This window comes from Rhodophyticola sp. CCM32, assembly GCF_004751985.1.
Lineage (GTDB): Bacteria > Pseudomonadota > Alphaproteobacteria > Rhodobacterales > Rhodobacteraceae > Rhodophyticola.
In genome coordinates this window covers 1,141,790-1,596,591 of the sequence record NZ_CP038492.1, presented here as the reverse complement: position 1 = coordinate 1,596,591, position 454,802 = coordinate 1,141,790, and the positions used below count along the sequence as shown (strand labels likewise).

Here is a 454,802-nt window from a genome sequence, read left to right as displayed (position 1 = left end):
ACCGGGTCCGCCCCGATGGCCAGCCGCATCAGATCGAAGAAATGGCAGCATTTTTCGACCATCGTCCCGCCGGTATTGCGGTTGAACCGGTTCCAGTCGCCGATTTTCTGCAAAAACGGAAAGCGGTGTTCGCGGATGCTGAGCAGGCGGATGCCGCCGGTTTCCGCCGCCGCCAGATCAAGAAACCGGGCAATCGGCGGCATATAGCGATATTCCATCGCCACCCAGATCAGCGCCGGATAGGCACTGTGCAGATGCTGCAAACGGGGCAGATCATCAGGGTCCGTAAAGGCCGGTTTTTCCAGCAGGACGGGCAGGGCGCGGGTGGCGGCAATCTTTTCAAGCTGCGGCAGATGCTGATGGTTCGGCGAGGCAATCACCACCGCGTCCAGATCCGGGTTGGCAACCAGATCCGTCAGGCTGTTATATATCACCGCATCGGGCGCCAGGCCTTGAGCCTCGGCGCGCATACCCGCATCGGGTTCAAGTATCGCGGTGACCTCCGCCCCGCCCAGAAGCCGGATATTGCGGATATGTTCCTGCCCCATCATGCCGCAGCCGATGATACCGTATCGCATGGGATGTCTTTCTTTTAGCTGATCCGCGCGACATAGCGCGCATGGGATGTGTTAAACCAGGTGCGGGAAAACTCTGCCGGGTCATTCTGCTGGCTCCAGGCCCGGCGCTCCACCAGCCCGGCGGGTGTTCCCGGCGGCAGGCCCAGATCTGCGGGCACCCAACCGGGCATGGGGCCGATGCCCACCCGGTCTTCGGCGCGCAGCACCGTCAGGCGCAGGTTTTCGCGGTAGTAAAGATAAAGCGACTGGCTCAATTCCTCGGCCCGGATGTCAGTGGCAAAGCGCCCGTCAAGCCAGATTTCCTCAACCGCGACCGGCTGCGCGTTGAGGGATCGCAGGCGTCTGATCCGCCAGGCGAAATCCGCCTTGCTGCCGATATCGGGGATATCTTCGGGTTTCGGGGTTTTCGCCAGATCAAGCAGTTTTGCCCTGGGCAGCCCGCCACCGGTCAGCAATTCCAGCCGGAACAATGCGTAAAGCCCCCGCGCATCCTGCCCCATGCGGATCGTGTTGCCTGAACCCTGCCGCCGTTCCAGCAGGTCGCGCCGTTCCAATTCGGCCAGGGCCTTGCGCAGGGTCACAACCGAAACGCCCTGATCCGCCGCCATCTGCCGTTCCGGCGGCAGGCGCTGCCCCTCGGCCAGACGCCCGGCGGCGATGTCGCGGATCAGCAACTCGCTGATCTGCAAATAGGCCGGTAAAGCGCCGGGTTCGGTCATCTCGGCGCCCTCCCGCGCGGAAATTGATATACCATTGATCTACATCAGACACGATGCTACGCAAGTCGAAACTGCACATCCGGGGAGGAAAGAGATGACAGTTGTACCCGTGACATCCGCCGATCTGGACGCAGCCGAGGTTTCGTGGTTCGCCGCCCTTTGTTCTGATGATTACCAGTTTCTGGGCGTGCCCGATGGCGATCTGCGTTCAAGCTGGGATCATTGCTCGACCATTCTGAAAGAGGCCGAACAGCAGGGGTTCAGAAATATCCTCTGCCCCAGTTCCTATCAGGTCGGGCAGGATACGCTCAGCTTTGTGGCGGGCTGCGCGCCGATCACCGAGCGGATCAATATGCTGGCGGCAGTCCGTTGTGGTGAAATGCAGCCGATCATGCTGGCGCGCACCATTGCCACGCTGGACCATATGCTGAAGGGCCGGTTGACGGTGAACATCATTTCCTCGGACTTCCCGGGGGAGGTGGCCGAAAGCGCGCTGCGCTATCAACGCTCCCGCGAGGTGGTGGAGATACTGAAACAGGCCTGGACCCGGGGTGAGATCAACTATCAGGGGCAGGTCTATGATTTCAAAGGGCTGGTGACCGATCCGGTGCAGCCTTACCAGACCGGCGGGCCGCTGCTCTATTTCGGCGGTTACAGCCCGGCGGCGCTGGATCTTTGCGGTCAGCATTGCGATGTCTATCTGATGTGGCCCGAGCCGAAAGACCAGATTGCAGAGCGCATGAAGGCCGTCAACCAAGTGGCTGAAACATATGACAGAACACTGGATTACGGGTTGCGCGTGCATGTGATTGTGCGCGACACCGAGGCCGAGGCACGGGAGTATGCGGACTATCTGACCAGCAAGCTGGATGACGAATATGGCAAGCTGATCCGGGACCGGGCCCATGACAGCATTTCGCTTGGCGTCGCCCATCAGGCCAAGGCCCGGGACCTGGCCGATAAATTCGGCTATGTGGAACCGCATCTGTGGACCGGGGTGGGGCGTGCGCGGTCAGGCTGCGGCGCGGCGCTGGTGGGCTCTACTGATCAGATCCTCAGCGAGATCGAAGCCTATCAGAAAATGGGCATTCGCGCCTTTATCTTCTCAGGCTATCCGCATCTGGATGAATGCCGGCATTTCGGAGAGAAAGTGATCCCACATCTGAAAACCTGTTCACTGCCCGAGGCCTATGGCCGGGTTCCGGCGGAAACACCGATGACAGCCCTGGGCGCGGGGGAAAGACGATGATGGACCGTATTGACCTTTCCGACCAGCTCAGCCTGTCGCGCCTGATCTATGGGATGTGGCGGATCGGCGATGATGCCGATACCTCCCCCGCCCATGTACAGGCCAAGGTCGAGGCCTGCCTGGCCCAGGGGATCACCACCCTGGATCAGGCGGATATCTATGGGGATTATGGCGCCGAGGAGATTCTGGGCGATGCGTTTCGCGCCGCGCCCGGCCTGCGCGACAAGGTCGAACTGGTCACCAAATGCGATATTATCGCGCCGATCGGGAAATATGCCACCAGACGGGTGAAATATTACGATACATCACCGGCGCATATCACCGCCTCGGTCGAGACCTCGCTGGCGCTGATGCAGACCGACCGGATTGATCTGCTGCTGATCCACCGGCCCGATCCGCTGATGGATGCGCGGGAAACCGGCGCATGTCTGGATGATCTGGTGGCCTCCGGCAAGGTCCGCGCGGTGGGGGTGTCGAATTTCAGGCTTCATGACTGGACATTGCTGCAATCGGTGATGTCCACCCCGCTGGTGACCAATCAGATCGAGGCCAGTGTGCTGTGCCATGCACCTTTCACCAATGGCGATATTGCCTGGATGCAGGAGCGCGGCATTCCGCCCATGGCCTGGTCGCCCCTGGCCGGCGGTGCGCTGTTCGGGCCGGATGCGGGCGCGGTCCGCGCGGTTCTGGCGCGCATCGCCGAGGCGCAGGGCGTGGGTGAGGATGCGGTGGCCGTGGCCTGGCTACTGGCCCACCCGGCGCGGATCATGCCGGTGCTGGGCACCAATAATCTGGACCGGATTCGCAAGATCGGCGAGGCCGCAAGGGTGGTTCTGGATCGTGAGACCTGGTTTGAGATTTATACTGCGGCCCTGGGGCATGAGGTGCCGTAGGGCAGGCTGGATGTGCCGTGAAGCGTGATTGCCGGAATTCTGCAGAATTCCGAACGGGAAAACTCCAGTTTTCCCTGCCGTTTTCCTCGAGGAAAACGCTATATAAACCACAAACGACCTCAGGACAGCGCCGCCATGACGCCGCGCAATTCCGCAAGACCTTTCAGGCGGCCGATCAGCGGATAGCCCGGTTGTGACGCGCGGGTCTGATCATCCAGCAGGTCATGGCCGTGATCGGGGCGGAAGGGCAGGCAGAAATCCTCGCGGCCCTCTGCCTTGCGGCGGCTTTCCTCGGCCAGCAGGGCGCGGATCGTGGCCACCATATCGGTATCCCCCTCCAGATGATCGCTTTCGGTGAAGCTGACCCGGTCATGGGCCGCATCTCCATCGCGGCATGTATTGCGCAGATGGGCAAAATGGATGCGCGAGCCAAGCGCCTTGATAAACCGCACCGGGTCAAAACCTGCGCGGACCCCAAGCGACCCGGTGCAAAGCGTGATGCCATTGGCGGGGGTGTCCACCGCATCCATGATCATCCGGTAATTCTCAAGATTTGACATCACCCGCGGCAGACCCAGAAGCGGGAAGGGCGGATCATCCGGGTGGCAGCAAAGCCGCAGACCCAAGCTTTCGGCCAGCGGCGCAACCTCGGTCAGAAAATCCACCAGATGCTGGCGCAGGCGCGCAGCATCGATCCCGGCATAGGTGGCAAGTTGGGTGCGCATATCCTCCAATGTCCAGCTGTCATTGGCCCCGGGCAGGCCCGCGACGATAGTGTTGAGCAACCGGGTTTTATCTTCGCTGGTCATCGCGACCAGCCGCGCCGCCGCCTGTTCCCGGATTTCGGCGGGGTAATCATCCCCGGCCCCCGCACGGGACAGCAGATGGATATCGAAGAGCGCGAAATCGGTCAGGTCAAAGCGCATCGCCGTGCCGCCATTGGGCAGGGGAAAATGCAGATCGGTGCGGGTCCAGTCCAGAATCGGCATGAAATTGTAGCAGATGATCTTGGGGCCAGCTGCGGCCAGATTTTGCAGGCTGGTCTTATAGGCCGCGATATGGTCCCGCCAGGGGCCGGTCCGGGTCTTGATCGCCTCGCTGACCGGCAGGCTTTCCACCACATCCCAGCTCAGGCCCGATGATGTGCCGCCGGGCTGTGCGATTTGGGTCTTGCGCCGCGTGATCTCATCCACCGGCCAGACCGCGCCCGGCGGAATGTGGTGCAGGGCCGAGACGATGCCTGCGGCCCCGGTCTGGCGGATATCCGGGATCGAGATCGTGTCAGCGGGCCCGAACCAGCGCCAGGTTTGCTTCATACCTGCTCCCGCAGGGTCAGTCCGGTTTCGGTGTCGAAGAGATGGACCGCCTCGGGCGCGAAAGCCAGCCCCACACGATCCCCCGCCGCCACCCGGGTCTGGCCCGGATTATGGACTGTCAGCCGGGTGCCATTGGTCAACTGGCCATAAAGATAACTGTCGCTGCCAAGCTGTTCGACACTGCGCACATCCGTATGAATGGCCCCCCGATCACTGGGGCGCAGATCATTGGGGCGGACGCCAAGCGTCACCTTTTCGCCCGCGCGATGGGAAAATCCGTCCACCGGCAGGTTGACCTCTTCCCCGGTATCCAGGGTCAGCAGCGAGCGGTCGGCAGCGTGGACCGTGCCTTCCATGAAATTCATTTTCGGGCTGCCGATGAAACCCGCCACAAACAGATTGCGCGGGTTGTTGAACAGGTCCAGCGGGCGGCCGAACTGTTCCAGCTCTCCCAGGCGCAGGACGGCGATCTTGTCGGCCATGGTCATCGCCTCGACCTGATCATGGGTGACATAGATCATCGTGTTGCCAAGGCGTTTATGAAGCGCGGATATCTCGCCCCGCATATCCACCCGCAATTCCGCATCCAGATTAGACAGCGGTTCATCGAACAGGAACACTTTCGGTTCGCGCACCACGGCGCGGCCAATGGCAACCCGCTGCCGCTGACCGCCGGACAGGTCCTTGGGCCGCCGGTCCAGCAGCATGTCGATCTGCAACATGGTGGCCACATCGGTGATCTTGGCGTCGATCTCGGCTTTCGGGGTCTGGATATTCTCCAGCCCGAAACTGAGATTCTGGCGCACGGTCATATGCGGGTACAGCGCGTAGGACTGGAACACCATGGCCAGCCCGCGATCGGCGGCGGGGATTTTGTTCACCACATCCCCGGCAATCTCGATATCGCCCGAAGTGATGCTTTCCAGCCCCGAAATCATCCTGAGCAGGGTGGATTTTCCGCAGCCCGAGGGGCCGACGAACACGCAGAACTCCCCATGTTCAATCGACAGGTCCACACCTTTGATGACCTCTGCCGCGCCATAGGATTTGCGCAAATCTTTCAACTCGATCGAAGCCATCATTTCCCTCCTGTTGAGGCGATGCCGGTGGCGATGTATTTTTGCAGGAACATGAAGACAACGGCCACAGGCAGCAGGGTCAGAACCGTCATCGCCAGAAGACTGCTCCATTCGGTCTGCATTTCGCCCTGAAAGGCGTTCAGCGCCAGTTGCAGGGTGAAATTCTCGGATTCCGAGAGAACAATCAGCGGCCAGAGGAAATCATTCCAGCGCCACATGATCGCAAGGATCGCCAGAACCGCAATCGCGGGCGCCGAAAGCGGCACGATGATCCGCCAGAAAATCTTCCATTCGCTGGCTTTGTCCATACGTGCGGCATCCAGTATCTCATCGGGGATCGTCACCATATATTGTCTCAGCAGAAACACCCCCGTGGGTGTGGCCGCGCCGGGAATGATCACCCCCCAAAGGCTGTTGAGCATGCCAAGCTCGCGGGTGATCAGGAACAGCGGCACCAGAACCACCGTTTGCGGGATCATCAGCGTGCCGATGACCAGAAGCAACACCGTTGTCCGCCCGCGAAACTGGTATTTCGACAGGGCAAAGGCCGCCATGGAATTGACCAGCAGCATGATCGCGGTGGCAATGACCGTGATGAAGGTGGAATTCCACAGGAAGCGCAGGAAATTGAACCGCTCGAACAGGCCGGTATAGTTCTCAAAGGCCAGCGACACCCGATCCACCGGTTCGCGGTTTTCGATGCTGACGCGCAGACGCTCTTGCGGGGCGGCGGGGTCGACCATCTGCGCCTGAAGACCCACGCGGCGGACCTGCGCCAGCACTTGCCCTTCATATTCGCCGCCGGTCATCAGGAACAGGGGCAGGGGGTCGTCATAACCGTCGACCATCATGGTTTCCTGCTGATAGGGCAGAAAAGTCGGCGGGTAGCGTTGCAGGTCGGCCTCGGTCTTGAAAGACGACATGATCAGCCAGATCACCGGGAAGAACATCAGAAAAATGCCCAGACCCAGATAGCCATAGGTGACCCAATCGGTCCAATCCATCTTTGCCCCGCCGCGTGTGCGGGTCATGAAATCCAGCACCTTACCCATCGACATTCCTCCGGTTGGCCCAAAGTTGCAGGCCGGTCAGGATCACCAGGATCAGGGCCAGCATCAGCGATGCGGCAGAGGCCAGCCCGAACAGGCGCGGCGCCCCGGCAAAGCCGGTCTGATAGATATACTGGATAATGAAGGTGGTGGCCGAGCCGGGCCCGCCACCGGTGAAGGCAAAGACCTCGTCAAAGGTCTGCACACTGCGGATCAGGGCCAGCACCAGCACCACCAGCATGGTCGGCGCCAGAAGCGGCAGGGTGATCTTGCGGAAGGTCCGCCAGGGCGAGGCCCGATCCATCAGCGCGGCCTCATACACATCGCGCGGGATCGCCTGAAGGCCGGCCAGAAGGATCAGCGTGTAAAACCCCATATGCGCCCAGACCGTCAGGAAGACCGACCAGGCAAAGGCCCATCCGCGATCCAGCAGCCAGACAAACCCCTCAAGCCCGATGCCTTCCAGGGTGGAGTTCAGCAGGCCGTTGCGTTGCAGGATCCATTTCCAGATCAGCGCCACCACAACCGGTGACAGCAGAACCGGAAAGAAAAACACGCTGCGAAAAAAGCCGCGGGCGCGGATATCCCGGTTCAGGATCAGCGCGGTCAGCAGGGAGAACCCGACCATGAACCCCACCTGAAGGGTGACAAACCAGACCGTGTTATGGACCGCCCGCCAAAAGAAATCCCGGTTGCAGCTGTTCGGATCAAGATAGTTTTCGCAATCGGTCAGGGTCGCGAAATTCTGTCCGCCGACATAGGGCCGGTCTTCCAGCAGAATGCCATCCCCCCCGGTCAGGGCATAGGCGAAGTTCAGAAAGACGGGCAGAAAGGCGAACAGGCCGAAAAGCAGCAGATTGGGCAGAAGAAACAACCATGCAAGCCGCTGGATGCCAAGCCTGCGTTGGGCAAACAGCATCGGGATCTCGATGATCCGCATGATCGGTGAAATGATTTTCAGCATGGGGTCCCCCCTCCCAGGGATCGGCCGGGTGGGCCCGGCCCCCGCAGTCGGGGGCCAGGCCGTTTCCTCTTCAGACAGGGTTTACTGGGTTTCGGCCATCACGGCGGCCAGATCCGACACGGCGCGGTCCATGGCCTGCTCAACCGTCAGTTCGCCCACAATCGCCTGGGATACGCGTTCAACCGTGATGCCGAACATGGCGCGGTTGTTCACATAGCCCTGATACTGGAACGCAATCGGAGAGATGGTGGGCACCTGTGCCGCCCATGCGTTCAGCGCGGCCGCCGCAGCGTCCGAGGCCCCCACATACTCAACCCCGGCCTCGGCCACGGCAATATGGGCCGGGATGTTCCGGGTTTCGGCGGTCAGGCGGGCATAGTTCTCCTCCTGCGCCAGATAGTCGATCACGGCTGCCACAATCTCAGGATGCTCGGTCTGTTCAAACCCGACGATGCCCGCACCGCCCGGCATGCCGGTGCAACCGCCCGTGCCACAGGGGGAACCGACAACCTGCCAGTCGAAGAAATCGCCGATCTGTTCGTCGAACCGGCCCACCTGCCAGCTGCCGGAATAGTAATAGACCAGATCGCCATTGATGAATTCCTGCGCCGCATCCTGATAGGTGGACCCACCCTGACCGGCCCAGACATCGCGCGCCATGGTGCCGTCTTCATGCCAGTCCACGAATTGCTGCACATAGGCGGTGAAGCCTTCATCGACCAGAAGCGGCGTGCCATCGGCATTGAACAGCATCGCGCCATAGGAAATGGCGGGCCCCGCAATCCGGTGACCGGACCGGTCCATCGCCATCGGGAAGGGGGTGTCGGTGGCTTCGGCCACCGCGCGGGCGGCTTCGGCCCAGGTGGCCCAGTCTGCCTCCAGCGGCGGCACCTCGATCCCGGCCTGATCAAACAGCGTCCGGTTTATATAGGCGCCGGTGATCGTCAATTGGCTGTGCATGCCATAGATACCGTCATCATCGGGCCCGCCGCGATACCAGTCCAGCGTGTCGCCAAAGCTCGCCTGCCAATAGTCGCGATCGACATAGGGGGCGAGGTCCAGATAATATTCGTGCAGCCCACCCAGATCGGTCACCTTGGCGATATCCGGGCCGGTTCCGGCGGCCAGCTGCACCGGCAGGTTTTCCAGAATGGCCTGATAGGGCACCACGTCGACGGCGACGGTGACACCGGGGTTTTCGGCCTCGAACCCATCCAGAATCTCGCCGATCACGTCGCATTCATTGCCATCTGTCGAGCACATGAATCGAATCTCCTGGGCCGAAACGGCCCCGGCACCGACCAGCATCGCAGATGCCAGCATGGTTGTTGTCAGTATCGTCTTTTTCATAATGTCGTCCTCCCTTTGGAACTGTCGTGGATTTATATGTCCTTCATTGCTCTCATTGCTTTTGGCCGTCTGCCCCGGGCAGCCAGCTTTGATAGAGTGCCGTGTTTGCGTCGAGCGGTAAAGAAATCCTTTTGCCCGAACGCGCGGCGTCATAGATCGCGGTGACCAGTTCGATGGACCGGCGGCCATCTTCCAGCGTCACCTCCCGCCCGGGCTGGCCGTCAATCGCGGCGGCCAGCGCCTCGAAAAAACCTGCAAAGCCGGATTTGACCGGCGGCACATCCGCCAGAACCGCATCAATCCGGGCCTGAGGGACCGGGTCGCGGGCCTCGAACACCCAGATATCCTCGGCCGGGGCGTAGGGCGCGGTGCCGCTGGTCGCGGTGAGGGTTTCAAACACCAGACGCAGCCTTGAGGTGTCGGTTGCCGCGCCAAGCGTCACCGAACTGGTGGCAAGCGCGCCAGTATCAAACTGCATCAGGATCGCGGCGCAATCCTCTGTTTCAATGTTATTTACCCGGGTTGCGACCTTGGCGCTCAACCCCGTCACCGGGCCGAAATAGCGCCCGAGAAGATCGTGATTATGGATCGCATGGCCCAGAACCGCCCCACCGGATTCACCAGCCCATGTGCCCCGCCAGGGCACCGTGTAATAGGCCGCATCGCGGTTCCAGTGGGTTTCCACACTGGCCACCTGCGGCGCCCCGGCCAGCCCCGCCGCAATCAGCGCATCCAGCTGCGCCGTGGCCGGGCCATAGCGGTACTGAAACACCGGGCAGACCACACGCCCGGCTTCTGCCGCGATCCTTGCAAGTGCATCCGCCTCGGCCAGGGACCGGACCATGGGCTTTTCGCAGACCACATGTTTGCCTGCGTTCAGGGCAGCGGCGGACACCTCGAAATGCAGATGCGGCGGCAGGCAGACATCAATCAGGTCGATCTCTGCACTGGACAGCACCGCGTCAAGATCAGCGGTCACCGCCAGGGTGTCCCCGGCCACGTCCCTTGCCCGCGCCTCGTTCAGATCGCAGAGCATATCGACCTGAAACAGATCGGGCAGGGCGCGATACCCAGCCAGATGTTCCGCGCCGATCCCGGCCCCGATGATCGCAACCCGGATCATCCGCGCGCCTCGGCCAGCGCCTGCGCCTTCAGGCCCAGTTCCATCACCTTGAACGCATGGGCCTGGGGCATGGCGGTTTCGGTCCGGTCGCGGATATCCGCAGCCAGCCGCGCGAAATAGGGTATCCCCGCATCCGAGGCGTCGATGTTTTCGCAGCGATCCCCATTGACCAGCACCAGATGGTCGGTGCCGTCGCGCCCGCCCACATCCACATATTTGCGCAGCTCGATATAGCCTTCGGTGCCCAGAATGGTCAGACGGCCATCGCCCCAGTTGGGCAGGGCATCGGGCGTGTACCAGTCCACGCGGATATAACCATGCCCCTGCGGGGAGCGGAGCGCGATTTCACCGAAATCCTGCAAGCCGGGGTCGCCGGGATTGGCATAATTCCCGACCGAGGCCATGGTGATCTCGGCATCGGTGGAGCCGGTGAAAAACAGGAACTGGTCGATCTGGTGGCTGGCAATATCGGTGAGAATGCCGCCATAGGCCTCCCGTTCGAAAAACCAGTCCGGGCGCAGGGGCCGGTTCAGCCGATGCGGCCCGGTGCCCATGGTCTGCACCACTTTGCCAATCGCCCCCTCGGCCACCAGTTGCGTGGCCTTGGTGACGCAGGGCACCTCGAACCGTTCCGAGAAATCAATCGACCAGATGCGCCCGGTTCTGGCCACGCAGGCCTTTATCTCTTCCAGTTGTTCCAGGGTGGTGCAGCCCGGTTTGTCCACCATCACATCCTTGCCCGCCTCCATTGCGGCGATGGCCAGCGCCGCCCGGTCGCGCGGGACAGACGAGATCAGGATCAGGTCAATCGACGGATCTTCCAGCAGACCCGCCTTATCCGCCACATGGGGGATATCGGGGAAACGTTTGACAAACCCGTCTTGCGTGTCGGGGCTGCCTTCGGTCCACCAGCCGGTAAATTCACCCCCGGCATCCATCATATTGCCCGCCATCCCAAAGATGTGGCGGTGATCAATACCAAGTGCCGCGAAACGTAGACTCATCATATATCCTTTAGGGTTACGGTGCGACCCTCATGTGCAGACAGGGTGATGGCGTCGATCAGCCGATGACTGTCCAGCCCCTGCCGCCCGGTGACACAAGGCGCGCGCCGGTCACGCAGGGCGGCGGTGAAATCTTCCAGAATGCCCTGATGCCAGTCATGGGTGAAGGCCATCGGGTCGGCACCGCCGCCGGTGCCCGCCACGGCGCCGAATGTCTCAACCCGGCCATCGCGCCAGGTCAGGGTCAGCACGCCTTCGCCCAGATGCAGGCTGGCCTTGTCGAAATGAAGTGTGATGGTTTCCGCCCCGCCGGGAAAGCTGGCGGTTGAGGCGGTCAGCGTGCCCACCGCGCCGTTTTCAAACCGCAACCCGGCACTGGCGAAATCCTCCGCCTCCATCCGGTGGAACCGTGTTGTGGCGGTCATCGCCTGCACCGAGGCCACCGGCCCGGTCAGGCTGAGCGCGAGGTCAATGGTATGGATCGCCTGCGAGATCAGAACACCGCCGCCATCGCGGGCATAGGTGCCACGGCCCGGCGCGTCGTAATAGGATTGGTCCCGCCACCAGGGCACGGTGATATCCGCCAGACCAAGCGCGCCAAGCTGGCCCGAGGCGGTCAGGTTGGCCGCCTTGATCGAGGCGGCGCGCATCCGGTGTTGAAACACGATCCCAAGGGGCACCCCGGCAGTTTCGCAAATCTCCACCACCGTTTCGGCCTCGGCACCGGTGCGGGCAATGGGCTTTTCCAGCAGAATGGCCTTGCCCGCGCGGGCCAGCGGGGTGATCAACCCGGCCCGCGCATTCGGGGGGTGACGATCAGCGCCATGTCGATACGGTCATCGGCGGCAATCGCCTCAGCGGTTTCATATATTTCCGGGCGATATCCCAGCTCCGCCTCTGCCCTGTCGGCGAAATCCTCGGCATTCTTGCGTTGTCGGCTACAGATACCGGCCAGTCTCAGGACAGGGCGGGCGTCGCGAATGGCCAGAAGATGGGTCGTTGCGACCATTCCGGTGCCAATCAAGGCAAGGTTCAGCAGTGCTGACGCCATAAATCGCAATCTCCCCCCTCGGTATCCCATTGGCATCTCTGCATGTCCAAAATCCGTTGTCAATAAACCTGTATACCGGTATGCAGGCCATCAGGAGACTGCTTTCCCGATGCCGGCCCAGACCACCCCTTTTGATCTGTCGTTGATCCAGTTTGATGCGATCGCGCCGACAGAACCGCCCGCCGATCAGATCTATGATCAGGTGCGCAGTGCAATTCTGTGTATGTATATCCCGCCGGGAACCTTGCTGTCGGAAACCGAGCTTGGGCTGCGTTTCGGAGCCAGCCGGACACCGGTGCGCGATGCGTTCACCCGCCTGCGCGCGACCGGTCTGATCGTGACCCGCCCAAGCCGGGGCAATTTCGTCACCCGCCTGTCAGAACCCAGATTGCGTGAGGCGCAATTTCTGCGCGAAGCGATCGAGATGGCGGTGATCCGGCGGCTGTGCCAGATCGGGCTTGAAGCCGAATACCTTCAGAAAATCAAACTCAACCTGACCCGGCAAGCCACTGCAATTGCAGATGATAATGATATTGCGTTTCAGGGATATGATGATCAGTTCCACGCCCTTCTGGCCGAGGCGACGGGGTATTCCAGAACGGCGCTGCTGCTGGAGCAGGAAAAAACCGCGCTTGACCGGTTGCGGGTTCTGTCGCTGAGCGACCGGGGTCACAAGGCCCGGCTTTTGTCGGAACATCGCGATATTCTCAACGCGGTCCGCGCAGGAGATATGGCGATGGCCGAGGCCGCAACCCGGATGCATCTTCGCTCGGTCCTTGATGTCATTGCGGGGTTGCAGACCACCCATGGGGATTATTTTGAGTAAGCCGCGCATCCCGCCTCTGATGGGATGATCTGCGCGACAGTCCATAAGCCTGCCGGGTCACAAATGCCGGTCGAGAAAGGCCAGAACATTCTGGCGCATCGCGGCGCTTTCCGCATGGCCCAAATCCTCTTCCATATGGGTTTGCAGGGCATCCGGGGCGCCCGCCACCTCATAAGCCTCTGTCAGATCCTTCAGCCCAAGCCGCAGGGCGGGGTCCGGTGTGCTCCAATCCTGCAAGCCTGCGCAGACCAGCTGCGCGCGCGGGGCGGTCAGCCCGGCAATCTGCCCGGATCGCGCCAGCGGCAGCAGCCCCGGTACCATCATGTACATCCCGTGCCCGTCATGGGCGCCCAACCCCACAAGTGTTTCCAGATCAGCGAAACAACACATATGGATCACGGCGCGGATCCGCGGCTCCAGCGCGGCCAGCCACCAGGCATGGGTACCGCCCATGGACAGACCCATCGTGCCAAGCCGGTTGCCATCAATCCCCGGCTGTGCGGCCAGCCAGTGCAGCCCGGCAGACAGTTCCGCCAGCATACGCCCGAACAGGGGACGCCCGGCCCAAAGCCCGGCCTTGGCCAGCGGGCTTTCCGGCGGATCGGCGCGTTGCCCGAAACAGGGCATTTCCAGACACAGCGCGGCGGTATTCAGGGCCACAAGATCGGCGGCATAAGGCGATTGAAAGGCCGGGCGGCCCTGCACCAGCTCATCGCGGCCGGTGGTATAGGCGTTGCCATGGGCGTGGCAATACAGCACCGCGCGACAAGGGGCGGCGCCTGCGGGCGGATGCAGGAAATAGGCCGGAATATCGGTGCCATCGGCCGAGATCAGATGCAGATCATCCAGATGCCAGCCCGCCAGATCAGACCGGGCCGTGCGCCGCGCCTCGACAATCTCGACCGTGCCGATCTGATGGCCGAGAAGCGCGTTCAAACTGTTCCGGTCAACTCGGGCCATGGGGCAGCTAAGGCGCAAAGGGCGCGCCTTGGCAAGGCTTGCGGGGTGTTACCCGGACCGGGCCAGCAGGCTGGCATTGCCGCCCGCAGCGGTTGTGTCGATGCAGATATGTCGTTCCAGCACCAGGCGCGGGGCCGGGTCTGCCTCGGTGATCAGGGGGATCAGCGGGCCATTCCGGGCGGCAAGCGCATGGCGCAGCGGTCGGGTGATGTCCGGGACGGCCCAGATCATCACCGCGTCAAAACCGGTGAGGGTGCCAAGATGTTCCGGCAGGACAATCCCGTCCAGCCCGTCCTCCACCCCCGGGGCCACCGCCAGCGCCGCACAGCCAAGATCGCGGGCGAGTTTCGCCTGTGTGGCGGCGGCCTGTGCGGTGGGGCCAAGGCAAAGAACCCGACCGCGCGCATAGGTTGACAACCGGTTCGATTCGCCTGTCGGGCCGGGCAAATCCTCCACCGAAAGCGCGGTGGTTCGGGGGGCGGAAGGGCATCAATTGCGGTTTGCAGAGGGATCAGGTCAAGCACCTGTCCGGCCTGCACCGGCTCCTCCCGCGTTTTGGCCTGCGTGAAACGTGGCAGGTATTGCGGCCCGCCCGCCTTTGGCCCGGTGCCGGAAAGCCCTTCACCTCCAAAGGGTTGGGAGCCGACAATCGCCCCGATCTGGTTGCGGTTCACATAAGTGTTGCCGGTCTTCAGCCGGGCGCAGACCGCCTGCACCCGGTCGTCAATCCGGCTGTGCATGCCGAAGGTCAACCCATAGCCACGGGCATTCACCGCATCGACCACCGCGTCGATCTGATTGGCGGCAAACCGCGCCACATGCAGGACCGGACCAAAGATTTCCCGCTCCAGCGCCGCAATCCCCCCCGGCAGGTCGATCACCGTGGGCGGCACGAAATAACCCTGATCCGGGACCGGGAGGGTTTTCAGCACCCGGCCTTCTGCCGCCGCTTGCGCGATATGGGCCTGAATATCACTGCGGGCCTGTTCGGAAATCACCGGACCGATATCGGTTTTCAGCGCCCATGGCTTGCCCGTCACCAGTTCCTCCATCGCGCCATAGAGCATGTTGAGGAAAGGGTCGGCGATATCCTCCTGCACATACAGCATTCTGAGCGCTGAGCAGCGTTGTCCGGCGGATTGAAAGGCGGAGGTGAGGATATCGCGGATCGCCTGTTCCGGCAGGGCGGTGGAATCAACGATCATTGCGTTCAACCCGCCGGTTTCCGCAATCAGCGGCGCCGTTGGGGGCAGGGCCGCCGCCATCGCCCGGTTGATATGCTGCGCCGTGGCGGTTGAACCGGTGAAACACAGCCCCGCTATGCGCGGATCCGCCGACAGGCCCGCGCCGATCACCGACCCGGCACCGGGAAGCAATTGCAGCACCGCGCGCGGCACCCCGGCCTGATGCAGCAGCCCGGTGGCAAGGGCGGCGATCAGGCTGGTTGCCTCCGCCGGTTTTGCGATCACCCCATTGCCTGCGGCCAGGGCTGCCGCGATCTGCCCGGTAAAGATCGCCAGCGGGAAATTCCAGGGGGAGATACAGGCGAAAACACCCCGGGCGGGGGCGGTCAGGCCGCTGACCTGCGCTGCATAATAGCGCAGGAAATCAACCGCTTCGCGCAGTTCGGCCACCGCATCGGCCTGGGTTTTGCCGGCCTCACGGGCAAGCAGGGCAAAAAGCTCCCCGAAATGGTGTTCATACAGATCGGCGGCGCGGGTCAGCGCCGCCTGACGCTCCTCCACCGGCGCGGACCAGGGGCGGGCGGCGGTCAGGGCCGCTTCCAGATCCGCCGCCGTGGCCTCCTGCACCTTGCCCACAGGCTCTGACGGGTCTGCGGGGTTTTGCACCTTGTGGCCGGTTCCGCCCGGCAGATCGGTCGCGATCAGCGGCGCGGCCTGCCACAGATGGGTGCGGAACGGAGTGCGTGCAGCCTCGATGGCCGCCAGATCGACCGTATCGCGCAGATCCCGGCCTTTGGAATTCACCCGCTCCGGCTGGTAAAGATCGGCGGGCGCCACAGCCGCCGCATTCTCCCCCAGACCTTCAAGCCGGGTGAACGGGTCGGCGGCCACATCCTCTGCCGGGACGGCCTGATCCAGAATCTGATGCACGAAAGAGGAATTGGCCCCGTTTTCCAGCAGACGCCGGACCAGATAGGCCAGCAAATCCCGATGCGCCCCAACCGGCGCGTAAATCCGGCAGCGGGTGCCGCAACCATCCATCACCTGCTGATGCAGGGCCTCACCCATTCCGTGAAGCCTTTGAAATTCAAAGCCTTGCGCATCACCGCTCATCTCGATGATCGCGGCGACCGTATGGGCGTTATGGGTGGCGAATTGCGGGTAGATCCGGTCACTCATACCCAGAAGCTTGCGCGCGCAGCACAGATAGGCGGCATCAGTGGCAGGTTTGCGGGTGAAAACCGGAAAGCTTTCCAGCCCTTCGACCTGGGCGCGTTTGATCTCACTGTCCCAATAGGCGCCCTTGACCAGCCGCAGCATGATTTTGCGGTCCAGCCCCCGGGCCAGCGCATGGACCCAGTCGATCACTGCGGCCGCACGTTTGCCATAGGCCTGCACCACAATGCCGAACCCGTCCCAGCCCGCCAGCGCGTCGTCCCGCAGCACGGCTTCGATCACATCCAGTGACAGATCCAGCCGGTCAGCCTCTTCCGCGTCGATATTCAGACCGATATGGGCCGCACGGGCCTGCCGGGCCAGCGCGGTTATGCGCGCCACCAGCTCATGCATCACCCGGTCACGTTGCCCGGTCTCATAGCGCGGGTGAAGCGCCGAGAGTTTGATCGAGATACCGGGATTGTCATGAACATGGTCTGAACGGGCCTCTGTCGCCAGCCGGGCGATGGCGGCCTGATAGGCGGCGCAGAACTGATCGGCATCCGCCTGCGTCAGCGCCGCTTCTCCAAGCATATCAAAGGAATAGCTATAGCCTTTCATCTGCATTTTCGCGCCGCGTTTCAGGGCCTCCTCCATGGTCTGGCCCAGCACGAATTGCTGCCCCATCTCACGCATGGCGCGGCCCACGGCCAGGCGGATCACCGGTTCCCCCAAACGCCGCATGGCCCCGCGCAACACGCTGGCCATGCCATCCCCGTCCTGCAACACCTTGCCGGTCAGCATCAGCGCCCAGGTGGAGGCATTGACCAGCGAGGATGAGGATTTTCCCAGATGCGCGCCCCATTCCGATGGTGCGATCTTGTCTTCGATCAGGGCGTCCATGGTGTCTGCATCGGGCACCCGCAACAGCGCCTCGGCCAGACACATCAGGGCAATGCCTTCCCGGGTCGATAACCCGTATTCCGCCAGAAACACCTCCATCAATCCCGGGTCATCCCCGTCGCGCAGGCTTTGGACCAGCGCCGCACCCCGGGCCGAGGCCGCGGCCCGGGTGGCTGCGTCGGGTGCGGCCTCGGCGATCAGGTTGGCCAGCACCTCGGTTTCGGGCGTGTGGGTCAGGGTGCGGATATGCTCACGCAATGCTGCAAGCGACGTCATCGGCGGCTTCCTCATGCTCAACTGGCCCCAGATTAGCGCAGCCATGCAGGGCGGTGTGCCTTGACTTTGCCATATGACAGGCGTTTGTCCTGAATTGAGACGCATAGACAGGACAAAAGATGATGGATCAGCCCGATACCAGTCCACTGGATGGATTTGACATGAAAATCCTCCAGCTTCTCTCAACCGAAGGCCGCATTCCGATCACCGATCTGGCGCGCAAGGTGGGCCTGTCGAAAAGCCCCTGTCAGGTGCGGGTCAAACGGCTTCAGGCGCAGGGCTATATTCTGGGGTTCCGCGCGGTGCTGAACCCGGCCAAGCTGAACCGCGATCATGTGGCCTTTGTCGAGCTGCGGCTGGCCGAAACCACCGAGGCCGCGCTTGGCGCCTTCAACGCAGCCGTCCATAAAGTGCCCGAGATCGAGCAATGCCATATGATCGCCGGGGCGTTCGATTATCTGCTGAAGGTGCGCACCCGCGATATGCGCAGCTATCGCCGGGTGCTGGGAGAGGTGATTTCAGCACTGCCCCATGTGGCCTCAAGCTCCACCCATGTGTCGATGGAGGCGGTGAAGGACAGCGCGTTCTAGACGTGCCCATCCTTGAACCTGTATCGCCATTACCCTGCCACGCCTGCGGCACTTTCGGGGTATTGGCGATACGTCATGGCTGAGGGTAAGGGCGGGTGTAGTATAGCTCCGGCCTGAAATTCTGTACCACCCCGCATCACCCTTCCGCCCGGCGGCACCGCCGGGCAGCGCCCGTACCGCCCCCACGGGGCGGGCGCTTCTCGCCCACCCCTCGGTTCGGGCGCTGCCCTCTGCACAAGGCATATATAATTCAGAATTTTAGGACGAAACTATAGAAGCGCGTTCTAAAGATGCACCAGATGCGAGGCGCAGCCGGTCAGCGCGGCGTAGTCATCTGACACCACGGCCACGCCAAACTGCTCCAGGAACGGCCCGAACCTGCCTTTATCATGCATCGCTGCGGCAAATCCGAACCGGTGCAGATAGGGGGCGAAGGCCCGGTTGACGCCGCCAACCAGATGGATGCCGCCAAAGGGCAGATGGATCAGGGCCAGATCGCCGATCACCGTGCCCAGCACACGCACAAACAGGCGCGCCGTGCCCTCGGCCTGTGAATTGCCCGCTTCCAGCGCGGCCATGATCTCGGCAGCGGGGCGGTTTTCATCATGCAGATAGGTATGGATCGCCTCGATCCCGCGGCCTGACAACGCCTCTTCCACCGCTGCAAACCCATGGGTGTCGCGCAGGCGCGCGGTCAGAACGGCACTGTCAGGGCCGCAGGGCGGCAGGCTCATATGGCCGCATTCGGAAGGCGGCACAAACCGGCCCTGTGCGGTGTCATAGATCGGGGCGGCGTTAAAGCCGGTGCCGACCCCCACCACCAGCTTGGCGGCCCGGGGGCTGACCTTTGGCTGGGGCAGGATCTGGGTGATCATATCGGGGGCCAGATGACCGATGGCATGGCCCTGGGCCTGCAGATCATTCAGCACCGCAACCTTATCGGCGCTCAGAATTTCGGTCAGCATGTTCCGGTCGATCCGCCAGGGCAGGTTGGTCAGTTCTGCCACCCCGTCATGGACCGGCCCGGCGGCGGCCACGCAGGCCCCGGTGATCTGCCCGCGATCAGTGTCGGTATCACTGAGATAGCGGTGCAGCACCTCATCCAGTCCGCTGGCCTCGCGATTGGCATAGCGGCGCACGCTGCTGCCATCCACGGCCTTGCCATGGGCCAGGGCCACGCGGGTATTGGTGCCGCCGATATCGGCCACAAGCGACAGGGCAGGGGACATGGGCAGGGTCCTTTAAGCTTTCGGGGTCAGCGCCACCACTTGGAGAGCGCCTGATAAGACGCTTTTGGTGTGCGCTGCAAGCTGTCGAAATCCACATGGACCAGACCAAAGCGTTTTTCATAGCCCAGGGTCCATTCATAATTATCCATCAGCGACCAGGTGAAATAGCCTTTCAGGGGCACGCCTTCGGCAATCGCGGCGCGGGCGGCGTTCAGATGGCGGGTCAGATAGTCGATCCGCGCCGTATCGGGGAGATCCGGGCTGTCCGCATGGGCCATGCCGTTTTCGGTCACGTAAAGCGGCAGGTTGCCGGTATAATCCCGGGCGGTGCGGATCAGGAAGTCGCGCAACCCGTCGGGGTAGATTTCCCAGCCCATCTGGGTTTTCTCAAGCGGGCCGTCCACCTCGCGGTAATTCGGCCAGGGGCCGGGGGCATGGGTGATCAGCTTGCGGGTGTAGTAATTCACGCCCAGCCAATCCAGCGGTTCCGCGATGATGCCGAAATCCTCCTGCCAGCTTTCGGGCAAATGCGGTTCAAGCCCGGCCAGAACCTCGGCGGGATAGGCGCGGTGGAACAGACCGCCCAGGAAAAACCGGTTATAGAGCGCATCATAGGCGGTGGCCGCCGCATGTGTTTCGGGGCTGTCATCGGCGGGCTGGCTCCATTCCATATTGCAGACCGCGCCCAGGTTCTGCATGCCAAGCCCGCGCATCACCTGTGTGGCCCGGCCATGGGCCAGCAGCACGTGATGCATGGCCCGCGCGGTGGCCCTGATATCGCGCAGGCCCGGCGCGTGATACCCGTCAAAATGGCTGAGCCAGCCCACGCACCAGGGTTCGTTGATCGGCGCGACAGACCAAAGCCTGTCGCCGATCCGGTCCATGATGGTGGCGGTGAAATCGGCAAACCAGCCGGCAATGTCGCGGTTGCGCCAGCCGCCCAGATCGGCCAGCGGGCTTGGCAGTTCCCAGTGATAGAGGGTGGCGGCGGGTTTGATGCCGCGCGCCAGCAACCCGTCCACCAGCCGGTCATAGAAATCAAGACCCGCCTCGTTCACCGGCCCGCGCCCTTCGGGCAGCACCCGCGCCCATGAGGTGGAAAACCGATAGGCATCCGCGCCCAGATCGGCCAGCAGGTCCAGATCCTCCTCCATCCTGTGGTAATGGTCGCAGGCCACGGCCCCGTTCTCGGCGCGCACCACATTGCCCGGCGTGGCGGCAAAACTGTCCCAATGGGTTTTGCCTGCACCGCCAAACCTGTGCCCTTCAATCTGATAGGCGGAGGTGGCAGTGCCGAAAACAAAGCCTTCGGGGAAATCGGCACGGGTGAAGTTCATCGTGGATACCTTTGATAAATCACGAAGACGGGGCGGGCCGGTGGACCGGCCAACGGTCAGTTCCGGCTCCCATAATTCCTGCACAAAGGGTTGATCGGGGTCGCGGATCAGGTCGATCAGGATCTCGGCGCAGCGTTGCCCCGCCGCACGGATAGAGGACCGGGTGGCGGTGAAGGCGGGCCCATCCGTATCATTGGTCATGTAAGACAGCACATCGTCATGGGTGATCAGCGAGATATCGCGGCCCAGGACCAGCCCGCGTTCCACAACCGCCCGGCGCACACCAATCGCGGGAATGACCGAGGAGACCAGAAACGCGGTCGGGCGATCTGCCTGGTCCAGCATTTCAGATGCCGCCAGATAGCCATAGCCTTCGGTCATCACATCGGCGCGCATCCAGCCCGGATTGGGCGCCAGACCCCGGTTCCACATCGCCTCGGCAAAGCCGGTGCGGCGCCGCGCGGCGAAATCGAGATTTTCCTGCCCGTTGATCAGCGCGATGCGTTTGTGCCCCAGATCCAGAAGGAACTGCGTGGCCTTGCGAAAGGCCGAAATATTGGCCACATCCAGCCAGCTATAGCCTTCGGGGTCCTGCGCGCGGCCATGGACCAGAAACGGCATGCCGATCTCGCGCAAAAGGGCGATCCGCGGATCATCCGTCTGTGGCGACTGCACGATCACCCCATCGACCGAACCATTGGTGGCCATCTGCCGATAGGCGCGCTCTGCCTCTCCATCACTGACGATCGACAGCAGCAGGTCATAGCCGTCACGGGCATAAATCTCCCCCGCGCCGGCCAGAAAATCGGCGAAAATCGGGTTCACCATCTCGGTCTTGCCGGTCAGGGTGATGACATGCCCGATGGTCATGGCACGGCCTGTGGCCAGGCGGCGGGCGCGTGAATTCGGTTGATAATTTGCCGCCTCGGCCGCCGCCAGCACCCGGCTGCGGGTCTCTTCGCGCACTTCCGGGTACCCGTTCAAAGCCCGGCTGACCGTGGTTTGAGACAGGTCCAGAGACTCGGCCAATTGTTTGAGATTCATTGCCAATTTTGCCCCAAAGCGCTTCGGAAAGAGAAGATAACCTAGCCATGCGGAAGACGCTTTGTCAAAGATTCAAAACCGTCTGTTTTTTCTGCACCTGCGAAATAACCCATTATTTTTCAGGGATATGTCACAAGGCGGATTGACTTGAAGGACTGCTTGATTGAGGGTGAAACAATACCAAAGCGCTTTGAGGGATGTTTTGGACGATCAAAAACGCCACGCGACCGCAACAGCGGCGCATTATCTGGGAGGTAACAAATGAAACATTCACTTTATACCGGTGTGGCGCTTCTTGCGCTGAGTGCGGGCATGGCCCATGCGGATGGCCATATGGTCTTTCCCATTGGCGAGGGCGATTTCGACTGGGACAGCTATAGCGCCTTTGCCGATGCCTATGACCTGTCTGGCCAGACGCTGACGATGACCGGCCCGTGGACGGGGCTGGATGCGGAGCTTGTGGAAAGCGTGGCCGCCTATTTCAGCGAGGCCACGGGCGCCACGGTGCAATATTCCGGGTCTGACAGTTTTGAACAGGATATCGTGATCGCGGCGCAGGCGAATTCCGCCCCGAATGTGGCGGTCTTCCCGCAACCGGGGCTGGCGGCTGATATGGCCGCGCGCGGGTTCCTGACCCCGCTGGCCGATGGCACCGCCGACTGGGTGCGCGACAATTATGCCGCCGGGCAGTCCTGGGTCGATCTGGGCACCTATGCGGGGGAAGACGGGGCGGACGCGCTTTACGGCTTTTTCTACAAGGTCGATGTGAAATCGCTGGTCTGGTATTCGCCGGAGGCCTTTGATGAGGCGGGGTATGACATTCCCGAAAGCATGGAGGATCTGCGCGCCCTGACCGATCAGATCGTGGACGATGGCGGCACGCCCTGGTGCATCGGTCTGGGGTCCGGCGCGGCCACCGGCTGGCCCGCCACCGATTGGGTGGAAGACATGATGCTGCGCACCCAACCGCCCGAGATCTATGACGCCTGGGTCAGCAACGAGATCCCGTTCAATGATGACCGGATCGTCGCGGCGATCGAGGAATTCGGCAATTTCGCCCGGAACGCGGATTATGTCAGCGGCGGCGTGGCGGCGGTGGCCTCCACCGATTTTCGCGACAGCCCTGCGGGTCTCTTCGACTTCCCGCCGGAATGCTACATGCATCATCAGGCTTCGTTCATCCCGACCTTCTTCCCCGAAGGCGCGGATAGTGATTTCTTCTACTTCCCGGCCTATGCCGGGGCAGATCTGGGCAACCCGGTTCTGGGCGCCGGTACGCTGATGGCCATCACCGATGATTCACCTGCGGCCCATGCCTGGATCGAGTTTGTGAAAACACCCATCGCCCATGAGGTCTGGATGGCGCAGACCGGGTTCCTGACCCCGCATAACAGCGTCAATACCGATCTTTTCGGCACCGATGCGGCCCGGCAGATGAATGACATCCTGCTGAATGCCACGACCTTCCGCTTTGACGCATCCGACCTGATGCCGGGCGAGATCGGGCAGGGCGTGTTCTGGTCCGGCATGGTGGATTATGTCACCGGCACCGATGCCATGGATGTGGCCACCATGATCCAGGAACGGTGGGACTCGATTCAGTAACCGCGTCCGACACCACATGACCCCCCGGTCCGGGCCATCAGGCATCCGGGCCGGGGCCATCAGGAACAGGCCGTAAACCGGGCTGAAAGGGAGGATCTTATGTCACCAATGCTGCAGGGGGCGATCACCATCGTGGTCGGTGTCGGCGGGTGTATCGGCTATTTCTATCTTGCCAATCTGATCCTCGACAAAGCGATCTTTCCGGCCCGTGGCAATGATGCCGGGCGCAATATCAACCGGGCCAATGCGGTGCGGCCCTGGCTGTTTCTGTTTCCGGCGATTTTCGCGCTTGGCCTTTATCTGGTCTACCCGGTGGTGGGCAGTTTCATCCGCTCGCTCTACAATCGTGCGGGCAGTGATTTTATCGGTCTGGGCAATTACCGGAGCCTGATCGCGGATGAGGCATTCCGCATCGCGTTTTTCAACAATTTCCTCTGGGTTCTGATTGTGCCCGCGATGGCCACCTTTCTGGGCCTGCTTGTGGCACAGTTGACCGACCGGCTGCGGTGGGGCAATATCGCCAAATCGCTGATCTTCATGCCGATGGCGATCTCTTTCGTGGGCGCCTCGCTGATCTGGAAATTCGTCTATGCCAATGACCCGGATATCGGGATCATCAATGCCATTCGTGCCACGATGGGGATGGGCAGCCTGGATCCGCTGCAACTGCCGTTCTGGAATAATTTCTTCCTGATGGTGATCCTGATCTGGATTCAGACCGGGTTTGCCATGGTGATCCTCAGCGCCGCCCTGCGCGGCATCCCCGAGGAAACGGTTGAGGCGGCGATCATCGACGGGGCAAACCCGTTTCAGGTGTTCTTCAAGATCAAGGTGCCGCAGATCATGGGCACCATCGTGGTGGTCTGGACCACGATCACCATTCTGGTGCTGAAAGTGTTCGACATTGTCTACACGATGACAGGCGGCAATTTCGGCACGCAAATTCTGCCCAGTTACATGATGAGCTTCATGTTCCGCGATGACGGGCGGGCGACCGCCGTGGCCTTTGTGATCATGCTGGTGGTTTTGCCGGTGATGATCTGGAACATCATGCAAGCCCGCAAAGAAATGCGCTGAGAAGGGGACGGAAAATGGACAGTATCGCCGGTACCAAATCGTCGCTGACCTGGGCGGTGAATATCTCGGTCGTGTTTCTGGTGGTTTTATGGCTGATCCCGACCATCGGGCTTCTGGTCTCCTCTTTCCGGGATCGGGACCAGATCTCGGTATCGGCCTGGTGGCAGGCCCCGTTGCCGGTCGAACAGGCCTATCGCCTGCGCGCCGAGGGGGAGGTGCGGCAGCAGGCCGGGCTCTGGATCATCGAGGGCAATGTCTTTGACGCCTCGGAACTTTCGTCAAGCTTTCCCGACAGCGCGGACAGGCCGCCGGTTTCCTCCTTCGGGCTGACCGGGCGCGACCCGGGTGCGATTGCCGCTGGCGAAGAGGTTGAAAACCGCGATGGCGGCACCCTGGTGGTCAATGCCGATGGCTCCTATGTCTTCACCACCAATGAAGACCCGGGCGAGCGCCCGCCCCGGATTTATGTGGTGGCCGAAACCCCGCCGGAATTCACCACCGGCAATTATGACACGGTGCTGACCGGCGATGGGATGATGCAGGCCTTCATCAACACCCTGACCGTGACAATCCCGGCCACCATCATCCCGATCCTGATCGCGGCCTTTGCCGCCTATGCGCTGGCCTGGATGGATTTCCCCGGCAGGGGTCTTTTGATCGCGGCGGTGGTGGGGCTTCTGGTGGTGCCCCTGCAACTGGCGCTTGTGCCATTGCTCAGCCTGCATCAGCAGATCGGCATCGGGCAAAGCTTTGTGGGCATCTGGCTGGCCCATACCGGGTTTGGCCTGCCGCTCGCGATCTATCTGTTGCGCAATTACATGGTTGGCCTGCCGCGCGACATCATCGAAAGCGCCAAGGTGGATGGCGCGACCGATTTCCAGATTTTCATCAAGATCATCCTGCCGCTCAGCTTTCCGGCGCTGGCCAGTTTTGCGATCTTTCAGTTCCTGTGGACCTGGAATGACCTGCTGGTGGCCAAGGTGTTCCTGCCATCCTCCGATGAAAGCTGGGTGATGACAGTGCGCATTGCCGATGATCTTCTGGGCTCACGCGGCGGCGACTGGGGGATACTGGCGGCCGCCGCATTTGTTTCAATTGCAGTTCCCCTCTTGGTGTTCTTCTCAATGCAGCGTTATCTGGTACGTGGCCTTCTGGCCGGTTCCGTAAAATAACAAGGTAAGACGACCCCTATGAACCTGATGCAGGATCTCGCGCCCGAAACCGTGATGGCGCATGACAAGGATTGGTGGCGTGGGGCGGTGATCTATCAGATCTATCCGCGCAGCTATCAGGACAGCAACCATGACGGTATCGGCGATCTGGCCGGTATCATCCACCGCCTGCAGCATATTGCAGAGCTTGGGGTCGATGCGATCTGGATCAGCCCGTTCTTCCGCTCGCCGATGCTGGATTTCGGCTATGATGTCAGCGATTACCGCGATGTGGACCCGATGTTCGGCTCGCTTGGGGATTTCGATGCGCTGATCGGGCGGGCCCATGATCTGGGGCTGAAAGTTCTGATTGACCTGGTGCTCAGCCACACCTCGGATCAACATGCCTGGTTCCAGCAATCCCGGTCCTCCCGCGACAACCCCAAGGCCGACTGGTATGTCTGGGCCGATGCCAAACCCGATGGCAGCCCGCCGAATAACTGGCTGTCGATCTTTGGCGGCTCGGCCTGGGAATGGGATGGGGAAAGGATGCAGTATTACCTGCACAACTTCCTGAAAGAGCAGCCCGATCTGAACCTGCACGCCCCGGATGTGCAGCAGGAATTGCTGGATGTGGCGCGGTTCTGGCTGGATCGCGGGGTGGACGGGTTCCGCCTGGATACGATCAATTTCTATTTCCACGACACGCAATTGCGCGACAACCCGGCGCTGGCGCCCGAAAACCGCAATGCCACCATCGCCCCCGAGGTGAACCCCTATAACTGGCAGGATCACCTGCATGACAAGAACCAGCCCGAAAATCTCGATTTCCTGCGCCGCCTGCGCCGCCTGATGGAGGAATATCCCGCCGCCACCGCCGTGGGTGAGGTGGGCGATGGCCAGTATGGTCTTGAGCTTCAGGCCGAATACACGTCGGGCGGCGACAAGGTGCATATGTGCTACAGTTTCGAGTTCCTGTCAGGCATCGTGCCCACCCCGGAGCGTGTCGGTCAGGTGATCACGGATTATGAGACGGCGATTGGGGATGGCTGGGCCTGTTGGGCCTTTTCCAACCATGATGTGGTGCGCCATCCGTCGCGCTGGAACCTGGGCGAGGAGGCCCGGCGTCTCTATGCCGCGATGCTGTTATGTCTGCGCGGTTCGGTCTGCCTGTATCAGGGGGAAGAACTGGGCCTGACCGAGGCGTATGTCTCCTATGAGGACCTGCAGGACCCTTACGGCATCCGATTCTGGCCCAAATTCAAGGGCCGCGACGGGTGCCGCACGCCCATGCCCTGGATCAGCGACAACCAGAATGGCGGGTTTTCCGATGCCAAACCCTGGCTGCCCATGGCGGTCGAACATCTCAACCGTTCGGTCGCCAATCAGGGCGGGGCAGAGGACAGCACGCTGGCCTTCTATACCCAGATGATCCGGTTCCGGGCCTCTTACCCGGCTTTGGCCAAGGGCGATTTCGCCATGGTCCAGTCAGATGACGGCGTGGTGTCATTCATCCGCGAATATGAGGGCCTGCGCCTGTTCTGCGCGTTCAACCTGACCAATATGGCGCAGCCCGTCAAAATGCCTGAAGGAGAGTGGCGCCAGGATATGGGCAGCCCATTCACACCCATCGCAAATACCGAGAGGGAGGTCACGCTGCCGCCCTATCAAGCCTATTTCGGGGTTCATGACAGCACGTCCTGACCCCCCGCGAAGACCAGTAAAGGGAGAAACCAACCATGGCCGAACTGAGGATGACAGATGTCGCCAAAGCCTATGGCGACGTGCAGGTGCTGAGTGACATCAACCTGGAGATCGACACCGGTGAGCTGATCGTCTTTGTCGGCCCTTCCGGCTGCGGCAAATCCACCCTTCTGCGCATGGTGGCAGGGCTGGAGAGGATCACCGGCGGTTCCCTGGAAATCGACGGTCAGGTGGTCAATGATGTGCCCCCCTCGGAACGGGGCATTGCCATGGTGTTCCAGTCCTACGCGCTTTACCCGCATATGACCGTGCGCGACAACATGGCCTTTGCCCTGAAAATCGCGGGTAAGACCAAGGCAGAGATTGACCAGTCGGTCAGCGCCGCGGCGGAAAAGCTGCAACTGACCCAATATCTGGGCCGGCTGCCCAAGGCCCTGTCCGGCGGGCAGCGACAGAGAGTGGCAATCGGGCGGTCCATCGTGCGCGACCCCAAGGTCTATCTGTTTGATGAACCGCTCTCGAACCTTGATGCGGCCCTGCGCGTCGCCACCCGGCTGGAGATTGCGCAACTGAAAGAACAGATGCCCGATTCGACGATGATCTACGTGACCCATGACCAGGTGGAGGCGATGACCCTGGCCTCGCGGATCGTGGTTCTGGCAGGTGGCGGCATTGCCCAGGTCGGCACACCTCTGGAGCTTTACGAGACCCCGAACAGCGAATTTGTGGCCCAGTTCATCGGCTCACCCGCGATGAACCTTCTGGGCGGCGAAATCACCGGCACCGGTGAGGTGACCACCCTGAAACTGCACCAGGGCGGGGGCACCATCACCTCTGACTATCCGTCGCGCCCTGAAGATATGGGAGCCTCCGTCAATATCGGCATCCGGCCCGAGGATATGATCGCCACCGAGGGTGAGGATTTCGCCTATCACGGCACGGTGGATATCACCGAAGCGCTTGGCGAGGTGACGCTGCTGTATTTCAAGAAGGCGCAGCCGCAGCATGACCCGGTGATCGGCAAACTGCCGGGCATCCATTCCAATATGCGCGGCACCGATGTGAGACTGACCGCGGAACCGTCGAAAGTGCATGTGTTCAAAAACGGTGTCTCGCTGCGCTATCTCGACCAGAAGGTGATGGTGCCGGGCGTGGCGCCGCATTAAGGATCGTCTTTACCCGACCATATTCTCCTCGGGCGCGGGCAAAAGCCCTCTGGAACTGTTAGCGCTAACATGATATGCAGCCCGCAGCCGCCGCCAGGAGAATGCTAATGCCGCTCGATGATCGCATTGCCCAGATCACCGCCCGTATCAAAACCCGCTCCCGCAAGACGCGGCAGACCTATCTTGATCGTATGCGCCGCGCCGCAGAGGAGGGGCCGCGCCGGGCCCATCTGACCTGCGGCAATCAGGCCCATGCCTATGCAGCCATGGCCGGTGACAAAGAGGCGCTGGTCGCAGCGCGGGTGCCCAATCTGGGCATTGTGACCGCCTATAATGATATGTTGAGCGCCCATCAGCCTTTTGAAACCTATCCGCAACAGATCAAACAGGCCGCCCGCGCCGCAGGCGCCACAGCGCAGGTTGCCGGTGGCGTGCCGGCCATGTGTGACGGGGTGACCCAGGGCCAGGTGGGGATGGAGCTGAGCCTGTTTTCCCGCGACGTGATCGCGCTGGCCACCGGTGTCGCGCTCAGCCACAACACATTTGATGCGGCGGTCTATCTGGGGGTCTGTGACAAGATCGTGCCCGGTCTGGTCATCGCGGCGGCCACTTTCGGCTACCTGCCGGGCCTGTTCATTCCCGCCGGTCCCATGGTCTCGGGCCTGCCCAATGACGAGAAATCCAAGGTTCGGCAACAATTCGCTGCCGGTGAGATTGGCCGCGACCTGCTGATGAAGGCCGAGATGGACAGCTATCACGGCCCGGGCACCTGCACTTTCTATGGCACGGCAAATTCCAACCAGATGCTGATGGAATTCATGGGTCTGCATCTGCCCGGCGCCAGTTTCGTCAACCCCGGTACGCCCTTGCGGGATGCGCTGACCGTGGCCGCCGCCGAACGCGCCATTTCGATCACCGCCCTTGGCAATGCCTATACGCCGGTTTGCGACATTCTCGATGAAAAGGCGTTTGTGAATGGTATTGTCGGGTTGATGGCCACGGGCGGCTCGACCAATCTGGTGATCCATCTGGTGGCCATGGCCCGCGCCGCAGGGGTTATCCTCGATTGCACGGATTTCTCTGATATCTCGGCGATCACCCCGCTGATGGCACGGGTCTATCCCAACGGGCTGGCCGATGTGAACCATTTCCACGCCGCGGGCGGGCTGGGCTATATGATCGGCGACTTGCTGGAAGCGGGGCTGTTGCACCCCGATACGGAAACCGTCGCGGGCACCGGCCTGAAACACTACACGCAGGAGCCGAAACTGAAAGACGGGGCGCTGGTCTATGATGATGGCGCCGGCGAAAGCCTGAACAGCAAGATCCTGCGCCCCGCCAATGACCCGTTCCAGGCCACAGGCGGGCTGGTGGAACTCAGCGGCAATCTGGGGCGCGGCATCATGAAAGCCTCTGCCGTTGCCCCCGAACGCCATGTGGTCGAGGCCCCGGTGGCCGTCTTTCAGACCCAGCAGGACGTCAAAACCGCCTTTCGCGCCAATGAACTGAACCGCGATGTGATCGTGGTGGTCCGGTTCCAGGGACCCAAAGCCAACGGCATGCCGGAACTGCACGGGCTGACCCCGATCCTCGCGGTGCTTCAGGATCGCGGGTATAAGGTTGCGCTGGTCACCGATGGGCGGATGTCGGGCGCATCGGGCAAGGTGCCCTCGGCGATCCATGTGGCGCCCGAGGCGCTGGATGGCGGCCTGATCGGCAAATTGCAGGATGGCGATCTGCTGCGCGTCGATGCCGTCAAAGGCAGCCTTGATGTGCTGACCGAAGGGGTTGAGACCCGCCCCGCCGCGCAACCTGATCTCAGCTCAAACAGCCACGGTATCGGCCGCGAGATGTTCGAGATTTTCCGCCAATCCGCCGGCTCCGCCACGGATGGGGCCGGCGTCGTGGTTTAACTCCCGGCTTCTCTGCTTCATAAATATCCCCGCCGGAGGCATCCGGCCCGACCCGAAACAGACCGACCGCAAAAGGACAAAATGATGACCCCGCAGCAAGCCAGCCAGGCGGCCCGGAAGATTTGCCGACTGGCCCCGATTGTTCCCGTTCTGGTGGTCGAGGATGCGGCCCATGCCCGTCCTCTGGCCGAGGCTCTGGTTGCCGGTGGCCTTCCCGCGCTGGAGGTCACGTTGCGCACACCCGCAGCACTTGAGGTGATCGCCGAGATGGCACAGGTCCCGGGCGGTGCGGTGGGTGTGGGCACCTTGCTGACCCCCGGTGATGTCACAGCCGCAAAAGATGCAGGCGCGACATTCGGTGTGTCCCCCGGCGCCACTGACCGGCTCCTGTCCGCCTGTGAAGAGGCCGATCTGCCGCTTCTGCCCGGGGCCGCAACCGCCAGCGAGGTGATGGCGCTTTACGAACGGGGCTATGACATGCTGAAATTCTTTCCCGCCGAAGCCTCGGGCGGCGCCCCCGCGCTGAAAGCCATCGGCGCCCCGATGCCACAGGTCAGTTTCTGCCCCACGGGCGGTGTCTCCCTGCGCAATGCCCCTGATTACCTGTCTCTGCCCAACGTGATCTGCGCCGGTGGAAGCTGGGTCGCCCCGGCTGAGGCTGTTTCAAGGGGGGATTGGGGGCAAATCACGTCACTTGCGCGTGAGGCCAGCATGCTCGGCTAGGGCTTGCCGAAACCGGCCAGATCGGTGGCGAACCTTTGCCAGACAGGCGGTTTACACGGTTTCGTTTAAAAAAATGATCGCAATATGCATCGCAATATGCCGGGGAAACCGCCAGTTTCCGGGCATCGCGCAAGACATCAAAAAGGAGTCGCACGATGTATAAACGATCTCTCTACGTTCTGCCCTTGGCTTTGACCGTAGCTGCCGGAACAGGCCCGGCACTGGCAGGCAATCTTGACCCGGCCCCGGCAAGCCCGCCCGTAGTGGTTGCCCAACCGGCACCGACCTATGTCGGCAATGACTGGACCGGCTTTTATGGCGGTGGTCAGCTTGGCTATGGCGATGTTGGCACCAGCGGTGCGGCCACTGTGGATGGAGATGGCGGGTTTGTCGGTCTTCATGGCGGCTATATGTGGGATTTCGGAAATGCCGTGATCGGCGCCGAGATCGACTATGATTCCTCGGAAATCGAGCTGGATGCGGGTGCCGGCAGCATTGACGATATTGCCCGGCTGAAACTGCGTGCCGGTTGGGATGCGGGCAATATACTCTATTACGGAACCGTGGGTACGGCCGCGGCCTCGGCAAATATCGGCGGGGTTGATTATGATGATACCGGCTGGTTGGCGGGCGCAGGCCTGTCCTATGATCTGGGCAATAACTGGGTTGTCGGCGGCGAGGTTCTGTATCATGAATTCGAGGATTTCGACGCAACCGGCATCGACGTGGATGTGACCACCGTGAGCGCCCGGGTGTCTTACCGGTTCTGATCCTGATCCACTGAAGACCCTGATCCATTAAAACCGAACAGACGGGCGCCATACAATACGGCGCCCGTTTTCATCACTCTGGCACGGCCAGCAGCCTGTCAATCCTGCCCCCGCCGATGCCATGCGTCAGCGGCGTGAAATCCCCCTGATCGAACATCGCCTGCGCTGCATCATGGATGACCCGGTGGGTGACCCGCGCCAGCGCCGAGCCAAGCGAGATCCGCGCCACCCCGGCGCTGGCATAATCCGCCCGGGGGATATTTGCATAAGGCCCGGCGGCCAGTGCGTTCACCGGCACCGGGCTTGCGGCGCAAAGCCGGACGATATCGGACATATCCGGCGGCAGCGGGGTATAGACGCAATCGGCCCCGGCCTCCGCATAGGCCAGACAGCGGCGCAGGGCTTCCTCCATATCATAGGCGCCGATCATCACCCCATCGGCCCGGGCGCAAAGCACAAAATCACGGGGCGCGGCGCGGGCGGCGGCGGCAGCGGCGCGGATACGCTCCACCGCCTCGGCAAAGGGGTAGGGCGCTTTCGCGGGAAAACCCGTATCCTCGATCGAGATCCCGGCCAGCCCCGCCTCGACCGACAGGCGCACGGTTTCAGCGCAGTCTTCCGGCGCATCGCCAAACCCGTTCTCGAAATCGCCCGAGACGGGCAGGGGCGTGGCAGCCACCAGATCGGCCCCATGGGCCAGGGCCTCATCCCGGGTCACGGTGCCGCCATCGGGCCTGCCAAGGGTAAAGGCATGGGCCGCCGATGAGGTGCCGATGGCCTCGGCCCCCAGCCCTGCCAGCAGTCTGGCGCTGCCCGCATCCCAGGCATTGGCCAGGATAAATGGGTTGCCGGGCCGGTGCAGGGCGCGAAAGGCGGGGCCGGGGTCATGACGGGTCATGGGGATGTCCTTTTCTGATCTGTATATCCGCGTTCAAGTGTCAGGAGGTGATCCTTGCGCCACAACCCGCCGCCATAGCCGGTCAGCGCGCCATCCGCCCCGGTGATCCGGTGACAGGGCACCAGAATGGCCAGCGTATTGGCGCCGTTGGCGCGGGCCACGGCGCGCACGGCCTCGGGGCGGTCAAGGCTTTGGGCAAGCTGGCTGTAGCTGAGGCGCGTCCCGGGCGGGATCTTCTGCAACGCGGTCCAGACCGCTTGCTGAAAGGCACTGCCCGGTTGGCGCAGCGGCAGATCGAACTTGGGCAAGCTTCCATTGAAATAGGCGGTCAGCGCCTGATCCAGCCGGTCGATCAACGGGGTGCGCCCAAAGCTGAGCCCGCCATGGCTGTCTTTCAGCAGGCGGCACAATTCTTTTGGCAGGGCCTTGCGATCAAAAAACTCCAGCAGGTGAATGGCATGTGTGCCCGCCACCGCGATCATCGGGCCAAGGGGTGTGGCGATCCAGTCGGCGGTCAGTTCCGCCGATTTTTTCAGATGCCCGGGGGGCAGGCCCAGAAGCCGGATCACCGCCTGCCGGAACGCGTCGGGGGAGGAAAATCCCGCGTCAATCTGGGCGTCGATGACCCGCCCGCCCCCGGCAAGCGTGGTGAACCCGGCGGCCAGCCGGCGATGGCGGGCCATATCCAGAAAGCTCAACCCGAAGGCGCGCTTGAAGGCCCGGCGCGCGGTAGAGGGGTCGATCTGCAGGGCGCGGATATGCGTCTCGGACCAGCGGCGGGTGGGGTCCGCATCCAGCGCGGCCAGCAAGCGGGTCACCATCGGGTCGCTATGGGCCAGCGGATGGCAGCGTTTGCAGGGGCGAAACCCCGCAGCCAGACAGGCGGCAGGGCTGTCGAAGAACCGGCAATTGGCCTGTTTCGGCTTTCGGGCCGGGCAGGTCAGGCGGCAGAACACACCGGTGGAGGTGACCCCCACATAAACCTGCCCCTCATATCCCGGATCGCGGGCCAGAAGGGCGGCATAAAGTGTGTCAGAATCAGGTATCGTCATCAACATGGCGCAACATTAGCGCGTCGGGCACAGCCGGTGACCCGGAAATCGGGCGTTTATTTCTATTGCGCAACCGGGCGGGCGGCCAGACTGCCTGCAAAGCGGATCAGACGGGTGGCGGCCTCGGCAAACTGATCGTCAGGCAGGGTCAGGGCGACACGGATATGGCCGACGGCGGCCTCGCCAAAGCTTTCCCCGGGCATGACGGCGATATTTTCGGCCTCCAGCAGGCGTTCGGCAAAGGCCATGCCTGACAGGCCCGTGGCGCGGATGTCCAGCATTGCATACATCGCACCCTGGGCCGGGACGGCGCGGACCACCTGCTGACGCGCCAGCAGAGCCATCACCATATCGCGGCGCCGGATGAAGGGCGCGGCAATCCCGGCCTCGAAATCCGGGCCCATGGCCAGCGCGTAAAGCGCGGCATCCTGAATATATCCCGGCACGCCATAGGTGGTATGGGTGGCCAGGGTGATCAGATGGGCAATCACCTCTTTCGGCCCGGCGATCCAGCCCAGGCGGGACCCGGTCATCGCATGGCTTTTCGACAGCGACCCGATGACCAGCGTCCGCTCGGCCATGCCGGGCAGGGCGCGGGGGGACAGATGGCTGCCCTGCCAGACCTGGGTGTCATAGACCTCATCCGAGATCAGCCAGAGATCGTTTTTCCTGACCACACCGGCGATCCCCTCCAGCGTTTCCCGGGAATAGATCACCCCCGTGGGGTTGTTGGGGGAGTTGATCAGAAGGGATTTTGCCGTCGCGGCAACGGCGTTCAGGGCCGGGGCATGCGGCTGAAACCCATCCTCGGGCGCGGCCTGAACCGCAACGGGAACCGCGCCTACAGATCGGATTGTGCCGGGATAGGTGGCGTAATACGGGTCGATGTAAAGTGCCTGATCGCCATTGTCGCAACTGGCATGATGGGCCGCGAAAAGCGCTGCCTGACCGCCCGGGGTGATCAGGATATTGTCACGATCCGTGGCCACGCCGGTCCGCTCTGTCAGCCGTCGGGCGACCGCATCGCGCAATGGGGCGATACCGGGCACGATGGCATAGCCCGTATGCCCGCCCTGCGCCGCCCGGTCCATCGCCGCCAGAATGCGCGGATCGGTGCGGATGTCATGCTCTCCGATGGTCAGTTCCAGCACCGGCGCACCGGCGTCTTTCATTGCGCGTGCCCGGTGGAACAGGCCCCAGCCATCATCGCCGGTGCCGGTGAGTGTGCGGATACGGGTGGAGGCCTGCATGTCCGGGAACCCTCTGATCTCTCGTTTCGGCCAGATGGGCATGGGGGCAAGGGCAAAGGCAAGCCCTGATTGCGGGATATATCCGTTTCTGATGATGTGTAACCGGCGGGTAATTCGATCCGTTGTTGGATTGGGGCCAGAGTCCGCACATTTCAAAACACAGGGTTTCAGATATGTTTCTGGTTCATGTGAAGTCGTTCCGCCCGGCGGCACCGCCGGGCAGCGCCCGATCCGACCCCACGGGGCGGGCGCTTCTCGCCCACCCCTCGGCTCAGACGCTGCCCTCCGAGTTATGCAGATGCGTTGGAGCTATTGGCCGTTCTAAGCGGCCGCGTATAATCGATTACATATCCAAACCACATGTGTTGGCACTGCGTCTGCCGATGGGCTTGATTCAGCGATGGCCTGGGCGTATCAGGGGGCCATGACCGGAATGATGACCCAGATTTGTGGTATTTGTATTCCCTCCTGACATATGTCGGCGGGCCGGTCTTCTGTGTATTCCCTTGAAATACGAAGCGACATCCCCGCCGGCGCGCGCGCTGATGCGAAAGGTTTGTTTCGATGGTTGAGATTCGTCTGAAAAACACCAGGACCCGGCAGGTGGAGCGGTTTGAACCGCTCGACCCCGAAAACCTGCGCATGTATGTCTGCGGGCCCACGGTCTATGACCGCGCCCATCTGGGCAATGCCCGGCCCGTTGTGGTGTTTGATGTGCTGTTCCGCCTGCTGCGGCATGTTTATGGGGCGGATCATGTCACCTATGTGCGGAACTTCACGGATGTGGAGGACAAGATCAACGCCCGCGCCGCGGAAACAGGGCGCGCGATTTCCGAGATCACCGAAGAGACGATCGGCTGGTATCTGGAGGATATGGCGGCCCTTGGCGCGCGGGAGCCGACCGAAATGCCGCGCGCGACCGATTTCATCCCGCAGATGGTGGCGATGATCGCCGATCTGGTGGCCAAGGGTCATGCCTATGAGGCCGAGGGCCATGTGCTGTTCCGGGTCCGGTCATATGGGGATTACGGCACATTGTCGGGCCGGTCGGTGGATGACATGATTGCCGGTGCCCGGGTGGAGGTGGCCCCCTATAAGGAAGACCCGATGGATTTCGTGCTGTGGAAACCCTCCACACCCGATCTGCCGGGATGGGACAGCCCCTGGGGTCGCGGGCGGCCCGGCTGGCATATCGAATGCTCTGCCATGGCCCGTGAATTGCTGGGGGAGAGTTTCGATATCCATGGCGGCGGCATTGATCTGGCCTTTCCCCATCATGAAAACGAGATCGCGCAATCGGCCTGCGCCCATCCGGGCGGCGATTTCGCGCGCATCTGGATGCATAACGAGATGTTGCAGGTCGAGGGCAGGAAAATGTCCAAATCCCTGGGCAATTTCTTCACCGTCCGCGACCTGCTGGATCAGGGTGTGCCGGGCGAGGTGATCCGCTTTGTGTTGCTCAGCACCCATTACTCCAAGCCGATGAACTGGACCGAAAAGAAACGAGAAGAGGCCGAGAAGACGCTTCGCAAATGGCGTAAACAGGTCAAGGATGTGCCATTGGACTTATCCAAGGAATGCGCAACCGATGCGCTTGCTGATGATCTCAATATCTCTGAGGTCTACATGCGGATGCACAGTCTCTCTGACCAGAATAGTTTAGCTGCACTGAAAGCCACGGGACATATGATCGGGATTTTGAACGATGATCTGGAGGATTGGATGCATGAAGATCAGCATGAATACGCACTCATTTCCAAACTCATTGATATTCGCAATTCAGCCCGAGCAGTAAAGGACTTTGAAACATCAGACAGAGTTCGCGATGGTCTTGAAGCGATAGGAATCATAGGTCGTGACACCAGCGAAGGGTTTACCTTTGAAATTGATACCGGCCCCGCACACAGGGCTGTTACGCAGGGCATGTTTCCGGAAAATGGCGAGTTAATGGCCTATGGGGTGAAGCGCCTGTCGCAATGGCGGCAGGCACGGCTGCAAGAGATGCTAGAGAGCCTGCAATGACCATCAATCCAACACAGGCCAGCCCACGGCCGCGGGTGGGGGTGAAGCCCCCGCCCATGGGGGCGGTCGGGGGCTGGCCGGGCCACAAGCGGCCCGGCTCGGTGGACACGCCAGTGTGCAGAACGTCCCGGACAAGACAAAGGGGCAAAGCATGACCCGCGAGCGCCTGTTCCTTTTCGACACCACGCTGCGCGACGGGCAGCAGACCCAGGGCGTGCAATTCGCGACGCCCGAGAAAATCCGCATTGCCGAGGCGCTTGATACGCTTGGTCTGGACTATATCGAAGGCGGCTGGCCCGGGGCGAACCCCACCGATAGCGGATTTTTCGAGGCCGCCCCAAAGACCCGGGCGACCATGACCGCCTTCGGCATGACCAAACGCAGCGGCCGCTCGGCCGAGAATGACGCGGTTCTGGCGGGCGTCTTGAACGCGGGCACGCCTGCGGTCTGTCTGGTGGGCAAATCGCACCCGTTCCATGTGGAAACCGCCCTTGGCATCACGCTTGCGGAAAATCTCGACAATCTTTCCAAATCCTTCTCCCATCTGACCGCCCGGTCCCGCGAGGCGATCTTCGATGCGGAACATTTCTTTGACGGCTACCGGGCGAACCCGGACTATGCCCTGTCCTGCCTGAAGGCGGCGCTGGATGCGGGCGCCCGTTGGGTGGTGCTGTGCGACACCAATGGCGGCACCTTGCCCGATGAGATCCACCGGGTGACCGAAGCGGTGATCGCCGCAGGTATCCCCGGCACCCATCTGGGCATCCACACCCATAATGATACGGAAACCGCCCTGGCCGGCAGTCTGGCGGCGGTGGAGGCAGGCGCACGCCAGATACAGGGCACGCTGAACGGGTTGGGCGAACGCTGCGGCAATGCCAATCTGACCAGCCTGATCCCGACGCTGCTGCTGAAAGAGCCCTATGCCAGCCGGTATGAGACCGGTGTCAGCCTGTCCGCGCTTGAGGGGCTGATGCGCATCTCGCGGATGCTGGATGACATCCTGAACCGGGTGCCGCACCGGCAGGCGCCCTATGTGGGGGCCTCGGCCTTTGCCCATAAGGCGGGGCTTCATGCCAGTGCGATCCTGAAAGACCCCAGCACCTATGAACATGTCGATCCGGCCCGGGTTGGCAATACCCGGATTGTGCCGATGTCGAACCAGGCCGGGCAATCCAACCTGCGCCGCCGTCTGGCCGAGGCGGGACTTGACGTGAAAAAGGGTGATCCCGCCCTGCCGCGCATTCTGGAAGAGATCAAGACGCGCGAGGATCAGGGCTATTCCTATGACACCGCCCAGGCCAGTTTTGAGCTTCTGGCCCGCGACGCGCTTGGGCTTCTGCCGCAATTTTTCGAGGTCAAACGCTATAAGGTCACGGTTGAACGGCGAAAGAACAAATACAACCGCATGGTCAGCCTGTCCGAGGCCGTGGTGGTGTTGAAGATCGGCGACAGGAAAATGTTCTCGGTCAGCGAGTCGATGGATGAAACCGGCAGCGACCGGGGACCGGTCAACGCGCTTTCCAAGGCGCTGGCCAAGGATCTGGGGCCGTATCAGCGCTATATCGACGATATCCGTCTGGTCGATTTCAAGGTGCGCATCACCCAGGGCGGCACCGAGGCCATTACCCGCGTCATCATCGACAGCGAGGATGACAAGGGCCGTCGCTGGTCGACCGTGGGGGTGTCGCCCAATATCGTCGATGCCTCGTTTGAGGCATTGCTGGATGCGGTGATATGGAAACTGGTCCGCGACGGGGTGCAACGCATATGAGGGCGGGCGTTTCAGGAAACCCGGAACTGTCAGCCTGGTCCGGCCTGATTTTACGGAGGCGGATACCATGATGACCCCTGCATTCTTTACACTCCATGCGGATCTGCCGCGCGAAGGGCCGGGGGAAACGGCGGATGTCACCTGGGCTGCCGGAATTGCGCAACTGCGCCCGGATGCGGTGATCTGTGATGCGGCCTGCGGCCCGGGGGGCGATATCGGTGCCCTGCTCAGGTCGGCGCCCGGGGGCCGGGTGACCGGCATCGACACCCATGCGGATTTCATTGCGGCGGCCCGGTTGCGGTTTCAGGACAATCCGCGCGTGACCCTGCAAACCGGCGATATGGCCAAGATCAAAGGCGCCTATGATCTGATCTGGTGCGCGGGCGCGGTTTATTTCCTTGGCATCGAAACCGCGCTGAACACCTGGCGGCAGGCTCTGGCCCCGGGCGGTGCGGTCGCCTTCTCGGAACCCTGTTTTTTTACCGGCACCCCGTCTGACGGGGCGCAGGCCTTCTGGGACGGGGCGCAGGTCACCGATGCGGCGGGGATTGCCGCGCAGGTGGCGGATGCGGGATATGAGACACTGGCGACGCGGGTGATTTCCGATGTGGCCTGGGAAAGCTATTACCGCCCGATGGCCGCGCGGATTGCCGCACTGAGACCCGGGGCCGATGCGGAATTGCAGGCGGTGCTGGAGGAGGGTGAGCGGGAGATTGCGCTCTGGCGCGAACACCGGGCGGAAACCGGGTATCTTCTGTCTGTGGTCCGCCCCGTATGACGCTGGCCGCCTGCGCCGAAATTGTCAGACGGGGGGACCCGGACCGGTTTCTGGCCGCAATGGCCGCTCCGCCTGCCGCGAGACAGGTCTTGTTCCCGCTTTACGCCTTCAATCTGGAGGTCAGCCGCGCGCCCTGGGTGACCGAAGAGCCGATGATTGCCGAGATGCGCCTGCAATTCTGGCGCGATGTGATGGAAGAGATCGGCGCCGGGAAACCGCCGCGCGCCCATGAGGTTGTGGCCCCGCTGCACGGGGCAATCCGGGCCGGGGATGCGCCGCTTCTGGATGCGATGATTGCCGCCCGGCGGTGGGATATCTATAAGGACGCGTTTGAGGATCAGGCCCATTTTGACAGCTATATCGACGCCAGCAGCGGCCATTTGATATGGGTCGCGGCGCGCGCGCTTGGGGCGCCCGATGCGGCGGAACCGGCGCTCCGCGCCCATGGGTTTGCCAGCGGCCTTGCCGGGTTCCTGCGCGCGGTGCCGGAGCTGGAGGCGCGTGGCCGGGTGCCTTTGCTGGATGGCACACCGCAAGGGGTGCGGGATCTGGCAAATCGCGGGTTGGAGAAACTGGCCGAGGCCCGGGCCGGGCGCGCATCCGTCCCCGCAGATGCGGGCGTGGCGCTTTATGCGGGCTGGCGGGCGGAGGCGGCGTTGAAGGCCGCGCGGGACGTGCCCGAACGTGTCATCGAGGGCAAACTGGATGAAAGCGAATTTGCCCGGCGTGTACGGTTGATCCGGCTGTCACTGACCGGGCGCTGGTAGGCGGGCCTGTTCAGGACAGCGCTGCTCTTGGCCGCAGGGACAGCCAGATCAGCGCGCCACCGGCCAGGGTCAGGAACGGCACCATGGCGATATTCACCGCGGTCCAGCCCGCCACCACATCCGCGCCGCCGGAATTCATCAGGATGCCCGAGCTGAGCGAGGCCAGGGTCACACAGCCGAAGACCAGAAAGTCATTCATCCCCTGCACCCGCCCGCGTTCTTCCGGGGCATGGGCCGATTGCAACATGGCCGTCGCCCCGATAAAGCCGAAATTCCAGCCGACACCCAGCAGGAACAGGGCGCCGAAGAACTGGTAAAGCGCGACTCCGGTCAGGGCGATCACCCCTGCGCCGGCCAGCAGGAACAGGCCAATGGCAACAATGCGGGTCGCACCGAACTTCGCGATCAGATGACCGGTGAAAAACGACGGCGCAAACATCGCGATCACATGGGTCGAGACGATATCGGCGGCGTTGCCGGTGGTGAAACCACAGCCCACAACCGCCAGCGGTGTCGAGGTCATCATCAGGTTCATCAGCGCATAGGAGACCATGCCGCAGATCACCGCGACCGCGATGCGCGGGTCTTTCAGCAACTCCATCCGGGAGCGGGCTGGAGCAGCGCCGGGTTTGGCCCGCGGCAGGGGCGGCAGATCAAGAAACAGGAACATCGCCATGCCAAGAAGATTGATCAGCAGCGCCACCGCATAGGTGCCCACAAAGGGGATGATGGTGAGATCGGCGGTGACCTTGACAAGCTGCGGCCCGATCAGCGCCGAGATCAGCCCGCCTGCCATGACATAGGAAATGGCCTTGGGGCGAAACGTCTCGGACGCGGTATCGGCGGCTGCGAAACGGAAAAACCCCTGCGCTGACATGTAGATACCGGTGAAGTATGAACCGATCAACAGGATCGGGAAACTGTCGATATAAAGACCGGTGCCCGCAATCATAGAGCCCAGACCGCCACCGATGGCGCCGATAAAGAACCCGGTCCTGCGGCCAAAGCGCTGCATCACCGCTGAGAGCCAGGGCGCGGTTGTCATCGAGCCGAAAACGATCATCGAGATCGGCAATGTGGCCAGAATCGGTGTCGGCGCAATCATCAGCCCGGCCAGCCCGCCGACCACGAAAATCATGGTGATCTGGCTGCCCAGAATCGCCTGTGCGGCGACAAGCACCACCACATTGCGGATGGCGCGGCTGTCGTCGATATCAATGGCGGGTGGGATGGCCTTTGCTGTCATGGGGCAGGGGTATCGCAGCGGCTGGGGATGGTCCAGTGGCATATGAGATGAGCCGGTGATACTTGATCGTAGGCGGGAAACTTTGCCGTAAGGGGGGAACGAGGGGCCGGCCCCTCGTGCTCCCCGGCGTATTTGAGACAAGAAGAAGGGGGTGCCGTTTGCGTATTCGCGATGAGCGTGATCTGGAACGGGGGGCCGTGGAACTGGTCGGGCTGGAGCCGCGTTTCGGCCCGGTTCTGGAGGTTGTGGGGTGTTTGCCGCTGCGTTTGCGCGAGGACGGGTTTGCGGCGCTTTTGAGTGCGATTGTCAGCCAGCAGGTTTCGACCGCCTCGGCAGCCGCAATCTGGGCCCGGATGGAGGCCGCCGGGCTGGTCGGGGCGGCGGCGGTCTGCAAGGCCGATGACCGGGCGTTGAAAGCGGTGGGGCTGAGCCGTCCGAAAATGCGCTATGCAAGGGCGCTGGCCAAGGCTGATCTGGATTATGCGGGCCTGCGTGAAGCAGAGCCTGAGGATGTCGTGCAGACCTTGATGAAACTGCCGGGGGTGGGGCGCTGGACGGCGGAGATCTATGCCAAATTCTCCCTTGGTCATGCGGATGTGTTTGCCGCCGGGGATCTGGCCCTGCAGGAAAGTGCGCGGCTGGTTTTTGAGCTGGAGGCGCGGCCGGGTGAGGCAGAGCTGCGCCGGATGGCGGATGCCTGGGCGCCCTGGCGGGCGGTTGCCGCCCGCGCGCTTTGGGCCTACTACCGGGTGGCCAAGAACCGGGAGGGGATCAGGTGACACGGGTGTTGGAGTTTGGCCGCAAGGCGGCGCAGTCGGGGCAGGCGGACAGTCTGGTTGTGTTCCTGCACGGCTATGGGGCCGATGGCAAAGACCTGTTGGGGCTTGCCGACCCGCTGGCGGAGCATTTGCCGGATACGGCATTTGTCGCCCCCGATGCGCCGGAACGCTCCGCCATGAACCCGATGGGGTTTCAGTGGTTTCCGATCCCCTGGATCGACGGCTCCAGCGAGGAGCAGGCGGAAGAGGGCATGATCCGGGCGGTCGAGGATCTGAACGCGTTTCTGGATGCGGTGATGGCCGAGGAGGGGATCGCGGCGGACCGGGTGGCCCTGGTCGGGTTCAGCCAGGGCACGATGATCAGCCTGCATGTGGCCCCGCGCCGGGCGGCGGAATTTGCCGGTGTGGTCGGATTTTCCGGGCGGCTCTTGAGCCCGGAAACGCTGGCCGATGAGGTGAAGATGCGGCCGCCGGTTCTGTTGCTTCACGGGGATGCGGATGATGTGGTGCCGCCGCAAAGCCTGCCCGAGGCGGCGGAGGCCCTGCAAGGGGCCGGGTTCGATGTTTATGCCCATATCATGAAGGGCACCGGCCATGGGATCGCCCCTGATGGCCTGAGCGTCGCGTTGGCCTTTCTGCGGGAGCGGTTCGGGCTGGACAGCTAAGCTCAGGGGGCGTCTGTTCAAACCGCTACGGCCTGTGGATAACGTCATAAATCTGTCAGGCGGGCAGGCTAGTGATAGCCCCGACACCCACAGCATATTGCGGGGGTTGTCAGGGGCGTAAGCCTATATATAGTCATTTCAAGCTTGGGGCGCGGTGCCCGCCCCGCTGCCGGAAGAGGGCAGGCAATACGGAGGCGGATATACGGATGAACCTCGTCAGCGATGTCGATTTCAGAACCAGTTTTGTGCGCGAGGCAGGTGGCCTCAAACATCACCCTGCGCTGGTGCTGAACGCGGATTACCGGCCTTTATCCTATTATCCCCTGTCGCTCTGGCCATGGCAGGATGCGATCAAGGCCTCCTATCTCGACCGGGTGCAGATTGTCGCGGAATATGACGAGGTGGTGCGCAGCCCGACCACGGTGATCCGAATACCCTCGGTCGTGGTTCTGAAAGATTATGTGAAACCTCAAAAGCGCGTGGCCTTCACGCGCTTTAATTTGTTTCTGAGGGATGAATTCAGCTGCCAGTATTGTGGCGCGCGCGGCGATCTGACCTTTGACCATGTGGTGCCGCGCGCCCGTGGCGGGATCACGAGCTGGGAAAATGTGGTTGCGGCCTGTTCGCGCTGCAACCTCAAAAAGGGCTCGAAAAGTCTGCGCCAATCGGCCATGGCGCTTCGCAAGCCGCCCCGCCAGCCAGGGGCGGAAGAGTTGCGCAATATGGGCCGGAAATTTCCGCCCAATCACCTGCATGAAAGCTGGCTTGATTTCCTTTATTGGGATGCCGAACTGGACGCGTGACAGGCTTGGGGCCGGATTTATCTGTCTCTGGTGCGGAGCCTGTTGAAACATCGGGGCCTGTCCTCCGCTTTTGCGCCCGTTTGATAAGGAGGCCTGATGCCTGATCCGTTCTTCACCCCGCCTTCGGGGACTGATCTGCCGCGCTATGCGGGTGTGCCGAGTTTCATGCGATTGCCGTATCTGCCGCCCGAGGCCCCACGCCGGGCTGAGGTGGATATCGGGTTTTTCGGATTGCCCTGGGATGGCGCGACGTCGAACCGGCCGGGGGCGCGGCATGGGCCGCGCGCACTGCGGGATGCCTCAACCATGATCCGGGCGATGAACCGGGCCACGGGGCAGCGGCCTTTCGATCTGGCGGCCTGTGCCGATCTGGGCGATGTGGCGATGAGCCCGGTGGATCAGGATGAGGCGCTTGCCAATGCCGAAACATTCGTGACCGGGATGCTGGCCCAGACCATCCGCCCGCTGATGGTCGGCGGCGACCATCTATGCACCTTACCCGTATTGCGGGCGCTGAGAGCCGCGCAGGGCGCGCCGTTTGGTCTGATCCTGCTGGACAGCCATACAGATCTGTACCCGCCCTATTTCGGGGGCCAAACCCTGACCCATGGCAACCCGTTTCGTCAGGCTGTGACCGAAGGCCTGATCGATCCCACCCGAACGGTGATGCTGGGCATGCGGGGCACCTCTTACGACACCGAGGATTTTGATTTTGGCCATGCCCATGGGGTGCGGATCATCCCGATCGAGGCGTGTTTCGCCCGTGGGTTTGAGGCGGTGATGGCAGATGCGCGCGAGGTGGTGGGCCATGACCCGACCTATCTGAGCTTTGATATCGACTTTATCGACCCGGCCTATGCGCCGGGGACCGGCACGCCGGAAGTGGGTGGCCCAACCAGCTTTCAGGCGATCCAATGCGTGCGGGCCTTGCAGGGGCTGACACTGATCGGCGCCGATCTGGTCGAAGTCTCGCCACCATTTGACCCATCGGGTGGCACCGCATGGCTGGGCGCCTCGATCCTGTTTGAACTGCTTTCGGCGATGGTGCCGACATAATCTGCCCTGTATGGGGATGTTGCCGTGCTCTTTGTTCGCCCACCTGCGGAAACTTGCCTCAGGCCGGTCACGCGGGATTGTGATGCGGCTTGAGTTTGCTAGACTTCAGACCATGGTCTCTATATCAGAAACCTGTGTGATCGTTAGCGCTAACATAGTCTGTCGATTTCGGCTTATGACCACGAGGAGAAGGCATGGTCTCTCGCGTAATACCGGTTGATCCGTTTGACCTGGTGATTTTCGGCGGCACCGGTGATCTGGCCCGGCGCAAGATATTGCCCGGCCTGTATCGGCGCTATTGGGCGGGGCAGGTGCCCGACGGTGTCCGTATCATCGGCGCCGCGCGCACCGAGCAGGACAGCGATGCCTGGCGTGTCTTCGTGCGCGCGGCGATCATCGAATTCGTGGCCGAGGCCAAACATGACCCGGATGTGATTGATGCGTTCCTGAAACAACTGCATTACATCCCCGTCGATGCGCGGGGCGATGGCGGCTGGAAAGACCTGGCCGGCATGATGCGGGAAGGGGTGACGCAAGCCTTCTATTTCTCGGTCGGGCCGGGCCTGTTCGGTGATCTGGCGGAACGGTTGCATCGCTTCAAGGTCGCCTGCGAAGATTGTAGAATCGTTGTGGAAAAACCCTTTGGCCGCGATCTTGCCAGCGCCAAGACATTGAACGCAACCCTGGCGCAGCATTTCGATGAACAGCAGATTTACCGGATCGACCATTATCTGGGCAAGGAAACGGTGCAGAACCTGATGGCGGTGCGCTTTGCCAATGTGCTGTTTGAGCCGCTGTGGAACGCGCAATATGTGGATCATGTGCAGATCACCGTGGCCGAGGAGGTCGGCGTTGGCGGGCGCGGCGGGTATTACGACAAATCGGGCGCCATGCGGGATATGGTGCAGAACCACCTGATGCAGCTTTTGTGCCTGACTGCGATGGAACCGCCAAGCCGGTTCGAACCCGATGCGGTGCGCGATGAAAAGCTGAAAGTGATCCGGGCGCTGGAACCGCTGCCCCCTGAGGATATCGTGCGGGGGCAATATTCTGCGGGCGATGAACCGTCTTATCTGGAAGATGTGGAAGACCCGGACAGCCGGACGGAAAGCTTCATCGCGATGAAGCTGCATGTGGCCAACTGGCGCTGGAACAGAACGCCGTTTTACCTGCGCACGGGCAAACGGCTGAATGCGCGGAACTCTGAAATCGTGGTGCATTTCAAACAGCCACCGCATTCGATCTTTGATGCGGATGCGGGCAGCAAGGCCAATGTTCTGTCGATCCGCCTGCAACCCGATGAAGGCATGGATCTGCGGGTCACGATCAAGGAGCCGGGGCCGGGGGGCATGCGTCTGGTCGATGTGCCCCTGGATATGAGCTTTGCCGAGGCGCTTGGCCCGGAAGCCGCCGATGTGCCCGATGCCTATGAACGGCTGATCATGGATGTGATCCGGGGCAACCAGACGCTGTTCATGCGCGGCGATGAGGTGGAGGCCGCCTGGGCCTGGACCGATCCGATCATCGACGCCTGGACGGAACGCGGCGACCGCCCGCTGCCTTACGCGCCCGGCAGTGCGGGGCCCGAGGATGCGCTTATACTGCTCCATAAGGACGGGCGCCGCTGGCGGGAGATCACCCCATGAAACAATTTGTCGAATATCCCGACAGGGACCTGATGCTGCTGGATCTGGCAGATACGCTGACCGGGCAGCTTGCCGATGTGCTGCGCCGCAATGACAGCGCCAGTTTCTGCGTGCCCGGCGGCACCACACCCGGCCCGCTTTTCGATGTGTTGAGCGAACAGGCGCTGGAATGGGACCGGGTTTCGATCTTTCTGAATGATGAACGGTGGGTGGCCGAAGACAATCCCCGATCAAACACAAGCTTGTTGCGGAAAAGGCTTTTGGTATCAAAGGCCTCGGCGGCGACATTGATACCGCTTTATACACCGGCGCCCGAACCGGAACCGGTGATGGACCAGCTTTCTGCCGGGTTTGAGCCGCATCTGCCGATCTCGATCCTGCTGCTTGGCATGGGCGCGGATATGCACACGGCCAGCCTGTTTCCCGGTGCCGACCGTCTGGCCGAGGCTTTGACCCCGGATGCGCCGATCCTGATGCCGATGCGGGCCGAGGCGGCGGGGGAGCCCCGGGTGACCCTGACCGCCCCGGTGCTGAACGGCGCGATGTTGAAGCATATCATCATCTTCGGGGCCGAGAAACGCGCCGCGCTGGAACGGGCCGCCGATCTGGATGCGGCAGAGGCCCCGATCCGCGCAGTCTGGTCCGATGCGGTGGTGCATTGGGCGGAATGATCCGGCGAAACCGGTCAATCAAAGGGGCATGGCATGTCAATCTGGGATGAGTTGAAGGCCCATCGGGCGGCGAAATCCGGGCGGCGCATTCTGGACCTGTTCGAGGATGCGGACCGGGCCACGGGTTTCTCCCGCCAGGTTGACGGGCTGTTGTTTGATTTCTCGAAAACCGCGCTTGATTCTGCGGCGATGTCCTTGCTGCTGGAACTGGCCCGCCGCCAGTCGGTGGAGGCGCGGCGCGAGGCGATGTTCACCGGCCAGCCGATCAACGAGACCGAGGGCCGGGCCGTTTTGCACACGGCGCTGCGCGCACCCGGCGGGGTGGTTGAGGTTGCCGGTCAGGATGTCATGCAAGGGGTTCTGGAGACCCGGGCGCGGATGGCGCAATTTGCCCATGGCCTGCGCGCCGGGCGGCTGACCGGGCAGGGCGGGACCTATACGGATGTGGTCAATATCGGCATTGGCGGCTCTGACCTCGGGCCGGTGATGGCGACGCTGGCGCTGGCGCCATGGCATGACGGGCCACGGGTGCATTATGTCTCCAACGTGGATGGAGCGCATATTCACGACACCCTGCAAGGGCTTGATCCGGCACGGACATTGGTGATTGTCGCCTCAAAAACATTCACCACGATCGAAACCATGACCAACGCCCGGACCGCGCGGGACTGGATGGCGGAAAAACTGGCGGATCCGGCAGCGCAATTCGTGGCCCTGTCCAGCGCCACGGACAAGACCGGGGCTTTCGGCATCCCCCCTGAACGGGTCTTCGGGTTCGAGGATTGGGTCGGCGGGCGCTATTCGCTTTGGGGGCCGATCGGTCTGGGCATCATGCTGGCCACGGGGCCGGAGGCGTTTCAGCAGATGCTGGACGGCGCCCATGCCATGGACAATCACTTCCGCGAGGCGGATCTGGCCGACAATCTGCCGGTTCTGCTGGCTCTGGTGGGGATCTGGCACAACCAGATCTGCGGCTATGCCACCCGCGCGGTCCTGCCCTATGATCAGCGCCTGCTGCGCCTGCCCGCCTATCTTCAGCAGCTGGAGATGGAGAGCAATGGCAAACGCGTCAGCATGGATGGCGCCGATCTGGAACGTAACAGCGGCCCCGTCGTCTGGGGGGAGCCCGGCACCAATGGCCAGCACGCATTCTATCAGCTGATCCATCAGGGCACCCGCATTATACCTTGCGAATTCCTGCTGGCCGCCAAGGGGCATGAGCCGGATCTGGCCCATCATCACCGGCTGCTGGCGGCCAATTGTCTGGCCCAGTCCGAGGCGCTGATGCGGGGCCGGTCGCTGGATACGGCCCGTGTGCTGATGGCGGCCAAAGGCCTGCAGGGGGCCGAGCTGGACCGGCAGGCCCGCCACCGGGTATTTCCGGGCGACCGGCCCTCGACCACGCTGCTCTACCCGCAGCTTACGCCTTACGTTCTGGGCCAGATCATCGCGCTTTATGAACACCGGGTGTTTGTCGAAGGGGTGATCCTTGGGATCAACTCTTTCGATCAATGGGGCGTGGAACTGGGCAAGGAACTGGCCGTGGCGCTGGAGCCGGTTCTGTCCGGCAGCGCCAGCGATGCGGAAAAAGACGGCTCCACCCAAATGCTGGTGCGGTTTCTTCAGTCCAATATGTAAAGCGGATGGAGCCCCCGAGGAGAGTGGCCTATAGCTTCGGCCTGAAATCCTTCACCACTCCGCACCATGCGCCCGCCCGGCGGCACCGCCGGGCAGCGCCCGTACCGCCCCCAAGGGGCGCGGGCGCTTCGCTTCCTGCCCCTCGGTTCGGGCTCTGCCCTCCGCGCAATGCATGTGCGTTGCAGATTACATGGACGATGCTCTAGAACTCGATATGGTGACAGAATGCCCGTCGGCATTCGAGAATTGGGCGGATATCATTCAGGGTGATGATGCGCTTGTCGAGCAGTTGAGTGCGCTGCCGCCGGTGTCTAGACCGAAGCCCTGATGCCCCCGGCCATGAGCGGGGTGGTTCAGAAACGAACGCCGCCGTTTTCCATCCGGTTGAGTGATGAGGAACGTGCGGCGCTGGAGCGTCAGGCCGGGTCGATGCCCCTGTCATCCTATGTGAAGTCGGTGGTTTTTGCGGATGAGGCTCCACGCCATCGTAAGCGTCGCGCCATGCCAGAGGCAGATCAGCGATTGCTGGCGGAGATATTGGCGCGGTTGGGGGCATCCCGCTCGGCCAGTAATCTCAACCAGATCGCCAAACATCTGAACCAGGGTACGCTGGTCATTGATGAAGACCTGGAAGCCGATCTCAAACAGGCCATTGTCGATGTCGCCTGGATGCGGGTGACACTGATTGAAGCCTTGAAAGGCCGGTCATGATTTTGGTCGGCTCCCAACGATCCGGTGCGCGGGCGCTGGCCGATCATTTGATGAATGATCGGGACAATGAGCATGTTGAGTTACTGGATATGGCTGGCTTCATGGCGGAAAACCTGCATGGGGCTTTGGATGAGGCCCACACTGCTCCAGCATGCGGCCTTGTCTTCAAGGCAACATTATAGCCTTTCGAGTTAACATTGCATCGCTTGTTCGCGGCCTCTCCCTTCGGTCGAACGCGAAAAGCGATGATCATGTCTCAATGAAAACTCGAAAGGCTTTAGGGGATGACAACCCGCACGCATTGTATATTCTAAAAACTGAGAAACAGGGGCGTCCACCGTTTGGCGGGCTGAGAAGAACCCTTTGAACCTGAACCAGATCATGCTGGCGGAGGGAGTTGCTCGGCGTATGAAACGGGTCAATTCTCCGCTTCGATTCGCCCGGCCTCCGCCCGATGGAGGCCATTGTGAAGATATCTCCCGCCCAGGCTCTTGCTGAGATGCGTGCAACCATACCGCTTGTCCAGTGCATTACGAACTACGTTGCGATGAATGTTGCGGCCAACACCCTGCTTGCGATTGGCGCGTCGCCTGCAATGGTTCACACAGCCGACGAAGCCGAAGAGTTTGCGGTTGTTGCGGACGCACTCACCATCAATATTGGCACGCTCTCGCCGACATGGGTCGCGGGGATGACTGCTGCCATCACCGGCGCGCGGCAGGCCGGGCGCCCGTGGATATTCGACCCTGTGGCGCTCCATGCCACCGCTTACCGGCGCGATGTGGCAGCGCGGCTGATGGATTTTTCGCCAACGATTGTGCGTGGCAACGCGTCGGAAATTCTGGCGCTGTCGGGCGGCGGCGGGGCCGGGCGCGGGGCCGATGCAACCGACCCCGTTGCTGCTGCGGAAGCCGGGGCGCGAAAGCTGGCGGCCGGTCGCGGCTGCGTCGTTGCCGTCACAGGTGCCGTGGACTTCGTGACCGATGGCCGCCGGGCCGCAAAGATTTCGGGCGGATCGGAATTGATGCCGCAGGTAACGGCCCTCGGCTGCTCACTCACCTGTCTCGTCGGAGCCTTCGCCGCAGCGGTTACGGATCCGTTTGATGCAACCGTCGGTGCCCTGGCCACCTTCGCCGCAGCCGGGGAGGCGGCGGCGCAGAAAGCCGTAGGACCGGGATCTTTCGGTTGGCGATTTCTGGATGCACTCGCCGCCCTAGACGGAGCGGCTCTGGAGAGCACCGCCAGAGTAACGCTGACATGACCCGCCTCAATCTTTCGCTCTATCTGGTTCTCGACCCTGAACTTTGCGGTGAACGTGGCATGGTGGAGACGGCCCGCGCAGCTGTGGCCGGCGGGGCCACTATGGTCCAGTTGCGCCATAAAACGGCATCGACAGCCGAGCGCATCGCCATTGGCCGTGCCCTGCAGACCGCCCTTTCCGGAACTGGTGCGCTTATGATCGTCAATGATGATATTGAGGCCGCGCTCGCGTGTGGTGCCGATGGCCTGCATATCGGACAGGCTGACACTCCCGTTGCTGACACCCGTGCGCGTATTGGCACCAGGATGATCCTGGGCCTCTCGGTTACAACGCTCGCAAACGCCAAGGCCGTTGATCCCGCCCGGGTCGACTATGTCGGGGCTGGCCCGGTATTCGCGACCGCGACCAAGCCGGACCATGAACCGCCCGTTGGTTTTGATGGTCTTGCCCGACTGGTCGCCACAGCGCCGGTTCCGGCCGTGGCCATCGGCGGTTTAAAAGCTGGACACGCGGCTGAAGTCGTCGCCGCCAATGCGGCCGGGATGGCGGTCGTTTCGGCCATCTGCAGTGCCGCAGACCCGCAAAAGGCGGCGCGGGCCATTGCAACGGCCCTGAAGAAGGCCCGCCCATGATCCCGAATGTCCTGACCATTGCCGGCACCGATCCGAGCGGCGGCGCTGGCGTCCAGGCCGATATCAAGACGTTCTCGGCTCTTGGTGCCTATGGCATGTCGGTGATGACCGCGTTGGTCGCCCAGAACACCCAAGGCGTGACACGCATCCTGCATGTGCCGCCCGATTTCGTGGCCGCGCAGATGGATACATTGTTCGAAGACGTCCGGGTCGACGCCGTCAAGATCGGGATGATTGATACCGCTGCTGTGGCGTCGATGGTTGCGCAGCGGCTCCGCCATCATCAGGTTGATATCGTCATTCTGGACCCGGTGATGGTCGCCAAGAGCGGTGATCGGCTGCTGGCGAGCGACGCGATAGAAATCATGCGCCAGGAACTTCTTCCTCTGGCAACCCTGATTACGCCGAACCTGCCAGAGGCTGGTGTGCTGCTGGATCGTGCGCCACCGGATACAATCGACGGTATGGCGGATGCGGCGCGGGCCTTGTACGATCTGGGGCCGGGCAACGTGCTGTTGAAAGGGGGTCATCTGACCGCTGAGACCAGCCCGGATGTCCTGTTTGACGGCGAAGCGCTGACAATGTTTCCGGCCAGGCGGGTCCAGACCAAGAATACCCATGGCACCGGATGCACATTGTCTGCAGCCATTGCAGCACTGCTGCCCCGGCGGTCTTCGATGGCTTCGGCCGTTGCTGATGCCAAAGCCTATCTGACGGACGCCTTGCTGGGCGGCGATGCGCTTGATGTCGGACAGGGTCACGGCCCGGTTCATCACTTTCACGCCCTGTGGGCGCAAACCAAGCACAAGGAGATACCATCTGACCAAATTCAGTGAATGGGCGTGGCAGGAAACCACAGGGATGCGTGAACGCATCTTTGATCTTCCGTTCAACCGCGAGCTTGCAGCGGGGCGTCTGTCCCGACAACGCTTCCAGTTCTACATGATCCAGGACGCCCTTTACCTGGAACAATATTCGCGTGCGCTGGCGATCGCTTCGGCCAAAGCGCCCGATGCCAACGCCATGGAACAATTCGCACGTTCAGCCCAGGGTGCGCTGACCGTCGAGCGGGCCCTGCATGAAGGGGTCTTTCAGACATTCGGAATTGCATCATCCGATGCTGCGCGAAGCGAGCCTTCGCCAACATGCTATGGCTATACGAATTTTCTGCTGACCATGGCCCATCAGGCAAGCTATGAGGAACTCGTGGCGGCAGTTCTGCCATGTTTCTGGATCTATTGGGACGTAGGCAATCGTATCGCCGCCGAGACGGGACCCGCCAACCCGTATCAAGCCTGGATAGAGACCTACAGCGATCCGTCTTTCGGTGAATCGGTTGATGCAGTGATCGCCATCAATGACGCCGCCGCCGATAAGGCGACAGAGGCTCAGCGCGTTGCCATGCTAGCCGCCTTCAAGCGATCCGTACAATATGAGTGGATGTTCTGGGACAGTGCCTATCGCGAGGAGCAGTGGCCGGTCATTGCCTGATACGGGTTGGGTAGCGATCTGAATCAAAATTCTCTGCCTCCGGGTCAGCAAACTGCTGATCTCGAACGTGAATTTTGATGAGCGATGTTGCAGAATAAAACGATTTCGCTTTAATAGAGAATTTATATGGGTGTTAACATTTCCAAAACCCAAGCTGGCGCGACTGTTCTGATCATTGGCGCATATGGTCTCATCGGTTGCGGGGTCGCGCGGCGTTTAGAACGTGACGGGCATACGATCATTGGGCATGGTCGAGACATCGGCACTGGAAAACGTGTGCTTCCGGCTGTCAGATGGCTGTCTGCCGACCTTCGGTCTCTGACCGAGACAAGTGCTTGGCAGCCTTTCTTACAAGGCATTGATGCCGTGGTGAATTGTTCAGGGGCTCTGCAAGACGGACCAGAAGATGACCTTGAGGTGGTCCATCATCATGCAGTGGCTGCTTTGGCCCAAGCTTGCGTATCGGCCAATGTGAAAGTCATCCAGATTTCAGCGGCCGGGGCCCATGCAAACGCGACGACGCCATTTCTTGCGTCAAAGGCACGCGGCGATGCTGCTATTCAGAACACAGGCGCAAACCACCATATTTTTCGACCAGGACTTGTGGTGGCAAGACATAGCTACGGTGGCACGACAATGTTGCGCATGCTTGCCGCATTTCCATTCATACAGCCCATCGCGATGCCTGAGGCCAAGGTTCAGACGATCGCACTGGATGATGTTGCCGAAGCTGTAAGCGCCGCCCTCGCAGGTGATATCCCCAACGGCTTTGTTGGGGATCTTGTTGAAAGCGAGACACATTCTTTGCGTGATGTCGTGGCATCTATGCGCCACTGGCTGGGATTTACGCCTGCCAGACGTGAATTCATGATCCCGGGTTTCTTGGTGCAGGTGATGGCAAAAGCTGCAGATGGGTTGGGGAAACTGGGGTGGCGGTCGCCTCTGCGAAGCACCGCTGTCAAAGTGCTGACTGATGGTGTTACGGGCGTTCCAACAGACCTTTCGGAGTTTGGGGGCCTTCCTGTCAAATCGCTCTCGCAGACATTGGCCAGCATGCCAGCGCGCGTCGAGGACCGCCTGTTTGCGCGTATGGCGCTACTAACCCCGATTATCATATTCACGCTTATCCTATTTTGGTTCCTGTCTGGTGTCATCGGGTTCTTGAGGGTGAATGAAGCGGCTCTTGTTTTGCAAGATGTCGGCTGGCCACGTGCCTTAGCTGTCACCAGCGTGCTTTTCTGGGCCGTTGTCGATATTGCGATAGCCGCAGGGTTTGCCCATCGCGAATATGCGAAGCAGGCGTGTTGGCTCGCCATTGGGGTCAGTCTTTTCTATCTGACAGCATCAACGTTCTTTGTCCCGAACCTTTGGCTTGATCCTCTTGGTCCTATGGTCAAAGTCCTGCCCGGTATTGCCCTGGCCTTGGTTGCACGCATTGCGTTGGAGACACGATGATCGATTGGATTGACGTTGTCCGTTTGCTGCATGTTCTTGGCGCCTGTGTTTTGATTGGGACTGGTGCAGGGATCGCGTTTTTTATGGTCATGGCCCATCGTACGAAAGACCCTGCCAGCATCGCCCATACTGCCGCAATTGTCGTCATCGCAGATATGTTGTTCACAGCAACGGCCGCGATCGCACAGCCCATCACGGGGATCATTTTAGCGCAAAATCTTGGATGGTCCCTTTTGGAAGGCTGGATTGTTGCCTCCCTTGCGCTTTATGTTTTTATTGGGTTTTTCTGGCTCCCCGTGGTCGCGATCCAGGCAAAAATGCGAGATGAGGCACGCGCATCTGCCCGGTCAGGCGTACCACTCACGTCACGATATCAGCGGCTTTTTCGCATTTGGGTCGCATGTGGCATACCAGCGTTCCTGGCCATTGTCGCATTGCTGTGGCTGATGATTACAAGGCCTGTGATTGCGCTTTGAGCAATGGGCATTGCGCTTCACATGTCGCACCGACGCCCTGCTATCGCCTCGGTTATTCCGCCGCGTCGCGTTTGGGCAGCACCCAGTCCGGGCGGATGAAATGGCAGGTATAGCCATTGGGAATACGTTCCAGATAATCCTGATGCTCCGGCTCCGCCTCCCAGAACGGGCCGGCGGGGGCAAGCTCGGTCACCACCGGGCCGGGCCACAGACCCGAGGCATTCACATCGGCAATAGTCTCCTGCGCCTGCTGATGCTGATCCTCATCCACGTAATAGACGGCCGACCGGTAGGACAGGCCCCGGTCATTGCCCTGACGGTTCAGCGTGGTCGGGTCATGGATCTGGAAAAACAGCTCCAGCAACCGGCGATAGCTGATCTTTGCGGGATCAAAAATGATCTCGATCCCTTCCGCATGGGTGCCGTGATTGCGATAGGTGGCATTGGCGACGTCCCCACCGGTATAGCCCACCCGGGTCGAGATAACGCCCGGCTGTTTGCGGATCAGATCCTGCATGCCCCAGAAACAGCCCCCCGCCAGAACCGCGCGCGCGCTCATGCCACATCCTCCACCTGGGTCAGGTATTCGCCATACCCTTCGGCCTCCATCTCGTCGCGATGGATGAACCGCAAAGAGGCGGAGTTGATGCAATAGCGCAATCCGCCCCGGTCGGCGGGCCCATCGGGGAAGACATGGCCCAGATGGCTGTCTCCATGGGTCGAGCGGACCTCGGTCCGGGTCATCCCGTGGCTGGTATCGGTCAGTTCCGTCACATGGGCCGGGGTGATCGCTTTGGTGAAGCTTGGCCAGCCGCAACCGGACTCATATTTGTCAGCCGATGCAAACAGCGGCTCGCCTGAGACGATATCCACATAAATCCCCGGGGCCTTGTTGCCCAGAAGGGCGCCCGTGCCCGGCCGTTCCGTCCCGTTTTCCTGTGTCACCCGGTATTCCTCAGGGGTCAGCCGGGCAAGGGCGGCATCGGTCTTGGCGTAAGATTGCATCTGGGCCTCCTGCATATGTGTTGTGCAGCCCAAGATATGGGGGCAGGGCAGGGGATGTCCAATGTCAGAGTGAACTTTAGAGCGTTTCGACTTTATGTTGAAACGCCTTCCGCTGCCTTTCGCCTTTGGCTCAAACGCGAAAGCCGTTGTACTGCTTCAAGGTAAAGTCGAAACGCTACAGACATGATAATAGCAGGACGCTTCAATCGTTTTCCTCGAGGAAAACGGCAGGGAAAACTGGAGTTTTCCCATTCGGAATTCTGCAGAATTCCGCATAGCTGAGACAGGCAAAATCCTGAACCGGGTGAGTGATCGCTCTCAAAACCCCCGAACAGACTGGCTTGAAATTGATATGAGGAGCCGCTCAGCGGCCCCAGGTGCGCACGGGGCCACAATCCATATGCACGAAGTTCGAGCCGGAATACCGCCCGACACCGCCTGCGTTGCAGGCGGCCGCGGCACGGAAAACCTGGCTGACGCTGCGCGAATTGATCCGCAGATCCGCCGCTTCGCCGACCATATGGCGGGAGTTCCGGGCAACACCACGGGACCGGGCGCGCAGCATCGCATTGGTTGCCGGGGACCGATAGCCGGACAGAAGCGTATAGGGTTCGCTGGTTTCCAGCAGATTATGCGAGGCGGTCATGATGTCGATCGTGCGGGGGTCGATCGCCCGCACCTCGTTCTGCCGCCAGTCGCGCATGAAGAAGTTGATCTCATCCAGGGCCGGGCCGATATAGTCACCGTCGATCCAATAGATCATGTCCATGTTTTCGCCGGTCCGGCCGTTATACATGGTCAGTTTGCGAATATCCCCCGATCCCCGCAGAAGCCCGAACGCGTTCGCCATCACCGGTGCTGCACTCACAGTCGTGGCTGCGAATACGCGCATCACAGCACGCCGCGTAAACATCGAATCACTCATGGAATTCTTTGCCCCATCATGTCTTATGCTCGTGCCATCGCTTTTCTTGCCACCTTCAGGCGGCTATCTCGCGTATCCATCCCCACAGACGTGATTGATATGACACAAACGAAACAATTCTGAAAGACTCACCTTCCTATTTTCGGTATGCCTTGAAGCACATCGGCAACATTCCGCCAACCGTCCTGGATTCGATAACAATGCTGCGACACACAAGTGAGTGATCTTTGGGCGTTGCAACCCGGGAACAGATCGTGATCAATCTGCCTGTCGCCCGTAGTGTTTGTGATATTGTGAATGGACAGCCACATGAGAGCCGCACCAAGGTAAAGATATTCTTAATAGATAAGCATTTAAAACAGGTATTCAGATCATGACACGAATTTTCAGAGCCCCATTTCCGCTATTGGTCGCGGGGTTGGTTCTGTTGGGCAGCCTGGTCCTGCCGCAGAGCGTGACAGCACAACCGATTACCGCACAGCGTCAGGCGATTGCCGAGGCGGCTTCCTCTGACGAAGCGCTGGCACAGTTTTACCGCGACCGGAATTTTGAACCGGTCTGGGCCACAACAGACGCCGCCGCACGGCGCAATGCGCTTTTGACTGTGCTGGACCGGGTCGAGGATCACGGGCTGCCGGTGTCACGTTATGATGCCGATGTGCTGCGCGCCGCCTTCCGGGATGCCGATACCCCCTATGCGCGGGGGCAGGCCGATGTGCTCGCCTCACGTATGTTCCTGCAATATGCCCGCGACGTGCAATCCGGCATGCTGGACCCTGACGAGGTGGTGTCTGATATCGTCAAGGACCTGCCGCGCCGCGATCCGCTGGAACAGATCACCGAATTTACCGCCACAGACAGCCCTTATGAATTCATGCGCAGCCTGCCGCCAAGCCACCCGGAATACGTTCGTCTGATGCGCGAAAAACTGCGGTTGGAGAGGGTTCTGGGCGCAGGGGGCTGGGGCCCGGCGGTTCCCGGCGGCGCTTTGGAGCCCGGAGATACGGGCGGCGGGGTGATTGCGCTGCGCAACCGTCTGATCGCCATGGGATATCTGGGGCGCTCTGCCACGGCGACATATGACACTGCCCTGCAGACTGCGGTTCAGAGGTTTCAGGAAGATCACGGGCTGACGCCGGATGGCGAGGCGGGAACCGAAACCCTGGCCGAGATCAATGTGGGGGTCGAAACCCGTCTTGGGCAGATCATCCTTGGCATGGAACGCCAGCGCTGGATGAACCGGGACCGGGGCGAGCGGCATATTCTGGTGAATATCGCGGATTTCCATGCCTATGTGATTGATGGTGAAGAGGCGACATTTGAAACCCGCGTGGTGGTCGGCCATCGCGACCGCAACCGTCATACACCCGAATTTTCCGATGTCATGGAACATATGATCATCAACCCAAGCTGGAATGTGCCACGCTCGATCGCGGTCAATGAATATCTGCCGCAGATGCGGAACAATCCCGGGGCCGCAGGGCATCTGCAACTGGTGCGCGGGGGCCGTGTGGTCAGCCGGCAGGGCATTGATTTCAGCCAGTATACGGCGCGGAATTTCCCCTTCGACCTGCGCCAGCCACCATCCAGCCGCAATGCGCTTGGCGAGGTGAAATTCATGTTCCCCAACCGCCATAATATCTATCTGCATGACACACCGTCGCGAAACTTGTTTGACCGTCAGGTGCGGGCGTATTCCCATGGCTGCGTGCGGGTGCATCGGCCGCAGGAACTGGCCTATCACCTGCTTGCCCCGCAGGAGGAGGACCCGGAAGCGGTTTATCAGACGCATCGGCAATCCGGTCGGGAAACCCAGATCAATCTGGAAACCCAGATCCCGGTGCATCTGGTCTACTGGACGGCCTGGATCACCCCGGAAGGCCGGGTGAATTACCGCGATGATGTCTATGGCCGGAACGCGCTTCTCTGGCAGGCGATGCAGGATGCGGGGGTGGCGGTTCGCGCCGTCACCAGCTAAAGCTTTCGCCGCAGATAGCGGGCGAGGCGGCGGGCCATGGGCCATAGATTGGATGAGATTGCAGCGGCGCTTGGGGCGGAAGCCTTTGGCGCCGTTGATCTTGAGGTGACGGGCCTGGCGGAACCGGCCAGCGCCGGGCCTGACCAACTGGCCGTGGCGATGTCGGCAAAATTCCTTCCCGGCCTGGCCGAGGGGCAGGCCCGCGCCGCCGTGCTTGCCCAGGATACGGATTGGCAGGCCCTTGGGCTGGAGGCCGCCATTGTTGTCGCGCGCCCGCGCTACGCGCTGTCCGGGCTGACCCGCAGGCTCGATCAGGGTCCAGAGATCGCGCCCGGCCTTCATCAGACAGCACTGATCGACCCGGAGGCCAAGATCGGCGCGGGCGCATCTGTCGGACCGTTTGTGGTGATCGGCCGGGGCGCCAGGATCGGCGCCAATGCCCGGATTGCCGAACATGTCAGCATCGGCGCCGATGTGGGGATCGGTGATGATGCCCTGATCCATCCGGGCGCGCGCATCGGGGCGCGGGTGCAGATCGGGCACCGGGTGATCATCCATCCGGGCGCTGTGATCGGTGGCGACGGGTTTTCCTTCGTGACACCGGAAAAATCCACGGTTGAGACCGCGCGGGAAACGCTTGGTACATCGGATATGCCTGCCGCCAAGCAAAGCTGGGCCCGGATTCACTCCCTTGGCGCGGTCACACTTGGCGATGATGTGGAAATCGGGCCCAATAACACGATTGACCGGGGCACCATTGCCAATACCACCATCGGCGATGGCACCAAGCTCGATAGTGCGGTCCATGTGGGCCATAACGTGCGGGTCGGCCGGGATTGCCTGCTATGCGGCCAGACCGCGATTGGCGGGTCCACGGTGATCGGGGATCGGGTGGTTCTGGGCGGGCAGACCGGCATCTCCGACAATATCATTGTCGGCGATGATGTGGTCACCGCAGGCAACACCACGATCTTTTCCAATGTGCCGTCAGGGCGGATGATGATGGGCACACCGGCGGTGAAAATGGACCAGCAGGTGAAGATATATAAGGCCATGCGCCGTCTGCCGCGGATCATGGAGTCTTTCGAGGCCATGCAGAAAGCCGTTTTCAAGCGCGGCCAGAATGACTAAGTCAGCGGTGAACGAACCGACCCGGGGACAGAATGATGGCCGATAGCGTCCAGGACAAGGTGATTGCGATCATCGCGGAACAGGCTGTGCTGGAGCCCGGCGATGTGACATTGCAAAGCACGCTGGAGGATCTGGGCATTGACAGTCTGGGCCTGGTGGAATCGATCTTTGCGATTGAAGAGGCTTTTGACATCCAGGTGCCGTTCAACGCCAATGAGCCGGAAGAAAGCGCCTTTGACATCTCCAGCGTTGCGGCGATTGTCACGGCGGTCAAAGGGCTGGTGGCCGACCAGAAATGAGACGGGTCGTCATCACCGGGCAGGGTACGATCAATGCTTTGGGCCAGGATGTGCCCAGCACATTGGAGGCGATGCGCGAAGGCCGTTGCGGTATCGGCCCGCTTGATCTGCGCGATGTGGACCGGCTGTCGGTGCAGATCGGCGGGCAGGTCAAGGATTATGACCCCGAGGCATTGTTCAACCGTCAGCAGATTGTGCTTTATGACCGGTTCACCCAATTCACCCTGATCGCGGCCAAACAGGCGCTGGCGCAATCGGGTATCGTGTTTACCGGTGATCTGGCGAACCGCTCCGGCGTGGTGCTGGGCACGGCGGGTGGCGGTGTGAACACCTGGGATGAAAATTACCGCAGCGTGTATGAAAAGGGCAAGAACCGGGTTCATCCTTTCGTCGTGCCCAAGCTGATGAACAATGCGGCCGCCAGCCATGTGAGCATGGAATACAACCTGAAAGGCCCGTCCTTTTCCGTGGCCACCGCCTGCGCCTCGTCGAACCATGCGATGGGGCAGGCGTTTCAGATGATCCGCACCGGCCTGTGCGATGCGATGGTCACCGGCGGGTCCGAGGCGATGCTGACCTTTGGCGGCGTGAAGGCCTGGGAAGGCCTGCGGGTGATGTCGAAAGATGCCTGCCGCCCGTTTTCGGCCACCCGCAACGGGATGGTGCAGGGCGAAGGGGCGGCGGTTTTCGTGTTCGAGGAATATGAGCAGGCCAGAACACGCGGGGCCGAGATTCTGGCGGAGGTTGTGGGCTTCGCCATGACCTCGGATGCGGCGGATATCGTGATGCCCTCGAAACAGGGGGCGGCGCGGGCCATCTCGGGCGCGATGCGGGATGCAGGGCTGAACCCGGTGGATGTGTGTTATATCAACGCCCATGGAACCGGCACCACCGCTAATGACAAAACCGAATGTGCGGCGGTGGCGGATGCGTTCGGGCATCATGCGGATGATCTGATGATCTCCTCCACAAAATCCATGCATGGCCATCTGATCGGCGGCACTGGCGCGGTGGAGCTGCTGGCCTGTATCATGGCGCTGAAAGACGGGGTGATCGCGCCCACCATCGGCCATGAGGAAGCGGACCCGGAATGCGCCCTGGATGTGGTGCCCAATGAGGCGCGCGAGGCGGAGGTTGGGGCGGTTCTGTCAAATGCGTTTGCGTTTGGCGGGCTGAACGCGGTTCTGGCATTGCAGGCCGCGCCCTGAACGGGCATCAGATCTCGTTGCAATGTTCCACTCAATAGAGCAGAAATCGTTTAATCTGAATCCAAATTCTCTGCCTATAGCATGCTGCCTTAAACCTGAGACATCGCGTATCACAAATGTCCCGGGAACGCGAAGCGTGGCAGGGTATTTGTGATTCAAGTTTAAGGCAGGGTGCTTTATCGATCAGCAAGATACTGATCTCGAATGCGAATTTCGATGATATATGATGCGGGATAAAACGATTTCGCTGTCGAAAGGCCCGCATATGGCGGGTCTTTCGACATATATCCGGACCGGGGCCGGAACGGCCGCTTCCGGTTATTCCGCCGGCTCGGCGGCGCGGGCTTCAAGGGCGGTAAATGCCGCAGTAAATCCGGTCAGCGACAGGGTCAGATCGACCAGTTGATCCGGCGCGGGCAGGGGCACGATGCTGATCGTCGCACTGCCTCCGGAACGCAATGCGGAAACGTCATTTTCGGTCAGGCCGATGCGCACGAAACAGCCAATCGCCTGGCAGAAGCTGAACGGATATTGCCGGGCCTGTCCGCCATCAATCGACATCCGCATCTGCGGGGTCAGCAATGTATCCAGCGGGGTGACAATTGTGGCCCCGGCAATCAGTTGTTCCTGATCGGGGACATCGAACAGATTGAACTCGGCCACCGGATTGTCGCCTTCATCCGACAACAGCTGATACATCTGGCAGGGTTCCTGCTGGCCCTCTTCCACACGGATGCAGCGAATTTCCCAATCCCCATGGGTCTCTGCAATATAGGTGGAGCCGGGGCCGGTATTCTCAACCGGTTCACCAAGCGAAAGGATCGCCACATCTCCGTCGGTGTTTTCACCGGCGGGCGCGTCTGCGGCGGGTTCCTCTGCGGCGGGGGCCTCTTCCGGTGTTGTCTCCTGGGCCAGGGCGGGACAGGCCAGCATAAGGGCCAGAAGAGCGGGAATAACGGGCGATGCGGATTTCATTGCAACAAGTCCTTTTGCAGTCAGTTCGCGTTTTACAAGATGTTGGCCAAAGCGTTTCGATTTTCTGTTGAAACGCCTCTCGCTGTCTTTCGCCTTTGGCTTGAAAGCGAAAGCCATTGCACCTGCCTCAATGCGAAGTCGAGACGCTGTAACATGGGAAACCGGTGCTGTCAGGGGCAAAATTCACTCCCGGCAGGGAACGGCCGGAATGACGGGAATCGGCGGATCAGGGGTGGCCTGCCCAAAATAGAAAAGGGCCCGCGATACGAGCCCCTTCCAATATTTTTTCTCTCCCTGTCGGACTGGCCGACGTTATGGAAGAAACGCTAAGCCAGCAAACCCGACAGGTCAACAGGCGATCTGTGATTTTCCAAAACCGCAGACAGACCCGTCATCGCGGCAAAAGCCATGAAAAAAAGCCGCGTCCAAACACGGGACGCGGCCAGTTGACAGGGAGGAAAGTCATGCCACCCAAGGGAAAAGGTGACACAGGCAATGATACTGGCACCCAGTGGTTAAGAATGTATGGTGAAGACAGGAAAATCTTGGGGTGATCACATCGCATGACTGAAGGCATCTTTATTGGCGGCGGCGGCGCGGGCTATACCGAGGCACAGCACCTGCTGCTGAAATACGCAAACCGCCATGGGCTGATTGCGGGCGCCACCGGCACCGGCAAGACCGTGACGCTGCAAATCCTGGCCGAAAGCTTCTCGGCCCGGGGAGTGCCGGTGATCCTCTCCGATGTGAAGGGCGATCTGTCGGGTCTGGCGGCCAGCGGCAGCGACAGCTTCAAATTACATGATGCCTTCATATCGCGGGCCGAAACGATCGGCTTTGCCGAGTACGCCTATCGGGCCTTCCCGGTGACCTTCTGGGATCTCTACGGGCAGAAGGGCCATCCCCTGCGCACCACGATCTCGGAAATGGGGCCGCTTCTGCTGTCGCGGCTGCTGGAACTGACCGAGGCACAGGAAGGCGTACTCAACATCGCCTTCCGGGTGGCCGATGAACAATCCCTGCCGCTGCTGGATCTGAAGGATTTGCAGGCATTGCTGGTCTGGGTGGGGGAGCAGCGCAAGACGCTCTCCCTGCGTTATGGCAATGTCTCGACCGCTTCGATCGGTGCAATCCAGCGGCGATTGCTGACGCTGGAGGGGCAGGGGGGTGCCAACCTGTTCGGCGAACCGGCGCTGGAGCTTGGCGATATGATGCAAAGCGATGATCAGGGGTTCGGCCGGATCAATATCCTTGCCGCCGATCAGCTGATGGGCGCGCCCCGGCTTTACGCAACCTTCCTGCTCTGGCTTCTGTCGGAACTGTTCGAAACCCTGCCCGAGGTCGGGGACCCGGATAAACCGAAGCTGGTGTTCTTCTTCGACGAGGCGCATCTGCTGTTCGAGGATGCGCCGAAAGCGCTGGTCGACAAGGTGGAACAGGTGGCGCGCCTGATCCGGTCCAAAGGGGTGGGGATCTATTTCATCACCCAGAACCCCGCCGATGTGCCCGAGGATATTCTGGGTCAGCTTGGCAACCGGGTGCAGCATGCGCTGCGCGCCTTTACCGGCAAGGACCGGCAGGAATTGCGCCAGGCCGCGCAGAATTATCGCGACAACCCGGATTTCGATACCGAAGACGCGATCCGCGAGGTCGGCGTGGGGGAGGCCGTGACCTCGATGCTGGAACGCAAGGGCATCCCCGGTATCGTGCAGCGCACCCTGATCCGCCCGCCATCCTCCCGGCTTGGCCCGATTGACGCGGCCAGCCGCGCCGACTTGATCGGCCAATCGCCCGTCGCCGGAAAATATGAGGCCGCCATGGACCGGGACAGCGCCTTTGAGATGCTGGCCAGACGCGCCGAACAGGCCGCGAAGGATGCAGAACAGGCAGAGGCAACAGAAGCCGAAACAGAAACCGCGGCGGAACGGGAATTTCACGCCGCGCGGCGCTATTCCGGCAGCCGGGTCAGCCGCTCCTCCGCGCAACGCGCGCCCCGGAGCCGGTCCGGCCGATCCGACAGTATCGGCACCGCCTTCGCCAAAAGCTTCGCCCGACAGCTTGGCACGCGCAGTGGCCAGGCCCTGGTCAGGGGGGTTCTGGGCGGGCTGTTCCGCGGCCGCTGAGCCCTGGCTTTGCCCCGGCATCTCCCTTCTCTGTCTCGAAAATACTTCCGCCGGAGGCATCGACCCCGACCCCGCGCACCATAGGTTCCGATCCGGGGGCTTGCATCCCCGATCAAAACCCCCTAAATCGCGCGCACTTCACAGGCGAAGGCGGGCCCTCGGGGGAGACATCCCTGAACGGTCCACCGGTTGGACATCTGTCCTGATCCTTCGCCGAGGCGCAAACCGGAAAAGGAACATTTGGACATGGCGCTCCCTGATTTCTCCATGCGTCAGCTTCTGGAAGCTGGCGTTCACTTTGGTCACCAGACACAACGCTGGAACCCGCGGATGGGCGAATACATCTACGGCGACCGCAACGGCATTCATATTCTCGACCTGACCCAGACCGTCCCGATGCTGGACGCGGCCCTGAACGCGGTGCGCGAAACCGTGGCCAAGGGCGGGCGTATCCTGTTTGTCGGCACCAAACGCCAGGCCCAGAAACCGGTTGCGGATGCGGCCGAACGCTGCGCCCAGTTCTACATGAACCACCGCTGGCTGGGGGGCACCCTGACCAACTGGAAAACCGTGTCGAACTCGATCAACCGGCTCAAGAAGATCGACGAGGCGATGGAAGGCGGCACCGAAGGTCTGACCAAGAAAGAACGCCTCGGGATGGAGCGGGACCAGACCAAATTGCAGGCTTTACTTGGCGGGATCCGCGAAATGGGCGGCCTGCCGGATCTGATCTTTGTCATCGACGTGAACAAGGAAGACCTGGCGATCCTTGAGGCCAATAAGCTGGGCATTCCGGTTGTGGCCGTGGTTGACACCAACTGCTCCCCCGACGGGGTTGATTATGTGATCCCGGGCAATGATGACGCGGCCCGCGCAATTGCGCTTTACTGCGATCTGATCAGCCGCGCGGCGCTGGATGGGATGACCGTCCAGATGGAAGGCGCAGGCGTTGACCTGGGTGCGCTGGAAGAAGGCAGTGTCGAAGAGGCGCTGACCGAAAAACCCGCGGCCGTGGAAGCACCGGCAGAAGAAGCTGCAGGTGAAGAGGCCGTGGTTGAAGAGGTTGTGGTTGAGGAAACTGTGGCGGAAGAGGCGGCACCAGAAGCCGAAGCGCCCGCAGTTGAGGCCACCGCAGTTGAGACCCCTGCCGAAGACGCCCCCGCTGCTGCCGAGGAAGACGCGAAGGCCTGAGCCTTTCACGCGATTGACATCGGGGCCGGTTATCTCCGGGCCCGATGGTTCCGAACACGATAGATCAGGAGATCACAACCATGGCGATTACAGCTGCAATGGTGAAAGAGCTGCGCGACAGCACGGGCGCGGGCATGATGGATGCCAAAAAAGCGCTGACCGAAACCGATGGCGACATGGAGGCAGCGGTTGACTGGCTGCGCACCAAGGGCCTGGCCAAGGCTGCCAAGAAATCCGGCCGCACCGCCGCCGAGGGCCTGGTGGCCGTCGCGGTTGATGGCGGCACCGGCGTCGCGGTCGAGGTGAATTCCGAGACTGATTTTGTCGCCAAGAATGCCGAGTTTCAGGAGATGGTGGCCGGTATCGCCGCTGCCGCGACCGGCGCGGCGGATCTGGATGCGCTGAAAGCCGTCGATATGGGCGGCAAGACCGTGGAAGAAACGGTGACCGCGAAAATCGCCACGATCGGTGAGAATATGGCCCTGCGGCGGATGGCTAAACTGACGGGCGATACCGTTGTGTCCTATGTCCATAATGCCGCCGCCGATGGCATGGGCAAGATCGGTGTTCTGGTCGCCGTCACCGGTGCCGATGCGGGGTTTGCCCGTCAGGTCGCCATGCATGTGGCCGCTGCAAACCCGGCCGCCCTGTCCGAGGCCGATCTGGATCCGGCGATTGTCGAGAAGGAAAAGCAGGTCCAGATGGATATCGCCCGCGAAAGCGACAAGCCCGAGCAGGTCATCGAAAAGATGATCCTGGGCCGGATGAAGAAATTCCTCTCCGAGGTGACCCTGCTCAGCCAGGATTTCGTGGTGAACCCGGATCTGACTGTAGGCACCGCCGCAAAAGAGGCCGGGGTCGAGATCACCGGTTTTGTCCGGCTTGAGGTTGGCGAAGGCATCGAAAAGGTCGAGGAAGATTTTGCCGCCGAGGTCGCCAAGACCGCCGCAGGCGGGTAAACAACGCCCGCGAATGGATTGATATAAAAAGAAAACGACGCTGCCCAGGGACATGGCAGCGCCGTTCTTTATTCCGGCGTCGCGCCATTGGGGATGACACGCAACGCCAGAGTTGGTTCGTGCCACCGGGTTGAAATACACCCGGCGACACGTTCAATCCGGTTTCCCGGTCGGACGTAAGGTTTAAAAGAACCTCCGTTTCCGGTGTTCCTGGCTGCAACAGCCATCACTCTTGGAACACCCTTACCCTGCGTCATTCGTTAACGTTACGAAAGTAAGGGATTCCATACCTTTTGGTAAAAAATGCCCTTTTGGTAAAAAAACACGGCGGCTTGAGCCTGCACGCCAGACCTTGTATCGCCAGCGACGGGCCAAAGGATCATGTAAGATGAAATTTCTCGACCTTGCCAAAGTCTATATCCGCTCGGGCGGCGGCGGCGGCGGGGCCGTGTCCTTCCGGCGCGAGAAATACATTGAATATGGCGGGCCTGACGGGGGCGATGGCGGCCGCGGCGGCGATGTCTGGGCCGAGGCGGTTGACGGGCTGAACACGCTGATCGACTTCCGCTATCAGCAGCATTTCTTTGCCAAATCGGGCCAGCCCGGCATGGGCAAGCAGCGCACCGGCAAGGATGGCGCGGATGTGGTGTTGCGCCTGCCCGTGGGCACAGAGGTTCTTGAAGATGACGAAGAAACGGTGATTGCCGATATCACCAAGGTCGGCCAGCGTGTTCTGCTGGCGAAGGGCGGCAATGGCGGCTTTGGCAATCTGCATTTCAAATCCGCCACCAATCAGGCACCGCGCCGCGCCAATCCGGGGCTGGAAGGGGTGGAACGCACCATCTGGCTGCGCCTCAAGCTGATCGCGGATGTGGGTCTGCTGGGGCTGCCCAATGCGGGCAAATCCACGTTTCTGGCGGCAACATCCAATGCCCGCCCCAAGATTGCCGATTATCCTTTCACCACATTGCACCCCAATCTGGGTGTGGTCGGTGTGGACAATGCGGAATTCGTGGTGGCCGATATCCCCGGTCTGATCGAAGGCGCCCATGAGGGCAGGGGGCTCGGGGATCAGTTTCTGGGCCATGTGGAACGCTGCTCGGTCCTCTTGCATCTTGTCGATGGCACCTCGGCGGATGTGGCCGCTGACTGGCAGACCATCCTGACCGAGCTTGAGGAATATGGCGGTGCCCTGAATGACAAGCCGCGGATCACGGTGCTGAACAAAATCGACGCGTTGAGCGATGAGGACCGCGCCGAAAAACGCGCCGCGCTGGAGGCGCTGGCCGGCCCGGTGATGGAGATGTCGGGCGTGGCCCGCCATGGGCTGGTGGAGGTTCTGCGCGCGCTGCGCGCCCGGATTGACGGCACCAACCTGCGCCTGCGCGCCAAGACCGAGGAGCCGGGTCCATGGCGGCCCTGACCCCCTCGCTTAGCGGAGCGAAACGGCTGGTTGTCAAGATCGGCTCTGCGCTTCTGGTCGACCGGGACAGCGGCAGCCTGAAAGCCGATTGGCTGCGCGCCCTTGCCGAGGATGTGGCAGGCCTGCATGCACGGGGTCTGGATGTGATCCTCGTCTCTTCCGGCTCCATCGCGCTTGGGCGCGGTGTGCTGGGCCTGGGGCAGGGGCCCTTGTCGCTGGAACAGGCACAGGCCGCCGCCGCGGTCGGGCAAATCCGCCTCGCCCGCGCCTATGAGGAAGGTCTGGCCCCCATGATATCCCCACCGCACAGATCCTGCTGACCCTGGATGACAGCGGCGACCGGCGGCGCTATCTGAACATGCGGGCCACCGTGGCCACGCTTCTGGGGCTGGGTGTGGTGCCCATCGTGAACGAGAATGACACGATCGCCACCGATGAAATCCGCTATGGCGATAATGACCGTCTGGCCGCCAATGTGGCGGTGATGGCGGGTGCCGATCATCTGGTGCTGCTCAGCGATGTGGACGGGTTCTATTCCGCCAATCCCATGGAAGACCCGAAAGCGCGCCGGTTTGATACAATCGACGCCATCACGCCCGAGATCGAGGCGATGGCAGGCGATGCCGGGTCGGGCCTGTCGAAAGGCGGGATGAAAACCAAATTGATGGCCGCCAAAACCGCCACAGCGGCGGGCTGCGCCATGGCGATCACCGAAGGCTCGGCACCCCACCCGCTGACCGCATTGGAGCAGGGTGCAAATGCCACCTGGTTCACCGCCACACTGGACCCTCAGACCGCCCGCAAACGCTGGATCGGCGCGATGAAACCCAAAGGCACGCTGGTTCTGGATGCAGGCGCCGCCGCCGCCCTTGGCCGGGGCAAATCCCTGCTGCCCGCCGGGGTCACACATGTCACCGGCAGCTTCAAACGCGGCGATCCGGTGGCGATGGAAACGCCCGACGGCACCCGGCTTGGCCTCGGCCTGAGCCGGTATACCGCAGAAGAGGCCCGCGCGATTGCCGGGCACCAGTCCGGCGAGATCGAGGCGATCCTCGGCTACCCGGGCCGGGCCGCACTGCTCCACCGGGATGATATGGTCCTCTAAGGCGTGCCCGGTGCGGAACGCCGTGCATGTGTGACAAAATGCCGGCGATTTTCCGGAGCAAACGGCACCGGGGTGTCAGACATGGCTGGTCCAAACATCACGCATTTCTGCCCCGGAGCGGGCGTTCGAGGTGTCTCCGCCGACCTACAGAATGGGGGACGAGGACGCCGTTCGAGCCAACTTGTCGAAAGTCCGTATTTTCTTATGTACTATCCAAAGCCTACATAGGCATACTGATTGATGATGATGTTGATTGAGAATGAGATTCAAGGCGTATGGATCTAGGCTATCTAAAGAAGTGCGACGTTGTATGGTTTGAAGGCCGAACTGGGTTCGCGATTGACCTTAAGAAAGGGGTTTTTGTTGCGCTTACAAACCCACCGCGTGGGTTAGGGCAGCGTGACAACTGGGAAAATATCGTTTTTGACCTCAACGACATGCGCGAGGTTATCTCAAAGGTCGGCGTGCCTACAGAGTTCTTCACATCCGGTACGCAAGCCGGTGTTCTTGGCGGCGCACGTCAGGCTGGTGAAGCAGCCGGTGTTGGAATCAAGAATGCGATGGAGCGTTCCAAAGCGAAGCGAAACAACGGACTAGAGTTTGCTATCCGCTCGACCCAAACACCTTCGTTTTTTGCGCAGGTTGTTGATGATAGCAAACGCGCCCAGCTTTTTGAGGCGGTTCGGCAAATATTCGAAACCGGAACCGTAGATCGCCGCATTGTTCGTATACCAGACGCGGTAAGCTCTTCATTCTACAAACCGTCGAAGGCGGAAATTGAACAGAAAGAGGCTCAAAGTCAGGCTCGCCAAAGCGCCGTACAGAAGTATCTGCTGATTGGTAGCTTTGCAGTTGTCGCTATCGTTGCGGCGTTTGGACTATGGGCATGGCTATCCTCTACCGCCTACAGAAATGCAGCTTTAGCCGGAGAAGATATGAGCGAAGCTGGTGCTATCCGGTGCGCGATGTTGACCTTTGGTCATTCATTGAAGCCTTCTCGTGCGCGGTCAATCGTAATCACTTCGTTCATTGCAGAGAGTGATGATCCTGACGTGGGATTATACCCCTCGCACAATTTTGAACGAGGAACATTTGTGGATGGCCCGCGCGAAGAAGACGGTCGGCTTTGGTATGGAGTCACAAGCGACTGGGCGTTCATAGACATTGAAAACAATGAGCTCAGCAACTTTAGGCGAGCCGAAGTCCCTTCGTGCAGCTAAGGTCACTAGGCAGCGGACTCATAAAACTGGCACCATAGCCTGACGGATGCGAGTTTGATCATCGCCAAGAAGTTGGCAGATGTCTTTTCGTATCGGGTTGCGATGCGGCGGAAGGAAGCTTTGAGGCGGCCAAAGAACCGCTCGATCTTGTTGCGCTCGCGATAGATATCGACGTCGAACTCGGCGGGCAGTTTGCGGTTGGATTTGGACGGGATGACGTCGATGGCGCCCTGTTCCCAGATCATCTTGCGGATCGAATCCGCGTCATATGCCTTGTCAGCCAGAACGTATTGGCCAGGTTGCAGCCCGTCCAAAAGCTGTTCGCATGGGGGTGCATCGTGGGCTTGGCCCGGCGTCAGTTCATAGCGGATCGGCAACCCGTCCTGATTGGTAAGTGCATGTATTTTCGTGGTTAACCCACCCCGCGACCGGCCCATGCAACGACGCGGGTCGTTTTTTTGAGCGTCGCTGCAGAATGGTGAACCCGAACCGATGTGCCATCCACCATCACGGTGTCGATATTGTGCGCATCGGCGACCGCCTCCATTACCCGATCCCAAATGCCCGCATAAGTCCATCGGTTGAAACGGTTGTAGATCGTTGTGTAGGGGCCGTATTGATCGGGCAAATCGCGCCACGGGATGCCTGTGCGCAAGACATAGAAGATGCCATTGATCACACGCCGATCATCGACACGCTTAACCCCTCGGCTGTTATTTGGGAGCACTGCTTTGATGAACTCCCACTCCAAATCGCTCAAATCTGACCGCGCCATTCCACTGCTCCGCATATTGTCTTGCGGGAAATGAATCATAACAGGCTGGAAACGTGAAGCTCTTTGTAAGTACGCTGCCTAGTCGTTACGCAAGATTTAGTTGGAGTACCAGACCACGCTAGCTGACATTCGCGCGTGATGCAGCATTGGTCAAATTGGGCTCTTTCGACACCTTCGCCGCGCGTCTCGCCAAGGTCTGTTTTCCCCCTGTTGGCTCAGTTGATGACGTAAAGCTCACAACCATCTTATCTCCAACATCAGGCAAAATCCGAAAGGCCATGGGCCCCGAACTCCCTCCCGCTTTCTTCTTGTTCCAAATACGCATATCCTGCCTCTCAAACCCGCGATGAGGATCGTCATGAAAGACCTGAGTGACAACATTCCCGCCCTGATGGCCGATATGGGCCAGCGCGCCAAAGCCGCCGCCGCCGATCTGGCCTTCGCGGCTCCGGATGCGAAAGAGGCCGCGCTGATCGCGGCGGCCGAGGCTGTCTGGGCGCGCCGGGAGGAGATCATCGCGGCCAATGGGCAGGATATGGATTTTGGCCGCGACAAGGGTCTCAGCCCGGCGATGCTGGACCGTCTGATGCTGGATGAGGCGCGGATCAAGGCTATTGTCGACGGGCTGCGCGCGGTCGCGGCACAGCGTGACCCGGTGGGGGAAACCATCACCGAATGGGGGATGGAAAGCGGGCTTCATATCAAACGGGTGCGCACACCTTTGGGGGTGATCGGGGTGATTTATGAGTCCCGCCCGAATGTGACGGCGGATGCGGGTGCGCTCTGCCTGAAATCCGGCAATGCGGTGATCCTGCGCGGCGGGTCGGAAAGCTTTCATTCCTCGGGCCTGCTGGTCGACTGCCTGCAAGACGGGCTGCGCACCGCCGGGCTGCCCGGCGATGCGGTGCAGCGTGTGCCGACCCGGGACCGGGCGGCGGTGCAGGAATTGCTGACCATGACCGATACGGTGGATGTGATCGTGCCGCGCGGCGGCAAGGGGCTTGTGGGTCTTGTCCAGCGCGCGGCGCGAGTGCCGGTTTTCGCCCATCTGGAAGGCATCTGCCATATCTATATCGACGCCGCCGCCGACCCGGAAAAGGCGCTGAAAATCGCGCTCAACGCCAAGACCCGGCGCACCGGCATCTGTGGCGCTGCCGAATGTCTGCTGATCCACCGCGATGTGGCGGACACGATCGGGCAGGGGGTGATCAAGGCGCTGATGGAGGCGGGCGTTGAGGTCCGCGCCGATGAGACCCTGGCCAAAATCGACGGCACGGTTCCGGCCCGGCCCGAGGATTGGGGGCAGGAATTTCTGGATATGATCATCGCCGCGAAAGTGGTTGATCATATCGACGAGGCCATCACCCATATCCGCGATTTCGGATCCAACCATACCGATGCGATCGTGACCGAGGATGACGCAGCGGCCCTGCGGTTCTTCACCCGGCTCGACAGCGCGATCCTGATGCAGAATGCCTCCACCCAGTTTGCCGATGGGGGGGAGTTCGGCATGGGCGCCGAGATCGGGATTGCCACGGGCAAGATGCATGCGCGGGGCCCGGTGGGGGCGGAACAGCTCACCTCGTTCAAATATCTGGTCACCGGCGATGGCACCGTGAGGCCCTGACCCGGGCGCGGAGGCTTGCGAAAGAACTTGTCGCGCAGGATTTCTCCGTTACCAAAGCCGGGTAGATACGCAGCCGAGGCTCCCCTGATGACCGACCGCCCCAACAGCCGCCCGGACACCCTTATCCGCCGCACCGGCTTTCCCGACAGTGTCAGCCGCGCGGTGGTCACGCCGCTGCAACCCTCGGTGGTCTATGCCTCATCCTCGCCCGATCAACTGGACGCCCAGTATGAAGGCAGTCTCAAAGGCTATACCTATGCCCGGGAAGGCCACCCGAATGCGGATGTTCTGGCCCGCAAGATCGACATGCTGGAAGGCGGTGAAGGCGGGGTGATCACCGGGTCGGGCATGGCGGCGGTGACGGCGGTTCTGTTGGGCCTGCTGAAAAAAGGGGATCATGTGGTTGGCGGTGATCAGCTTTATGGCCGCTCGCTTAGAATGCTGACCCGGGACCTGCCCCGTTTCGGTATCCCGACCAGTCTGGCCGATCCGACGGATGCAGAAACGATGGCCGACGCCATCACACCGGACACGAAACTGATCCTGGTCGAGCTGGTCTCGAACCCGACATTGCGGGTCGCGGATATGGACGGGATCGCGGCTTTGGCCAGACAGCATGGCGTGCTGCTGGTGGTCGACAACACCTTTACCACCCCGATCGGCTATCGGCCCTTTGATCACGGGGCGGATGTGGTGATCCATTCGGTCACCAAACTGCTGGCCGGGCATTCCGATGTGACCCTTGGCTATGTGTCGGCCAGGGATGCAGGTCATCGCACCGCCATCTGTGATTTCATCGCCACCGCCGGCATGACGCCCAGCCCCTATGACTGCTGGATGGCCGAACGCGGGCTGTACACCTTTCCGCTGCGCTTTGACCGGGCCGAGGCAAATGCCCGCGCGCTGGCCGATCATCTGGCCGGGCTGCCGGGGGTGGAAAGCGTGCTTTACCCCGGCCGGGCGGATCACCCGGATCATGCCCGCGCACAGGCGCTGCTTGGCGGGCGCGATGGCAATATGCTCAGCTTCACGATCAGCGGCGGGCGGGCCGAGGCGAACCGGATGATCGAGGCCGTGCCGCAACTGGCCTTTGCGCCGACGCTCGGGGATGTGGGCACAACCGTATCCCACCCCGCCAGTTCCTCCCACAGGGGCATGAGCCCGGAAGAGCGGGCCGCCCGCGGCATGGGGGAGGGGTTTTTCCGGGTCTCTGTCGGGATCGAGGACATCGCGCTTCTGAAGGCGGATTTCCGTCAGGCGCTTGCGGCGGTTTAACGGCTGTGTTTTCAGGACGAAGCTATGGCTGCGGATGGAAAACTCCAGTTTTCCATGTGGAATTCTCGAGAATTCCAGTGCGCAGGTTTTGCAGGCAATCCAGTCTGGCGCTGAACATTACACATATATGCTGCCCGGTGGGGCTACCGGGCGATAGGTGATATGGAGTGGTTCAGGATTTCAGGTCAAAGCTATAGTTTGCAAAGTGGAAAACTCCAGTTTTCCACAAGGAATTCTCGAGAATTCCGCTGCGCAGATTTTGCTGTCAATCATAGTGCAGGCCCAGCCCCTGCCTGTGTAAAGCCGCAAGCCGCGCCATTGTGAAAATCCCGAAAACTCGCTATCGCATGCGGCGCCCCTGACCCGTGCGAAAAGGCCCGCCCATGTCCAATGCCATCATCGGCAACCTGCTGGATACAGTGCCTGACCCGATGGTGATGCTGGACAAGGTCGGCACGATCATCGCCTGCAATCTGCCTGCCCGGGCTCTGTTGGGGGAATGGGTGCAGGGCCGCAATTACGTCACCGCCCTGCGCCAGCCCGCCCTGCTCAGCCGGATCGAGGCGGCCTATGCCGAGGGCGTGGATTGTGAGGCACGGTTCGTCCAGACCGATCAGGCGGGTGAAACCATTTTCCGTGTCACCATCCGCCCGGTCACCAGGGCGATGATAGGGTATGACGGGGTGCTGCTGCATTTTCAGGACATCACCCATCTGCGTGAAGCCGAAGAGATGCGGCGCGATTTTGTCGCCAATGTCAGCCATGAACTGCGCACACCCCTGACCGCGATCATGGGGTTTATCGAAACGCTGAAAGGCCCGGCCCGCGAGGATATCGCCGCGCAGGACAGGTTTCTGGGCATCATGGAGGACGAAGCCCGGCGGATGAACCGGATGATTCAGGACCTGCTGTCGCTGAGTCGTGTCGAGGGGCAGGAACGCATGCGCCCGCAGGAAACGGTCAATCTGACCGATGTGCTGAGCGGGGTGATCGAATCCCTGCGCAAGGGCGCTGAGAAGACCGGCACAGTCTTGCGGATTGAAGGGGCCGATGCGCCGCTTCTGGTCACCGGCGATTCCGATCAGCTGACGCAGGTGTTTCTCAATCTGGCTGAAAACGCCATCAAATACGGGGGCGAGGGGCGGCCGGTTCTGCTCCGCGCCAGTGAAGGGGAAGGGACTGGCAATCTGAAAGGCCCGATTGCGCGCGTCGATGTGATTGATAAGGGCGAGGGGATAGACCCGCTGCACCTGCCGCGCCTGACCGAGCGATTCTATCGCATAGACACCCATCGCAGCCGGGCGATGGGCGGCACGGGGCTGGGTCTGGCAATCGTGAAACATATCGTCAACCGCCATCGGGGCCGCTTGCGGATTTCCAGCGAACCGGGGCAGGGCAGTTGCTTTTCCGTCATTCTGCCAAAGGCTTAGATGCGAGGCCCGGCGCGAATTTCCTGTGCTTCTGGCAGGCGGATACAGAGACATCCACCCCTGTCATAAAACCGTTACATCCCTGTCACAAAAGCATTGCGTGACCCCGTTACCTGCCGGGAGCAAGAGCGCGCGCTTACTGCACGCTCGTGACATAAAACACCTGAGGAGCTTCCTTACATGTCTCTTGCAAAATTGACCGTCTCCGCCCTGGCTGTTGCGGCCGTTTCAGCCACTGCTGTTGCCGCTCAAAGCCGTGACAACGTGCAGATCGCCGGATCATCCACCGTGCTGCCCTATGCAGCCATTGTGGCAGAAGCCTTTGGCGAGAATTTCGAATTCCCGACCCCGGTTGTTGAATCCGGCGGCTCCTCCACCGGTCTGCGCCGGTTCTGCGAAGGTGTGGGCGAAAACACCATCGACATCGCCAACGCCTCGCGTTCGATCCGCGAAAACGAGATCGCGACCTGCGCTGAAAATGGCGTGACCGATATCATCGAAGTGCGCATCGGCTATGACGGTATCGTTTTCGCCAGCGATATCGACGGCAATTCCTTCGCCTTCACCCCGGAACACTGGTATCTGGCTCTGGCCGCCGAACTGCCCGTTGACGGCGCCATGATGGCCAACCCCAACGCCGACTGGTCCGAAGTGGGTGACCTGCCGGCGCAGGCAATTGCCGCCTATATCCCCGGCACCCGTCACGGCACCCGGGAAGTGTTCGAGGAAAACGTGATCCTGCAGGGTTGCGAGGATTCCGGCGCGATGGAAGCGATCATGGAGATCAATGGCGGCGACGAAGACGCGGCCGAGGACACTTGCATGGCGATCCGCACCGATGGTGTCTCCACCGATATTGATGGTGATTATACCGAAACGCTGGCGCGTATCTCGGCCAACCCGGAAGGCATCGGCGTCTTCGGTCTGGCGTTTTACGAGAACAATACCGACCGGCTTCAGGTTGCCACCATGTCCGGTGTCGAGCCGAGCGTGGAAAGCATCTCAACCGGCGAATACCCGGTATCCCGCCCGCTGTTTTTCTATATCAAGGCCGCTCATATCGGGGTGATCCCCGGCCTGAAAGAATACGCATCCTTCTTCGTCTCTGACGATATTGCCGGACCGTTTGGCCCGCTGGCTGCCTATGGTCTGGTGTCTGACCCGGAATTGGGCACAACCCAGATGATGGTCGAAAACGAAGAGACCATGTAAGCTTGCACATATCCCGGCGGGGCGGCCCTGTCTGCTGCCCCGTCATTCCTGAATTCTGATCCCGAAAGCCAGATATCATGCCATTGCTTTGGATCGTTGTGTCCGTGTTGGTGCTGGGGGCCGCCGGGTATATCATGGGCCGCCAGCGCGCCCTTGCCCAAGCCGGGGGTGACAGCCGCATCCTGCATTCCCTGCCGGGCTATTACGGCGCCAATGTCCTGATCTTCACCCTTGTTCCCGCGTTTCTGGTGCTTATGGTCTGGCTGTTTGTCCAGCCGCTGGTGATCGAGCGTCAGGTCACCGCAACCCTGTCTGACACAGCGATTGAAGAGGCCGGATCGCGCGGTCTGGTGATGAGCGATGTGCGCCGCGTGGCCGAAGGTCTGGATGTGGCGATAGGGCAGGGGGCGCTCAACCGGGATGAGGCCAGAGATTACAGCACGCAAGGCCATGATCTGCGGGCCCTTCTGGGCAGTGTCGGTGTTGCCCTTGGCCGCGATGTGACGCCCGAGGTTCTGAGTGCCGCGCAGCGGTATCGCGCGCTGAGCCATACGGGCAATCTGGCGATGAATGTGGTGGTGCTGGTCCTGGCCGCATTGGGCCTTGCCTATGCCTATGCCCGCACCCGGCCTGAATTTCGTGCCCGCAACAGTGTGGAATACGGCATTCTGACGATCCTGATCCTGGCCTCGACCATCGCGATCCTGACCACGGTGGGCATCGTTCTGTCGATGCTGTTCGAGACCTTCAGTTTCTTCCAGCTCTACCCGGCGCAGGATTTCTTCTTCGGCACCCGATGGGCGCCGACCTTTGAAAGCGATGCATCCGAACTTGGGCTGCTGCCGCTGCTTTGGGGCACGGTTTATGTCTCGTTCATCGCCCTTCTGGTGGCAGTACCGATCGGGCTGTTCGCGGCGATCTATATGGCAGAATATGCCTCGTCGCGTCTGCGCTCCATCGCCAAGCCGCTGATCGAGGTGCTGGCCGGGATCCCGACCATTGTCTACGGGTTGTTCGCGCTGATCACCGTGGGGCCTTTGCTGCGCGACTATTTCGCGGAACCGCTTGGCCTTGGCACGTCTTCCTCTTCGGTGATGACCGCGGGGATCGTGATGGGGGTGATGCTGATCCCGTTTGTCTCTTCACTCAGCGATGACATCATCAACGCGGTGCCGCAATCGCTGCGCGATGGCTCTTTCGGGCTGGGGGCAACCCATTCGGAGACCGTCAAACAGGTGATCCTGCCTGCCGCCTTGCCCGGCATTGTCGGCGCGATTCTTCTGGCCACCTCGCGGGCCATCGGCGAAACGATGATCGTGGTTCTGGGGGCAGGGGCCGCCGCCCGGCTGGCGCTGAACCCGTTTGAGGCGATGACCACGGTCACCGTCAAGATCGTGGGCCAGTTGACCGGTGACACGGATTTCTCAAGCCCCGAGGCGCTGGTGGCCTTCGCCCTTGGCCTCACCCTGTTTGTCATAACCCTTGGGTTGAATATTCTGGCTCTGTATATCGTGCGCAAATACCGGGAGCAGTATGAATGAGTGATGCCACCCTGCCTTCGGCCCGGCCCAATGCCAAAACCTCGCTTCTGACCAAGGATGACCGAACCCGGCGCCGCAACCGGGCCGAGGCGCGGTTTCGGGCCTATGGTCTGGCGGCGGTGATCGTGGGCATCCTTGCGCTGATCCTGCTGCTGACCTCGATCCTGTCCAACGGGTTGAGCGCGTTCCGCCAGACCTATATCACCCTGCCGGTCACCCTGTCGGCCGAACGGCTGGATCCGGAGGGCAACCGCGACCCGGCCGAGATGGCCCGGGTCACGACCTTCGGCTATGCCCCGCTTCTTGGGCAGGGTATTGTGGATTATGTCCAATCCCTTGGCATCGACACCGATCTTGGGCCCCGCGACATGGCCGCGATCCTCTCGGAAGACGCGCCGGGCCAGTTGCGGGCCATGGTTCTGGCCAATCCCTCCCTGATCGGCGAAACCGTGAATCTGGAGCTTCTGGCGGGCGGGCGGATCGACGGGTTCTTCAAGGGCCGTGTGACCATGGCCAGCGCCGAGCGGGACAATAATGTGTCTCCCGGGCAGCTTGTGCTGGCGCAGGCGCTGGTGGATCAGGGCGCAATGGAAACCCGGTTCAACTGGAATTTCATCACATCCCCCGATGCCTCCGGCCAGCGACCGGAAGCGGCGGGGCTGGGGGTGGCCATTCTGGGCTCCTTTTACATGATGATCGTGGTGCTGGCACTGGCGCTGCCGATCGGGGTTGCCGCCTCGATCTATCTTGAGGAATTTGCCCCGAAAAACCGGATCACCGACCTGATCGAGGTGAATATCTCGAACCTGGCCGCCGTGCCGTCGATCGTGTTCGGTATTCTGGGCCTTGCGATCTTCATCAACTTTGCCGGGTTGCCGCAATCCGCGCCCATTGTGGGGGGCTGGTGCTGACGCTGATGACCCTGCCGACGATCATCATCGCCACCCGCGCCTCTCTCAGGGCGGTGCCGCCGTCGATCCGCGCGGCAGCACTTGGTCTGGGAGCCTCGAAGATGCAATCGGTGTTTCACCATGTGCTGCCGCTTGCCGCGCCCGGTATTCTGACCGGGACGATCATCGGTCTGGCCCAGGCCCTTGGCGAAACCGCCCCTTTGCTGCTGATCGGGATGGTGGCCTTTGTGCGCGAATACCCCGCCGCCCCGCCCGATGGCTTTTTCGACCCTGCCTCGGCCCTGCCGGTGCAGGTCTATAACTGGACACAGCGCTCAGACCCGGCCTTTGTGGAACGGGCATCGGGCGCGATCATCGTGTTGCTTGTGTTCCTGTTGATCATGAATGCGGTCGCAATTCTGCTGCGCCGCCGGTTCGAGCGTCGCTGGTGAGCGGGATGGAGGATACTCAAATGAATGACATGCGGGCGGTGGATCGTGACGTGGACAGTCTTGAGCTGAAAATGACGGCGCGCAATGTGGATGTGTTCTATGGCGATACCCATGCGATCAAAACGGTTGATGTGGATATCGTCGACAAGACCGTGACCGCCTTTATCGGGCCCTCGGGTTGCGGCAAATCCACCTTCCTGCGCTGTCTGAACCGGATGAATGACACGATTGATGTGGCGCGTGTCAGCGGCTCGATCACGCTGGATGACGAGGATATCTATGACCCCAAGGTCGACCCGGTGCAATTGCGCGCCAAGGTCGGCATGGTGTTTCAGAAACCCAACCCGTTTCCGAAATCCATCTATGACAATGTCGCCTATGGGCCGCGCATCCACGGGCTGGCCAGGGACAAGGCCGATCTGGATCAGATCGTCGAAAAATCCCTGCGCCGCGCCGCACTTTGGGATGAGGCCAAGGACCGTCTGGGGGAACCGGGCACCGGCCTGTCAGGCGGCCAGCAGCAGCGCCTGTGCATCGCCCGGGCGGTGGCCACCAGCCCCGAGGTCTTGCTGATGGACGAGCCATGTTCAGCCCTGGACCCGATCGCGACCGCCCAGGTTGAAGAGCTGATTGACGAATTGCGCACCCGCTATTCCGTGGTCATCGTCACCCATTCCATGCAGCAGGCCGCCCGTGTCAGCCAGAAAACCGCGTTTTTCCATCTGGGCGAACTGGTCGAATATGACGATACAGGACATATTTTCACCAACCCGGGCGATCCGCGCACCGAAAGCTATATCACCGGCCGGATCGGGTAAAAGGCGAGCATAGAACAATGGTAAATCAAGAACATATCGTTTCATCCTTTGACCGCGACCTGGAAGGCATCCAGGCGCTGATCATGAAAATGGGCGGGCTGGTCGAAGACAGTATCGCCCGCGCCGCCGAGGCCCTGGAAACCCGCGATGAGGATCTGGCCAGATCGGTCAAACAGGGCGACAAGGCCATCGACGCGCTGGAAGAGCAGGTCAATGAAGAGGCCGCGCGCATTCTGGCCCTGCGCCAGCCGACCGCATCGGACCTGCGCACCGTGCTCAGCGTATTCCGGGTCTCGGCCAATCTGGAACGGATCGGAGATTATTCGAAAAACATCGCCAAACGGTCGTCGGTTGTCATTCAGATGCAGCCGGTCAACGGCACGGCATCGGCGCTGAAACGGATGGCCCGGGCAGTGGAACTGATGCTGAAGGACGCGCTGGATGCCTATATCCAGCGCGATGCGGATCTGGCGGCAGATGTGCGGGAACGCGACCTTGAGGTTGACCAGATGTATTCGGCGCTGTTCCGGGAATACCTGACCTTCATGATGGAAGACCCGCGCAATATCACCACCTGCATGCATCTGCATTTCATGGCCAAGAATATCGAACGCATGGGCGACCACGTGACCTCGATCTGCGAACAGGTGATTTATCTGGTCACCGGCGAGATGCCCGATGAAGACCGGCCAAAACAGGACAGAACACCTTATGAGCAAGGGGCAGGGGGCTGACATATGGCAGGGGAACCCCTGGTTCTGGTGGTCGAGGATGAACCCGCACAGCGGGAGGTTCTGGCCTATAATATCCGTGCCGAAGGGTTTCAGGTGGTCACCGCCGAGGCCGGCGATGAAGCGCTGGTCGTGATCCGCGAAACCCCGCCTGATGTGATCATCCTGGACTGGATGCTGCCCCATGTCTCGGGGATCGAGGTTTGTCGGCAGCTCAAGAACGGCAGTCAGACCAACCGGATACCGGTGATCATGCTTTCCGCCAGATCCGAAGAGGTGGATAAGGTGCGCGGTCTGGAAACCGGGGCGGATGATTATGTGGTGAAACCCTATTCCGTGGCTGAGCTTCTGGCCCGTCTGCGCACCCAATTGCGCCGGATCCGGCCCGCCGCCGTGGGTGAACGGCTGGAATATGAAGATATCCTTCTGGATATGACCGAACACCGGGTCTACAGGGCAGGGGCCTCGCTGACCCTTGGCCCGACCGAGTTCCGCCTGCTGACGGCGTTCATGGAGCGCCCCGGCCGGGTCTGGAGCCGGGAACAACTGCTGGACCGGGTCTGGGGTCGTGACATCTATGTGGACAGCCGGACGGTTGATGTTCATGTGGGGCGCCTGCGCAAGGCGCTGCGCAGTTCCGGCAGCGATGATCCGATCCGCACGGTCCGGGGCGCAGGATATGCGCTAGGGTAGGGCGAACTCGGTTTATTCTGCACCATTGCGCATTGAAAGGCCGAGAATTTCATTCAGATCAAACGCAAACCGCATTTGCCGCAACCCCCGCGTGCCGGAATTCTGCAGAATTCCGTGTGGAAAACTGGAGTTTTCCACCCCCCGCTGCACATTTGCATCCAACATAGGCTGAAGGTGAGTCATAGAGAACCGGGTTTAACGATCTGCGGCCCTGACAACGTGTATATAGACTCAGCCCCCGGATATGTATGTTATAGTATTACGTAAGGGAGGGTTTGTAACCATGTCACAGAATTTTTCAACACCACGCGAACGTCTGTATCTGCCGTTTCTATCGCGGTTTTATGAGAGTTTCGCACAGCCGTTTGGCTGGCTTTTCTTTCGCATCGTAATTGGCGGAATGCTGACTATTGAAGGCTGGCAGAAGATCCAGGACCCAATGCGGATGTCGGGTTTTGTTGAAAGCCTGGGTTTTGCCCCCGGCTGGCTGTTTTCCCCGCTTATCGCAATTGCGAATTTTGGCGGCATTTTCATCGTGATCGGGTTTCTGACCCGGCCTTTTGCCCTGGCCAATGCGGTGATGTTGCTTGTCACCTATTGGTTCCATGTCACCCATCCCTATGGCGATGCTTTTCTGACCCAGGCAGGGATCGATTATGTGAATGCCAACCCCGATCTGCTGACACCCGCCGGTCAGCGCAGACTTCTGGCAGATGGTGGCGCGGCATTCCTTGCCGGTCCCACGGGGGTGCAGCTCAAGGCCGAATTGAATTCGCTGTTCTGGGCGGCAGGGGCCGCATTGATCGCCGCTTTCGGCGGTGGTGCCATCTCAGTCGACCACAGGATGCGCAAAGAGTTCTGATCCGCGCCCGGAACACCGGAACCACGCTTTTGCGAGAGCAGGCGCGTGGTTCTTTCTTTATCTTTGTTGCAACCAAGTTAAAATGTCGCTGGTTGCGCAAAGTAGAAATGTCACCCCAAGCACTAACGGAAGCAAGGCTTGGCAGCCCGGAGACCCCACACATCGAAGGGCTGGTAAGCCTTGCGGGAGCAGGGCGCAAGCACGGTCAGGTGATCGTTAAGGGCCATTTTTGACGGATGCTACAGCGTTGACGAGTGCCTGCTTCAGGTTGCTCAATAGATTTTTTGCGGATAATGCATACAGCATGACTTGGAATCTCGTAAGCGCGCATATGTTAAGCTAGAGTTCAGCCAAATTAGTCTGCCGCAATTCGCAGAATAGGACCAGCTTAACACGGTAACGATAATGGGACCTTATCGTTACCGATGTGGCCGGAGGTTTCGGAGTGCTGAACCGCCTGAGTAGAACTGGCAGAATGCAACAGTCCCGGCTGCTGACGTCAGGACCAATGGGACAGTTTGGGGTGATTTAGAGCGTTTTGCGTTTAATTGGTTCCATATCCTGCGGCTTTGAAGAAGTTGAAGCCTTCTTCGTCCGTGAAGAGATCGCACACTTGACCGACCGCGTTCCATAACGCGTCATATGTTCTTGCTGCGGCTTTTCGGATCAGCGTTTTGAGCTTTGAGAAAGCCATCTCTATGGGGTTGAGATCGGGCGAGTATGGCGGCAAGAACAAGAACCACGCACCGACATCGCGCAACATTTCGGCGGCCCGCGCACTTTTGTGGCTGGAAAGGTTGTCCAGGATGATCACGTCCCCCTTGCTCAGGGTCGGTGCGAGTTGGGTTTCGACGTAGGTATCGAATGTCACGCGGTTCATGGCACCGTCGATGACCCATGGCGCGTCCAGCCTGTTATGTCGCAACGCCGCGACAAAGGTTTGCGTGCGCCAGTGCCCGAAAGGCGCGTGATCGACCAGCCGCTGACCGCGCGGTGCCCAGCCGGTCGTCTTGGCCATGTTGGTTTTCAGCCAGGTTTCGTCAATGAAGCCAATACGTTCCAGCATATGTGCCATGAACGGCTGGCTGTGTGTGATCCAGATATGCCTTTGCCGGGCAACCTTGGCACGCTTCTGCTCAAGAGCTTGCAGGTCTTTTTTTATGCGTCAGCCCGAGCCGCTGAAAAAGTCGCCAGACCGAGCTAAAGCACCCTGCCTTAAACTTGACTCACAAATACCCTGCCACGCTTCGCGTTCCCGGGACATTTGTGATGTGCGATGTCTCAGGTTTAAGGCAGCATGCTGTAGGAGCGACAGACACGCCGCGCTCTGCCTGTAAACGCGCCGCCATTTCGTCAAGCGTGATCTCGCCTTTGGCGTCCACCTGCGCGCGCACCCAATCTTTGTGAGGCGTCAGCTTGCCGATACCGCGATGACCCTGGCGTGTCGGCGCAAGCGATCCCGTCCCGCGCTTCAGCTTGACCATGTCATTGACGAATTTGACGGAAACGTCGAACCGCGTCGCCGCTGAGTGATGCGTGTTACCTGCCTCGACATGCGCAACAACACGTTGCCGAAGCTCCATCGGATGAGGTTTCCCCATAAAGACCGCCCTTGTTGTTTGAAAACAAGGAATCACGGTTCAAACCATTTGGGAATCCCGAATCCAATCAGGCGCAAAACGCTCTAAAGCGAAATCGTTTTAATTTGCACCATCGCTCATCGAAATTCGCGTTCGAGATCAGCAGTTTGCTGATCGAGAGGCAGAGAATTTTGATTCAGACTAAACCACCTACCGGCTGGCGCCGGTGGGATTTTCGGTATGCTTCTCCAGGTACTGAAGTACGATGTCTTCTGTGATGGCGCCGTTGGTGGTTGAGAAATAGCCGCGGCCCCAAAACCGCCTGCCCCAGTAGCGCTTCCTGAGCTGCGGGAACTCTCGTTGCACCTTGTGGGACGAGCGCCCCTTCATCAGCCGCACCAGGTCACTCACCGCCAACTTCGGCGGCACCGACACGAACATGTGGACATGGTCTGATGACAGCACGCCCCGGATGATATCGGCACCCTTCTCACGGCAAACCTGACGGCAGATGTCTCGAACCCGAAGACGGATGTCTCCATGCAGCACCTTGTAGCGATACTTGGTCGACCACACGATGTGATAGCGGTGGTAGAAAACGCAGTGGCTGCCGGTGTCGTATTGCATGATCTTATCCTCAGAAAAATGACCCGGCTCCGGTTCATTTTTCTGAGGATAAGATCATAAGACGATTCCTTCACGCTAAAGCTATACCGACTGGAAGTCGGTGGATTTGAACCAGAGAGTGGATATTAAACGATTTCTGCTCTAGATGACTGGAATTCCTACCGGCACGTGGTGCTGTCCTTCGACAAAGACGAGGACCTTGTTCCGGGCAAGGTTACGCGAACGTTCCAGAACGACGCTAAAATCATCCTTGATTTCCACGGCACATTTGTGACACCGGGCCATGTCTACTACCGACATGACAGCAAGAAAATCGCCAGACGGCGAGGAGTTCTGGGCATTCCTGATCTATGAGGACGAACAACGGCATGCTGTCGCCCGTTGACTTCGAAGTCAGACAGCGGAAACTGAACGAGGCAGGTGTCTAGGAAACTAGGGGCGCCTCACTCACTGCATCGACATGGGCGCAGCTTGGGCGGAACGCCCGGGTTCCAGCAGGAATATCTGGTTCAGGAGAGACGCTTTGCGCACCGCCTGTGCCGTGGTTTCGACACCCAGAGTGTCCCGCGCGCCGCGCAGGTGTTTTTCCACCGTGGCGGCGTTGCGTTCCAGCAGCAGCGCAATATCCTGAATCGTCTTGCCATCGGCCACCAGTTCCAGCACTTCGGTCTGCCTGCGGGTCAGCATCCGGCTTTGGCCGGTGGCGGGCAGTTGCGCAATGCACAGATGGGCCACATGGTTGATGATCTCGATCGTTTCACCATCCCTGGCCCAAAGCGCTTCCACATCATCCTGGGTCATCCCCTTGCGTGCGGTCAGGCCGATCCCGGCACTGGCATATTTGATCGCCATGGGAAAGCTGATGGTATAGCCCGCAATCAGCCCGAACCGTTGATTCAACGCCGCCAGGTGGCGTTCGCCCGGGGTCATCTGGCGCGCCATGAAGGCCTCACGCACCTGACGCCAGCTGATCGCGCCCACATTGCTGGCGGCCCATTGCATCATCGGCCCGTCGCGAAACAGGCCTTTGTTCACATAAGCCTCGACATATTCCGCCGGGTGATTGGTCAGCACCAGCGCGTCATCGGGGTTGCCAAGGGTCTTGAGGTTGCGGAACGCGCAATAGGCGTAGAACATCCGGTCGAAACCGAAATCCGCCATAACCTGTGTATGATAGGCCCAAAGCTCATCAACCGAACGCATGGCAAGATACGGCTTCAGGCGTTTCATCGGTCTGCACCAAGATGGTTTGCCATTGCGCGCAACGCCAGAAGATACCCGGTTGCGCCGAACCCGCCGATCACCCCGATACAGACCGGGGCAATCATCGAGTGGTGGCGAAAACCTTCCCGCGCATGGACATTGCTGAGATGCAGTTCCAGAACGGGCAGGGTGGTGGCGCTGATTGCATCCCGGATCGCAATGGAACTGTGCGTATATGCTCCGGCATTCAGCACGATACCATCATAGGTGCCCGGCGCGCCCTGAATGGCATCGACAAGCGCGCCTTCATGGTTCGATTGGGCAAAGCCAAGCTCGACCCCGATATCCCGGCCTGTGTCCAGACACATGGATTCGATATCAGCGAGGGTGGACACGCCATATATATCAGGTTCCCGCTGACCCAGAAGGTTCAGATTGGGCCCGTTCAAGACCAGAATTTTCATCACATTCCCCAATGTTGTTAACAGTATAGAACCTGTCATCAGGGGATGTCGAGCGGTGCCCGTATTAGAGACCTGGCTCCGTCGCGTCATGCCCGAGGGCGTGCCGCAAGTGAACGGAAGATTAGTAAAGCATTTACAGTAGGTTGCAGTTATTTCCTAAGGTATCTGTAGTGTCGTATACCTGTTCTGCAAAGGTCATATATCATATCGGCTAAGCATAAAATCGCCGAGCTGTATAACCTGTCTGTAAACCGGGTTTCTGGCAGGTATATTATTTACATAATAAGTCTTATGCGAGAATGCAGTGTTGCCTGGGCACATTCTAAACTGGGTTGCGACAAATCCCCTATCTTGCTGGAAAGCAAGGAGAACGGACATGGCCCACACAGAGCTGGGTTTACGTGAGAGACGCGCAATTGAAGACATGTTGCACGCAAAGGTGCCTGTGAACGAGATCGCAGCGGCGATCGGCAGGCATCGCTCGACGATCCGTCCCGCATCAGCGCGAAATTCTTCCGTTCGTTTCAGTCCCATAGTTCGTCTCCTTTGCTGCAACAAATGCTATCAAAAGAGCGGCATCAAACCGCGACACGTCCAGTAGTCCTCCATGTGGATCCAATACGGGAGCGTCGGCAGCTGACCTGACAGCATGCAAGCGGTAACGGACAGTGTGCAACGCTGGCCCCGTTACAGCATCTCATAACCAGTAGATGATGGTTGCGGCGAGGGCGATTGCTGAGAGGAACACCTTGGGGCATCTGTCGTATCGGGTTGCCACGCGACGCCAATCTTTGAGCTTGCCGAACATGATCTCGATGCGATTTCGGGGCTTGTCGTACTTCTCAGACTTATTGTGCTGCTTGCGGCCCGGGATGCGGGACGTATCCCTTTATCTTTCAACGCTTCTCTGAACCAATCCGCATCATGGCCGCGATCGCCCAGCAGCGAATCGACACTTGGCAGGCTGCCGAGCAACACCCGCGCACCAATATAGTCGCTGACTTGTCCCGCTGTGACGAACAGGTTCAGCGGACGGCCCTGGCTATCGCAGATGGCGTGCAGCTTTGTATTCATACCGCCCTTGGTACGGCCAATCAGACGCCCATGCCCCCCCTTTTTTGACCCCCAAACTGGAAGCCCTACGATGCGCTTTGAGATAGGTGGCGTCGATCATGACGGTCTTCTCCTCTCTGTGCTCGGCGGCCAAACCCATCATCATCCTGGCAAAATACCCTTATCGCTCCACCGCTTCCAGCGATTGTGGAGCGTCTTGTGCAGGCCATTGGCGGCGGGCGCATCGCGCCAGCGTAAGCCATTGCGATTGATGAAAATAATCCCGCTCAGCACACGTCGATCATCAACGCGCGGCTTACCGTGGGACTTGGGAAAGAAGGGCTCAAGACGCGCCCTCTGCGCAGCAGTCAGCCAGAATAGATCAGACATAATCACCGCTCGTTTTTGAGCCGTGAATCATGCTGCTATGGGGAAATCAATGGGTCCTGACCCCAGGGATCACGGCACGCATCTACTGCAAGCTGGATCTCGACATCAGGATTAAGCCGCATCATTTTATTGCCAACCAACCTTCAAAGCAAAGGTACTTTTGGATTGTCAATATCTTGCTGAACCCAACATTACGCAAGCAAATAAGGTTTTGATCTGTGGAAATGGGTTGCATTACGCCCTTCAAGCTGAATGTTTTTGCCATAATCTCATCAACTGTAAACCCATTTTCAAGTTTGAATTGGTTGTATAGCAAACCCATGATATCTTGAAATTGCGCATCACTCGCCGATACCTTCTCAAATAGAACGAATGCACCACCTTCGTTCAGCGCATTGTATATCTGCCGTAGCAGCCCCATTCTGTCCTTCAAGCGGATGAACTGAAGCGTGTAGTGCGAAGCAATGAAATCCGATTTTTCAAATTCGTAGTCCAAAATATCGCAGTGTTCAAACCGGAGGTTTTGAACATCAGCATGCCGACTCCTCGCCAGTTCCAACATCTCCGGCTCAACTTCTAAACCGCTGAACTTTGCATCGCGAAGGTCTTGATGACGCTCAGCAAGTCTTCGCGTCAAAGTTCCAGTTGAACAACCCAAATCATATACCACTGAATTTGGACCGACGAAAAAATCAGAGAGTTTCGCTGTCAATTCATGACCATCTTCATACATTGGAATAGACTTTCGAATGTGTCCATCAAAGCTACCGGGGACAACTCCACCAAATGACCAGCGAGCTTCACCAACAGAAATGCCATCACCAACCCAATCTCCAACGCTTTTCTTTTTCTCACTCATGTCAGTCATCTTTCGATCTCTAGAGATATTAACAAGCATGGCGGCTAACAGAATCGTAGACTTTTCATTGTGTTGACTCAGTATCTTACACAAATCTGGGCTGGAACAAATTAGAAAATTTCGAAGTCCGCTTTATTATCACCAGATGCACGTGGCCCGGTCACTGGAACTTTTCGGCTTTTGACAAGGCTTACTGAGGTGCCCCTAGTTTCCTAGGGCGTAGACTCATAAGAACCAAATCACTGTAGCGGCGATGTGGGCGGCCGCGAGGAAGGTGTTGGGGCATCGGAATGTGCGCAGGCTGAGTTGTCGCCAGTCTTTCAGGCGATTGAACATGCGCTCTACGATATTGCGGGTTTTGTAGAGATCTGCGTCATATTCAAACTGCACCTTGCGGTTTTTGCGGGGCGGGATGCAGGCTGTTGCCTCTGCCTTGGTCAGCCAGTCACGCAGGTGATTGGCGTCATAGCCACGGTCCGCGATGACGGTGCAGCCTTTGGCGACATAGGGTTCAAGGCACTGGCGTGCTTGGGAAATATCGGCCCGATTTCCCGCAGTCAGCCCCAAGTGAACCGGGCAACCGCCACCGTCGCAAACCAGATGCAGCTTCGAATTCAGCCCGCCTTTGGTCTTGCCGATGCTCCGTCCGCCCGGGCTGTTTTTTTGACACCGTTCGCTGCGATCCGATGCGTTTTGACATGGCTCGCATCGATCATGAGTGTCGACAGGTCGGCCGTCTCGCGCGCCAGCGCGTCAAAGACACGTTCGAAAACGCCTGCCTCGGACCAACGTTTCCAGCGGTTGTAGAGCGTCTTTGCCGGGCCATATTCGGGCGGCACATCGGACCAGCGATAGCCTCGCTGGATACAGAAAATGATCCCGGACAAGACACGACGATCATCCACCCGTGGCACGCCTCGGGGCTTGTTTGGCAGCAAAGGACTGATTTTATTGAACTGTTCTTCGGTGAGCCAGAAATTCGACGACATGAAACCTCCCAGATTTCACATCTTGAAGCACATCGCCATTTATAGGTCGCACGCCCTAGTCACTCGCCTTAGGGTCTGTGGACATTCATCTTGAGTTGATGATCGCAGAGCATAGGCAGATCATTGCAGCATAGGATGCATCAGTCTTGTCCGAGCGCATAGCTATGCGTTTGAATTCTTTCAGTTTCTGGAAGTAGTTTTCGATCAAGTGGCGCCATTTGTACATTTCACTATCGATCGCCATTGGCTGCAATCGTTGCGGGCGCTGGGATATGACGATCTTTGCGCCTCGCGCGTTCATGTCGTCGATGATCCAATTGCTGTCGAAGGCTTTGTCGGCAAGCATCGCACCAAATTCTACACCTTTGATCAATGGCGCGACGCCAACCGTGTCGTAGCGGTTGGCTGGCATCAGGACGAAGCGCACCAGGTTGCCAAGCGCATCCACCAAAGCCAGAATTTTGGTCCCCTCTCACACATGCAAGCATGTGCTGCCGGGCAATGGTCCAGCCGCCCTTCGATTTGCCTATGGCATGCTGCCTTAAACCTGAGACATCGCTTATCACAAATGTCCCGGGAACGCGAAGCGTGGCAGGGTATTTGTGATTCAAGTTTAAGGCAGGGTGCTTTATGGCCTGGCTCTGAGTCCCCCTTTTGCGCCCATCCCGTGACGGTGAACCTTGACGATGGTTGCGTCGATCATCGCGTATTCCATGTCAGGTTCGTCACTCAGAGCGCCGAATATTCGTTTGAATACATCGGCTTGAACCCACCGCCGAAAACGCCTGAAGGTGCTGTTCCAGTTGCCAAACTCCGGTGGCAGGTCACGCCACGGTGCGTCCGTGCGTACGATCCAAAGCACCGCTTCCAAGAACAACCGCGTATCAACTCCCGTGCGCCCTGGTGCGGCCAAACCGCCGGGGCACAGGGGCTCAATCGCACGCCATTGGCGATCCGTAAGAACAAATCTGCTCGGGTCCATTCAAACCTCCTCTTTTGGAAGGTTGAATCAGAACTTAAGCCCTTTGTGAATCCTGAATGTCCACAGACCCTAAAGCAGAAACAAAGCGCATCATCCTGCCGCTTGCTTCGGGGCCGGTCGCCTATTCGGCGGCCTGGATAGCGGCCTCTTCCACGGCCCGTTGAGCGTCCAGCTCAGCGGCCTTTTTTTCCACCTGTTCAACGATATGATCAATCATCTGTTCATTTGACAGCTTATGGCTCTGCTTTCCCGCCAGATAGACCATGCCACTGCCCGCCCCCCCGCCGGTGAAGCCCACATCTGTCATCAGCGCCTCACCCGGGCCGTTCACGACACAGCCGATGATGCTCAGGCTCATGGGTGTCTTTATATGCTCCAGCCGAAGCTCCAGCGCCTCGACCGTCTTGATCACATCAAACCCCTGCCGCGCGCAGGAGGGGCAGGAAATGATATTCACCCCACGATGGCGCAGGCCGAGGGATTTCAATATCTCGAACCCCATTTTGACCTCTTCCACCGGATCCGCAGACAGGGACACGCGGATAGTGTCGCCAATCCCCATCCACAGCAGATTGCCAAGACCGATCGCCGATTTCACCGTGCCCGAGATCAGCCCGCCCGCCTCGGTAATGCCCAGATGAATGGGGGCATCCGTGGCCTCGGCCAGACCCTGATAGGCAGCGGCGGCCAGAAACACATCCGAGGCCTTGCAGCTGATCTTGTAGTTGTGGAAATCATTGTCTTCGAGAATGCGGATATGATCCAGCCCGCTTTCGATCATCGCCTCTGGGCATGGCTCGCCGTATTTCTCAAGCAGATGCTTTTCCAGACTGCCCGCATTCACGCCGATGCGGATCGAACACTCATGATCGCGGGCGGCCCTGATCACCTCCTGCACGCGGGAGGCATTCCCGATATTGCCCGGATTGATCCGCAGGCAGGCAGCACCGGCGGCGGCGGCCTCGATCCCGCGTTTGTAGTGAAAATGAATATCGGCAACGATCGGCACCGGACTTTCCGCAACAATCTCTTTCAAGGCCCGGGAGCTTGCCTCATCAGGCACCGAGATACGGACAATATCGGCCCCCGCCTCGGCACAGGCCTGCACCTGCGCGATGGTGCCCTTGATATCGGTGGTCAGGGTGTTGGTCATCGTCTGCACCGTGATCGGTGCATCCCCGCCCACGGGCACATTGCCCACATGTATCTGGCGGCTTTGGCGACGGTCTATATTGCGCCAGGGACGGATTGGATTATGCGACATGGGCGCGAGGCTCCGGCGGGAAACGGTCAGAAGATATCTTCAAGACAGATATAGAGACCATCGCGCCGGGACAACGCCCTGCGGCATCATTCTCCGCTTGCAGGCTCTGCGCTCAGCACAAGGGCCGCGACCTCGGCCAGATCCGGGTCGGTGGTGGCATCGGCCATCACGAAACTTTCTGAAATCGCGTCGGCGGACAGAACCACATCCCGGGCCACGGATGTGCCGGGGCCAGCGGGGCCCATCGTCACCCCATTGACCGCGAAATAGAGCGAGCCTGAATTGCCCGCCCGCAAGGTTGGCGGCACTTCCGAAGCCGGCAGGGCATAGCTGTCGCCAGCGTTCAGCGTGCCTTCATAGATCACCGTGCCCGAGGCCGAGGTGATCCGCACCCAGGAGGGGCGCACCGCGAATAACAGAACCTCATCGCCGCTGCGTTCGGTCACCTGTACGGTGCTGCCGGGGATCGGTGTTTCAGTCACGGCTGTCTCACCTGCCAGCCGGTTCACCGGCGCCGCAAGCGTACCGACCTGATCGGGATCAAGTGTTGCCAGCGGCTGGTCCCGGGGCGTCATCACCGGCACGTCAAGCGCCTGTGGCCGGTAAAGCCGGTCCAGCGCATCGGCGGTCGGGATGGCGGTGGCCATATCCTCCTCGGGCAGGCCGGTGCCGAAATTGCCTTCCACAGCCCCGCCAAGCGGGTCAAGTGCGGCCAGCGTATCGGGCGCCTGTTCGACAGGCGCGAATTGCAGCCGCTGAATATCGTTCAAAACCGCCCAGGCCCCATAGCCGATACCCGCCACAAGCGCGATCAGAACCAGCGCAGAGCCAAGCGCGCCCGGCTCCACATTGGAAAACACGTTTTCACGTTCGGGCGTAAAGGAAACACGCGCGACCTTGATCAGATCATTGGGATCAATCCGGCCCGGCGCCTCGGCCAGCGCCCGTTTCGCCTGCCCGGCCTGACGGCCAGACAGGCCATGGACCCCGGCAAAGCCGCTTTCACGGCAGAATCTCTCAAAGGTCCATTCCGGATCCAGACCCAGATAACGGGAATACGAGCGGACATACCCGGCGATAAACCCCTGCGAGGAAAAGGCCGACAAATCCCCGTTCTCAATAGCCGCGATATAGGCGGCCTTGATTTTCAGTTCACGTTCCACATCCAGAAGGGATTTGCCAAGCGTCGCACGTTCGCCCCGCATCAGGTCGCCCAAAGGAACATCGAGAGAGGCAAATGCCTCAAACGGCACGCCCGGCACCTTATGTTCTGCCCTGTCCTTGCCCATAGTAATGCTCTGCCCTGTCCTGGCTCCTATCGGCCGCACTCAAAACTCTATGTCGACCCTTTCCTACAATCGGCTGCTCGGACCCGCATTGTTGGTTTGTGTCGTCATCACAAGAAGAGTGATTCCCCGATCACTCACATTCACAAAGACATTACCACAAACAGGCAAGCCTTTGCACCCGTGGAAAACAGGTCAGGCGCTGAGTTCGGCACGATTCAGCGCACAATGGCTCCAAAGCCCGTCCATCGCATTGACCAGACCATCCAGCATGTTCGTGTCATGAACCGGAGAAGGCGTGAAACGCAGGCGCTCCGTACCGCGTGGAACCGTCGGGAAATTGATCGGTTGCACGTAAATCCCGTATTCAGACAACAACATGTCCGAGATCTTTTTGGTATGCACCGGATCCCCCACAATCACCGGCACGATATGGGACCCGTGGTCAATGATCGGCAGGCCCATGGCAATCAGGCGCAGTTTCAGAACCCTGGCACGTTCCTGATGCAGATCCCGGCGCGCCTGATCGGTTTTCAGATGCCGGACCGAAGCCGCAGCACCGGCAGCAATCACCGGCGGGATCGACGTGGTGAAGATGAAGCCCGGCGCGTAAGACCTTATTGCATCACACATTTTTTCCGATGCAGCTACATAGCCGCCCATCACGCCATAGGCTTTGCCAAGGGTGCCATTGATGATGTCGAACCGGTCCATCAGACCATCCCGCTCGGCCACACCGGCGCCACGCGGGCCATACATGCCAACCGCATGCACCTCATCGATATAGGTCAGGGCGCCAAACTCATCCGCCAGATTGCAAATCTCTTCGATCGGGCCGAAATCCCCATCCATGGAATAGATCGACTCAAATGCGATCAGTTTCGGGGCGGCGGGATCATCTGCCGCCATCAGCGCGCGCAGATGGGCCACGTCATTATGGCGGAAGATGCGCTTGGCACCGCCATTGCGGCGCACCCCTTCGATCATCGAGGCATGATTCAGGGCATCGGAATAAATAATCAGGCCTGGGAACAATTTGGGCAGAGTGCTCAAAGTTGCATCATTGGCGATATAGGCCGAGGTGAAGATCAGCGCCGCCTCTTTCTGGTGCAGATCCGCCAGTTCCGCCTCAAGCGCCTTATGATAGACTGTGGTGCCCGAAATATTCCTTGTGCCGCCAGAACCCGCACCGGCCGCCTCCAGCGCCTCTTTCATCGCGGTCAGTACAACCGGATGCTGGCCCATGCCCAGATAATCATTGCCACACCAGACGGTGATATCCCGGGTGCTGCCATCCGGGCGGGTCCAGACCGCATGGGGGAACTGCCCGCGCCGCCGTTCGATATCAATGAATGTGCGATAACGGCCTTCCTCATGCAGAGTGTTCAAGGCGGTATCGAGTGCGGTCTCATAGTCCACTGGCTATCTCCCCCGATGGGTCTGGCCATAAATCGGCCCCGACCCAAAGACGATGGCTGTTCCGGTTCTGCCGTCCCTTGCGGTACGGTCAAATCCCATGTTGCTGATCTACTGCGACAAGGCTGTCATGGCCAAGTTACAAATTGCCGCGCCAATCACTTTGATTTGGATCAATCCTTTGACTGACAAGACCCTTTAATCGGCAATGACCACACGGCAATCGGGCTGACCGCAAGCTTCGTTGGCAGCCTCGGCACTGTCCCCGATCCCCCAGGCACCGCTGAGGGGCGAAATGGCAAGGGCCTTGGGCGCATCGGCGCGGCGGTAATCGCCGCGCAAAACCGCGCTGGCCGAGGCGCTGAGCTGAAGGGCCGCCCCCGGTTCCCATCCGCGCGGGCGCACCAGCAGCACCACAACACAGGGCGCGCCTTGCCCCTCGCGCGCGGCATCACAGCGCTCCAGCGCCGCGGTGCGCGCCGAAACCTCATCATGGTAATTGCCAACCGCTATTGTCGTTGTCGGATTGGCCAGCCCCGCATCCGGCGCAATCGCCAGCGCCCCGTAATAGAGCATATCGGGCAACACGCCCTCGCTCAGCACCGTCTCCAGCAGGGCAATCTCGCGCGGGTTCAGACTGTCATCGGGGACCACGACCGCCTCGGCCTGGCCCCTTGGCGAAAACAGCATCCGCTGCGCCTCGCGCCCCGAGGGCAGGTCCTGCGCCGGAACCGGCACAGCCAGCACCAGACCGGTCAGGGCTGCCAGCGCCCCCATCCATACCCGCATGTCCCGCTCCTTCTCTATCTCCGAAATACTTCCGCCGGAGGCATCCCGCGCTTTCAGCCCGCGTCATCGCCCCTGTTCTGGCCCTGTTCTGGCGATGTATCGAAAACCCCCTGCCCCGGCAAGCGCTGGACACCGGTCATCAGGGGCGTAGTGTTCATATAATCATCGTTGATGAATGCCTCAAGAAAAGGATAACCCTCATGTCTCTGGATGCCGTGCTGAACCGGATTGATGCCGATCTGGATGCTGCCACTGATCGCCTGATGCAGCTTTTGCGCATCCCCTCGATCTCGACCGATCCGGCCTTCAAATCCGATTGTCAGGTCGCCGCCGACTGGCTGGCGACAGAATTGACCGGCCTGGGATTCGACGCCTCGGTCCGGCCCACGCCCGGCCATCCGATGGTGGTGGCCCATGGCGGCGGGGATGGCCCGCATGTGCTGTTCTACGGCCATTATGACGTGCAGCCGGTGGACCCGCTGGACCTGTGGCACCGGGATCCGTTTGACCCGGTCATTCAGGACACGCCGAAAGGCAAGGTGATCCGCGGCCGTGGTGCATGCGATGACAAGGGACAGTTGATGACCTTTGTCGAGGCCTGTCGCGCCTGGAAGGCGGAAACCGGCACCCTGCCCGCCAGGGTGACGGTCTTTTTTGAAGGGGAGGAGGAAAGCGGTTCCCCCTCGCTGATCCCGTTTCTGGAAGAAAATGCAGAGGAGTTGAAAGCCGATATCGCGCTGATCTGCGACACCGGCCTGTTCGATGCCGAAACCCCGGCGATCGTGACGCAGCTGCGCGGGTTGCTGGGCGAGGAAATCACCATCACCGGGCCGGATGTGGATCTGCATTCCGGCATGTATGGCGGGATCGCGATGAACCCGATCCGGGCGCTGACCGATATTCTGGCCGGGCTGCATGATGAAAACGGTGTCATCCAGGTGCCCGGTTTCTATGATGATGTGGCCGAGATCACGCCGGAGCTGAAAGCCCAGTGGGACGGGCTGGGCTTTGACGGTGCCGGGTTTCTGGGTGAGGTCGGCCTGGCGCAGCCCGCGGGAGAGGCCGGGCGCTCAGCGCTGGAGATGATCTGGTCCCGCCCCACGGCCGAGATCAACGGCATCTGGGGCGGCTATACCAGGGACGGGTTCAAGACGGTCCTGCCCTCGGAAGCCCATGCCAAGGTCAGTTTCCGGCTGGTCAGCGGCCAGGACCCCCATAAGCTGCGCGGCAGTTTCCGAGCCTGGGTGCGGGCGCAACTGCCCGGGGATTGTGAGGTGAGATTTGGCGATCACGGGGCCTCCCCCGCCGGGCATATGGATACCACCCACCCGGCTTTCGAGATCGCGCTGGCGGCCTTGTCGGCGGAATGGCCGAAACCGGCGGCCTTTATCGGCTGTGGCGGGTCAATACCCGTTGCGGGCTATTTCAAAAGCCATCTGGGCATGGATGCGCTGCTGGCAGGTTTCGGCAAGGAGGATGACGCGGTGCATTCACCCAATGAGAAATATGACCTGTCCAGCTTTCACCATGGCATCCGGGCCTGGGCGCGGATTCTGGGTGGATTATCCGGGTGACGCATGGCGCCCGGATCTCTTGTAGATTCGGACTGAAAGTCTGCATCACATATGCATTGCGCAGAGGGCAGCGCCCGCCCCGTGGGGGCGGTACGGGCGCTGCCCGGCGGTGCCGCCGGGCGTTTCAGAATTTCAACCTGAAGCTACAAGAGATTCGGGCAAGCGGAGAGTCCGGGATGCCTCCGGCGGAAGTATAGAGAAGCCTATGCCATCTCTGGCAGGCGCGCCGGACCCTGCCAGAACCGGGTCATCATCAGGGCCCCGGCAACGGCCAGGCCGATCACAAGGCCCATCCAGATGCCGACCCCGCCCAGACCCATCAGGATGCCGAGCACATAGCTGGAGGGGATGCCGATCAGCCAGTAGCTGATCACCGCGTAAAGCATCGGCAAGCGGGTATCCTGCACAGCTCTGAGCAGGCCAAGCGCCATCACCTGTGCCGCATCCGCCAGCTGAAACAGGGTTGCCACCGCCAGAAGCGATGTGCCGATGGCGATGATCTGCGGTTTCAGCGGATCGGTCGGGTCAAGGAACAGCGCGATCAGGGGCGCGGGGAAGATCAGGAAAAGCGCGATATTCAGCGCCACCACCACAGCCGAGAGTGTCAGGGCGGCGCGCGCCGCGTGGCGCAGATTGGGGATGTCGCGGCGGCCCCAGGCATGGCCTGCCCGCACGGTTGCCGCCGAGCTGAGCCCCACATGCACCATGAATGCGGTGGACACGATCTGGATCGCCACCCCATGGGCGGCCAGTTCCAGGGTTCCGATCCAGCCCATCATGATCATCGTTGCCATGAACAGCCCGCTTTCCGACAGAAGGGTCAGGGCAATCGGCCAGCCAAGGCGAAACACCTGTCCGAACGCCTCCCAGTCCGGGCGCCAGATACGGGCAAACAGGTCATAATCCGCCACACCCCGGGCGCGGGCGGCATAAAGCGCCAGAACCGCAAGCATCACCCCATGGGTGCCAAGCGAGGCGATGGCCGCCCCGCGCAGGCCCAGTTCGGACGCCCCCAGATTGCCGAAGATCAGCACCCAGTTCAGCCCCACATTCAGCAGAACGCCGGCCAGGGTGGCCCAAAGCACGATCCTGGTATGTTCCAGCGCCGACAGATGGCTGCGCAGCACCGTGAACATCACCGCAAAGCCAATTCCGCCGCCTGCGATCCGCAGATAGGATTGTGCATTGGCGGCCACATCAGGACCCTGCCCGAGGCTCAGCAGGATTGGGCCCGAGAACCAGAAAAGCGGCAGGCTGATGAGGCTGAACAGGACCGCGATCCACAGCCCCATGCGCGTGACCCGCCGGACCTGCGCCGTGTTGTCTTCGGCAGTGGCGGCGGCCACCATCGGCATCACCGCAAGCGCAAATCCCATCCCCAGGATCAGCACCACATGGAAATAGGTGGCGCCAAGGGCGGCGGCAGCCAGTTCCGGCACCCCGTACCAGCCGATCATGATCGTATCGGTCAGGCCGATGGATATCTGCGCCAAATGGCTGCCGATCAAAGGCAGGCCAAGCGTCAGCGTGGCGCGCATATGGCTGCGAAAGGGGGACATGGGTCCGGCTTACCCGGCGGGCGCGGGCTTGCCAAGCCAGAGTATCGCCGGGGTGTCGAACCGTCGCCCGCTACGCTTGCCCCGTTTACAGGGCCTGAACTGCCAGACTGCCCGCCAGAAGGGCGATGGCAAGACCTGCGGCCAGTTCGATCATCGGCTGCGCCCGGGCGATAGCGGCGCGGCCAGGCAAGCTGGCCAAGGCCCCTTCGCGGAGCGTTACGGCAGCTATGGCGACGGCGATTGTCACACTGGCGGTTCCCAGCCCCATGGCAAAGGCCCCGGCCATGCCGGTTGCGAAAATCCCCATCTGCGCGGTCAGGATCAGGATGAACAGTGCCCCGGTGCAGGGGCGCACCGCCACTGCCGCCACCAGCAGAATCGTGGCGCGCCACCCCGTGGTTTGCGACAGTGTTTCGGCATCGGGTGCATGGGCGTGACCGCATGTGGCGCAGGTGTCATGCGCATGATGGGCATGGCGGTCAGCGGACAGAAACAGGGCGGCAAACCCGCGCCAGACCAGCCACAGGCCCACCCCCGCGATCAAAGCAAAACTGAGCGGGGCAAAGGTCTCCTCCGCCAGACCGGTCAGCCGCGCCCGGCCCCAGCCAAGCAGCCACAACCCGGCCGCCACCAGGATCACCGCCGTTGCCGCCTGCGCCAAGCTGCAGAACAGCGCAATCGCTGACAGGCGCACCAGCCCGACCCGCCGCGCCGCGCCATAACCGCCGATGAGAATCTTGCCATGGCCCGGCCCCGCGGCATGAACAAACCCATATGCGAAACAAAGCCCGAGAAACCCTGTAAGAGCCCCCGGCTCCCCCACCCTGAGCGCACGCAACGCCCCGGCCAGCCCGTTCTGGATATCGCGTTGCTGTGCGATGGCCCACCGAAACAGGGCCGTATCAGCCCCGGTCAGGAAAATACCGGCCAGACCCAATGCACAGGCAAGGGCGAGAAGGATCAGCCCGCCGCGCATCTGAACACCACCCGATCGGCAAAGACCGCGCCAATGGCGGGAAAATTGTCTTCCGCCGAGATCGCGCCGCCGATTTCTTCAATTTCGGCCGCCAGAATGGCATAGGCCGCATCAAGATCGGGACGCAGCAGGGCGCTGCTGCACCCGTCACGCCCATCCACCTGCATCAGCAGGGTCATCTCGAATGCGATGTAGAAATCCGGGTCATAGATTGCAGCCTCATATTCTGTCGCATCTGTGGGCGCCCCCCGCACCGGGCGGCGATGGGTGGTTTGCAACTGCCCGTCAGACAGGCTGAGACTGACGGGTACGGGCGCGCCGATCTCCAGCGGCACCCCATTGGCGCTGAACACCAGCCCCCCCTCGAACCCGGCCGCCCAGTTCAGATCGAAGCCAAGCGTCCCGGCGATCTCTGCCTCGGTCAACACCCCGTCGAAATCCGGGTCCAGCCCGTAATCCTGCAACAGCACCAGCGAATACAGCTCGTCATAGCGCCAGGTCACCTGCACCGCGATCAGCAGGCCTTCGGCATCATGGATCAGGTCAAGCCCGGCATCTATGAAGATATGCGGATGCGCGGCCCCCGGCAGCGGGGCCGTTGCAAGACAAGCGGCCAAAACCGCAGATCGCCGGATCAGATGTCTCATTTCGCGCATATAAGGCGGCAAAGCTCTGCCCTGCAACCGGAACTCGGCCGCTATGGCAGATGAGCGCCGACGGGATTGTTGCGTTAATCATTGTTAATTGTTCTATAAAGCGCCGGTAGTTTGCCACATTTATGCCCAGTTTGGGCGACAAAACTTGCTCTTGCTTCTGGTCAACAAGGGTCATGAAAAATGTCTGAATGTTTTAGACAGTTTTTCCGCGACGAAAGCGGCTCCATCAGCGTAGACTGGGTGGTCTTGACAGCTGCGGCTGTCGGCATGGCCATTGCGGCCACCGAAGTGGTGCAAAGCGGGCTTGACGATCTGGCATCCGATCTGGAAGCGCAATTGCGCACTCAGCAGATTTCAGATTCATTTGTGCAATTCACCCCGGCCCATTTTGAAGCCTTATACGAAGACGGCACCCTGACCGCAGAACAGGCCTCGGACCTGTTCGATGTGGCCAATGAACTGACCAATGCCGATATCCTGACCCGGTTGGAAGACGGCATCAACGAGATGAACAACGGCACCCTGACCGATGCCGAAATGGCTGAACTGGTTGCTGTCGCCTCGGTCGCGTATCAGCGCAATATCGTTGATGACGCAGTGATTGAGCATTATTTCGGGGTTAATAGCAATGCCGGCGACGCCACCGCCTGATACGCCAAATCCAGCGCGATTCTCGTGTGTATCTGCGACCCGGCCTGGTGATAGCCGCATATATGCGCCCCGCATATCTTACGCCATCAAAGCGGATGTGACCGGGTGCATGCCTGTCTGATACCCTTTGGGAAATCCCCCTGCTGTGATAGGAAAAGACACCCGGTCGCGTAGTCCCGACCGGATATCATTTTCAGACGGGGGATCGGTATGGCCTATTTCGCCAATCACAGAGTACAAAATTCAGCTTATAAAATCATGAAATATACTTTTATCACAGTCCTTTGCGCGACATTCCTGATCTTCGCGTCTGATTGGTCACATGCCCAGGTCACGCCGAACCCGAATGAGGGCAAGAATATCGCAGGCGGGACCGGGCCACTGGCACCTCAGCCCGCCCCGGCACAACCGGCGGCCCCGGCCCCTGCAACCACGCCCATCGACCCGAAAGGCGGCCCCGCGCCGGTGCCGCAACCTGTACCACAGCCTGCGCCGCAACCTCTTCCGCAGCCGATCCCGCTGCCCACGCCGCAACCGATACCCGCCCCGGAGACCGGTGGCAAAGACGCGGAGACACCAGCCCCGGTGCCCGCGACAGAAGCGCCAGCCGCCGAACAGCCCGCTGAAACAGCGCCACCCGCCCCAGAAACCCCGGAAACGGAGGCCCTGGAAGCGGAAGCCACAGAAGCAGAGGAAAGTGGCACAGGGGATGAGACGGAAGCCACAGCACCATCCGGGGCGGAGAGCAGCCCCGGGCTCGCAGAAAGCACTGGCGCGCCCCTGCCCGATGTCATGGTCAGCCTTGCCGCAAGCTTCCCCGATGGCGAGGCGGAAAGCTTCACGCAGATGCTGATGGGCCTGCCCGACGGGGTAACTGCCGAGACAATCGGACATCTGCTGTATCCGCGCCGCCAGTTCGACCGTGCCGCCTGGTTCTTTGGCGCTGCGGCCCAGGCCCCCGATGCCAGTGCCGCCAGCCTGAACAATTTCGGCGCCCTGGCGATGGAGGTTTATGCCGATGCGCCCGACACCTGGCCCGAGACGTTTCTGCAAGCCGCTTATGACGCGCTGAGCCGGGCCAATGAGATGATGCCGGATGACCCGGCGATCCTGAACAATCTGGGCAATGCGGCCCGGCGGCTTGGCCTGACCGAGGACGCGGTAGAACACAGCCGCCATGCGACGGAACTTGCGCCCGATGAACCCCTGTACTGGACCAACCATGCCCGCGCGCTGGACGCTGCCGGGGATGCGGAAGGCGCCGCCGCCGCGCTCGCCCGCGCCCATCTGCTGGACCCCAACGGTCTGGCCCTGCTGGAAACCCTGCCCGCCCTGCCGGGCGCGGCGCCCTCCTATGGCCAGGCCCTGCAAAACCAGTGCAATGTCGATTTCCGCTGTCAGGAGATCTGCCCCCGCTCGATCATCGGCGGTCTGATGTCGGTGACCTGCGAGATTGAAAACAGCTCGGCCCAGATCGCCTGTACCGAGGGGCGCCCCTACCCGACCAGTTATCGCTGCGAGGAAGACCTGCCGGAATATGGCATTCTGATCCCGGGCCTGAATGCCGGGTTCTCGGTCGCGGTGCCCGGTTTCTCGGCCCATGTGCTGGTGCAGGGCGACGGGCGTGTGGATGTGCGAGTCGAGGCGGGTGGCTCCATCGGCCCGGTGGGTGTTTATCTTCGCGGCGATGGCCATTATTCCCCCTCGGGCGGGGCCAGTTTCGACAATCTGGGCGGCGGTGTCCGGGTCAATCTGCTGCCGAACTCGCCTGCCAATCAGCTGGCCAGCGATCTGGGGCATCCACCTGTCCATATCGAGGCGGAAAGCCTGAACGGCAATCCCTTCCAGATCAATGGTGAGACATATAATGCCGGGCTCTTCTCTTTCTGAGCCATGCATATCAGGCCTGCGGGCAGAATATAGCCGATCCGGCGCGCGAGGGGCTTGATTGCCCCCCGCACCGCCTGCCATGATCCCGCGAAAAGCACATCGCTTTCAAAAATAACCGGAGAGCAGCCATGATCCGCCCTTTTCTTTGTGTCAGCCTGATCGCGTTGAGCGGCTGTATCACCTATCAGACCGGCCCGATCCGCACCTCAACCACCTATCGGACTTTGCCCGCCAACCCCGCGCCCGCCGCAATCGTGGATGGCGTGCCGGTGACCCTGACCGATGGCAGCCGGGGCCTTGCCCTTTGGTGTTCCACTCCGGGTGACTGCATCGCCAATGCCCGCAGCGCCTGCAATAACAGCCAGTCGATCCGCTCGGTCGCGGATATCGACAATGCCTCACCCCGTGCGGCGGAGTTCTTTGAACGGCTCGATACCGAGCCGTCCTCTCTGGTTGTCGCCTGCAGTTGATCTATAGTATCGGCCTGAAATCCTGCACCACTCCACATCGCCCTTCCGCCCGGCGGCACCGCCGATCCGCGCCTGAGCCGACCCCACGGGGCGCAGGCACTTCTCGCCCACCCTTCGGCTCAGACGATGCCCTCTGTGCAATGTATATATGTTGCAGAATTTTGGGACGACACTTTAGAGCAGAAATCGTTTAATCTGACTCAAAATTCGCTGCCTCCGGGTCAGCAAACTACTGATCTCGAACGCGAATTTCGATGAGCGATGGTGCAGATTAGAGCACCCTGCCTTAAACCTGAGACATCGCGCATCACAAATACCCTGGGAACGCGAAGCGTGGCAGGGTATTTGTGATTCAAGTTTCAGGCTGGGTGCTTTAAAACGATTTCGCTCTAGCTGCAAAGACTTCCCCCCTGCCCCCAAACCTGCTCTAATACGGCGCAACAAACACAAGATAGAGCAGATAATGGCTGACGACCTTCTGACCGGTGCGCCCGATCCCAACGGGTATGATGCCTCCTCCATCGAGGTGCTGGAGGGGTTGGAACCCGTCCGCAAACGCCCGGGCATGTATATCGGCGGCACCGATGAACGGGCGCTGCACCATCTGGTGGCCGAGGTTCTGGACAATGCGATGGATGAGGCCGTGGCGGGCCATGCCAGCCGCATCGAGGTGGAGCTGAACGCGGATCATTCCGTGACGATCCGCGATAACGGGCGCGGCATTCCGGTCGATCCGCACCCGAAATTCCCCGACAAATCCGCGTTGGAGGTGATCCTCTGCACCCTGCATGCGGGCGGCAAATTCTCGGGCAAGGCCTATGAAACCTCGGGCGGGTTACATGGGGTTGGCGTGTCTGTGGTCAACGCCCTGTCTGATCTGCTGCGGGTGGAGGTGGCGCGCAACCGGGAATTGTTCGTGCAGGAGTTTTCGCGCGGCATCCCCCAGAGCCCGGTGCGGGCTGCGGGCAGCGCGCCGAACCGGCGCGGTACCACGGTCACCTTTCACGCGGATGCAGAGATTTTCGGCCATCACCGGTTCAAACCCGCGCGGATGATGAAAATGGTCCGCTCCAAGGCCTATCTGTTCTCGGGTGTCGAGATTCGCTGGAAAACCGCGATTGATGACGGCGAAACCCCGGCTGAGGCCGTGTTCCACTTTCCCGGCGGGCTGTCGGATTATCTGGGGGAAACCCTCGGGGCGGCCTCCACCTATGCGGAGAAACCCTTTGCCGGAAAGATCTCGTTTCAGGAGCGTTTCGGCCAGCCCGGCAGTGTCGAATGGGCAATCAACTGGACCCCTTCCCGCGACGGGTTCATCCAGAGCTATTGCAACACCGTGCCCACGCCCGAGGGCGGCACCCATGAACAGGGGTTCTGGGCCGCGGTGCTGAAAGGCATCCGCGCCTATGGGGAACTGGCCAATAACCGCAAAGCCGCCCAGATCACCCGCGATGATCTGATCACCGGGGGGTGCGCTTTGGTCAGTTGCTTCATTCGCGAGCCGGAATTTGTGGGCCAGACCAAGGACCGGCTGGCCACGACCGAGGCCGCGCGCATGGTCGAAGGCGCGGTGCGCGACCATTTCGACAACTGGCTGGCGGCGGACACGAAATCGGCCGGGGCGATCCTTGATTTCCTGATCCTGCGGGCCGAGGAACGACTGCGCCGGCGGCAGGAAAAAGAGACCGCGCGCAAATCGGCCACCAAGAAACTGCGCCTGCCCGGCAAACTGGTGGATTGCGCGCAACAGACGCGCGACGGCACCGAATTGTTCATCGTGGAGGGTGACAGCGCCGGGGGTCGGCCAAAATGGCGCGGGACCGGAAGACCCAGGCCCTGCTGCCATTGCGGGGCAAGATCCTGAATGTGCTGGGGGCGGCCTCGTCAAAAATGTCGCAGAATGCCGAGATTTCCGATCTGTGTCAGGCGCTTGGTGTCGGTATGGGGACGAAGTTCAGCCTTGACGATCTGCGTTATGACAAGGTCATCATCATGACCGATGCGGATGTGGACGGCGCCCATATCGCAGCCCTTCTGATGACATTTTTCTTCACCCAGATGCGCCCGATGATTGATGCGGGGCATCTGTACCTCGCCTGCCCGCCCCTGTTCCGGCTGACCCAGGGGCCGCGCCGGATCTATTGCCTGGATGAGGCAGAGCGCGATGCCTGGCTGGCCAGGGGGCTGGGTGGCAAGGGCAAGATCGACGTGTCCCGCTTCAAGGGTCTGGGCGAAATGGATGCCAAAGACCTGAAAGACACCACGATGAATGTGGAAACCCGCAAACTGATCCGCGTGTCGATTGACGAGGACGACCCGGGCGAAACCGGCGATCTGGTGGAACGGCTGATGGGCAAGAAACCGGAATTGCGGTTTCAGTATATCCAGGAGAATGCACGGTTCGTGGAAGAGCTGGATGTGTGAGGGTGTATAGAAACGGAGAGGGCATCGCCCGAACCGAGGGGTGGGCGAGAAGCGCCCGCCCCGTGGGGGCGGTTCGGGCGCTGTCCGGCGGTGCCGCCGGGCGGAAGGATGCAACCTGAAATGCTTCTATATTTGACAGATCAGTATCCCAAAGGAAAAGGGCCGCAAAACATGCGGCCCTTCGACAATCGCGTATATGTTTCGTCCCGCCTCAGCGCTTGGCTAATCATAATGCCCTTTTATTATTTCTTATCAATTCTTTACAAGCGTGGTAAAATTTCTGCTAACAAACTGCTACTATATCAACTCTGCTCAAGTTTCGTAGTGTAAATCAGTGCTCTCATCTCTCGCGTTATTACGCTCAAAAAACTCGTAAACGCAGCGCCAAAACTGCCACTCCGTTCAACCACATCACTCCGCGTACTCATCATAGCATTAGCTACCGCAGTGCTTTCGTCCACGCACAGCACTTCCACAATCAATCCAGCACCTTCGTCCACACTAACAACCACTCTTGCAACATCCACAGCGTGCTCTTCCGCGCAGTCGTATAAAGCGCGCCACTCTGCCTCTTCACCAACTGCCGCCATACCGCCAAGCAACCATACCACAGCTGCCAGCCCCGCCCTTCCAAAGCAATTTATCGCCATAACATCCTTCCCCACCTAACATTTTATTGTTTATTTACAATACTTTAAATCCTTCGTCCAGCCGCCATATCCGCTGCCACCAATCCTTTGCACTCAAAGCATAAATAACTTTGGAGGCAGACAAATGAACAACATTTGCCGCTGCCGTACCCATGCGCATGTTGCGGGGTTATGTCATTGAGCAGCATGGACGTGCTGTCAGCGTGCGAGAAATACTCTTTGAAATAGCGATTAAAGTAGCGTTTGTGCCAACGCGCGCGTTCCTCTTTCCACGTCCCGTTGCGCAAGTTGCGCTCGTACCAATCGTTCCAGTGCTGCTCAAACGTGTATTCGTCTAAGCTGTGCCCAAGCCGCGCTGCCTGCTGCAAGCGCAGGTATTCGCTCTGCGCAAACACAAACGCTTCTTCATACTTCGCCAGCTTTGTGCTGCGCGTGATGTAGCCTTTGTGTCCAGCAATCTTTAGCCGCATGTACCAGTTTGGCTGACGATGCGTTTTGGAGTTGGGCACTGCTACGGACAGGTTGCGCTGAAACAGCACAAGTGCGCCGTTGTAATGCTCATGCCTGTTTTCGTAAAACGCCACTTGCTCTTACTCGTCAGCTTCCGTCTCGTCTTCCACGTCCTCAAGCAATCGTGCCAAACGCTCTGCAATCGTCTCGCCCTCAAACATCCAGTATTGCCAACCGTTCACCGTCTGCCACGTGTATCCGTCACGCTGTAGTAGGGTAAGCGCTGACTTGCTCAAGCTTGTTTCCACACCTTCAAACAAAACCTTTTTCTCGCTGACAATTTGCGCTGTGGTCGCCTCATTGTTCGCGTAGTAAATCGTGTCGCCAGTCTTCAAACCAGCGTCGCTGAACTTGTAGGTTTTGCGCGGTTTTCTCGTCGCTTTTTCAAAAGCCTTTACGCCTTCCTCATCCTCAGCAATGTCGCCCTTTGGTGTCACATCGCGCCCGCGCGTCAGCTTCAACGCAGCAATCACGCGTTGCGGATCAATTTCAAAAAACTCACGCGTTGTTCTAGTTCTGTGGTCAGCAAAAGCTTGGTGAACAAGGCGCTCTACTTGCGCATCATCGTCAACTTCTACGGCATAGACACAACGGAACGGCAAAGGCACGCTGGTGTTGTCCAGCTGTCGTAAACGTTGCTCCAAGTTCGTTGTCTTCCCTACCTTTACATAGTTTTGAAAAGCTGGATTGGTCAGAACGTAAACTATTGCCATTGCTCAAAAAATCTCGCGCACACATGCTTTAACTGCTGCGATTATGCTAAAATCGCTTACCTTAAACGTCAATAAGATCAGCATCCTGCTAACAATATGCTACCAAAGAAAAACGCCCACTTTTGCAAGCGGGCGTTTGTTTTTATTGAGTTTTTTCGTCGTTCGACATTAGCGCTTGGAGAACTGGAAGCTCTTCCGCGCCTTGGCACGGCCGAATTTCTTGCGTTCCACCACGCGGCTGTCGCGGGTCAGGAATCCGGCGGCTTTCAGCGCGCCGCGCAGGCCCGGTTCATACAGTTGCAGGGCTTTTGAAATCCCGTGTTTCACGGCCCCTGCCTGACCTGACAGGCCGCCGCCCTTGACGGTGGCCATCACGTCGAACTGGTCTTCACGGCCGGAAACGGTGAAGGGCTGGCGCAGGATCATCTGCAGCACCGGGCGGGCGAAATAGGTGCTTTGATCCTTGCCATTGACCACGATCTTGCCCGAGCCGGGTTTGATCCAGACCCTTGCAATCGCGTCTTTCCGTTTGCCGGTGGCGTAGGACCGGCCAAGTGCGTCACGCACCGGTTCGCGGGTAACCTCGGGCTCAAGCGTCAGGGTCGGCTCCGGGGCGGGCACGGCGCCCTCGTCCACAGCGCCTTTCAGCTCATCGAGCGATGTCAGTGTCTCGGCCATGCTCATGCGCTCCGTGTGTTTTTGGGGTTCATTGATTTCACATCCAGCACAGTGGGCTCCTGCGCCTCATGGGGATGGTCGGCACTGGCATAGACCCGCAGATGGGTCATTTGCTGACGGCTCAGCTTGCCGCCGGGCAGCATGCGTTTCACCGCCTGGGTCACCACACGTTCCGGGTGGTCGCCCTCAAGGATCTGACCCGTGGTGCGCGATTTGATCCCGCCGGGATAACCGGTGTGCCAGTAATTGGGTTTGTCGCGTTTCTTGCCCGTCACCTGCACCTTGTCGGCATTGATGACGATCACATTGTCGCCCATATCCATGGAGGGCGTGAAAGACGGCTTGTGTTTGCCGCGCAGCCGTGTGGCGATGATCGAGGCAAGACGGCCCAGAACCACGCCTTCGGCGTCGATCAGGATCCACTGCTTGTCGATATCCGCCGGGGTGGCAGAAAAGGTTTTCATCGGTTTACTGTCCTTTAGAAGGCCAACAGGGCGCATCATGCGGGCGCCCCGAATTGGGATGGCGCGGTTTTACCCGATTGCACGCCCGGGTCAAGGTCTCCCAGAAACAAATAATATAGCATAATCATATAGTTAGATTTAAGGTATTATTTTACCCCATTCGATCCGAGCAGTTCCATTCCATATCGTCGGCGCAAACACATTATCATGGCGAAAATGGCGCAGCCTATGCGGCTCCCCTGTGGCGCGCGCATTCCGCGGGCATGGCAGGGTATTGATGATCCAGGTTCAAGGCGGAGTGCTGTAAGAGGTTCGGCCCTACCGGTCCGGTGGGATCGAATAGGTCAGCGAGGCCCGGGCAACGGGTTTGTCCATCCCCTCGGAATAGATCAGGCACTCCCCCACCGCCAGAACACGGCCCAGTTTCAGTATCCGGGTGTCACAGATCAGATCGACCCCGGCCACGGGTTTGCGCATGAAATCAATCGCGCAACTGGTGGTCACCGACAGGGCTTTGGGCCCGATCTGCGCCAGTATCGCCAGATAAACCCCCACATCGGCCAGTGAAAATATCGCGGGGCCAGACACCGTACCGCCCGGGCGCAGATGCCGGTCATCCACGATCAGCCGGATACGCGCATAGCCCTCGCGAACGTCTTCCACCCGGAACATATCCGCGACCTGGGCGAACTCAGCCGTCAGAAACGCCTGCAGCGCGTCCTTGTCCATTGCCACTGCCATTGCGTCACTCCCTGCTCTTCCCGTAAGGTTTGCGTGTTTTCAGGGGGGTGGCAAGGGAGTGCCGGAATGTCCGAACAGATTTTGATCCGCGAAGATATCGGGCCTGTCACCCGGTTGACGATGAACAGCCCCGGCAGCCTGAATGCGCTGAGCGACCGGATGCTGGCCTGCCTGAAGGATGAATTCACCGGATTGATGGCGGATACCGGCCAGCGGGTGGTGGTGTTGCGGGGCAATGGCAAAGCCTTCTGCGCCGGTCATGATCTCAAGGAGATGCAGGCCAAACGCCAGGATAAAGACAAAGGGACCCGCGCGATGCAGGACCTGTTCAGCCGCTGCACCGAGGTGATGCTGATGATCCCGCGCCTGCCGCAACCGGTGATTGCCCAGGTCCATGGGATTGCCACGGCGGCGGGCTGCCAGCTGGTCGCCTCCTGCGATCTGGCCATCGCCGATCATGATACGCGCTTTGGGGTGAACGGGGTGAATATCGGCCTGTTCTGTTCAACCCCGATGGTGGCCCTGTCGCGCAACATCCCCCGCAAACACGCTTTCGAGATGCTGACCACGGGCCGGTTTGTCTATGCCGCGCGCGCGGTCGAACTGGGTCTGATCAACCGGGCCGTGGATGCGGGCACGCTTGAGGCGAGGACACTGGAACTGGCCGAAACCATCGCCGGCAAACTGGGCAGCGCCGTGCGCATCGGCAAACGGGCATTTTACGAACAGCTGGAACAACCGATCGACGCGGCTTACGCCCATACCGGGGCCGTGATGGTCGAGAACATGCTGGATGACGACACTGCCGAAGGCATCGCCGCTTTCCTTGAAAAACGCGACCCGGCCTGGACGCAATAAACACCCGGGGCTTATAGAGGTCAGATTCCGTAAATCGCGCCGAATTTCGCGTCCAGATAATCCAGAAGCGGTTCCACGCTGACCGTTCCACCCGTGGCATGTTCAATCGTCTCGCGCGGCGGGCGCAGGCCCCCATGGCGTTGCAGCCTCTCCCGCAGCCAGGCCAGCGCCGGCGACGGGTCGCCTTTGGCCAGCGCCTCATCCAGATCCGGCAGATCGCCGCGCAGCGCCTGATGCAGGCATCCGGCATAGACATTGCCAAGCGAATAGGTCGGGAAATAGCCGATCAGCCCGGCGGACCAATGCACATCCTGCAACATCCCGTTGGACGGCCTGTCCACCGCGACGCCGAAATCAGCCAGGAACCGGTCATTCCAGGCTGCCTCCACATCGCTGACCGCCAGATCGCCGGACAGCATCGCGCGCTCCAGATCGAACCGCATCAGGATATGCAGATTGTAATGCACCTCATCGGCCTCGGTCCGTATGAACCCCGGCTGCACCCGGTTGATCGCCCCGTGGAACGCGTCTTCACCCTGCACGCTCAACGTGCCGAACCGGTCCACCATCCGGCCATAGAGCCAGCCGGTAAAGGCCCGGCTGCGGGCAAGCTGGTTTTCATAGATCCGGCTCTGGCTTTCATGAACCCCCATGGAGACACCCTGCCCCAACGCGCTCAACCCGTAATCCGGGGCGATATTCTGTTCATAGCTGGCATGGCCGACCTCATGGATGGTCGAATAGAAACAGCCAAGCGGCTCCGCCTCATCCACCCTTGTGGTGATCCGCACATCGGCGCCGCTGCCGGAGCTGAACGGGTGAACCGCCTCATCAATCCGCCCACGGGTGAAATCATACCCGAAGACAGCGGCCAGTTCCTCGGACAAGGCCAGTTGTTCGGGTTTGGAGAAATGGCCCGTCAGGGGCGCCGGGTCATACCCGCTTTCGGCCACCGCCGCCCGCAGCGCCACCAGACGGGGCCTCAGCGCCCCGAACATCTCATCCAGCGCCGCGCCGCTCATTCCCGGTTCGTAATCCTGCAACAGGGCGTCATAAGGATCACCGCCTTCGGACAGGGCCGCGGCCTCCTGCTGGCGCAGCGACAGGATCTCCGCCAGCACCGGCAGAAACGCCACCACATCTTCGCTGGCGCGCGCCTCGGCCCATTGCCCATGGGCCAGCGCCGTGGCCCGCACAATCGCCGCTGACAGGTCTGCGGGCACTTTCGCCGTCCGGTCATATCGTTGCCGGATCAGCCTGATCTGCGCCGCCTCAACCTCCCCCTCCGGTGTCACCGTCTCCAGCCAGTCTGCCACCTGGGGCGCCACCCGGCGGCCGTGCAGCACGCCTTCCAGCGCCGCCAGTTCCTCCCCCCGCTGGCCGATGGCGGCCTCGGGCATGCTGGTTTCCTGATCCCAGCTCAACCGCCCCATCACCTGGGCCAAAGCCTCGGTCTGGCGCTGAAAGGCCAGCAGATCGTCCATCGCGCTCATGCGTTTGCTCCTCTTACAGATTGTGGCAACGGGTAGACCGACAGGAACCGGGCGCGCAGCACCAGACCCATCAGGATCACCGCGCCAAGCTGATGGGCAATCGCCAGATGCCAGGGGGCCGATTGCATCACCGTCAGAATGCCCAGCCCCATCTGCGCAACCAGCATCAGCGCCATCCCGCCAAAGGCCCGCCGGGTGCGGATCAGGGCCGACCGGCGGGCCAGGGCCCAGACCGACAGCCCGAACAGAAACAACAGATACCCCGCTATCCGATGGGTGAACTGCACCGTCCCGTCATTCTCGAACAGGTTCCGCCAGACAGGGTCCAGCGCCCACATATCCGGCGGCAGGACCCCCCCGGCCATCAGCGGCCAGTCGATATAATTGCGCCCCGCGTCAATGCCCGCCACCAAGGCCCCGAACAGAACCTGCACCAGCGCCAGAAGCAATACCCATGTGGCCAGACGCGCCAGCCGCCGGTCGCCATTGCGCCGCGCCTGCATCAGCGCCGCCTCGTCGCGGCCCAGCAACAGCACATACCAGATGATCAGCCCCAGGATCACAAAGGCCAGCCCCAGATGCACCGCCAACCGGTAGGAGGCCACATCCAGCATCCCCGCCGCCAGCCCCGAGGAGACCATCCACCAGCCGATCACACCCTGCAACCCGCCCAAAACCCCCAGCAACAGCAACCGCCCGGTCCAGCCCGGCGGCACCGCCCGCGCCACCACCAGCCCGGCAAATCCCAGGGCCCAGATCAACCCGATCACCCGGCCAAGCTGCCGATGGCCCCATTCCCACCAATAGATCGCCTGAAAGGCCGCCAGACTCATGCCTCTGTTCTGCAACTGATATTCCGGGATCGCCCGATAGGCCTCGAATTCCGCCTGCCAGTCCTCGGCGCTCAAGGGCGGGATCGCGCCTGTCACCGGCGCCCATTCGGTGATCGACAGCCCGCTATCGGTCAGCCGGGTCAGACCACCAACCGCAATCATCGCCACCACCAGCAGAAACAGCACGATAAGCCAAAGCCGCAGAAACCGCCGCCCCCGGCCCCGACCGGCACTTACCCCCCCGGGCAGGGCCGCCGGTTTCTGCCGGTCCGTCACCTCTTCGAAAATACTGCGGCTCATGCCAGCTATCCCGCCTGATCAGATCTTACGCCAGAGCTATCGCAAGCCCCCGCCCCCTTCAAGCAGGCGCAGGCCCGCTCAGCCCCACCTACATCTTTGCTTTTCAAATATGGCCGCCGGAGGTATCGACCCCGGCCCACGCACAACATGGCCCGCCCCTGTCCCGCACCCTTACTTCCCGGCCCACCGCACCATCTGCCGCAACATCCCGTGAAAGGTCTGCACATCCGCACGTGTCAGCGGCAAGCGCCCCCAGAGATTGCGCAGATTGGTCTTCATCCCCTCGGCCTTGGTTGCGGGAAAGAAGAACCCCGCGGCCTCCAGCCGCGCCTCGAAATGATCGCCCAGCTTTTCAATCTCCAGCCCGCTGGCAAACTCCGTCCGCGCCAGTTCCATCACCTCCGGAGCAATCTCCACACTGGCGCGGCGCCATTCATAGGCGGTCAGCAATACGGACTGGGCCAGATTCAACGACGGGAATTCCGGGTTCACCGGTACCGAGATCGTGGCATTGGCCAGAACGATATCCTCATTCTCAAGCCCGGCCCGTTCCGGCCCGAACAGGATCCCCACCCTGCCCCCCTCGGCCTGAATGGCGCGGGCCTGTTCCATGGCCCGTTCCGGCGACAGGATCGGTTTGGTCAGACCGCGCGCCCGGGCCGTGGTCGCAAAGACATAGGTGCAGTCGCGGATCGCCTCGGGCAATGTTTCATAAAGGCCCGCGCTGTCCAGCAGCCGGCCCGCCCCGCTGGCAAGCGCTCCTGCGCGCGGATTGGGCCAGCCATCGCGTGGCGCGACCAGACGCATCTGATCCAGCCCGAAATTCCACATCGCGCGGGCGGCGGCACCGATATTTTCACCCATCTGCGGGCGCACCAGAATGAAAGCAGGTTGGGTCATGACATGCGTTTAGGCAGGGATGAGGCCAAGGGCAAGCACCCCATTGTTCGCCCCCGCCGAACCCGCTATCACCGCCGCCAGACCTGTCGCCAAGGCCCGCCAAGGACGCAAGATGACCGACACGCCGCAGCTATACCTGATCACCCCCCCCGCCTTCGAGGCCGATCTCTTCGCAGATCGTCTGGCCCGTGTGCTGGACAGTCATCAGATCGCCTGCCTGCGCCTGACCCTGGCCAGCAGTGATGAGACAGAAGTCGCGCGCGCCGCTGATACGCTGCGCGATCTGGCCCATGCCCGCGATGTGCCGCTGGTGATCACCGCCCATCTGCATCTGGTGGAAAAACTCGGCCTGGACGGGGTCCATCTGACCGATGGCGCCCGGTCCGTCCGCAAGACCCGCACGGCCCTTGGCGCAGACCCGATCATCGGGGCGGCCTGCGGTGCCTCCTCCCATGACGGGATGAGCGCGGGCGAAGCCGGGGCCGATTACATCGCCTTTGGCCCCGTGGGCGACAGCGCGCTTGGCGATGGCACCCGGGCCGCCGATGATCTGTTTTCCTGGTGGTCCGAGATGATCGAACTGCCCGTGGTGGCCGAGGGCGCGCTGACCGCCGACCGGGTCACCGCCCTGGCCCCGGTCACTGATTTCTTCGCCATTGGCGAGGAGATCTGGCGCGAAGATGATGCCAGTGCGGCGCTTGCCCGGCTGACAGCCCCGCTGCGCTAGGCGGCGTCCATATAATCTGCAACGCATATGTATATCGCGGATGGCAGCGTCTGAGCCGAAGGGTGGGCGAGAAGCGCCCGCCCTGTGGGGCGGGGCGGGCGCTGCCCGGCGGGGCCGCCGGGCGAGGGGATGATTTATAGTATTTCGCGCTTAACCTGAAACAGATCGCATCGAAAACCACATTCAAACCGAAGGCACGAAGCAGCAGTTTTATCAGCCAGCCTCCTCAAGCCCGCTCCGCACGGCGGTCTCTGCTGCTTTCGCAAGCGCCTTGCGGTCTGCGAAATCCGAGACAGTCAGCGGCGGATGATAGATCACCTCCACCTCACCGCCGCCCGGTGCGGCCAGCACCCGGAGCAGGCCGGGGCCAAAACCCATATCCCCCCACCAGCCATAAAACCGCCGGTCCTCCCCTTCGGGCGCGGTATAGCGCAGGGTGACCGGCTGGATATGCAGATGGTCACGCAACCGGTCGCTGAAAAACGCTGCGAACAGCGTTGATTTGAACTCCAGAACCCGCAGACCATCGGTGGAGGTACCCTCGGGGAAGAACAGCAGCTTGTGCCCCGCCTGCAACCGGTCCTCGAACAGGGCCTGCTGCGCCCGGGCCTCCCCCCGGCGCCGGTTGATGAATACGGTGCCGGTTCCCCGCGCCAGCCAGCCGATACCACCCCAGCCCCGCACCTCGGCCTTGGCCACGAAATACATCCGCTTGCAGGCGTTGAGTACGAAAATATCCAGCCAGCTGACATGATTGGCCACAAACGCCCCGCGCCCGGCCATGGGCTGGCCCGTCACCTTGCGGCGCAGTGACAGACAGCGGCAGGCCAGACGGCAAACAAACTGGGTGATGAAGGGCGTCACCGGCCGGTTCAGCCCGCAGATCAGACGTTCGGGCAGGCGCAGCAGCAACAGAAGCGGGAAACAAAACCCCAAACTCAGCAAAAGCGGCAGGGCCCGGCCCAGAATGCGCAACCAGGCCCCGGGCCCGGGGGTGCGGTCTTCTTCCGGCGGCGGCTCCCCCTGCCAGGTCACGTCAGCGTCTCTCTTTGGTATAAATCGCCCGGTGACGGGCAGACATCCGGCCGGTATCCATGATCAGGCAGACATCGACACAATTGAACGGCTGATCCACAAAGGCGCCCTCGCCCACAAACCCGCCAAGGCGCAGATAGGCCTTGATCAGCGCCGGGATGGCCCGCGTCGCCACAGGCCGGTCCAGCGCCGCCTCGGGCAGCAGATCCATCCGTTGATACGCGTCAGACCGGGCGCGGGCACGAATATCTTCCGGCGCCAGATGACGGTGATGGAGGAAAGACAGCGGCTGCGCCAGAGAGGTGATATCCGTGCCATGGAATGACGCGACACCGAACATCACCTCGATCCGGTGATCGGCCACATAGCCGGCCAGCCCGGCCCACAGATGCATCATCGCCGTGCCGCCGCGATACTCCGCATGGACGCAGGACCGCCCCAGTTCCAGCAGCCTCCGGTCCGAGGCTTTCAGCCGCGCCAGATCATATTCATCCTCGGAATAGAACTGCCCCGCCGCCTGCGCCTGATCGGCCCGCATCAAACGGTACACGCCCACCACCCGATCTGTGGCGGGGCGCCGGTGATCCAGCAGCAGAAGATGATCGAAATACGGGTCGAACCGGTCCCGCTCAAGCCGCGCATCATGATCGACCAGCGGCCCGTCGCCGCCCAGTTCCTCGACAAAAACCTGATAGCGCAGGCGCTGCGCGGCGCGCAGATCATCCGCATTCCGTGCCAGACACAGCTCAAAATGCGCCTCATTGATCTGCATAGGGTCCCTCGCCTCACATCCCGCGCGGGTGTATCAAAGCCGCAAGAGAACGCAAGCATACCGGTTATCGGGACTTTGCCACCGGGTGATCTCCTGCTATCTTTTGCTTTACTGCACGCTTCCTACGTAACGATCATCGCTCGAGTTCAGGAGACGACATCAATGTCCAGCCCCACGCGCGCGCCATCAATCACAACCTTGCCTTCATGCTCGAAATTCACGGTGATCTTGCCGCCGATATTCGATTGCACCTGCCCCAGCCCCCAATCCGGGCGATCCGGGTGGCGTACCAGCATACCGGGTTCCAGAAACGCATTCAGATCATCTGACATCTCGGGTCTCCGCTGATGGAGGGCAAAACCGAAATTCCGCCCCAGGATCTGGCCGCGCTTGTCGCCTCGCGGCTGTGCCATGATCTGGTCAACCCGCTTGGTGCCATCGGAAACGGCCTTGAACTGCTTGGCATGACCGGCGTGGCCAATGGCCCTGAAATGGCGCTGATCAATGATGCCGTCAAGGATGCCCATGCACGGGTGCGGTTTTTTCGCATCGCCTTTGGTCTGGCCATGCCGGAACAGGAGATCAGCCACCGAGAGGCCCGCGATATTCTTGATGACCTGTTCGGCTCCGGCAGGCTGACGGTCAGTTGGCTGACGAGAGCCACCTTGCCACGGGCCGAAACCCGCCTTGCCTTTCTGATGCTGAACTGTATCGAAAATGCCCTGCCCATGGGCGGCACTGTCAGCATTGGTCAGGACGGGGATGTGCTTTGGCTGAATGCAGAGGCGCCCCGGCTCAAGATCGAAGAGGAGCTTTGGCAGATGTTGGACCATGGCAATGAAACCGTGGAGCTGCGCCCCGCAACCGTGCAGTTCATACTGCTGAGAGACGCCGCGTTCGACGACAACCGCCTGCCCAGAGTTCAGATCGGCGACACAGAGATAAATATCCGCCTTTAACACCTGTGGTTCAGGCCTGCGGCTTCCGGCCGAAGCTTTAGATCAAACCGCGCTCAACCCGGCGCGGAACCGCCGCATATTCTGCCGGTAATGTTCCGCCGAGGCCAGCAGGGCCTCCTGCGCCGCCGCGTCAAGACTGCGCACCACCTTGCCCGGCGCGCCCATCACCAGCGACCCGTCGGGAATTTCCTTGCCTTCGGTCACCAGCGCCCCGGCCCCGATCAGACATCCTTTGCCGATCACGGCCCCGTTCAGCACCGTCGCGCCCATCCCGATCAACGATCCGTCGCCAATCGTGCAGCCATGCAGCATCGCCCTGTGGCCGATCGTGCAATTCTCCCCGATCGACAGGGGGAACCCCATATCGGTGTGGAAAATGCAACTCTCCTGCAGGTTGGAGCCTGCGCCCACGCGGATCACTTCATTATCCCCACGCAGGGTGCAGCCGAACCAGACACTGACCCCGGGTTCCAGAACCACATGGCCGATCACATTGGCATCCGGGGCCACCCATGTATCCTCGCCGATCTCCGGCGCGGCCCCGTCCAGCGCATAGATCATTCCCGTCCCTCCTCGAACTGGTCATGGAGCATCCGCACATGGGCCTGCAGCCCGGGCTGCTGCGCCTGTTTCAGCCGTTCAGCCTCGACAATCTGTTTCAGCCGGGCCTCGGTCGCGTCCAGATCATCATTGATCAGCACATAATCATAACCGTCCCAATGGCTGATCTCGTCCCAGCTTTTCTGCATCCGTTTGGCGATGGTCTCTGCCTCATCCTGCCCGCGCTGTTCCAGCCGCCGTTTCAACTCCGCGATTGAGGGCGGCAGAATGAAGATTGACAGGACGTGGTCGCGCAGGGCCGAGGTCTTGATCTGCTGCGCCCCCTGCCAGTCGATATCGAACAGCACATCGCGCCCGCTTTCAATCGCCTCGGCCACAGGCGCCATCGGGCTGCCGTAGAAATTGCCGAAGACAAATGCATGTTCCAGCATCGCGCCCTCGCTGACCATGCGCTTGAAATCCGCCTCGCTGAGGAAATGGTAATGCTGGCCATCCACCTCACCCTGTCTTGCGGGCCGGGTGGTGGCAGAGACCGAAAAGCTCAGGGATGTGTCCCAGCCCATCAACCGCCGGGCCAGCGTGGATTTGCCCGCGCCCGAGGGGGAGGAGAGGATGATCAGCAATCCGCGACGGGGGGGGGATGTCATTGTCATTCCACGTTCTGAACCTGTTCGCGCATCTGATCAATCCGCACTTTCAGGTCAAGCCCGATCCGTGTCAGCGCGGTGTCCGAGGATTTTGAACACAGCGTGTTGGCCTCGCGATTGAACTCCTGCATCAGGAAGTCCAGCTTGCGCCCCACCGGGCCCTTTGCCTGCAGCAGGCCGCGCGCGGCGCTGATATGGGCCTGCAAACGGTCGATCTCTTCGGTGACATCGGCCTTGACCGCCAGAAGCGCCAATTCCTGGGCCAGCCGCGCCTCGTCACTTTCATCCGTCGCCTCGATCAGTTTGGCGACATTGGCGCGAAACCGCGTGGCGGCAGTGTCCTGACGGGCCTCTGCGCAGTCTGCGGCAGCTTTGGTCAGCTCGGCCATTTCGTCAAGCTGGCGGGTCAGAACAGCCTGCAACGCGGCCCCTTCACCGGCGCGCATATCCTGAAACCCCGACAACAGCGCCTCGAAATCCTTCATAAGAACCGCCGCCTCGGGCAGGTCCGGTTCGGCCCTGCGGGCTTCATAGACCCCGGGCATGGCAAGAATATCCGCCGGACCCGGTGCGGCAAGGGCCAGACCTGCGGCCTCTGCCGCCTGAGCGGCCTGGGTCATCGCTGCCAAAGCCGCCTCCAATGCCGCCTGATCCAGCGTCTGCGCAGCGGCGGTTTCCAGACGCCCCAGTTTCAGCGACAGGCTGACATTGCCGCGCCCAAGGGTTGCGCCCATCCGGTCCCGCAACGGGGCTTCAAGCGCGCCCATCCGGTCAGGCAGGCGCAGTCGCAGGTCCAGCCCGCGGGCATTCACGCTGCGCATTTCCCAGGACCAGACCAAGCCCGGCGCCGCCCCGTCGCGCGCGGCGTAACCTGTCATTGAGTTAACCATTTAAGATTTTACCCCCATGCCTGTCGCCTTTTATTCATTTATTAAGAAATGGGTAAGGATTTCGCGGCCAGCATTATCATACACGGTGCTGGCATCACAACGCGTACATCCGCTTGGGACACATATCCCTCGGGATGCACCGTGACGATAAGGACAGCAAAATGAATAATGGACAGGCCGCAAGCCGGACTGTGGTCTCCCTCTGGCAGTACAAGGCAGATATGATACACCCGGTCATCAAGGATCTGATAGCATATTGGGAAGATCTCAGGGCCGGGCGCGTTGTGCCGGACCGTGCCGATATTGACCCGCGCGCGATGGTCACACTGCTTAACTACACCTTCATCCTTGACCGGGTGCGCCCCGGCGTGGTGCGGTTTCGCCTGTCGGGCACACATCTCAACACATTGATGGGGATGGAGGTGCGTGGCATGCCGATACGTGCATTTTTCGAACTGCGCGCCCGCAGCTCTCTGATGGAATATGTGGAGGCGGTGTTTACCGGCCCGAATGTGCTGGATCTGAATCTGACCTCTGACGCACAGGGGCGGCGTGACCTGAACGGCCGGATGACAGTTTTGCCGCTTCGAAGTGAGGATGGGCAGATCAATCGCGCGATCGGGGCGTTTGTCACCGAGGGTCATATCGACCTGCCGCCGCGCCGGTTTCGCATCCGCCAGGCTGATATGATCCCGCTATATCCTCTCGGCCCGGGCCGGGATACTGCCCATAAAGGCCCGCATGCATCAACGCCCGGTCTGGGTGAACCGCCTGCCACATCCTATGTCGCGGCAAACACCTGTGAACCATCCGGGTCGCGGCCCGGATTGCGCGTGCTGAAAGGCGGCAAGGACTGATCTGCGGATCAGGCCCTCGCAGAGGGCATCGCCCGCCCCGTGGGGGCGGTACGGGCGCTGCCCGGCGGTGCCGCCGGGCGGAAAGGTCGTTAAAGTGATGCAGAATTTTGGGCCGGCGCTATAGCCCGTTTCACTTCAAGGCCCACTCGAACCGCTCTAACGCCCCATTTCCCAGCTTCAGCCCACGGCGAGGCGCTTGGCCTGCCGCCCGGCTGACAGTTCCTCGGCCACCAGAAAGGCCAGTTCCAGCGACTGGCTGGCATTGAGGCGCGGGTCACAGGCGGTGTGATACCGCGAGGAGAGATCCTCATCGGTCACGGCGCGCACGCCACCGGTGCATTCGGTCACATCCTTGCCGGTCATCTCGAAATGCACGCCACCGGGCACCGTACCCTCGGCCTTGTGGATCGCGAAGAATTCCTGAATTTCCTGCAGGATCGCATTGAAGAACCGGGTTTTATAGCCGGAATTCGCCTTCACCGTGTTGCCATGCATCGGATCGCAGGACCACACGACCTGCGCACCTTCCTGCTGCACCGCCTTGATCAGGCGCGGCAGATATTCGCCCACCTTGCCCGCCCCGAACCGCGCGATCAGGGTCAGCCGTCCGGCCTCGTTTTCCGGGTTCAGCTTTGCCATCAGCACTTTCAGATCCTCGGGCGTGGTCGTGGGCCCGCATTTCAACCCGATCGGGTTTTGCACACCGCGCGCGAATTCCACATGTGCCCCGTCGGGCTGCCGGGTCCGGTCGCCGATCCAGATCATATGGCCCGATCCTGCCAAAGGCAGGCCGGTGGTTGAATCCACCCGCGCCAGCGCCTCTTCATATTCCAGCAGCAGCGCCTCATGGCTGGTGTAGAAATCCACGGTCGAAAATTCATGAGTGGTGCCACCGTCAATCCCGGCGGCGGCCATGAAATCAATCGAATCCTGAATCCGGCTTGCAATATCGCGATATTTCTCGGCCCCTGCCCCATCGGCAAAGCCAAGGGTCCAGGAATGCACCCGGTGCATATCCGCAAAACCACCGGTCGAAAACGCCCTGAGCAGGTTCAGAGAGGCCGCCGACTGGGTATAGGCCTGAAGCATCCTGGCCGGATTCGGGTGGCGGGCCTCGGGCGTGAAATCAAGCTCATTGATGATGTCACCGCGATAGCTGGGCAGTTCCACCCCGTCGATCACCTCGGTCGGTGTCGAACGCGGCTTGGCGAATTGCCCGGCCATCCGGCCCACCTTGACCACCGGCACTTTCGCACCATAGGTCAGCACCATCGCCATCTGCAACATCACCTTGAACGTGTCACGGATCGTGTCGGCGCTGAACTCGCCAAAGCTTTCGGCGCAATCGCCACCTTGCAGCAGAAACGCCTCGCCCCGCGCACAGGCCGCCAGATCGGCCTTCAGGCGCCGCGCCTCACCGGCAAAAACCAGCGGCGGATATTTCCCAAGCTGCGCCTCGACCGCAGCCAGTGCCGCGGTGTCGGGATAGTCCGGCATCTGCACCCGCGGTTTCGCGCGCCAGTCCGATTTGCTCCAGCCTTGTGCCGCTGTCATGACAGCCTCCTCTTGAACTCGGCCCCGCTTATAGGCGGGCCCGGCGCGGCATCCAATGGCCTTTTTCGCATGACCGGGGATTGCAACGGGACAAAAATGGTGATTTCGCTAGCGAACCGGGCGTCATAGGCATGACCCCGGATGGGGAGGCAAGAAAGGACCGGCGCATGCCCAGCCTGAAAAATGGCGTGCCGAGCCAGCCGAAACGCTATGTGTTCGTGCTGCTGGACCAGTTTACCATGTTGTGTTTTTCCTGTGCGGTCGAAGCGCTGCGCATCGCCAACCGCATGGCAGGTGAGGCGCTTTATGACTGGACACTGGCCGGAGAAGGCGGCGAGATCGCCTATTGCAGCGCCGGGATCGGCTATAAGCTGGATCAGGACCTGTTCGAGATCGGGCGCGATGACACTGTGCTTTTATGCGGCGGGATCGACGTACAGGGCGCCACAACCAAACGCCTGCTGAACTGGATACGGCGCGAGGCCCGCAAAGGCCCGGTGATCGGCGGGCTGTGTACTGCGGGGTATACGCTGGCCCGTGCCGGGTTGCTGGATGGCAAACGCGCCACGATCCATTGGGAAAATCAGGACAGTTTCACCGAGGAATTCGAGGATGTAGCCCTGACCAAATCGGTCTTTGTGATCGACGGCAACCGGATCACCACCGCCGGCGGCACCGCATCGATTGACCTGATGCTCAAGATCATCGCCACCGATCACGGGGAAGGGCTGGCCAATCTGGTGGCCGATCAGTTGATCTATACCTCGATCCGCACCGATCAGGATACGCAACGCCTGTCGATCCCGACCCGGATCGGGGTGCGGCATCCGAAACTGTCCCAGGTCATTCGGATGATGGAACAGAATATCGAGGACCCGATCAGCCCCTCGGTTCTGGCCTCCGAGGTCGGCATGTCGACCCGGCAGCTGGAGCGGCTGTTCCGCCGGTATCTCAACCGGTCCCCCAAACGGTATTATATGGAGTTGCGGCTGGCCAAGGCGCGCAACCTGCTGATGCAGACAGATATGAGCGTAATCAATGTGGCCCTGGCCTGCGGCTTTGCCAGCCCGTCGCATTTCTCGAAATGCTACCGGGCGCATTATGAAACCACGCCGTACCGCGAACGCGGGTCACAAGCCTCGCGCATCCCGGGCTAAAGCACCCTGCCTTAAACTTGACTCACAAATACCCTGCCACGCTTCGCGTTCCCAGGGTATTTGTGATGCGCGATGTCTCAGGTTTAAGGCAGCATGCTGTAGGCGGCGGCTGTAAGGACAGCCCGGGGCAAAGCTGTGATGGAGCAACGAAAACCCAACGGCGCAGCGATGCAGGTTCAAGGCGGAATTCTCCAGAATTCCACGTGGAAAACTGGAGTTTTCCACCTCAGCAGTGCTTTGGCATATGTGTTTCACCTGAAAGCTGGTGCAGATTTCAGATCAAACGCAAACCGCTTTAATAAAGCGGCAAAAACGCGTTGATATCGCTGTTGAATGACATCTGGATCGCGACCAGTTCATCGCCACGGTCATGCAAAACCAGATGCACATAAACGTATTTATAATCCTGATCCCAATAGGCGATCAGCTGCTGGCGAAACCCCGGCGCGGTTTCCGCCTCGCGCATCAGCGCATGGTCGATGAAATCACTGGGGTAGACACTGCGCATCTGCGCTTCCAGCGCGATCATATCCTGTGGGCTGATCTCACCAGCCCCGCCAAACGCCTCCATCAGCAATATAATCGACCGGGAATTGACCAACTCATCCAGAACCCCGCGCATGGTCTGATAATCTCTGAAGACACCGGGTATCTGGCTTTGGGCCAGGGTCGTCAGCGGGGACAGACACAAAGCAACACCGAAAAGCAGGGATCGCATCAGCACACTCCAATCAGATTTAAAGAGTCGGGTTTCGGGGTTGCGCGATGCGGCCCGATCGCCCGCCCCGCCGTTTGGCCACGGGCGGACGGGCCAGCCCGTCGCGCAGGACCTCGGTCATCGGGTGATCATCCTGCCCTGCCCCGTGACGGGTCAAAAGCGTGTCGATGGCTGCATGCGGGTCGGGCATCGACAGGCTCAAGGCCCAGTCCATGAAGATCGACCGGCATTCCGACAGGGTAATCCCCTCGATCAGATAGGCCTCGCGGATCAGGCCCTTGGGGTCGTTTGCATCACCCGGTTTGCTCATTCTTCCTCCGATGGCGCGTCTGCCTCTTGTGCCAGCACCGCGCCGATCATCCTTGCAGCTTCTGCGCGGGCCGCGTCAAGCGCAGCGGTCAGTGTTTCGATATTCTGAACCCCGGCCGCACGACACAAAAACGCGCACCCGCCCATGCCGATCTCATCAAGGTCCAGATCGCGGTCGGTCAGAAGCCGCGTGGCCTGCTGCAAAGACGCAAATAATTGATGGGTCGCGGTCAGGCTCTGCGCCTCTTCTGCCGTCAGCCAGCCGATGCGCGGCATCGCGGCAATCTGCCCCGCCACATCCCGGGCCGGATCACCTGCACATAAGGCGGCAGCCTGGGCCAGCAACTCGATATCCTGCCCGCCGCCCGGGCCATCCTTGACGGCCAGTGCACCGGTGGCCGGCGCGCGCCCTGCGGCCTGCACCCGCCCGCGCATCTGGGCCATATCCGCCAGAACCCTGCCGGGCGCCGGGTGCCGGGCCAGAACATCCCGTCGCACGGCTTCGATATCGGCCAAAAGGTCAGGGGCGCCGGCCACGGGGCGCGCCCGGGTCAGGGCCATATGTTCCCAGATCCAGGCCTCTTTCATCTGGTATTGCCGGAACGCCGCCAATCCGCTTGCCACCGGCCCCTGCCGTCCCGACGGGCGCAGGCGCATATCCACCTCATAAAGCTTGCCTTCGGCGGTCGGCGCGCCAAGCGCGGTGATCAGCGCCTTGGTGGCCTTGGCAAACCAGGCCCGCGGGTTCAGCGGGCGGCGGCCTTCGGTCATCTCGACCCCGGCGGCATCATAGATCACGATCAGGTCCAGATCGGACCCGGCGCTTAACCGTCCGGCCCCCAGAGACCCCATGGCCAGCACAGCCCCGCCGCGCCCGGGGGCAGGCCCGTGGCGTCTGGCCAGATCGGCACAGACAACCGGCCAGAGCGCGGCAATCACCGCATCGGCCAGCGCGGAATACTGCGCGCCCGCCCGTTCCGCATCAATCAGCCCGCGCAGATGATGCACCCCGATCCGAAAATGCCATTCTTTCTGCCAGCGCCGCGCCGCATCAAGCTGCGCCTCGTAATCAAGCCCGTCCAGTTGCGCCGCCAGATCCGATGCCAGATCCTCCTGCGACGGCCAGTCTTCAAAGAAACTGCCGCCCAGAACCGCGTCGAGCACGCCTGACTGCCGCGACAGATAGCGCGCCAGCGCGGGCGCGGTGGCACAGATATCAACCAGCAGATCAACCAGCGGCGGATTGGCCTTGAACAGCGAGAACAGCTGCACCCCCGCAGGCAGGCCCCTGAGAAACCCGTCAAAATTGCCAAGCGCCTCATCCGGCCGCGCCGCCCGCTGGAACCGGGCCAGCAGATCGGGTTTCAACTGCGCAAAAATCTCCTGCCCCCGGGCCGAGCGCAGGGCCGGATAGCCCGGCCAGCGATCAACAATCGCGCGCGCGGCCTCGCTTAGCTCCACCACGACCTCCGGCCTGCTTTCCGGTGTGAAAAACGGTTCGGTCAACCCGTCCACCGCAATCAGGCGCGCGGTCAAACCCTCGCGAAACGCGCCCGTATCGCCCGCACCGCAGAACCGCGCCAGCCGGTCGAACCCTTCCGGTGTATTTGGCAGATCATGGGTCTGGGCATCGGCAATCATCTGCAGGCGATGTTCCACCTCGCGGTGCTGCCGGTAATGACCGGTCAGGTCTTTGGCCACATCCTCCCCGATCCAGCCTTTTGCGGCCAGATCCGCCAAAGCCGTCACCGTTTCGCGGCTGCGCAGATCCGGGTCGCGCCCGCCCGCCACCAATTGCCGGGTCTGGGCGAAAAACTCGATCTCGCGGATGCCACCGGGCCCCAGTTTCATGTTATGCCCGTCCAGCGCAATCGGCCCGTGCAGCCTTTTATGGGAGCGGATGCGCTGCCGCATGTCATGGGTATCCTGGATCGCGGCGAAATCCAGATGTTTGCGCCAGACGAAGGGCACCAGCGTTGTCAGAAACCGCACGCCCGCCGCGATATCGCCTGCCGCCGGGCGTGCCTTGATATAGGCGCCCCGTTCCCAGCTTCGTCCCTCGGCCTCGTAATACCGTTCAGCCGCCGCCATCGAGATACAGACCGGCGTGACACTGGCATCCGGGCGCAGGCGCAGATCGGTGCGGAACACATAACCCTCAGCCGTGTTTTCAGACAGGCTGGCCGTGATCCGCCGCGTGGCGCGCACGAAACCGGCGCGGGCCTCCATCTCGTCGGCGGGGTCAAAACGGGTCTCGTCAAACAGGCAGATCAGGTCGATATCCGAGGAGTAATTCAGCTCCCCCGCCCCCATCTTGCCCATGGCCAGCACCACCATGCCGGCGCCTTTCGCCGCATCCTCCCCGGTCATGCCGGGCAGTTTGCCACGGCTGATCTCTGTGCCTATATGGGCCTGCAACGCTGCCTGCACTGCGGCATCTGCAAAACCGGTCAGCGCGCCGGTCACCTCTTCCAGCGACCAGATGCCCCCCAGATCGGCCAGCGCGGTCAACAGCGCCACACGCCGTTTCGCCTGCCGCAACCCGCTGTTCAGACCGGGCCCGTCCAGCGCCTGCGTCTGCGCGACGATCCCTGCCTGCGCGGTCTCGGGCGTGCCCGCCAGCATCCCGGTCAGCCATTCGGCCTCCTGCACCATCAGACGGGCCAGATAGGGGCTGCACCCGGCACTGCCTTCGATCAGAGGGCGCAGTTCGGGCGCCAGATCCGGGAACCCGGCCAGCGCCTCGGCCCCGCGATCGGGATCATAGGCAATCGGGTGGCGGGTGAGACGGGTGGCAAAACTCATGACATCGCGCCGGTAGCCTTCTCTGCGGGGTCAAGGGGGGTGTCCTGGCTGAAGATATTGCGCCACCCGCCCCCGTCCCGCCGCCAGATGGAGCTGACCAGCATCGCCGCATCCGCCCCGTCAGGGCGCCGATACTCCGCATGATAGGCATAAAGCCAATGATCCGCGCCCAAAGCCATCATATGCTCTTCGCTGATCCGGTAACCGGCCACGGTCGGACCACCGGCCAGTTGCCCGCAATGATCCGCGCGCCCGGCAAATCCCGAGGGGTAGACGCCCAGAAAATCAGCGCTCAGCAGCGCCGCATCGGCCCCCGCATCGCCGGTTTTCAGCGCCTCCCACACCGCGCGTTCGGCCTGTTTGATCATATCGCTCATTTGCACCTGCCTTGCCTCTTGCCGCCCCTTCCGATCCTTGCAATGGTCCGGCATCGCAAACAAGGAAGAAACCCCGATGAGCAAAAGCCTGAAACGTGTGGAACGCGCCCTGGCCGAGGCGGGTGTGACAGGGACGGTGCTGGACATGCCCGCCACCACACGCACCGCCGCCCAGGCTGCCGAGGCCGCAGGGTGCGAGATAGACCAGATCGCCAAATCCATCATCTTCCGGGCCGAGATCAGCGGCGAGGCCGTGCTGTTCATCACCGCAGGCGGCAATCAGGTGGATGCCGCCAAGGCCAGTGCCCTGGCGGGGGAACCGCTTGGCAAGGCCGATGCCGATCTGATCCGCGCCCAGACCGGGTTTGCCATTGGCGGGGTGGCGCCTCTGGGGCATCTGAACCCGATCCGCGCCTGGTTTGACCCGCGCCTGTCTGCCTTCGATGTGGTGTATGCCGCTGCCGGCACACCGCGCCATATCTTTCCAATTGCCCCCGATCTTCTGCAATCGTTGAGCGGGGCGGTGGCGGCGGATTTCGTCACGTAGAGCACCGGATTGTGATTCCGAACTGCCGGGCGGAATGGTCGTGTGAGGAGGTCCAGAATTTCAGGCCGAAGCTATAATTTGCAAAGTGGAAAACTCCAGTTTTCCACAAGGAATTCTGGAGAATTCCTGTGACCAGGTTTTCAAGACGCGCGATGGACCACCCGCAGAACTGAACGCGCCGCGCGCAGACCCGGTGCCTCCCCCCCCGGCCCAGCAATTCCATGGTCCGGGCCGCCGCGTCCTGCTGCGCCTGCCGCGCGGTTTCATCCTTCAGCAGGTCCAGCAGCGCCTTTGAAATCAGATCAGGGCGGCAATTCTCGGCGATATATTCCGGCACCGCCCGGCTGCCCGAGACCAGATTGACCAGGGTCAGCGTGTCGATCTTCAGCATCGCGCGGATCACCTGTTTCGACAGCCAGTTGATATCATAGGCGATCACCATCGGCGTATCCGCCGCTGCCAGTTCCAGACTGACCGTGCCCGAGGCCGCCAGCGCCAGATCGGCTGCGGCAAAAGCCGCACGTTTTTCCAAGCCATAGGCCCCGGCCGTCATTGCACCCGGGTCGATGATCAGCGGTTGAACCGGCCAGGTCTGTACCTGCTCTTTCAGCCCGTCGGCCACATTACGCAAGGTGGGCAGCACCACATGGGCGTCAGGATGCGCCGCCAGAACCGGACGCAGCGCTTCGCCGAATACCGGGGCCAGCCGCGCGACCTCCCCCCGGCGCGAGCCGGGCAGCACCAGCACCAGCGGGGCATCCTCCCCGATCCCGTGGCGGGCGCGGAACGCCTGCACCTCCTGCGCGCTGGCGACCGGTTCGGTTGTCACCGGATGGCCGGTAAAATCGCAACTCATGCCTGCGGCCTCCATCAGCGGCGGCTCGAACGGGAACAGGGCCAGCACATGATCAACCGACCGCGCCATTTTCCGCGCCCGCCCCGACCGCCAGGCCCAGACCGTGGGCGCGACATAATGGATTGTAGGCATATCCGGCGCCTGCGCTTTCACCTTGGCCGCAACCCGCAGGGAAAATTCCGGGATGTCGATGGTGATCAGCGCGTCGGGTTTCAGCGCCGCCACCGCATCGGCGGTCTCGGCCACACGTTTCAGAAGCGAGGGCAGGCGCGACAATATCTCGGCCAGGCCAATGACGCTGAGCACCTCCATCGGGAAGATCGAGCTCAGCCCCTCGGCCTCCATCAGCGGGCCGCCGATGCCATGGAATGTGATATCCCGGTCCAGCGTTTTCAGCCCGGCCATCAGCGCCGCGCCCAACCGGTCGCCCGAGGGTTCGCCCGCCACAAGGAATACCCGCAAGCTCATGGGGTGGCCCAGATCGCCACATCATGGGTTTCGGCCTCGGCCAGCACCGCGCGGCGATCCAGCAGCAACACACCGCCCGCGGCAACCTCGATCCCGTCCAGACCGGCGCGGGCAACGGCGCGCACGGTCTCGGGCCCGATCACCGGCATATCCACCCGCAGATCCTGCCCCGGTTTCGGGCGTTTGACAAAAACACCGCCCATATCCGTTCGGCCCCGGGCGACGAAATTCAGCATCGCATCGGTGCCCTGCAAGGTTTCGATCCCCAGCATCTGACCGGCCGCCGCCACAGCCCCCTGCCCCACATCCAAAGGTCCCAAAGCCTCCAATACCGCGCGGGCCCGGGCCGCATCCACCTGCTGACGATCTGTCGGGATGCCCGTCAGCACCCCCTCGTCCAGCACCAGATCCGGGCGCAGTTCATGGGCGGCGCGCACGGTGAAGCCCTGATCTTCCAGCAAAGCGATGATGCTGCACAGCAACCCGTCATCCCCCTGCGCGAGTGCTGCCATCAGGCGCGGCATCAGTTCCATGGTCTCTGCATCCAGCGCCGAGGGGTCGAATTGCGGGCGGGTCATGGCACCGGCCAGGCAAAGCTCATCAATGCCTTCCTCCCTGAGCCGGGTGAACAGCCGCCCCAGTTGTTCAAACCGGGCCGGGATCACCGGCGTGCCATGGGCCTTGATCTCAACCCCGTCAAACACCACCAGATGCGCCGGACCGGCTTTCAGAAGCAGACCGGGCAGTGCCCCGGTTCCGGCGATGATCGCACGTGCCATCGGCCTATCCCGGGGTCAGAAAGGACCGGTCCGTCGCGGCCAGCACAAAATCCGCGATCTCGCGCACATAGGCACTGTCGCCGCAGGTCTCGGGCAGGCGGCGGGCCCGGTCCTGAAACGCGCCCTCCCCCTGGGCCAAAGCCTGAAATGCGGCGCGAAGCGCGGTGATATCCTCGCGGCTGACACCTTTGCGTTTCAGTCCGACAAGGTTCAGCCCCTGCAATTCGCCGCGCGGCGCCATGACCAGCCCGTAGGGGATCACATCATGGGTCACCATGGTGACCGCCCCGATGATTGCGCCGCGCCCGATGCGCACGAATTGATGCACCCCGCTGAGCCCGCCGATGATCACATCATCCTCGACGATGCAATGGCCCGCCAGCGAGGCATTGTTGACCATCGTCACCCGGTCGCCCACCTGCGCGTCATGGGCCACATGGGCCCCGGCCAGAAACAGCCCGTCATCGCCCACCCGGGTCACCCCGCCGCCACCTTCGGTGCCGGTATTCATGGTGACGGATTCGCGGATACGGTTGCGTGCACCGACAATCAGCCGGGTCCGTTCACCGGCGAATTTCCGGTCCTGCGGGATGTCACCGATATTGGCGAAGGGAAAAATCTCTGTCCCGGCGCCGATTTCTGTCCAGCCGGTCACCACCGCATGGGATTTGAGCACCACGTTTTCGGCCAGCACCACCTCGGAACCGACCATGCAGAACGGGCCGATCCGGCAGCCGGGGCCAATCACCGCCCCTTCCTCCACCACGGCCGAGCCGTGGATTTCTGCCGAAGGGTCAATGCTCATGCGGCAGCCTCGGGCCCCGGGGCAGGGTCGGGCAGGTCCATCATCGCGGTAAATTCCGCCTGTGCGGCCATCTCGCCATCCACCGTGCCGGTGCCCTGAAACTTCCAGACCTTGCCGCCGGGCTTGCCACGGCTGACCGTGACCGACAGTTCCAGCACATCCCCCGGCACCACCTTGCGGCGGAATTTGCATTTATCAATCGCCATGAAATAGACCAGCAACTCCTTATCCGCCATATCCATGCTGATCCCCACCATCGCCGCCGCGGTCTGGGCCATCGCCTCGATGATGGTGACACCGGGCATGATCGGGGTGCCCGGGAAATGTCCCTGAAAATGCGGCTCATTGAAGGTCACATTCTTCACGCCGACCGCGCTGGTGAACGGCACGATGTCGCGCAGCCTGTCGATCAACAGGAACGGATAGCGATGCGGAATGATCCGCTGGATCAGATCAATATCGGCGGTCTGGGGAATATCGGCAGTCATGGGCGGACACAGTCCTTATTGGGTCTTTGGCCTTATTGGGTCTTTGGCCTTACTGGGTCTTTGGCGGCCTGGGCAATCGGGCAAGACCGATCCTGCCCTGACGCCCGCCTCTGGTAGCAACTCGTCCCCGGCGCGGCAAGATGGCTTGCGCCGGGCTGCTATGATTTGCCAAAGGCCGCGCCCGGCCCGGGCCTGACAGGCTGACGGGTGGTGGCAAACCGGTTCAGGGGGCATTTGTCGCGGGGTCAGAACCGGCATCTGAACGCGGCACGGGCAGCCTTGGACCATCGGTCTCCAATAGCGGCCCCTCGCCGCCATCACCGATCCGGTCATCCACCCAGATCAGTGCCGTTGCGGTGATATCCACCGTCTCGGCCGACAGCAGCACCGCGCGGCTATCCATGATCACCGCAGCCCCGCGGTCCTGCACAAGTTCCAGCAGGATCGGGAAAGCCAGTTCGAAAAACTGTTGCCGGGCGGCATCCGCCTGATCATTCAGCGATTGCGCCTTGGCGTCCTGGGCGGTTCGAATCTCTCCCACGCGGGTATCAAATTCATCGGCCAGCACCCGAAACGCAGTCGGGTCCATGCCCTGGCGCTCCTCGGTCAGCCGCATTTCCTCTTCGGTCAGCTGTGCCTCGATCTCACGGTTTTCAGCGGCAAGGCGTTCTCCGGCCTGCTCCAGTTCCTGCTGGACACGCTGACCGAATTGCGAGCGGGCAAAAAGCGCATCCTGATTGAGAACCAGAATCCCCTCGGGCGCTGTAAGCGGTTGCACTTGCTGCGCCGATATCTGCCCAGCCGGGCAAACCAGCAAGACCCCGACACTCAGCGTCAGGGCGTGCCAGAAACAGCGGGGCCGCATCAGCGTCATACAGGCACCTCCCCTTCAGCGTTTCGACGTCATGTTGCAACGCGCTAGAACCGGGCCTCGATGGTCAGATCGAAATCGCGCGTGCGGTCATAAGGCAGGGTATCAATCGCGTGGCTGAAATTGAACCGCAGCGGGCCAATGGCCGTGTCCCAGAAAATCGAGAACCCGACAGAGGAGCGAAAATGCAGGCTGTCATCCACCTGCACACCGCCGGTTCCCGAAGTGTCATCAAGACCCCAGACCGTACCGATATCCGCGAACAACCCGCCCGAGATCCCGTATTCATCGGGCAGCCCCAGAGGAAATGCCGCCTCGAAGCGGGCAACGGCAAAGAAGTTACCGCCAAGCGCATCATCATTGCCCGATGCAAGGTCACGGGGGCCCAGACCACGTGGTTCAAAGCCGCGCATCTGCCGGCTGGACAGAAAGAACCGATCCGTGAACCGGCTGTTGCCGTTGAACATATACAGCCCGCCACCCTCGATTGTGGCCCGCAGGGTCACTTCCTCATTGGCAATCGCCGTTTCGCCAGAGGCAAGCGCCGTGGTGCGGATATATTCATTATCCCCGCCCAGACCGGCCACTTCCTGACTGAACCGCAAAAACACCCCGGCATTGGGATTGAGACCCGTATTCCGTGTGTCATAGCTTAGCGTATAGCCAAGCAATGAGGTGGTCCGGCTGCCCTCTTCCCGCATAAGAATTGCCGAACTGTCTGACGGCACATCCAGAATTTTATCATTAGAGAGGCGATAGAAAACAGCCATCCGGCCATATTCACTGATCGGGAAGCCAAGTGTGGTGCCGAACCCTATATTCTCGGTGTTGAAACTGGCATTTTCCTGATTTGTCTCGTTATAGAACAGATCCAGCCCAAGTGACAGATCGCGGCGCAGAAAGGCCGGTTCCTCGAAGCTTAAATCAAATCCCCGGCTATCCGACGCGGTGCTGAACGAAAGCCCTACACTCTGCCCGCGTCCCAGAAAATTCTGTTCGGCAAAGGAAATGGCCAGACCTGTCCCGGTGTCACTGGAATAGCTGACCGAGAAGCCCAAAGAACCCGTGGGTTGTTCTTCCAGATCCACATCAACGATCACCTGATCCGATGCCGTGCCCTGGCGGCCTTCCACCTGCACATCCGAAAAATAGCCAAGCGCCCTGATCCGTTCCGAAGCCTGACGGATCGCACGCGGGTCGAACGGGTCGCCTTCGACCGTGTCAAACTGGCGGCGAACCACCCGGTCAAGCGTGGTGGCGTTGCCTTCGATATCGATCCGTTCGACAAAAATACGGTCCCCGCGGATGACGGCGAATTCCACATCCAGCGTCAGATCCGCATCATTGCGGGTGATCCGCGGTTCAACCCGGACGAAACGCAACCCCTGACGGGTCGCAAGATTTTCCATCCTGTCGATCGTGTTGTCGATCAGCCGCGGGCTGTAGGTAAGGCCCGGGCGGATACGGATCGCTTCGAAATATTCATCCACATCAATTTCGGGCAGATCGCTGACCACGGTGATCTGCCCGATATCATAGCTCTGGCCTTCACGGATGTTGAAGGTGATGAAATAGGCATCACGCCCCCGCGCCAGTTCCGAGGTGACACTTTGCACTTCGAAATCCACATAGCCCCGGTCGCGATAGAAATCCGTCAGCAATTGCTGGTCAAACGGGATGCGGTCGGCAACGAAACTGTCCCGGCGAATGATTGCGCGCAGCAATCCGGCCTGGGTGCTTTCCAGAACCCGGCGCAGACGACGGTCTGAAAAATTGCGGTTGCCGACAAAGGCAATACGTTCGGTTTCGACCACCCGGCCTTCGGTCACTTCAAAAACCAGATCGACCCGGTTGTCACTGCGGCGGATGATCTGCGGGTTGACGGTTGCGGTCAGACGACCGGCCTCGCGATAGGCATCGGTGATCGCGGCGGCATCCTGTTCCGCCACAGAAGGGGAATAGACCCGGCGCGGCTGTGAGGTCATGATCAGCAAGAGGTCTTCATCATCCAGACGGCGATTGCCCTCGATATTGATCCGGTTGATGGTCGGGTATTCCTGAACAATGATCACCAGGGTTGATCCGCGCGGCACAACCTCGACACTTTCGAACAGACCCGAGCTTTGCAGGTTCTGCTGTGCATCATTGACCTGGCCTGCGGTCACCGCTTCGCCAGGTGCAATATTGGCATAGGTCAGAATTGTACTTGCTTCGATGCGAAGATTGCCCTGCACGTCGAATTGCGAGAACCGAAAGTCCTGCGCCGTCACCGGCCATGCCAAAAGGCAAGTCAGACACAGCGCCGCAAGGGGTGCAAACAACCCTCGCCACCGTCCTTGCCATCCTAGTGTGAGTATCGTCCGATTGCTCATCGAATCCTGCCCCGTTTTGACCCGCATCCTCATGCCCTGCCTACCGAAGCGCGGGGGGGTTGTCAAAACGATCCATCGCAGCCTGTAGGGGTTATCCACAGGCTGTGTCACAATATGCATGCCCCATTCCCCCTTCGGGGCCGGGCAGGATATTCAAAATCAACGGGGTCGGCGCAGATCAGATCGTCGCGTAGGACAGCAACCACCCTGCCACGGTCAGCGCGCCGATAATTGTCAGCGGAACCAGCAACCGGTCCACATTGATCTGCACAAAGAAGCTGATGCCGTTATAGCCTTGAGAAAGCAGTTTCATCTCGGTCGCCCTAATTCTTCTCTCTCCTGAAGAGAGAAATTTGCATATTCAGATATGGGTGATGAATCAGATATGGGTGATGAATATGGCGCGATTTGGGCAGCCACAGGGCGCTTTGATGATTTGCCTTTCGTTAAGCCTTTGCCTTTACGGGCAGAAAATATCGTTGGTCAGTGCGAACAGCATCAATGACAGCAGCAGCGTCAGGCCGATGGTCATGAAAATCTTCAGCGCCCGGTCCGAAGGCGGCTTGCCCGCCACCGCCTCATAGACGTGAAAGATCAGATGCCCGCCATCCAGAACCGGAATCGGGAACAGGTTCAGCAGGCCCACAGCCGTGGACAGAACCGCAATGAACCAGATGAAATTGTCCAAACCCTGGCTGGCCGCAGCGCCGGATGTCTCGGCAATGCCGATCGGGCCTTGCAGATTGCAGCTTGAGATGGCGCCGGTGATCATGTGCCACAGGCCCGACAGGGACGACTGAATGATGAAACCGGTCTGGCTGATGCCAAACTCAGCGGCCTCAAACAGGCCAACCGGCTCGGTCACCGGCTCAAAGAACAGGCCGCCGCTGATCCCGATCAGCCAGCGGGTTTCAAACCCGCCATCGGCCAGGGGCAGATCCATTCGCCGGGGGCTCAGCGTGATCTCCAGCATCTCGCCCGCGCGCCAGACCCCCAGCACCATGGGTGCCCCGTCAGAGGCTTCAACCGCGTCGCGCAACTCAGCGAAGGCATGAATATCCACCCCGTCGGTGGACCGGATCACATCACCCACATCCAGCCCGGCCTGGATCGCCGCCGATTGCGGGGTCACCGCGTCAATCACCGGGATCAGGGGAAAGCCGGCTTCGATCTGCATCACCTGACCATCGCGTTCGATATCATATAAAAGCGCCGGCGACGGGGGCAGTGTGTCACGGCTGAGCGTGTAGATATCCGCCAGGCCGGTCACCGGCTGCCCGGCGATGGCGGTAACCAGATCACCCTCTTGCAGAACCGCGATATCCGCAGGCAGGGGTTTCACCACGCCAATCCGCGCCTCCTCCACCGCCTGGCCCGAAACCATCACGACGCCCGCGAAAATCAGGATCGACAGGATGAAATTGAACACCGGCCCCGCCGCAACGGTGGCCGCCCGCGCCCAAAGCGGGGCGCCATGCATCGACCGCCGCCTTTCGGCCATGTCAAGCGCATCTATCGCCGCCCCGTCCTTGCCCGAGGCTGCATCGGCATCGCCCAGAAATTTCACATAGCCGCCAAACGGCAGGGCCGCGAGTTGCCATCGGGTGCCGTGACGATCCATCCGTTTGAAGACAACCGGCCCGAATCCGATCGAGAACACCTCTGCATGGATGCCTGACCAGCGGCCGACAATGTAATGCCCGTATTCATGGATCGACACGATGATCGACAGCGCCAGAACAAAGGCCAGCACCGTGAATGCGATGTTGCCGAACTGGGGGATGAATTCCATGCTATGTACGTTCCTGTATTTTTGTGACCTGCGCATCGGCCTGTTGTCGTGCCAGATGGTCTGTTTCCAGTACGGTCTCAAGGGTGTCTATGGCATCGGTGAGGCGAATGTGGTGCGAAATCCCGTCAAATGTGGCCTCAACCACATGGGACATGTCCATAAACCCGATGCGACCGGCCAGAAACCCGTCCAGCGCGATTTCCTTGGCGGCGTTGAACACCGCACCCGCATGGCCGCCGGTTTCCATCACCTGACGGGCGATTTTCAGCGCCGGATAGCGTGTATCGCAGGGGGCCAGAAACTCCAGCGTTGCCAGTTCCGCAAGGTTGAGCCGTGCCACCGGCACAGGGCCCCGGTCAGGCCAATGCAGCGCATAGCCGATGGCATGGCGCATATCCGGCGCCCCCAGATGCGCCATCAGCGCCCCGTCGCAGAACCCCACCAGCGCATGGACGATGCTTTGCGGATGCACCACCACCTCGATCTGATCGGGGCGGACGCCGAAAAACTCCCTTGTCTCGATCAGTTCCATCGCCTTGTTGAACATCGAGGCACTGTCGATGGTGATCCGCTGGCCCATATCCCAGGTCGGATGCGCCCCCGCATCGGCGATACCGGCCTTTGGCAGCGCCTCAACCGGCCAGTCGCGCAGCCCGCCGCCCGAGGCGGTGAGGATGATCCGTTCCACCGTGTCGATCCGTTCACCGGTCAGCGCCTGAAACACCGCCGAATGTTCGCTGTCCACCGGCAGGATGGTCGCCCCGTGGGCCCTGCCCTCGGCCAGCAGAAGCGGCCCGGCGGCCACCAGGCTTTCCTTATTGGCCAGCGCCAATGTGGTTCCGTGGCGCAGCGCGTGCAGACCGGGGGCCAGCCCCGCCGCGCCCACAATCGCCGACATGATCCAGTCGGCGGGGCGGTCCGCCGCCTCGATCAGCGCGGTGTCCCCCGCCGCGGCCTCAACCCCGGTGCCCGCCAGCGCTGCGCGCAACGGCGGCAGGCAATCCTCGAACGCGGTCACCGCCAGATCGGCCCCCACCGCCACCGCATCGCGTGCCAGTTGCGTTACATTCCGCCCGCCGGTCAGCGCCACCACGTCATACCCCCGGGGTCGCGCATGATCAGATCAAGCGTATTCTGCCCGATCGACCCGGTGGCGCCGAAGATACTGACCTTGCGCATCGGTTCTCCCTAAAGCGGCATCAAAGCGGCATTGGCGGGAATTCGGTCAGGCTTTCGACCAGAAACAGCAGCAGCGCCGCCCCCAGCATCCCGTCAAACCGGTCAAACACGCCGCCATGCCCCGGCAGAAGGGTTGAACTGTCCTTGACGCCCACCCGTCTTTTCAGCGCGCTTTCCGTAATATCGCCGATCTGGCTTGCGATGCTCAACGCGACCGAAATGCCGATCAGCTCCACACCGGACCCGGTGAGTTTCATGAACCCCGCCCCGACAATCCCGGCACAGATCCAGCCCGCCACAGTGCCCGACCAGGTTTTTTTCGGGCTGATCCGGGGCCAGAATTTCGGCCCGCCGATGATCCGGCCCGCGAAATAGCCAAAGACATCGGTGCCCGCGACCACAAGAACCAGCCATATCATCCAGATCAGCCCGAACTCCTCGCGATGGATCAACAGACCAAACCCGGCAAACAGGATCAGCGCGGAATGGGCAATATAAAGCCCGCGGGTCTTCCCAAGAAGCACAGCCCCCGCAAGACAGGCCAGCAGCAGGAGCAACAGGCCAAATCCGACCGGCAGCAGCTTGGCCACCAGCAACAGCAGCGCCGCCATGATCCCGATCAGGCCGGCCCGGCCGGCACCGCCACCCAGCATCCGCACCAGTTCCCAGACCAGCGTGCCGACGATCAGCAGGACCAGAGAGATATACCACCAGCCCCCAGCCAGACCGCGGCCAGACCGATGACCGCCATGGTCACCCCTGTGGCCATACGCAAGGCGAGATCGGAAAAACTATCGCGGTTGAATGTCATGGCCCTGGGCGCGGATCAGGCGGGAACAGCGCCAAAACGGCGGTCGCGCGCGCCAAAACGGTTCAGCACCTTGCGAAATTCTTCAGGGGTGAAATCAGGCCAGAGCGTGTCGATAAACTCATATTCCGCATAGGCCGATTGCCAGAGAAGGAAGTTCGAAATCCGCGCCTCGCCACTGGTGCGGATCACCAGATCGGGATCGGGCAGCAGGCAGGTATCAAGGTATTTCGGCAAGGTTTCATCGGTTACCTCGCGCGGGTCCAGCTTGCCTGCGGCCACATCATGGGCCAGCCGCCTTGTGGCCCGCGCCACCTCGTCCCGACCGCCATAATTCAGCGCAACAGTCAGGTTGATGCCCGTGTTGGTGGAGGTCAGAAGCTCCAGATTATCCATCAGATCGACCAGTGCCGGTTCCAGCCGGACCCTGTCACCGATAAAGCGCACCTGAACATTCTGTTCACAAAGTGATTGTGTCTCGTGCCGGATATAGCGTTTGAACAGCTTCATCAGCCCCGCCACTTCCGATTGCGTCCGCTTCCAGTTCTCGGTCGAAAACGCAAAGATCGTCAGGCATTCAACGCCCAGTTCCGGGCAGGCACGCACAATTTCCTTGACCCGTTTTGCCCCCGCATGATGGCCTATCAGCCGGGTCCGCCCGCGCATCTGCGCCCATCTGCCATTGCCATCCATGATGATGGCCACATGGCGCGGGGTCTTGTCCGTGGACTTGTCTTTACGCGTCATGGTCATATCCGGTTCCTGGTTCTGTGGCAGCTAGGCGTTGACTCAGACCTGCATGATCTCTGCCTGTTTACTTTCCAGCGCGGCATCCACCTTGCCGATATGGGCGTCGGTCAGCTCCTGCACCTCGGCTTCCCAGAGTTTCTGGTCATCTTCCGACATACCCTCCCCCTTGGCCTTCTTGATCTGGTCCATCCCGTCGCGCCGCACATTGCGGATCGCCACGCGGGCATGTTCGGCATATTGCGCTGCAACCTTGGTCAGTTCGCGGCGGCGTTCCTCGTTCAACTCGGGGATCGGCAGCATGATGATCGTTCCGTTCAACTGCGGATTGATCCCAAGGCCGCTTTCGCGAATGGCTTTTTCAACCTTGCCCACCATTGCCTTGTCCCAGACATTGATCGTGACCATACGGCTTTCGGGCACATTCACCGTGCCCACCTGATTGACCGGTGTCATCTGACCATAGGCTTCAACCTGCACCGGGTCCAGCATCGAGGCCGAGGCCCGACCGGTGCGCAGGGATCCAAATTCCGTCCGCAGCGACGCCATGGCGCCATCCATGCGGCGTTCCAGATCGGCTACATCAATCTCGATATCGTCGGACATCTTCCTGCCCCGTTCTTCTGACCATATTCCAAATTCCAAGCGGTTCTAGGCGCTTACTGAACTTTTGTATAGGTGCCTTCCCCGGCCAGTATGCCTTTGAACCCGCCGGGTTCGTCCAGCGAGAACACAATGATCGGCACATCGTTTTCCCGCGCCAGCGCGATGGCCGAGGCATCCATGACCCCCAGATGCTGAACCAGCACCTCATCATAGCTGATCTCGTCATAGCGGATGGCGTCATCATGTTTGGCCGGGTCCTTGTCATACACCCCGTCTACCTTGGTTCCCTTAAAAATAGCCTGACAGCTCATTTCATTCGCCCGCAGGGTCGCCGCCGTGTCGGTTGTGAAATAGGGATTGCCGGTGCCGGCGGCAAAAATCACCACGCGCTTTTTCTCAAGATGCCGGACCGCGCGGCGGCGGATATAAGGCTCACAAACCTGATCCATCGGGATCGCGCTGATCACCCTTGTATAGACGCCAAGGCTTTCCAGCGCCGATTGCATCGCCAGCGCGTTCATCACCGTGGCCAGCATGCCCATGTAATCCGCTGTTGTCCGCTCCATTCCCTGGGCGCTGCCCTGAAGCCCGCGGAAAATGTTGCCGCCCCCGATCACCATGCAGATCTCGACCCCCAGATCATGAACCGATTTCACCTCTGCCGCGATCCGCTCCACCGTGGGCGGGTGCAAGCCGAACCCCTGGGACCCCATCAGCGCCTCGCCTGAGATTTTCAGCATCACGCGGTCATAGGCGGGGCGGCTTGGCGCAGTATCGTCTGGCATGGGCGGTCCTTGAACGAGGGCCTTTGGGCGCGGTACGAGGGATAGCGCAGGCAGGTCATTGAGATTGCCGCAACATGGCGTAAAAGAGGATCGGGTTCAACGCCCGTCTCGGCGTCACGGCGCATACATCAAGAAAATATCGCAAACCATTGATAGACCTGAAAACTCTTTCCGCCGATATGCCGGTTCTGATCGCCGGACCCACGGCTTCGGGCAAATCCGCGCTGGCGCTGTCCATTGCCGAACGGCAGGGCGGGCAGATCGTGAATGCGGATGCGCTTCAGGTTTATGACGGCTGGCGTATCCTGACCGCAAGACCAACCGCGACGGAAGAGGCCCGCGCACCCCATGCGCTTTACGGCCATGTCCCGTTCGAGGCCAACTATTCCGTGGGGGACTGGCTGCGCGATCTGCCCCCGATTCTGGAAGGTGCAAGGCCGATCATCACCGGCGGCACCGGGCTTTACTTCCGGGCGCTGACCGAGGGGCTGGCGCCGATCCCGCCGGTCCCGCCCGCGATCCGGCAGGCCGGTGATGCCCTGCCCCTTGCCGAATTGCTGCATGATCTTGACCAGAGTGATCCGGTGCTGGCGGCCCGTATCGACCGCCGGAACCGCGCCCGGGTTCAGCGCGGGTGGGAGGTGTTTCGCACCACCGGCACACCATTATCCGTCTGGCAGGCCGACACCGCCCCGCCACTTCTGCCACTGGATCAGACCCATGCATTGCTGCTGGATGCAGACCGGGATTGGCTGGCGGCCAGAATCGAGGCGCGGTTTGACCTGATGCTGCAACACGGCGCGCTGGACGAGGCCCGCGCCAATCTGCCCCGCTGGTCAAAGGCGGGTGGCAGCGCCAATGCCATCGGCGCGCCTGAACTGATCGCGCATCTGCAAGGCCGCCTGACGCTTGACGAGGCCCGCAGCAGTGCAATCATCGCGTCCCGCCAATATGCCAAACGTCAGCGCACCTGGTTCCGGGCGCGCATGTCCGGCTGGCAACATCTTGCGCAACCATAAGCAAAATCCCGCACAGATCGGCCATTTCAGGCCATAAAAGTCACTTCCCTTTCACTTTTGCAATCTGTAGCGTCCTTTCATGATATCCAACTCCTATGCCGTCATGTCCCTTGGTCAATTGCGCATGCACCCCACATGGCGGGTGGAGATGCAGCATTCCAACACGCGTCATCACCTCTACTGGATCACCCGGGGTCAGGGCCGGGTGTCTGTCGGCTGCATCACCCGGGGCTATGGACCCAACACCGCAATCTTCGTGCCCGCAGGCACGGTGATGGCCCTTGAACTGCCGCAACAGATACAGGGCCTGGTTCTGCGATTGCCCCCTGATCCGTTGATCGGCCTGCCTGATGACGCGTTTCATCTGCGCATCTCGAATATCGAGGCGCAGGGCAATATGACCGCCCATATAGAACGGATCGAACGCGAGGTTGTGGCCCGGGCCCCGGCACAGGACCGGGCGCTGCGCGCCTATGCCATGCTGGTTTCCACCCTGATCACGCGGGAGTTGAACCGGCAGGAAGGCGCGATACTGCGCGACAAGACCCATCATCTGGTCGAAAAATTCGCCGTTCTGCTGGCGGTCAGCTATCACACAGGCGCCGGTGTCGCTGATTACGCGAACCGTCTGGGGGTCACCCCCACCCATCTCAGCCGGGTCTGCAAGGATGCCTCGGGCAAACCGGCCCATGCGCTGATCCATGACCGCCTGATGCATGAAGCGCGCCATCTTCTTGCCGATACGGATCTGCCCGCGCGGGCCATTTCGGAACGGCTCGGCTTTTCGTCACCGGCCTATTTCACCCGGGCGTTTTCGCAATCCGCCGGACAGACACCAACCGCATTTCGTGCGATGCCCCGGCGCCTGAAAGCGTAATCGGCTTTCCCAAAACAAAAATGTTTTTGAGGTGGTGTCGCTTTCAGACCATGATATTGTCGCAAAGAATACATCAATGGACGGTGGTGCCCATTGACGCGTTGGATATAATATTGCGCAATGACGTCACAGGATTGGAAAGCGCGATAAAAGACGCTCTGAAATCTGATAGAAATGAAAATAACCATGTCACAGGGAGACAAGGATGACAGACCTGATCAAGACAGGCGACCGGGTACACCCCGCCGCCGAAATGTATGCCGAGGAATATAAGCAGGGCAAACTCAGCCGCCGTGAATTCCTCGTTCGCACCTCCTCTATGGGGGTCGCCACCGCCACCGCCTATGCGCTGATCGGGGTGAACCCGGCCCAGGCGCTGGACGAGCGGCAGACCCCACCTGCGGGCGGCACGTTGCGCATTCAGATGGAAGTGCGCGCGCTGAAAGACCCCCGCACCTATGACTGGAGCCAGATGGCCAATGTCAGCCGGGGGATCATTGAATATCTGGTTGAATACCATTCCGACGGCTCCTTCGCCGGCGTTCTGCTGGACAGTTGGGAGGTCAATGAAGACGCCACTGAATACACGCTGCACCTGCGCGAAGGGGTAAAGTGGAACAATGGCGATGATTTCACCGCCGAAGATGTGGCGGCCAATTTCCTGGGCTGGTGCGATGCAACGGTCGAAGGCAACTCCATGGCCACCCGGATGGGCCAGATGGTCGACCCGGAGACCAGCCAGGCGGTCGAAGGCGCCATCGAAGTGGTCGATGATCTGACCCTGCGGCTGAACCTGCCTGCGCCTGATATCACCATCATCCCCGGCATCGCCGATTATCCCGCAGCAATCCAGCACCGCGATCTGATCGGCACCAATCCGCTGGATCACGGGGTCGGCACAGGCGCCTATCGCATCACCAATTACGAGGTGGGTGTGCAGGCGACACTGGAACGCAACCCCGATCACGACTATTGGGGCGATGCCTATCTCGACCGGGTCGATTTTGTCGATCTGGGGCAGGATCCTGCGGCCTGGCTGGCCGGTGCCGAAGCCGGTGAGTTCGATATGACCTACGAAACCGTGGGTGAGTTTATTGATCTGTTCAACGCCATCGGCTGGGAACCGTCTGATGTTGTGACTGCGGCCACCGTGGTGATCCGGCCCAATCAGGACAATGCGCCTTACGACAATCTTCAGGTCCGCAAGGCGATTGCCCTCGCTGTCGATCCTGCGGTCTGTCTTGATCTGGGCATGAACGGTCAGGGGATTGTGGCGGAAAACCACCATGTGGCGCCGATCCATCCGGAATATGCGGAACTGCCCCCGATCACGATCGACAAGGAGGCCGCCTATGCGATGTTGCAGGAATCCGGCCATGCGGATTTCGACTTCGAGATCATCTCGATCGACGATGACTATCGCCGCAACACCACCGATGCGGTCGCGGCACAGATGCGCGATGCGGGCTTTACGGTAACCCGCACGGTGATCCCGGGTTCCACCTTCTGGAATGACTGGACAACCTACCCGTTCAGTTCCACCAACTGGAACCCGCGGGAGCTTGGCGTGCAAATTCTGGCCCTGGCCTATCGCTCGGGCGCGGCCTGGAACGAAAGCGCGTTCTCCAATGCGGAGTTTGACGGGTTGCTGGATCAGGCGCTGTCGATCCAGAATGCGGATGCCCGGCGCGAGATCATGGTGCATCTGGAAACCATCATGCAGGAAGAGGCGGTGACGCTTCAGCCCTATTGGCGCAAACTGTTCCGCCATTACCAGCCCGGCGTGATCAATGCCGAGATGCATCCGAAATTCGAGATCAACGTGCATTATCTCGGCATCGAATCCTGACAGTTCACAGTGAACCGGGGCGGCCTTCAAGCCGCCCCTTTGTCTTTTAAGCGGGTCCCCTCTGCCCGCCCCATCAAGATAAACGGATCCGCCAACGAGATCCGGTCTCCGGCACCAGCCGCCGAAAAAACCGACAGGGAACCAAATGGGACTATTCATTCTCAAGCGCTTCGGTGTCATGCTTCTGACAGCGCTTTGCCTGACATTCGTGGTCTTCTTTCTGACCAACCTTTTCCCCAATCTGGAAAAACTCGCGAAAACCCAGGGCAATGCCCGGATGACCGATGAAGAGGTTGTGAGTTGGCTGGACAGGAACGGCTATGGCGGCCCGATGCTGGTGCGGTATGGCGAATGGCTGGGCGTGGTGCCGGGCTGGACCCGAACCGATGAAGAGACCGGGGAGATCACCGGTCGATGTATTGATTTCGGGATGGACCCGGCCGATGCGCCCCGGTTCTGCGGCATGTTCCAGGGCGATCTGGGCTATTCCACGGTATCGGATGATGACGTTTCAAATATCGTCGGCGGCCGGTTGCTGCTGACCGCCAAGCTGATGGGCTGGGTGCTGATCGTGATGATCCCCTCGGCCCTGCTTATCGGGGTGATGGCGGGGATGCGCGAAGGCTCCCGGCTGGACCGGACGCTTTCCACCGCGTCCATCGCCACCACGGCCACACCGGAATATGTCTCGGGCGTGATTTTCATCGTCCTTTTGGCCTCCTCCACCACCGGGCTGTCGCCCTGGCTGGCCGAAAACGGCTGGATCGAGGGGCGCACGCTGTTCCTCGGCTCGTCCCGGTCCGCGATGAGTGATATCACCTTCTGGAACTTCACCCTGCCGGTGATGACCCTGGCGCTTTACGGCATGGGCTATATCGCGCGGATGACCCGGGCCTCCATGGCCGAGGTGATGACCGCGCAATATATCCGCACCGCCCGGCTGAAAGGCGTCAGCTTTCGCAAGATCGTTCTGAAACATGCACTGCGCAATGCGCTGATCGCACCTTTCACCGTCATCATGCTGCAAATCCCCTGGCTTCTGACCGGTGTGGTGATCGTGGAAACCCTGTTCAACTATAACGGCTTTGGCTGGACGCTGGTGCAGGCCGCCTCCAACAACGACATTGAACTGCTCATGTCGGTTTCCATCGTCGCCGTGATCGTGGTTCTGGCCACACAGCTGATATCGGATATCGGCTATGTGTATCTGAACCCGCGCATCCGTATCGCTTAAGGAGGACCTGACACATGGACCCGATAACCTGGACAGGCACCCTTGGCCCGATCCTGAACCCGCTGATGCTGGCCGCGATTGTCGTTTTCGCCCTGGCCTTTATCGCCCAACTGGGGATGAGCTTTGCCGGTATCAGACCCGGTGAGGTGCAAATCAACCCCGATCACAGCCTGACCCTCACCCGATCTCCCAGTGACTATACATTCATGGCGATGAAATACGCGGTGCTGCTGTTTCTGACCTGCGTTATCCTGTTCATCATCGGCGGGATCGTCCAGCCAGGCCTTGAGGCAAAAGGCCTTATCGGGGCCATGGGCCAGAAGTTTCTGCCGGTCTGGATCGCGCTGATTGCCACTTTCGCGCTTTCGATCACCTTCAAGCGCAGACTGGGCCTTTACGGCAAACTGTTTGACAGCCCGATCGGCATGGTCGGGTTCTTTCTGGTCATGTTCTGGATGTTCACTGCCCTCTTCGCCAATATGGTGGCCACCCATGGCCCGATCGACGTGATCAGCCAGATGCGCAACGAGGTGCCCGGCACCTTCCTGCCCGATCCTGACGAGGGTAATTTCATCATTTATATTCTGGGTGGTGACAATCTGGGACGCGATGTGTTCAGCCGGATGGTGTTCGGCGCGCGCGACGTGTTGTCCATCGCGCCTGCGGCCACGCTTTTTGCCTTCATGGTGGGGATCACCCTTGGCCTGCCTGCGGGTTATTTCGGCGGCAAGTTCGATACGATCCTGACCTTCATCGCCAATCTGGTATTGGCCTTCCCGGTTATCTTGCTGTTTTATCTGCTGGTCACGCCTGAGATCGTGGAATCGGGTGTGCCGCAATATCTGGCGGCGGTTCTGTTTCTGTTTCCGATCCTGTTTCTGGTTGTGCTGTTCAACTCGCGCTATCACACCCAACCCTCCATTCGGGATTTGGCGGTTGCGGCAATTCTGATCGTGGGGGGGCTGCTTTACTTTTCGCTTCTGTCTGACGTGTCAGACCCCGAGGCGCCGTTCCGGTTTCTGCCGGAATTTCTGGATATGTTCGATATGGAGGGGAACCTGCTGATCGTCTTTGTCTCGGTGGTTTTCGTGAACTCCCCCACGGTGTTCCGCATCGTGCGCGGCATCGTGCTGGACATCAAAACCCGCGATTACGTGGCCGCCGGTCAGACCCGTGGCGAAGGCCCCTGGTACATCATGCTGTGGGAAATCCTGCCCAATGCGCGGGGGCCGCTGATCGTCGATTTCTGCCTGCGGATCGGCTACACCACGATCCTGCTTGGAACCCTTGGTTTCTTCGGCCTTGGCGTCTCACCGGAAAGCCCGGATTGGGGCTCGACCATCAATGAGGGGCGCCGGTTGCTGACGGTTTACCCGCACCCGGCCCTGCCCCCGGCGCTCGCACTGATGACCATGGTGCTGGGCCTGAACCTTCTGGCCGACGGGCTGCGCGAGGAAAGCCTGAAGGACTGACCGCGCCCTTTTAGGACCGGTGCGCGGGGGTCCCCCGCGCATCCGCAATCATTCCAGACCGGACCCGGACCGGTTCCATACGCCGCAAACCGGCGACAGGGAGAACATGAATGGCAGATCAAGACGCTTATGATGGCCCCATCCTTGAGATCGACACCCTTTCGATTTCCTTTTTCACCCGGCTGCGCGAAATCCCCGCAGTGATGGATTTCTCCTGCACCGTGCAACCGGGGGAGGCCATGGGCCTGGTCGGCGAATCCGGCTGCGGCAAATCCACCGTCGCCCTTGGGGTGATGCAGGATCTGGGCGTGAATGGCCGGATTGTCGGTGGCAGTATCAAGTTCAAGGGCCGCGATCTGGGCGCGATGAACGATGAAGAGCTTCGCCAGTTGCGGGGCTCGGAAATCGCGATGATCTATCAGGAGCCGATGGCCTCACTGAACCCGGCGATGAAAATCGGCAAACAGCTGATGGAAGTGCCGATGATCCATGAAGGCGCCACGGCGCAGGAAGCCTATGACCTGGCCCTGCAGGTTGTCACCGATGTCCGCCTGCCTGACCCGAAACGGATGCTTGACGCCTTCCCCCACCAGCTTTCCGGCGGTCAGCAGCAGCGGATCGTTATCGCCATGGCGCTGATGTCAAAACCCTCGCTGCTGATCCTGGATGAACCCACCACGGCGCTGGATGTGACGGTTGAGGCCGGCATTGTCGAACTGGTCAAGGATCTGGGCGCGAAATACGGCACCTCGATGCTGTTCATCTCTCACAATCTTGGTCTGGTTCTGGAAACCTGTGACCGGATTTGTGTCATGTATTCCGGTGAAGCGGTTGAAACCGGCTCCATCGAAGACGTGTTCGACAAGATGCAGCATCCCTATACGCAGGCGCTGTTCCGCTCGATCCCGCTTCCCGGGGCGGATAAGAACGCCAGTCCGCTGATCGCGATCCCGGGCAACTTTCCCCTGCCCCATGAACGCCCCGCAGGCTGCAATTTCGGCCCCCGCTGCGATTACTTCGAAGCCGGAGGCTGCGACGCAGGCGACATTCCCATGGCCGATATCCAGGGCGATGACCGCCATGCCTCGCGCTGCCTGAAATTCGGCGAAATCGACTGGGCCGCACCGCCGGTACTGGCCGAGAAAAAAGACAAGGCCGCGATTGGTGACACGGTTCTCAAGGTCGATAAACTCAAGAAATATTATGAGGTTGCGGCCAATTCCATGTTCGGCGGGGCCAGCACCAAAGTGGTGAAAGCCAATGAAACGCTGAGCTTCGAGGCCCGCGAATCCGAGACCCTTGCCATCGTCGGCGAAAGCGGCTGCGGAAAATCCACCCTGGCCAAGGTTCTGATGGGGCTGGAAACCGCCACGGATGGCACGGTTCTGCTGGACAATCAGAATATCGAACAGACCGAGATTCAGAACCGCGACACCAACACGGTTTCCTCTGTGCAGATGGTGTTCCAGAACCCGTTTGACACGCTGAACCCGTCGATGAGCGTCGGGCGGCAGATTATCCGGGCGCTGGAAATCTTCAGGATCGGCGCGAATGAGGGCGAACGCCGGGCCCGGATGCTGGAACTGCTTGATCTTGTCAAACTGCCCCGCGCCTTTGCCGACCGTATGCCGCGCCAGCTTTCCGGCGGGCAGAAACAGCGTGTCGGCATTGCCCGCGCCTTCGCCGGTGGGGCGCGGATCGTGGTGGCCGATGAACCGGTCTCGGCCCTTGATGTGTCGGTTCAGGCGGCGGTGACCGATCTGCTGATGGAGATCCAGCGGAACGAGAAAACCACCCTGCTCTTCATCTCCCACGACCTGAGCATCGTCCGCTATCTCTCTGATCGGGTTATGGTTATGTATCTTGGTCATGTGGTGGAACTGGGCGATACCGATCAGGTCTTCTCGCCCCCCTACCACCCATATACCGAGGCATTGCTAAGCGCGGTGCCGATCGCCGATACCTCGGTCGAGAAACAGCATATCGTGCTTGAAGGGGATATCCCCTCGGCGATGAACCCGCCTTCGGGCTGCCCGTTCCAGACCCGGTGCCGCTGGAAATCCGAGGTGCCGGATGGCCTGTGTGAACGCGATGTGCCGCCGATGAAAACCCTGGCCAGCGGTCACCAGATCAAATGCCATCTGACAGAGGATATTCTGACCCGGATGGAGCCGGTCATCAAAATCGCCGCGGAATAAATGCCTGCGCAAGATGCTGACGGTTTATAGGGATGCGGGTTTAAGGCAGGACGCTGTAAGACGCGAAAACTATGCCTTATGCCTGACAAGACAGACCGAACATGTTGCATGACGTGCGATTTGCGCCGCATGCGTGCCAAGGGTGGTATGTGTGCTGTCGCTGCGGGTCGCGTTCAAGACGATCCATGCGGCATCGAGCTTTTTGGCAAGCTGCAATGCCTGCTCCCCGATACCGCCCCTCAGAATATGGGGCACGGCGCCCTGCCCCATGCCGGCACGGTCCAGTATCGCGGCCAGTTCCGATTTCGCACGATCCGCCGCCGCCCGCTGACTGTCATCCGAGACATAAGGCTCCACATAGCTGTAAAAGCCGAATGGCATGACATAGGCCACATGATGCGTACCATCGGCAAAGCTTTTGCGGCTCTGGATCAACAGATCAACAGCGCTGTCCCCATGGGCGATATCGACAAGGATCAGGATCTGGTCGGTCATTTGGCGCCCTCCTAGCGATTGCTCAGCAATTCGGGGAGCCATGTGGCCATTCCCGGGAACATGAACAGAAGCATGATGAACACGCCCATCACGCAGAACATCGGAAACGAGGCGCGGCTGATAAAGCCCATGTCCTTGCCGGTCATGCCCTGCAATACAAACAGGTTGAAGCCGATCGGCGGTGTGATCTGCGCCATCTCGACCACGATCATCACATAGACACCGAACCACAGCATATCGAACCCGGCGACACGGACCATCGGTTCAATCACCGCCATGGTCAGCACGATGGAGCTGAGCCCGTCGAGGAAACAGCCCAGGACAATATAGAACAGCGTCAGGATCACGATCAGCATCACCGGTGACAGGTTCCAGGCCTCGATCCCCTCGGCCAGCGCCCGTGGAATGCCGGTGAACCCCATCGCCAGCGACAGAAACCCGGCCCCCATCAGGATCAGCATGATCATCGCATTGGTACGGATCGCCCCGATGATGCTTTCCATCAGACTGGCCCAGGTCAGCGTGCGTTGCAGCGCCGACAGAAGCACCGCGCCGAACACCCCCAAAGCGGCCGCCTCGGTCGCCGTGGCCGTACCGCTATAGATCGAGCCGATGACCGCCATGATCAGAAGCAGAACCGGCAGCAGGTCAAGCAGGCGGCGGCCGATATTGGCCACATCCACCTCCTGTATCGGGTTGAAGGTCTTCTTGTTGATGATTGACCAGGCAGAGACATACACCATCATGCACAGCGCCAGAACCAGACCGGGGATCAGGGCCGCCATGAACAGTTTGGAAATGCTTTCATTCACGGTCACGCCAAAGACGATCATCGCGATGGATGGCGGGATCAGAAGGCCAAGGGTGCCCGCCCCTGAAAGCGTGCCGATAATCATTTTTTCAGGGTAGTTCCGCCGCCGCAGTTCCGGGATCGACATCTTGCCGACCGTCGCAACCGTTGCCGCCGAGGACCCGGAGATCGCCGCAAAAACCGCCGATGCCCCGATATTCACATGCAGAAGACTGCCGGGCAGCCCACGCAAGAACGGTGCCAGCCCACGAAACAACGTCTCTGACAGTTTTGTCCGGAACAGGATTTCCCCCATCCAGATAAACAGCGGCAGCGCTGTCAGCGTCCAGGATGATTGATCCCCCCAGATGGTCAGGGCCATGGAATCGCCAATCGGCCGCGAGGTGAAAAGCGCCATCCCAAGGCCTGCCGTGGTCAGCAATGCGGCCCCGACCCAGACACCAAGCGCCAGAAGCACGAAGAGCGTGCCAACGAAGATCACAATGGCAAGTGTTTCGATCATACCTCGTTCACCCCTTCGCCGCCGGAAGTTTCCGGGTTGATTGCGTCATAGTCGAAAACCGCCTGTATCAGGCTGTGGGTCACAGCGATGGCGAAGAGCAGGCTGCCAAGCGCAACAGGGGTTTGCGGGATCCATAATGGCGTGGCATCCGCCCCTTCGCTGCGTTCCCCGTAGATAAAACTGAAATAGGCCAGCCGCCCCATATAGAAGGCAAAGAACCAGATCACGGCCGCCATGATCGCAAGGCACAGAACCTCAAAGCCGCGCCGGGTTGTTCCGGTGAACCGCTGGATCACCAGCCCGACCCGGATATGCCCGTTGGACCGGAATGTATAAGACAGCGCCATAAAGGTGCTTGTGGCCATCACATACCCGGCCAGATCATTCACACCGCCCAGATAAAGACCAAAAAGCCGTGCCTGAACGCTGTAGAAAATCAGGGCGCACATGAAGACCAGAAGCGCGCCGGCGCCATAGCCGGACCATGTGTAAATCCGCTCAAGCCCGTTCGAGACCGTTCGCCACATATGTGATCCTCCAGCGGGTTATGCGCAAGCCGGGCGGTCATGTCTGATCGCCCGGCGCCAGAACGCGTTGTTCAACGCGTGTGAGGGATCATTCCAAAGCGTCGAGAATGGCCTGCCCGCGATCCCCCGCGCGCTCTGCCCAGTCAGCCCGCAATTCTGCACCGACCTCCTGAAACGCTGCAAGAACCGTGTCGTTCAGCGTGTCGACCGTCATGCCGTTTGCGGTGAACTGTTCGATATACCAGCCTGCCAGTTCCTCGGACCGGGCCCAGCATGTGGCCTCGGCATTGGAAGCGGCGGTTTCGATCACGCCCTGGGTGTCCGCATCAAGCCCATCCCACGCGGCGCCGTTGACGAACACCATATTGCGGGGCAGCCAGGCCTGAACATCATAGAAGTAATCCACATGTTCCCAAAGCGACCGGTCATAGCCGGTAGAGCCGGACGAGATCATCGCTTCCGCAACACCGGTGGCAAAAGCCTGACTAAGTTCCGCCGCCTCGATGGTTGTGGGGATCATGCCCAGACCTTCGGCCATGCGCGAGGTGGTGGCGTTATAGGCGCGGAATTTCATCCCCTGCAGCGCATCCAGATCACTTGCCGCGCGTACCGAATAAAACCCCTGTGGCGGCCAGGGGCAGGAATACAGGAAATGCAATCCCGCCTCGGCCAGTGTTTCCTCAAGCGCCGGGCGCGAGGCGTCATAAAGGGCCCGGGCCCCCTCGAAACCGGTGGCCAGGAACGGCACCGAGTCGATCTCATAGATCGGATCTTCATTGCCAAGGGCCGAGATCAGACGCTCCCCCATCGGGGCCAGGCCACGGCGCACCGCGCCGAAAATCTCCGATCCCCCGAAAAGCGACCCACCGGGATGGGTCACAATCTCAAGATCGGAATTTGCGATGATTTCCGCCGCGAATTCTGCCGCGATCTCGGAATGATAATTGCTTGCGGAATAGGCCAGCGCCAGATCCCAGGTTTCGGCCTGAACACCGGTCACGCCCAAGGCAAGCGCAGAGGCAGAGATGGATGTAAGTATCTTATTCATTTGAGTTTCCCTGTGATACGGTCAGTGTTTATTATTGTGCAGTCAGTGCTGCGACCATAACGGCACAACACGGCCCCGTGTTTAAGCCCAGAATTGCCACCCCTTCGCAGAGGGCCGACAGAATGGCGGCGCAGCCCGCCAATCCGCCGGAATTTCATCTGCTCAGGCAGGCACATAATATTGCACTTTAAGGTATAACCCGGCCACAACACGAGAACAGTCTGCATCTTTCAGGCGAAAACGGCACAGGACCGGCCAGATCAAATGCCCCAACCCACGCTTGGCATATTGTCCCTCGACACCCGCTTTCCACGGATCATGGGCGATGTGGGCAATCCCGGCAGCTACCCGTTTGATGTGCATATCGAGATTGTCGAGGGCGCCGACAGCCCCGGTATCGTGCGCGACGGAGCCCCCGACGCAGCAGTGCTGGCACGGCTCAACGCAGCGGCATTGCGGCTTGAACAGCGGGGCGTTGCGGCCATCATTTCGACCTGCGGTTTCCTGATCACCTCCCAGGCCCATATTGCGGCTGCGGTAGAGGTGCCGGTCATGCTTTCGGCTCTGTCTCTATATCCCATGGTACAGGCGGCCTGCCCCGGCCGGATCGGCATCCTGACCGCATCGCAGCCTGCACTTGGCCCCCGGGCGCTGGCCGCGGCGGGCATTCTGCGCGAAGACGTCGCCATAGCCGGGCTGGAACAGGTGCCCGCCTTCGCAGAGGTGATCCTTGTGACCCGGGATGCACAACCCGACAGGCTGGACCGAAAAGCGATTGAACAGGCCGTGGTGGCACAGGCCCGGGCTTTACAGGCCCGCCATGATGATCTCAGCGCGCTGATCCTGGAATGCGGAAACCTGCCGCCCTATTCAGGGGCGATCCGCGCCGCAACGGGCCTGCCGGTCTTTCATCTGGCCGATGCCGCCTGCGCCCTGGTCGCGGCGACGCGGAACGTCAGGGGTCAGTCCGCGTAGCGGGCCCCGTTTTTCGTTTTCAGAAAGGCCGCAAGCGGGATATCCTCCTGCTTGAGGAACCCCTGCCCCGGCAGGGTGCCCGCGCGCACCATTTCGATCACGGCCACGACCGAAGATGCGGTCGTCCAGGCAATGGCGGTGCGGGACCGGCCGCCAATTTCAACCGGGGTCAGGCCGCGTACAAATTCACGACGCAGCAGACGCCCGTCAATCATGCCCTCGGCAGAGACGTGGGTATAGACGATATCATCCTCAACCGGCGGTTTCGCATTCACCAGAATCTCCCCGGCTTCCCCGCGCCGGTCACGCATCAGAAGCTCGTGAAAAAAGAAATTCATCAACTGGACATGGCCCGGATAACGCATGGTCTTGTAATCCATATTCGGCACGCTGTCGCGATAGGTGTCGCACATGGTGCCAAGTCCACCCGATGTGGTGAACGCCTCAAGCTCGATCCCGCCGATGACGATCTTTTCGACCCATTCCATGGGAGAGACCCATTTGATCTCTCCATCCTCCAGAACCTCGCAATCATTCAGATATTCATTGACCACCCCGCTTGGTGACCAGTTGAAGGAATAGCCCATCAGCCCGGTGGGGTTCTGCGGCAGCGCGCCCACCCGCATCCGGCAGGACCGGCATTCATCAAACTGCGCGATCAGATCCGCCCCGACAATGCCGACAAACCCCGGGGCCAGGCCGCATTGCGGCGCCATCAGCGATGATGCGCTGTCGGCCAACTCAAGGATCGCCTTGGTGGTCGGCACATCCTCGGTCAGGTCGAAATAATGCAGGCCCAGATCATGCGCCGCCCGGGCCACCGCGATGTTGAGCGTATAGGGCAGGCAGGACAGAACCGCCTGAACCTCCCCCAGAACCGCGCGCAAGGCCTGATCGTCGGTCACGTCCAGCTGCCGGGTTGCGAATGGCAGGTCACCGGGCAGGCTGCCGTCGCAGCCCAGAACATCAAAGCCCGTGTCATGCAGCAATTCCCCTGCAAGAGCCCCGACCTTGCCCAGGCCCAGCACCACAATTTTCTTCATATCCGTTTCCTACACGAAAGCATGATGCCGACCCGCATCACCGGGACCGGCACAAAAACCCGGGCCAGAGCGTACCCGGACAGCCTGCCGATAAAATCAGCTGGCCAGTGACAGGTGTTCAAGCTCTCCGCAACCCCGCTGCGGCAGGCGGTCGAACTTGTCGGCAAGAACGACCGTCGCGTCAAGCGCCAGAATGCCGGGGATCGCCGCCAGGTCCTCGATCAGCGCGTCGATGTCTTCGGTGCAGGGCGTATGGATTGTGCAGACCAGATCGTAAGGGCCGCTGATCGACACGCATTCGCGGATTTCGGGGAACCCGCGCAGGGCCTGCACAATCTGGCGGCTGCGGGCATGTTCGCAGCGCAGATGCAGGAAAGACCGGGTTTCCTGCACCTCGTGATCCGGGGTGACGATGGCATGATACCCCAGAATGATCTGGTCCTTTTCAAGCCGCGCGATCCGCTCATTCACGGTGGATCGCGCAAGGCCAAGACGGCGCGCGATCTCAGATGTCGACAGGCGCGCCTGATCCGTCAGAAGCGCAATAAGCTCACGGTCGATCTTGTCACGTTTTCGCAGCATGTGCGGACTCCCCCTGATATCATGTATTTTCAAACCGTATCGCAGGGAGCATGGATGCGAAAACCGTTGATTTATCGCAATAGCATGATGTTTAGTCATGCTATGAAACGGTTCATCCCTTCCCTAAGCGCGCTTGTCGCGTTCGAGGCCGCGGCCACCTATCGGAATTTCACCCGTGCCGGTGAGGATCTGGGCCTGACGCAAAGCGGTGTCAGCCGGCAAATCGCCTCTCTGGAGGATCAGCTTGGCCTGAAACTGTTTGAGCGGATCGGGCCGCGCCTGGTGCTCAGCGATGCGGGGCGCAACTATGTGCAGGCGATCACCACCCTTCTGGACGGGCTGGAAGAGGCTTCCATAGATCTGGTGCGCGGCAGCCGGACAAAAGATGTTCTCAAGATCGGCGTGCAGGACAGTCTTGGCAGTCAATGGCTGGTGCCGCGCATGAAACAGTTTCTGCAACGCGCACCCGAAACCGCGTTCAACATGGTGCCCCTGCCCTTTGACGCGGATATCGCAAAGGCCGATGTCGATGTCGCGGTCTTGCGCGGGCGCGGTGCCTGGGCCGATGCCCATGCCCATCATCTGATAGCCGAAACTGTGGCGGTTGTTGCCGCCCCGTCCCTGATTTCGCCCGGTGACGCGCTTGAACCGTCAGAGTATCACCGCTTTCCACTGATCCAGAATGCCCACCGGCCCGACAGCTGGCTGCGCTGGCTGGAGGCCAAGGGCCTGTCCCGGCAGGACCATATCACAGGGCCGCGGTTTTCCCAGACAACCATGGTGATCGAGGCTGTGCTGTCAGGGATCGGGCTGGCCGTTGTGCCCACCGTCATGATCGAACAGCAGCTTGCCGATGGCCGTCTGCACATGCCCCTTGGCCCGCCGGTGCCAAGCGGGCTCAGCTATTTCGTGGTCTATCCGCTTCGTCTTGGCGTGTCGAAACCGGTGCTCGACTTCCGGGACTGGCTGCTGGCGGAAACCCGTCATCTGCGCCAGCGTCAAACCCCGGGTCTCACCGCCGCCGGATGAACCGGTCCGGGCTGAAAGCCTGCGGGTCCAATAGGGGCGTCCTGCCTTCTATCAGATCGCCCAACAGGCTGGCGGTTCCGGGGCCGGTCATGAACCCGATATGCTGATGCCCGAAGGCCACCGACACATGCCGCGCGCCCGGAACCGGGCCGATCACCGGGCGGCTGTCCGGAAAGGTCGGGCGGCTGCCCACCCACGGGTCTGCCTCTATCGCGGGGCCCAGATCAATCGCCTCGCGCGCGGCCTGTTCGGCCATAAGGATTTGCCGCATGTTCGGAACCGCATCCCTCTCACAAAGCTCCACCCCCGTGGTCAGCCGCAATCCCTGCTCCATCGGGGCCAGAACATAACCGCCGCTTGTGTCATAGACCGGGCGCCCAAGCGCCTTGTTGCCCCCGGCCCCCGGCTGACCGGAAAAATGCCGGTGATAGCCGCGTTCATACGCCATTCTGACCCGGTATCCCGACATTTCCAGAAACGCCCGCGCCCAGGGGCCAAGGCATAGCGCCGCGTGATCCACAACCCGCTGTTCACCGCCTTGCAGATGCAACAGCGCGCCGGTCTCCCCCTCCTCCAGCCCCGTCACCCGGGCTTTCAGAATCCCGCCGCCCCGGGTGACAAATTCCCGTGCATAGCCTTCGACAATGGCGCCCGGATTGCTGACCGAATAACTGTCACGAATCCACAGCGCGTGGGGAAAAATACCGTTCAGCCCCGGCTCCAGATCCTGCAGCTCCGCCGGGCCAAGCGGCATCATATCGACATCATGGGTCTGCATCATCTCGCGGGCCCGGGCGCCTTTGCGAAACCCCTCTGCATCGCGGTAGAGGAACATCCAGCCGCCATCCGACAGATACCCCTCCAGATTGCAGTCCGACAGCAGTTGCAGATGCTGCCCGATAGACAGGCGGATCAACCCGTCAAGGGCTGCGGCGGTTTCTGCAAACCGCTTGCCCCTTGCATGGTTCAGGAACTGAATTGCCCAGACCGCATTGCGCATCAGAAAGCCGGGATCATAGCGGAATGACGTGTTCCGGTTGCTCAACAGGCGCGGTAAATCCGCAAAAATCCCGGGATTGTTGATCGGGATCAGAGAGGACCGGGCAAAGACCCCCGCATTGCCGAAAGAGGTTTCCCGCCCCGGGTCGGCCCGGTCGATCAGCGTAACATCAGCGCCGCGTGCCTGTAAGTCAAGCGCAACGCAAACCCCCACCATCCCGGCCCCCAGAACCGCGATCCGGCGACCGGCAACCGGCCGGCCCGTCGGGGGTGAGGAAGGAATGCGCAACGTCTCCATCAGGGATCGCGTCAGGTATAGGCCACATCGTCAGCCAGCAGGCTCAACGGATCATGGCCACGTTTGATCAACCAGGAATAAACAGGCGGCACCCGGTCGGCGATGGATTCAACATGGATGTCGATGAAACAGGGGCCGGATGTATAGGCGAAAGCGGCTGCAAGGGCGGTATCCAATTCCTCCGCATTGGTGGCCGTCCAGGCTTTCAGATCGAAAGCTTCGGCAATCGCCTGCCCTTTGGGCGGGGTGAAATCGACGCCGAAACACTGATTATGGCCCTTCAATCTGTGCAGGCCCTTGATCCAGCCGAAAACCCCGTTGTTGAAAAGGATCAGGATCGCCGGCACATGCAGCCGCACCAGCGTTTCCATCTCTCCCACGGTCATCCCGAAAGAGCCGTCTCCGAACAGGCCGATGGGCCGCTTGTCCGGGTCTGCCCGCCAGGCCCCCACGGTCGCGGGCAGGGCCGAGCCAAGGCCACCAAAGGCGCGGGGGATGGCAAAACGGGTCGCGGGATCATTGATCCTGAGAAACCGGGTCATATGCGGCGTGGGCGTGCCGGCATCGGAATAGATCAGCGCCGGTTGTCCCGACGCCTCCAGCGCCTCGTTGAAACACCGCACCGCCCGTTCGGGGCGCAGTGGGCTGCTGTCATTGGTCAGAAGGGCGCGCGCATTGTCCCAGAAGGTCGCGCGCAGATCATTCAGATGCGCGACCCAATCATCATGGCGCGCGCTGTCAAATGTATCGGGGATTGCCGCCAGAAGATCCGCCAGAACCAGTTTCGCATCCCCTGCCACCGAGATCACGTTTTCATAATTATTCGCCATGATCTCGGGGTTGATATCGATCTGCGCCACGCGTTTGTTCAGCGTGATCTTCGGAAAGGTCCAGCCGATGGTCACGACCGAGCCCATGCGCGAGCCGACGAAAAGCACGAAATCGCTTTCCTCCATCGCCCGGTTGGCATGCGGGTGATACCCGTTATCGCCGATTACCCCGATGGACAGCGGGTGATCATCGGGCATCGTTCCCTGCCCGGTCATCGTGGTGCAGACCGGAATGTTCAACCGCTCGGCCACGGCCAGAACCTTATCGCCCGCACAGGCCCGGATCACACCACCGCCTGACACGATCAGCGGCCGTTCAGCCTTTTCAAGGGCGTCCATCACCTGTTCGACCAGCCCCGGCGCGGGCCGGGTCGGATAGGCCGGGAAGGTCCTGCATTCTGCCTCGACATGCAAAGACACCCGGTCGGGATCAATCTCTGCCAGCAGCATATCCTCGGGGATCTGAAGATGGACCGCGCCGGGTTTCCCCGAACAGGCCACGCGGAATGCGCGGCGGATGATTTCAGGCAGTTTCTCGGGGCTTTTGACCTGCACGGACATTTTGGTAACCGGCTCGAACAGGCGCGCGCAATCCAGTTCGGTCAGCACCCCCCGGCCCTCGCCCGGCAGGGGGATGTCGATCGTCAGCAGGATCACCGGCACGCTTGAGGCATTCGATTCCGCAATCGGCGGCAGGGAATACATCGCCCCCGCGCCTGACGGGCATTCGACGATCCCGGGCCTGTCGGTGAACCGGCCATAGGCATCGGCCATATACCCGGCCGACCGTTCATCGCGCGCCATGATATGGGTGATTTCCCCCTCGCGCATCTGCAACGCCTCGTAGAATGGCACATTGGTGTCGCCCGGCACGCCAAAGACCGTGTCCACACCATAACCGATCAACATTTCGGTCAAGACATCCGCGCCATTCATTCAGAACACTCCCGATCATATTCCCCGACAAGCTTAGGCAGATGCCCCCGGGCGGCACAGGCCCAGAATGCCGGGCGCAAGGCCCGGTGCCGTCAGATTGACCATGCAGGGTGCAGAACCGCCGGAGCATATGATCAGAGGTTGCGTTTCAGCCAGTTGACGAATTTTTCCACCTGCGGCTTTTCCGGGTCGCGCTGTGGCCAGACCAGAAAATACTGGCCTTCCGTCGGCGTCGGGTCACCGAAGGCCGAAACCAGACGCCCGCGCGCAATCTCGATCTGCGCCAGATATTCGGGCAACAGCGCCACGCCCATCCCATGAACCGCCGCCTGCGCCATGGTCGAGAACTGGTCAAACAGCATCCCGGCCACCCCTCCGGCGCTGAGATCATGCTGCCGGAACCAGTTTTCCCAGGCCCCGGGGCGGGTTTGCAGATGCAGAAGCGTTGCCGCCTGCAACGCCTCTGCCGATCTGAGCGGACGGGCAAACAACCCCGGGGCGCAGACCGGCAGCACCCGTTCCCCGGCAAGCCTGAGGTAATGAACCCCGTGCCAGTCGCGGGTGCCGTAATGCAGGGCGGCGTCCTGCTGTTCTGCATCAAAATCAAAGCGGGTCAGACGTGTGGAAAGATTTACCGTCACTTCCGGGTGTTCCTGCGCAAAGGATTTCAGTTTCGGGGCCAGCCAGTGCAGGCCAAAGGCAGGCAGGATCGCCAGGTTGAGGCTGCCACCGGCGGGATTGACCCGCAGGGTCAGGGTGCTGCGCGACAGATCGGTCAGCACCGCGCGGATCTTCTCGCAATATTCCTGCGCCGTCCGTGTCAGCTTCAGCCCGCTGCCATCGCGAACCACCAGACGCACCCCGATCTGCCCTTCCAGCACCTTGATCTGCCGGCTGACCGCGCTGTGGGTCAGGGCCAGTTCCTCCGCCGCCGCAGTGGCCGTGCCAAGACGGTCCACCGCCTCCAGCGCCAGAAGCGAAGGGATGGATGGCAGATAACGACGGGGGCCAAACATGTGAGTTTTTCTCCAGATATTGCGCAAGAGTATTGATACACACACCCAGGAAAACATGGCAAGTGTGACGAAATTCTTTGGAAATCCCGTGAGAAACATGAAAGACAGCCCCCAAAGCATTGCTTTGAAGCCAGCCACAGGGCTGTCAGGGATCACCCGGTCCGGGCCCCCGCGCCCAACTGCCGGATTGCCCGGCGATGGCCCTTGTGCGGGCGGGTCTTTGGTCGACCGGGGCCTTTGCGCCTGTCTTTTGCGTATTCTGATACTGATCTCGACGCCGCCCCTGCGCGGGTCACTGATGCACTGAAAAGGAACATGTCATGAAAGATTCCACCGGTCCTTCGCTAGCGCCTTTTGAATGGGGTGATCCGTTTCATCTGTCGGATCAGTTGAGCGGGGAGGAGCGGATGCTTGCGGATGCGGCGCGGGAGTTTGCGGCGGACAAGTTGCAGCCGCTTGTGACCGAGGCCTATCTGGAGGAGGTCATCGCGCCTGAGATCTTTGCCGAGATGGGCGGGATGGGCCTGTTGGGGGTGACCATCCCCGAGGCCTATGGCGGGCTTGGGGCGGGCTATGTCAGCTATGGGCTGGTGGCCCGCGAGGTGGAACGGGTCGACAGCGGCTACCGCTCGATGATGTCGGTGCAATCCTCGCTGGTGATGTACCCGATCCACGCCTATGGCTCTGAAGAGCAAAGACAAAAATACCTCCCCGGCCTCGCGGCGGGCACGCTTATCGGCTGTTTCGGGCTGACCGAACCGGAGGCGGGCAGCGACCCGGCGGGGATGAAGACCATAGCGAGTAAAACCGAAGGCGGCTATCTGCTGAACGGCGCCAAAATGTGGATCTCCAACAGCCCGATTGCCGATGTCTTCCTGGTCTGGGCAAAATCCGAGGCCCATGGCGGCAGGATCCGGGGCTTTGTGCTGGAAAAGGGCATGGCGGGCCTGTCGGCGCCGAAGATCGGCGGCAAGCTGTCGCTCCGCGCCTCGGTCACCGGAGAGATCGTGATGAACAATGTGGAGGTGGGCGAAGACGCGCTTCTGCCCGGTATCGAGGGGCTGAAAGGCCCGTTCGGCTGCCTGAACCGGGCACGGTTCGGCATTGCCTGGGGGGCGATGGGGGCGGCCGAGGATTGCTGGCACCGGGCGCGGGATTACGGGCTGAACCGGGTGCAGTTCAACCGGCCCCTGGCGCAGACGCAGCTGTTCCAGAAGAAACTGGCCGATATGCAGACCGAGATCGCGCTTGGCCTGCAGGGCGCGCTGCGCGCCGGCCGGATGCTGGAAGAGGGCACATGCGCCCCCGAGATCATCAGCCTGATCAAACGCAACAATTGCGGCAAGGCGCTTGAGATCGCCCGGGCCGCCCGCGACATGCATGGCGGCAACGGGATCATGGCGGAATACCACGTCATGCGCCACGCCCAGAACCTGGAAACCGTCAACACCTATGAAGGCACCCATGACGTCCATGCCCTGATCCTCGGCCGCGCACAGACCGGGCTGCAGGCGTTCTTCTGAAAGGACAAACCCACATGGACCGCGCCGCCATCGTCGATCAAAACCTCCGCGCAAGGGGGGCTGCGGGCGATCTGCCACCGGGGGCTGCGCCCTCCGGGCCGCTGGCCCCGGACCGGGCCGTGGCACTCTATCGTGCGGGCTGTCTCAGCCGGGCGCTTGATCTGCAAAGCCGGGCGATGCAGAAGGCCGGTCAGGGGTTTTATACCATCGGGTCTTCCGGGCATGAGGGCATGGCCGCCGTGGCCGCTGCCCTGCGCCCGAGCGACATGGCGTTCCTGCATTACCGCGATGCCGCGTTTCAGATCGCCCGCGCCGATCAGGTGCCGGGACAATCCATCGCCTGGGACATGCTGCTGAGCTTCGCCGCCTCCCGCGAGGATCCGATTTCCGGCGGGCGGCACAAGGTTCTGGGCTCCCGCGCGCTGATGATCCCGCCGCAGACCTCCACCATCGCCTCGCATCTGCCGAAAGCCGTGGGCGCGGCCTATTCCATCTGCGCCGCCGCACGGCACCGGCCCGAACATCAGATATTGCAGGATGACGGGCTGGTCATGTGTTCCTTCGGCGATGCCTCGGCCAATCATTCCACCGCCCAGGGCGCCATCAACACAGCCGCCTGGACGTCGTATCAATCCTTCCCCCTGCCGCTGTTATTCGTGTGTGAGGACAATGGCATCGGCATTTCGGTCAAGACGCCCCGGGGCTGGATCGCCGCCAGTTTCGCCCATCGTCCCGGGCTGACCTATTTCGCCTGCGACGGGCTGGACATCTATGACACCTATCGCGTGGCGCAGGAGGCCGCCGCCTTTGTGCGCCGCCAGCGCAAACCGGCCTTCCTGCATATCCGCACGGTCCGGCTTTACGGGCATGCGGGCGCCGATATGCCCACCACCTATCTCAGCAAGGCGGAGGTGGAGGCGGATGAGGCCAATGATCCGCTTTTGCATTCGGTGCGGCTGCTGCGCGATGCGGGTGCGCTGGAACCGGCAGAGGCGTTGCGGATCTATACCGAGACCTGCGACCGTGTGGCCCGTATCGCGGATCAGGCCATCACCCGGCCCCGGCTGGAAACCGCAGGCGATGTCACCGCCTCGCTGATCCCGCCACCGCGCCCCTGCGCCCCCAGCAACGGGCCCGCGCCCGAGGCCCGCGCCAAGGCGTTCGGCAGTGATCTCAAAGCGATGGCCGAGCCTCAGATCATGTCGCGGCTGATCAACTGGGCGCTGACCGATCTGATGCTGGACCATCCCGAGATCGTGCTGATGGGGGAGGATGTGGGCCGCAAGGGCGGGGTGTATGGCGTCACCCAGAAACTGTTTCAGCGCTTCGGCCCCGACCGTGCCATCGACACGCTGCTGGATGAACAATCCATCCTTGGCCTTGGCATCGGCATGGCGCAGAACGGGTTTCTGCCGATCCCGGAAATCCAGTTTCTGGCCTATCTGCACAATGCGGAGGATCAGCTGAGGGGCGAGGCCGCCACCCTGCCGTTCTTTTCCAACGGGCAATTCACCAACCCGATGGTCGTGCGGATTGCCGGGCTTGGCTATCAGAAAGGTTTTGGCGGGCATTTCCACAATGACAATTCGGTGGCGGTGCTGCGCGATATCCCGGGGTTGATCCTCGCCTGCCCGTCCCATGGGGCCGATGCCGCGCGGATGCTGCGCGAATGCGTGCGGCTGGCCCGTGAAGAACAACGCGTGGTGGTGTTTCTGGAACCCATTGCGCTTTACCCGATGCGCGATCTGCATGAAGAGGGTGACGGGGCCTGGATGCGGGTCTATCCCGCGCCCGATCAGCGGATCAGCCTGGGGGAGGCCGGGGTCACCGGCGATGGCCCTCTGGCCCTGATCAGCTTTGCCAATGGGCATCGGTTGTCATTGCAGGCGCAACAGGTTCTGAAACAGGGCGGGGTCGAAAGCCGGGTGATTGACCTGCGCTGGCTGGCGCCCCTGCCCGAAGCGGCGCTGATTGACGCGCTCAAAGGTTGTTCCCACACCCTGATCGTTGATGAAACCCGGGCCACCGGCGGGGTGTCCGAGGCGCTGATGACCCTTCTGGCGGAGCAGACCACCCTGCCCCATGCACGGCTGGCCGCCGATGACAGTTTCATCGCCACCGGTCCGGCCTATGCCGCAACCATGCCCTCGGCAGATGGCATTGTAACCGCTGCCCGCAATCTGTTGGAGGCAGGGGCATGAAAACCGCTCTTCTGATCTGCCCCGGGCGCGGCACGTATAACAAGCCCGAGCTTGGGTATCTCAAGCGTCATTTCCCCGACCCTGCCCTGATGACCGCATTTGATGCCGAACGCGAAGCGGCGGGGCAGGAAACAATCTCTCAGCTTGACGGAGCCGCACGGTTCTCCATGGCCAGACATACACGCGGCGATAATGCTTCGGCCCTGATCTATGCGGCCTCTCTGGGTGACCGGCTGTCGATCAATGGCGAGGCTGTCGAGATCGTGGCGGCCACGGGCAATTCCATGGGCTGGTACACGGCCCTTGCCTGTGGCGGCGCCGTGACGCAAGAGGCCGGGTTCCGCATCGCCAACACCATGGGCAGCCTGATGCAGGAGGCGCTGATCGGCGGGCAGCTGATCTATCCTTTCGTGGATGACACCTGGCGACCCGACCCGGCGCGCAAGGCGGAACTTCTGGCACAGGTGGGGTCGAGTGCGGCTGAGTGCTAAATCCCCCTTTAAGCGCCTTTATTGTTCATTTTCCGCCACCGATATTCCCCAGTGAGAATGATATGCGCCCATCCGAGGGGTGAGATATGCGCGAGAAGGTATTCTGGCGTGTCCAACCCAGCCTTTTTCCGCGCGGCGACGGCGAGGCCTAGTTGTTTGGTATTCCAGTAAATTATGATGGCGGTGAGAAGGTTCAGGCCCGCGATCCGGAAGTGCTGACCTTCTGTGGTGCGATCCCTGATTTCTCCCTGCCGGCCGAGCCGCAGGGCATTTTTCAAGGCATGGTGCGCTTCGCCCTTGTTTAAGCCAATGTTGGCGCGGCGCTGCATGTCGGTGTCGAGCAGCCATTCGATGATGAACAGTGTCCGCTCGATACGCCCGATTTCCCGAAGGGCAATGGCAAGGTCATGTTGGCGTGGCCGCGCGGCGAGTTTCTTCAGGAGCTGACTGGGCTGCATCCTGCCTGAGAGCATCGTTGCAATGCAGCGCAGAACATCTGGCCAATTGGCGATGATTGTGTTTTCCCGGATTTTGTCACCGACCAGGCCCTTCAGCTCATTCGGGACACTGCGGCGATCAAAGACATGCAGCCGTTTGGACGGCAGATCCCTGATGCGCGGGATGAACCGATAACCGAGCAACGAAGTGGCCGCGAACACAATATCCGTGAAGCCGCCGGTATCGGCATATTGCTCTCTGATCCGCTTGCCGGTCGGGTTCATCAACAACCCGTCCAGGATATATGGCGCTTCGTTCACGGTCGCCGGGATGACCTGCGTGGCAAAGGGGCCGTACTGATCTGACACATGGGTATAAGCTTTCAGGCCGGGTTCATGACCGTACTTCGCGTTGATCAGATTCATGGCTTCTCCCTGCCGTGTGGTTGGAAAGAATTGCCCGTCGCTGGAAGCAGTTTCACCGGCACCCCAATATCTGGACATCCGCAATTGCGCCTGCGCCTCAATCACCGTGGCCAACGCCTGATTGATAGCCTCACTTTCCACATGCCAGTTTGAAAGCCGTGCCAATTGGATAAAACTATGCGTGCTGCTAGCTGCGGCCATTTTGCTCAGGCCAAGGTTTAGACCCTCTGCCAGAACGACGTTCAACAAACCAAGCCTGTCTTTGCACGGTGCCCCGGTGCGCACGTGGGTGAAAGCATCGGTGAACCCCGTGTCATTGTCCACGTCCATAAGAATGTCCGTGATCCGCACTTCCGGCAGACGGCGATAGAGATCAAGGATCAGGCTATCCGCTTCAGTTGGAACATCCGCTTCAAGCCGTTCGACGCGCAATCGGCCATCCTCGATGATCCTGCCGGGAAGGGTTCCATTCCTGACTGCCAGAGCGAGACGGTTCAGCCCAGCCTCCAGATGCCGCTTGCGATCTTCGATCCAGGTTTCCGGTTCCAATGGCATCGATAAACCCATGGTCTGCGCGGCCCCGACGGGGACCATGGCCTGTTTTATATCGCTGTAGCGTCGAGAATTAGCGAGCCAGACATCTCCGGGTCTGAAGGCTTCACGCAGATGGAATAGCACTGCGACAACCCAAAGCCGGTCCCGGTTGGTTTCCGGATTCCGCAAGTGGCCCCGCCATTTTGATCGAGGTTGAAGAAACGGTGCAGAGCGGCTTGGAATATCCCGTTTGTCGCGGATCACATCTCCTGCTGAAAGCAAGGGCTCGGCAACACTGGCCCCGGTGATTTCTAATGCCGCTAACATCCGTGGGGCATAGAGCTTAAACCGATGATAGCCTTTCTCGACATAGGCCAAGGCATCCGCCTTGACGGTCTTACCGAGAGCTCCGGCCGTCGCAACGAGATTTTCCAGAACACCCCAACCACAGGAAGCATCCACGGCACCGGCGACGGCCACCTCATCGCCTTTGGCCATCAATAATGTCGTGCCCAAGGTCTCGAACCCGGCCAGAGTCGCCGCGATCTCTGGCTGCGCCTCAGCGACGCGGGTATCGCAGATTTTCTTTGCCTCACGCCAGACTGAGCCAACAATGCGGTCGTGGGTTTCCACAACGATATCTGCAATGGCGGCGGACCATTCCACGACACAGGTTGCAAGAATGGCCAGCCGTCGATCACTTGTGATGTCTCGCAGGCCGTCGGTAAAATAGCGTTCCCCCTGACGGCGTAGACGTGAGACACGATGTGCCGGAATGTTGTCCAGAATCTCTGGCGATAAAGCGATCCTCTGCAAGAATTCCAGCCGATCAAGTTGACGGTTGATATCGGCAGAGTTTTTGCCAACCTCGAACTGCCGCAACCAGATAAACCGACTGGTTCGACCCTCCACCTCTTCGCTGAGCAAGCTATCAAGACAGCTTCGCATTTTGCGGTCGAGATGTGAGACAATACGGGCATCAACCCGTTGGTCGGCTGCAACCAACGCATCGGCACAATGACGCTCTATTCTGGATGGGCCGGGCAAGACAATCTGTCGCCGACGGCATTCTTCCACGAACCCACGCACCATGCCTTCACTGGATTGTGCGGCCTCGGCGTACTGATCGAGCCAACATTTCATCTGCTTTGCAGGTTTGCCCGTGAACATCTTGTACCCATAAATCCTGCGCAAAGCATCAAGATGTTCGTAGCGGGTATTCTCTCTGGTGGCGTAGGGCAGGAGATCATCTGGTTTGAGGCCAATCTGGGCAGCGATAAAGCGCAAGACAGGCTCAGGGATTACCTCACCAGCTTTCAATAAGCGGCCCGGATACCGAAAGGCACAAAGCTGAAGCGCAAAGCCGATCTGGTTTTCCGGTCGCCGTCGCGTGTGGATATGTTCGATATCTTCATCATCCAGAGTATAGTGCTTCAGCAGCGATGCCTCATCGGTGGGAAGATCAAAGAGCGCCGCACGCTGCCGTTCGGTCAGAACCGTTCTATGTGCCATTTATAATTTGTCCTTTCGAATTCGCAGAGCACGCTTTAAATTATGAGTGTCCGAAAGATGTCCGATGAACGGACGGTTTTGATGGTGAATTGAAACTCTGAAAATCAGACCTCAAAACAGTCTCATATGAATAGTACGATAAAATTTGCAATGAAGGGGCCTTATTCGTACAGTGCGGCCATGAACATCACGCTTATCGGATACGCCCGCTGCTCAACCGACAGCCAAGACCTCACCGCGCAGAAACAGGCATTGGAAAATCTCGGCGTAGCTCCGGATCGTATCTACACTGATCACGGTCTGACCGGCACCAACCGCGCCCGCCCTGGACTTGATCAGGCGCTGGCCGCTGTTCGGGAAGGGGACACGTTCATTGTTCCCAAACTCGACCGACTGGCCCGATCCGTTCCCGACGCCCGCGCCATAGCGGACAAACTCGAAGCCAAAGGCGTTAGGCTCGCCATCGGCGCATCGGTCTATGATCCCACTGACCCGATGGGAAAGATGTTCTTCAACATCCTCGCCACTTTTGCAGAATTTGAATCCGATTTGATCCGCATGCGTACCCGCGAAGGGATGGCCATTGCCCGCGCCAAAGGAAAACTGCGGGGCAAACAGCCAAAGCTATCTGATAAGCAGCAGAAGGAGCTCTGCCGGATGCATGGCACCGGCAACTATTCCATCAGCGATCTGGCTGAGGTGTTTTCCGTATCACGACCGACCGTCTACAGAACCCTGAAACGACACCAGACCTGACTTTCGCTGCACTGCACCTGAGCTGGAAAGATGCGGGACTTTGGAGACGTTCAGTATGAAGATTGCAATGGCGGCTTAGAGAATGGCATCACTTCCGGCACAATCTTAAACGAACTCTATAACGGTAAATGAAAAGCCACGTCAGCACCGCCATGTTCAAGAGTTAGGCTCTTGTTCTTTCAAGAAAGGCGTGGTCTCTTGCATCCTTAGATAGTCCCGCTTGGAGCGATATTTATGTTTTATTACAAAGTTGTATTTGCCCAATCAATTGAAGAACTGGTGGAAGAAGTCAACGAAAACGGTCGGGACAACTGGATACCTCAAGGCGGTGTAAGTCGGGGGCCTTTGGGCCAAGCACTAGTTGCCCGAAAATTCTTCTTTCAAGCTATGATAAAGAACACAACTGACGATTAGCAGCCATTAATGGTCAGCGCAGCATCCAGCAAAATGGGCTCTCTCGTTGAATCCGCTGCACTTTGTGCGAACGGCTGCTTAGCCAAGAAATTGCTTAAAGGGGGATTTAGCACTCAGCCGCACTCGACCCCATACTTGGCGGAACTGTTTTGATCCGTTGACTTCCGGGATGGGGGGCTCCTTTGTTGTTCTCACCCAGCAAGGGGACAATGTGATGGAACTTCAGGCATTCTTGATCTTCGCGGCGACACAGGCCGTCGTCATCGCGTCGCCCGGTCCGTCCGCGATCCTCGTGGCGTCGCAAGGCGCGACGAACGGCTGGCGCAGGACCGTTTTCCAAATGTTCGGGATGATGGTCGCAACGGCGATCTACTTCGTTATGTCGGCGACGGGGCTGGCCGCTCTCATCCTCGCGTCCAACCTTGTCTTCCAAATCATCAAGTGGGTTGGCGTCGGCTACCTTATCTATCTCGGCCTTACCGCCTTGCTCAGCCGGTCGGGTGGGTTCGCGGTCGGGCGGACGGGTAAAACGAGGTCCCGGCAGGCTCTCTTCTCGCAAGGCTTTGTCGTGGAGTTCGCCAATCCCAAGGTGCTTCTCTTTTTTGCAGCGATCCTGCCGCAGTTCCTCGACACCACCGCGCCGATTGCGCCGCAGATGATCATCATGGGGCTGACGGGGGCTGCAATGCAGTTTGTGATTTACTCGGCCTACGCAAAGCTGGGGGACAAGCTTGCCAATGGCGGCCTGCGCGCCTGGATCGTCGGTCTGATCAACAGAACGGCCGGAGCGGCCCTCATCTTCGCGGGCATTAAGATGGCGAGCGTCACCGCCGAACGATAGGGTGCGGACCAGCGGCACGTCGATCTGGAAGCCCCCAAGGACACAGGTTGTGCCAAAACTCACCGATACTGGTGAAAAACTCCGTTGATCTTAAGCTTGGCCTCAGAAAGTGAACAAACGTTCTACTATCAAGCCTTTTTGTCCCTGATAGGGCCCTGTCCGACGAACCAGCAGGACAGAATACTCGCAAAGTGGGCTGCGCTGGCGCATGGTCGAGTTTTTCACCAGTATCGACCGTTTTTGGCCTTTCGTTTGCTAGAAGCTTCTGCGCCGCCGATAACCACGGCGAACGGGTTTAGCGAATTGGACCACTGGCAGCGGCTTGCCCTCACTGATCAACTTGGCGAACTCCACTTTTGGAAAATCGAAGAGATAGCGGCTTCTGCCTTGTGCGGCTGTAAGCAAGCACAAATTATCACCGCCAAAGTCAAATCCGACAATCTTGCCCAATGATCCCCATTCTTTGAGAAGCCGGGTTTCCTGGCAATAAACGGTGTAGATGTCTACGCCGTCGAACCGTTCCGGGTAGTTTTCTGAAAGCATCCGTTCATATTGGATCAGATCAGTCGGGCGGCGGGTTCCATCGATAATCCAAATCACTTGGCCGTAGAAAGTAGTGCGCTTTTCCACTTCGTCCGGCTTGATAGCAGAGTGCTGGAACTCGATCACAAGCCCATAGGGTGTTTTGATATCCGCTATATGAAGCTCGCCCGTTTCATCACGAGCTGGTACCTCTTACCAGTCGGTTACAAACCGGTTCTTCCAGTCACGGTGCCATTCGGTTTCGTTTTCCCACCAGTGATCACAATGACGGCGGCCTCTATGCGCCCAATGCCAGACCTTCTTGGTGCCACATCGAGCTAGCATTTCAGCATTGCAGCCTGGACAGACGCCTTTGGCACCAGGCGTCGCCTCGACTCGTTGATCATTCAAAAGTGCAAAACGCATTAAGTTTAAGTGGTTGTTCTACTGGATTTTTCCAAGGGTAAGGAAAGTCATAATGTTTCCAACATCTTTGGGTACTGCTTCAAAAGAGGAGATTGAGGTGACAATGGATGTACTAGGCCCGGACAACGCATTTTGGATCGATGGTGAATGGCTTGCGTGGGATAGTATCATTGACCCAGAGGAGACCAATTACAGCCGACTGGCAGAACTAGAGCGAGAGGCTGAACTCCGCCTCAAATATCCAAACGCCGATCCGACATTGGTTCCATATTTTCAGGACCTGCTGACGCTTGCAGAGGCCTATTTCTGCGACACAGGACAGCACCTCAACGTCTATGGCGACATTGGTGAGCTTTTTGGTGCGATTATGTATGGAATCAAGCTTCATAAGAACCATGCACAAGGTTCAGATGGCAGATTGGGAAATGACTTTGTTGAGATCAAAACGATCTCACCGACTAACAGCAAAGAAAAGACCAGTGTGCGTCTCGACAGGCACTTCAGCAAATTGCTGATAGTGAAGATAGACGACAATTTTGAAGTTTCGGGACGTCTTGTGAAGCGGGCCAACCTACCAAAAAGAGAGGGCAAAAATCTACGGTTATCATGGGCAAACATGCCATAACCCCAACCAAGGAAATAAATCTAAGGACCTACCGCACCGACGCAAACGGTTCTTTGTGCCACCCTGGCTGTAGCAAAGGGTTGATTAGGGTGCCTTACAGAAGCCATCCGCTAAGCTAGGTTCAGAAGCACATCCATTGTGATCGCCGTTCCTACACCCACACCCACAAGTTCAAGCGCTGATCGGACCTGCTGCGCGTCGAGCGGTTCGCCCCGCAGTGCCGCACGTGCGTGAAGCGCACCGCCTACGAGAGCCGATTTCACCACGCCGTTCTCAATGAACCCGCTTAGGCTCTCCCCGCCAAATCCTCCAGCGTGTTTCGTGTAAGCGCTCTAATGTCGGCGTTACTCACCCCAGAGTCTGCAAGCTGCCCTGCGAACGCCTCGGCGGTTGCTGCATAGACCTCTGATGTGACCATGACGTCGATGTCCGGGTAGCGAGCAAAATGCTCTACTATTGCTGCCGGGCTTTGCACGGCTTTTAGCTGCACCTCGCCAATCACGTCTCCATCAACAAAGAACTCGATGTCCGCGCCTGGATGATTGGCCTGTTCGAAAAGCCCCGCTGTCACTTCATCGCCATCGAGATTTTCGGCCCGTGCCACCAGCATCTCATGGAAGATACCCTTCACGTTCGACGCGACCCCGCGCAACTGGTCTGGATCGAGGTCGCTCAAGTAGGCACCGAGTTCCTTGTTGGACGCATCGCTTAGATCGGACGCTGATCGTCTTAGGGCAGCGAGCACTAACTCCTGATCAACAGTCCAGCCCGAAATTTTTCCGTCGGCAAGTTGTTGCAACGTGACAGCGATAGCGACGGCGGCACTACGACGGGTCTGCATGGGCATCGAGCCTCCTAAGATAAGACCGCAAGTTGTTCACATGTCCCCTCAGACGTGCGCGGTTGTAGATGTTTATATCGCGAAACAATCCCGCTTGCAGAGCGGCATCGACTTCCATCAAGAGCGGTTTGATCCCTATACGGGACATGAGGACGACTTCACGACCGCCGATTTCAGCGCCTGCTGCCAGAGTGTCGCGAATTGCCGTTGTCAGAATGCTGCACGCCTCCAGAATTCGCAACTCCGCTTCGGTTATTTCCTCGTGGCGGCGCGAATACCCAAGGATCGCACGACGGACTTTAATAGACCCATAGATGCCTGCGCCCAGTGCCCCCGCTCCTAGAACGAGAGTTCCTGCTGCCACTCCGCCGCCCACAAGGCCGCCAATCCAAGCAAAGGTCGCCGAAGTTTTGGCCGCGCCTGAAAGCCCGGCGATGGCCGCGCCCGTGCCCGCCGATCCGAGCGATCCGACTACGCCGGTAACGGATGCCACAAAGGCCGATCCGACTGCCGCGTTGGTCGCCGCGCCCATCGCCACGCTGGCTTTACGGTTCGAAACTTGAAGGATTCGGGCCGAGATCGATGTCAGAAATTCGCTTAGTTTCTTGAGATCACGGCGAGCATTGATGTCGGCTTTTTCCATGCCGTGAACCTAACGACAGTGCAGCAAAGAAAGAAGTTGAAGTTGCCTGAATTGGTCACTTTTGATGGGATGGTTTCAAGGTGACGTTCTGCCGTGTGCTTTGTAGAGTTGCTAAAACAGGCAAATCACAGGTCAAAGGTATTAGGCATGTATCACCCCGGTGGGACGATTGAAAAAGCAGTCAATGAAATTGCGCAGAACAACTATGTTCTTCCCGCCATTCAACGCGAGTTCGTCTGGCGCCCTGAACAAATCGAACGGCTCTTCGATAGCTTGATGCAGGGCTACCCTTTTGGTGCTTTCCTGTTCTGGAAAGTTCGTCCAGACACAGCCACCGAATTTCAGTTCTATGACTTCGTTCGAAATTACCACGAATTCAAAGGGGTACACAGTCCAAAGGTAGAGGTTCCAAAGGGCCTCGGCGTCACCGCTGTACTTGACGGACAACAACGTCTCACAGCGCTAAATATTGGCCTGCGCGGGTCGATGCGGTTGAAGCTCAAGGGGAAACACAAGAAAAATCCAGAGGCTTACCCGGTAAGGTATTTGTATATCAACCTGCTGCATGATGGCAGCGAGACTGAAAATGGGGTCTTCTACGAATTCAAATTTTTGGAATCTCAAGCCGCCGAAAGCGATCAGGAAAAGTGCTGGTTTCAGGTAGGCAAGATTTTAGATTTCGCCAGCCTGGCTGCTATCCCCGATCTCGTCGAAGAAGAATACGATTTTGATAAAGAACAGAGGAAAACAGCCCGAACCACGCTAAATCGGCTCTTTGAGGTAATTCGGTCAAACCCCAATGTGGCTTACTACGAGGAAGCCTCTCAAGAACTGAACCGTGTTCTCAATATTTTCATCCGCCTCAACTCTGGTGGAACGATTCTGAGCTACTCCGACTTGCTCCTTTCCATCGCCGTTGCCCAGTGGACAGAGTTAGACGCAAGAGAAGAGATTCACTCACTCGTGGATACGCTCAATGACATAGGCGCTGGCTTCAATTTCAGCCATGATTTTGTTCTTAAGGCAGGCCTGATGCTGTCTGACATCGCCAGTGTCGGTTTCAAAGTTGATAATTTTTCCAAGAAAAATATGGCCCTTTTGCAGGACAACTGGCCAGCAATCCGATCTGCCCTGACTCGAACTGTTCAGCTAGCATCAAGCTTTGGGCTGTCTGGTGCCAACCTCCGGGCTGAAAGTTCTCTGCTTCCGATTGCTTACTACCTATACAAAATCGAAAGCCCAGAGAATTTTGAGATCAAAGGTAAGCATAAGAAAGACCGCACTGCCATACGAGATTGGTTGTTCCGCTCACTGCTGAAACCATCTGGCATCTGGGGCAGCGGTCTGGACACCTTGCTGACCGCTTTGCGCGACGTGCTAAAGAAAGCGCCCGATAACACATTTCCATCCGATGCTCTTGCAAGCGTCATGTCCAAACGAGGCAAACAACTTTCGTTCAGCGATGATGAGCTGTATGAACTGCTCGACATGAATTATGGGGACAAGCGAACTTTCCTGCTGCTTTCGATGCTCTTCCCTCACGTCGATCTAAATAACCAGTTCCACGTAGATCATGTGTTCCCAATCTCGCGCTTCACATCAAGCAAGCTGACAAAGGCTGGCTTTTCTGATGACGACCAGGAGGAAATGCAGGATTGGGCAAACACAGTGGCAAACCTCCAACTTTTGGAAGGCCAGCTCAACAAAGAGAAAAATGCCACTCTCCCCAAAGCATGGCTAAAGGAGAACTTCGATAACAAAAAAACCAGGGCTAACTACTGCGACCTGCATTCCCTAGGTGACGTTCCCGACGATCTTGAAGGGTTCATGGATTTTTCGAAAGCAAGATACGAACGGCTTTTTGAAAGCCTATCTTCTGAACTTGGCTCTACAGCGAGCAAATAGAGCAGGCACATTCTATGTCTGCCTTGTTTATAGGGTCGCCACACACTCAGGCATGAAATGCCCATCCGCGCGAAGCGCCAGGCCTGTTGGCGGGGAGCCTTCAGGTTGCCCACCGATAGGTCACCCTGAAGCTGCTGCCACCTGGATCACACCATAACGCAAAAGCCCCGCCTGCTGACGGGGGCCTCAATCATTCGGTCGTGCGGGCCTCATCGGAAGGTTTGTGCGTAGGATCCCGTTAAGACGGAACAATGTGGGAACTTTAACTGTATCGCGTCATCCCACCCACTTTCTCGTGGCATTGAGGTGTAACGGTCGTGCTATTTTGCGCTCAGCGGCCCCAGAATGCCAGTCGAAATCGCCGGTCAGGATAATGTGTTCCCAGCCAAGCGGTGATGTGTGGCAGAGCAGTTTTGGATTGGGGATTTGCCCTTGACGTGCCAGGTGTGCGGATGCCTTGTCCATGTAGAGCGTATTCCAGAACATGATGGCCGCGATAACCATATTGAGGGCCATGGCGCGTTTCTGTTGCGCAGCATCTGAACGATCATAAATACGGCCCTGGGAATGGGCGAACACGGCCTTTGCCAGCGTATGCCGTGCCTCGCCTTTGTTAAGGCCTGCCTGGCACTCTTTGCGCAGTTCAGCATTCTCCAGCCAATCCAGCATGAACAGTGTACGCTCAATGCGGCCGATCTCGCCGAGTGCCAGGTAGAGCCGGTTTTGCTGTCGGTATCCGCCAAGTTTTCTCAATGTGGCCGATGGTTTGATCGCCTTGGTTTTGGCGCTGCCCGCCAGCCGGATGGCATCATCCCAATGCTGAGCGATGACATCATCTTTGATAGGACTGCCCATCAACGGTGCCAAGAACGGCCATTGGCGTGGCGATCCAAAGCAGGCCAGTTTTCGATCTGGGAAGTCGCGCAGACGGGGTGCAAATTTCATGCCGAGCAAGTGGAACAGTGCGAAGACGTGATCTGAGACGCCCCCGGTATCGGTGTAGTGTATGAGTGGGTTGAGCAGCATGGGGTTGCCGACCAGCCCGTCCAAAACAAAGGGCGCTTCACCCGCCGTCGCACCAATCACAGAAGAATGGAACGACCCGTAGCGGCCAGACAAGAAAGAATAGATTTTCAGCCCGGGGTCAGGACCGTACTTGGCATTGATCAGGCCGCTCCCGCGATTGGCGGCAAAGAACTGCCCGTCTGAGGACGTGTTGCCAACCTCACCCCAATGCCCTGCGAACGGTAGATCATGGTGGGCATCTACAATCCTGGCCAGAGCGTCGGCGTAGGTTTCTGGCCGCAAATACCACATACTTCCCCAGGTCAGTTGGGAATGGCTGACATGCTTGGATGCATAGGCCATCCGTTCCAGACCAAGATTGCTCGCCCCGGCCAAAATGGTGGCAAGTAACACGGCAGGGTCTTCGTGATTGCGGCCTGATCGCAAGTCGGTGAAGGCGTCCAAGAATCCTGTATGTGTATTGACCTCCCAAAGCAGGTCGGTGATCCGGATGCGCGGCATGATGGCATCCATCGCACGTTCCAAACGGATGGCCTCCGGCGGCGTGTCGGCTTCATGCGGGGTGATCCGCAGCCGCCCCTTTTCCAAACGCAAGCCGTCGAGCTGGCCGCGCTTCAGTTTGTGCTCAATCTCAGAAAGCCGATGGTTCAGAACATGGCGGCGACCCTGAAGCCATGCATCGGCGTCTGTTTCCAGCCCTTGTTTTCTCAGTTCTGCCTCCGCCGTTTCGCGAGAGATCAGGTAACTATCAAAGCGCCGATAATCCTGGCTACCTTCCACCCAAACATCGCCAGCACGCAACCGATCACGCAAAGTGGCCACCACAGCAGTTTCATAGACTCGGCGCTTGGGTTGCCCGCCTTCAACAATCAACTTTGGCCAATGTTTGGCTGGGAACGGCATCGGCGCATCAGCAGGTAGTTTGCGTTTGCCGGATTTGTTGTGATCTCTCAGCAAATTGACAGCCTCCTGCAAATCGCGCCCGGCTGCCGGCGCACTGAACGTAAATGTATCGAGAAAGGCCGGAGCAAACTTGCGCATGTAGGCGTAGCGTTCGGTTGCCAATTCCAATGGGTCACCTGTGGCTAGTTCGCCAAAGGCAGCGATTTCATCACGGTGTTGTAACAGACGCTGCCAGCCGATTTCTCCATCCAGAGCCTCAAATGGATCAGTGCCAGCTTCATGGGCCAACGCCATGGTATCTATCGTGTTGCCAAACAAGTGCATCAGGCGACCAACGCGCGCCTTTCCCATGGCCCAAACCTGATCCTGTTTGTTTTTTGAGCGCGTGAACAACTGACCGGTAAGGCGCTCAAACATTGAAATGGCCGCATCTGTCAACATGACCTGAAGGTCGAGCAACTGTGCCGCGACAGTCGCGATGCGGCGACGTTCGCCAAAATCATTCAGCAGGCTAAGAGGGGCAACTGCGCCTTCCCGCGCGAACTTGCCCAGACGCACCGGGTGGATGTCTTGGCCCAGATCAGGGGGCAGGTTCAACTCCCTGAGATATCGAATGCGGGCCAGCAGAGCATGCATGCTGGCCGGGTTCGTGGAGTGAAGATAGCCGCGAAGCCAAGTCAAACGGGACTGACCAACCTCATGGTCATTGATCAACAGATTTTGCAATGAAGTCCGGTGATCCGCACTCAGGACATCAAAAATACCGGCTGCCGCCTGCCGTCGTGCCGCAGCCCTGCCTTTCAAGGCAACGCGCTCCAACGTGTCTGTGCTCGGTAAAACCAAACGCTGCTTGCGCAATCCCGTGCACAGGGCGGTCATGATATCTTGACCATGGTCTGTTGCAAAAGCGGCTTCGCGCGCAAGCAGCGTGGCAGTTTCCAAATGCGCTGCTTGAAAGGGGCGTAAACCAAGATGGCCCATGGCAATCTGGTGGTGCTCTGACTTGGTTTTGCGACGGCGAGTATATTCAACCAGATCGATGTCCGGCATGGCCAACTGTTCAGCCAGCCACATGATGAATGACTCCGGGAGGATCGAGCCATCAAGCCATCCCTGACCCGGATGCCGCAACAGCGCGATGTGTATCGCAAGCCCAAGGCGATTTTCATCCCGACGCCGGGTTCGGATCAAACCATGATCGTTCCGGCTCAGAGTGTAAAAACGCGTCAGTTGCTTTGGGTCTTCCGGAATGCCGAACAATTCTTGTCGGGTTCTTGCGGTCAGCAGGGATCGTCGTACCATTTGTGTGTCCTCAAAATGTGATTGATCATTTTGAGACAATGCTTAATATAAGGACGAATAATGAGACAGGTTTCCAAGGCATGAAGCCCACTTTTACGCAGGACAGAAACCTGCCTCTAAAACGAACAATTAAAAGACATGAACAAGCCGTCGCACCAAAGAACATTGGCCACCATTGCGCTCGTGGTGCCTGACTATGATGAGGCGCTTGCTTGGTATGTCGATGTCATGGGGTTTTCTCTGATCGAGGACACACCACTCTCAGATCACAAACGTTGGGTCATAGTGTCACCAGGCAAAGGGAGCAATCTGCTGCTTGCGAAAGCCGCAACTCCTGTTCAGAGCGCCGCTATTGGCAACCAGACCGGAGGCCGTGTTTTCTTATTTCTGGAAACCGATAACTTTGCTCGCGATTACGCGCACTACAAAAGTAATGGTGTCATTTTTGAAGAAGAGCCACGCCAAGAACCCTACGGGACAGTCGCTGTCTTTAACGACAAATTTGGCAATCTTTGGGACCTGATTGAACCAAAGGCTCAGCCAATATGAAACGCCAAGGTGATATTCTTGGCTACGCAAGGGTCTCGACCACTGATCAAGACCTTAGCGGGCAAATCACCCGCCTCAAAGAGGCCGGAGCCATCCGCGTGTTCGAAGATGTTGTGTCTGGTAAACAATTTGACCGCCCTGGCCTATCCGCTTTGATCGATCACGCCCGCCCCGGCGATAGCCTGGCCATCATCCGGCTAGACAGGCTCGGGCGTTCACTCAAGGAACTGCTGGAAACCGTCGAAAACCTAAAGGATCAGGACATCGGGCTTATCAGCCTCGAAGAGCGGATCGACACCACATCTGCAGCCGGTGAGCTGATCTTCCACGTTTTCGGGGCCATTGCCCACTTCGAACGCCGTCTCATCTCAGAGCGCACCAAAGATGGCATCCAGGCCGCCAGAATGAAGGGTAAAAAACCGGGGAGGCCTCCCCTCAATCCAGAAACAGTCTTGGCTCTGCAAAACCTAGTGCAGGCTGGAATGACCGCCGGACAAGCCTCAAAACAATTGGGCATAGCAAGATCAACGGCTTACAGATTGATCAAGGAAACAGCGGAAACATAAAAGTTCCCACATTGTTCCGCCTTAACGGGATCCTAAGCACAAACCTTCCGATGGGGCCAATGAAGGCCTGTGCGCGGTGCAGCGGAGACTTCGGCCATTCGTGGATAGCGCAGAAATTTTGAAGCGGCAGATTCACGGGATGCGGACAAAGTGAAAGTTCGCTGCGGCTGCGCCAATGACAGCTTTTTATTACAGTGCGCGCTGAGATGCCTGAATCTCAGGTGGCTTTGGCATCAATTGCCGTGTGTGGCTCTGGGTCTCGGAACATCGCGCTGATAAGGGCGGCAATTAAAAGAAAAGATAACCCAATAGCATCGATGACCGTGACCTGCGCGTTTGCGATGAACCAACTCAGGAACACACCCACCGGAGGTATTGCGAGAAGAATGTATGCAGCACGTATGGACCCAAGCTGGTCTAGCAACGAAAACCAAAGTGACTGACAAAAAGCCATGCCGATCACTGTAGCAAAAAGCAGACCTGACCAACCTGCCAGCGTTACGGGAAAACTCAGCACCGGCTCAACTTGCAAGGGAAACAGAAAAGCCACGGCAAGCGCACTGATGATCATCATCCACATGGCCGTGGGCTTTGCTCCAACTTCCAACGGAGATCTTGAAAGCCACACGGAACCCACTGCCCAACAAAATGCGGCAAAGCTCATCAAGATCGCTGAGACAGGTTCGTAGCTTGCATCAGTGGCGACCGAGTATGCGACGATCGACAGGCCGATCACGCCCGTGAAGATTGATAAAACACGGCCGCCAGTGATGCGTGTGCCCAGCAAGGCTTCGATAATCGTAACCCAGACAGGCATTGTAAAAGCGATGATTGCGGCTCTCCCGCCTTCAAGCAACGCGATTGCATACGCAGATAGGACGTTGAAGATACCGACGTTCAGTAGCGCCAGTAGCGTAAGTTTCACCCACTGATTTCGCGGCACTGATAGGCGTTCGCCTGACCTTGCACATAGCCCATACAGTGCGAGCGCTCCTCCAAGCAGGGTAATCAAACGGAACGTAATCGGTGGCATGTCTTCCAGTGCAAGCTGAGTTGCAGGCCAATTTGCTGCCCAAAGAACAACCAGCAAGAGAGAGAGGGAAACCGTAGAGGTGCTAGTCATCTTTGATAAGGATACCTCTGCCTGCGTAGAACTTTTCGAAAGTGTTTTGCCTGAGTCGAACGTCTGAGTGTTCAGGTGGGATACCTGATGGGTTGTGAAACCTTAGTTCTTCCTTGCCATGCGACGTAACCAGAACCAAATGACCCCCCTTGGGAGGGTTGGACAACTGAGGTTCACGGATGTCCGGGCTAACCGACATAATCAGGAAGTGGTTTGTGTCACGGATTTCCAGAGCGTCAGTTAACGGCTGGTGCTCGAAGAAAAGCGCTTGGAGCCCAAATCTAGCTCTAACCCATTCACAGAACGGCTGGTAGATCATGCCAAGGACGGTCCCGTCTTCCCTTTTCTTGTAAACGCCCCATGCAAGTGCATCTACCAACAGTTCATATTGGGTTGGAACACTGGCATTTCGTGAACCAAGAATTGATCGCAGGCAGGCAATCCCACAGAGCCGCACAGACCAATATCGATAATCGGCAGCATTCTCAAAACCGCTCTGCGGCCAGAGTGGATCGTCACACGGATCAGCCCCGGCTATGATTGATTCGGTCAAATCTGGATTCTGCCACTGCGAATAATAGGGGACGCCGGTTGATTGTTCCATTCAGAGTGCAACGCTCTCAGATAGTCTCGGCTGATTTTCGGTTTGTTTCGCGACACCAAATCGTTTCTTGCGGAGTCCTGCCTCCAGGATGTTCTGAATAAGAGCATCGTACCCCATACCATGTCGTTGGGCAGCCGCTGGGGCAACAGATTGAGGCATAAGCCCGGGAAGGGTGTTGGCTTCAAGCACATGAATATTCTCGTCCTGGTCCAGAAGCGCGTCAATACGAACGATGCTTTCCAGGCCGATATCTTCGTAGATGGAGGCTGCCATCGCTTTGAGCTTGTCTGTCAGTTGATCCGACAGATCCGCAGCAAGCTCTTTGCGGATCGGATTGTAGCCGTTCTTCATATCGAAATCGAACAACTCCCCCCGGTTAAAAGTTCGCACACGTCGAGAACTTCGACGCGGCCGGAGAAGTCGTGGACCGTTACTGAAAGTTCACGAAATCCCGAGAGCAAGGGTTCAACGATCGTCTCGCCATACAGGCTTACGGTTTTTTCAAGAGACGGGCCAAAATCACCCTCATGCCTAATGGCTTTGATACCAACTGACGCGCCAGAAAGAGCCGGCTTCAGGATCATTTCGTTGGCACCCAAACAAGCTCTTGCGTCTTGATAACTTAGCTTGGTCACGTCATTCCTAGCTACCAGATACGGTAGCGGACAATCAGAGTACCGATCAGCAATCGGCCTGAATAGAACTTTGTTCATGCAAACTGAGGACGAGAAGTGGTTCGGCCCAGTATATGGCAACCCAACCCACTCGCAGAGACCCTGAAGTCGTCCGTCTTCATGAAAGAAACCGTGGCTTGCCAGAAAAGCGACATCGAGCTTCGCATCGATCAGACGGCTTGCCAGATTGGCATCCGCTGTTTGAATGCTGATCACGTCGTGGCCAAGTGCATTCAGAGTTCGTTCAATTGAAGGGTGAGCACATAAGTAGGCCTCATATGACCAACCACCATAGAGCAGACCTACGCGTAGACTTTCCAATTTTCTATCTCCGTGACAAAGCCCTGGACCAAGGCATCAATTGTAGAAATGAAGCTCATTGGCTGGTCATGCCGAAAGGCCAATGGGAGCTCAGTGCAGCCCAGGATTACGGTATCCGCACCGTTTTCGCGTTGTGATGTCGCGATCCGTTCCAGGGTCGTTCTTGCGATTGCGAGCGACGTTGGGCTTGGGTCTTCCAAAATTGCCCGAACCACATCGTTTATCTGTGACTGTTCGTCTTTGGAGGGCAAGCTTACGCCCACACCGGCATCCTCAATGGCAGTCTTGTATAGTTCCGCGCCAGTAGGGGTCGCTAAAATAGCCGCCTTTTGGCTGCGTCGACGAACAACCGCCCTAGTTGTTTGCTCGATAATACTTAGAAAGCGAATGCCTTGCTTTGAACACTCTTGCTCAATCTCGGAGGAATAGCAGTGCACTGTGTTGCAAGGGATTCCGACAACCTTTACGCCTGCAGTGCTAAGCCGCTGTATTGACCCGCGAATACTGAAGATGGTTGTTGCCGACAGATGGTCAAAAACATTCTCCATCGGCAGGTTTTCGACGATGACGTGCCGGTCTTTTTCCGGCAGCGCCTGCATCAACCTCGTGTAAGCCTCAATAGTTGCGAGTGAGCCCATACCCCCAATCAGGCCAATTAGAGGCGCTTGTTCATTTGCAACTGTTCCCACGACGTCTGCTTGCCGAATAGTGCGTTGCGTATTCAAAGAAATTCTCCCTTCTATAGCGAAATCGTTTTATTCTGCACCATCGCTCATCAAAATTCACTTTCGGTATCAGTAGCTTGCTGACCCGGAGGCAGCGAATTTTGATTCAGATTAAACGATTTCTGCTCTAGCTCGCGAAGCTCACCACAGAGCCTGCTGCAGAGTGTCAGGCAGCAACGGCTCGCGAAGCTGGCCTCCAAGATATCGCGTTGATGATTTCGGCGGACGCTTCGCACATGCCTGCAACCGTTTTCAGCCCATCATATTCGACAACAGGCCCGAGCCTTTCGAAGGGACAACCGGACCGCCGCAGGATACGCTCCATGAACACATCATAAACAGAGATGACATGGGTCATGCCTGCGTCCCTGGCGGTCTGAAAGAGCCCGCCAAGCAGTTCTCGTGTCACCAAATTAACACCTCCCGGTCCCGACTGTTTGCAGGCAGCAGTGTCCACGCAGAAGCGTGAGCTTTCGATGACTAGCGGGTTTCTAACGATGCCCGAGTCCCCCATCACTTCCGGGAATACTTCCGACAGCATATGAGGTCCGATTGTTGGTAGAAGGCGAAGCGAAGCTAAGAGCTTGCGGCTTGGATCGACCACACAAACATAAAGTGGATTCATCTCGTCGAACTTGTCACGTTCTCGGCCGGCGATCACATCGACGCGCCAGTCTCGGCGGTCTTTGAACTGGCGCGCACGGAGCTGGTACATCTGGTCAAACAGATCAAGATTCTTCTCAAATTCATTGGCATGAGCGGTCACTATCATCGCCGGCACCCTCCCTTATGACTTCGGTGTGAAAGCGAAAATAGTCTTTGCCGAGATCCTGGCACTACTGCGAAAGTGACGTATTGTGCTTTCTTACGGTGTCTTCGCTGCGGTTCGGCCTGCGATCTTTGCAACGAGGGGAGATCGCGCGTTTCTAAGGCTTGTCGGCGCGTTCTGGCTGACATTGGCCGTGTGACTTGATCTCATAAATCTGACGCAAATATAAGGTAACGAAAGTGAAGGACAGTTTTAGATTAGTTGGCTATCCCTCTCTTGGTTTCTTTTAGGTTGTACCGTTATCCGACATTTTATGACTGTGTTCTGTGAGACTAACATTCATGAAGTTAAATATTTCAGAGGCGTTTGTTGAAGACGTCGCCCATTTCGAGAGATCAGATGACAAGCCGAACTACCTTCGAAAGTTCGGTCGGCAGTTTGGGCTGTCTGATCTTGCCTACATGCAACTCAACGCCCACAACTTAGCTGCGCCGCCGGTAGAGCTCATAACAACATACTCCAAGGCTTGGGAAGAACGTTATGTGGCTATGGGATATGAGGCCAGTGATCCCGTCGTCTCCAACAGTTTTCGCGGCTTATTGCCTTTCGACTGGAGCAGCGTTCCCAGCAGTGACAAGCACGCAAGAAAGTTCTTTGGCGAGGCCGCTGAGTTCGGTGTCAGCGCAAAGGGCCTTTCGATACCGATACGTGCCCCTGACGGGGGACAAGCACTCTTCTCGGTCAGTTCACAGGAGTCAGCCGGAGAATGGCGATTGATCAAGAAGCACCTGCTGTCTGATCTCATCTATTTCGGTTTTCTAGTTCACTCGTCCATCACCAGAACAACCGAGACAAAAAACGCAGATGTCGTCTTATCGCCAAGGGAAAAAGATGTGTTGATCTGGTCGAGCGAAGGTAAAAGTTGCTGGGAAACTGCCAAAATCCTCGGCCTCAGCGAACGCACCGTAAACTTCTATATCCAGAACGCATCCGCGAAACTCGGAGCAGCGTCAAAGACGCAAGCTGTTGCAATCGCGATTCAGCGGAGGTTAATTCTGCACACGATCCGAAAGTGATTAAGTCTAAATGCAGAGTTGGTGGACAACTGTCCCCATGCTGTCTTCACGCTCCTACGAGAACAAAAATTGGTTTTCCGAGGAGACATCTTGCTGGTTTTGAATACTTTTGTTCAAAGCGCCTAATCCCAATAGGACTGGACGGCGGTGTTATTGGGATTCACACGGCAATCTTCTGGGAATAAAAACCGGTCACTCGAAACGGATGCAGCATTCGGCATTCTGGGCTCACTGCCGCCCGATGCCGGTGCAGCGTGATAGAGGGTGAGGGCAGTTTAAAACCCGCCGTTGGCATTGCGGGCTATACCTCTGATACTTATCTGTGTTTGTTCGATGCGCCGACATTCGCGCTTCGGCAGCCAGCGTTCGGGCAACGCGCCGCGAAAGATGAAGGGGAGCCCCATACCTCCGCAATGCTGCGATTGCGCGAATGGCCGCTTTTTTAACGCTGCGTCTCCTTCCTGGGGTCGAATCCGGGAGAGGGCAGTATCGTATCATAAGCGGCCGTTGGGGAATTATGCGGCGAAAGCTACTGAAGAGCCCAAAGGCACAGATGCTGCGCGACGCATGAATGGCGGCTTTTTAGATTGCCATAGAAGAACAGTCTGACTAGGCTCGGTGTCAAAGGAGAAAAACCATGTCCGATAAATTCGTCGTCGTAGTCAGCAAGAGGTGCATGGTCCGATAAGGGTTTTCCATATCCGTTTCCATGCGCCTCCGAAATCTTCGGGGGCTTTTTTGTTTCTAGAGCTGAGAACTTCAACATGTATCGCCCCAAAAAACCGCCGCATTTGATCACACTGATCCTCCTGACAGGGTTCTCGCCTATGTCTCTCAATATGTTCTTGCCTTCTCTAGCGAATATCGCCGTCGATTTCGAAACAGACTATGGAACGGTGAGTTGGGCGGTCTCTGGGTATCTTGCAATAACTGCTATCATCCAACTGATCATTGGCCCGCTGTCAGATCGGATTGGCAGACGGCCAGTCCTTTTGGGAGCGTTGCTGGTCTTTGCATTTGCGTCGGTGGGCTGCGCTCTTGCTCAAAGCGTTGAGGTTTTTTTGTTTTCTCGGATGCTTCAGGGCGGGATAATCGGCGGATACGCCCTGTCTCTTGCCATCGTCCGGGACACGAGATCAGAACGAGAGGCTGTTAGTTTGATCGGTTACATTGGAATGACCATGGCAATTGCCCCGATGGTTGGTCCGATGTTAGGAGGTGTGCTGGACACATTTCTGGGATGGCGATCCATCTTCGCATTCTATGCCGCTTCAGGATTTGGCCTACTTATTTTGTGTTGGCTGGATTTGGGCGAAACCAAGCGGGATCGGGACAGTGATCTCGGCACGCCAGTGCTTGGCGCGACATCTCTTTTGCGCGAACCGCTGTTCTGGGCTTACGCACTCTGCGGCACTTTCTCTGTTGGTGCGTTCTACATCTTCCTGACGGGCGCTCCGCTTGTGGCTCAAACCGTATTTGAAATTTCGACGGCGGAGCTTGGATTCTACATAGGAACAATAACGGTCGGGTTCATGTTGGGCGGCTTCATTGCCGGGCGTTTTGGCAGAGGATTTGAGCCGACAACCATGATGATTGCGGGCCGGCTCATAGCCTGTATCGGGCTTGTTGGAGGTCTGCTCGTCTTGGCTTTGAGCATCACATCGCCAGAAATCTTCTTTGCGAGCACGATATTCGTGGGCCTCGGAAATGGGATCACAATGCCCGGCAGCAATGCTGGCGCGATGTCCGTGCGACCGGAACTTGCGGGCAGTGCCGCAGGGCTAAGTGGCGCTTTGATCGTTGCCGGAGGTGCCATTTTGACTGCGGCGACAGGCGCAGCCGTGACCGAAACCAATGGCGCGCAAACGCTGCTTATATTGATGCTGGCAGCATCCGGCTTGGGCCTCGGTTTCGCCATCTGGGCATCGTGGCTCAGGCAAAGGGCCGCGCAACGTGCGAATGCATAAAGCGGTCGTTCGTGCGGTCGCAGCGAATTCACCCCTTGTCCCGTTCAGTCGTCATTGGCCAGGATGGGGTCGAGTGCGGCTGAGTGCTAAATCCCCCTTTAAGCAATTTCTTGGCTAAGCAGCCGTTCGCACAAAGTGCAGCGAATTCAACGAGAGAGCCCTTTTTTGACAGATGCTGCAGGCCACATGAATGTCTGATATATGAGACGCAACGCGCTGGCGATGGATGGATGCAATGACGCGAAGTATTATGTGGCGACGGATTGATGTCGCAGGCCATGAAGCCTGTTCGATTAATCAGAGCGGGCCTTCTCACGTGATCTCGGGCATGGCTATCTACGCAGCTGAAAGTTCTTCTGTTCGGATAGTCTACTCCGTGACTTGCAATGACGAATGGGAGTGTCGCGCCGCCACCGTCGAGCGATGGGTTGGCGCGGATACCCGCATGGGCTCCATCGTCGGGCCCAAGGTTGCGGCGCGGTTCGGGCGTCCGATCCTTGAACTGGGGGGCAATAACGCGATGATCGTGGCCCCCTCGGCCGATATGGATATGGCGGTGCGCGCCACGGTCTTTTCCGCCGTTGGCACCGCCGGGCAGCGCTGTACCTCGCTGCGCCGTCTGATCGTGCATACTTCCATCAAGGATGATCTGGTGGCCAAGCTGGCCAAAGCCTATGCCAGCCTGCCCGTCGGGGACCCGCGCGACGAGGGCACGCTGGTCGGCCCGCTGGTTGATCAGGGCGCGCTTGAGGCAATGCAGAGCGCCCTTGAAACGGCCCGGACCGAGGGTGGCAAAATCCATGGCGGGGCGCCGGTCACCGATGGCACACCCGGCGGGGCCTATGCCGCCCCGGCGATTGTCGAGATGCCGGACCAGACCGAGATCGTGTGTACCGAAACCTTCGCGCCGATCCTCTATGTCATGGGCTATGACAATTTCGATGAGGCCGTGGCGCTGCATAACGCCGTGCCCCAGGGCCTGTCCTCCTGCATTTTCACCATGGATATGCGCGAGGCGGAAACCTTCCTGTCGGCCACCGGGTCTGATTGCGGCATCGCCAATGTGAATATCGGCCCGTCAGGGGCCGAGATCGGCGGCGCCTTCGGGGGCGAAAAGGAAACCGGCGGCGGGCGCGAAAGCGGCTCTGACGCATGGCGCGCCTATATGCGGCGCCAGACCAACACGATCAATTATTCCGCCGATCTGCCCCTGGCCCAGGGCGTGAAATTCGACATCTGACTGATCCTCCGGCCCCGATATGCCTCCCCCCTCGCCGCATCAGCACCTGTGCCTGCGCGCGTCAAAGGGATGAGCCACCATCCACGGGCAGAAGGACGCCGGTGATGAAAGCCGCGTCATCGGAGGCCAGAAACAGCGCCGCATGGGCCACATCCCAGGGGGTGCCCTGACGGCCCATGGGAACCATGGCGGCCCGGGTCCGGGCCAGGTCTTCCGGGTCGGCATCCGGGGCGACAAATGCCTGCACATGGGGCGTTTCGATCAGCCCCGGCAGAATCGCATTGGCGCGAATGCCCTTCGGTGCGTATTCCCGCGCGATGCTTTGCGACATGCGCTGCAAAGCCGCTTTCGAGGCTTCATAGGAAATATAGGAATAGGGGCCCGCACGCAGCCCGGCGAGCGAGGAAATGAAGACAAGCGCGCCCTTCCCCGCCGCCTCCATCACAGGCAGACAGGCGCGGGACAGGTGATAGGCCGCGCCAAGGTTGATCTCGAAAACGCGGGCCCAATCCTCGGGCGTGGTTTCGACCACCCCACCCCGCAGGCTGGTGCCGATATTGTAATGCAGAACATCAAGCCCGCCGCCTTCGGCGATCTGATCAACCGCAGCCCGGGCACCGGCAGGGTCGGTCATATCCCCGGCAAACGCCTCTGCGCTGCCACCCTCGCCCGTGATCAGGGCCACGGTTTCGGCGGCGGCATCCTCATCCCGGTCCACCACCAGCACATGGGCCCCTTCGCGTGCAAACAGGATCGAGGCCGCCTTGCCATTGCCAACCCCCGGCCCGATCGACCCGCCACCGGCGACCAGCACGCGCTTATTGTCAAATCTGCGGGTCATCTCAACACCGCCTCAGGAAGGGAAAGCACGATCCAGGGCTGCCAGATCAGCAGGCCCAGAATTGCGACCTGCAACAGGACAAACGGGATGATCCCGCGATAGACCTGCGCCATGCTGACAGCGCCGCCCGCAGCCCCCTTGAGATAGAAAAGCGCAAATCCGAAAGGCGGTGTCAGGAAAGAGGTTTGCAGGTTCACCGCCACCAGCACCGCGAACCAGTAGATCAGATCGCCCTGCGCCACATGGTCCCCCAGATCCATCAACTGCACAATCGGCGCAAAAACCGGCAACACGATCAGGGTGATCTCGATCCAGTCAAAGAAGAACCCCATGATAAAGATCATGATCATCATCATCGCCAGCAGGCCCCAATCCCCCAGAGCAAGACTTCGCGCGGTGTCGATGATGAAATGTTCCCCGCCCACATGGCGAAACACATAGGCGAAAGCGGTGGCGCCCACGAAGATGAAGAACAGCATCGCAATGGTGCGCACAGAGCCATCCATCGCGCCCGAAAGGGTTGTCCAGTCAAGCCGCCCGCGCAGAAAGCCCAGAAACAACGCCGCAAAAGCCCCCACGCCCGCCGCCTCGGTCGGGGTGGCAAACCCGCCCAGGATCGACCCCAGCACCGCAACGATAATCAGAAACGGCAAGGCCAGCGACACGATGAACTCCCGCGCCAGCCCTTTGCGTTCCTCCGGCGGCACCGGTGGTGCCTTGGGCGCGCTGGCCGGATCAAACGCCGCGCGCAGCACGATATAGACAACGTAAATCCCCGCCAGCACCATCCCCGGCATGAAGGCCGCTACAAACAGTTTGGCCAGGTTCAGCGTCAGCAGATCGCCCATGAAAACCAGCATGACAGAGGGCGGGATCAGGATACCCAGGGTTCCGGCACTGGCCACGGTGCCCGCCGCAAGGGCCGGGCTGTAGCCGCGATTGAGCATGGTGGGCAGGGCCAGCACCGTCAGCATCACGACCGAGGCCCCGATGATCCCCGTTGCCGCCGCCAATATCGTACCCATCAGGGTCACGGCCAGGGCCAGCCCACCGGGCACCACGCGCAGCACTTTCTGCAGCGAGATCAGCAGATCCTCGGCCACCCGTGTCCGCTCCATGATCAGGCCCATGAAGATGAACATCGGCGCGGCCACCAGAACCGGGTTTTCGATGATACCGCCAAAAATGCGGTTGGGCATAAGGGTCAGCTGTGCAAAGCGCATCTCGCCCAGCATCAGCGCCAGTATCCCGAAGATCAGTGTCACCCCCATCAGCACGACACCCACGGGGAGGGTGGAAAACAACCCGGCAATCAGCGCAAGAAACATGAAGCCCGGAAGAAACTCGATCAGAAATTCCATCAGCTATACTCGAACGGGCTGTCGACCAGATCAGGCCGCGCCACCGCCACGCGAATACGCAATGCAACCGAAAGCCCCCCCATCATGGTCAGCACCGCCGCCAGAGGGATCGCCGATTTGATGATCCAGCGATTGGGCAGGCCCATACCGCCCGGCGGCCCTTCGCCCCGGACAAAGGCGCGCCAGGCGAAATCCCAGCCGAACCACAACAAAAGCAGCATGAAAGGCACCAGAAAGAACAGGATCGCCCAGAATTCCAGTTCCAGCTTGACCCGGCGGCTCATCTTCTGCGCGAAAATGTCGATCCGCACATGGGCGTCGCGGATATAGGCATAGCCAAAGGCGAGGATCGCAATCGCCCCGTGCAGATGCCATTCGAGGTCAGACACGGTGAACGACCCGGTGTTGAAGAACCGTCGGCCAATCACGTCATACATGATGACAACCGTCAGGAGTAACAGCATAATCCCGCAAAGCCGTGCAAAGACATGGCAGGGCAGCGCAAGGATATGGGCGAAACGCAGCAGCGTTTGCATCGGCAATTCCGATCTTGAAAGAGGACGTCCCGGCGCCGCTATCTGGCGCCGGGACCAACCGGTTAGATATCGTCAGTCAACATAGCCAAGCTCGGACCAGGTGGTATACCCATCCCGGAAAGCCTGAATATGGTTCCAGACACGGGCGAATTCGGCGTTTTCCGCGACTTTCTGCGCCACAACCGTTTCCCATGCCCCCTCGAACGCGGCCATCATCTCATCAGACCAGCGATGAACGGTCACACCATGTTCATCAACCATGGTGGACAGCGGATCAAGCTGGATCGCCTCCCCCTGGGCCATGGTCAGGGCCACATTGGCCGCGCAGACTTCCTGAACCGATGCGCGTTCCTGATCGCTCAGCGCCTCCCAGCTGTTGGTGTTCATCATGAAGACAATCAGAGATGTCTGCTGATGCCAGCCGGGGAAGTAGTAATGATCCGCATGCTCATACATGCCAAGCGCGTTGTCGATGGCCGGAAAGCTCAACTCGGCGGCGTCGATCGTGCCAAGATTGAGGGCGGTCATCGTATCGGCCGGTGGCAGGGATTGGGCCTGCACCCCCAGTTCACTGAACACCGAGGCGCCAAGGCCAAAGACCCGCATGCGCAGACCGTCCAGGTCTTCGACACTGTTGATCTCTTCACGGAACCAGCCTGACGCTTCGGGTGCCAGAATCGCGCAAAGTTCGGAATGTACATTGAAAGGCGCCGTGATCTCGTTCCACAGATCGCCGCCACCACCCTGATACCACCAGGCGGTGTATTCACGCACATCCGGGCCAAACGGGAAGGCGGTGAAAAGCGATGCCGAGGGCACGACGCTTTCGGCGAAACCGGGGGAATACCAGGCGGCTTCAATCGCCCCGGTGGAAATCGCATCCCAGATTTCGTTACCGGCGACAATCTCGCCGGGGTTGCGGAAAACGATGTTGAGCGAGCCGCCGGTCAGAACGGAAACCCGTTCGCCCATGGATTGCCCGCTATCGCCCAGAAGCGGCAGGCTTCCGGGATAGATGGATTGCATCTCGACATCTCTGGCGTCGACCGCACCTGCGGCCAGACAGAACACCGCCGCAGCGGCTATTGGTTTCATCGTCATTATCAGTTTACCTCCCTGGATAATGTCTGATCTCAGCTGTGAAAGCTGTGATCTTTGCGTCGAATATCTTCTGGTTCTCCTTGATTGTGGTTTTGGTTTCTCCCCCTATCGTCTTTCATTGCGTTGGCGGGGCCTGCTGCGCATCGCGCACCCCAACCCCTGCCGCAAGAAACCCGCCATCGACCGCAAGGCACTGGCCTGTGATATGCCGGGCGCCGGGGCCTGCCAGAAAGGCCACCGCAGATGCGATTTCCTCTGGTATGGCATAACGTCCCTGCGGGATTGTGTTCAGGTAATCCTCAACCTGACTTTGCGGGTGAATGCCACGCGTCAGCGGCCCTTCAACCGGGCCGGGGGCCACCGTGTTGCAGGTGATCCCGCGCGGTCCAAGTTCGACAGCGATCTGTCTGGTCAACTGGATCAGCCCGGCCTTTGAAACACCATAGGCCACACGCCCGTAACCGGCCCGCAGCCCCGAAACCGAGGAGATGTTGATGATCGCGCCGCCTTCGCCCAGTCCCCCTGCGGCCAGTTGGCAAAGATGGAATGCAGCACTCAGGTTCAGGGCGATGACCTTGTCCCAAAGTGCGGCCGAAATCTCAGGCAACGGCACAACCTGCCCGGTGCCCGCGCAATTGACCAGCACGCGCAGATCGCTGCCCGCCCCGGCGATCAGCCGGGCCCGGTCCTCCGCATCGGTGATATCGCAGGCGACCCCCGCCTGCCCGGCCCCCGCATCCGCAACAGGGACCATATCGGCCAGGATCACACGCATCCCGTCTGCGGCCAAGGCATCACCGATGGCCCGGCCCAGAGTACCGGCCCCTCCGGTCACGATGGCGACAGGATCTCTCATGCCACGCGGTCCCCCTTTTTGACCTGCACCGTGCGGTTATCCACCGCAGGCAGCATCCGGCCCGGATCGCGCGTGACCATCACGTCAATCACGCTTGGCCGGCTGCGTTCGGCGAAACCCGCCTGAAGCGCGCCGTCCAGATCCCCGGGGCGTTCCACACGGATACCGTGACAGCCCATCGCCTCGGCAAGGGCGGCATAATTCGTCTCGGCCAGATCCGAGGACTGGTAATTCCCCTCCCCATACATCAGGTGCTGCAACGCCTTCACATAGCCTGACGCCGCGTTGTTCACGACAATCACGGTCAGGCCCAGCCCCATGCGCCGGGCGGTTTCAAGCTCTCCCAGAACCATGTTGAACCCGCCATCGCCGGTCAGGCCCACAACCACCGCATCGGGGGCGGCCAGTTGTGCGCCCATGGCGCCCGGCAGGCCATAGCCGATGGAGGCAAACCCCCGGTCCGGCACGAAAGGCCGCCCGGCGCGTTTGCTGTCGAACAGAAGCCCGCCCCAATGCGCGGCAAACCCCCCGTCTGCGATCAGATAGCCATCCTCGGGCAGATGCGTGTTCAGCTCGGTGACCAGCCGGGCCATATGGACCGGTGTCTCGTCGGACTGGAGCCTGTCGGCAACATCCCTGCGCCATGCGGCCATCTTCTCGGGCACCCCGGCCAGCCAGCTGGCCCGCCCGGCCTTCCGCTCGGCAGCGCCGGGGGACAGGGCGGCCAGCAAATCCTCCAGCCCGGCTTTTGCATCCCCCCACAGCCGGACAGTCGGCTGATAGGTGCGGCCCATTTCCTCGGCGACAATCTCAAGATGGATCACCGTCTTGCCCGGGGCGGGAACGGTGTAGCGCTTGGTGGCGATCTCACCCAGTTTGCAGCCCACCACCAGCAGGCAATCGGCCTTGTCGATCAGATCATTGGCAATCCGGTCATAGCGTCCGAACAGGCCCGCATTCAGATCGGATGTGCAGGCCACGGCCCCCTTGCCGGTCATCGTATGGGCCACCGGAATGCCACAGGTTTCGGCCAGCGCGGTCACGGCTTTTGTCGCCCCGCTGATATGCACCCCGCCACCGCACAGCATCAGCGGGCGCTGCGCCTGTGCCAGCAGGGCCACGGCCTTTTCAAGGGCACCGGTATCCGGGCGGCAGCGCAGGGCCGGTGCGGCCTCATGGGCGGGATCAACCTCAAAATCGCTGTCGTCGAACCCGTGCAGCCCGTGGCAGATATCTTCCGGCACATCCACAATCACCGGCCCCGGACGGCCCGAGGTTGCCACCGCGAAGGCGCGGCGTACCGCCTCGGGGATGCGATGCACAGCCTCGACCCGGATCAGTTCCTTGACGCAGGGCCGCAGGATCGAAACCTGATCGGTTTCCTGGGTCATGTTCTTGCCCGCATGATCGCGCTGCGCATCGCCGACAATCGCCACCAGGGGGGAGCCCGCATTCAGCGCCTCGACCAGGCCGGTCACCAGATTTGTGGCGCCGGGCCCAAGCGTCGCATCCACCAGCCCGACCCGGCCCGAGACCTTGGCATAGGCATCCGCCGCGAAAACCGCGCAGCGTTCATCATTGATCAGGTTATGGTTCAGCCCCAGCCGCCGCGCCGCGTCGTAAAACGGCAAAAGCTGGAACCCGCCCATACCGAACATCGGCCCGGCCCCATGGGCCAGAAGCATCCGCACCAAAGCCTCGCCACCGGTCATTTCATTGGCACTCATCTGCACATCTCCCGGGCTGTATCGGCAATCATGTCGGCGGTCACCCGCAACTGGTCTTCAAGATTGGGTGCATAAGGCACAAGCGACCGGGGCGAGGCCAAACGCCGGGGCGGGCACGTCAGGCTGGTATTTTCGACCACAGTCGCCACCACCTCGGCCCCGAACCCAGCCGTGCCCACGCTTTCATGGGCGACCAGCAGGCGCCCGCTACGCCCCGCGCTTTCGCAGACGGCCTGCCTGTCCCAGGGCCAGAGGCTGCGCAGATCCAGCACATCGGCGGCGATCCCCTCTGCCGCCAGTATGTCCGCCGCCTCTGCGGCCAGATTGGCAGTGTTCGACCAGCTGACCACGGTCAGATCGCCCCCCGCATGACGCCGCCGGGCGGTGCCCCAGGTAAAGGGCTCTTCAGGGTCAACCTCGGCTTCGTTCAGCCAGATATCCTTGTGCTCCAGATAGACAACCGGATCATCCGCAGCGATGGCCGCGCGCATCATCGCATAATTGTCCTGCGGCGTGGCGGGGACAGCGACAACCAGACCGGGGATATGCGCATACCAGGCTTCCAGCGATTGCGAATGCTGCGCCGCCGAAGACCGCCACATGCCCATCGGTTTGCGGATCACCATGGGCGCGCGGCTTTGCCCCCCGAACATGAAGCGCGCCTTGGCGATCTGGTTGATCAGCTCATCAGTGGCGCAGAGCGCGAAATCGGCGAACCGCATCTCGACCACCGGGCGGGTGCCGACCATCGCCGCGCCAAAGGCGGCCCCCATGATCCCGGCCTCGGAAATCGGCGCGTCGGATATCCGGGTTTCGCCGAATTCCTCGCGCAGGCCCTTATATTGCCCGAAGACGCCGCCGCGCCCCAGATCCTCGCCCACGCACCAGACACGGGGGTCGGCGATCATCGCCTCGCGCAGCGCCTGAAGGGCGGCGCCTGCATAGGTCATGACGGGCATCAGACGGCCTCCTCAGCGGGGGAACCGATATCCTGAACCTCGTCAAAAACGCTGTCATCCGGGGGGAATGGCGCGGCCGTGGCAACGCTTAAAGCCGCCTGCATCTCGGCCTCCGCCTTTGCCTTTATCTGATCCAGCTCCGCCATTGCGACACCTGCCGCCTGCAGGGTTTCGCGATGGCGGGCGATCGGGTCATCTGCGGCGATCCGGGCCTGCGTCGCCTCTTGCGAGCGATAGGCCGCCGGGTCGAAATAGGTATGGCCTTCCTGCCGGAAGGTGCGCGCATGCAGGAAAGCGGGCCTGCGGTCACGACGGATGCGCGCGACCAGATCACCGGCGATATCGGCAACCGCCTCCACATCATTGCCATCGACCCGCTGAACCGGCAGGCCGATCGCCTCGGCCCGGGCGGCGGCCCCGTCGCCACCGGTCATATCCGCCGTGCGCGTGGTGGCGGACCATTCATTATCCTCGCAGACAAACAGCACCGGCAGGTCAAAGACGGCGGCCCAGTTCAGCCCTTCCAGAAACGGCCCGCGATTGATTGCCCCATCGCCGAAAATATCGACGCAGATCCGGTCATCGCCCAGCAGTTTGATCCCATGGGCGGCCCCGGCACCGATGGTGATATTGGCGGAAACGACCCCGTTGGCCCCCAGCATCCCGACCCCGAAATCGGCGATATGCATCGACCCGCCCTTGCCACCGCAACAGCCGCCCTCGCGGCCCAGAAGCTCTTTCATCATCGCCGCCGGATCGGCGCCTTTGGCCAGGGTATGCCCATGGCCGCGATGGGTGGATAACAGCAGATCATCGCGCCGCAGCGCCTGCATGATCCCGGCGGCACAGGCCTCCTGCCCGATCGACAGATGTATCGCCCCCAGCACCAGCTTGTCACGGGTGGCGGCCAGTTCGGCCTGTCGTTCAAAGGCGCGGATACGCTCCATCATCGCCAGCAGGGCAAGCCCGCGCCCGGTATCATAATTGGTCCGTGTCACCGGTCTTTTTCCTCTTCCCAATCGCTGAGCCGCGCAGCAAGCCGCCCGGTTTCCTCGTGCAGCACCGGCAGGACAAGATCCTGCATCCGGTCCGCCGTCATCCGGTCTTTGATCGCGCCTATGGCCAGTGCTGCAACCAGCCGCCCGCCACGGGTGATCACCGGCACGCCCACCGCGCTCATCGCGCTGACCACATCGCCGGCATTCAGCGCATAGCCGCGTTGGTCAAACTCCAGTTTGCGCGCCTCAAGGGCATCGCCATCAAACCCGTATTCCGCGTGCCAGCTTTGATTGATCCGGTTGACCGCAGCGCGGGTCTTGGCCGGCATGCTGCAATACAGCGCCAGGGCCCCCGCCCCCACACCCAGGGGGCGCCGGTCGCCGCGATCCAGTGTCAGGGTGCGGATCGGGTAACTGCCCACGGCCCGGGCTGCGCAGATCGCAACCGGCCCCTCGGCCACGGACAGAAACACCGTATCGCCGGTCGCCTCGGCCAGCCGCGCCATGCCGCGTTTCGACATGGCCGCCAGATCGATAAGCCCCGCCTTGCGGGACAGATCGGCCAGTTTCGTACCCAGACGGTAGACCCGGGTTTCAGGGTCCTGGGTGACATATTCAATACCCTGCAACGCAGCCAGAACACGATGTGCGGTGGTCTTGGTGAAGGAGGTCGCGTCGACAACATCTGTCAGCGCCACACCATCGGGTGACCCCGCAAGCGCGTCCAGAACCTGCGCAGCCCGTGCAATGGACCCAACGGCAGATATGTCGTTTGGCATTTACCCTCCCAAAGTTCCGTTTATCGGAACGATATTATGCATATAATGAAACTTGATTGCGTGATTCCGTCAAGTGATCTATTTTCAGACCATGACGACCGATCCCCCCCTGCTTCTGGATTCGATCACCGATCTGCGCCCGGACCATGCCGGAAAGATTGCCATTTCCGGCTCCCATGGCGGGCTCTACCCGGCGGCGGTGGCCAGTCGCGGCGGGCTTCGCGCCGTGGTCTTCAACGATGCAGGCATAGGCTTCCAACGTGCCGGGGTATCGGGCGTCATGCAGCTTGACACCGTGGGCATGGCGGCGGCGGCCGTCGATTGCATGAGCGCCGAGATCGGATCAGCACAGGGCATGCAGGATGCAGGCCGGATCAGCACGGTCAATGCCCGGGCGGCGGCCTGCGGTCTGGCAGTCGGCATGGAGGTCGCCGAGGCGATCCCCTATCTGATGGCGGCCCCGACCCCGGATCAGCACCTGCCGGAATTGGCCGAGGCCCGGCGCAGTCTGACCCTGCCACAGGGCCGGGAGCTGAGCTTGCTGGATTCGGCCTCTCTGGTTGGCCCGGAAGACGAAGGCGGCATTGTGATCACCGGGTCCCATGGGGGTCTGATCGGCGGTGATCCGGCCCGTGCGCTCAAGGCCCGGGCCCATATCGCCGTGTTCAATGATGCCGGCGGCGGAAAGAACCGGATCGGCATTTCCCGCCTGCCAGCGCTGGAAACGCGCGGCATCGCGGCTGTCACCGTATCGCATATGACGGCCCGGATCGGAGATGCGTTTTCATCGCTTGAAACCGGGCGGATTTCCACGGCAAACCCAAGGGCGATGCGTTTGGGCGCCTTTGCCAACCTGCCGTTGAAAGACTGGTTGCGACAGCTCTGACAACACTCTTTGCCAGCCTCTCATGCGCCCGGCGAAAAGCCTCGCGCCAGACAGGCCCGATCAGTCCTGCGGGCAGGGATAGCCCGCAACACCCCAGGCAAGGATGTCATATACATGGTCCTGCAGATTGTGGGGGGCCGGTTCACGCCCGCCGCCGGGTGTCCAGGCCCAATGCAGGATCACATCATGCCCCAGATGCGCGGCCAGATCGGCAGCATCCCGGTTGCCGTTCCGCTCAGGGTCGCGCAGCTGCGCGCAGATCTCGGCAGAGCTGCGCCCGAACCACGCCGCCTCCACCGGGGCAAGGCGCCAATCCATCGCCACTTGCGGCGCCGCATGGGGCCTGTCATTGCCGCCCTCCGCGCGATAGGCGTGGCAGGTGCTGCAGGGGATATATTCCACCCCCATCCGGCTTTCACCGGCATTGATATTCATCCCGTGGGGACGGGTGCGGCTATAGCTGGGGCCGGACCACATGGGCGTGTTATCCGCCCCCACATGACAGTTTGAACAGCGCGGATGAGAGGTGACCTCATAAATCCGCGCCCAGGCGTCCAGCCCCTCCGCCGGGCTGACGCTGCCCTCGGCAGGCGGGGTCAGATCAACGGTTTCGCCCCGGGCACCGGCAAACCCGAGGGTCAATGCCGCAAGACCGGCCATGATGATGGATACGCGCAGTGACATCCCCGGCCCCCTCAGACGAAATCAATGAATCTGTTGAACGGCATTTCGCGCAACCTCTGCCCGGTGGCCGCGAAAATCGCGCCGGACAGGGCGGCGGCGGCGGGCGGCACCGGCGGTTCCCCGATGCCGCGCACAGGGTCGCCGTTTTCAAGGCCCTGCACGATGATCCTTGGGCATTGATAGAGACGCATGCCTTCATAGGCGTGGTAATTATCCTGCTCCGCGATGCCATCACGATAGGTGATCTCGCAATTCATCGCATGGCCAAGCGCCCAGACCACACCGCCCTGCACCAGGTTTTCGAAATTGATCGGGTCCACCACGGTGCCGACCTCGGCGGCGACATAAACCGTGTCGATGCGGATGCCCCGGTCGGTATTGGTGACCTCGACCACCTCGGCGCACTGCACCCCGAAGGATTGGGTCAACGCCACGCCCCTGCCCCGGTTTTCGCCCATATCCGCACCGGTCCAGCCGGACATGTCGCGCACGGCCTCCAGCGTGGCGCGGGCCAGATCGTCATTGCACAGGCGCAGGCGTTCCTCCATCGGGTCGGCGCCTGCGGCGTGGATCAGTTCATCCAGCCCGGTATTGTAGAAAAACCCGTTGGAAGAGGCCCCGACCGACCGCCAGGAGCTGAGCGGGGCCAGGTCCGGCGCCCGGTATCCGGTGACCCGGTGATTGGGGATCGCGAAGGCCTGGTCCCAGGCCCCGGCCACGATCTGGCTGTCGGGTCCCGGCGGGGACAATCCCTGCCGGGCCATTTGCGAGCCGATGACAGAGGGCATGGCAATGCCCAGATCATAGCTTTCCACCTGCCCGTCCCGCACTGTCCCGCGCATCCGGGCCATGGCGATCTGGCGGGTGAAATCATGGGTCATATCCTCTTCGCGGGAATAGGTCAGCTTGATCGGAATGCCCGGCATCTGCATCGCAATCTCGGTCGCCTGTTTCACAACCTCATCTTCCAGCCGATGGCCGAAACTGCCGCCCATATAGAGCACATGAACATGGATATTTTCAGCGTCGATCCCGGTCAGCGCGCTGATATTGGTCTGAATGAAGCGCGGGATCTGGGTGCCGGTCCAGACCTCGACACTGTCTGCATTGACCTGCACGATGGCGCTGATCGGCTCCAGCGGGGCATGGGCCAGATAGGGCGCGCGGTATTCCGCCTCGATCACCTGCCCTGCGGCAAGCGCCGCCTCCACATCGCCGTCATCGCGGTTGCGGCTGTCCTGAAATTCCTTGGTGAACGCCGCAGCCAGACTGTCCCAATGGGCGGCCATGGTCGCGGGGAACGGGGCCGGGCCCCAATCGGCCTGAACCGCCCCGGCCGCCTGAAACGCGCGCCATGTATTGTCCGCCACAATCCCCACCCCGCCGGTGACCGGCACCACGGCACGGACACCGCGCATCGCCTCGGCCGCGCTGGCATCAAAGCCGTTGATCGGGCCGGTCTGCGCCGGGTTCAGAAGGACAGTGGCATGCAGCATCCCCGCAACCGCGCAATCAATGCCATAGATCAGCGTGCCGGTGGATTTCGGCAGGATATCAAGGCGTTGCATCGGCTGGCCGATCAACCGCCATTCGGACGGGTCGCGCAGGGGCACATCCTGCACCGGGTCCAGCCCGGCCGCATCGGGCGCCAGAGCGCTATAGCTGATCCGCGTGCCATCGGGCAGCAGCACCGCCCCGGCCTCCGTGCGTAGATCAACCGGGGCAATCCCGGTCCGGTTCGCGGCTGCCAGTTTCAATGTCTCCCGCGCCGAGGCACCCGCCCGGCGCAGTTTCACAAACCCGTCCGGCACCGTGGTTGACCCGCCGGTCACCTGCATGCCCAGAAACTTGATCATCGCATCAAACGCGCCATGCGCCGCCGCATTCATCAGCCCACCCCCGGGGGCGACAAAGGCCGCCGCCTCTTCGGAAAGCGCGGTGTTCCAATAGGCTGGCGATGGCGGGCCGGGGTCAACGCCGATCTGGTCCAGTTCGATATCCAGTTCCTCGGCGATCAAAGCGGCCTGTACCGAATAGACCCCCTGCCCCTTATCCGCGCGCGGGGTGATCAGGGTCACACCTTCTGCGTCGATCCGCACATAAGGCGTGATCGCGGCCTCACCTTCAGGCAGGTTTTCCAGCAGCGGGTTCGCATAGGGTGTGCGATAGCGATAGATGCCAAAGGCGACACCGCCCGCGATGGCAACAGAACCCACCAGAAATGTCCGGCGGGCGAGTGTTCCGATCCGGCTCATGGCTCACCCCTCCCTCAATGCGGCGGCGGCGGTTTTGACCGCTTCGCGGATGCGGATATAGGTGCCGCAGCGGCAGAGATTGCCGCTCATCGCGCGGTCAATCTCCTCATCCGTGGGGGAGGTGTTGAATTCCAGAAACGAGGCCGCCTGCATGATCTGCCCCGACTGGCAATACCCGCATTGGGCCACCTGATGGTCCACCCAGGCGGCCTGCACCGCATGCAGCGCATCCGGTGTGCCCAGCCCTTCGATGGTTGTCACCCGGGCGCCAGCCACATCCGCCGCGCGCAACTGGCAGGATCGCACCGCCTGCCCGTCCAGATGCACCGTACAGGCGCCGCATTGGGCAATGCCGCAGCCATATTTCGGGCCGGTGATGCCCAGTTCGTCACGTAAGACCCACAAAAGCGGCATGTCGTCTTCGACATCCACCTCATGGACGGTTCCATTCGCTGTCAGTTGCACTGGCGCGCCTCCGGTCCGGGACTTGGCTGGTCTGGTCTGGTCTGGTCTGGTCTGGCGATCATGACAAACCGCGCCGGGCGCGTATACTTGCAGATCACGCCAAAACGGTAACAATACGCGCCAGAGGGCCGCTTATGGCTGGACCGGCCCCGATACGCTGGCAAAGCTCAGGCAATGACCCGCCCGAAAAGGACCGACATGCAGATCACCCGCTACCCCGTTGCGCATTCCCTGCAACATAGCTGCAATATCCTGACGCTCACCCCCGCAAGGGTGCTGCGCCGGGCCGGTCTGCCCACGGATCTGATCGAAAACGAGGGGCGCGGCGTGACGGCAGAGCAGTATATTGCGCTGATCGAGGCGCTTTATGCAGAAGCGCCAACCCCCGACACCCCGATCATGCTGGGCAAAGCCCTGGCACGCGGCCCGTTTGTTCCGGCGATTTTCGCGTTTTCCTGTAGCCCGAATATCGAGATCGGGCTCAGCCGGCTGGCGCTGTTCAAACCGCTGGTGGCGCCGGTCAGGCTTGAGGTAAGGCGCAGTGACCTGGGGGTGGAGCTCAGCTTTGCATCACGGGTTGCGGATATGCCCCTGCCCGGCAGTTTCGCGGCGTTCGAACTGGTCTATTTCATCGAATGCTGCCGCAATTTCACCGCCCATCCGGTTGTGCCCCTGCAACTTTGCATGCCGCAATCGCTTGGTGACCATAGCAGCCTTGAAACCTATCTCGGGCAAGAGATCGAGATCGGGCCGATGACAAAAATCGTGCTCTCCGTGGAAGATGCGGAACGCCCGCTGATCTCGGCCAATGAGGCGCTTTGGGCCCGGTTCGAAAGTGATCTGACCCGCCAGATGGAAAGCCGCAGCACCCGGCAACCGGTCAGCACCCGCGTGCGCCACGCATTGCTGGAAATGCTGCCCGGTGGCCAGCCCACCGCCGATGCGGTCTGCCAGCATCTGCATGTCAGCAAACGGACCTTGCAGCGCCGGCTGAAATCAGAAGGGCAATCGTTTCAGAATATTCTTGACGACACCCGCAAGAACCTGGCCCTGCATTATCTGCGACAGGAGGGGCTGCGGGTTGAGGAAATCTCCTATCTTCTGGCCTATCGCGACCCGAATTCCTTTTACCGGGCCTTCAATGACTGGACCGGCATGACCCCGGCAGAAGCCCGGGCGCGGGCGTAAGCCCCGGCGCGCAGAGCTTATGACATTTTCCTCGCATCAGCAGCCGTACCAAACACCGGCAAAGCCGTGTCTGACACCCCGTGAACCCGGACAAGCGTGTCACGAACAAAGGCGATATGGGCGGTTTCCTCGATAATCTCGGCCAGATATTGCGCTGCGGTCAGCGTTTTGCCCACGCCGATGGTGCCGTGATTGGCCAGAACCGCCGCCCGCACGGAAGGATCCTGAAATACCGGGCTGATTTCAACCTCGGTCTGCGGTCCGCCATTGTCCGACAGCGGGATCAGGGGCATCCGCCCGATCTTCTCGATGGTCTGAACGGTCAGACAGGGAATTTCGACACCCGCACTGGCATAACCCGTCGCCCAGGGGCTGTGACAATGGACGATGGCATTGATATCGGGGCGGATTCGATAGAGGTCCAGATGGAAATCAAGGTCTTTCGAGGGTTTGAAGGCCGAAGGTTCCAGCCTGCCATCCAGATGCACGATTTGCAGATTATCCCGCGTGCATTCGGCAAAACCCACACCCGAAGGCTTGATCACAATCGCATCGGCCGAGGACAGGCGCACCGACAGGTTGCCGCCGGCATTGGTCTGCAACCGCAGATCGAAACAGCGTTTGGCCGATCGGATCAGCGCATCCTTTTTCGCCTCGACATCGCATGGGTCAGGCATGTTGGGTCTCCTTGCGGGCATATGGAGGCCGGGACAGCAGCTCCAGAATAAGATCGGTGACGGCAGGGGCCGCGATATGCGCCTCCATCACGGTGATGTTCAGCGCCGGATCGGCGGCGGCCCGGGCCGCGCGCAGGAACACCGCGCGCAAATCCTCATCCTCGATCGCGCCGCCGGGGGCATCCTGATGGGAAAACCCGCCCATGGGCACAACAAGATGCGCCAGATCCGGCGCGGCATTCAGATGGCCCACAAGCGCGGTGGCGACCCCGGTCATCTCGTCTTCGGTCAGTTTGACATGGGTGAAATACCCCGAATGCTGATAATGGGGCCGGTTCAGAAACCGCTCCGGCACCAGATCAATCGCCCCCAGCCCAATGAAATTCAACGCCCCCGGCAGCACGATCTGCGGCAGGCCTTTCTGTGCCGCGGCAGTGAACCGCGTGGGCATGGCGGTATGGGCACCCGCGACCCGCATCCGTGTCAGCTCATGCGGGGTCAGATCAACAATTGTGTGAAACGCGCCCTGTTCGGCAAACCGCGCAAAGGCCGCGCCGCCATAGCCGTTGGCGTGAAACACGGTTGCCTCCCGCCCCCGGGCACGCAACCCCTGAACCAGCCGGTCCACGGCCCCGTCTGTCGCCCCAAGGGCGGTGATCCCGATCGAGGGGTCGGTGTTCAGTTCCATTGAGGACGGGGGCGCCGAACAAACCCCCGCAATCATCGCCGCCGCGGTATCAAGAACCTGCCGCAAGGTGGTGTTCAGACCGCAGATATCGGCCAGCGTCGGCAGCAGAATGACCGAATTATCCGCCACCGCGATGCGCGGATCGAAAGGCAGCGTGGTGACCAGAAGCTTGGGAAAGGTGATCGGCAGGGCCCGCATCACCCGCAGGATGATCTCGCTGCCGGTCCCGCCGCCCAGACCGATCACCGCCTGTGCGCCTGCCGCCAGCTGTGCCTCTGTCTGCGATTGTGCCCGGGTCACAACCTGCTCCATCGTGGCGATTTTCCGGGCCCCGTCCAACAATTGCCCCTTTGTATCAAGGGACAGATCGACCAGCACACAGGTCACCCCCAACCGCGCCAAAGCCTCCCGCAGAAACGCGATCTCATCTGCCTTGGTTTCAAGCGTCGAAAGCAGGGTGACCTTACAGCTCATATGCATCTGTCCTCTGACAGCGGATGCGGTGCTGCGCAAAATTCTGGGCTGGTCTTTGGCATGATATGCGGTTCTGGCTCCCTGCCGGTTGAGAAACACATCTCTGCATACAAAATCAATATATAAAATGCAAAACACCGGTTCCGGTTGGACTTTCAGGCGCTGATCCTGTATCCAAAACCAGAATAAATCAGGAGTAGCCCGTTGGACAGCAAAGCCCCGAAATCGCGGATCAGCACCGCGCAGAGGATCGAACGCGCGCTGCTTGACGATATTTCTGCCGGGCAGATCGCCCCCGGGGAACGGTTGGATGAAACCCGTCTGGCAGAACGGTTCGGCGCGTCAAGAACTCCGGTGCGCGAGGCCCTGGGCCGTCTGTGCGCCCAGGGCGTGCTGGAAGAAGGCAATGCGCGCGGCACCCGTGTGGCGCAATACAGCAAGACCGAACTGGCCCAGATGTTCGAAGCGATGCACGAGATTGAAGCCTTATGCGCAAGGCTTGCCGCCCAACGCCTGACCCTTCTGGCCCGCACCCAGATGGAAGCCGCGCAGGAAGCTTGCCGGGTGGCGGCCGCCGCAGGCGACCTGCCGGAATATCTGCGCGCGAATGAGGCATTTCACTTTGCAATCTATGAGGCGACGGGCAACCCGTATATCCAACAGCTTGCATCTGATTTTCGCCGTCGCACCGGCCCGTTCCGCGCCAAGAAATTCGCGACAAAGGCAGATCTGACCGCCTCGTCCCAAAGCCATGATGACTTGCTGCAAAAAATATTCTCGGAAGATTCAGATCTGGCTTTTGAAGGTATGCGCAAGCATATGGAGGCCAGCTTTATGCGGGTTCTGGCCCTGAGCTGACGGCTTTTGCAAATCCCGTGGATTTTCATGTAGACAATATCTTCTCTTTGTATACATATGGGCCAGACATTGCAGAAGGAGGGCCTTATGGGCATCGCAGAGACCAGAATCCACCCCATAAACACCGGATGGCTGGAGGCTGATCTGGGCACCTATATTTTCTGGAAAGGCCCGGCAGGCAAGAAGATCTGGAACCCCTGCTACTGCTATTATGTGGATACCGGGGAACATAAAATCCTCATTGATACAGGGCTTTGCGACGAAGAACGGGCCACGGAATACCATCATAAATGCGACAAGCGCGGCTGTACCGAGGTGCATCATCACCTCAAGGAAAAGCTGGGCGTCGACCCGTCCGAGATTGATGCCATTGTCTTCACCCATCTGCACTGGGACCATGTGCAGAACATGAAAGAATTCCCCAACGCACGTTATATCGCCCCCAAGGCCGAGATCGAAATGGCCTATAACCCGCTGCCTTTGTATTACCGCACCTATGAATGCGGCATTCTGGGGATCGAGGCCGCCTATACCGGCTGCGTGTTCGAGGCGGTGGAGGATGAGTGCGAGGTTCTGCCCGGCATCACCATGTTCCACACGCCCGGCCATTCCGTGGGCCATATGGCGGTGACCGTCGCCACCACGGCAGGTGATATCGTGGTCTGCGGCGATGCGATTTTTCAGGCCCGCAATCTGGAACCCAACCCCGCAGAGATGTGGCGCTATTGGGTGCCCGCGCGGTTTGTGAACTCGGTCGAAGGCTGGAAATCCGTCGAGGAGATCGACAAACGCGCCGATTACATTCTGGCCTGCCATGACAAGGCCTGCGGGGATCATGACGTCTATCCGTTCGAGGGGATGGAGCTGCGCAAGCGCCGTCAATTCATCCCCGGCTTCCAGTTCTATTTCGGCGATATGCCGGAGGGCACAGCCGCCAAAGCCGCCCCGGCGATGAAACCGGCAGAGGTTGACGCCTATCTCAAAACCCTGAAACCGCCCCGCCCTGATGTGCCGGGCTGATCCGATGCAGGCCATCGCAAGCCTGTCCTTGGTGGCGGATCAATTTGATGCGCTGGTCTTCGATCAATGGGGTGTGTTGCATAACGGGCAGACGGCCTATGGCGCGGCCCCTGATGTGGTGGCAGCTTTGCGGCATAACGGCTGCCGCCTGGCAGTGTTGTCCAATTCCGGCAAACGGGCGGAGGCCAATGCCAGCCGACTGGCCGCTTTCGGGTTTGGCGACGGGGTGTTTGAAACGGTGATGACCTCGGGCGAGGCATTCTGGCTGGACGTGGCCGCCGGGCATGTGCCCCATCGCGCCTTTCTGCCGATCGTGGCAAACCCTGGCGATGCCCGGATCTGGGGCGCGGGTCTGGAGGTGAGGTTTGCCGATGATCCCGAACTGGCGGAGGCGGTGCTGCTGATGGGTCTGCCCGAAGGCAGCGACGGGGCGGAGGCGCGCGCGCGGATGCAGCAGGCGCTGACGCAGGGCCTGCCGGTCTATTGCACCAACCCCGATATCTCCTCCCCCCGCGCCGATGGGATGATGCAGCTTTCCCCCGGTGCCCTGGCGCGGGAATATGCTGATCAGGGGGGTAAGGTGATCTATTACGGCAAGCCGCATCTGCCGGTTTTCGAAGCATTGCGCCGACAGCTTGACCTGCCGCCGAGGCGGATTTTGATGATCGGGGACAGTCTGGAACATGACATCACCGGGGCGGCCAAAGCCGGCTGGCGGTCTGTCTTCATTCAGGGCGGGCTGTACCGCAAGGCCTTTGCCGGAGGCGCGACACCGGCAGATCTGGCGCGCGCGGCCAATTCCCCCTCCCCGATTACATGATGTATGAAGTGGCCTGATCCGATGACTCATCCTCCAAGCGCTGAATTCCTGAACCTCTCGGCCCGCTGCGGTCAGAACCCGCTGCGCGTGCAGGGGCCCGGTGGCAACACGTCGGCCAAATCCGGCGACACGATGTGGATCAAGGCCTCGGGCACCGAACTGGCCGATGCGGAAGTCAAACCGATCTTTGTCGAGGTTGATCTGGCCGCCGCCCGGGCCGAGGCAACAGGCGCGGGCGATGGCAGTTGCAAGGACACGGTCATAGACCCGGCGATCAGGCTGCGCCCCTCGATCGAAACAACCTTTCACGCGATCCTTGACTGGGCCGTGGTCGTCCACACCCATTCGATTGCCACCCTGACCCATATGGTCGGCCCCACAGGTCTGGCCGCCGCAAGGCAAAAACTGGACGGGTTGCCTTTTGCCTCAGTGCCCTACCGCAAGCCGGGCCTGCCCCTGACCCGGGAAATCATCGCGCAGATCACGCCTGAGACGCAGATCATCCTGTTGGCAAATCATGGGCTGATCGTGGCCGGGGCCGATGTCGCCGGGGTCGCCGCATTGATGGAGGAAGTTGAGACCCGGCTGTCCATGCCGCCATTGGCAGCCCCCGCGCCCGCACCGGAAACCGCCGCACCCGAAGGCTATGACTGGCACCCGGCAGCGGCACGGCTGGCCATGGATCCGCGCCTGACCTCTCTGTCCCTGGCCGGGTCTTATTACCCCGATCATGTGGTGTTTCTGGGTCCGGCCTTGCCACAATCCCCGGTTGCGACCAGCCCGGCGCTGATGGTGCCGGGTCAGGGTATCGCGGTAAAACACGAAGCCACCCCGGCCCAACGCGCCATGGTGCAATGTCTAAGTGATCTGCTGACCCGCCTCCCCCCGGATTGGGAGCCGGACCCGATCGGACCGGAGGCCGAACAAAGCCTGCTGAACTGGGATGCAGAGAAATACCGGCAAGCACTGGCGGCGCGCTGATCATGCTGAGCCTCGGGATTGATATCGGCACATCCGGGGTGCGCATGGCGGTGATTGATGCCGATGGCGCTGTCATCAGCACCGCAAGGGGGGCACATCCGCCGCAACCGGGCAACAGGATGGACGCGCGCCTCTGGTGGCAGGCGGTCCATCACTGCCTGACGGCGCAAATCGCGGCCCTGCGCCGGATTGGGCGCAACCCGGACGAGATCACCGATCTGGCCTGCGACGGCACCTCGGGCACGATGGTTCTGGTGGATGACGCCCTGACACCGGTGACCGATGCCCTGATGTATAATTCCGCCGGGTTCGAGGCCGAGGCCCGCCGGATCGCGGAATATGCCGATCCCGGGTCGATCACCTTGGGGGCCAATTCCGCATTGGCGCGGATGCTGCGCCTTCAGGCACTGGATGCGGCCGGTCACGGGCGGCACCTGCTGCATCAGGCCGATTACGTGGCGGCCTGCCTGTGCGGCACCCCTGTCGGATCAGATGACAATAACGCCCTGAAACTCGGTTTTGACCCGGAAAGCCAAAGCTGGCCCGACTGGTTTGCCGCAGCCGGTGTGCGGGTCGCCACCCTGCCCGATATTCACCGGCCCGGCGATGTGGTGGGTCTGATCGCGCCCGCCCTGGCAACGACACTGGGGTTTCGCCCCGGTCTCAGGGTCCATGCGGGCACAACCGACAGTATCGCGGCCTTCATCGCCGGCGGCGCGTCGGAAACCGGCGACGCGGTGACATCTCTGGGGTCCACCCTTGCGATCAAGCTGCTGTCGGATACGCGGGTCGACGATGCTGCATCGGGGGTTTACAGCCACCGTCTGCATGGTCGATGGCTGGCAGGCGGGGCCTCCAACACCGGGGGCGCGGTTCTGGCGCATTACTTCTCCCCGGCAGAGCTGGAGATGCTGAGCAGCAGGATCGACATCTCCACCCCCTGCCCGCTTGCCTATTATCCGCTTTTGAAACCCGGGGAGCGGTTTCCGGTCAATGACCCGATGCTTGCCCCCCGATTGACACCCCGCCCGACCCGGCCCGAGGCGTTTCTTTACGGTATGCTTGATGGGATGGCCCGCATTGAACGGCAGGCCTATGACAGGCTTTCCAGCCTTGGCGCGCCGTATCCGCAACGGGTTTTCACCTGCGGTGGCGGGGCTGCAAATGCCGTGTGGTCAAAGCTGCGGCACCGGCATCTGGCCCGGCCGATTCTTGCCGGTGCCTCCGGCGAGGCCAGCGTCGGGGCTGCGCATCTGGCCCGGACCGGACCCTGAAACCTTCTTGTAACACACTGAATCTGAATTCATTTTTATAAATCAGGCCGATGCAGAAACCCCGCCATGGATGGGGAAATAGCGACGGAACACCAGGCACGGGTTCAGAAAACCCCTTCTCTTCAACCCATAAGGGTCAGTTCGCGCTTGCAGAGGTATCACCCCTCTCTCTATAGTGTAATGATATTACATATCATGGAGGGAAGCTATGCCCGCGAAAGACACGCGATTGCCCGTCACCGTCCTCTCTGGTTTTCTCGGCGCAGGGAAAACCACACTTCTGAACGATGTGCTGAACAACCGGCAGGGCCGCAAGGTTGCGGTCATCGTCAATGACATGTCCGAGGTCAATATCGACGCGGATCTGGTGCGCGATGGCGGTGCCGATCTCAGCCATACAGAGGAAAAACTGGTCGAGATGACCAATGGCTGTATCTGCTGCACCCTGCGCGACGATCTTTTGCAGGAGGTGCGGCGGCTGGCGGATGAAAACCGGTTCGATTATCTGCTGATCGAATCCACCGGGATATCCGAACCCCTGCCCGTCGCGGCAACCTTCGAATTTCGCGACGAGGCCGGCGACAGCCTGTGCGATATCGCGCGGCTCGACACGATGGTCACCGTGGTCGATACGGTCAATCTGCTGAATGACTATTCCAGTCATGATTTCCTCAAGGACAGGGGCGAAAGCCTGGGCGATGAAGACAACCGCACATTGGTGGATCTTCTTGTGGATCAGATCGAGTTTTCCGATGTGGTGGTGCTGAACAAGATCAGCGATGCAGGGCCCGATACCCGGGAGGCGGCCCGGACGATCATCACCTCTCTCAACCCCGATGCGCAGATCATCGAAACGGATTTTGGCAAAGTCGCGCAGAACCGGATTTTCGATACCGGCCTGTTTGACTTTGACACCGCCCATGATCACCCGCTTTGGGCGAAAGAACTGTACGGGTTTGCAGATCATATCCCTGAGACCGAAGAATACGGGGTGTCTTCTTTTGTGTATCGGGCGCGGCGGCCCTTTCACCCGCAGAAGGTTCATGACGTTCTCAATGCCCCCCTGCCCGGCGTCATCCGCGCCAAGGGGCATTTCTGGGTGGCGACACGGCCCGACTGGCTGGCCGAGTTTTCTTTGGCCGGGGCTTTAAGCAGTATCAAACCCCTGGGCATGTGGTGGGCCACCGTACCGACAGACCGCTGGCCGGATCACCCGCAGGCTGTGGCCTATCTCAAGCAGCACTGGCAGGAGCCCTTTGGCGACCGTCGGCAGGAACTGGTGTTCATCGGTGCCGGCATGGACAAAACGGCGATCACATCGGCGCTGGACGCGGCCCTTGTGGGCAGCGAGACAGAGTTTGACCCCAATGCCAATACAGACCTGCCCGACCCGTTTCCGAACTGGCGGCGCGCGCCCGAGGCAGCATGAGCGCACAAAGTGCCACATCACTGCGTATCGCCCGCGGGATTCTGGACGGGCAGACGCCTGACATTCTGGAGGAAATCCGGTCTCCGGGTTGCGCCGCTGCGATCTGGCGGCGCGGTGAAAACCCCCTGTTCCAGACCTGGATCGACACGGTCAGCCCCGCCAGACTTCCCCGGCTGCGTCTGCAAATCGCCCCTGAAACTGTTGCGGATACTGTCCGCGCCACCTGTCAGGCACAGGGGCTGCCAGACGGTCAGGGGCAGCGCATGCTGGCAAATGATGTAGCGATGCTTGCCACGTCTTTTGCCCGGGTGATGCAGACCGATCAGGTCCGGCTTCGTCTGGATGTTGTGACCGGGAATGCCTGCAGGAAATTCCATCTGGACAATGTGCCCGCGCGATTGCTGTGCACCTATCGCGGACGGGGCACGGAATATGGCCTGGTCCGGCCGGGGGCAGACCCGGACCCTGTTGAGGCGATGCCTGTCAGAGCTGTGGGTCTGTTCCGTGGCATGCTCTGGCCCGGGCCGGACCATTCCGGTGTGGTGCATCGGTCTCCCCCGATTGATGGCACCGGCGAGACCCGCCTGCTTCTGGTGATCGACATGCCGGAGACAGAATGAATGACAGCCAAACCCAAATCCAATCTTGGCAGAACATCTTTCAGAAGACGGGGTCGGGTCACTGACTCTATGGCGGCTTATGACCGTCTTCCTGCCGAGCTGCGCCTATGGGTCGCCGAGGCCACACTGCCCTGGTCTCCACGCTCAACCCTGCGCGCCTGGCGTCAGGCTTTGAAAAGCTGTGGCGGGGATACGGCCCGGGCAAAACAGGTTCTCACCCGGGTGGAACAGCGACAGATCGCAAAGGATGCCCGCAAAACCTGGGGGTATGATCACCCCGCCGCACAGCGGGTTTGAGAGGCGGAGCAGGTGGGGGAGCCGGAAGACCACATACAGTGAGTGCAATCTTGACCGAGGTCAGGCAACGCCTGCGACGTCAGCACATTTGGGGCAGACACCTTCCGCCTCGACCACTGTGCGTTCGATCCGAAACCCCACATCCCGCGCGGCTTGCCCCAATATTCCCTTGGACGGAACAGAGCAGGCTTCGGCCACCGAATCGCACACGCGGCAGATCATGAAAGCCGGAGAATGGTTCTCGTGGGGGTGCGCGCAGGCGATATAGGCGTTTAACCGCTCAATCTTATGGACAAAGCCATGTTTCACCAGAAAATCCAACGCCCGATAGGCAATAGGAGGTTGTGAACCACGCCCCTCTCTGACTAGATGATCAAGGATATCGTACGCGCCGATTGCTTTGTGTTCCTCCAACAGGATTTCAAGCACCCGGCGCCGGGTTGGTGTGAATTTCAGTTTATTTCTAGTACAATAGGCCTCTGCGACGGCAGTCATATCGTCGATACAAGCCTTGTGATCATGTGTTTCGAACCCGACCGTCATCACAAGAGTGCTCCTTCTCTGGTCGTATATTGTAATGGAATAACATTACATATATGAGATTATAACATCACATACGAATGCGGAGAACACCATGCGAAAATTACTTGTCTACGGAACGGTATCCACGCTCGCCCTGACGGCGGCTGCGGCGGCTGAAGTGCCTTCCGTCGCAGTAGATATCCCGCCCGTTCATTCTCTGGTTGCAACGGTCATGGAGGGGGTCGGCACCCCGGATCTGATCCTTCAGCCCGGCGCCTCCCCGCATGGGTATTCTCTTCGCCCGTCCGACGCACAGGCGCTTCAGAACGCTGATATCGTTTTCTGGGTCAGCGAAAGCCTGACGCCCTTTTTAACAGGCCCCATCAACGCCCTGACCGAGAATGCCGAAGCGATCGAACTTATTGAGACAGAAGGCACGACAAGGCTGGCATTCCGCGAGGGAGCGACCTTTGAGGCGCATGACCACGGGGATGAAGACCATCACGACGAGGATGCACACGAGGATCACGCCCATGAAGACGAAGGGCATGAAGAGCATGACGCGCATTCGGAACACGCCGATCACGAAGACCATGACGACCATGCGCACCATGACGAACACGCCGATCACGAAGACCATGAGGATCATGACGACCACGAAGAGCATGACGCACATGCGGAACACGCTGGTCATGAGGACCATGCAGATCACGCGGAACATGCGGGCCATGACCACGAACATGACGGCCTTGATCCCCATGCCTGGCTTGACCCGCAAAACGCCCGGATCTGGCTTGATGTGATTGCCACACATCTCGCCGAGCTGGACCCGGAACATGCAGATATCTATGCCGCGAATGCAGCCGCCGCCAAATCCGATCTCAGCGATCTGATCCACGATATAGACCATGATCTCGACGGGTTCCGCGGAACCAGCTTCATCGTCTTTCACGATGCCTATCAGTATTTCGAGCACAGGTTCGATTTATCGGCCACCGGCTCTATTTCATTTGGCGATGCCTCGGACCCAAGCCCGGCACGGATTGCCGAAATCCGCGACAAGGTGACCGAACTTGACGTGACCTGCGCCTTCTCTGAACCACAGTTCAACCCGGGTCTGATTGAAACGGTCTTTCAGGGCACCCATGCCGAAATTGGCGTTCTTGACCCGCTTGGTGCCGATCTTGAGCCTGGTCCCGATCTCTATCCGCAACTGTTGCGGAACCTCACAGATCACCTGACATCCTGCCTGGAATAGGGTGTTTCGGGGGAACTGCCCCGGCATCTCCCCTCACGCGTCTGCACAAAGAAAAAGGGGGAGCAATAGCTCCCCCAGTTTCGCTGTTCAGGCTCACTCTTTATATACCGCCCGGTTTCTGCCTGCGGCCTGAACCGCGCAAGGGGCGAGCGCACCCACCCCGTGTTACAGGGCATCACCTCCGGGCACGGAGGAAAGCCCCGATCTTATATCACCGCAGCACCGCCCACCTTCTCGTGAAGGTCCAGCCGAACGGTCAGCTGAAACATCGGAAATCCGGCAACGGCCCCTTTGAAAATGCCGCGATCATCAATCACCCGGCCTTTCAGGTCGATGTCGAACTGTTCAATGTCGCCGAAGACCGACTCCATGGTCTTGTCATGCTGCGTCACTTTTACATGGCCAACCAAATCATCCCCGGATTCTTCCAGCTGCCCTTCGTAGAGGTAACCAATATCACCACCCGAAATGCGGTAGCCCTTAATCATCACCGTTCCACCCCCGAAAGCGCCAAGGCTGCTTTCGAAGGACACTACATATGTTCCATCAGCGAGCTGTGGCATGTGGAATACTCCTTGCTGGTCAACTGTCGTAGAGGTCTCATCTCACAGCATAAGTGTTAATTATGTTGTGAATGCCCCAACATCAGTCCTTTTTCATGTCCTATCCTCGGCCTGTCCTTTCTGGTCAACCGTATAGCAGGGGTGGCACGGAGGCTGTCTCTGCCCCACCCCCTCAATCTCCGTCATCAGCTACAGCCCGAGGTCGCCCCACAGGTGTTGCATTTCATGCAGGTCCCGTTGCGGACCAGCGTGTAATTCCCGCATTCACCGCAGGCTTCGCCCTCATAGCCCTGCATCTTTGCCTTGGTGCGCGCGTCCATCCCCACCTCGCCCGTGGCCACAACAGTGGTGTTTGCCATGGCCGCAATGGTGGAGGATGATGCCGTTTCAGGCACCAGGGTCTGCAACGCCGTCACCGCATCCTGCTGCGCCTCGGCAACCGCTGCGCCTTGTGTATCGGCCCCGCCCTGCAACACCACCAATTCCTGCGGCACCCGTTTGCGCAGATAGCCGGTGGAGCTGATCTGTTTCAGCACTTCCAGGGATTTCGACGCGGCAGTTTCGCTGACCTCGGTCACATTCGACACGCCTTCCTCGACCCCCCGGCCGACACTGTCGAAGCTTTCGCCTTCGGGTTTCACATGGGCCAGATCGGTGCGGTCCAGATAGCTGACCGCCAGTTCGCGGAAGATGTAATCGAGGATCGAGGTGGCATTCTTGATCGAGTCATTGCCCTGCACCATGCCCGAGGGTTCGAATTTGGTGAAGGTGAAGGCATCGACGAATTCCTCCAGCGGCACGCCATATTGCAGGCCGACAGAGACCGCGATGGCGAAATTGTTCATCATCGCCCGGAAGCCGGCGCCTTCCTTATGCATGTCGATGAAAATCTCGCCCAACTGGCCATCGCCATATTCACCGGTCCGCAGATAGACCTTGTGACCACCCACAATCGCCTTCTGGGTATAGCCTTTCCGGCGTTCGGGCAGCTTTTCACGATGGGCGCGGATGACCTCTTTGATCACCACTTTCTCGATGATCTTCTCGGCCAGAACCTGCGCCTTCTCCATCGTGTTGCCGCTTTCCAGAACCTCGGCGGCGTCCTCGTCATCCTCGACCAGCGCGGCGGCCAGAGGTTGCGACAGTTTCGAGCCGTCGCGATACAACGCATTCGCCTTCACCCCGAGCGACCAGGACAGCTCATAGGCTTTCTGGCAATCCTCGATGGTTGCGTCATTCGGCATGTTGATCGTCTTGGAGATCGCGCCTGAAATAAAGCTCTGCGCCGCTGCCATCATATAGATATGGCTGTCGACAGACAGGAACCGCTTGCCTTTTTTACCGCACGGGTTTGCGCAGTCAAAAATGCTAAGATGCGCGTCCTTCAGGAACGGCGCGCCCTCCAAGGTCATTGTCCCGCAGACATGGTCATTCGCGGCATCAATATCGGCTTTCGAGAAGCCCAGATGCCGCAGCATGTCAAAGGTCGGGTCATTCAGTTGCGCCGCCGGGATGCCCAGGGTCTGGGTGCAGAATTCCTCCCCCAGGGTCCATTGGTTGAACACAAAGCGGATGTCGAAAGCCGAGGGCAAGGCTGCCTCGATCTTCTCGATCTCTGCCGGGCCGAAGCCATGGCCGATCAGCGCGGTGTGGTTGATGCCGGGCGCATTGCCAATGGTTCCGTGACCAACCGCGTAAGACACGATCTCCTCGATCTGGCTGGAACTGTAGCCAAGACCCTCCAGCGCGGCGGGAACCGACTGGTTGATGATCTTGAAATAACCGCCACCCGCCAGTTTCTTGAATTTCACCAGCGCGAAATCAGGCTCGACCCCTGTGGTGTCGCAATCCATCACCAGACCGATTGTGCCGGTGGGCGCAAGCACCGTTGACTGCGCGTTGCGATAGCCGTGTTTCTCACCCAATTCCAGCGCTTCATCCCAGGCCTGTTTGGCAAGCGCCACCAGCGACGGGTCCGGGCAATGCACCTGATCCAGCGGCACCGGTTTGACGGCCAGATCCTCATAGCCCTCGGTCCGGCCATAAGCCGCCGTCCGGTGGTTGCGCATCACCCGCAGCATATGTTCGCGATTGCGCTCATAACCCGCGAACGACCCCAGTTCCGAGGCGATCTCGGCCGAGGTCGCATAGGCCACACCGGTCATGATCGCGGTCAGGGCCCCGCACAGCGCGCGGCCCTCGGGGCTGTCATAGCCAAGGCCCATATTCATCAGCAGCCCGCCGATATTGGCATAGCCCAGGCCAAGCGTCCGAAAATCATAGGACAGTTGCGCAATCTCTTTCGAGGGGAATTGCGCCATCATCACGCTGATTTCCAGCGTCAGGGTCCAGAGCCGTGTGGCGTGGATATACCCCTCGGCGTCGAATGTGCCCTCATGATAGAAGGTCAGCAGGTTCATCGAGGCCAGGTTGCAGGCCGTATCGTCAAGGAACATATATTCCGAACACGGGTTGGACCCGCGGATCGCGCCATCGCCTGGGCAGGTATGCCAGGCGTTCACCGTGTCATGAAACTGGATGCCCGGATCGGCACAGGCCCAGGCCGCATGGCCGACCTTTTCCCACAGGTCCCGGGCCTTGACGGTTTTCGACACCGTGCCGTTGATCCGGTTGATCAGGTCCCAGTTCTCATCATTTTCAACCGCCGCAAGAAACGCATCAGTGACGCGGATGGAATTGTTGGAATTCTGGCCGGAGACAGAACTGTAAGCCTCGGAATCCCAGTCCGTATCATAGGTCGGAAACTCGATTGATGTATGGCCCTGCTTTGCATAATCCAACACGCGCTTGATGTATGTTTCGGGAATTGCCACTGTTTTGGCATCCCGAATTGCAGTTTTCAAACTTTTGTTGGCGCTCGGGTCAACCGCATCCTCAAGCGCACCGTCCCAGGTGCGGATCGCCTCGAAAATACCGTTCAGCATCTTCTCATGCATCTTCGATCCGGCAACGATCGAGGCGACTTTCTGCTCTTCGATCACCTTCCAGTTGATGAACTCTTCGATATCCGGATGGTCCGCATCGACGATCACCATCTTGGCCGCGCGCCGGGTTGTGCCGCCTGATTTGATCGCGCCCGCCGCCCGGTCGCCGATTTTCAGAAAGCCCATCAGCCCGCTGGATTTTCCACCGCCCGACAGGTTTTCCCCCTCGCCACGCAGATGCGAGAAATTGGTGCCCGTGCCCGAGCCGTATTTGAACAGCCGAGCCTCACGCACCCAAAGGTCCATGATCCCGCCATCATTCACCAGATCATCCTTCACCCCCTGAATGAAACAGGCATGGGGTTGCGGATGCTCGTAAGACGAGGATGATTTCGTCAGTTTGCCGGTCTTGTAATCCACATAATGGTGGCCCTGCGCCGGGCCGTCGATGCCATAGGCCCAGTGCAACCCGGTGTTGAACCATTGCGGAGAATTCGGCGCCGCCATCTGGCGCGCCAGCATCAGTTGCATTTCGTCAAAATAGGCGCGGGCGGCTTTCTCCCCCGAAAAATAGCCGCCTTTCCAGCCCCAATAGGCCCAGGCCCCTGCGAGACGCCGGAAGACCTGCTTGGCAGATGTCTCCCCGCCATAGCGTTGGTCCTCCGGCAGGGCCTCCAGCGCCTTTTCGTCGGCCACGTGGCGCTGCAGGAACACGGGAACACCTTTTTCCTTCACCGGTCGCAAAGCCGCCGGCACGCCCGCCTTGCGGAAATATTTCTGCGCAATCACATCAGAGGCAACCTGGCTCCAGCCGGCAGGCACTTCGACCGCGTCAAGCTTGAAAACGATTGTGCCGTCAGGATTGCGAATCTCAGACGAGGTAATTGTGAAGTCGAGCCCGGCATAGGTGTCCGCGCCTTCGGTGGTGAATCTGCGTTCAATTTTCATGGCTGCCTCTGTAACTAACCTGTTGTCCCCTGCGGCCTTGCCGGTGTGATCCCGGCTCGAACCATCTTATCTTCTGAACGGCCAACACCATCTGATCGTGCCCCGAATGGGCCCGCTGGCATGCCCGTACACCGCATGCGCATCATGAAAAGCTGGTCTGTTCCCCACCGGTCCGCCCACACTATATATTGTGCTGATCGAACCGGCCCACACAACCTGACGTATGAAGCCCGGTCGGGTCAACGCATTTTTTACAGTTTTGTGATCATTTTTTGGCTTGCAATTGCCGCCAAACCCATTCGGCCGTGGCAACACCTGATTCAGGCCCGTCTGACGCGACATCCCCTATGTGGAAAAAGCCCAGACAGCATAGGCGGTTATCCGCCAAAGCTGACAGAAAGGGTGAAGCTTCGCCATATTTTCACCACAGATAGCGGGCTGCGGCAGAAGAGACGCAAAATCTTGTGGATGATATGAAATGGTCGGGGCGGCGAGATTCGAACTCACGACCTTCTGTACCCAAAACAGACGCGCTACCAGGCTGCGCTACGCCCCGAACGCTGTCCCTCTATCGCGGCAGGCGCGGCTTGGAAAGGGCTTGTTTCAATCCGCAGCACAGGGCCAGACCGCCAGGTCCTGTGGCAGGCCCGGATGGCGCAGGACATCGCCCGCAGCCAGACCGATCTGCGCGGCAAGCCCGCCATTGATCTCAAGCACCGCCAGTATATCCGCCCCGCCTGGGATAGGCGTCCGGTCCAGCGGGATTGCGTTTTCGTGAATGCGGGCCACGGTGCCGCTTTGATCAATGAAGATCATGTCGAGGGGGATCAGCGTATTCTCCATCCAGAAACTGACCGCTTGCGGCTGTTCGTAGATGAAGATCATACCGGCAGTCGCGGCCATGCTTTCGCGATGCATCAGCCCAACGGCCCGTTCACGGGGTGTATCGGCCAGTTCGACAAGAAAACGCGCCTTGCCGAACGCCCCCCGCAACTCCACCTGATCGGGGCGGCAATCCGCCAACAGCACACCGGCGGAAAACACAAACGCCAGCAGCGCCGCAACGATTCGCATGTCATTCCTCTTGGACGTAATCCCAACTGCGCACTTCGGCGGCCATCTTGCCCCGCGGCCCGGCAGCCACACGAACCGACACGGCCTCGCCCGGCTGCAGATCGGCCAGACCGAACCGGCGCAACACCTCTACATGCACAAACACGTCCTCAGGATGCCCGAAGATATTTACAAATCCAAACCCTTTTGCCTTGTCGAACCATTTGACGCGGGCGGCCAGATAAGGCGCATCGGAATCAAGCTCCGCGATCGTCCCCAGGTCGATATCATCGGGGTCGGTTTCGGGCGGAATAATCTCCAGAACCTGTTGGGCCTGCGCACCCCGGTCGGTCTGCTGCACCACCACGGTGATCCGGGCATTGTCGGCAACCGACCCCTGCCCGAAATTCCGCAAAACATTCGCGTGCAACAAAATATCCGGGCCGCCATGATCGGCAACAATAAAGCCGAATCCCTTGGCCACATCAAACCACTTGACCCGGCCCAGGACCGGCGTCGCTAATTCTTCAATGTCATCCGACATCTGGATGTTTCCCATGTTCTTTGGGCCTTAAATTTAAACTGTCCCTAAATCAGGCTTGTACGTTTGTGACAGAACGTGCAAGAAGAATTTATACATTTAAAACAATGATATAATATTTCATGCAGCGTGAAAATGATATATTATTAACTAATATTAACGACTTAGGTCCGATAGGCAATTATGGGCTCAAACGGGTGATGCGCCAGTTTGACGAAACGTCAGGCCGACTCCAACGGAATCGGTCATGTAAACGGAACGCACCGTCAGCCCAGAACTCGATCTCCACAGGGCGCAGACGGAACCCGCCCCAGAACGGCGGGCGTGCCGGAGACGGGCCCTGTTGTGCCGTGGCCCTGGCAACCTCCGCCATCAGCACCGCGCGGCTGGCAAGCGGTTGTGACTGGTCCGACGCCCAGGCCCCCAGCCGGCTTTTGAGCGAGCGGGAACGGTAATAGTCATCCGCCGCAGCCCCCTCCTCCCGCGTCACCAGGCCGCGAACCCGCACCTGCCGGCGCAGGGATTTCCAGTGCATCACAAACCCGGCCTTGCCCGAGGCGTCCAGCTCGCGCCCCTTGGCACTGCCATAATTGGTGTAAAAGACAAATGCGTCCGCCTCGATCTCCTTCAGCAGCACCATGCGCACATTGGGCAACCCATCCGCATCCACCGTTGCCAGGGCAATCGCGTTCGGGTCATTGACCTCGCTGACCTCGGCCTCGGCCAACCAGTCGCGCGTCAGGGCAAACGGGTCCTCGCCTGCGAAAACACCGGTTCTGTCGCTCATCTTCTGTGGCCTTCCCTGCCGCGCCTGCCGGGCTGCAACCTAGCGCCGGGAGCGGGTGGCGACAAGGCAAGCGTCCGGGTTCCCTTGAAGCGTCCCGATCAATGGCCTAAACCCATGAGATAGTCAGACAAACCAGATCGGACGGGGGCAGAAATGGGGTTGATGCGCGGGAAACGCGGGCTGATCATGGGGCTTGCGAATGACAAATCCATTGCCTGGGGGGTCGCCAGGGCGCTGGCCGCCGAAGGCGCGGAACTGGCCTTTTCCTATCAGGGTGAACAATTGCTGAAACGGGTCACACCGCTGGCGGCAGAGCTTGGCAGTGACATCGTTCTGCCCTGCGATGTGGGGGACGCGGCCAGTATGGATGCCCTGTTTGCCGCGCTGAAAGAGGCCTGGGGCAGCCTGGATTTTGTGGTGCATGCCATTGGGTTTTCAGACAAAAATGAATTGCGCGGGCGATATGTTGACACCTCGCCGGGCAATTTCGACATGACCATGAATATCTCGGTCTATTCCTTCACGGCGATTTGCCAGCGGGCCGAAAAGATGATGCCGAATGGCGGCTCATTGCTGACGCTGACCTATTACGGGTCGGAAAAGGTGATGCCCCATTACAATGTCATGGGCGTGGCCAAGGCGGCGCTGGAGGCCTCGGTGATGTATCTGGCCGAGGATCTGGGCCGGGATGGGATTCGCGTCAACGCAATCTCTGCGGGCACGATCAAGACGCTTGCGGCCTCCGGCATCGGCGATTTCCGCTATATTCTGAAATGGAATGAAAACAATTCGCCGCTGCGCCGCACGGTCAGCCAGGAGGAGGTGGGAAAATCCGCGCTTTATTTCCTGTCCGACCTGTCCAGCGCGGTCACCGGAGAGGTGCATCATGTGGATGCGGGCTATCATGTGATCGGGATGAAAAACCCCGAGGCCCCGGACATGTCTTTGGAAAAGAAGGGCCCGTAAGATGGTGACACCCCTGCCCCATGAGAAAGGCTTCCACATCTCCTGGGATCAGATTCACCGGGACAGCCGCGCCCTGGCCTGGCGGCTGGACAAACGCGGCCCGGGCAAAGACGGCGCGTGGCGCGCGATTGTGGCCATCACACGGGGCGGCATGGCGCCAGCCATGATCGTCGCGCGGGAACTGGATATCCGTCAGGTCGCCACGATTTCGATCAAGAGTTATGACCATCAGACTCAAGGGGACGCGCAGGTGCTGAACCGGCCCGACCCGGAACTGATGGGCGATGGTGAAGGTATTCTGGTGATCGACGATCTGGTGGATTCGGGCAAAACACTGGAAGTGGTCCGCGCGATGTATCCCAAGGCCCATTTCGCCACGGTTTATGCCAAGCCGAAAGGCGAACCGATGGTGGATACTTTCATCACCGGGGTCAGCCAGGACACATGGATTTTCTTTCCATGGGATATGGCCCTGCAATATGTGGAACCCTATCGCGGCACCGACTGACCGGTCACCGGAATTCTGCAGAATTCCGAACGGGAAAACTCCAGTTTTCCCTGCCGTTTTCCTGCAGGAAAACGTTTAAAGTAGAAATCGTTTAATCTGAATCAAAATTCTCTGCCTCTCGATCAGCAAGCTGCTGATCTCGAACGCGAATTTCGATGAGGATGGTAAAGACTGAAACGATTTCACTCTAATTCAGCGCGTCTACCAGCACATCGCGCACCAAACCCTGCGGCACATCCGCGGTCACAAACGCCTCCCCGATGCCGCGCGCCAGAATGAAGCGCAACTGCCCATCCACCACTTTCTTATCCTGCCCCATCAGCGCCAGAAGCGCATCGGCATCCGGTAATTTTCCATAAATATCAGCCAGATCCCGCTTCATCTTCATCTCGGACAAATGCGCCCTGACCCGGCCCGGCTCTTCCTGCGCGCACAGCCCCATCCGGGCCGAGACCTCAAAGGCCAGGGCCGCGCCGATCGCCACGCCTTCGCCATGCAGCAAACGGTCTGAATACCCCGTCGCCGCCTCCAGCGCGTGACCGAATGTATGGCCCAGATTCAATAGCGCACGGTCCCCCTGCTCAGTTTCATCGCGCCGCACGATATCGGCCTTCATCTGAACCGAATGGCGCACCGCAGCCTGTTGCAGGCCCATATCGCCCGCCGCCAGCGCCGGGCCGTTCTCTTCCAGCCAGGCAAAGAAATCCGCATCCCCAAGCAGCCCGTATTTTGCAACCTCGCCATACCCTGCCAGAAAATCCCGCTCTGTCAGCGTTCCCAGAACCGCGATATCGGCCAGCACCAAAGCGGGCTGATGAAACGCCCCGACCAGATTCTTGCCATGACCCGTGTTGATCCCGGTCTTGCCCCCGACCGAGCTGTCGACCTGCGCCAGCAGGCTGGTCGGCACCTGCACAAACCGCACCCCGCGCCGCAGGATCGCAGCGGCGAACCCCACCAGATCGCCGATCACGCCACCGCCGAAGGCGATGACGATATCCCCCTCTCAACCTTCTGGTCCAGCAGCCACTCCACCACCTGCATCAGGGAGGCCCAGTTTTTACTCGCCTCACCGGGGGGCAGGATCAAGGCCTCCATCACCACATTATCGGCAGATAACCCAGCCCGCAGCGCCGCCAGATGCAGACCGGCCACGGTGTCTTCGCTGATCACCCAGACACGGGGGCGGCTCAGAAGCGGGGCAATCTCACCCCCCGCCCGCGCCAGAAGCCCCGGCCCGATCCGCACATCATAAGCCCGGTCATCAAGCGGCACATGCACCGTTTCCATCGTCATTCTGCGATCTCCACCACATCCGCCGCGATCAGCCGGGCCATCACCGCATCGGTGGTCTTGGCAATGCTCCACCCCGGGTTCACCGTCAGTTTCAATTCAGCCATCGCATAAGACGGCGTGCGCTGCTCAAGCAGGTCTGCCAGCGTGTCGCGCGGGTTTTCGGTATGCAGCAGGGGCCGGGTCGTCTTGCGCCGGACACGGGCCCATAACAGATTCAGATCCGCCTCCAGCCACAAAACCGCCGCCCGGGCTGAAATCATCTGCCGGTTCTCGGGCGACAGCCAGGCACCGCCACCGGTCGACAGAATGCAGGGCGCGCCCTCCAGCAGCCGGGCGATCACCTCGCGCTCCCGGTCGCGAAAAAACGCCTCTCCGTCGCGCTCGAATATCTCGGCAATCGACATCCGCGCACTGTCAACGATCTCCGCGTCTGAATCGCACATCTCAACCCGCAATCGTGCCGCCAGCGCCCGCCCGATCGCGGTTTTGCCCGCCCCCATCATACCCACCAGCACCAGTGTTCTGGTCAGTCGCAGCCGGTTCTTTGGCATGGTTTCGCCCATCACTAAAAAATGTCCCCCGAGGCTGGCGTAATTCCGCCTTCAATGGCTTATAGTAAAGGCGAAGCGGCGGCAAACGTCGCACAAACAGGCAGATCGAAGGGCATAATGGGGCGGTTGATCAAGCTTTTGGTTGTTTTGATTTTGTTGTCGGTCCTGGCACTTGTGGGTTATTCCTATTCCGGTCTGATGGTCCCGGTCACGCGCCAGGTGACACAGCCGGTGGTGCTTGATGCGGATTAAAGCCCTTTTCTGCGCCCTGTTCTGTCCTCTGGCCCTGGTGACCACCCCGGTGCCGGCCCAGAGCTTCGACAGCGATGCGCCGCTCTCCGCCCCCGGCTGGCTGTCTGATACCATCACCCGGCCCCATGCCAATATCGCCACCACGGCCGCACCGCAGACCATCACCGTGATGCCCCTGGGGCAGGTGCGTCTGGACGCGGTCGGCATTCTGCCTTTCAGCACCACGGGCCTGCCGCCGGATCTCTGGGCCGACAGCCCGCCCGAGACACTGGCCCGCCTGATGCTGTCGCAACCGGCCGAGGGGTTGCCCGCAATGCTGGGCTTCACGCAGCAACTTGCCCTGGCCGAACTGGATCCGCCCCGCGACGCGGGCACTGATGCGGCGCTGTTCATCGCCCGGCTTGATCTGCTGCTGGCCCGCGGCGCGCTGGCCCCGGCGCGGGCGCTGATGGAACGGGCCGGTCCCGCCGATCCGCGCATCTTTCGGCGCTGGTTCGATGTCAGCCTGCTGACCGGACAGGCGGACCGGGCCTGTGCCGCCATGCGCGCCAGCCCTGATATCGCCCCCACCTTCCCGGCGCGGATTTTCTGCCTCGCGCGCAGCGGGGACTGGCCCGCCGCCGCACTTTCCCTCGGCACCGGAGAGGCGCTTGGCTATATCACCCCGGATGAGGCCGACCTGATCGCGCGTTTCCTTGACCCGGAACTGTTTGAGGGGGACCCGCTTCCGCCGCTCCCCGCTGAGATGACGCCGCTGCACTACCAGATGCTGATCTCGCTTGGCGAACGCCCGCCCTCCACAGCACTCCCCCTGGCCTTTGCCCATGCGGATCTGTCAAATCTGGCAGGCTGGCGGGCGCAGCTTGACGCGGCTGAACGCCTGATGCGCGCAGGCGCAATCGCGCCCGAGGAATGGCTGGCCATCTACACTGCCCGCGTCCCCGCCGCCTCGGGCGGCGTCTGGGACCGGGTCGCGGCCCTGCAGGCCTTTGATGCGGCCCTTCTTGCGGGCGATCCCGCCGCAATCACCCGCCGCCTGCCCGATGTTTGGGCCGCAATGCGGCAGGCCGGGCTGGAAGTGCCTTTCGCCACGCTTTACGCCGACCGCCTGCTGCGCATGCCCCTGACGGGTGAGGCCGCCATACTGGCCCGCCGGGTGGGTCTGCTTTCCCCGCTCTACGAGGCCGTGGCCCAGGCCGCCGTGGCCCAGGACGGGCCTGAGCAGCGCCTATTTGCCATTGCCCGCGGCGAAGATCCGGGCGCCGCCCCCGCCGGGTCCGCCACCGCCGCTGTTGCTGTCGCCACGGCTTTTGCCGACACCACGCCGCCCGAACGCTTCACCCGGCTTCTCAACCTGGGGCGCACGGGGGAGGCCCTGCTCCGCGCCGCACGAACCTTAGGCAATGGCGGCGGAGACATGGATGACATGGCCGATGCCCTGCGCCTGTTCCGCGCTTTGGGGCTGGAAGATACCGCCCGGCGCGCCGCCCTTCAGATCATGATACTGGAGCGTGGCTGAGATGACCGCCAATGCTCCCCCGCCGGATTCACACTGGCTTCGTGCCTTTATCGAGGCGCAGGCGGCAGAGCTGAACGCCGCACAGAATACCCAGTTGGCCTATTCCCACGACCTGATGGATTTCAGCGCGTTTCTGGACACACGAAACAGCAGTTTCGCCCAGGCCGCCCGCGCCGATATCGACGCCTATCTGATGGCGCTGGATGCCAATGGCATGGCGCGCGCCACCCGTGCCCGGCGTCTGTCCTCGATCAGACAGCTTTATCGCTTTGCCTATGAGGACGGGTTGCGCCCGGACAATCCCGCGCAACTGATCAAAGGCCCGGGGCGCGAGAAACGCCTGCCCAAAACCCTGAGCGTGGAAGAGGTTGACCGCCTGCTGGACGCCGCAGGCAGCCGGGGCAAGACCCGGGGCATCCGGCTGCGCAACGCCTGTCTGATGCAGCTTCTCTATGCCACCGGCATGCGGGTCAGCGAACTTGTCTCCCTGCCCGTGGCGGCCGCACGCGGAAACCCGCAGGTGATGCTGGTCAGGGGCAAGGGCGGCAAGGAACGCATGGTGCCCCTGTCACCCCCGGCCCGCGATGCGCTTAACGTCTGGCTTGACCACCGCGATGCGGAGGAAGAACACAAGACCACCGAGACCGGCACCCAGGCCTCGCGCTATCTGTTCCCCTCCCGTGGCAAATCGGGCCATCTGACACGGATGCGGTTCTTCCTTCTGGTCAAAGAGATCGCAGTGGCGGCGCATATTGCCCCGGATAAGGTGACCCCCCATATATTGCGCCATGCCTTTGCCACCCATCTGCTGGCCGGCGGCGCCGATCTGCGCTCGATCCAGACGCTTCTGGGCCATGCGGATATCTCGACCACCGAGATTTACACCCATGTTCTGGACGAACGCCTGAAATCCCTGGTGCTCAACCATCATCCGCTGGCGAAATCCGACAAGGCCTGAGCCGTCCCACCCCCTCTTCTTCTTGTCCCAAATACGCCCGCCGGAGGCATGCAACACTTGGCGCCCCGCACCAAAGCCGGCCCTTGAAGAACACCGGTCCGCACCCCATAACCCAGCATATGGACGAGACCCCTTTTATGGACACCGCTTTCTGGATCACCGCTGCCGCCATTCTCGGCCTTCTGGTGCTGTCCGCCTTCTTCTCGGGCTCTGAAACCGCGCTGACCGCCGCGTCGCGCGGCAAGCTGCGGGCACAGGCCGACCGGGGCAGCAAAGGCGCGGAACGGGCGCTGCACCTGACCGAAGACAGCGAGCGGCTGATCGGCTCGGTTCTGCTTGGCAATAATCTGATGAACATCCTTGCCGCCTCTCTGGCCACGGCGCTGTTCACCCGCGCGTTTGGCGAAGGCGGCGTGGCCCTGGCGACGCTGGTGATGACCCTTCTGGTGCTGGTCTTCGCCGAAGTGCTGCCGAAAACCTATGCGATCACCAATGCCGAAAGCGCGGCCGCCTGGGTCTCTCCCGTTATCCGTATCGTCATCCTGCTGTTCTCGCCTCTGGTCCGCATGGTGCAGCTTCTGGTCCGTTTCGTGCTGCGCCTGTTTGGTGTGCAGATCGACCCTGACAGCAAAGTCCTCAGCGCCCGTGAAGAGATCGCAGGCGCCATCACCCTTGGTCATTCCGAAGGTGCGGTTGAAAAGGAACATCGCGACCGCCTGCTTGGGGCACTTGATCTGGGCGACCGCACGGTGGAGGAGATCATGCTCCACCGCTCTGCCATCGAGATGATCGACGCCGATGCGGATCCTGAGGAAATCCTCAGCCAGGCCCTGCAATCGGCCCATACCCGCCTGCCCGTCTATCGCGAGGATCAGGAAAACATCATCGGCATGATCCACGCCAAGGATCTGCTGCGCGCGATGGATCAGCTGATGCGCGGTGATGATGCCCCCGGCCTGGGGCAATTCGACATCGCGGAAGTGGCCAAGAAACCCTATTTCGTGCCGGAAACCACCACCCTGGACGACCAGATGCGCCAGTTTCTGCGCCGCCATACGCATTTTGCCCTGGTGGTGGATGAATATGGCGCGCTTCAGGGCCTGATCACGCTGGAAGATATTCTGGAAGAGATCGTGGGCGAGATCACCGATGAGTTCGATATCGAGGAAGGCATCAACCTGACCCCCGGCAGCGATGGCAATTATCTGGTCGATGGTGGCATGACGATCCGCGACCTGAACCGGGCCACGGACTGGTCCCTGCCCGATGAAGAGGCCAATACGGTGGCCGGTCTGGTGATCCACGAGGCGCAATCCATCCCAGTGGAAGGCCAGTGTTTCAGCTTCCATGGCTTCCGGTTTGAGGTCGCCTCCCGCAATCAGAACCGCCTGACACAACTGAAAATCCGCAAGCTCTGACATCCCGTGCCCGGAATTCTCGAGAATTCCGGGTGGAAAACTGGAGTTTTCCAGCGCCCCCTGGAAATTCTTCCGAGACCCTGAATGCCGCTTACCGGCGTGCCGCCCTTATATCGGAAAATCTCCGCCCCCATTCTATCATCTAGCGGAAAAGGCTTAACCGTTGCAGGCACATCCCGGCGGTTGATGGCAGCTATAGCTCCGGCTTATGCAACTGTTCCCACAAGCGCGCCCGGCGCGGCAGACCCGGCAACATCTGCTCTGAACCGGTGTTGCAGGCTCACGCAATGCATCAACGATGCTCCAGAATGATGACGCGGGCGGCGTAGGGATGGCGCTGGTCTGGGCCAATCCCTGCGATGCCGCGAAAACACTGATCAGAAGAGCCGTTTTAACAATCCTGGATACAGACATTTACCTCTCCTCCAAGGTCTCTGCTGGTTAACAAAGTCGTAACCAAGGTTAACACCCCCTGGCACCGCCACCTTGATCCAGATCAAACACCCCCGAAATGGCGCATTTCAACTTTTGCCCTGACGCCATACCCCGGAATTCTCGAGAATTCCCTTTGGAAAACTGGAGTTTTCCAACACCGCTTGAAACCCCCTCCGCGACACCGAATGTCGCTTTCCGGCTTGCCGCTCTGTCCCTCTCTCCCTCAGATGTCTGCAGGTCAGGAAGAGGCGATATTTATGAAAACCACCACCCGGGTCTGTGTCATCGGCGGCGGCGTTATCGGTGCCTCGGTTCTTTATCATCTGACCAAGCTTGGCTGGTCCGATGTGATGCTGCTGGAACGCTCGGACCTGACCTCCGGCTCCACCTGGCACGCGGCGGGCGGGTTTCATACGCTGAATGGCGACACCAATATGGCCGCGCTTCAGGGCTATACGATCCGCCTCTACCGGGAGTTGGAGGAACTGACCGGCCTGTCCTGCGGTCTCCACCATGTGGGCGGCGTGACGCTCGCCGACACGCAAGAGCGTTTCGATATGCTGAAGGCCGAACGCGCCAAACACCGGTTCATGGGGCTGGAGACCGAAATCCTCGGCCCCGAGGAGATCAGACAGGTTGCGCCCATCACCAATACCGACGGGATTCTGGGGGGCCTCTATGACCCGCTGGATGGCCATCTTGACCCGTCGGGCACCACCCATGCCTATGCCAAAGCCGCCCGTATGGGCGGCGCCGACATCGTCACCCACTGCATGGTGCGCGAGACCAATCCGCGCGCCGATGGCACCTGGGATGTGGTGACCGACAAGGGAACGATCCACGCCCAACATGTGGTCAATGCCGCCGGTCTCTGGGCCCGTGAGGTCGGCGCGATGGCGGGCATCTACCTGCCGCTGCATCCGATGGAACATCAGTATATCGTCACCGACGAGATTGCCGAGATCTATGAACGCGACGCCGAGCATCCCCATGTGATGGACCCGGCCGGGGAAAGCTATCTGCGTCAGGAAGGCCGTGGCCTGTGCATCGGCTTCTATGAACAGCCCTGCAAACCCTGGGCCGTGGGCGGCACCCGCTGGGATTTCGGCCATGAGCTTCTGCCCGATGATTTCGACAAGATCGAAGACAGTATCGCCTTTGCCTATAAGCGCTTTCCGATCCTGGAAACCGCGGGCGTGAAATCGGTGATCCACGGGCCTTTCACCTTCGCGCCCGATGGGAACCCTCTGGTCGGCCCGGTGCCCGGGTTGCGCAATTACTGGTCGGCCTGCGGGGTGATGGCGGGGTTTTCCCAGGGCGGCGGTGTCGGCCTCACCCTGGCGCAATGGATGGTCGAAGGCGCGCCCGACCGCGATGTGTTCGCCATGGATGTGGCCCGTTTCGGCCGCTGGATCACGCCGGGCTACACCCTGCCGAAAGTCGTCGAAAACTACCGGAACCGGTTCTCCGTCGCCTATCCCAATGAGGAACTGCCCGCCGCGCGGCCCTTCCGCACCACACCGGTCCACGGTATTTTCGATCAGATGGGCGCGGTCTGGGGCCAGCAATACGGGCTGGAAGTGGCAAATTACTTCGCGGAAGGCGCGGAACCGCGTTATGAAACACCTTCCTTCCGCCGCTCCAACGCGTTTGCGGCCACCGCCCGTGAGGTCAAAGCCGTGCGCCATGCGGTCGGCATCAATGAGGTGCAGAATTTCGGCAAATACCTGATCACCGGGGCCGATGCCCGCGTCTGGCTCGACCGGGTCATGGCCGGGCGCATCCCCGCCCCCGGTCGCCTGTCACTCAGCCCGATGCTGAATCCGAATGGCCGGTTGATCGGTGATTTCACCATCTCCTGCCTGACCGAAACCCGGTTCCAGCTGACTGCCAGCTATGGGGCACAGGATTACCATTTACGCTGGTTTGACAGCCTGTTGGAGGGGGATGTTCATGTCACAAACATCTCTGATACCCGAACCGGGTTTCAGATTGCCGGACCCAATGCGCGGGCGCTTCTGCAAAGCGTAACGGCTGAGGATGTCAGCGCCGAAACCTTCCGCTTCATGGATGTCAAACCGCTGACAATCGGCCTGTCCACCGCCCTTGTGCAACGGGTCAGCTATACCGGTGATCTGGGGTATGAGATCTATGTGGATGCGATGGAACAATGCCAGCTTTGGCACAGCCTCTGGAAGGCAGGGCAGGATTTCGGGCTGAAACCCTTTGGCATGCGGGCGATGATGTCGCTTCGGCTTGATAAATTCTTCGGGGCCTGGCTCAGCGAGTTTTCCCCGGACTACACCGCCGCCGAAACCAGGCTGGACCGGTTCATCAGTTTCCGCAAAAACACCGCGTTCATCGGCCGCGCCGCCGCCGAGGCAGACCGCGCCACCGGCCCCGCCCGCAAGCTCTGCGCTTTCGAGGTCGACGCCACAGATGCGGATGTGAACGCCTATGAACCGATCTGGCTTGACGGCAAGGTGCAGGGCTTCTGCACCTCCGGCGGCTATTCCCATCACGCGCAGAAATCCGTCGCGCTTGGCTTCCTGCCCAGTGATCGCATCACCGATGGCTTGCCCGTCGAGATCGAAATCCTGGGGGATATGCGCCCAGCCCGCCTGATCACCACACCGCTTTTTGACGCCGATGGCGCCCGTATGCGAGGGTAATACCGGGCGGCCCCCTTCTTCTTGTCCGAAATACGCCCGCCGGAGGCCTCTTATCTCGTCTTCTGACCCTGTCATCCTGCTCCTCGCCGCCGGTCGGGCAACCCGTATGCGCGGTACTGACAAATTGCTGGAACGCATTGACGACACCCCGTTGCTGACCCGAATGGCAAAACGCTGCACCAGCGCCGGAGTGACGCGGGTCATCCTTGGGCCGGATCAAACCGCCCGCCGCGCCGCCCTGACCGATATCCCGTGTCAGATCATCGAGGCCCCGGAAGGCTCAGGCATGGCCGCTTCGATTGTTGCCGGGCTGGCCGATATGACCGGGTCAGCCGCCCTGATCACACTGGCCGATATGCCAGAGATCACCGCCCATGATCTGCATCTGATGCTGGCGCTGCACGCACAATCCCCCACATCCATTCTGCGCGCCGCATCGCGGGACGGCACCCCCGGTCACCCGGTGCTGTTTCCAGAAGACCTGTTTCCCGATCTGCGCAAACTTGTCGGTGACACCGGCGCCCGGGCCGTGCTGAATGCGTACACAAACCGCACCCATCTGATCCCTCTGAAAGACAATCGCGCCCTGACCGATCTGGATACACCCGAAGACTGGGCTGCCTGGCGCGCAACGCAAAAGGACGGCCTGTAATACAGGCCGTCCTTTCGGTCGGGTCAAAACCAGCAAGCCCCCTTACAAGCCATGATCCCTTGCTGCATATCTCTTGAAGACCCCCGCGCCGACCCCCCCGAAAGATGGAACATACGGGTCATTGCGATCCTGCCCATCCCCGCTCCCGGTCGCGATATCTTACGCGCGATGCGAGGGGGATGAGCCTTGTTTTGTCCGGCGCAGACGGCCTCAGCGCATGATCAGCTTGGCCTCATGGCTTTTCAGGCTGCGGCGGGCAGCGACATAGTTGTCGCGGCCACCCACCGTCTTCAACTCAGGGAAGAGTTCAAGAATTTCATTGCGCGTCCCGCTTCCCATGGCGCCAAGGGTCTGATCCCCGGGCTGGAAGCTTTCAGTCCAGGCCCCATCGGCCAGAACAACCTCATGCTGATCGAACATGAAGTGGATATAGGTGGCGCGCAGCGGGTCCAGCCACTGGACCGAGCCATGGTTGACCAGATGTTTCGCGGCAACCAGAACTTCGCTTTCTTCAAAGTAAAGCTGCGTGCGATCACCCGCCACCAGCATCCGGTGCTGCGGCGAAACCATCATATCCCTCTCGGGCAGGCCTTCGCCCAGGCTTCCCGCCTGGATCAGAACCGGGCGCAGATAGGGCGCGCGGCGCAGTTCAGCACGTTGCAGGGTGCGGCTGCCGATCCAGCGGATTTCCTGAATGCCGTTATCGCGGGTGATGATCTTGTCACCTTCCTGCAGGGCCTCAACAGCCACTTCACCCTTCGGTGTCGCGATCCGCGTTCCCGGGGTGAAACAGGGGATGACATTCTCGATCTCTTCGAAGGTCATCTCACCGATGACATTCGACGGTTCAAACCCGTTGCCGTCATAGAAGGTAACGGTGCCGGATTCGCCCGGTGTGCCATCCGGGTCGACCGCATCGTCGAAATTCACCCGCAGCGGGCCCGCCCCGGTCAGATCCAGCGTGTCGAAATCATCGCCGGTCTCACCACCGACAACACTGTCGCCATCATCGCCACCAAGGAAGGTATCGCGATCACCGCCACCGCTCAGATTATCAGCGCCCGCGCCGCCGGTGATCTCATCATCGCCCGAACCGCCGATGACGGTATCGTCGCCCTCGCCTGTGCTGATCCCAAGACCGGCCGTATCCTGCGAGGCATCGACCTTGTCATCGCCCGAGCCGGTTTCGATATTCTCGATCTCGGAGAATTCGGTGATGTCACCTGGATCGCCGGCGCCACCCAGATCATCATCGGTCGGCACGGCGTCATAGGTATAGGCGTTTGTGGAATCATCCAGATCCGCCGCAACATCCACAAGGTCGATGATGTTGTCATTTGCATCACCATTGGCCTTGTCAGCATCCTGTTCCAGATAGAAAGAACGGACATTCAGCGCCGAGCCATCCTCGCGATAGAAGGTGATATCGGAAAAGTCGCTATCCTCGGCACCCGAACCAATCCAGAACGCCCCGCCGGAGCTGTCGATGACCTGGTAAATGTCGTTGTTGCCGACATTATTGGAGATGTCTTCGATATCGATGACATTGTCGTTTGCGCCAGACCCGTCATACTGGTCGAACTTATTGCCGTGAATAAGATAGGCCGTACCATCGTCGCGCATCACCGCGAAAACAGCTTCTTCACCGGCAACCGGAACCAGTTTGAAATCGCCGCCGGTCGAGTCGACGAACTTGTAAACGACGTTGCCGCCGACATTGTCAGAGATATCTGCAACGTCGATCACATTGTCATTGGCATCATACCGATCAAGCGTTTCATCATTGTCATTGCTGACAACCAGAACCTCACCTTCGCTGCGCTCGATCACCAGCCAGTCGCGGCTGTCACCGGTTGTCTGAGACGCCAGCGTGAAGGTCTGGCCGCTGCTGTCGACCCATTCATAGATCGAACTGTTGGTGTTCACATTGTTGGACAAGGCTTCAATGTCGATGACATTGTCATTGCTGGACCCGTCCAGATCCTCATATGTTTCCCGGTTCGTCAGGTCGATCTTCAGAACCGTCCCGTCGTCACGGGCAACAAAGACATCTTTACCTTCATTGTTATAGGTCGCGGCCGAAATCTTGAATTCGCCGCCAGAGCTGTCAACGATCTGATAGATGCCGTCATCATCGACATTGGCCGCGATCTGCGACACATCAATCGTGCTGTCGCCATTGGTCGAGTAATTATCATAATCCGAGAACTCGTCGCGATCGATGAGATAGGTCGTGCCATCATCGCGCGTCAGCAGCATCACGTCCCGCGCATCGACAGATTTCAGCTGGAATTCGCCACCCGTGCTGTCGACAAATTCCCAGATACCGTCCTCGTCGACATGATCCGCGATCAGGTTCAGATCAATTTCGTGATCATCATCGGTATTATAGTCATCATAATCGTCAAAGTTATAGCGGTTGACCAGGAACACACGCCCGTCTTCCAGCGTGACAATCGATTCCAGAGGGTCAGTACCAGCCCCTTCAACCGTTGCGCCATCAGCAGACGTGAAGCCGCTAAACCCTCCGCCGCCGCCAGCCGCCGCCTCGGCAACCTCGGTGGTCGAAATCGTACCTTCTTCGTCCCCCGTGAAGGTGACTGTCAGATCCTCTGTTTCAGCGGATGCATCCAGCTTATCGCCAGAGGTTTCATCGGTTTCGCCACCGATCAGCGTATCGTCGCCCTCGGAATAGACCAGAACATCGTCGCCACCTTCGCCAGAGACATGGTCATCACCGGCACCGGCTTTGACCGTGTCATCCCCGTCACCCGCGATGACCGTATCGTCATCAGTGCCATCGACCACAGCGTTGTCGATCATATCGGGCGGTGTATCCGGGTCGTCGTCATAAGCGACGTCGATCAGGTCATCGCCGCTTGTGCCTTCGACAATCATGTCGGTGATCGGAACCGTTACATCCGCATCGTAAATCGCGACATAGTCGATAGAGCCGTCAAAAAAGCGGTCGAATTCATTACCGTCTTCTTCCCGGGCCCCGAAGGTGAAATTCTCGTCATCATTGTCACCGACCTCCATGGTCAGGCCCGTCTGAGAGCTTTCCACAGTGGTTTCAGTGCCTTTGGTCAGATTTTCGACAATCAGCTTGTTACCGCTTGTCTCATCCCAGACATAATAGGCTTTGACCGTATCGCCTTCGTCGAAGAAACCGTCCGCGGTGCTCAGCTCCGATTCCGAGCCGTCCGGCATCACATGCAGTATTTCGACAGCGCCGTCCTCGGTGACGTGCAGATCGAAATATCCTTCATCGTCACGGTCGTCATATTCCCCACGGCTGACAATCGTGTCAGGGCTACCGCCAATATGAGTATCTTGTGTGAACTCGACAATAATTGTGCCCTGGGCCAGATCGAACGGGTTATCATCGCCCACCACTTCAAAGCGGTCTTCGTCGCCATCGACAAGCAACTGTCCGGCACTGGCCTGTGCGCCGTCCTGAAATTTCCCGTCCTGTGCAATACCATCATCCAGGCCGGTATCCTTGGTTTCGCTCCCCGAGCGGAAATCCCACAGGCCGACAAGATTCGCCGCGAAGGACTCATTAAAATTATTAGCCATCATTCTCTCCTATCGCGACATCATCGACGCCGTGCACCAGATACTGGCGAAATCCATTATCCGCCCAGGTCGAGCGATGCTTGCAGCAAAAAGCGGCGCGCACGATCATGCAGACTGACTGAAAGAAGAGATCCGTTTGTCTCGGACAGCCCGACGAGACGATATAAATCATCTTCAGGTCGAACATATGCGTTACCTGTTGCACTATAAAATACAGCGGTACGCACACTCTCCGCATCAATCAGATGCGTCATGTGCGGCCGCCCCCATGACCAAAACAAACATCGCCCCCCAGTCGGGCTGACAAACCAATAGCCAAACATCTGGAACCAAGAAAGAGAAAATTGGACGAAAAGTGTTAACGAGATGTCCAGCAAAAGGTTAACGGGGCGGAAATCGTACCAAAACGAGGCATTTATGCGTCACATTGTTTCCAGTGCCCAAAAGTGTGGTATTTATATTTTTACATTTAAAAGCTGAGACTTAGCACAGGTCTGGCCCGCCTGGAATCTGCGCATCCGGCCCGTTGGCCATAGGTCGAAAAGGCTATATTCTCCCTACTGTTTCAGGTACGGAAACAACCTTTTGATCCGTATTTGGAAACAGACTGTTCACTATACACACCAGTCAAGCCTAAATATGCACGGCGAAATTACTGAAATACATGTCGGCAATGTCCGGCCCGACGCCCATTGCGGCAAATCAACCCTTGTTCAATCGCGAATCGCGACGCATTTGCAACTGCATTGGACTGGTACCCGAGGTCGGACTCGAACCGACAAGCCTTGCGGCGGGGGATTTTGAATCCCCTGCGTCTACCAATTCCGCCACTCGGGCCCAGAAAACATCGTCTAGCGCTGCACCGGGGCGCCGTCAACGGCAGAAGGAATTCTCAAGAATTCCACACGGAAAACCCGGGGGTTCCGCGCGCCTGTCAGAACATCACACCCACAAGCCAAAGCGTGATACCCGGGAACGCGACCAGGATCACCACCCGGATCAGGTCAGAGGCGACAAAAGGCGCCACGCCCGCATAGGTCTTCACAATCGGAATGTCGCGCGCCATCGAGTTGATAATGAACAGATTCATCCCCACCGGCGGGGTGATCAGCCCGACCTCGACCACGATCAGCGCCAGTATCCCGAACCAGATCGCCGCCTCCTCCGGCGTCAGGGCATAGCCCAGGATCGTGAAATCCAGCGCCTGGATGATCGGGAAGAAGATCGGGATGGTCAGCAGGATCATCGACAGGCTGTCCATCACGCAGCCGAAGATCAGATAGGCCACCAGCATGATCGCCAGCACCAGAAGCGGGGCGAACCCCCGGGTCGTGATCCAGTCAACCAGATCGGCCGGGGCCTGGGTGAAGGCCAGGAACGAGTTGAACATCTGCGCCCCCAGCACGATGAAAAAGATCATCGCCGTGGCCTGGGCCGTGACCAGAATGCTGTCGAGAAAGCCTTTCCAGGTCAGACCGCCGGTGAAAAGACCGTAAATGCCCGTGGCCACCGCGCCCACTGCCGCACCCTCGGTCGGGGTGAACAGCGCCTGCACCCCGTCCTGCGCCCAGTTCCAGTCGGCCGCGATGCCGCCCATGACCAGACCGAAGATCACCACCACCGGCCAGATCGCCAGCATCGTCCTGACACGATGCGCGATCGGCACCCGCGCCGCCGTGGTCGCCGCCCCGGGGCGCAGGCGCACATAGATTGCAACGGTCAGCATGTAACCAAGGGCTGCCAGAATGCCGGGGATCAGCGCCGCCACGAACATCTTCACGATATTCTGCTGCGCCAGGATCGCATAGATCACCAGAATGATCGATGGCGGGATCAGGATGCCAAGGGTGCCGCCTGCGGCCAGAACCCCGGTGCTCAGACTGTCGGAATAGCCCCGTTTGCGCATCTCGGGCAGCGCCACCTGCCCCATGGTCGAGGCCGTGGCCAGCGATGAGCCACAGACCGCGCCGAACCCGGCACAGGCGCCCACGGCGGCCATGGCCACCCCGCCCCTGCGATGGCCCAGCCAGTCGGATGCGGCCTGAAACAACGCGCCCGACATGCCGGATTTCATCGCGAACTGACCCATCAGCAGGAACAGCGGCACAATCGACAGGTTGTAATTCGAGAAAGTGTCATAGGTCAGCGATTTCAGCTGGCTCAGCGGGGCGGAGGGCCGGCCCAGCACGATCCATGTGCCGACAAAGCCGGTCACCGCCATCGCCACGCCAATCGGCACCCTGAGAAAGATCGCCACCAGCATCAGGGCAAAGGCGATGATTGCCAGTTCCAGCCCGGTCATGTCGCGGCCTCCCGCCCGGCGCAAAGCCAGTTGAACGCCCGCCAGACCGTGTAAAGCGCCACCAGAAAGAACAGCGCCGCGCCGATCACCGACAGGCCATAGGGAATCCAGGTCGGAATCTCCAGTTCATAGGTGGTTTCGGGAAAAAACGGCCGCGGCCCGAACCCGACACCCCCCTGAACGTATCCGAGCCATAGGGAAATTTCTCTCCGAACCCCAGCCAGAGCCGCCAGAGGATCACATAGGCCACAACGGTCAGCAGGATATCCCCCACCAGCCCGGAAAATGCCGTGACCCGGGGCGGCAGATGCTGCATCACAATATCCACCGACACATGGCCGCGCTTCAGCTGACACCAGGGCAGAAAGGCGAAAACGACAATCGCACAGCCCGCCTCGACCAGTTCATAATCGCCGGTGATCGGTGACAGGCCAACCCCGTCCAGAGCCCGCCCAAGGATCGAGGCGCAGACCATCAGCGCCAGCACCGACAACACAAAGCCACCCCCATAGGCCAGCCTGCGGGCCATATATTCCATCAGACGGCCGGTGGCCGCCTCCCATCCGGGTGCCAGTCCCATATTGCTTACGTGTCCCCGTTCTTCCCAAACCACTCTTAAAACTCGATAAGCGGCGCGCGTGCATTCAATATGTCTATATCGAAGCCCGCAACCGACTTATAGCGTGCCGCGACATCCCGCAGGTCTGCTGCACTCATCACATCGTCAATCTTTCCGAACCCGTCAGGGGCACGTTCGGCCACGATATCGAGAACCGTGTCGGGCCCGTCACCGCGCGTGGCCAGAACCAGGGCATTCACCGTCTCGCGCCGGTCCGCCTCATAGGCCTGCAAGGCGGCGGCCCCGCGCCCGTGGCGCAGCAGTTCCCGGGTCAGGACGCGGGCATCCAGGATCGCCTGGCTCGCCCCGTTTGACCCGATCGGATACATCGCATGGGCCGCATCGCCAAGCAGTGTCACCCGCCCAAAGGACCAGGCGGGCAACGGATCCCGGTCGACCATCGGAAATTCCCAGATCCGGTCGGCATGGTGGATCAGCCAGGGGATGTTCAGCCAGTCAAACTGCCAATCCGCGAAGGCCGGGGCAAAATCGCTCAACCGTCCCTCCCGGGTCCAGTCACTGTCCGGCGGCAGGGCGAGATCCGCGATCCAGTTGATCCGCATCCGGCCATCCCCATGATCCTGCATCGGATAACAGACGAATTTCTGCGCCGAGCGGCCCGCCATGGCCATTGAGCGGCCGGTCAGAAACCGGGGGCCATCGGTCACCCCCCGCCACATCATCGTGCCACTCCAGACAGCCGCGCCCTCATCCGGATAAAGCCGGGCGCGCGCGACAGAGTTGATGCCATCACAGGCGATCAGCACCTCTCCATGCACATCGTCCAGCGCAGTCCCGGATTTCCGGTTGGCCAGATGCACCCACACACCATGGCGGTCTTCATCCCACCCTGTCAGCGCCGCGCCGGTCTGGATCACCCCGGCTCCGGCACGGTCCACCAGCGTTCTGAACAGCAGCATCTGCAATGCCCCGCGATGGATCGAATATTGCGGCCAGTGATAGCCCGCATCCATCCCCCTGGGTTCCGACCAGATCGATTGCCCCCGGGCCGAGAAATAGGCCACCTCTTCCGTGCGCAGGCCAATCGCATCCAGCTCCGGTTCCAGCCCAAGCTCAAACAGCTCCCGCACCGCATGGGGTTGCAGGTTGATCCCCACGCCCATCGGGCGCAGCTTTTCAACCGCCTCGACGATATGGAAGGGAATGCCCTGCTGATGCAGGGACAACCCCAGGGTCAGCCCGCCGATGCCGGCCCCGGCAATCAGTACGGTCATCGGCAAAGCCCCCGTTTCAGGCCGCCGACCGCAGACAGGCAGATACCTGAAAGGTAAGCGTCAGGGCAGCCTCCCCCCTGCCCCGACCGGAAGGCAGGGGGCCGGTGGCCCACCCGAAACCCTTCCGTATTCAACATGGCACCCGACCCTCTTCAAGATAGCTCAACGCCATCAGAAGATAGGCCGTGCCCCAGATCAACTCTGACCGGTCCGCAAAATTGCGGGGCCGGTTGAAACACCCGTCCACAAGGCGCCCCCCGGGCCGCATATGTGTGGCCAGCGCATCAAGCATTTGCGGCAAATGCCCTGTCACTTCGCGCGCCTCGGCATTCCCCCATGAGACAGCCATGCGCGCAAGCTGTTCTACAACAATCGCGCTGGCCGATGTATCAACCGGCCCGTCAGGATCCTCAAAATCCCAGGGTGGCGCCACGTCGCCGACCTTGTCGCGCCAATAGCCGAACGTGGCGCGCGCGGCGTCACGATAGCGGGTGTCGCCAAATTCCTGCCAGCCCCGCAGAAAGCCCGCAATGGCCCATGCCTGGCCACGGCTCCAGCAACTGTCATCATGGATGCCAAGCAGGGTGAAATGGCGCAGGATACGGTCATCTGTCTGGTGATATTCGATAAATTCGACGGTCGAACCATCATCGCGCAGGAAATCGCGGATCGTGACATCCAGCATGGCGCGCGCGCCGGCCTCAAAAACCGGATCGCCAAGCTCACGTGCGGCCCAGAAATCCAGCCGCAGATTGGGATGCACATTGTCAACCGCCACGATCCGGCGCGAGGCCAGCGTGGTTGATTTCACCTGCACCTCATGGCCGATCGGCATCGCACCGTTTTGCGGGATCGCCATGGCGCGCAGGGCATAGGCCGCAGCCAGCGCAAGGGCTCGCAACTGCGGATCGCCGGTTTCGGCATAGAGCCGTGCGGCGGAATAATAGAATCTGTGGCCGCGAAACTGATCGTCTTTTTCCAGCTTCGGACGCAGCCATTCGGTGCGCTCCCGGGCCTCCTCGATCAGCTCGGGCCGCCCCTCCAGACGCCCCGCAATCCGCAGGCATTCCACCCAATGCCCGCCACACCAGTCGCCATCGGGCACGGTTTCCCAGATCCCGGTCTCGGGGTCGGCGTGATAGGGCCAGGCGGAACCGATCATGGCGCGGGTCTCCTCGACGCGGGCCAGAAGGGCGGAAAGCATGGCGGAATGTTGCATCAGATCCCCTGTTCTGAAGCGAAAACCCGGGCGCCACGCGTCAAAGCGCAGCGCCCGGTGCAATGATCACTGCGCGGTCGTGCTGTATTGATCCACCAGCGCGCGGGCATCTTCGACCATCTGCGCGCCGGGCAGGCCAAGCCCGTCCATCTCCGCAATCCAGTCCGCGGTGACCTCTTCACCCACGACCTGCAATTCCCCGACGACCTCATCACTCAGCGTGACAATCGTGTTGCCGCGCGCGGTGATGGCGTCAAAGGCCAGATCATCGCCCTCATCCATCGCACGCCCGGCCCAGGCTGATGTCTCAAGGCCGGAATTGGCGTCGATCACCGCCTTGAGATCATCGGGCAGCGCGGCATAGCTGTCAGGGTTCATCGCCCAGATGAAATAGGTGTTATAGAGCGCCCGGTCACCGCCGATCTGGGTGTGGCTGTTGGCCAGTTCCTCAACACGCAGCGCCGGCACAACCTCCCAGGGGATCACACCGCCATCAACCACGCCGCGCGACAGGGCCTCGGGGAAGGCCGGCACCGGCATACCAACCGGTGTGGCCCCCAGACGTTCCAGCAATGCATTCGCCTGACGCGAGGGGCCACGCAACTGCAACCCGTTGAAATCCTCCACCTCGACAATGGGATCACCATTAAGATGGATCACACCAGGCCCATGCACATGCACGGCCATCAGATGGACATCGGAAAACCGGGTATCGGCCAGGTATTGCTGCGTATAATCCCAGGCCGCACGGCTTGATGCTTCGGCCGACATCGAGGTCATGAAAGGCAGTTCCATCGCCTCAGCCTCGGGGAAACGGCCCGGCGTATAGGCCGGAATAGCCCATCCGCAATCAATCACACCATCACGGATCTGATCATAAAGCGCGGGCGGGGCGCCACCAAGCTGCATCGCGGGATAAAGCTCAACGTCGATCCGCCCGCCCGATTGCTCTTCGATGGCCGCCGCCCATGGTTCCATAAAGAACCGTGGAACCGAGCCCATCGGCGACAGGAAATGCTGGCAGCGCAATGTTACCTCTGCATCTGCCTTTGCGGCTCCGGCAGAGCCCATAGCCCCCAGCCCCAGGGCGGCCAGCCCGATTGCCGCCATCTTCAGCGTCATAGTCATATTTATCCTCCCAAGATGTGAAAGCCCGTCCGCGACCCTTGTTTGTGCAGCCCTTGTCTCCTCCACAAGGGGTGCTTGCTCGGCCGGTTTATGCCGCCAACGCCTTTCACGAACATCTACATTTGGTGTAACACCCATATTCAATGGTTTATCCGTAGAGATTTACTTTCAACCAACTGGTCGAGTTTGTCACCAGATTTTTATCCGCCCGGTTGACCGCGCCCGGTCAATGCGGCATCGCGGCGGGAACAGGCAGGAACACGGGAAAGGGCGGCGATGATCCGGCGGCTATATGACTGGACCCTGGGGCTGGCGGGCCACAGACATGCGTTCTGGGCGCTGGCCCTGGTATCGTTCGCGGAAAGCTCCTTCTTTCCGATCCCGCCCGATCTGATCATGATCCCGATGATCCTAGCCGCGCCACACCGGGCCTTTGTGATTGCAGGCGTCTGTCTTGTCTCCTCGGTTCTGGGCGGGCTTGTCGGCTATGGCATCGGCTATTTCTTCTATGACCAACTGGGCCAGCCGATCCTGGCCGCACTTGGCAAGGCCGACGCCATGGCCGCGTTCAACACAAGGTTCAATGATCTGGGGTTCTGGCCGGTTCTGATCGCGGGGCTGACACCTTTCCCCTATAAGGTGATCACCATCATGTCCGGCTGGACCGGCCTGCCGCTGGTCACCTTCATGGTCACCTCACTGGTGGCGCGCGGATTGCGGTTTTTCATCGTGGCGGGCCTGCTGTGGAAATACGGAGCCCCCATTCGCGATTTCATCGAACGCCGGCTGGGGTTGATGTTCATCCTCTTCGTGATCCTTCTTATGGGCGGGTTCTATGTGGTGAGGTTTCTATGACACGCCGCAGCCTGATCCTTCTGGCCGGGCTAGGATCGGCGGGCCTGCTGCTGGCCGCCTACGGGTTTGAATATATCGGCGGTCTGGCCCCTTGTGCGATGTGCCTCTGGCAGCGCTGGCCCCATATGGCGGCCATCGCCCTTGGCGCTTTGGGTGCTGCGCTTCCCTCAACCCTGATCGCGGTGCTTGGCGGGCTGACCATGCTGGGAAATGCGGGGCTGGCCCTGTTCCATACAGGGGTTGAAAAAGACTGGTGGGAGGGGCCGCAAAGCTGCACCGGTGCTGCGGCGCAGGATCTGGGCGCGATGTCGGCGGCGGATCTTCTGGCCACCGATACCGGCCCGCGGATCGTTCTGTGTGATCAGGTCTCATGGGAGATGGTCGGCCTGTCCATGGCAAGCTGGAACGGTCTGGCCTGTCTGGCGCTGGCGCTGATCTGGTTCGCTGCCGCCAGCCGCAACCGCACCATCGGTTGAGCCGCGAGGGGCCAGTAAGGCCCCGGCATGATCCGGCAACTTCCGCGCCGCCCGTGCCAAAACCATAGCCGCTGATAGATATTCGGACACGGTCATAATGCTCCTGCCCGACGGCACCGCCGGGCAGCGCCCGACCCGCCCCCATGGGGTGGGCGCTTCTCGCCCTGCCCTCGCCGCGTTCGCTTGAGCGTCATGCGACTTTGCACAGTTCTGGTGTCAAAAGGAGCAGCGCAGCGCCTTTTTATGCCACGGTTCTGCATCGCCGATTGTAAGCCTCGAACGAGGCGTGGGCAGGAGGAAAATCCCTCTGCTTGATGTTGGGCAGAGCTGAATTATAGCATGCTGCCTTAAACCTGAGACATCGCGCATCACAAATGTCCCGAGAACGCGAAGCGTGGCAGGGTATTTGTGATTCAAGTTTAAGGCAGGGTGCTTTAATCAGGCGTGTTTTTGCAGCGAACACCGCCAGCAATGAAGCTCATGCCACCTTAGACTTTAAAGCCGTAAGTCGTGTACTTTTGCTGAGGCGGCTCGGATGGCCGTTTGCGCCACTCGAACTTTGAGGTCACACGGTCAAAAACCGGATATTCTTCGACATATTGCAGATCATCGTTATCGTTATCGTCATCGCTCATGTGTCAGCCCGCCGCTTTTTTCCGCATCTTGGTCGCTTTGCGTTGCTTGGCTTCCATGGCCTTGCGCTGTTTGCGGTTCATAGATGGCGCGGAAGGCGAGGCCGACGCATGTGCGGGGCGCTTGTGCCCGGTTTTTGGCTGTGGGCGCATCCGGGCGGTTGGCGAAGGCAGGCGGGATGTTCGGCTTTGGCTTTGACCGCTTCATCGTGCTGTTGGGATTGAAGCCCGCCAAGCTGTCCGGCGCGGGCATCCGTGTGCCGATCTGCTCCCATTCGTTGGCGAGGTAGATATCTTCCAGCGTCACAGCCGAGCGGGCCATCGGCGCAGTGATACGCATGGCCGGGCGTGGTGCCCGTGCCCCAGAAATCCAGAATATGCGTGGAGCTGTTGGTCATAGTGCGGGTTACTCGACCCGGTTGCAGACGTCCCCGCTTGTCGTAGGAGACAACGAGATCACCGGCTTGCATTTGGTCTTGGCGCTTATACCAGACCTTCGAGAGCACCAGCTCTTCGTCATAGCTGCCATCCAGACGCGGTTTGATCGACGGGTCGAGCGGCCACATCTGCACTTTGGAGTCGTGCAGGAAACAGTATTCAGGGCGGGGGACTGGGCGGAGGGAAGATGTGGGCGCACTGCTGCTATCAACCAGAGCCTGCAAATTGGGAATGCCGGTATCAACGGTGAGAAGCTCTTCTAATGTGTATGACTGGTTAACTGCGCGGCCAAGAGAGTATCCGTTTTGCGCTCTATACACATCCGCTAGATATTCCGCCTGCTCTTCTATTCCCCATTCACCGAACGGAACACTGTTGTTCAGCTTATCTGAATAGTCATAGTCGTTGTTGAAGTTTCTTTCTCGAACGACATTCACACCTTGATGATTTTGCCAAACATGCCCCATCTCATGCATAAATACCCCCTTGGCCAATGGATGCACTCCGGGGGCAGAAAAGTCATCGCTATAATAGGCTGATAATCTTTCCGGGTAGTAGATGTTTCCGTTGGGAGCTGTAATCGATAATGGAAGCCCAATGGCACCGCGATCATACACACGAACATCGCCGTAAGCGATTGAGTCTCCGAAAATCGCCGCCGCCATATCAATTTCGCCCGGAGTAAGCCCTCTGCTTCCCATGATTTTGCCCTATGTTGTTTGATCGCAAAGAGTCTCGAAATGTTCGAATTGATTTCGTGAATCTTCTGTTTCAAACATGATTCTTATTGAATCACGTTCTTTTTGACTTCTGGAAATCAGGATGAATTCGGTATTATTGCCAAGAGAAGATATAAGGGTTGCGAGCGATTGGTCAAAATCCGGCTCATTGTCTGAAACAGAAGTAACTGTGAATGAGCCATACCTGCTGCCTTGAATTGATCTAGATTGTGAGTCTACCGAAAGCCTATGATCGTTCGAAGGTGCGGTACGGTCACCTACAACCAAGGCGTCCGAAATTCTATTAATATTTCTGCGCCGCAACGAGGAGTTTAAAGGGACGCGGACGTCAATGCGGGGAGTCAGCACGACATCCCCATCATCATCTCTCTCGCAAGATACTGCGAACCATGCTTCAATTCTAGACATAGCTTCAGAACCGAACCTAACGTCGGAAGATGAAATTCTAATCGCCGCTGATCGTGTGTCACCTGCGACTTCCCATGCAATAGCAGATTGAGAGCTCCCAATCAGAAGTCCCAAAAGCAAACAAGCTATTCGCATCTCAATAATCTTTCTAAGATCGTTGCAAATTTTCTATCTGAATCGGTCGTTTTTGTCACGTGCAATCTGAGCGCGAGCGATCAGTGGCTTAGGCGTTCCAAAAACCTGGGGCAAAACGTTTGGAGTTTTGGAAGGTTTTTGGCATCATGCAGCATGATTATTGGCTATGCCCGCGTATCGACAAATGACCAGAGCTTAGATGCTCAGCATGACGCCTTGGCTGGCGTGGATGCAAAGCGCATATTCTCCGAAACCTTGAGCGGCGTGAAGGCCAAACGGCCAGAGCTGGACAAGATGCTCGACCAGCTCCGCGATGGTGACATGGTGGTGGTGACGAAGTATGATCGCCTTGCGCGATCTTCTCGACATTGTGGACGCAATCAAAAAGCGTGGTGCGGGTAACCCCTGCGGTTTGGTAATATTTTATCCATATTGCGCAATCTGAACGGTTTTATTCAACCCGTTTTGCGGGTCTTCTCCGCAAAACGCGACCCGAACGGAGCTGACATGCCTCACCCAAACTGCCTTTTGATCGGTGCGCCGGTCGATAGCGGCAAACGCCGCGCCGGGTGCCTGATGGGCCCCGATGCCTATCGCACTGCCGGTCTGGCCGACACTTTGGCCAGCCTGGGCGCAAGCCCCGAGGATCTGGGCAATATTGCGCCCGCCCCATTGCGCCCGGTGACCGCCGCAAACCCGGCCCTGCACGGGTTGGCCGAAACCATCGCCTGGACCGAGGCCCTGACAGAGGCCGCGCGCGATGCCATGGCCCGGGGCTTTCCGATCTTCCTTGGCGGCGATCACAGCCTGTCGCTTGGCACGGTCGCCGGTGTGGCCAGCCATGCGGCCCGCGCGGGCCGCCCGCAATTCCTGCTTTGGCTTGATGCCCATGCGGATATGCACACGCCGGACACCACCACATCCGGCCATCTGCATGGCACGCCGGTTGCCTATGCCACGGGGCGCGCAGGCTTCGAGGCTTTCCCGCCGATGCCCGCGCCGATCCCGCAGGATCAGGTCTGCATTCTGGGTCTGCGATCGGTCGACCGGCAGGAAAACGAGATGCTGGGCCAGACCGGTATCGCCGCCCATGACATGCGCGCCATTGACGAATACGGGGTTGCGCCCCCGCTTCGCGCCTTTCTGGAGAAGGTGGCTACAGTTAACGGGTTTCTGCATGTCTCGCTGGATGTGGATTTTCTTGACCCGGGCATTGCCCCTGCGGTCGGCACCACCGTGCCCGGCGGCGCGACGTTTCGGGAGGCGCATCTGGTGATGGAAATCCTCCATGACAGCGGGCTGGTCACCTCTCTCGACCTTGTGGAACTGAACCCTTTTCTGGATGAACGCGGCCGCACCGCCTCGCTGATGGTGGATCTGACCGCCTCGCTGATGGGCCGGCGCGTCTTCGACCGCCCGACACGGAGCTTTGCCGCATAAACCTGCCGGCCCCCTAGGACCACGCCTTGTGCCCTTCGGCCCGGTCGATGCGATGATGCGGCGGATCGTCCGGCCGCAATCCCCCTCAGTGCAGCGGGAATTCCCCCACCACATTGCGCCATTCCCCCGGCGCAATCATCTTGCGATGGGTGAATCGCACGGAATGCAACGGGCCTTCGATTTCATCCTGCCAGAACTCGATGAATTTGAAGAGTCGCGGATAATCCGGCGCAAGATCATAATCCTGCCAGACGAAAGTATTGAGAACACTGCGAAAATCCGGCATGCGATAGCACATTTCCGCCGTGGTCAACCCATAACCCTTCAACATCAGCTCGGTTTCGGTTTCTGCCATTGGGCACCTCTTGTCTGGTCCCTTGATAGATAAACTCTGCCAGATGTTCGCTAAGATTCAAGAAAAACAATCCGTTATCAGCCACGTGGTCCGGCTGCCAGCACGATGATGCATCGCCCATTGCACCCCATATCCAGTTGAAGCTATACTGCATGGCAACAAAATATAGACGCAGCAAAAAGCGAGCATATCCGCGTGACTGACACGCCAGAACCCCCTGAAAACATGGATGAAACCGCGCCCGAGCGCCCGGAATACACGGGCCCGTCCATCGGCATTTCCGAGGAGATGAAAACCTCGTTCCTCGACTATGCCATGTCGGTGATCATCTCGCGCGCCATTCCCGACCTGCGGGACGGGCTGAAACCGGTGCATCGTCGCATCCTCTATGCGATGCATGAGACCAATAACAGCCATGACAAATCCTACCGCAAATCGGCCCGGCCGGTGGGCGATGTGATGGGCAAATACCACCCCCATGGGGACGGTGCCATTTACGATGCACTGGTGCGCATGGCGCAGGATTTTTCCATGTCCCTGCCACTGCTGGACGGCCAGGGCAATTTCGGTTCGATGGACGGGGATAACCCGGCCGCCATGCGCTATACCGAAGTGCGGATGGACAAGCCTGCGGCCTTCCTTCTGGCCGATATCGACAAGGATACGGTCGATTTTCAGGACAATTACGACGGCAAGGATCAGGAGCCCACGGTCCTGCCCGCGCGTTTCCCCAATATGCTGGTCAACGGGGCGGGCGGCATCGCCGTAGGCATGGCCACCAATATCCCGCCCCATAACCTGGGCGAGGTGATTGACGCCTGTCAGGCGCTGATCGTAACCCCGGATCTGAGCAGTGAGGAACTGATTGACTATGTGCCCGCGCCGGATTTTCCCACCGGCGGCATCATTCTGGGCCGATCCGGCGCGCGCAAGGCCTATCTGGAAGGGCGCGGCAGCGTTGTCATCCGCGCGAAAACCCGGATCGAGGAGATCAGGAAAGACCGCTATGCCATTGTTCTGGATGAGATTCCCTATCAGGTGAACAAGGCCAGCATGATCGAGAAGATCGCCGAGCTGGTGCGGGAGAAAAAGATCGACGGCATTTCTGCCGTGCAGGATGAATCGGACCGTGTGGGCGTGCGCGTGGTGGTCGAACTGCGCCGCGATGCCACCGCCGAGGTGGTTCTGAACCAGTTGTTCCGCTTCACCCAGATGCAGACCTCGTTCGGCTGCAACATGCTGGCGCTGAATGGCGGGCGGCCCGAACAGTTGACGCTGCGCGGTTTCCTGACCGCCTTCCTGGATTTCCGGGAAGAAGTCGTGGCCCGGCGCACCGCCCATGAGCTGATGAAGGCGCGGGAACGGTCGCATATCCTTTGCGGTCTGGCTGTAGCTGTCAGCAATGTGGACGAAGTCGTTGCAACCATTCGCAAATCTGCCGATGCGGCAGAGGCCCGCACAGCCCTGATGACCCGCCGCTGGCCCGCCGGGGAGATCGCCGATTACATCCGCCTGATCGACGACCCGACCCATAAGATGAATGAGGACGGCACCTATAATCTCAGCGAGACCCAGGCCCGCGCGATCCTGGAACTGCGCCTGCAGCGGCTGACCCAGATCGGCGTCAAGGAAGTGACCGACGAGCTGCGGGAGCTGGCCGAGAAGATCAAGGATTACCTGGCCATCCTTGCCTCGCGCGACCGGATCATGGCAATCATTTCCGCCGAACTGGCCGAGGTGAAGGAACAATTCGCCGTGCCTCGCCGGACCGAGATTGTCGACTGGTCCGGCGATATGGATGATGAAGACCTGATCGAACGCGAAGACATGGTCGTGACGATCACCGCAGGCGGTTATATCAAACGCACGCCCCTGGCCGAGTTTCGCGCGCAGCGGCGCGGCGGCAAGGGTCTCAGCGGCATGGCGACCAAAGAGGATGACGTGGTCACCACGCTATTTGTGGCCAACACGCACACACCGCTGTTGTTCTTCACCACGGATGGCATGGTCTACAAGCTGAAAACCTGGCGCCTGCCCCAGGGCGGGCGCACGGCGCGCGGCAAGGCCGTGGTCAACATCCTGCCAATCCCCACCGGCGTCGGCATTGCCGCAGTGATGCCCGTGGACCGGGATGAAGACCATTGGGATGAATTGCAGATCGTCTTTGCCACCACGGCAGGCGATACACGGCGCAACCAGCTTAGCGATTTCACCAATGTGAAAGCAAACGGCAAGATCGCGATGAAACTGCCCGATGACGGTTCGGTACAACTGGTCAATGCCCGGATCTGCACCGAAGAGGATGACGTGATGCTGGTCACCGATGCGGGCCGCGCGATCCGGTTCCGCACCAGTGATGTGCGCGTCTTCAAGGGCCGCGACAGCACCGGCGTGCGCGGTATTCGCCTGTCGGGGACGGATAAGGTTGTCTCCATGGCGGTGATCCGGCATTTCGAGGCCAGCGCAGATGAACGCGCCGCCTATCTGAAAATGCGCCGTGCAATGGCGGGTTTGGCGGATGATGTTGATGTAACGGATGAAGATGAAGACGCCAGCGGCGATCTGGCCCTGACCCAGGAACGCTATGCCGAGATGTCGGCGCATGAAGATCTGATCCTGACCATCACCGCCGGCGGCTCGGGCAAGCTTTCCTCCTCCCATGATTATCCGGTGCGCGGCCGTGGCGGTCAGGGTGTTGCCGCTATCGACAGGGCCATGCGCGGCGGGCCGCTGGTTGCCAGTTTCCCGGTTGAGATGGACGACCAGATCATGCTCGCCACCTCCACCGGGCAATCCATTCGCGTACCGGTTGAGGGGATATCCTTCCGGTCGCGCAGCGCCGGGGGCGTCAAGGTGTTCGACACCGCCAAAGGCGAGGTTGTGGTCAGCGTCGCCTGGATCGCCGATCAGGGAGAAGAAGAGGACGACACGCCCGCCGAAGACTGACCTGCGCGCCCTTCCCCGCGCCCTATCCTTGCAACACACATGCCCGGCGCCGCGTCTTCCTGGACTGGATTGGCGGGTCTGGTGGATATTTTATTTCCTCATTCCGCACACAATACTGCCCGATTCGTCGACAATACTTTGCTTAGGCGTGAATTGTTGCGATGGCTTTCCATGTCAGGTTGTCCATCCTCCATCGCGCATAGTGGGGAAAGATTTCATGGTTCAGGGCACGGCCAATCGCGTGACAAACGGCAAAACGGCGCAAAATCTTCTGCGGATTTTGATCGCCTCCTATTTTCTTGCGGCCGCCCTGCAACTGATCCCGGGCACCGACCTGACACCGCTGACCTCGCGGGTCATGCCGCCGGGGCTTGATGCAGCACTGGCCGCCGCCATCGTCTTTGGCCTCGCCTATCTGGTGATGATCGGTGTCTGGATGCGCGGCGCAGCCCTGCTTCTTGGGCTGATGACGTTTTTTGCCTCTTACATCAAAATGCTGGAACTTGGGCTTCAGGAAGAACTGGGCGATTTCTGGCGCGATCTGGCGCTGATTGCAGCGCTGATGCTGACCTATGCGGATAAATCCCATTACGATCCCCGGCTGAATCAGGCGATCCGGCGCAGGGTGAGGCCGCGCCGGGTGCAATCTGCCGCGACCAGCGCCAGTCAGCGGATGGACGAGACCACAGTGGAGGGCAGCGCGCCGCACCCCGCCGCCGCCCCGGCCCGCAAAATCTGGCGCTTGCGCAAAGACCAGGCTCCGATCGACATCGTCTTTCGTGAGCCACCCGACCCGAAGACCTCATAAAGACATCCTCGCGGGGCGATGACGGGCCCGCCCGGGGTTTTCTTCGCCGCGCGGGCCCGCTATCCCCTGCCCATGAGCAGACCCCTGCATATCATCGGCGGCGGCATGGCCGGATCCGAAGCCGCCTGGCAGGCGGTGAATACGGGCGTGCCTGTTGTGATCCACGAAATGCGGCCCGAAACCGGCACATTTGCCCATCAGACCGGCCATCTGGCGGAAATGGTCTGCTCCAACTCCTTTCGTTCCGATGACAGCGAACAGAATGCCGTCGGGCTTCTGCATTGGGAAATGCGCGCCGCCGACGGGCTGATCATGGAGATGGCCGACCGGCACCGCCTGCCCGCCGGCGGCGCCCTTGCCGTCGACCGGGAGCCGTTTGCCGCCGCCGTCGATGACCGTCTGCGCCGCCACCCGCTGGTCACCTTGTCAGAGCAGGAGGTGACCACCCTGCCCGCAGACGGCCCGGTGATCATCGCCACCGGCCCGCTGACCTCCGGCGCCCTGGCCCAAGCCATTGCTGCGGAAACCGGGCAGGACAGTCTGGCCTTCTTCGATGCCATCGCCCCCATTGTCTATGCAGACAGCATCGACATGTCCAAAGCCTGGATGCAGTCGCGTTATGACAAGGGTGAGACCGAGGAAGAACGCACCGCCTATCTCAACTGCCCGATGGACCGCGATCAGTATGAGGCCTTCATCGACGCGCTGCTGACCGCAGACAAAACCGCGTTCAAACCGGGGGAAACCGCCGGCTATTTCGATGGCTGCCTGCCGATCGAGGTGATGGCCGAACGGGGCCGCGAAACCCTGCGCTACGGCCCGATGAAACCGGTGGGCCTGACCAACCCGCATCAGCCCGAGGTGAAGGCGCATGCGGTTGTTCAACTGCGCCGTGACAACAAACTGGGCACGCTTTATAATATCGTCGGCTTTCAGACCAAGATGAAATACGGCGCGCAAGCCACTGTTTTCAAAATGATCCCGGGGTTGGAGAATGCCCGTTTCGCGCGGCTTGGCGGGATCCATCGCAACACATTTCTCAATTCACCGACCCTGATTGACGATCAGATGCGCCTGCGTTCAAAACCCCATATCCGCTTTGCCGGTCAGATCACCGGGGTTGAGGGCTATGTGGAATCCGCCGCCATGGGGCTGCTGGCCGGTCGTCTTGCCGCCGCCGAGCTTATCGGGCAATCCCTGCCCCCGATCCCCCAGGTCACCGCCATGGGCGCACTGATCCATCACATCACCGGCGGGGCCGAGGCCAGGACATTTCAGCCGATGAATGTGAATTTCGGCCTGTTCCCCCCCGTCCCCGGGCTGAAAGCCGGGCGGCGCGGGCGCAGGGACCGCTACAAGGCCTATACGGACCGGGCCAAACAGGCCTGGAGCGACTGGCTGGGCTATAGCGTTTCGACTTTACATTGAAGCAGTGGAACGGCTTTCGCGTTTGAGCCAAAGGCGAAAGGCAGCGAAAGGCGTTTCAACATAAAGTCGAAACGCTTTAGGCGGCACTGGACGCAGCCTGACCCAGTGCCTAGAATATCTTCATGAGTGATGGATATCTCAAAGACGTCTACGATCTTGATGGTCCCGGGGCCGTGCGCAGCTATTACGACAAATGGGCCAGGACCTATGATGCCGAGGTTGGCGAAAACGGCTATGCCACACCTGCGCGCTGTGCTGCGGCCCTGAAGGCGACCGGCCTGCCGCTGACCGCCCCGATCCTTGATATGGGCTGCGGCACCGGGCTGTCCGGTGTGGCGCTTGCGGCGCAGGGTTTTGCAACGCTTGATGGCTGTGATCTGTCGCCCGAGATGTTGGAACAGGCCCGCGCAGTCGGGGTCTACCGCGATCTTTTTCCAGCGGATGCAGTGCCGCCCCACCCCTATGCCGCCATTGCCGCGGTTGGTGTGATCGGCCCCGGGGCGGCCCCGCCGGACCTGTTTGATACCTGCCTCGCCCTGCTTGATCCGGGCGGGCGTCTGGTTTTCTCCTTCAATGATCACGCCCTCGACATCCCGGACTATCCCGCAAAGCTGCAAACCGCCCGCGACAGTGGCGCGGTGCGCCTGCTGTTTGAGGAACATGGCGACCACCTGCCCGGCATCGGCATCAAGTCCACCGTGTATGTTCTTGAGAAGACGTGACATTCACCACCCGTTTCGCCCCATCCCCCACCGGCCCCCTGCATCTGGGGCATGCCTATTCCGCATTGCTGGCGCAGGGTCTGGCCCGGCGGAATGAAGGCCGCTTTCTCCTGCGGATCGAAGATATCGACCGCAGCCGCGCCCGCCCGGAATGGGAGGCGCAGATTTTCGACGATCTCGCCTGGCTTGGCCTCTGCTGGCCCGAGCCGGTTCTGCGCCAATCCAGCCGGATGGGCGCCTATCACAGCGCCCTGAGGCATCTTCATACCCTTGGCCTTGTCTATCCCTGCCACTGCAACCGCGCAGATATCCGCGCCGCGCTTGACGCCCCGCAGGAAGGCGCCAAGCTGCCCACCGGCCCCGATGGGCTGGTCTATCCCGGCACCTGCCGCCTGCCCCCGGATCAGGCCCGCGCCACGCCCATGGCGGATCAGGCCGCGCTGCGCCTGAACATCCGCGCCGCCCTTGCCCATCTGGGCGATCCGGTGCTGAGCTATGAGGAAACCGGCGACAGCCTGCCCTCCGGCCAGATCAGGATATCCCCGGAGATGCTGATCCATCAGCTGGGCGATATCATTCTCGCCCGCCGCGATATAGGCACATCTTACCACCTGTCGGTTGTGCTGGATGATGCAGAACAGCAGATCACCCATGTCATTCGCGGCGCCGATCTGTCCGCAGCGACCGCAATCCATGTCCTGTTGCAGGACCTGCTCCAACTGCCCAGACCGATCTACCATCATCACCGGCTGATCCGCGACGCGGCGGGCAAACGTCTGGCCAAACGCGATGATGCCCGCGCCATCGCCACCTATCGCGCCGAAGGCGCCAGCCCGCAGGATATCCGCAGCGAACTCGGCCTCTGAAACCCCGCCCGCTTCTTCTTGTCGAAAATACGCCCGCCGGAGGCGTCCCGAGTGCGCAACACGCGCCGGGCTCAGCCTTCGGGCGCCATCAGTTCCACCTCTTCGCCCTCCCGCAGGGTGGTATAGAAACAGACCCGGCGGTTCGTATGGCAGGCGGGCCCGGTCTGGCGCACCAGAACCAGCAGCGCATCGCGGTCGCAATCCACCCGCATCTCGACCAGCTCCTGCACATGCCCGCTGGTCTCTCCCTTGACCCAGAACACCTGACGGGACCGCGACCAATAGGTCACCCGGCCCGATGCCAGGGTCTGCGCCACGGCATCGGCATTCATCCAGGCCAGCATCAGGACTTCGCCGGTCCCGGCCTCCTGCGCGACCACCGGAACCAATCCGTCGGAATTGTAACGCAGCGTTTCAGGATCAAACCGCATCTCGGTCCCTCTTTGCAAATCAACAAGGCGTCGCTACCTATAGGCCAGACCGCTATGAAAGCAACGCCATGAGTGCCGAGACCGACCTGATAAAGCTTTATTCGCGGCGCATTCTGGCGCTGGCCGCCGATATGCCCCATGCCCGACGGCTGGCCGCGCCCATGGCCAGCGTGAAAAAACGCGCGCCGCTTTGCGGCTCGACCGTAACCGTTGATCTGGATGTGGATGCCGGCCGGATCACCCGTTTTGGCCAGGATGTGAAAGCCTGCGCTTTGGGTCAGGCCTCTGCCGCGCTGATGGGGCAGAACATTCTGGGCCGCACATTGGCTGAGATCGAAGCCGCGCGCGATACGCTGAAAGCGATGCTGAAAGACAATGGCCCGCCCCCGGCTGCGCCTTTCAAAGGGTATGAGGTGCTGAAACCGGCGCGGGAATACAGGAACCGCCATGCCTCGATCATGCTCGCGCTGGAGGCCACGGCCCAGGCCATGACCGAGGCACAGCAGGCCGATTGCGCCTGAGGTACAGCGCCCCGCCTCAAATAGCTTCGGCCCAGAATTCTGCAACGCATATGCATTGATCGGAGGGCATCGCCCGAACCGAGGGGTGGGCGAGAAGAGCCCGCCCCGTGGGGGCGGCTCAGACGCTGCCCGGCGGTGCCGCCGGGCGGGAGGGTGATGCGGGGTGGTTCAGAATTTCAGCCCGAAGCCATGAAACCACCCAAACCCTTTCCCTGACCCATAAAGCACCCTGCCTTAGACTTGCATCACAAATACCCCGCCACGCTTCGCGTTCCCAGGGTATTTGTGATGCGCGATGTCTCAGGTTTAAGGCAACATCATGCTGTAAAAAAACCGCCGCACCCCGGGGCACGGGGGCGGCGGAGGATGCGTGTCTTATGTCAGGGCCGGTCAGGATGTCGTTTCAGGCAGAAAACACATCCCGGGGGGAGAGAAAACCGGACGCCTGAGGGGACATCGCGCACCGGTATAGGGCCTCTGACGGACCGCAGGCAGTCTCAGGAGAGATCAGGGTCAGTGTTTCAACATAAAGTCGAAACGCTATAATCAGACAAGGCCGGGCAGGTGGAACAGGCCCACGGTCAACCCGGCCAGAAGCAGCACACCGATGCTGTCATACAGAAGCGTATCGCGGGAACGGGCGAGGATATGGCGGGTCTGGGTGATCATGGCGTCATCCTGTCTCAATCTTTTGTTGACCCTTTGTTCTCATTTTATTCGCCCCGTGTAAAGAACTTTTTGAGAACATTTGAGAACAAATGTGGATTTTTTCTAACCGACAGAGATCAGCCGGATCGCCTTTTCCTGCTCCAGCAGCCATAAAAGCACGCGCATCGCCTGCCCGCGCGGGCTTTCCAATACCGGGTCACGCTCCAGCAGGGCACGCGCATCGCTTTGGGCAACCGCCATCAGCGCGGTCTGGCTTTCCAGATCCGCCACCCGGAAGCGCGGGATGCCGGATTGCGCGGTGCCGATCAGATCGCCGGCTCCGCGTATCGCCAGATCCTCCTCGGCAATCCGAAACCCGTCCTCGGTTTCGCGCAATACACTCAGCCGCCGCCGCGCGCCCTCGCTCAACGGGTTGCGATACATCAGCAAACAGGTCGAGGCCGCGGCCCCGCGCCCGACCCGGCCGCGCAGTTGATGCAATTGCGCCAGACCGAAAATCTCCGCCTGTTCGATCACCATGATCGACGCGTTCGGCACATCCACCCCCACCTCGATCACCGTGGTCGCCACCAGAACCCGCGTGCGCCCGGCCTGAAAATCGGCCATCGCCCGGTCTTTCTCGGCCATGGGCAATTGCCCATGCACCAGGCCCACACCCCCCTCCCCCAGTTCCGCGCGCAGGGCCTTGAACCGTTCTTCCGCCGCCGTTGCCTCGAAAACCTCGCTTTCCTCGACCAGCGGGCAGACCCAATAGGCCTGCCGCCCCTCGGCCACCGCATCGCGCAAATGCTGCACCACCTCGGCCATGCGCGCGGTGGAGATCAGCGCGGTTTTCACCGGCCTGCGCCCGGGCGGTTTTTCATCCAGCACGCTGATATCCATATCGCCATATTGCGCCAGGCTCAGCGTGCGGGGGATCGGCGTTGCGGTCATCACCAGCATATCCGCCGCCCGGCCCTTTTTGGTCAGCCGCACCCGTTCGCGCACCCCGAACCGGTGCTGTTCATCCACAATCGCCAGCCGCAAATCCGCAAATTCCACATCCTCCTGAAACACCGCATGGGTGCCGACCAGAATATGGATATCGCCACACGCCAGCGCCGCCAGTTTTGCCTTACGCCCAGCCCCCTTATCGGCCCCGGTCAGGTTTTCGATCACCACGCCCGCAGCCTCGGCCAGGGGTTTCAAACTGGCATAATGCTGCGCCGCCAGGATCGAGGTGGGCGCCATCATCACCCCCTGCCCGCCTGCCTCGACCGCCACCAGCAGCGCCATCAGCGCGACCAGTGTTTTGCCCGAGCCCACATCACCCTGCAGCAACCGGCTCATCCGCTCCGGTTTGCCCATATCGCCCGCGATCTCCTCCATCGCGCGCAACTGGGCCGCGGTCGGGCGAAACGGCAGGCTGTCCAGCACCGTCTGCCGCAACGCCCCGTCACCGGTTGAGGCCACACCACTAGCCTTGCGCATCGAGACCCGCGCCAGCCCAAGGGTCATCTGATGGGCCAGAAGCTCATCATAGGCCAGACGTTCGCGCGCGCCCGCACTGCGCGACAGATCCTGCGGGCCGGTCGGGTTATGGGCCTCTTGCAACGCGTCCGGCCAGGCGGGCCAGCCCTTGCGTTTCAGCAATTCCAGGTCGATCCATTCCCCCAGATAGGGCGCCCGTGGCAGGGCCGAGGCCACCGCTTTGGCGATGCCTTTCTGCGTCACCCCCGCAGTCAGGGGATAGACCGGCTCATAGGGGGGGATCTGATCTGTGTCCTCGGGCGGCACTATATGATCCGGGTGCGCCATCTGCGCCACCCCGTCGAACAATTCCACCCGGCCCGAGACCACCCGGCGGCTGCCACTGGGCAAGATCCGTTCGAGATAATCGCCTTTGACATGGAAGAACACGAGCTGAAACACGGTTTCCGCATCGCTGACCTCTACCCGGTAGGGGCCGCGCCCCGCCGGTTTCCGGTGCCGCCCGATCGTCACCTCAACCGTTGCCATTCCGGGCAGGTCAACCTCGCGGATCGACGCCCGGCGCGCCCGGTCCACACCGCCCAGGGGCAGGGTCAGCAACAGGTCTTTCGGGGTGTCCACATGCAGGCCGCTGTAATGTTTCGCGGTTTTCGGCCCGATCCCGTCCAGCGTTTCCAGACCGGCGAAAAGCGGAAACAATATCTCGGGCCTGCCGCGCATTTCAGCCATCGCCGGCCCCCGATGGTGCCCCGCCGATCAGCGCCAGCCAGGCATCCTCATCCAGGGTTTTCACCCCCAGATCCGCCGCTTTTTTGGCCTTGGACCCCGCCCCCGGCCCGGCCACCAGAATATCGGTCTTGGCCGAAACGGAGCCCGCGACTTTCGCGCCCAGCCCTTCGGCCCTGGCCTTGGCCTCGGCCCGGGTCATTTTCTCCAGCGTGCCGGTGAAGACCACGGTCTTGCCCGCAACCGGGCTGTCGGATGCGGCCCGGGGCGTCATATCTTCAACCGAAAGATGGCTGGCCAGACGGCGGATCGAAGCGCGCTCCCGCTTCTGCTGGAAGGTTGTCACAAGCGACAGGGCGACGGTTGCACCGATCCCGTCGATCCCCACCAGATCCTCCCAGGCCGTCAGCGCCGCAGGGTCCAGCCCCTCCCAGACCGCATTGCGCGCGGCGGCAAGATTGGGGCGGCGTTCCTCCTCGGCGGCGCGCTGACGTTCTGCTGCGACCGCATCCTCGGCGGCGCGATGTCGGTCTGCGGCCGGTCCGGCAGCATCGACCGCTGCCAGAAAACCCTCCCAATTGACATAATGGCGTGCCAGATCGGCGGCGGCGACCTCCCCCACATGGCGGATGCCGAGGGCAAAGATCACCCGCGCCATCGGGATGTGGCGTTTGTCATTGATGGCCGCGAACAGATTGCCGGCCGAGGTTTCGCCCCAGCCCTCGCGGTTTTTCAGTTGTTGCAGCCCGGTGCCATAGCGCGCCTCAAGCTCGAAAATATCCGCAGGCTCCGCGATCCAGCCATCCTTGTGGAACTGTTCCACCTGTTTCGCGCCCAGACCTTCGATGTCGAAAGCCGCGCGGGAGACGAAATGTTTCAGTTTCTCAACCGCTTGCGCCGGGCAGATCAACCCGCCGGTGCACCGGCGCACCGCGTCCCCTTCCTCGCGCAACGCATCAGAACCGCAATCCGGGCATGTGGTGGGGAAGACATATAGCACCGCCCCTTCGGGCCGTTTCGACAGGTCCACATCCGCCAGTTTCGGGATCACATCGCCTGCGCGATAGACCTGCACAAAATCCCCTTCGCGAATATCCTTGCCATCCCGGATCAGATTGCCCTTGCTGTCGCGCCCGGCGATGTAATCCTCGTTATGGAGCGTCGCATTCGACACCACGACGCCCCCCACCGTGACCGGCGTCAGCCGCGCGACAGGGCTGAGCGCACCGGTCCGGCCCACCTGAATCTCGATCTTTTCCAGCCGGGTCCAGGCCAGTTCGGCGGGGAATTTATGGGCAATCGCCCAGCGCGGCGTGGTGGAGCGCAGGCCAAGCCGGGCCTGCAACGCCAGATCGTCCAGCTTGTAGACCACCCCGTCAATATCATAGCCCAGCGTCGCGCGGGCCTGTTCAATCATGGCATATTGCGCCAGCAATGCCTCGGTATTTTCACAGCGGCGGGTCAGGTCATTGGTCTGGAACCCAAGCGCGGCCAGCCGGGCAATCGCCCCCGACTGGGTTTCCGCCAGGGGCGCGGAAAGCTCCCCCCAGGCATAGGCGAAAAACCTCAGCGGGCGGGCACGGGTGATCCCTGCATCCAGCTGGCGCAGCGATCCGGCGGCAGCGTTGCGCGGATTGGCAAAGGTTTTCTCCCCCGCATCTGCCTGGCGGCTGTTCAGTGCGGCGAAATCCGCATGGCTCATATAGACCTCACCGCGCACTTCCAGCACATCCGGTGCGCCGGTCAGACGCTCCGGGATATCCGCGATCGTATGGGCATTGGCGGTCACATTCTCCCCCACGGCGCCATCGCCCCGTGTGGCGGCCTGCACCAGCACACCCGCCTCATAGCGCAGCGATAAAGACAGCCCATCAATCTTCGGTTCTGCGGTGAAAGCCAGCGGCGCGTCTGCATCCAGCCCCAGATAGCGCCGGATGAAACTTACAAATTCCGCCACATCCCCTGCATCGAACGCATTGCCCAGCGACAGCATCCGCTGCGCATGGGAGATTTTGGAAAACCCCTCTGCCGGGGGCGCGCCCACCTGATCACTGGGGCTGTCGGCCCGTTTCAGATCGGGAAAAGCGGCTTCAAGCGCCGCGTTTTCGCGTTTCAGCGCATCATAATCCGCGTCGCTGATCTCGGGCGCGTCATTCCGGTGATAAGCCGCATTGGCATCGGCAAGACGGGCCGCCAACTCTGCCAGCCGCGCCTTTGCATCTGCTCTGGACATGTCCGGGCGGTCATCCGACCCCGCCAAGATATCGCTCATCACCCGGATACCCCTCCGCTCACGCTCCGTATAAGACGTGATAAAGCACCCTGCCTGAAACTTGAATCACAAATACCCTGCCACGCTTCGCGTTCCCAGGGTATTTGTGATGAGCGATGTCTCAGGTGTAAGGCAGGGTACTCTATAGGAGGCAGGTGCCGTCAGGTCCAGCCCGGGATCACAGGACAAGAGCCCGCCCGCACCTGACCTGTGCGCGAGAAGTGTTCAGGCGGTGGTTCCGTCAGGCAGAGGCCGCGATTTCCTTGATCTCCATCTCGGGCTGCGGGTCACGCAGGACATAGCCACGCCCCCAAACCGTTTCGATGTAATTCTCTCCGCCATTTGCCTCGCTGAGCTTTTTGCGCAGCTTGCAGATGAAGACATCGATGATTTTCAATTCTGGCTCATCCATGCCGCCATAGAGATGGTTGAGAAACATCTCTTTGGTCAGCGTCGTGCCCTTGCGCAGGCTCAGAAGCTCCAGCATCTGGTATTCCTTGCCCGTCAGATGAACGGAACGTCCCGCCACATCAATGGTTTTGGCATCCAGGTTCACCGAAATCTCACCGGTCTTGATGATCGGTTGCGCATGCCCCTTGGAGCGGCGGATGATCGCGTGAATCCGTGCCACAAGCTCTTCGCGGTGGAAGGGTTTTGTGAGATAATCATCCGCGCCGAAGCCAAAGCCTTTCAGCTTGTTATCCGTATCGTCAGCCCCTGACAGGATCAGAATAGGTGTCTCGATCCGCGCCAACCGCAATTTGCGCAGAACCTCATGGCCAGTCATGTCGGGAAGGTTGAGATCAAGAAGGATCAGGTCATAATCATACAGCTTTGCAAGATCGACCCCTTCCTCCCCCAGATCCGTCGCATAGACATTGAGATTGGCATGGCTCAGCATCATCTCAATGCTTTTAGATGTGGTGGGGTCATCTTCGATCAGCAGAACACGCATCAATTCTCTCCAACTACAAGCCAAGTGCTGACGCGAACACTGTGGCGAAACCATTAACGCCGAGTTACTTTATTACAATATAATGAAGATCGTTCCTGTTGCAATTCAGAAAATACATTTACGCATCATAATTACACATGACAGGGGAAATTATGCACGATATTGTTGCACCGCCGTAGCGCGCAAGGCTGATTCCCCATAGGTGGAGACCGCCTTCTTCCAGGATGCCAGTTCCTCATCCGACAGGTCCCAGGTTTCTTTCGCCTCACTTGCCGTGATCAAACCATGCTCAACCGCACGCACCACCGCGGCCTTGCGGCTGGCCACCCAACGGCGCGTTGTCGGGCTGGGCAGGTCGGCACGGGTCATCTGCGTTCCGTCGGGCAGGGCAACCACATGTGGCCCCTTTATGCGTCGGATATACATAAACTGTCCTCTCACGCCTCAAACGTGATGGAAGACATGCCAGAAACTGCTTAAAGAGCGGTAAGCATCGCCCTTGTGAATAGGGCGCATTTTCCTATATTGCGCCCGAACCCGCCGATTTTTCCGGAACCATCCCATGGCCCTCGACCACCCTGCCCGCGCGCTGAACTCGCTTGGACTGCCGAAAGCGCCCGCCGACACCCGCGTGGTTGTCGCGATGTCCGGCGGTGTCGACAGTTCGGTTGTCGCAGCAGTGCTGGCCGAAGAAGGCTATGATGTTGTGGGCGTCACCCTGCAATTATACGATCACGGGGCGGCCCTTGCCAAAAAAGGCGCGTGCTGCGCCGGGCGTGACATTCATGATGCCCGCCGCGTGGCAGAGGAAATGGGCTTTCCCCATTATGTGCTCGACTATGAAAACGTCTTCAGGGACGCGGTGATCGACGAATTTGCCGACAGTTATCTGGCCGGGGCCACGCCGGTGCCCTGCATTCGCTGCAATGAACGGGTGAAATTCAAGGATCTGCTGGAAACGGCCCGGGAATTGGAGGCCGATTGCATGGCCACGGGCCATTATATCCAGCGCAAACTGGGACCTGCCGGGCCGGAATTGCATTCCGCCGCCGATTCCGCACGCGATCAATCCTATTTCCTGTTTTCAACCACGCCCGAACAATTGTCTTATCTGCGCTTCCCGCTTGGCCATCTGGCCTCCAAGGCCGATACAAGGGCGCTGGCGGCGAAATACGGATTGAGCGTGGCGGATAAACCGGACAGCCAGGATATCTGCTTCGTGCCCGATGGCGATTATGCCGCCGTAATCGAGAAATTGCGGCCCGAGGCCGCTTCCCCCGGCGAGATTGTCGATATGGAGGGCACCGCTCTCGGTACACATAATGGCGTTATCCATTACACAATCGGTCAGCGCCGGGGCCTCGGGCTTGGCGGGCTGGCCGATCCGCTTTATGTGGTGAAACTCGACCCTGACACCCGTCAGGTGGTGGTTGGCCCGAAAGAGGCGCTTTCGACCCGGACCATCCCGGTGCGCGAGATCAACTGGCTGGGGGATGAGCCGTTCACCTCCCGGCCTGAATGGCATATGGGCGTCAAAATCCGCTCCACCCGCCCGCCGCGGGAGGCGATCATCCGCCCGATCTCGGACACCGAGGCCGAAGTGGAGCTGCTGACCCCCGAGGCGGGCGTCAGCCCCGGTCAGGCCTGCGTGTTCTATGCCCCGGAAGGCTCCCGCATCCATGGCGGCGGCTGGATCTGGCGCGGCGCCTGAGAACACGCGCCGATCAAGGCTGTGCAATATCTCCATCTCACGCGACCTTTGAAATCTCTGACCCTCTCAGCGCCCTTGATCCAGTACCCTGGGATCTCCGAAGACAATGACAGACTTGATCTCTTTCTCACCATTCCGAACCTGGACGGCGAAGCTCGCACAACGCCCAAGACGGAGATTGATATCGGCTTCAAGCGGCTGCTGTCGTTTCTTGAGCGCGCACTCGAGGGTATCCATGAGGGACGAGAAGAAGCGCTTGATGGGTACGACATGGCCCGGTCGATCTGGCAGTCGCGAAACGACCTCAGCCAAGTGCGCCTATTTGTCATCACCGACGGCCTCGCGCGGATCGAGAGGATCGACAACAAGAACCTGAATGGTATCGAAGTATCGAGCCACTTGTGGGATCTGCGCCGACTTTATCGCGCTGTTTCTTCCGGTGCGAGTGATGAAACCATCAATGTAGATTTCTCGAAGATGAGCGGAGGTCCGCTGCGCTGTATCGTCGCTCAGCCTGAAGATGCGGGCTATCGGTGCCTACTCACAGCCATGCGAGCTGATGTTCTGGTCGAAATGTACAAGGACTTCGGACCAAAGCTGCTTGAGCGGAACGTCCGCAGCTTTCTCCAACTTCGAGGGAAGGTGAACCAGAGCATACGCAGAACCATAATCGACGAACCCCAGATGTTTCTGGCTTTCAACAATGGACTGTCCGTGACAGCTGCTGGGCTGGAGGTCAGGGATTATGGCGACGGAACTGCGGAACTTATCTCCGCTGACGATTTTCAGATCGTGAACGGCGGCCAGACGACAGGTTCTATCTTCCGGGCATCGCGCAAGGACTCCGCTGATGTCAGCGAGATTCTCGTTCCCGTCAAGATCACGGAGATATTGCCGGAAGGAAATGTAGAAGAGATCGCCCCCCGAATTTCACAGTCAGCCAACAACCAGAACAAGGTCAACATGGCTGACTTCTCGTCAAACCATCCCTTTCACCGGAGAATGGAGGAGTTGTCGCGCTCTATCCGGGCGCCTCCAGCGCCAGGTCTTCAGCGTCAATCGAGATGGTTCTATGAGAGAGCTCGGGGCCAGTATCACGACGCGCTAGCTCAAAACAGGACGCCGGCACAGCGCAAGGCGTTCGAAGCCATACATCCTCGAAGACAGATGATAACGAAAACGGATATCGCCAAGTTCGAACACACTTGGTCACAGCTGCCGCACATCGTGAGCCGAGGAGCACAGAAGTGTTACCTCGACTTCATGGATGTTGTCGACAAACGCGGCAAATACCTGCCCGACGAGTTGTTCTTCAAGCTTCTGGTTTCACGAGCCATCATGTTTCGGGAAACAGAACGTATCGTGTCTCGACGCAAGTTCGGAGGCTACAGAGCCAACATCGTCACATACACCTTGGCATGGACGCCGACGGTGGACAGCTATCTCGGCCGCGTGACCAAGGCTCAGATCCTCGTCGCCGTGCGCGAGGCGAAGGGCGACAAGGACGCGGACCGCATCGCCGGATTCAAGAAACCCGACATGGTCGAAGCCGCCGAAGAACTGCTGGCGGGCACGGGCTGGCTCCCGCAACCGCTACGCACGGCACCGCTTGTCGATCAGCCCGATGACCCGGAGTTCGAGATCGTCGATGATGGCGAAGTCGAGCCTCAGGCGCAGAACGACGACGCCGAAGATGATCCGCTGCCCCTCGAAGCCGCCGAGTGATCGCGGGAAGACAGGCGAATGGCGGTGTTCGGTCGATGGTTCAATCGCTCCAACCGGACGATGATTGACACGTCGCCGAGGCCGCCTTCACCACAGGTGACCACCAACCGAGGGAGAGGCTCCCCCAACTTCCTCGCGACTGGGGTCCGTCGGAAACGGCGGGCCCCTTTTTCGTGCGCTACCGATGGAGATGCTCATGTCGAACACAGCAGCAGGAATTGCACAGCGCCTCGGTCGCGACACGGAGGCAGTGTGTCGGCACTATCTGTCGAATGGCCGCAAGCAGGGCAATTACTGGATCGTCGGCGATACCGACAATGCGCCGGGGCGCAGCCTTTATGTCCGTTTGACGGGACCGGTCTCCGGCAAGGGGGCCGCCGGCAAATGGACCGATGCGGCCACCGGCGAGCATGGCGATCTGCTCGACCTCATCACGGCCAATCTCAAACTATCGTCCCTTAGCGACACGTTGGACGAGGCGCGCCGCTTTCTCAACCTTCCAAAACCCGGTCCACCATTGCGTGCACCGACGGCGAGAGCTCCGACCGGCTCATCGGAACGGGCGCTACTGGGCCTATCTCAAAACCGGTCTGGTCGTGGTCTCGAATGATCCGTTCTTCGCTTGTGAAGCGCGCGGCGTCCTTATTCCACTCGATGACGATTGGGCCATTCGCGTGGCAACAGCGCGCCGCGTCAGAGCTTTGACCTGTGGGCGAAACCCGTCCGCGTGGTTTACTGAGCAGCGCCGACAACGCATTGCGCGCGCGCTCCGAACGGGCGACGCGCTACGAGCCGGTGCACATCTGCGCGACATTGCGATCTCTTACTTCAGCGCTGATCGCGTCGCGTCTGAGCCATGGAAAACGAGCGCTTTGAAAGCACAAATCGCGCGGCTGGCGCGCTACGGACGCATGCTCGTCGGCGATGGATATCGGCAACTCTTGCGCGGGAAAGCGGCAAGTCACTCGTCAGACTGATACCGTCATTGATTTTGACCCACGACTCCGAACGCTTTGCAAAGCTTAGAAATAGGCTGCCATCAAGGGGGTGACGTTTTTTCGCCTAAGCCTTCGTCATCCCCCTTACGGGCTCTTGTCCGCTTCTCTGTCCATCAACCGCCCCGACGCATCCCGCGACGGGCCGTGATGACCAGAGGAGTTTCCCATGCCCGATCCCAATGCAGGTCTACCCCCGCGTTACCTCAGAACGCCGGAAGCCGCCCGTTTTCTTAGCCTTTCAGGTCGCACACTCGAGAAGCACCGCACCTATGGCACCGGGCCGCGCTATTCGAAGATTGGCGGACGTGTAGTCTACGCTGTCGAAGATCTGCAGTCCTGGGTTGGTCGCGGCGAAAAACGATCGACGTCTGACGACACCGGCGACACTGTACTTCCAGCGAAACGCCATGCGGCAATCTCGCCTGCATACCGCGACGGTAGGCGTTCATGATGGGGCCCACCCAGATCGAACTCACGTGGATCGAGGGGCGTATCGAGCGTTGGCTGCGTTTCGGCCAGATCGCTCGAGAAACGATTACCAGTCGTACTAAACGCACTATCGCCGTCAATCCGGGCGCGGTCTTCGCCTTCGTCCGCTGGGCCGCGAACCAGCACGGAACCGTCGAAAGCCGGATAGATATTCTGCAGGCCCCTCAGTCCGGTGAGACCTATTCAACGGTCCCTTTCGTGACGCCTGGCGGGGTCAGCCTTCTGCGCCTCTCTGGTTGGCCCAAGATCGAGTCTGTGTTGATCGCCATCGACCAGGTTGAGGCCGAGAACATAGCGCCGGAAGATGCATGCCCGGATCACTGGCGACATGTTCACAACCGGATCAGCTGCAATCTCATGCCACGTCGATATACGCCCTTACGCGATCTCGACCTAACAGGCGACACACCGATCGGCGGAATCGTCGAGAGCCGCAGTTGGGCCGGGAAGGATGGCGGTGCCCAACGGTTGGCTTTGGTCGGGCGATCGGATGTCGCGCTCGACAAACAGATCCGCGCTGAGGGCGCCACCTGGATCGATCGGTTGGCCTTGGCGAAGACTAAAGCTCCATTAAGCCATGGCGGTTTCGGGGCCGAGGTGCGCGAGGCCATAGAGAGACGCGCAGACCATCTGATCGAGCAAGGGCTTCGAAAGCCAACTCGCCTTTATGGCGGGCTACGGGATCAAGGCGTTCCTGATCGCCCAATCGCTCAATCAGATCGAAAAGGCCTATGGCCAGAACAATGCCATTCTCGACAATTGTCATGTCCGTGTGGCCTTCGCGACGAATGACGAGCGGACGGCCAAGCGCGTCTCCGATGCCCTTGGCACGGCGACGGAGATGCGGGCAATGAAGAACTATGCTGGACACCGCCTGTCGCCTTGGCTTGGACATTTGATGGTGTCGCGCCAAGAAACGGCACGCCCCCTGCTGACGCCCGGGGAAATGATGCAGTTGCCGCCGACGGAAGAGATTGTATTGGTGTCCGGCTCACCGCCGGTCCGTGCGGAGAAGGCGCGCTACTTTGCAGATCCTCAGTTCAACGCACGGGTTGGAACTCCACCTGATCTCCAAGCCCTGAAGACAAAAGACAGGGTACAGATAGACGACTGGAGCGGCCGCGACCCAATCATCGCACCACCGCCGCCCAAGCGAAAGGAGATCACGGAGGATGCGGATGGCGGCGTTCGGCGTGAACCAAACCTGCCTGAGCATGAGGATATCGCGCCTGAACCTTCTCCTCTGCACAGCGAATTTGCCCATCTCGACGACGAACCGGATGATGACATGCAACGCACGAAGACCATGCGCGACAGGTTCGGGACAGTGGCGCGGCAAGCGTCGCTTGATCCCGATGACGGTATCGAGCTTTAGGAGGCCAGTATGAAGAAGGATCGCCTCAATGTGTATTTCGATCCGTCGCTATCAGCAGAACTGGACGCGATGGCAGTGCGACGGAAGGTCTCGAAGTCACAAATCGTCGAAGCTGCGTTGGCGGCGTTTCTATCGCCGGATGGCGCGGACCAGCGTGAGGCAGCAATTGTCCGCCGTTTGGATCGGCTCACGCGATCTGTTGAGAGACTTGAGCGGGATCAGTCTATTGGCAATGAGGCCGTGGCACTGTTTGTGAAGTTCTGGCTCACGACAACCCCGCCATTGCCTGAAAGCATGCGTGATGCGGCCAAAGCTTCCGGGAAAGATCGCTATGACGGGTTTGTCGAAGCGCTGGGGCGAAGACTGGCGAAGGGGAAAATGCTGACGAAGGAAGTTTCAGAAGATCGGAAAGCGGCGGGGTCTTCATGACGCCTAGTGAATCTGTGCTCCGCAGTAGATGACCGCCTGGAGCCCAATTCTGCAACTGCTGCAGCTTTCTCGAATGCTCGCCATCCGCCAATAAGCGGACATCCGTTTCAAGACAAAGCCTTGTTGCTTATAGAGCAGGCTGCGATTGAAATTGGTTTGCGAACTGTCTGGGTGGGCTGCCCACGACCCGTTTGAACGCAGTATTGAAAGCATTTTCAGATTGATACCCGACGCGCTCGGCAACCTCTGCAATCGTATCGCGCGAAGTCATGAGTTGATCACTCGCTTTCGCCATTCGCAAGTTTGTCAGATAGTCCATTGGGGTCTCACCCACTACGTCATGAAAGCGCCGTGCAAATACGGACCGGGACATCCCGGCGTGTTCCGCCAGAGCCGTGAGTGTCCACTTGCGCCCTATGTCTTCGTGGATCGCGGCCAACGCCAGAGAGAGCTGCGCATCCGCCAGCGCGGCCAGCCAGCCCAAGCCGCCATCCTTCACAACGTGTCGGTGCCGCAGCGTCTGCACCAAAAGGACATGGGAAAGATGCTGCGCAATCAACAACCCTCCGGGACGAGCTGCGGCCACTTCATCCAGAATGCGTTCGACCAGATACTGCAACTGCGCTGCGGCAGCCTGTTCGGCGGGGATCACGATGATCGGGGGCAGCATAAAGACAAAATGCGCCGGTTGGACCTGTGACACCGTAAAACGACAGCTTGCGATCGTTGCGTGACCTCCACCATTCACGACAGCAGGTTGCTCGGAAAGAGGCGCCGAAAAGAGGCGCTCCAGCGGTTCGGGAACACAGGAAGGGCCTGTTGCAATCGAAAATGGTCGACCACTTGGAAGAACAAAGAAGTCGCCTTGCTCAACCAGAACCGGCGTGTCACTTCCCTCGACGGCCACCCAGCACTGCCCCGAAAGCATCGTATTGCATTTCAGCGCCCCGGCCTGATCCGGAAAGGCGACTGCGGATGGGTGGCCCAGGTCGATCAGGCCTGCGAGGTGGCTCTGCGGCTTCAGGATCGAAAGAATGTCAGACAGGGGGTCCATGGGGTCCAGTCGGTTGCTCAGCTTTGGCTGAGAATACCGAACCGATCATCGGAAAACAACAAATTGGGACGATTGCGAACATTTTAGCAACCATCACAAATTCAACGTATCAGAAGCGCTCTTATATCTAGTCTCATGAGATTTGGTTGGACGACCGACCCACGTGCAATAAAGGAGATAGCTATGCGTGTATTCGTAACCGGAGCAACAGGTTATGTCGGCCGCGCCGTCGTTCGCGAGTTGCTGGACAACAACCATGCGGTCATCGGGCTTGCACGGTCCGATGCCTCAGCTGATGCCCTTAAACAGGCGGGGGCTAAACCACATCGGGGAAGCCTCGAAGACCTGGCCAGCCTGCGTCAAGGGGCCGCCAAGGCCGACGCCGTGATCCATCTTGGCTTCAATCACGATTTCTCGAAGTTCGCCGAAAACTGCGCCCATGACGCCGAGGTTGTGCGTGCCATTGGCGCGGAACTGGCTGGATCGGACCGGCTTTTCCTTGTGACGTCGGGCACTGCAATTCTGTCACCTGGGGCATTCTCGACCGAGACCGACCTCGCACCCACCGGGGATATGGCAAACCCCCGCGTGGCAACAGAACATGCGGGCGCAGAGATGGCACGGAAAGGCGTCAAGATTGCCGCCGTACGACTAGCACCTTCTGTCCACGGCGCCGGAGACCACGGTTTTGTGCGCATGCTGACTGACATAGCGGTACAGAATGGCGAGGCTGCCTATGTAGATGAAGGGCAAAACCGCTGGTGTGCCGTGCATCGGCTGGACGCCGCGCGCCTTTACCGGCTGGCCTTGGAGCGGGGCGAAGGCGGCGTCCACTACCATGCAGTGGCCGAAGAAGGCGTGCCGTTCAAGGATATCGCCGAGGCGCTCGGCAAAAGTCTCAATCTGCCGGTATCACCCAAGTCTGGCGAAGAGGCCCAGGCCTACTTCGATTGGTTCCACTTCATGGCGGCCTCCGACACCCCGGCCTCTAGCGCATGGACACGGGAAGTCTTGAACTGGAGCCCGTCCGAACCATCTCTGATCGCAGACATCAAAGCGGGTCTATATCATCCTACTGCGGCCTAAGGGGAATGGTGCGAAACAGGAATACCTCGATTGACCAAATCGCGGACGTTTCGCCAGATGATAGAGCACCGTTGGTGTAGGAAGTCGGCTCCGTTATGCACCTCAACAAACGGCTGCTAACAAAGTCATCCGGATATTTTATGAACCAAACCAAATGTCCGGATTGTCCGCGATGAGGTCTTCCAAAGTTTCGGCGACGGAATAAGATCTTACGCCATCTCCTGCTGCTCTACGCTGCAGCGCTACTACGCCCTCAAACCTGTTGCTGATGAGCCAATTCCGGTCTTCTTAATCGATCCCGTAACCAATTGCGGGACCGCCAATGAACGTCCAAACTCTCAAATCAGCAGCGATCGAGCGCGGTTCCCGCATGCTCTTGACGGCCCTTGGGCCCGCCATCGCGGCTTGGCTCAAAGAAGACACCATTGTCGAGGTAATGCTGAACCCAGACGGTCGGCTATGGGTCGACCGGCTGGGCGATGGCCTTTCAGACACGGGAGAAAAGCTTTCACCTGAAGATGGCGAACGGATCGTTCGGCTGGTCGCCCATCACGTCGGATCCGAGGTTCATGCGGATGCTCCGCGCGTTTCCGCAGAACTGCCTGGAACGGGTGAGCGGTTCGAAGGACTTCTGCCTCCCGTCGTTGCGGCCCCGACCTTCGCAATCCGCAAGCCTGCGGTCGCGATTTTCTCGCTTGATGACTATGTTCGCGCCGGGATCATGGACGCGAGCGCCGCAGATGCGCTGCGTGACGCCGTTTCATCGCGCTCCAACATTCTAGTCGCAGGTGGCACATCCACCGGCAAGACGACCCTAACCAACGCGCTGCTCGCCGAAGTCGCAAAGACCTCCGACCGTGTCGTGCTCATCGAGGATACGCGCGAACTTCAGTGTACGACGCCTAATCTGGTTGCGCTGCGCACGAAAGACGGGATCGCAACACTATCTGATCTTGTTAGATCTTCGCTTCGCCTTCGACCTGACCGCATTCCGATTGGGGAGGTGCGCGGACCCGAAGCGCTCGACCTCCTTAAGGCTTGGGGCACCGGCCACCCGGGTGGGATCGGCACGATCCACGCAGGCTCCGCGATCGGAGCGCTGCGTCGTCTTGAGCAACTGATCCAAGAAGCCGTCGTTACCGTGCCCCGAGCCCTGATCGCCGACACAATCGATGTTCTCGCCATCCTCAAAGGTCGGGGCTCTGAGCGCCGCCTTACCGAACTCGCCCGCGTCACCGGGCTGAGCGTTGAAGGCGACTATGAACTGCAGCCTCTCCACATCGCCCAGAAAGGATCCATCCAATGACACGAACACTCACGCACCATTCCCACCTTCCAATACATACGTCAGCCGCCGCAATCGGGTTCCTGCTCATCGCCGGCCAGGCGCAAGCCGCCGGTTCAGGAATGCCATGGGAGGCGCCGCTGCAAGCGATTCTGGAGTCCATCGAAGGCCCGGTTGCCAAGATCGTCGCAGTGATGATCATAATCATCACTGGGCTAACTCTGGCCTTCGGTGATACGTCGGGCGGTGCGCGCCGACTCGTGCAGATCGTTTTCGGTCTCTCCATTGCCTTCGCTGCATCGAGTTTCTTTCTTAGCTTCTTCTCTTTCGGCGGCGGTGCGCTCGTATGATTGACGCCACCGACATTCCGGGTTTCACCGCTCCAGTGCATCGTGCGCTCACCATGCCGATTCTGCTTGGCGGCGCACCACGCACCATCGCGATCGCTAACGGCACGCTCGCGGCGGCCATTGGACTTGGCCTGAGACTCTGGCTTGTCGGCATCGTTTTCTGGGTCGTTGGCCATCTACTGGCGGTCTATGCAGCGAAGCGCGATCCGCAGATTGCCGATGTTGCCCGCCGCCACCTCCGTTATCCAGCTTGGATGGGGGTGTGAGCCGATGATGCACCTCACCGAATACCGCTCCAAAGCCGCATTACTTTCGGACTTTTTGCCTTGGGCAGCGCTGATAGGTGAAGGTGTCATCCTAAATAAGGATGGCAGCCTGCAGCGTACAGCTCGATTTCGGGGACCGGATCTCGATTCCGCAACACCTGCGGAACTTGTTGCCACCGCCGCCCGCCTAAACAGCGCCTTACGCCGTCTCGGATCGAAATGGGCAGTCTTCGTCGAAGCGCAGCGAATTCCAGCAAGAGAATATCCGTTATCCGAGTTCCCGGACCCGCTATCTGCGCTCGTCGATGCCGAACGACGCGCACAATTCGAGGAGAAGTCTAGGCAGCGGACTCATAAAACTGGCACCATAGCCTGACGGATGCGAGTTTGATCATCGCCAAGAAGTTGGCAGATGTCTTTTCGTATCGGGTGGCTATACGGCGGAAGGAAGCTTTGAGGCGGCCAAAGAACCGCTCGATCTTGTTGCGCTCGCGATAGATATCGACGTCGAACTCGGCGGGCAGTTTGCGGTTGGATTTGGACGGGATGACGTCGATGGCGCCCTGTTCCCAGATCATCTTGCGGATCCAATCCGCGTCATATGCCTTGTCAGCCAGAACGTATTGGCCAGGTTGCAGCCCGTCCAAAAGCTGTTCGCATGGGGGTGCATCGTGGGCTTGGCCCGGCGTCAGTTCATAGCGGATCGGCAACCCGTCCTGATTGGTAAGTGCATGTATTTTCGTGGTTAACCCACCCCGCGACCGGCCCATGCAACGACGCGGGTCGTTTTTTTGAGCGTCGCTGCAGAATGGTGAACCCGAACCGATGTGCCATCCACCATCACGGTGTCGATATTGTGCGCATCGGCGACCGCCTCCATTACCCGATCCCAAATGCCCGCATAAGTCCATCGGTTGAAACGGTTGTAGATCGTTGTGTAGGGGCCGTATTGATCGGGCAAATCGCGCCACGGGATGCCTGTGCGCAAGACATAGAAGATGCCATTGATCACACGCCGATCATCGACACGCTTAACCCCTCGGCTGTTATTTGGGAGCACTGCTTTGATGAACTCCCACTCCAAATCGCTCAAATCTGACCGCGCCATTCCACTGCTCCGCATATTGTCTTGCGGGAAATGAATCATAACAGGCTGGAAACGTGAAGCTCTTTGTAAGTACGCTGCCTAGTTGATCCTGCGTGCGGTGCGGAGAAGGTCCGGATCGAGCCCACCTTTCCAGAACTCCGCAACGCAGCGAATGTCGGCATTTGGGAAATTCGGCGAACTCGGTCCCTTTGAAATTTCATTCGACGTGTGTCTTCAGCCGCTCCAGAGCGCGGTCCCATTTCGTACCTATCTGCACAAGAAATTCGTTCGCCTCGTTCACGCGTGGCAACTCCAGGCTGTATCGCGTTTCCCTCCCGGATTTTACCGCAGAAACGAGTTGAGCTTCTGTCAGGGTTTTGAGGTGCTTACTGACAGCTTGACGAGACACATTCATGCCTTCGCATAGAGACGAAACCGACAGCGAGTCCTCCTGTTGTAGTCGAGCGATCAAGGCAAGACGGCGAGGGTCACCAAGTGAAGCGAATGTAGTCGCAAGCCCCGGTTGTTGGAGGTCGTCATCAACTATCATTCCAAGAAATCCCTAATGTTCTTGGTCTGTGCATCCCAGCCGCCCTCGTTGTCGCGAAATGCTTGCACCGACTTGTTTTTAGGTAATTTTTCAAAGCCGCTCTCTCGTATGGTAAGTTTCGAACCGTTGCCTGATGGTTCAAGAATGAACTCGACCAATGTCGACTTTTGGTCGAGGCGTTGATCATCCGGTTGGACCGTTTCGTCCACTGGCCAAACAAAGCTGCTGACCCGCATCCGCCGTCAGTGGTTCGCCAAGCGCAAATCCGTCGCCGCAATCCTGAAAGAGGTGATGACGAATGAGGCGTCTGCTTTGGTCGATAGTGACGCAGAGAACAAAGCGCTGGATGCGGACGAAGCCCTGCAAGAACTCGGATCTGACATAGTCGGCGCGGCTTATGTAACGGCCACAATCACCACTTGGGACGACGATGAACGTACTGCAGACGCCAAGATCAAGCTTGCGGAAAAAGTTGTTCAAGGCCGCGACTTCACCTGCATCCCGGAAACTCTGAACGCGGTCGAAGCTTGGCTTGGATCACTCCCTGGCCATCTTTACGCCAATGTACGCCAGCCGCCGATCTCTACGCTCAATCTTGCGCATATGATCCCGATCTCAGCGGTCTGGGCCGGACCTGCGCATAACGATCACCTCGATGGTCCGCCGCTTTTCTATGCCGAGACGCAAGGCGCAACGCCGTTTCGTTTTTCGACCCATGTCGGGGACGTCGGACACACGCTCGTGGTGGGCCCAACCGGTGCTGGCAAGTCCGTCTTGCTTGCGCTCATGGCGTTGCAATTCCGGCGCTACTCGGATGCACAGGTATTTGCCTTCGATTTTGGCGGCTCGATCCGCTGCGCGACAGTGGCCTGCGGCGGCGATTGGGAAGACCTCGGTCTGGCGTTGTCGGACGAAGAAGACGCCGTCCAACTGCAACCCCTCGCACAAATCGACGATCCAGCAGAACGGGCTTGGGCGCAGAACTGGCTTGCCGGATTACTGGCTCGCGAAGGGGTCATGATCGATCCTGTTGCCCGGGACCATCTCTGGTCTGCGCTCACATCTCTTGCCTCCGCGCCGCTTGAGGAACGGACCCTGACTGGTTTGTCGGTTCTGCTTCAATCCAATGACCTCAAACGCGCCATGGCCCCGTTTTGCCTGGGCGGACCGTTCGGGCGGCTCCTCGACGCAGAGAGCGAAGCACTCGGAACGGCCGACATGCAAGCCTTCGAGACGGAAGGCTTGATCGGCTCAGCCGCCGCGCCAGCCGTCTTGGCCTATTTGTTCCATCGCATCGAAGCGCGACTCGATGGAAGACCAAGCATGATCATCGTCGATGAAGGCTGGCTCGCGCTTGATGATGCGACTTTCGGCAATCAGCTTCGGGAATGGCTCAAGACCCTGCGCAAGAAGAATGCGAGCGTCATCTTCGCGACCCAATCGCTCGCCGATATCGATGGTTCCGATATTGCGCCTGCTATCGTTGAGAGCTGCCCAACACGTGTCTTCTTACCCAATGAACGCGCTTTCGAACCGCAGATCGCCGCGACCTACCGCAGCTTTGGCCTGAACGACCGCCAGATTGAAATCATCGCCCGGGCGACGCCCAAACGCGACTACTACTGCCAGTCGCGGCGCGGCAACCGGCTCTTTGCGCTCGGTCTCGGAGAAATAGCGCTCGCCTTCACCGCCGCTTCTTCCAAGGCCGACCATGCGGCCATCGACTCCGTGCTCGCCGAACACGGCCGGGACGGCTTCGCCGCCGCATGGCTCACCAGACATAATCTCCACTGGGCAACTGAATTGCTCACCCCATCGGACAACGTGATCAACGCCACCCCGCCCCCCACCAAAGCCAAGGATACGAACCATGACCAAGACAACTAAACTCGCCGGACACGCATTCGCGGTCCTCCTTATATCGAGCGCTATCGCGCTTTCGCCAACGACAGCGCCACCTGCCCAAGCCGGGCTGTTCGGCGGTGGGTTCAGCGGCATCGTCTATGACCCAACCAACCACGCTGAGAACTTGCTGACCGCTGCACGTTCTTTGGAGCAGATCAACAACCAGATCGCCCAGCTGCAGAACGAGGCGCAGATGCTCGTCAATCAAGGACGCAATCTCGCAAGTTTGCCATACTCCTCGCTGGCACAGCTACAGTCCTCCGTTCAGCAGACCCAGCAATTGCTGAATGAAGCGCAGCGGATCGCCCATGATGTGGCGACCATTGATGAGGCCTTCACGCAGGACTACGGGACATCAGCCGCACAGGGTGATTTTGACGCGATGATCGGTGGCGCGCGCGAGCGCTGGCTGACGTCCGTTGCTGGCTTCGAAGACGCACTGAAAGTCCAAGCTGGCGTTGTTGGAAATATCGAGACAGCTCGAACCGAAATGCAAGCGTTGGTCGGTCAAAGTCAGGCCGCGACGGGAGCGCTTCAAGCGACCCAAGCAGGCAATCAGCTGCTCGCTCTTCAAAGCCAGCAGATATCCGATCTGACTGCTGCAATCACTGCGCAGAACCGGGCGCACTCGCTGGAGGCCGCGCGAACCGCCTCTGCCGAGGCGCAGGCCCGCGAGAACCTCACACGTTTTCTCGATTACGGAGACGACTATGAGCCGACCACCGTGCGGATGTTTCGGTAGGCCGCCATGAGGCTCACTGCCGAGACCACCCTCAAAGGGATTGCAATTGCCATGGGTGCGATCGCGGCTCTCATGGCAGCAGGCGAACTGCATCACGCTCTTGAAGAGGAAACAGTGGATCAACCCGCCGTGGCGATGGAAGATCCGCTGCGCTTAGCTCTGCAACGCTGCCGAACTCTGACCCCCGAAGAACTTAAAGCCGACACCGAGTGTCAATTGGCCTGGGCTGAGAACCGCCGGCGTTTCTTCTCCATTCCATCAGACGGTCAGGAAACGGAGTGAGCCATGGATGGCGTTGGTATCATCGATCGATTCCTGGAGGTCTTCACCTCTTACATCGACAGTGGCTTTGGTCTGCTCAGCGGCGATGTCGCCTTCCTTGCCACTACTCTCATAGTCATCGACGTCACGCTGGCCGCACTCTTTTGGGCCTGGGGCGCGGATGACGACATCATCGGACGCCTCGTGAAGAAGACGCTCTTTGTCGGCATCTTCGCCTATATCATCAGCAACTGGAACGCACTTGCCCGCATCGTGTTTGAAAGCTTCGCAGGACTCGGCTTAATTGCGACCGGCGGCGCCATTGGCGCGGGCGAACTCCTTCAGCCCGGCCGCATCGCGGCAGTGGGTCTCGAAGCAGGTCAGCCGATCCTCGAATCCATTTCGGAGCTGATGGGCTTCGTGTCCTTCTTCGAGAACTTCATCCAGATATCGATCCTGCTCTTCGCCTGGATCATCGTGATCCTCTCCTTCTTCATCCTAGCGATCCAGCTCTTCGTCACACTAATCGAATTCAAGCTGGCAACGCTGGCCGGCTTCATCCTCGTGCCCTTCGGGCTCTTCAACAAGACCGCCTTCATGGCCGAGCGCGTCCTGGGCCTCGTCATATCTTCGGGCGTAAAAGTCTTGGTACTTGCTGTAATCGTTGGGATCGGCTCGACCATATTCGGTGAATTTACGGCCGGCTTTGCCGGTGAGCCAACCATCAACGACGCCATGGCCATCGTGCTCGCGGCACTGTCGCTGCTCGCCCTTGGCATCTTCGGTCCTGGCATCGCGAACGGCATCGTCTCAGGTGGACCGCAACTTGGCGCAGGCGCCGTCGTTGGTGCTGGGCTTGCAGCGGGCGGCGTTGCCGCAGGCGGTTTAGCCGGCCTCAAGATGGCCGGTGCCGCAGGTGGCGCTGCGCTGCGCGGTGGCTCGGCAGTGGCCGGCGGCGCATCGACGGCGTTTCAGATCGGAGGAGCCTCAGGATCGAGTGTGGCCGGGAAAGCCGCGAGCGGGATGGCTGCGGTCGGTCAGGCAGGTGCATCCGTCGCGGCAAGTCCTCTCAAACGGGCCGTCTCGGAAGGCTACCACTCAGGCTCACGCACGGCCTTCGAGGCCACCGGCGGCAAGTTCAGCAATTCCCCCGGCAGCATGCCGCGCCCCGCGAACGACGGGCCGCCCGCTTGGGCACGCCGCATGAAGCGCCAACAATCCCTGCAACACGGCGCAAGCGTTGCCGCCCACGCCATCCGCTCCGGCGACGGTGGTGGCAGCGGCGCCGTGATCAACCTTTCGGAGAGATCATGATATTCAAAAGACCCAGCGTGCGATATGCCAAGACCCCGGAACCAACCACACCTTATCAGAAGGCCGCCCAAGCGTGGGATGACCGCATAGGATCTGCCCGCGTTCAGGCGCGCAACTGGCGACTTATGGCGATCGGATGCCTCGCCACAACGGCCGCTTTCGGATTGGCCCTTGTGTGGCACTCCACCCAGGGCACAATCGTCCCTTACGTCGTCGAAGTGGACCAGCTTGGTGCGGCACAGGCCGTGGCTCCTGCGACTGCAGACTATCAACCAAGTGATCCCCAAATTGCGTTTCACCTTGCTCGCTTCATTGAAAACGTACGTCAACGCCCGATCGATCCGATCGTCCTGCGCGAGAACTGGCTGCGCGCCTACGACTTTACTACCGACCGCGGGGCTGTCGCGCTCAATGATTTCGCGCGTGAGAACGACCCGTTTGGCAGTATCGGCGAAGTTCAGATTGCCGCCGAGATTTCAAGCGTTATCCGCGCCTCGGATTCCAGCTTCCGCGTGGCCTGGATCGAACGCCGCTACGTGAACGGCCAACTCGCCGGGACCGAACGCTGGACCGGTATCCTCTCCGTCGTCATCCAGCCGCCGCGTGATGCAGAGCGGCTACGAAAAAACCCCCTTGGCGTTTTCGTTCACGCCATCAACTGGTCACGGGAGAACGTTCAATGAAACATCGCAATTCAACCAAACTGCCCCTTGTCGCACTTTGCGCCACATCAATGCTAGCGGGCTGCTCTACCTTCAAGCCACCCGAGATAAGCTATGACGATCCCGTCGAAGCAACTCTGATTGCAGACCCACCGCGACCTGTTCAGATCGTAGAGCGGCCCGAACCACTACCGCTTCCCGGGCAGCTCATGCGCATCGACGCTGATGACCGCCCACCGGAGGCATCGGAGCCGACCGAGCGGATCACCAATGCCAATGCGGCGGCGCGCATCGAGCCCGTCCGGGACGGGTTCATAAACGCGGTCCAGCTATACCCCTACAGTTCGGGTGCCCTCTACCAAGTCTATACCTCGCCTGGACAAGTGACGGATATCGCGCTGCAAGCTGGCGAAAGCCTGGTTGGGTCCGGTCCCATTGCCGCAGGTGATACGGCTCGCTGGATCATCGGCGATACTGAGAGCGGAACCGGCGACGATCGTCGTATTCATATCTTGGTGAAACCGACCCGCCCCGATCTGGTGACCAACCTTGTCATCAATACAGATCGCAGAACCTATCATTTGGAACTGCGCGCAACACCGCAGGCCTATATGGCGTCGGTTTCGTGGCAATACCCCGAAGATGAACTCATCGCGCTGCGCAGCCAAAATGCGCAAAGTGAGGCCGCACTACCTATTGGCCGGAATGTCGACCTCACCAATATGAATTTCCGCTATCGAATTACGGGTGATCGTGCGCCCTGGCGCCCCCGCCGTGCCTTCGATGACGGAAGGCAGGTGTTCATAGAGTTCCCGAGCGGGATCGGACAAGGAGAAATGCCGCCGCTTTTCGTCATCGGACCGGAGGGCGATGGACAGCTCGTGAACTACCGGATCAGGCGCAACTACATGATCGTGGATCAGCTTTTCGCTGCTGCGGAGCTTCGCTTGGGAGATCGACAGCGGCTCGTCCGGATCATTCGCACCGATGGTATTCGTCAATCGCAACGGCAAATTTCATCTGCCGTTACCCACGAGACAGACCGATGAGTGATGTCGAAACCGAACAAGAGATGGAGGAAACCCGGCGTTCAGAGGCTGATATCGCAAAGGAACTGCGGCTCCGCCCCGATCCACCGCGCGTGATGCGATTGTCGCGAAAGGCCATCACGGTTCTGGTCGTGGTTGGCGGATTGGGTGTGGGGGCAATCCTGATTGTTGCATTACAGAGTCCCGAAGGACTCGATGGGCCGTCGGAACTGTTCTCGACTGATCGAATTCAGGAAGCCGAGGGTCTTTCTCAGCTTCCAAGTGACTACGGATCCTTTCCGCAACTGGGCCCACCGCTTCCAGGAGAACTGGGCCGGCCAGTGTTGTCGGCACAGCAACGGGGAGAGTCCATGCCGGTTGTGGCCGCCAGCGGAACAGCGGTTGATCCGGTGCAACAAATGCGTTTGCAGGAGGAGGAAGCAGCTCGGATCGCGACACTGTTCGCAGATGCTCAGACAATGACGACCACTTCAGGACAACAACCGAGACAATCATCGACAGCAGTAGGTCCGAGTCTGCAAAGTGTGTTCCCAGCGTCTATTGAACCGGCAACCCAATCGGATGCTACAGACCGCCAAGAGGCCTTCCTGGATCGCGAGATAGACCGACGGACTACAGCCGCTGATCGCCTGCAGGCTCCATCGAGCCCATACGTCGTGCAGGCGGGTAGCGTCATCCCTGCTGCCCTCATCACTGGAATACGCTCAGATCTGCCGGGTCAGATCACCGCGCAGGTCACTTCTCATGTCTACGATAGCCCAACTGGACAGTTCCTGCTGATCCCGCAGGGTTCCCGTCTGCTCGGTGAGTACGACAGCCGCGTAGATGCAGGTCAGCGCCGCCTCCTGTTGGCTTGGACGCGCATCATCTTTCCGGACGGTCGCTCCATAGTGCTCGAGCGCGAACCCGGCACCGACGAGGCTGGCTTTGCTGGACTTGAGGATCGTGTCGACAACCACTGGGATCGAGTGTTTCTCGCTGCTGGATTGGCGACCATTCTGAATATCGGTTTGGAGAGTACCAGCGATGATGGTGATGCAATAGCGGAAGCTATCCGGGACGGGACACAAGATACAATCGGGCGTGCAGGCGAAGCAATTGTACAACGTCAGCTGGGCATCCCGCCAACGTTGACCATCCGCCCCGGATTTGCCGTCCGTGTAATGGTCACTCGCGATCTCATTCTCGAACCCGGAGTAGACACGAGATGACGAAACTGAAACTGAGCAATATACGCGACGACAAACCGGTGAAGCTGACGGTTGAACTACCGGCTGATGTACATCGCGACCTCACGGCTTACGCTGATATTCTAAGCCGCGAAACGCAGCAATCTCTGGAACCTGTCAAGCTCATTGCTCCGATGTTGGCGCGATTTATGGCTACTGATCGCGGCTTTGCCAAGGCGCGAAAACAATAACCTAAGCCAACACCACCAGAACGGCGTGGATGGAACACATCTTTCGAAAGACTAGGAGGGATTGGCGCTAAACTCACGCCAATCCCTCATCGCTGCCCAATAGCTCTGCATGTTGGACGTGGTAACTAGGCAGCGTACTTACAAAGAGCTTCACGTTTCCAGCCTGTTATGATTCATTTCCCGCAAGACAATATGCGGAGCAGTGGAATGGCGCGGTCAGATTTGAGCGATTTGGAGTGGGAGTTCATCAAAGCAGTGCTCCCAAATAACAGCCGAGGGGTTAAGCGTGTCGATGATCGGCGTGTGATCAATGGCATCTTCTATGTCTTGCGCACAGGCATCCCGTGGCGCGATTTGCCCGATCAATACGGCCCCTACACAACGATCTACAACCGTTTCAACCGATGGACTTATGCGGGCATTTGGGATCGGGTAATGGAGGCGGTCGCCGATGCGCACAATATCGACACCGTGATGGTGGATGGCACATCGGTTCGGGTTCACCATTCTGCAGCGACGCTCAAAAAAACGACCCGCGTCGTTGCATGGGCCGGTCGCGGGGTGGGTTAACCACGAAAATACATGCACTTACCAATCAGGACGGGTTGCCGATCCGCTATGAACTGACGCCGGGCCAAGCCCACGATGCACCCCCATGCGAACAGCTTTTGGACGGGCTGCAACCTGGCCAATACGTTCTGGCTGACAAGGCATATGACGCGGATTGGATCCGCAAGATGATCTGGGAACAGGGCGCCATCGACGTCATCCCGTCCAAATCCAACCGCAAACTGCCCGCCGAGTTCGACGTCGATATCTATCGCGAGCGCAACAAGATCGAGCGGTTCTTTGGCCGCCTCAAAGCTTCCTTCCGCCGTATAGCCACCCGATACGAAAAGACATCTGCCAACTTCTTGGCGATGATCAAACTCGCATCCGTCAGGCTATGGTGCCAGTTTTATGAGTCCGCTGCCTAGGCAATGCTGGGCAAATTGCATGCCTGTTCTCAACCCAGAACAATTTTATGCAAATTCATCCGCATGCTTTTCGCACCATGCACGGAACGTGCGCGGCGCGGTGCCGGTCAGGTTAGCGATGTCATCGGCGAGGAAGCCTGCTCGCCCTGCACGGAACGTCTCGTTGAGGTTGCGCAGAGCCATGGCATTTGGCTCTGGCATGCCTTCCGCAATGTGTCGCTGTTCAAGTTCTTCGGGCGTGACCGAAACGAACTCAATAGGTCGGTCGATCGCGTTAGCGAGGATCGCGACCTGGTTGCGGGCACTCAGGGCCTCGGGGCCGTTCAGGATGTAGGCGTGGCCCGCATGGCCCGGCTCGGTCAGTGCCAACACAGCGATCCGCGCCACGTCATAGGGATCAACGATGGCTAGTGCGCCGGGATCAGTCGCGTCGACGACGCGGCCGTCTTTCTTGATCGCATCAAGCCACCACAGGGCGTTGGACATAAGCCCATTGGCCCGCAGATAGGTGACATCCAGATCAGACTTGTGAAAGACCTCATCGCGCGCGGCGATCATGGCACCGATCATTGGATAGGGTTGCAGGCTGGTCCCGAGCGATGAAAGCAGAGCGATCCGCTTCACATTGGCAGCATGTGCCGCATCAATCATGCTTTGCGCCTGCTCAACGGAGGGTTCGAGCTGCATGAAGAACACACCATCCACGCCTTTGGTCGCTTGGGCGATGCTTTTTGGGTCATCAAGCTCACCGACGGCAAATTCAATACCATCCGGCAATTGCTTCCTGGCACGGGCTTCATCTCGGACGAAGGCACGCACGGCATGGCCTTTTTGCAAAAGCTGAGCCGCGACTTCGCCGCCGACATTTCCGGTTGCTCCAAATACAAGATACATGAGATTTTCCTTTCGATCAGTTGGTTTGGGTTTGGGGTGATGAGGTGTGAGATGCCGCGTTGGCGAGAGCCCAGGCATCCGCGCCCGCGGGTAGATGATCGGGGCAGTCCGGATCGGTTGCCGCCCGCCAAATCGCTTCGGTGACGTCTTCGATCTTCGTTATGGCCGAAGGCGTGGCCAAACCGGCAAGTGCCCTGTCTGCGAAACCCGCATAGGCCGCGGGAATACCGTCCGATGAGCGCGATTGCGCATTGTCGGCAAAGCGCGTCTCGGCCTGACCAGGAATGACGACCTTCACGGATACGCCGAATTCTGCCATCTCAAGCGCGAGGCAATCGCTGAACGCGATGATCGCCGCCTTGCTGGCGGAGTAGAACGAAAACAGCGGAAACGGCTTCATCGTCGTGCTCGTATTGACGTTCACGATGACGCCCGAACCGCGCTGCCGGAAGGCTGGCAAGACCGCTTTTGTCATGGCGATCGTGCCAAGCGTGTTGGTCTCGAAGATGGCGCGGATCTCGGTCATGTCGGTGCCCTCGACGGCGCTCAGCATGCCAATACCGGCGTTGTTGACCAGCACATCGATGGGGCCGGCAGTTTCCATGGCGGCGGCGATGCTGCCTTGATCGGTTGTGTCCAGTGGCAGCACCCGCAAGCGATCGCTTGGCGGGAAAAAATCCTCGCGCGGGGTGCGCATCGTCGCGATGACGGACCATCCTTTGTCGAGAAAATACAATGCCGTCTCCAGCCCGAAGCCGGAAGAACATCCTGTAATGAGTACGGTGTTCATTGTGACCTCCTATTTCTATCGTCTGACACCAAACTAGGGGTCGAAATGTGAACTATCGATAGTTGAAAATCCGGTATTCATTTGCGATAGTCCTGATATGACTGATCCACTGACTGATGTGATTTCTCTGCTGCAACCACAGCCTGCCGCGATGAAGCTGGTGTATGGCGGCGGCGCGTGGCGTGTGCGCCGTGAAGTCACCGACCGGGTCTTTTATGGATTGGCGCTGGATGGGGGCTTTCGATTCCAGGCGGATGGACAGGCGGAAGTCACCATTGAAGCCGGCGACTTCCTGTTGGTCCCCTCGGCTGCCGATTTCACGGTATCGAGCAAGATCGCGGTGACTGGCGATGCCCTTTCGGTGCTTCCCGTTGATCTGTCCGGCGGAGAATATCGCGTAGGCGAGCCGGATGCGCCGATCGATGTCAGGATGATGATCGGGTATTGCCTCTTTGGCTCACCAGACGCGTCCTTGCTGGTCTCGCTCTTGCCGCAGATTGTCATTATCCGGAAAAGTGATCGCCTGGCCGCGCTCGCGGGTTTGGTGGATGATGAGTATCGAAATCGGCGCAGTGCGCGCAATGTGATCCTTGATCGTTTGCTCGAAGTCCTCTGCATCGAAGCCTTTCGCGCGCTGCCTGATGAAGGTGGCTTTGCAGGACTCGTGCGCGGGCTTGCAGATGATCAGATCGCGCAGGCCATCCGCCTCATTCACGAAGACCCCACACGCGGCTGGACGGTCGAGGATTTGTCGCGCGAAGCCGCGCTATCGCGGTCGGCCTTCTTCGCGAAATTCAATCGTGTTGTCGGCATGGCGCCAATGGAATATTTGCAAAACTGGCGAATGTCGCTCGCCAAGGACAAGCTATGCGCGGGCAACAGCTCCATTTCGGAGATCGCCTACAGCGTCGGCTATGGCTCACCAAGCGCGTTCAGCGTTGCGTTCACACGCATAGTGGGACGCCCTCCGACAGAATATGCGAGAGACCTCAAAGAGCGTGCACACTTGCTTCACTGACGGCCAAGACCTGCAGCGATGAACCGCGCAATCTTGTTTATTTCCACGCTGCTGACGCGACCTCCGGTCACGATGATCCGCCAATAAAGAATGCTCGCAAGCGCATCATTGGCAAGATCACGGTCCGCAGTTTCGGATAATTCACCACGTGCGATGGCCCGGTCGACGATCGCCTTGCCGCGTTCGCGGCGCTCATATTGCAGTGTGTTCCTTATCTCGGCGCTCAATGCGCTGGTTCTGGCCATCTCGGCATGCAAGTCGGGCAAAATACGCCGGATCAGCGGGTGGCGCATAGTCCGGCGCAGCGACAACAGGATCAGCCGCAAATCTTCCAATAGCGATCCACTGTCGGGGATGGGTGTCAGGGTCAGGCCAACCGCCTTGATCAGTTCGATCGCCATCTCCTGTTTTGACGACCAGCGGCGATAGAGTGCCGCTTTCCCGACGCCGGCACGCTTGGCGACGCGTTCGAGGCTCAGCGCACCAAGGCCGGTCTGCGCCCATTCTTCAAAAAACGCGCGGGTGAGGGCATCGGTCACGGACGGGCGCATCACGGCCGCCCCACTAGGCGCACGCGGGGATGCGTTCATCGTCAAATCTCCGTCGGAACGGTTGCGTTCCATCCGTTAATCTCCTATATGGTCGATACGACACCGTTCCATCCAAAAGGGAGACTTGTCAATGACTGCCCAACACACCCGTTTTGAAGGACTGACCGATATCCTGCGTGAAGGGCTCGGCACCCGGCTTGCTCCGGAGGCGGAGGATTTCATCGACATGTTCGCCGAGGACTGTGTGTTTGAAGCGCCCTATGCGCCGCCAGGATTCATCGCCCGCATCGACGGGCGCGATGCCTTGGCGCGGTATCTTATGGCTTTGCCCGACCTGATCCGCATCGACGATTTCTTTGATCTGCGGGTCAGTGAAATGGCGGACCCCAACAAGGTCGTGCTGGAGTTTCGCGGCAGCGGTGAAGGGCGGACCGGTGCGCCCTACGATCAGAAGTGGATATCAGTCATCAAAACACGCGACGGCAGGATTATCTACTACGCCGATTACTGGGATCCACGGATTACACTCGCCGCGACGGGCGACGCGGTTCCCGAGCCTGAAGGGGAGGGTTTTACCCGTGCGTGATATAATCCTTGTCACTGGCGGGACCGGCACGACCGGGGGTCGTGTTTCCGCCCAGCTTTCGGAGCGTGGCCTTCGGTATCGTGTCGCAACACGCACTCCGAGTGCCGCAGACCAGATCCGCTTCGACTGGACAGTCGAGACGACGTGGCCCGCAGCGCTGGAAGACATCAAAAGCATCTACCTCGTCGCGCCCAGCGGTGTGGCAGAACCTTTGCCTGTGATGACCCCGTTCATGGAGCTCGCGATCCGCAGTGGCGTCAAACGCTTTGTCCTGCTCAGCGCATCCTCACTGGAGGCGGGAGGCCCAATGATGGGTGCAGTGCATGCCTGGCTGCGCGACCACGCGCCTGAATGGGTCGTTCTGCGTCCAACATGGTTCATGCAGAATTTCTCCGATGGTCAGCACCTTGCGACCATCCGCGATGAGGGCGCGATCTATACCGCAACAGATGAAGGCCGAATTGGGTTTATCGATGCGGAAGATATTGCCGCCGTCGCAGTCGAAGCACTGACCAAGCCAGAATGTGTCTCAGGCGACATCATCCTGACTGGACCTGCTGCACTCAGTTACGATGCTGTCGCGCAAACGCTCAGCGATGCGCTGAAGCACCCGGTCAAGCACCATCACCTGAGCGTCGATGAACTTGCCGCGCGACATATGGACCAGTCCGGCCTGCCGGAGCCCTATGCCCGGACACTTGCACAGATAGATGCGGCCATCGCGGCAGGTTCAGAAGACCGCGTCACTGACGCCGTGCCGCGCATGGCCGGACGACCAGCGCACGCGCTGGAGGAGTTCATCGCCGCCAATTCGGGTGTTTGGAGTAAGAGGTGACGTACGGCATCGCCCATAGCGAGAACCAAACGACTCAATGCTTTTCATGAACGCACGCGACTATGTTTCTCAACATCAGATTGACAAATGACCATACGAAACGTATACGTTCCGTATATTTTGAACTCAGGGAGACAATGATGGGCATCGTGAAAATCAACGACGATCTGCATGAAGAGGTCCGTCGAGCCAGCGCCGTGTTGTGCAGATCCATCAACGCCCAGGCAGAGTTCTGGATCAAGATCGGCATGTTGGCCGAGGCAAACCCGACCCTGTCCTTCAACGACATCGTCAAGATGCAATTGGAAGCAGCGCAGGTGCGTGTCGCCGAGGTAGCGGCAGCGTAAAATGGTAAAGACCCCCGATGAACTGGATCTGATGCGCGTATCCGGCAGATTGCTGGCGTCGGTGTTCGAGATGCTGGACAGACAAAATCTGGAAGGCATGTCGACCTTGCAGGTCAACGATCTGGTCGACCGTTTTATCACCGTCGACCTCGACGCCCGCCCGGCCAGCAAGGGCCAGTATGATTTCGAATATGTCCTGAACTGTTCGATCAACCACGTTGTTTGCCACGGCGTACCAAACCCCAACGAGATCATCCGTGACGGCGATATCGTCAATTTCGATATCACGCTCGAAAAGAACGGCTACATAGCGGATTCAAGCAAGACCTATCTGGTCGGCAATGCCCCACCTGCTGCCAAACGGCTGGTACGGATCGCCCAAGAGGCGATGTGGCAAGGCATAAGGCAGGTGCGGCCCGGAGCACACTTGGGAGACATCGGCTTCGCGATCGAGAGATACGCCAAAAAGAACGGTTGCTCGGTTGTGCGGGAATATTGCGGACACGGCATCGGTCGCGAAATGCACGAGGAACCACAGGTGCTGAACTTCGGACGACCGGGAACGGGCTTGAAGCTGCGGGAAGGCATGGTCTTCACCGTCGAGCCGATGATCAACAAGGGAAGCCGCAAAGTCGCGACAGAGAGCGATGGTTGGACAGTCGTAACTAAAGACAGAAAGCTCTCCGCCCAGTTTGAGCATACGGTCGCGGTTACGAAAAATGGCGTTGAGGTTTTGACCCTGCGAGGAGACGAAGTACCGATACCCTAAGATATCGGAAAGCTGCTTTTCGAAAGTAAGGCTTTGATATCGCTTAGCTCGGCGCGTCAGGGGCAAATGCTTTTTGTCTTGAATCACCAACTCGGTGCCTCGCTGACCAAGGAACTTCGCCGACTTCAAAAGCGGAGCGCACCAATGTATGCGACTACAGACCGGGTCTTCGCATAGGCTCCTTGGACTTCGCCAAAGAGCGACCGGTCGTCACATCGCTTTCCACTTTAGGATGGCGCGCCGCGCCGCTCTGCAGTTGGTTACGTTTTGCCATTACTCTGGCAAGGCTGAGCAAACGGCGAAGTGCGGGATTGTCGTTCTTTGACGACCAGATTGCGCAGAACGGAAGTTCCTCACCGACCAATAAGCGATAAATCGTGCCCGGAAAAGTTGTGCCTGTTGTTGCTTCACTGGTGAGTGTCAGGCCCCTCCCAAAGGAGACGAGCTGCATGAGGTTGTCTCTCCCTACAGCACAATTTTCGATGCTGGGATTGTGGCCAAGCTGTGCAAGATGCTTGACCAAGTAACTGTGAATTTCAGGCCCTGGATCGGAATTGCTTACAATGAAATGTCTGTTGCGCAGATCGGCCCAGACCAGTTCGCCCTTGTTGGCCAACACATCGTCAGTCGGAAGAACAACGAAGACGCGCTCTGTCCAAAGGTGTTGGCCCTCGCAGCCAATTGGTGTGGTAGCCCCCGTTAGAAATGCGATGTCCATCTTGTACTGGCGGATCGCGGAAAGATGGTCGCTTGGCGCACCCTCGACAAAATCGAGGCGAACGTCGGAATGTCTGCGCTCATAGGTGCGCAGCAAATCGGAAATGAATCCAGAAGACAGCGATGAGAAAATTCCAACGCGGACGAGCCCCGCACTTCCGGACCCGCAAGCATCAGCCAAGCTGGCAGCACACCCTATCTGGCCCATTGCAGGTCGCGCGTGTTCGATGAAATTCTGCCCGGCATAGGTTAGCTCCACGCCTCCGGAATGCCGGTTAAAGAGCGATACACCAAGCTGGTCTTCCAAGTCTCGAATTCGCCGACTGATAGCGGACTGATGAACCCCGATGACATTCGCTGCGCGCCGAAAGCTGTGATGCTCGGCGGCCGCTATAGCGTATCGAAGATGCTTCAGTTCTATCGCCATCCTTCTTTTCCATCTAACGCGTGCCATCATCAGGACAGTGCATGCTATTTCGTTGGGTAATGCGAGATTCCAGCAACTGCTCGGGCAGGCGCCCAACACGAATGCCCATGACCGTGTCGGGGCTATTGATCGAAATCATTGCGCCTGGACATGCCTGGCACTATCCGACCCAAAGGCGGTGTTCTGCTTTCAAACAGCAGGGGAAAGCAGATCTTCCAGCCCGATCCGCCGGAACATCTCTGCCCGGACCCGATCCGCGACACCGCTGACAACCTCGGACCCATCGTGTGACGGATCGACATGAACCCGGAACGGTCGCTTGCCGAACGGCGCGTTCACAATGTCGACGATGCCCTGCGCCACGGCGGACGGGTCTGCGTCGGCGGGCTCAAGCGACCGCAGCCCGTCGAGCGCCAGCGAAGGAACGTCACCATAGGGGCCGGTCAGATAGGCGTCGGCAACCGGCTGGTCGTCGGGCTGCCCGGCATGGGCGAAGTGATTGGTGCCGGCGGTGAAGGCGCCCGGCACCATGATCGAGGTTTCGATCCCCCAGCGGGCCAGTTCGGAGGCGTAGGACACCGCGAGAGAGTCCATACCCGCCTTGGCCGCAAAGTAGGGTGACAGAAACGGCGGCGTGCCACCGCGCGCACTGCTGGATGATACCCAGACGATAAGGCCTTGGCCCTGTGCCCGCATCCTAGGCAGCGCCGACCGCATCACGCGTTGGGTCGATAGCACATTGATGTCGTAAAGCTGCGCCATCTGTTCTGGCGTGAACGCCTCCGCCGGGCCGAACGACATATGGCCCGCGTTGTGAACGATCACGTCAAGGCGGCCCGCCTCATCAAAGATCTGATCGATCCCAGCGGCGACGGAGGCGTCGTCCACCACATCAATCTCGACCACGCGTAAATCGACGTCGTTCTTGCTGGCGTAGTTCTTGGCGGCGCTGGCCTTCTCTGCGTTATGGCCGCCCGTGCCGCGCATGGACGCGTAAACAGTGTGCCCCGCATCGGCCAGAGCGTAGGCTGTCATTTCGCCAAAACCGCTTGATGCGCCGGTGACGACGATAATCTGTTTTTCTGATCCTTTTGTCATTTGATAACTCCATGATTTCGAATGGGGTTGGCCCGTTCAGACCAACCCGCCGTTTGCACGTAATGTCTGCCCGTTGACCCAAGCGCCGTCCTGCCCGGCCAGAAACGAAACGACATTGGCAATGTCGCGGGGTTCGCCGAGCCGTTCGAGCGGGACCATCTTTGCGAAACGCTCAATCAGCTCTGGCGGCTTGCCGTCCAGAAACAGATCGGTCGCCGTTGGCCCGGGCGCCACGGCGTTGACCGTGATGTTGCGCCCGCGCAGCTCCTTGGAAAGGATGCCGGTCAGCGTCTCGATAGCCGCCTTGGTCGCAGTGTAGACGCCGTAAGTCTCCAGCTTTGTGCCGACTACACTGGTCGAGAAGTTGATGATTGTTCCGTCATTCCGCAGCCGGGCCGCTGCCTCGCGCAGCGTGTTGAAAGTGCCCTTGAGATTGACGGCAATATGCGCGTCAAACAGGGCATCGTCGCTGTCGACGATCTTGGCCAGTTTCATAATACCTGCGTTGTTCACAAGGACATCAACCCCTCCGAACGCGGTTTCCGCGGCATCGAACATCCGTCGTACTGCGTCAGCGTCGGACACATCCGTTTGAGCGGTGATCGCCTTGCCGCCTGCGGACTCGATCTTCTGCACTACTTCTGCCGCAGCAGTTTCGTTGCCGGCGTAGTTGACGATGACGTTTAAGCCATCAGAGGCCAGGCGTTCCGCAACGGCAGCCCCAATTCCGCGGGACGCGCCGGTGACAATCGCTGTCTTGGATTTTGCATCGGTCATGGTGTTTCCTTTCCATTTGCCAGCCCCATGCTGGCGATGACCTGCATTTACGCCTTTGATTGAGCGGGATAATGGGGTAAGTTTTGACATCACTATTCGGTAAATACGAACAATGAGGACGCGATGGATCGGTTTGATGCGATGCAGCTCTTTGTGCGGATCGTTGAACGGCGCAGCTTTACGGAGGCCGCGCATGACACCGGAGTGCCGCGATCCACGGCGACGGAAGTGATCAAGCAGATGGAAGGCAGGCTAGGTGTGCAACTGCTGCATCGCACGACGCGCGTTGTGCGTCCGACTCTGGACGGTCAGGCCTATTATCAGCGATGTCTTTCGATCCTGGGTGATGTCGAGGATGCGGACAGTGCCTTTGCAAATGCACCACCAAAGGGTCTGCTGCGGATTGAGGTTCAAGGCACAGTGGCCAGACATTTCATTCTGCCGGTCCTGCCAGAATTCCTCGCAGCTTACCCTGAGATCGAGCTTGCCATCAGCGAACGGGATCGGTGGGTGGATCTGGTTGAAGAAGGTGTCGATTGCGCGCTGCGCTGGGGCGAACTTCCTGACAGTGACCTGATCGTAAGGCCGCTCGGCCGCGTTAAGCGGATCACCTGTGCAGCACCCGAGTATCTTAGAACATTTGGCACACCGACCGCTCTGACTGATTTGGAGACCCACAAAATGGCCGGGATATGGCCGATGTCGACTGGTGCAGTCTTACCGCTTGATTTTTTTGTAGATGGCAAAATCCAGAGTCTGACACCATCGACACAGGTTTCGGTTAACGGCCCGGAGAGTTACCGTCTATCCACATTGCTTGGTCTAGGTCTGGCACAAATGCCGTTGTTCCATATCGACGAAGATCTCAGGCATGGAAGGCTCGTTCAGGTTCTGCCCGACTTTCCCATTCCAACTGTGCCGATCTCCCTTCTATATCCGCGAAGTCGCCAGCTTTCGTCGCGGGTCCGGGTCTTTATCGACTGGGCCGTGAGGTCGTTCCAAGACAGCAAGTTTATGTGAGCTTGCGGGGGGGGCATTTAAAGCACTGTAATAAAAGCGAAAATGGCGCACCCGAGAGGATTCGAACCTCTGGCCTCCGCCTTCGGAGGGCGGCGCTCTATCCAGCTGAGCTACGGGTGCTGATATCGGGAGCTATAGCGGGATGTTGGCGGGGCTGCAATCGGGAACCTTGCATATCGGGCGTTGCAGGATGCCGCTTGTCCGGGGCTGTCTGAAACTGGCCCCTGCCCTTGTGGCCCACGCTCAGGCGAACAGCTCATGGGCCAGTTCCAGCGCGTCGACCAATGCGTCGACCTCGGCCTCGGTGTTGTACATTCCGAAACTGGCCCGGCAGGTGGCGGTGACGCCCAGATGGTCCATCAGCGGTTGGGCGCAGTGATGGCCGGCGCGCACGGCAACGCCTTTCTTGTCGAGAATGGTGGAAATGTCATGGGCATGGGCCGTCCCGTGCAGTGTGAACGAGAAGATCGCGCCTTTCGTGGCGGAATTTCCCTGCACATTCAGCCAGTTCAGACCGTCCAGCCGGGTGCGCGCATAGTTCGTGAGGGCGCGTTCATGGGCGGCAATCGCCGTCATCCCCACACCCATCATATAGTCCAGGGCCACGCCAAACCCGATCTGCTGCACGATACCCGGCGTGCCGGCCTCGAATTTCATCGGCGGATCGGCCCAGATGATCTTGTCTTTCTGCACCTCGCGGATCATATCGCCGCCGCCCATGAACGGCCGCATTTCGGCCATCCGCTCCTTGCGGATATGAATCGCGCCCGAACCGGACGGGCCATAAAGCTTGTGGCCGGTGATGGCATAGAAATCGGCGCCGATCTCCTCCACATTCACCGGCATATGCACCGCCGCCTGGCTGCCATCCAGCAACACCGGCACATTGCGGGCATGGGCCCCGGCGACCACGGTTTTGACATCCACCACCGTACCCAGAACATTCGACATATGGGTCAGGGCGATCAGTCTGGTGCGCGGTGTGATGGCGGCCAGAACCGCCTCGGGGTCCAGATCGCCATTGGCATCCACATCGACCCAGATCAGCTTCACCCCCTGGCGGTCGCGCAGGAAATGCCAGGGCACGATATTGGCGTGATGTTCCGCCACGCTGAGGATGATTTCATCCCCCGCCTGCATCCGCGGCATGGCCCAGCCATAGGCAACCAGATTGATCCCTTCGGTTGTACCGGAGGTAAAGACGATCTCCGCCTCATCCGTCGCCCCCAGAAAGCGCGCGATGGTGCCGCGCACGGCCTCGTATTTTTCGGTCGCCAGATTGCTCAGATAATGCAGCCCGCGATGCACATTGGCATATTCCATCCCATAGGCCCGGGTGATCGCATCAATCACCACCTGCGGTTTCTGGGCCGAGGCGCCATTATCCAGATAGACCAGCGGTTTGCCATGCACCTGCCGCCCGAGGATCGGAAAATCGGTACGGATGTCCTGCACATCATACATCTAAAGGCCCCCTTGCGGTATCGGCACACCCAGAATTTCAAAGATCACACCAGCCAGAAACGCGATGCCGATGATCGACAGGATCACCATGACAAAAACCTGCCCAAGCGATTGGAACCCGTGCAGCACCGCAATAAAATGGATCAGCAGCCAGAACAGCAGCGCAAGTTCGGCCAGCACCAGGATCGGTTCCAGCCAGGGCAGTACAAGCAGGGCCAGAATCCGCAGCAGCAGCACGCAGGTCAGGATGGATTGCAGCCAGATCACCAGCAGCATGGTTTCCTCGAACCGGCCGGTGCCACCAAAGGCCCGCCCGATGCGATAGATCGCATGCATCGCGACAAACAGGATCACCCCCAGGGTCAGGCCCAGAAAGACCGGTGAAAACGCCATCACCGCGTCATCGCCCCGGATGCGCAACAAACCGAGGATGGCGCCAAAAAACGTGCTGAGCACGACCACCAGGGCAAACATCAGCCACAGCGCCTGACGTGAGGGTGCAAAGCTCAACATCGTCGCGGCCCCTTCGCGCGGGTTTGCAACCGTGTGGCGCGCCAACCGCAACAGCGCGCCCAATGTGGCGGTATCGGTCATCTCAACCCTGTCTTGCAATTCTGTTTTTCCGGGGCCTGTTCGGCCTCAATCAGCGTCATGCCCCAGATCACCAGAAAGGCCAAGAGCAGGGCAAACCCAACCACGGTTTGCGCAGGCCCCGGCCCGATCATCCCCATGACCAGACCGTGAAACAGAAACCCCGGGCTGGTCGCCAGAAGCGACCAGAACAGCGCCAGCCGCGCGGAATAATTGCTGCCCTGCCCGCCCAGAATACGGGCCAGCAGATGGCTGAGCGTGCCAAGCCCGTAAATCGCCAGCGGCGCCACGAAAAGCCAGCCGAACAACGCGCCCGCGATCAGCGCCTCAAGCGGCACATCGGTGGATAAAACCGCCTCTCGCTGCAGGCGGGGCCATTGCGCCACGAAGATCAGCAGACAGGCCAGCATCAGATAGACCAGCGCGCGGTCCTCGCGGCGGCCCGTATCCAGCAGGCGGCGCAGCACCCGGCGCGGGCGCCGCCAGCTTTGGACAATATCGGTTGTGACCGTCATGGGTTAACCCCGCCGCCGCTCCAGCCACTGATGCAGGCGCAACAGGATATCCTCGCGCAGGCGATCATCCTCGATCTCTTCGATCGCCTCGGCCAGGAAGGCCAGAACCAGCAAATCCGTTGCCGCATCTTCGGGCACCCCGCGTGAGCGGAGATAGAACAGCCCTTCCTCGTCAATTGCGCCGGTGGTGGACCCGTGGGAACAGATCACGTCATCGGCGTAAATCTCCAGTTCTGGTTTGGCCTGAAAACTGCTGTCCTCATCCAGCAGCAGGGCCTGGCTCAACTGATAGCCATCAGTTTTCTGCGCGCCCTGTTTGACCAGAATCTTGCCCTGAAACACCCCTTCGGCGCCATTGCGCAGCACTTTCTTGAACACCTGACGGCTTTCGCAACGTTCCGCATCATGGGTGATGAACACCGTATCATCATGATGGAAGGCACCGTTTGCACCATCCCCAAGTGCAGCGCCGGCCACATGGGCCACCGCATCATCGCCGGTAATCTCGATAATGTTCTCGTTGCGCGTCAGCACGCCATTGGCGGTCAGGGTGAAGGATTTGAAGGTCGACCGCGCGCCAAGGCGGGAAAACATATGTGTCATCGCCCGGCGTTCATGATCCCGCCCCTGGGCCCGGACATGATGGAAGCTGCCGCCATCGGCAATCTCGACCTCCATGCATTTGTTGAAACGCGCAGCGGCGGGGCCATTTTCCAGAACCGTCACCTCGGCCCCCTCTTCAACCCTGATCAGATTGTGCAGGATCGCATCCGAGGTTTCAGCTTCATGCAGATAGGTCAGGCTGATCGGTTTCGTGACCTTGGCCGTGGCGCGGATCACCACGCCGGCGGTGGCATAGGCCGTGTTCATCGCCGCAAGCGGGCGCAGAACCGGAGTCTGGCCCCGCTCTTCCAGCACGCCATACAGGCCTTTCGCCCAGTGGATGTCTTTTGTCAGAGCCTCGGGCAAAAGCTCGATCTCAACCCCTTCCAGCGTCAGATCATCGCTGGCATCGGCATCAAAGACACCATCCACAAACACCAGTTTCAGCCGGTCGATCCCGTCATAAAGCGGAACCTCGTCACCGGCATCAAAGATCGCCGCCTGTCCGGCATCTGCTGCCGTCAGCGTCGCGGGATCGGTGAATTTCCAGTATTCGTCGCGCCGTGTGGGCAGGCCGGCCAGACGCAGCCGCGCCTCGGCCGCCGCGCGGGCCTCATTGGCCCAGACCGCACCGTCAGGTCTTTTCAGATCAGCCAGCCGGGTCTCTGTGAGGTCTTTTTTGGCTTGGGCCATCCCCATTACGCCACCTCCGCCAGAATATCGGCATATCCGTTCTGTTCCACCTCCAGGGCCAGTTCCGGGCCGCCGGTTCTCACGATCTGGCCATCGGCCATGATATGCACGAAATCGGGTTTGATATGGTCCAGCAGGCGTTGATAATGGGTGATTACCAGAAAACCACGGCCCGCATCGCGGAGCGCATTCACCCCTTCGGCAACCAGTTTCATCGCATCCACATCAAGCCCTGAATCGGTTTCATCCAGAATGCACATTTTCGGTTCCAGCATCGCCATTTGCAGGATTTCGTTGCGCTTTTTCTCCCCGCCGGAAAAGCCCACATTCACCGGGCGTTTCAGCATGTCGGCGTCGATTTTCAGCGCCTTGGCTTTCGCACGGATCACTTTCAGGAATTCGGCGGCGCTCATCTCTTCCTCGCCGCGCGCCTTGCGCTGTGCATTCACTGCCGTGCGCAGGAAGGTCATGTTGCCGACACCGGGGATCTCGACCGGGTATTGAAACGCCAGAAACAGGCCGGCAGCGGCGCGTTCCTCGGGGTCCATATCCAGAATATCCGCGCCTTCCAGCATGGCCGACCCTTCGGTCACCTCATAGCCATCGCGACCGGACAACACATAGCTGAGCGTCGATTTACCCGACCCGTTGGGTCCCATGATCGCATGCACCTTCCCGGTCTCAACCGTCAGGTCCACACCCTTCAGGATCACCTTGTCCTCTTCCTCAAGGGATACATGCAGGTTCTTGATCTCTAACATCTTTTCTCTCTTCTCATCTGTCATGGCGACCCGGTCGCATCCGGGCCTGCGTGTTTTTAAAATTCCCGGCAGGACAATGGCGCCTGCCCGTGGCAATCAAAAGCGGTGTGACGGTTACAGCTCTTCTCCGTCCCAGTAATCGGTGCTGTCCTCGACCCGGCCGATAAAACGCAGATGGGCCGACATGAAATCCGCCCCGGCGCGACAGCCAGGGCGGCGAATTTTCCGCTGTCAGGATATTCCACCACATCGGGGTCGTTGCGGGTGGAAATGCCCAGATAGCGCAGCACCCCATCCCCGGTATTGATCAGCTGATGCGCCCGGTCTGGCCCGCCTTTCGGGGCACCGCAGATATCCCCGGCCTTCACCGCATATTCCGCATCGCCAAAGCGATAGGTCCCCTGCCCTTCCAGGATCACGAACATCTCGTCATTGGCCAGATGATTGTGAAACGGAAACGCCCGTTTGCCGGGCTGGACGATGGTCATCATCGCCCCGATCGCGGTCAGGCCAAGGGGGCCGTTCACATCAACAAGCTTGGCCCCGAACTTCTCGGAGGGCTGGCCCGGCTGCATCGGAAATCCATTGGCCTCGTCGGGGGTGAGAACGGGGGATGTCGCGGTCATTGCGTCTCTTCCTTGCGTAACTGATGGACGGGGAATTCGGCGATATATTCTGCGGCCAGATCACCCGGCACCTGCCCCCGTGACGACAGGATATCAAGGCACAGAAGCGTCATGTCGGGGCTGTCAAAAACCGTATCGGCGGCCAGCGCCAGATAGATCAGCTGATCATCGGTCAGGGTTTCTGCCCAATCCGTATCGCGGATATACACCGCATCGCCATCCAGCAACTGGCTGGTCAGACGGGGTCGCAGAACCTTGTCTTCATGATCATGGGGCATCATCACCGATTTGGTGAACATGAACTTGTGCAGTTTGAATCCCTGACGGCGCAATTCCTGATCCAGATCGCCGAAGAGCGGTTCATTTTCGTAAATCCGATGAAACCGAACCTCGGTCACGACCGCGACGGTCTGGCTCAACTTGCCGATCCCGCCGCGCAGCACCTCCAACTCGCCGCCTTGCAGATCCATCTTCAGCAGATCAATCGCAGGCAGATCGGCCAGCATATCCAGCGTCACCGGGTTCAGGGGGACTTCCCGGGTTTTCGCCGGTCTGATCCATTTCTCTTTGCCAATGGATTTCAGGGCAACCCGGTCCATTGGATAAAGCGATGAAAAACCGGACCAGGGATGCAGATAAAGCGTCCGGTCACCGGGCAGGCCCACGGCTTCTTTGAAATAGGTCTCCTGCGCCGATTTCGCTTTTTGCAACTCTTCAAACGCCTCCGGGTTCGGCTCAAACCCAAAGACATGGCAAAGCCCGTCATCCAAGAGCGGTTTATAAGGCGGGTCGCTGAGCGGGTTGGCGCCCACATCACAGACCCGCATCGGTCGTGATGGGGCCAGCGCCGCACGCAAGACCGCGCGCCGTTTTGCCGGATGGGCCTTGCCGGGGGTCGCGGGAGCGTTCATTTCGGTTTCCGCTTCGATTTCAGCCTCGGCTTGGGTTTTGGCTTCATCAGCAGGTTCTGATTCACCTTCGAAGAGGAAAATTCCGTCACCTTCTCATAGCCCCACTCGTCCATCAGCGCGTCAAACACCTCCCGGTTGCGATGATCCACCTCGATGAAAATCTTCGGACGACAGCGCGCGATTGTCTCCCGCAGGCCCTGCAAAGCGCCGATTTCCATGCCTTCCACATCCATCTTGATCATGTCGATCCGGGTTTTGCCCACCAGATCATCGCCACGTCGTACCGAAATCGCCCCGGCCTCACCGGTTTGCCGTTTCAGTCTGGCCCAGCCCAGATTGCCACGCGGATTGTCAATATGAAGCCCGTCTTCTGAGTCCGCATCCAGACCGTATCCAAGCGCTGTCAGGTCGACCCTATCCATCAAACCGTTCAATATCAGGTTCGAGGTCAAAAGCGGGATCGCCTCCGGGTTCGGCTCCACCGGGATGACTTTGGCCGCGCCGCCAAACATCAGCATATACATTGTGTGATTGCCCACATTGGCGCCCACATCCAGATAGGTGCCGTTCTTGCGCATATGGCCCGCAATCTCGGCCAGTTGTTCGGATTCGTAAAATCGCCCGCGCATGTGGTTTTTATGAATGCGGTCGTCGGGATTGTTGAAGGTGAAAAACACCGGCCTGTCATAGCGATGGCTTAATACCACCCGGGTGCCGCGCGGGGTCATGAACCGCGCCAAGCGGCCAAGCGCTTTGGCCACAACCGGGTGCAGCTTGTCGTTTTGCAGATGGCGATCAATCAGCCCGCTGGTGTCCGAGAATGGCGCCTCGGGAACCGTGCTGGCCTTCACTGCAGCCTTGGTCACCCGACTGATCCTTCCAGCGAGATCGCCACAAGCTGTTGCGCTTCCATGGCAAATTCCATCGGCAGGGCCTGCAACACTTCCTTGCAGAACCCGTTGACCACAAGCGCCACGGCCTCTTCCTCGTCCATGCCGCGCTGGCGGCAATAAAACAGTTGATCATCATCCACCTTGGACGTCGTCGCCTCATGCTCCACCCGGGCGGAATTGTTCTTCACCTCGATATAAGGCACCGTATGTGCGCCGCATTGATCGCCGATCAGCAGACTGTCGCACTGGGTATAGTTCCGCGCGTCCCTGGCTTTCGGATGCATCGAAACCAGCCCGCGATAGGTGTTCTGTGCCTTGCCCGCACTGATCCCCTTGGAGACGATCCGCGATTTGGTGTCCTTGCCCAGATGGATCATCTTGGTGCCGGTATCGGCCTGCTGCATGTTGTTGGCAATCGCGATGGAGTAGAACTCACCCTGGCTGCCCGCCCCCCGCAGAATGCAGGACGGGTATTTCCAGGTCACGGCCGAGCCGGTCTCCACCTGGGTCCACATCACTTTTGACCGGTCGCCCCGGCAATCGGCGCGTTTGGTGACAAAGTTATAGATGCCGCCCTTGCCGTTCTCATCGCCCGGATACCAGTTCTGCACCGTGGAATACTTGATCTCCGCATCTTCCAGCGCGACCAGTTCCACCACCGCGGCATGCAGTTGATGGGTGTCGCGCTGCGGCGCGGTGCAGCCCTCAAGATAGCTGACATAACTGCCCTTGTCGGCGATGATCAGCGTCCGCTCGAACTGGCCGGTATTCTCGGCATTGATCCGGAAATAGGTGCTCAACTCCATCGGGCAGCGCACGCCCGGCGGGACATAGACAAAAGAGCCGTCGGAAAAGACCGCGCTGTTCAGTGTGGCAAAGAAATTATCGGTGATCGGCACGACCGAGCCCAGATATTTCTTCACCAGATCAGGATGTTCCCGGATCGCCTCGGAGATCGAGCAGAAAATCACCCCCGCTTCCTGCAATTCCTTCTGGAAAGTTGTGCCGACCGAGACACTATCAAACACCGCATCAACGGCCACCTTGCGCCCTTCCGCCGGGGCCGCATCGGCGCCTTCGACACCGGCCAGTATTCTCTGCTCTTTCAGCGGAATGCCCAGCTTGTCATAGGTGGCCAGCAGTTTCGGGTCGACCTCATCCAGCGATTTCGGCTTTTCTTCCATGCTCTTGGGCCGGGCATAGTAATACTGATCCTGATAGTCGATCGGCTGATAATGCACCATCGCCCAATTCGGTTCTTCCATCTGCTTCCAGCGCTTGAAAGCCTGCAAACGCCAGTCGGTCATCCAGTCGGGTTCATCATTCTTGCCCGAGATCAGACGCACGATATCCTCGCTCACGCCTTTCGGCGCGTAGTCCATCTCGATCTCGGTTTCCCAGCCGTATTTATAGGCGCCGCCCATCGCCTGCACGGTTTCCACCGTCTCGCGATCCACGCCATCGCGAATATCCGTGTCAAGTGCTGTCATGGGTCATTCCGCCTTGTTCCTGAGGACACGCAAGCGCCCCCTGTTTCATCCTTCATCGCATCCGCGCCCCGCTCATGCGGTCCGCGCCCGAAACCGGGCATATGCGCCTGACCAGGCCTCGCAAAACCGCATGACCTCGTCTTCTGTCGTCCCGGGCCCAAGCGACACGCGGATCGCACTGCTTGCCGCCGCCTCATCAAAGCCCATCGCACGCAACACCGTGCTGGATTTCACCTTGCCGCTGGAACAGGCCGATCCCGCCGATATGGCGAACCCGGCCAGGTCCATCTGCATCACCTGTGTCTCGCCCTTCCAGCCCGGCGTCACGATGCAGGACGTGTTCGGCAGGCGCGTGACCTCTTTCCCGATAAAAATAGTCTCTTTCGTCGCGAGGTCCAGAGATGTTTCTAGAATATTTCTAAGTTTGGCAACCCTGTCCCAGATGCCGCCATCCATATCTTGTGTGACAGCATCCGCCGCACCCCCAAATCCGGCAATGCCAATCACATTCTCCGTGCCCGACCGCCGTCCCATCTCCTGCCCGCCGCCCTTGATCTGCGCCGCGATATCCAACCCCCGCCGCATCACCAAAGCGCCAATGCCCTTCGGCCCGCCAATCTTATGGGCCGAGATCAACGCCATCTGCACGCCGGACCAGTCAAACGCCACCGGCAGCTTGCCGAATGCCTGGGTCATGTCGCACACCGCCAGCCCCTCGGGCAGGTCCTGCACGATCCCGGTCTCGGAATTGGCATATTGCAACACGCTTTGTTCCGGCACCCTGATCTGCACATGGCCCTGCGCATCCACCGGCAGATCCCCGGAAATCCAGGCGCGCACCGCATCATGTTCAATCGCCGCGCCATGGAGGCCCCGACCGGCCAGGGCCAAAGCCGCCGCCTCGGTCGCGCTGGACACAAAGACAATATCGGCGGCCTCCGCCCCCACGGCCCTTGCCACCTGCGCCCGCGCCTTTTCAACCAGGGCCTTGGCCGCCCGGCCTTCCGCATGCACCGAAGACGGGTTGCCCACCAGATCCATCGCCGCGATCATCGCGTCCCGGGCCTCTGCCCGCAAAGGCATCGTCGCGTTATGGTCCAGATACACCCGGCTCATGGCTTCTCTATCTCAAAAATACTTCCGCCGGAGGCTTGCCGACCTTCCTCCTGCCCCGCCGGCCAATCCGGCAGGCTCGGGGCGCCACATGAACCGGCAAACCCCAATGCCGCGCATCGCGGCACAATCTGGTCAGGGGCGCCGCTCACGCCTCATCCACAACTTCAAACAGATTGGGCACCGCCGGGCAGGGTGTCAGCTCATTGCTCACCACATCCGACAGGCGGGTCTGATGCAGATAGACATAGACATGGGCGCTCAGACTCTCCCAAAGCCGGTTGGTCATGCTTTGCGCCCGGCTGCCGGAACTGCCGCCGGATGCCCCCGCACCGGTATGCAGCGCGCTGACCGTTTCATCCACCGCCGCGAAAATCTCCACCACGCGAATCTCTGTCGGGGCCTTCGCCAGCCGATATCCACCACCCGGCCCGCGCACAGACTCGACAAGACCCGCCCGGCGCAGCTTCACAAACAACTGTTCCAGATAGGGCAAAGAGATGTCCTGCCGCTTCGCGATCTCGGACAGCGAGGTCAGCGTTCCTGCCTTTTCGAGGGCCAGATCCGCCAGCGCAACCATCGCGTAACGGCCTTTGGTGCTCAGTTTCATGGTTATCGCCCCCGACATTTGCGCAAACCGCGCCAAAAGATTGACCTTTGCAACCGGGCAGATTAACTCCGGTCCACTTATTTTCTCCGGCACGCGCGGAGTTTAGAATTGTTCTAGGTAGCGCCCGGCCCCCGTGTCAAGCCGCAGCCCACCAGACCATATGAAGGAGGCAGGATGCCCGAGGTCATTTTCCCCGGCCCAGAAGGTCGGCTTGAGGGGCGCTATCACCCGCAAAAAGCCAAGGATGCCCCGATCGCGATCATCCTGCACCCGCATCCGCAATTCGGCGGCACCATGAACAACCGGGTGGTCTATAATCTGCACTACGCATTCCATAATATGGGCTTTACGGTTCTGCGCTTCAACTTCCGCGGTGTGGGCCGCTCCCAGGGGGAGTATGATCAGGGGATCGGAGAGCTTTCCGATGCCGCATCCGCACTGGATTATCTGCAATCCATGAACCCCAATTCCAAGCATTGCTGGGTTGCAGGTTTTTCCTTCGGGGCCTGGATCGGCATGCAATTGCTGATGCGCCGCCCGGAAATCACCGGCTTCATCTCGGTGTCCCCCCCGGCCAATATGTATGATTTCAGCTTCCTCGCGCCCTGCCCGGCCTCGGGCCTGATCATCAATGGCGCGTCGGATCGGGTGGCCAAACCCCAGGATACGCGCATTCTGGTCGACAAGCTGCACGAACAAAAAGGCATCACCATCACCCATGAGGAATCCGAAGGCGCCGGCCATTTCTTCGAAGACCCGTATATGGACCCGATGATTGACAGCGTGCAGACCTATGTCCGCCGCCGCCTGACGGAAACCACGCGCTAGGGGCCCCGCGCGATGAGCATTGTTGAAGAGCTTGCGGATAAACTCGCCAAAGACGCGATCGAGGCCGCCGACACGCTGGATGATGATCAGCTTGTCAACCGCATCGCCGAGGTGATCGGCGCCTCCTCCCCCTCGACCGAGGAGGCGTATCGCACCGCCGTGCGTGTGCGCATGGCAGAGGCCCGCGCGCGCCGTTATCTTGAGGAACAACTGTCGAAAGGCAAAGCCGCGCCGGACAGGACCGGATAACCCGGTCCTGATCCCAGCTCCCGTCCATTGCTGAAACCGGGCGCGCCGCGACACCACGCCACCGGTATACAGCGGTATACTCACTTCCCTGATCCGGCCCAATCCGCTAGACCTCGCGCAACAGACACCGCAATCGAAAACAGAGGGATGCCAGATGTCGAAAATCAAGGTTTCAAACCCCATCGTCGAAATGGATGGCGACGAGATGACCCGGATCATCTGGGATTTCATCAAGAAAAAACTGATCCTGCCCTATCTGGACCTGGATCTGCTTTATTACGACCTTGGCATCGAAGAACGCGACCGGACCGAAGACCAGATCACCATCGACGCCGCCGAGAAGACCAAAGAGATTGGCGTTGCGGTGAAATGCGCGACCATCACACCCGATGAAGCCCGGGTTGAGGAATTCGGCCTGAAAAGCATGTGGCGCAGCCCCAATGGCACGATCCGCAACATTCTGGGCGGTGTCGTGTTCCGCGCGCCGATCATCTGTCAGAATGTGCCCCGTCTGGTGCCGGGCTGGACCCAGCCCATCGTCATCGGCCGCCACGCCTTTGGCGACCAGTACCGCGCCACGGATATGAAATTTCCCGGGCCGGGCACGCTGACCATGAAATTCGTGGGTGAGGATGGCACCGTGGATGAACGGGAAGTCTTCAAGGCCCCCGCCTCCGGCGTCTATATGGGCATGTATAACCTGGACCAGTCGATCATCGACTTCGCCCGCGCCTCGATGAATTACGGCCTGTCGCTTGGCTGGCCGGTCTATCTGTCGACCAAGAACACCATTCTGAAACAGTATGATGGCCAGTTCATGATCCTGTTCCAGAAAGTCTATGAGGAAGAGTTTGCCGACAAGTTCAAGGCTGCGGGCATCACCTATGAACACCGGCTGATCGACGACATGGTCGCCTCGGCGATGAAATGGTCCGGTGGCTTTGTCTGGGCCTGCAAGAACTATGATGGCGATGTGCAATCCGACACCGTGGCCCAGGGTTTCGGCTCGCTTGGTCTGATGACCTCGCAACTGATGACCCCCGATGGCAAGATTGTGGAGGCCGAGGCCGCCCATGGCACCGTTACCCGCCATTACCGCCAGCATCAGGCGGGCAAGGAAACCTCGACCAACTCGATCGCCTCGATCTTCGCCTGGACCGGGGGTCTGAAACACCGCGCCAAACTGGATGACAACGCGGCCCTGATGAATTTCGCCGAGACACTGGAAAAAGTCATCGTCGACACGGTCGAATCCGGCTTCATGACCAAAGATCTGGCGCTGCTGGTCGGCCCGGATCAGAAATGGCTGACCACGATGGGCTTCCTTGAAAAGATCGACGAGAACCTGAACAAGGCGCTGGCGGGCTGACCCCCGGCCACCGGACAGATCAAAGGCCGCTCCGTTATCCCGGGACGCGGCCTTTTTGCATCTGTCAGAGGCGTTATCGCGTCTTACTGCCCGCGATTATGGGTCTTGGCATAAAGCTCGCCCGTGATCCGGCTGGCTGTTTTCTCAAACAGGCAGGGGATCACCGCATGCACCGCCGCCGCACAGCTTGCCAGAAACAACCGGCCCGCGAATTTTCCGGCAAAGGCCGCGTGTTCCAGATAGGTCTCATCCACCTCTTGCGGGTGGGTCAGAAAGATGCGGGTGATCATCATGACGTCCTTTTCCTGTCGCGAGGCAGATTATGCCCCGCACAGGATGGGAAGAGATCCCATATCAACACAAAATACCCCGTGATATTGGGATAATTTCACGATAATATCGGGTTTATGGAGAAGATTGATGACATGGATCGCAGAATCCTGAGCGTTCTGCAACGTGAGACGGATATCCCGCTGGATGATCTGGGCGCCCGCGTGGGCCTGTCACGCAATGCCTGCTGGCGCCGGGTGCGCGCCCTGGAAAAAAACGGCATCATCACCGGGCGCGTGGCCCTGCTTGACCCGGCCAAACTGGGGCTGGGGCTGATGGTCTTCATCCAGGTCCATGCCGCCCAGCATGATGCCGCCTGGCTGGCAAAATTCGCCCGGGCCGTGCGTGACATGCCTGAAATCCTCGGGGTCTACCGGATGACCGGCGATCTGGATTATCTGATCCGTGCCCGGGTCTCAGATGTGGCCGATTACGACCGGCTGTATCAACGCCTGATCCAGAAGGTCGATCTCAGCGATGTCTCCGCCAGTTTCGTGATGGAAGAGCTGAAAGACACGCTTGCCCTGCCGCTCTGACCGGCACGGGCCATGCCCTTTCTCTGCTTGCCAAATATCCCCGTCGGAGACATCTCGCGCGGGCGATGGTCCCGACGGGGCCTTGAGCCCGCGCGACCCTGCCGCGACGCCGGCAGGCGGTGCAATCCCCGCCTCAGACGAAAATCTCAGTCCAGCGCCTCGATCAGCACCAGATCGCGTTCGGATGCGCCTTTGGCAAAACCCAACGCCTCCTGATAGCGCTCGGAATGGTAACACGCCTCGGCGGCCTCCAGGCTGGGAAACCGCGCCACCACATTGCGCGGATGCGCCCGGCCCTCTTTCTGCACCGCCCGGCCGCCCCGGGCCAGAAACGTGCCGCCATGGGCCGCAATCGCCTCGGTCGCGATGGCGGCATATGTCATATAGGCCGCCTCATCGGTGACCGTGACATGGGCAATCCAGAATGCTTCCGGCATGATTTATCCTTTCTCCAGAACGGCCTCGGCGGCCTTGATCGCGGCCTCGGCATTGCCCGCATCGGCGCCGCCGCCCTGGGCCATATCGGGCCGTCCGCCGCCGCCCTTGCCCCCCAGTTCCGGCACCGCCGCGCGGACCAGATCAACCGCGCTGATCCGACCGGTCAGGTCATCGGTCACGCCCGCGGCCACCGCAGCCTTGCCGCCGGTATCCGCAATCAACAGCACCGCGCCCGATCCAAGACGGGCTTTGCGCGCGTCGATCAGCCCGGGAAGATCCTTTCCGGTCACGCCTTGCAGGTATTGCGCATGAAAGGCCACACCATTGACCACGCGCGCCTCGGGGTCGGCGGCCGAACTTCCGCCTGCCAGGGCCAGTTGCTTGCGCAGTTCCACCACTTCATGGCTCAGGTTCTTGCGGTCCTTCTGCAGGGCCGCCACCCGGTCCACAACCTCTGCCGCAGGCGATTTCAGCGCCAAAGCCACCTGGGCCAGACGATGCTCCTGGGTTGAGAGATAATCGAACGCCGCCGCCCCGGTCAGCGCTTCGATCCGCCGCACTCCGGCGCTGGACGCGCTGTCACCCAAAGTCACGAACAGCCCGATATCGCCGGTCTGACGCACATGGGTGCCGCCGCAAAGCTCGATTGAATAGGTCTGCCGGTCCGCCCCCTTGCCGGACCCGTCCAGCATGCCCATCGACACCACCCGCACCTCATCGCCGTATTTCTCGCCGAACAGGGCCTGCGCCCCCAGATCGCGGGCGGCATCCGGTGTCATGATCCGGGTTTCCACCGCCGCGTTCTGGCGGATAAAGGCGTTCACCTCTTCCTCCACCTGTTTCAGGTCCGCCGCGCTCAACGCTTTGGCATGGCTGAAATCAAACCGCAGCCGGTCGGGCGCATTCAGCGAGCCGCGCTGCGCCACATGATCGCCAAGCGCCCGGCGGAGCGCTTCATGCAACAAATGGGTGGCGGAGTGATTGGCGCGGATCATGCCGCGCCGCGCGCTGTCCACCTGCAATTCCGCCGCCTGATCCCGGGCAATCTCTCCCTCGGTGACCTGCACCATATGCACGATCAGATCGCCGATCTTTTTCGTATCGGTGATCTGGGCCAGACCGGTATCGGTTTTCAGGGTGCCGGTATCGCCGACCTGCCCGCCGGCCTCCCCGTAACACGGTGTCTGGTTCAGAAGGATCGCCGCTGTTTCACCGGATGTCGTGGTCTCAAATGCGGCCCCGTCACGCACCAGCGCCTGGATCTGACCTTCGGCCTTCTCGGTGTCATAACCCAGAAATTCCGTGGCCCCATGCGCCTCGGCCAGATCAAACCAGATCGCTGCATCCGCCGTCTCGCCCGAGCCGGACCAGGCCGCGCGCGCCTTGGCTTTCTGCGCCGTCATCGCCGCATCAAACCCGTCGGTATCCACCCCCCGGCCCTTTTCGCGCAGCGCATCCTGGGTCAGGTCCAGCGGAAACCCATAGGTGTCATAAAGCTTGAAGGCCGTTTTCCCCGGCAGATCCGCATCCGATGGCAGCGTGTCCAGCGCGTCATCCAGCAGGCGCAGCCCGCGGTCAAGCGTGGTGCGGAACCGGTCTTCCTCCAGCTTCAGGGTCTCGGTGATCAGCGCCTGCGCCCGGCCCAGTTCAGGATAGGCCTGGCCCATCTGGCCGACCAGGGCGGGCACCAGCCGGTGCATCAGCGTATCCTGCGCGCCCAGAAGATGCGCATGGCGCATCGCCCGGCGCATGATCCGGCGCAACACATAGCCCCGCCCCTCATTCGACGGCATCACCCCATCGGCAATCAGAAACGCGGTGGACCGCAGATGATCGGCAATCACCCGGTGATGCACGTTTTTCGGCCCGTCCGGGTCGACACTGGTCGCATGGGCCGAGGCCTCGATCAGGCTGCGCATCAGATCGGTGTCGTAATTGTCATGCTTGCCCTGCAACAACGCGCCGATCCGTTCCAGCCCCATGCCGGTGTCGATCGACTGCATCTCCAGCGGCACCATCGCGCCATCGGCAAATTGCTCATTCTGCATGAACACGATGTTCCAGATCTCGATGAACCGGTCGCCATCCTCCTCGGCGCTGCCTGGCGGGCCGCCCCAGATATGATCGCCATGGTCATAGAAAATCTCGGTACAGGGGCCGCAGGGGCCGGTTGGGCCCATCTGCCAGAAATTGTCATGGGTGGCGATGCGGATGATCCGGTCTTCGGGCACGCCGAGTTTTTTCCAGATATCAAACGCCTCGTCATCGGTGTGATAGACCGTGGCCAGCAACCGGGTCTTGTCGATGCCGAATTCCCGGGTGATCAGCTCCCAGGCATAGGGGATCGCGTCGTCCTTGAAATAATCGCCAAAGCTGAAATTTCCCAGCATTTCAAAGAAGGTATGGTGCCGCGCGGTATAGCCTACATTGTCCAGATCATTATGTTTGCCGCCCGCGCGCACACATTTCTGGCTGCTGGTCGCGCGGGTATAGTCGCGCTGTTCCAGCCCGGTGAACACATTCTTGAACTGCACCATGCCGGAATTGACAAACATCAATGTCGGATCATTGCGCGGCACAAGCGGAGAGCTGTCGACGATCTGATGCCCGTTGCGAGCGAAATAATCGAGGAATGTGCTGCGGATATCGTTCAGGCTGGCCATGGCGGGTGGTCTCTATGGGGCTTCGTGGAATGGCGTGTTGGACGGGTGTAGCGGCGCGTCACAAAACTGTCCACCGGACAAATGCGGGCAGCCCCATAGACAAAAAGGCGCGACCTGCGGCGCGCCTTTTGCGATTGTCCGGCCCCGCCCCGAACATGTGTCACATGCCGGGGCTGGTCATGATCCGTGATGATCCCGGGGGGCGCGCGCACGCGCGCGGCCGTGACCGGGGGTGCTCAATCCTCGATCATATCCTCATCGGCATCGGCTTTCACCTCTCCCGGAGCCATATCGAAATCCAGCCCATGGGCGGCGCGGATCTTGTCTTCGATTTCCAGCGCGATTGCGGGATTGTCCTTCAGGAACTGTTTGGCATTTTCCCGGCCCTGGCCGATCCGCTCATCCCCATAGGAAAACCAGGAGCCTGATTTTTCCACCACGCCAGCCTTGTTGCCCAGGTCCAGCAACTCCCCCATTTTCGAGATGCCCTCGCCATACATGATGTCGAACTCAACCTGCTTGAAGGGCGGCGCGACCTTGTTTTTCACCACTTTCACCCGGGTTGCGTTGCCCACCACTTCATCACGGTCCTTCAGCGCGCCGATCCGGCGAATATCGAGCCGGACAGAGGAATAGAATTTCAGGGCATTGCCGCCGGTTGTCGTCTCGGGCGAGCCGAACATGACGCCGATCTTCATGCGGATCTGGTTGATGAAGATCACCATGCAGTTGGACCGGCTGATCGAGCTGGTCAGCTTGCGCATGGCCTGGCTCATCAGGCGCGCATGCACACCAACCGAACTGTCCCCCATATCGCCCTCAAGCTCGGATTTCGGGGTCAGTGCGGCCACCGAATCGACCACCACCAGATTGACCGCGCCGGAACGCACCAGCGTATCGACGATTTCCAGCGCCTGTTCGCCTGTATCCGGCTGGCTGATCAGCAGTTCATCCAGATCGACCCCCAGTTTCCTGGCATATTGCGGGTCCAGCGCATGTTCGGCATCGACAAAGGCGCAGACCCCGCCTTTCTTCTGCTCTTCCGCCACCACATGCAGGGTCAATGTGGTTTTGCCCGAGCTTTCCGGGCCATAAATCTCCACAACCCGGCCTTTCGGCAAGCCGCCAATGCCAAGGGCAATATCCAGCCCCAGAGAGCCGGTGGAGGTGGCTTCGATATCCTGCAGGGCATTGTCGCCCCCCAGTTTCATGATGGAGCCTTTGCCGAACTGGCGTTCGATCTGGGCCAGGGCACTGTCCAGCGCCTTTTGCTTATCCGCGGATTTTCGGTCGGTCATGTCCAGAATGTTCGCCATTGCCATGTGTATTGATTCCTTATTTCATACCACCACAGGGGCGGCAATGATGCTCGTGTTCGCCTCTTGTTCTGCATTGGTGATGCGCACAAAAAGAGAACATTTCAAGTAAAATCTTGTGAAGCCCAGTTTTTCCTGTGAAGGGTTAAAGACAGGTTACGACTGGCTATGTTCGGCAAAGGTGCGGCTATGTTAATGTTTTGGAAGCAAAAACTGGTCCTCTTTGCGGTGCCGAAAACCGGCACCACCGCGTTGGAGACAGCCGCCCGGCCTTTTGCCAGCACAGCCATTCTGAACCCGCCGGGCATGAAACATGTATCTGTCCGCCGCTATCACAATAATTTATCGGGATTCTTCGAACAACGGGGCAGTCATCCCATGGAAAGCATGGCGATCATGCGCGAGCCGATTTCCTGGCTCGACAGCTGGTACCGGTATCGCCGGCGTCCGCAACTTTCCGGCCGGGAAAACTCGACCGAAGCGATCAGTTTCGAGGATTTCGTCACCGCCTGGCTGGAAGAGAGCCCGCCTGCTTTCGCCAATATCGGGTCTCAGGCCCGGTTTCTGCGCGGGGAAGACACGGCCTGCGGCGTCACCCATCTGTTCCGCTATGACCGGCTGGCAGATGCGGTGACATTCCTGGAGGGGCGGATCGGCGAAACCCTCACCCTGCCCCGTTCCAATATTTCTCCCAAAATACCGGTGCACCTGTCCTCGAAACTTGAAACCCGGTTGCGTGCAGAGCGGTCTGCGGATTTCGATCTTTGGGACTGGCTGTTGCAGCAGAAACCCTGACATGATGCAGCCCCGCAGGCCGTCATGCAGGCCGCTGGCACCCGAATATTGTCAATGTAGCTGGCGCTGCACCGTTGCGGTCAGATCAGACAGAGAGAAGGGTTTCGGCAGAAAGACCGAATTGGGGATTTCCTCGCTGGTCTTGTCCAGCGCATCTTCCGCATAGCCGGACACGAACACCACCTTGACGCCGGGCCGGTCTTTCAGCGCCTCGCGCACCCAGCTTGGGCCATCCATGCCCGGCATTACGACATCGGTCACAAACACATCAATGCTGAGCGAGGCATCGCGCAGTTTTTCAAGCGCCTCTTCCGCATTTTCCGCCTCAAGAACCGTGTACCCCCTCAACCGCAAGGCCCGCGATGCAAAGGCCCGGACCGGGGCCTCATCCTCAACCAGAAGCACCACACCATCCGCAGGTCCCGAAACCGGTCCCCCGGTTTCGGGCAGGGCGCCCGCCTGATCCGGTTGATCTGCGGGCGCCTCGGCACAGGACGGCTCGGATATGCCCGGTTTCGGCAAATCAGAATCAGGGGCTGCATCCTCTGACAGCCGGTCATGTGCCGGGCAATAGATCGTGAAGGTCGTTCCCTCTCCCAGAACACTGTCGGCAAAGATATATCCGCCGGTCTGCTTGATAATCCCATAGGCCATGGACAGGCCAAGCCCGGTTCCCTCCCCCACGACTTTGGTGGTGTAGAAGGGTTCAAAAATCCGGCGCAGCCTGTCTGCCGCGATGCCGGTGCCAGTATCCCTGACAGAGATTGAGACATAGTGACCTGGAGGCAGTTCGGCCTGGTCACGACGCATCGGTTCAGTCAGGCGGAGCATATGTGTCTCGACATGGACCGTGCCGCCTTCGGGCATCGCGTCACGGGCATTGACCACCAGATTCATCAAAACCTGATCCAGCTGCCGACGGTCGGCCCGGATCGGCAACAGCCCGGGATCATGGGACAGGTGCAGTTGAATCTTCTCTCCCACCAGCCGGTTCAGCAGATGGGTCAGATCGCCCATCGTGTCGCGCAGGTCGAGCAGTTCCGGCTGCAATGTCTGCTTGCGGGAAAATGCCAGCAACTGGCCGACCAGACTGGCCGCGCGGTTGGCATTCTGATTGATCTGCATCAGATCTCCATAATCCGGGTCGCCCTGGTCATGACGCAGAAGCAACAGGTCGCAATGCCCGGTGATGGCGGTCAGCAGATTGTTGAAATCATGGGCGATGCCACCGGCAAGCTCCCCGATGGCCTGCATCTTCTGGCTTTGCACGAATTGCTGCTCCAGCGTTTTCAACTCTGTCGCGTCATGCAGCACGGCCAGCAGCGAGGGGCCCTTGCTGGTGGCGATCCGCCCCAGTGTGATCTGCAGAAAACAATCCTTGTCGCGTCGTTTGGCGCGCACGACTTCCGGGCGATGCGGAATACGTTCTTCCAGCGTATCGCGCAGCCAGTCATCGACCGGTCGGCCAAGCCCTTCCACCAGATTTGACAAAAACGGCCCTTCGCCCTGGGTCAGGCCCAACAATGTCTGGGCATGCTGGTTGAAGGCCAGAACCTCCCCCTCGCGCCCGATATGAACCAGCGCCACCGGCAGGGCCTCAAACGCGCGGGCCGCCACCCCTTCATCACTGCCCCCGGCCATCCCGCCCGCAGGGATGACATAGATCTCGCGCCTGCCACCCCCGGCTCTGATCTCCACCGGGGTCACATCATATATACCAGCCTCGGTTTGCAGACTGCGCCGCTGGCCGGAGACCAGCGGCAATTGTGTGAAGATCTGCGACAGGCTGTGCGCCCGCCGCCCAAGCGTATCGCGCATCGCGTCATTCATCGACAGGATCGTATCATTCGGACTGACCACCATCATCGGCAGGGCGATATGATCCCCGCTGCGAGAGGCGCTTTCGACCGTTTCATCCAGCCGCCAAAGCGCCCCGGTGCTCACACGATGGGCTGTAAGCCGCACATTGGCCTTGCGCGTGACCACGGTTTCCCGCGCCATCCCGCTTCGGGCTAAAGTGGCTTCCTGCCGGAAAACCACCGCCGGGGCATTGGCCAGAACCCCGGAAAGGGCCCGCGACACGGGTTGCCCGACCCGAGACCCAAAGAGATCTGTTGCCGCCTGGTTCTGGGCCACCACACCACCGTGTTTATCGGTACATAAACAGGGCGCAGGATCGCGTTCAATCAGTGCAACCATGCGCCTCAGCACACGCCGTTCCCGTGTGCGGTGCAAAATCGCGATCAGCATGACAAGTCCTGTCAGGGCCAGGATCGAGCCTGCGGCTGCAAAGAATATCAGGGTCATAATCGGTGACGGCACAACCCAACCGGCAGCCGCACAAATGAGGGCCAGGGCGAAAAGCACCCGCGGCTGGTTTGGAGGCGTTTCCATAGGGACCGGCAAATCGCCAGTCACAACCGCCTGATCCGCCACAACCAACCTCCATTTCGATTCGTCATCGTCAATGTCGCAGGAAATTGCTTAAACAGGTCTTAATTCAGCGGCTTATTCCCGGCTCCCCATGGAATTTCTAGGCTGCGGGGCGGGTTTGCGTCAACTCAGCCATGAAAAACCCGTCCGAGGCCGTCAGCGGCGTGTCAACATGACGGGCGGTCTGCACCCAGCCTGATTGCCGGGCCAGAAACGCCTCTATCTGATCCTGATTTTCCGCGCGCAGCAAAGAACAGGTCATATAGACCAGCCGCCCGCCCGGCCGCACCAGCCCCGCCGCAAGCTGCAATATCTGCCTTTGCAGCGCCTGCAATTCTGCCAGCCTGTCCGGCGTCAGCCGCCATTTCGCCTCAGGATCGCGCCGCCATGTTCCGCTGCCGGAACAGGGCACATCGGTCAGCACAAGATCAAACGGATCGCCAGAGGGTAAGGCATCTGTCGTCTGCTGCATCAGCCGCACACCCGCCCGCGCGGCCCGGGCGGGCAGATCAGCCATGCGTTCAGGCCGGGCATCATGCACCGTGACCTCGGCATCGGACCGGGCGGCAATCGCCAAAGCCTTGCCACCCCCGCCGGCGCAATAATCCAGAATCCGGCCCTGACCGGGCCAATCCACGGCTGCGCAGGCGCGCTGGACCGAGAGATCCTGCAATTCCACCAGCCCCTCCAGATAGGCCGAGGCCTGCCGCAATTTGCGCTGGCCGGACAGAACCTCCAGCGCTGTCTCGCAGCCCTTCACCACCCGCGCCTCGATCATGGCTGAGGATAAGGCCGCAACAGCCTTGGCCCGCGATGTTTTGCGCTGATTGATGCGCAGGAAAACCGGCGCCCTCTGCCCCAACGCGGCGATCAGCGGGGGCAGGTCTGACCCGTATTGACTGGCCAGCGCAGGGTGCAACCAGTCCGGTATATCCAGAGACGGATCAGGCAGAAGATCGGGGGAAACGGCCTCGGCCCCCGTCAACGGGTCCGGCGCATAGCCCGCCCCGGTGAATATCTCTGCGGGGTCCTGCCCCGTCAGGCGCAGCAGCCCAAGCACAAACCCGCGCCCCGTCCCGCCCCCGCCAAGGGCCGCGCAACTGCCCTTGCGGCGCAGGATATCAAACAGATGATCGCGCACGGCTGCCCGGTCTTTGGAACCGGCATACCGTGCTCCCCGCGCCCATCCGGTCAGCGCCTTTTCCACCGGCATGCCGGCAAGCCAGAGATCAAGCACCGTAATCGCAGCGGCATACCGGGCTGCGGGGGTCATGTGAACACCTGAGGATCAGGCCGCAACATATCTATCCCAAACGATAATTCGGGCTTTCCCGTGTGATCTGCACATCATGGACATGGCTTTCCTTCAGCCCGGATCCGGTGATGCGGACAAACCGGCACCCTTCCCGCATCTCGGCCACGGTGGCGCTGCCGGTATAGCCCATCGCGGCCCGCAGCCCGCCCACCAGCTGATGCACCACCGCCCCGGCACTGCCCTTGTAAGGCACCTGCCCCTCAATCCCTTCGGGCACCAGTTTGTCGCTGGCCGCATCTTTCTGGAAATACCGGTCGGCAGAGCCCCGCGCCATCGCCCCAAGTGAGCCCATGCCGCGATAACTTTTAAAGCTACGCCCCTGATATAAAATGACTTCTCCGGGGCTTTCATCGGTCCCCGCGATCATGCTGCCAACCATGGCGCAATGGGCGCCCGCCGCGATCGCCTTGGCGAAATCACCGGAATATTTGATGCCGCCATCGGCAATCACCGGTGTCCCGGTCCGGGCCGCTGCCTCGGCGCAATCCATGATCGCGGTCAGTTGCGGCACGCCCACTCCGGCCACAATCCGCGTGGTGCAGATCGAGCCCGGCCCGATCCCCACTTTCACCCCATCGGCACCCGCCCCGATCAGGGCGCGTGTCGCTTCCCCCGTTGCCACATTGCCCGCAACCACCTGCACCGCATTGGACAGTTTCTTGACCCGTTCCACCGCATGGGCCACCCCTTCGGAATGCCCATGGGCAGTGTCGATCACGATCAGGTCGCAACCGGCCTCGACCAGTGCCTCGGACCGTTCATAGCCCGCATCCCCCACGGTCGTTGCCGCCGCCACCCTGAGCCGCCCCAACTCATCCTTGCAGGCATGGGGGTTCAACACCGCCTGTTCAATATCCTTGATCGTCAGAAGCCCGGTCAGCCGCCCTGCCTTGCTGACCACCAGCAGCTTCTCGATCCGCCGCGCCTGCATCAGGCTGCGGGCCTCGGCCAGATCGGCAGGTTCCTCCAGCATCGCCAGATTGTCCGAGGTCATCATCACCCGCACCGGCGTGGCCTCATCCGTGGCAAAGCGCATGTCACGATTGGTGACGATGCCCAGAACCCGGCCCGTATCGTCAACCACCGGAAACCCGGTGATCCGATACCGCTCCTGCAGGGCCTTGGCATCGGCCAGGGTCTGATCGGGGCTGAGCGTGATCGGATTATACACAACCCCGCTTTCAAACCGCTTCACCCGGCGCACCTCGCGGGCCTGCGCCTCGATATCCAGATTGCGATGGATCACCCCCATGCCGCCGGCCTGGGCCATGGCAATCGCCATCCGGGCCTCGGTCACCGTATCCATGGCGGAACTGAGCAGCGGAATGTTCAAAGCGATCGACGCGGTCACCTGGGTCCGCGTATCCGCCGTGCTGGGCAACACGTTTGATGCGCCGGGAACCAGCAGAACATCATCAAAGGTAAGCGCCTCACGAATCTCCATAACGGCCTCCAGCGGGAGTTTCAGTTGGCATGTTGCTATCTCATGGGGCGGGCCCGAGGGGAAGCCCTAAATCTGGTAGGCACGGCACTATTCCGTCATCGCCCCCCTGAACCCGGTCGCCACCACGAATTTCTCGGAACTGTCCGCCCGGCTGGCCCCCGGTTTCACATTCGCAACCTTGGTGAAATGCTGTTTCAGCCGTTTCTGCAATGCGCCCTCGGCGCCCCCGGCCAGTACCTTGGCCACAAAGGTCCCGCCCTCCTCCAGCACGTCAAACGCCAGTTCCGCGGCCGCCTCGCAAAGCGCGATGATCCGCAAATGATCGGTCTGCTTATGGCCCGAGGCCGAGGCCGCCATATCGCTCATCACCACATCGGCCCGGCCAGCCAGCCAGCCCTTCACCTGATCATCCGCCCCGTCTTCCATGAAATCCAGCAGATGGATCTCCGCACCTGCAATCGGCTCCACCTCCTGCAGATCCAGCCCGATCACCCGGCCCACCGCCTTGCCCGATTTCTCGCCAAGCGCATTCACCCGGCCCACCGCCACCTGACACCAGCCACCCGGCGCACAGCCCAGATCGACCACCCGCGCGCCCGGCACCAGAAAGCGGTACCTGTCATCCAGCTCGGATATCTTGAACGCCGCGCGCCCGCGATATCCCTCGGCCTGGGCCCGCTTCACATACGGGTCGTTCAACTGCCGCTCCAGCCACAGGGTCGAGCTTAGCTTGCGCCCCCGCGCGGTCTTCACCTTGACCCGTAAATCGCGCTGCCCGCGCCCGCTTGTGCCCTTCGCCATGCCTTGCTTATGGTCCTTCGTTTCTCTGCTTGATAAATATCCCCGCCGGAGGCGTCGCGGCCGAGGAGCGCCCCGCATGGGGCCGACGAGGCCGCGCACCCCTTCTATAAGGGCCCATCCTCCAACACGCCATCCGAAGACATCTGCGCATATAACAGCCCCTCGCGCAGTCCCCGGTCGGCCACGCTCAACCGGTCCGTGGGCCAGACCCTGAGCAGGGCCTGCAAAATCGCCGAGCCCGACATGATCAGGGTCTGCCGGTCGCGCCCGATCCGCGGGTCGCGCCGCCGCCCTTCAGGGCCCAGACCCAGATAGCCCTGAATAACCGTGTCGATCTGGTCCGAGGTCATCCGCAACCCATCCACCTTGTTGCGATCATAGCGCCGCAGCCCCAGATGGCTGGCCGCAACCGTGGTCACCGTGCCGCTGGTGCCGATGATCTGAAACCCCTCGCGGGCCTGATCGGCCGCATCCGCATAGGGGGAAAACTCTGCCAGCTGCTCTTCAAAAAACCAACTCATCAGGGCAAAGCGGGCAGAATCATCGGCCACATCGGCATACATGTCCTTCAGGGTCGCGACCCCAAGCGGTACGGAAATCCAGTCCACCACCTTGGCGCGGGGGAACACCGTGTCTTCCTGATCGAACCCCTGATGCAGCCGCATGATCGCGCGGGGCCGTTCCAGCGACGGCACCCGGGCAAGATCGATCCAGACCAGTTCGGTGGAGCCGCCACCGATATCGACCACCAGCAATTGCTCGGTCCGGGTCGAGACCAGCGGCGCGCAGGACACAACCGCCAGCCGGGCTTCCTCCTCCGGCTGAATGATCTCCAGTTCCAGCCCGGTATCGCGTTTCACCACATTGATGAAATCGCCCGCATTGCTGGCCCGCCGGCAGGCCTCGGTCGCCACCAGCCGGGCGCGGCGCACATCATGTTGCCCCAGTTTCCGCTGGCAAATCTTCAACGCGCCCACCGCGCGGGCCATGGAACTGCGCGACAGCCGCCCCGAGGCTTCCAGCCCCTGACCAAGCTGTACGGATTTCGAAAAGGAATCCACCACATGCAACTGGTTGCCCTTGGGCTGTGCGATCAGCATGCGGCAGGAATTTGTGCCCAGATCCAGCGCGGCATAGAGATCCGCAGGATCGGGGCGGGTGTCAGCTTTCCGGCCCCGGTCGCCCGACGCGGGCGGGATCGGTGTCACCGGCCCGAAAGGCCTGGGAAACGGGGCGCCACCACGGGGGTGTTTGCCTGACATCAGCCCCTCCAAATCAAAGTCATGTAAATGTAACCTTCCGGGCGCAATCCCACAATGCTGTTCCTGAACGCCCGCCCCCGGGCTTTGGCTAAAGCGTTTTGCGTTTTATATGAGGCAGTCCCATCGAAAACCGCGTTCGAGCCGAAGGCGAGAGGCAGCGGTTTTCGGTAAAGATCAAATGCAAACCGCTATAAGCTCAAGATGATCATGAGAATTTTGAGGGTCCGCCCCGGTGGCCGGGCGGCCATGAAACTTCTATGACGGTCACCGGGGTCGTTCCGGCCCCAATTGATGTCGAAAACAGGCTGAAGACCCGGCGCGCGCGCTTCTATGGTGACCGGCAGCAACAGAGGATTCGCATATGCCCGCAGTCACCATCGTCTACTGGCGTGATATCCCGGCCCAGATCATCGTGGGCAAGGGCCGGCGCGGGTCGAAAGCCCCCCTGCCCGAACGGTTTGAGCAAGCCATCGACCGCTGCGCGATGAAAGTCGGCGCCAAAGACGATGATGCCTATCTGGCGGACTGGCGCAAAGCCGAAGCTTTCGAGGTTGAGGGCGAACCCGATGAGATTGCCCGAACCCAGGCCGAGGCCCTGGATCGCAGCTATGATCAGGCGCGTCTGAAAACCCTGATTGCCAATGACGGATGGGACAGCGGCAAAGCCGCCTGATCCATGATTTCAGGCTCGACATCACTATGGGAGAACATAATGGCCCTGCTGAATTTCAAACGCCCCGCCCCCCCGCCGCAAACGGCCAATCCCGCGGTTGAGGCTTTCCTGCAGGGCTATTCGATCGAGGTGATCCCGCGCACCGCAGAGAAGGTGGAGGATTTCCGCACCCTGCTGCCCGAAGGCACCCGGGTCTATATCGCCCATATCGAGGGAACACCGATTGACGATATGGTGGCCACTGCCGCGCGGCTTGTCGGTGATGGCTACCGGGTCATGCCGCATTTCCCGGCGCGGATCATCAGGGACCGCGCCACGCTGGCCGACTGGATCGCGCGCTATCAGGGCGAGGCCGGGGTGACCCAGGCCCTGTTGCTGGCCGGTGGCCCCGCCACCCCCGCAGGTGATTTCGACAGTTCCATGCAACTGATGGAAACCGGACTGTTCGACAAGGCGGGGTTCACCCATCTGCATGTGGCCGGCCACCCGGAAGGCAACCGCGATATCGACCCGGGTGGCGGCGATGCCATGGTGATGCAGGCGCTGCGCTGGAAACAGGATTTCGCGGCGCGCAGCGATGCGGATATGGCCATCGCCACCCAGTTCGCCTTTGAGGCGGATCCGATCATCGCCTGGGCCGACCGTCTGGCTGCCGAGGGCATTCGCCTGCCGATCCATATCGGCATCGCAGGCCCGGCCAGGTTGCAAACCCTGATCGGCTTTGCCATCGCCTGCGGTGTCGGCCCCTCGCTGGACGTGTTGCAAAAACGCGCCAGGGATGTCACCAAACTGCTGCTGCCATTCGAGCCGACGGAGATCATCACCAGGCTGGCCACCCACAAGGCGGCAAACCCCGATTTCAACATCGAGTCCGTCCATTTCTTTCCGCTTGGCGGGATAAAGAAAAGCGCGCAATGGGCCATCGACAATGGCGGCGCCTCCACCCGTCCGGCGCAGACCTGACCTCTGCCCCTATCGAGTTTTACAACATCTGACCCCCGCCACCCCCTGAACAGGATCTTTCATGACCCGCACCGTTCTTGAATCCAAATCCAAAACCGTCGTGATCGGCTTTGATGAGCCGTTTTGCGTCATCGGAGAGCGGATCAACCCCACTGGCCGGAAACTGCTGGCCGCACAGCTGGAGGCAGGCGATTTCTCCACCGTCGAGAAAGACGCGCTGGAACAGGTCGCCTGCGGGGCCATGGTGCTCGATATCAATGCGGGCGTTGTCTATAACTCCAACCCCAACCCGAACGAGACCGAACCGCCTTTGATGACCAAGGTGCTGAATATCGTGCAGGGTCTGGTGGATGTGCCGCTTTGCATCGACAGTTCGGTTCCCGCCGCACTTGAGGCCGGGCTGGCCGTGGCCGAGGGCCGTCCGCTTCTGAATTCCGTCACCGGAGAGGAAGAGCGGCTGGAGGCGATCCTGCCACTGGTCAAGAAATACAATGTGCCGGTTGTGGCCATCTCGAACGACGATACCGGGATCAGCGAAGACCCCGATGTGCGGTTTTCCGTCGCCAAGAAGATTGTCGAACGCGCCGCCGATTTCGGCATTCCGGCCCATGACATCGTGGTTGACCCGCTGGTGATGCCGGTGGGTGCCATGGCCACCGCCGGGCGTCAGGTCTTCACGCTGGTCGCAAAACTGCGGGAAGAGCTGGGGGTCAACACCACCTGCGGGGCATCCAATATTTCTTTCGGGCTGCCCAACCGGCACGGTATCAATGCCGCTTTCCTGCCCATGGCGATCGGCGCCGGCATGACCAGCGCGATCATGAACCCGGTCCGCCCGGTCGAGATGGAAGCGGTGAATGCCGCGAATTTCCTTATGAATCATGACGCTAATGGCGGAAAATGGATCAGCTTTGCCCGCGTACTGGAGGCGGTGAAAGACGGCGCGGCCTTCCCTCAGGCGGCGCAGGCAGCCCAGGCCGCAGGCGGCGGTCGGGGTGGCCGGCGGGGCGGGCGCCGGCGCGGGTGAGCGCGGCGTTTCCCCCACGATGCGCAGTATTCCGCTTGCGAAACCGTGCATTGACCCATAGGCAATTTGGCGCAGACAGTTTGCCGATCACAGCGCTGGAGCCTGAATGCCCCTGCCCGAACCTGCCCTATGACCCGTCGGTCACAGGATCTGACCCCGCCGCCATGGCGTGTGGCCCTGCCCCGGCTGGCCCTGCGCTGCGCGATTGTGATTGGCGCAGCCGTTCTTCTGGTCTCGCTGTACGATCTTGCAATGACGCTCAGCGATCAACTGCCCGCAGCGGACCGTATAGCGATGCGGATTGGGCTGACCTGCGGGGTGCTGTTGCTCTATGCAATTCTGATATCGGTGCCGTTTGTCCCGGGGATCGAGATCGGCCTCTCACTTTTGGTCATGCGCGGGGCCGACATAGCGCCTGCGGTCTATCTGGCCACGGTTCTGGGCATGCTGTTTGCCTATCTTCTGGGCCGGTATCTGCCGATCACCGTCCTGCACCGGCTGTTTCTGGACCTGCATATGAAATCGGCCTGTCGCATGATCGCCGACATCGCACCGCTATCGCCCAAGGGACGTCTGGCGCTGTTGCGCGACCGTCTGCCTGCCTGGGCCGCAACCTGGCTGGTCGATTATCGCTATCTGGCCCTGGCGCTTCTGGTCAACCTGCCCGGCAATGCCCTGATCGGCGGCGGTGGCGGCCTGTCGCTTCTGGCCGGTCTCAGCCGGGTCTTCTCTGCCCTGCCCGTGGTCCTGACGCTCTGCCTGGCTGTGGCCCCCGTGCCTCTGGCCGTCTGGCTGTTCGGCAACGGCTTTCTGAGCTAAAGCAGGGTGCCACAGGTCGCCCGCATGCCTTCCATCTGATCATCCACAGGCCCCGCTGATGTCCACCGACCCGCTTGTCATTTTCACCCCTTCCGGCAAACGCGGGCATTTCCCCGTGGGCACCCCGGTTCTGACCGCCGCGCGGCAGTTGGGTGTCGATCTGGATTCGGTCTGCGGCGGGCGGGGTATCTGCTCCAAATGCCAGATCACACCCGCCTTCGGCGATTTCCCGAAACACGGGGTCACCGTGTCCGAGACCGCCCTGTCGGGCTGGAACGCGGTGGAAGAGCGGTATGACCGGCTGCGTGGCCTTGGTGAGGGCCGCCGCCTTGGCTGTCAGGCGACGGTACAGGGCGATCTGCTGGTGGATGTGCCGCCGGAAAGCCAGGTGCACCGGCAGGTGGTGCGCAAGGCCGCCTCCGCCCGGCCGATCACCATGGACCCGGCCACACGCCTGGTGCTGATCGAGGTGCAGGCGCCCGACATGCATGAACCCTCCGGTGATCTGGAACGGGTCTGCCAGGCGCTCAGCGATCAATGGGGGGTCGAGGATGTGACCGCCGGGCTGCCGGTTCTGCGCAAGCTGCAACCGGCGCTGCGCAAGGGGGAATGGCAGGTTAGCGTCGCCCTCCATACCCCTGCGAATTCAGAGAAAATCCAAATTCTGGATGTCTGGCCCGGTCTCCATGAAGGCGGGCTTTACGGGCTGGCGATTGATCTGGGCTCCACCACCATTTCCGCACATCTCTGCGATCTGGTGACCGGCGCGGTCTGCGCCTCCTCCGGGCTGATGAACCCGCAGATCCGCTTTGGCGAGGATCTGATGAGCCGGGTGTCCTATGTGATGATGAACCCCGGCGGCGATGTGGAAATGACCAATGCGGTGCGCGCGGCGATCAATGATCTGGCCCGCGAGATTGCCCAGGAGGCCGGGATTGACCCGGCGCTGATCATGGAAACCGTCTTTGTCTGCAACCCGGTGATGCATCACCTGCTGCTTGGCATCGACCCGGTGGAGCTGGGCCAGGCTCCCTTTGCGCTGGCCAGTTCCGGCAGCCTGACCCTGCCCGCCCGCGATCTGGACCTGACCGCCCTGAATGCAGAGGCACAGGTCTACCTGCTGCCCTGTATCGCGGGCCATGTGGGGGCCGATGCCGCCGCCGTGGCGTTGAGCGAGGCGCCGGATCAATCCGATGATCTGGTGCTGATCGTCGATGTGGGCACCAATGCGGAAATTCTTCTGGGCGACAAAACCCGGGTGCTGGCCTGTTCCTCCCCCACCGGGCCGGCCTTTGAGGGCGCGCAGATCAGCTCGGGTCAGCGCGCGGCGCCGGGCGCGATCGAAAGGGTGGAGATTGACCCGGACAGCAAAGAGCCCCGGTTTCGCGTGATCGGCTGCGATCTGTGGTCGGATGCGCCGGGGTTTGCCGAGGCCACCGCAGTGACCGGCGTCACCGGCATCTGTGGGTCGGGCATTATCGAGGCCGTGGCGGAGATGCGGATGGCGGGGCTTCTGGACCCTTCGGGCCTGATCGGATCGGCCGCGCAGACCGGCACGAACCGCGCCGAGCCCGAGGGCCGGACCCATGCCTATCTGATCCATGATGGCAGCGCCGATGGCGGCCCGCGGATCACCGTGACCCAGGGCGATATCCGGGCGATTCAGCTTGCGAAATCCGCCCTTTATGCGGGCGCGCGCCTGTTGATGGACAAGCTTGAGGTGGACCGGGTGGACCGGGTGCTGCTGGCCGGGGCCTTCGGTGCCCATATCAGCCCGAAACACGCGATGGTTCTGGGCATGATCCCCGATGCGCCGCTGGACAAGGTCAAAAGCGTGGGCAATGCCGCCGGTCACGGCGCGCGGATCGCGCTGTGCAACCGGGGCGCGCGGGCGCAGATCGAACAGACGGTGGGCCGGATCCACAAGGTGGAAACCGCGGTGGAGCCGAAATTTCAGGAGCATTTCGTCAACGCCAATGCGATCCCGCATGCCACCGATCCGTTCCCGGAACTGGCCCGGATCGCCCCATTGCCCAAGGTTGCCTTTGGCGCCAGCGGCGGATCAGACCGGGGCAGACGTCGCCGACGCCGCGCCTGACCCGCCGTTATGAGATTGACGCCCCTGGTGGCATTGATTATTTCAGCCCCCTGAGCGCGGGTATGGTGAAAAGGTATCACGCGAGCTTCCCAAGCTTAAGTTACGGGTTCAATTCCCGTTACCCGCTCCACTTTTTATGTGCAGTCATTGCTCCCTGCTTTGAGGTCTTTGACATGCCGATTTCTGCCGAAGAAGAGATCAAAGCCCTGCTACAGCATGCTGCCTTAGAGCGTTTTTCGGCTGACCGGATTCGGGATTCCCAAATGGTTTGAACCGTGATTCCTTGTTTGAAAACAGACAAGGGCGGTCATAATGGGCAAACCTCATCCAATGGAACTTCGACAGCGCGTTGTTGCGCATGTCGAGGCAGGTAACACGCATCACTCAGCGGCGACGCGGTTCGACGTTTCCGTCAAATTCGTCAATGACATGGTCAAGCTGAAGCGCGGGACGGGATCGCTTGCGCCGACACGCCAGGGTCATCGCGGTATCGGCAAGCTGACGCCTCACAAAGATTGGGTGCGCGCGCAGGTGGACGCCAAAGGCGAGATCACGCTTGACGAAATGGCGGCGCGTTTACAGGCAGAGCGCGGCGTGTCTGTCGCTCCTACAGCATGCTGCCTTAAACCTGAGACATCGCTTATCACAAATGTCCCGGGAACGCGAAGCGTGGCAGGGTATTTGTGATTCAAGTTTAAGGCAGGGTGCTTTATGGCCTGGCTCTGAGTCCCCCTTTTGCGCCCATCCCGTGACGGTGAACCTTGACGATGGTTGCGTCGATCATCGCGTATTCCATGTCAGGTTCGTCACTCAGAGCGCCGAATATTCGTTTGAATACATCGGCTTGAACCCACCGCCGAAAACGCCTGAAGGTGCTGTTCCAGTTGCCAAACTCCGGTGGCAGGTCACGCCACGGTGCGTCCGTGCGTACGATCCAAAGCACCGCTTCCAAGAACAACCGCGTATCAACTCCCGTGCGCCCTGGTGCGGCCAAACCGCCGGGGCACAGGGGCTCAATCGCACGCCATTGGCGATCCGTAAGAACAAATCTGCTCGGGTCCATTCAAACCTCCTCTTTTGGAAGGTTGAATCAGAACTTAAGCCCTTTGTGAATCCTGAATGTCCACAGACCCTAAAGCGTTTCGGATTTAACTGAGACATATTGGAGTTGGAGTTCCCCCGGTTTCGTGGACGGTTATGGGCTTAAAGACTCTAGTCCTTCGGCGGCGGTCATTTCGTAGTTGATGGGTGACTTGTAGCCTAAAGCCGAGTGGCGGCGCGAGGGGTTATACCAGCCTTCGATGAACTCGAAGCAGGCAACGCGGGCTTCAGCCTTTGTTTTGAACTTCCGGCGATCGAGCAATTCACATTCGAGCGTGGCAAAGAAGCTCTCGCACATTGCGTTGTCGTAACAATCACCGACCGATCCCATCGACGGTCGCACGCCCATCTCTTTGCAGCGCAGACCGAACGCGACCGATGTGTATTGCGATCCCTGGTTGCTATGATGAGTGACACTGTCAGGCTTGCGCTGCGTCACAGCCATGTTCATCGCATCGATGACGAGCTGTGCCTTCTGGTCGTTGCCCATGGCCCAGCCAATGATCCGCCGACTGAAGGCATCCAAGACCACAGCCAGATACAGAAAGCCTGCCCAGGTTGGCACATAGGTGATGTCGGCAATCCACAAGACGTTCGGTGCATCCGCGTAGAAGTTGCGGTCGACCAGATCAATTGCGGGCCGGGCACGCGGATCGCGCTCTGTCGTGACCACGAACTTGCGACGACTGACACCCCTCAAGCCCTTGGCTTTCAACAATCGCTCAATGCGTTTGCGACCCACATGGACGCCTTCATCTGCCAGTTCAGCGTGAATGCGTGGCGCACCATAGGTTTGCTTCGATGCCTCATGGATGTTGGCGATCCGGTCAGTTAGCGCGTCATCGGAACCTGTCGGGCACAGGGCGGGCGGCGGTGATGGGCATAGAAACCGCTGCAGGAGACACCCAAGGCGCGCGACATCAACTGGACAGAATATTCGGCTTGGTTCGCGGTCATGAATTTGAAGACCTCCGCGATTTCACGTCGTTTTGTGCAAACCAAGCCGCGGCCTTTGACAGAATATCCCGCTCTTGCCGAAGCTGTTTCACTTCTCGGCGAAGCCGCCGCAACTCTTCCAGTTCGGCGCTGGTCGGACGATCATCACGACCTCCATCGTCGGCACCGGCCTGGTTGACCCAGTCATGGATTGTGGCGGCGCAGGACTCATATTCCCGGGCAAGACTTCAACGCTTCGACCAGCTCGCGCCAGCGCAACCAATTGCTCCCTGAATTTCGTAGGGTACGGGTTCCTCGTTCACGGCATCAAAAACACTCTCCTTCATCAGCGAAAAAGTGTCCATCAAACCGGGGGAACTCCAATCTGACCCACAGGCGTGTCCTTGCCTTCCTAGGGCGTAGACCTATAAATGGCGATGTGCTTCAAGATGTGAAATCTGGGAGGTTTCATGTCGTCGAATTTCCGGCTCACCGAAGAACAGTTCAATAAAATCAGTCCTTTGCTGCCAAACAAGCCCCGAGGCGTGCCACGGGTGGATGATCGTCGTGTCTTGTCCGGGATCATTTTCTGTATCCAGCGAGGCTATCGCTGGTCCGATGTGCCGCCCGAATATGGCCCGGCAAAGACGCTCTACAACCGCTGGAAACGTTGGTCCGAGGCAGGCGTTTTCGAACGTGTCTTTGACGCGCTGGCGCGCGAGACGGCCGACCTGTCGACACTCATGATCGATGCGAGCCATGTCAAAACGCATCGGATCGCAGCGAACGGTGTCAAAAAAACAGCCCGGGCGGACGGAGCATCGGCAAGACCAAAGGCGGGCTGAATTCGAAGCTGCATCTGGTTTGCGACGGTGGCGGTTGCCCGGTTCACTTGGGGCTGACTGCGGGAAATCGGGCCGATATTTCCCAAGCACGCCAGTGCCTTGAACCCTATGTCGCCAAAGGCTGCACCGTCATCGCGGACCGTGGCTATGACGCCAATCACCTGCGTGACTGGCTGACCAAGGCAGAGGCAACAGCCTGCATCCCGCCCCGCAAAAACCGCAAGGTGCAGTTTGAATATGACGCAGATCTCTACAAAACCCGCAATATCGTAGAGCGCATGTTCAATCGCCTGAAAGACTGGCGACAACTCAGCCTGCGCACATTCCGATGCCCCAACACCTTCCTCGCGGCCGCCCACATCGCCGCTACAGTGATTTGGTTCTTATGAGTCTACGCCCTAGTAGCCCAGATGCGCAGTCAACTCGGCGCCCAGCATCCGCTCCATGAGTTGATCTTCAGTCCTTTCATTAGCCCGGCATCGCCGAGTAAATCTTCAGGGTGCTCAACGCCCTGCAGAAGTTCGTCCAGCAGTTCTTTCGAGATAGTCATCCATGCGTCCTTTTCGTGAAGCATGGAACGGATCACTCATACACAAAAGATCGGACACTCTCGCCAGGAAACCCGGATCGACTGGCACTACATCGCGCCCGGAAAGCCGATGCAGAATACATTCGTAGAAAGCTTCGACGGCAGCTTCAGAGATGAACTTTTGAACGACACCCATCCCTCGGCAATCTCACGCCGCAGGAATTTGCGATGAAATCGAGACTGGAAACCAAGGCCGCATGAGGCCAGAAATCAACCGACGGATTCTCCCCAAGGTTGGAGGGAAGTCGGGTCTCAGGTCACAGGTTACTTCCCAGGGTCATTTCATCCAAATTAGCTCCCTTATTTCCGATAAAGCATTCCTAATCCTCATGGCGGAAGTATCGTAGGCATAGGAATCTTCGAATAATGAGAGAGCGTTAACTATCAAGCGCCTTCTAAGCTCATGATCTTTGTGCAATATCTCAATTTTGTGACCATAAATCGATATGTCATCCTCTACTACGAGGTGTTGTCCGTTGTTGACCAATAGGCCTTCGCAACCCTTCGTAGTTGTAATTACTGGAACACCATATTTGAATGACTCCAAAATTTTCAAACGAGTCCCCCCACCCTCTGTTAAAGGCGCACACATACATGACGCCTTCTCAAAGAACGGTTGCATGCTCGGAACATCCGATTTGATTTCGACACCATCTAAATCCCCTAATTCGCGAAGCAAATATTGAGGCGCTCGCTTTCCGACGATCGTGAGTGTCGCATGCGGACATCGCTTTCTCAAATTCGGGAAAATTTGTCGGCAGAGCTGCCGAACTGCAAGAATATTTGGTTGGTAGTCAAGGGATCCCGGGTATAAGATAGAGATATCAGTTCTTTTGGCGATCTTCCGAGAGACTGTGCTCAATACCCTTTCCCTCTCTAACTCAGTAAGCGGTTCGAGGCAATTTTCTACTACCCAAGTTTTATTATTTGATTTTCTTCTTAGCATATCGTTCTTGCTACAAACAAAGCCAAAATAGTCTCTTATTCGGTACTCGACGAAAATCATATACAAGTATGCTCGTAGAGCACTAATTAATTCAATGATCTGATGCTTTGGAATAGAGAAAAGCACTTCCTTTTCGACTGCGCTTTGGTGATTATGGTAGTCTATTACAACGATGGAGTGCTTGCTAGCTAAGAGTGCATATTTCCAAAGCACTTGATCCTCTATCACACAGAAATCGAATTCTCGCGTTCGGAGCAGCTTCCTAAAATGTCTCGCACGAGTCAGTGACCACAGAGACAGCGACCAATGTGGTGAGAAATATCTATTCCAAAAATTAGAAAACGCTACTAGTGCTCTATTTTCCGAATCTGCGATTTCTATCCAATCATCAAAATCGTAATTGTGAGGAATCACTTCCGGCCCCAATTTCGGGTTCAAAAAGCAAACAGTTACGTCGGAAAAACTATGACACGCCAGTATGTTTTGCCAGTCTCGCATAGTTCCACCTGACATTGTGGGATACGGCTCAGTGATACATAGGAATAGAATTTTCATTTTATTGCATCCTTGATTTTTAGGCGGTGAACCGCGCCGGGTTTTCCGGAGGCTGATGTGTCTTAGTTACGCGGCCATGTCTGATCTTTCCAGAGCTGCGTAGAAGTTCGCTTCGGCTTCAGCTGACGGGATGTTCCCGATAGGCTCGAGCAGGCGTCTGTTGTTGAACCAATCGACCCATTCGAGGGTGTCATATTCGACGGCATCGAAGTCGCGCCATGGGCCACGTCGGTGAATGACTTCTGCCTTGAACAACCCATTGATCGTTTCGGCCAGGCCCCAACGTGCCCCGGTAGCGAGCGAAAGCTTCAAGCGCAACGCCGCCGCGCGCCCACTTAACCCTTCTTCAATCAACTTCTGAAACCGCGCCCGCAGCGCGTCCGGCAAAGGTGCTGACATGATCCATCCTCCCAAACAGGATGAAGCACATCTTACCTCTCAAGGGACTCCCTCGCGATTCAGGTCTTAGGTCGCACGCCCTAGGGCGTAGACCTATAAATGGCGATGTGCTTCAAGATGTGAAATCTGGGAGGTTTCATGTCGTCGAATTTCTGGCTCACCGAAGAACAGTTCAATAAAATCAGTCCTTTGCTGCCAAACAAGCCCCGAGGCGTGCCACGGGTGGATGATCGTCGTGTCTTGTCCGGGATCATTTTCTGTATCCAGCGAGGCTATCGCTGGTCCGATGTGCCGCCCGAATATGGCCCGGCAAAGACGCTCTACAACCGCTGGAAACGTTGGTCCGAGGCAGGCGTTTTCGAACGTGTCTTTGACGCGCTGGCGCGCGAGACGGCCGACCTGTCGACACTCATGATCGATGCGAGCCATGTCAAAACGCATCGGATCGCAGCGAACGGTGTCAAAAAAACAGCCCGGGCGGACGGAGCATCGGCAAGACCAAAGGCGGGCTGAATTCGAAGCTGCATCTGGTTTGCGACGGTGGCGGTTGCCCGGTTCACTTGGGGCTGACTGCGGGAAATCGGGCCGATATTTCCCAAGCACGCCAGTGCCTTGAACCCTATGTCGCCAAAGGCTGCACCGTCATCGCGGACCGTGGCTATGACGCCAATCACCTGCGTGACTGGCTGACCAAGGCAGAGGCAACAGCCTGCATCCCGCCCCGCAAAAACCGCAAGGTGCAGTTTGAATATGACGCAGATCTCTACAAAACCCGCAATATCGTAGAGCGCATGTTCAATCGCCTGAAAGACTGGCGACAACTCAGCCTGCGCACATTCCGATGCCCCAACACCTTCCTCGCGGCCGCCCACATCGCCGCTACAGTGATTTGGTTCTTATGAGTCTACGCCCTAGAGAATAGTCGTGCGGGAAGAGAGCTGGTGTTTGAACGGCGACGCGCGCGGCATGCTCAACCTCAGAAGCCAAAATCTGGTCGACAAGAAGAGCTAACGCAACAGACCCGTTCTCAGTAGCGACGGTTGGCTGTTGGGCGGTATATGGGCGAATTACCCTTGTAAGATGCTAGATTCTGATGTCTCATAAGACGTAGGAGATCGAGAAAGATGAATCGTGATTAAATCAAAGCTAATTGGATTTGCCGCATGGTTGTTGGAAAAGACCTTTCCGCATACCGAGCTAGCGCTGCGGTTAGAACTTAAAGTTGAGGGTGCGGATTGGGCTGTCCGCCCACCGGATTTTCCAATCAATAACACGACATTAAGAAGCAGATCCGAAGTTGAAGATGCAACAAACATTCTGATTCAAAATGGTTTCTACGTTATTGATGATATTCCAAAAAACTGGGATGCGTTAATTGCCTTGTCTAGTGTTTTGGAGAACACTTCCGCTGGCGACTTCATTCTTGACGCCGGAGCCCCTTTGTATTCTTCTATACTTCCATGGTTGTTTCTATCAGGCTATACAAACCTAATCGGAATCGATTTGATTTTTGATAAGGAAGTGAACCGGGGTCCCATAAGATACCTACGAAGAGATCTGACAAGTACCGAGTTTCCAGATTGCTTCTTTTCTGCGGTCACCTGTATGAGCGTAATTGAACGTGGGGTGGACCTGAAGAAGTATTTCCTAGAGATGTTCAGGATACTAAAGCCAGGAGGTGTGCTGGTTACGTCGACCGATTATTGGGAAACCGGTGTTGACACACAGGGAAAAATTGCTTTCGGGGAGCCTGTGGTTGTGTTTGACAGGCGCGGTATCGAGATCATGTTGGAGATTGCTACGGAGTGTGGATTCGAAAGCACGGGAGAAATTAACTTTGACTGCGGCGAGAAAGTGGTTCACTGGGACCTGGTAGAATTGGATTATACTTTTATTGTCTTCACGCTGCGCCGACCGAGTTGAAGATGTGTCCGTCATCAGAGTTTTTGGAACCAAGAGCGGCGATACTTCTAGATGCGTTCTCGCGGATTGTCGGGGCTGAAAGCCCGTTTATGTTGGCATGCGTAAATTCGACAACGATGACTTCACTCAGGAGATCTTATGCCTGGCAAGTCTCACGGGTCTATATGGTTGAACACTCAGGTTTCTGGCTTCGAGAACTCCACATCCAGGCGTGCGCAAATAGCGTGGAGGCCAATCAAGTGGGCCTCTTGTACGAAGGCCGTGCGCCGGGAGGGAGCGCAAAAAGTGACATCGCAATGACCGACAAAGCTCGTGCCTTGTTCACCCGTAAATCCAAGACGCGTGATGCCCATTTCCTGCGCCCGTTCAAGGGCGTTGAGTACATTTGCGGAAGTTCCAGACGTAGACATTGCGAGTAGGATGTCACCTGCCTTACCAATCGCACTAAGCGACCGTGAAAACACCTGTTCAAAAGCGTAATCGTTGGACATAGCAGTGAGCACAACGCCATCCGTGCCCAGCGTATGGGCACGAAAACTGGGCCGATCAAGCTCAAAGCGCACAGAGAGTTCCGCCGCAAAATGCTGTGCCATCGCGTATGAACCGCCGTTCCCGCAAAGGAACACCGTATTGTCAGTACGGATCGCATTAGCAATTCGCTGGCTCATCTCGTTTAGAACCGGCGCGACTGTCTCGACCGCTCGCAGAGCCGCGATGCTCTCGCTCAGGTAGGAATCGATGTATTGGTCGGCTTGTACGAATTTATCCATCATCTGACTTTGCCGAAACCTGCGCTATCGCTTGCCGGACTGAACGCATGAGATCGTCACCGGGAGTGTATAGATGGCCAGTGATGCCCGCGGCAGTTACCGCACGAATGTCGCTCCTTTTGTCGCCTATCAGAAAGGAGCGCGACCGAGTCTTTGGATCGGCGGGGAGATGTTTGAGAATCATACCTGGGTTGGGTTTGCGATCTGGGTGGTTGTGCCGTCGGTAGCGTAGCACCGGAGCTTCAGCCATGTAAGGGCAGTATTCGATAACATCTATGAAAGCCCCAGTTTGCGCTGCCTCTTTCACCATCTCGTGGTTAAACCGCTCGACTTCTGCTTCGCTTGAGTACCCGCGCGCAACTGCGGATTGATTGGTGACTACTACGCTGCGCCAACCTGCCGCCCGCAAATGCCGGAGCGCTTCGAAAGCACCAGGCATCCAGGCGAGCCGACTTAGATCGAAGTGGTAGCACTGATCTTCGATGAGAGTGCCGTCTCTGTCGAAAAATGCGATCGGCTTTGGCACCGTTGGAATCCCCATGCTATGTTGCATTGCAACTCAAGACAATAGACCGATACGACTAGAAAATTAAGGCGAGAATGGAGGCCCCGTTGGCACGACCCTACGACAAACCTATTGCCGTGATTGGTGACGTGATGCTCGACCGATACTTACGCGGACGCGTCAACCTGCTTTCGCCGGAGGCACCGGTGCCAGTGCTAAACGTGGCAAACCAAGAGCAAGTGCCCGGTGGCGCTGCGAACGTTGCGATGAACTGCCGGGCGTTGGCGCCGGAAGTGCTGCTTTTCGGGCTAGTCGGAGACGACGACGCTGCAACGGCGCTGACAAACGCACTACGCAATGCCGACGTATCAGTCCATTTCCTTAAAACCGCTTCGCCCACAATCGTAAAAACCCGGATTATCGACAGTGATCGTCACCTGCTTCGTGTCGACCTAGAGAAGCACTTCCCCGCTGAAGACGCAACAGGGCTAGCCAAAGCGGCGATCGGCTCCTTTGATAAGTTTGGGGCCGTGCTGCTCTCGGACTACGCTAAGGGCACGCTGAACGATCCACAGGTCTACATTGGTTCTGCTCGGAGGAGTGGACTGCGAATCTGCATTGATCCGAAGCAAACACCTTTCGGCTGCTACCGAGGAGCACACGTATTGACCCCGAATGCGCTGGAGTTTCAAGCTGCGACAGGCGTCGCGGTGACCAGGTCCGACTTTCCGGCCACGGCTACCGCGCTCTGCGCAGAATTGCAGCTCGACGCCCTATTGGTGACCGCTGGCGCTGCGGGAATGTACTTTTTTGAGCCACAAAAGCCTATGCAACACTACGCCGCTGTACCGGTCTCGCCAGTCGATGTGACTGGGGCAGGCGACGTAGTCATCGCTGTGTTTGTTGAAGGGTTGCAGAGAGAACTTAGCTACGAAGATGCCGTGTGCCGCGCTAATAGGGCTGCTGCTCATTCCGTTACGATACCCGGCACAGCGGTTGTGACCAGAGCGATGGCAGATGAGTGATCTGTCATCACAATGCAGGATATTGCGCAGCGTTATTGAGGCGCGCGCGGCGGGGGAGCGCATCGTATTTACAAATGGTTGCTTCGATCTCCTGCACCCCGGCCACATCCGGGGCCTTCAACAGGCCAGATCTTTCGGTGACCGCCTCATCGTGGGCCTGAACTCCGACGCCTCCGTTGCTCGCCTGAAAGGCCCCAGCCGACCGATCCTGCCATTTGTGGCACGGGCCGAGATGCTGCAAGCGCTTTCCTGTGTCGACTGGGTCGTGGGTTTCGGTTTGCAAGAGGACGACTCGCCCGCAGAACTGATCGCATATCTAAACCCCGATGTTCTGGCCAAGGGAGGCGATTATACACTGGATCAAATCGTTGGCGCCGACACCGTGCTAGCGCGTGGTGGGCGCATCGAGCTTTTGGATTTTCACGCCGGCTGGTCGAGTTCAGGCCTTGTTGCCAAAATCCGGCGTGACAAGAAATGAACCGCCCTTTGTTTGCCGGAGACCCAGAAGTAAGGATACTGGGTCATGGGGAAGACGAAGTACGGAATACGTTATCCAGAGGAATTGCGCGCCAGAGCTTTGCGGATGGTCTCGGATCACGAGAGCGAATATGCGAACAGATCAGCAGAAATCTTGTCGATCTCTCATAAGGTTGGATGCAGCAGGGACAGCTTGCGCATCTGGGTTAAGCAGCATGAGACGGATAACCTCGCAGGTTTCCTTTCCGAACACGGCGAGACGCAGCTCGACTTCGCCAAAATCAACATTGAGGGAGCCGAATACGGCTTGCTCCTCGAAGCTCCATTATAGTTACTAAAGAGAGTTAAGTGCCTGCCGGTGGAAATCCACCCGTGCGAGGTTAACCTACGAAACGCTCTGCTCGAGCACCTTGATGCTGCGGGGCACGAGGTTCAGGTGACGTGGGACAGAGAGACACCCGGCAAGGGGTGGCTGCTGGCGAGGAAAGGTTCTTGAAACTTCGCTAGGAGATCACAAGCCGTTTCGCCTCGTACATCGCAATGGTTGCGGCGACCGCCGCATTAAGTGACTCCACGCCATTACGCCCACCAGGAATCTTCACCAGTTCCTTGCAATGGTCACGTGTCTTTCGTCTTAGACCCTCGCCCTCCGCTCCGATTACAAACGCTAACTTTTGATGATCTTCGACCTGAGCCAGAGTACGTTCGCCACGCTCATCAAGGCCCAGAACGGTGAACCCGATATCGGCAAGACCATCCATTGCGGAGGCAAGGTTGGTTACACAGTACAATTCGATCATTTCGGCTCCACCTACAGCAAACCGAACAACCTCTGCCGTAGGTGTTGCGGCGCGGTGCTTCATGTAGACAATTGCATCGAAACGGAAGAACGCGGCAGAGCGGATGATTGTTGCCAAATTCTGCGGGTTCGAGACTTGATCCAAAAGCAAAACTGCCTTGGATTTGCTAAGCCGTTTTAGATCCGGCTCGCCGTAAATTCGACGTGGTTTGGTAAAGCAGAAGATGCCCTGATGCTTTTCGTCTTGGGCGAATTTTCCAGCCTTCTCGATCTCAGGCCAAGGCACCAAAAAGATGGGGATATTGCGCCGGTGGGCGAGTTCAATGACCTCGCTATGGTAGTCCTCCTTGCCAGCTATATAGATTTTTAGAATGTCGTTTGGACGCGCGATCAACGCGGCGCGCACAGAGTGCTTGCCGTAGACCTTCTCGTTTCCACCTTTGCCATCAGACGGCGGCGCGTGCTGCGGTTTCGAGCGCGATTTTCGGCGTGGCTTTAGATGATTGCTCATCGGGGAGGCTTTCTTTATTGGTGCTGGGAAGCGCAGCCCGCTGAGGAAAGGGAATGGTGTTTCCTCTCCCCAAGGCTGAATAAAACAAATTATTGCAGAGTTCGCGCAATAGCAAGGGCAGCAAAGACATGAAGATCAACGGAAACCAAGTGCGCAAGGGAACACTTTTGCTCATCGAAGGTGGGTTATGGAGGGTGACGAAGGCGGAGGCAACAAAGACCGGCAAAAGCGGTGCATACAATCAAGTCGAGATGAAAAACATTGTGACCGGCACCAAGAAGAACAACCGCTTCCGTGCCTCAGAGACGGTCGAACGCGCGCGCCTCGAAGAACGCCCATGCACCTACCTCTTCAACGATGGCAGCGATTTCGTGGTAATGGATAGTGAGACCTACGAGCAACTGTCGCTGAATGAAAGCATCATAGGTGATGACGCGATCTTTCTGTCCGACGGGCTGCAAATCTCCGTCGAGATGCATGAAGGCGCGCCTTTGGGTATCACTCTACCACAGCAGGTTCAACTTACCGTCTCCGAGACTGAGCCGGTAGTGAAGGGGCAGACCGCAAGCGGCTCGTTCAAGCCCGCGACCCTGTCAAACGGCGTCCGTATTACAGTTCCGCAATTCGTTAACGAAGGTGACGAAGTGATCGTCGACACCGCAGAACGGGCTTATGTGAAGCGCGCGGATTAGGTATCCTTCATCGCATAGTCAAACAAAAGACCATTGCGTTGTGGAGCAAATGCCAACGCGCGAAGAGAGACTGTTTAGAGCGCGGGTGCACTAAGAAGGCTGCGCAGCTGGCGGCAGCTAAGGTTTGGAACAAATGGGCCAGAGAAGCTCGAAGAAATGAGCGGCAACTCTGTCAAACTAAAGGTCCGCAAGAGGCCCAAGATAGCAATAGAGGTGCAGAAACCACTGTCGATTTCTCAGAAGTCCTTTTTAACCAAGCTGAGGAAGACAGGGTGGCAGCGGTCGAAGGTCCGCCGTTGCGCCACGAGACTGTCGTCGAATCCTCCGGGTCGGCTATCGATTTTCGCTGGTTCATATTTCCTGGTAGAACACGTTTCTAACGCAACTATTTCCAAAGCTGGGTCTGGTTTGGTGCGAATGTATTCAACGGCGACCTAAAGCGTGTTGCAGTCATGCCGATTCAGGGTTCCCAGATTGGTTGTGATGTGATTCCTTGTGTGTGAGGCAGATATGGGGTCACAGATGGGCAAGCCACATCCGATAGAGTTACGCGAACGTGTTGTTGCGTTTGTGGATGAAGGACACGGTCACCGTGAAGCGGCACGACACTTTCGTGTGTCACCCCGGTTTGTGAACGACTTGATCAAACTGCGGCGCGAAACCGGGTCGCTGGCACCACGTCCGCAAGGCAACGGTGGCGGTCACGGCAAACTGGCGAGCGTAGCTGACTGGATCGAAGCCCGCGTGGCCGGGAAAGGAGAGATCACGCTCGATGAACTGGTCTCGGAGTTGGCCGAGACGCATGGTATCGACGTGCATCGCGGCCACATCAGGCCTTGAACATGAGGCCACCCGTGCCAGAAACTCTAATCAGAAATGACCCAAAGATTGGGGGCTAGACAATAGCCCTTCATGGCCAACTATCTGGACAGGCTGGCTTTCATCGACGAGACTTCGGTCAAGACCAACATGGCCAAGACAACCGGATGGGCTCCTTATGGCCAGCGCTTGGTCGATCACGCACCCTTCGGCCATTGGCGCACCCAGACCTTCATTGGTGCACTGCGCCATGATCGGTTGGACGCCCCATGGGTCATCGACGGGGCCATGAACAGCGAGATGTTCACCCTCTACACCGAAACCCAACTGGTGCCGACCCTGCGCGAGGGTGACGTTGTCATTCTTGATAACCTCTCCAGCCACAAGGCACCTGCCGCCGCTGAAGCTCTGCACAGCATCGGCGCATGGTTCCTGTTCCTGCCGCCATGTATGGTTGGCTCCTGCATGGCAAGGGTTTTGTAAGCTTCTGGCATCTGGTCGGCTGCGGCCATGTATTCGGCGTCGTTCTGCAGCAAATGTGCTGCGCGCCATGATGAATGTCCGCGTCGGCTGAAGGCTCCCACTCAATCGAACGCGCTCGGCGGCGCTTCGGATTCATCGGGGTGTTCCTGTTCGCCGTTTCCGTCATTTCGCCATCACCTCACGTTGGCCTTACCATTCTTTGAGACCCTTCTCAGCCGGGTACTTCTCCGACCTGCGGTCTATAGCTCGTTCCGTCACGCAAAAGCGCAAAGATGGTTCTTGCCATGCGCCTCGCCAAGGCGATCGCAACGACCCTTGTCTCCTTTGTCGCCAGCTTTCGCGACAGCCAGTCGGTGCCCATGTGGCGACTTCTGCGCCGGACCATGATCTGCGCCATGGCCCCAAGGTAAAGCAGGCGCCGGATATAACGGTTGCCCATCTTCGAGATGCCACCGCTTCGGGGCTTCCCGCCGGTCGAGTGCTGCTTCGGCGTCAGGCCGAGCCAGGCAGCATAGTCCCGCGCCGAGCCGAAATTGCTGACATCCGGTGTCGTTGCGGCAATCGCGGTTGCGGTCAGCACGCCGACGCCTGGGATCGATGCCAGACGGCGGCTCACTTCGTTGTGCCGGTGAACCTCCTTGATCTCGTCGGTCAGCTGCTCGATTCGCGATTGCGTCTCTGCCAGTTGATCGAACAACACCCGGAGCGGAAGGCGCGCGGCCTCGGGCAAGGCGTCCAACTCCTCTGCCAGGCTCGCGACGCGCTTTGATCCCTTCGCCGTAACGATACCAAACTCAGCCATGTGAGCGCGGATCGCGTTGCCGGTTTGCGTGACCTGACCGACGAGAAAATCCCGCGCCCGGTGCAGGACAAGCGCCGCGGAGTCCGCCTCGCTCTTCACGGGAACAAACCGCATCGAAGGCCGGGTGACCGCTTCGCAGATTGCCTCCGCATCGGCCGCATCTGTCTTGTTCCGCTTGACGTAGGGCTTCACATAGGACGGCGGCATCAGTCGGACCGCGTGGCCCATCTCTTGTCGTTGTCGTCCCCAGTGATGGGATCCCGAACACGCCTCGATGCCGATCAGGCATGCTGGGCGCTCTTCGAAGAACGTGAGAAACTGACCTCTCCGCAGCTGACGCCGAACCACAACATTCCCGTCGCAATCAACGCCATGGATCTGTATGACATTCTTGGCGAGGTCGACGCCGACTGTGCTAACTTCATTCATGGATGGCTCCTCAAGTTGGGACAATGACACCCCATCATGGCGCATCGCGACGCCGGGAGCAGGAGCCATCCACACCATCAATTGAGATGGCGTTCTCGAAACTCAAAGCACACCTACGCAGGATCGGCGCTCGAACCTTCACTGACACGTTCCACGCTCTCACAGAAATCTGTGACCTCTACACGCCAGACGAATGCTGGAACTACTTTAAGGCTGCCGGATATGTCTCAAGTTAAAAGTCGGATGCTTTAGGGTCAGGCCCCCTTAAATCCATACCGTCAGCGCCGATTTCACGACATATCAGTGGTTTGCGGCGCGCCGGCCATAGGTGTTCTACGGTCAAGCGGCGCACGCCGCTGAGATGATGTGAAATCGGCGCCCTTCGGGTTTGGCGGATGTCCCGCGTGAGCATCGTTGCAGGCCTTTGAAATAGAACCACTAAAGCGAAATCGTTTTATTCTGCACCATCGCTCATCAAAATTCGCGTTTGAGATCAGCGCTTGCTGATCGAAAGGCAGCGAATTTTGATTCAGATTAAACGATTTCTGCTCTATTCCGGCAGCCCTGCGCCTCGTCACGCGAAAAAATCTGCCAAACTGATGGCATGGATTTAAGGGGGCCTGACCCTAGGGCGTAGACCTATAAATGGCGATGTGCTTCAAGATGTGAAATCTGGGAGGTTTCATGTCGTCGAATTTCCGGCTCACCGAAGAACAGTTCAATAAAATCAGTCCTTTGCTGCCAAACAAGCCCCGAGGCGTGCCACGGGTGGATGATCGTCGTGTCTTGTCCGGGATCATTTTCTGTATCCAGCGAGGCTATCGCTGGTCCGATGTGCCGCCCGAATATGGCCCGGCAAAGACGCTCTACAACCGCTGGAAACGTTGGTCCGAGGCAGGCGTTTTCGAACGTGTCTTTGACGCGCTGGCGCGCGAGACGGCCGACCTGTCGACACTCATGATCGATGCGAGCCATGTCAAAACGCATCGGATCGCAGCGAACGGTGTCAAAAAAACAGCCCGGGCGGACGGAGCATCGGCAAGACCAAAGGCGGGCTGAATTCGAAGCTGCATCTGGTTTGCGACGGTGGCGGTTGCCCGGTTCACTTGGGGCTGACTGCGGGAAATCGGGCCGATATTTCCCAAGCACGCCAGTGCCTTGAACCCTATGTCGCCAAAGGCTGCACCGTCATCGCGGACCGTGGCTATGACGCCAATCACCTGCGTGACTGGCTGACCAAGGCAGAGGCAACAGCCTGCATCCCGCCCCGCAAAAACCGCAAGGTGCAGTTTGAATATGACGCAGATCTCTACAAAACCCGCAATATCGTAGAGCGCATGTTCAATCGCCTGAAAGACTGGCGACAACTCAGCCTGCGCACATTCCGATGCCCCAACACCTTCCTCGCGGCCGCCCACATCGCCGCTACAGTGATTTGGTTCTTATGAGTCTACGCCCTAGTCACCTGTATCTAAAGTTCGCGGCATAAGGTTTGCTGAGTTTGCTGGCAGAACCGTTTGACGGATGCGAGGATTTCGTCTGCGGATTTGACCCACTTGTACGGCGTTGGGTTCTCGTTGTGGGCCTCGATGAATGCCACAATGTCGGCCTCCAACTCTACGGTTGATCGGTGCACGCCCCGCTGTAGCTGCTTGCGGGTCAATTCGGCGAACCAGCGGTCCACCTGGTTGATCCATGACGCTGACGTAGGCGTGAAGTGGACGTGCCAATGCGGGCGGCGCGCCAGCCAAGCCTTGACCCTCGGCGTCTTGTGGGTGGCATAATTGTCCATGACGATATGCACGTCGGGGCCTGCGGGCACGTGCCGGTCGATCTTTTTGAGAAAGTCCGGAAACTCTGTTGCACGATGCCGTTTGTAGCACTTTCCGATCACGGCACCGGTGGCAATATCCAGAGCGGCAAAGAGCGAGGTCGTACCGTGGCGGATGTAAGTGTGAGTTCTCCGCTCAGCCACGCCGGGCGCCATGGGCAGGACCGGCTGTTCCCGATCCAGCGCTTGAATCTGGGATTTCTCGTCTACGCACAACACGATAGCCCGGTTCGGCGGCGACAGGTACAACCCGACAATATCCTGCACCTTGTCCACGAACAGCGGATCGGTTGAGAGTTTGAAAGTCTCGCTGCGGTGTGGCTGTAGCCCGAATGCGTTCCAAATCCGCCGAATTGTTGTGTGAGACAGCCCCGTCGCGGCAGCCATTGAGCGGATCGACCAGTGGGTTGCGTCCTTTGGCATGGTGTTCAGCGTGCGCTCGATCACCTCGGCCACCTGTTCATCCGACACCGTGCGCGGGCGACCGGGGCGGTATTCGTCGGTGAGGCCTTCGATCCGATCCTGTGCAAAACGCCTGCGCCATTTGCCCACCGTGTGCTCGTGCACGCCAAGCTGTGCAGCCACTTCCTTGCTGGGCAGCCCCTCGGCGCACAACAGGATCATCCGACAGCGATCCGACAAAGACCGGGGCGTCTTGTGCTGCCGAACCTGACCTTCGAGAAAGCGGCGCTCTTCATCGCTCAGCACCACCGCATCCGCAACCCGTCCAACCATCGCATCACCTCCTGAAGCTCAGTTCAAACAATGATACGAATTACAGTTCCAGGTGACTAGTGCAGAAATCGTTTAGAGCGTTTTGCGCCTGATTGGATTCGGGATTCCCAAATGGTTTGAACCGTGATTCCTTGTTTTCAAACAACAAGGGCGGTCTTTATGGGGAAACCTCATCCGATGGAGCTTCGGCAACGTGTTGTTGCGCATGTCGAGGCAGGTAACACGCATCACTCAGCGGCGACGCGGTTCGACGTTTCCGTCAAATTCGTCAATGACATGGTCAAGCTGAAGCGCGGGACGGGATCGCTTGCGCCGACACGCCAGGGTCATCGCGGTATCGGCAAGCTGACGCCTCACAAAGATTGGGTGCGCGCGCAGGTGGACGCCAAAGGCGAGATCACGCTTGACGAAATGGCGGCGCGTTTACAGGCAGAGCGCGGCGTGTCTGTCGCTCCTACAGCATGCTGCCTTAAACCTGAGACATCGCACATCACAAATGTCCCGGGAACGCGAAGCGTGGCAGGGTATTTGTGAGTCAAGTTTAAGGCAGGGTGCTTTAGCTCGGTCTGGCGACTTTTTCAGCGGCTCGGGCTGACGCATAAAAAAAAGACCTGCAAGCTCTTGAGCAGAAGCGTGCCAAGGTTGCCCGGCAAAGGCATATCTGGATCACACACAGCCAGCCGTTCATGGCACATATGCTGGAACGTATTGGCTTCATTGACGAAACCTGGCTGAAAACCAACATGGCCAAGACGACCGGCTGGGCACCGCGCGGTCAGCGGCTGGTCGATCACGCGCCTTTCGGGCACTGGCGCACGCAAACCTTTGTCGCGGCGTTGCGACATAACAGGCTGGACGCGCCATGGGTCATCGACGGTGCCATGAACCGCGTGACATTCGATACCTACGTCGAAACCCAACTCGCACCGACCCTGAGCAAGGGGGACGTGATCATCCTGGACAACCTTTCCAGCCACAAAAGCTCATGCCACCCGATATAAGCCTGACAAGCCGCTCTCGACCCAAAGGAGCCAGTCTGGCATTCTTGTGTAAGTTCATTCGATCCCTCCGAAAAGTGGTGAAGCTTGGTAACTCCAACCAACTCGGTTCGGATCGAATGGACAACCTACTGAAAGCTCACATCTAGAGCACCCTGCCTTAAACTTGAATCACAAATACCCTGCCACGCTTCGCGTTCTCAGGGTATTTGTGATGCGCGATGTCTCAGGTTTAAGGCAGCATGCTGTAGGTAAATCGAAGGGCGGCTGGACCATTGCCCGGCAGCACATGCTTGCATGTGTGAGAGGGGACCAAAATTCTGGCTTTGGTGGATGCGCTTGGCAACCTGGTGCGCTTCGTCCTGATGCCAGCCAACCGCTACGACACGGTTGGCGTCGCGCCATTGATCAAAGGTGTAGAATTTGGTGCGATGCTTGCCGACAAAGCCTTCGACAGCAATTGGATCATCGACGACATGAACGCGCGAGGCGCAAAGATCGTCATATCCCAGCGCCCGCAACGATTGCAGCCAATGGCGATCGATAGTGAAATGTACAAATGGCGCCACTTGATCGAAAACTACTTCCAGAAACTGAAAGAATTCAAACGCATAGCTATGCGCTCGGACAAGACTGATGCATCCTATGCTGCAATGATCTGCCTATGCTCTGCGATCATCAACTCAAGATGAATGTCCACAGACCCTAGAGTAGAAATCGTTTAATATGAATCAAAATTCTCTGCCTCTCGATCAGCAAGATGCTGATCTCGAACGCGAATTTTGATGAGCGGTGGTGCAGAATAAAACGATTTCGCTTTAATCATACCTTCTTCAATTCTGTGAAATAGTTCCTCGGAAATAGAAGAAGAGAAGGGCATGTATTTCTCATCTTCTTCTTTGAGCCTTTCGTTTATCCGCGGAAAAATTATTTGCCTTTCGGATATTTCATTTTTTCCATCTCCCTGAGAAACGTGCGTGCGAAATTTCTTTGCGTGACCAGCCATTAAGGAGATAAGCTCTTTATCTTGCGAAAGAACATCAATAGCGCGATCAACCTCTTCGGGGGCAAAGTTAAATACTGATTGTCTCCCTCAAACGCTACACGAATCGTAAAAACGGGTTAAAACTGATATGTCATACAGACCCCTTGGGAAAATACTTCAAGCTCATGATATGCGGCCAGATGCCCAATGTAGATTACCGATAACGGTGGTTTTCGCCTGAGCCAGAAACGTATGAGTTTTGACCGTTTCGTGCCTTCGACGGACACTCATACGGAAGTACATCGTCTAAGATTTCGAAGGTTGCTGACCCAATCGAGGTTCTTGTCCTGCCAAAAGACGTCGGACGTTGGCACGGTGAAGGAAAACGACATATACGCCACCAACTGTCACAAAGAGCCGGTAGGGCATTGGCTGATCAAGTCCGTAGATCAAGGCTATCGCTGTCAACGCCGCCAAGATTGACCCGAGCGAGACAATTCGACAAATAGCTAAAGTGACAACGAAGCATGCCAGTGCACCGAGTGCTATTGGCCAGGCCATCGCCAGCAGAACGCCCAACCCAGCGGCGATGGATTTACCTCCCTTGAAACTCAGCCAGACTGGTAGGCTATGGCCTAACAGCGCGGCCAGACCAGTAAGCGAAATAGCCCAAGGTACCCAAGTAACGGTTGATTCGGACGGGTTTGACAAGATTTGATCAACCCAAAGAAAGGAAGCGCGGCCACAGTAGACAGCTGCCACGCCTTTCAGAACGTCAATCAGAAATACCGCCAAAGCAGGAAGTGGACCCAGTGTTCGCAAAACATTCGTAGCGCCCATGGAATTGGACCCGTGATGCCGGATGTCGATACCCCGCAGAATTTTACCTGCGAGATATCCCGTCGGGATTGACCCGAAGAGGTACGCCACGATGAACGCAGCCACGCCTGCTAAACCAACTGTCATCAAGTTCATATGGTGTGCTCAAACAAATCTGCATTCGCATAGTAGCCTACAGCTTCTGACGGCAAACGCACGGTGGAACTCGCGGCGCGAACGTGTCCATCAGTCGATGAACGTGTCCATCAGTCGATCTTGCGCAGCAGGTGATCTTTGGGGACATGATCTTCAATCCGGAACCGATAAAACAGGTTCTCCTGCGCTTCCAAACGTCCCATCATCGCCCGACCCCCCATGCCATATGGCACGATTGAATCAGCCAATAAGACCCCGATCAAGGCCGGAGTTTTTCACCAGAATCCACCGTTTTGGGCGCGTAGATTCTGTCTGGGTTTTTTTGTCCGTTTTGCGGGACTTTGCAGCCGTTTGCTGTTCCAAACGGAAGGCAAGCTTCAGGTGTCGGTCTGGCCGATTTTTGAGGCCAAGACGTCTACAGTCGATCAGTAGCTGTGCGTTTGGCAGACCACGATGCTTGCGCGCGCAGCGAAAAAATCCTGCTCGAACGGGATATCAACACCAAGCGTTTCCGGCGAGCTCTCTTGGCATACACGCAGCATGTCCCGATCCATATCTATCGTTCCATTGAAGATGGGATCACGCCGCATTTCTGGCGCTGCAATTTCCCAGACGGCGTTTCCGTTGACCGTAATTCGGAAACCGGTTTGTTCGCAGAGACCGCATGCACCGTTTATGGTCGGGGCCCGATAGTCGACCGTTTCGAAGGTAATTTCGTTACTGCCGATCACGCATCGCGCAGGCTCCTCGTTGAGCTCGCGAAGACTTCTAGGTGCGCCTGGTCCAGGATTTAGCGTGTAAAGCTGCCCACCACCTAGCTCAGTCCAAAACACTCGCACAAAAAAGTGCTGTTGATAGTTGTTCGTGTCCAGTTCGTAGCAGTGAGCCAATACTGTTGAACCCCACATATCTGCTGATACCGGTAGCAGCGATCCCACGTAACATAGCAACGCAACAACCAATGATCTTAGACTTGTCACTTCAATTTTCCTTAGCATCCTCCAGCGTACCTAAACCTTCCTTAACTCGACTGTCAAAATGAGCAGCCATGGAAGATATGCGCTGCATCTGTTGACTGTGGGTTTGATTTCGACCTTCTAAGCATGGCTGGATGGGACAAAACCCAACCGTTTCTGTCACCAGCATCGGTCGTTTTGGGCTACGGCAACCTGCACAACGAAACGCCTGAAAAACCTTGTGACACAATCCCTTGGCAAATCCACCTTTGATTTTGTCACGTTTTTGGCCAACACATGAGAAGCAGACTTGGCTGCGCCGCCCAGCATTCGGAGCAATGGGCTCACTGCCGACCTATAGCGTTTCGACTTTATATTGAGACAGTGCAACGGCTTTCGCGTTTGGGCGAAAGACAGCGAAAGCCGTTTCAACATTCAAGTCGAAACGCTCTAAGGGTGTCACCCTGCAAAAGCCGCAACACCCCCTCGTCATATCACAGGCGTTTGAGATAGGTCCAGGTGGCAACCTTGGCATTGCGCGCGACGGAAAACGCCTCTGCATCGCCCAGATAATCGAACCCCGCATTGGTCAGCACCCGGGCGCTGGCCGGATTGTCCTGAAAAACACTGCCGAAGATGGTCGAGTTTTCCAGCGGATTGGCCGCGACAAGGACTTTGACCGCCTCGGATGCCAGGCCGGTGTTCCACATGCCTGGTGCAATCCAGTACCCGATTTCGGATTGGTTGCGATCCATCTGTTCAAGTGAGATCACACCCAACAGTTCCGATCCTCCGGCCTCCGAGGCATCCATGACCCAGACATGCTCGGCCCGGTCACTGGCCTGGGCCCCGGCAATGAACAGATCGGTGCTGCCCGGCGGCAAAGGATGCGGAATGGTGGTGGTCATTTCAGCAACCCGCCGATCTGACGCATACATTGTCATCAGCCCCGCATCCGAATTGCGCACCGGGCGCAGCACAAAGCGCGGCGTGTTGATCACGACCTGGGCGATGATGGTTTCCTGTTTCATCCTGCTCCTCCTCGAACCAGATGTCTGGCCTTTTGCCCCCCTCTCTCAGGTGGCGATTGACCGGGTCGCACACAAGACGTAGCAGCTTGCGATGAACGAAAATTGAAAAGGGGCCGGCGTTTCCGCCGACCCCCCTGACTGCATATAAGGTTCGGCTTTACTCGGCGGCTTCTGCCACCGGCATGACGGAAATAAAGGTGCGTCCCTTGAAGCCCTTGGCAAAGGTGACATGGCCTTCATCGATTGCAAAAATCGTGTGATCCTTGCCCATGCCCACACCTTCGCCCGGCCACCATTTGGTGCCGCGTTGACGCGCGATGATATTTCCGGGAATAACATGTTCCCCACCGAATTTCTTGACGCCCAGACGGCGACCGGCTGAATCGCGCCCGTTGCGCGAGGAGCCACCTGCTTTTTTATGTGCCATGTGTCTCTCTCCTTACTCGGCCAGTTTCTTGGCCTGATCTACCCAGCCTTCACGCTCGATCCGGCCCTTGAACGACAGTTTCTCGTCCATAGCAGCAATATCATCGGCATTCCATGCTGCGATCTGCGCGAAACGCGTCACGCCCGCAGCGAGAAGCTTCTTCTCCAGCGCCGGGCCGACACCTGACAGCTGTTTCAGATCGTCAGCGTCCGCTGCGGCTTTGGGCGCGGCCTTGGCGTTCGGGGCCGGTTTGGCCTTTGCCGCAGGCTTGGCTTTCGCCTTCGGCGCTTCGGTGGCAACCGCAGGCGCGGACCCTGCCCCGATCGCGGTCATCACACCGGTCTTGTCGGCGCCCTTGGCAAGAATATCGGTGATCCTGAGCAGTGTCAGTTGCTGGCGATGACCCTTGGTGCGCTTGGAGGAATGTTTTCTCCGGCGTTTCACGAAATGGATCAGTTTCTCGCCCTTGATCTGGTCGATCACCGTGGCCTGCACGGCGGCACCATCAACCATGGGCGAGCCCACAACCGGCGCATCGCCACCCAGCATCAGAATATCGTTGAACTGGACGGTATCACCCGCCGCTGCGGCCAGCTTTTCCACGCGCAGAACGTCACCGGACTGCACCTTGTACTGCTTGCCACCGGTCTTGAGGACCGCAAACATATCGTCTTCCTTCTACCCCGCGCCCTGCGGCCCCCGTCTTTGGGTGTTGTCGCGGATCAAACCGCGCCTCGGGCTGCGTGCCCGTGTTTCAGGGCATCTTTGACACATCAAGATCGCCGCAGGGCAAACCAGCGGCGACAGAGGCCTGCATATGCCCCAGTGCACAGGCCCTGTCAAGCGGCCCGATCCCGGTTTCGCGGGGCCGTGCCCTGCCCTGCTTTTCCGCCTTTAAGTGAAAGCGCGATGTCAGGTTTCTTCGCCCGCCACAAACAGGGCGGCGGCGGCCCCAAGCTCATAGCTCACCGCCTCGAACATCACATCGAATGCCGCAAACAGAACCCGGTTCAGCGCCTGCCCCGCCGGGGTTTCCGACAGGTCGATATAGGCCTGCATCTCATCATCGCTCAGCTCATCATAGGCCATCAGCTGATAGGAATAGAGCCAGACCATGGTTTCCGCGCGGATCTCGGGCTCCTGCCCCCATATTTCGGCCAGCATCAACTCTTCGGGCAGTTGCACGTCAAAGGCGCCGCCATCGACCAGACCGCGATAGAACGCGTAATTCGAATTCATCGCCCCGGCCACATTCAGATCAAGCAGCGCATTGGCGTCATTGAAGGTTTCCAGCAACCTCAATCGCGGGTTCTGCGCTTCAAGCTCTTCCGCGTAGATGATATTGGCGGCCTCTTCCACAACCGGGTCCATGATCTCGCGCCGGGCGATCACTTCGCCCGCGACCACCCGCTGCCCGGTCTCCGAGGTGAAGAAATCGGCCAGATCGGCCATTTCCCCGTCGGTCAACGCATCCGCCGGGATCGCCGCTTCAAAATCGGTGATCAGCCGCTCAACACCGTAAATCTGCCCGACCATCGCCGGCCAGGCCGCGCCCCCCTGCCCCGGAAACATATCGGTTTCCAACTCATCGGCATAATCGACACCCTCGATCGACATGATCTCGATCACGTCATAAAGCCCCATGGCCTGAAACAAAGCGTGAAGCGCGGGCCGTTCCACAGCCATGATACTGCCGGGTGCGGCATGGGTTTCAACCGGGATCTCAGCCGTGGTTTCGGCCAGACCGGATGCAGGCAGCCCCGGCAATGCAAGGGCAATGGGCAGGATCAGGGCGCGCAGCATGGGGTCTCCTTCAGGGCAGTGCCAGTCCCAACATGGGCCTCCGGGGGTGGGAAATCCACCATCAAGCAGACCCATCGCAAAGAATTGAGCAAAGCCTTGCCACTGCCCGCCCCAGCCCTGACCCTGACCTGATCCGACAACCTGTCGCCCGGCCCCCTTGCGCGGGCGCCCGCCTGACGCTATTCCCCCGGCTCACGACCCCCGATCAAAGCGCGGAGAGGTGCCGGAGTGGTCGAACGGGGCGGTCTCGAAAACCGTTGTGGGTGCAAGCCTACCCAGGGTTCGAATCCCTGTCTCTCCGCCAGTTTCTCAGGAAATGCCGAAACGATATAAAAGCACACTCGCAGGTGTGGCTGGCAATACCCCTGATCTGGTCTTCAATCTGGCGTTCGGCTTTGTCTCGATATTCTGACTTTGAAGCTTTTCGCCTTTGACCTGAAATATCGTGTATCCCTTTTCGCATTCAAATCCCTGATATGAGGGCAGCGAAAGCTGATTCAGGTTTCAGGTGAAACGCTATAGGCTGTTTTCTGCTTGCCTAACTTGCGTGTCTTAAAATTTTACAATAGCCGGTGATGCCCAAATTCAAGGAGAAATCAAAATGCCGGATATTGATTGGGGCGCACTCTCGCTCGAAACGTTAAAACAGATGCAAAAGGATGTCACCAAAGCGATCGAAAGCTTCGAGATGCGCAAACGCCAAGACGCGCTTGCCGCGGTTGAGGCCAAGGCCGCAGAGATGGGGTTTACGTTGAAGGATCTGGTCGGTCCCGCCAAATTAAACGCCATCAAATCGACGCCGAAATATCGCAAGCTCGATGATCCATCCAAGACCTGGACCGGACGCGGTCGTCAGCCCAATTGGGTGAAGGACACTCTCGCGGATGGCAAGACGCTCAACGATCTGCTGATCAGTAAGCGCTGACGCCAGACAATTCGCGGTTCGGGTCTGGCTTGATGCCAGCCGGACTCTGCCCGGAAACCACCAACCCTTTCCGCGAAAATCCCTTGAACCCGGCCCCATCCCCCGGCTCTATGACCCTAACCAAGGATGGAGCCCCCATGCCCCCTGCCCCGCACAGCCGTGATGCGGCCATTGCCATTGCTCAAGGCGCTATTGAGGACGGCACGTTTTTCGACGCGCTTGCCCGGCTTGTGGCCATCCCCTCTGACAGCACAGCCGCAGACGCGGCGCCGCATCTGATCCGCTATCTTGACGCCATCACCGTCAAGCTGGACGTGCTGGGCTTCTCATCGGAACAGGTCAGCGACCCTGAAACCGGCATGCCTTTCCTGATTGCCGAGCGGATCGAAGACCCTGAGCTGCTGACCATCCTCAGCTATGGTCATGGGGATACGGTTCCGGGCATGGAGGGGCTATGGGATGCGGGGCGGGACCCCTGGCAGCTGACCGAGGCAGGCGGGCTCTGGTACGGGCGCGGGGTGGCGGATAACAAGGGTCAGCATCTGATCAACCTGTCAGCGCTGGCCGCCGTGATCTCGGCCCGGGGCGGGCGGAGCGGGCTGAATATCAAGCTGATCATCGAAATGGGGGAGGAGGCGGGATCTCCCGGTCTGGCGCGGATATGCGGGCGTTTCCGGGACCGGCTTGCGGCTGATCTGCTGCTGGCCTCCGACGGCCCGCGGCTCAGTGCTGACCGGCCCACGCTGTTTCTGGGCGCGCGCGGCGGGTATACGGTGAAACTGGGGATCAGACGGCGCATCGGCGGGCGGCATTCGGGCAATTTCGGCGGCGCCATTGCCAATCCGGGGGTTGAACTGGCCAATGCGCTGGCCACAATCGTGGATGCAAACGGGCATTTGAAGATCGAGGCCTGGAAACCCGGCCAGATCCCCGAGGCGGCGCGTGCGGCCCTGAAAGGCCTGACCCCGGCAGGGGGAGAGGTGGATGCGGATTGGGGGGAGCCCGGCCTGACCCCGGCAGAGAGGGTCCATGCCTGGTCATCGGCCGAGATACTCGCCTTCACCTGCGGCACGCCGGAGCAGCCGGTCAACGCCATCCCGCCCGATGCCTTTGCCTGGCTGCAACTGCGCTATGTCACCGGGGTGGACCCCGAGGGTATTCTGCCCGCCCTGCGTGATCATCTTGATGCCCATGGTTTCGCCCATGTGGAGCTTGAGCCCACAGGTGCGGCCTTTCGCGCCAGCCAGACACCTGCCGATCATCCCGCCGTTCAGGTTGCGGCAGGGTCTCTGGCCCTGACAAATGGGCAGGCCCCGGTTGTGCTGCCATCGCTTGGCGGTTCCCTGCCCAATGACATCTTCACCGATATTCTGGGCCTTCCCACGATCTGGGTGCCCCATTCCTATCCCGGCTGTTCCCAGCATGCCCCGAATGAACATCTGCCGGCCGATCTGATCCATGATGCGCTTGCGGTGATGACCGGGCTTGTCTGGAATCTGGGCGCGACGGAAAAATCAAGCCTTCTGCCCGCATACTGATATTTTATGGATTTTCGGGTTTAAAGCACCCTGCCTTAAACTTGAATCACAAATACCCTGCCACGCTTCGCGTTCCAAGGGTATTTGTGATGCGCGATGTCTCAGGTTTAAGGCAGCATGCTGTAACCTGAGATATCACCTATCACCTATAGCGTTTCGACTTTATATTGAGACGGTGTAACGGCTTTCGCGTTTGAGCCAAAGGCGAAAGGCAGCGAAAGGCGTTTCAACATAAAGTCGAAACGCTTTAACCGCCCGGCGGCACCGCCGGGCAGCGCCCGAGCCGCCCCCACGGGGCGGGCGCTTCTCGCCCACCCCTCGGTTCGGGAACTGCCCTCTCCGCAATGCATATGTGGTGCAGAATGATGGCCCGGCGCTTTAACTCAACCCCCGCGACACTCCGCGCAGCGCCTTCAGATAGCTGCGCGACCACCAGTTGATATCCTCACGCAGCAGCCCGTCCATCAACGCATCATAACGCGCGCACCGCTCCCCCTTCGGCATTTTCAGGGCCCGGGCCATCGCCTCGGCCACCTGATCCAGATCGAAAGGATTGACCAGAAGCGCATCTTCCATCTGTTCGGCCGCGCCTGCAAAATCCGACAGGATCAGCACACCGGGATTGTCCGGGTCCTGCGCCGCAACATATTCCTTCGCCACCAGGTTCATACCATCCGCCAGGGGGGTCACCAGCCCGACCGCCGCCTGCCGGTACAGCCCGGCCAGACGGGCCCGGGGCACCGCCCTGTGGATATATCGGATCGGGGTCCAGGTCAGATCGGCATAGGCACCGTTGATCTGGCCCGACAATTGTTCCAGTTCGGTACGGATATCCTGATAGGCTGCCACCGCTTCGCGGGTTGGTGGTGCGATCTGAAGCAGGGTCACCAGGCCGTTCACCTCGGCATGCGTCTCAAGAAGACGCGCGAAAGCTTTGAAACGGTTGGGCAATCCTTTGGAATAATCCAGCCGGTCCACCCCCATGATCAGCTGTTCACCCGGCTCCAGCGCCACGCCCGGGCGGCTGGCAGCCGCCGAGGCGGCCTCCCGCGCGAAGGCGGCGGTGTCGATCGCCACGGGGAAACTGCGCGCCTCGATCCGTTGCTCCCCCAGCTTGGCGGACCCGTCGGGCAACAGTTCCGCATCCGGGCGCGACCGGAACACCTCCAGCAGACGCGCCACATCCCGCCGCGTTTGCAGGCCAACCAGATCATAACCGCCAAGCCAGCCGATAAACTCCTCGGAATTGGGCAGGGCCATGATGTCATAAAGGGCCGGAAACGGGATATGCAGGAAAAACCCGATCCGGTTGCTGACACCGGCATCGCGCAGGGCCTGGGCCAGGGGCAGCAGGTGATAATCCTGCACCCAGATCACATCATCGCGGTGCAACTCGCTGGCCAGCATCTGCGCCAGCCGGGCATTCACCCCCCGGTAATCCTCCAGAAATTCAGGGCGGGTTTCCATCAGATCCGCCCGCCCGTGGAACAGTGGCCAGAGCACGGAATTGGAATAGCCGAGATAGTAGTTCTCATGCTCCTTCTGGGTCAGATCAAAGCTGAACCGTTCAAAGGCCAGCCCCGGATGGCTGTCAAACCGCTGTTTTGGGCGGGCCTCTATCCGCCCCGACGTGCCAACCCAGATGCCGCCAGCCTCGTGAAACGCATCTTTCAGCGCCACCACCAGACCGCCCGAAGGGTTCGGCCCAAGTGGCAGGCGGTTTGACACCACGATCAGGCGCCCGGCCTCGCTCATGATGCCCCCCATATGTTGAGCCAGTGCCGCACCTGTTGCGGATCGCGCAACCGGTGCCGCGCCGCCGTGGCGCCCTGGCCGATCTTGACGGACACGCCGCCCCGGCGATTTGCCTGGGCAAAGGCCGGTTCATCGGTCAGGTCATCGCCCATCACCACCGGGCAGCGGCCCTGAAAGGACGCCTCGCTCAGCAGTTTTGCCACTGCCTGCCCCTTGTCGGCCCCGTCGGGGCGCAACTCGATCATCTGTTTCGACTGATGCAGATGAAACCCCGGTGCGGCCTTGGCAATCCGGCCCATGATCGCCTCCGCCTCGGGTTCCAAAGCCGGGTTGGCACGGTAATGCAGCCCAACAGAGACCGGTTTGACCTCAACCAGAAAGCCCGGCACCGGGCCGGCCGCCGCATGCAGCGCCGCAATCGCCTGTGCCAGAATATCCCGGTCCACGCGCAGCCGGGTCACCCGGCCCCGCCCCCGCGCATGTTCCGCACCATGGCAGCCGACCATCGGCACGTTCAGACCGGGCAGAAACCCCTGCAGATCGGCAATCGCCCGCCCCGAGACCAGCGCCAATGCGCCTCCTGCCCTGTGGTACAGCCGGTCGAGCATCTGCACCAGCCCGCGCGGGATCACCACCGCATCCGGTCGCGGCGCAATGGCCACAAGACAACCGTCGAAATCAAGAAAATAGGCAGCGCGGGCCGGGTGTGGGGGCATAAACTGTTTTGGTCTTTGTCTGATGGACAAGCAGGGGCAAATCCCCGTCCGGCAGCCTTACCACAGGCGCCCGCGCTTCACCACAGCCCAAGGCACCACTTATCAGGAGTGTGCCGCCGCATTCCGCCAGGCGGACAGGGCCGGGTTATCCTCCGCCAGCGGGCGGGGCGGTGGGCCGGCGCGGGGCCCGCGGGGCTCCGGGCTGCGGAAATAATGCATCTCGCGCGCGCCGAAATAGAAACTGACAATCGCCCCCAATAGCCACCAAAGCGGTTCGGGCACCTCGGCCAATCCGACCATCCGGGTTGCAAAACTGGCCGGGTCAACCATCGCATAGACAAACAGCCCAAGCGTCCCAAGCGCCAGCATCGGGCGCGGCACCCGGTTCAGCCCGTTCACCAGCCGGTCGAACAGACCGGGGCGGATATGGCGAAACTCCTCGGAATGGCTGTCCAGCGCCGCGCGATGGGCGGCCGCGCTCAATACCATACGCTCCGTGGCCGAGGGCACGAACACCTCCGCCACCCCTTGCGCGGCATCGCCCAGGGCGCGGGTCGCCTCTGCCCCGCCGATCACCCGCGAGATCAATCCCATGCCGCCACCCTTGCCTCATGTTCCGCCGCGCTCAGATGATAGCGGGGCGAGATGAACGCCTCCGCCCGGCGGATCCAGCCGCCCTTCCCGCCATCCCGCCTGCGGGCATATTTGCGGCTGGCGGGCCGGTTATCGGCCAGGCGGTAATAGTAATTCCGCCGCGCAATCCCATAGGCATCCACCAGATGATCCGGTGCCTGAACCTCTGCCGCGAAAGCCGCGCGAATGGTCTGCGGGCCAATCGCCCCATCGACGATGATATCCAGACCCATATCGCGCAACAGGCGTTGCAGCAGGACCACCGCATTCGACCCCGCATTCACATACATGTCGAACACGCTGGCATGCAGCGCTTCGGGCAGCATATGGATCGAGGGACGCTGAAAATAATGGGTGACAAAAATCTCTTCCGCCTGATCGCGGGTCAGGGCCCGCACATCGGCAACCGACACGGCGCCATCACCGGTCAGATCAAGCCCAAGCCGCCGCATCGTCTGGATTGTCACACCGAAATTGGTTGCCCCGCCGGGATCATCCGGGTCATTCACAAACCCGCCTTCGCGGTCAAGTATATCGGATGCAATCTGGTGAACCGTTTGCATGGCCCGCCCCCCCATGCTCAATGATTCATGTCACCGGCAGGATAGGCACAAAACCCCTAAAACTTGATTAAAGCGTTTCGCCTTTATGTTGAAACGCTAAGCCGCCCCTTCTCTATCTCAAAAATACTTCGGGGGGGCTGCCGCAGGCAGCGGGGGCAGCGCCCCCACCCTTGCGCTCAACTCTCCTCCGGCGCGCGGTAAACCCCCTGATCCTGCAAGGCTTCGATCACTTCGGCAGGCATGTAAGTCTCATCATGGCGGGCCAGAATTTCCGTCGCCAGAAACACCCCGTCCACATAAGACCCGGTGCCAACCATCCCCTCGCCCTCACCAAACAGATCCGGCAGCACACCGGTATAGGCCACATCGACCGAGGCGCCGCCATCGGTGACGCTGAAGGTTACGGTCTCCCCCTGCCCGCGTATCAGGCTGCCGATCTCGACCAGCCCGCCAAGACGGAACACCTCATGGGGCGGCGGTGGCGCGGCGATCACATCCGATGGCGGGCGGAAGAAATTGATCCCGTCGCGAAACCCATAGCCGATAAGGGCCGCGGCCCCCGCCAGACAGACAACCGCCAGCAGAATGATCTGAATGCGCCGTTGTTTCTTCAGCCCTCTCACCGCCCGTCCTTCCCGCTCAGGGAAACAGCGGCGCCATGGTCAGGCCCGCGGTTTCCTCGATCCCAAGCATCAGATTGGCATTCTGCACGGCCTGACCCGAGGATCCCTTTGTCAGATTGTCCAGCGCCGCAAACACCTGTGCCCGCCCGGCCCGCCGGTCTGCGGCCACGCCGATATGCACATAGTTGGAGCCGCGCACATCATGTGTCGAGGGGGCTGCGCCAAAAGGCAGCATCCGGATGAAAGGCTCGCCCGCATAGGCGGCGGTCAGGGTGTCGTAAATCTCTGCCCCACCGCCTTTCACATAAACCGTGGCCAGAATGCCCCGGTTCATCGGCGCCAGATGCGGGGTGAACTGCACCTGCACGGGCCGCCCCGCCAAAGCGCTGAATTCCTGATCAAACTCCCCCAGATGCCGATGTGTGCCGCCGATCGCATAGGCGTTGCTGCCCTCTGACAATTCCGCATGAAGCAGGTTTTCCTTCAGGGACCGCCCTGCCCCCGAAACCCCGGTGATCAGATTGATGATGATCTCATCAAGATCAATCACCCCGGCCCTGATCAGCGGGACCAGAGCATATTGCCCGGTGGCCGCGTTGCAGCCGGTCCCGGCGACCAGACGCGCGCCCCGGATCCGGTCCCGGTAGAACTCGGTCAGGCCATAGATCGCCTCGGCCTGCAATTCCGGTGCCTCATGGGGCTTGCCATACCATGTTTCATAGGCGTCCGGGTCGCGCAGCCGGAAATCCGCAGACAGATCAATCACTTTAAGATCACCCGGTAGTGCCTTGATAACTTTCTGGGATGTGGCATGAGGCAGGGCACAGAAGACCAGATCAATGGCGGAAAAATCCACCTCTTCAATCTTTTGCAGAACAGGAAGATCAAGATGGCGCAAAAACGGAAAGACCTGCCCCATCTCCATCCCCGCCTTGCGATCTCCGGTCAGGGCCGCGATCCGCAGGCCCGGATGGGTGGAGATCAGCCGGACAAGCTCTGCCCCGGTATAGCCCGAGGCGCCCAGAATGGCGATGGAACAGGTCATGAGACACCCTTGCTGCGATGTTTTGCTGCTATTTTTCTGCGGCCTACGCCAATTACGGCACGGGTTCAAATCAGGATTGCTACTGATCCCCCGGCCCGTCTGATGATTTGCGTGGCCAGGCGCAGCCCTATGCCGCCCGGTCAGGCCGCCGCGTCAAAAGATATCGGCCGCCGCAGGAACTGAACCGCCTTGGCCCCCACCTTTTTCGGGTCGCCCGTGGTCAGAAACCGCGCCCCGGTCCCGCCGCCCAGCTTGTCGGGGTGACGGTCCAGATAATCGGCAAGGCTTTCGGCCACCAGACTGGCCTGGCTGTAGACGGCGACATCGGGCCCAAGCGCATCGCGGAAAATGTCTTCCATGATCGGGTAATGGGTGCAGCCCAGGATCGCCGCTTCCGGGGTTGGCATCCGCCGTTGCAATGCCTCCACATGGCTGCGCACCAGCGCTTCGGCCAGGATCATATCCCCCTCCTCGATCGCATCGACCACGCCGCCGCAGGGCTGCGCCTCAACATCCACGCCGATGGCGCGAAACGCCAGTTCCCGCTGAAACGCCCGGCTTGAGACGGTCGCGGGCGTCGCGAACAGCGCCACATGTTTCACCGCCACTTCGCGGGGCGGGGAATTGTCGCCCCAGTTGCGCTCAGTCAGCGCCTCGATCAGGGGCACGAATACCCCCAACACGCGCTTGTCGCCGGGCACCCAGCCCTCCTGCATCCGCCTGAGCGCGGCGGCAGAGGCGGTGTTGCAGGCCAGGATCACCAGATCACAGCCCGCGTCGAACAAATGCTGCACCCCGGCGGTGGTCAGGCTGTACACATCATCGGCGTCGCGCACCCCGTAAGGCGTGTTCGCGTTATCGCCGAAATAGACAAACGGCACCTCGGGCAGGCGTTTGCTTGCCGCGTCCAGAACGGTCAACCCGCCCAATCCGCTGTCAAAAATACCCACCGCCATGATCTAATAATGCCTCTCCCGGGGGCCATCCCGGTGTTTGTCTTCAAACTCGAATCCGATCTCGCTTGTATCAAGCGGATCGGGGCTCAACCCATAGGTGGCTTTGCGCAGGAAATCCATCATCGCGCGGGCATCTTTTGCAAAGGGCTGTAGATCCTCGCGCGGGATCGGATCACCGATCACCACCCGGACAGGGGTGTTGATCCGGGTGCGAAACTCCTTGATCAGCATGCCAAGACGCAGGGTGGAATGCAGATGGCTCATCAACTGGAACAGGCGCGAATTGTGGCCTTCGAAAAAGATCGGCACCACCGTGGCTTCCGATTTCGCGATCATCCGCGCGGTGAACCCGCGCCAGTTCGGGTCCATCGGCTGACCAAAGGGTTTGCTTGCGGTCGACACCGTGCCGCCGGGGAAGACACCGATCACCCCGCCTTCGGTCAGATAGCGCAGGGCGGATTTGCGGGTCTGGATGTTCAGTTGCACCGCCTCTTTGGTGTCTTCAAACGAGATCGGCAGGATGATCCGGTTCAGGTCTTCGGCCCGCTGAAACACATTATTGGCCAGAATGCGGAAATCGCCCCGCGCCTGGCTGAGGATATGGCCCATCATCAACCCGTCAAGAATGCCGTAAGGGTGGTTTGCAATTGCCACCACCGGCCCCCGGGCGGGAATCGCCGACAGGGTGTTGCGGCCTACCACCTCCAGTTCCAGCCCGTAACGCTGAACCATCACCTCCCAGAAATCGCGACCCTGGCGCACATCATCATCATAGCCTTCGGCCAGCCGGATCAGGCCAAGCCGACCGGTGGCATTTTCCAGCACGCGGATCATCGTGCGCCCGCCGCGAGAGGCCGCGGAAGAGGCATAACTGATATCCCGCGCCACATGTCGGGAATGTGCTGATTTCTGCCGTCCAGCCATGATGCCACCATGTTCGTTTCTGGGTGCAGGTCTGCAATAAGCCGGACCGGCGATTCTTTCTAGGGCCTTCGCAAGCGCGCTACGGCCTCTGACCCGCCCTCAGCGCCGGGGCCAGCCCCAGAGGCATAACATCTCCATCGCCACATGGGCTGCGGCCACGGCTGTAATCGCCCCTGTATCAAACGGGGGTGAAACTTCCACCACATCGCCGCCAATCAGATTGATCCCCGCCAGATCCCGCAGAAAAATCGCCGCCTGGCCAGAGCTGAGCCCACCCCAGACCGGCGTGCCCGTGCCCGGGGCAAAGCCCGGGTCCAGCCCGTCGATATCAAAGCTCAGATAGACCGGCGCGGTGCCGGTGATGCCGCGCACCTGTTCGGCCACCGCCTGCGGGCCGCGTTCATGAACCTGCCGCGCATCAATGATCGCGATCCCCAGATTATCCTCCACCACCGTGCGAATGCCCACATGGACAGACCGGGCCACATCAATCAGCCCTTCCTGAACCGCCGTATAGCAAAAGGTGCCATGGTCGATCCGCGCCGGATCATCATCGGGCCAGGTATCCGTATGGGCATCCACCTGGATCAGCGCGACCGGCCCGTGTTTCGCGGCATGCGCCCGCAGGATCGGCAGGGTGATCGAATGATCGCCCCCCAGGGTGATGGCGCCCGCGCCCGCCTCCAGAATGCCCGCGATATGCGCCTCCAACAGGGCGGGAAACCCGGAAGTGTCGGCATAATCAAACGCCAGATCGCCGTAATCAACAATCGCCAGCGCCTCCAGCGGCGAATACCCGTCCCAGCCATAGGGCGGGTCAAACACCTGCAGGCTTGACGCCTCGCGGATCGCACGCGGCCCCAACCGCGTACCGGGCCGGTTGGTCACCGCCTGGTCAAACGGCACACCGGTGATCGCCAGATCGACCCCGGTCAGATCCTTGCTGTAGCGCCGGCGCATGAAACTGGTCGCGCCGCCAAAGGCGTTCTCGAAGCTGAGCCCTTTGAGATCGCGGCGTGTGAATGCCTGATCAACCTGATGTTTTGCATCTTCCAGGGCCATGCCACATCTCCCGCTTTTGACCATCTGGCAAGCCCGCTGATCAAAAGACAAGCGGGAATAATCCGATTGTATCGCTTGCACCCAAATCCCTGCCGGGGCATGCAAGAGTACGCAGGGCGGCGGAGACAGCAGATGACCGATCCACAGACATTACGCGACGGGTTTATCGAAGGGATGAGCCGTGCCGCAGCCTCGGTCAGCGTGGTCACCACGGACGGGCCCGCCGGGCGCGCCGGTGTGACGGTCAGCGCGATGACCTCGATCTCGGCCGATGGCGACCGGCCCACAATGCTGGCCTGTGTGAATGCCTCCTCCAGTTCCCTGCCGCTGATCCTTGAGAATAAATGCTTCTGCATCAATGTGCTCAGGATCGACCAGAACGATATATCCGATATCTTTTCCGGCCGCCTGCCCGCCCCGGATGGCGACAAGTTCAACTGCGTCGAGGCAGAGCCGATGCCCTCGGGCGCGCCGCGTCTGGTGGGCGCGCTGGTCAGCTTCGATTGTGTGCTGATCTCGGCTGAAAAACATGGCACCCATCACATCTGCATCGGCGCGGTGGACAAGGTCGTCACCGCCCCGGACGGCAGCCCCCTGCTATACGGGATGCGCCGCTATCTGCGGGCGGAACGGCACTGACCCCTGCGGCCCCGCGCCTTTGCCCGCGAAGCTTTGCCCTTGAAGCCGGGCCTCAACATGTAAAACTCTGTCGGACCCCCGGGGACTGCCATGAATGACACCTCTGATACGCTTGTGCAGGACCCCGAAGGCGGTCTGCCGCGCCTGTTGGAGATCATGCGCCGCTTGCGCGACCCCGAGACCGGCTGCCCCTGGGACATTGAACAAAGCTTTCAGACCATCGCGCCCTACACGATCGAGGAGGCGTATGAAGTGGCCGATGCCATCGACCGCAACGCCTGGGGCGAGTTGGAGGGGGAATTGGGCGATCTGCTGTTGCAGGTGGTCTATCATGCGGAAATCGGGGCCGAGCGCGGATTGTTCGATTTCGGCTCTGTGGCCAATGCAATCTCGGACAAGATGGTGGCCCGGCACCCCCATGTGTTCGGCAGCGAAAGCCGCGATAAATCCGCTGAACAGCAAACCCGCGACTGGGAGCAGATAAAGGCGGCTGAACGCGCCGGGCGTGCAAAACCCGGGGTGCTGGATGATGTGGCGCTGAACCTGCCTGCCCTGATGCGCGCCGAAAAACTGCAAAAGCGTGCGGCGCGCGTCGGGTTCGACTGGCCCCATATCGGCCATGTGGTGGCAAAGATCGCGGAAGAAGCCGGTGAACTGGCCGAGGCGCGGGATCATCTGCCGCCGGAGAAAATTGCCGAGGAAATGGGCGATCTGCTGTTTGTCATGGCCAATCTGTCCCGCCATCTGAAAGTGGACCCCGAACAGGCCCTGCGCGGTGCCAATGCCAAATTCACCCGCCGTTTCGCCTATATCGAGGCGGCTTTGGCTGAGGCCGGGAAACGCCCCGCTGACAGTGATCTGGACGAAATGGATGCGCTTTGGGATGCCGCCAAACGCGCGGGATTGTAACGCAGCCGGCCCGGCCCCCTCTCTGACATAGCCATTGAACACCGGCAGGATACGGCCCACAAACGCGCCGTGATGATGAGGCAGGGTTCCATGCGTGAGGCAAGCACCGCAGCGGGGCCGCAATCCCATCCGGGGCGGGCGGCATTCTGGATGATCGGGGCGATTGTCTCTTTCAGCGCGATGGCCGTGGCGGGACGCAAGGTTTCGGTCGATCTGGATACATTCGAGGTGATGACCTACCGCTCGGCGGTCAGTCTTCTGCTGGTTCTTTTGATCGGCGGCGCGGCGGGCACTCTGGGCCAGATCCGCAGGCACAGGCTGGCCACCCATGGGGTGCGCAACCTGGCCCATTTTACGGGCCAGAACCTGTGGTTCTACGCGATCACCGTGATCCCTCTGGCACAGGTCTTTGCGCTGGAGTTTACCTCTCCGCTCTGGGTGTTGCTGTTTGCCGCGCTGTTTCTTGGCGAACGGCCGACACCGGTGAAAGGGCTGGCCGGGCTGGCGGGGTTCATCGGCATCCTGATCGTGGTGCAGCCGGGCAGCGCGCCCCTGTCACCGGGGATGATCGCGGCAGCGATGGCCGCCATCTGTTTCGCGGTCACGGCGATTTTCACCAAATCCCTGACCCGGACCGAAACGATCACCTGCATTCTGGCCTATCTTGCGGCGATGCAACTGGTCTTTGGCCTGGTCGCCTGCCTGATCGACGGCGATATGGCCCTGCCGGGTCTGCCTATCGCGCCATGGGTGGTGCTGATCGGCGTGGCCGGTCTGACCGCGCATTTCTGCATGACCAAGGCGCTGAGCATCGCGCCTGCAAGCATCGTCATGCCGATGGATTTCATCCGCCTGCCCGCCATCGCGCTGGTGGGTATGGCGCTTTATGCAGAGCCGTTGGACTGGGCGGTCATTGCCGGGGCTGCGTTGATCTTTGTGGCCAATTACGTCAATATTCTTGCCGAAACACGCCGCCCGCCTTCGCAGGTGAAGTGATGTAAATCAGACACAACCTCCCATGAAAAGCGCCTTGCCAGATGGCAAAGCATCGCTTGACCCAAAGGAAGATTTGACCGGATCAGGTTTGTTGCGCCTAGAATAATACGGGGCAAAAAATCAAATAATACCTTTAGGAGGAAGAGCAATGAAAATCGCCGTCACAGCCAGTGCAGCCTTGCTTGCCAGCACAAGCCTGGCCTCGGCCGATCTCAACCGGACCAATCAGTCAATGCGCATTCTTTTCGAAGATGTGGGCGCAAGCGGCAATTATGTGGAATTGTCCTACGGCTATGCGTCACCGGAAGCCAATACCTCCAGCTCCATCGTGTCCAACCCTCTGCAAAGTTACAATCAGGCCGGTCTTGGCTTCCTTCACCGGTTCAATGATCAGCTGTCTTTCGCAATCATCTATGACCAGCCTTTCGGCGCGGCGGTTTCATATCCCGGCGGCACCCCGTTTTTTGGCGGCAATGCGACCTTCGAAACGGAGTCCTTCACCTTTGTCGGACGTTATGAATTCGGAAACGGCTTCAGCGCCCATGCCGGCCTGCGAACGCTTTATGTTGACGGCAGCATCTTTACGAGTGTCGGCGCTACGGGGTTTGTTGATCTGACCGGGGACAGTGATATCGGCTTTGGCGGTCTGATCGGCGTGGCCTATGAAATCCCCGACATCGCCCTGCGCGTTGCGCTGACCTATAATTCCACGATTGACGTGACATTCGATGCCGTCGAAACGCCCGCGCCTGTGCCATTTGGAACCGGCGGTGCCGCAGTCAACACAACCTTTGACGTCGAATTTCCTGACAGCATCAACCTGGATTTCCAGACCGGTATCGCTGAGGACACGCTGCTGTTCGGCGGGATACGGCACACATTTTGGGATGGGTTTACCCTGACAACAACCCGCGGGAATTACGTGGGCTTCACCTCGGATTCCACCGAATATGTCATCGGGTTTGGCCGCCAGTTCAACGAAAACTGGTCCGGGTCAATTTCATATACGCACCGCACCAATGGGACGATCCCAAGTGATACGGCGCTTGCACCGACAACCGGTCTCGACAGCCTGACAGTCGCGGGAAGCTATGAAAACGAGAATGGGCTGGTGATCTCCGGCGGGGTTACCTATGGCGTCCCCGGCGACCAGATTGTGCAGAACCCCCTTGTTCCCGGCGGCCAGTTGACCTTTGACGATAATGAGGTCTTTGGCGTCGGTATGCGGGTCGGGTTCCGGTTCTGATCCAAACCTTCTGACAGAACGTCACCACACCCCCCGCCCCTGTCCGGCGGGGGTGGTGTTGCGCAGGTTCCGGGTCGCGCCGCTTCATGAGCGCTGATAGACCGCGCCCATGACACAGCAATCCCTCTCCACCCGGGCCTGGGCCGAGATGACGCTTCTGGGCGTGATCTGGGGCGCGTCCTTCCTGTCGATCAAACTCGCCCTGACCGAGGTGCCGGTGATGACCCTTGTGGCGCACCGGGTTGTCTGGGCCTGCCTGCTGCTTTGGGGCTATGTCGCCTGGAAGGGCCTGCCCCTGCCGCGAGAGCCCCGGATCTGGGGCGCGTTTCTGGTCATGGGGGCTCTGAACAATGTGCTGCCCTTCATCCTGATGGCCTGGGGGCAGCAGTTTATCGAAACCGGTCTGACCTCGATCTTCAATGCGGGCACTGCCGTGTTCGGGGTGCTGGTCGCGGCCATGATCTTTCGGGATGAGCGTTTGACGCTGAGGCGGGGCATTGGTGTCTGCATCGCCTTTTTCGGGGTTGCGGTGGCCATCGGCCTCGACAGTTTTTCCGAATTTGACATCCGGTCGCTGGCGCAACTTGCGGTGATCGCGGGCACGGTTTCCTATGCCTTTGCCGCGGCCTGGGCGCGGGTGCATCTGGCAGACCTGCCGCCGCAACTGGCCGCCGCAGGCATGCTGACCGGCGCCTCGCTGATCATGCTGCCGCTGGCCTGGGTGATCGACGGCGCCCCGCAATGGCCGCAACAGCCGGTGACCTTTGCCGCTATCGGCTATTTCGCCATTCTGGGCACGGCCATGGCCTATCTGCTGTATTACCGGGTGCTGGCCATGGCGGGCAGCGGCAATGCGATGCTGGTGACCCTGCTGATCCCGCCTGTGGCGATCCTGCTTGGCGCGCTGATCCTGGGGGAACGTCTGGCGGCAGAGGCCTTTGCGGGCTTTGCGCTGCTGGCCCTTGGCTTGCTGATCCTGGATGGGCGGGTGTTGCAGAGGATGCGAAAATCACCATCTCCGTAGGGACGTCTCTTAATTCAGAAATGCTGGTTTATCAGCTATACCACGCCCGGCGGCACCGCCGGGCAGCGCCCGCCCCTCGGCTCAGGCACTGCCCTCCACGCTATCCATGTGCGTTGCAGATTACATGGGCGATGCTCAAACATTTCTGCAGCATCCGTGTCTGTGTTTTGAAATTAATGCGCCCCCTGCCGCAAAAACCAGATGCAGATGTCCCGCGCCCGCGCTAGGGGTTGGACCCAAATGAGCGGGACAGACGTTAATGAAGCTGATCTATGACACACCCGAGGCGTGGCAGAACGCCGCCGAGAAACACCTGCTGGTTTTCGGCATGTCGGGTCTGGGCAAGACCCGGCTGGCCAGCATGCTGCGCGGCGATGGGGGCTGGTTCCATTACTCGGTCGACTACCGCATCGGCACTGCCTATATGGGCGAACATATCGCCGATAACCTGAAACGCGTGGCCATGCAGACCCCGTTTCTGGCCGGGCTTCTGCGCTCGGATTCGATCTATATCGGCTCCAACATCACCTTTGACAATCTGGACCCGCTGTCCAGCTTTCTGGGCAAACCCGGCGATCCGTCCAAGGGCGGGCTGGGTTTTGACGATTATCAATACCGGCAGGCCCTGCACCGCCGGGCCGAGATCAATGCGCTGCTGGACACGCCCGGTTTCATCGCCCGGGCCCGTGATCTGTATGGCTACCCGAATTTCATCTGCGATACCGGCGGCTCCATCTGCGAGGTGGTGGAGCCGGAGAACCCGAAAGATGAGGTTCTGACGACCCTTGCCAGAAATACCCTGATGGTCTGGATCGAAGGCAGCGAGGATCACACGGCCGAGCTGATCCGCCGGTTTGATCAGGCGCCCAAGCCGATGTATTATCAGCCTGAATTCCTGATCATGCAGTGGACTTCTTACCTGAAGGAAAACAACGTCTTGCCTGATAATGTTGACCCGGATGACTTTGTGCGTTTCGCCTATGCCTCTGCGCTGGCCCATCGTGCCCCGCTGTACCGGGCCATGGCGCGAAACTGGGGTGTCACGGTGACAGCCGATGAGGTTGCGTCGATCCGCGACGGGCAGGATGCCACAGACCTGATCGGCATCGCCCTTGGCAGGCGCGCGGAAAGCGCTTAAGTCAGCCCTCTTCTGTCGCTCTCAACCCGGGACCCTGACCCAAATGCCCATCAAGCTGCCCTCCACCCTGCCCGCCTATTCCGTGCTGCGGCAGGAAGGTGTCATGGTGATGCCCGAACAGGTGGCAGGCAAACAGGATATCCGCCCGCTTCGGATCGGGTTGCTGAACCTGATGCCCAAGAAAATCCAGACAGAGACACAATTCGCCCGGCTGATCGGCGCCTCCCCATTGCAGATCGAACTGACCCTTATCCGCATGTCGGAACACATATCCAAAACCACCTCGGCCGCGCATATGGAAAGCTTCTATCGCAGCTTTCAGGAGGTTCGGGACCGGAAATTCGACGGGCTGATCATCACCGGGGCCCCGATTGAACATTTGCCTTTTGATCAGGTGACTTACTGGGAGGAGCTAAAGCAGGTCTTCGACTGGACGCAGACCCATGTTCATAACACGTTCGGCGTGTGCTGGGGCGGGATGGCGATGATCAATTATTTCCACGGGGTAAAGAAACATGCCCTGGCAGAGAAAGCCTTTGGCTGCTTCCGGCACAGCAATCTTGCCCCCGCCTCGCCCTATCTGCGCGGCTTTTCCGATGATTGCGTGATCCCGGTCAGCCGCTGGACCGAAATGCGCCAGACAGAGATCGCGGCGGCGGGCGGGTTGACCACGCTTCTGGGCAGTGACGAGGTTGGCCCCTGTCTGGTGGAAGATGCGGGCCACCGGGCGCTCTATATCTTCAACCATTTCGAATATGACAGCGACACGCTGAAACAGGAATATGATCGCGACATTGAAAACGGCACCGCCATCCATGTGCCCGCCGGCTATTACCCCGGCGATGATCCGGCGAACCCGCCGCAGAACCGCTGGCGCAGCCATGCCCATCTGCTTTATGGCAACTGGATCAGCGAAGTCTATCTGACCACGCCCTTTGATATGGATGAAATCGGCCGCTCCAGCACCGATCTGAGGGTGTGAATGACCGAAGGTGACAGCCGCATGATCGAGGTGGCGGGCCACGACATCCATCTGTGGGAGGCGGGCCAGGGCCCCACGGTTATCCTGCTTCATGGCGCAGGCGGCAATCTGCGGGATTTCACCTTTCATCTGGCCCCTGCCCTGGCCGCGCGCTATCGCGTCATCGCCTTTGACCGCCCCGGTCTGGGCCTGTCCCAGAGCCTTGGCCGGGGCCGTGAAAGCCCCGCCGAACAGGCGGAAATTCTGTCGCGTGCCGCCACGCGACTGGGGGTCACGCAGGCCGTGATCGTCGGCCATTCCTATGGTGGTGCGGTTGCCATGGCCTGGGCGCTGAACCATGCGGATCAGGCCGCCGCGATCGTGTCTCTGGCCGGGGCCACCCATCCCTGGGATGGGGGGCTTGGCGCCTATTACGCGATGACCGGGTCCCGGCTTGGCGGTCTGACAATCGTACCGCTTATTGCCAATCTGGTGCCCAGACGCATGGCCCAGAACACGATTGAATGCATCTTTGCCCCGGATCCGGTGCCAAAGGGCTATGGTGGTTTCATCCGCCCCGAACTGACCCTGCAAAGCCCGGTTCTGCGCGCCAATGGCCGCCAGGTGATGGAGCTTTTGCCCCATGTCGCCGCCATGTCCCTGCGCTATCCCGATCTTGATCTGCCGGTGGAGATTGTCCATGGCAGGGCCGATACCACCGTTCCGCTGACCACCCATTCCACCCCGCTTGCGGCCCGGGTAAAAGGCGCAAACCTTACCATTCTGGAGGATGCCGGCCATATGCCCCATCATGCCGACCCGGAGGCCACAATCGCCGCAATTGACCGCGCAGCCGACCGCGCCGGATTGCGCTAGGCCGGTGGGGGCTCCATATTGGGACAGGGACACAGAAAAAACAGAGGCCGATCATGAGCAAGCCCTTCGACGGCGCCATCACCCGGTTTTACAAGGAAGAGGCGCCAAAAGAAGTGCGTGACACCCTGAAAGCTGCCAGAAAAGACCATATTCTTGATCGCCATTACCCCTATGACAGGCGTATGGATAAAGAGGCCTATGAGGAGCAGTTGCAGGCCTTGCAGATCGAACTGGTGAAATGCCACGCCTGGGTGCGCGATACCGGCCAGCGCGTGGCGGTGATCTTCGAGGGCCGCGATGCCGCGGGCAAGGGCGGGTCGATCAAGCGGGTGCGGGAAAACCTGAACCCGAGGGTGGCCAGTGTTGTGGCCCTGTCAAAACCCACCGAGCGGGAAGCCAATCAATGGTATTTTCAACGCTACATCCATCACCTGCCCGCCGCTGGCGAAATCCGCCTGTTTGATCGCAGCTGGTACAATCGCGGCGTGGTGGAACATGTGTTCGGCTTTTGCACCCCGGATCAGCGCCATGCGTTTTTTCACCAACTGCCCGATTTTGAACAGATGCTGGTGGCCGATGGCATCCATCTGGTGAAGCTTTGGCTGAATGTGGGCCGGGCAGAGCAGTTGCGCCGGTTCCTTGACCGTGAAAAAGACCCGCTGAAACAATGGAAGCTAAGCTGGATCGACGTGGAGGGGCTGAAGAAATGGGATGCCTATTCTGATGCGATCGGGGAAACCTTGAGCCTGGGGCACACCTCCGATGCGCCCTGGAATGTGGTGCGTTCCGATGACAAACGCCGCGCCCGGCTGTCGGTGATCCGGCGGATTCTGTCGGGCCTGCCCTATACCGGGCGCAAGGACAGGGTCGTTGACAAACCCGACCCCGCAATCTGCGGCGGACCCGAGATGTGGGCCGATCGTGCCTATGCCTAAACGCGGCTATCATCATGGCAATCTGCGGCAGGCCCTGGTTGAGGCCGCCCTTGTGCTGATCGAGCATAAGGGCCCGTCCGGCTGGACCCTGTCGGAGGCGGCGAAAAACGCCGGTGTGACCCCGGCTGCCGTCTATCGCCATTTTGAAGGGCGCGAGGATCTGATCGCCGAAGCCGCGCGACAGGGTCATGAGATTTTTGCCGATCTGATGGAATTTGCCTTCAATGAAGGCAAACCCTCGGCCCTGGCCGCGTTCGAGGCCACGGGGCGGGCCTATCTGGCCTTTGCGCGCAAATATCCGGGCCATTACATGGCGATGTTCGAAAGCGGCTTATCGGCCAATGAAACGCCGGAACTGGCCGCGGCGGCCACCAAATCCCGCGGGGTTCTGGAACGCGCGGCGGAGGCTTTGTCAGAACATATCCCCCCCGGCAAACGCCCGCCGCCTTCCATGTTCAGCGCCCATATCTGGGCCTTGAGCCATGGTGTGGTTGAACTCTTCGCCCGGGGCCGCCCCGGCGGCAACGCACCCTTCCCGCCCGAGGATTTGCTGGAAAGCGGGATCGGGATTTACCTGCGTGGCCTGGGGTTGATCGCGCCCGATCAATAAGCGCCGCGCCTTTGGCATGGGTTCGGATGCCTCCGGCGGGGATATTTATCAAGCAGAGAAGCCGGACAAGGCTTATTCAGCGGCTTCGGCCAGGGGCGCGCCACCATTGCGGAAGGCGGCCATGAGATCGGCGCGCTGTTTTTCGGCCTTTTCGGCGTTTTTCTCTTTGACCGGGCCAAAGCCGCGAATTTGCAGCGGGAGTTCCGCCAGAGCCACAGCGATATCCATGGTCTGAGGCGTCACTGCGGGCAGAACGGCGGCCATATCCCTCTCATAGGTTTTGATCAGGCCGCGTTCCATCCGACGTTCAGCCGTATAGCCAAACGGGTTCAGCGGCGTGCCGCGCAGGGGTTTCATCCTTGCCAGCAATTTATAGGCCCGCCCGATCCACGCCCCGAATTCCCGTTTCCGGGGGCGGCCCGAGGCATCACGACCCGGCAGGAAGGGCGGGGCCAGATGATAGGTCAGGCTGAGATCGCCCTCAAACTCGGCCTGCAATCTGGCTTCTGTATCCAGATGCAAGCGCGCGACCTCATATTCATCCTTATAGGCCAGCAGCTTGTGATAGCCCTTGGTCACCGCCTCTTTCAGGCGCGGATCGGCAATGTCATCGACCAGTCTGCGATAGCGTTTCGCCAGACGCGCATTCTGGTATTCTGTCAGATGATCGGCGCGGAAGGCGATTTTCTCGTCCAGGGATTTGGGTTTGCTGATCACATTGGGCTGTTGCAACCCATCCGCCTCTTCCGGGTTCAGATGGGCCCACCGGCCAAGCTCAAACGCGCGTTTGTTGCGTTCCACGGCGGTGCCGTTCAGCTTGATCGCGGCCAGAATCGCATCATGGCTGAGCGGCACAAGACCCATCTGCCAGGCGGCGCCGAAGATCATCATGTTGGAATAGATCGAATCCCCCATCAGGATACGGGCCAGTTCCGTGGCATCAAACAGGCAAAGCCGGTTCTGAAGGCGGGCCTGAAGCGCGACCTCCAAGTCCTTGCCGGGAATACGGAATTCCGTGTTCAGGGTGAACGCACCGGTGGTGATTTCATGGCTGTTCACGGCGGCCCCCGTGCGCCCTGTGGTCATCAGCCCAAGCGTCGCGGCACCGGCCGAGACCACCAGATCGCCACCGATGACCGCATCGGCCTCACCGGTGGCAACGCGGATCGCCGAAATATCCTCGGGCCTCTCCGCCAGCCGCAGATGGATATGCACCGCGCCGCCCTTCTGGGCCAGACCCGCCATCTCGATCATGCCCGCGCCTTTGCCGTCGATCTGGGCGGCCTGTGCCATCACCGCGCCGATGGTGACAACGCCCGTGCCGCCGACGCCGGTGACCACGATATTATGGGTGCCGGAAATCTGCGGCAGATCCGGGGCGGGCAGATCCCCTGTCTCCACCTCGGCGCTGGCCTGTTTTCTGATCTTGGCCCCCTGCACCGTCACGAAACTGGGGCAGAATCCGTTGACGCAGCTGAAATCCTTGTTGCAGGTGGATTGGTCAATCGCCCGTTTGCGGCCCAGTTCGGTTTCCACCGGCACAATCGACATGCAATTCGACTGTATCCCGCAATCGCCGCAGCCTTCGCAGACATCCGTGTTGATGAACACGCGTCTGTCGATATCGGGGAAGGTGCCACGCTTGCGGCGGCGGCGTTTTTCGGCGGCACAGGTCTGCACATAAAGGATGGCAGAGACACCTTTGACCGTGGTCATCCTTTTCTGCACATGCATCAGTTCGTCCCGCGGATGCCGGTCCAGTCCCTTGGGAAAGGCCGAGAAATCAATGGCTTCCTTGGGGTCATAGACAAGGGCGATGGTTTTCACCCCCATCGCGACCAGCTCATGGGCAATCTGTTCGGGGCTCAGTTCCCCCTCATTGTCCTGCCCGCCGGTCATCGCCACGGCATCGTTATAGAGGATCTTGTAGGTGATGTTGGTGTTGGCGGCCAAAGCGGCGCGGATCGCCAGCAGACCGGAATGGTTATAGGTGCCCTCGCCCAGGTTCTGGAACACATGGTCGCGGGTCGAAAATGGCGCTTCGCCCACCCAGTTCACGCCCTCGCCGCCCATATGGGTATAGCCCTCGGTGGAGCGGTCCATCCAGAGCGCCATCACATGGCAGCCGATCCCGGCCCCGGCTCGGGAGCCATCGGGCACCTTGGTGGAGGTGTTATGCGGGCAGCCGGAACAGAACCAGGGCGTGCGCTGCGCCAGATCGGGGGCGTTATCGGCGCGGCGGGCCTCGACAATCCCGGCGATCCCCGCCTCGATCCGGTCGGTCCGGCGGCCTTCCTCGATCAGGATATCGCCAAGTTTCTGGGCGATATCCAGCGGGTCCAGCGCGTAATGGGAAGGGAACAGCCCCGGCCCGTCACTGCCTTTCTTGTAGCCATAGACCCGGCGCCCCCGGCGATCATCGAAAATCGCCTCCTTGACCTGCACCTCGATCAGCTTGCGCTTCTCTTCCACCACCACAATCAGGTCGAGCCCCTCGGCCCAGAGGCTCAGGCCCTTCATATCCATCGGCCAGGTCTGCCCCACCTTATAGGTGGTCACGCCAAGCCGTTCCGCCTCGGCCTTGTCGATGCCCAGCAATTCCAGCGCATGGATCAGGTCGAGCCAGTTCTTGCCAGCAGCCACAAAGCCGATCTTCGCGCCCGGCTTGCCATGCATGCGTTTATCCATGCCATTGGCGTGGGAAAACGCCTCGGCGGCGAAACGTTTATGTTCCAGCAGGCGTTCCTCCTGCGGGATCCAGTGGTCATTCAGACGAATGTTCAGCCCGCCCTCGGGCATGTCGAAGGCGGGGGTCACAAATGACACCCGGTGCGGGTTGCCATCGACGATGCTTGTCGCCTCAACCGTGTCTTTCATCACCTTCAACCCGGTCCAGACCCCGGCAAACCGGCTGAGAGCAAAGCCGTAATGGCCGTAATCCAGAATTTCCTGCACCCCGGCGGGGCTGAGCACCGGCATATGCACATCGACCAGCGCCCAATCGGATTGGTGGCACACGGTGGAGCTTTCGCCGGTGTGGTCATCCCCCATCGCCATCAGCACGCCGCCATGGGCGGAACTGCCCGCCATGTTCACATGGCGCATCACATCGCCGGACCGGTCCACCCCCGGGCCCTTGCCATACCAAAGGCCGAAGACACCGTCATATTTCCCCTCGCCGCGCAGTTCCGCCTGCTGGCTGCCCCAAAGGGCGGTTGCGGCCATATCTTCATTGGTGCCGGGCTGAAACAGGATATCGGATGCGGTCAGATGTTTCTGCGCACGGGCCATCTGCAGATCAACCGCACCCAGAGGCGACCCGCGATAGCCGGTCACATACCCGGCGGTGTTCAGCCCTGCGGCCTTGTCACGCGCTTTCTGGGCAATCATCAGCCTGACCAGGGCCTGTGTGCCATTCAGCAGCACCGGCGATTTGGTCATGTCATAACGATCTTCTAGAGAGACCTGTTGAACACCCATTTGGCCCTCCCGCCCAAAAATGATACCCTTACAAAAGTATAGGTCAAATACACTGACCTGAAAACTGTTTTCTTTGCCCCGGGCTTTGGTTGCGCTTGCATGACCCCCCGGAGCCTTTATGTCTCTGCAAGCGCTTTGGTTTGAAGATCGGGAGAGTAAAAGAATGGACTGGGATAAGCTGCGCATATTTCACGCAGTTGCCGATGCCGGCAGCCTGACCCATGCAGGTGACACCCTGCATCTGTCGCAATCGGCGGTCAGTCGTCAGATCCGTGCGCTTGAGGAAAACCTGAACACCACGCTGTTCCACCGCCATGCGCGCGGCCTGATCCTGACCGAACAGGGGGAATTGCTGTTTGACGCCACGCGGTCCATGTCGAAACGGCTTGATGCGGCCTCGGCCCGGATCCGCGACAGCGAGGAAGAGGTGTTTGGTGAGTTGCGGGTGACCACCACCATTGGCTTCGGCTCGCTTTGGCTGGCCCCGCGCCTGCCGCAGCTTTATGCCAAATACCCCCATCTCAGAATTGACCTGATGCTTGAGGAACGCCTGTTGGACCTGCCCATGCGCGAGGCCGATGTGGCGATCCGCATGAAGGAACCCTCGCAGGCCGATCTGATCCGTCGTCGGTTGATGACCATCAACATGCGCCTCTACGCCTCGCCACGCTATCTGGCGGCCAATGGCACGCCCGAGACATTGGCGGATCTGGGCACCCACCGTCTGATCAGCCAGAACACCCAAAGCGCCCAGGTCAGTTCCGGCGCGACACTTGTGCGCGAGCTGATGTCCCATGAAATCGGCGGCTTTCTGACCGTGAACAACTATTTCGGCGTGTTGCAGGGGGTTATCCATGATCTGGGCATCGGCGTTCTGCCAGATTACCTGACCGAGGATTTCCCCGATCTGATCCGGGTTCTGCCAGAGGTGGAAAGCAACGAAGTTCCTGTTTTTCTGGCGTATCCCGAAGAGCTGCGACAGTCGAAGCGGATCGAGGTGTTCCGCGACTTCGTCACCGAAGAGGTCATTGCCTATCGCCGCCGCAAACGGGATGCTGCCCAGGCTGAACATAGCTGACCTCTGTGTGCTATGCGCCACAGGCATGGCAGCATTGCGGCAGTGCAGAAGGAAACCCCTTGAACGATTCCAATCTGCCGCTTATTTGATCATTAGTGGATGATGATGAGCAATCATAATCATCCCTACCTCCCTGTTGGACTTTGGCCGAGACTCCGTCTCGGCCTTTTTTTGCCCGGAGGGGATGTCAATGACTGTTTATAATGTGCAGACAAATCCCGATCTTTCCGATTGGGCCGCGCTTGAGCTGTTGCTGCGGCAGGCCTATGCGCCGATGGAAGGGCGCATTGATCCGCCCTCCTTTCTCACCGGAATGACGCGCGACGATATTGCCCGCAAGGCCGCCGAAGAGGATCTGTTCCTGATCCGGGAGCAGACCCGCCCGGTGGCCTGCGGATTTGGACATCAGGATGGCACTTTCTACGAGATCGGAAAACTGGCCGTCGCCGCGACCCATCGCCGTCGCGGTCTGGCCCGCCACATGATGGACGCCGCCACCACCCGTGCGCGCACCCTGGGTCTTGCGGGTCTGCAACTCTATGCCCGCATCGAATTGGTTGAAAATCACGCCACCTACCGGGCGCTCGGCTTCCAGCAGGTGGCAGAGTTTTCCCATCCCGGTTTCACCCATCCCACGGCGCTGATCTTTCGTCGCGCCCTCTAGCAGAAATCGTTTCATCTGACTCAAAATTCGCTGCCTTTCGATCAGCAAGACGCTGATCTATTGCGTTTCGACTTTACATGGATACAGAGACAACGGCTTTCGCGTTTGAGCCGAAGGCGAAAGGCAGCGAAAGGCGTTTCAACAGTAAGTCGAAACGCTATAGAGCGCGAATTTTGATGAGCGGTGGTGCAGAATAAAACGATTTCGCTGTAAGGCTTCCCCCCATCGCTGTGACGGCTTATAGACCGCCCCAATTGGGGGACAGACCTGTATGACCGAACCAGATATCACACCCGACCTGATCGCCGCCCACGGGCTCAGCCCCGAGGAATATGCGCGCATTCTGGAGATCATCGGGCGGGAGCCATCTTTTACCGAGCTTGGTATCTTCTCGGCCATGTGGAACGAACATTGTTCCTATAAATCGTCGAAGAAATGGCTGCGCACCCTGCCCACGGACGGCCCGCAGGTGATCTGCGGCCCCGGTGAAAATGCCGGCGTGGTGGATATCGGCGATGGCCAGGCGGTGGTCTTCAAGATGGAAAGCCACAATCACCCCTCCTATATTGAACCCTATCAGGGCGCGGCCACCGGGGTGGGCGGCATCCTGCGCGATGTGTTCACCATGGGCGCACGCCCCATCGCTGCGATGAATGCGCTAAGCTTCGGCAGCCCGGACCACCCGAAAACCCGGCAACTGGTTCACGGGGTGGTCGAAGGGGTTGGCGGCTATGGCAACTGTTTCGGCGTGCCGACCGTTGGTGGCGAGGTCCGGTTTCATCGGGCCTATGACGGCAATTGCCTGGTCAATGCCTTTGCCGCCGGTCTGGCCGATGCCGACAGGATTTTCTATTCGGCGGCCTCGGGGGTTGGCATGCCTGTGGTCTATCTGGGTGCGAAAACCGGCCGTGACGGGGTCGGCGGCGCGACCATGGCCAGCGCCGAATTTGACGAGACGATCGAAGAAAAGCGCCCCACGGTTCAGGTCGGCGACCCGTTCACCGAAAAACGCCTGCTGGAGGCGACGCTGGAACTGATGCAGACCGGGGCGGTGATCTCGATCCAGGATATGGGTGCGGCCGGGCTGACCTGCTCGGCGGTGGAAATGGGCGACAAGGGCCATCTGGGCGTGAAGCTGACCCTCGACACCGTACCGGTGCGCGAGGAAAACATGACCGCCTATGAGATGATGTTGTCGGAAAGCCAGGAACGCATGCTGATGGTTCTGAACCCGGAACTTGAGGCCGAGGCCAAGGCGGTTTTCGAAAAATGGGATCTGGATTTCGCCATTGTCGGGGAAACCATCGCCGAAGACCGGTTTCTGATTCTCCATGGCAATGAGGTGAAGGCCGATCTGCCGCTGTCGAAACTCGCCTCCACCGCGCCGGAATATGACCGGCCCTGGGTTGAAACCCCTGCCGCGGAAGACATGGCCCCGGTGCCCGAGATTGACTCGGTTGACGGGTTGCGCGCGCTGATCTCATCGCCCAACTACGCCAGTAAACACTGGGTCTATGAACAATATGATTCCATGGTGATGGCCGATACGATCCGCAATCCGGGGCTGGGGGCGGGCGTGGTGCGGGTGCACGGAACCGACAAGGCGCTGGCCTTCACCAGCGATGTGACCCCCCGCTATGTCAAAGCCAACCCGGTCGAGGGCGGCAAACAGGCGGTGGCCGAGGCCTATCGCAACCTCACGGCCATCGGCGCGACCCCTTTGGCCAGCACCGATAACCTGAATTTCGGCAATCCCGAAAAGCCCGAGATCATGGGCCAGCTAGTCGGCGCGATCAAAGGCATCGGCGCCGCCTGTACCGCACTTGGCATGCCGATCGTGTCAGGCAATGTCTCGCTTTACAACGAAACCGATGGTCAGGGCATTCTGCCGACACCGACCATCGGCGCGGTGGGCCTGCTGGATCATACGGATAACCTGATCGACGGCACCGCCCGCGAGGGGCATCTGGCCCTGTTGCTGGGGGAGACTGAGGGCCATCTGGGCCAGTCCGCGCTTTTGGCCGAGGTGTTCAACCGCGAAGACGGCGATGCCCCCCATGTGGATCTTGAGGCCGAGGCGCGCAATGGCGATTTCATCCGCGCCAACCGGGACTGGATCAATACCTGCGCCGATCTGTCCGATGGCGGGCTGGCCCTGGCCGCGTTCGAGATGGCCGAGGCTGCGGGCATCGGCGTGACCATTGACGCGGGCGACACCGCCACATTGTTCGGCGAGGATCAGGGCCGCTATCTGATCGCCTGCTCTTTCGACGCGGCCGAGGCGCTGATGGTGGCCGCGGGGCAAGCCGGTGTGGTGTTGACCACAATCGGCCGGTTCGGCGGTGATACGGTGCGCCTCGGCGGGGCGGAGGCCCCGCTGGCCGAGCTTGCGGCCCTGTATCGCGGCGCCTTTGCCGGGGTCTTTGCGTGACCCTATGGCACGGTTGGGGGGCCTCCGCACGCCCCGATATCCCTGCTTTTCGCCGCATCATCTTGCACGGCCCCGCCCCTCTCTCTACATTCGAAATGAAACAGTCAGGGATCGCCCGATGGCCATTACCGCCCATGATATAGAAACGATGATCCGCGAAACCTTTCCCGATGCCATGATCCGGGTGCAGGGCGATGACGGCGCCCATTTCGCCGCCGAGGTGATTGATGAGAGTTTTCGGGGCCAGAACCGGGTGCAGCAGCAACGCGCGGTTTATGCAGCCCTGAAAGGCAAGATGGACGGGGCGCAGGGCGAATTGCACGCGCTGGCGCTGACCACCAAGGCCCCGGGATAGATGGAAAATACTCCACCAGAGTATACCGGCACCTCGGAATACGCCTTCGGTGCGGCCGAGCTTGCGCCGTATATCTGGGGCGGTTTTGCGGTGCTGACGCTGCTCGGCGCCATCGGAATTGTTCTCTCCTTCCGCCGTCGCCACTTGGCGGTTCGTCGGCCGCGCGGCACGGCCCCGGACGATGGTGACACGATCTTGCATACCTCGATGGGGTCGTCGCAAAGCTGGGGGGCTGGTCATGCGTCCCGAATCTGGCGCGTGACCAAGGACCCTCAGCAATACGCCAAGGCCTTTGTGCCGGGAAGAAAACGATAAGGATACCAATGCGATGAGCGCTGAAAACACGATCAAAGACACGGTCACCTCGAACGATGTGGTTCTGTTCATGAAAGGCACCAAGATGATGCCGCAATGCGGGTTCTCCTCCCGTGTGGCGGGGGTGCTGAACTTCATGGGGGTTGAGTTTTCCGATGTGAATGTGCTGGCCGATGAGGAAATCCGCCAGGGCATCAAGGAATATTCCGACTGGCCCACCATCCCGCAGCTTTACGTGAAGGGTGAGTTTGTGGGCGGCTGCGATATCATCACCGAGATGACCCTGTCGGGGGAACTGGACCAGCTTTTTGAAACCAATGGCGTGTCTTTCGACAAAGACGCCGCTGATAAAATCCGCGAAACCAACGCCTGAGGGGTGTCGCCGCGCGGGCGCGCGCCGACTTGGCGAGGGGCCAGCCCCTCCCGCTCCCTGGGATATTTATCAAGCAGAGAAGGGCTGAACCCAGGCTGGATCAGCCCTTTTTGGTGGCCCCGCTGCGCACATGTTTGGACAGGCGCGAGGGGGTGGATTTCTTGCGATCCTTATAGGGGTTCGCGTCTGCCTGGCTGCGCATATAAAGCCGAACCGGTGTGCCCGGCATATCAAAGCTGTCCCGCAACCCGTTGATCAGATAGCGTGAATAGCTTTCCGGCAGTTTTTCCGGCAGGGAACACATCACCACGAAACCCGGCGGCCGTGTCTTGGCCTGGGTCATATAGCGCAATCTGATCCGGCGGCCTCCCGGCGCGGGGGGCGGATGGGCCTCCAGCATGCCGGTCAGCCAGCGGTTCAGCCGCGCGGTGGAGACACGGCGGTTCCAGACCTCATGGGCTTTCAGGATTGCCGCCTGCAACCGGTCGAGCCCCCGCCCGGTTTTGGCAGACACCGTGATCAGGGGCGCGCCGCGAAGTTGCGGCAGCAAGCGTTCAAACGCCTCTTTCAGGTCGCGCAGCTTTTCCTGTTTATGGTCTTCCAGATCCCATTTATTGACGGCCACAACCACCGCCCGGCCTTCCCGTTCGGCCAGATCGGCAATCCGCAGATCCTGCTGCTCAAACGGGATCGCCGCGTCCAGCAGGACCACCACCACCTCGGCGAATTTCACCGCCCGCAACCCGTCGGAGACCGAGAGTTTCTCAAGCTTCTCCTGCACCCGGGCCTTTTTGCGCATGCCCGCGGTGTCGAAAATCCGCATCGGGGTGTCGCCCCAGGTGAAAGGCACCGAAATACTGTCGCGGGTGATCCCGGCCTCGGGCCCGGTCAACAGACGGTCTTCGCCGATGATCTGGTTGATCAAAGTGGATTTTCCTGCATTCGGGCGGCCCACGATGGCAATCTGCAAGGGTTTTGAAGGGGTTATGACGCGGCCCTTTTCCTCATCCTCCAGATCAATATCGGTTTCCGCGTCTTCGGCCAGGGTTTCCGCCGCCTCAACCATAGGCGCCAGCATCACCGCCAGTTCCGCCATCCCCTCGCCATGTTCCGCGGACAGCGCCAGAGGCTCGCCCAGGCCCAGACCATAGGCTTCCAGAACACCTGCCTCGCCCTGGCGTCCCTCGGCCTTGTTCACGCCAAGCATGACATGGGTGCCGCGTTTGCGCAGCAGATCGGCAAACATCTCATCCACCGGGGTGATCCCGGCCCGCGCGTCGATCAGAAACAGACAGGCATCGGCCATATCCACCGCCCGTTCCGTCAGCCGCCGCATCCGGCCCTGCAAACTGTCATCGGTCGCTTCTTCCAGCCCTGCGGTGTCGATCACGGTAAAACGCAGATCGCCCAGACGCGCCGCGCCTTCGCGCAGGTCCCGGGTGACCCCCGGCTGGTTGTCGACCAGCGCCAGACGTTTGCCGACCAGCCGGTTGAACAGGGTGGATTTGCCCACATTGGGCCGTCCGACAATGGCAAGGGTGAAGCTCATGAAACCCGTTTCCCGCTAGAAGAGGCGCGTCCTACCGCACCCGGCGCCCATTGAAAAGCGCCTGCGCTTCTTCTTGTCAAAAATACGCCCGCCGGAGGCGTCCCATCCTTTCAGCTATAGCTTCGGCCTGAAATCTTGAATCACCCCTTACCCATGTTCCCGCCCGGCGGCACCGCCGGGCAGCGCCCGACCCGACCCCACGGGGCGCGGGCGCTTCTCGCCCTCCCTTCGGCTCAGACGCTGCCCTCCGCGATATACATATGCGTTGCAGATTATATGGACGATGCTATAGGCGGCAGTTTGCGCAGGGCCCCTCCAGCGCGTTCAGAAACTGCGACCTGTCGGCTTTCGAAAACGGCGCGGGCCCGCCGATCCCCTGCCCTTCGATCCCGGCGCGCAGATCGGCCATGATTGCCCGTGTGGCCACCTGGGTGCCGATGCTGTTGACGGTGAAAGCCGCGCCTTTGGGGCTGAGCACCGGGGCGCCTGCCGCGATGCACCGCTCCGCCAGCAGGATATCGGCCGTGATCACCAGAGTGCCCGGCCCCGCCGCTTCGGCAATCGCGTCATCGGCGGCGTCGAAACCGTCTGACACCATCTGCATCGAGATCAGCGGATGGTCGGGATGGCGCAGATACTGGTTGGCCACCAGGCGCACGGGCTGTTTATGGCGATAGGCGGTGCGGTAGATCTCATCCTTCACCGGGCAGGCATCCGCATCGACCAGTATCATCGGGGAAAGAACCCGTCATCGAACGGCACGGACAGATGGTCGCCGGACATGTCCGACACGTTCAGCATGCCGTCGCCGATCGTCACCTCGCGCAACTCGGCCCAGCCCGGCGGACGCGGCAGGGACACCATGGCGTGGCGGATCACATGGGTGGGGCCAAGCGTCAGCGCGGTCGGCACGCCCATGGCGGTCAGCCGGTTCTCGGCCAGCGATGCCTTCAGGCCGGTGGCCCCCACCGCGATCCCGTCCTCAATGCCCAGAACGCCGGTGTGGCGGCTGTTCCAGGGGCTGAAATCCCGCCCGCCATTGGAAATCCACAACATCGTCACCGGCAGGATGCGCGGGTCTTTCAGAACCAGCAGCATATCGTCTTCGGCCTCGCGCATCAGCGCGGTCCAGCCCAGATGACGGCCCCGTTCCTCGGCCAGGATCACGAAATCCTCAACCGCGTGACCGGCGGGATAGCTGTGCAGATCCCAGTCCGAGCCATCCTCGCAGGGCAGATGCAGGTCGGGCTGCATCTGGTTCAGCGCCCAGAGATTGTTGCCGTCATATTGCGGCAGCGGATCGGTCAGGGCCATGCGCTTGGGCGAAAAGCTGAGCCGCCCGCCCGCCTCCATACGGCTCATCGGGTGGTGGGCCAGCGTGATCTGCCCCGTGCCCCCGGTCAGGTGATGGGTCTGGTAGAGAACCGGGCCGGTCAGGCGCAGCTCTTTTTCGATCACCGCGCCACGCACCGGGGCTTTCAGGCGAAACCGGGCATGGGAGGGGTCCTGCACAAGCGGCTCCCACGCACTGTTGGCGGGATAGCCATGGGGGGGATCGCCCTGAACATCATCCACCCCGAAAGGCGCGCAGAGGAAATCCCCGGCAAGGCGTTTGTTGACCTGGGGGATATCGGCGCTGTTCTGCACGGCGGGTTCGTCGCGCCACGGGGCTGCATGCAGCGGGCGGCGCCCCATAACCTCCCATCCGGGAATATTCCCCACGGACGGGTCAAAATGAAGGATCGCATCGCCATGTTTCAGAGTGATCATTCAGCGCTCCGCTGCAAGAGTGTAAATGGCACGGGCAAGGGCGCTCGCCTCGCTGCCCATGCCAAGAAATGTGACGCCAAGGCCGGTGTAATGGGCCCGCGCTTCGGCAGAGAAACTGATGATCCCGGCCGTTTTGCCATGGCTGAGGATGGTGCCGATGGCCCCGTCGACGGCTTTCATCACCGACGGGTTCTCCAGATCATCGCGGTATCCCATATCGGCGGCCAGATCGGCCGGGCCGATGAACACGCCATCGACCCCCTCAACCGTGCAGATCGCATCAAGATTGTCCAGCGCCGCGCGGCTTTCGGCCTGCACCAGCACGCAGATTTCATCATTGGCATTGCTCTGGTAATCCGCAAATGCCCCGAAACCGCCCGCCCGCGCGACGCCTGCGCCCATGCCCCGCACCCCTTCGGGCGGATAACGGCAGGCGCGCACCGCATCGCGGGCCTGACCGGCAGTGTCCACCATCGGCACCAGCACGGTCTGCACGCCCAGATCCAGCACCTGTTTCAACACCCAGTCGCAATTGACCGGCACACGCAGCACAGAGGCCGTGCCGCTGCCCGCCAGCGCAATCAGCTGACTGCGGATCGTGGCCGGGTCAAACGGCGCGTGTTCCGCATCGATCAGGCACCAGTCAAACCCGGCCTGCCCCGCCATTTCCGCAGCGATGTCAGAGCCGAGGTTCAACCACAGCCCGCGCTGCATCCGCCCCGCCTTCAACGCGGCTTTCAGGGTGTTTTCCGGTGCCGGCATCTGTCCTCCCCCGACCCTGCCTTATAATGCGCCGCCGGTGACAGCCCGATACCAGGCGCGGATCGCCGCGCGCTCGGTCTCTTCCATATAGCTCAGATTGCCGGGCGGCATCGCGCGGGTCACGCCCGCCTGAAGGTAGATCGCGCGGGCCTGGGACGCAATCGCTGCGTCCGTATCCAGATATACGCCGCGCGGGGCGGTGGCGAGACCCTGCCAGAACACCTCCTGCGCGTGGCACATGGAACAGCGGCCATGGATGATATTGGCTACATCGGGGAAATCCGCATGGGCGGCGAACCGTTCCGCATGGGGTGACAATCGCGCCTCTTCCAGCGGGGCGCCATCGGTCAGGGGCAGAACCGACAACCAGATGATCACCGCGAAAATCGCCGCAGTTGCGCCCCAGGTCCACCACAGCATCCGCCGCTGGCCATGCATGGTGTTGAAGAAATGCCGGATGGTCACCCCCATCAGAAACACCAGGCTGGCAATGATCCAGTTATAATCCGAGGCAAAGGCCAGCGGGTAATGGTTTGACAGCATCAGAAAGATGACCGGCAGCGTCAGATAATTGTTATGGGTCGACCGCTGCTTGGCGATATAGCCGTATTTCGCATCCGGTGTGCGGCCCGCTTTCAGGTCTGCCACCACGATTTTCTGGTTCGGGATGATAATCACCGCCACATTCGCGGTCATGATCGTGGCGGTGAACGCCCCCAGATGCAAAAGCGCGGCGCGGCCCGAAAACACCTGTGTATAGCCCCAGGCCATCACCACCAGCAGCCCGAAAAGCAGCAGCATCAGCGCCGTCGGGTTGTTGCCCAATGGCGATTTGCACAGCATGTCATAAAGCATCCAGCCGATGATCAGCGAGCCGACCGAAATCAGAACAGCCTCCGAGGTCGCAAGGTCCATCACGTTGTAATCAATCAGATAAAGCTCGGACCCCATCCAGTAGACCAGCGCCAGAAGCGCCACGCCCGACAGCCAGGTGGCATAGCTTTCCCATTTGAACCAGGTCAGATGTTCGGGCATCTCGGCCGGGGCGACCATATATTTCTGGATATGGTAGAACCCGCCGCCATGCACCTGCCATTCATCGCCATCGGCACCGCTGGCCGGGCGCGGGTCACGGCGCAGGCCAAGGTCCAGCGCGATGAAGTAGAAGCTGGATCCGATCCAGGCAATCGCCGTGATCACATGCAGCCAGCGCACGGCAAATTCTGCCCAGTGGAGAAGAATTGCCTGATCCATTCAGCTGCCTCTGTAGGTTGAATAACCGTAAGGCGAAATCAGCAATGGCACATGGTAATGTGTCTCTTCGGCCATGCCGAAACGGATCGGAACCTGATCAAGGAACAGGGGCTCGGCCCCCGCCTGCCCGCTTGCCCGCAGATAATCGCCCGCATGGAAGATCAATTCATATGTCCCGGGCCGGAATTTGCCCGCAGGCAGGATTGGCGCATCGGTGCGGCCATCGACATTGGTCACCGCCTCGGCGATCTTGCGATGGCTGTTGCCGGACACATGGTAAAGCCAGATCACCACCCCTTCGGCCGGGCAGCCCCGGGCCGTATCCAGCACATGGGTGGTCAGAAATCCCTCGGCCATCACTGTTCCCTTGATCGTTTCCCGCACATTTCGGACGTTTTGGGCCCGATGTGCAAGCCACGAACCGCCCCTGCCCTTGCCCTTTGCCCGATTTGCAGCGTAATTCGAAGGCATCTGCATCATTTGAGGCCCCAATGCCAAGCGATCCCCCCCGTTATCCGCGCGACATGCATGGCTATGGCGCCGACACGCCGGACCCGCACTGGCCGGGCGGGGCAAAACTCGCCATTCAGATCGTGCTGAATTACGAAGAGGGTGGTGAAAACAACGTGTTGCATGGCGATCCGGCCTCCGAGGCCTTCCTGTCCGAGATCGTCGGCGCCGCCGCCTGGCCCGGGCAGCGCCACTGGAACATGGACTCGATCTATGAATACGGCGCCCGGGCCGGGTTCTGGCGGCTGCACCGGCTGTTCACCGGTCTGGATATCCCGCTGACGGTCTACGGGGTGGCCACAGCACTGGCCCGGTCCCCGGCGCAGGTCTCCGCGATGCAGGAGGCCGGGTGGGAAATAGCCTCCCACGGGTTGAAATGGATAGAATACAAAGATGTCTCGCCGAAAGATGAAGCCGCCCATATGGCCGAGGCGATCCGCCTGCACCGGGAGGTGACCGGGGAGCGCCCGCGCGGCTGGTATACCGGGCGCTGTTCGGAACACACGCTGCGGCTGGCCACTGAGGAGGGTGGATTTGCCTATGTGGCCGACAGCTATGCGGATGATCTGCCCTATTGGCAGCAATTCGGCGACCGGTCGCAACTGGTGGTGCCCTATACGCTTGATGCCAATGACATGCGCTTTGCCACGCCCCAGGGGTTCAATGCAGGCGACCAGTTTGAAGCCTATCTGCGCGACACATTCGATGCGCTTTATGCGGAAGGTCAGGCCGGGGCGCCGAAAATGATGTCCGTGGGTCTGCATTGCCGGCTGGTGGGTCGGCCCGGGCGGATCATGGCGCTGAAACGGTTTCTGGAATATGCCAAAGCGCATTCGGATGTGTGGTTCGCCCGGCGCATCGACATCGCCGAACATTGGCAAAAGACCCATCCGGACCCCCGTCAGAAGACCTTACCTTCAGGAATGGATAAGGACGCTTTTACAAAATTTTATGGCGCTATCTTCGAGTATTCTCCATGGGTGGCGGAACAGGCCCACGCGTTGGAGCTTGGCCTGGCCCATGACACCGCCACCGGGCTGGCCAATGCCATGGCCCGCGCATTTCGCGGCGGCTCTGACGCGGCGCGGCTGGCGGTGCTGAAAGCGCATCCTGATCTGGCAGGCAAACTGGCCGCCGCCAAACGCCTGACCGAAGACAGCAGCGCCGAACAGGCCAGCGCCGGGCTGGACGCGCTGAGCGATCAGGAACATGCCCAATTCACCCGGCTGAACACCGCGTATATGGAAAAACACGGGTTTCCCTTTATCATTGCCGTCCGTGACCACGACAAATCCGGTATTCTGGCCGCGTTCGAACAGCGTCTGCACCAGGACAGTGAGACCGAATTTGCCGAAGCCTGCCGTCAGGTGGAACGCATCGCCCTGCACCGGCTGAGGAGTATCTTGCCTTGAGCGCCAGTTATGCCACCCCGCCCGGCGGCTTGCCGCCGCAGACGCAGCTGACCACAAGCCGCGCGCAGGTTCAGAACAGTTTCGCGGTGATCCCGCGCGGGGTCATGCGCGATATCGTGACCTCTTCCCTGCCCGGATGGACCGGGGCGCGGGCCTGGGTTCTGGCCCGCCCGCTGACCGGTTTTGCCGAAACCTTCGCGCAACTGATTGTCGAGCTTGCCCCGGATGGCGGCAGCGACGCGCCGGAACCGGAGGCCATGGGCCAGGGCGTGATCTTCGTGACCTCGGGTGATATCCGGCTGAATATCGCCGGGCAGGACCATGCGCTGACCCCCGGTGGCTATGCCTATCTGCCGCCGGGCTGCGACTGGAAAATCCGCAACTCGGGCACGGGCGCGGCCACATTCCACTGGATTCGCAAGGCCTATGACCCCGCGCCCGGGCTGGATGCGCCAGCGGCCTTTGTCACCCATGAGGCCGATATTCCGATCACCTATATGCCGGATACGGACCGCGCCTGGGGCACGCAGCGTTTTGTCGGGGCGGATGATCTGCGCCATGACATGCAGGTGAATATCGTGACGTTTGCGCCGGGCGGCTGCATCCCTTTCCCCGAGACCCATGTGATGGAACACGGGCTCTATGTGCTTGAAGGCAAAGCGGTTTATCTGCTGAACCAAAGCTGGGTCGAGGTCGAGGCGGGGGATTTCATCTGGCTCCGCGCATTTTGCCCGCAGGCCTGTTATGCGGGCGGGCCGGGGCAGTTCCGCTATCTGCTCTACAAGGATGTGAACCGGCATCCAAAGCTGACGCCTGGATGAGCCGCCTGCCACAAATCGCGGCAATGCCCCTGACCGCCAGCGGTTTCGCACCGTTCGGCGATGTGCTGGAATCTGCGGGCCCGCCCGATATGCTGATCAATCAGGGGCTGTGCGGCCGCTATCATGACCGGGCCAGCCTGTCTTTCACCGAAGGCCGCGCCGGGATCAGCCTGTTCCGGGCCGAACCGCAGACCCTGCCCTACCGGCTTGAGCTGCTGGAACGTCATCCGCTTGGATCACAAGCCTTCCTGCCGATGAGCGAACATCCCTTCCTTGTCACCGTCGCGCCCGATGCAGATGGCGCTCCCGGCCTGCCGTGTGCGTTTCTGACAGCACCCGGTCAGGGCATCAATCTTGCCCCGAACACCTGGCACGGGGTGCTGACCCCGCTGCACGCCCCGGGCCTCTTCGCCGTGATCGACCGGATCGGACCCGGCGACAACCTGCAGGAACATATCCTGACCCCCCCGGTCCTGATTGTTGCGCCGACACGATTGGTCTCCTCACCAATCAAACCTTAAGGCCCGGGAAAAGATGCCCTCGTGTCAGTTGAAAGCGGGACAATAGAGCAGAAATCGTTTAATCTGAATCAAAATTCGCTGCCTCCGGGTCAGCAAGCTACTGATCCAATGCGTTTCGACTTTACATAGATACAGAGACAACGGCTTTCGCGTTTGAGCCGAAGGCGAAAGGCAGCGAAAGGCGTTTCAATAGTAAGTCGAAACGCTATAGAACGCGAATTTCGATGAGCGATGGTGCAGATTAAAACGATTTCGCTCTAGAAGCCATACGGGTTGGTGTTGCCCCTCATTCGCTGCGCGCGACATCGCCCAATCGCTTGGCACCCGCCCGCTGGAATGGTTGCATTGAAAATGCGCCGGTCGATGGTCACTGGTGCCTGATCTTTAGGCCGTCTTTCGTAAGGAAACGGCAATGATCCGCGAACCGGCGTCAGGGGTGGGCATATGAGCGTCGGTGCTTAGCACTGCGTCGCCTTCATCGACTTTGTATCGGTCAACGACAAAGCACCCACGCAAGGCAAACCATAAAAACGTGGTGTTAGAATTCGGAACATGCCGGTCAGGCTTTGTGCATTCCGCAACACGCACATCCGTCGTGTCAGGATCCCATATCACGTTCAGCGCTTTTACAGGTCCGTCCATCAATTTTGCGGCGACCGGCGTGGCACCACGGAAACAGCGACCCGCGCCAAACGGCAATTCCATCTGGTCCGTGTCGCCCCGCAGCCAAATCCCTTTGCCCTGTACAATTGTTTGGTGCCGCATCGTGTCGGGAAAAATTGAATAAGGTCCGTCCCGGGTAATCGACGCCAGACTTATCCGCCAATTCGGCGCTTGCCGGGCCAGAACCTGCGTCATGCCGCCACCGTTTTTCCATGGCGTGGCGGGAATATCTTTGCAACGAAGAATATCCATGCTTGGGCTCGGATCACTTTTCTGCCGCACAGGGCCGTGTTACGATTTGAACGGCCCACCACCGGGCGTGAGTTGACACGCCACGGCTCTACCGCGCTGACACAGACCCGTCAGTGGCCGCCCCGATCGCTTAGGCGTCTTTGGCCTTCGCAAGATGTTTGGCGATATATTGAGTAAAATCCCAGATCGTCCCTTCAAAATCATCTGGCGCCAATGGTCCGGGGGTATAATATTTACTTTTCATAGCCCGTGCCAGAGTTACCAGCTTTTCACGATCCTCTTCATTCGCCTCACTGATCAGGTCGACATATTCTTTTGTGCCTTCATTCTCGGGGTCCGGGTTAAAGCCGGCAACACCCCAGCGAATTGCAACTTTATCCGCACTTACAGGGCGCAAGCAGATGAAAATTGTATAATGGGTCGCGATCCCAAAGAGTAAATTGGGATAGGCGCAGCCCAGCACCGAGTTACGGCGTTCTACGTCGGTCAGATCTTCATGAAATGGGCCGCGATCTGGCCAATCTTCGTCATAGAACGAGTGATATCCGGTGTAGCCTTCACCAAGTTCTTCGATTTTGCGGCATAATTTGGTTGGCGTGATGGGATGCAGTGTTTTGAAATGGGTGGCCGACAGGTGATAGCCTTCTAGAAAGTTCTCCATCAGGCTTTTCCAGTTGGTATCCCATACGGCTTCTTCCATGTGAACCAGATGGCGCAGCTCGTGGTGGTAGTTGGTGATCAGCTTGGACATTCCCGCCATGCGCGGGGCAAGCGGCGTCGCATTCCCATCCAGATTGACGAAAATGAAGTTCTCCCAGATTTCCGTCCTGAATTGCTTTAGCCCACATTTCGCCTGATCAAATGTGCGGACCTTTTTCATCAAAGGGGCGGCTTTCAATGCGCCGTCCTGCCCGTAGGTCCAGGCGTGGTATCCGCAAACGAAACGCTTTTGGTTGCCCTTGGGTTCAACGACAACCTGGTTTCCGCGATGGCGACAGACATTGGAAAGCACGCGAATCTCGCCATCTTCATCGCGCGTCACCAATAACAGTTCGCCGATCAGGTCCGTTGTATAAAAGTCCCCGGGATTGGGCAGTTCGCCGATATGGCCCAGACAAAACCATTCTTTTCGAAACAGGTTTTCCTTTTCGAATTCAAGAAACTCTTCGGACCCGTAATAGTCACCCGGCATCGCGCGCGCGTCTTTTTGATCAAGTGCCTGCAGCTGAGCCAGATCATCGCGAATTTTGTCAACTGCGGCTGTGGTCGTTTTGTCCATGACGTGTCTCCTGTGGCGGCCACCTGAATGAATGGGGTTGCTTTAGAACTCGACGACAGCCCTGATTGATTTGCCCTGGTGCATCAGGTCAAAGCCGTGGTTGATTTCGTCCAGGCTGAGTTTGTGGGTGATCATCGGGTCGATCTCGATCTTGCCATCCATGTACCAGTCGACGATCTTGGGCACATCCGTGCGCCCCGATGCGCCGCCAAAGGCCGTACCGCGCCATGACCGGCCGGTGACCAATTGGAAGGGGCGGGTCGAAATCTCGGCCCCCGCAGGCGCCACGCCGATGATGATGCTTTCGCCCCAGCCTTTATGCGCCGCCTCAAGCGCCGTGCGCATCACGCCCACATTGCCCGTCGCGTCAAACGTATAATCCGCACCACCGCCCGTCAGCTCGACCAGATGCGCCACCAGATCGCCGTCAACATCGGATGGGTTCACAAAGTCGGTCATACCGAACCGCCTGGCCATCTCGACCTTGCCGTCATTCAGATCGACACCGACAATCTGATCCGCACCCGCAAGCCGCAACCCCTGGATCACGTTCAGGCCAATGCCGCCGAGGCCAAAGACAATGCCCGTCGATCCGATCTCGACCTTGGCCGTGTTGATCACAGCCCCGATGCCGGTGGTGACGCCGCAGCCGATATAGCAGATCTTGTCAAACGGGGCGTCCTTGCGAACTTTTGCCAGTGCAATTTCCGGGACAACCGTGTGGTTCGCGAATGTCGAACAGCCCATGTAATGGTGGATCGGCGTGCCATCGAGCATCGAAAACCGGGTCGAACCATCGGGCAGCAGGCCCTGACCTTGCGTGCTGCGGATCGACTGGCACAGGTTGGTTTTCGGGTTCAGGCAATACGCGCATTCGCGGCATTCAGGTGTGTAAAGCGGGATCACGTGGTCGCCCACCTCAAGGCTGGTCACGCCCTCTCCGATTTCGATCACAACGCCTGCGCCCTCATGACCAAGGATCGCCGGGAAGATACCCTCAGGATCGTCGCCAGAGCGGGTGAATTCATCCGTGTGGCATAAACCGGTCGCCTTGATCTCGACCAAGACCTCACCCGCGCGGGGGCCTTCCAGATTGACCTCCATAACCTCAAGCGGTTTTCCTGCTTCGAGTGCGACAGCTGCGCGTGTTTTCATATCGTGACTTTCTCGCATATTTTATGAGCAGACATAAAGGGTCAGTGTGCAAGCTTTACATTATAAGATGTGGCGGCGTCAAGAAAACTGACAAGGGAGGCCAAATAAGTGTTCCGATGCAGCATCCGTAGGCGAAACGAGTGTGTCTCTTGCAGTAAGACCACCAATTTGCCCTGCCCGCCGATGGCTTGACGCAGCCTGCCTGCACCGGTTAGCCTATCCATAAAGTTTTATGTCCATACTTATTGGAGTTTTGGAAAATGGCTGAAATTGTCGTCATCGGCGCGGGACAGGCAGGAAGCTCGGCAGTGTTCAAGTTGCGGGCATTGGGCCACACGGGCCGCATAACGTTGATCGGCGATGAAGCGTTTCCACCTTATCAACGGCCCCCGTTGTCAAAGGCCTATCTGCTGGGCGATATGACACGCGAACGTTTGTTTCTTATGCCCGAGCCGAGCTATCAGGAACATGATATTCGGTTGAAATTGGGTGCCCCGGTCACAGCGATCAACCCGGACACAAAGGTCGTTTCCGTAGGTGATGAAACGATCAAATATGATGAACTGCTTCTTGCCACTGGCTCCAGCCCCATTCAGCTGCCCGCAGCCATTGGCGGCGAGCTGGGGGGCGTCTATTCGATCAGAACGCTTGCGGATATTGACGCCATGGCGTCCGAGTTTTCGGAGGGTCGGAACGTCCTGATCGTTGGCGGCGGATATATCGGGCTAGAAGCCGCAGCTGTCGCCTCTTCCAAGGGGCTGAAAGTCACGGTTGTTGAGATGGCTGACCGTATTCTGCAACGCGTTGCCGCCCCTGAAACATCAGACTATTTTCGCACCCTTCATCAGAACCATGGCGTCGATATTCGCGAAGGTATTGGCCTGTCCCGGCTTTCGGGCACAGAGCGGGTTACACATGCCGAACTTTCTGATGGCCAGGTTTTGGATGTGGATTTCGTACTTGTCGGTATTGGCATTCGGCCAAACACAGACATTGCCGGTACGGCCGGCGTGGCGGTGCAAAACGGGATAGAAACGAACACGTTCGGGCAGACGACGGTGCCCAATATCTGGGCTGCGGGGGATTGTGCGTCATTCCCGTTTGCGGGGCAGATGATACGGCTGGAAAGCGTGCCCAACGCGATTGATCAGGCCGAAATCGTCGCAGGCAATATTCTGGGGGCCAAAACGGAATATATTGCAAAACCATGGTTTTGGTCAGACCAATATGATGTCAAGCTGCAGATTGCAGGGTTGAATACTGGTTATGACAATGTCGTTGCACGCCCAAGCGATCGACCGGGTTCTGTGTCACATTGGTATTATGGCGGCGACACGTTGCTGGCCGTGGACGCCATGAACGCGCCGCGCGAATTCATGATAGGCCGACGTCTGATAGAAGCTGGAAAATCCCCAATCGCCACGGCCGTCGGTGACCTGTCAACAGACCTGAAATCTTTGATGTAGGTCATCGGCATCACGTGGTTGATGAAAAGAGGCGGGTCAAATGATTTCTGAAAACTCTCGTGTTGATATGCATTCCCACTATTATGGCGGCGGGCTGGACAGCACATTGCGCGCGCGCCAAAACAGGCCGTACCTGCGCACCCGCGATGACGGCGTTCTTGTGATGGTCGCAATGAATGGCGAGTTTCCGTTTACCAGCCACTATTATGATCATCGGGTGGGTCTGGCTGAAATGCGGGCCGCGGGGTTAACCCACCGGATGCTGACATTTCCCGGCGCGTTAGGCGTCGAATTGCTCCCGGCCGCCGAAATCGCCACGGCCATATCCGCGTATAACGATCATCTGGCGCAGCTTACGCAGGATACGGATGGCGCGTTGATTGGCCTTGCCGGTGTACCGCTTGCCGATCTGGATCTTGCCTGTGCCGAGGTGCGCCGTATCCGGCGGGATCTGGGTTTGCCCGGAATTATCCTGCCATCAAATTATTTCAACTCCCTGCAAGAGCTTGAGATACTCCGCCCGCTTCTGGAGGCCGCAAATGAATACGGTTGCCACATCATGTTGCATCCGGGCCTGAAAGTTGGAGAGCAGCCCCCTGCCCGCCCCGCCGATCACATTCAATATCGTCTGTCCGCTGTTGAGCTTCAGTCAAGCGTGGCGCAGGTCGCCCTGACAGTGATAGTGTCGGATATGTTGGATGCCTATCCCAATATCACGTTCCAGATCGTCAATCTTGGCGGCACGCTGCCGTTTATCTTTGAGCGGCTGGAAAGCATCGCGCGCCACCGAAACCCCGCCGAACCGTTCCCGACCGCGCGGTTGCGCAGGCTTTGGTATGATTGTGCATCGCTGGGGCCGCGCGCACTGGAGACAGCGGTCAAGATACTGGGGGCTGACCGCATCATGCTTGGTTCGGACTACCCGATCTTCAAAGATGATCCCTATAACCATGCCGTAGTTCCTGCGGAGCTGAGCGCGGAAAACAAGGCACAGGTCACATGGAAGACGGCACATGATCTGCTGTCCCATCTTGATGAAATGCGCCAAAATGCAGCGCGTTAGAGCGAAATCGTTTTAATCTGCACCATCGCTCATCAAAATTCGCGTTCGAGATCAGCAGCTTGCTTACCCGGAGGCAGGGAATTTTGATTCAGATGAAACGATTTCTGCTCTAAAGCATCGTCCATGTAATCTGCAACGCACATGCATTTCGTGGAGGGCATCGCCCGAACCGAGGGGCAGGAAGCGAAGCGCCCGCCCCGTGGGGGCGGTTCGGGCGCTGCCCGGCGGTGCCGCCGGGCGTGAGCATGGTGCGGGGTGATTCAGGATTTCAGGCTAAAGCTCTAGGTGTTCAGTCCCAGAGAGATGGTACAGTTCCATCTCGATCTGAGAAGGATGCATTATGGGACAAGTTCTACACGGCAGCGCCACGATCCCATTGCCCGGCTGACATTTGGCGCAATCAATCAACAGGTTCTGCGCAGCTCGACTCAATCTTTCATCGAAATTGTCAATCACCACGGATCCTTTCGGTTGGCGCCGTTGTGGAAATTCCACGCCGTTTGAAAGACATATTGTTAAGTTCATTTCGCGGCCATCGAGACGTCACAATGGCTCCATCAGGTGCACTGATGAGGGTGGTGGTGGAGCCTTGTTGCATGTAGTCAAAACCACTTATAAGTACGGACATAAGAGAGTGGGAGGATCTGGTGCGCACGAGCTATCATGACGTTAAGGCGAGCATATTGGACCGCATACGGTCAGGTATCTGGCCGCCAGGGGGAACTTACCTGGTGAAATTGAACTGGCCGAAGAATTCGGGTGCGCGCGTGCCACGGTAAACCGCGCTATGCGCGAACTGGTTGACGAAGGCATTCTTGAACGCAAGCGTAAAGCTGGCACGAAGGTCAAATCATTCCCGACACGCCGCGCCCAGTTTTCGATCCCAATCATCGGAGAAGAGATTACGGATACGGGTGCGGCATATCGGTATAACCTCATCGAAAGACAGGTGATCACGTCCCCTGACTGGCTCAGATCACGCATGGATATTCCCAAAGGCACTGAAATCCTTCATCTTCAATGTATGCATTTTTCGGACAATAACCCGTATCAGTTCGAAGAACGCTGGATCAATCTGGCAGCAATTCCGCAAGCGAAGGAGTGTGACTTTGAAAACATTGGCCCCAACGAATGGCTTGTCCGAGAAGTGCCATTCACCGACGGCCGCTTGGTGTTTTCGGCGACAAATGCGTCAAGCAGGCTTGCCAAACTTCTTAACACCACGGACGGCACTGCAGTATTCACAGTCGAACGGATGACATGGCTGAACAAAAAGAACGTAACATATGCGCGGCTGTACTTTTCGCGCGATTACAAAATGACAAGCCATTTTTGACATCGCTGGTGCTTGGGTATTCAAGGCTCTTGCGACAGCAACCGACCGCGGTTGGTATCAATGATCCTGAACCACCAGCATAAGCATGTCACCGCGCTGAACATAGCCGCGGTTGGTGTGGGCCAGAACGACTCCGCTGTGAGGAAAGACAACGGTCTCGGGTGCGCGTTCTGGTTCTGAAATGTAATGCAATCTGCCAGCGGTCTGCCCTGCTTTCACAGATTGTCCCGCGCTTACCACGCGATCAAAGATACCCTCTCCGGTCGCATAGAGATTATGATCATCAGATTTGATCTCAACCAAATGTGGAGCCGGAGTTGCTAGGGCGTCCCCGTCTAGAACGCCAACATGGCGCAGCACAGAATATAGCCCGCTTTCGGCTGCATTGGTGATTTCCGGATCGACACCGCCACCACCGCCAAGCTCGGTTGCGATCATCGGTACGCCAGCTCGGGCTGCTGCACAATTCAGAGATCGGTAATCAACCATCCCGTTCAGAATCCAGACCAAGGGCAGCCCAAATGCCTTGGCCAAGTCCAGATTCCTCCTGAAAAGACCCCTGGCTTCGGTTTGGGTCGCCAAGGTGCAGGCTGCAAAAACAGACGCCTTTCCACCCGAATGCAGATCCACCGCAGCATCAGCCAAAGGAAGCAGTTCGGTCTCGACGTAATATGCAATTTGCTCGGTCACACCCCCCAAAGGATCCCCCGGAAACGCGCGGTTTAGATTTACACCGTCCAAGGGAGAAACCCGCGATGACGCTCTCATGGCCGGGAAATTCAGGCTTGGAACAATGATAATCTGACCCGTAAGCGCTGCGACATCCAAAATGTGCACCAAGCGCATCAGGGCCGAAGGCCCTTCGAACTCATCACCATGAGTGCCAGCAAACATCACGACAACCGGCCCGTCCCCATTTCTCAGGCTGATAATCGGTACAGCGTGATACCCTAGTGGAACAGAGTTGTCTGACCATTTTACCTTTAAGTCACCGATATTCTTGCCATCGGCAAACAAATCTATCGTCGGAATTATGTCGCTTTTCGTCATTGTGCTAGCCTCGCATAGTACAATTTGGAACGACAATTTTCGTCAGATATATATTTGAACATTGCCGTCCTGAACACGCGATTCCAGCATTCTGAGTTTGACGCGTGCAGGTGCGGCAAGTGCCTCGCCACTTCGGGCGTCAAACAGACCCTGATGCAGTGGGCATTCAATGGTTTTTCCATCAAAGTAGCCATCGCATAGATTGGCCGCCCCGTGTGTACACCGCGCCATAGAAACTGTGACACCCTCAACCGTATCAAAGACGGCAAGTTCGCGGGCCCCAAATTGCACCGGTGTCGCATCGCCTTTCATAAGGTCAGCGACTGGAATTATGTCTTGCCAGGATTTTTCACGTGCCACTGACCGCTTCCTCCACCGCGTCACTGCGTATTTTGCGGCCAGTCAACTGGCCTAAAATGTCGATATGAGCCCCGAGATACCCCCGTTCTTCAACCTGAATAACGGTCTTGAGCTTCTCATGTAGTTTGGGGAGCGCGAAAAACGGCACCGACGACGCATAGTGATGTTCGGCATGGTAGTTCATGTTCCAGCACAAGAATTGCATCGGTCTTGTCACGTAATTTGTACGGGTATTGTCGCTCATTTCCCTGACGCAGGGTTTGCCAACATGTTCAGTCATACGAATGAACCGCATGACAGGCTCGCCCAGCACAACGGGCAACCACCAGTACCAGACAGGTGCCCACCAGCCAGTCGCGGCACAAGCCAACACAATGGCGGCGTAACCGATCATCATCAGGCGTGCTTCCCAGAAGACGGTGTTATACTCTTCCTTCGGGATGAAGCGCCTTTCTTCATCGGTCAGGCGGCCCATGATATGGCGTCCGATTTCAGAAAATTTTGTCTTCCAATAAGGGATTGATGACAGGTACCAAAAATAGCCCGCAAGATTTTTGGGAAGCGGGATAAGTTCAGGGTCTTCGTCATGAAGCTGGGTATATGTGTGATGATCACAATGCTCGTATCTGAAATGTCTGTTCGGCAACATGATGATAAAGCCGCAGATATTGCCAAACAGGTCGTTCAGCCACCGTGTCTTGAAGACTGTGTAATGGCAGCATTCATGTTGCAGCGAAAAGTGATGCACCAGAATAACACCGTGCAGGAACATCGCAGGCCAAATAAGCAGCGTATCCGCTGTGAGGTAGATCAGGCTGCCTGTCGCCAGAAGTGCAACAACCCAAATCACAAGGTGACGCAAAGCAGGACCATTCGACCGCTGCATCAGGTTCTTTAACTCGGCACGGGTCAGTGTGCCATCATTCAGCGCCTGGGTGATCGGGGTAAGTACATTTGCCGCCATGAGTCCCGCTCCAATAGAAATTTGCAGATTATCCTATCATGAAAATTTTCTATTTCAACGAAAATCGCCCTACTCCAATATAACCGTCAGAAACGTCACGGGGCCACCTGAAAGCCCTTCGGGACCGTGCGGCATTTCGCTGTCGAACGTTATGGAATCGCCGGGTGACAACGGGTATCTGTCGTTCCCAATGCAGTAGGTCATTTTGCCCTTCATCATATGGATGAATTCGATCCCCGGATGCAGGAACATTGGCTGCCCTTCCGCAGTTTCCTCTATCGTGATCAGGTAACATTTGGCTTCTGATCCATTTGCGGCGGCGCTTCCGATAAGCTGGTAGGTGTGACCATAGGTGCTGCCGCTCCGACGCATTTCGATCCCGTGGTTGGCCTTGACATATGAAACTTCTTTGCGCTCAACCGTTGTGGCAAAGAGATTTGCGATTGGCACGCCAAGACTTGCGGCCAATGCCTCTAGCGTTGACAGCGACGCGGAAACCTGACCGCGTTCGATCTTTGAAATCATCGCGGTCGAGACGCCAGATTTTTTTGAAAACTCGGCAAGTGTCAAAGTCTGGGATGTCCGCAACAATCGAACGGCATCCCCGACCTTTTGTTCAAGATCCATTGTCTGTCTGTTCCTTCCAGCAAGTGCCGCACACCCGATCCTAAAGCACCCTGCCTGAAACTTGAATCACAAATGCCCTGCCACGCTTCGCGTTCCCGGGACATTTGTGATGCGCGATGTTTCAGGTTTAAGGCAGCATGCTATAGTCGATGGTGTCTGGAACGCATAGGGCTGACCAAAGCGGCCAGCCCCATGCAAATGTGTTGTGTTGAGGCAGCAGCGCCGCAAGAAATCTAAACAGTAGCCCAGACATTCTGCTCTTGCCGATGTTGCCGTAGTTTGATGGCCTCCGTATGGTCTAGATATAATCGCATATCGCATATGAAAGTGTTCCTGATGGGTTCGATTCTGAATATCATTCTGAAACGACTTTTGACTGGCCTGCTGACGTTATGGATCGTCACGGTTGTCATTTTTGCCGCTATCGAATTATTGCCGGGCGACGTCGCGACAGAAACGTTGGGTCAGGCCGCGACCGAAGAAAGCCTTGCAGCGTTCCGCGAAAGATACGACCTGAACCGGCCCGTTCATGAACGATACTTCTCGTGGCTGTTCAACGCGGCCACAGGCGACTTCGGCATCTCTCTCACAAACCAGCGCCCGATCTCGGAACTGATCGGGCAGCGTGTTGCAAACACCTTTTTTCTAGCCGGGTTCGCAGCCGCCATTGCCGTCCCGATCGCAGTTGTGTCAGGTATGCTGGCCGCGCTTTACAACGGTTCCGTCTTTGACCGCGTGTTATCAAGCTCAACACTCGCTGCGATTTCTTTCCCGGAATTTTTCATCGCCTATATCCTGATCCTGGTGTTTTCGGTCTGGCTGGGGTGGTTTCCAAGTCTTGCAAATGTCGATGCCGACACAGCGTTGGGTGAACGATTATACAAAACGTTTCTACCCGCAATGACGCTGACATTGATCGTGCTGGCCTACATGATGCGGATGACCCGGGCTGCGATTTTGAATCTTTTGGCGCTGCCATATATCGAGATGGCCCACCTGAAGGGGATCAAGCGGTGGCGTGTCATCGCCGTGCACGCGCTTCCGAACGCGCTTGCCCCGATCATCAACGTCATTGCCCTGAATCTGGCTTATCTCATTGTCGGCGTTGTGCTGGTTGAGACTGTGTTTGTGTATCCGGGTCTTGGCCAAATTCTTGTGGATTCTGTTTCCAGCAGGGACGTCACCGTTGTTCAGGCGGCCTGTCTCATTTTTGCTGCGACCTACATTCTGCTCAATTTGACAGCGGATATTCTGTCGATCATCGCCAATCCCCGCTTGTTACATCCGAGATAGCATGATGCATGATTTTATACGCCAGTTCCGTGATGCACCCGTGTCTGCATGGATCGGAATAGCTATCGTGGTTTTCTACGCGTTTGTGGCATTGGCGGCGCCACTGCTTGCGCCCTTCGCTGAAAGTGATGCTGCGGGTGGCCAATATCAGCCCTGGGCAGCACCCTACTATCTGGGGACGGATGCTCTTGGAAGGGATGTGTTGTCCCGGCTGATTTACGGGGCGCGTAACACCGTCGGGATTGCGCTGGCGACAACGATATTGGCCTTTACCTTGGGTGCCACCGTTGGCCTGCTATCGGCAACGATTGGTGGAAGGTTCGACGGTTTGTGTTCGCGCCTTGTGGATGTGCTCATGGCCATTCCGCCATTGATTTTTGCTTTGCTGGTTCTGACAATCACCGGGACTTCTGTCATCTCGCTGGTTCTGGTCATTGCCGTTCTGGACAGTACACGCGTGTTCCGCCTCTCCCGCGCTGTGGCGCAGGGGGTCTTGACGATGGACTATATCGAAGTCGCGCGGATGCGTGGCGAAGGTCTGTTCTGGTTGATCAGCAAAGAGGTATTGCCAAATGTCGCGGCACCGCTGGTCGCCGAATTCGGCCTGCGGTTCTGCTTTGTGTTCCTGTTCATCTCGGCTTTATCATTTCTGGGCCTTGGCCTTCAGCCGCCAATGGCGGACTGGGGGAGCATGGTCCGCGACAGCGCAAAGCTCATCGCATTTGCCAATTTTTCCAGCTGGCAGGCCACGACATTTGGTCTGGCGCCGCTATTGCCCGCGGGGGCCATCGCTTTGCTGACCATCGGCGTCAATCTGATTGTGGATTGGGTTTTGCACATGTCCTCCGGGATCAAGGAATAAGTCATGTCCGAAAAACTGCTTGAAATGAAAGATATCTGGATCGAAGGGCGCTCGGACCGGGTCTGGAAACCCATTATCAAAGGTGTTGATCTGACCCTGAACCGGGGTGAGGTCCTTGGGCTGATTGGCGAAAGCGGCGCTGGAAAATCGACGCTTGGACTGGCCGGGATGGGCTATACCAAAGGTGGCTGTCGCATCAGCAACGGGTCCATCAGGTTTGAAGGTCAGGAACTGGTCGGCGCATCGTCCGAAACCCTCCGTCAGCTCAGAGGCGCGCGTATCGCATATGTTGCACAATCGGCTGCGGCTGCGTTCAACCCTGCCTACAAGCTCATCAATCAATATTGCGAAGCACCGGTCAAACACGAAGTCATGTCGCAAGAAGAGGCGCGGTCAGATGCGATCGAGCTGTATCGCAAGATGCGGCTGCCCAATCCTGACGAAATCGGTTTCCGATACCCGCATCAGGTATCCGGTGGCCAGCTACAACGCGCCATGACTGCAATGGCAATGGCCTGTCGCCCGGATCTCATAATCTTTGATGAGCCGACAACCGCGCTTGACGTGACCACGCAGATTGAGGTGCTGGCGGCGATCCGTGACATTGTGCGCGAGTATAACACCTCTGCGATCTACATCACCCATGACTTGGCAGTCGTGGCGCAAATGGCGGATCGTATCAAAGTTCTGTTGCGCGGCGAGGAAGTTGAAGAGGCTACTGCCAAAGAGATGTTGGCCAACCCGCAACAGGATTACACCAAGTCACTTTGGGCCGTTCGCGAGTTTCGACGTGAGCCGCCCATTGCCCAAAAAGAAGACACAGGTCCACTGCTGAAAGTCCGGAACATCACTGCCAAATATGGGACATTGACCGTTTTGGACGATATCAACTTGGTCATCGAGCGTGGCCGGACAGTTGCGATTGTCGGCGAAAGCGGGTCTGGAAAATCCACTTTGGCCAGGGTGATCATGGGGCTTTTGCCGCCAGTCCAGGGCCAGGTCGACTTTAACGGGACCGAACTGCCTAAATCCAACAAATATCGGTCTCCCGGATTGCAGCGCCATATTCAGATGATCCACCAAATGGCGGATACGGCGCTGAACCCAAAACAACGCATCCGCGAGGTTATTGGACGGCCGTTGGAATTTTTCCTGGGGCTAAAGGGCGCGGCAAAGGAAGCGCGCATCCGAGAGCTGCTGACCCTTATCGAATTGAACCCCGATGAATTCATCAACCGGCTTCCGTCCGAGCTTTCAGGCGGTCAAAAACAGCGGGTTTGTATTGCGCGCGCCCTAGCTGCCGAACCCGATTTCATTATTTGCGACGAGGTCACCTCGGCGCTTGATCAACTGGTCGCTGATGGCGTCTTGCGATTGCTCGACAAACTGCAGCGCCAGATGAACCTGACCTATATGTTCATCACCCACGACTTGGCGACCGTGCAATCCATTGCAGATGATGTTGTCGTGATGAAAAACGGCGTGATTGTCGAGCAAGGCCCAAAAAATGAAGTTTTTGCGCCCCCTCACAAAGAGTATACGGAACTATTGCTGTCGTCGGTTCCTGACATGGATACTGAATGGTTAACGAAACTCTTGCACGAGCGCGGCGTGACGTTCGTAGAGGCCGGCGGGCAAGACAGCAAAACTTGACCTTCGGGCACAGTTTGACATCGGGCTGAAACGGCCAGGTTTCAGCGCGTGTCCGCAAGCAGCCAGTTTAGGAACTCGCGCGCCTTGGTGTGCTGCAGTGTCGTTTCACCCCAACAGATGAAATAGGATTCCGGCAAAGGAATTGATTTTTCGGACAGCCTGACCAAACGCCCCAGCTCGATATCAGTGGCGACCAGCGAGGATTGAGCCAAAACGATACCCTGCCCGTTGGCGACGGATTCCAAGGCTGAACTTGAAATCGAATGAACGGACAGGGCATTTTGCAAATCGTCAGCGACGCCATATTCTCTGAGCCAGTCTCGTAGCCTTGGAACGCTCGCGTAGGCTGGGCCCCAATCGATATCAACCCAAGGTAATTGCCCCAGATTACATTCATCCCGGGCAATCGGATATTTCTCCAAAAAGCATGGAGAGCAAACCGGGAAACACTCATCCCTGAAGAGCACGCGCGAATGGGCATATTTCTCGGAAAGATCACCGTATGTAAGTCGAAACATCTGGTCAAAGAAAAGCAGATCGGGTTCGATCTGAGTGGCCACGATGCGGATCGTGATATCTTGGTGAAGCGCCTGAAATTTGTGCAAACGTGGATTTAGCCACTTTAACAGCATGGTAGGCAGGCCTGAAATGTGAACCTCTTCATGTACCATCTGATGGGAAAGAAGATGTTGAGCCGTATCAAGCTTTTCAAACGCCAGCTCGAGGGCGTTGTGATAGGAATTCCCCGTTGGTGTAAGCGAAGCTCTGCGCCCGTCTTTCATAATGAGCGGCATTTCCAGATAATCTTCCAATATCTTGAGCTGCTGGCTGATTGCCCCTGAGGTCACCCCAAGCTCCTTGGCGGCCGCACTGACCGACCCCAGTCGGCCGAAGCATTCAAAGACCTGCATTGAACGAAGTGGAGGAAGAGACGTACGCATCAAGAGGTGATTCGACTTCCCTTTCACTGGGCGTGATAGAATTACTAAACAATAGGGCAGGAAAACTGGTTTGTCATCCCCTAATGACGATACGTACAATAATAAAACTGGACATAATAAATCCACAAGTTGCGTCGCTGTTGGCCGCTTTCGACACGGGCGAAGCAAACCAATAGGAGAGAGATATATGGACTTTTCGACGAATAGACGCAGCTTGTTACTCGGAGCGGGTGCTCTTGGGGCTACCACGCTCGTAGGGGTGTCAGGGCAGCCCCTGCGCGCCGAGACACCGACGCCAGGTGGCACGTTCCGGCTTGGAATTGGCAGCTTTGATTCAGGCGAAACGCTTGATCCTCAGGTCGCCGAGACCAAATTCATGCAGAATCTGCAATGGCAACTGCGTAACAATCTGATTGAAGTCGGGGCCGGCGGTGTCATGGTCCCCGAACTGGCAACCAGTTGGGAAGCAAATGATGATCTGACGGTTTGGACGATCAGGCTGCGCCAGGGAGTCGAATTCCACAACGGCAAAACGTTTGATGCCGATGACGTGGTGTTCTCGATCAACTTGCATCGTGGTGAAGATTCGTTGTCGCAGATCAAAGCACTTGTATCCGTCATAACCGATGTTCAGGCGACCGCATCCGACGAAGTGACGATTACCCTAGACGGTCCAAATGCCGGCTTCCCGCCGATCCTTGCCTTGACCGGGATGTATATGGTCCCTGCGAATGACCTTGATTTTGACACGGGAATCGGCACAGGCCCCTATATTCTTGATGTATATGAACCCGGTGTAAAATCTGTTGTGCGCAAGAATCCAAATTACTGGAAATCCGATCGGGCACATTTTGACTCGGTTGAGATGTTTGCAATCGGAGACGTCAACGCACGCACGACTGCGTTGCAAACCGGCGAAGTTGACGCAATCAATTCGGTTGATCCGACAACGGCTAACCTCGTCGGAATGTTGCCCGGCATTGATTTGATCCAAACGCAGGGCAAGGTGCATTACTGCTTTAGTATGGACACCACTGACCCGCTCTTTTCCGATGTCCGCGTTCGCAAAGCTATGAAGCTCGCCATTGACCGCGAAGATATGGTTGAAAAAATACTGAACGGATATGGGTCTGTCGCGAATGATCAGCCGATTTCGACAGCGTATGAATACCACGATGCAAGCATCGAACAGCACGAATATGATCCTGAACAGGCCATGTCGTTGCTGAATGCTGCCGGGGCGGAAGGCCTGACAGTCACGTTGCATGCGTCCGACGCCCCATTCACTGGCGCTGTTGATGCGGCGGTGCTTTACAGCGAACATGCCAGGGCAGCCGGCATCAATATCGAAGTGGCGCGTGAACCGCTGGATGGATACTGGTCGAACATCTGGTACAAAAAGCCGCTGTTTGCGTCCCGTTGGTCCGGGCGCGCAAGCGAAGACCTGATGTTGTCGCTGGCCTTCTCAAGTGCCTCCCTTGGCAGCTACAATGAAACCTCCTGGGACAATGCCGCGTTCAATGCTGCTCTTCTTGCTGCGCGCAGCGAAACCGATGATGCAAGGCGCCGTGAACTCTATTCGGAATGTCAGCGGTTGGTGTCCGAAGACGGTGGCATGATTGCTCCGGTCTGGGCTGATTTCCTGGATGCGAAATCAAGCACAGTTTCCACAGGGGACGCGATCTCTGGCGATTGGGATCTTGACGGGAGCCGCTGCGCCGAACGCTGGTGGTTCAACGCCTGAAGCGTTTTCTATTGCAGACCGGAGGCGGCTGACAACAGCCGTCTCCGGTCGCGACCCCGCCAAGAAAGCCCATTAAATGACTGACCGCCTGACACCGCTTTTGAACGTTTTAAAGGGGGAGTTCGGTGACAGGCTTTTAACGTCTTATGCCGTGCGCGAACAGCATGGCAGCGGCGAAAGTCATCTGCCGCCTGCCTTGCCTGACGCGGTTGTCATGGTGCGCTCAACCCAAGAGGTTTCAACGCTTCTTAAGGCTTGCTCTGACCATCGGGTTCCGGTCATCCCCTTTGGGGCCGGGTCATCAGTCGAAGGTCAAATTCACGCACCATTTGGTGGGATCAGCATCGATCTTTCTGCGATGGACGAGATCCTTTCGGTGAATGAAGAAGATATGGATTGCAGCGTACAATGCGGTGTCACCCGGCAAACACTGAATGAATATCTGCGCGCAACAGGTCTGTTTTTCCCCGTCGACCTGGGCGCCCATGCCACGCTTGGCGGGATGGCCGCCACCCGTGCATCAGGCACGACAACCGTGCGCTACGGCTCTATGCGCAACCTTGTGCTTGGCCTGACGGTTGTCATGCCAGACGGTGAAATCATCAAGACAGGGAGCCGCGCCCGAAAATCCTCGGCCGGCTATGACCTGACCCGCATGTTCGTTGGGTCCGAAGGAACACTTGGGATCATTACCGAGGTCAGCCTGCGGCTGTTTGGCATTCCCGAAACGTCGCAGACCGCCATGTGCAGTTTTGAGACACTCGAAGACGCCACTCAGACAGTTGTCATGGCGATGCAATGCGGGCTGGCGCTAAACCGGATAGAACTGGCGGACATTTTGCAGATGCAGGCCATCAACAGCTATTCCAAGTCCGACCTGCCGGAAAGCCCGACAATCTGGATCGAAATGACGGGGTCTTCTGTTGCGGTGCAACATGATATGGAGGTTTTTGAAGGCCTGGCCGAAACGGCCCTGCGTTTTGAACCCGCCACAACGGCTGAAGATGCTGCCAGGCTATGGCGGCTCAGGCACGATGCGGTTTACGCATCCCGTGCATTGCGCCCGGGCATCAAGGGGATATCCACTGATGTCTGCGTCCCAATTTCACAATTGCCCGGCTGCATAAACACGATTCAGGACGTTATTGCCAAGACGACTATTCTTGCCCCGCTCATCGGCCATGTCGGTGACGGCAATTTTCACCTCGTTTTGCTTTACGATCCCCAGGACCCCGACGAAGCTCGCGATGCCCAGATGATCAGCAAAGAGCTTGTCGAGATGGCCCAGAGCATGGGTGGCACCTGCACGGGGGAACATGGCGTTGGTTTGGGCAAGAAGGCCTATTTGCCAGCCGAACACGGCCCCGCGCTTGGTGTCATGCGACGCATCAAACATGCTTTGGACCCGCTGAATATCATGAATCCCGGTAAAATTTTTGACGATTAGGAAATCACATCCCATGCCAAAGCAATTGCCAGACAGCGCGATCCGGCCAGAAGTCGCCAATTTGCCCGACTATAACGCGGGCGTTGCGCTGGATCGTTTTCGCGACACATATGGCATTGAATGTGTGGCCAAGCTCGATAGCAACGAAAGCCCGCTGGGCCCGTCTCCAAACGCGATTAAGGCTATGCAAGACGCCGCTCTGGGGGTTGCGCGCTATCCTGACGCTGCGAACCAGGCATTACGGGCACTGATTGCAAAACAGAACAAGACCGTACCCGAAAACGTCATCATCGGAAATGGCTCCGAAGACCTTATTGGTGCGATCTTTCGCGCGGTCATACGCCCTGACGACCATGTGGTGACAATCTGCCCAAGCTTTGGTCTGCATGAATTCGGCGCACTGACATTTGGCGCGACTGTGACCAAGGTGGTGTTTAAGGACGATTGGTCATTCCCGGTTGCGGGTTTGTGTGAGGCGTTAGACGCCGAAACACGTATCCTGATATTTTCATCGCCAAGCAATCCGGTTGGACCGGCAATCAAGGAACAGGAATTTCGCGACATCCTTGCGCATGCGAACCCTGACACGTTGATTTGCCTTGACGAGGCCTATGTCGAATTCATTGACGCCGCCAACAAGTTTGACGCGCTGGCCATTTTGGCCGAGGCCCGCCAGCCCTGGATCGCATTGCGGACATTTTCAAAGGCCTATGGGCTTGCCGGTGCGCGGGTCGGGTATGGAATTGCCAGCGATCCGGCGTTCATCAAGGCCCTGATGAAAACACGTAATCCGTTCGGCGTGAACGCATTGGCAGGATCGGCCGCTATCGTGGCTCTTGCCGATCAGACTCATTTGTCCAAAGTTCTGAACCTTGCCAAGACCGAACGCGCACGCATCGCCGCAGCACTTGAAGCGATGGGGTTTGTCTGTGCACCCAGTCAGACCAATTTTGTCTTTTTCAACACCGGCGTGACGGCGACCAAGGTGGCCGAAGCATTGCGGCTAAAAGGTATCCTGATCAAGGCGTGGCTAGAGCCGCCTTTCCTCAACTGGGCCCGTGTCACATCAGGCACCCCGCAAGAGAACGACATATTCCTTGCCGCTCTGTCGACGATCAAATCTGAATTGGATATCTAAAGCGAAATCGTTTAATCTGCACCATCGCTCATCGAAATTCGCGTTCGAGATCAGCAGTTTGCTGACCCGGAGGCAGAGAATTTTGATACAGGTTAAACGATTTCTGCTTTAGGGTCCTGACCCTAGGATGGTGGAATGAACCTGATATCATACATCTCAATTGCCTATGGCTGCGCTTGCGTCGGCGTCATCGGGTTTCAGCTTGCCCTGATCGCGGGGGCTCCCTGGGGAGCATTGACCCAGGGTGGAAAAAATGAAGGTGCTCTGCCGTCAGCCGGGCGCATTGCCGCTTTCGTCTCGATCTTTGTGGTCGCAGCCATGGCATGCGCAATTCTGTCTGCGGCCGGACTGTGGCCGCAATGGCCCAATTGGACAAAGTGGGTGGCACTGACAGTCCAATGCTTGGTGACTGTCCTGAACTGGATCACGCCTTCAAAACCGGAGAGGACGCTTTGGGGGCCGCTGACATCGATCATGCTGGCGCTCGCAGTTCTGGTGGTGTTCGCCGCCTGATTGCGGTCCTCAGCCAAACATGGGTTTGAACCCTGCGATCCGCCCAAATGACAGATTTCCCATATTCCTCGTTTTGCATCACTGTCATGACATGAAGGTCAAAACCGTCTGACGTTCAACACTGCGGGAGAGGATCGTTCAGCATCATCAATCCGGTGCCAAGCTTGTGCTGGCAGAACCGGACGGGGTATGAAAACCTGAGCTTCGTTTCGCAGGATACCAGAACACATTGGACAACCCCGCCCGAACACAGGACATAAAGCCCGCCATGCAGCATTTTCGCGAATGGGGTGTGCTTATCGTGTTTGTCATTGCTGTTGCACTGGCCACCTTCGCGACATGGGTCGTCTCGCATCTGTATTTCATTTCCGAAGAGATCCAGCGCGCCGAGGCCAGGCTGTCGCTTTACCGAAGCACCGTATTGGCAGAGGTTGAGCGGTTCGAGCATCTGACGCTGGTTCTGTCCGTCGATCCGTTCGTGCTGGAGGCGCTTGTCTCGGCCCCGACCGATGCATTGAATCGGCGGCTGGCGGCATTCACCGAAGCCGCCGGGCTTGATGCCATCTTTCTGATGCAGTCAGACGGGGAAACGATTGCGGCCTCTAACGCCGGGCAGCCCGGCAGTTTCCTGGGGGAGAATTACAGCTTCCGCCCCTATTTCCAGCAGGCTCTGGCAGGAGGGCACGGCACCTTTTACGGCATCGGGGCAACAACCGGCCTGCCCGGGTATTTCATCGCCGACCCGGTTCGTGGCCCGGCGGGCAACGTGATCGGCGTGGTCGCCCTCAAGATCAGTCTGGCCCCTTTCGAGCAAAGCTGGCGCGATGCCGGGGAGCAGGTGTTTCTGGCCAACCGGCAGGATGTGGTGCTGCTGGCCTCGGATGCGGGGTGGCGCTACAGCAGCCTTGATCCCCTGTCCGAGGAAGAACGGGCCCGGATCGCGGACACCCGACAGTTCACCGGTCAGGCCCTCGACATGCTGGACTGGTCCGTTGACGCCGAAAACACCCGTGCCCGGATCGACGGTGAGGAGAGGTTGCATCTGGTCAGTGATGCCCTGCCGCATGGCTGGCGCCTGCATTATCTGGCGCCGGATGACCGGGCGGTCACCCGGGCCTCGCTTGCCTCTGGCAGTGTTGTCGTTCTTGCGGTGCTGGCATTGCTGATTGCGCAATACCAGCGCGGGCAAAGACTGGGTGCGGCCCTGCGGCGGTCCGAAGAGGAGGAAAAGGCCCTGCGGCGCGCCAATACGGCGCTTGCCCGCGAGATCGAAGAGCGCCGCCATGCCGAACGCTGCCTGGAAGAAACCCGGGAGGAGCTTGACCGTGCAAGCCGGCTGGCCGCGCTTGGCCAGTTATCGGCTTCGGTGACCCATGAACTGGGTCAGCCCATTGCGGCGATGCGCAATCATCTGACCGCGGCCGAGATGACCGGGCGCAACGGCGATCTGACCGGTGTGATCGGCGGTCTGGTGGACCGGATGGAGGGGATCACGCGACAGCTCAAATTCTTCGCCCGGTCCGATGGAGACGCCTTTGAGGATATCGACCTGCGCGACTGTGTTGCCGCCGTTCTTGACCTGATGGCGCCGAATATCGAAGCCGGGGATGTGCAGGTCACCTATGAGCCGCCGGATCAGCCCCCGGTCATCCGGGGCGCGCGGCTGAGGATCGAGCAGGTTCTGACGAACCTGATCCGCAACGCTCTGGACGCGATGGAGGATGTGGAGGCGCAGGAGCTGTCCATTTGTCTCGGGCAGGATGACACCGCGATCTGGGCCGAGATCGCCGATACGGGCCATGGTCTGGGTGATGCGACGCTGACCGAATTGCGCGAACCTTTCGTGACCACCCGGGCAAGCGGGCAAGGGATGGGCCTGGGCCTGGCCATCTCATCGGGCATCCTTGAAGATCATGGCGGGCGGCTTGAGGCGCGCAATGGCGCTGGCGGCGGCGCCGTTTTCCGGGTGATCCTGCCCCGTCCCGAGATCCGTGAGCTGGCCGCCCAATGACGTCGGAACCGCCATTTCGCATACTTGTCGTGGACGATGACCGGGCCATGCGCCAATCGCTTGTCGAGTTGCTGGAGGCTGCCGGCTGGCGGGTGACCGAAGTTTCGCGCGCCGAACATGTGGCCGCGAAACTGGCGGAATTCGACGCCGATGTGATCCTGTCCGATGTGCGGATGCCGGGCATGTCCGGGCTTGATCTGCTGCGCAGCCTCACCCCGGACAGCGACATTCCGCTGGTGCTGATCTCGGCCCATGGCGATATTCCGGTGGCGGTGGAGGCGATACAGGCCGGAGCCTATTCCTTCGTGGAAAAACCCTATGAGCCGCGTCGTCTTCTGTCGATCCTGCGCCACGCGGCAGAACAGAACCGGATGCGCGTGGTCAACAGCCGGTTGCGCGCGCGCCTGATGGAACTCTCGGGGCTCGACCGGGTTCTGATCGGTGAGACGCAGGTGGCGCGCAACCTGCGCCGGGACATTCTGGCCCTGGCCGATATGCCTGCGCCGGTTCTGATCCTGGGCGAAACCGGCACCGGCAAGGATCTGGTTGCCCGTGCGCTGCACGATCTGGGGCCGCATGCCGAGCGGCCATTTGTTGCGGTCAACTGCGCCTTGCTGTCGCCCGAGCGTTTCGTCACCGAGATGTTCGGCGTGGCCGGTGGCCCGGGCGGGCGCATCGTGCAATCAGATGGCGGGACATTGTTCCTTGATGAGGTCTGCGCCTGCCCCCGGATGTTCAGGCGCGGTTTCTGCGTGTTCTCGAAGAAGGCTCGGTGACGCCCGAAGGCGCCGGGTCGCCGGTTCCGGTGACCCTCCGCGTGATCTCGGCCACCAATGAAGACATCGAAAAAGCGGTGTCCGAAAAACGGTTCCGCGAAGACCTCTATTATCGGCTGAACACATTCACCCTGAACCTGCCTCCGCTCAGGCTGCGGCGGGATGATCTGAAACCCCTGCTTATGCATTTCCTGCAGGATCTTGCGCAGATCTACGAGATCACCCCACCCGATCTGACCGCGGACGATCTGGCAGCCGTTCTTGCCCATGACTGGCCCGGAAATGTGCGTGAGCTGCGCAGTGTCGCGGAACGCCATCTTATGGCCGCGCGCCGGGGCACCGGCTCTGTCGCCGAGGCGATTGCCCCCGGCCAGCCCCATGGCCCCCTGCCCGACACCCTGCGTTCTGCCGTGGCGGCGCTTGAGCGGGATCTGATCAGCAAGGCGATCATTTCACATCAGGGGCGGATGGATGCCGTCGCCGATGCGCTTGGCATCGGACGGCGTACCCTGAACGAAAAGATCGTCAAGCTTGGCCTCGACAAGGACGCGCTTCTGTAAATTCTGCGGAAATCCGCAGGGCAATTCAGGTATCTGTCGCGGATTTCTTCATAAACAGGTGACCAAACGTCCGAAATACTTTTCAATATACATACTCTGCATGACAACTAGGGAGGTCCTCATGCACAAGCTTTTAAGCCGGACGGCTCTTGCAACCCTTGCCTTGACCATAGGCACCGAAGCCATGGCCACGGAATGGAACGTGTCCCTCTGGGGGCAGCGCCGCGCCTTTACCGAACATGTGCATCATCTTGCCGATGCGGTGGCCGAGGCGACGGGTGGTGAATTCACCATGAACATTTCCTATGGCGGGTTGTCAAACAATCGCGAAAACCTTGACGGGATTTCCATCGGCGCTTTCGAGATGGCGCAATTCTGTGCGGGCTATCACCGCGACAAGAACCCCAGCATCACCGTGCTTGAACTGCCTTTGATGGGGGTGTCGACGCTGGAAGAAGAGGTGGCCGTCAGCCATGCGGTCTATGCGCATCCGGCAGTGCAGGCCGATTTGGGCCGCTGGAATGCACGCCTTCTGATGACCTCCCCGATGCCGCAATACAATATTGTCGGCACCGGGGAGCCGCGCGACACAATTGCCGCATTCGACGGTATGCGGGTGCGGGCCACGGGTGGCATTGGCCAATTGTTCGAAAGCGTGGGCGCCGTGCCCACATCGGTGACCGCATCCGAGGCGTATAACGCGATGGAAAGCGGCGTTGTCGATACGGTGGCCTTTGCGCCGCATGCGCATTTGAGCTTCCGGACCATTGATATCGCCGACTGGTGGACCGAAAATCTGAACCCCGGCACGGTGAACTGCCCGGTTGTCGTCAACACCGACGCCTATGACGCGCTCAGCGATGAAGAACGTGCAGCACTTGACGGGGCGGTGGAAGGTGCGATCCAGCATTATCTCGACAATTACGCGGACCTGCTGGAACAATGGGACAGCGTGCTGGCAGAGCGCGAGGTCACGCGGGTGACAATCGCCGATGCGGAACTGGCACTTCTGGCCGAAAATGCCGCCCCCATCCATGCCGCCTGGATCGAACAGATGACCTCTCAGGGCCTGCCGGCACAGGAGTTGTATGATCTGGTTCAGGCCACGCTGGCCGAACACCGCGCCAGCAACTGACCCCATACCGGCCCCGGAGAAAACCTTCGGGGCCGACCTTTCCTGACGGGTTTTTACACATGTCCACCCCTTCCGCGGTTCTGACCGATGACAGCAGGCTTTCATGGCTTGACCAATTCTTGCTGAAGCTTGAAGCGCGGCTGAACCTGATTGGCGGGCTGGTGATTTTCCTGCTTGTCCTGATGGCGGTCAGCAATGTGTTTGGCCGCAAACTCTTCAACACACCGGTGCCCGGCTATGTCGACTGGACACAGCAATTGATGGCGGCCTTTGCCTTTCTGGGGCTGGCCTATTGCCAGCGCGAAGGCGGGCATATTCGCATGGATATCGTCGTCACACGCCTGCACGGGCGTATCCTGTGGTTTGCCGAATGGCTGTCGACCCTGTTCATGCTGATCCTGACCACAGCGCTGATCTATGGCGCATGGTTTCACTTTCTGCGCAGCTTCGATCTGAATGCGCCGAATTTCTCACGCGACAGTTCCATTGATATCGGCCTGCCGCTTTGGCCCGCCAAGCTGATCGTGCCGATTGCGCTGGTGGTGCTCTGGCTGCGGCTGGTCCTGCAGCTATGGGGCTATTGGCGGGCCCTGCGCAGCGGGGAGGCCGCGCCCGTGGCCGTGCCCCTGCCCGATGATCCGATGACCCAGGCCGCCCGTGAGGCGGAAACCGTCAGCGGGCGGGAGGCAGATCAATGACCCGTTTTTCACCCGGACCCGCATCCGCATATCGCGCCCCTGCCCCCGGAAAGGCTCTCTGAGGTGGACAATATTCTTGACATGCGCGCCCTGCTTGACGGCGTCGATATCTTTACCGTGTCTCTCTGGCTGTCCGGACTTTTGCTGCTGCTGGTGCTGATCGGCGTGCGCGTGGCCTTTGCTGCGGCCTTTGTAGGGATGCTGGGCCTGTGCCTGTATTTCATGCAGCGCCAGGGGTTTGACCGGGGCCTGGTCACCGCGCTCAAACTGGCGGGCCAGGTGCCCCATTCCAAGGCCACGGGCTATGCGCTCAGCCTGATCCCCACCTTCATTCTGATCGGGTATCTGGCCTATTACGCAGGCCTGACCAAAGCCCTGTTCGAGGCCGCGAAACGATGGGTCGGCTGGCTGCCCGGCGGGCTTGGCGTGGCTACGGTTTTTGCCACCGCCGGGTTTGCCGCCGTCTCCGGCGCATCGGTTGCCACCTCTGCGGTTTTCGCGCGGATCGCGATCCCCGAAATGCTGAAGCTCAACTATGACAAGGCCTTTGCGGCGGGTGTTGTGGCCGCCGGGGGCACATTGGCGTCGCTTATTCCGCCCTCGGCCATTCTGGTCATCTACGCGATCATTGTGGAGGAAAGCGTCGGCAAGCTGCTGCTGGCCGGTTTCATCCCCGGCATGGTCTCGGCGCTGATCTATGCGGGCCTTGTGATCGGAATGGCCAAATACCGCAAAACCCTGGGCCCGCCGGTCAGCGGGTTCACCTGGGGCGAACGGTTTGCATCCCTTCCCGGCGCGCTCCCGATCCTGTTTGTGGTCTTCATCATCATCTTCTCGATCTATTACCGGGGCGAAGACGGGGCCTGGGCCACGCCGACCGAGGCCGGCGCGCTTGGGGCCTTTGTGGTTCTGATCATGGCGCTGTGGAAAGGTATGAAATGGGGGCAGCTTCGATCCGCCCTGATGGAGGCCGCAAAACTTACCGTCATGATCTTCGCAATGATCTGGGGCGTGCTGATCTATGTCCGCTTCCTGGGCTTCGCCCAATTGCCCGATCATTTCGCCGGTTTCATCGCCGGGCTGGAAATGTCGCCCTATCTGGTGCTTCTGATGATCCTGGGGGCCTATGTGATCCTTGGCATGTTCATGGATGCCATCGGCATGCTGATCCTGACCCTGCCGGTGACCTTTCCCGCGATCATGGCGCTGAATGGCGGCCCTGACATCACCCGCGAGATGTCGGCCTTTGGCATGACCTCCGAGGAATGCGCCATCTGGTTCGGCATCATCGTGGTGAAAATGGCCGAGCTTTGTCTGATCACGCCGCCGATTGGCCTGAACTGTTTTGTCGTCGCAGGCGTGGCCCAGGACAGCAAACTGCCGATCTCGGTTCAGGATGTCTTTCGCGGCGCCACCCCGTTTTTCGGGGCTGATGTGGTCACCGTCGGCGTTCTGATCGCCTTTCCCGGCATTGTGCTCTGGCTTCCAGGCCTCGTCTAGCGGGTGATGAAAAAACCACCGAACGGCTGCTCAACAGGTCATTCATACCATCCGATGTATCGAGGCATTTGCTGCCTGCGATTGCCTCTTTTAAATCCTTCCGACGCGGATTATCGTTACTTCATGACGGGTTTTCGGATCCAAACAGGGAGAATAAAATGAAAAAACTTCTGCTGGCCTCAACGGCCACCGCAGTCATGGCCACCTCTGCATTTGCCGATGGTCATGCCGATGCTGTCTCTATTGGCGTTATCCTGGGCTTTACCGGCCCAATTGAATCTCTGGCCCCCGCGATGGCCGCCGGGGCCGAACTGGCCATGTCGGAAGTCACCGATAGCGGCAATCTGATGGATGGCATGACCGTCAATTCGGTCCGCGCCGACAGCACCTGCATCGACGCCGCCGCCGCAACCGCCGCCGCCGAACGTCTGATCACCTCGGATGGTGTGGCGGGGATCATGGGCGCGGATTGTTCCGGTGTGACCACCGCGATCCTGTCCAATGTCGCAATTCCGAACGGCGTTGCCATGGTGTCGCCCTCGGCCACCTCGCCGGCGCTGTCCACGGTTGAAGACAATGGTCTTTTCTTCCGCACCGCCCCCTCTGATGCGCGTCAGGGGCAGGTGATGACCGATGTGATCATGGATCGTGGCATTGAAGAGGTCGCCGTGACCTACACCAATAACGATTATGGTCTGGGTCTGGCCGACAGCTTTGCCGCAGCATTTGAGGCCGCCGGTGGCACCGTGACGCTTGTCGCGGCCCATGAAGACGGTCGCGCCGATTACTCGGCCGAAGTCGGCGCATTGGCCGCTGCCGGTGGCGACGTGCTTGTGGTTGCGGGGTATGTGGACCAGGGCGGCTCCGGCATTGTGCAGGCAGCGCTGGATTCCGGTGCGTTTGATACATTTGTCTTCCCCGACGGGATGATCAGCCAGGCGCTGACCGACAATTTCGGCAGCGATATCGACGGGTCCTTCGGGCAGCACCCGGGCACTGACAGCGAAGGCGCCGGCATCTATCACGACATGGCCGAAGCCGCCGGGTTTGACGGCACCTCGCCCTTCTCCAAGGAAAGCTATGACGCGGCTGCGCTGATCATGCTGGCGATGCAGGCCGCAGGGTCCACCGCATCGGCGGATTATGCCGAACATATCATGGATGTGGCGAATGCCCCGGGCGAACCGATCCAGCCGGGTGAACTTGGCCGCGCGCTGGAACTGATCGCAGCGGGTGAGGATATCGATTATCAGGGTGCCTCGGCGGTTGAGCTGATCGGACCCGGCGAAAGCGCTGGCAACTATCGTGAGGTCGTTATCGAAGGCGGTGAGATCGCCACGGTTCAGTATCGCTGATCCGCAGTGGTAAAACGCAATTTGGAACAGCCCGGTCTTAAACCGGGCTGCTTCATTTGGGGTATAGGCATATATGATTGTCGTTGAAGACCTGCACAAACATTTCGGCGGGTTCCATGCCGTTGATGGGGCATCCCTGACCATTGAAACCGGGTCGATCACCGGGCTCGTGGGGCCGAATGGCGCCGGAAAAACTACTCTTTTCAATGTGATTGCGGGCGTTCTTCCCCCAACCTCCGGGCGGGTGGTGATGGATGGCGAAGACATCACCGGCCTGCCGCCCCATGAATTATTTGCCCGCGGGCTGCTGCGCACCTTTCAGATCGCCCATGAGTTCAGCTCGATGACCGTGCGCGAAAACCTGATGATGGTGCCCGGCACGCAATCAGGTGAATCGCTCTGGAATGCCTGGCTCAGACGCGGCAGGATCGCGCAGGAGGAACGCGCCCTGGCACAAAAGGCCGATGAGGTTCTGGAGTTTCTGACCATCGACCATCTGTCGGATGAAAAGGCCGGAAACCTATCGGGCGGACAGAAGAAACTGCTGGAGCTTGGCCGCACGATGATGGTCGATGCCAAGATCGTTTTTCTTGATGAGGTCGGGGCCGGTGTGAACCGCACCCTTCTGAACACGATCGGTGATGCCATCCAGCGCCTCAATATCGAGCGCGGCTATACCTTCTGCATGATCGAACATGATATGGATTTCATCGGCCGGCTCTGTGACCCGGTGATCGTCATGGCCGAGGGCCATGTGCTGTCCGAAGGCACGATTGACGAGATCAAGGCCAATGAACAGGTGATCGAGGCTTATCTGGGCACCGGTTTGAAAAACAAGGTGGCCAGCGTATGACCGGCTCTTCCTATGACGAGGATCGCGGCAACAAGGACCGGTCGATCACCAAACCGACCCCGCCTGGCATGGGCGACCCGGTGAAACTCGGTGGTCATTCCCACAAGGTGGCAGGTAAAAACCCGTTTCTGATCGGCCGCGCGATGACCGGCGGCTATGGCGCGGGGGCGGATATCCTCCATGGTTGCACCATTGCCGTGGAACCCGGTGAAATCGCGGTGATTGTCGGGCCCAATGGCGCGGGCAAATCCACGGCGATGAAGGCGGTTTTCGGCATGCTGAACCTGCGCCAGGGTGAGGTGCTGCTGGATGGCGAGGAGATCACCGAACTGACGCCGCAGGACCGGGTGGGCAAGGGCATGGGTTTTGTGCCCCAGACCTCGAATATCTTCACCTCGCTGACGGTCGAGGAAAATCTGGAGATGGGCGCTTTCATCCGCCGCGACGATATCTCGGGCACGATGGAACAGGTCTATGACCTGTTCCCGATCCTCAGGGAAAAACGGTTTCAGGCGGCAGGCGAGCTTTCCGGCGGGCAGCGCCAGCAGGTGGCGGTGGGGCGCGCCCTGATGACCAAACCCAAGGTTCTGATGCTGGATGAACCGACCGCAGGTGTCTCCCCCATCGTGATGGATGAGCTGTTTGACCGGATTATCGAGGTGGCCCGCACAGGCATCCCGATCCTGATGGTGGAGCAGAATGCCCGTCAGGCGCTGGAGATCGCCGATAAGGGCTATGTTCTGGTGCAGGGCCGCAATGCGTTTTCCGGCACCGGCAAGGAACTTCTGGCCGATCCCGAAGTCCGCAAGAGCTTTCTGGGCGGATGAAGGGCCTGTACGCTTCCGCCGCCCTGCTTGGCCCCTTGCTTGGCCTTGCCGCCGCGCCATGCCAGGCCGAACCCTGGGCCTGTGCCTTCACCGTGGAATGTATTGCCGGGGAGGCCTGCCTGGCCGCCGCCTATGAGGTCGATATTCTGGCCGCCGATCATGAGGGGCGGCTGTTTCTGTCCAGCATCGTCGCCGACACCCCCGCCACCCGGCTGACCGCTGAAAAGGCACGCCCGGCCAGCTATGCCGGGATCAGCGGTGACGGTCTGGCGGAAATGATCACGATCAGGGCGGACAGCACCGCACGGATGACGGCCCATATGTTCGATGGCCCGGCTATGGCCATCACTTATTTCGGAACCTGCGAGGCTTTGTAGAGACATGGATTTTCTGAACGCCATCGTGGCACTCGCCAATTTCGTCATCATCCCGGCCACCGCCTATGGCGCGCAACTGGCGCTTGGGGCTTTGGGGGTGACGCTGATCTACGGGATCCTGCGGTTTTCCAACTTTGCCCATGGCGACACGATGGCCTTCGGCGCCATGGTGACCATTCTGGTGACCTGGGCCTTGCAGGGGGCGGGTGTATCGCTTGGGCCTTTGCCGACCGCGCTTCTGGCCCTGCCCGCAGGGATCGTGGCCACCGGTCTGCTGGTGATCGGCACGGACCGGGTGGTCTATCGGTTCTACCGGGCGCATAAGGCCAAACCGGTGATCTATGTCATCGCATCGCTTGGGGTGATGTTCATCATGAACGGGGTGGTGCGGTTTATCATCGGCGTCGATGATCAGCGGTTTGCCGATGGGGAGCGGTTTATCATCTCGGCGCGCACCTTCCGCAACCTGACCGGGCTGGATGAGGGTCTGGCCTTGCGCACCAGCCAGGGGCTGACCATCGTGATCGCGATCATCGCGGTGATGCTGCTGTTCTGGTTTCTCAACCGCACGCGCACGGGCAAATCCATGCGGGCGTTTTCCGACAATGAGGATCTGGCCCTGCTGTCGGGCATCAACCCGGAACGGGTGGTGCTGTATACCTGGCTGATCGTGGCGGCGCTGGCGACCACCGCAGGGGTGCTTTACGGGCTCGATAAAAGCTTCAAACCCTTCACCTATTTCCAGCTGCTTCTGCCGATCTTCGCCTCGGCGATTGTCGGCGGGCTGGGCAACCCGTTGGGGGCCATCCTTGGCGGGTTTGTCATCGCCTTTTCCGAGATCAGCATCACCTATGCGTTCCGCAAAGTGGTGGGTTATCTGCTTCCCGAGGCCTGGGAGCCCGATGGGCTGCTGCAACTTCTGTCAACCGATTACAAATTCGCGGTCAGCTTCGGCATTCTGCTGATCGTGCTTTTGTTCCGGCCCACGGGCATCATGAAAGGCAAATCAATATGACGGCCGGATCCCCCAAAACCGTTCTGCTGTTTGCCTTTGTGACCGTGCTGTTCATCGGCACCGGGTTCATGCAATCCTGGAACACCGCGCTGACCATTTTCAACATGGGTCTGATCTCGGCGATCATGGCGCTTGGGGTGAATATGCAATGGGGCTATGCGGGGCTGTTCAATGTCGGTGTGATGGGGTTTGTCGCACTTGGCGGGCTGGCGGCGGTGCTGGTCTCGATGCCACCCGTGGGTGAGGCCTGGGCGGCGGGCGGGGCGAAGGTGCTTGCCGGTCTGGCGCTTGGGGCCGCAACCATCATCGGGGCGATTCTGGTCTGGCAGAAAATGCCCCCCGGGCGCCTGCGCGGCCTGGCGGTTCCGGCTGTTCTGGTGGCCGGGTTCTTCATTTTCCGCGCGGTTTTCGATCAGGGTGTTGATGCGGTTGAAAGCATTGACCCGGCCCTGACCGGGTATCTTGGCGGTCTTGGCCTGCCGATTGTTCTGGCCTGGCCTGTGGGCGGGCTGCTGGCAGCGGGCGCGGCCTGGATCATCGGCAAGACCGCCCTTGGCCTGCGGTCGGATTATCTGGCCATTGCCACCCTTGGCATCGCCGAGATCATCATCTCGGTCATGAAGAACGAAGACTGGCTGGGCCGGGGGGTGAAAAATGTCACCGCCCTGCCCCGGCCCGTGCCGTACGAGGTGGAGCTTCAGGCAAGTGACTGGTTTTTGTCCCTGACAGGTCAGTTTGGGGTCAACCCAGTCACAACCTCATCGATCCTTGTGAAACTGTCTTATGCAGGCCTGTTCATTCTGGTCCTTCTGGTGCTGATCTGGCTGTCGGAAAAGGCCCTGAACTCCCCCTGGGGGCGGATGATGCGGGCGATCCGCGACAATGAGGTTTCGGCCTCGGCCATGGGCAAGAACGTCAAGGCGCGGCATTTGCAGATCTTCATTCTGGGCTCGGCTGTCTGCGGGCTGGCCGGGGCGATGATGACCACGCTGGACGGGCAGTTGGTGCCAAGCAGCTATCAGCCCCTGCGCTTCACTTTTCTGGTCTGGGTGATGGTGATTGTGGGCGGGTCCGGCAATAACTGGGGCGCGGTTCTGGGCGGGTTCCTGATCTGGTGGCTGTGGATTCAGGTGGAACCGATCGGACTTCTGCTGATGCAGGTGATCACCTCGGGCATGGTCGAAGACAACGGGCTGCGCATTCACCTGCTGGAATCGGCCGCCTATATGCGATTGCTGACCATGGGGCTGATCCTGCTGCTGGTGCTGCGGTTCAGCCCGCGCGGGTTGATCCCCGAACGCTAAGCCGCAGGGAGCAGGATTTCTCGAGAAATCCGTGTGGAAAACGCGCGTTTTCCACCCAGCCTTTACAGCATGCTGCCTTAAACCTAAGACATCGCGCATCACAAATGTCCCGGGAACGCGAAGCGTGGCAGGGCATTTGTGATTCAAGTTTAAGGCAGGGTGCTTTAGCGGTTTGCGTTTGATCTGTATCGAAAACCGCTGCCTCTCCCCTTCGGGTCGAACGCGGTTTTCAATGGGGCTGCCTCATATAAAACGCAAACCGCTTTAGCGGCCTTCGAACTGGGCTGTCCGTTTTTCAAGGAAGGCCAGAACCCCTTCCTTGAAATCGCGGGTCCGGCCGCAATCTCCCTGCAGCTTGCCTTCCAGCAACAACTGTTCGGCCATCGTGTTGCCGAAACTGGCCTGCATCGCCTCTTTCACCTTGGCAAATGCCACGGTCGGCCCCTGGGCCAGATGGGCCGCGCGGGCCTGCCAATGGCCGGTGAACTCCGCCTCCGGCACCGCCTCCCAGATCATACCCCAGTCCGAGGCCTGCTGTGCCGTGATCTTGTCGGCAAACAGCGCCGCCCCCATCGCCTTGGCCATCCCGATCTGACGCGGCAGCACATAGGTGCCCCCGGCATCGGGGATCAGGCCGATCCGTGTGAAAGCCTGAATGAAACTGGCGCTTTCGCTGGCAATGACCACATCGGCGGCCAGCGCCAGATTGGCCCCTGCCCCGGCCGCGGTGCCGTTCACCGCCGAAATCGTCGGCACCGGGCATTCCACAATCGCCATCAGCATCGGGATATATTCATCGCGCAGGGTGCGTTCGAGGTTGATATCCCCCACATTGGCACGGTCGCCCAGATCCTGACCGGAACAGAAGGCCCGGCCCTCACCGGTCATCACCACCACCCGCGCGTCACGGCCCGCATTGCCGAAAGCATGGGTGATCTCGGCCCGCATCTGGGTGTTCAGCGCATTCATCACATCGGGACGGCGCAGCGTAATGGTCGCAATCTCATCGGCGATATCGAGGGTGATGGTTTCGTAAATCATGATCGGCCTCTGCTAATCCCAGTCCGGAAGGCGCACCATACCAAACCGATCAGTTCAGGAAAGTGTAAACGCAACGTCAGCCTGTTCCGAAGGTGTTTTTTGCCCGAGATATCCCGGGGCGCGGGTCGGCAAGGCCTATCTCTGCCCGTCATCTTCCATGATCTCGGCCAGACGGGCCGCCTCCTCAGCATTCAGTCCCGTCTCGGCCTCCGGCGCGCGGGCCCGGCGGCGCAGATAACTTACGACAAGCCCCAGCCCCAGCAAAAGCAGCCCGGGACCCGCCAGCCAGAGTATCCAGGTCGATCCCCGGGCCGGCGGGTTCAGCAGCACATATTCGCCATACCGCTCGACGATGAACCGGGTCACCTGGGCATCCGTATCCCCCGCCACAAGCCGTTCGCGCACCAGAAGCCGCAGATCGCGGGCCAGATCCGCATGGGAATCGTCAATGCTTTCATTGCGGCAGACCGGGCAGCGCAGCCCCGCCGAGATGCTGCGCGCCCGCGCCTCCAGCACCGGATCATCAAGAATTTCATCAGGTTGTACGGCCCCCGCCGCAAGCGGCAGGATCAGGGCCAGCAACAGGACCAGCGCGCGGATCATTCTGCCGGCACTCCAGCGGAGGGCGCTTTGACCTTCGCCGCGCCTGCCGCGATCCGATAGCGCCGGTCGCTGAGCGACAGCGCCCCGCCAAGCGCCATGATGATCGCCCCGCCCCAGATCCAGTTCGCAAAGGGTTTGATATGGGTGCGCACCGCCCATCCGCCCCTGTCCTGCGGGTCGCCGATGACCATATAGACATCCCGGATAAACCCATTGTCGATCGCCGCTTCGGTCGTGGGCATGCCCGCCACCGGGTAGAGGCGCCGCTCGGGATAAAGCAGGGCAAGCGGGCGGCCATGATCGGTGACGGCGATGGTCGCCATGGTCGAGATATAATTGGGGCCTTCCAGCTGGCGGACCTCCTGCAACTCGATCTGATAGGCACCCACCTGATAGGGTACGCCTTCCTGCGCCACGCGGATATCCTCGGTCTGATAGGTGGTCAGGGCGGCAATGCCGAACAGCGTGATGCCAAACCCCGCATGGGCCACGGCCTTGCCCCAATCGGCGCGCGGCAGCCGGATCAGCCGCGCCAGCCTTTTGGCAAACGCCCCCCGCCCGCTGCGCGACCACAGATCAATCCCCGCCCCGGCCACCAGCCAGACCGACAGGCCGATGGCCAGCGGGCCAAGGCTGGAATGCCCGGTGAAGACTGTATAGGCCAGCAATGTCGCGGCCACCGCCAGCGCCGCCGCCCCGATCAGCGGGCGCATCGCCCGGCCGATCTTGCCCCGTTTCCACGGCAGCATCGCGCCCACCGGCAGAACCACCGCCAGACCGATGACAAAGGGGGTGAAAGCCGCATTGAAAAACGGCGGACCGACCGACAGGGTGCGGTCAAAGAACATCTCGGCAATCAGCGGCCAGATGGTGCCGATGAAGACCACGAAACAGGCCACGGCCAGCAGCAGGTTGTTCAGCACCAGGGCGCTTTCCCGGCTGAGGATGGAAAAGACCCCCTTGGCCTCCATGATGCTGGCGCGCAGGGCAAACAGCAGAAGGGCCCCGCCCATGAAAAGCGTCAGAATGCCCAGGATATAGATGCCCCGTTCGGGATCATTGGCAAAAGCATGGACCGAGGTCAGAACGCCGGAGCGGACGATGAATGTCCCGATCAGCGAAAAGCCGAAAGCCAGGATCGCAAGCAGGATCGTCCAGCTTTTCAGGGCCTCGCGTTTTTCCACCACGATGGCCGAATGCAGCAGCGCGGCTGAAATCAGCCAGGGCATGAAACTGGCATTTTCCACCGGATCCCAGAACCAGAACCCGCCCCAGCCAAGCTCGTAATAGGCCCACCAGGACCCCATGCCGATGCCGATGGTCAGGAAAATCCAGGCCGCGAGCGTCCAGGGGCGCACCCACCGCCCCCAGGCCGCATCGACGCGCCCCTCGATCAAAGCGGCAACCGCGAAGGAAAACGACATGCTGAGCCCGACATAGCCCAGGTAGAGAAACGGCGGATGGAAGGCCAGGCCCGGATCCTGCAGAAGCGGGTTCAGGTCATGGCCGTTGAAGGGCGGATTTTCCAGCCGCAGAAACGGGTTGGAGGTGAACAGGATGAAGGCGAAAAAGGCCACCGCGACCGAGGATTGCACCGCCAGCACGCGCGCCTTCAGCGTCGGCGGCAGATTGCCCCCGAACCAGGCCGCCATCGCCCCGAAGAGCGTCAGGATCAGCACCCAGAGCAGCAGCGAGCCCTCGTGATTTCCCCAGACCCCGCTGATCTTGTAGATCATCGGTTTCAGCGTATGGGAGTTGTTGACCACCAGGCTCAGCGAGAAATCCGAGGTCACGAATGCATAGGTCAGCGCCCCGAAACTGATCGCGGTCAGCACAAACTGCGCCGTGGCGGCAGGCTCGGCCGCCGCCATCCAGCCCGCCCGCCCCTGCGCCGCCCCGATCATCGGCACGATCATCTGGAAGATGGCGACCATGAAGGCCAGGATCAGGGCGAAATGTCCGAGTTCTACAATCATGTCTTTAGTCTATGCCCTGCCATGTCGCTGCGCCACCAGATAGCGCGTTCAGATCGGACAGGCTTGCGCGTTGGTGTCGCGGATGTGGCACCGGCTGGGGCAGGTATATCCGTTCTTTTGCGTTGCCATGTTACAAGGGATTCATGCCTCCGGCGGGGATATTTACCAAGCAGAGAAAGGGCGGACCGGGCATGGACGAAGACGGTTTGCTTGGCTATAGCGGTTTGCGGGTCAGCGGGAACCGGTCTTTCAAAGCGCAGGGGCGTTCGGGTGCATTATAAACGCAGGTTGCGTCAGGGACTGGCATGAACGCGACGCCGGATATCTTGTGTATCGGATCGGTTCTGTGGGACGTGATCGGGCGCTGTGCGCAGCCGATGGTGGCGGGCAATGACCGGCCCGGGCGGATCACCCGCCTGCCCGGCGGTGTGGCGCTGAACATCGCGACGACGCTCAGGCAGTTTGATCTGACCCCGGCGCTGATCTCGGTTGTGGGGAGGGACGCGGAAGGCAATGCGCTTCTGGCGGCCTGCGGGCAGCAGGGGCTGGTCATGCAATATGTGCTGATCGACCCGGACCTGCCCACAGATCAGTATATGGCGATTGAGGCGCGGGGCGAATTGATTGCGGCGATTGCCGATGCCCATTCTCTGGAAGCCGCGGATGCGCGGATATTGCAGCCTCTGGAAGATGGCCGGCTTGGATCGGCGGCGCGGCCCTGGGCGGGTCTGATCGCCATTGACGGAAATCTGACACAGAGGTTGCTGGCCGATATTGCCGCAAACCCGCTTTTCGCCGCCGCGGATCTGCGGATCGCGCCCGCCTCTCCCGGCAAGGCAGAGCGGTTGCGGCCGATGATGGGGCATCGGCGCGCCACGCTTTATGTCAATTGTGAAGAGGCCGGATTGCTGACCGGAACCGTGCCCGAGAGTGCCGAGGCAGGGGCGCATGCGATGCTGGCCACAGGGGCAAGGCGGGTCCTGGTGACCGATGGCGCCGGCCCGGCGGCCTTTGGTCTGGACGGTCAGGTTCTGGTTTGCGCCCCGCCCATGGTCGAGGCAAGGCGAATCACCGGGGCGGGCGATACCTTCATGGCCGCCCATATCGCCGCAGAGGCAAAGGCTGTGCCGCCGGAAGATGCCCTGCACCAGGCGGTGAAGGCCGCAGCAGAATATGTAACGGGATCAATCGGGTTATGAACAGCATGATCATAATGTCACGCGCCGTGGACGCGGCCCTTGCGGCGGGCAAGCCGGTGGTGGCGCTGGAAAGCACCATTATCACCCACGGCATGCCCTACCCGCAGAATCTGGACACTGCGCGCGCGGTGGAGGCCGAGATTGTGGCCGCAGGCGCCACCCCCGCCACCATCGCCGTGATGGGGGGCAAAATCCATATCGGGCTGGAGGATACGGCGCTGGAGGCGCTGGCCCGGGCCAAAGATGTGATGAAGCTGAGCCGGGCCGATCTGGCGGTGGCCCTTGCCAGCGGGGCCACAGGCGCCACCACGGTGGCCGCAACGATGATCTGCGCCGCACGGGCGGGCATTCAGGTGTTCGCCACCGGCGGCATCGGCGGTGTGCATCAGGGCGCGGAGGAGAGTTTCGACATCTCGGCCGATCTGCGCGAATTGTCGGAAACGCCGGTCACGGTCATCGCGGCGGGGGCCAAGGCCATTCTGGACCTGCCCAAGACCCTGGAAGTGCTGGAAACCCTGGGGGTGCCGGTGATCGCCTACGGGCAGGAGGCTTTCCCGGCCTTCTGGTCCCGTGACAGCGGGTTGAGTGCACCGTTGCGGATGGACAGCGCCGCCGAGATTGCCGCCGCCCACCGGGCCCGCGCCGCACTTGACCTGCCCGGCGGGCAGTTGATTGCCAACCCGATCCCCCGGGCAGAGGAATTGAGCCGCGGCATGCTGGCCCCGCTGATTGCCAGAGCCCAGACCGAGGCGGCAAAGGCGGGCATCACGGGCAAGGCGGTCACGCCTTTCCTTCTCAACCGTCTGTTCGAGTTGACGGATGGCCGGTCACTGAGCGCGAATATCGCACTGGTGAAGAATAATGCCCGCCTTGGGGCTGCCATTGCGGTGGAATTGGCCCTGGCCTGAGCCAATGCGCCGCTTGTACGCTTGCGGCATCCCCCCTAAATGAGAAGATACGAAATTCTGGATCTGCCGATAGATGCAACTGCCTGAGACACCTCCGCCACCGAAACGTGGTTTTTTCTCTTCGCTGCGGGCGAATTTTCTGACCGGTCTGGTGGTGATCGCCCCGATCGGTCTGACGGTCTGGCTGATCTGGTCGGTGATCGGCTGGGTCGATGGCTGGGTTCTGCCCTTCATCCCCAACGCTTATAATCCGGTGCTGCTGATCCGCCATCACACCGGGCTTGAGGTGGATGTGCGCGGCCTTGGGGTTGCCACTTTTCTGATTTTCACGGTGATTATCGGCTGGACCGCCAAGGGGCTGATTGGCCGGTCGCTGATCAAATGGGCGGAATCCCTGGTGTTGAGCGTGCCCGGGGTGCGCACGCTCTATTCCGGTGTGAAGCAGATTGTTGAAACGGTTGTCTCCCAGGGGGAGCAGAATTTCGACAAGGCCTGTCTGGTGGAATATCCGCGCGCAGGGATCTGGGCGATTGCCTTCATCTCGACCACCGCGAAAGGCGAAATCGCAGCCAGTAATGAGCAGGAAATGGTTTCGGTCTTTCTGCCGACCACGCCGAACCCGACCTCGGGGTTTCTGCTGTTCGTGCCGCGCAGGGATGTGCAGGTGCTGGATATGAGCGTGGAAGACGCGGCAAAACTGGTGATCTCGGCCGGGCTGGTCTACCCCAATGGCCAGACCCCCGCAGCGGAGCCGCAGGTTATCCCGGCCAAAACCCCCGACGCGGCGGAGTGACGCCCCGCGCCGGGTTTGGTTTGGCTCTATTCGTCTGCGTACCACCAGACATCGGGCTGGAAGCCCAGGAAATCGCCATAGATCGGCAGATGGTCAGGGTAATGCAGGTCCCGCACATGGGCGATGCGCGCGTATGGCAAAAACCAGATCGGCACCACATAGCGCCCTGAGGTCAAGACCCGGTCCATCGCCCGTATGGCGGCCTGATATTCTTCCAGACTGTCTGAGGTCAGCATCCGGTCGATCATCGCCTCGATCGCCGGATCACAGGCCCCCATCAGATTGCGCGAGCCTTCGGTTTCGGCCATCTCACAGCCCCAGTAAAGCCGCTGCTCATTGCCGGGGCTCAATGACAGGCCGCGCTGGAAATAGGTCATATCAAAGTCAAACGCATCCGTGCGTTCGCGATACTGGGCGCTGTCGACGATTGAAATAGCGGGGGTGATCCCGATCCGGTTCAGCGCCTCTGCATAGATATTGATGATCGACTGGTTTTCGGATGACCCCTGTTGCAACAGGATCTCGAAGCTGAAGGGCTCGCCATCGGCATCCACCATCACGCCGTTTTCCACCGTGTACCCCGCCTCTTCCATCAGGCGCAGCGCGGTGCGGGTGCCGGACCGGTTGGCCTCGGACCCGTCTGAAACCGGCATCTGATACCCTTCCATCGCACCGGGCAGCAGGTCATCGGCAAAAGGCGCCAGCAGGTCCGCAACCAGACCGGTGGCGGGCCCCGGTTCCATCCCAAGCGTGGAATTGGCGAAGTAAGAGGTGATGCGCGGTTCGGTGCCGCCATTGACCGCCTGATTGATGAATTCAAAATTGAACGCCTCGATCATCGCCTGGCGCACACGCCAATCTTCAAAAACCCGGTTGCGGGTGTTCATCACGAACCCGGTCATGCCTGTGGGGCGCTGATGCGGGATGATGGATTTCACAATCTCGCCGGATTGCGCGCGCGGGAAATCGTAATTCTGTTCCCAGTTTGCGGCGTTGGTTTCGCGGATCGTGTTGATCAGCCCGGAACTGAACGCTTCGAACATCGCGGTGGCATCGCCGAAAAACTCAAGCCGCACCTCGTCGATCACATTGGTGCCGCGCCGGAATGGCAGATCGGCACCCCAGTAATCGGGATTGCGGGTCAGCGAGACATAGCGCCCGGCCTGATAATCAGTGATCACATATGGCGCTGATGTGATCGGCACCACTTCCATCCCGCTGTTGGCGAAATCCACCCCGTCCCACTGGGCGGCCTGAAGGATCGGGCGCATCCCCATGATCAGCGCCATCTCGCGATTGGGTTCCACAAATCTCAGGCGCACCCCACGCGCGCCCGCCGGTTCGATTGTGGCCACATTCGTCCAGGCGTTCAGATAGCGCGGATGCCCGATGGTCCCGAGTGTCTCATAGGACCAGATCACATCCTCCACCGTTACCGGGCTGCCATCGGAAAACCGGGCCTCGGGGCGCAGATGAAACTCCACCCATGCGCCATCGGGATCGGCCTCAACCGATTCGGCCAACAGCCCGTAAAGCGTGAAAGGTTCGTCATAGGACCGGCCCATAAGTGATTCGTAAGCAAGAAAGCGCAACTGCCACGGCACGTTGCCCACCCGGCTATGCGGGTTCAGACTGTCGTAACTGCCCACCTCACCGGTCACGATCCGACCGCCTATCGGGGCATCAGGATTGGCATAGGGCAGATGCTCAAAACCCGGGGGCAAGGCAGGCTCCCCATACATAGCGATGCCATATCGTGGCTCGGCCCAAGCAGTGGTAGTGAGAATCGCAAAAGCCCCTAAAGACGCCAAAAACCTGATGAAACAATCTGCGCGCATTTGTGAACAGTCCTCTGAATGCTTTGTTTGCCTTTACCCCAACGCTATCCGCGCAACCCGGTCATTACAAACTTTTCGGTTGGACTCTGAGCAAGCCATTGCTTATAAAGGGGTCACTGCTCGATAGGTTTCTTGCCTGTATGAAACCTGCCTCAATAACTTAACGCCAGCTTCGTGCTGGCGTTTTTTTGTCGGTAACACGCGGTGCCTGTGTGACCGTAATAGCCCCGCAATTGCCATTCTGCCGACCCCTCCTGGAAGGCCGTATCCCTCTCCTGATACCTGTCTCGAGCCGGAATAGCACATTCTCCAGATGAACAGGTCGTGATTGAGTAGCTGCCCCCTATCCATTGTGCAGTTGCAGCATTACAGTTTCCGCAATTGTGACAAAACCAATAGGCATCAGGAGCATTCCCCATGGCCCTCACCACCGATCTTTCCGGCAAAACCGCTGTCATCACCGGATCAAATTCCGGTATCGGTCTGGGCATCGCCCGGGAACTGGCCCGCGCGGGCGCGGATGTGGTGCTCAACAGTTTCACCGACCGGGATGAGGATCATGCGATCGCCGCCGGGATTGCAGAGGCCACAGGCGTCACCGCGCGCTATATCAAGGCCGATATGTCCAAGGGTGAGGACTGCCGGGCGCTGATCGCGCAGGCGAAGGCCTGCGATATCCTGATCAACAATGCGGGCATTCAGCATGTGGCCGCGATTGATGAATTTCCGCCCGAGAAATGGGATGCGATCCTCGCGATCAATCTCAGCTCGGCCTTCCACACCACCGCCGCTGCCCTGCCAATGATGCGCGCCGCGGGCTGGGGCCGTGTCATCAATATCGCTTCGGCCCATGGGCTGACCGCCTCCCCCTATAAATCCGCCTATATCGCGGCCAAACACGGGATTGTCGGGCTGACCAAAACCACGGCGCTGGAAACCGCCGAAGAGCCGATCACCGCCAATGCCATCTGCCCGGGCTATGTTCTGACCCCGCTGGTCGAGGCGCAGATCCCCGACACGATGAAGGAATACGATATGGGCCGGGACGAGGTGATCAAGAATGTCATGCTGAAACGCCAACCCTCGAAAGAATTCGCCACCGTCGAACAGATGGGCGGCACGGCGGCATTCCTGTGCTCGGATGCGGCGGCGCAGATCACCGGCACCACGATCAGCGTCGATGGCGGCTGGACGGCGCTTTGAACAGACAAGGCCCGACATGACAGTGAAACGCATCAATCTGGCCCTGCAGGGCGGCGGCGCGCATGGCGCCTTTACCTGGGGTGTTCTCGACACCATTCTGGACACACCCGGGATCGAGATTGCGGCGATGTCCGGCACATCTGCCGGGGCGTTGAACGGGGCGGCTGTCAAGGCGGGCCTGTCGCGTGGCAGCCGGGCGCTGGCGCAGGACAATCTGCAATGGGTCTGGGAACAGGTCGGCGCGATCACCGATCGGGCCTTTGCCCCCTGGCTCAACGCCGCCTCTCCCTCTGCGATCTCATCGCTGATCGAAACCTCGCTGCCCTTTGCACTTTCCGACACGATGTCGCGTATGGTCAGCCCTTACAGCTATGGCCCGTTTTACCGGAACCCGCTGCACCCCATTGTCAAACGGCTTCGCTATGACGCGATCTGTTGCGATGACGGGCCAGAGCTTCATATCTGTGCCACCAATGTGCGCAGCGGCAAAATTCGAATCTTTACCGGTGACCAGATCACGCCGAATGCGATCATGGCCTCTGCCTGTCTGCCGACGATGTTTCAGGCGGTGGAGATCGAAGACCCTGCAACCGGCAGGGTGGAGGCCTATTGGGACGGTGGTTACACCGGCAATCCGGCGCTTTTTCCATTGTTCCGGAACAGGTTGCCAAGCGATATTCTGATTGTGAACATCAACCCGCTTTATCGCGATGAGGTGCCGGTTTCGGCCCGGGCCATTCAGAACCGGGTGAATGAGATCAGCTTCAATTCCTCGCTGTTGCGCGAATTGCGCGCCATTGAATTTGTCCAGCGCCTGTTGCGCGATGAACATCTGCGCCCCGGCACAATGAAGAATGTCCTGATCCATATGGTGTCTGATGACGCGCTGATGGCGAAACTGTCAGTGGCCACGAAAATGGTGGCCACGCCGCAGATCCTCCACCAGTTGCGCGCCGCAGGGCGGGCCGCATGCGAGGCGTTTCTGGAGACGCATTTCGACAAGATCGGTCGGAAAAGCAGTGTCGATCTGGTGGGGATGTTCAACTGAAAGACAGGCCGTGAATAGGATTCGGCCTGAAATCCTGCACCACCCCACACCATGCTCCCGCCCGGCGGCACCGCCGGGCAGCGCCTGAGCCGACCCCACGGGTCGGGCGCTTCTCGCCCACCCCTCGGCTCAGACGATGCCCTATGCATAATGTATATATGTTGCAGATTTTTACAGCATGCTGCCTTAAACCTGAGACATCGCGCATCACAAATGTCCCGGGAACGCGAAGCGTGGCAGGGTATTTGTGATTCAAGTTTAAGGCAGGGTGCTTTAGGACGTGCTATAGTTTCACTTGCAATAATTCCATATTTCATGAATATATGAAATATGGATTCTCCCACCGCCATAAAAATCCTCTCGACCCTCGGACATGAGGGCCGTCTGTCGATCTTCCGTCTGCTGGCCCGCCGGGCGCCCGATGCGCTAAGACCCAGTGAAATGGCCCTGGCCTGCCGATTGAAACACAGCACGCTTTCGGCCCATCTTGCCACTTTGTCCCAGGCCGGTCTGATACAGTCCCGGCGCGAAGGCACAGCGATGTATTACAGCCTTGCCACCGGGCAGACCCGGGATTTCACCAGCTATCTGCTTGAGGAGTGCTGCCGCAACCGCCCCGATCTCTGCCTGCCCACAGCACCCACCGCCCCCGCGCCCCGTGAGGCAAAGCCCGGCCCGGCAACAATTCTGTTCATCTGCACCGGCAATTCCGCACGCTCCATTCTGGCCGAAGTGCTGATGCGGGATATCGGCAAAGGCCGGTTCAAGACCTATTCCGCCGGCAGCTATGCCACCGGCAAGGTGAACCCCAATACGCTGGATCTGCTGGACCGCTCCGATCATGATATCGACGGGCTGCATTCAAAAAGCCTGGAAGAGATGCAGGGGCCCGATGCGCCGGTGTTTGATTTTGTCTTCACCGTCTGTGACCATGCCGCCAATGAAGAATGCCCCGCCTGGCCGGGCCAGCCCGTCAGCGCCCATTGGGGCATGCCCGACCCGGCAGCGGTGACCGGCACCGATGCCGAGGTGGCGCTGGCCTTTGCCGAGGCCTATCGCACACTTCATACCCGTATCGAGGCCTTCGCCGCCCTGCCGCTTGCCACGCTGGACCGGATGTCGCTTCAGGCCGAAGCGGACCGGATCGGCGCCCTGCCCCCCACCTCGTAACGGAACAGCGATGCTTCATTTTCTGGTTCTCTGCACCGGCAATTCCGCCCGGTCGATCCTTCTGGAACATATCCTGACCCGACACAGCGGGGGCCGGATCAGGGCCTGTTCCGCCGGGTCCCGGCCGACCGGCCGGGTGCATCCGCAATCGCTGATCCTGCTGGACCGGCTCGGCTATGACAGATCCGGCGCGCACTCGAAAAGCTGGGATGTCTTTGCCACGCCCGATGCGCCGAAAATGGATGCGGTGATCACGGTCTGCGGCTCTGCTGCGGGGGAAACCTGCCCGATCTGGCCTGGCAGCCCCACCCGCGCCCATTGGGGGGTGGAAGACCCGGCCCGGGCGGCCAAGCCCGATTGGCCCGGGGCTTTCCAGACCGCATATGATGCCCTGATGGCGCGGGCCAATGCCTTGTTCCTGCTGCCTTTTGAAACCTATGACCATACCCGGCTGCAAGCCGCCCTGACCAAAATCGGAACCCAATTCCCATGATGCATAAACTGATGGCCGAGGCAGTCGGCACCGCTTTTCTGCTGGTCGGCGTGGTCGGGTCCGGGATCATGGCGGCCAATCTGTCGCCCGACAATACCGGTGTTGCGCTTCTGGCCAATGCCATTGCCACGGGTTGCATCCTTTATGTCATCATCACCCTGCTTGGGCCGATCTCCGGCGCCCATTTCAACCCGGCAGTCACGGTCACCTTTCTGATCCGGGGGGAGATCGCAGTCCGCCCCGCCGCCGCCTATATCGCGGTGCAGATCGCGGCGGGTATTCTGGGTGTCTGGGCCGCGCATCTGATGTTTGACCTGCCGGTTCTGCAAGTCTCCACCACCCTGCGCACCGGGTCTGGCCAGTGGTTTTCAGAAATCCTGGCCAGTTTCGGTCTGGTCTTTGTCATCCTGGGCGGCATCCGCCACACGCCACAGGCCGTGCCGACCCTTGTGGCGCTTTATATCACCGGGGCGTATTGGTTCACCTCTTCCACCAGTTTCGCCAACCCGGCGGTCACCATCGCCCGCAGCCTCAGCGATACATTCGCAGGGATCCTGCCGGGCAATATGCCCATGTTCATCCTCATGCAATTGATCGGGGCCGGTCTGGCACTGCTGGTGGCGCGGCATCTGTTCCAGGCAGAAACCGCAGGCTGAGAAGCTTCACCCTCAGGGCTCCTCCAGCCCTGCTGTCTGAGATTTTTTCGCGCTGCGGGCTATACGCCCCCCGCCGAAGCGGATAGCCTGCGCGAAGCGACACAGGCCCGGTGCGCATATTGTTGTTGTACCCCGCCCTCTCTGCCCTGCCCTGCAACGCATATGGCAAGCTCACCCGCGCCTGAAGGAGGCCTTATGATCAAGCTCGACATCCTGTCAGATCCGATCTGCCCCTGGTGCTATATCGGCAAGGCACAGCTTGACCGCGCCCTTGAAGCCGCCCCCGATCATCCTTTTGCGATGGAATGGCACCCGTTTCAGCTGAACCCCGACATGCCGGCGGAAGGCATGGACCGCCGCGCCTATCTGGAGGCGAAATTCGGCGGCAAATCCGGTGCCATCGAGGTGTATAGCCGGATCGCCGAACATGCGACAGCCGCCGGGCTGGAGATCAATTTCGAGGGGATCACCCGCACGCCGAACACGCTGAACGCCCATCGTCTGATCCATTGGGCGGGGCTGGAAGGGCGGCAGACCGCAACTGTTTCAACCCTGTTCAAAGCCTATTTTGTTGAAGGCAAGGATATCGGCGATCTGCCCACGCTGATCGGCATCGCCGAGAATGTCGGGATGGACGCGGCCATGGTTGACCGGCTTTTTGCCAGCGATGCGGATGCCGAGGATATCCGCGCCCGCGACGCCCATGCCCGCGCCCGGGGCGTGACCGGCGTGCCCACCTTCATCCTGGCCAACAGCCATGTTCTGCCCGGCGCACAACCACCCGAGACCTGGGCGAATGTGATCGAAGAGATTTCCGAACAGATGAAAGCCGCGGAATGATCACCGCGCATTTTCCCTCAGGTTATGTTCTGTCCCGCCTGGCGGGGTGGCAGAAGGCAATGCTGGCAGCCGGTATGGTCGGGGCGGTCTGGCCTGATCTGGATTTGATATTCTTTTATCTCGTGGATGATCGCGCCTTTCATCATCACCGTTATTGGGTCCATGCACCAGCTTTTGCCGTGTTGGTGACAGCGGTCCTTGCAGCATTGGTGCGATTGTTGCGGCCAGAGATTATGGGCGTTGTGCTGGCCTTCGGCCTGGGTTGGGGGCTTCATCTTATTCTGGACAGTCTTGCAGGAGATATCATGTGGCTTTGGCCCATGTCGAACGCGCTTTATGCCCTGTTCTCGGTGCCCGCGACACAAGATCACTGGATGTTGTCCTTCATCCTGCATTGGACTTTTCTGGCCGAACTTATCATCTGGGTCGCGGCTTTATGGCTATGGCTCAGACGGGAAACTGCAACATGAGTGATATCACCGCCCCGGCCAAGTCGCATCGTCTATCCACGCCGGAATTCATCTCTCTGATGGGGATGATGTTTGCCACCATCGCCTTTTCCATCGACGCGATGCTGCCTGCCCTGCCGCAGATCGCCGATGAACTGACGCCGGAACGGCATACATTGGCGCAGCTGGTTCTGACCTCATTTGTTCTGGGCATGGGGTTGGGGACCTTTGTTACGGGGCCGATCTCGGATGCGCTCGGGCGCAAACCGGTGATCCTTGTCGGGGCGGCGCTGTATATCACCGGGGCGCTTCTGGCCTATATCGCCCCGACGCTGGAGATGATTCTGGCCGCCCGGCTGTTGCAGGGGCTGGGGGCCGCAGGCCCCCGGGTTGTGGCCATGGCAATCATCCGCGACCTGTATTCCGGGCGGAAAATGGCCAGTGTGCTGAGCTTCGTGATGATGGTCTTCACCCTGTTCCCCGCCGTGGCCCCGATGATCGGGGCGGCGATCATCGCCGGGTTCGGCTGGCGGTCGATCTTTCTGGCATTTCTGCTGTTCTCGCTGATCTCGGTCAGCTGGCTGATGATCCGCCAGCCTGAAACCCTGCCGGTCGAGGCACGGCGGCGGATGCGGATCACCGCCCTTTGGGCCAGCATCAGGGAAGCGCTCAGCCTGCGCCAGATGCAGCTTTCTATTCTGGTGCAGACCCTGGTCTATGGGGCGCTTTTCGGCACGATCTCCTCCATCCAGCAGGTGTTTGATCTGACTTACGGGTTGCGCGACAGCTTTCCCTACTGGTTTGCCGCCATGGCCCTGTTGGCGGCCCCGGCGGCGCCATTGAACGGGCGGCTGGTGGTCAGGCTGGGGATGCGCCCGCTGATCCGCACCGCGTTGAGCCTGCAGACCGTGTTTTCAATCCTGACGGCGCTGTGTCTGGGGTTCGGGCTGTTGGGGGGCCAGGAGTTCTGGCTGTATTTTCTGTGGAGCGTGACGGTGTTTGCCACCGCCGGGTTCACCATCGGGAACCTCAATGCCCTGGCGATGGAGCCCCTGGGGCATATCGCGGGCATGGCCGCGTCGCTGATGGGCGCGCTGGCCACGATTGGCGGGGCGGTTCTGGGGGCGCTGATCGGGCAGCTTTACAATGGCACTGCCGTGCCGCTGGCGATTGCGATCGGGGTGTTGAGCCTGATCGGGGCAGTGATCATGCGATCCATGCCCCGCGAGGCGGTCTGAACAAGCTGGTTTCGGGGCGGAATTCCCGGGAATTCCGTATGGAAAACGCGCGTTTTCCACCGGTACGCTGGCGCAGATTCGAGGGGGTGATCGGGGCGCTGCCCCGCTGCCTGCGGCAGCCCCCCGAAGTATTTTTAAGAGCGAAATCGTTTTATTCTGCAACATCGCTCATTGAAATTCGCGTTCGAGATCAGCATCTTGCTGATCGAGAGGCAGAGAATTTCGATTCAGATTAAACGATTTCTGCTTTAGATAGAGAAGGAGGTGAAGGGGGGTATCGGGCCTTATGTGTTTATCTTGCGCGCCAGATCCTGGGCGATTGAGAATGCGCCCTTGATCTTGTCGGCTTCGCGCGTCCAGTCCCGGCGCAGGACAATCTTGTTGTCGCGGATTTTGGCCAGCCCGCGCTGATCCTCGACAAATTCCACCAGACCGGCGGGATTGGCGAATTTGTCGTTATGGAACTGGATCGTTGCCCCTTTGGGCCCCGCATCCAGCCGCGCGATCCCCGCCTGTTTGCATTTCGCCTTGATGCGGATGACCAGAAGCAGGGTGTTCACCTCGCGCGGCAATTTGCCGAAACGGTCGATCAGCTCGGCGGCAAAGCCTTCCAGTTCCACCTTTGTGGTCAGATGTGACAGCCGCCGGTAGAGGCCAAGCCGCACATCCAGATCAGGCACATAGGCCTCGGGGATCAGGACCGGCACACCCAGATTGATCTGCGGCGCCCATTGGCCGTCTTCATCCAGCCGTGCCTCCCCGGCCCCGGAGCGGATATTGGCAATCGCCTCTTCCAGCATGGATTGATAAAGCTCAAACCCGACCTCGCGCACATGGCCCGATTGTTCCTCCCCCACGATATTGCCGGCGCCGCGGATATCGAGATCCTGGCTGGCGATGGTGAAGCCGGCCCCCAGACTGTCGAGACTGCCCAGGACCCGCAGCCGTTTTTCGGCCGTCTGGGTCAGTTTCTGGCGGGGTTTGGTGGTCAGATAGGCATAGGCACGGGTCTTGGCCCGGCCCACCCGCCCGCGGATCTGGTAAAGCTGCGCAAGGCCGAACCGGTCGGCCCGGTGGATGATCATCGTGTTGGCGGTGGGAATGTCGATACCGGATTCGACGATGGTCGTGGCCAGCAGGACATCGTATTTGCCATCGTAAAACGCATTCATCCGGTCATCCAGCTCGCCCGCCGCCATCTGGCCATGGGCCACCACATAAGAGACTTCGGGCACCTGATCGCGCAGGAAGCTCTCGATCTCGGGCAGGTCCTGAATGCGGGGCACCACATAGAAGCTCTGCCCGCCGCGATAATGCTCCCTGAGCAGCCCCTCGCGCAGGGTGACCGCATCGAATTCGCTGACATAGGTGCGGATCGCCAGCCGGTCGATGGGCGGCGTGCCGATCAGGCTGAGATCACGCACGCCCGAAAGCGACATCTGCAATGTGCGCGGGATCGGCGTGGCCGAGAGGGTCAGAACATGCACGTCCGAGCGCATCTCTTTCAGGCGCTCCTTATGGGTGACGCCAAAGCGCTGTTCCTCGTCAATGATCAGCAGGCCCAGATTCTGGAACCGGATGCCCTTGGCCAGCAAGGCATGGGTGCCGATGCAGATATCGACGCTGCCATCGGCCAGACCCTTGCGCGTATCTGCGGCCTGTTTTGCCGGAACAAAGCGCGACAACTGTTTGACATTTATGGGAAACCCGCGAAACCGGTCGGCGAAGGTCTTGGCGTGCTGCCGGGCCAGCAATGTGGTGGGCGCGACAATGGCAACCTGAAGCCCGGCAGCGGCGGCGGCGAAACCTGCGCGCATGGCCACCTCGGTTTTGCCAAAGCCCACATCGCCCACCACCAGCCGGTCCATCGGGCGGCCCCGGGCCAGATCTTCCATCACATCCTCGATGGCACTCAGTTGATCCTCGGTTTCCTCATAGGGGAAGCGCGCGGCAAATGCCTCCCACATATCGCCGGGCGGTTCCAGAACCGGGGCCGCGCGCAATTCCCGCTCTGCCGCGATGCGGATCAGCTTGTCGGCGATCTGCCGGATACGGTCTTTGAGCCTGGCTTTCCGGGCCTGCCAGGCGCCGCCGCCCAGCTTGTCGAGCAGCCCTTCCTCATGGCCATAACGGCTGAGCAGTTCGATATTTTCCACCGGCAGGAACAGCCGGTCGCCCCCGGCATATTCCAGCGCGATACATTCATGGGGCGCGCCCATGGCGGTGACGGTTTCAAGCCCGTTATAGCGGCCAACCCCATGATCCACATGCACAATCAGATCACCGGGGCTGAGAGATTGCGCCTCGGTCAGGTAATTCTCGGCGCGTTTGGTCTTCCGTTTCGGGCGGATCAGCCGGTCACCCAGCACATCCTGTTCCGAGATGACCGTCAGCCCGCCGCCGGTAAACCCCTCTTCCAGCGGCCAGACCGCGAGGGTCAGACTGCCCTTGCCCTTGATGTCCCTTGCATCCCTGATCTCGACCGCGCCGGTGACACCCTGATCTTCCAGCAACCCCGAAAGCCGGTCCCGCGCGCCATCGGACCAGGAGGCAATGACAACGGCGCTGGTTTCACGTTCTGATGCAATATGACCCGCCAAAGCCCCGAAAAGACTGATATTTTCCTGCTGACGTTCCGGCGCGAAACTGCGCCCCACCCGGCCGCCCGCATCGGTCACACCCGGCCCGCTGGCCTGTGGCAGGGGGGAAAACTGCACAACCCTGTGCCCGGCAATCGCCTGCCCCCAGGCGGCGTCATCCAGATAAAGCTGACCGGGCGGACAGGGTTTATAGACCGACTCCAGCCGGGCTTTCTGCATCAGGGCAGAACGCCGTGTATCATATTGATCTTCAATACTTTCCCACCGCGCCTGACGCTGCGCATCGCTGTGATCCTCCAGCGTGACCGTGGCGCCCGGCAGATAATCGAACAGGGTTTCCAGCTGATCGTGGAAAAACGGCAGCCAATGTTCCACGCCGGCATGTTTCCGGCCCGCGCTGACCGCCTCGTAAAGCGGATCATCACTGCCGGCGGCGCCAAATTCGATCCGATAATTTTGCCGGAACCGGGTGATCGCGGCCTCATCTAGCACCACCTCGGATACCGGGGCCAGGTCCACACGCTCCAGCCGGTCGGTTGTCCGTTGCGTGGCCGGGTCAAACCGGCGGGCCCCGTCCAGCACATCGCCGAACAGATCCAGCCGCACGGGCATCTCCTCCCCCGGGGGCCAGACATCAATGATGCCACCGCGGATCGCATAATCGCCGGGTTCCGTCACCGTGGGGCTTTGTGCAAAGCCCATGCGCACCAGAAAGGATTTCAGCGCGGCCTCGTCGATCTGCCCGCCGACACTGGCCACAAAGGCGGCATCGCGCAGAAGCGCGCGGGGCGGCAGGTATTGGGTGGCCGCGCCCAATGTGGTCAGTAGAATAAACCGCCCCGACAGCCCGGCCGCAAGACTGGCAAGCGTCGCCATCCGGGTCGCGGCAACCTCTGCATTGGGGGAGACCCGGTCATAGGGCAGACAATCCCACCCGGGAAACCGCAGGACAGGCACGGAAGGGTCAAAAAACGCCAGCGCCGTGGCCATCGCGGCCAGGCGCTTGTCATCGCGGGCCACATGGCAGACCGCGCCACTGCCCCGGGCAAGCTCTTGCAGGATCAATGTGGCGTCAAAGCCCTCGGGGGCGCCGCCGGTCAGAATATGGCTGGAGGGTCGGGTCATGGTCCGGCGTCACCTACCCTGCCCGTCGCCCGTGTCAAGCGCGCGATGGCCGGTGGCAGTCAAAACCCCCAGGGATCGACGCTCACATTCACCCACATGCCCCAGAAAGCGGTGATGAAGATGAACAACACGCCCATGATCTGCACCCCGATCCGGTGACGGCGCAGGCTTGCGGGGATATTCGCGTAGTCCGAGGCCTGCAGCCTGCGCGCAGTGCGGACCGACCAGGCCCCGACCAGCAGCATCGGGAAGATCAGCAAAAACAGCGCCTGACAGAATTCCACCCGGTAAAACCAGCCCAGAACCGCCAGCCCGGTCGCGATGAAGGCTGCAAAGGCGGTGACCCACAGGCCCGAGACATCGACGATGGTCAGAATGCGGTTCACATTCACCTGCGCCAGCACGGCCATGTCATGTTCGCTGCGGTCATGCCCCCGGTTGGCGCGCTGCACCATGTCATAGGGCACACCCAGCACCCAGTGGCTCATCGTTGACCACATCACGGCCAGGACAATCCAGTACCACAGATTCGAAAACGACCTGAGGTCGATCACTTCGCGCGCAAGATCAAGAAAGGTGAAGGTCAAGGCTGCTTTGCCCGTTATAGTTATTTCGGCGCACCATATGCGCGCGGTTCCGGGGTTTCCAGCCTTGAGATGCATCAGGGTTCATGGCACGGCTAATCCGCAACAGATCGATAAGGAGATCAACGATGGCTGCCAATCAGGGCCCGTTCCCCCGCACCCGGTTCCGCCGCAGCCGGTCAGGCGCTGCCCTGCGCAACCTGACCCGCGAGGTGGAATTGTCGGTGCATGATCTGATCTGGCCGGTCTTTGTCTGCGCGGGCACGCAGGAACGGCAGGCCGTGACCTCGATGCCCGGCGTCGAAAGGCTGAGCGTCGATCTGATGGTTGATGCGGCGCGGCAGGCCCAGGGGCTTGGCATCCCGGCGATCTGCGTCTTTCCCTATACCGACCCGGCCCTGAAAACCGAGCTTTGCGAGGAAGCCTGGAACCCGGACAATCTGACCAACCGGGCCATTCGCGCGATCAAGGATGCGGTGCCCGACATCGCCGTGATGACCGATATCGCGCTCGACCCCTATAACGCCAATGGCCATGACGGGATCGTCCGCGACGGGATCATCGTGAATGATGAAACGGTGGCGGCCCTGGTGAAGATGGCCCTGGCGCAGGCCCGGTCCGGGGCGGATATTCTGGGCCCGTCCGACATGATGGATGGCCGGATCGGCGCGATGCGCGACGCGCTGGAGGCCGAGGGGCATGTGAATGTCACCATCATGTCCTATGCCGCCAAATTCGCCAGCGCCTATTACGGCCCGTTCCGCGATGCGGTCGGGGCTTCGGGCGCGCTTAAAGGCGACAAGAAGACCTATCAGATCGACCCGGCCAACCGGGATGAGGCGCTGCGCTGTGTGGAGCGCGATCTGAGCGAGGGGGCCGATATGGTCATGGTCAAGCCGGGCCAGCCCTATCTGGACCTCTGCCGCGCGGTGAAAGACCGGTTTGGCGCGCCCACCTATGCCTATCAGGTCAGCGGCGAATACGCGATGATCCAGGCGGCAGCGGCCAATGGCTGGGTCGATGGCGAAAAAGTGATGCTGGAAAGCCTGACGGGCTTTCGGCGGGCCGGATGCGACGGGGTGTTGACTTATTTCGCCCCCCGGGTGGCAGAAATTCTCAACGGCTGAGGCATATCGGCCTTACATTGAAACGCTTTTCGCGGGGTTTCGGCTTTGGCACAAACACCAGACCCGGTGCTGCCGCCTTGCGGCACAGTCGAAACGCGGTCATGGGCTGTTCGGCAAGAACCCGCAGGTCCGCTGTCTTTCGCAGATGACATCGGGGCTTTTTCCGCGTAATAATAGGGAATAATCCGGGCACAGACCCGGGCACGACAAGGCATAATGCACAGGCGGACTCTATCATGGGCACTCTCACCCGGCGACATTTTGTAATTACGGCTTCGGCACTGCCTCTGGCGGCCTGTAGCAATGGCATCGGCTCAAACGGCGGTCAGCGCGTCGACAACCGCGTCGATAGCGCGGTCCAGTTCATGTATGATGAGGTGCCCGGCACCCAGGAGCTGGCCTTCAACGCCGCCGGTATGCTGGTCATGCCGCTGGTCACCCAGGCGGGCTTTGGCTTTGGCGGGTCCTATGGCCGCGGCGCGCTCAGGATCAACGGGGCGTCGGTGGATTACTACTCGGCAATCTCCGGCAGTTTCGGGTTTCAGATCGGGGCGCAACAATATGCCCATACGCTGTTTTTCATGACCGAAGATGCATTAAGCGAATTTCGCCGTGGTGTAGGCTGGTCCGTGGGCGCGGATGTGCAATATGCGGTGGTCAATCAGGGGGGCAATCTGGGTGTGGACACGACCGCGCTGCTGACCCCGGTGATCGCGGTGATCTATGGCCAGGCCGGGCTGATCGCGGGCGCGACGCTGGAAGGCACACGCTATGCACGGATCATTCCCTGATCAAAAGACTGAAACCGCCCCTGACAGCAGAATACCCCGCATGGGAAGCACAGCTTTGCATTGCCAGGACATTCCCGTTAGGACCGGGGCCGGATTTCGTATTTTAAAGTCAGGGTGATCACCTCATGGCCGTCTTTCTTCGCTGGCTTATGCGCCTTGTGACGGCGGCCGTGGTGCTGGTGGTGCTGATCATCGCTGTCCTATGGTGGATGGCCGCCCGCAGCCTGCCCGATTACGAGGCCGATTGGCAGGTTCCCGGCATCACCGCCCCGGTCGAGATCGTGCGCAGCAATGCCAATGTTCCGCATATTTTCGGGGCAACGGATGCGGATGTGTTCTATGGGCTTGGCTTTGCCCATGCCCAGGACCGGCTGTGGCAGATGCTGATGACCCGGCGGACGGCCCAGGGGCGGCTGTCGGAACTGTTCGGGGAACGGACACTGGAAATCGACATGCTGCTGCGGCGGCTTGACCTTTATGGCCATGCCACCCGTTCCGTTGCCGCCCAGACCCCCGAAACACGCGCAGCGCTTGAGGCCTATGCCGATGGCGTCAATGCCTGGCTGGAACTGGTCGGCGCCGAGGCGCTTGGCCGCGGCGCGCCGGAGCTGTTTCTGTTTGCCCCGCAGATCGCGCCCTGGCAGCCCGCCGACAGTATCGCCATTACCAATATGATGGCCCTGCAACTGGCCAGCCATCATGAAGAGGAAGTGCTGCGCGCCCGCACCTCTCTGGTCCTGGGCGACCCGGCGCTGCTGGCCGATCTGATGCCCGATGTGCCCGGCCCCGGCATCGCGGCCCTGCCGGAATATGCCAGTTTCTTCGACACGGCCCCGCCGCGCTATGCGGCCAATATATCGGGCCCGCGTGATGTGCTGTTCCCAACCGCGCCACGGGGCCTTGGCGGCGCCTCCAATGCCTGGGCGGCGGCCCCGTCGCGATCAGCTGCGGGCGGCACGCTTCTGGCCAATGACCCGCATCTGGGCCTGACCGCCCCCACCATCTGGTATCTGGCGCGGCTGGAGCTTGGCACCGGCGGCGTCATCGGCGCCAGCATTCCGGGCATGCCGGTGATCCTGGCCGGACGCTCGGACCGGTTGGGCTGGGGCATCACCTCCTCCTATATGGATGATATCGACCTGTTCGTTGAACAGGTGAACCCCGAGAACCCGGAAGAATACCGCACCCCCGATGGCTGGGCCCGGTTTGAAACCCGCCGCACAATCATCGAGGTGGCCGACGCCACCCCCGTGACCATCACCCTGCGCCGGACGGATAACGGACCCGTTATCCCCGGTGAGGTCTGGAATATCGGCACGATCACCCCCCCGGCCATGTGATGAGCATGGGCTGGACCGCGCTGACCGATCAGAACACCTCGATCCAGACCGGGCTGGATCTGATGCGCGCAGGTTCGGTCACCGAGGGGCTTGCTGCGGGCGAGGCCTTTGTCGCGCCGTCCCAGAACCTGACCCTGGTTGATGCAGACGGCAATATCGCCCTGCAAACCATCGGCCATATGCCCTGGCGCCTGACCGGGCATCAAAGCCAGGGGCGGATGCCGGCCCCCGGCTGGATCGCCGAAAACCGCTGGCAGGGGGTGACCCAGTATTTCGCCAACCCGTCTTTCGAAAACCCCGAAGGCGGCATTGTCGGCAACACCAACAACAAGACCGTTGACCGGGACTTCCCGCTGCATGTCTCGTTCTACTGGGGCGATACCCAACGGGTCACCCGCTGGCAGCGGCTGATGCAGAACCGGCAGGTCCATACCCGCGACAGTTTCATCGAGGCGCAGCTTGATACGGTTTCGCCCGCCGCCCGCAACCTGCTGCCCCGGATTGCCCGCGATCTGTGGTTCACCGGGGAAACCGCGCCCGTGGGCACGGCTGAACATCGCCGCCAGCGGGCGCTGCAATTGCTGGCCGAATGGAATGGCGAGATGAATGAACATCTGCCCGAACCGCTGATCTACGCCGCCTGGATGCGCGAGTTGCAGCAGCGCCTGATCCGCGATGATATCGGGCCGCTTTCCGGGGAGTTCCTGAAACTCACCCCCCTGTTCATCGAACGGGTTTTCCGCGATGTGGACGGCGCCGCCGCCTGGTGCGATATCCGCAATTCGACCGCCACGGAAACCTGTACCGATATCGCCCGTCTGGCGCTGGATGACGCGTTGCAATGGCTTGAAGAGCGCTATGGCGGCAGCGTGGAAAGCTGGCGATGGGGGGCCGCCCATGAGGCGCGCCATGATCACCCGGTGCTGGGAGAAACGGCGCTGTTCTCGTGGATCGTGAATATCCGGCAACCCACCTCGGGCGGCGATTTCACCCTGCGGCGGGGCGCGACACCGGGCACCCTGCCCGACCCGTTCCTGAACACCCATTCGGCGGGATACCGGGGGGTCTATGACTTTGCCGATCCCGACAGCTCGGTCTTTGTCATCGCAACCGGACAGTCGGGCCACCCGCTCAGCCGGTACTATGATGATCTGGGAGAATTGTGGCGACGCGGCGAATACATCCCCATGTCCCTTGACCCCGACCTGGCCCGGGCGGGGAATATCGGCGTCACGGTCCTGAGCCCCCGGCAGTAACAGACAGGCAATTTCTGTTTTGTGTGGGGCGGAGGGTGAATTGGCTGCGACTGCGCCAATATCGGCTTCCGGATTTCATGCCCAAACCTGCACCCGATTTATGAACCGTCTCCATAGCCCAATTTTGCATGATTTTCTGTAGTGGTGCATAAACTATGACTTACGCACCAGTCGGCCCATTGCCGACATTGAGCACGATCCGAGAATGCTGCGCCCGCAGCCCGCATTTCGGACGTTCCCCACACGCAAACATCGACTGGTATGTGGCATAGAAGATGGCAGTTGCTGAGAGGCTGGAAAAGTCCGACAAAAAGCACCTAAAACAAAAAGTTACAGACGTCATCTTGACATTCAGCCATCTAGAACAAATATAGAACATAACGGAGTGAGAACAGGTATTAGTCTTAGCAGTCTAGTGGTTGGGTGCTAGAATGAATGGTTTACCTTGCGATGGAGTACAGTTAAACATTCTAAAAAACGGGTGCGTCGGGCGGTATGGGCCAGTTAGGTAGTTTTTTGAAGCTTGTCGCCGCAGCTTTTTGCGGTGCAGCAATCCTTTACATCGTCATATCGCACAACTCCGTGAACCTGCCTGACGCAACTTCCAGCGTCCCACTAGCCGAAATGAACATTAGCTACACCGATTTTCTGACGTTGTTGTTGACCTGCGTTACGGTTGTTTTGGCCGCTGTCGGTATCGCAATTGGTGTTGTTGCCGCCTACACGGTTTCGAGCCTTAAAGACGACGCCAAGTCTGAAGTGAATAATGCAGTCACAGAACGAATGAAAAAAGTCGATGAAAAGTTGGACAGGGTAGAAGCCAACTTGCAAGCGAAAGTAACAGCTATTGCTTACGGGGTCGGTCAAAGTCTTGACGATGAAGACGCCGATCCAGATATGGAGGAGAGATAGAATGGCGCAATCACGAGAATGGACGCGGTTATCGGGTGAGCATCGTGCATTGATCGAAGAATTTCAGGCGAACGAGTCCGTCGCGGTTGGCGCACTCGCACAACGCCTCGGCTTACGTATTAAGGTCGCAAATCTTGGGCCTGGAAATTCCGGTCAAATTTCGCGCAATGCGGATGGTGGTTACATAATTAAAGTAAATCGTTTTGAAGCTAAAGAGCGTCAGCGTTTTACGATTGCGCATGAGATTGCACATTTTCTACTTCACCGCGATATCATTGACGCATCCCCAGAAGGAATTAGGGATACTGTTTTGTACCGTTCTGGCGCACCAGAGAACATAGAGTATCAGGCTAATCGCCTTGCAGCCGATATCTTGATGCCTCGCGGTTCTGTAGAACGGCGACTTGGGGAACTCGGTGGTCGCGTGAGTGAGGGAGTCATTGAAGTGCTTGCGCAAGACTTCAAGGTGTCCAAAGGGGCAATGGAAATTCGTCTCCAGAATGTAGCAGCATAGGAAGTTCGCATGGCCCTAGAACGGGTATCTTACGTACCGACACTTGCAATACGCGCAAGCGAAATGCGGGGTTTGGAGTTCTTGCCTCTTGCGACAAAAGAGCGAATGACGCCGTGCGTCTTACTAGCTCCTTGGAGTAGCACGACAACACTCGGTAAGGCGATAGATCGATTTGAGACGGCTTTCCCCAAAGGCGACTACTTCCTTGATATTGACCGCGGCTATATTCCAACAAATCCCGATGCCGATGCACAAGTAGAACTCGCGTCGCTTAAAAACCCAGCTAACGCATATGCATCATGGTGTGAGTTTGTACAAAGGCATGAAAAAGTGATGCCCTGTTTGCAGCTTCGCGATCAAAACGAGGACGAAATTAGAAAACAGATTCAGCGGTATCGCGAATTTGGGCGAACTTTTGCGCTGCGCATCTTTCGTGATCGCGAACCGATAAACTTAGAAGACGCCATATCAGCGGTTTCCGCATTTGGTGCGGCTGACTTTGTAATCATCTTAGAAGGTGGATGGGCGCGAGATGCTTTACAACTACCGGCTTGGTTTAGCGGGATTATCGGAAACGCACTGGCCGAAATCAACGCGCAAGTTCCAATCGTTGCGTCATGCACGACCATGCCGAAAGGATATAGCAATTGCGTTGGTCGTACTAAGGTTGGGTTTTCAAATCGTGTTTTGGTCCAACAAGTACAAGCGAACAGGAATGACCGAAAAATTGTATATGGCGATTGGGGTAGTACCAGGCCACGTGAACAGACGGGTGGTGGCGGGCACGACATCCCAGAACGTATTGATTATCCGACCGAAGATTCGTGGTACATATATCGCAAACCTGACCCTGATTGGACATTTCAAAAAGCCGCAAAAATGCTCACTGAAGACGCTGAGGTTTGGAACGGAAAAACTGGTCAATGGGGTGAACAAATGATTGCTGAAACGAAAGTCAGTAAGCATCTTGGTATAACATCGCTGCAAAAAAATGTATCGGTCCGAGTGAACTTGCACCTTCATCGTCAGGCGTTCTACGGAACAGACCTGCCGCCAATGGAAGCACTTGAAGATGATTGGGAGGACTGATGACAGTGGTGTCAGAATGTCCGCTTTTTGACGGTAGCCTTGTGAAGTTTCTACCGCAGCGAATTTCTGCGTTCCGCTGATTTTTTGGCGCATAAGCCCTTCTATGTCGTTTGAACCATTCTCGCAAAAACTGACCTTCATGGGTAGCGCAGCATTCGCCACTTAACCTCAAAGCTGCCAAAACGCCTTTTCCTGGCGGCGGGTCCAGTTGACGGTCAGGTGGGCCGTATCCTCGTCCTGGTCTTCGGCCTCCACGACGCCCTGTTCGTAAAGCCAGGCGCGTTTGCGGCCTTCCGCGTGGGGCAGGTCAAGCTTTGTCTGGTGTCGCGGCGGGGAGACGGCGCGGGCGATGTCCGTCAGAAGCGGGGCAAGCCCCTGCCCGCTCAGGGCCGAAATCACATGGGTCGTGTCGCGCCGCCGGGCGATTTGGCTCAGTTCCTCGGCCCGGTCATCGGGCAAAAGGTCGGATTTGTTCCAGATCTCGATCATGGGCGCGCTGTCTTTGACCCCCAGATCAGCCATGATCGCGGCCACATCCTCGGCCTGCGCCCCGGTCTCGGGATGAGAGATATCGCGCACATGGAGGATCAGATCCGCGTCCAGCACCTCCTCCAGCGTGGCGCGGAACGCGGCAACCAGCTGCGTCGGCAGATCACTTATGAAACCCACCGTATCAGACAGAATCACCTCGGTCCCGTCAGGCAGGCTCACCGCCCGCATGGTCGGGTCAAGCGTGGCAAACAGCATGTCTTTCGCCATCACCTCGGCCCCGGTCATCCGGTTGAACAGCGTCGATTTCCCCGCATTGGTATAGCCCACCAGCGCCACCACCGGGTACGGCACCTTCTTGCGCGCGGCGCGATGCAGGGCGCGGGTTTTGACGACCTTGCCAAGCTGGCGGCGGATGCGGGTGACCGCCTCGTCAATCGCGCGCCTGTCCGCCTCGATCTGGGTCTCGCCGGGGCCACCGACAAAGCCAAGCCCGCCGCGCTGGCGTTCCAGATGGGTCCAGGCGCGGACCAGCCGGGTGCGTTGGTAGGACAAGGCCGCAAGCTCCACCTGCAACACCCCTTCACGGGTGCGGGCACGATCGGCGAAGATTTCCAGGATCAACCCGGTCCGGTCCAGAAGCTTGACGCCCCATTCCTTTTCCAGATTGCGTTGCTGCACCGGTGTGACCGGGCCATCGACCAGAACCAGACCGGCCCCGGCCTCTTCGATCCGGCGCTTCAACTCGGCGATCTTGCCTTTGCCGAACAGCAGGCCGGGCTGTGCCCTGGGCAGGCGCACAATCTCTGCACCGGCCACTTCCAGTTCAGGCAGGGCCGCGGCCAGTGCCACGGCCTCCTCCAGCGCGGGGGTGGCCGCGCGGCGGTTCCGGTTGGTCTCGATATCGGGGTGAAGGACGATGGCCCGCATCGCCGGGCCCTCGGTCTCGGCACTCAGCGAGTTATCGCTCACTCTTCCCCGTCATAGAGACTGATCGGCTGCGACGGCATCACCGTCGAAATCGCGTGTTTGTACACCAGTTGTGACTGACCATCACGGCGCAACAGCACACAGAAATTGTCAAACCAGGTGATGACCCCCTGCAGTTTGACACCATTGATCAGAAAAATCGTGACCGGGACCTTTGTTTTCCGAACATGGTTGAGAAACGAGTCCTGCAGGTTTTGTTTGTTTTCGGCCATTGTGAAACTTGCCTTGTCTTTTGTGCTGTCTTTGGATGGATGACAGTCTGTGAGCGGACGGAACAGAGTATGGGGGCAAGTTCAGCAGATTTCCACCCCGATTCCAGCGCATTATAGCATGCTGCCTTAAACCTGAGACATCGCGCATCACAAATGTCCCGGGAACGCGAAGCGTGGCAGGGTATTTGTGATTCAAGTTTCAGGCAGGGTGCTTTAGACAAGTGATGCTGCAAATGCATCACGCGCGCCAGTATCCCGGGTTGATCAGGGCCAGCAGAACCAGTGTTTCCATGCGCCCGATAATCATTGCCACAGCCAGGATCAGCTTGGCCAGATCGCTGAGCCCCAGATAGGAAATCGGGGTTTCTGCGGCGACGGATGCCAGCGGCCCGGTGGTGGTCAAGGCCGAGATCGCCAACACCATGGATGCCTCGAAATCCAGCCCCGCCAGCGCCAGAACGGTGCTGACACCGGCCAGGGTCAGAACGAATAACATGAAGAAAATCCATGCGATATAGGCCCCTTCCCGGCGAATCCGGCGGCCAAGGCGGCCCGCGCCCGCAACCGAGTTGGGGTGGGTCAGTTTGCCCATCTCGCGGGTGCCATGCTTGTACAGCGCATAGACCCGCAACAGTTTGACCCCGCCCGCGGTTGTCGCCACCCCGCCCCCCATCAGGACCAGCCCGATCAGGATCAGGCCGGGGGTCGGCAGGCCCGACCAGGCCCGCGCCATGCCCCAGCTTTCGGACACGAAACCGGTGGTTGTCAAAAATGACAACACGGTAAAGACACTGCCCCAAAGTGCGGCCAGCGCGGCTTTGGAATTGGCCAGTTCATCCACCTCCAGCGCACCCAGCCAATGGCGGGCGAAAAGCAGCGTCGGCAGAACCACAACCGCAAAGACCGCCAGGCGCAGCTCCCGGTCACGGGTCAGCCGCTGGGCAGCCTGGACCGCGCTTGCCGAGGCGAAGGACCAGCGCGAGACCGCAAAGATGAAAAACAGAAAAATCAACGCCTCCCCCGCCACGCCGGGGGCACGCCCCTCCATCCCGCCCACCGGGCTGATGCCCGAGGTGGCCATGGTCGACATCGCATGGATCAGCGCCGCCAGAGGCGTTTCCTGCGCAATCAGCAGACCAAGCCAGAGAAGGACGGTCAGCATCAGATAGATCGGCGCCAGCCGCAGGGTATGACGGCGCAGGCGTTCCGCCGGGGGGGCCGCCTGCATCTGCCCTGACCCGGCCTGCACACCGCCCAGAACCTGCGCCTCTGACGTGACCTCATACCCGCCAAGGTTCAGCGGCGCCAGAACCGCCACCGCCGTCACCCAGATCAGAAGCCCACCCATCCAGCCCACCAGCCCGCGCCACAGATGCACCGCAGGGGCCAGACGATCCGGGTCGAAAAAGCTGGCGCCGGTTGTGGTCAGGCTCGACACCATTTCGAGATAGGCGTTGATATAAAGCGTATTGCCCACCGCCTCGGACAGGGGAAAGGCCAGCATCAGCGGCAGCGCGATATAGGAAGACAACAGCCCGACCAGATGGACGCGGGGCGAGCTGGCCGGCCGCATGGTCTGGGTGGCAAACCCGATCAGCCCGGTCAGGAACAGAAACAGGATCGAGGAATAGAGGAACACCCGGCCGGTGAAATGGTCATCCATCCCGGTCGCCACCGCCGCAGGCACCAGCATCGCCAGCGCACCGATGCCCATCAGCACGACAATCAGTGGCAGGCGGGAGAAATAGCCGCGCATGAGCCTAGAAGAAATCTATCGAGACTTGCAGCAATGTCTCGACCGCCGGCACATCCGCCGCCATGGCGAAAATGGCAATGGCATCGCCTTCCTCGATCCGGGTCGACCCGGTGGGGCGCATCACCTTGCCGCCCTTCTGCACCGCGCCGATGATCACCCCCTCGGGGAAGTCGATATCGCGCAGGGCCCGCCCGGCAATGGGCGAGGTGGACAAGACCTGCGCCTCAATCACCTCGGCCTCGGCATCGCCGATGGAATAGACACCGCGCACCCGGCCATGGCGGATATGGCGCAGGATCGACCCCACCGTGGTGGTGCGCGGGTTCACATAGGCGTCGATCCCCAAAGGCATCATCAGCGGCACCAGTGTCGGGTCATTGACCAGGGCGATCGACACTTTCGCGCCTGCGGTCTTCGCCCGGACGGCGGCCAGAAGGTTGGTCTTGTCATCATCGGTGACACATAGCACCGTATCGGCCCGGTCCACCCCCGCCTCGCGCAGGATGTCGATATCAAGCCCGTCCCCATGCAGCACAATGGTCCGTTCCAGCGCATCGGCGGCCTGTTCGGCATTGTGGCGCGACATCTCCACCACCTTGGCGCGGATACGGGTGGCGCTTTTCTCCAGCTCCCGGGCCACGGCCAGCCCCACATTGCCGCCGCCGATGATCACCACCCGGTCCTGGGTTTTGGTCTCCTTGCCGAAAATCTCCAGGGTGCGGGAACTGTCCTGCACATGGGTGAAGACATAAATCTGGTCCCCCGCGAAAAGCTGATCGCCCGGTTCCGGTGCAAACAGCGTGCCCTCGCGCCGGATGCCCACCACAAGCGCGCGCAGGGTTGAAAACAGCTCGGACAACTGGCGCAGGGGGGTGTTGAGCACCGGGCAGTCATCATCGAGATGAATGCCCAGTATCTGCGCGTCCCCGCCCAGAAAGCTTTCCGTGTCGAAAGTCGAGGGTGAGGACAGGCGCCGCAATGCCGCGTTCGCCACTTCGCGTTCGGGGCTGATCACCACGTCAATCGGCAGATGATCCCGGCGATAGAGATCGGAATAGATCGCGTTCAGGTAGCTTTGCGCCCGCAGCCTGGCGATTTTGCGCGGGACCGAGAACACCGAATGGGCCACCTGACAGGTGACCATATTGACCTCATCGGAATGGGTCGCTGCGATGATCATATCCGCGTCACGCGCGCCCGCCCGGTCCAGAACATCGGGGTAAGAGGCAAACCCGGCCAGACCCTGCACATCCAGCGTTTCGGTGGCCCGGCGCACAAGATCGGGGTTGTTGTCAACCACCGTCACATCGTTGTTTTCGCCGGAAAGATGACGCGCGATTTGCCAGCCGACCTGGCCTGCGCCGCAAATGATGACCTTCATGTGCCTTTGCCCCGTGAGGGTCGGATCAGAGAGGTTCTGAATGGCAGGTTGCGCCCCTGCCGTCAATTGCGAGCCGACCCATCGGTAAAATTCCCGGTTTTGAAAACCCGCCTGCCCCGCGCCTTCGCACTCGCACGCGGTTTTCGATGGGGCGGCCTTGTAAAACGCAAATCGCTATCGGCGGCGGGCATCGCCGGGCGGGAGGGAGGTGTGGGATGATTCAGGATTTCAGGCCGGCGCTATAGGGCCACAAGCCGGAGCGCCGGAATTCTCCAGAATTCCACCCGCCCTCACAGCCGGCAATTGCCTCAGCTTTCCTCGACCTGGGCCACACGGGCGCCGGATTTGTTGGTGGTGACCACGCCCAGGGATTTCAGCTTGCGATGCAGCGCGCTGCGTTCCATCCCCACGAAACTGGCGGTGCGCGAGATATTCCCCCCGAAGCGGTTGATCTGCGCCATCAGATAATGCCGTTCAAACAATTCCCGCGCATCGCGGAGCGGCAAGGTGGTCAGGCCCGCCGACAGGGCAATATCCTCTTCCTCGCTTGCCGCCTCGCTTTGCCCCGGCAGGTCGCGCGCCTCGATCGGGCCGGTATCTTCGCCCAGGATCAGCACCCGTTCCACCACGTTTTTCAACTGCCGCACATTGCCGGGCCAGCGCATGGTTTGCAGCATGGCTTCCGCATCTTCGCCCAGATCACGCAGAGGCAGCCCCTGATCGGCATTGAACTGGGCAATGAAATGCTTCGCCAGAAGCGGGATATCCTCGCGCCGGTCCTCAAGACTGGGCACCTCGATCGGCACCACATTGAGCCGGTGATACAGTTCCTCGCGGAAGGTTCCCGCAGCAATTTCCGCCTGCAGGTCGCGCGTGGTTGAGGAGATCACCCGCAAATCCACCCGCACTTTGGCGGTCCCCCCCACACGGGTGAAAGACTGGTCGACCATCACGCGGAGAATTTTCGACTGCGTGCCAAGGGGCATATCGGCCACCTCGTCGAAATAGATCACCCCGCCATGGGCCTGTTCCAGCAGCCCCTGTTCCACCCCGCGTTCGGCGCTTTCCCGACCGAACAGCACCTCTTCCATATGGTCAGGCTGGATCGAGGCGGAATTGACCGTGACAAAAGGGGCATCGGCCCGGTTTGATTGCCCGTGAATATAACGCGCCGCCACCTCCTTGCCCGATCCGGCCGGGCCGGTCAGCATCACCCGGCCATTGGATTTGGTCACCTTGTCAAGCTGGCTTTTCAACGTCTTGAACGCCGCGCCCTGGCCAATCATCTCGGCGGTCTTGCCATCCTGACGGCGCAGCGCGGAATTCTCGCGGCGCAGGCGCGAGGTCTCCATCGCGCGGCGGATCACCACCATCAACTGGTCGATATTGAACGGTTTTTCGATGAAATCATACGCGCCCTGTTTGATCGCCGCGACCGCGATTTCGATATTGCCATGGCCTGAAATGATCACCACCGGCACATCCGGGTCATCGCGTTTGACATGTTTGAGGATGTCGATCCCGTCCATATTGCTGTCTTTCAGCCAGATATCGAGGATCATCAGCCCGGGCGAGGCGGCGTTCAATTCGGCCATGCACTCATCGGAATTGCCCGCCATGCGGGTGGTGAACCCCTCATCTTCCAGAATATCGCAAATCAACTCGCGGATATCACGCTCGTCATCGACGACCAGAATATCGGACATCATTCCTTCCCTTCCTGTTCAGATTGGCGCGGCAAATGAATCCGCGCGGCAGCGCCCCGATGCGCCCCTTCGGTGAATGGTTCAGCGTCCAGCAACTCAAGCGTACCATTATGTTCTTCAACAATTTTCTTCACGATCGGCAGGCCCAGACCGGTGCCCGTATCGCGGGTGGTCACGTAGGGCTCAAACAGTTTGGCGCGATCCACGGGCAGGCCGATGCCATTGTCACTGATCACAATGATCACCGCATCCGGGTCGGCCTCCATCGTGATGCGCAGCTCTGGCCGATACCCGTCCGGTGCGCCCTTTTCGGTAAAGCTTTCCGTGGCTTCCCCGCCATTCTTCATCAGGTTTGTGAACGCCTGCCCGATCATCGTGGCATCAATCTCGCAAAGGATGCTGTCCTCGGGGATGGTGGCGGTAAAGCGCACATCGGGCTGGCCCGTTTTCTGCAGGGTCACTGCCTCGCGCAACAGCCTGGCAATATCCTCGGGCCGCCGCTCAGGCTCGGGCATGCGGGCGAATTTCGAAAATTCATCAACAATGCGCCGCAAGTCATTGGTCTGGCGGATAATAACATCTGTGTATTGCTCCAGATCGGCGGCATTTTCCCCCAGTTTCGGGCCGAATTTGCGCCGCACACGTTCCGCCGACAACTGGATCGGCGTCAGCGGGTTCTTGATTTCATGGGCGATGCGCCGCGCAACATCCCCCCAGGCCGCCATGCGTTGCGCACTGACCAGCTGGGTGACGTCATCAAAAGCCACAACATACCCTTCCAGCGCATCCTGTGTATTGCGCCGGGTCGCCATGCGGACCAGCAGGCTTTCCAGCTTGCCCCGCCGCGCCAGCTTGATCTCTTCCTGCAAGGCTTCCCCGCCGCGATCCTGCAAACGCTCAAACAGACCGGCAAATTCCGGCACCGCATTGACCAGGCTCAGCCCATGGTCGCGTTGTTCAACCATGTCCAGCAACCCCAACGCGGCCCGGTTCATGAAATCCACCCGGCCCTGCGCATCCAGCCCGATCACTCCTGCGGTAACCGAAGACAGCACGGAATCGAACAATCGCCGGCTTTCCTCGGTCGCGCTGTTCTGCTCCACCAGACTGTCCCGCTGGCCTTTCAACTGCCGGGTCATCTGGTTGAACAGCCGCCCCAGCATGGCAATCTCGTCATCGCCCCGTTCCTCGGCCACGCGCACATTCAGATCACCCTGCCCCACGCGCTGCGCCGCACTGGCCAGACGCCCCACCGGGCGGCTGAGCCGTTCGGCAAACCACAATCCCAGCCAGATCGCCGCCAGGATCATGGTCAGTGCAAAACCCAGATAGAGCAGGCCGAATTCAAACAGAACCCGGCCCCGTTCGCTTTCAAGCTGGCGGTAAAGCTGTACCGTTTGCTGCGTGTCATCAAGCAGCGAGATGATCTGCCCATCCACCTCGCGGCTGACATAAAGATACCGGTCCACAAACGTCTCAAGCTGCAGAAGCGCGCGAAACTCATTGACCTCACGATCCTCGATAATCACCAGTTCACCGGCTCCCGCGCGGGCCAGATCAGCCTCATCCGGGCGCTCATAATCGAACAGATAACTGCGATCCCCCCGGGCGCGGATCTCCCCTCCTCCGTCAATCACAAACGCTTCCTGCAGGCCGCGCTGAATGCGCGACTGGCCCTGCCGCAGATATTGGCCAAGGGTGCCGTCTGACAGGAATGGCGTCGCCTGCCGGTTCAGGTTCAGATAGGCGCCAAGCGCCACCGCATCTGCCGCCAGATCATCGCGATGTTCCTGCTGATAAGCCTCGGCTGCATCCACGGAATTGCCAAGGGCCGAGGAGACGCGGTCGGAAAACCATCCTTCAAGGCCCATATTCACAGTGATCATGGCAAAGACGGCCACCAGAACCGTGGGGACCAAAGCGACAATGGCGAAGACACCGGTCAGACGCAGATGCAGCCGCGACCCGGCCGAGCGCGCGCGGCGGGCTGACACGATGCGGGCAACCTGCCGCAGAACCAGGGCGGCCACGACCAGAATGTAAACCATGTCGGCCAGCAGAACGAGACGCAGCGCGGGAGAATCGGCAGCCTCGTCCAGCGGCCCGAGCACCAGAAAGGTTGCCAGTGCCAAAGCCGGCCCCAGAAGCACCAGACCAAGCGTGCCCACATTGCGCACACGGCGTTGCTGGCGCAGCTCTAACAGCCTGTTGAAAGGGGATTTTACCGCACCATTCGCGGGTAACCGCACTGCTTTTCGCCCCCTGATATGGGGTCAGAATGCTGACCCGCCGCTAGACCTTGCGGTGCCGCGCGGGGCTGTTCCCCTTTCGCCACGGCACTGTTGCGGTTTTACATCAACTTGCGGCGGCGTGTCACGCGAATATCCAGATCGGTGATTTTCTTGCGCAAAGTATTCCGGTTGATCCCCAGAAGATCGGCGCATTTCGCCTGATTTCCACCGGTGGCCTCAAGGGCGATTTCAATCAGGGGCGTCTCCACCTCGCGCAGGATACGAGTGTACAGACCGGGCGGCGGCAACACCCCCCCGTGCAGATCGAAATACCGGCGCAGATGTTTGCCAACCGACGCGCTCAGCTTGTCGCCTTCGCCGCCGCCCATCAGCGGTTCGATGGCGGGCTGGTTGCCCAGCACGGCCTCAACCTCGGGTTTGGTGATTTCCTCGACCTGGCTGGTGACGGTCAGCCGGCGGATACAGTTTTCAAGCTGGCGCACATTGCCGGGCCAGGAATAGGCGCGGATCAGATCCATGGCATCTGGTGCAAACCGGCGTACCGGGGTCCCGTCACGCTCGGATCTTGCCAGAAAATGGGCGGTCAGAAGCGGGATGTCATCCACCCGTTCCCGCAGCGAGGGCACGTTGATGGTGACACCGCCAAGCCGGTAGAACAGATCCTGCCGGAACTCCCCGGCCTCCATCTTCTCCATCAGGTCTTTCTGGCTGGTCGCCATCACCCGCGGCGCGCCATCGCCCAGGGCATCCAGCATCCGCACGATCTTGCCCTGTGCCTCATCATCCAGATCGCCGACCTCATCAAACAGGATCGAGCCGCCACGGGCCCGCGACAGCACCGCTGACGGGCCATCGGCGCCCTCAAGATCGCCGATCGAGGCCACCACAAAGGGCAATGTCCGTCGGTCCGAAAAATCGTGGATCGCCCGCGCGATCAGGCTTTTGCCGGTGCCGCTTTCACCGGTGATCAGAACCGGCAATTCCGTGTTCATCACCCGCGCCACCAGCCGGTAGAGCGCCTGCATCTGTGCCGTGCGCCCCACCAGAGGCAGGTCATCCTGCCCGCTGACCGGGTCTTCATCCACGGGTTTGGCCACCGGCATCCGGCGTTTCTGGTCCAGCGCACGCGCGGCGCGTTTCATCAGATCGGGCAGGTCGAACGGTTTGGGCAGGTAATCATAGGCTTCGGCCTCGGTTGCCTGAATCGCCGTCATGATCGTATTCTGCGCCGAGATGATGATCACCGGAAGACCCGGGCGTTTGCCGGTGATCCGCGGCAGGGTATCCAGCCCGTTCCCGTCAGGCATCACCACATCCGAGATCACCAGATCGCCTTTGCCCTCTTCCACCCAGCGCATCAACGTCATCAGGCTTGAGGTCGCATGCACCTTGCAGCCGGCCCGGGTCAGCGCCTGGGTCAACACGGTTCGGATTGTGCGGTCGTCGTCAGCGACAAGAACGGTGCCGTCCATTTTGTCAGTCTCCTGAAAAGGTCATGGCGCGCCGTCTTTCGGCGCGACGGGAAGGGAAATGCGAAACACGGTGCGGCCCGGAACGCTGTCAACCGCGATCCAGCCTTCGTGATCGGCGATGATTTTCGAGACCAGCGCCAGGCCAAGCCCGGTGCCGTTTTCACGGCCCGAGACAAAAGGTTCGAAGATATCGGCGGCAATCGCCTGCGACAGGCCGGGCCCGTCATCTATGATCTCGATCTGCAGTGGCAGTGCCCCGCCCGATCCATCGCGGCGCCGCACCTTGAGACCCGGTTCATAAAAGCTGTGCAGGGTCAGGGTGCCGCCGGATTTGCAGGCCTGGGCGGCGTTTTTCAACAGGTTCAGAAACACCTGCTGCAACTGGTCCGGGTCGGCCCATGTCAGGGGCAGCGACGGGTCATAATCATATTCGATCTGCATATGGGCGGCAAAACCCACCATCGCGGATTTGCGCGCCCGGTCCAGCACATCATGAATGTTGACCGCGCGGCGATCCGGCGGGCGGACATTTCCGAATTCCTCAACCTGATCCAGCAGCTTCACGATCCGCCGGGTTTCGCCCACGATCAGATCCGTCAGTTCCCGGTCCTCGCCACTGGCATTCATCGAGATCAGCTGCGCCGCCCCGGTAATCCCCGCCAGCGGGTTCTTGATTTCATGGGCCAGCATTTCGGCCATGCCGATGGCCGATTTGGCTGCGGATTTCGACGACATGGCCCGGTCAAGCCGCCCGGCCAGTTCCCGGCTTTCCAGCAGGACCAGCACATGGTCGGGCTTGTCCGACAGCGGCGCGATCTGCACGTCACAGGTCACCGGTTTCTTGTTTCCCGTGCCCACTTCAACCGTATTGACGAATAGCGGGGCCTGCCCCTCCCGAACCCGGGCAAAGGCCGTCTCAAGCGGCGCATCGACAAAAACCTTGTCCCAGACCGGATACCCATGCAGCCCCTTGCGGGAGGCATTCAGAAACTGTTCCGCCGCCGGATTCACATCGCCGATGCAATCATGAACATCCAGGATCAGCGCAGGGATCGGCAAAGAGGTCCAGAGCGAGCTTGTCCATGCGGTCATGCGGCCCGCTCCGCCGGAAGAAGGGTCGGGGCCGCAGGAAGAGGCGGGGTCGCCGGGCGTGTCGGGCTCAGCGCCTCGGGCAGGCGCGCCAGAACCTCGCGCGGGTCCGTTGCGGTCAGGATCGCCCGGCGCCCTGCCGCATCCGTGCCCGCCCCGTCCATATACCAGCCCAGATGTTTGCGGGCCACGCGCAGCCCCGGATCGGGGCCGTAAAATGCCAGCATATGGCGGTAATGCC

424 protein-coding genes, 5 tRNA genes, 28 pseudogenes and 1 riboswitch (2 of these 458 running past the window's edge) are annotated in these 454,802 nt (G+C 59.9%); of the genes and pseudogenes, 233 read left to right on the top strand and 224 right to left on the bottom strand.

Annotated features, from left to right (window positions below):
* Positions 1–578, bottom strand: the 5' portion of a protein-coding gene (locus E2K80_RS07820; protein ID WP_135374304.1) for a Gfo/Idh/MocA family protein. 502 nt of this gene lie to the left of the window's left edge; the window shows 578 of its 1,080 coding nt (coding positions 1–578); it begins with the start codon at positions 576–578; its stop codon lies off the left edge, out of view.
* A gap of 14 nt (positions 579–592) precedes the next feature.
* On the bottom strand, positions 593–1,297 hold the full coding sequence (locus tag E2K80_RS07815; protein ID WP_135374302.1) for a GntR family transcriptional regulator: 705 nt from the start codon (positions 1,295–1,297) through the stop codon (positions 593–595).
* 94 nt (positions 1,298–1,391) lie between these two features.
* Between E2K80_RS07815 and E2K80_RS07810 the strand changes: the two genes are divergently transcribed.
* Positions 1,392–2,546 (top strand): LLM class flavin-dependent oxidoreductase, encoded by a 1,155-nt coding sequence (locus E2K80_RS07810; RefSeq protein WP_135374300.1) that lies wholly within the window; start codon positions 1,392–1,394, stop codon positions 2,544–2,546.
* Positions 2,546–3,439, top strand: a complete 894-nt coding sequence (locus tag E2K80_RS07805; protein ID WP_135374298.1) for an aldo/keto reductase — start codon at positions 2,546–2,548, stop codon at positions 3,437–3,439. The genes E2K80_RS07810 and E2K80_RS07805 overlap by 1 nt, the downstream gene beginning before the upstream one ends.
* Positions 3,440–3,558: 119 nt before the next feature.
* On the opposite strand, the gene uxuA is transcribed toward E2K80_RS07805, so the two are convergent.
* From uxuA to E2K80_RS19520, 9 genes are all read right to left on the bottom strand, one after another.
* Positions 3,559–4,755: a mannonate dehydratase gene (gene uxuA / locus E2K80_RS07800; protein WP_135374296.1), complete on the bottom strand. Its 1,197-nt coding sequence runs from the start codon at positions 4,753–4,755 to the stop codon at positions 3,559–3,561.
* Complete coding sequence (locus tag E2K80_RS07795; RefSeq protein ID WP_135374294.1) at positions 4,752–5,834, bottom strand: ABC transporter ATP-binding protein; 1,083 nt, start codon at positions 5,832–5,834, stop codon at positions 4,752–4,754. The genes uxuA and E2K80_RS07795 overlap by 4 nt, the downstream gene beginning before the upstream one ends.
* Entirely contained in the window at positions 5,834–6,892 is a 1,059-nt protein-coding gene (locus E2K80_RS07790) for a carbohydrate ABC transporter permease (protein WP_238475686.1), read from the bottom strand. The genes E2K80_RS07795 and E2K80_RS07790 overlap by 1 nt, the downstream gene beginning before the upstream one ends.
* The gene (locus E2K80_RS07785) at positions 6,879–7,847 is read right to left on the bottom strand and encodes a carbohydrate ABC transporter permease (RefSeq protein WP_135374292.1); all 969 of its coding nucleotides are present in this window, start codon (positions 7,845–7,847) and stop codon (positions 6,879–6,881) included. The genes E2K80_RS07790 and E2K80_RS07785 overlap by 14 nt, the downstream gene beginning before the upstream one ends.
* A gap of 81 nt (positions 7,848–7,928) precedes the next feature.
* Positions 7,929–9,197 (bottom strand): ABC transporter substrate-binding protein, encoded by a 1,269-nt coding sequence (locus E2K80_RS07780; RefSeq protein ID WP_135374290.1) that lies wholly within the window; start codon positions 9,195–9,197, stop codon positions 7,929–7,931.
* Positions 9,198–9,249: 52 nt separating this feature from the next.
* A complete protein-coding gene (locus tag E2K80_RS07775) occupies positions 9,250–10,320 on the bottom strand; it encodes a Gfo/Idh/MocA family protein (protein WP_135374288.1) in 1,071 nt (356 codons plus the stop codon).
* Positions 10,317–11,324: a Gfo/Idh/MocA family protein gene (locus E2K80_RS07770; RefSeq protein WP_135374286.1), complete on the bottom strand. Its 1,008-nt coding sequence runs from the start codon at positions 11,322–11,324 to the stop codon at positions 10,317–10,319. The genes E2K80_RS07775 and E2K80_RS07770 overlap by 4 nt, the downstream gene beginning before the upstream one ends.
* Entirely contained in the window at positions 11,324–12,112 is a 789-nt protein-coding gene (locus E2K80_RS07765; RefSeq protein ID WP_238475685.1) for a Gfo/Idh/MocA family protein, read from the bottom strand. Before E2K80_RS07765 ends, E2K80_RS07770 begins: the two co-directional genes overlap by 1 nt.
* Positions 12,109–12,375 (bottom strand): Gfo/Idh/MocA family oxidoreductase, encoded by a 267-nt coding sequence (locus E2K80_RS19520; RefSeq protein WP_238475684.1) that lies wholly within the window; start codon positions 12,373–12,375, stop codon positions 12,109–12,111. The genes E2K80_RS07765 and E2K80_RS19520 overlap by 4 nt, the downstream gene beginning before the upstream one ends.
* Before the next feature lie 109 nt (positions 12,376–12,484).
* Between E2K80_RS19520 and E2K80_RS07760 the strand changes: the two genes are divergently transcribed.
* Entirely contained in the window at positions 12,485–13,201 is a 717-nt protein-coding gene (locus E2K80_RS07760; protein WP_135374284.1) for a GntR family transcriptional regulator, read from the top strand.
* Between the two features lie 57 nt (positions 13,202–13,258).
* Here the strand turns inward: E2K80_RS07760 and E2K80_RS07755 are convergent, their stop codons facing one another.
* Positions 13,259–14,161, bottom strand: a complete 903-nt coding sequence (locus E2K80_RS07755; protein WP_135374282.1) for an alpha/beta hydrolase family protein — start codon at positions 14,159–14,161, stop codon at positions 13,259–13,261.
* 48 nt (positions 14,162–14,209) lie between these two features.
* Positions 14,210–17,679, bottom strand: a pseudogene (putA, locus tag E2K80_RS07750) (bifunctional proline dehydrogenase/L-glutamate gamma-semialdehyde dehydrogenase PutA).
* Positions 17,680–17,801: 122 nt separating this feature from the next.
* Here putA and E2K80_RS07745 point away from each other — a divergent pair.
* Complete coding sequence (locus E2K80_RS07745; RefSeq protein WP_210405469.1) at positions 17,802–18,269, top strand: Lrp/AsnC family transcriptional regulator; 468 nt, start codon at positions 17,802–17,804, stop codon at positions 18,267–18,269.
* A gap of 284 nt (positions 18,270–18,553) precedes the next feature.
* On the opposite strand, the gene E2K80_RS07740 is transcribed toward E2K80_RS07745, so the two are convergent.
* The 3 genes and pseudogenes from E2K80_RS07740 to E2K80_RS07730 all read right to left on the bottom strand — a co-directional run.
* Positions 18,554–19,498 (bottom strand): glucokinase, encoded by a 945-nt coding sequence (locus E2K80_RS07740; RefSeq protein WP_135374278.1) that lies wholly within the window; start codon positions 19,496–19,498, stop codon positions 18,554–18,556.
* A gap of 26 nt (positions 19,499–19,524) precedes the next feature.
* Positions 19,525–20,835 (bottom strand): GH1 family beta-glucosidase, encoded by a 1,311-nt coding sequence (locus E2K80_RS07735; RefSeq protein WP_135376515.1) that lies wholly within the window; start codon positions 20,833–20,835, stop codon positions 19,525–19,527.
* Between the two features lie 51 nt (positions 20,836–20,886).
* Positions 20,887–21,879, bottom strand: a pseudogene (locus E2K80_RS07730) (substrate-binding domain-containing protein); the annotation flags it as partial.
* 261 nt (positions 21,880–22,140) lie between these two features.
* Between E2K80_RS07730 and E2K80_RS07725 the strand changes: the two are divergent.
* The 8 genes from E2K80_RS07725 to E2K80_RS07690 all read left to right on the top strand — a co-directional run bounded on the left by E2K80_RS07725 (position 22,141) and on the right by E2K80_RS07690 (position 31,988).
* Positions 22,141–23,484, top strand: coding sequence for an ABC transporter substrate-binding protein (locus E2K80_RS07725; protein ID WP_135374276.1), 1,344 nt, complete (start codon positions 22,141–22,143; stop codon positions 23,482–23,484).
* 99 nt (positions 23,485–23,583) lie between these two features.
* Positions 23,584–24,561, top strand: a complete 978-nt coding sequence (locus tag E2K80_RS07720) for a carbohydrate ABC transporter permease (RefSeq protein ID WP_135374274.1) — start codon at positions 23,584–23,586, stop codon at positions 24,559–24,561.
* Between the two features lie 14 nt (positions 24,562–24,575).
* Positions 24,576–25,733, top strand: a complete 1,158-nt coding sequence (locus E2K80_RS07715) for a carbohydrate ABC transporter permease (RefSeq protein ID WP_135374272.1) — start codon at positions 24,576–24,578, stop codon at positions 25,731–25,733.
* An 18-nt stretch (positions 25,734–25,751) separates the two neighbouring features.
* The gene (locus tag E2K80_RS07710; RefSeq protein WP_210405444.1) at positions 25,752–27,416 is read left to right on the top strand and encodes an alpha-glucosidase family protein; all 1,665 of its coding nucleotides are present in this window, start codon (positions 25,752–25,754) and stop codon (positions 27,414–27,416) included.
* Positions 27,417–27,451: 35 nt separating this feature from the next.
* Entirely contained in the window at positions 27,452–28,582 is a 1,131-nt protein-coding gene (locus E2K80_RS07705) for an ABC transporter ATP-binding protein (RefSeq protein ID WP_135374270.1), read from the top strand.
* Between the two features lie 107 nt (positions 28,583–28,689).
* Positions 28,690–30,495: a phosphogluconate dehydratase gene (gene edd / locus E2K80_RS07700; protein WP_135374268.1), complete on the top strand. Its 1,806-nt coding sequence runs from the start codon at positions 28,690–28,692 to the stop codon at positions 30,493–30,495.
* A gap of 84 nt (positions 30,496–30,579) precedes the next feature.
* Positions 30,580–31,218, top strand: coding sequence for a bifunctional 4-hydroxy-2-oxoglutarate aldolase/2-dehydro-3-deoxy-phosphogluconate aldolase (gene eda, locus E2K80_RS07695; RefSeq protein ID WP_135374266.1), 639 nt, complete (start codon positions 30,580–30,582; stop codon positions 31,216–31,218).
* 155 nt (positions 31,219–31,373) lie between these two features.
* Positions 31,374–31,988, top strand: a complete 615-nt coding sequence (locus E2K80_RS07690; protein ID WP_135374264.1) for an outer membrane protein — start codon at positions 31,374–31,376, stop codon at positions 31,986–31,988.
* A gap of 73 nt (positions 31,989–32,061) precedes the next feature.
* Here the strand turns inward: E2K80_RS07690 and E2K80_RS07685 are convergent, their stop codons facing one another.
* The 3 genes from E2K80_RS07685 to E2K80_RS07675 are packed head-to-tail and all read right to left on the bottom strand — an operon-like array spanning position 32,062 to position 35,188.
* Positions 32,062–32,886: an isocitrate lyase/PEP mutase family protein gene (locus E2K80_RS07685; protein ID WP_135374262.1), complete on the bottom strand. Its 825-nt coding sequence runs from the start codon at positions 32,884–32,886 to the stop codon at positions 32,062–32,064.
* Positions 32,883–33,944: a bifunctional transcriptional activator/DNA repair enzyme AdaA gene (locus tag E2K80_RS07680; protein WP_135374261.1), complete on the bottom strand. Its 1,062-nt coding sequence runs from the start codon at positions 33,942–33,944 to the stop codon at positions 32,883–32,885. The genes E2K80_RS07685 and E2K80_RS07680 overlap by 4 nt, the downstream gene beginning before the upstream one ends.
* Before the next feature lie 56 nt (positions 33,945–34,000).
* Positions 34,001–35,188: a pyridoxal phosphate-dependent aminotransferase gene (locus tag E2K80_RS07675; protein WP_135374260.1), complete on the bottom strand. Its 1,188-nt coding sequence runs from the start codon at positions 35,186–35,188 to the stop codon at positions 34,001–34,003.
* A gap of 564 nt (positions 35,189–35,752) precedes the next feature.
* Between E2K80_RS07675 and cysS the strand changes: the two genes are divergently transcribed.
* The 4 genes from cysS to E2K80_RS07655 all read left to right on the top strand — a co-directional run bounded on the left by cysS (position 35,753) and on the right by E2K80_RS07655 (position 40,529).
* Positions 35,753–37,210: a cysteine--tRNA ligase gene (gene cysS, locus E2K80_RS07670; protein ID WP_135374259.1), complete on the top strand. Its 1,458-nt coding sequence runs from the start codon at positions 35,753–35,755 to the stop codon at positions 37,208–37,210.
* A gap of 151 nt (positions 37,211–37,361) precedes the next feature.
* Positions 37,362–38,984 carry a citramalate synthase gene (gene cimA / locus E2K80_RS07665; RefSeq protein ID WP_135374257.1) on the top strand — a complete coding sequence of 541 codons (1,623 nt, stop codon included), beginning with the start codon at positions 37,362–37,364 and terminating at the stop codon, positions 38,982–38,984.
* A gap of 67 nt (positions 38,985–39,051) precedes the next feature.
* Complete coding sequence (locus E2K80_RS07660) at positions 39,052–39,762, top strand: class I SAM-dependent methyltransferase (RefSeq protein ID WP_238475683.1); 711 nt, start codon at positions 39,052–39,054, stop codon at positions 39,760–39,762.
* Positions 39,759–40,529, top strand: a complete 771-nt coding sequence (locus tag E2K80_RS07655; RefSeq protein ID WP_135374255.1) for a squalene/phytoene synthase family protein — start codon at positions 39,759–39,761, stop codon at positions 40,527–40,529. The genes E2K80_RS07660 and E2K80_RS07655 overlap by 4 nt, the downstream gene beginning before the upstream one ends.
* Positions 40,530–40,539: 10 nt before the next feature.
* On the opposite strand, the gene E2K80_RS07650 is transcribed toward E2K80_RS07655, so the two are convergent.
* A complete protein-coding gene (locus E2K80_RS07650; protein WP_135374253.1) occupies positions 40,540–41,775 on the bottom strand; it encodes an MFS transporter in 1,236 nt (411 codons plus the stop codon).
* Positions 41,776–41,933: 158 nt separating this feature from the next.
* Between E2K80_RS07650 and E2K80_RS07645 the strand changes: the two genes are divergently transcribed.
* From E2K80_RS07645 to E2K80_RS07575, 16 genes are all read left to right on the top strand, one after another.
* A complete protein-coding gene (locus E2K80_RS07645) occupies positions 41,934–42,554 on the top strand; it encodes a DNA-3-methyladenine glycosylase family protein (RefSeq protein ID WP_238475682.1) in 621 nt (206 codons plus the stop codon).
* Complete coding sequence (locus E2K80_RS07640; protein WP_135374251.1) at positions 42,551–43,219, top strand: alpha/beta hydrolase; 669 nt, start codon at positions 42,551–42,553, stop codon at positions 43,217–43,219. The genes E2K80_RS07645 and E2K80_RS07640 overlap by 4 nt, the downstream gene beginning before the upstream one ends.
* A 206-nt stretch (positions 43,220–43,425) precedes the next feature.
* Positions 43,426–44,022, top strand: a complete 597-nt coding sequence (locus E2K80_RS07635) for an HNH endonuclease (RefSeq protein WP_135374249.1) — start codon at positions 43,426–43,428, stop codon at positions 44,020–44,022.
* Positions 44,023–44,118: 96 nt separating this feature from the next.
* Complete coding sequence (locus tag E2K80_RS07630; protein WP_135374247.1) at positions 44,119–45,078, top strand: agmatinase; 960 nt, start codon at positions 44,119–44,121, stop codon at positions 45,076–45,078.
* Between the two features lie 194 nt (positions 45,079–45,272).
* On the top strand, positions 45,273–46,724 hold the full coding sequence (gene zwf, locus E2K80_RS07625) for a glucose-6-phosphate dehydrogenase (protein ID WP_135374245.1): 1,452 nt from the start codon (positions 45,273–45,275) through the stop codon (positions 46,722–46,724).
* Positions 46,721–47,395: a 6-phosphogluconolactonase gene (gene pgl / locus E2K80_RS07620; protein WP_135374243.1), complete on the top strand. Its 675-nt coding sequence runs from the start codon at positions 46,721–46,723 to the stop codon at positions 47,393–47,395. Before zwf ends, pgl begins: the two co-directional genes overlap by 4 nt.
* A gap of 33 nt (positions 47,396–47,428) precedes the next feature.
* Positions 47,429–49,033: a glucose-6-phosphate isomerase gene (gene pgi / locus E2K80_RS07615; RefSeq protein WP_135374241.1), complete on the top strand. Its 1,605-nt coding sequence runs from the start codon at positions 47,429–47,431 to the stop codon at positions 49,031–49,033.
* A gap of 190 nt (positions 49,034–49,223) precedes the next feature.
* Positions 49,224–49,361: a hypothetical protein gene (locus E2K80_RS19080; RefSeq protein WP_168193131.1), complete on the top strand. Its 138-nt coding sequence runs from the start codon at positions 49,224–49,226 to the stop codon at positions 49,359–49,361.
* A gap of 11 nt (positions 49,362–49,372) precedes the next feature.
* Complete coding sequence (locus E2K80_RS07610; RefSeq protein WP_238475681.1) at positions 49,373–49,744, top strand: hypothetical protein; 372 nt, start codon at positions 49,373–49,375, stop codon at positions 49,742–49,744.
* On the top strand, positions 49,741–49,926 hold the full coding sequence (locus E2K80_RS07605; protein ID WP_238475680.1) for a hypothetical protein: 186 nt from the start codon (positions 49,741–49,743) through the stop codon (positions 49,924–49,926). The genes E2K80_RS07610 and E2K80_RS07605 overlap by 4 nt, the downstream gene beginning before the upstream one ends.
* A gap of 134 nt (positions 49,927–50,060) precedes the next feature.
* A riboswitch (TPP riboswitch) is annotated at positions 50,061–50,157 on the top strand.
* A 41-nt stretch (positions 50,158–50,198) separates the two neighbouring features.
* Complete coding sequence (gene thiM, locus E2K80_RS07600; RefSeq protein WP_135374239.1) at positions 50,199–51,005, top strand: hydroxyethylthiazole kinase; 807 nt, start codon at positions 50,199–50,201, stop codon at positions 51,003–51,005.
* Positions 51,002–51,637 (top strand): thiamine phosphate synthase, encoded by a 636-nt coding sequence (gene thiE, locus E2K80_RS07595; RefSeq protein WP_135374237.1) that lies wholly within the window; start codon positions 51,002–51,004, stop codon positions 51,635–51,637. The genes thiM and thiE overlap by 4 nt, the downstream gene beginning before the upstream one ends.
* A complete protein-coding gene (gene thiD / locus E2K80_RS07590; RefSeq protein WP_135374235.1) occupies positions 51,634–52,473 on the top strand; it encodes a bifunctional hydroxymethylpyrimidine kinase/phosphomethylpyrimidine kinase in 840 nt (279 codons plus the stop codon). The genes thiE and thiD overlap by 4 nt, the downstream gene beginning before the upstream one ends.
* 25 nt (positions 52,474–52,498) lie before the next feature.
* Positions 52,499–53,128: a thiaminase II gene (gene tenA / locus E2K80_RS07585; protein WP_135374233.1), complete on the top strand. Its 630-nt coding sequence runs from the start codon at positions 52,499–52,501 to the stop codon at positions 53,126–53,128.
* Positions 53,129–53,254: 126 nt separating this feature from the next.
* Positions 53,255–54,583, top strand: coding sequence for an SDR family oxidoreductase (locus tag E2K80_RS07580; protein ID WP_135374231.1), 1,329 nt, complete (start codon positions 53,255–53,257; stop codon positions 54,581–54,583).
* Positions 54,580–55,059, top strand: coding sequence for a DUF2269 family protein (locus tag E2K80_RS07575; RefSeq protein ID WP_135374229.1), 480 nt, complete (start codon positions 54,580–54,582; stop codon positions 55,057–55,059). The genes E2K80_RS07580 and E2K80_RS07575 overlap by 4 nt, the downstream gene beginning before the upstream one ends.
* Positions 55,060–55,111: 52 nt before the next feature.
* On the opposite strand, the gene msrA is transcribed toward E2K80_RS07575, so the two are convergent.
* From msrA to E2K80_RS07560, 3 genes are all read right to left on the bottom strand, one after another.
* On the bottom strand, positions 55,112–55,618 hold the full coding sequence (gene msrA / locus E2K80_RS07570; RefSeq protein WP_135374227.1) for a peptide-methionine (S)-S-oxide reductase MsrA: 507 nt from the start codon (positions 55,616–55,618) through the stop codon (positions 55,112–55,114).
* Complete coding sequence (msrB, locus tag E2K80_RS07565; RefSeq protein WP_135374225.1) at positions 55,615–56,064, bottom strand: peptide-methionine (R)-S-oxide reductase MsrB; 450 nt, start codon at positions 56,062–56,064, stop codon at positions 55,615–55,617. Before msrB ends, msrA begins: the two co-directional genes overlap by 4 nt.
* Before the next feature lie 364 nt (positions 56,065–56,428).
* Entirely contained in the window at positions 56,429–56,989 is a 561-nt protein-coding gene (locus tag E2K80_RS07560; RefSeq protein ID WP_135374223.1) for a YcbK family protein, read from the bottom strand.
* 373 nt (positions 56,990–57,362) lie between these two features.
* On the opposite strand from E2K80_RS07560, the gene E2K80_RS07555 reads away from it, so the two are divergent.
* From E2K80_RS07555 to E2K80_RS07540, 4 genes are read left to right on the top strand one after another with little or no spacing between them, the layout of a single operon-like run.
* Complete coding sequence (locus E2K80_RS07555; RefSeq protein ID WP_135374221.1) at positions 57,363–58,967, top strand: L,D-transpeptidase family protein; 1,605 nt, start codon at positions 57,363–57,365, stop codon at positions 58,965–58,967.
* A 36-nt stretch (positions 58,968–59,003) separates the two neighbouring features.
* A complete protein-coding gene (lpxD, locus tag E2K80_RS07550) occupies positions 59,004–60,098 on the top strand; it encodes a UDP-3-O-(3-hydroxymyristoyl)glucosamine N-acyltransferase (RefSeq protein ID WP_135374219.1) in 1,095 nt (364 codons plus the stop codon).
* A gap of 35 nt (positions 60,099–60,133) precedes the next feature.
* On the top strand, positions 60,134–60,397 hold the full coding sequence (locus E2K80_RS07545) for an acyl carrier protein (protein ID WP_135374217.1): 264 nt from the start codon (positions 60,134–60,136) through the stop codon (positions 60,395–60,397).
* On the top strand, positions 60,394–61,605 hold the full coding sequence (locus tag E2K80_RS07540) for a beta-ketoacyl-[acyl-carrier-protein] synthase family protein (protein ID WP_135374215.1): 1,212 nt from the start codon (positions 60,394–60,396) through the stop codon (positions 61,603–61,605). The genes E2K80_RS07545 and E2K80_RS07540 overlap by 4 nt, the downstream gene beginning before the upstream one ends.
* Positions 61,606–61,923: 318 nt before the next feature.
* Here E2K80_RS07540 and E2K80_RS07535 read toward each other — a convergent pair whose 3' ends face one another.
* Positions 61,924–62,580, bottom strand: a complete 657-nt coding sequence (locus E2K80_RS07535) for an invasion associated locus B family protein (RefSeq protein ID WP_135374213.1) — start codon at positions 62,578–62,580, stop codon at positions 61,924–61,926.
* A 563-nt stretch (positions 62,581–63,143) separates the two neighbouring features.
* On the opposite strand from E2K80_RS07535, the gene E2K80_RS07530 reads away from it, so the two are divergent.
* The 6 genes and pseudogenes from E2K80_RS07530 (at position 63,144) to E2K80_RS07505 (ending at position 70,601) form a co-directional block, all read left to right on the top strand.
* On the top strand, positions 63,144–64,703 hold the full coding sequence (locus E2K80_RS07530) for a helicase HerA-like domain-containing protein (protein WP_135374211.1): 1,560 nt from the start codon (positions 63,144–63,146) through the stop codon (positions 64,701–64,703).
* 246 nt (positions 64,704–64,949) lie between these two features.
* Positions 64,950–65,894 carry a 30S ribosomal protein S2 gene (gene rpsB, locus E2K80_RS07525; protein ID WP_135374209.1) on the top strand — a complete coding sequence of 315 codons (945 nt, stop codon included), beginning with the start codon at positions 64,950–64,952 and terminating at the stop codon, positions 65,892–65,894.
* Between the two features lie 80 nt (positions 65,895–65,974).
* Positions 65,975–66,853: a translation elongation factor Ts gene (gene tsf / locus E2K80_RS07520; RefSeq protein WP_135374207.1), complete on the top strand. Its 879-nt coding sequence runs from the start codon at positions 65,975–65,977 to the stop codon at positions 66,851–66,853.
* Between the two features lie 388 nt (positions 66,854–67,241).
* Positions 67,242–68,276, top strand: coding sequence for a GTPase ObgE (gene obgE / locus E2K80_RS07515; protein ID WP_135374204.1), 1,035 nt, complete (start codon positions 67,242–67,244; stop codon positions 68,274–68,276).
* Positions 68,264–69,381 (top strand): annotated as a pseudogene (gene proB / locus E2K80_RS07510) (glutamate 5-kinase). Before obgE ends, proB begins: the two are co-directional and overlap by 13 nt.
* A 275-nt stretch (positions 69,382–69,656) precedes the next feature.
* Positions 69,657–70,601: a hypothetical protein gene (locus tag E2K80_RS07505; protein ID WP_135374199.1), complete on the top strand. Its 945-nt coding sequence runs from the start codon at positions 69,657–69,659 to the stop codon at positions 70,599–70,601.
* Positions 70,602–70,606: 5 nt separating this feature from the next.
* On the opposite strand, the gene E2K80_RS07500 is transcribed toward E2K80_RS07505, so the two are convergent.
* A protein-coding gene (locus E2K80_RS07500; protein ID WP_168193163.1) for an IS5 family transposase occupies positions 70,607–71,376 on the bottom strand; the annotation gives its coding sequence in 2 pieces (ribosomal slippage) (positions 70,607–71,055 and positions 71,055–71,376; 771 coding nt in all).
* Between the two features lie 358 nt (positions 71,377–71,734).
* Between E2K80_RS07500 and E2K80_RS07495 the strand changes: the two genes are divergently transcribed.
* The 10 genes and pseudogenes from E2K80_RS07495 (at position 71,735) to E2K80_RS07450 (ending at position 82,907) form a co-directional block, all read left to right on the top strand.
* A complete protein-coding gene (locus E2K80_RS07495; protein WP_135374197.1) occupies positions 71,735–73,003 on the top strand; it encodes a glutamate-5-semialdehyde dehydrogenase in 1,269 nt (422 codons plus the stop codon).
* A gap of 87 nt (positions 73,004–73,090) precedes the next feature.
* A complete protein-coding gene (locus E2K80_RS07490; RefSeq protein WP_135374193.1) occupies positions 73,091–74,278 on the top strand; it encodes a trans-sulfuration enzyme family protein in 1,188 nt (395 codons plus the stop codon).
* 383 nt (positions 74,279–74,661) lie between these two features.
* Positions 74,662–75,708: an ATP-binding protein gene (locus E2K80_RS07485; protein ID WP_135374189.1), complete on the top strand. Its 1,047-nt coding sequence runs from the start codon at positions 74,662–74,664 to the stop codon at positions 75,706–75,708.
* A 180-nt stretch (positions 75,709–75,888) separates the two neighbouring features.
* Positions 75,889–76,920, top strand: a complete 1,032-nt coding sequence (locus tag E2K80_RS07480) for a substrate-binding domain-containing protein (protein ID WP_135374187.1) — start codon at positions 75,889–75,891, stop codon at positions 76,918–76,920.
* 77 nt (positions 76,921–76,997) lie between these two features.
* Positions 76,998–78,461, top strand: coding sequence for a phosphate ABC transporter permease subunit PstC (pstC, locus tag E2K80_RS07475; protein WP_135374185.1), 1,464 nt, complete (start codon positions 76,998–77,000; stop codon positions 78,459–78,461).
* Positions 78,458–79,803: pseudogene (gene pstA / locus E2K80_RS07470) on the top strand (phosphate ABC transporter permease PstA). The gene pstC and the pseudogene pstA overlap by 4 nt, the downstream one beginning before the upstream one ends.
* A gap of 29 nt (positions 79,804–79,832) precedes the next feature.
* Positions 79,833–80,621 carry a phosphate ABC transporter ATP-binding protein PstB gene (gene pstB, locus E2K80_RS07465; RefSeq protein WP_443216568.1) on the top strand — a complete coding sequence of 263 codons (789 nt, stop codon included), beginning with the start codon at positions 79,833–79,835 and terminating at the stop codon, positions 80,619–80,621.
* 17 nt (positions 80,622–80,638) lie between these two features.
* On the top strand, positions 80,639–81,355 hold the full coding sequence (gene phoU, locus E2K80_RS07460) for a phosphate signaling complex protein PhoU (RefSeq protein WP_135374181.1): 717 nt from the start codon (positions 80,639–80,641) through the stop codon (positions 81,353–81,355).
* 3 nt (positions 81,356–81,358) lie between these two features.
* Complete coding sequence (phoB, locus tag E2K80_RS07455) at positions 81,359–82,045, top strand: phosphate regulon transcriptional regulator PhoB (RefSeq protein WP_135374179.1); 687 nt, start codon at positions 81,359–81,361, stop codon at positions 82,043–82,045.
* A gap of 283 nt (positions 82,046–82,328) precedes the next feature.
* On the top strand, positions 82,329–82,907 hold the full coding sequence (locus tag E2K80_RS07450) for a DoxX family protein (RefSeq protein ID WP_135374177.1): 579 nt from the start codon (positions 82,329–82,331) through the stop codon (positions 82,905–82,907).
* 544 nt (positions 82,908–83,451) lie between these two features.
* Here E2K80_RS07450 and E2K80_RS07445 read toward each other — a convergent pair.
* From E2K80_RS07445 to aroQ, 5 genes are all read right to left on the bottom strand, one after another.
* Positions 83,452–84,057 (bottom strand): IS630 family transposase, encoded by a 606-nt coding sequence (locus E2K80_RS07445; protein ID WP_274379271.1) that lies wholly within the window; start codon positions 84,055–84,057, stop codon positions 83,452–83,454.
* 76 nt (positions 84,058–84,133) lie between these two features.
* Entirely contained in the window at positions 84,134–84,508 is a 375-nt protein-coding gene (locus tag E2K80_RS07440) for a transposase (RefSeq protein WP_135371899.1), read from the bottom strand.
* A 189-nt stretch (positions 84,509–84,697) separates the two neighbouring features.
* Complete coding sequence (gene tnpA, locus E2K80_RS07435) at positions 84,698–85,114, bottom strand: IS200/IS605 family transposase (protein WP_135374170.1); 417 nt, start codon at positions 85,112–85,114, stop codon at positions 84,698–84,700.
* Positions 85,115–85,561: 447 nt separating this feature from the next.
* Positions 85,562–86,344 (bottom strand): helix-turn-helix transcriptional regulator, encoded by a 783-nt coding sequence (locus tag E2K80_RS07425; RefSeq protein ID WP_135374167.1) that lies wholly within the window; start codon positions 86,342–86,344, stop codon positions 85,562–85,564.
* Entirely contained in the window at positions 86,341–86,781 is a 441-nt protein-coding gene (gene aroQ / locus E2K80_RS07420) for a type II 3-dehydroquinate dehydratase (RefSeq protein ID WP_135374165.1), read from the bottom strand. The genes E2K80_RS07425 and aroQ overlap by 4 nt, the downstream gene beginning before the upstream one ends.
* Positions 86,782–87,157: 376 nt before the next feature.
* Here aroQ and E2K80_RS20040 point away from each other — a divergent pair.
* Positions 87,158–87,295, top strand: a pseudogene (locus E2K80_RS20040) (helix-turn-helix domain-containing protein); the annotation flags it as partial.
* Between the two features lie 183 nt (positions 87,296–87,478).
* Here E2K80_RS20040 and E2K80_RS07410 read toward each other — a convergent pair.
* The 9 genes and pseudogenes from E2K80_RS07410 to E2K80_RS07370 all read right to left on the bottom strand — a co-directional run bounded on the left by E2K80_RS07410 (position 87,479) and on the right by E2K80_RS07370 (position 95,809).
* A pseudogene (locus E2K80_RS07410) lies at positions 87,479–88,224 on the bottom strand (IS5 family transposase).
* 121 nt (positions 88,225–88,345) lie between these two features.
* Positions 88,346–89,083 carry a methyltransferase domain-containing protein gene (locus E2K80_RS07405; RefSeq protein ID WP_135374163.1) on the bottom strand — a complete coding sequence of 246 codons (738 nt, stop codon included), beginning with the start codon at positions 89,081–89,083 and terminating at the stop codon, positions 88,346–88,348.
* Between the two features lie 225 nt (positions 89,084–89,308).
* Positions 89,309–90,072 (bottom strand): IS5 family transposase gene (locus tag E2K80_RS07400; RefSeq protein ID WP_135372041.1). Its coding sequence is split into 2 segments (ribosomal slippage): positions 89,309–89,731 and positions 89,734–90,072, totalling 762 coding nucleotides; the frame shifts between segments, so codons are not numbered across the junction.
* A gap of 85 nt (positions 90,073–90,157) precedes the next feature.
* Entirely contained in the window at positions 90,158–90,529 is a 372-nt protein-coding gene (locus tag E2K80_RS07395; protein ID WP_274379263.1) for a transposase, read from the bottom strand.
* Positions 90,530–90,707: 178 nt separating this feature from the next.
* Positions 90,708–91,054 (bottom strand): annotated as a pseudogene (locus E2K80_RS07390) (IS5 family transposase); the annotation flags it as partial.
* 121 nt (positions 91,055–91,175) lie between these two features.
* The gene (ispG, locus tag E2K80_RS07385) at positions 91,176–92,318 is read right to left on the bottom strand and encodes a flavodoxin-dependent (E)-4-hydroxy-3-methylbut-2-enyl-diphosphate synthase (protein WP_135374162.1); all 1,143 of its coding nucleotides are present in this window, start codon (positions 92,316–92,318) and stop codon (positions 91,176–91,178) included.
* A gap of 86 nt (positions 92,319–92,404) precedes the next feature.
* On the bottom strand, positions 92,405–93,607 hold the full coding sequence (locus E2K80_RS07380) for a helix-turn-helix domain-containing protein (protein ID WP_135374161.1): 1,203 nt from the start codon (positions 93,605–93,607) through the stop codon (positions 92,405–92,407).
* Between the two features lie 192 nt (positions 93,608–93,799).
* Positions 93,800–95,023, bottom strand: a complete 1,224-nt coding sequence (gene hemA, locus E2K80_RS07375; protein ID WP_135374160.1) for a 5-aminolevulinate synthase — start codon at positions 95,021–95,023, stop codon at positions 93,800–93,802.
* Between the two features lie 195 nt (positions 95,024–95,218).
* Positions 95,219–95,809, bottom strand: coding sequence for a 5-aminolevulic acid synthase (locus E2K80_RS07370; protein ID WP_135374158.1), 591 nt, complete (start codon positions 95,807–95,809; stop codon positions 95,219–95,221).
* Between the two features lie 200 nt (positions 95,810–96,009).
* Between E2K80_RS07370 and E2K80_RS07365 the strand changes: the two genes are divergently transcribed.
* Positions 96,010–97,383 (top strand): M20/M25/M40 family metallo-hydrolase, encoded by a 1,374-nt coding sequence (locus E2K80_RS07365; protein WP_135374156.1) that lies wholly within the window; start codon positions 96,010–96,012, stop codon positions 97,381–97,383.
* A gap of 203 nt (positions 97,384–97,586) precedes the next feature.
* Here the strand turns inward: E2K80_RS07365 and E2K80_RS07360 are convergent, their stop codons facing one another.
* From E2K80_RS07360 to E2K80_RS07350, 3 genes are all read right to left on the bottom strand, one after another.
* The gene (locus E2K80_RS07360; RefSeq protein WP_135374154.1) at positions 97,587–98,942 is read right to left on the bottom strand and encodes an MATE family efflux transporter; all 1,356 of its coding nucleotides are present in this window, start codon (positions 98,940–98,942) and stop codon (positions 97,587–97,589) included.
* Positions 98,943–99,027: 85 nt separating this feature from the next.
* Positions 99,028–99,918: a nickel/cobalt transporter gene (locus tag E2K80_RS07355; RefSeq protein WP_135374152.1), complete on the bottom strand. Its 891-nt coding sequence runs from the start codon at positions 99,916–99,918 to the stop codon at positions 99,028–99,030.
* Positions 99,903–100,535: a DUF1007 family protein gene (locus E2K80_RS07350; RefSeq protein ID WP_210405441.1), complete on the bottom strand. Its 633-nt coding sequence runs from the start codon at positions 100,533–100,535 to the stop codon at positions 99,903–99,905. The genes E2K80_RS07355 and E2K80_RS07350 overlap by 16 nt, the downstream gene beginning before the upstream one ends.
* 219 nt (positions 100,536–100,754) lie before the next feature.
* Here E2K80_RS07350 and E2K80_RS07345 point away from each other — a divergent pair, with 219 nt between their 5' ends.
* The 4 genes and pseudogenes from E2K80_RS07345 (at position 100,755) to parE (ending at position 106,009) form a co-directional block, all read left to right on the top strand.
* A complete protein-coding gene (locus E2K80_RS07345) occupies positions 100,755–101,225 on the top strand; it encodes a hypothetical protein (RefSeq protein WP_135374148.1) in 471 nt (156 codons plus the stop codon).
* Between the two features lie 258 nt (positions 101,226–101,483).
* Positions 101,484–103,115 carry a tetratricopeptide repeat protein gene (locus tag E2K80_RS07340; protein WP_135374146.1) on the top strand — a complete coding sequence of 544 codons (1,632 nt, stop codon included), beginning with the start codon at positions 101,484–101,486 and terminating at the stop codon, positions 103,113–103,115.
* A gap of 128 nt (positions 103,116–103,243) precedes the next feature.
* Positions 103,244–103,585 (top strand): hypothetical protein, encoded by a 342-nt coding sequence (locus E2K80_RS07335; RefSeq protein WP_135374144.1) that lies wholly within the window; start codon positions 103,244–103,246, stop codon positions 103,583–103,585.
* Between the two features lie 463 nt (positions 103,586–104,048).
* Positions 104,049–106,009, top strand: a pseudogene (gene parE, locus E2K80_RS07330) (DNA topoisomerase IV subunit B).
* A gap of 302 nt (positions 106,010–106,311) precedes the next feature.
* Here parE and E2K80_RS19075 read toward each other — a convergent pair.
* The 6 genes from E2K80_RS19075 to E2K80_RS07300 form a co-directional block, all read right to left on the bottom strand.
* On the bottom strand, positions 106,312–106,599 hold the full coding sequence (locus E2K80_RS19075; protein ID WP_135374142.1) for a hypothetical protein: 288 nt from the start codon (positions 106,597–106,599) through the stop codon (positions 106,312–106,314).
* 104 nt (positions 106,600–106,703) lie between these two features.
* Positions 106,704–107,243: a hypothetical protein gene (locus E2K80_RS07320; protein WP_210405440.1), complete on the bottom strand. Its 540-nt coding sequence runs from the start codon at positions 107,241–107,243 to the stop codon at positions 106,704–106,706.
* Between the two features lie 6 nt (positions 107,244–107,249).
* Positions 107,250–107,882 (bottom strand): GIY-YIG nuclease family protein, encoded by a 633-nt coding sequence (locus E2K80_RS07315; RefSeq protein WP_135374140.1) that lies wholly within the window; start codon positions 107,880–107,882, stop codon positions 107,250–107,252.
* Positions 107,883–108,050: 168 nt separating this feature from the next.
* A complete protein-coding gene (gene rpsI / locus E2K80_RS07310) occupies positions 108,051–108,560 on the bottom strand; it encodes a 30S ribosomal protein S9 (RefSeq protein WP_135374138.1) in 510 nt (169 codons plus the stop codon).
* 2 nt (positions 108,561–108,562) lie between these two features.
* Complete coding sequence (gene rplM / locus E2K80_RS07305; RefSeq protein WP_135374136.1) at positions 108,563–109,024, bottom strand: 50S ribosomal protein L13; 462 nt, start codon at positions 109,022–109,024, stop codon at positions 108,563–108,565.
* 318 nt (positions 109,025–109,342) lie between these two features.
* Entirely contained in the window at positions 109,343–109,765 is a 423-nt protein-coding gene (locus tag E2K80_RS07300) for a PaaI family thioesterase (RefSeq protein WP_135374134.1), read from the bottom strand.
* Between the two features lie 66 nt (positions 109,766–109,831).
* On the opposite strand from E2K80_RS07300, the gene E2K80_RS07295 reads away from it, so the two are divergent.
* Positions 109,832–110,623, top strand: coding sequence for an enoyl-CoA hydratase (locus E2K80_RS07295; protein WP_135374132.1), 792 nt, complete (start codon positions 109,832–109,834; stop codon positions 110,621–110,623).
* Between the two features lie 20 nt (positions 110,624–110,643).
* On the opposite strand, the gene E2K80_RS07290 is transcribed toward E2K80_RS07295, so the two are convergent.
* The 3 genes from E2K80_RS07290 to E2K80_RS07280 form a co-directional block, all read right to left on the bottom strand.
* On the bottom strand, positions 110,644–112,116 hold the full coding sequence (locus E2K80_RS07290; RefSeq protein ID WP_135374130.1) for a carboxypeptidase M32: 1,473 nt from the start codon (positions 112,114–112,116) through the stop codon (positions 110,644–110,646).
* Positions 112,113–113,249, bottom strand: a complete 1,137-nt coding sequence (gene ctaA, locus E2K80_RS07285) for a heme A synthase (RefSeq protein WP_135374128.1) — start codon at positions 113,247–113,249, stop codon at positions 112,113–112,115. Before ctaA ends, E2K80_RS07290 begins: the two co-directional genes overlap by 4 nt.
* A 171-nt stretch (positions 113,250–113,420) precedes the next feature.
* Entirely contained in the window at positions 113,421–114,149 is a 729-nt protein-coding gene (locus E2K80_RS07280; RefSeq protein ID WP_135374126.1) for an RNA methyltransferase, read from the bottom strand.
* Positions 114,150–114,261: 112 nt separating this feature from the next.
* Between E2K80_RS07280 and E2K80_RS07275 the strand changes: the two genes are divergently transcribed.
* Positions 114,262–114,876 (top strand): thiamine phosphate synthase, encoded by a 615-nt coding sequence (locus E2K80_RS07275; protein WP_135374124.1) that lies wholly within the window; start codon positions 114,262–114,264, stop codon positions 114,874–114,876.
* A gap of 213 nt (positions 114,877–115,089) precedes the next feature.
* On the opposite strand, the gene E2K80_RS07270 is transcribed toward E2K80_RS07275, so the two are convergent.
* From E2K80_RS07270 to E2K80_RS07260, 3 genes are all read right to left on the bottom strand, one after another.
* Positions 115,090–115,911, bottom strand: a complete 822-nt coding sequence (locus E2K80_RS07270) for a lysophospholipid acyltransferase family protein (protein WP_135374122.1) — start codon at positions 115,909–115,911, stop codon at positions 115,090–115,092.
* A 1-nt stretch (position 115,912) separates the two neighbouring features.
* Positions 115,913–116,683 (bottom strand): GNAT family N-acetyltransferase, encoded by a 771-nt coding sequence (locus tag E2K80_RS07265; RefSeq protein ID WP_135374120.1) that lies wholly within the window; start codon positions 116,681–116,683, stop codon positions 115,913–115,915.
* Between the two features lie 146 nt (positions 116,684–116,829).
* Positions 116,830–117,015: a DUF3553 domain-containing protein gene (locus E2K80_RS07260; protein WP_135374118.1), complete on the bottom strand. Its 186-nt coding sequence runs from the start codon at positions 117,013–117,015 to the stop codon at positions 116,830–116,832.
* A 15-nt stretch (positions 117,016–117,030) separates the two neighbouring features.
* Here E2K80_RS07260 and E2K80_RS07255 point away from each other — a divergent pair, with 15 nt between their 5' ends.
* Positions 117,031–117,642 carry a histidine phosphotransferase family protein gene (locus tag E2K80_RS07255; RefSeq protein ID WP_135374116.1) on the top strand — a complete coding sequence of 204 codons (612 nt, stop codon included), beginning with the start codon at positions 117,031–117,033 and terminating at the stop codon, positions 117,640–117,642.
* Between the two features lie 42 nt (positions 117,643–117,684).
* Here E2K80_RS07255 and E2K80_RS07250 read toward each other — a convergent pair whose 3' ends face one another.
* The 3 genes from E2K80_RS07250 to E2K80_RS07240 are packed head-to-tail and all read right to left on the bottom strand — an operon-like array spanning position 117,685 to position 119,728.
* A complete protein-coding gene (locus E2K80_RS07250; RefSeq protein WP_135374114.1) occupies positions 117,685–118,203 on the bottom strand; it encodes a gamma carbonic anhydrase family protein in 519 nt (172 codons plus the stop codon).
* Positions 118,200–118,856, bottom strand: coding sequence for a guanylate kinase (gene gmk, locus E2K80_RS07245; protein ID WP_443216550.1), 657 nt, complete (start codon positions 118,854–118,856; stop codon positions 118,200–118,202). Before gmk ends, E2K80_RS07250 begins: the two co-directional genes overlap by 4 nt.
* The gene (locus tag E2K80_RS07240) at positions 118,853–119,728 is read right to left on the bottom strand and encodes a YicC/YloC family endoribonuclease (RefSeq protein ID WP_238475678.1); all 876 of its coding nucleotides are present in this window, start codon (positions 119,726–119,728) and stop codon (positions 118,853–118,855) included. Before E2K80_RS07240 ends, gmk begins: the two co-directional genes overlap by 4 nt.
* A 173-nt stretch (positions 119,729–119,901) precedes the next feature.
* Here E2K80_RS07240 and E2K80_RS07235 point away from each other — a divergent pair, with 173 nt between their 5' ends.
* A complete protein-coding gene (locus E2K80_RS07235) occupies positions 119,902–120,597 on the top strand; it encodes a PAS domain-containing protein (protein WP_168193128.1) in 696 nt (231 codons plus the stop codon).
* Positions 120,598–120,774: 177 nt separating this feature from the next.
* Here E2K80_RS07235 and E2K80_RS07230 read toward each other — a convergent pair whose 3' ends face one another.
* On the bottom strand, positions 120,775–122,151 hold the full coding sequence (locus E2K80_RS07230) for a class II 3-deoxy-7-phosphoheptulonate synthase (RefSeq protein WP_135374106.1): 1,377 nt from the start codon (positions 122,149–122,151) through the stop codon (positions 120,775–120,777).
* Between the two features lie 167 nt (positions 122,152–122,318).
* Here E2K80_RS07230 and E2K80_RS07225 point away from each other — a divergent pair, with 167 nt between their 5' ends.
* Positions 122,319–123,308 (top strand): GlxA family transcriptional regulator, encoded by a 990-nt coding sequence (locus tag E2K80_RS07225; protein ID WP_135374104.1) that lies wholly within the window; start codon positions 122,319–122,321, stop codon positions 123,306–123,308.
* Between the two features lie 295 nt (positions 123,309–123,603).
* On the opposite strand, the gene E2K80_RS07220 is transcribed toward E2K80_RS07225, so the two are convergent.
* From E2K80_RS07220 to E2K80_RS07205, 4 genes are read right to left on the bottom strand one after another with little or no spacing between them, the layout of a single operon-like run.
* On the bottom strand, positions 123,604–124,026 hold the full coding sequence (locus E2K80_RS07220) for a hypothetical protein (RefSeq protein ID WP_135374102.1): 423 nt from the start codon (positions 124,024–124,026) through the stop codon (positions 123,604–123,606).
* 19 nt (positions 124,027–124,045) lie between these two features.
* Positions 124,046–124,336, bottom strand: coding sequence for a hypothetical protein (locus tag E2K80_RS07215; RefSeq protein ID WP_135374100.1), 291 nt, complete (start codon positions 124,334–124,336; stop codon positions 124,046–124,048).
* Positions 124,333–127,140 (bottom strand): glutamine-synthetase adenylyltransferase, encoded by a 2,808-nt coding sequence (locus E2K80_RS07210; protein WP_135374098.1) that lies wholly within the window; start codon positions 127,138–127,140, stop codon positions 124,333–124,335. The genes E2K80_RS07215 and E2K80_RS07210 overlap by 4 nt, the downstream gene beginning before the upstream one ends.
* Complete coding sequence (locus E2K80_RS07205; RefSeq protein WP_135374096.1) at positions 127,137–127,517, bottom strand: nuclear transport factor 2 family protein; 381 nt, start codon at positions 127,515–127,517, stop codon at positions 127,137–127,139. Before E2K80_RS07205 ends, E2K80_RS07210 begins: the two co-directional genes overlap by 4 nt.
* Positions 127,518–127,593: 76 nt before the next feature.
* Between E2K80_RS07205 and E2K80_RS07200 the strand changes: the two genes are divergently transcribed.
* Positions 127,594–128,064 (top strand): YbaK/EbsC family protein, encoded by a 471-nt coding sequence (locus tag E2K80_RS07200; protein ID WP_135374094.1) that lies wholly within the window; start codon positions 127,594–127,596, stop codon positions 128,062–128,064.
* On the opposite strand, the gene lpxB is transcribed toward E2K80_RS07200, so the two are convergent.
* The 14 genes and pseudogenes from lpxB to pyrH form a co-directional block, all read right to left on the bottom strand.
* The gene (lpxB, locus tag E2K80_RS07195; protein ID WP_338014587.1) at positions 128,057–129,388 is read right to left on the bottom strand and encodes a lipid-A-disaccharide synthase; all 1,332 of its coding nucleotides are present in this window, start codon (positions 129,386–129,388) and stop codon (positions 128,057–128,059) included. The two genes, E2K80_RS07200 and lpxB, sit on opposite strands and share 8 nt — an antisense overlap.
* Positions 129,385–130,167: an LpxI family protein gene (locus E2K80_RS19785; protein WP_135374092.1), complete on the bottom strand. Its 783-nt coding sequence runs from the start codon at positions 130,165–130,167 to the stop codon at positions 129,385–129,387. The genes lpxB and E2K80_RS19785 overlap by 4 nt, the downstream gene beginning before the upstream one ends.
* A 4-nt stretch (positions 130,168–130,171) precedes the next feature.
* Entirely contained in the window at positions 130,172–130,972 is an 801-nt protein-coding gene (lpxA, locus tag E2K80_RS07185; RefSeq protein ID WP_135374090.1) for an acyl-ACP--UDP-N-acetylglucosamine O-acyltransferase, read from the bottom strand.
* Positions 130,969–131,460 (bottom strand): 3-hydroxyacyl-ACP dehydratase FabZ, encoded by a 492-nt coding sequence (gene fabZ / locus E2K80_RS07180; RefSeq protein ID WP_135374088.1) that lies wholly within the window; start codon positions 131,458–131,460, stop codon positions 130,969–130,971. Before fabZ ends, lpxA begins: the two co-directional genes overlap by 4 nt.
* Positions 131,461–131,683: 223 nt before the next feature.
* Positions 131,684–132,334, bottom strand: a complete 651-nt coding sequence (locus tag E2K80_RS07175; RefSeq protein ID WP_135374086.1) for an OmpH family outer membrane protein — start codon at positions 132,332–132,334, stop codon at positions 131,684–131,686.
* 44 nt (positions 132,335–132,378) lie between these two features.
* Entirely contained in the window at positions 132,379–134,703 is a 2,325-nt protein-coding gene (bamA, locus tag E2K80_RS07170; RefSeq protein WP_135376510.1) for an outer membrane protein assembly factor BamA, read from the bottom strand.
* Positions 134,704–134,881: 178 nt separating this feature from the next.
* Positions 134,882–135,016: a hypothetical protein gene (locus E2K80_RS19780; protein ID WP_274379256.1), complete on the bottom strand. Its 135-nt coding sequence runs from the start codon at positions 135,014–135,016 to the stop codon at positions 134,882–134,884.
* A 147-nt stretch (positions 135,017–135,163) separates the two neighbouring features.
* Entirely contained in the window at positions 135,164–136,495 is a 1,332-nt protein-coding gene (gene rseP / locus E2K80_RS07165) for an RIP metalloprotease RseP (RefSeq protein WP_135374084.1), read from the bottom strand.
* 1 nt (position 136,496) lies between these two features.
* A pseudogene (dxr, locus tag E2K80_RS07160) lies at positions 136,497–137,674 on the bottom strand (1-deoxy-D-xylulose-5-phosphate reductoisomerase).
* A 20-nt stretch (positions 137,675–137,694) separates the two neighbouring features.
* Entirely contained in the window at positions 137,695–138,348 is a 654-nt protein-coding gene (locus E2K80_RS07155; RefSeq protein WP_338014611.1) for a phosphatidate cytidylyltransferase, read from the bottom strand.
* An 11-nt stretch (positions 138,349–138,359) separates the two neighbouring features.
* Positions 138,360–138,485, bottom strand: coding sequence for a hypothetical protein (locus tag E2K80_RS19945; RefSeq protein ID WP_338014585.1), 126 nt, complete (start codon positions 138,483–138,485; stop codon positions 138,360–138,362).
* A 15-nt stretch (positions 138,486–138,500) separates the two neighbouring features.
* Positions 138,501–139,235, bottom strand: coding sequence for an isoprenyl transferase (locus E2K80_RS07150; protein WP_135374082.1), 735 nt, complete (start codon positions 139,233–139,235; stop codon positions 138,501–138,503).
* Positions 139,236–139,271: 36 nt separating this feature from the next.
* Complete coding sequence (gene frr, locus E2K80_RS07145; protein ID WP_135374080.1) at positions 139,272–139,835, bottom strand: ribosome recycling factor; 564 nt, start codon at positions 139,833–139,835, stop codon at positions 139,272–139,274.
* A gap of 53 nt (positions 139,836–139,888) precedes the next feature.
* On the bottom strand, positions 139,889–140,620 hold the full coding sequence (gene pyrH / locus E2K80_RS07140) for a UMP kinase (RefSeq protein WP_135374078.1): 732 nt from the start codon (positions 140,618–140,620) through the stop codon (positions 139,889–139,891).
* Positions 140,621–140,799: 179 nt separating this feature from the next.
* Here pyrH and miaA point away from each other — a divergent pair, with 179 nt between their 5' ends.
* The 6 genes from miaA (at position 140,800) to E2K80_RS07110 (ending at position 149,269) form a co-directional block, all read left to right on the top strand.
* Positions 140,800–141,639 (top strand): tRNA (adenosine(37)-N6)-dimethylallyltransferase MiaA, encoded by an 840-nt coding sequence (miaA, locus tag E2K80_RS07135; RefSeq protein WP_135374076.1) that lies wholly within the window; start codon positions 140,800–140,802, stop codon positions 141,637–141,639.
* Between the two features lie 79 nt (positions 141,640–141,718).
* On the top strand, positions 141,719–142,516 hold the full coding sequence (locus E2K80_RS07130; protein WP_135374074.1) for a helix-turn-helix domain-containing protein: 798 nt from the start codon (positions 141,719–141,721) through the stop codon (positions 142,514–142,516).
* A gap of 205 nt (positions 142,517–142,721) precedes the next feature.
* On the top strand, positions 142,722–144,365 hold the full coding sequence (locus E2K80_RS07125; protein WP_135374072.1) for an ABC transporter substrate-binding protein: 1,644 nt from the start codon (positions 142,722–142,724) through the stop codon (positions 144,363–144,365).
* Positions 144,366–144,510: 145 nt separating this feature from the next.
* A complete protein-coding gene (locus E2K80_RS07120; protein WP_135374070.1) occupies positions 144,511–145,599 on the top strand; it encodes an ABC transporter permease in 1,089 nt (362 codons plus the stop codon).
* A gap of 14 nt (positions 145,600–145,613) precedes the next feature.
* On the top strand, positions 145,614–147,071 hold the full coding sequence (locus E2K80_RS07115) for an ABC transporter permease (RefSeq protein ID WP_135374068.1): 1,458 nt from the start codon (positions 145,614–145,616) through the stop codon (positions 147,069–147,071).
* Positions 147,072–147,181: 110 nt separating this feature from the next.
* Complete coding sequence (locus E2K80_RS07110; protein ID WP_135374066.1) at positions 147,182–149,269, top strand: dipeptide ABC transporter ATP-binding protein; 2,088 nt, start codon at positions 147,182–147,184, stop codon at positions 149,267–149,269.
* Positions 149,270–149,338: 69 nt separating this feature from the next.
* On the opposite strand, the gene E2K80_RS07105 is transcribed toward E2K80_RS07110, so the two are convergent.
* From E2K80_RS07105 to E2K80_RS07090, 4 genes are all read right to left on the bottom strand, one after another.
* On the bottom strand, positions 149,339–149,764 hold the full coding sequence (locus E2K80_RS07105; RefSeq protein WP_168193127.1) for a universal stress protein: 426 nt from the start codon (positions 149,762–149,764) through the stop codon (positions 149,339–149,341).
* An 11-nt stretch (positions 149,765–149,775) separates the two neighbouring features.
* Complete coding sequence (locus E2K80_RS07100; RefSeq protein ID WP_135374062.1) at positions 149,776–151,077, bottom strand: TRAP transporter large permease; 1,302 nt, start codon at positions 151,075–151,077, stop codon at positions 149,776–149,778.
* Positions 151,074–151,604, bottom strand: coding sequence for a TRAP transporter small permease subunit (locus E2K80_RS07095; RefSeq protein WP_135374060.1), 531 nt, complete (start codon positions 151,602–151,604; stop codon positions 151,074–151,076). Before E2K80_RS07095 ends, E2K80_RS07100 begins: the two co-directional genes overlap by 4 nt.
* An 88-nt stretch (positions 151,605–151,692) precedes the next feature.
* Positions 151,693–152,652: a TRAP transporter substrate-binding protein gene (locus E2K80_RS07090; protein ID WP_135374058.1), complete on the bottom strand. Its 960-nt coding sequence runs from the start codon at positions 152,650–152,652 to the stop codon at positions 151,693–151,695.
* A 264-nt stretch (positions 152,653–152,916) separates the two neighbouring features.
* On the opposite strand from E2K80_RS07090, the gene E2K80_RS07085 reads away from it, so the two are divergent.
* Positions 152,917–153,627 (top strand): aspartate/glutamate racemase family protein, encoded by a 711-nt coding sequence (locus E2K80_RS07085; protein ID WP_135374056.1) that lies wholly within the window; start codon positions 152,917–152,919, stop codon positions 153,625–153,627.
* On the opposite strand, the gene E2K80_RS07080 is transcribed toward E2K80_RS07085, so the two are convergent.
* Both E2K80_RS07080 and E2K80_RS07075 read right to left on the bottom strand, forming a co-directional pair.
* Entirely contained in the window at positions 153,615–154,670 is a 1,056-nt protein-coding gene (locus E2K80_RS07080) for a saccharopine dehydrogenase family protein (RefSeq protein ID WP_135374054.1), read from the bottom strand. The two genes, E2K80_RS07085 and E2K80_RS07080, sit on opposite strands and share 13 nt — an antisense overlap.
* A 96-nt stretch (positions 154,671–154,766) precedes the next feature.
* On the bottom strand, positions 154,767–155,252 hold the full coding sequence (locus E2K80_RS07075; RefSeq protein WP_168193126.1) for an Lrp/AsnC family transcriptional regulator: 486 nt from the start codon (positions 155,250–155,252) through the stop codon (positions 154,767–154,769).
* Between the two features lie 102 nt (positions 155,253–155,354).
* On the opposite strand from E2K80_RS07075, the gene E2K80_RS07070 reads away from it, so the two are divergent.
* Complete coding sequence (locus E2K80_RS07070) at positions 155,355–156,281, top strand: LysR substrate-binding domain-containing protein (RefSeq protein ID WP_135374050.1); 927 nt, start codon at positions 155,355–155,357, stop codon at positions 156,279–156,281.
* Here E2K80_RS07070 and E2K80_RS07065 read toward each other — a convergent pair.
* The 3 genes from E2K80_RS07065 to E2K80_RS07055 all read right to left on the bottom strand — a co-directional run bounded on the left by E2K80_RS07065 (position 156,265) and on the right by E2K80_RS07055 (position 160,360).
* Positions 156,265–157,569, bottom strand: a complete 1,305-nt coding sequence (locus E2K80_RS07065) for an NAD(P)/FAD-dependent oxidoreductase (protein ID WP_210405439.1) — start codon at positions 157,567–157,569, stop codon at positions 156,265–156,267. The two genes, E2K80_RS07070 and E2K80_RS07065, sit on opposite strands and share 17 nt — an antisense overlap.
* Positions 157,570–157,589: 20 nt before the next feature.
* Complete coding sequence (locus E2K80_RS07060) at positions 157,590–159,344, bottom strand: thiamine pyrophosphate-binding protein (protein WP_135374046.1); 1,755 nt, start codon at positions 159,342–159,344, stop codon at positions 157,590–157,592.
* Between the two features lie 134 nt (positions 159,345–159,478).
* Positions 159,479–160,360 carry a LysR substrate-binding domain-containing protein gene (locus tag E2K80_RS07055; protein ID WP_135374044.1) on the bottom strand — a complete coding sequence of 294 codons (882 nt, stop codon included), beginning with the start codon at positions 160,358–160,360 and terminating at the stop codon, positions 159,479–159,481.
* A gap of 97 nt (positions 160,361–160,457) precedes the next feature.
* On the opposite strand from E2K80_RS07055, the gene E2K80_RS19070 reads away from it, so the two are divergent.
* The 4 genes and pseudogenes from E2K80_RS19070 to E2K80_RS07035 all read left to right on the top strand — a co-directional run.
* A complete protein-coding gene (locus tag E2K80_RS19070) occupies positions 160,458–160,667 on the top strand; it encodes a hypothetical protein (protein ID WP_135374042.1) in 210 nt (69 codons plus the stop codon).
* Positions 160,668–160,680: 13 nt separating this feature from the next.
* Entirely contained in the window at positions 160,681–161,883 is a 1,203-nt protein-coding gene (locus E2K80_RS07045; RefSeq protein ID WP_135374040.1) for an acyl-CoA dehydrogenase, read from the top strand.
* 14 nt (positions 161,884–161,897) lie between these two features.
* Positions 161,898–164,084, top strand: coding sequence for a dehydrogenase E1 component subunit alpha/beta (locus tag E2K80_RS07040; RefSeq protein WP_135374038.1), 2,187 nt, complete (start codon positions 161,898–161,900; stop codon positions 164,082–164,084).
* Positions 164,081–164,551 (top strand): annotated as a pseudogene (locus E2K80_RS07035) (ACP S-malonyltransferase); the annotation flags it as partial. The gene E2K80_RS07040 and the pseudogene E2K80_RS07035, both read left to right, overlap by 4 nt.
* A gap of 32 nt (positions 164,552–164,583) precedes the next feature.
* On the opposite strand, the gene E2K80_RS07030 reads toward E2K80_RS07035, so the two are convergent.
* Positions 164,584–167,484, bottom strand: a complete 2,901-nt coding sequence (locus E2K80_RS07030; protein ID WP_135374036.1) for a Tn3 family transposase — start codon at positions 167,482–167,484, stop codon at positions 164,584–164,586.
* A gap of 180 nt (positions 167,485–167,664) precedes the next feature.
* Between E2K80_RS07030 and E2K80_RS07025 the strand changes: the two genes are divergently transcribed.
* From E2K80_RS07025 to E2K80_RS07015, 3 genes are all read left to right on the top strand, one after another.
* The gene (locus E2K80_RS07025; protein ID WP_135374034.1) at positions 167,665–168,240 is read left to right on the top strand and encodes a recombinase family protein; all 576 of its coding nucleotides are present in this window, start codon (positions 167,665–167,667) and stop codon (positions 168,238–168,240) included.
* A gap of 234 nt (positions 168,241–168,474) precedes the next feature.
* The gene (locus E2K80_RS07020; RefSeq protein ID WP_135374032.1) at positions 168,475–168,654 is read left to right on the top strand and encodes a hypothetical protein; all 180 of its coding nucleotides are present in this window, start codon (positions 168,475–168,477) and stop codon (positions 168,652–168,654) included.
* Between the two features lie 214 nt (positions 168,655–168,868).
* Positions 168,869–169,495, top strand: coding sequence for a LysE family translocator (locus E2K80_RS07015; protein WP_135374030.1), 627 nt, complete (start codon positions 168,869–168,871; stop codon positions 169,493–169,495).
* Between the two features lie 255 nt (positions 169,496–169,750).
* Here E2K80_RS07015 and E2K80_RS07010 read toward each other — a convergent pair whose 3' ends face one another.
* Positions 169,751–170,164: a hypothetical protein gene (locus tag E2K80_RS07010; protein WP_135374028.1), complete on the bottom strand. Its 414-nt coding sequence runs from the start codon at positions 170,162–170,164 to the stop codon at positions 169,751–169,753.
* 66 nt (positions 170,165–170,230) lie between these two features.
* Entirely contained in the window at positions 170,231–170,443 is a 213-nt protein-coding gene (locus E2K80_RS20035; protein ID WP_135374026.1) for a competence protein CoiA family protein, read from the bottom strand.
* Between the two features lie 103 nt (positions 170,444–170,546).
* On the opposite strand from E2K80_RS20035, the gene E2K80_RS07000 reads away from it, so the two are divergent.
* Positions 170,547–171,068, top strand: coding sequence for a hypothetical protein (locus E2K80_RS07000; RefSeq protein ID WP_135376509.1), 522 nt, complete (start codon positions 170,547–170,549; stop codon positions 171,066–171,068).
* Between the two features lie 286 nt (positions 171,069–171,354).
* Here the strand turns inward: E2K80_RS07000 and E2K80_RS06995 are convergent, their stop codons facing one another.
* Both E2K80_RS06995 and E2K80_RS06990 read right to left on the bottom strand, forming a co-directional pair.
* Positions 171,355–171,915, bottom strand: a complete 561-nt coding sequence (locus E2K80_RS06995) for a hypothetical protein (protein ID WP_135374024.1) — start codon at positions 171,913–171,915, stop codon at positions 171,355–171,357.
* The gene (locus E2K80_RS06990) at positions 171,893–172,552 is read right to left on the bottom strand and encodes a hypothetical protein (protein WP_135374022.1); all 660 of its coding nucleotides are present in this window, start codon (positions 172,550–172,552) and stop codon (positions 171,893–171,895) included. The genes E2K80_RS06995 and E2K80_RS06990 overlap by 23 nt, the downstream gene beginning before the upstream one ends.
* Before the next feature lie 147 nt (positions 172,553–172,699).
* On the opposite strand from E2K80_RS06990, the gene E2K80_RS06985 reads away from it, so the two are divergent.
* Complete coding sequence (locus E2K80_RS06985) at positions 172,700–174,457, top strand: DUF262 domain-containing protein (RefSeq protein ID WP_135374020.1); 1,758 nt, start codon at positions 172,700–172,702, stop codon at positions 174,455–174,457.
* 276 nt (positions 174,458–174,733) lie between these two features.
* Here the strand turns inward: E2K80_RS06985 and E2K80_RS06980 are convergent, their stop codons facing one another.
* The gene (locus tag E2K80_RS06980) at positions 174,734–177,688 is read right to left on the bottom strand and encodes a Tn3 family transposase (RefSeq protein ID WP_135374018.1); all 2,955 of its coding nucleotides are present in this window, start codon (positions 177,686–177,688) and stop codon (positions 174,734–174,736) included.
* Positions 177,689–177,826: 138 nt separating this feature from the next.
* On the opposite strand from E2K80_RS06980, the gene E2K80_RS06975 reads away from it, so the two are divergent.
* Positions 177,827–178,237, top strand: coding sequence for a VOC family protein (locus tag E2K80_RS06975; protein WP_135374016.1), 411 nt, complete (start codon positions 177,827–177,829; stop codon positions 178,235–178,237).
* Positions 178,234–178,803 (top strand): recombinase family protein, encoded by a 570-nt coding sequence (locus tag E2K80_RS06970; protein WP_135374014.1) that lies wholly within the window; start codon positions 178,234–178,236, stop codon positions 178,801–178,803. Before E2K80_RS06975 ends, E2K80_RS06970 begins: the two co-directional genes overlap by 4 nt.
* A 217-nt stretch (positions 178,804–179,020) precedes the next feature.
* Here E2K80_RS06970 and E2K80_RS06965 read toward each other — a convergent pair whose 3' ends face one another.
* From E2K80_RS06965 to E2K80_RS06940, 6 genes are all read right to left on the bottom strand, one after another.
* Entirely contained in the window at positions 179,021–179,926 is a 906-nt protein-coding gene (locus E2K80_RS06965; RefSeq protein ID WP_135374012.1) for a DMT family transporter, read from the bottom strand.
* Positions 179,919–180,530, bottom strand: a complete 612-nt coding sequence (locus E2K80_RS06960; RefSeq protein WP_135374010.1) for a hypothetical protein — start codon at positions 180,528–180,530, stop codon at positions 179,919–179,921. Before E2K80_RS06960 ends, E2K80_RS06965 begins: the two co-directional genes overlap by 8 nt.
* Positions 180,531–180,881 (bottom strand): hypothetical protein, encoded by a 351-nt coding sequence (locus tag E2K80_RS19940; RefSeq protein ID WP_168193124.1) that lies wholly within the window; start codon positions 180,879–180,881, stop codon positions 180,531–180,533.
* Positions 180,878–181,525 carry a hypothetical protein gene (locus E2K80_RS19935; protein ID WP_135374006.1) on the bottom strand — a complete coding sequence of 216 codons (648 nt, stop codon included), beginning with the start codon at positions 181,523–181,525 and terminating at the stop codon, positions 180,878–180,880. The genes E2K80_RS19940 and E2K80_RS19935 overlap by 4 nt, the downstream gene beginning before the upstream one ends.
* Positions 181,507–182,214, bottom strand: coding sequence for an aspartate/glutamate racemase family protein (locus E2K80_RS06945; RefSeq protein WP_274379279.1), 708 nt, complete (start codon positions 182,212–182,214; stop codon positions 181,507–181,509). The genes E2K80_RS19935 and E2K80_RS06945 overlap by 19 nt, the downstream gene beginning before the upstream one ends.
* Before the next feature lie 202 nt (positions 182,215–182,416).
* Complete coding sequence (locus E2K80_RS06940) at positions 182,417–183,022, bottom strand: acyl-homoserine-lactone synthase (RefSeq protein WP_135374002.1); 606 nt, start codon at positions 183,020–183,022, stop codon at positions 182,417–182,419.
* 338 nt (positions 183,023–183,360) lie between these two features.
* Here E2K80_RS06940 and E2K80_RS06935 point away from each other — a divergent pair, with 338 nt between their 5' ends.
* From E2K80_RS06935 to E2K80_RS06925, 4 genes and pseudogenes are all read left to right on the top strand, one after another.
* A complete protein-coding gene (locus E2K80_RS06935) occupies positions 183,361–184,095 on the top strand; it encodes a helix-turn-helix transcriptional regulator (protein ID WP_135374000.1) in 735 nt (244 codons plus the stop codon).
* Positions 184,096–184,859: 764 nt separating this feature from the next.
* Complete coding sequence (locus tag E2K80_RS06930; protein ID WP_135373998.1) at positions 184,860–186,062, top strand: multidrug effflux MFS transporter; 1,203 nt, start codon at positions 184,860–184,862, stop codon at positions 186,060–186,062.
* Between the two features lie 226 nt (positions 186,063–186,288).
* Positions 186,289–186,492: pseudogene (locus tag E2K80_RS19490) on the top strand (putative glycolipid-binding domain-containing protein); the annotation flags it as partial.
* A 9-nt stretch (positions 186,493–186,501) separates the two neighbouring features.
* Positions 186,502–187,302: pseudogene (locus tag E2K80_RS06925) on the top strand (aldehyde dehydrogenase family protein); the annotation flags it as partial.
* Positions 187,303–187,363: 61 nt separating this feature from the next.
* On the opposite strand, the gene E2K80_RS06920 reads toward E2K80_RS06925, so the two are convergent.
* From E2K80_RS06920 to E2K80_RS06880, 9 genes are all read right to left on the bottom strand, one after another.
* The gene (locus E2K80_RS06920) at positions 187,364–188,143 is read right to left on the bottom strand and encodes an SDR family NAD(P)-dependent oxidoreductase (protein ID WP_135373994.1); all 780 of its coding nucleotides are present in this window, start codon (positions 188,141–188,143) and stop codon (positions 187,364–187,366) included.
* Entirely contained in the window at positions 188,140–189,504 is a 1,365-nt protein-coding gene (locus tag E2K80_RS06915) for a TRAP transporter large permease (RefSeq protein ID WP_135373992.1), read from the bottom strand. The genes E2K80_RS06920 and E2K80_RS06915 overlap by 4 nt, the downstream gene beginning before the upstream one ends.
* Complete coding sequence (locus E2K80_RS06910; protein WP_135373990.1) at positions 189,504–190,040, bottom strand: TRAP transporter small permease subunit; 537 nt, start codon at positions 190,038–190,040, stop codon at positions 189,504–189,506. Before E2K80_RS06910 ends, E2K80_RS06915 begins: the two co-directional genes overlap by 1 nt.
* 72 nt (positions 190,041–190,112) lie before the next feature.
* Positions 190,113–191,141: a TRAP transporter substrate-binding protein gene (locus tag E2K80_RS06905; RefSeq protein ID WP_238475677.1), complete on the bottom strand. Its 1,029-nt coding sequence runs from the start codon at positions 191,139–191,141 to the stop codon at positions 190,113–190,115.
* A gap of 115 nt (positions 191,142–191,256) precedes the next feature.
* The gene (locus E2K80_RS06900) at positions 191,257–191,997 is read right to left on the bottom strand and encodes an SDR family NAD(P)-dependent oxidoreductase (protein ID WP_135373988.1); all 741 of its coding nucleotides are present in this window, start codon (positions 191,995–191,997) and stop codon (positions 191,257–191,259) included.
* Entirely contained in the window at positions 191,994–193,724 is a 1,731-nt protein-coding gene (locus E2K80_RS06895; protein WP_135373987.1) for a thiamine pyrophosphate-binding protein, read from the bottom strand. Before E2K80_RS06895 ends, E2K80_RS06900 begins: the two co-directional genes overlap by 4 nt.
* Positions 193,721–194,683 (bottom strand): alpha-ketoacid dehydrogenase subunit beta, encoded by a 963-nt coding sequence (locus E2K80_RS06890; protein WP_135373985.1) that lies wholly within the window; start codon positions 194,681–194,683, stop codon positions 193,721–193,723. Before E2K80_RS06890 ends, E2K80_RS06895 begins: the two co-directional genes overlap by 4 nt.
* Positions 194,683–195,681 (bottom strand): thiamine pyrophosphate-dependent dehydrogenase E1 component subunit alpha, encoded by a 999-nt coding sequence (locus E2K80_RS06885; RefSeq protein WP_238475676.1) that lies wholly within the window; start codon positions 195,679–195,681, stop codon positions 194,683–194,685. Before E2K80_RS06885 ends, E2K80_RS06890 begins: the two co-directional genes overlap by 1 nt.
* Positions 195,678–196,460, bottom strand: a complete 783-nt coding sequence (locus E2K80_RS06880; protein WP_135373983.1) for an IclR family transcriptional regulator — start codon at positions 196,458–196,460, stop codon at positions 195,678–195,680. The genes E2K80_RS06885 and E2K80_RS06880 overlap by 4 nt, the downstream gene beginning before the upstream one ends.
* 91 nt (positions 196,461–196,551) lie before the next feature.
* Between E2K80_RS06880 and E2K80_RS06875 the strand changes: the two genes are divergently transcribed.
* Complete coding sequence (locus tag E2K80_RS06875; RefSeq protein ID WP_135373980.1) at positions 196,552–197,346, top strand: hypothetical protein; 795 nt, start codon at positions 196,552–196,554, stop codon at positions 197,344–197,346.
* Between the two features lie 60 nt (positions 197,347–197,406).
* Here E2K80_RS06875 and E2K80_RS06870 read toward each other — a convergent pair whose 3' ends face one another.
* From E2K80_RS06870 to E2K80_RS06860, 3 genes are read right to left on the bottom strand one after another with little or no spacing between them, the layout of a single operon-like run.
* Positions 197,407–198,030, bottom strand: coding sequence for a hypothetical protein (locus E2K80_RS06870; protein ID WP_135373978.1), 624 nt, complete (start codon positions 198,028–198,030; stop codon positions 197,407–197,409).
* Positions 198,031–198,041: 11 nt separating this feature from the next.
* Complete coding sequence (locus tag E2K80_RS06865) at positions 198,042–200,285, bottom strand: xanthine dehydrogenase family protein molybdopterin-binding subunit (protein ID WP_135373976.1); 2,244 nt, start codon at positions 200,283–200,285, stop codon at positions 198,042–198,044.
* 3 nt (positions 200,286–200,288) lie between these two features.
* Positions 200,289–200,750: a (2Fe-2S)-binding protein gene (locus E2K80_RS06860; RefSeq protein ID WP_135373974.1), complete on the bottom strand. Its 462-nt coding sequence runs from the start codon at positions 200,748–200,750 to the stop codon at positions 200,289–200,291.
* A 174-nt stretch (positions 200,751–200,924) separates the two neighbouring features.
* On the opposite strand from E2K80_RS06860, the gene E2K80_RS06855 reads away from it, so the two are divergent.
* Positions 200,925–201,938, top strand: coding sequence for an AraC family transcriptional regulator (locus E2K80_RS06855; protein ID WP_135373972.1), 1,014 nt, complete (start codon positions 200,925–200,927; stop codon positions 201,936–201,938).
* A 17-nt stretch (positions 201,939–201,955) separates the two neighbouring features.
* Here E2K80_RS06855 and E2K80_RS06850 read toward each other — a convergent pair whose 3' ends face one another.
* Positions 201,956–202,615 carry a class II aldolase/adducin family protein gene (locus tag E2K80_RS06850; protein WP_135373969.1) on the bottom strand — a complete coding sequence of 220 codons (660 nt, stop codon included), beginning with the start codon at positions 202,613–202,615 and terminating at the stop codon, positions 201,956–201,958.
* Positions 202,608–203,777 (bottom strand): Tm-1-like ATP-binding domain-containing protein, encoded by a 1,170-nt coding sequence (locus E2K80_RS06845; RefSeq protein WP_168193123.1) that lies wholly within the window; start codon positions 203,775–203,777, stop codon positions 202,608–202,610. Before E2K80_RS06845 ends, E2K80_RS06850 begins: the two co-directional genes overlap by 8 nt.
* 204 nt (positions 203,778–203,981) lie before the next feature.
* On the opposite strand from E2K80_RS06845, the gene E2K80_RS06840 reads away from it, so the two are divergent.
* The 8 genes from E2K80_RS06840 to E2K80_RS06805 all read left to right on the top strand — a co-directional run bounded on the left by E2K80_RS06840 (position 203,982) and on the right by E2K80_RS06805 (position 211,076).
* Entirely contained in the window at positions 203,982–204,635 is a 654-nt protein-coding gene (locus tag E2K80_RS06840) for a GntR family transcriptional regulator (protein WP_135373964.1), read from the top strand.
* Positions 204,636–204,722: 87 nt separating this feature from the next.
* Positions 204,723–205,655: an N-acyl homoserine lactonase family protein gene (locus tag E2K80_RS06835; protein WP_135373960.1), complete on the top strand. Its 933-nt coding sequence runs from the start codon at positions 204,723–204,725 to the stop codon at positions 205,653–205,655.
* A gap of 4 nt (positions 205,656–205,659) precedes the next feature.
* Positions 205,660–206,475: a TIGR01459 family HAD-type hydrolase gene (locus E2K80_RS06830; RefSeq protein WP_135373957.1), complete on the top strand. Its 816-nt coding sequence runs from the start codon at positions 205,660–205,662 to the stop codon at positions 206,473–206,475.
* Positions 206,476–206,496: 21 nt separating this feature from the next.
* A complete protein-coding gene (locus tag E2K80_RS06825; RefSeq protein ID WP_135373954.1) occupies positions 206,497–207,456 on the top strand; it encodes a class II aldolase/adducin family protein in 960 nt (319 codons plus the stop codon).
* Between the two features lie 2 nt (positions 207,457–207,458).
* On the top strand, positions 207,459–208,730 hold the full coding sequence (locus tag E2K80_RS06820; RefSeq protein ID WP_238475675.1) for an FGGY-family carbohydrate kinase: 1,272 nt from the start codon (positions 207,459–207,461) through the stop codon (positions 208,728–208,730).
* Positions 208,731–208,938: 208 nt separating this feature from the next.
* Complete coding sequence (gene zigA / locus E2K80_RS06815) at positions 208,939–210,159, top strand: zinc metallochaperone GTPase ZigA (RefSeq protein WP_135373951.1); 1,221 nt, start codon at positions 208,939–208,941, stop codon at positions 210,157–210,159.
* Complete coding sequence (locus tag E2K80_RS06810; protein WP_135373947.1) at positions 210,156–210,779, top strand: DUF1826 domain-containing protein; 624 nt, start codon at positions 210,156–210,158, stop codon at positions 210,777–210,779. The genes zigA and E2K80_RS06810 overlap by 4 nt, the downstream gene beginning before the upstream one ends.
* The gene (locus E2K80_RS06805; protein ID WP_274379255.1) at positions 210,780–211,076 is read left to right on the top strand and encodes a DUF6525 family protein; all 297 of its coding nucleotides are present in this window, start codon (positions 210,780–210,782) and stop codon (positions 211,074–211,076) included.
* 60 nt (positions 211,077–211,136) lie between these two features.
* On the opposite strand, the gene E2K80_RS06800 is transcribed toward E2K80_RS06805, so the two are convergent.
* Complete coding sequence (locus E2K80_RS06800) at positions 211,137–211,619, bottom strand: transcriptional repressor (RefSeq protein ID WP_135373941.1); 483 nt, start codon at positions 211,617–211,619, stop codon at positions 211,137–211,139.
* Between the two features lie 91 nt (positions 211,620–211,710).
* Between E2K80_RS06800 and E2K80_RS06795 the strand changes: the two genes are divergently transcribed.
* The gene (locus tag E2K80_RS06795) at positions 211,711–212,856 is read left to right on the top strand and encodes a zinc ABC transporter substrate-binding protein (protein ID WP_135373938.1); all 1,146 of its coding nucleotides are present in this window, start codon (positions 211,711–211,713) and stop codon (positions 212,854–212,856) included.
* A 206-nt stretch (positions 212,857–213,062) separates the two neighbouring features.
* On the opposite strand, the gene E2K80_RS06790 is transcribed toward E2K80_RS06795, so the two are convergent.
* From E2K80_RS06790 to pdxH, 6 genes are all read right to left on the bottom strand, one after another.
* Positions 213,063–213,419 carry a GrlR family regulatory protein gene (locus tag E2K80_RS06790; RefSeq protein ID WP_135373936.1) on the bottom strand — a complete coding sequence of 119 codons (357 nt, stop codon included), beginning with the start codon at positions 213,417–213,419 and terminating at the stop codon, positions 213,063–213,065.
* Positions 213,420–213,604: 185 nt separating this feature from the next.
* On the bottom strand, positions 213,605–217,312 hold the full coding sequence (locus tag E2K80_RS06785) for a vitamin B12-dependent ribonucleotide reductase (protein ID WP_135373934.1): 3,708 nt from the start codon (positions 217,310–217,312) through the stop codon (positions 213,605–213,607).
* A 479-nt stretch (positions 217,313–217,791) separates the two neighbouring features.
* A tRNA-Pro gene (locus tag E2K80_RS06780) sits at positions 217,792–217,868 on the bottom strand.
* Between the two features lie 47 nt (positions 217,869–217,915).
* Positions 217,916–218,386, bottom strand: a complete 471-nt coding sequence (locus E2K80_RS06775) for a DUF192 domain-containing protein (protein ID WP_135373932.1) — start codon at positions 218,384–218,386, stop codon at positions 217,916–217,918.
* 1 nt (position 218,387) lies between these two features.
* Positions 218,388–218,909, bottom strand: a complete 522-nt coding sequence (locus E2K80_RS06770; RefSeq protein WP_135373930.1) for a cold-shock protein — start codon at positions 218,907–218,909, stop codon at positions 218,388–218,390.
* A gap of 178 nt (positions 218,910–219,087) precedes the next feature.
* Complete coding sequence (gene pdxH / locus E2K80_RS06765; protein WP_135373928.1) at positions 219,088–219,693, bottom strand: pyridoxamine 5'-phosphate oxidase; 606 nt, start codon at positions 219,691–219,693, stop codon at positions 219,088–219,090.
* A 153-nt stretch (positions 219,694–219,846) separates the two neighbouring features.
* Between pdxH and fabI the strand changes: the two genes are divergently transcribed.
* Both fabI and gpt read left to right on the top strand, forming a co-directional pair.
* The gene (gene fabI / locus E2K80_RS06760; RefSeq protein ID WP_135373926.1) at positions 219,847–220,659 is read left to right on the top strand and encodes an enoyl-ACP reductase FabI; all 813 of its coding nucleotides are present in this window, start codon (positions 219,847–219,849) and stop codon (positions 220,657–220,659) included.
* 1 nt (position 220,660) lies between these two features.
* Positions 220,661–221,167 carry a xanthine phosphoribosyltransferase gene (gene gpt, locus E2K80_RS06755; RefSeq protein WP_135373924.1) on the top strand — a complete coding sequence of 169 codons (507 nt, stop codon included), beginning with the start codon at positions 220,661–220,663 and terminating at the stop codon, positions 221,165–221,167.
* A gap of 187 nt (positions 221,168–221,354) precedes the next feature.
* On the opposite strand, the pseudogene aroB reads toward gpt, so the two are convergent.
* Both aroB and E2K80_RS06745 read right to left on the bottom strand, forming a co-directional pair.
* A pseudogene (aroB, locus tag E2K80_RS06750) lies at positions 221,355–222,457 on the bottom strand (3-dehydroquinate synthase).
* Between the two features lie 2 nt (positions 222,458–222,459).
* Positions 222,460–223,026: a shikimate kinase gene (locus E2K80_RS06745; RefSeq protein WP_135373923.1), complete on the bottom strand. Its 567-nt coding sequence runs from the start codon at positions 223,024–223,026 to the stop codon at positions 222,460–222,462.
* Between the two features lie 105 nt (positions 223,027–223,131).
* Here E2K80_RS06745 and E2K80_RS19775 point away from each other — a divergent pair, with 105 nt between their 5' ends.
* From E2K80_RS19775 to E2K80_RS06720, 6 genes are all read left to right on the top strand, one after another.
* On the top strand, positions 223,132–223,266 hold the full coding sequence (locus E2K80_RS19775; RefSeq protein WP_274379254.1) for a hypothetical protein: 135 nt from the start codon (positions 223,132–223,134) through the stop codon (positions 223,264–223,266).
* A complete protein-coding gene (locus E2K80_RS06740) occupies positions 223,256–224,785 on the top strand; it encodes a hypothetical protein (RefSeq protein ID WP_238475674.1) in 1,530 nt (509 codons plus the stop codon). Before E2K80_RS19775 ends, E2K80_RS06740 begins: the two co-directional genes overlap by 11 nt.
* Before the next feature lies 1 nt (position 224,786).
* The gene (locus E2K80_RS06735) at positions 224,787–225,743 is read left to right on the top strand and encodes a tyrosine recombinase (RefSeq protein ID WP_135373921.1); all 957 of its coding nucleotides are present in this window, start codon (positions 224,787–224,789) and stop codon (positions 225,741–225,743) included.
* 119 nt (positions 225,744–225,862) lie between these two features.
* Positions 225,863–227,161, top strand: coding sequence for an HlyC/CorC family transporter (locus E2K80_RS06730; RefSeq protein WP_135373919.1), 1,299 nt, complete (start codon positions 225,863–225,865; stop codon positions 227,159–227,161).
* A 692-nt stretch (positions 227,162–227,853) separates the two neighbouring features.
* On the top strand, positions 227,854–230,268 hold the full coding sequence (locus tag E2K80_RS06725; RefSeq protein ID WP_135373917.1) for a GcvT family protein: 2,415 nt from the start codon (positions 227,854–227,856) through the stop codon (positions 230,266–230,268).
* Between the two features lie 52 nt (positions 230,269–230,320).
* Entirely contained in the window at positions 230,321–230,920 is a 600-nt protein-coding gene (locus E2K80_RS06720) for a nucleotidyltransferase family protein (protein WP_274379278.1), read from the top strand.
* 210 nt (positions 230,921–231,130) lie between these two features.
* Here E2K80_RS06720 and E2K80_RS06715 read toward each other — a convergent pair whose 3' ends face one another.
* The 8 genes from E2K80_RS06715 to E2K80_RS06680 all read right to left on the bottom strand — a co-directional run bounded on the left by E2K80_RS06715 (position 231,131) and on the right by E2K80_RS06680 (position 241,002).
* Positions 231,131–234,499, bottom strand: coding sequence for a Hint domain-containing protein (locus E2K80_RS06715; protein WP_168193122.1), 3,369 nt, complete (start codon positions 234,497–234,499; stop codon positions 231,131–231,133).
* Positions 234,492–234,686: a hypothetical protein gene (locus E2K80_RS06710; protein ID WP_135373911.1), complete on the bottom strand. Its 195-nt coding sequence runs from the start codon at positions 234,684–234,686 to the stop codon at positions 234,492–234,494. Before E2K80_RS06710 ends, E2K80_RS06715 begins: the two co-directional genes overlap by 8 nt.
* A 565-nt stretch (positions 234,687–235,251) precedes the next feature.
* A tRNA-Leu gene (locus E2K80_RS06705) sits at positions 235,252–235,336 on the bottom strand.
* A gap of 97 nt (positions 235,337–235,433) precedes the next feature.
* Complete coding sequence (locus E2K80_RS06700) at positions 235,434–236,801, bottom strand: TRAP transporter large permease (protein ID WP_135373910.1); 1,368 nt, start codon at positions 236,799–236,801, stop codon at positions 235,434–235,436.
* A gap of 85 nt (positions 236,802–236,886) precedes the next feature.
* Positions 236,887–237,381: a TRAP transporter small permease gene (locus E2K80_RS06695; protein WP_135373908.1), complete on the bottom strand. Its 495-nt coding sequence runs from the start codon at positions 237,379–237,381 to the stop codon at positions 236,887–236,889.
* Between the two features lie 35 nt (positions 237,382–237,416).
* Positions 237,417–238,655, bottom strand: a complete 1,239-nt coding sequence (locus tag E2K80_RS06690) for a flavin-dependent oxidoreductase (protein WP_135373906.1) — start codon at positions 238,653–238,655, stop codon at positions 237,417–237,419.
* A 130-nt stretch (positions 238,656–238,785) separates the two neighbouring features.
* On the bottom strand, positions 238,786–239,874 hold the full coding sequence (locus tag E2K80_RS06685; RefSeq protein WP_135373904.1) for a glycoside hydrolase family 88 protein: 1,089 nt from the start codon (positions 239,872–239,874) through the stop codon (positions 238,786–238,788).
* Positions 239,875–239,940: 66 nt separating this feature from the next.
* On the bottom strand, positions 239,941–241,002 hold the full coding sequence (locus tag E2K80_RS06680) for a TRAP transporter substrate-binding protein (RefSeq protein ID WP_135373902.1): 1,062 nt from the start codon (positions 241,000–241,002) through the stop codon (positions 239,941–239,943).
* 276 nt (positions 241,003–241,278) lie between these two features.
* Here E2K80_RS06680 and E2K80_RS06675 point away from each other — a divergent pair, with 276 nt between their 5' ends.
* Both E2K80_RS06675 and E2K80_RS06670 read left to right on the top strand, forming a co-directional pair.
* Complete coding sequence (locus E2K80_RS06675; RefSeq protein ID WP_135373900.1) at positions 241,279–241,857, top strand: YqaA family protein; 579 nt, start codon at positions 241,279–241,281, stop codon at positions 241,855–241,857.
* Entirely contained in the window at positions 241,854–242,333 is a 480-nt protein-coding gene (locus E2K80_RS06670; protein ID WP_135373898.1) for a disulfide bond formation protein B, read from the top strand. Before E2K80_RS06675 ends, E2K80_RS06670 begins: the two co-directional genes overlap by 4 nt.
* A gap of 488 nt (positions 242,334–242,821) precedes the next feature.
* On the opposite strand, the gene E2K80_RS19065 is transcribed toward E2K80_RS06670, so the two are convergent.
* Together E2K80_RS19065 and E2K80_RS06665 are read right to left on the bottom strand one after the other, a co-directional pair.
* Positions 242,822–242,968, bottom strand: a complete 147-nt coding sequence (locus tag E2K80_RS19065) for a hypothetical protein (protein ID WP_168193121.1) — start codon at positions 242,966–242,968, stop codon at positions 242,822–242,824.
* A 77-nt stretch (positions 242,969–243,045) separates the two neighbouring features.
* Positions 243,046–244,068 (bottom strand): hypothetical protein, encoded by a 1,023-nt coding sequence (locus E2K80_RS06665; protein ID WP_135373896.1) that lies wholly within the window; start codon positions 244,066–244,068, stop codon positions 243,046–243,048.
* A 771-nt stretch (positions 244,069–244,839) separates the two neighbouring features.
* Between E2K80_RS06665 and E2K80_RS06660 the strand changes: the two genes are divergently transcribed.
* Both E2K80_RS06660 and rocF read left to right on the top strand, forming a co-directional pair.
* A complete protein-coding gene (locus E2K80_RS06660) occupies positions 244,840–245,088 on the top strand; it encodes a recombinase family protein (protein WP_238475672.1) in 249 nt (82 codons plus the stop codon).
* Between the two features lie 105 nt (positions 245,089–245,193).
* On the top strand, positions 245,194–246,126 hold the full coding sequence (gene rocF / locus E2K80_RS06655) for an arginase (RefSeq protein ID WP_135373894.1): 933 nt from the start codon (positions 245,194–245,196) through the stop codon (positions 246,124–246,126).
* An 85-nt stretch (positions 246,127–246,211) separates the two neighbouring features.
* Here rocF and E2K80_RS06650 read toward each other — a convergent pair whose 3' ends face one another.
* Positions 246,212–246,481, bottom strand: coding sequence for an usg protein (locus E2K80_RS06650; RefSeq protein ID WP_135373892.1), 270 nt, complete (start codon positions 246,479–246,481; stop codon positions 246,212–246,214).
* A 195-nt stretch (positions 246,482–246,676) separates the two neighbouring features.
* Here E2K80_RS06650 and gyrA point away from each other — a divergent pair, with 195 nt between their 5' ends.
* The 5 genes from gyrA (at position 246,677) to gluQRS (ending at position 253,251) form a co-directional block, all read left to right on the top strand.
* Positions 246,677–249,427 (top strand): DNA gyrase subunit A, encoded by a 2,751-nt coding sequence (gene gyrA / locus E2K80_RS06645; RefSeq protein ID WP_210405436.1) that lies wholly within the window; start codon positions 246,677–246,679, stop codon positions 249,425–249,427.
* Positions 249,428–249,644: 217 nt separating this feature from the next.
* Positions 249,645–250,235, top strand: a complete 591-nt coding sequence (locus E2K80_RS06640) for a DoxX family protein (protein ID WP_135373890.1) — start codon at positions 249,645–249,647, stop codon at positions 250,233–250,235.
* Positions 250,236–250,307: 72 nt separating this feature from the next.
* Entirely contained in the window at positions 250,308–251,663 is a 1,356-nt protein-coding gene (gene trmFO, locus E2K80_RS06635) for a methylenetetrahydrofolate--tRNA-(uracil(54)-C(5))-methyltransferase (FADH(2)-oxidizing) TrmFO (protein ID WP_135373888.1), read from the top strand.
* 122 nt (positions 251,664–251,785) lie between these two features.
* Complete coding sequence (locus E2K80_RS06630; protein WP_135373886.1) at positions 251,786–252,385, top strand: class I SAM-dependent DNA methyltransferase; 600 nt, start codon at positions 251,786–251,788, stop codon at positions 252,383–252,385.
* Complete coding sequence (gene gluQRS, locus E2K80_RS06625; protein WP_135373884.1) at positions 252,382–253,251, top strand: tRNA glutamyl-Q(34) synthetase GluQRS; 870 nt, start codon at positions 252,382–252,384, stop codon at positions 253,249–253,251. Before E2K80_RS06630 ends, gluQRS begins: the two co-directional genes overlap by 4 nt.
* 71 nt (positions 253,252–253,322) lie before the next feature.
* Here gluQRS and hisI read toward each other — a convergent pair whose 3' ends face one another.
* Complete coding sequence (gene hisI, locus E2K80_RS06620) at positions 253,323–253,682, bottom strand: phosphoribosyl-AMP cyclohydrolase (protein WP_135373882.1); 360 nt, start codon at positions 253,680–253,682, stop codon at positions 253,323–253,325.
* A gap of 68 nt (positions 253,683–253,750) precedes the next feature.
* On the opposite strand from hisI, the gene E2K80_RS06615 reads away from it, so the two are divergent.
* On the top strand, positions 253,751–254,203 hold the full coding sequence (locus E2K80_RS06615) for an iron-sulfur cluster assembly scaffold protein (RefSeq protein WP_135373880.1): 453 nt from the start codon (positions 253,751–253,753) through the stop codon (positions 254,201–254,203).
* Between the two features lie 546 nt (positions 254,204–254,749).
* Here the strand turns inward: E2K80_RS06615 and E2K80_RS19770 are convergent.
* The 5 genes from E2K80_RS19770 to sciP form a co-directional block, all read right to left on the bottom strand.
* Positions 254,750–254,872, bottom strand: coding sequence for a hypothetical protein (locus E2K80_RS19770; protein WP_274379253.1), 123 nt, complete (start codon positions 254,870–254,872; stop codon positions 254,750–254,752).
* Positions 254,873–254,974: 102 nt separating this feature from the next.
* Entirely contained in the window at positions 254,975–257,062 is a 2,088-nt protein-coding gene (gene recG / locus E2K80_RS06610; protein ID WP_135376503.1) for an ATP-dependent DNA helicase RecG, read from the bottom strand.
* Position 257,063: 1 nt separating this feature from the next.
* Entirely contained in the window at positions 257,064–259,301 is a 2,238-nt protein-coding gene (gene ligA / locus E2K80_RS06605; protein WP_135376502.1) for an NAD-dependent DNA ligase LigA, read from the bottom strand.
* 280 nt (positions 259,302–259,581) lie between these two features.
* On the bottom strand, positions 259,582–260,295 hold the full coding sequence (gene ctrA, locus E2K80_RS06600; RefSeq protein ID WP_135373879.1) for a response regulator transcription factor CtrA: 714 nt from the start codon (positions 260,293–260,295) through the stop codon (positions 259,582–259,584).
* Between the two features lie 150 nt (positions 260,296–260,445).
* Positions 260,446–260,721 (bottom strand): CtrA inhibitor SciP, encoded by a 276-nt coding sequence (gene sciP, locus E2K80_RS06595; protein WP_135373877.1) that lies wholly within the window; start codon positions 260,719–260,721, stop codon positions 260,446–260,448.
* A gap of 136 nt (positions 260,722–260,857) precedes the next feature.
* Here sciP and mnmA point away from each other — a divergent pair, with 136 nt between their 5' ends.
* The 8 genes and pseudogenes from mnmA (at position 260,858) to E2K80_RS06555 (ending at position 267,022) form a co-directional block, all read left to right on the top strand.
* Positions 260,858–262,006 (top strand): tRNA 2-thiouridine(34) synthase MnmA, encoded by a 1,149-nt coding sequence (gene mnmA / locus E2K80_RS06590; RefSeq protein WP_135373875.1) that lies wholly within the window; start codon positions 260,858–260,860, stop codon positions 262,004–262,006.
* A gap of 48 nt (positions 262,007–262,054) precedes the next feature.
* On the top strand, positions 262,055–263,731 hold the full coding sequence (locus E2K80_RS06585; protein WP_135373873.1) for an AIPR family protein: 1,677 nt from the start codon (positions 262,055–262,057) through the stop codon (positions 263,729–263,731).
* Positions 263,732–263,927: 196 nt separating this feature from the next.
* Complete coding sequence (locus E2K80_RS06580) at positions 263,928–264,341, top strand: hypothetical protein (RefSeq protein ID WP_210405435.1); 414 nt, start codon at positions 263,928–263,930, stop codon at positions 264,339–264,341.
* Complete coding sequence (locus E2K80_RS20030) at positions 264,253–264,708, top strand: DUF2285 domain-containing protein (protein ID WP_135373871.1); 456 nt, start codon at positions 264,253–264,255, stop codon at positions 264,706–264,708. Before E2K80_RS06580 ends, E2K80_RS20030 begins: the two co-directional genes overlap by 89 nt.
* A gap of 187 nt (positions 264,709–264,895) precedes the next feature.
* A complete protein-coding gene (locus E2K80_RS19485) occupies positions 264,896–265,180 on the top strand; it encodes a helix-turn-helix transcriptional regulator (RefSeq protein WP_135373869.1) in 285 nt (94 codons plus the stop codon).
* A pseudogene (locus E2K80_RS19060) lies at positions 265,177–265,812 on the top strand (DUF2840 domain-containing protein); the annotation flags it as partial. The gene E2K80_RS19485 and the pseudogene E2K80_RS19060, both read left to right, overlap by 4 nt.
* A 52-nt stretch (positions 265,813–265,864) precedes the next feature.
* Positions 265,865–266,593, top strand: a pseudogene (locus tag E2K80_RS06560) (type IV secretory system conjugative DNA transfer family protein); the annotation flags it as partial.
* 9 nt (positions 266,594–266,602) lie between these two features.
* The gene (locus E2K80_RS06555) at positions 266,603–267,022 is read left to right on the top strand and encodes a CopG family transcriptional regulator (RefSeq protein ID WP_135373863.1); all 420 of its coding nucleotides are present in this window, start codon (positions 266,603–266,605) and stop codon (positions 267,020–267,022) included.
* Positions 267,023–267,149: 127 nt separating this feature from the next.
* On the opposite strand, the gene E2K80_RS06550 is transcribed toward E2K80_RS06555, so the two are convergent.
* Positions 267,150–268,076 (bottom strand): AraC family transcriptional regulator, encoded by a 927-nt coding sequence (locus tag E2K80_RS06550; protein ID WP_135373861.1) that lies wholly within the window; start codon positions 268,074–268,076, stop codon positions 267,150–267,152.
* Between the two features lie 183 nt (positions 268,077–268,259).
* Between E2K80_RS06550 and E2K80_RS06545 the strand changes: the two genes are divergently transcribed.
* The 5 genes and pseudogenes from E2K80_RS06545 to E2K80_RS06525 form a co-directional block, all read left to right on the top strand.
* Positions 268,260–269,162: an SDR family oxidoreductase gene (locus E2K80_RS06545; RefSeq protein ID WP_135373859.1), complete on the top strand. Its 903-nt coding sequence runs from the start codon at positions 268,260–268,262 to the stop codon at positions 269,160–269,162.
* 370 nt (positions 269,163–269,532) lie between these two features.
* Complete coding sequence (gene trbB, locus E2K80_RS06540; RefSeq protein ID WP_210405466.1) at positions 269,533–270,468, top strand: P-type conjugative transfer ATPase TrbB; 936 nt, start codon at positions 269,533–269,535, stop codon at positions 270,466–270,468.
* Complete coding sequence (locus tag E2K80_RS06535; protein WP_135373855.1) at positions 270,465–270,797, top strand: TrbC/VirB2 family protein; 333 nt, start codon at positions 270,465–270,467, stop codon at positions 270,795–270,797. Before trbB ends, E2K80_RS06535 begins: the two co-directional genes overlap by 4 nt.
* Positions 270,794–271,063 carry a VirB3 family type IV secretion system protein gene (locus E2K80_RS06530; RefSeq protein WP_135373853.1) on the top strand — a complete coding sequence of 90 codons (270 nt, stop codon included), beginning with the start codon at positions 270,794–270,796 and terminating at the stop codon, positions 271,061–271,063. The genes E2K80_RS06535 and E2K80_RS06530 overlap by 4 nt, the downstream gene beginning before the upstream one ends.
* A 4-nt stretch (positions 271,064–271,067) precedes the next feature.
* Positions 271,068–271,397 (top strand): annotated as a pseudogene (locus E2K80_RS06525) (conjugal transfer protein TrbE); the annotation flags it as partial.
* 4 nt (positions 271,398–271,401) lie between these two features.
* On the opposite strand, the gene E2K80_RS06520 reads toward E2K80_RS06525, so the two are convergent.
* From E2K80_RS06520 to E2K80_RS06510, 3 genes are all read right to left on the bottom strand, one after another.
* Positions 271,402–272,171, bottom strand: a protein-coding gene (locus E2K80_RS06520; RefSeq protein ID WP_168193246.1) for an IS5 family transposase whose coding sequence is annotated in 2 segments (ribosomal slippage) — positions 271,402–271,850 and positions 271,850–272,171 — 771 coding nt in all. Because the reading frame shifts where the segments join, the coding sequence is not laid out codon by codon here.
* 196 nt (positions 272,172–272,367) lie between these two features.
* Complete coding sequence (locus tag E2K80_RS06515) at positions 272,368–272,700, bottom strand: ArsR/SmtB family transcription factor (RefSeq protein ID WP_135373851.1); 333 nt, start codon at positions 272,698–272,700, stop codon at positions 272,368–272,370.
* Complete coding sequence (locus E2K80_RS06510; protein ID WP_135373849.1) at positions 272,697–272,936, bottom strand: hypothetical protein; 240 nt, start codon at positions 272,934–272,936, stop codon at positions 272,697–272,699. The genes E2K80_RS06515 and E2K80_RS06510 overlap by 4 nt, the downstream gene beginning before the upstream one ends.
* Here E2K80_RS06510 and E2K80_RS06505 point away from each other — a divergent pair.
* The 9 genes and pseudogenes from E2K80_RS06505 to E2K80_RS06465 all read left to right on the top strand — a co-directional run.
* Positions 272,917–274,587 (top strand): annotated as a pseudogene (locus E2K80_RS06505) (TraG/VirB4 family ATPase); the annotation flags it as partial. The gene E2K80_RS06510 and the pseudogene E2K80_RS06505 sit on opposite strands and share 20 nt — an antisense overlap.
* Positions 274,571–275,347 carry a P-type conjugative transfer protein TrbJ gene (gene trbJ / locus E2K80_RS06500; protein WP_135373847.1) on the top strand — a complete coding sequence of 259 codons (777 nt, stop codon included), beginning with the start codon at positions 274,571–274,573 and terminating at the stop codon, positions 275,345–275,347. The pseudogene E2K80_RS06505 and the gene trbJ, both read left to right, overlap by 17 nt.
* 6 nt (positions 275,348–275,353) lie before the next feature.
* Positions 275,354–275,629 carry a putative entry exclusion protein TrbK-alt gene (gene trbK-alt / locus E2K80_RS06495; protein WP_135373845.1) on the top strand — a complete coding sequence of 92 codons (276 nt, stop codon included), beginning with the start codon at positions 275,354–275,356 and terminating at the stop codon, positions 275,627–275,629.
* Positions 275,630–275,632: 3 nt separating this feature from the next.
* Positions 275,633–276,922, top strand: a complete 1,290-nt coding sequence (gene trbL / locus E2K80_RS06490; RefSeq protein ID WP_135373843.1) for a P-type conjugative transfer protein TrbL — start codon at positions 275,633–275,635, stop codon at positions 276,920–276,922.
* A complete protein-coding gene (gene trbF / locus E2K80_RS06485) occupies positions 276,916–277,605 on the top strand; it encodes a conjugal transfer protein TrbF (RefSeq protein ID WP_135376501.1) in 690 nt (229 codons plus the stop codon). Before trbL ends, trbF begins: the two co-directional genes overlap by 7 nt.
* A complete protein-coding gene (gene trbG / locus E2K80_RS06480; RefSeq protein WP_135373841.1) occupies positions 277,602–278,633 on the top strand; it encodes a P-type conjugative transfer protein TrbG in 1,032 nt (343 codons plus the stop codon). Before trbF ends, trbG begins: the two co-directional genes overlap by 4 nt.
* Entirely contained in the window at positions 278,630–279,844 is a 1,215-nt protein-coding gene (locus E2K80_RS06475; protein WP_135373839.1) for a TrbI/VirB10 family protein, read from the top strand. Before trbG ends, E2K80_RS06475 begins: the two co-directional genes overlap by 4 nt.
* Complete coding sequence (locus tag E2K80_RS06470) at positions 279,841–280,053, top strand: DUF2274 domain-containing protein (protein ID WP_135373837.1); 213 nt, start codon at positions 279,841–279,843, stop codon at positions 280,051–280,053. Before E2K80_RS06475 ends, E2K80_RS06470 begins: the two co-directional genes overlap by 4 nt.
* 168 nt (positions 280,054–280,221) lie before the next feature.
* A pseudogene (locus E2K80_RS06465) lies at positions 280,222–281,030 on the top strand (IS5 family transposase).
* Between the two features lie 45 nt (positions 281,031–281,075).
* On the opposite strand, the gene E2K80_RS06460 reads toward E2K80_RS06465, so the two are convergent.
* Positions 281,076–281,924: an NmrA family NAD(P)-binding protein gene (locus tag E2K80_RS06460; RefSeq protein ID WP_135373836.1), complete on the bottom strand. Its 849-nt coding sequence runs from the start codon at positions 281,922–281,924 to the stop codon at positions 281,076–281,078.
* Between the two features lie 16 nt (positions 281,925–281,940).
* On the bottom strand, positions 281,941–282,714 hold the full coding sequence (locus tag E2K80_RS06455) for an SDR family oxidoreductase (RefSeq protein WP_135373834.1): 774 nt from the start codon (positions 282,712–282,714) through the stop codon (positions 281,941–281,943).
* A gap of 97 nt (positions 282,715–282,811) precedes the next feature.
* On the opposite strand from E2K80_RS06455, the gene E2K80_RS06450 reads away from it, so the two are divergent.
* On the top strand, positions 282,812–283,732 hold the full coding sequence (locus E2K80_RS06450) for an AraC family transcriptional regulator (RefSeq protein ID WP_135373832.1): 921 nt from the start codon (positions 282,812–282,814) through the stop codon (positions 283,730–283,732).
* On the opposite strand, the gene E2K80_RS06445 is transcribed toward E2K80_RS06450, so the two are convergent.
* On the bottom strand, positions 283,726–284,355 hold the full coding sequence (locus E2K80_RS06445; protein ID WP_135373830.1) for a TetR/AcrR family transcriptional regulator: 630 nt from the start codon (positions 284,353–284,355) through the stop codon (positions 283,726–283,728). The two genes, E2K80_RS06450 and E2K80_RS06445, sit on opposite strands and share 7 nt — an antisense overlap.
* A 58-nt stretch (positions 284,356–284,413) precedes the next feature.
* Here E2K80_RS06445 and E2K80_RS06440 point away from each other — a divergent pair, with 58 nt between their 5' ends.
* The 4 genes from E2K80_RS06440 to map all read left to right on the top strand — a co-directional run bounded on the left by E2K80_RS06440 (position 284,414) and on the right by map (position 286,820).
* A complete protein-coding gene (locus E2K80_RS06440; RefSeq protein ID WP_135373828.1) occupies positions 284,414–284,869 on the top strand; it encodes a nuclear transport factor 2 family protein in 456 nt (151 codons plus the stop codon).
* Complete coding sequence (locus E2K80_RS06435) at positions 284,862–285,704, top strand: NAD(P)H-binding protein (RefSeq protein WP_135373826.1); 843 nt, start codon at positions 284,862–284,864, stop codon at positions 285,702–285,704. Before E2K80_RS06440 ends, E2K80_RS06435 begins: the two co-directional genes overlap by 8 nt.
* A gap of 140 nt (positions 285,705–285,844) precedes the next feature.
* A complete protein-coding gene (locus E2K80_RS06430; protein ID WP_135373824.1) occupies positions 285,845–286,051 on the top strand; it encodes a ParD-like family protein in 207 nt (68 codons plus the stop codon).
* Position 286,052: 1 nt separating this feature from the next.
* Positions 286,053–286,820 (top strand): type I methionyl aminopeptidase, encoded by a 768-nt coding sequence (gene map, locus E2K80_RS06425; RefSeq protein ID WP_135373822.1) that lies wholly within the window; start codon positions 286,053–286,055, stop codon positions 286,818–286,820.
* Positions 286,821–286,974: 154 nt separating this feature from the next.
* Here map and E2K80_RS06420 read toward each other — a convergent pair whose 3' ends face one another.
* The 3 genes from E2K80_RS06420 to E2K80_RS06410 form a co-directional block, all read right to left on the bottom strand.
* Positions 286,975–287,964, bottom strand: coding sequence for a LysR family transcriptional regulator (locus E2K80_RS06420; RefSeq protein ID WP_238475671.1), 990 nt, complete (start codon positions 287,962–287,964; stop codon positions 286,975–286,977).
* Between the two features lie 189 nt (positions 287,965–288,153).
* Positions 288,154–289,062: an SDR family oxidoreductase gene (locus E2K80_RS06415; protein ID WP_135373820.1), complete on the bottom strand. Its 909-nt coding sequence runs from the start codon at positions 289,060–289,062 to the stop codon at positions 288,154–288,156.
* A 36-nt stretch (positions 289,063–289,098) separates the two neighbouring features.
* Positions 289,099–289,839 carry an SDR family oxidoreductase gene (locus tag E2K80_RS06410; RefSeq protein WP_135373818.1) on the bottom strand — a complete coding sequence of 247 codons (741 nt, stop codon included), beginning with the start codon at positions 289,837–289,839 and terminating at the stop codon, positions 289,099–289,101.
* Between the two features lie 123 nt (positions 289,840–289,962).
* Between E2K80_RS06410 and E2K80_RS06405 the strand changes: the two genes are divergently transcribed.
* A complete protein-coding gene (locus tag E2K80_RS06405) occupies positions 289,963–290,859 on the top strand; it encodes a LysR family transcriptional regulator (protein ID WP_135373816.1) in 897 nt (298 codons plus the stop codon).
* Between the two features lie 43 nt (positions 290,860–290,902).
* On the opposite strand, the gene E2K80_RS06400 is transcribed toward E2K80_RS06405, so the two are convergent.
* The 12 genes from E2K80_RS06400 to E2K80_RS06345 form a co-directional block, all read right to left on the bottom strand.
* Positions 290,903–290,979: transfer RNA gene (locus tag E2K80_RS06400), tRNA-Arg, on the bottom strand.
* 123 nt (positions 290,980–291,102) lie between these two features.
* On the bottom strand, positions 291,103–292,323 hold the full coding sequence (locus tag E2K80_RS06395) for a cysteine desulfurase (protein WP_135373814.1): 1,221 nt from the start codon (positions 292,321–292,323) through the stop codon (positions 291,103–291,105).
* On the bottom strand, positions 292,324–292,917 hold the full coding sequence (locus E2K80_RS06390; protein WP_135373812.1) for a YIP1 family protein: 594 nt from the start codon (positions 292,915–292,917) through the stop codon (positions 292,324–292,326).
* The gene (locus tag E2K80_RS06385; protein ID WP_135373810.1) at positions 292,914–293,429 is read right to left on the bottom strand and encodes a YIP1 family protein; all 516 of its coding nucleotides are present in this window, start codon (positions 293,427–293,429) and stop codon (positions 292,914–292,916) included. Before E2K80_RS06385 ends, E2K80_RS06390 begins: the two co-directional genes overlap by 4 nt.
* A 3-nt stretch (positions 293,430–293,432) precedes the next feature.
* A complete protein-coding gene (gene sufD, locus E2K80_RS06380; protein ID WP_135373808.1) occupies positions 293,433–294,731 on the bottom strand; it encodes a Fe-S cluster assembly protein SufD in 1,299 nt (432 codons plus the stop codon).
* A complete protein-coding gene (sufC, locus tag E2K80_RS06375; RefSeq protein ID WP_135376499.1) occupies positions 294,731–295,486 on the bottom strand; it encodes a Fe-S cluster assembly ATPase SufC in 756 nt (251 codons plus the stop codon). The genes sufD and sufC overlap by 1 nt, the downstream gene beginning before the upstream one ends.
* A 56-nt stretch (positions 295,487–295,542) precedes the next feature.
* The gene (locus E2K80_RS06370; RefSeq protein WP_210405433.1) at positions 295,543–296,112 is read right to left on the bottom strand and encodes a cupin domain-containing protein; all 570 of its coding nucleotides are present in this window, start codon (positions 296,110–296,112) and stop codon (positions 295,543–295,545) included.
* The gene (locus tag E2K80_RS06365) at positions 296,109–297,023 is read right to left on the bottom strand and encodes an FkbM family methyltransferase (protein WP_135373806.1); all 915 of its coding nucleotides are present in this window, start codon (positions 297,021–297,023) and stop codon (positions 296,109–296,111) included. Before E2K80_RS06365 ends, E2K80_RS06370 begins: the two co-directional genes overlap by 4 nt.
* Entirely contained in the window at positions 297,020–297,889 is an 870-nt protein-coding gene (locus E2K80_RS06360; protein ID WP_135373804.1) for an FkbM family methyltransferase, read from the bottom strand. The genes E2K80_RS06365 and E2K80_RS06360 overlap by 4 nt, the downstream gene beginning before the upstream one ends.
* The gene (gene sufB, locus E2K80_RS06355; protein ID WP_135373802.1) at positions 297,886–299,406 is read right to left on the bottom strand and encodes a Fe-S cluster assembly protein SufB; all 1,521 of its coding nucleotides are present in this window, start codon (positions 299,404–299,406) and stop codon (positions 297,886–297,888) included. Before sufB ends, E2K80_RS06360 begins: the two co-directional genes overlap by 4 nt.
* A gap of 72 nt (positions 299,407–299,478) precedes the next feature.
* Complete coding sequence (locus tag E2K80_RS06350; protein ID WP_135373800.1) at positions 299,479–300,522, bottom strand: cysteine desulfurase family protein; 1,044 nt, start codon at positions 300,520–300,522, stop codon at positions 299,479–299,481.
* Between the two features lie 145 nt (positions 300,523–300,667).
* On the bottom strand, positions 300,668–301,129 hold the full coding sequence (locus E2K80_RS06345; protein WP_135373798.1) for an Rrf2 family transcriptional regulator: 462 nt from the start codon (positions 301,127–301,129) through the stop codon (positions 300,668–300,670).
* 174 nt (positions 301,130–301,303) lie between these two features.
* On the opposite strand from E2K80_RS06345, the gene E2K80_RS06340 reads away from it, so the two are divergent.
* From E2K80_RS06340 to E2K80_RS06330, 3 genes are all read left to right on the top strand, one after another.
* Complete coding sequence (locus E2K80_RS06340; protein WP_135373796.1) at positions 301,304–301,957, top strand: alpha/beta hydrolase; 654 nt, start codon at positions 301,304–301,306, stop codon at positions 301,955–301,957.
* Between the two features lie 12 nt (positions 301,958–301,969).
* Entirely contained in the window at positions 301,970–302,206 is a 237-nt protein-coding gene (locus tag E2K80_RS06335) for a hypothetical protein (RefSeq protein WP_135373794.1), read from the top strand.
* A 154-nt stretch (positions 302,207–302,360) separates the two neighbouring features.
* Positions 302,361–303,575 carry an NADP-dependent isocitrate dehydrogenase gene (locus tag E2K80_RS06330; protein WP_135373792.1) on the top strand — a complete coding sequence of 405 codons (1,215 nt, stop codon included), beginning with the start codon at positions 302,361–302,363 and terminating at the stop codon, positions 303,573–303,575.
* Positions 303,576–303,658: 83 nt separating this feature from the next.
* On the opposite strand, the gene E2K80_RS06325 is transcribed toward E2K80_RS06330, so the two are convergent.
* On the bottom strand, positions 303,659–303,868 hold the full coding sequence (locus E2K80_RS06325) for a DUF6356 family protein (protein ID WP_338014584.1): 210 nt from the start codon (positions 303,866–303,868) through the stop codon (positions 303,659–303,661).
* A 132-nt stretch (positions 303,869–304,000) separates the two neighbouring features.
* On the opposite strand from E2K80_RS06325, the gene E2K80_RS06320 reads away from it, so the two are divergent.
* Positions 304,001–304,441 carry an Lrp/AsnC family transcriptional regulator gene (locus tag E2K80_RS06320; protein ID WP_238475670.1) on the top strand — a complete coding sequence of 147 codons (441 nt, stop codon included), beginning with the start codon at positions 304,001–304,003 and terminating at the stop codon, positions 304,439–304,441.
* Between the two features lie 146 nt (positions 304,442–304,587).
* Here the strand turns inward: E2K80_RS06320 and E2K80_RS06315 are convergent, their stop codons facing one another.
* The 3 genes from E2K80_RS06315 to recA all read right to left on the bottom strand — a co-directional run bounded on the left by E2K80_RS06315 (position 304,588) and on the right by recA (position 308,864).
* A complete protein-coding gene (locus tag E2K80_RS06315; RefSeq protein WP_135373789.1) occupies positions 304,588–304,878 on the bottom strand; it encodes a DUF1330 domain-containing protein in 291 nt (96 codons plus the stop codon).
* Between the two features lie 3 nt (positions 304,879–304,881).
* Entirely contained in the window at positions 304,882–307,542 is a 2,661-nt protein-coding gene (gene alaS / locus E2K80_RS06310; protein ID WP_135373787.1) for an alanine--tRNA ligase, read from the bottom strand.
* A 236-nt stretch (positions 307,543–307,778) separates the two neighbouring features.
* Positions 307,779–308,864 (bottom strand): recombinase RecA, encoded by a 1,086-nt coding sequence (gene recA / locus E2K80_RS06305; RefSeq protein ID WP_210405432.1) that lies wholly within the window; start codon positions 308,862–308,864, stop codon positions 307,779–307,781.
* A gap of 189 nt (positions 308,865–309,053) precedes the next feature.
* On the opposite strand from recA, the gene E2K80_RS06300 reads away from it, so the two are divergent.
* Positions 309,054–309,653: a gamma-glutamyl kinase gene (locus E2K80_RS06300; protein ID WP_238475669.1), complete on the top strand. Its 600-nt coding sequence runs from the start codon at positions 309,054–309,056 to the stop codon at positions 309,651–309,653.
* 51 nt (positions 309,654–309,704) lie between these two features.
* Here E2K80_RS06300 and E2K80_RS06295 read toward each other — a convergent pair whose 3' ends face one another.
* The 5 genes from E2K80_RS06295 to E2K80_RS06275 form a co-directional block, all read right to left on the bottom strand.
* Positions 309,705–311,960, bottom strand: coding sequence for a hybrid sensor histidine kinase/response regulator (locus E2K80_RS06295; protein ID WP_238475668.1), 2,256 nt, complete (start codon positions 311,958–311,960; stop codon positions 309,705–309,707).
* A gap of 226 nt (positions 311,961–312,186) precedes the next feature.
* On the bottom strand, positions 312,187–313,359 hold the full coding sequence (locus tag E2K80_RS06290) for an RsmB/NOP family class I SAM-dependent RNA methyltransferase (RefSeq protein WP_135373781.1): 1,173 nt from the start codon (positions 313,357–313,359) through the stop codon (positions 312,187–312,189).
* 31 nt (positions 313,360–313,390) lie between these two features.
* Entirely contained in the window at positions 313,391–314,845 is a 1,455-nt protein-coding gene (guaB, locus tag E2K80_RS06285) for an IMP dehydrogenase (protein WP_135373779.1), read from the bottom strand.
* 87 nt (positions 314,846–314,932) lie between these two features.
* Positions 314,933–315,646, bottom strand: a complete 714-nt coding sequence (locus E2K80_RS06280; RefSeq protein ID WP_135373777.1) for an RlmE family RNA methyltransferase — start codon at positions 315,644–315,646, stop codon at positions 314,933–314,935.
* 104 nt (positions 315,647–315,750) lie between these two features.
* Positions 315,751–316,908, bottom strand: coding sequence for a Ppx/GppA phosphatase family protein (locus E2K80_RS06275; RefSeq protein WP_135373775.1), 1,158 nt, complete (start codon positions 316,906–316,908; stop codon positions 315,751–315,753).
* 361 nt (positions 316,909–317,269) lie between these two features.
* Between E2K80_RS06275 and E2K80_RS06270 the strand changes: the two genes are divergently transcribed.
* The 7 genes from E2K80_RS06270 to E2K80_RS06240 all read left to right on the top strand — a co-directional run bounded on the left by E2K80_RS06270 (position 317,270) and on the right by E2K80_RS06240 (position 323,175).
* Complete coding sequence (locus E2K80_RS06270; protein ID WP_135373774.1) at positions 317,270–317,581, top strand: virulence factor; 312 nt, start codon at positions 317,270–317,272, stop codon at positions 317,579–317,581.
* A gap of 39 nt (positions 317,582–317,620) precedes the next feature.
* Positions 317,621–318,544, top strand: a complete 924-nt coding sequence (locus tag E2K80_RS06265) for a methylenetetrahydrofolate reductase (RefSeq protein WP_135373772.1) — start codon at positions 317,621–317,623, stop codon at positions 318,542–318,544.
* Between the two features lie 61 nt (positions 318,545–318,605).
* Entirely contained in the window at positions 318,606–319,571 is a 966-nt protein-coding gene (locus E2K80_RS06260; protein ID WP_135373770.1) for a methyltetrahydrofolate cobalamin methyltransferase, read from the top strand.
* A 129-nt stretch (positions 319,572–319,700) separates the two neighbouring features.
* Complete coding sequence (locus E2K80_RS06255) at positions 319,701–320,390, top strand: hypothetical protein (protein ID WP_135373768.1); 690 nt, start codon at positions 319,701–319,703, stop codon at positions 320,388–320,390.
* A 58-nt stretch (positions 320,391–320,448) separates the two neighbouring features.
* The gene (locus E2K80_RS06250) at positions 320,449–322,488 is read left to right on the top strand and encodes an ASKHA domain-containing protein (protein WP_135373766.1); all 2,040 of its coding nucleotides are present in this window, start codon (positions 320,449–320,451) and stop codon (positions 322,486–322,488) included.
* A 56-nt stretch (positions 322,489–322,544) separates the two neighbouring features.
* Positions 322,545–322,618, top strand: a tRNA-Gly gene (locus tag E2K80_RS06245).
* A gap of 200 nt (positions 322,619–322,818) precedes the next feature.
* Positions 322,819–323,175, top strand: a complete 357-nt coding sequence (locus E2K80_RS06240; protein ID WP_135373764.1) for a transposase — start codon at positions 322,819–322,821, stop codon at positions 323,173–323,175.
* 28 nt (positions 323,176–323,203) lie between these two features.
* On the opposite strand, the pseudogene E2K80_RS06235 reads toward E2K80_RS06240, so the two are convergent.
* Positions 323,204–323,551: pseudogene (locus E2K80_RS06235) on the bottom strand (IS5 family transposase); the annotation flags it as partial.
* Between the two features lie 132 nt (positions 323,552–323,683).
* A pseudogene (locus E2K80_RS06230) lies at positions 323,684–324,808 on the bottom strand (IS3 family transposase).
* Positions 324,809–324,995: 187 nt separating this feature from the next.
* On the opposite strand from E2K80_RS06230, the gene E2K80_RS06225 reads away from it, so the two are divergent.
* Positions 324,996–325,759 (top strand): IS5 family transposase gene (locus E2K80_RS06225; RefSeq protein ID WP_135372318.1). Its coding sequence is split into 2 segments (ribosomal slippage): positions 324,996–325,334 and positions 325,337–325,759, totalling 762 coding nucleotides; the frame shifts between segments, so codons are not numbered across the junction.
* Between the two features lie 12 nt (positions 325,760–325,771).
* Here the strand turns inward: E2K80_RS06225 and E2K80_RS19765 are convergent.
* Positions 325,772–325,920: pseudogene (locus E2K80_RS19765) on the bottom strand (IS256 family transposase); the annotation flags it as partial.
* A 73-nt stretch (positions 325,921–325,993) separates the two neighbouring features.
* Here E2K80_RS19765 and E2K80_RS06215 point away from each other — a divergent pair.
* Positions 325,994–326,119 (top strand): annotated as a pseudogene (locus E2K80_RS06215) (integrase core domain-containing protein); the annotation flags it as partial.
* A gap of 117 nt (positions 326,120–326,236) precedes the next feature.
* Here E2K80_RS06215 and E2K80_RS06210 read toward each other — a convergent pair.
* Positions 326,237–327,460 carry a glycosyltransferase gene (locus tag E2K80_RS06210; RefSeq protein ID WP_135373760.1) on the bottom strand — a complete coding sequence of 408 codons (1,224 nt, stop codon included), beginning with the start codon at positions 327,458–327,460 and terminating at the stop codon, positions 326,237–326,239.
* 66 nt (positions 327,461–327,526) lie between these two features.
* A pseudogene (locus tag E2K80_RS19270) lies at positions 327,527–327,736 on the bottom strand (IS3 family transposase); the annotation flags it as partial.
* A 261-nt stretch (positions 327,737–327,997) separates the two neighbouring features.
* On the opposite strand from E2K80_RS19270, the gene E2K80_RS06200 reads away from it, so the two are divergent.
* Together E2K80_RS06200 and E2K80_RS06195 are read left to right on the top strand one after the other, a co-directional pair.
* Positions 327,998–328,761, top strand: a protein-coding gene (locus tag E2K80_RS06200; RefSeq protein WP_135372041.1) for an IS5 family transposase whose coding sequence is annotated in 2 segments (ribosomal slippage) — positions 327,998–328,336 and positions 328,339–328,761 — 762 coding nt in all. Because the reading frame shifts where the segments join, the coding sequence is not laid out codon by codon here.
* Positions 328,762–328,990: 229 nt separating this feature from the next.
* Positions 328,991–329,782 (top strand): methyltransferase domain-containing protein, encoded by a 792-nt coding sequence (locus E2K80_RS06195; RefSeq protein WP_168193119.1) that lies wholly within the window; start codon positions 328,991–328,993, stop codon positions 329,780–329,782.
* Positions 329,783–329,958: 176 nt separating this feature from the next.
* Here E2K80_RS06195 and E2K80_RS06190 read toward each other — a convergent pair whose 3' ends face one another.
* Both E2K80_RS06190 and E2K80_RS06185 read right to left on the bottom strand, forming a co-directional pair.
* Positions 329,959–330,555 carry a D-sedoheptulose-7-phosphate isomerase gene (locus tag E2K80_RS06190; protein WP_135373755.1) on the bottom strand — a complete coding sequence of 199 codons (597 nt, stop codon included), beginning with the start codon at positions 330,553–330,555 and terminating at the stop codon, positions 329,959–329,961.
* Positions 330,545–331,093: a D-glycero-alpha-D-manno-heptose-1,7-bisphosphate 7-phosphatase gene (locus E2K80_RS06185; RefSeq protein ID WP_135373753.1), complete on the bottom strand. Its 549-nt coding sequence runs from the start codon at positions 331,091–331,093 to the stop codon at positions 330,545–330,547. Before E2K80_RS06185 ends, E2K80_RS06190 begins: the two co-directional genes overlap by 11 nt.
* 71 nt (positions 331,094–331,164) lie before the next feature.
* On the opposite strand from E2K80_RS06185, the gene E2K80_RS06180 reads away from it, so the two are divergent.
* From E2K80_RS06180 to E2K80_RS06170, 3 genes are read left to right on the top strand one after another with little or no spacing between them, the layout of a single operon-like run.
* Positions 331,165–332,082, top strand: a complete 918-nt coding sequence (locus tag E2K80_RS06180; protein WP_168193118.1) for a bifunctional heptose 7-phosphate kinase/heptose 1-phosphate adenyltransferase — start codon at positions 331,165–331,167, stop codon at positions 332,080–332,082.
* Complete coding sequence (gene rfaE2, locus E2K80_RS06175) at positions 332,075–332,560, top strand: D-glycero-beta-D-manno-heptose 1-phosphate adenylyltransferase (protein ID WP_135373749.1); 486 nt, start codon at positions 332,075–332,077, stop codon at positions 332,558–332,560. Before E2K80_RS06180 ends, rfaE2 begins: the two co-directional genes overlap by 8 nt.
* Before the next feature lie 45 nt (positions 332,561–332,605).
* On the top strand, positions 332,606–332,890 hold the full coding sequence (locus tag E2K80_RS06170) for a hypothetical protein (protein WP_135373747.1): 285 nt from the start codon (positions 332,606–332,608) through the stop codon (positions 332,888–332,890).
* Positions 332,891–333,062: 172 nt separating this feature from the next.
* On the opposite strand, the gene rlmB is transcribed toward E2K80_RS06170, so the two are convergent.
* On the bottom strand, positions 333,063–333,869 hold the full coding sequence (gene rlmB / locus E2K80_RS06165) for a 23S rRNA (guanosine(2251)-2'-O)-methyltransferase RlmB (RefSeq protein WP_135373745.1): 807 nt from the start codon (positions 333,867–333,869) through the stop codon (positions 333,063–333,065).
* Positions 333,870–333,997: 128 nt separating this feature from the next.
* Between rlmB and efp the strand changes: the two genes are divergently transcribed.
* From efp to E2K80_RS06150, 3 genes are all read left to right on the top strand, one after another.
* Positions 333,998–334,561 (top strand): elongation factor P, encoded by a 564-nt coding sequence (gene efp, locus E2K80_RS06160; protein WP_135373743.1) that lies wholly within the window; start codon positions 333,998–334,000, stop codon positions 334,559–334,561.
* Positions 334,562–335,083: 522 nt separating this feature from the next.
* Positions 335,084–335,401, top strand: a complete 318-nt coding sequence (locus tag E2K80_RS06155) for a helix-turn-helix domain-containing protein (RefSeq protein WP_135373741.1) — start codon at positions 335,084–335,086, stop codon at positions 335,399–335,401.
* A gap of 72 nt (positions 335,402–335,473) precedes the next feature.
* Positions 335,474–335,863 carry a transposase gene (locus E2K80_RS06150; RefSeq protein ID WP_135373738.1) on the top strand — a complete coding sequence of 130 codons (390 nt, stop codon included), beginning with the start codon at positions 335,474–335,476 and terminating at the stop codon, positions 335,861–335,863.
* 211 nt (positions 335,864–336,074) lie between these two features.
* On the opposite strand, the gene E2K80_RS06145 is transcribed toward E2K80_RS06150, so the two are convergent.
* Positions 336,075–337,094 carry an IS110 family transposase gene (locus E2K80_RS06145; RefSeq protein ID WP_135373736.1) on the bottom strand — a complete coding sequence of 340 codons (1,020 nt, stop codon included), beginning with the start codon at positions 337,092–337,094 and terminating at the stop codon, positions 336,075–336,077.
* Between the two features lie 65 nt (positions 337,095–337,159).
* Between E2K80_RS06145 and E2K80_RS19480 the strand changes: the two are divergent.
* Positions 337,160–337,330: pseudogene (locus E2K80_RS19480) on the top strand (IS630-like element ISSpo6 family transposase); the annotation flags it as partial.
* A 448-nt stretch (positions 337,331–337,778) separates the two neighbouring features.
* Positions 337,779–338,542 (top strand): IS5 family transposase gene (locus tag E2K80_RS06135; RefSeq protein WP_135372318.1). Its coding sequence is split into 2 segments (ribosomal slippage): positions 337,779–338,117 and positions 338,120–338,542, totalling 762 coding nucleotides; the frame shifts between segments, so codons are not numbered across the junction.
* Between the two features lie 23 nt (positions 338,543–338,565).
* Here the strand turns inward: E2K80_RS06135 and E2K80_RS06130 are convergent.
* Entirely contained in the window at positions 338,566–339,660 is a 1,095-nt protein-coding gene (locus E2K80_RS06130) for an IS630 family transposase (protein ID WP_135372316.1), read from the bottom strand.
* A 159-nt stretch (positions 339,661–339,819) separates the two neighbouring features.
* Here E2K80_RS06130 and E2K80_RS06125 point away from each other — a divergent pair, with 159 nt between their 5' ends.
* The 3 genes and pseudogenes from E2K80_RS06125 (at position 339,820) to E2K80_RS06115 (ending at position 341,350) form a co-directional block, all read left to right on the top strand.
* Complete coding sequence (locus tag E2K80_RS06125) at positions 339,820–340,194, top strand: transposase (RefSeq protein ID WP_135371899.1); 375 nt, start codon at positions 339,820–339,822, stop codon at positions 340,192–340,194.
* Positions 340,195–340,364: 170 nt separating this feature from the next.
* A pseudogene (locus tag E2K80_RS06120) lies at positions 340,365–340,643 on the top strand (transposase); the annotation flags it as partial.
* A gap of 332 nt (positions 340,644–340,975) precedes the next feature.
* Entirely contained in the window at positions 340,976–341,350 is a 375-nt protein-coding gene (locus tag E2K80_RS06115) for a transposase (RefSeq protein ID WP_135373732.1), read from the top strand.
* Between the two features lie 29 nt (positions 341,351–341,379).
* Here E2K80_RS06115 and E2K80_RS06110 read toward each other — a convergent pair whose 3' ends face one another.
* The 7 genes from E2K80_RS06110 to E2K80_RS06080 form a co-directional block, all read right to left on the bottom strand.
* Positions 341,380–341,664: a hypothetical protein gene (locus tag E2K80_RS06110; RefSeq protein ID WP_135373729.1), complete on the bottom strand. Its 285-nt coding sequence runs from the start codon at positions 341,662–341,664 to the stop codon at positions 341,380–341,382.
* Positions 341,665–341,949: 285 nt separating this feature from the next.
* A complete protein-coding gene (plsY, locus tag E2K80_RS06105; protein WP_210405431.1) occupies positions 341,950–342,618 on the bottom strand; it encodes a glycerol-3-phosphate 1-O-acyltransferase PlsY in 669 nt (222 codons plus the stop codon).
* Positions 342,619–343,043: 425 nt separating this feature from the next.
* Complete coding sequence (locus tag E2K80_RS06100) at positions 343,044–343,349, bottom strand: hypothetical protein (protein WP_135373726.1); 306 nt, start codon at positions 343,347–343,349, stop codon at positions 343,044–343,046.
* A 719-nt stretch (positions 343,350–344,068) separates the two neighbouring features.
* The gene (locus tag E2K80_RS06095) at positions 344,069–344,605 is read right to left on the bottom strand and encodes a GNAT family N-acetyltransferase (RefSeq protein ID WP_135373722.1); all 537 of its coding nucleotides are present in this window, start codon (positions 344,603–344,605) and stop codon (positions 344,069–344,071) included.
* 157 nt (positions 344,606–344,762) lie between these two features.
* The gene (gene rpmA, locus E2K80_RS06090; RefSeq protein WP_135373721.1) at positions 344,763–345,032 is read right to left on the bottom strand and encodes a 50S ribosomal protein L27; all 270 of its coding nucleotides are present in this window, start codon (positions 345,030–345,032) and stop codon (positions 344,763–344,765) included.
* 12 nt (positions 345,033–345,044) lie between these two features.
* Positions 345,045–345,698, bottom strand: coding sequence for a 50S ribosomal protein L21 (locus E2K80_RS06085; protein ID WP_135373719.1), 654 nt, complete (start codon positions 345,696–345,698; stop codon positions 345,045–345,047).
* A 246-nt stretch (positions 345,699–345,944) separates the two neighbouring features.
* Complete coding sequence (locus tag E2K80_RS06080) at positions 345,945–346,835, bottom strand: DUF2059 domain-containing protein (RefSeq protein WP_168193116.1); 891 nt, start codon at positions 346,833–346,835, stop codon at positions 345,945–345,947.
* Between the two features lie 214 nt (positions 346,836–347,049).
* Between E2K80_RS06080 and E2K80_RS06075 the strand changes: the two genes are divergently transcribed.
* The 3 genes from E2K80_RS06075 (at position 347,050) to E2K80_RS06065 (ending at position 349,298) form a co-directional block, all read left to right on the top strand.
* Positions 347,050–347,139 (top strand) — tRNA-Ser (locus E2K80_RS06075).
* 297 nt (positions 347,140–347,436) lie between these two features.
* The gene (locus E2K80_RS06070) at positions 347,437–347,760 is read left to right on the top strand and encodes an H-NS histone family protein (RefSeq protein WP_135373715.1); all 324 of its coding nucleotides are present in this window, start codon (positions 347,437–347,439) and stop codon (positions 347,758–347,760) included.
* 137 nt (positions 347,761–347,897) lie between these two features.
* The gene (locus E2K80_RS06065; RefSeq protein WP_135373713.1) at positions 347,898–349,298 is read left to right on the top strand and encodes a M20 family metallopeptidase; all 1,401 of its coding nucleotides are present in this window, start codon (positions 347,898–347,900) and stop codon (positions 349,296–349,298) included.
* 378 nt (positions 349,299–349,676) lie between these two features.
* Here E2K80_RS06065 and E2K80_RS06060 read toward each other — a convergent pair whose 3' ends face one another.
* The 9 genes from E2K80_RS06060 to speB form a co-directional block, all read right to left on the bottom strand.
* Positions 349,677–351,053, bottom strand: a complete 1,377-nt coding sequence (locus E2K80_RS06060) for an alpha,alpha-trehalose-phosphate synthase (UDP-forming) (protein WP_135373711.1) — start codon at positions 351,051–351,053, stop codon at positions 349,677–349,679.
* Entirely contained in the window at positions 351,050–351,769 is a 720-nt protein-coding gene (otsB, locus tag E2K80_RS06055) for a trehalose-phosphatase (RefSeq protein ID WP_135373709.1), read from the bottom strand. The genes E2K80_RS06060 and otsB overlap by 4 nt, the downstream gene beginning before the upstream one ends.
* Positions 351,770–351,871: 102 nt before the next feature.
* On the bottom strand, positions 351,872–352,363 hold the full coding sequence (locus E2K80_RS06050; RefSeq protein WP_135373707.1) for a holin family protein: 492 nt from the start codon (positions 352,361–352,363) through the stop codon (positions 351,872–351,874).
* Entirely contained in the window at positions 352,354–352,965 is a 612-nt protein-coding gene (locus tag E2K80_RS06045; protein ID WP_135373705.1) for a holin-associated N-acetylmuramidase, read from the bottom strand. Before E2K80_RS06045 ends, E2K80_RS06050 begins: the two co-directional genes overlap by 10 nt.
* Positions 352,966–353,141: 176 nt before the next feature.
* Positions 353,142–353,588, bottom strand: a complete 447-nt coding sequence (gene ccmE / locus E2K80_RS06040; RefSeq protein WP_135373703.1) for a cytochrome c maturation protein CcmE — start codon at positions 353,586–353,588, stop codon at positions 353,142–353,144.
* Between the two features lie 16 nt (positions 353,589–353,604).
* Positions 353,605–354,633 carry an N-acetyl-gamma-glutamyl-phosphate reductase gene (argC, locus tag E2K80_RS06035; protein ID WP_135373701.1) on the bottom strand — a complete coding sequence of 343 codons (1,029 nt, stop codon included), beginning with the start codon at positions 354,631–354,633 and terminating at the stop codon, positions 353,605–353,607.
* A gap of 140 nt (positions 354,634–354,773) precedes the next feature.
* On the bottom strand, positions 354,774–355,589 hold the full coding sequence (locus E2K80_RS06030) for a glutamate racemase (protein ID WP_135373699.1): 816 nt from the start codon (positions 355,587–355,589) through the stop codon (positions 354,774–354,776).
* 3 nt (positions 355,590–355,592) lie between these two features.
* Positions 355,593–356,513, bottom strand: a complete 921-nt coding sequence (locus E2K80_RS06025) for a lysophospholipid acyltransferase family protein (protein WP_135373697.1) — start codon at positions 356,511–356,513, stop codon at positions 355,593–355,595.
* 99 nt (positions 356,514–356,612) lie between these two features.
* Positions 356,613–357,575: an agmatinase gene (speB, locus tag E2K80_RS06020; RefSeq protein WP_135373695.1), complete on the bottom strand. Its 963-nt coding sequence runs from the start codon at positions 357,573–357,575 to the stop codon at positions 356,613–356,615.
* Positions 357,576–357,707: 132 nt separating this feature from the next.
* Here speB and E2K80_RS06015 point away from each other — a divergent pair, with 132 nt between their 5' ends.
* From E2K80_RS06015 to E2K80_RS05970, 10 genes are all read left to right on the top strand, one after another.
* The gene (locus E2K80_RS06015) at positions 357,708–358,214 is read left to right on the top strand and encodes a flavin reductase family protein (protein ID WP_135373693.1); all 507 of its coding nucleotides are present in this window, start codon (positions 357,708–357,710) and stop codon (positions 358,212–358,214) included.
* A 90-nt stretch (positions 358,215–358,304) separates the two neighbouring features.
* Positions 358,305–359,123 (top strand): nucleoside triphosphate pyrophosphohydrolase, encoded by an 819-nt coding sequence (gene mazG, locus E2K80_RS06010; protein ID WP_135373691.1) that lies wholly within the window; start codon positions 358,305–358,307, stop codon positions 359,121–359,123.
* A 90-nt stretch (positions 359,124–359,213) separates the two neighbouring features.
* Positions 359,214–360,119 carry a DMT family transporter gene (locus E2K80_RS06005; protein WP_135373689.1) on the top strand — a complete coding sequence of 302 codons (906 nt, stop codon included), beginning with the start codon at positions 359,214–359,216 and terminating at the stop codon, positions 360,117–360,119.
* 148 nt (positions 360,120–360,267) lie between these two features.
* On the top strand, positions 360,268–361,365 hold the full coding sequence (locus E2K80_RS06000) for an OmpP1/FadL family transporter (protein ID WP_135373687.1): 1,098 nt from the start codon (positions 360,268–360,270) through the stop codon (positions 361,363–361,365).
* 109 nt (positions 361,366–361,474) lie between these two features.
* Positions 361,475–362,389, top strand: coding sequence for a DMT family transporter (locus E2K80_RS05995; RefSeq protein ID WP_168193115.1), 915 nt, complete (start codon positions 361,475–361,477; stop codon positions 362,387–362,389).
* Between the two features lie 265 nt (positions 362,390–362,654).
* Positions 362,655–363,527 carry an ATPase gene (locus E2K80_RS05990; RefSeq protein WP_135376493.1) on the top strand — a complete coding sequence of 291 codons (873 nt, stop codon included), beginning with the start codon at positions 362,655–362,657 and terminating at the stop codon, positions 363,525–363,527.
* A gap of 43 nt (positions 363,528–363,570) precedes the next feature.
* On the top strand, positions 363,571–364,509 hold the full coding sequence (locus tag E2K80_RS05985; protein ID WP_135373685.1) for a homoserine O-succinyltransferase: 939 nt from the start codon (positions 363,571–363,573) through the stop codon (positions 364,507–364,509).
* Complete coding sequence (locus E2K80_RS05980) at positions 364,510–365,364, top strand: alpha/beta fold hydrolase (RefSeq protein ID WP_135373683.1); 855 nt, start codon at positions 364,510–364,512, stop codon at positions 365,362–365,364.
* 53 nt (positions 365,365–365,417) lie between these two features.
* Complete coding sequence (gene ppk2, locus E2K80_RS05975; RefSeq protein ID WP_135373681.1) at positions 365,418–366,299, top strand: polyphosphate kinase 2; 882 nt, start codon at positions 365,418–365,420, stop codon at positions 366,297–366,299.
* Complete coding sequence (locus E2K80_RS05970) at positions 366,292–366,909, top strand: TetR/AcrR family transcriptional regulator (RefSeq protein ID WP_135373678.1); 618 nt, start codon at positions 366,292–366,294, stop codon at positions 366,907–366,909. The genes ppk2 and E2K80_RS05970 overlap by 8 nt, the downstream gene beginning before the upstream one ends.
* 72 nt (positions 366,910–366,981) lie before the next feature.
* Here the strand turns inward: E2K80_RS05970 and E2K80_RS05965 are convergent, their stop codons facing one another.
* Entirely contained in the window at positions 366,982–370,389 is a 3,408-nt protein-coding gene (locus tag E2K80_RS05965; protein WP_135373674.1) for an indolepyruvate ferredoxin oxidoreductase family protein, read from the bottom strand.
* Positions 370,390–370,552: 163 nt separating this feature from the next.
* Between E2K80_RS05965 and E2K80_RS05960 the strand changes: the two genes are divergently transcribed.
* From E2K80_RS05960 to grxD, 6 genes are all read left to right on the top strand, one after another.
* The gene (locus E2K80_RS05960; RefSeq protein ID WP_135373670.1) at positions 370,553–371,467 is read left to right on the top strand and encodes a LysR family transcriptional regulator; all 915 of its coding nucleotides are present in this window, start codon (positions 370,553–370,555) and stop codon (positions 371,465–371,467) included.
* Positions 371,468–371,657: 190 nt separating this feature from the next.
* Positions 371,658–372,131 carry a GNAT family N-acetyltransferase gene (locus E2K80_RS05955; protein WP_168193114.1) on the top strand — a complete coding sequence of 158 codons (474 nt, stop codon included), beginning with the start codon at positions 371,658–371,660 and terminating at the stop codon, positions 372,129–372,131.
* A 271-nt stretch (positions 372,132–372,402) separates the two neighbouring features.
* Complete coding sequence (gene purL, locus E2K80_RS05950) at positions 372,403–374,562, top strand: phosphoribosylformylglycinamidine synthase subunit PurL (RefSeq protein ID WP_135373663.1); 2,160 nt, start codon at positions 372,403–372,405, stop codon at positions 374,560–374,562.
* Positions 374,563–374,680: 118 nt separating this feature from the next.
* Positions 374,681–374,917 (top strand): BolA/IbaG family iron-sulfur metabolism protein, encoded by a 237-nt coding sequence (locus E2K80_RS05945; protein ID WP_135373660.1) that lies wholly within the window; start codon positions 374,681–374,683, stop codon positions 374,915–374,917.
* Entirely contained in the window at positions 374,918–375,232 is a 315-nt protein-coding gene (locus tag E2K80_RS05940) for a hypothetical protein (protein WP_135373658.1), read from the top strand.
* 13 nt (positions 375,233–375,245) lie between these two features.
* Positions 375,246–375,605, top strand: coding sequence for a Grx4 family monothiol glutaredoxin (gene grxD, locus E2K80_RS05935; protein WP_135373656.1), 360 nt, complete (start codon positions 375,246–375,248; stop codon positions 375,603–375,605).
* Between the two features lie 100 nt (positions 375,606–375,705).
* Here grxD and der read toward each other — a convergent pair whose 3' ends face one another.
* From der to uraH, 6 genes are all read right to left on the bottom strand, one after another.
* Entirely contained in the window at positions 375,706–377,154 is a 1,449-nt protein-coding gene (gene der, locus E2K80_RS05930; protein WP_135373655.1) for a ribosome biogenesis GTPase Der, read from the bottom strand.
* 286 nt (positions 377,155–377,440) lie between these two features.
* A complete protein-coding gene (locus tag E2K80_RS05925; protein ID WP_135373653.1) occupies positions 377,441–377,887 on the bottom strand; it encodes a YaiI/YqxD family protein in 447 nt (148 codons plus the stop codon).
* Positions 377,884–378,924 carry a hypothetical protein gene (locus E2K80_RS05920; RefSeq protein ID WP_135373652.1) on the bottom strand — a complete coding sequence of 347 codons (1,041 nt, stop codon included), beginning with the start codon at positions 378,922–378,924 and terminating at the stop codon, positions 377,884–377,886. Before E2K80_RS05920 ends, E2K80_RS05925 begins: the two co-directional genes overlap by 4 nt.
* Positions 378,925–379,686 (bottom strand): HpcH/HpaI aldolase family protein, encoded by a 762-nt coding sequence (locus E2K80_RS05915; RefSeq protein WP_135373650.1) that lies wholly within the window; start codon positions 379,684–379,686, stop codon positions 378,925–378,927.
* Positions 379,687–379,707: 21 nt separating this feature from the next.
* Complete coding sequence (locus E2K80_RS05910) at positions 379,708–380,940, bottom strand: urate hydroxylase PuuD (protein WP_135373649.1); 1,233 nt, start codon at positions 380,938–380,940, stop codon at positions 379,708–379,710.
* Entirely contained in the window at positions 380,941–381,297 is a 357-nt protein-coding gene (uraH, locus tag E2K80_RS05905) for a hydroxyisourate hydrolase (RefSeq protein ID WP_135373647.1), read from the bottom strand.
* A 134-nt stretch (positions 381,298–381,431) separates the two neighbouring features.
* Here uraH and puuE point away from each other — a divergent pair, with 134 nt between their 5' ends.
* From puuE to E2K80_RS05890, 3 genes are read left to right on the top strand one after another with little or no spacing between them, the layout of a single operon-like run.
* A complete protein-coding gene (gene puuE / locus E2K80_RS05900; protein WP_135373645.1) occupies positions 381,432–382,862 on the top strand; it encodes an allantoinase PuuE in 1,431 nt (476 codons plus the stop codon).
* Positions 382,859–383,683: a bifunctional allantoicase/(S)-ureidoglycine aminohydrolase gene (locus E2K80_RS05895; RefSeq protein WP_135373643.1), complete on the top strand. Its 825-nt coding sequence runs from the start codon at positions 382,859–382,861 to the stop codon at positions 383,681–383,683. Before puuE ends, E2K80_RS05895 begins: the two co-directional genes overlap by 4 nt.
* Entirely contained in the window at positions 383,680–384,204 is a 525-nt protein-coding gene (locus E2K80_RS05890; protein WP_135373641.1) for an ureidoglycolate lyase, read from the top strand. Before E2K80_RS05895 ends, E2K80_RS05890 begins: the two co-directional genes overlap by 4 nt.
* A gap of 384 nt (positions 384,205–384,588) precedes the next feature.
* On the opposite strand, the gene E2K80_RS05885 is transcribed toward E2K80_RS05890, so the two are convergent.
* The 3 genes from E2K80_RS05885 to E2K80_RS05875 form a co-directional block, all read right to left on the bottom strand.
* Complete coding sequence (locus E2K80_RS05885) at positions 384,589–385,119, bottom strand: HutD/Ves family protein (protein WP_135373639.1); 531 nt, start codon at positions 385,117–385,119, stop codon at positions 384,589–384,591.
* 130 nt (positions 385,120–385,249) lie between these two features.
* A complete protein-coding gene (locus E2K80_RS05880; RefSeq protein WP_135373637.1) occupies positions 385,250–386,398 on the bottom strand; it encodes an aromatic ring-hydroxylating oxygenase subunit alpha in 1,149 nt (382 codons plus the stop codon).
* 42 nt (positions 386,399–386,440) lie between these two features.
* On the bottom strand, positions 386,441–387,553 hold the full coding sequence (locus E2K80_RS05875) for an S-(hydroxymethyl)glutathione dehydrogenase/class III alcohol dehydrogenase (RefSeq protein ID WP_135373635.1): 1,113 nt from the start codon (positions 387,551–387,553) through the stop codon (positions 386,441–386,443).
* 260 nt (positions 387,554–387,813) lie between these two features.
* On the opposite strand from E2K80_RS05875, the gene E2K80_RS05870 reads away from it, so the two are divergent.
* From E2K80_RS05870 to E2K80_RS05860, 4 genes and pseudogenes are all read left to right on the top strand, one after another.
* Complete coding sequence (locus E2K80_RS05870; protein ID WP_135373633.1) at positions 387,814–389,019, top strand: NAD(P)/FAD-dependent oxidoreductase; 1,206 nt, start codon at positions 387,814–387,816, stop codon at positions 389,017–389,019.
* Positions 389,020–389,086: 67 nt separating this feature from the next.
* Complete coding sequence (locus E2K80_RS05865) at positions 389,087–390,082, top strand: amidohydrolase family protein (RefSeq protein ID WP_168193113.1); 996 nt, start codon at positions 389,087–389,089, stop codon at positions 390,080–390,082.
* A gap of 682 nt (positions 390,083–390,764) precedes the next feature.
* Positions 390,765–390,869, top strand: a pseudogene (locus E2K80_RS19930) (GntR family transcriptional regulator); the annotation flags it as partial.
* On the top strand, positions 390,870–391,418 hold the full coding sequence (locus E2K80_RS05860; protein WP_338014583.1) for a GntR family transcriptional regulator: 549 nt from the start codon (positions 390,870–390,872) through the stop codon (positions 391,416–391,418).
* Between the two features lie 57 nt (positions 391,419–391,475).
* Here the strand turns inward: E2K80_RS05860 and E2K80_RS05855 are convergent, their stop codons facing one another.
* From E2K80_RS05855 to E2K80_RS05840, 4 genes are all read right to left on the bottom strand, one after another.
* Complete coding sequence (locus E2K80_RS05855; protein ID WP_135373629.1) at positions 391,476–392,468, bottom strand: succinylglutamate desuccinylase/aspartoacylase family protein; 993 nt, start codon at positions 392,466–392,468, stop codon at positions 391,476–391,478.
* Positions 392,469–392,510: 42 nt separating this feature from the next.
* The gene (locus E2K80_RS05850; protein WP_135373627.1) at positions 392,511–392,828 is read right to left on the bottom strand and encodes a Rieske 2Fe-2S domain-containing protein; all 318 of its coding nucleotides are present in this window, start codon (positions 392,826–392,828) and stop codon (positions 392,511–392,513) included.
* Positions 392,818–393,792, bottom strand: coding sequence for a fatty acid desaturase family protein (locus E2K80_RS05845; RefSeq protein ID WP_135373625.1), 975 nt, complete (start codon positions 393,790–393,792; stop codon positions 392,818–392,820). The genes E2K80_RS05850 and E2K80_RS05845 overlap by 11 nt, the downstream gene beginning before the upstream one ends.
* A gap of 69 nt (positions 393,793–393,861) precedes the next feature.
* Positions 393,862–394,419 (bottom strand): helix-turn-helix domain-containing protein, encoded by a 558-nt coding sequence (locus E2K80_RS05840; protein WP_135373623.1) that lies wholly within the window; start codon positions 394,417–394,419, stop codon positions 393,862–393,864.
* 336 nt (positions 394,420–394,755) lie between these two features.
* Between E2K80_RS05840 and E2K80_RS05835 the strand changes: the two genes are divergently transcribed.
* The 3 genes from E2K80_RS05835 to E2K80_RS05825 are packed head-to-tail and all read left to right on the top strand — an operon-like array spanning position 394,756 to position 398,227.
* A complete protein-coding gene (locus E2K80_RS05835) occupies positions 394,756–395,712 on the top strand; it encodes an ABC transporter permease (protein ID WP_135376492.1) in 957 nt (318 codons plus the stop codon).
* A 4-nt stretch (positions 395,713–395,716) separates the two neighbouring features.
* Positions 395,717–396,574, top strand: a complete 858-nt coding sequence (locus E2K80_RS05830; RefSeq protein ID WP_135373621.1) for an ABC transporter permease — start codon at positions 395,717–395,719, stop codon at positions 396,572–396,574.
* 3 nt (positions 396,575–396,577) lie between these two features.
* Positions 396,578–398,227, top strand: coding sequence for an ABC transporter ATP-binding protein (locus E2K80_RS05825; RefSeq protein WP_135373619.1), 1,650 nt, complete (start codon positions 396,578–396,580; stop codon positions 398,225–398,227).
* Between the two features lie 41 nt (positions 398,228–398,268).
* Here E2K80_RS05825 and E2K80_RS05820 read toward each other — a convergent pair whose 3' ends face one another.
* Complete coding sequence (locus E2K80_RS05820; protein ID WP_168193112.1) at positions 398,269–399,138, bottom strand: LysR substrate-binding domain-containing protein; 870 nt, start codon at positions 399,136–399,138, stop codon at positions 398,269–398,271.
* A 217-nt stretch (positions 399,139–399,355) separates the two neighbouring features.
* Here E2K80_RS05820 and E2K80_RS05815 point away from each other — a divergent pair, with 217 nt between their 5' ends.
* The 16 genes and pseudogenes from E2K80_RS05815 (at position 399,356) to E2K80_RS05745 (ending at position 416,421) form a co-directional block, all read left to right on the top strand.
* Positions 399,356–400,912, top strand: a complete 1,557-nt coding sequence (locus E2K80_RS05815) for an ABC transporter substrate-binding protein (protein WP_135373616.1) — start codon at positions 399,356–399,358, stop codon at positions 400,910–400,912.
* A 76-nt stretch (positions 400,913–400,988) separates the two neighbouring features.
* A complete protein-coding gene (locus E2K80_RS05810; protein WP_135373614.1) occupies positions 400,989–402,359 on the top strand; it encodes an FAD-binding oxidoreductase in 1,371 nt (456 codons plus the stop codon).
* A gap of 13 nt (positions 402,360–402,372) precedes the next feature.
* Positions 402,373–403,497 carry an aminotransferase class I/II-fold pyridoxal phosphate-dependent enzyme gene (locus tag E2K80_RS05805; RefSeq protein WP_135373612.1) on the top strand — a complete coding sequence of 375 codons (1,125 nt, stop codon included), beginning with the start codon at positions 402,373–402,375 and terminating at the stop codon, positions 403,495–403,497.
* A 135-nt stretch (positions 403,498–403,632) separates the two neighbouring features.
* Positions 403,633–404,010: a hypothetical protein gene (locus tag E2K80_RS05800; RefSeq protein WP_135373610.1), complete on the top strand. Its 378-nt coding sequence runs from the start codon at positions 403,633–403,635 to the stop codon at positions 404,008–404,010.
* A gap of 268 nt (positions 404,011–404,278) precedes the next feature.
* Positions 404,279–406,021: a sensor histidine kinase gene (locus E2K80_RS05795; protein WP_135373608.1), complete on the top strand. Its 1,743-nt coding sequence runs from the start codon at positions 404,279–404,281 to the stop codon at positions 406,019–406,021.
* A pseudogene (locus E2K80_RS20025) lies at positions 406,018–407,229 on the top strand (sigma 54-interacting transcriptional regulator); the annotation flags it as partial. The gene E2K80_RS05795 and the pseudogene E2K80_RS20025, both read left to right, overlap by 4 nt.
* A 35-nt stretch (positions 407,230–407,264) precedes the next feature.
* Complete coding sequence (locus E2K80_RS20020) at positions 407,265–407,357, top strand: hypothetical protein (RefSeq protein ID WP_443216567.1); 93 nt, start codon at positions 407,265–407,267, stop codon at positions 407,355–407,357.
* Positions 407,358–407,478: 121 nt separating this feature from the next.
* A complete protein-coding gene (locus E2K80_RS05785) occupies positions 407,479–408,492 on the top strand; it encodes a C4-dicarboxylate TRAP transporter substrate-binding protein (protein WP_135373606.1) in 1,014 nt (337 codons plus the stop codon).
* 59 nt (positions 408,493–408,551) lie between these two features.
* On the top strand, positions 408,552–409,190 hold the full coding sequence (locus tag E2K80_RS05780; protein WP_135373605.1) for a TRAP transporter small permease subunit: 639 nt from the start codon (positions 408,552–408,554) through the stop codon (positions 409,188–409,190).
* Between the two features lie 81 nt (positions 409,191–409,271).
* Complete coding sequence (locus E2K80_RS05775) at positions 409,272–410,690, top strand: TRAP transporter large permease (protein ID WP_135376491.1); 1,419 nt, start codon at positions 409,272–409,274, stop codon at positions 410,688–410,690.
* 158 nt (positions 410,691–410,848) lie between these two features.
* A complete protein-coding gene (locus tag E2K80_RS05770; protein WP_135373603.1) occupies positions 410,849–412,045 on the top strand; it encodes an ABC transporter substrate-binding protein in 1,197 nt (398 codons plus the stop codon).
* Positions 412,046–412,118: 73 nt separating this feature from the next.
* Complete coding sequence (locus E2K80_RS05765) at positions 412,119–412,898, top strand: ABC transporter ATP-binding protein (protein WP_135373601.1); 780 nt, start codon at positions 412,119–412,121, stop codon at positions 412,896–412,898.
* The gene (locus E2K80_RS05760; RefSeq protein ID WP_135373599.1) at positions 412,895–413,725 is read left to right on the top strand and encodes an ABC transporter ATP-binding protein; all 831 of its coding nucleotides are present in this window, start codon (positions 412,895–412,897) and stop codon (positions 413,723–413,725) included. Before E2K80_RS05765 ends, E2K80_RS05760 begins: the two co-directional genes overlap by 4 nt.
* The gene (locus E2K80_RS05755; RefSeq protein ID WP_135373597.1) at positions 413,722–414,102 is read left to right on the top strand and encodes a hypothetical protein; all 381 of its coding nucleotides are present in this window, start codon (positions 413,722–413,724) and stop codon (positions 414,100–414,102) included. The genes E2K80_RS05760 and E2K80_RS05755 overlap by 4 nt, the downstream gene beginning before the upstream one ends.
* Positions 414,103–414,106: 4 nt before the next feature.
* A complete protein-coding gene (locus tag E2K80_RS05750) occupies positions 414,107–415,117 on the top strand; it encodes a branched-chain amino acid ABC transporter permease (RefSeq protein ID WP_135373595.1) in 1,011 nt (336 codons plus the stop codon).
* Entirely contained in the window at positions 415,114–416,421 is a 1,308-nt protein-coding gene (locus E2K80_RS05745; protein ID WP_135373593.1) for a branched-chain amino acid ABC transporter permease, read from the top strand. The genes E2K80_RS05750 and E2K80_RS05745 overlap by 4 nt, the downstream gene beginning before the upstream one ends.
* Before the next feature lie 264 nt (positions 416,422–416,685).
* Here E2K80_RS05745 and E2K80_RS05740 read toward each other — a convergent pair whose 3' ends face one another.
* The 3 genes from E2K80_RS05740 to E2K80_RS05730 form a co-directional block, all read right to left on the bottom strand.
* Positions 416,686–417,462: an enoyl-CoA hydratase-related protein gene (locus E2K80_RS05740; protein WP_135373591.1), complete on the bottom strand. Its 777-nt coding sequence runs from the start codon at positions 417,460–417,462 to the stop codon at positions 416,686–416,688.
* A 135-nt stretch (positions 417,463–417,597) separates the two neighbouring features.
* Positions 417,598–418,065, bottom strand: a complete 468-nt coding sequence (locus E2K80_RS05735; RefSeq protein ID WP_135373589.1) for a cytochrome c-type biogenesis protein — start codon at positions 418,063–418,065, stop codon at positions 417,598–417,600.
* Positions 418,062–420,041, bottom strand: a complete 1,980-nt coding sequence (locus E2K80_RS05730) for a heme lyase CcmF/NrfE family subunit (protein ID WP_135373587.1) — start codon at positions 420,039–420,041, stop codon at positions 418,062–418,064. The genes E2K80_RS05735 and E2K80_RS05730 overlap by 4 nt, the downstream gene beginning before the upstream one ends.
* Positions 420,042–420,346: 305 nt before the next feature.
* On the opposite strand from E2K80_RS05730, the gene E2K80_RS05725 reads away from it, so the two are divergent.
* The 3 genes from E2K80_RS05725 to E2K80_RS05715 all read left to right on the top strand — a co-directional run bounded on the left by E2K80_RS05725 (position 420,347) and on the right by E2K80_RS05715 (position 422,941).
* Entirely contained in the window at positions 420,347–421,240 is an 894-nt protein-coding gene (locus E2K80_RS05725; protein WP_135373585.1) for a PfkB family carbohydrate kinase, read from the top strand.
* Between the two features lie 5 nt (positions 421,241–421,245).
* Positions 421,246–422,148, top strand: coding sequence for a pseudouridine-5'-phosphate glycosidase (locus tag E2K80_RS05720; RefSeq protein WP_135373583.1), 903 nt, complete (start codon positions 421,246–421,248; stop codon positions 422,146–422,148).
* Positions 422,149–422,221: 73 nt separating this feature from the next.
* A complete protein-coding gene (locus E2K80_RS05715; protein ID WP_135373581.1) occupies positions 422,222–422,941 on the top strand; it encodes a DUF502 domain-containing protein in 720 nt (239 codons plus the stop codon).
* 26 nt (positions 422,942–422,967) lie between these two features.
* On the opposite strand, the gene E2K80_RS05710 is transcribed toward E2K80_RS05715, so the two are convergent.
* The gene (locus tag E2K80_RS05710; RefSeq protein WP_443216549.1) at positions 422,968–424,779 is read right to left on the bottom strand and encodes an extracellular solute-binding protein; all 1,812 of its coding nucleotides are present in this window, start codon (positions 424,777–424,779) and stop codon (positions 422,968–422,970) included.
* A 417-nt stretch (positions 424,780–425,196) separates the two neighbouring features.
* On the opposite strand from E2K80_RS05710, the gene E2K80_RS05705 reads away from it, so the two are divergent.
* From E2K80_RS05705 to E2K80_RS05670, 8 genes are all read left to right on the top strand, one after another.
* Positions 425,197–425,982, top strand: a complete 786-nt coding sequence (locus E2K80_RS05705; RefSeq protein ID WP_135373578.1) for a 3-hydroxybutyrate dehydrogenase — start codon at positions 425,197–425,199, stop codon at positions 425,980–425,982.
* A 16-nt stretch (positions 425,983–425,998) separates the two neighbouring features.
* Positions 425,999–427,030, top strand: a complete 1,032-nt coding sequence (locus E2K80_RS05700) for a patatin-like phospholipase family protein (protein ID WP_135373577.1) — start codon at positions 425,999–426,001, stop codon at positions 427,028–427,030.
* Positions 427,031–427,360: 330 nt separating this feature from the next.
* Positions 427,361–428,200, top strand: coding sequence for a metalloregulator ArsR/SmtB family transcription factor (locus E2K80_RS05695; RefSeq protein ID WP_135373575.1), 840 nt, complete (start codon positions 427,361–427,363; stop codon positions 428,198–428,200).
* Between the two features lie 10 nt (positions 428,201–428,210).
* Positions 428,211–428,693 (top strand): arsenate reductase ArsC, encoded by a 483-nt coding sequence (locus E2K80_RS05690; RefSeq protein ID WP_135373573.1) that lies wholly within the window; start codon positions 428,211–428,213, stop codon positions 428,691–428,693.
* Complete coding sequence (locus tag E2K80_RS05685) at positions 428,690–429,349, top strand: aquaporin (RefSeq protein WP_168193111.1); 660 nt, start codon at positions 428,690–428,692, stop codon at positions 429,347–429,349. The genes E2K80_RS05690 and E2K80_RS05685 overlap by 4 nt, the downstream gene beginning before the upstream one ends.
* 195 nt (positions 429,350–429,544) lie before the next feature.
* The gene (locus tag E2K80_RS05680; RefSeq protein ID WP_135373571.1) at positions 429,545–430,189 is read left to right on the top strand and encodes a DsbA family oxidoreductase; all 645 of its coding nucleotides are present in this window, start codon (positions 429,545–429,547) and stop codon (positions 430,187–430,189) included.
* Positions 430,186–430,659 (top strand): metal-dependent hydrolase, encoded by a 474-nt coding sequence (locus E2K80_RS05675; RefSeq protein WP_135373569.1) that lies wholly within the window; start codon positions 430,186–430,188, stop codon positions 430,657–430,659. The genes E2K80_RS05680 and E2K80_RS05675 overlap by 4 nt, the downstream gene beginning before the upstream one ends.
* The gene (locus E2K80_RS05670) at positions 430,656–431,876 is read left to right on the top strand and encodes a multidrug effflux MFS transporter (RefSeq protein WP_135373567.1); all 1,221 of its coding nucleotides are present in this window, start codon (positions 430,656–430,658) and stop codon (positions 431,874–431,876) included. The genes E2K80_RS05675 and E2K80_RS05670 overlap by 4 nt, the downstream gene beginning before the upstream one ends.
* Before the next feature lie 284 nt (positions 431,877–432,160).
* On the opposite strand, the gene mfd is transcribed toward E2K80_RS05670, so the two are convergent.
* Positions 432,161–435,601 carry a transcription-repair coupling factor gene (gene mfd, locus E2K80_RS05665; protein WP_135373564.1) on the bottom strand — a complete coding sequence of 1,147 codons (3,441 nt, stop codon included), beginning with the start codon at positions 435,599–435,601 and terminating at the stop codon, positions 432,161–432,163.
* Between the two features lie 59 nt (positions 435,602–435,660).
* A complete protein-coding gene (locus E2K80_RS05660) occupies positions 435,661–436,188 on the bottom strand; it encodes a component of SufBCD complex (protein ID WP_135373562.1) in 528 nt (175 codons plus the stop codon).
* Positions 436,189–436,313: 125 nt separating this feature from the next.
* Between E2K80_RS05660 and hemB the strand changes: the two genes are divergently transcribed.
* The 6 genes and pseudogenes from hemB (at position 436,314) to E2K80_RS05630 (ending at position 443,214) form a co-directional block, all read left to right on the top strand.
* Positions 436,314–437,312 (top strand): porphobilinogen synthase, encoded by a 999-nt coding sequence (hemB, locus tag E2K80_RS05655; protein WP_135373560.1) that lies wholly within the window; start codon positions 436,314–436,316, stop codon positions 437,310–437,312.
* A 236-nt stretch (positions 437,313–437,548) separates the two neighbouring features.
* The gene (locus E2K80_RS05650) at positions 437,549–438,103 is read left to right on the top strand and encodes a YSC84-related protein (protein ID WP_135373559.1); all 555 of its coding nucleotides are present in this window, start codon (positions 437,549–437,551) and stop codon (positions 438,101–438,103) included.
* Positions 438,104–438,228: 125 nt separating this feature from the next.
* Positions 438,229–440,699: pseudogene (locus E2K80_RS05645) on the top strand (penicillin acylase family protein).
* Positions 440,700–441,194: 495 nt separating this feature from the next.
* The gene (locus E2K80_RS05640) at positions 441,195–441,611 is read left to right on the top strand and encodes a hypothetical protein (protein WP_135373557.1); all 417 of its coding nucleotides are present in this window, start codon (positions 441,195–441,197) and stop codon (positions 441,609–441,611) included.
* A 1-nt stretch (position 441,612) separates the two neighbouring features.
* Positions 441,613–442,125 carry an ImmA/IrrE family metallo-endopeptidase gene (locus E2K80_RS05635; protein ID WP_135373555.1) on the top strand — a complete coding sequence of 171 codons (513 nt, stop codon included), beginning with the start codon at positions 441,613–441,615 and terminating at the stop codon, positions 442,123–442,125.
* A gap of 9 nt (positions 442,126–442,134) precedes the next feature.
* Positions 442,135–443,214, top strand: a complete 1,080-nt coding sequence (locus E2K80_RS05630) for a beta family protein (RefSeq protein ID WP_135373553.1) — start codon at positions 442,135–442,137, stop codon at positions 443,212–443,214.
* Positions 443,215–443,382: 168 nt separating this feature from the next.
* On the opposite strand, the gene hflX is transcribed toward E2K80_RS05630, so the two are convergent.
* The 9 genes from hflX to dusB all read right to left on the bottom strand — a co-directional run.
* The gene (hflX, locus tag E2K80_RS05625) at positions 443,383–444,633 is read right to left on the bottom strand and encodes a GTPase HflX (RefSeq protein WP_135376489.1); all 1,251 of its coding nucleotides are present in this window, start codon (positions 444,631–444,633) and stop codon (positions 443,383–443,385) included.
* A 38-nt stretch (positions 444,634–444,671) separates the two neighbouring features.
* Positions 444,672–444,905, bottom strand: a complete 234-nt coding sequence (gene hfq / locus E2K80_RS05620) for an RNA chaperone Hfq (RefSeq protein WP_135373551.1) — start codon at positions 444,903–444,905, stop codon at positions 444,672–444,674.
* Between the two features lie 238 nt (positions 444,906–445,143).
* The gene (locus tag E2K80_RS05615; RefSeq protein WP_135373549.1) at positions 445,144–446,661 is read right to left on the bottom strand and encodes a TrkH family potassium uptake protein; all 1,518 of its coding nucleotides are present in this window, start codon (positions 446,659–446,661) and stop codon (positions 445,144–445,146) included.
* A gap of 4 nt (positions 446,662–446,665) precedes the next feature.
* Positions 446,666–448,042 (bottom strand): Trk system potassium transporter TrkA, encoded by a 1,377-nt coding sequence (gene trkA, locus E2K80_RS05610; RefSeq protein WP_135373547.1) that lies wholly within the window; start codon positions 448,040–448,042, stop codon positions 446,666–446,668.
* A 308-nt stretch (positions 448,043–448,350) separates the two neighbouring features.
* Positions 448,351–449,748, bottom strand: a complete 1,398-nt coding sequence (gene ntrX, locus E2K80_RS05605; RefSeq protein ID WP_135373544.1) for a nitrogen assimilation response regulator NtrX — start codon at positions 449,746–449,748, stop codon at positions 448,351–448,353.
* Positions 449,748–451,997, bottom strand: coding sequence for a sensor histidine kinase NtrY-like (locus E2K80_RS05600; RefSeq protein ID WP_135373541.1), 2,250 nt, complete (start codon positions 451,995–451,997; stop codon positions 449,748–449,750). Before E2K80_RS05600 ends, ntrX begins: the two co-directional genes overlap by 1 nt.
* Before the next feature lie 101 nt (positions 451,998–452,098).
* Positions 452,099–453,472 (bottom strand): response regulator, encoded by a 1,374-nt coding sequence (locus E2K80_RS05595; RefSeq protein ID WP_135373538.1) that lies wholly within the window; start codon positions 453,470–453,472, stop codon positions 452,099–452,101.
* A 21-nt stretch (positions 453,473–453,493) separates the two neighbouring features.
* The gene (locus E2K80_RS05590) at positions 453,494–454,564 is read right to left on the bottom strand and encodes a two-component system sensor histidine kinase NtrB (protein WP_135373534.1); all 1,071 of its coding nucleotides are present in this window, start codon (positions 454,562–454,564) and stop codon (positions 453,494–453,496) included.
* Positions 454,561–454,802, bottom strand: the 3' end of a protein-coding gene (gene dusB, locus E2K80_RS05585; protein ID WP_135373530.1) for a tRNA dihydrouridine synthase DusB. It continues 787 nt past the right edge of the window; 242 of the gene's 1,029 nt are visible here — the last part of the coding sequence; its start codon lies beyond the right edge, outside the window; it ends in the stop codon at positions 454,561–454,563. The genes E2K80_RS05590 and dusB overlap by 4 nt, the downstream gene beginning before the upstream one ends.

What these genes read in the sequence shown, in the direction of transcription:
- E2K80_RS07815 (WP_135374302.1), bottom strand. Translation starts at nt 1,297, where the DNA reads ATGACCGAACCCGGCGCTTTACCGGCCTATTTGCAGATCAGCGAGTTG.
- E2K80_RS07810 (WP_135374300.1), top strand. Translation starts at nt 1,392, where the DNA reads ATGACAGTTGTACCCGTGACATCCGCCGATCTGGACGCAGCCGAGGTT.
- E2K80_RS07805 (WP_135374298.1), top strand. Translation starts at nt 2,546, where the DNA reads ATGGACCGTATTGACCTTTCCGACCAGCTCAGCCTGTCGCGCCTGATC.
- uxuA (WP_135374296.1), bottom strand. Translation starts at nt 4,755, where the DNA reads ATGAAGCAAACCTGGCGCTGGTTCGGGCCCGCTGACACGATCTCGATC.
- E2K80_RS07795 (WP_135374294.1), bottom strand. Translation starts at nt 5,834, where the DNA reads ATGGCTTCGATCGAGTTGAAAGATTTGCGCAAATCCTATGGCGCGGCA.
- E2K80_RS07790 (WP_238475686.1), bottom strand. Translation starts at nt 6,892, where the DNA reads ATGTCGATGGGTAAGGTGCTGGATTTCATGACCCGCACACGCGGCGGG.
- E2K80_RS07785 (WP_135374292.1), bottom strand. Translation starts at nt 7,847, where the DNA reads ATGCTGAAAATCATTTCACCGATCATGCGGATCATCGAGATCCCGATG.
- E2K80_RS07780 (WP_135374290.1), bottom strand. Translation starts at nt 9,197, where the DNA reads ATGAAAAAGACGATACTGACAACAACCATGCTGGCATCTGCGATGCTG.
- E2K80_RS07775 (WP_135374288.1), bottom strand. Translation starts at nt 10,320, where the DNA reads ATGATCCGGGTTGCGATCATCGGGGCCGGGATCGGCGCGGAACATCTG.
- E2K80_RS07770 (WP_135374286.1), bottom strand. Translation starts at nt 11,324, where the DNA reads ATGAGTCTACGTTTCGCGGCACTTGGTATTGATCACCGCCACATCTTT.
- E2K80_RS19520 (WP_238475684.1), bottom strand. Translation starts at nt 12,375, where the DNA reads ATGGCGTCAGCACTGCTGAACCTTGCCTTGATTGGCACCGGAATGGTC.
- E2K80_RS07760 (WP_135374284.1), top strand. Translation starts at nt 12,485, where the DNA reads ATGCCGGCCCAGACCACCCCTTTTGATCTGTCGTTGATCCAGTTTGAT.
- E2K80_RS07755 (WP_135374282.1), bottom strand. Translation starts at nt 14,161, where the DNA reads ATGGCCCGAGTTGACCGGAACAGTTTGAACGCGCTTCTCGGCCATCAG.
- E2K80_RS07745 (WP_210405469.1), top strand. Translation starts at nt 17,802, where the DNA reads ATGGATCAGCCCGATACCAGTCCACTGGATGGATTTGACATGAAAATC.
- E2K80_RS07740 (WP_135374278.1), bottom strand. Translation starts at nt 19,498, where the DNA reads ATGTCCCCTGCCCTGTCGCTTGTGGCCGATATCGGCGGCACCAATACC.
- E2K80_RS07735 (WP_135376515.1), bottom strand. Translation starts at nt 20,835, where the DNA reads ATGAACTTCACCCGTGCCGATTTCCCCGAAGGCTTTGTTTTCGGCACT.
- E2K80_RS07725 (WP_135374276.1), top strand. Translation starts at nt 22,141, where the DNA reads ATGAAACATTCACTTTATACCGGTGTGGCGCTTCTTGCGCTGAGTGCG.
- E2K80_RS07720 (WP_135374274.1), top strand. Translation starts at nt 23,584, where the DNA reads ATGTCACCAATGCTGCAGGGGGCGATCACCATCGTGGTCGGTGTCGGC.
- E2K80_RS07715 (WP_135374272.1), top strand. Translation starts at nt 24,576, where the DNA reads ATGGACAGTATCGCCGGTACCAAATCGTCGCTGACCTGGGCGGTGAAT.
- E2K80_RS07710 (WP_210405444.1), top strand. Translation starts at nt 25,752, where the DNA reads ATGAACCTGATGCAGGATCTCGCGCCCGAAACCGTGATGGCGCATGAC.
- E2K80_RS07705 (WP_135374270.1), top strand. Translation starts at nt 27,452, where the DNA reads ATGGCCGAACTGAGGATGACAGATGTCGCCAAAGCCTATGGCGACGTG.
- edd (WP_135374268.1), top strand. Translation starts at nt 28,690, where the DNA reads ATGCCGCTCGATGATCGCATTGCCCAGATCACCGCCCGTATCAAAACC.
- eda (WP_135374266.1), top strand. Translation starts at nt 30,580, where the DNA reads ATGACCCCGCAGCAAGCCAGCCAGGCGGCCCGGAAGATTTGCCGACTG.
- E2K80_RS07690 (WP_135374264.1), top strand. Translation starts at nt 31,374, where the DNA reads ATGTATAAACGATCTCTCTACGTTCTGCCCTTGGCTTTGACCGTAGCT.
- E2K80_RS07685 (WP_135374262.1), bottom strand. Translation starts at nt 32,886, where the DNA reads ATGACCCGTCATGACCCCGGCCCCGCCTTTCGCGCCCTGCACCGGCCC.
- E2K80_RS07680 (WP_135374261.1), bottom strand. Translation starts at nt 33,944, where the DNA reads ATGTTGATGACGATACCTGATTCTGACACACTTTATGCCGCCCTTCTG.
- E2K80_RS07675 (WP_135374260.1), bottom strand. Translation starts at nt 35,188, where the DNA reads ATGCAGGCCTCCACCCGTATCCGCACACTCACCGGCACCGGCGATGAT.
- cysS (WP_135374259.1), top strand. Translation starts at nt 35,753, where the DNA reads ATGGTTGAGATTCGTCTGAAAAACACCAGGACCCGGCAGGTGGAGCGG.
- cimA (WP_135374257.1), top strand. Translation starts at nt 37,362, where the DNA reads ATGACCCGCGAGCGCCTGTTCCTTTTCGACACCACGCTGCGCGACGGG.
- E2K80_RS07660 (WP_238475683.1), top strand. Translation starts at nt 39,052, where the DNA reads ATGATGACCCCTGCATTCTTTACACTCCATGCGGATCTGCCGCGCGAA.
- E2K80_RS07655 (WP_135374255.1), top strand. Translation starts at nt 39,759, where the DNA reads ATGACGCTGGCCGCCTGCGCCGAAATTGTCAGACGGGGGGACCCGGAC.
- E2K80_RS07650 (WP_135374253.1), bottom strand. Translation starts at nt 41,775, where the DNA reads ATGACAGCAAAGGCCATCCCACCCGCCATTGATATCGACGACAGCCGC.
- E2K80_RS07635 (WP_135374249.1), top strand. Translation starts at nt 43,426, where the DNA reads ATGAACCTCGTCAGCGATGTCGATTTCAGAACCAGTTTTGTGCGCGAG.
- E2K80_RS07630 (WP_135374247.1), top strand. Translation starts at nt 44,119, where the DNA reads ATGCCTGATCCGTTCTTCACCCCGCCTTCGGGGACTGATCTGCCGCGC.
- zwf (WP_135374245.1), top strand. Translation starts at nt 45,273, where the DNA reads ATGGTCTCTCGCGTAATACCGGTTGATCCGTTTGACCTGGTGATTTTC.
- pgl (WP_135374243.1), top strand. Translation starts at nt 46,721, where the DNA reads ATGAAACAATTTGTCGAATATCCCGACAGGGACCTGATGCTGCTGGAT.
- pgi (WP_135374241.1), top strand. Translation starts at nt 47,429, where the DNA reads ATGTCAATCTGGGATGAGTTGAAGGCCCATCGGGCGGCGAAATCCGGG.
- E2K80_RS19080 (WP_168193131.1), top strand. Translation starts at nt 49,224, where the DNA reads ATGGACGATGCTCTAGAACTCGATATGGTGACAGAATGCCCGTCGGCA.
- E2K80_RS07610 (WP_238475681.1), top strand. Translation starts at nt 49,373, where the DNA reads ATGAGCGGGGTGGTTCAGAAACGAACGCCGCCGTTTTCCATCCGGTTG.
- E2K80_RS07605 (WP_238475680.1), top strand. Translation starts at nt 49,741, where the DNA reads ATGATTTTGGTCGGCTCCCAACGATCCGGTGCGCGGGCGCTGGCCGAT.
- thiM (WP_135374239.1), top strand. Translation starts at nt 50,199, where the DNA reads ATGGAGGCCATTGTGAAGATATCTCCCGCCCAGGCTCTTGCTGAGATG.
- thiE (WP_135374237.1), top strand. Translation starts at nt 51,002, where the DNA reads ATGACCCGCCTCAATCTTTCGCTCTATCTGGTTCTCGACCCTGAACTT.
- thiD (WP_135374235.1), top strand. Translation starts at nt 51,634, where the DNA reads ATGATCCCGAATGTCCTGACCATTGCCGGCACCGATCCGAGCGGCGGC.
- tenA (WP_135374233.1), top strand. Translation starts at nt 52,499, where the DNA reads ATGCGTGAACGCATCTTTGATCTTCCGTTCAACCGCGAGCTTGCAGCG.
- E2K80_RS07580 (WP_135374231.1), top strand. Translation starts at nt 53,255, where the DNA reads ATGGGTGTTAACATTTCCAAAACCCAAGCTGGCGCGACTGTTCTGATC.
- E2K80_RS07575 (WP_135374229.1), top strand. Translation starts at nt 54,580, where the DNA reads ATGATCGATTGGATTGACGTTGTCCGTTTGCTGCATGTTCTTGGCGCC.
- msrA (WP_135374227.1), bottom strand. Translation starts at nt 55,618, where the DNA reads ATGAGCGCGCGCGCGGTTCTGGCGGGGGGCTGTTTCTGGGGCATGCAG.
- msrB (WP_135374225.1), bottom strand. Translation starts at nt 56,064, where the DNA reads ATGCAATCTTACGCCAAGACCGATGCCGCCCTTGCCCGGCTGACCCCT.
- E2K80_RS07560 (WP_135374223.1), bottom strand. Translation starts at nt 56,989, where the DNA reads ATGAGTGATTCGATGTTTACGCGGCGTGCTGTGATGCGCGTATTCGCA.
- E2K80_RS07555 (WP_135374221.1), top strand. Translation starts at nt 57,363, where the DNA reads ATGACACGAATTTTCAGAGCCCCATTTCCGCTATTGGTCGCGGGGTTG.
- lpxD (WP_135374219.1), top strand. Translation starts at nt 59,004, where the DNA reads ATGGGCCATAGATTGGATGAGATTGCAGCGGCGCTTGGGGCGGAAGCC.
- E2K80_RS07545 (WP_135374217.1), top strand. Translation starts at nt 60,134, where the DNA reads ATGGCCGATAGCGTCCAGGACAAGGTGATTGCGATCATCGCGGAACAG.
- E2K80_RS07540 (WP_135374215.1), top strand. Translation starts at nt 60,394, where the DNA reads ATGAGACGGGTCGTCATCACCGGGCAGGGTACGATCAATGCTTTGGGC.
- E2K80_RS07535 (WP_135374213.1), bottom strand. Translation starts at nt 62,580, where the DNA reads ATGAAATCCGCATCGCCCGTTATTCCCGCTCTTCTGGCCCTTATGCTG.
- E2K80_RS07530 (WP_135374211.1), top strand. Translation starts at nt 63,144, where the DNA reads ATGACTGAAGGCATCTTTATTGGCGGCGGCGGCGCGGGCTATACCGAG.
- rpsB (WP_135374209.1), top strand. Translation starts at nt 64,950, where the DNA reads ATGGCGCTCCCTGATTTCTCCATGCGTCAGCTTCTGGAAGCTGGCGTT.
- tsf (WP_135374207.1), top strand. Translation starts at nt 65,975, where the DNA reads ATGGCGATTACAGCTGCAATGGTGAAAGAGCTGCGCGACAGCACGGGC.
- obgE (WP_135374204.1), top strand. Translation starts at nt 67,242, where the DNA reads ATGAAATTTCTCGACCTTGCCAAAGTCTATATCCGCTCGGGCGGCGGC.
- E2K80_RS07505 (WP_135374199.1), top strand. Translation starts at nt 69,657, where the DNA reads ATGGATCTAGGCTATCTAAAGAAGTGCGACGTTGTATGGTTTGAAGGC.
- E2K80_RS07495 (WP_135374197.1), top strand. Translation starts at nt 71,735, where the DNA reads ATGAAAGACCTGAGTGACAACATTCCCGCCCTGATGGCCGATATGGGC.
- E2K80_RS07490 (WP_135374193.1), top strand. Translation starts at nt 73,091, where the DNA reads ATGACCGACCGCCCCAACAGCCGCCCGGACACCCTTATCCGCCGCACC.
- E2K80_RS07485 (WP_135374189.1), top strand. Translation starts at nt 74,662, where the DNA reads ATGTCCAATGCCATCATCGGCAACCTGCTGGATACAGTGCCTGACCCG.
- E2K80_RS07480 (WP_135374187.1), top strand. Translation starts at nt 75,889, where the DNA reads ATGTCTCTTGCAAAATTGACCGTCTCCGCCCTGGCTGTTGCGGCCGTT.
- pstC (WP_135374185.1), top strand. Translation starts at nt 76,998, where the DNA reads ATGCCATTGCTTTGGATCGTTGTGTCCGTGTTGGTGCTGGGGGCCGCC.
- pstB (WP_443216568.1), top strand. Translation starts at nt 79,833, where the DNA reads ATGCGGGCGGTGGATCGTGACGTGGACAGTCTTGAGCTGAAAATGACG.
- phoU (WP_135374181.1), top strand. Translation starts at nt 80,639, where the DNA reads ATGGTAAATCAAGAACATATCGTTTCATCCTTTGACCGCGACCTGGAA.
- phoB (WP_135374179.1), top strand. Translation starts at nt 81,359, where the DNA reads ATGGCAGGGGAACCCCTGGTTCTGGTGGTCGAGGATGAACCCGCACAG.
- E2K80_RS07450 (WP_135374177.1), top strand. Translation starts at nt 82,329, where the DNA reads ATGTCACAGAATTTTTCAACACCACGCGAACGTCTGTATCTGCCGTTT.
- E2K80_RS07440 (WP_135371899.1), bottom strand. Translation starts at nt 84,508, where the DNA reads ATGGGGAAACCTCATCCGATGGAGCTTCGGCAACGTGTTGTTGCGCAT.
- tnpA (WP_135374170.1), bottom strand. Translation starts at nt 85,114, where the DNA reads ATGCAATACGACACCGGCAGCCACTGCGTTTTCTACCACCGCTATCAC.
- E2K80_RS07425 (WP_135374167.1), bottom strand. Translation starts at nt 86,344, where the DNA reads ATGAAACGCCTGAAGCCGTATCTTGCCATGCGTTCGGTTGATGAGCTT.
- aroQ (WP_135374165.1), bottom strand. Translation starts at nt 86,781, where the DNA reads ATGAAAATTCTGGTCTTGAACGGGCCCAATCTGAACCTTCTGGGTCAG.
- E2K80_RS07405 (WP_135374163.1), bottom strand. Translation starts at nt 89,083, where the DNA reads ATGAGTGAGAAAAAGAAAAGCGTTGGAGATTGGGTTGGTGATGGCATT.
- ispG (WP_135374162.1), bottom strand. Translation starts at nt 92,318, where the DNA reads ATGTCGCATAATCCAATCCGTCCCTGGCGCAATATAGACCGTCGCCAA.
- E2K80_RS07380 (WP_135374161.1), bottom strand. Translation starts at nt 93,607, where the DNA reads ATGGGCAAGGACAGGGCAGAACATAAGGTGCCGGGCGTGCCGTTTGAG.
- E2K80_RS07370 (WP_135374158.1), bottom strand. Translation starts at nt 95,809, where the DNA reads ATGCGGGTATGGATGGGGGCGCTGGCAGCCCTGACCGGTCTGGTGCTG.
- E2K80_RS07365 (WP_135374156.1), top strand. Translation starts at nt 96,010, where the DNA reads ATGTCTCTGGATGCCGTGCTGAACCGGATTGATGCCGATCTGGATGCT.
- E2K80_RS07360 (WP_135374154.1), bottom strand. Translation starts at nt 98,942, where the DNA reads ATGTCCCCCTTTCGCAGCCATATGCGCGCCACGCTGACGCTTGGCCTG.
- E2K80_RS07355 (WP_135374152.1), bottom strand. Translation starts at nt 99,918, where the DNA reads ATGCGCGGCGGGCTGATCCTTCTCGCCCTTGCCTGTGCATTGGGTCTG.
- E2K80_RS07345 (WP_135374148.1), top strand. Translation starts at nt 100,755, where the DNA reads ATGTCTGAATGTTTTAGACAGTTTTTCCGCGACGAAAGCGGCTCCATC.
- E2K80_RS07340 (WP_135374146.1), top strand. Translation starts at nt 101,484, where the DNA reads ATGAAATATACTTTTATCACAGTCCTTTGCGCGACATTCCTGATCTTC.
- E2K80_RS07335 (WP_135374144.1), top strand. Translation starts at nt 103,244, where the DNA reads ATGATCCGCCCTTTTCTTTGTGTCAGCCTGATCGCGTTGAGCGGCTGT.
- E2K80_RS19075 (WP_135374142.1), bottom strand. Translation starts at nt 106,599, where the DNA reads ATGGCGGCAGTTGGTGAAGAGGCAGAGTGGCGCGCTTTATACGACTGC.
- E2K80_RS07315 (WP_135374140.1), bottom strand. Translation starts at nt 107,882, where the DNA reads ATGGCAATAGTTTACGTTCTGACCAATCCAGCTTTTCAAAACTATGTA.
- rpsI (WP_135374138.1), bottom strand. Translation starts at nt 108,560, where the DNA reads ATGGCCGAGACACTGACATCGCTCGATGAGCTGAAAGGCGCTGTGGAC.
- rplM (WP_135374136.1), bottom strand. Translation starts at nt 109,024, where the DNA reads ATGAAAACCTTTTCTGCCACCCCGGCGGATATCGACAAGCAGTGGATC.
- E2K80_RS07300 (WP_135374134.1), bottom strand. Translation starts at nt 109,765, where the DNA reads ATGGCAGTGGCAATGGACAAGGACGCGCTGCAGGCGTTTCTGACGGCT.
- E2K80_RS07295 (WP_135374132.1), top strand. Translation starts at nt 109,832, where the DNA reads ATGTCCGAACAGATTTTGATCCGCGAAGATATCGGGCCTGTCACCCGG.
- E2K80_RS07290 (WP_135374130.1), bottom strand. Translation starts at nt 112,116, where the DNA reads ATGAGCGCGATGGACGATCTGCTGGCCTTTCAGCGCCAGACCGAGGCT.
- ctaA (WP_135374128.1), bottom strand. Translation starts at nt 113,249, where the DNA reads ATGAGCCGCAGTATTTTCGAAGAGGTGACGGACCGGCAGAAACCGGCG.
- E2K80_RS07280 (WP_135374126.1), bottom strand. Translation starts at nt 114,149, where the DNA reads ATGACCCAACCTGCTTTCATTCTGGTGCGCCCGCAGATGGGTGAAAAT.
- E2K80_RS07275 (WP_135374124.1), top strand. Translation starts at nt 114,262, where the DNA reads ATGACCGACACGCCGCAGCTATACCTGATCACCCCCCCCGCCTTCGAG.
- E2K80_RS07265 (WP_135374120.1), bottom strand. Translation starts at nt 116,683, where the DNA reads ATGCAGATCAATGAGGCGCATTTTGAGCTGTGTCTGGCACGGAATGCG.
- E2K80_RS07260 (WP_135374118.1), bottom strand. Translation starts at nt 117,015, where the DNA reads ATGTCAGATGATCTGAATGCGTTTCTGGAACCCGGTATGCTGGTACGC.
- E2K80_RS07255 (WP_135374116.1), top strand. Translation starts at nt 117,031, where the DNA reads ATGGAGGGCAAAACCGAAATTCCGCCCCAGGATCTGGCCGCGCTTGTC.
- E2K80_RS07250 (WP_135374114.1), bottom strand. Translation starts at nt 118,203, where the DNA reads ATGATCTATGCGCTGGACGGGGCCGCGCCGGAGATCGGCGAGGATACA.
- gmk (WP_443216550.1), bottom strand. Translation starts at nt 118,856, where the DNA reads ATGACAATGACATCCCCCCCCCGTCGCGGATTGCTGATCATCCTCTCC.
- E2K80_RS07240 (WP_238475678.1), bottom strand. Translation starts at nt 119,728, where the DNA reads ATGACAGGTTACGCCGCGCGCGACGGGGCGGCGCCGGGCTTGGTCTGG.
- E2K80_RS07235 (WP_168193128.1), top strand. Translation starts at nt 119,902, where the DNA reads ATGAATAATGGACAGGCCGCAAGCCGGACTGTGGTCTCCCTCTGGCAG.
- E2K80_RS07230 (WP_135374106.1), bottom strand. Translation starts at nt 122,151, where the DNA reads ATGACAGCGGCACAAGGCTGGAGCAAATCGGACTGGCGCGCGAAACCG.
- E2K80_RS07225 (WP_135374104.1), top strand. Translation starts at nt 122,319, where the DNA reads ATGCCCAGCCTGAAAAATGGCGTGCCGAGCCAGCCGAAACGCTATGTG.
- E2K80_RS07220 (WP_135374102.1), bottom strand. Translation starts at nt 124,026, where the DNA reads ATGCGATCCCTGCTTTTCGGTGTTGCTTTGTGTCTGTCCCCGCTGACG.
- E2K80_RS07215 (WP_135374100.1), bottom strand. Translation starts at nt 124,336, where the DNA reads ATGAGCAAACCGGGTGATGCAAACGACCCCAAGGGCCTGATCCGCGAG.
- E2K80_RS07210 (WP_135374098.1), bottom strand. Translation starts at nt 127,140, where the DNA reads ATGAGTTTTGCCACCCGTCTCACCCGCCACCCGATTGCCTATGATCCC.
- E2K80_RS07205 (WP_135374096.1), bottom strand. Translation starts at nt 127,517, where the DNA reads ATGAGCGATATGATCAAACAGGCCGAACGCGCGGTGTGGGAGGCGCTG.
- E2K80_RS07200 (WP_135374094.1), top strand. Translation starts at nt 127,594, where the DNA reads ATGAGCAAAAGCCTGAAACGTGTGGAACGCGCCCTGGCCGAGGCGGGT.
- lpxB (WP_338014587.1), bottom strand. Translation starts at nt 129,388, where the DNA reads ATGAGCTTGCGGGTATTCCTTGTGGCGGGCGAACCCTCGGGCGACCGG.
- E2K80_RS19785 (WP_135374092.1), bottom strand. Translation starts at nt 130,167, where the DNA reads ATGGCACGTGCGATCATCGCCGGAACCGGGGCACTGCCCGGTCTGCTT.
- lpxA (WP_135374090.1), bottom strand. Translation starts at nt 130,972, where the DNA reads ATGAGCATTGACCCTTCGGCAGAAATCCACGGCTCGGCCGTGGTGGAG.
- fabZ (WP_135374088.1), bottom strand. Translation starts at nt 131,460, where the DNA reads ATGACTGCCGATATTCCCCAGACCGCCGATATTGATCTGATCCAGCGG.
- E2K80_RS07175 (WP_135374086.1), bottom strand. Translation starts at nt 132,334, where the DNA reads ATGACGCTGATGCGGCCCCGCTGTTTCTGGCACGCCCTGACGCTGAGT.
- bamA (WP_135376510.1), bottom strand. Translation starts at nt 134,703, where the DNA reads ATGAGCAATCGGACGATACTCACACTAGGATGGCAAGGACGGTGGCGA.
- E2K80_RS19780 (WP_274379256.1), bottom strand. Translation starts at nt 135,016, where the DNA reads ATGAAACTGCTTTCTCAAGGCTATAACGGCATCAGCTTCTTTGTGCAG.
- rseP (WP_135374084.1), bottom strand. Translation starts at nt 136,495, where the DNA reads ATGGAATTCATCCCCCAGTTCGGCAACATCGCATTCACGGTGCTGGCC.
- E2K80_RS19945 (WP_338014585.1), bottom strand. Translation starts at nt 138,485, where the DNA reads ATGACATTCAACCGCGATAGTTTTTCCGATCTCGCCTTGCGTATGGCC.
- E2K80_RS07150 (WP_135374082.1), bottom strand. Translation starts at nt 139,235, where the DNA reads ATGACCATGACGCGTAAAGACAAGTCCACGGACAAGACCCCGCGCCAT.
- frr (WP_135374080.1), bottom strand. Translation starts at nt 139,835, where the DNA reads ATGTCCGACGATATCGAGATTGATGTAGCCGATCTGGAACGCCGCATG.
- pyrH (WP_135374078.1), bottom strand. Translation starts at nt 140,620, where the DNA reads ATGCCAGACGATACTGCGCCAAGCCGCCCCGCCTATGACCGCGTGATG.
- miaA (WP_135374076.1), top strand. Translation starts at nt 140,800, where the DNA reads ATGCCGGTTCTGATCGCCGGACCCACGGCTTCGGGCAAATCCGCGCTG.
- E2K80_RS07130 (WP_135374074.1), top strand. Translation starts at nt 141,719, where the DNA reads ATGATATCCAACTCCTATGCCGTCATGTCCCTTGGTCAATTGCGCATG.
- E2K80_RS07125 (WP_135374072.1), top strand. Translation starts at nt 142,722, where the DNA reads ATGACAGACCTGATCAAGACAGGCGACCGGGTACACCCCGCCGCCGAA.
- E2K80_RS07120 (WP_135374070.1), top strand. Translation starts at nt 144,511, where the DNA reads ATGGGACTATTCATTCTCAAGCGCTTCGGTGTCATGCTTCTGACAGCG.
- E2K80_RS07115 (WP_135374068.1), top strand. Translation starts at nt 145,614, where the DNA reads ATGGACCCGATAACCTGGACAGGCACCCTTGGCCCGATCCTGAACCCG.
- E2K80_RS07110 (WP_135374066.1), top strand. Translation starts at nt 147,182, where the DNA reads ATGGCAGATCAAGACGCTTATGATGGCCCCATCCTTGAGATCGACACC.
- E2K80_RS07105 (WP_168193127.1), bottom strand. Translation starts at nt 149,764, where the DNA reads ATGACCGACCAGATCCTGATCCTTGTCGATATCGCCCATGGGGACAGC.
- E2K80_RS07100 (WP_135374062.1), bottom strand. Translation starts at nt 151,077, where the DNA reads ATGATCGAAACACTTGCCATTGTGATCTTCGTTGGCACGCTCTTCGTG.
- E2K80_RS07095 (WP_135374060.1), bottom strand. Translation starts at nt 151,604, where the DNA reads ATGTGGCGAACGGTCTCGAACGGGCTTGAGCGGATTTACACATGGTCC.
- E2K80_RS07090 (WP_135374058.1), bottom strand. Translation starts at nt 152,652, where the DNA reads ATGAATAAGATACTTACATCCATCTCTGCCTCTGCGCTTGCCTTGGGC.
- E2K80_RS07085 (WP_135374056.1), top strand. Translation starts at nt 152,917, where the DNA reads ATGCCCCAACCCACGCTTGGCATATTGTCCCTCGACACCCGCTTTCCA.
- E2K80_RS07080 (WP_135374054.1), bottom strand. Translation starts at nt 154,670, where the DNA reads ATGAAGAAAATTGTGGTGCTGGGCCTGGGCAAGGTCGGGGCTCTTGCA.
- E2K80_RS07075 (WP_168193126.1), bottom strand. Translation starts at nt 155,252, where the DNA reads ATGCTGCGAAAACGTGACAAGATCGACCGTGAGCTTATTGCGCTTCTG.
- E2K80_RS07070 (WP_135374050.1), top strand. Translation starts at nt 155,355, where the DNA reads ATGAAACGGTTCATCCCTTCCCTAAGCGCGCTTGTCGCGTTCGAGGCC.
- E2K80_RS07060 (WP_135374046.1), bottom strand. Translation starts at nt 159,344, where the DNA reads ATGAATGGCGCGGATGTCTTGACCGAAATGTTGATCGGTTATGGTGTG.
- E2K80_RS07055 (WP_135374044.1), bottom strand. Translation starts at nt 160,360, where the DNA reads ATGTTTGGCCCCCGTCGTTATCTGCCATCCATCCCTTCGCTTCTGGCG.
- E2K80_RS19070 (WP_135374042.1), top strand. Translation starts at nt 160,458, where the DNA reads ATGAAAGACAGCCCCCAAAGCATTGCTTTGAAGCCAGCCACAGGGCTG.
- E2K80_RS07045 (WP_135374040.1), top strand. Translation starts at nt 160,681, where the DNA reads ATGAAAGATTCCACCGGTCCTTCGCTAGCGCCTTTTGAATGGGGTGAT.
- E2K80_RS07040 (WP_135374038.1), top strand. Translation starts at nt 161,898, where the DNA reads ATGGACCGCGCCGCCATCGTCGATCAAAACCTCCGCGCAAGGGGGGCT.
- E2K80_RS07030 (WP_135374036.1), bottom strand. Translation starts at nt 167,484, where the DNA reads ATGGCACATAGAACGGTTCTGACCGAACGGCAGCGTGCGGCGCTCTTT.
- E2K80_RS07025 (WP_135374034.1), top strand. Translation starts at nt 167,665, where the DNA reads ATGAACATCACGCTTATCGGATACGCCCGCTGCTCAACCGACAGCCAA.
- E2K80_RS07020 (WP_135374032.1), top strand. Translation starts at nt 168,475, where the DNA reads ATGTTTTATTACAAAGTTGTATTTGCCCAATCAATTGAAGAACTGGTG.
- E2K80_RS07015 (WP_135374030.1), top strand. Translation starts at nt 168,869, where the DNA reads ATGGAACTTCAGGCATTCTTGATCTTCGCGGCGACACAGGCCGTCGTC.
- E2K80_RS20035 (WP_135374026.1), bottom strand. Translation starts at nt 170,443, where the DNA reads ATGCGTTTTGCACTTTTGAATGATCAACGAGTCGAGGCGACGCCTGGT.
- E2K80_RS07000 (WP_135376509.1), top strand. Translation starts at nt 170,547, where the DNA reads ATGGATGTACTAGGCCCGGACAACGCATTTTGGATCGATGGTGAATGG.
- E2K80_RS06995 (WP_135374024.1), bottom strand. Translation starts at nt 171,915, where the DNA reads ATGCCCATGCAGACCCGTCGTAGTGCCGCCGTCGCTATCGCTGTCACG.
- E2K80_RS06990 (WP_135374022.1), bottom strand. Translation starts at nt 172,552, where the DNA reads ATGGAAAAAGCCGACATCAATGCTCGCCGTGATCTCAAGAAACTAAGC.
- E2K80_RS06985 (WP_135374020.1), top strand. Translation starts at nt 172,700, where the DNA reads ATGTATCACCCCGGTGGGACGATTGAAAAAGCAGTCAATGAAATTGCG.
- E2K80_RS06980 (WP_135374018.1), bottom strand. Translation starts at nt 177,688, where the DNA reads ATGGTACGACGATCCCTGCTGACCGCAAGAACCCGACAAGAATTGTTC.
- E2K80_RS06975 (WP_135374016.1), top strand. Translation starts at nt 177,827, where the DNA reads ATGAACAAGCCGTCGCACCAAAGAACATTGGCCACCATTGCGCTCGTG.
- E2K80_RS06970 (WP_135374014.1), top strand. Translation starts at nt 178,234, where the DNA reads ATGAAACGCCAAGGTGATATTCTTGGCTACGCAAGGGTCTCGACCACT.
- E2K80_RS06965 (WP_135374012.1), bottom strand. Translation starts at nt 179,926, where the DNA reads ATGACTAGCACCTCTACGGTTTCCCTCTCTCTCTTGCTGGTTGTTCTT.
- E2K80_RS06960 (WP_135374010.1), bottom strand. Translation starts at nt 180,530, where the DNA reads ATGGAACAATCAACCGGCGTCCCCTATTATTCGCAGTGGCAGAATCCA.
- E2K80_RS19940 (WP_168193124.1), bottom strand. Translation starts at nt 180,881, where the DNA reads ATGAAGAACGGCTACAATCCGATCCGCAAAGAGCTTGCTGCGGATCTG.
- E2K80_RS06940 (WP_135374002.1), bottom strand. Translation starts at nt 183,022, where the DNA reads ATGATAGTGACCGCTCATGCCAATGAATTTGAGAAGAATCTTGATCTG.
- E2K80_RS06935 (WP_135374000.1), top strand. Translation starts at nt 183,361, where the DNA reads ATGAAGTTAAATATTTCAGAGGCGTTTGTTGAAGACGTCGCCCATTTC.
- E2K80_RS06930 (WP_135373998.1), top strand. Translation starts at nt 184,860, where the DNA reads ATGTATCGCCCCAAAAAACCGCCGCATTTGATCACACTGATCCTCCTG.
- E2K80_RS06920 (WP_135373994.1), bottom strand. Translation starts at nt 188,143, where the DNA reads ATGACCCGCAGATTTGACAATAAGCGCGTGCTGGTCGCCGGTGGCGGG.
- E2K80_RS06915 (WP_135373992.1), bottom strand. Translation starts at nt 189,504, where the DNA reads ATGGAATTTCTGATCGAGTTTCTTCCGGGCTTCATGTTTCTTGCGCTG.
- E2K80_RS06910 (WP_135373990.1), bottom strand. Translation starts at nt 190,040, where the DNA reads ATGCAAACGCTGCTGCGTTTCGCCCATATCCTTGCGCTGCCCTGCCAT.
- E2K80_RS06905 (WP_238475677.1), bottom strand. Translation starts at nt 191,141, where the DNA reads ATGACGATGAAACCAATAGCCGCTGCGGCGGTGTTCTGTCTGGCCGCA.
- E2K80_RS06900 (WP_135373988.1), bottom strand. Translation starts at nt 191,997, where the DNA reads ATGAGAGATCCTGTCGCCATCGTGACCGGAGGGGCCGGTACTCTGGGC.
- E2K80_RS06895 (WP_135373987.1), bottom strand. Translation starts at nt 193,724, where the DNA reads ATGAGTGCCAATGAAATGACCGGTGGCGAGGCTTTGGTGCGGATGCTT.
- E2K80_RS06890 (WP_135373985.1), bottom strand. Translation starts at nt 194,683, where the DNA reads ATGCCCGTCATGACCTATGCAGGCGCCGCCCTTCAGGCGCTGCGCGAG.
- E2K80_RS06880 (WP_135373983.1), bottom strand. Translation starts at nt 196,460, where the DNA reads ATGCCAAACGACATATCTGCCGTTGGGTCCATTGCACGGGCTGCGCAG.
- E2K80_RS06875 (WP_135373980.1), top strand. Translation starts at nt 196,552, where the DNA reads ATGACGACCGATCCCCCCCTGCTTCTGGATTCGATCACCGATCTGCGC.
- E2K80_RS06870 (WP_135373978.1), bottom strand. Translation starts at nt 198,030, where the DNA reads ATGTCACTGCGCGTATCCATCATCATGGCCGGTCTTGCGGCATTGACC.
- E2K80_RS06865 (WP_135373976.1), bottom strand. Translation starts at nt 200,285, where the DNA reads ATGAGCCGGATCGGAACACTCGCCCGCCGGACATTTCTGGTGGGTTCT.
- E2K80_RS06855 (WP_135373972.1), top strand. Translation starts at nt 200,925, where the DNA reads ATGACCCGCCCGAAAAGGACCGACATGCAGATCACCCGCTACCCCGTT.
- E2K80_RS06850 (WP_135373969.1), bottom strand. Translation starts at nt 202,615, where the DNA reads ATGCCTGACCCATGCGATGTCGAGGCGAAAAAGGATGCGCTGATCCGA.
- E2K80_RS06845 (WP_168193123.1), bottom strand. Translation starts at nt 203,777, where the DNA reads ATGAGCTGTAAGGTCACCCTGCTTTCGACGCTTGAAACCAAGGCAGAT.
- E2K80_RS06835 (WP_135373960.1), top strand. Translation starts at nt 204,723, where the DNA reads ATGGGCATCGCAGAGACCAGAATCCACCCCATAAACACCGGATGGCTG.
- E2K80_RS06830 (WP_135373957.1), top strand. Translation starts at nt 205,660, where the DNA reads ATGCAGGCCATCGCAAGCCTGTCCTTGGTGGCGGATCAATTTGATGCG.
- E2K80_RS06825 (WP_135373954.1), top strand. Translation starts at nt 206,497, where the DNA reads ATGACTCATCCTCCAAGCGCTGAATTCCTGAACCTCTCGGCCCGCTGC.
- E2K80_RS06820 (WP_238475675.1), top strand. Translation starts at nt 207,459, where the DNA reads ATGCTGAGCCTCGGGATTGATATCGGCACATCCGGGGTGCGCATGGCG.
- zigA (WP_135373951.1), top strand. Translation starts at nt 208,939, where the DNA reads ATGCCCGCGAAAGACACGCGATTGCCCGTCACCGTCCTCTCTGGTTTT.
- E2K80_RS06810 (WP_135373947.1), top strand. Translation starts at nt 210,156, where the DNA reads ATGAGCGCACAAAGTGCCACATCACTGCGTATCGCCCGCGGGATTCTG.
- E2K80_RS06805 (WP_274379255.1), top strand. Translation starts at nt 210,780, where the DNA reads ATGACAGCCAAACCCAAATCCAATCTTGGCAGAACATCTTTCAGAAGA.
- E2K80_RS06800 (WP_135373941.1), bottom strand. Translation starts at nt 211,619, where the DNA reads ATGACGGTCGGGTTCGAAACACATGATCACAAGGCTTGTATCGACGAT.
- E2K80_RS06795 (WP_135373938.1), top strand. Translation starts at nt 211,711, where the DNA reads ATGCGAAAATTACTTGTCTACGGAACGGTATCCACGCTCGCCCTGACG.
- E2K80_RS06790 (WP_135373936.1), bottom strand. Translation starts at nt 213,419, where the DNA reads ATGCCACAGCTCGCTGATGGAACATATGTAGTGTCCTTCGAAAGCAGC.
- E2K80_RS06785 (WP_135373934.1), bottom strand. Translation starts at nt 217,312, where the DNA reads ATGAAAATTGAACGCAGATTCACCACCGAAGGCGCGGACACCTATGCC.
- E2K80_RS06775 (WP_135373932.1), bottom strand. Translation starts at nt 218,386, where the DNA reads ATGCGAATCGTTGCGGCGCTGCTGGCGTTTGTGTTTTCCGCCGGTGTG.
- E2K80_RS06770 (WP_135373930.1), bottom strand. Translation starts at nt 218,909, where the DNA reads ATGTCGGATGACATTGAAGAATTAGCGACGCCGGTCCTGGGCCGGGTC.
- pdxH (WP_135373928.1), bottom strand. Translation starts at nt 219,693, where the DNA reads ATGAGCGACAGAACCGGTGTTTTCGCAGGCGAGGACCCGTTTGCCCTG.
- fabI (WP_135373926.1), top strand. Translation starts at nt 219,847, where the DNA reads ATGGGGTTGATGCGCGGGAAACGCGGGCTGATCATGGGGCTTGCGAAT.
- gpt (WP_135373924.1), top strand. Translation starts at nt 220,661, where the DNA reads ATGGTGACACCCCTGCCCCATGAGAAAGGCTTCCACATCTCCTGGGAT.
- E2K80_RS06745 (WP_135373923.1), bottom strand. Translation starts at nt 223,026, where the DNA reads ATGGGCGAAACCATGCCAAAGAACCGGCTGCGACTGACCAGAACACTG.
- E2K80_RS19775 (WP_274379254.1), top strand. Translation starts at nt 223,132, where the DNA reads ATGGGGCGGTTGATCAAGCTTTTGGTTGTTTTGATTTTGTTGTCGGTC.
- E2K80_RS06740 (WP_238475674.1), top strand. Translation starts at nt 223,256, where the DNA reads ATGCGGATTAAAGCCCTTTTCTGCGCCCTGTTCTGTCCTCTGGCCCTG.
- E2K80_RS06735 (WP_135373921.1), top strand. Translation starts at nt 224,787, where the DNA reads ATGACCGCCAATGCTCCCCCGCCGGATTCACACTGGCTTCGTGCCTTT.
- E2K80_RS06730 (WP_135373919.1), top strand. Translation starts at nt 225,863, where the DNA reads ATGGACGAGACCCCTTTTATGGACACCGCTTTCTGGATCACCGCTGCC.
- E2K80_RS06725 (WP_135373917.1), top strand. Translation starts at nt 227,854, where the DNA reads ATGAAAACCACCACCCGGGTCTGTGTCATCGGCGGCGGCGTTATCGGT.
- E2K80_RS06715 (WP_168193122.1), bottom strand. Translation starts at nt 234,499, where the DNA reads ATGGCTAATAATTTTAATGAGTCCTTCGCGGCGAATCTTGTCGGCCTG.
- E2K80_RS06710 (WP_135373911.1), bottom strand. Translation starts at nt 234,686, where the DNA reads ATGTTCGACCTGAAGATGATTTATATCGTCTCGTCGGGCTGTCCGAGA.
- E2K80_RS06700 (WP_135373910.1), bottom strand. Translation starts at nt 236,801, where the DNA reads ATGACCGGGCTGGAACTGGCAATCATCGCCTTTGCCCTGATGCTGGTG.
- E2K80_RS06695 (WP_135373908.1), bottom strand. Translation starts at nt 237,381, where the DNA reads ATGGGACTGGCACCCGGATGGGAGGCGGCCACCGGCCGTCTGATGGAA.
- E2K80_RS06690 (WP_135373906.1), bottom strand. Translation starts at nt 238,655, where the DNA reads ATGACCGTACTGATTGCCGGGGCCGGCATCGGCGGGCTGACCCTGGGG.
- E2K80_RS06685 (WP_135373904.1), bottom strand. Translation starts at nt 239,874, where the DNA reads ATGCAACATTCCGCCATGCTTTCCGCCCTTCTGGCCCGCGTCGAGGAG.
- E2K80_RS06680 (WP_135373902.1), bottom strand. Translation starts at nt 241,002, where the DNA reads ATGACTATGACGCTGAAGATGGCGGCAATCGGGCTGGCCGCCCTGGGG.
- E2K80_RS06675 (WP_135373900.1), top strand. Translation starts at nt 241,279, where the DNA reads ATGATCCGGCGGCTATATGACTGGACCCTGGGGCTGGCGGGCCACAGA.
- E2K80_RS06670 (WP_135373898.1), top strand. Translation starts at nt 241,854, where the DNA reads ATGACACGCCGCAGCCTGATCCTTCTGGCCGGGCTAGGATCGGCGGGC.
- E2K80_RS19065 (WP_168193121.1), bottom strand. Translation starts at nt 242,968, where the DNA reads ATGAGCGATGACGATAACGATAACGATGATCTGCAATATGTCGAAGAA.
- E2K80_RS06665 (WP_135373896.1), bottom strand. Translation starts at nt 244,068, where the DNA reads ATGGCGGCGGCGATTTTCGGAGACTCAATCGCTTACGGCGATGTTCGT.
- E2K80_RS06660 (WP_238475672.1), top strand. Translation starts at nt 244,840, where the DNA reads ATGATTATTGGCTATGCCCGCGTATCGACAAATGACCAGAGCTTAGAT.
- rocF (WP_135373894.1), top strand. Translation starts at nt 245,194, where the DNA reads ATGCCTCACCCAAACTGCCTTTTGATCGGTGCGCCGGTCGATAGCGGC.
- E2K80_RS06650 (WP_135373892.1), bottom strand. Translation starts at nt 246,481, where the DNA reads ATGGCAGAAACCGAAACCGAGCTGATGTTGAAGGGTTATGGGTTGACC.
- E2K80_RS06640 (WP_135373890.1), top strand. Translation starts at nt 249,645, where the DNA reads ATGGTTCAGGGCACGGCCAATCGCGTGACAAACGGCAAAACGGCGCAA.
- trmFO (WP_135373888.1), top strand. Translation starts at nt 250,308, where the DNA reads ATGAGCAGACCCCTGCATATCATCGGCGGCGGCATGGCCGGATCCGAA.
- E2K80_RS06630 (WP_135373886.1), top strand. Translation starts at nt 251,786, where the DNA reads ATGAGTGATGGATATCTCAAAGACGTCTACGATCTTGATGGTCCCGGG.
- hisI (WP_135373882.1), bottom strand. Translation starts at nt 253,682, where the DNA reads ATGCGGTTTGATCCTGAAACGCTGCGTTACAATTCCGACGGATTGGTT.
- E2K80_RS06615 (WP_135373880.1), top strand. Translation starts at nt 253,751, where the DNA reads ATGAGTGCCGAGACCGACCTGATAAAGCTTTATTCGCGGCGCATTCTG.
- E2K80_RS19770 (WP_274379253.1), bottom strand. Translation starts at nt 254,872, where the DNA reads ATGATCACCCAGACCCGCCATATCCTCGCCCGTTCCCGCGATACGCTT.
- recG (WP_135376503.1), bottom strand. Translation starts at nt 257,062, where the DNA reads ATGCGCGGCAGGCCCGAGATATTGTTTCCGCTTTTCGCCGGTCTGGAA.
- ligA (WP_135376502.1), bottom strand. Translation starts at nt 259,301, where the DNA reads ATGTCCAGAGCAGATGCAAAGGCGCGGCTGGCAGAGTTGGCGGCCCGT.
- ctrA (WP_135373879.1), bottom strand. Translation starts at nt 260,295, where the DNA reads ATGCGTGTTCTGCTGATCGAAGATGACCCCACCACATCTAAAAGCATT.
- sciP (WP_135373877.1), bottom strand. Translation starts at nt 260,721, where the DNA reads ATGTATATCCGACGCATAAAGGGGCCACATGTGGTTGCCCTGCCCGAC.
- mnmA (WP_135373875.1), top strand. Translation starts at nt 260,858, where the DNA reads ATGGCCCTCGACCACCCTGCCCGCGCGCTGAACTCGCTTGGACTGCCG.
- E2K80_RS06580 (WP_210405435.1), top strand. Translation starts at nt 263,928, where the DNA reads ATGTCGAACACAGCAGCAGGAATTGCACAGCGCCTCGGTCGCGACACG.
- E2K80_RS19485 (WP_135373869.1), top strand. Translation starts at nt 264,896, where the DNA reads ATGCCCGATCCCAATGCAGGTCTACCCCCGCGTTACCTCAGAACGCCG.
- E2K80_RS06555 (WP_135373863.1), top strand. Translation starts at nt 266,603, where the DNA reads ATGAAGAAGGATCGCCTCAATGTGTATTTCGATCCGTCGCTATCAGCA.
- E2K80_RS06550 (WP_135373861.1), bottom strand. Translation starts at nt 268,076, where the DNA reads ATGGACCCCCTGTCTGACATTCTTTCGATCCTGAAGCCGCAGAGCCAC.
- E2K80_RS06545 (WP_135373859.1), top strand. Translation starts at nt 268,260, where the DNA reads ATGCGTGTATTCGTAACCGGAGCAACAGGTTATGTCGGCCGCGCCGTC.
- trbB (WP_210405466.1), top strand. Translation starts at nt 269,533, where the DNA reads ATGCTCTTGACGGCCCTTGGGCCCGCCATCGCGGCTTGGCTCAAAGAA.
- E2K80_RS06535 (WP_135373855.1), top strand. Translation starts at nt 270,465, where the DNA reads ATGACACGAACACTCACGCACCATTCCCACCTTCCAATACATACGTCA.
- E2K80_RS06530 (WP_135373853.1), top strand. Translation starts at nt 270,794, where the DNA reads ATGATTGACGCCACCGACATTCCGGGTTTCACCGCTCCAGTGCATCGT.
- E2K80_RS06515 (WP_135373851.1), bottom strand. Translation starts at nt 272,700, where the DNA reads ATGATAGTTGATGACGACCTCCAACAACCGGGGCTTGCGACTACATTC.
- E2K80_RS06510 (WP_135373849.1), bottom strand. Translation starts at nt 272,936, where the DNA reads ATGCGGGTCAGCAGCTTTGTTTGGCCAGTGGACGAAACGGTCCAACCG.
- trbJ (WP_135373847.1), top strand. Translation starts at nt 274,571, where the DNA reads ATGACCAAGACAACTAAACTCGCCGGACACGCATTCGCGGTCCTCCTT.
- trbK-alt (WP_135373845.1), top strand. Translation starts at nt 275,354, where the DNA reads ATGAGGCTCACTGCCGAGACCACCCTCAAAGGGATTGCAATTGCCATG.
- trbL (WP_135373843.1), top strand. Translation starts at nt 275,633, where the DNA reads ATGGATGGCGTTGGTATCATCGATCGATTCCTGGAGGTCTTCACCTCT.
- trbG (WP_135373841.1), top strand. Translation starts at nt 277,602, where the DNA reads ATGAAACATCGCAATTCAACCAAACTGCCCCTTGTCGCACTTTGCGCC.
- E2K80_RS06475 (WP_135373839.1), top strand. Translation starts at nt 278,630, where the DNA reads ATGAGTGATGTCGAAACCGAACAAGAGATGGAGGAAACCCGGCGTTCA.
- E2K80_RS06470 (WP_135373837.1), top strand. Translation starts at nt 279,841, where the DNA reads ATGACGAAACTGAAACTGAGCAATATACGCGACGACAAACCGGTGAAG.
- E2K80_RS06460 (WP_135373836.1), bottom strand. Translation starts at nt 281,924, where the DNA reads ATGTATCTTGTATTTGGAGCAACCGGAAATGTCGGCGGCGAAGTCGCG.
- E2K80_RS06455 (WP_135373834.1), bottom strand. Translation starts at nt 282,714, where the DNA reads ATGAACACCGTACTCATTACAGGATGTTCTTCCGGCTTCGGGCTGGAG.
- E2K80_RS06450 (WP_135373832.1), top strand. Translation starts at nt 282,812, where the DNA reads ATGACTGATCCACTGACTGATGTGATTTCTCTGCTGCAACCACAGCCT.
- E2K80_RS06445 (WP_135373830.1), bottom strand. Translation starts at nt 284,355, where the DNA reads ATGGAACGCAACCGTTCCGACGGAGATTTGACGATGAACGCATCCCCG.
- E2K80_RS06440 (WP_135373828.1), top strand. Translation starts at nt 284,414, where the DNA reads ATGACTGCCCAACACACCCGTTTTGAAGGACTGACCGATATCCTGCGT.
- E2K80_RS06430 (WP_135373824.1), top strand. Translation starts at nt 285,845, where the DNA reads ATGGGCATCGTGAAAATCAACGACGATCTGCATGAAGAGGTCCGTCGA.
- map (WP_135373822.1), top strand. Translation starts at nt 286,053, where the DNA reads ATGGTAAAGACCCCCGATGAACTGGATCTGATGCGCGTATCCGGCAGA.
- E2K80_RS06420 (WP_238475671.1), bottom strand. Translation starts at nt 287,964, where the DNA reads ATGGCGATAGAACTGAAGCATCTTCGATACGCTATAGCGGCCGCCGAG.
- E2K80_RS06415 (WP_135373820.1), bottom strand. Translation starts at nt 289,062, where the DNA reads ATGACAAAAGGATCAGAAAAACAGATTATCGTCGTCACCGGCGCATCA.
- E2K80_RS06410 (WP_135373818.1), bottom strand. Translation starts at nt 289,839, where the DNA reads ATGACCGATGCAAAATCCAAGACAGCGATTGTCACCGGCGCGTCCCGC.
- E2K80_RS06405 (WP_135373816.1), top strand. Translation starts at nt 289,963, where the DNA reads ATGGATCGGTTTGATGCGATGCAGCTCTTTGTGCGGATCGTTGAACGG.
- E2K80_RS06395 (WP_135373814.1), bottom strand. Translation starts at nt 292,323, where the DNA reads ATGTATGATGTGCAGGACATCCGTACCGATTTTCCGATCCTCGGGCGG.
- E2K80_RS06390 (WP_135373812.1), bottom strand. Translation starts at nt 292,917, where the DNA reads ATGACCGATACCGCCACATTGGGCGCGCTGTTGCGGTTGGCGCGCCAC.
- E2K80_RS06385 (WP_135373810.1), bottom strand. Translation starts at nt 293,429, where the DNA reads ATGACGGTCACAACCGATATTGTCCAAAGCTGGCGGCGCCCGCGCCGG.
- sufD (WP_135373808.1), bottom strand. Translation starts at nt 294,731, where the DNA reads ATGGGGATGGCCCAAGCCAAAAAAGACCTCACAGAGACCCGGCTGGCT.
- sufC (WP_135376499.1), bottom strand. Translation starts at nt 295,486, where the DNA reads ATGTTAGAGATCAAGAACCTGCATGTATCCCTTGAGGAAGAGGACAAG.
- E2K80_RS06370 (WP_210405433.1), bottom strand. Translation starts at nt 296,112, where the DNA reads ATGACCGCGACATCCCCCGTTCTCACCCCCGACGAGGCCAATGGATTT.
- E2K80_RS06365 (WP_135373806.1), bottom strand. Translation starts at nt 297,023, where the DNA reads ATGAACGCTCCCGCGACCCCCGGCAAGGCCCATCCGGCAAAACGGCGC.
- sufB (WP_135373802.1), bottom strand. Translation starts at nt 299,406, where the DNA reads ATGACAGCACTTGACACGGATATTCGCGATGGCGTGGATCGCGAGACG.
- E2K80_RS06350 (WP_135373800.1), bottom strand. Translation starts at nt 300,522, where the DNA reads ATGAGCCGGGTGTATCTGGACCATAACGCGACGATGCCTTTGCGGGCA.
- E2K80_RS06345 (WP_135373798.1), bottom strand. Translation starts at nt 301,129, where the DNA reads ATGAAACTGAGCACCAAAGGCCGTTACGCGATGGTTGCGCTGGCGGAT.
- E2K80_RS06340 (WP_135373796.1), top strand. Translation starts at nt 301,304, where the DNA reads ATGCCCGAGGTCATTTTCCCCGGCCCAGAAGGTCGGCTTGAGGGGCGC.
- E2K80_RS06335 (WP_135373794.1), top strand. Translation starts at nt 301,970, where the DNA reads ATGAGCATTGTTGAAGAGCTTGCGGATAAACTCGCCAAAGACGCGATC.
- E2K80_RS06330 (WP_135373792.1), top strand. Translation starts at nt 302,361, where the DNA reads ATGTCGAAAATCAAGGTTTCAAACCCCATCGTCGAAATGGATGGCGAC.
- E2K80_RS06325 (WP_338014584.1), bottom strand. Translation starts at nt 303,868, where the DNA reads ATGATGATCACCCGCATCTTTCTGACCCACCCGCAAGAGGTGGATGAG.
- E2K80_RS06320 (WP_238475670.1), top strand. Translation starts at nt 304,001, where the DNA reads ATGGATCGCAGAATCCTGAGCGTTCTGCAACGTGAGACGGATATCCCG.
- E2K80_RS06315 (WP_135373789.1), bottom strand. Translation starts at nt 304,878, where the DNA reads ATGCCGGAAGCATTCTGGATTGCCCATGTCACGGTCACCGATGAGGCG.
- alaS (WP_135373787.1), bottom strand. Translation starts at nt 307,542, where the DNA reads ATGGCCAGCCTGAACGATATCCGCAGCACATTCCTCGATTATTTCGCT.
- recA (WP_210405432.1), bottom strand. Translation starts at nt 308,864, where the DNA reads ATGGCAATGGCGAACATTCTGGACATGACCGACCGAAAATCCGCGGAT.
- E2K80_RS06300 (WP_238475669.1), top strand. Translation starts at nt 309,054, where the DNA reads ATGTTTTGGAAGCAAAAACTGGTCCTCTTTGCGGTGCCGAAAACCGGC.
- E2K80_RS06295 (WP_238475668.1), bottom strand. Translation starts at nt 311,960, where the DNA reads ATGACCCTGATATTCTTTGCAGCCGCAGGCTCGATCCTGGCCCTGACA.
- E2K80_RS06290 (WP_135373781.1), bottom strand. Translation starts at nt 313,359, where the DNA reads ATGACCCCCGCAGCCCGGTATGCCGCTGCGATTACGGTGCTTGATCTC.
- guaB (WP_135373779.1), bottom strand. Translation starts at nt 314,845, where the DNA reads ATGGAGATTCGTGAGGCGCTTACCTTTGATGATGTTCTGCTGGTTCCC.
- E2K80_RS06280 (WP_135373777.1), bottom strand. Translation starts at nt 315,646, where the DNA reads ATGGCGAAGGGCACAAGCGGGCGCGGGCAGCGCGATTTACGGGTCAAG.
- E2K80_RS06275 (WP_135373775.1), bottom strand. Translation starts at nt 316,908, where the DNA reads ATGTCAGGCAAACACCCCCGTGGTGGCGCCCCGTTTCCCAGGCCTTTC.
- E2K80_RS06270 (WP_135373774.1), top strand. Translation starts at nt 317,270, where the DNA reads ATGCCCGCAGTCACCATCGTCTACTGGCGTGATATCCCGGCCCAGATC.
- E2K80_RS06265 (WP_135373772.1), top strand. Translation starts at nt 317,621, where the DNA reads ATGGCCCTGCTGAATTTCAAACGCCCCGCCCCCCCGCCGCAAACGGCC.
- E2K80_RS06260 (WP_135373770.1), top strand. Translation starts at nt 318,606, where the DNA reads ATGACCCGCACCGTTCTTGAATCCAAATCCAAAACCGTCGTGATCGGC.
- E2K80_RS06255 (WP_135373768.1), top strand. Translation starts at nt 319,701, where the DNA reads ATGACCCGTCGGTCACAGGATCTGACCCCGCCGCCATGGCGTGTGGCC.
- E2K80_RS06250 (WP_135373766.1), top strand. Translation starts at nt 320,449, where the DNA reads ATGTCCACCGACCCGCTTGTCATTTTCACCCCTTCCGGCAAACGCGGG.
- E2K80_RS06240 (WP_135373764.1), top strand. Translation starts at nt 322,819, where the DNA reads ATGGAACTTCGACAGCGCGTTGTTGCGCATGTCGAGGCAGGTAACACG.
- E2K80_RS06210 (WP_135373760.1), bottom strand. Translation starts at nt 327,460, where the DNA reads ATGAAAATTCTATTCCTATGTATCACTGAGCCGTATCCCACAATGTCA.
- E2K80_RS06190 (WP_135373755.1), bottom strand. Translation starts at nt 330,555, where the DNA reads ATGATGGATAAATTCGTACAAGCCGACCAATACATCGATTCCTACCTG.
- E2K80_RS06185 (WP_135373753.1), bottom strand. Translation starts at nt 331,093, where the DNA reads ATGGGGATTCCAACGGTGCCAAAGCCGATCGCATTTTTCGACAGAGAC.
- rfaE2 (WP_135373749.1), top strand. Translation starts at nt 332,075, where the DNA reads ATGAGTGATCTGTCATCACAATGCAGGATATTGCGCAGCGTTATTGAG.
- E2K80_RS06170 (WP_135373747.1), top strand. Translation starts at nt 332,606, where the DNA reads ATGGGGAAGACGAAGTACGGAATACGTTATCCAGAGGAATTGCGCGCC.
- rlmB (WP_135373745.1), bottom strand. Translation starts at nt 333,869, where the DNA reads ATGAGCAATCATCTAAAGCCACGCCGAAAATCGCGCTCGAAACCGCAG.
- efp (WP_135373743.1), top strand. Translation starts at nt 333,998, where the DNA reads ATGAAGATCAACGGAAACCAAGTGCGCAAGGGAACACTTTTGCTCATC.
- E2K80_RS06155 (WP_135373741.1), top strand. Translation starts at nt 335,084, where the DNA reads ATGGGCAAGCCACATCCGATAGAGTTACGCGAACGTGTTGTTGCGTTT.
- E2K80_RS06150 (WP_135373738.1), top strand. Translation starts at nt 335,474, where the DNA reads ATGGCCAACTATCTGGACAGGCTGGCTTTCATCGACGAGACTTCGGTC.
- E2K80_RS06145 (WP_135373736.1), bottom strand. Translation starts at nt 337,094, where the DNA reads ATGAATGAAGTTAGCACAGTCGGCGTCGACCTCGCCAAGAATGTCATA.
- E2K80_RS06130 (WP_135372316.1), bottom strand. Translation starts at nt 339,660, where the DNA reads ATGGTTGGACGGGTTGCGGATGCGGTGGTGCTGAGCGATGAAGAGCGC.
- E2K80_RS06125 (WP_135371899.1), top strand. Translation starts at nt 339,820, where the DNA reads ATGGGGAAACCTCATCCGATGGAGCTTCGGCAACGTGTTGTTGCGCAT.
- E2K80_RS06110 (WP_135373729.1), bottom strand. Translation starts at nt 341,664, where the DNA reads ATGGCTGGTCACGCAAAGAAATTTCGCACGCACGTTTCTCAGGGAGAT.
- plsY (WP_210405431.1), bottom strand. Translation starts at nt 342,618, where the DNA reads ATGAACTTGATGACAGTTGGTTTAGCAGGCGTGGCTGCGTTCATCGTG.
- E2K80_RS06095 (WP_135373722.1), bottom strand. Translation starts at nt 344,605, where the DNA reads ATGAAACAGGAAACCATCATCGCCCAGGTCGTGATCAACACGCCGCGC.
- rpmA (WP_135373721.1), bottom strand. Translation starts at nt 345,032, where the DNA reads ATGGCACATAAAAAAGCAGGTGGCTCCTCGCGCAACGGGCGCGATTCA.
- E2K80_RS06085 (WP_135373719.1), bottom strand. Translation starts at nt 345,698, where the DNA reads ATGTTTGCGGTCCTCAAGACCGGTGGCAAGCAGTACAAGGTGCAGTCC.
- E2K80_RS06080 (WP_168193116.1), bottom strand. Translation starts at nt 346,835, where the DNA reads ATGCTGCGCGCCCTGATCCTGCCCATTGCCCTTGCATTGCCGGGGCTG.
- E2K80_RS06070 (WP_135373715.1), top strand. Translation starts at nt 347,437, where the DNA reads ATGCCGGATATTGATTGGGGCGCACTCTCGCTCGAAACGTTAAAACAG.
- E2K80_RS06065 (WP_135373713.1), top strand. Translation starts at nt 347,898, where the DNA reads ATGCCCCCTGCCCCGCACAGCCGTGATGCGGCCATTGCCATTGCTCAA.
- E2K80_RS06060 (WP_135373711.1), bottom strand. Translation starts at nt 351,053, where the DNA reads ATGAGCGAGGCCGGGCGCCTGATCGTGGTGTCAAACCGCCTGCCACTT.
- otsB (WP_135373709.1), bottom strand. Translation starts at nt 351,769, where the DNA reads ATGCCCCCACACCCGGCCCGCGCTGCCTATTTTCTTGATTTCGACGGT.
- E2K80_RS06050 (WP_135373707.1), bottom strand. Translation starts at nt 352,363, where the DNA reads ATGGGATTGATCTCGCGGGTGATCGGCGGGGCAGAGGCGACCCGCGCC.
- E2K80_RS06045 (WP_135373705.1), bottom strand. Translation starts at nt 352,965, where the DNA reads ATGCAAACGGTTCACCAGATTGCATCCGATATACTTGACCGCGAAGGC.
- argC (WP_135373701.1), bottom strand. Translation starts at nt 354,633, where the DNA reads ATGACCTGTTCCATCGCCATTCTGGGCGCCTCGGGCTATACCGGGGCA.
- E2K80_RS06030 (WP_135373699.1), bottom strand. Translation starts at nt 355,589, where the DNA reads ATGGCGGTGGGTATTTTTGACAGCGGATTGGGCGGGTTGACCGTTCTG.
- E2K80_RS06025 (WP_135373697.1), bottom strand. Translation starts at nt 356,513, where the DNA reads ATGGCTGGACGGCAGAAATCAGCACATTCCCGACATGTGGCGCGGGAT.
- speB (WP_135373695.1), bottom strand. Translation starts at nt 357,575, where the DNA reads ATGGCCCTGGAAGATGCAAAACATCAGGTTGATCAGGCATTCACACGC.
- E2K80_RS06015 (WP_135373693.1), top strand. Translation starts at nt 357,708, where the DNA reads ATGACCGATCCACAGACATTACGCGACGGGTTTATCGAAGGGATGAGC.
- mazG (WP_135373691.1), top strand. Translation starts at nt 358,305, where the DNA reads ATGAATGACACCTCTGATACGCTTGTGCAGGACCCCGAAGGCGGTCTG.
- E2K80_RS06005 (WP_135373689.1), top strand. Translation starts at nt 359,214, where the DNA reads ATGCGTGAGGCAAGCACCGCAGCGGGGCCGCAATCCCATCCGGGGCGG.
- E2K80_RS06000 (WP_135373687.1), top strand. Translation starts at nt 360,268, where the DNA reads ATGAAAATCGCCGTCACAGCCAGTGCAGCCTTGCTTGCCAGCACAAGC.
- E2K80_RS05995 (WP_168193115.1), top strand. Translation starts at nt 361,475, where the DNA reads ATGACACAGCAATCCCTCTCCACCCGGGCCTGGGCCGAGATGACGCTT.
- E2K80_RS05985 (WP_135373685.1), top strand. Translation starts at nt 363,571, where the DNA reads ATGCCCATCAAGCTGCCCTCCACCCTGCCCGCCTATTCCGTGCTGCGG.
- E2K80_RS05980 (WP_135373683.1), top strand. Translation starts at nt 364,510, where the DNA reads ATGACCGAAGGTGACAGCCGCATGATCGAGGTGGCGGGCCACGACATC.
- ppk2 (WP_135373681.1), top strand. Translation starts at nt 365,418, where the DNA reads ATGAGCAAGCCCTTCGACGGCGCCATCACCCGGTTTTACAAGGAAGAG.
- E2K80_RS05970 (WP_135373678.1), top strand. Translation starts at nt 366,292, where the DNA reads ATGCCTAAACGCGGCTATCATCATGGCAATCTGCGGCAGGCCCTGGTT.
- E2K80_RS05965 (WP_135373674.1), bottom strand. Translation starts at nt 370,389, where the DNA reads ATGGGTGTTCAACAGGTCTCTCTAGAAGATCGTTATGACATGACCAAA.
- E2K80_RS05960 (WP_135373670.1), top strand. Translation starts at nt 370,553, where the DNA reads ATGGACTGGGATAAGCTGCGCATATTTCACGCAGTTGCCGATGCCGGC.
- E2K80_RS05955 (WP_168193114.1), top strand. Translation starts at nt 371,658, where the DNA reads ATGACTGTTTATAATGTGCAGACAAATCCCGATCTTTCCGATTGGGCC.
- purL (WP_135373663.1), top strand. Translation starts at nt 372,403, where the DNA reads ATGACCGAACCAGATATCACACCCGACCTGATCGCCGCCCACGGGCTC.
- E2K80_RS05945 (WP_135373660.1), top strand. Translation starts at nt 374,681, where the DNA reads ATGGCCATTACCGCCCATGATATAGAAACGATGATCCGCGAAACCTTT.
- E2K80_RS05940 (WP_135373658.1), top strand. Translation starts at nt 374,918, where the DNA reads ATGGAAAATACTCCACCAGAGTATACCGGCACCTCGGAATACGCCTTC.
- grxD (WP_135373656.1), top strand. Translation starts at nt 375,246, where the DNA reads ATGAGCGCTGAAAACACGATCAAAGACACGGTCACCTCGAACGATGTG.
- der (WP_135373655.1), bottom strand. Translation starts at nt 377,154, where the DNA reads ATGAGCTTCACCCTTGCCATTGTCGGACGGCCCAATGTGGGCAAATCC.
- E2K80_RS05925 (WP_135373653.1), bottom strand. Translation starts at nt 377,887, where the DNA reads ATGATACTGGTCGATGCGGATGCCTGCCCGGTGAAGGATGAGATCTAC.
- E2K80_RS05920 (WP_135373652.1), bottom strand. Translation starts at nt 378,924, where the DNA reads ATGATCACTCTGAAACATGGCGATGCGATCCTTCATTTTGACCCGTCC.
- E2K80_RS05915 (WP_135373650.1), bottom strand. Translation starts at nt 379,686, where the DNA reads ATGCCGGCACCGGAAAACACCCTGAAAGCCGCGTTGAAGGCGGGGCGG.
- E2K80_RS05910 (WP_135373649.1), bottom strand. Translation starts at nt 380,940, where the DNA reads ATGGATCAGGCAATTCTTCTCCACTGGGCAGAATTTGCCGTGCGCTGG.
- uraH (WP_135373647.1), bottom strand. Translation starts at nt 381,297, where the DNA reads ATGGCCGAGGGATTTCTGACCACCCATGTGCTGGATACGGCCCGGGGC.
- puuE (WP_135373645.1), top strand. Translation starts at nt 381,432, where the DNA reads ATGCCAAGCGATCCCCCCCGTTATCCGCGCGACATGCATGGCTATGGC.
- E2K80_RS05890 (WP_135373641.1), top strand. Translation starts at nt 383,680, where the DNA reads ATGAGCCGCCTGCCACAAATCGCGGCAATGCCCCTGACCGCCAGCGGT.
- E2K80_RS05885 (WP_135373639.1), bottom strand. Translation starts at nt 385,119, where the DNA reads ATGGATATTCTTCGTTGCAAAGATATTCCCGCCACGCCATGGAAAAAC.
- E2K80_RS05880 (WP_135373637.1), bottom strand. Translation starts at nt 386,398, where the DNA reads ATGGACAAAACGACCACAGCCGCAGTTGACAAAATTCGCGATGATCTG.
- E2K80_RS05875 (WP_135373635.1), bottom strand. Translation starts at nt 387,553, where the DNA reads ATGAAAACACGCGCAGCTGTCGCACTCGAAGCAGGAAAACCGCTTGAG.
- E2K80_RS05870 (WP_135373633.1), top strand. Translation starts at nt 387,814, where the DNA reads ATGGCTGAAATTGTCGTCATCGGCGCGGGACAGGCAGGAAGCTCGGCA.
- E2K80_RS05865 (WP_168193113.1), top strand. Translation starts at nt 389,087, where the DNA reads ATGCATTCCCACTATTATGGCGGCGGGCTGGACAGCACATTGCGCGCG.
- E2K80_RS05860 (WP_338014583.1), top strand. Translation starts at nt 390,870, where the DNA reads ATGCGCGAACTGGTTGACGAAGGCATTCTTGAACGCAAGCGTAAAGCT.
- E2K80_RS05855 (WP_135373629.1), bottom strand. Translation starts at nt 392,468, where the DNA reads ATGACGAAAAGCGACATAATTCCGACGATAGATTTGTTTGCCGATGGC.
- E2K80_RS05845 (WP_135373625.1), bottom strand. Translation starts at nt 393,792, where the DNA reads ATGGCGGCAAATGTACTTACCCCGATCACCCAGGCGCTGAATGATGGC.
- E2K80_RS05840 (WP_135373623.1), bottom strand. Translation starts at nt 394,419, where the DNA reads ATGGATCTTGAACAAAAGGTCGGGGATGCCGTTCGATTGTTGCGGACA.
- E2K80_RS05835 (WP_135376492.1), top strand. Translation starts at nt 394,756, where the DNA reads ATGGGTTCGATTCTGAATATCATTCTGAAACGACTTTTGACTGGCCTG.
- E2K80_RS05830 (WP_135373621.1), top strand. Translation starts at nt 395,717, where the DNA reads ATGCATGATTTTATACGCCAGTTCCGTGATGCACCCGTGTCTGCATGG.
- E2K80_RS05825 (WP_135373619.1), top strand. Translation starts at nt 396,578, where the DNA reads ATGTCCGAAAAACTGCTTGAAATGAAAGATATCTGGATCGAAGGGCGC.
- E2K80_RS05820 (WP_168193112.1), bottom strand. Translation starts at nt 399,138, where the DNA reads ATGCAGGTCTTTGAATGCTTCGGCCGACTGGGGTCGGTCAGTGCGGCC.
- E2K80_RS05815 (WP_135373616.1), top strand. Translation starts at nt 399,356, where the DNA reads ATGGACTTTTCGACGAATAGACGCAGCTTGTTACTCGGAGCGGGTGCT.
- E2K80_RS05810 (WP_135373614.1), top strand. Translation starts at nt 400,989, where the DNA reads ATGACTGACCGCCTGACACCGCTTTTGAACGTTTTAAAGGGGGAGTTC.
- E2K80_RS05805 (WP_135373612.1), top strand. Translation starts at nt 402,373, where the DNA reads ATGCCAAAGCAATTGCCAGACAGCGCGATCCGGCCAGAAGTCGCCAAT.
- E2K80_RS05800 (WP_135373610.1), top strand. Translation starts at nt 403,633, where the DNA reads ATGAACCTGATATCATACATCTCAATTGCCTATGGCTGCGCTTGCGTC.
- E2K80_RS05795 (WP_135373608.1), top strand. Translation starts at nt 404,279, where the DNA reads ATGCAGCATTTTCGCGAATGGGGTGTGCTTATCGTGTTTGTCATTGCT.
- E2K80_RS20020 (WP_443216567.1), top strand. Translation starts at nt 407,265, where the DNA reads ATGGATGCCGTCGCCGATGCGCTTGGCATCGGACGGCGTACCCTGAAC.
- E2K80_RS05785 (WP_135373606.1), top strand. Translation starts at nt 407,479, where the DNA reads ATGCACAAGCTTTTAAGCCGGACGGCTCTTGCAACCCTTGCCTTGACC.
- E2K80_RS05780 (WP_135373605.1), top strand. Translation starts at nt 408,552, where the DNA reads ATGTCCACCCCTTCCGCGGTTCTGACCGATGACAGCAGGCTTTCATGG.
- E2K80_RS05775 (WP_135376491.1), top strand. Translation starts at nt 409,272, where the DNA reads ATGCGCGCCCTGCTTGACGGCGTCGATATCTTTACCGTGTCTCTCTGG.
- E2K80_RS05770 (WP_135373603.1), top strand. Translation starts at nt 410,849, where the DNA reads ATGAAAAAACTTCTGCTGGCCTCAACGGCCACCGCAGTCATGGCCACC.
- E2K80_RS05765 (WP_135373601.1), top strand. Translation starts at nt 412,119, where the DNA reads ATGATTGTCGTTGAAGACCTGCACAAACATTTCGGCGGGTTCCATGCC.
- E2K80_RS05760 (WP_135373599.1), top strand. Translation starts at nt 412,895, where the DNA reads ATGACCGGCTCTTCCTATGACGAGGATCGCGGCAACAAGGACCGGTCG.
- E2K80_RS05755 (WP_135373597.1), top strand. Translation starts at nt 413,722, where the DNA reads ATGAAGGGCCTGTACGCTTCCGCCGCCCTGCTTGGCCCCTTGCTTGGC.
- E2K80_RS05750 (WP_135373595.1), top strand. Translation starts at nt 414,107, where the DNA reads ATGGATTTTCTGAACGCCATCGTGGCACTCGCCAATTTCGTCATCATC.
- E2K80_RS05745 (WP_135373593.1), top strand. Translation starts at nt 415,114, where the DNA reads ATGACGGCCGGATCCCCCAAAACCGTTCTGCTGTTTGCCTTTGTGACC.
- E2K80_RS05740 (WP_135373591.1), bottom strand. Translation starts at nt 417,462, where the DNA reads ATGATTTACGAAACCATCACCCTCGATATCGCCGATGAGATTGCGACC.
- E2K80_RS05735 (WP_135373589.1), bottom strand. Translation starts at nt 418,065, where the DNA reads ATGATCCGCGCGCTGGTCCTGTTGCTGGCCCTGATCCTGCCGCTTGCG.
- E2K80_RS05730 (WP_135373587.1), bottom strand. Translation starts at nt 420,041, where the DNA reads ATGATTGTAGAACTCGGACATTTCGCCCTGATCCTGGCCTTCATGGTC.
- E2K80_RS05725 (WP_135373585.1), top strand. Translation starts at nt 420,347, where the DNA reads ATGAACGCGACGCCGGATATCTTGTGTATCGGATCGGTTCTGTGGGAC.
- E2K80_RS05720 (WP_135373583.1), top strand. Translation starts at nt 421,246, where the DNA reads ATGATCATAATGTCACGCGCCGTGGACGCGGCCCTTGCGGCGGGCAAG.
- E2K80_RS05715 (WP_135373581.1), top strand. Translation starts at nt 422,222, where the DNA reads ATGCAACTGCCTGAGACACCTCCGCCACCGAAACGTGGTTTTTTCTCT.
- E2K80_RS05710 (WP_443216549.1), bottom strand. Translation starts at nt 424,779, where the DNA reads ATGCGCGCAGATTGTTTCATCAGGTTTTTGGCGTCTTTAGGGGCTTTT.
- E2K80_RS05705 (WP_135373578.1), top strand. Translation starts at nt 425,197, where the DNA reads ATGGCCCTCACCACCGATCTTTCCGGCAAAACCGCTGTCATCACCGGA.
- E2K80_RS05700 (WP_135373577.1), top strand. Translation starts at nt 425,999, where the DNA reads ATGACAGTGAAACGCATCAATCTGGCCCTGCAGGGCGGCGGCGCGCAT.
- E2K80_RS05695 (WP_135373575.1), top strand. Translation starts at nt 427,361, where the DNA reads ATGGATTCTCCCACCGCCATAAAAATCCTCTCGACCCTCGGACATGAG.
- E2K80_RS05690 (WP_135373573.1), top strand. Translation starts at nt 428,211, where the DNA reads ATGCTTCATTTTCTGGTTCTCTGCACCGGCAATTCCGCCCGGTCGATC.
- E2K80_RS05685 (WP_168193111.1), top strand. Translation starts at nt 428,690, where the DNA reads ATGATGCATAAACTGATGGCCGAGGCAGTCGGCACCGCTTTTCTGCTG.
- E2K80_RS05680 (WP_135373571.1), top strand. Translation starts at nt 429,545, where the DNA reads ATGATCAAGCTCGACATCCTGTCAGATCCGATCTGCCCCTGGTGCTAT.
- E2K80_RS05675 (WP_135373569.1), top strand. Translation starts at nt 430,186, where the DNA reads ATGATCACCGCGCATTTTCCCTCAGGTTATGTTCTGTCCCGCCTGGCG.
- E2K80_RS05670 (WP_135373567.1), top strand. Translation starts at nt 430,656, where the DNA reads ATGAGTGATATCACCGCCCCGGCCAAGTCGCATCGTCTATCCACGCCG.
- mfd (WP_135373564.1), bottom strand. Translation starts at nt 435,601, where the DNA reads ATGACCCGACCCTCCAGCCATATTCTGACCGGCGGCGCCCCCGAGGGC.
- hemB (WP_135373560.1), top strand. Translation starts at nt 436,314, where the DNA reads ATGGCTGCCAATCAGGGCCCGTTCCCCCGCACCCGGTTCCGCCGCAGC.
- E2K80_RS05650 (WP_135373559.1), top strand. Translation starts at nt 437,549, where the DNA reads ATGGGCACTCTCACCCGGCGACATTTTGTAATTACGGCTTCGGCACTG.
- E2K80_RS05640 (WP_135373557.1), top strand. Translation starts at nt 441,195, where the DNA reads ATGGGCCAGTTAGGTAGTTTTTTGAAGCTTGTCGCCGCAGCTTTTTGC.
- E2K80_RS05635 (WP_135373555.1), top strand. Translation starts at nt 441,613, where the DNA reads ATGGCGCAATCACGAGAATGGACGCGGTTATCGGGTGAGCATCGTGCA.
- E2K80_RS05630 (WP_135373553.1), top strand. Translation starts at nt 442,135, where the DNA reads ATGGCCCTAGAACGGGTATCTTACGTACCGACACTTGCAATACGCGCA.
- hflX (WP_135376489.1), bottom strand. Translation starts at nt 444,633, where the DNA reads ATGCGGGCCATCGTCCTTCACCCCGATATCGAGACCAACCGGAACCGC.
- hfq (WP_135373551.1), bottom strand. Translation starts at nt 444,905, where the DNA reads ATGGCCGAAAACAAACAAAACCTGCAGGACTCGTTTCTCAACCATGTT.
- E2K80_RS05615 (WP_135373549.1), bottom strand. Translation starts at nt 446,661, where the DNA reads ATGCGCGGCTATTTCTCCCGCCTGCCACTGATTGTCGTGCTGATGGGC.
- trkA (WP_135373547.1), bottom strand. Translation starts at nt 448,042, where the DNA reads ATGAAGGTCATCATTTGCGGCGCAGGCCAGGTCGGCTGGCAAATCGCG.
- ntrX (WP_135373544.1), bottom strand. Translation starts at nt 449,748, where the DNA reads ATGTCCGATATTCTGGTCGTCGATGACGAGCGTGATATCCGCGAGTTG.
- E2K80_RS05595 (WP_135373538.1), bottom strand. Translation starts at nt 453,472, where the DNA reads ATGGACGGCACCGTTCTTGTCGCTGACGACGACCGCACAATCCGAACC.
- E2K80_RS05590 (WP_135373534.1), bottom strand. Translation starts at nt 454,564, where the DNA reads ATGACCGCATGGACAAGCTCGCTCTGGACCTCTTTGCCGATCCCTGCG.